Below are 350348 nucleotides of genomic sequence, written 5' to 3' on the forward strand. Positions count from 1 at the left end.
GCACCGACAACCAGACCCCCACCACGTTATCCACTGTTCGCTTTGGCGACGAAAACACCAACACCGCGCCCAGCAATGCCACTACAAAGCACGCAGACAGACCATACAAACGCGACTGTAGTACTAGAACAGAACCGTGGCGAACGTTCCGACCTGGCTGAAGCCCACCCGCTCGTACGTGGACCGGGCCCGGAGATTAAAACCGTTGACGTACAGGCTGGTCACCGGGGCCAGTGCCCGCGCCTTTTCCACCACGGCCGCCATGTAGCCGGCACTCAGACCCTGGCCGCGGTACTCAGGGTTCATCCACACACCCTGGATCTGGGTGACTTCGGCGGTGACGGCTCCGAGTTCCGCTTTGAAGACCACCTCGCCGGAGTCGTTGACGTGCGCCAACGAATGGCCCTGCCGGATGAGGCCCTCCACGCGGCGGCTGTAGAATTCCTTGCCGCCCAGGAACGGTGAGTAGCCCACCTCTTCCTCGAACATGGCCGCACAGGCCGGCAGGATACGCTCGAAGTCGGCCAGGCGCCCCAGCTCCAAATGGGAGTTGGGCGTGACTTCGGGAGGCCCGCAAATCGTCATCAGCGGCTGTTCATCCCGCACTTCGTGGGCTGCATGCCCCAGCGCAGCCAGCTCGGTGTGGAGGGCCAGGACCGCGTCGGCGGGGCCAAAGGCCGACGCGAAGCGGCGGCCCGACGCGCTGGCCGCTTCGGCCACCACCCCGGCGAACTCCGGGTCCAGCTCCACCGGGACAAGGTTGGCCCCGGCCCAGCACGCGCCCAGCAGGACGCCGTCGTCGAACACGCCGAACACTGTGGCGCCGCCGGTGGTCGGTGCCGCGGAACCGACCGCCTTCAGGTGGGCCAGCATAAACACGTTCGCTACGGGATCCTGCTCGGCAAGGCGCCGCAGGGCGGGGGTATCCGCACCGGAGAGGGAACGGACAACCAGCCCCTCCGGCGCGGCGCCCTCCTTATGAGACGCTAACCACGGGGCTACCCTTGACAGCATCTTCGCCATCGGCCTCCCCCATCTCCTCGGCTATGCGCATGGCTTCTTCGATCAGTGTCTCAACAATCTGGCTCTCAGGCACAGTCTTAATGACTTCGCCCTTCACAAAGATCTGTCCTTTGCCATTACCGGACGCCACGCCCAGGTCTGCTTCACGGGCTTCCCCGGGCCCGTTCACCACACAGCCCATCACGGCCACGCGCAGCGGAATCTCCATGCCCTCCAGGCCGGCGGTGACCTGCTCGGCCAGGGTGTAGACGTCCACCTGGGCGCGGCCGCAGGACGGGCAGGAGACAATCTCGAGCTTCCGCGGACGCAGGTTCAGGGACTGGAGGATCTGGTTGCCCACCTTGATCTCCTCCACCGGCGGGGCGGAGAGCGAAACCCGGATGGTGTCGCCGATGCCACGGGACAGCAGGGCACCGAAGGCGGTGGCGGATTTGATGGTGCCCTGGAAGGCCGGGCCGGCCTCCGTGACGCCCAGGTGCAGCGGCCAGTCGCCCTTCTCCGCGAGCATTTCGTACGCAGCAACCATCACCACGGGGTCGTTGTGCTTGACGGAGATCTTGAAGTCGTGGAAGCCGTGCTCTTCGAACAGCGACGCTTCCCAGACTGCCGACTCAACGAGCGCCTCGGGCGTAGCCTTGCCGTATTTCTTGAGGATGCCCGGCTCCAGCGAACCGGCGTTGATCCCGATGCGGATGGACGTGCCGTGGTCCTTGGCCGCGCGGGCGATTTCCTTGACCTGGTCATCGAATTTGCGGATGTTGCCCGGGTTCACGCGCACCGCCGCGCAGCCGGCCTCGATCGCGGCGAACACGTACTTGGGCTGGAAATGGATGTCCGCGATGACGGGGATCTGGGACTTGCGCGCAATGATGGGCAAGGCCTCCGCATCATCGGCCGACGGGCAGGCGACGCGCACAATGTCGCAGCCCGAGGCGGTGAGTTCCGCTATCTGCTGCAGCGTGGCGTTGATGTCGGTGGTGGGGGTGGTGGTCATGGACTGCACGCTGATGGGCGAGTCCGAGCCGACGCCGACCGAGCCCACTTTGATCTGGCGCGTCTTACGGCGGGGGGCGAGGACGGGCGGCGGTGCTGACGGCATTCCCAGGCTGACCGAGGTCACATGGACTCCTTGGGTAGGTGTTTCGGAAGGAAGAGTGGTCCGCGAATCAGGACGCGTGCTGGGCGAGGATGCCGATGACCGGCGTCCATTCGGTAGTGCGGATACCGGCGATGGTCCCGGCTTCGGCGAAAGGGTCCCGCTTCAGCAGGTCGTTGAGCCTGGTTTCGTCCTCGACCTTGAAGATCAGCAGGGCGCCCGCCCCGTCACCGTAGGGTCCGCTGGTCAGCAACTGGCCGTCGTCCGCCAGGCCTGCCAGCCAGGCGCGGTGCGCAGGACGGTGTTCATCACGGGCCGCGGTGGAATCGGCGGCGTACACATACTCAACGGCAAAAACAGTCATAAGGACAGCCTATCCCCCGCGGCGCACCGCCACCGATCCGGGCATTAGTTCAGGAAGTAGACCTTGACGATGGCCGCCGTGCCGGCTGCCCACAGCATGGAGGTGAGCGTTCCAATGATGAACCGTTCTGCGGCCACGGGTGTTTCCTTCAGCTCGGCAAACCTGCCCAGGCCTTTGATGGCCACGATGTAGGCGATGGCCACCGGCTGCCCTGTGAGGATGGCCACAGCAACGCCCAGGCGTTCCAGGACGCCGATGATCGCCCCGCCGCGCAGGATGCGCTGGCCGGAAGCGGGCCGGCCGGGGGTCACCTGCCCCGCGCCTTCGGGACGGGGAACGTCCGACGGCGGCCTGCCGCCAGCAGCTGTCAGCTCGCCGTCCACACTTTGCCCGCGTTCCTCCTGGCCCTGTACGGGGCCTGCTGAGGTCAGCGTTGGCGGGTCAGCCGGCAGCGGGGCGTCCACCGTGACGTCCGCCGACGGATCCTGGCCGGAAGCATCGTCGGCTGCCTGTTCCCTGCCGGCTGCGTCGGCCTTGTCATCGATGGTCCTGGCCAGCCGGAACACCAGCCAGGTCACCGGCCAGCCGACAAATCCGGCCACCACTAGTGCCACTGCGATCCAGAGTGCGTTCACCGTTCTCCTTTGGCGGGGCGGGAAACCAGTACGTGGTTGTGGGCGTATTTGAGGAGCATGGCTGCCGCCGGCCGCGCAGCCCATTCTTCCTGCCAGCCGGACCTGAGCAGGGCACGGCTCACGGATTGCTCGGAAATCCCCAGCTCCCGGGCCACCTGCTTCTGGCTGCCATGACGGATATCGCCGCCGCCGAGGGCCCGCAGCCGATCCACCACCCGCCACTGTGCCGGCGTTCGCTGCTGCACGACGCGTCCTATCAGGCGGAGCACCGCTTCGGCGTTTGCACTGCTCATAATTCCTTCCCCGGCATCGGCCGGGAGGGGCCGGCCACGTCCAATACTGCCGGGCACCACTGACAACGGGACCTGGGCCCCTGCGCCCTTGGCGTTGTCCACCGCGCGTCGGGCTGCGACAAAGGCGCTTCCGCTTCCCTCCCTCGGACTTGCCCCGGGAGCGAGCCGGACCTCGCCGATCCCGATTCCGACGTACCAGTGCCCGTCGCGGAGAGCATGGAGGGCGATGTCCACAACATCGGCAGCCGCTTCGACGACACCTTGGAGTTCGTCGCCCACCGACCTTTCAAACGGAACCGGCGTGAGGCTGCGCAGGGCGACGATCAGGTCAGGGACCCGGTCGACGTCCGTGCTGCTGCTGCGCTGGTCGATGGTCAGTACGTACATGCTTCAACCGTACGGAGGTGACGACAAATAATCAATCATCAATGGCTGATTATTAACTATCAGTCAGAATGAGCTGATATTTCCGAATCACCTCCGCCGTGACCAAGCGGCCGCAGGCGCGGGCAAACTCAACCGAAGAGATTGACCGGCTTCACAATGTCTGCGTAGATCAGCAGCACGCTCATGCCCATCAGCAGGGCGGCCACCACATACGTGACGGGGAGCAGCTTGGCGATGTCGAAAGCTCCCGGGTCCGGTTTGCCGAACAGTTTGGCCACCCGGCGGCGGGCCCCTTCATACAGCGCGCCCGCAACGTGGCCGCCGTCAAGCGGCAGCAGCGGGACCAGGTTGAAGACCGCGAGCGCGAAATTCAGACCGGCCAGCAGCCCTACCAGGGTGGCAATCCGGGACTGGAGGGGAACCTCTTCCATGGCTGCCACTTCACCGGCCACGCGGCCCACGCCCACAACGCTGATGGGACCGTTGGGATCGCGCGGTTCCTCACTGAAAGCGGCCTTGGCTACGCCCACCACCCGGGCGGGCAGGTTGAGGATAACCCCGGCAACCTGCCGGATGTTCTCCCCCGCCATGGGCAGGACGGACGACGCCGGCTGGGGAACCAACGCGGTTTGCGCACCGATGCCGAGGAAGCCGACGTCCTGGTACAGCAGCTTGCCGGCGTCGTCCTTGGCCTGCCGGCCGTCAACGCCGACGACGGGACGGGCGGACAGCACCGGGGTGACAGTGGTGGTGACCGGGGCGCCGTTGCGCTCCACGGTGATGCTGACTTGCCGGCCGGCGGATGCCCGGATCCATTCGGTCAGCTGGTCCCAGCTGGTGACCGCTTTCCCGTCGAAGGAGGTGACCACGTCATTGGGCAGGAGCCCGGCTGCGGCGGCGGGAGTCAGCTGGCAGTCCGCGGAATTGGGATCCACGGTCTGGCCGGCCGCAACCTGGCACTTGGACACATCAGAGATGGTGGTGGTAGCCGTGGCCATGCCGAAGCCCATGAGCAGCACCGCCGTCAGCACCACGCCGATCAGCAGGTTCATGGCCGGACCGCCGAGCATCACGATGATTTTTTTCCAGACGGGCAGGCGGTAAAACACGCGGTTCCCGTCCTCCGGGCCGACTTCTTCATGGGCCATGGAGCGGGCTTCGGTGGCGAGGGTCTGGAACATGCCGGTGCTGGAGGGCCGCACCGTCCCGTCCTCTTTGTTGGGCGGGTACATGCCGATCATGGAGACGTAGCCGCCCAGCGGGATGGCCTTGACCCCGTATTCGGTTTCGCCTTTCCGTTTGGACCACAGCGTGGGGCCGAAGCCGATCATGTATTTGGTGACGCGTACTTTGAACAGCTTGGCGGGCACCAGGTGCCCCACTTCGTGCAGCGCGATGGACACGGCAATGCCAATCGCCACAAAGACGACGCCGAGAATAAAGAGGAGGATGGGGCTCATGCGTGGATCTGCTGCTTCCTAGAGACTGCTTACTGCCAAACGTTCGTGGGCGCGTGTTCGTGCCCAGTTCTCAGCATCCAGCACTGAGTCAAGGGTCAGCTCCGAGGATCCTGGGTGTTCGCTGAGGACAGCGTCGATGGTGTCCACGATATCGGTGAAGCGGATCCGCCCGGCGTGAAAGGCCAGGACGGCTTCTTCGTTGGCCGCGTTGAAGACGGCCGGGTAGGTGCTCCCCTGTTTGGCTGCGTCCTTGGCCAGGTCCACAGCGGGAAAGGCGGCCGTGTCCAGGGGCTCAAAGGTCCAGCTGGTGGCCCGGGTCCAGTCACACGCGGCGGCCGCTTTCGCTACCCGGTCCGGCCAGCCGAGTCCCAGGGCGATGGGCAGGCGCATGTCCGGCGGTGAGGCCTGGGCGATGACGGACCCGTCAATGAACTGGACCATGGAGTGGACCACGGACTGCGGATGGACCACCACCTCGATCCGGTCCAGCGGCACGTCGAACAGCAGGTGGGCTTCAATGAGTTCCAGGCCCTTATTGACCAGGGTGGCCGAATTTGTGGTGACCATCAGGCCCATGTCCCAGGTGGGGTGGGCCAGCGCCTCCTGCGGGGTCACCTCATGCAGCTGCTCCCGTGTGCGTCCGCGGAACGGGCCGCCGGACGCCGTGAGGATGAGCTTCTCCACCTCGGCCGCTGTGCCCGAGCGCAGGCACTGGGCGATGGCTGAATGTTCGGAGTCCACCGGGACGATCTGGCCTTCGCGGGCCGCGGCCTTGACCAGTGCGCCGCCCACGATCAACGACTCCTTGTTGGCCAGCGCCAGCGTTGCACCGGATTTCAGCGCAGCGAGGGTGGGGGCGAGTCCGATGGAGCCGGTGATGCCGTTCAGCACCACGTCTGCCTCCACCGCCGCGATGCGCGCCGAGGCGTCCGGGCCTGCGATGATTTCGGGCCGGTAGTCCTGGCGGCCCGCCATGCGGGCAGCGGCCGTGATCAGGTCCTGCAGGTGCCGGGCGTCTCCGGAGGCGATGCCGACGGCGGCGGCCCCCGTGTGCACCGCCTGGCGGGCCAGGAGCTCCAGGTTCCCGCCGCCCGCGCTGAGCGCCACGACCTCGAAAAGGTGCGGGGCGCCGTCGACGACGTCAATCGCCTGGGTGCCGATGGAACCGGTGGATCCGAGGAGGACGATTCTGCGAGGCTGCATGGCTTAAGTATCCCGCACGCCCGGCCCCGTCCGGAGCTGCCGTCCGGATCTAGGAGCGGACGCGGGCCAGGCGTAACGTTGATCGCGTGGACTGGGTTTCCTGGTTCGATGCGCCGGACTATGAATTCGCTCGGCTGGTGCTGCAGCGGGGCATTGCAGCGCTGTATTTTGTGGCGTTCCTGTCCACCCTGAACCAGTTCCCGGCGCTGCTGGGCGAACACGGGCTGCTTCCGGTTCCGCGGTTCCTGGAAGGCTTCAGCCGGTTGCACCGGCCCACCCTCTTCCGCTGGCGCTACTCGGACCGGCTGCTGCGCTGGGTTTGCGCGGCAGGACTTGCCGTCTCGGCGCTGCTGGTGGCCGGTGTCCCCCAGCTGGGCCCGCCGTGGGTCCCGCTGATCGCGTTCCTGGCCCTGTGGCTGCTCTACATGTCGGTGGTCAACGTGGGCCAGACATTTTATGGATTCGGCTGGGAAATGCTGCTCCTGGAAGCCGGCTTCACGGTCGCGTTCCTTGGCTCGGACCAGACAGAGCCGCCCCGGACCATCCTGCTTCTGCTGGTGTGGCTGGTGTTCCGCCTGGAGTTCGGTGCCGGAATGATCAAGATCCGCGGCGGCCGGGAATGGCGCGACCTGACGGCGCTGTACTATCACCACGAGACCCAGCCGATGCCCGGTCCGCTGAGCCGGCAGGCGCACCTGCTGCCCAGGCCCTTCCATCGGTTGGAGGTGCTGGGGAACCACTTTGCACAACTGGTGGTGCCGTTTTTCCTCTTCGCCCCGCAGCCCCTGGCGTCCGCCGCCGCCGGCATCGTCATCTTTACGCAGCTGTGGCTGGTGGCCAGCGGCAATTTTGCGTGGCTTAACTGGATGGCCATTGTGCTGGCCTTCGCGGCCGTCAGCGATCCGGTGGCCCATGCCGTGCTCCCGTTCCTGCCGCTGGACTGGGACCGGGAGGCCGGATCGCGCGGAAATCCAACGTACTGGCTGGCGATGTGCCTGGCCGTGACGTTGCTGTTGGTGGTCCTCAGTTACTGGCCCCTGCGGAACCTGGTGTCCCAACGTCAGCTGATGAATGCCGCCTTCAACCGCTGGCAGCTGGTGAACACGTACGGTGCGTTCGGCACCGTGACGAAGCACCGCATCGAGATCGTGGTGGAAGGCACCCTGGATGCGGAGCCGGACGACACCGCGGACTGGCGCGAGTACGGGTTCAAAGGCAAGCCCGGCGACGTCCGCCGGCTCCCGCGGCAGTGGGCGCCGTATCACCTCCGCCTGGACTGGCTGATGTGGTTCCTGCCACTGCGCACCGTTCATGAAGAGTGGTTCTATGCCTTACTCGGCAAACTCCTCGAAGCGGACCGCCGCACCCTGCGGCTGCTTCGTGAGGACCCGTTCGACGGCGAACCGCCACGGTGGGTGCGCGTCAACAGTTACCTGTACCGCTTCGCAACCCGCGCCGAGTTCCGGGAGACCGGTGAACGCTGGGTGCGGACGCTGTTGTACGAGGCCATTCCACCGCTATCGCTGCGTGGTTCCCACGGGCGGCGGTGATCAGGGTGTGCGGGTGATCAGGGTACTGTGCCTAGACGTTCGCGCCGGCCCTGCGGAGCGTTGATTCGGCGTGTTTGAGGATGGGGCCGTCGATCATGCGGCCGTTGAACTGGAAGACCCCGGACCCTGCCGCGGCGGCGGCCCGGAGCAGTTCCCGGGCAGCCGCAACGTCCGCGTCATCGGGCGCGTAGGCGCCGCGGACCACGTTGGCCTGGGTGGGGTGGATGCAGGCCTTGGAGCTGAAACCTGAGGCCACGGCGTCGCTGGCCTCCGCTTTGAGTCCGTCAAGGTCGGGGATGTTGACGTAGACGGCGTCCACCGCTTCCTTTCCGAAAGCCCGGGCGGCGAGGAGGACGGCGGACCGGGCGTGCAGCGCCACGGCCCGGTAGGCGCCGTCGTCCTTTCTGCTCGACGTCCCGCCCAGGGATGCGAGGAGGTCCTCGGCACCCCACATCAGGGCCACGACGTTGGGGGCCGCCGCAATGGCGGGCGCGTTCAGGACTCCCGCGGCGGTCTCGCACAGGGCGATGACGTGGTAGTCCTGCAGGGCTTCCAGTTGCTCCGCGCTCTCGGTCTTGGCCAGCATGACCGTTCGGTACGGTGTGTGCGCCAGGAAGTGCAGGTCCTTGCCGAATTCCTCGGTCCCTGCGGGGTTGATTCGCACGATGGTCCGGCTCGGATCCAGTTCGGGTCCTTCGCCAACCGTACCGAGCTGGGCAAGGATGGCTCCGCGGGCACGCTGCTTGTCAGCGGGGGCCACGGCGTCTTCCAGGTCCAGGATGACGGCGTCCGCGCGACTGGCAGCCTTTTGGTACCGCTCCGGACGGTCGGCCGGGCAAAAGAGGAGGGCGGGTCCCATCACAAATGTCATAGGGATATTGTCCCCTTTTCGCCGCGGCTTGGCTCCGTGGTGGGGCTGCCGTGAGCGTCCTTGGTCCACATCAGGCAACTCCGGGTGGCCAGGGCCACCACGGTGCCTTCCTGGTTCCGGCCGGTGTGCTGCATGGTCACAATGCCCTGGCCGGGCCGTGAGTTCGAGAGCCGCTTCTCCGTAATGACGGTCTCGGTGTAGAGCGTGTCGCCGTGATACAGCGGATGCGGAAAGGACACGTCGGTCAGGCCCAGCTGGGCGATGATGGTGCCCTGGGTCAGCTGTGACACGGACTGCCCCACCACGGTGGAGAGCGTGAACATGGAATTGACCAGGCGCTGGCCAAAAGGCTGGGCTGCGCTCCAGGCCGCGTCCAGGTGCAGGGCCTGGGTGTTCATGGTGAGGGTGGTGAACAGGACATTGTCCGCCTCGGTCACGGTGCGTCCGGGCCGGTGCGCGTACACCACGTCCTGTTCGAGTTCGTCGAAGTACAGGCCCCGCTGTTCAATCACCCGGGGGTTTGTCATACGGTGAGCTCCTGGTCCTCTTCGAAGAGCTCGGCGCCCGTGGCCGCGGCAACCTCTTCCAGCGACACATTGGGCGCAAGTTCGCGCAGCACCAGCCGGGAGCGCTCGCCGTCGGTGACAACGTCGATCACGGCGAGGTCGGTGATGATCCGGTCCACGCAGGCTTTGCCGGTCAGCGGAAGGGTGCACTTTTCCACGATCTTGGGGCGGCCATTGCGGTCAACGTGCTCCATCATCACGATCACCTTCTTGGCGCCGAACACCAGGTCCATGGCCCCGCCCATGCCCTTGACCATCTTGCCCGGGATCATCCAGTTGGCCAGGTCCCCGTTCTGCGCGACCTCCATGGCGCCCAGCACGGCAACGTCCACGTGCCCGCCGCGGATCATGCCGAAGGACGCAGCGGAATCGAAGAAGGCCGCGCCCTTATTGACGGTGACCGTTTCCTTGCCGGCGTTGATCAGGTCCGGGTCCACGGCGTCCTCCGCCGGATACGGCCCGACGCCGAGGATCCCGTTCTCCGAGTGCAGCACCACTTCCACCCCGGCCGGGATGTAGTTGGGGATCAGCGTGGGCATGCCGATGCCCAGGTTGACGTACTGGCCGTTGCGGAGCTCCCGGGCAACCCTGGCGGCGAGCTCGTTGCGGGTCCATCCTTTGGTGTCCGGGCCAGTGCCGGCGGGCTGGCCGGCGGCGGCACGCCGGTATTCGGGGCGGACGGCTTCGGGGCGGGGAGGTGCTCCCTGCGGGCTGGTGGACTCCATGGCTATGCTCCTGCCTGTGATGTGTCTGTGGCCGGCTCAGTTCCTGATGCCGGCGCGGCCAGGGACACGGTCCGCTTTTCGATGCGTTTCTCCCCGTGCGGTGCGAACACCACCCGTTGGACAAAGATGCCAGGAACGTGGACGTGCTCCGGATCCAGCTCGCCCGGCTCCACCAGCTCCTCCACTTCGGCGATGGTGATCCGCCCCGCCATGGCGCACAGCGGGTTGAAGTTCATCGCGGTGGCGTGGAAAACCAGGTTTCCGTGCCGGTCGCCCTTCCATGCGTGCACCAGCCCGAAATCGGGTGTCAGCGACTCTTCCAGCACATAGTCAACCCCGTTGAAGGTGCGGACTTCTTTCGGGGCGGATGCAATCGCCACCCCGCCCTCGGCGTCGTACTTCTGTGGCAGCCCGCCCTCGGACACCTGGGTGCCCACGCCCGCCTTTGTATAGAAGGCCGGGATCCCGGCACCCCCGGCGCGGAGCTTCTCGGCCAGGGTGCCCTGCGGGGTCAGCACCACTTCCAACTCGCCGGAAAGGTACTGGCGGGCAAATTCCTTGTTTTCGCCGACATAGGAACTTACCGTCCGCCGGATCCGGCCGTCCCGCAGCAGGACTCCGAGCCCCCAATCGTCCACACCGCAGTTGTTGCTGACCGTTTCCAGGTCCTTGGTTCCGCTTTGGTGCAGGGCATCAATGAGGGCCACCGGGATCCCGCACAGGCCGAACCCTCCCACTGCAAGCGAGGCACCGTCCGGGATGTCGGCTACGGCTTCCGCAGCGCTGGCAACCACCTTGTTGATCATCGTTGGTCCTTTCAAGGGTCTGGACAGGCCCGGCCGGTGGTAGCGGTCCGGAGCCAGCTGGCTTGCTAGAGTCCGAGTTCGCGGGCTATCAGCATCAGCTGGACCTCCGTGGTGCCCTCCCCCACCTCCAGGATCTTGGAGTCGCGGTAGTGGCGCGCCACGGTGAATTCGTTGATGAAGCCATAGCCGCCGAACACCTGGGTGGCGTCCCGCGCGTTGTCCATGGCTGCCTCACCTGCGACCATCTTAGCGATGGCCGCCTGGGTCTTGAACGGCTTACCGGCGAGCATTCTGGCCGCGGCATCGTAGTACGCCAGGCGGGCAGTGTGGGCCCTGGCCTGCATGCGGGCAATCTTGAACGCGACGGCCTGGTGCTTGCCGATGTTTTGCCCGAACGCGCTGCGTTCCTTCGCGTATTTCACGGACAGGTCCACGCAGCCCTGCGCTGCCCCGGTGCCCAGCGCGGCGATGGCAATCCGGCCCTCGTCCAGGATGGAGAGGAAGTTGGCGTAGCCGCGGCCTTCCTCACCGAGCAGGTTCGCCTCCGGCACGCGGACATCCTTCAACGTCAGCGGATGGGTGTCGGAGGCGTTCCAGCCCACCTTGTTGTAGGCCTTTTCCGCCTTGAACCCCACCGTGTCGGTGGGCACCAGGATGGTGGAAATTTCCTTCTTGACGCTGCCGTCCGCCCGCTCTGTCCGGCCCGTAACGGCGGTGACGGTCACCAGGCGGGTGATGTCCGTGCCCGAGTTGGTGATGAACTCCTTGTTGCCGTTGATCACCCACTGCCCGCCTTCACGCCTGGCATGGGTCTTGGTGCCGCCGGCGTCCGAGCCGGCTTCGGGTTCCGTGAGGCCGAAACCGGCGAGCGCCTGGCCCGAGGCGAGCATCGGCAGCCACTGCTCTTTCTGGGCGTCGGTGCCGAAGCGGTAGACAGGCATGGCGCCCAGGGAGACGCCTGCTTCGAGGGTGATGGCCACGGACTGGTCCACCCGGCCCAACTGTTCGAGGGCCAGCGCGAGGGCGAAGTAGTCACCGCCCATGCCGCCGTGTTCCTCCGGGAACGGCAGCCCGAAGAGGCCCATCTCCGCCATCTGCTTCACGATTTCGTAGGGGAAGCTGTGTTCCTCGTCGTGTTTGGCGGACACGGGTGCCACCACGTTGTCCGCAAAGTCGCGGACGGTGTCGCTGAGGTCCTGGTATTCCTCACTAAGTTCAAAATCCGGCATGGCTAGGCTCCCTCGCCTGTGTTGTTTGGGTCATTGAGTGTGTTGGTCATGGGGTCCGCGGGTGGCTCAGAAGCCACGGCGTGGATGGTGGCCAGCACCTGGTCCGCCTTCACCAGGTCGCCGGCCTTGACGGTGGTGTGGACTGTGCCGGCCACCTCGGCCACCAGTTGGTGCTCCATCTTCATGGCCTCCACCGAGAGGAGCACTTGGCCGGCTTCGACCGCGTCGCCGTTGCCGACGGCGACGGAGACCACCGTGCCGGGCATCGGCGAACGGACCTCCGGATCAGCAGTTCCTTCCTTGCGGTCCAGGGCGGCGAGCACACGGGCAAGGCGTGTTTCCCTGGTCAGCACGTCCAGCCGGCAGGACCACCCGCCGTTGCCCACATACACGGTCTGCGGCATGCCGCGGGGCGGGTAGTCCTCCCACGAACTCCCCAGCGCGTAGCGGAGTTCGGCGCCGTCGATTTCCAGGTAGACGTTGTCGCTGGAGAGGCCGATCACCACGACCTTGTGGGCGGGACCGTCATCGACGCTGACAAGCGCGTGGCCCACCTCCAGGTCGCTCTGCCAGGTGATGGCCACGGCGGCAATCCCGCCGCCGGGAATGCCGAAGCCCATCCGCCAGGGCGCGGGCGAGCCAAGGCGCCACCCCAGGGTGGTGTCCCAGGGTGATCCCACGGTGGACGGGCCTTCAGCCAACACCCAGAACTGCACGGCTGCCGCAATGAGCTCGGCGTCTCCGATCCGACGGAAGGTAAAGTCCGGCATCCTGCGTTCGATCAGGCCCGTATCCAGCCGGCCCGCACGGACGTCGGCGTCACTGATCAGCAGGCGCAGGTACTCAACGTTGGTATCGATGCCCAGTACCGTGTAGCGCGAGAGGGCGGTGTCCAGCTTGTCCAGTGCCGCAGTCCGGTCCCGGCCCCAGGCAATCACTTTCGCGACCATGGGGTCGTAGTCGCTGGAAATGTCGAGCCCTTCACGGAGCGAGGAATCAATCCGGATGTCCGGGTCAGCAGACGCCGGGGCGAAGGAAACGGGACCGTCCACGGCAGTGAAGATGGTTCCCCGCTCGTCCAGCAGCACAACTTCGCCCGCCGACGGCATAAAGTTCCGTTCCGGGATTTCTGCGTAGACGCGGGCTTCAACGGCGTGCCCGTTAAGTTCGACGTCGGCCTGCCGGAGGGTGAGTTCCTCACCCGCGGCGATCCGCACCTGCCATTCCACGAGGTCAACGCCGGTGACCATTTCGGTGACCGGGTGTTCCACCTGCAGCCGGGTATTCATCTCCATGAAGAAGAACTCATCCGGGGCCTCGTCCGAGACCAGGAATTCCACGGTGCCTGCCCCGCTGTAGTGGACGCTGCGGGCCGCCTGGCAGGCCGCCTCGCCGATCCGCGCCCGGGTGGCACCGCCGTCGTTCAGCCCGTCCAGCAGCGGAGACGGGGCTTCCTCGATGACCTTCTGGTGCCGGCGCTGCAGGGAGCACTCGCGCTCGCCGAGGTGGATAACGTTGCCGTGGTTATCGGCGAGGACCTGGACCTCGATGTGCCGGGGCGTGGTCACCAGGCGTTCCAGGAACAGGGTGTCGTCGCCGAACGCGCTGGCGGCAACCCGGCGGGCCGTGGCCAGTGTGGACTCAAGCTCCTCGGGCCGCTGCACGATGTGCATGCCCTTCCCGCCGCCGCCGGCGGACGGTTTGATCAGCAACGGAAAGCCGACGGCGGGCGCGGCCGCGATGAGCCGGGCGTCCGTCATCCCGGGTTCGGCGATGCCCGGAACCACGGGCACGCCGTAGCCCGCCACGTGGTTCTTGGACCGGATCTTGTCTCCCATCACATTCAGGGATTCCACGTTGGGGCCGATGAACGTGATGCCGGCTTTTTCCAGGGCGCGGGCAAAGTCGACGTTCTCGCTCAGGAAGCCGTAGCCCGGATGAACGGCGTCTGCGCCGGTGTCGCGGCAGGCCTGGATGATCGCCTCAATCTTGAGATAACTCTCCGCGGCGGCGGCGGGTCCGATGCGCACGGCAAGGTCGGCCTCGCGCACGTGCCGGGCGCCGGCGTCGGCATCGCTGTAGACCGCCACGGAGCGGATGCCGAGGGCGCGCAGGGTGCGGATCACGCGGCAGGCGATCTCGCCGCGGTTGGCCACGAGGACCGTGCCGAAAAGCGGTTTCGGTGCCGGGGCGGGCTGCTGGGAAGTTGGCGAAGTGGTCATGGCTGTCACATCCGGAAGAGGCCGAAGGAGGTCTCCGGCAAGGGGGTGCGGGAGACGACGTCGAGCGCCAGTCCCAGGACGGTGCGGGTGTCCGCCGGGTCAATGATGCCGTCGTCCCAGAGGCGGGCAGTGGAGTAGTAGGGGCTGCCCTGGTCCTCGTACTGCTGCTTGATGGGGGCCTTGAACGCCTCTTCGTCTTCGGCCGGCCATTCCTCGCCGCGGGCTTCGTACTGGTCCCGTTTGACGGTGGCGAGCACGCTGGAGGCCTGGTTTCCGCCCATGACCGAGATCCGGGACGCGGGCCACATCCAGAGGAAACGCGGCGAGTAGGCGCGCCCGCACATGGAGTAGTTGCCCGCCCCGAAGGACCCGCCAATCACCACGGTCAGCTTGGGCACCCGCGCCGTGGCCACGGCGGTGACCATCTTGGCGCCGTTCTTGGCGATGCCGCCCTGCTCGGAGTCCTTGCCCACCATGAACCCGGAGATGTTCTGCAGGAAGATCAGGGGGATGCCGCGCTGGTCGCAGAGTTCGATGAAGTGCGCGCCCTTGAGCGAGGATTCACTGAACAGGACGCCGTTGTTGGCCACGATCCCCACGGGGTGTCCGTGGAGCCGGGCGAAGCCGGTGACCAGGGTGGTGCCGTACTCCTTCTTGAACTCGTGGAACCTGCTGCCGTCCACCAGCCGGGCAATGACCTCACGGACGTCATAGGGCGCGTTGACGTCCGTGGGCACCGCTCCATAGAGCTCGCCGGCGTCCGCAGCAGGCTCGACGACGGCTTCCACATCCCATGCCGGGGCTGCCGGTTTGGGGAGTGTGGCTACGATGTCGCGGATGATTTGCAGCGCGTGTTCGTCATTCTCCGCCAGGTGGTCCGTGACCCCGGAAATCCTCGAATGCACCTCGCCGCCGCCAAGCTCCTCGGCGGTCACGATCTCGCCGATCGCGGCCTTCACGAGCGGCGGGCCGCCCAGGAAAATCGTGCCTTGGTTCCGGACGATGACCGTCTCGTCGCTCATCGCCGGAACGTACGCGCCGCCGGCCGTGCAGGAGCCCATGACCGAGGCGATCTGGGGGATCTTCGCGGCGGACATCTTCGCCTGGTTATAGAAGATCCGGCCAAAATGCTCCCTGTCCGGAAACACTTCGTCCTGTTTGGGCAGGAAGGCTCCGCCGGAGTCCACCAGGTAGATGCACGGCAGCCGGTTTTCCAGCGCCACCTCCTGGGCACGCAGGTGCTTCTTGACCGTCATCGGATAGTAGGTGCCGCCTTTGACGGTGGCGTCGTTGGAGATGACCAGGACCTGCCGGCCGTGCACGAGTCCGATTCCGGTAATGACGCCCGCGCCGGGCGAGTCATCGTTGTACATCCCGTTGGCAGCGAGCGGCGCGATTTCGAGGAAGGGGCTGCCGTTGTCCAGCAGCCGGTCGATGCGTTCGCGGGGCAGGAGCTTTCCGCGGGCCACATGGCGTTCCCGGGATGCTGCGGGGCCGCCAAGGGCAACCTGGGCGAGCCTGGCCCGAAGTTCCCCGGCGAGGGCGACCTGGGCCGCCCGGTTGGCCGCAAACGCGTCACTTGCGGCGTCAAGCCGGCTGGCAAGGGTCTCCATTGACGCGGTCCGATCCTGTTCCATGAGAGCCGCTGCCTGAAGTCCCCTGCGGGCCAGCGAGCACCGACTCGGTTAGTATTGTGTAACTGAAATTTAGGTTAGTCTTTATTAACTGTGATGTCCAACACATGGATGCGCTGCTAAGATCTGCAGGTCCGAGGAGGAACCGTGACCATCAGCCGTCCTGCGCAGCCGGCCAAGCCAACGCCGCCGGGCGCGCCTCCTGCCGCTGACCGGCCGGAGGCAGCGGGTCCTGCTGCTGACGCAGCTACCGGGGCCCAGGCCGCTCCGGGAACCCAAGCAACTCCCGGGACCCAGACCGTTCCCGGAACCCAGCGAAGCCAGGCCAAGGAGATCCGACGCCAGGCCCTGCTGAACGCCGCCGCGTCACTCTTTGCCGTTGACGGCTACAACAAGGTGTCGCTTGAGGACCTCGGGGCCGCCGCAGGCGTCAGCGGGCCGGCCGTCTACCGCCATTTCCCTGGCAAGCAGGCGGTGCTGGCTGATCTGCTGCTGACCGTGAGCCGGGAACTCCTGGAAGGCGGCCGCCGTGTGACAGCCGAAACGGCTGATCCCTTCGAGGCTCTCCGCAAGCTGGTGAGGTTTCAGGTGGATTTTGCCCTGGGCAAGCCGGATGTCATCCGCGTCCAGGACAGGGACTTCAGCAATCTCACGCCTCAGCATCAGTCGGAGGTCAGGACGCTGCAGCGGAGCTACGTGGAAATCTGGGTGGAAGCCCTGTCCCGGCTGCATCCCGGCGTGGACGCTGCCGACCTGCGGATGCGGGCACACGCCACCTTCGGCCTGATCAACTCTACCCCGCACTCGGTACGCAACCACGGACGCAGGATCGCGCCCAGGACGGCCCGCCCCCTGCTGGAGAGCATGGCGCTGGCGGCGCTGACCGTGGACGTTCCTCCCGCTTCCTGACCGGCCGGGGGTTCCATCCGGCAACGCGGGGTCACTTCCTGCCCAATAACGTTGGGCCTTGGATTATCGAGCGGAAAGTGACCCCGCGTTGCTGTGGACCTGCTGCCTAGACCATCGTCAGCACCATGCCGGGGTCCGCGAGGATGGCGCCGACGTCGGCAAGGAACCGTGAGCCCTGCTCCCCGTCCACCAGGCGGTGATCAAAGGACAGGCTCAGGGTCATAACCTGGCGCAGGGCCACCTGGTCCTGGAACTCCCACGGCATCTTCCGTACTGCGCCCACGGCCAGGATGGCAGCCTCCCCCGGGTTCAGGATGGGGGTGCCTGCGTCGATCCCGAAGACCCCGATGTTGGTGATGGAGATGGTCCCGTCGGCCAGGTCGGCAGGTGATGTCTTGCCGGCCCGGGCTGATTCCGTCAGGTTCGTGAGCGCCCCGGAAAGGTCCAGGAGGGACATGGCGTCGGCGTCCTTGATGTTAGGAACGGTGAGCCCCCGGGGCGTCGCCGCGGCAATGCCAAGGTTGACGTAATTGAACTGGACAATCTCCTGGTTGGCCTCGTCCCACCGCGAGTTCAGCGACGGATTCCGCCGGAGCGCCACCAGCACCGCCTTGGCCACCAGGGTCAGCGGAGTCAGCTTGTGGTCGGCAAAGGCCCGGCTCGTTTTCAGCTTGGCCAGCAGGTCCATGGTGGGGGTGACGTCCACTGTCAGGAACTCCGTGGCGTGCGGTGCGGTGAACGCACTGGCAACCATCGCGGCTGCCGTGAACTTCCGGACCCCCTTGATGGGAGTGCGGACTTCCCGCCCGTCCTGCCCGGCGGCCCGGCCTGCCGGAACACGGGCGTCGGCGTCATCAACCGCAGACAGGTGACGCGCCGCCACCGGAATGTCGCCGCCGCCCACGAAATTGCGCACGTCCTCCCTGGTAATGAGCCCGCGGGCCCCGGTGCCGGGGATCGCCGTCAACTCGACGCCGAGGTCCTTGGCCAACTTCCGTACCGGCGGCGTGGACCGCGGCCGGTCGAACGGCTGCGTCCCGGCCTGCCCGGCCACCGGGGAGCCGGCAGCTTTGCTCAGGGCAGGCTCCCCCGCCGGTGCCGCAAAGGTGCGCTGCCGGCGGACCGGACGCCCTGGACTTTCGACGACGGCGCCGTACCCCACGAGGTTGGCCTGCCGTTTGGGGGCTTCCGCCTCAGGCGGGGAGGCCGCCGCAGGTGACCCGCCGGCGTCGTCCGGTACTTCAAAGGAGACGATCGGCTTCCCGACTTCCACCACCGTGCCCGGCTGCTCGTGGAGGGCGGTAACGACGCCGGCGAAGGGGGACGGTAACTCCACCACCGCCTTTGCCGTTTCAACCTCGGCAATCACCTGGTTCAGGCTGACGGTGTCCCCCACGCCCACCTTCCAGCTGACGATTTCGGATTCCGTCAGGCCTTCACCCAGGTCCGGGAGCCTGAATTCCTTGATCATGGTGGCGCTCATCCTTCCAGCCCGCTGAGCGAGTTGGGCCGGCCCAGTGCCCGGTCCACGCCGTCGAGGATCCGGTCCAGCCCGGGCAGGTGATGCATTTCCACCTTGGAGTACGGGTAGGGGACGTCGAACCCGGTGATGCGGACAGGTGCTGCTTCGAGATGGTAGAAGCAGCGTTCGGTGATGCTGGCGGCCACTTCCGCCCCGAGCCCCCCGGACTGGCCGGCCTCGTGGGTGATGACCAGCCGCCCTGTCTTCCGGACGGATTTTTCCACGGTGGCGTAATCCACCGGAGCCAGCGAGCGCAGGTCGATGACCTCGATGGAGATCCCCTCGTCGGCTGCCGCCGTGGCGGCGTCCCGGGCAGTCTTCACCAGGGGGCCGTAAGCCACCAGGGTGACGTCGGTGCCTTCGGTGAGGACGCTGGCCGTGTCCATGGGCAGCGCGTTTGGCAGGTGCAGGCCCTCGTCCACGTCGCCCTTGTCGTGATAGCGGCGTTTGGGTTCGAAGAACAGAACGGGATCATCACACCGGATGGCCTGCTGGATCATGGTGTAGGCGTCCTGCGGATTGGAGACGGCGACCACCCGCAGGCCGGAGGTGTGGGTGAAGTACGCCTCGGGCGACTCGGAGTGGTGTTCGGGCGAACCGATGCCGCCGCCGAAGGGGACGCGGATGGTGATGGGCATCTTCACCGTGCCCAGGGTGCGGTAGTGCATCTTGGCCACCTGGCTGACGATCTGGTCGAAGGCAGGATAGATGAAACCGTCGAACTGAATTTCCACCACCGGCCGGTAGCCCCGGTAGGCGAGACCGACCGCGGTTCCGACAATGGCGGATTCAGCCAGCGGCGTGTCCACCACGCGATGTTTGCCGAAGTCCTTCTGCAGCCCGTCGGTCACGCGGAAGACGCCGCCGAGGGTGCCGATATCCTCGCCCATGAGGATGACTTTGGGATCGTCTTCGAGTGATTTGCGCAGGCCGGAATTGATGGCACGGGCAAAGGTCATCTGGGTCATCAGCGTGCACCTTCCTGGGAAGCGGCTTCTGCGGGGTCACCGAAGGAAGCAAGATAGCGGGCGTAGTGGTCCTGCTGCCGGTCCAGCCATGAGTTGGGTGAGCTGTACACGTGCTTGAAGACGTCCAGGGGTTCCGGCTCGGGCATGCCGATGCAGCCTGCCCGGAGTTCGCGGGCCACCTGATCCGCTTTTTCCCTGATGTGCTGCTGGAACTGGTCCGTATACAGGCCCTTCCGGTCCAGGAGGGCTTTGACCCGCTCAATGGGGTCCTTCGCGGCCCAGTCCTCAAGTTCGTTGGCGTCACGGTAGCGGGTGGGATCATCAGCGGTGGTGTGCGGGCCCATCCGGTAGGTGACCGCCTCGATGAACGTGGGTCCTCCGCCATGCCGGGCCCGGTCCAACGCCACGCGCGTGGCGGCCATGACCGCCAGCACGTCGTTGCCGTCCACGCGAAGGTTGGGAATGCCGAATCCCGCGGCCCTGCCCGCGAGCTGCACGTGGGACTGCAGCCGCACGGGCTCCGAGATGGCCCAGTGGTTGTTGGAACAGAAGAAAACCACCGGCACCTGGAAGCTTGCCGCGAAGACCATGGCCTCGTTGACGTCACCTTCACTCGTGGCGCCGTCGCCGAAGTAGGTCACCGCCACCGAGTCGGCGCCGTCGTTCTGGATGCCCATGGCGTATCCGGTGGCATGCAGTGTCTGCGCGCCGATGATGATTTGGGGGGTGGCCATGTTGACCGTGTACGGGTCCCAGCCGCTGGAGGCGTTGCCGCGCCATACCCGCAGAATGTCCGTCGGCCCAACGCCGCGGCAGTAGGCCACGCCGTTTTCCCGATAGCTGGAGAAAATGAAATCGTCGCTGCGGAGCGCCCTGGCAGATCCTACCTGGGCAGCCTCCTGGCCCAGCAACGGCGGCCACAGGCCCAGCTCCCCCTGACGCTGGAGCGCCGTGGCTTCCACGTCGATCCGCCGGATAACCGTCAGGTCCTCAAACAGGGAACACAGCTGTTCATCCCCGATGTCTTTGACCCAGGGATCGAATTCCGGATGGCTGATCCGCTCCCCCTCCGGGGTGATCAGCTGGATCAGGTTCCTGCCTGATCCGTGATGGTCTTCCGTCCCGCCGGCGGCAACTCCCACCGTTGTCCCGCCCTGGCCCGTTTCGTCTGTAGACACGTTGGCACGCAACCTTCTCACGTCGTTTGACCGGAGCGTGGAGACTTGTGGTCCCGCCTGCTGCCGACCGCCCGGGCGCCGTTGCCCCGGATAATTGTGACCCTACTCACAATGTTCAATGGGTACAACTGCTGACGCTAATACTGAGCAGAATGCCCTGTTGGGGCCAGCTTCACCGTGCTAATGTTGCGCATTATGCACCCCTTGGATGGCACCGACACCCGGCTGCTCTCAGCCTTGGCCGGCGACCCGCGGCGCACGGTGGTGGCGCTGGCCCAGAAGCTGGGGCTCTCCCGGAACACCGTGCAGGCCCGCATGGCCCAATTGGAGAAAAAACACGCCTTCCTGTCCTTCGAGCGACGGATCAACCCGGTATCGCTGGGGTACCCGCTGATGGCCTTCATCTCGGTCCATGTCCAGCAGCAGAAGCTGGGTCAGTTGGCCCACGACCTGGCCGGCATCCCGGAGATACTCGAAGGGTATGGCCTGACCGGCTCCGCCGACCTCCTCCTACGGGTGGTTGCCCTGGACGCCGAAGACCTCTTCCGGATCAACGGGAAGATCCTGGCGTGCGACGGCGTGGACCGCACCGACACTGCCCTGGCCATGGGCGAACTCATTCCCTTCCGCATCCAGCCGCTGCTGGACCGGGGATCCGCGGACGGGCAGGACAGCCAGGCCCCGAAAACCTGATCCCGGTGGTGTCCCTGAAACGGTCGCCGACGCCCGCGCCGAGGGCAGGGCTATAGGCTGTTCCAAGGTAGATCCGTGGGTACCGCCCAGCGGCCCCAGCAAAAAGGCAGTGCCACCGCGTTGCCGGAAAGGCTCGATGTGAGCAACCCCCAGGAACCGCACCAGCCGCCGTCCTGGCCCCAACGTCCGCAGCAGCAACCACTGGCTGGTCAGGCCGCCTCTCCCGGTCAGGGCGAATCCCCTGTTCAGCCCGGCACCCCGGGACCATATCCGGCGCCGGGGCAGTACGTTGCGGCAGGGCAGCACGCCGCGGCAGGACAGCAAGGCACCCCCGGCCCGTACGGCTCACCGGGCCCGTACGGCACTCCCCCGCCACCGCCGGCCGACAGACCGTTCGGGCTGCCCGGTAAGCAGCCCCCTGCACGCGGCCGCCGCCGGCTCTGGACCATCCTGGGTGTGGTGGGCGGCGTCCTGCTGCTGGTCATTCTCGGTGTGGTGATCCTGGCCAACGTGGTGGCCGGCCCCACCAACCATGCCCGGAGCCTTGCGGACGACTTCACCAAACTGGTCATCGCCGGCGACACCTCCAAGGCCTATGACGAGTACCTGGATCCTGCGCTGCAGAAGCAGGTGACGAAGGAGGCGTTCATCGCCGGCATCAAAACTCTCGAAATGGACAACTCCTGCAAGCCCACCTACAACGAGGTGAAGGCCAGCACGGAGAACGGAACCAAGGCAGCTGATGTGGCGGGCCTGATTTCGTGCAACGACGGAAAGAACATCGACCTTGTCTACCGCTTCGAAGGTGCTGACGAACTCAAGATGATCAACATCAAGATCAAGCCCAAGGCGTAGGGCCCAAGGCATAGTAAAAGGCCCGCGGCCCCCGAAGGGGCTGCGGGCCTTTCCACAACGTACGACGGCGGCTTCCGGGCCGCCGTCGTTCGCTTGCCTGCTGTTAGTGGTCCACGGCTTTTTCCGCACCGACTCCGGTGAGGGACCGTACTTCCATTTCGGCCTGCTTGGCCGTGTCTTCGCGCTTCTTGTCCAGCACGGTGCCGAGCCAGCCGAGGAAGAACGCCAGCGGAATCGAGACAATGCCCGGGTTGCTGAGCGGGAAGATGGCGAAGTGGGCGTCCTTGATCATGGACGTCGCCGAGCCGGAGACAACGGGCGAGAAGATGATCAGGATGATGGCCGAGCCCAGGCCGCCGTACATGCTCCACACCGCACCCTGGGTGGTGAACCGCCGCCAGAACAGGGAGTAGACGATCGTGGGCAGGTTTGCCGAAGCCGCAACGGCGAACGCAAGAGCTACCAGGAAGGCCACATTCTGTCCGTTGGCGAGGATGCCGCCCAGGATGGCGAGGATGCCGATGACCACAACGGTGCGCCGCGCCACCTTCACTTCGGTGTCGGCGTCGGCCTTCCCCTTGGAGATGACGTTGGCGTAGATGTCGTGGGCGAAGGATGCGGCCGCCGTAATGGTCAGGCCGGCAACGACGGCGAGGATGGTCGCGAAGGCTACGGCCGAGATGAAGCCGAGCAGGAGCGGGCCGCCGAGGTGGAAGGCCAGCAGCGGCGCCGCGGAGTTGACCCCGCCCGGAGCGGACTTGATGGTGTCAGCACCCACGAGTGCCGCCGCACCGTAACCCAGGACCAGGGTGAACAGGTAGAACAGGCCGATCAGCCAGATGGACCAGACCACTGACTTGCGGGCTTCCTTGGCCGTGGGCACCGTGTAGAAGCGCATCAGGACGTGAGGCAGGGCCGCTGTGCCGAGGACCAGTGCAAGGCCCAGGGACATAAAGTCCAGCTTCGAGGTTTCGGTCTTGCCGTACTGCAGTCCCGGGTTCAGGACGGCCGGGTTGCCGGAGGTTTCAACCGCTGCGCCGAGGAGGTTTGAGAGGTTGAAGCCGTAAATGGCCAATACCCAGAACGTCATGACCGCGGCACCGGCGATAAGCAGGATGGCCTTGATGATCTGGACCCAGGTGGTGCCCTTCATGCCGCCGATCAGGACGTACGTGATCATGAGCGCACCGACCACGATGATGATCAGGGACTGGCCGCCCCAGTCACTGATGCCCAGCAGCAGCGCGATCAGGCTGCCGGCGCCGGCCATCTGGGCGAGCAGGTAGAAGAAGCAGACGGCCAGGGTGGAAATGGCGGCCGCGATGCGGACGGGCCGCTGCTTGAGCCGGAAGGAGAGGACATCGGCCATGGTGAATTTGCCGGTGTTGCGGAGCAGTTCGGCCACCAGCAGCAAGGCAACCAGCCACGCCACCAGGAAGCCGATGGAGTACATGAAGCCGTCGTAGCCGTTCACGGCGATGGCCCCGGTGATGCCCAGGAAGGAGGCTGCGGAAAGGTAGTCGCCGGCGATGGCGGTCCCGTTCTGGGAACCCGTGAAGGAGCGGCCGGCCGCGTAGTAGTCCGCGGCTGTTTTGTTGTTCCGGCTGGCCCGGAGCACGATCACCATGGTGACGGCCACGAAAAGGCCGAAGATGCCCATGTTGAGGAGCGTGGTTTCCTTGAGCTGAGCGACGTCAACTGAGGTGGCGATCCCGATCATTTGTTAACTCCAGTCACGCGGTTGCCGTCTTTATCAAATTCGTGGCCTTCGATTTCGTGGCGGATCTCCGCTGCAATGGGGTCAAGCTTCCGGTTGGAGTAGCTGACATACCAGCCGGTGATGGCGAACGTCGAGATGAACTGCAGGAGGCCCAGAATCAGGCCGATGTTGATATTTCCCCACACCTTGGTGGACATGAAACCGACTGCGTAGTCTGCCAACAGAACGTACGCGAAATACCACAGCAGGAAGACTACGGCCATGGGAAATACAAAGCTACGGTGACGTTTGCGCAGTTCCTGGAACCGCGCCGTCGACTGGACTTCTTCGAAGTCCACGGACGCCGCTGCGTCCGGAGTCCGGGCATCATTACCCATCATTCCTCCTCATTGAGAGTTTGACTGGTCCACCAGCCAGCCGGTCCTGCGTGCAGGGTGCCGCCAATGTGACTGCAATCACTGTGCCCGCGCCCAGGGCCCCATTCCATAAAGTTGCCCTGAACGGTCGCCCAACGGTCACGATGCTGCGCCTAACGGCAGCCGACGCTACGCTGGCAGCATGCCGGACTCCCCCCTCCTGACTGCCGCCGCGGTTGCGGTCATCGCCTTGGCAATCGCCGTCGTCGTTGGGGTGGGAATCAAACTTCTGCGCTCCTTCCGCGAACTGGGCACCGACGCCGAGCAGGCCACCTACAAAACCCTGCACGCGGCATCCCGGGCCGGGCAGCACCTGCGCACCGGGCTCAATCCGGCAGGGGCAGCCAAAGCGAGCAAGCAGTTACGCTCCCTGCTGGGCTGCGATGCGCTGGCCATCACGGACACAGCGGGCGTCCTGGCCTGGGACGGGGCGGCGGAGGAACTGAAACCGCTGCTGATGGGACTGGCCGCCGATGTCCTGACCGGTGGGCGCACCACCGTGCTGCAGGCACGGGAACTGGGTGCCGAGCCCGCGTCCGGAGCCCTGGCCGCCGTCATCGCACCGGTGCGCGCCGGCTCGCGGGTGGTGGGAGCGGTGGCGGCGTTTGCCCCGTCGGCAGGCGCCGGGCTGGTGCGTGCCACCAGCGAAGTGGCCGACTGGGTGGCTGTCCAGGTGGAACTCGCAGAACTGGATGCATCCCGGACCCTGCTGATGGAAGCCGAAGTCCGCGCCCTGCGGGCCCAGATCAGCCCGCATTTCATCTACAACTCCCTGAACGCCATCGCTTCCTTCATCAACACGGACCCGGAGCGGGCCCGGGAGCTGGTGGTGGAATTTGCGGACTTCACCAGGTACTCCTTCCGGCGGCACGGTGACTTCACCACCCTTGCCGAGGAACTGCGCTGCATTGACAGGTACCTGCTGCTGGAACGGGCCCGGTTCGGGGAGCGGGTGCAGGTCAGCCTGCGCATCGCACCCGAGGTGCTGGGCACAGTCATTCCGTTCCTCAGCCTGCAGCCCCTGGTGGAAAACGCTGTGCGGCACGGTCTTGAGGCCAAGGAAGGCGCCGGCCACATCAGCATTACCGCCAACGATTCGGGCGCCTTTGCGGAGGTGACCATTGAGGACGACGGCGTGGGGATGGATCCTGCCGAGCTCCAGTCCATGCTTGCCGGGCACCGGGACGGGGACCACGTGGGGTTGCGCAACGTGGACGCCCGGCTCCGCCAGGTCTACGGGGACCAGCACGGCCTGGTCATAGAGACCGCACCCGGCGAGGGGACCCTGATCACCCTGCGGGTACCAAAGTCCCAGCCGGGCCACGACGCCTGAATCCGGGTCCATGATTTTGGCGCCGTCCGGCGGCTAGTCTTGGTGCATGATTAATGTCCTCGTCGCCGACGACGAGCTACCCGCCGTGGAGGAACTGGCCTACTTGCTGGGCAGGGACGACCGCATCGGCACCATTCACCGCGCTTCCTCCGGTTCCGAGGCGCTCCGGGCCCTCACCAGCGAATCCGTCGACGCCGTGTTCCTGGACATCCACATGCCCGCAGTGTCCGGTCTCGATGTTGCCCGTGCCATCGCCCGCAGCGCCAGGAAGCCGGCCGTAGTGTTCGTCACCGCGGACGAAGACTGCGCTCTGGAAGCCTTCGAACTGGCCGCCGTGGACTATTTGCTCAAACCCATCCGGGCCGAGCGGCTGGCCCGCTCCGTGAGCAGGATCAGCGAACTGCTGCGTGAGGGCGGGGGCGCCGTGCCTGAAATGATCACGGTTGACCAGGGCGGCACCACCAGGATGATCCGGCGCGACGACGTCACTTACGTCCAGGCGCAGGGAGACTATGCCCGGCTGCACACCGCGGATGCGAGCTACCTGATCCGGGTGCCGCTGGCCGACCTGGAACAGCAATGGGCGGACGCCGGCTTCATCAGGACTCATCGGTCCTACCTGGTGGCCCTGAAGCACGTCTCGTCCATGAAGCTTGCGGCCGACAGGCCCAGCGTCTCCGTGGCAGGCGCCAGTCTGCCCATCAGCCGCCGCCACCTTCCCACGGTCCGGGAAAAGCTGGAAGCCACGCGAATCCGGCCGCAGGCATGACACGGGTCCGCGTTACCGCTCCGCGCGCGGTACCCCGCCCGGCCGGAGAAACACGGGAGGCGGCGGAGGAGTCCGAGGTGGGACAGGTCTTCGTCCGGTCCCTGATCCGTTCCCAGCTGCGCCTTGCCCTTGTGGTGGCCATCGGCTTCATGCTGATCCTGGGCGCCTTCCCCGTGTTGCTGGCAGCCGTGCCCGGCCTTGCCGATACCCGGCTGTGGGGGATCCCCTTCGAATGGCTGTTGCTGGGGGCCGGGATCTACCCGGTCATCGGACTCAGCGCCTGGCTCTTCATCCGCTCGGCTGCACGGAACGAGGCCAGGTACCGCGACCTGGCCGGGGACAAGTGATCTCCCGATGAATCCCGCAGTCGGCGTGGTGGCCCTTGTTGTGGTGTCCGTGGCCACCGCCGTGATCGGCTTTTACGGACTGCGGGTTTCCCGCACCACCGGCGATTTCTATGTGGCTTCCCGGACAGTCCGGCCGTGGTGGAATGCCTCGGCCATCGGGGGCGAGTACCTGTCAGCGGCCAGCTTTTTGGGAGTGGCAGGGCTGATCCTGCTCTCGGGAACAGACGCGCTGTGGTTCCCCGTGGGCTACACGGCCGGGTACCTGATGTTGCTGCTGTTTGTGGCGGCCCCGTTGCGCCGGTCCGGGGCCTACACCATTCCTGACTTCACGGAAGCCAGGCTGGATTCGCGTGCCGTGCGGCGGGTGACCAGTCTGGTGGTGGTTGTGGTGGGCTGGCTGTACATTGTGCCGCAGCTCCACGGCGCAGCCCTCACCATCCGGATCACCACCGGACTGCCACCCTGGGTGGGCTCAGTGGCTGTGGTCGTTGTGGTGTGCCTGACCGTGGTTGCAGGCGGCATGCGCTCAATCACCTTTGTCCAGGCGTTCCAGTACTGGCTGAAGCTCACCGCTCTGGCCGTTCCGGTTCTGTTCATCGTTTTCACGCTGGCCGGCGACGGCACCGCCGCGGTGGCACCCGCGGCCGTGAACCCCACCGGAATGGCTCCCGCCGGCGCCTACCAGAACGTCTCACTGCTGGTGGCCCTGCTGTTCGGGACCCTGGGACTCCCCCATGTCCTGGTGCGGTTCTATACAAATCCCGACGGCAGTTCGGCGCGGCGGACCACCCTGATCGTGCTTGGCCTGCTCTCGGTGTTCTACCTCTTCCCGACCGCCTACGGACTGGCGGGGAGGATGTTCGCGCCGGAGCTCGCCAGGTCGGGACGGGCCGACGCCGTGGTTCTGCTGCTGCCGGGACAGCTGATCGGCGGCACCGCCGGGGACCTGCTTTCGGCGTTGGTGGTTGCCGGGGCTTTTGCTGCTTTCCTTTCCACCACCTCGGGCCTGGTGGTTTCCCTGGCCGGGGTCATCAGCCAGGACGTACTCGGCGGCGGCGTCCGCGGTTTCCGGCTTGCGGCAGTCATTTCCGCCATCGTCCCGCTGGGCTTCGCCGTGACCACTGATTCCTTGGCCCTGGCCGGCAGCGTGGGCCTGGTGTTCGCCTTCACGGCATCCACTGTGTGCCCTGTGCTGCTTTTGGGCATCTGGTGGCGCGGGCTGACCGATACCGGCGCTATCGCCGGGATGGTGACGGGCGCCGTTCTTTGCGGCGGGGCGATGGTGTGCGGGGCCGTCCTGGGTGCGGGCACACCGTTCTGGCTGGCCCAGCCGGCGGCATGGACGGTACCGGCCGCCTTTGCGGTCATGGTGTTGGTCTCCCGCGGCACCAAAGACCGGATTCCCAAAACCATGACCCGGGTCATGACACGGCTGCACACGCCTGAACGGCCGCTGGCCACCGAACGCTGAGCCCCGCGCCAGCGGTGGCTCGGAAGAGGTTGGAAGCCAGGGGCCGGCCCAAGGAATCCTCGCGATGGCACTCGCGCATGCAGCCGCGAGGGTGGACAATGGCGGCATGTCCCCGCAGGACGGATTCAGCCCGGGCGACGGCGCCCCGGACAGCGTGCCACCTTCGGTCCGGGCGCAACTGCTCGCCACCGAACACTGGAGCCTGCTGGCATCCCGCAGCACGACGCAGGGCGAAGTCCTCACACGCATCAGCATGTTCCTGACCTTGACCTCCGCCAGTCTGGTGAGCCTCGCCCTGGTGGGTCAGGCCACCAGGTTCTCGGATATTTTCCTCCTGCTGGCCGGAGTGGTGCTGTTCACGGACTTGATGGTGGGCCTGCTCACCCAGGTCCGGGTGCTCAACGTCGCCGCCGAAGACATCATGTATGTGCTTGCCATGAACAGGCTCCGGGCGGCCTACGTCGAACTGGACCCCGGTATTGCGAAGTTCATCATGGCTTCTCCCCATGACGACCAGTCCGGCTCCGTGCAGACATACTATTTCCTGGGCCGGCGGAGTTCATGGAGCCACGTTGCAGGCAGCAGCATGGTCTTCATCCATACAGTGAACTCCGCGCTCATCGCCATACTGGCCGGGCTGCTGGCGTCCGTCCTCGGTGCCGGTACGGGCATGGCCGCCGCTGCGGCGGCTGCGGCCGGACTGGCCTTCCTGGCCGGGTCTTCGATCCACGGCTACAGGTCCTATGCCTCGTTCTGGCGTGACTACAGGCCTGTCTCGCCCACGCCGTCGGACCCGGCGACACCTAGCAACGCTCGCTAGGAGCCGCCGCGGCCTGGCTAGCGCATACCGCCAGCGGAGACGGCGCCCTGCGGCCTCGTTAGTCGATGGCTGCCATGAGTTCCACCACGCGGTCCAGGAACGCATCAACCTGGGTTTCCTCGTAGCCGTCCTGGCCCGCCGCGGGGCGGAAGACGGCCCGGCGGATACTGTCCACGCTGAGCGGCTGGTCCTCCTCGAGGTAGCCGATCAGGCTATGGCAGAGATTGTCTACGTCCGAGACGTTGTAGCTGCGGGCCTTTTTCCTGGTGGGGCGCCGGAAGCGTTCCCCGTCCGGCCGGTGCAGGCGTCCCCGGAGGACGCCGGACAGGTTTCCGATCTCACGGAGCCAGGCATCCTCGCCCCGGGCGGCAATGAGTTCGTCCCGTTCGCGGCGCGCGAAAGCATCTTCGAGGCGGTCCAAGGCAGCGTCCACAACCGTTGCGGAGTAGCCGCCCTTGACCGGGTCAAAGGAGACGCTGCGGACATCCGAGCTGCTGACAGTATGGCTGGCAGCCTTGGGTGTCTCAAGGGCCACCTTGGCACGCTGCAGGAACTGATCCACCTGCTTGGCGTTGTAACCAAACTCATTGCCCCGCACGCGCTCAAACGACGCGGGAATTTTCCGTTGAAAATCCAATGCCACTGTTGTTCCTTTGTTGCTTTTCAGCTGGGTCAGGTGGGCACCATTCTATGGTGCCGCGATGTCCGGCGAGGTCGGCGGGCGTAATCAGGTGGCCAGGGCTCAGACACCCGAGACCGTGGCGAAAAGGACGAATGCCACGGGCGAGGCAAAGACGATTGAGTCCAGCCGGTCCATGACGCCGCCGTGTCCGGGCAGGATGCTGCTCATGTCCTTAATGCCGAGTTCCCGCTTGACCATGGACTCGGCGAGGTCTCCCGCGGTGGAGGCGGCGACCAGGCTGACGGCCAGGATCACCCCCACCCACCAGGGCCGGTCGAGGATGAAGATACAGGCAAGAACTCCCACGAGCGTTGCCCCGGCGATGGAGCCCGCAAACCCTTCCCAGGATTTCTTGGGGCTGATTTTCGGCGCCATGGGGTGCTTGCCGAGGGAGGCGCCCACGAGGTAACCGAACGTGTCGTTGGAGACCACCAGCAGCAGCATGACCGCCACTTGCCACGCTCCAGGCGGAATGGTCCCGCCGGGCCAGAGTCCTACCGGGGCGGCGACACCGGCCGCGTGCAGCGGCAGCGACGCGAAGCCGATGAAGAACGGCACCCAGCCGAGTGTGAAAACTCCGGCAAAGATGCTGTTCGCCGATCCGGCCGGGCTTTCCACCGACCGCCACAGCAGCACGGCCACGCAGCTCAGAAGCATGGCGAAGAGCAGGCTTTCCAGGCCACCGAAGTAGGCCGCGAACGGCATCGCGATGGTGCCCACCATGACCGGGACAATCGGCATCCGGGTTCCGTTCGCCTCCAGGGCGCGGAAAATCTCCCAGACACCGAAGATGGCAAACCCCGTCGTGACGGCGACGAAACCGAGTGGAAGGAAGAGCAGCCCACCGAGCACACCGATCAGCATGGCCAGACCCACCACAATTGCCGCCGGAAGATTCCGGCCGGCCTTGGGCGTCGGGTTGGTCCGCGGCTGTTTCCCCTTCGTGCGCGCCCTTTGTGCGGGGGCTTGCTCTGCCTGGCTCATCAGACTTCGAGCAGCTCTGCTTCCTTGCGCTTGAGCAGCTCGTCGATGCCGTCAACGTGAGCCTTGGTCAGGGTATCAAGTTCCTTCTCGGCCCGGCTGCCTTCGTCTTCGCCCGCTTCGCCATCCTTGACCAGCTTGTCCAGCGTTTCCTTGGCCTTGCGGCGGATGTTGCGGATGGAGATCTTCGCGTCCTCGCCCTTGGTCTTGACGATCTTGACGTACTCCTTGCGGCGCTCCTGCGTCAGGTCAGGGATGGTGATCCTGATGACGTTGCCGTCGTTGGACGGATTCGCGCCCACCTCGGAGTCGCTCAGGGCGCGTTCGATATCCCGCAGGGCCGTCTTGTCGAACGGGGTGATGAGGATGGTGCGGGCGTCCGGGATGGCGAAGGACGCGAGCTGCTGCAGCGGCGTTGGCGAGCCGTAGTAGTCCACCAGTACCTTGTTGTAGAGGCCGGGATTCGCCCGCCCGGTGCGGATCGAGGCGAAGTCTTCCTTGGCTACCTCGACAGCCTTGTCCATCTTCTCTTCGGCTTCGAGCAAGGTTTCTTCGATCACGGTCTCTCCTCAGAAATCAGTGCAATACCCGTACCGGCTGCACAATCGTGGTTCAGTGTTCCTGGTTCCATCGCTGGCCATGCCAGCGGCGTGGAACGGTGCTGAAATCATCCTAGCCGTAGCTAGGGGGTCACCAGGGTTCCCAGCTTTTCCCCCCGGATGGCGCGGGTAACGTTCCCTTCGCCTTCCATCCCGAAGACCACCATGGACAGGTTGTTGTCCTTGCACATGGTCATCGCAGTCTGGTCCATCACGCGGATGTCCCGGCGCAGGGCGTCGTCGTAGCTCAGGGTGTCCAGACGCTCGGCCTCCGGATCCTTCTTCGGGTCGGCGGTGTAAACGGCGTCCACGCCGCTCTTGGCCATCAGCACAACATCGGCGTGAACTTCGAGGGCCCGCTGGGCAGCGACCGTATCGGTGGAGAAATAGGGCAGTCCGGCGCCGGCACCGAAGATGACTACGCGGCCCTTTTCCATGTGGCGGATGGCGCGGCGGGGAATGTATGCCTCGGCGACCTGGCCCATGGTGATGGCGCTCTGGACCCTGGTCTCCACGCCGGCCTGCTCCAGGAAGTCCTGGAGGGCCAGGCAGTTCATGACGGTGCCGAGCATGCCCATGTAGTCAGCACGCGAGCGGTCCATACCGCTTTGGGACAGTTCGGCTCCGCGGAAGAAGTTGCCGCCACCCACCACGATGGCAACTTCGACGTCGGGAACGGCTGCGGCGATCTGCTTGGCCACACCGCGGACTGTGTCGGGATCAACGCCCAGCTTTCCGCCGCCGAAGACCTCACCTGAGAGCTTCAGGAGGACGCGGCGCCGGTTCTTGTCCGGCTGGCTTGAAGTATTGACGGCTTCCATGGGTGCCTTCCCGTTGTTGACTCTGAAAAAGGTTATCGTGCCGGACGGCCAAAGGTCTCATCCGGCCGTGACCCGGTGCATGCAAAAGGGGCGGCCACCGAAGTGGCCGCCCCTTTTGCGGATTCGACTAGGAGCCGACGCGGAAGCGTGCGAAGGACGTGCCCTTGACACCGGCCTCTTCGAGGACCTGCGCCACAGACTTCTTGGCATCCTTGGCAAATGCCTGGTCAACCAGGACCTCGCCCTTGTAGAAGCCCGTCACGCGGCCTTCCACAATCTTGGTCATGGCTGCCTCGGGCTTGCCTTCAGCCTTGGCAGTCTCCTCGGCGATGCGACGCTCAGACTCAACCAGCTCAGCCGGAACGTCTTCGCGGGTCAGGTAGTTCGGGGACATTGCAGCGATGTGGACTGCAACGTCGTGCGCTGCGGTAGCGGCGGCTTCGCCTTCACCGTCAACAGCGAACAGGACACCGACCTGGGCCGGGAGGTCCTTGGAGGTCTTGTGCAGGTACGCGTCAACCGTGCCGCCCTCGATGCGGGAGATGCGGCGGACAACAACCTTTTCGCCCAGGATGGCGCCTTCTTCGACAACAACCTCGGAGAGCGGCTTGCCGTCAACTTCGGTGGCGAGGAGGGTGTCGAGATCGGCAGCGCCGGACTCCACAGCCACGGCCAGGACCTTGTCGGCCAGCTGGATGAACTTGTCAGCCTTGGCAACGAAGTCGGTCTCGCAGTTGACCTCGATCATGACGCCGACGCCGTTGCTGACCTTCGCGGCCACCAGGCCTTCAGCGGTGGAGCGGCCTTCGCGCTTCGTAGCGCCCTTGAGGCCCTTGATGCGGATGATTTCGATGGCCTTCTCGGCGTCACCGTTGGCTTCGTCGAGAGCCTTCTTGACATCCATCATGCCGGCGCCGGTGCGCTCGCGCAGTGCCTTGATATCAGCGGCAGTGTAGTTCGCCATGTGAACCCCTCTGTCTAGAAAATTTATGTGGTGTACGGACCGACAGGACAGCGGCTCACCGGGTGAGCCGCCATCCTGTCAGTGATCCGGAGCTGCGGACAGCGCCGGAGAATCCGGATTTACTTTGTTTTACTTGTCCGCGTCGGCGGCGGGCGTTTCCGCAGCAGCCGGAGCTTCCTCTGCAACCGGAGCAGCTTCCTCGGCAGCGGGAGCAGCGGGTGCTTCCTCTGCCGGAGCAGCAGCTGCGGGAGCTTCTTCGGTCTTGCTGCCTTCGAGGAGCTCGCGCTCCCACTCAGCCAGCGGCTCTTCCGGAGCTTCGGTGGTGCCGGTTGCACGCTGGTTGCGGGCGATGAGGCCCTCAGCAACGGCGTCCGCGACAACGCGGGTCAGCAGATTCACGGAGCGGATGGCGTCGTCGTTGCCCGGGATCGGGAAGTCGACTTCGTCAGGATCGCAGTTGGTGTCCAGGATGGCCACAACCGGGATGTTCAGCTTCTTGGCTTCGTCAACAGCCAGGTGTTCCTTCTTGGTGTCCACGATCCAGAGCACGGAGGGTGCCTTGGTCAGGTTGCGGATACCGCCGAGGTTGGTCTCCAGCTTGGTGAGTTCACGGCGAAGGAGCAGCAGTTCCTTCTTGGTGTACGCGGAACCGGCGACGTCGTCGAAGTCGATTTCTTCCAGTTCCTTCATGCGCTGGATGCGCTTGGAAACGGTCTGGAAGTTGGTCAGCATACCGCCGAGCCAGCGCTGGTTCACGTAGGGCTGGCCAACGCGGGTTGCCTGCTCAGCAATTGCTTCCTGGGCCTGCTTCTTGGTGCCGACGAAGAGTACGGTGCCGCCGTGTGCAACGGTGGCCTTGACGAACTCGTAGGCGCGGTCGATGTAGGACAGCGACTGCTGCAGGTCGATGATGTAGATGCCGTTGCGCTCCGTGAAGATGAATCGCTTCATCTTCGGGTTCCAACGGCGGGTCTGGTGTCCAAAGTGGACGCCGCTGTCAAGCAGCTGGCGCATAGTTACGACGGGCATGCCGACGCTCCTTCCGGCAGGTCATTCATGAGAGAACCTTTTCAGACTCTCTTACCCTGCCAATAGTTGACGGTTGATTAGCGTGACCCAAGGCGGGCCGTGCTCCTGGCATCCATTGCGACCCTCATCAGGACCGGGGTCCTGACCGCAAGGGGCACAATCCTCCACAGGAAAGCCGGGGCTTCAGGTGGAGGTCTGGATGCGCGTAGTCAGCTGCTGTTCCCCCGCATTCCTGAATGAGGCGTGCCGACGCATACACGTTGAGGGCACAGCAAACTGCTCCACCAAGTGTACTACAGGCGCCGATATACGCCGGACAGCATCGGCTCCGCGGGAGGGCGTTTTCCACATGGCAGCACGGGGCCCTCGCGGCGGCAGAATCCGTACGGAACGCTGGGCAGATGAAAGCAACGTTCCTCTTTGCTGCCGTCCTTCTGCTGCCGGCCGCCGTTCCCCAGGCACCGGCCCCGCGCCCGGACTGGGACTGGCCGCTCACGCCCAGGCCGGCCGTCGTCCGGGCCTTTGACCCGCCGGACAAACCGTGGCTGAGCGGGCATCGCGGCGTGGACCTGGAGGCAGCGGACGACGGCGGCCCGGTCGCGTCGCCGGCATCCGGCACTGTGAGCTTCGTGGGCGTCGTCGTCGACCGTCCCGTGATCACCATCGATCACGGTGGCGGCCTGCGCAGCAGCTTTGAGCCCGTTGACAGCGCGCTGGCCACCGGAGACGTCGTGACCAAGGGCCAGATCATCGGCACGGTGCAAGCAGGTCACTGCCCCGCTCGCGGCTGCGTCCATTGGGGAGTCAGGCGGGGAGATGACTACGTCAATCCACTGCAATTCGTTACGGACCTAAGGCCGTCCATCCTGCTGCCCCTCAGTCCCGGCGCAGGGTGATGGCCGCCTTACGTACAGCCAGGGATGGCCCGCATCCCGTTTTCCTGGATCGCGATAGCCCGGGTTTGATCAGCGCTGACACGTCAGACGATGGCTGAGATGCCGGTGATGGCCCGGCCTGTGACCAGGGTGTTGACCTCGTGCGTCCCCTCGTAGGAGTAGATGGCTTCCGCATCGGCGAAGATCTTGGCCATTTCGAAGTCCGTCACAATCCCGTTGCCGCCCAGAAGGCCGCGGCCGATCGCCACGCTTTCGCGCATCCGGGCCGTGGTGAACGCTTTGGCCAGCGCGGACTGCTCGTCCTTGGCCTGGCCGGCATCCTCCAGCTGGGAAAGCCTGACCATCATCCCCATCGAGCTGACGGCGTTGCCCAGCATCTGCACCAGCTGGCTCTGGACCAGCTGGAAGGATGCCAGCGGACGGCCAAACTGATGGCGTTCCACCGCGTAGCGCCGCGCCACATCGAAGGCGGCAAGCTGCTGGCCTACCGCCTGCCAGGCGACAGCCAGCCGGGTGACCTTGAGGACCTTGTTGGTGTCACGGAAGCTGTTGGCCCCGGCGAGCTTGAAGAAGTCCGGAACCACCACATTGTCCAGGGCAATGTCGGCGTTCTGGACGGTCCGGAGTGAGATCTTGTTTTCGATCTTTGTGGCGCTGTAGCCGGGAAGCGAGGTGTCCACCAGGAATCCCTTGACCTGGTTGTCTGCGATGTCCCGCGCGTAGATGACCACCCAGTCGGAGAAGGTCGCATTGCCGATCCACCGCTTGGCGCCGTTCAGGATCCACGTGTCCCCGTCGCGCTGTGCCGTGGTGCGCGTGCCGCCGGCCACGTCAGAACCACCAAGGGGTTCGGTGAGGCCGAAAGCGCCGATCTTCTTGAGCGAGTAGATGTCCGGCAACCAGGCATCCTGCTGTTCCTGCGAGGCCAATGCCTCGATTGAGCCGGTGAAGAGTCCGTCATGGACGCCCATGAAGGTGGCGATGGAGGCGTCGGCCCGGGTGGCCTCGGCGTGAACCAGGCCGGCGAACAGGTTCGAATACCCTTGCCGGCGCACCGGGCTCACCAGGTCGATTTCAGCCAGCTTCGGAATGAGGTCCATAGGGAATTCGCCGCGGTTCCAGCAGTCCACGGCAATTGGCCGGACTTCGCGGGTGAGAAAGCCGCGGATCTCTGCCAGCCGGTCCTGCTCCTTGCCCGTCAGCAGCTGTTCAAAGGCGAAGAAGTCGCCGTCAGCGTACGGCAGGTTGTTGATGTCAATGGATTTCGTGGACATGGTTTCCTCGCTGGGATCGGCGTTGGCAGGCGGGCTTCAAGGGAGGGATTCCCGAAGGGCGATAAGTTACTGGTGAGTAACTTACCGCATTGGCCGGGCCGTCTGCAACGGCTGCGACGGAAAGGCTGCGACGGAAAGGCTGCATCCGCCAGGGGAAGGACTCGTGACCGTCGCCGCCGCAGACCATCGGCCGGGTAAAGAACTTTGGGTAGGGTCGGAGTGCAAGGATGTTGAACTCTTTTGCCTGGGGGAATTGCCATGACTGATCCGCGCCGCGAAGCGATTCTCATCCGACGGCAGGATCAGTCCGGTTTTGACGACAAGACCCCGGACGTCATCGAGTACGCTCCGGAGGGAGACTTCACCTCCCTTACCTTCCGGGTCGCGGGCGGCAGGAAGAAGTACAGCTACTCGGCCCGCAAAGTCTTGATCCTCCGCAATCCACAGCAGGAACCGATTGGCGAAATGGACGGCGTCAGCGTCCGCGGCCGTTCCGTGCAGGGCGTTACAGAAGTGTGGCGCTTCCAGGGGTCCGGGCAGACGTGGTGGCGGGTTTTTTCGTCAGCGGACGGACGCGAGCGGTACCAGACATGCCGCCTGGACGAGATCAGCATTATGCGGGCCGCAGATCCCGACGCCGGCGCCCGGGACGTTCTCCACTACTGGCGGGACGTTGTGTCCCATCTTGGCCGGAACGATCCGTTGCGCCCGTTGTATCAGAACCTCGAGAGAATCCCCCACGGGAGCGTCCTGAGCCTGTATCTCAACGGGGAGAACCCGGCGCCCCCGGCCGGGGCGGACGAACTCATTCTTCCGTTCTCCTCCAACCTCAGTCAGCGCGAAGCCCTCAGGAAAGGCCTCTCCCACCGTATTTCTGTCATCGACGGGCCGCCGGGAACGGGGAAGACGCAAACAATCCTCAACCTGGTTGCCAACATCATCAGTTCGCCGGGACAGACTGTGGGCATTGTTTCTTTCAACAACGCTGCCGTGGAGAACGTCCGCGACAAGCTCGCCAATGAAGGATTCGGCCACGTTGTTGCGGATTTGCGGCGGAGCGACGTCCGACGCGGGTTCTTCGAAGGACAACACCCCGCAAACGTGAAGGCGCAGCGCCTGGCCGGAGGTTCCGTTACTCCGATGCCGGCAGCCGGCCGGATTTCAGACCTTGATGGCGAGGTTCAGCGCCTGCAGGCGTTGGCCGGGGAAGCGGCCTTGCTTCGGCAGGAACTGGATGCCTTCCGGCTGGAGCGGCGTCACTTCAGCCTCCACGTCGAGGGGCACCAGCTGCCCCGGCTCCCAGCCCTGAAGCTCCTTAGGTTGCCGGCAATCCGTATCCTCGAATTTCTCGCTGAGACGGCGGCCATTCCCGAGGAGGAAAGCCTCCTCAGCAGACTCTTCCGCCAGTTCAAAACCCGCTTCCGCTACGGATCAACGAGGGACCTGGATCCCCAGGACACCGATGTCGTCCTGCGGCTTCAGGCCGCCTACTACGACAACAAAATCGCGGAACTGGAACGAACGTTGGAGGCAGCGGAGGAACGGCTCGCGCAGGGCAACCAGTCCGGTCTCGAAGACGAACTGAAGCACGTGTCCCGGCAGGCGCTGGAGGCGAGCCTGCATCAGCGCTATGCCGGCGCCCGGCGGCAGGATTATTCGAACGACACCTATCTGCAGCATTTCACATCCTTCGCATACGACTACCCGGTGATTCTGAGTACGTGTCACTCTCTGCGGCGAAGCATCCCCAGCGGGTTCATGCTGGACTACCTGATCATCGATGAGGCTTCCCAGGTAGACCTGCTGGCTGCGGGCCTGGCCCTCTCCTGCGCACGGAACGTCATTATTGTGGGCGATCTGAGGCAGCTCCCGCACATCCCGGACAGGAGCGCGTCCGGGCACGCCCGGCCGGCACCGGCCCCTGGTTACGACTACGGGAAGCACAGCATCCTGTCCTCTGTCGTCGAACGCTTCGGCGGCGGACTCCCCCGCACCATGCTGCGGGAACACTACCGCTGCGATCCCGCCATCATCGACTTCTGCAACCGAAAGTTTTACGGCGGTCAGCTCGTCCCGTATACCGTCAGCGACCCCGGCAGCCGGGCGCTCGTCGTGGTAAGCACCGCCCGGGGAAACCATATGCGGCAGCACCCCGGGGGCCGCACCAACCAACGTGAAGCGGAGGTCATCGCCAGAGAAGTGCTGACGACGTTCTGCTCCGGCACTGAACCTGGAAACATTGGCGTGGTCACCCCGTACCGGCGGCAGGTCGATAAAGTCGCCGAAGCCCTTCAGAACACGATTGAGAGTGCCCTGCCCAACAGCAACACCATTGAGGCCGACACGGTCCACAAGTTCCAGGGCCGTGAAAAGGACATCATCATCATGAGCACAGTCCTGGACGAGACCAAAAGCGGCCGTTCCGGGATTGAGTTTGTGGATAACCCCCAACTGGTGAACGTGGCCGTCTCCCGCGCGGTAAAACGCTTCGTTTTGGTGACCAATCACCAGATGCTGCCGGCAAGCCGCCACCTCCGGGACCTCGTCCGGTTCATCCAGTACCAGGACCCGGGGAACGAGGTATTTGACAGCGCGGTCCTCTCCGTATTCGATCTCCTCTACAAGGACTATGCGGCGGCCCTCAGACCCCTGGCGGCCCGATTGCAGAACTCGTCAAGGTTCGCTTCCGAAAACATCGTGTGGACGCTGCTCCTCGAACTCCTGGCCGAGGAGGCCTACGAAGATTTTGCCGTTGCCCAGCAGGTTGTCCTGAGGAATCTGCTCCCGGACCTTTCCAGGCTCACATCCGGGCAGGTCTCCTATGTGAGGAACCGGGCCACTGTGGACTTCGTCGTTTACAACCGCATCACCAACATGCCTGTCCTTGCAGTGGAAGTTGACGGTTTTGCCTTCCACGAGGCTGATGCCCGGCAGACAGTCCGGGACGGCCTCAAGGACGCAATCTGCCGTGCACACGGCATTCCGCTCCTCCGGCTCCCGACGACCGGCAGCGGTGAGGAACAGCTGATCCGCCGGCGCCTCGCCACCGCGATTCTGGAGAAGGAATCGAGGTGACGACGATGCCCTCCGGGCTGCGTTCCCGCAGCCCGGAGGGCATCGTCGTCGGTAGGGCTACTCGGACTTGAACCGAGGACCTTAGGATTATGAGTCCCGCGCTCTAACCAGCTGAGCTATAGCCCCGTGGCCCTGCCTGTTGCGTGGTCCCGGGTAGGGACATTGCTTTCAGCAGGGCAAAAACACTCTAGCAAACCGGGGAGGCTTCCCCGGACCACGGCGGCCGCCCGGGTCGTGCCGGGTGCCGCCCTTCCGCTCCCGCGCCGTCAGACCACTTTGTCTTCGAAGCTGGCGCCGCGGTACAGGTCCTCAAAGGTTTGCAGGGTGCCCTCGAGGCTGTGCGGTTCCACCATCCGCCGGCTGGCCTGGCCCATGGCGGCGCGCTCCTCGGCAGGCAGCTCCAGGATACGGGTGATCTTCTTCGCCAGATCGTCACTGTCGTTGGGAGTGAACAGGTAACCGTTCTCGCCGTCGCGCACCAAATGTGGAAGTGCCATGGCATCCGCCAGCACTACGGGCGTAGAGGCGGACATGGCTTCAAGTGTCACCAGGGACTGCAGCTCGGCGGTACCCGGCATGCAGAAGAGGTCGGCCTTGATATACGTTTCGCGGAGTTCCTCGTCACTGGCCAGGCCGAGGAACCTGACCCGGTTCTCGAGGCCCAGCCGTTTGGCTTGCGCTTCGAGGGCCGGGCGGACTTCACCGCCGCCAACGATCTCCAGATGGACGTTAAGCTCCGGCGGAGTCTTGGACACGGCGTTGATCAGGACGTCAATGTGCTTCTCCTCCGCCAACCGGCCCACAAAGACCACTGTCGGGTTGGCATGCGGTTCGATGACCTCACCGCGATGCAGCTCATAGGCGGCGGAGTCAATGCCGTTGGACAGGGGCAACACCTTGCGGAGGAAGGCGTGCTGGTGCATGGCCTTGGCAGCCAGCGGTGTCGGCGTCGTGACGACGTCAGCCTGCCCCATGACCTTGCCCATGTCCTTCCAGGAGATCTTGCCGATGATGTCCTTGAGCCACTGCGGGAACGGCAGGAAAGGGTTCAGGTTCTCCGGCATGAAGTGGTTGGTGGCCACGATCCTGATGCCCCGCTTCACAGCTTCGTACAGGACGTGCTCGCCAATCATGTAGTGGCTCTGGATATGCACCACATCAGGGTTGATCCGGTCGAAGAGAAGGCTGATCTCCTTCTTGATCTCCCACGGAAGACAGATACGGAAGTACTCATGCGTGAAAACGCCGTGGGAGTGAAGCCGGTGCACAGTGGCCTCGGAACGGAACTCTGTGAAGCTCGGGCCATTATCGGCGCGGCAGGCAAGCACGTTGACGTTGTGGCCGCGGGCGGTCATGCCCTTCGCCAGGCGGTAGCTGAACTGGGCGGCCCCATTCACATGAGGCGGATACGTGTCCGCGGCTATCAGGATGGTCAGGGGACGCTGGTCTGCGGGCGTTGTCACGTGAGGAGCTCCTGAAGGTCACGGTGCGCAGCTGACGCTGAATGCACCGGGTGGCCGCCGGCGCCGGAGCGCGGGGCCGCTTTGAATCGGCGGGGTAGGAAACGGCAGGGTAGGAAACGGCAGGGTGGGAAACGGCTGGGTAGGAATCGGCGGGGTAAGAACGGGTGGGAAGAAGATCGGCGGATGGAAATGTCTGGCGTTGAAAATGGGCTCTGAGGGCATCCAGGCTAGTGGGACGCCCTGCCCGCCGCCTTCCGGGCATCCTTCCTGCGTTTGGTGACCTCGGGGTGGTGCCTGGAGAGGGCGATCACCCCCACGATAGCAAGCGAAGCTGCGGTAGCCATGGCAATCGCCATCACGGCGTGGACGTCAGGGCGCAATTCGCCGAGGATCACGATGCCGATAGCAATGCCCACCATGGGATCCACAACTGTCAGGCCGGCAATGACCAGATCCGGCGGGCCGCCCGAATATGCGCTTTGGACAAACCAGGAACCCAGGCCGCCCGCTGCGACAATGGCCACCACCGAGTACCACTGGACATTGAGCAGGAACAGTCCGTTCGGGTCCAGCAGATGTTTGCCGATGATACGTGTCAGGACAGCAACAAAGCCGAAAAGCACGCCGGCGCCGAGGATGTACACAAAGGCGCTCATCCGGTGCCGGAACATGGCTGCCAGGGTTCCGAACACGCCCACGGCCAAGGCGAGCAGCAGCACTATGGTCAGCTCGTCCTCCGGATTTACGTGGTGGTTCTCCTGCGTCACATTCACGGCCAGAAGGACAAACATCGCCGACCCGGTCACGCAGGCGGCAATGGACACCATGGTGGCCCGGTTAATGGTGATGTCCTGGTCCCGCGCATTCACCACGGTGGTGATGACCAGGGCGATGGCGCCGATGGGCTGCACCACCGTCAGCGGGGCCGACACCAGAGCCACTGCGTTCATTGCCATGCCGAGGCAGAGAAGGAGCAGCCCGAGTACCCACCGCGGATTACGCAGCAGGCGGAGGAAGCCGGTTGAACTCAGTGCCAGGCCTCCGGTATCGGCTTTCACCGCACTGCCCTGCTTCTGCGCCCCCAAGGCAAGGCAGAACGCCCCGAGCACCGCCAGCAGAACCGCCACCCACACCATCAGGCGCTACCGCCGTCGTGCTCTTCGCCCGGGTGATGCGACTGCATGCGGCCTTTGCGCAGAATGGCCCAGAAGTAGTTGTAGGCGGCAATCCAGTGCCCGGCCAGGCCGAGGCCCAGGACAATCCACGCTGCTACCAGCAGTGGGCCGCCGAATGGGGAATCCAGCCGCGACAGGACCAGCAGGGGTGTGCCGAGCAGCAGGAGCCCGGTGCGGACTTTGCCGATCCGGCTCACGGGCAGGTCCGGGTGGCCATGAAAAAAGAAGAGGGTCAGTGCCAGGAGCACGGCGTCGGGCACCAGGAGCGCAGCCAGGTAGAGCCAATGGACGACGCCGGCGATGACCAGGGTGATTGCCACCGCAATCAGGGCCAGCCGGTCAGCGAGGGGATCGATCACACGGCCCAATTTGGAGGCCTGGTCAAAACGGCGTGCGACGTAGCCGTCAATCCAGTCCGAACCAGCCATCACGGCCAGGACAACAACGGCGACGCCGTACTCCTGCTCCGCAAGGACCAGCCAGATGAAAAGCGGAACACCCATGAAGCGAAGCACCGTCAGGGCGTTGGGGACGGTGAAAACGCGGTCGTGGTCGACCTGGGGGCGGTCGGAACGCGCACCAGCGCCGATGAACCTCACTCCGCTCCCCTCCTTATAAAACAGCCTGAACGTGGAACCAAGGCACAGCGTGGATGTTGCAGGCCGTTACGGATTCCGGAGCAACCGGCGCAGCAGGACCACAAAAACGGTGGCTGAGGCCGCCAGCACCGCCAGTGGCGTCCACCGGACGTTCGCGCCTTCCGTGGACTCTGCCAGTGCTGAGAATTTTTGGCCGGCGGCGTTGGTGCCTTGTGCCAGCACGGCCTTGCCCTCGCCCAGTTTTGTTTTCGCGGTATCTACCAGGAAGTTCACCTGGGGTTTGACGTCCAGCTCGCTGTCGAGTTCGTCCCGGACCTCGGCGATGTGGCGCCGCCGCTGTTCCAGCCGGCGGTGAAGCTCCGGCTCGGAAGCGTGCGGGAACTCAACCTTCTGGGCTTCGGCCTTGGCTTCCTTCTCCGCCTTGGCTTTGGCAGCGGCCTCATCCTTGGCAGCCTTTGCGGCCTTGGCCTCGGGACTCGCCGGATCAAGCAGGGCAGCGTTGAAGTCCGAGCCTTCTTTGGCGATCCCCAGATCGTATTTGATTCCCCGGATGGTTTCCTCGGGCATCAGGGGCATGGCCTTCTTAAGTTTGCGCACGCCGATCAGTGCCCCGATGAGGGCGATGATCAGGAACAGCGCGCAGACCAGCAGGGCCGCGAGCCAGGCCGGCATGATGGTGGCAAGGCCCATGATGGCCGCCACGATGAGGCCCACCACCAGGAAGGCCACAAAAACGAGGGCGACGGCGAGGAATGCTGCCGCTACCCCTACCTGGATGCCCTTGCGTTTGAGTTCGACCTTGAGGAAGGCGATTTCGTCGTTGAGTTGGCGGGGCGCGAGGCGAAAAAGTAGTTTCAGCGTTTTGGGCAGCGCGGTGATGCGCAGTCCCTGGCTGGTGCGCCCGGTGTGTCGTCCGCTCATCGGTTCCCGCCTTACATGTTGGATGGTCGATTCGGCTTCCGTGTTCTGCGGGAGCGTGCACAGGCATGGTCCCGCCCCCAAAACTACCATTCAGCTTCCGGCCAGACTTCCCCCTCCGGCCTCACGGCGCGCCTGCCACACCCGGAACGGCGCGCCGGTCCCACGGTAAACAGGAACCCCGCACGCCTAGGATTGGTCTCCGTGACCACTCACCCCAATCCGGGCGACGCCCTGAGCCGCCGGCAGAGGCTGCTGTACATCCTGCTCCTCGGTGCCCTCACCGCCTTGGGACCGTTCACCATCGATCTGTACCTGCCGGCGTTCCCCGACCTTGAGGCCAGCCTTGGAGTCACCGAGGCGCAGGTCCAGCTGACCCTGGCAGGGACCACCATCGGCTTTGCCCTGGGCCAGCTCATCGTGGGACCTTTCAGCGATAAGTTCGGCAGGCGGCTGCCGCTGATCCTTGCCACGGCCCTTCACATTGCCTCCTCCATTGGGGCGGCAATGTCCACGGACATCGCCACCCTGGGGCTCTTCCGCGTGCTGATGGGGGTGGGTGCCGCCGGCGGTGGCGTCGTGGCGCTGGCCATGGTGCGGGACCTGTTCTCCGGCTACGCCATGGTGAAGATGTTCTCCCGCATGGCCCTGGTGAATGGACTGGCTCCGATCCTTGCTCCGGTCATCGGCTCCCAGCTCCTCCTAGTGATGCCCTGGCCCGGGATCTTTGTGTTCCTGGCCTGCTACGGGGCCCTGGTGATTGTGGCGTCCCTTGTGCTGGTCCGCGAAACGCTGCCGCCGGAGAAGCGGGGCCAGTCAGGCATGACCGCCCGGCAGCGCTACAAGTCCCTCTTCACGGACCGGATCTTCGTGGGGTTGCTGGTGGTGGGCGGGATGAACTTCGCCGGGCTCTTTACGTACCTGTCTGCCTCACCCTTCCTGTTCCAGGATATTTTTGGGTTTTCGCCGCAGCAGTACGGCCTGCTCTTCGGCATCAACTCCCTGGGCATCGTGGCCGGCGTCCAGATCAGTTCACGGCTCATCCGGCGCGTCCCGCCGCAATGGATCGTTGCCGGCTCCACAGCCTGGATGTTCCTCATGGCCTTGCTGATCGTGATTTTCGATCAGGCGGGCCTGGGACTGTGGGGCGTGCTTGTACCGCTCTGGTTCTACATCCTGGGCACCGGTTTCACCTTCCCCTGCGTGCAGGTCCTGGCCCTGGCCAGCCACGGCGCGCAGGCCGGGACGGCGGCTTCGCTTCTGGGCGCGGCCACTTTCATGACGGCGGGCCTGATCTCGCCGGTGGTGGGCTGGCTGGGCATCACCAGCGCCGCGCCCATGGGCGCCGTCCAGGCTGCATGCATCCTGGCGGCCATCGCCGGCCTCTGGCTGATCGTCAGGCCCCGGACCGTGCCGGCGATCCAGTGAACAGGGCGATCCAAGTGAAGCGGGCGATCCAAGCGAAACGGGCGATCCGGTGAAGCGGGGCGATCCGGTGAAGCGCAGACCGCACCGCAACCCCCGCGGCCTGTTCCTCGGGGCGGTACTGGGCGCCGTCGCCGGCTACTTCGTGGGGCGGGTCATGGGCAACGGTGCCATGGGCATCATCCTGGGGGCGCTGGCAGGCTCCGCGCTGCTGTACCGCGTCAACCCGGGCCCCTGGAACCGCCGCTGACAGCAGGAACCAGCCGCAACGGCGCCGGGGTCAGCACCTGCCGTGGCGCGCACTCCCGCGATAAAATAATTCCGTGCCCAGCTGGCAGTCCCCCTCGCCGCTCCCGGCCACATGGCAACGTTGCGACTCCGGCATCCTGCCACTGTGGTGGGACCGGCTGTGCGCCCAGACCGGCCAGCAGTCCGCAGCCCTCTATGCCGCTGGTCTTTTCACGGAAGACCGGCGCCGGCCCATCGCCCAATGGTTCAACCCCGCCTTCAGCGCAGCCCTCCTGGTGGCCCCGGAGACCTCCCCTGAATGGCCGGTGCAGCGCTTTGGCATCTTTTACGCGCCCCCGGGCACGGGCTTTGTCCGTGTCCACTCAGCGCCGCACGAATGGCACCCCCGCGAACCCCGCAAGTCACCCACCGAGCAGGAGGCCTTCCAGGCCGCGATTGCGGAAGCCGAACGCTTCCTGCAGGTGGAAATGGACTTCGTCTGAAAGCAGCAAATCCCCGTCCTCACGAGGAGAACGGGGATTTGCTGTGTGCTGGCTCCTCCTGCTGGACTTGAACCAGCAACCCTTCGATTAACAGTCGAATGCTCTGCCAATTGAGCTAAGGAGGAATGAAGCAGGTACGACCTTAGCAAAGGTTTCGCGCCAATGTGAAATCGGCTCCCGGACAGGACGGAATACCCTCCCCTGGTATAAAAAAATCCCCGTCCCGGAGATCCGGAACGGGGATTGTGCGCTCCTCCTGCTGGACTTGAACCAGCAACCCTTCGATTAACAGTCGAATGCTCTGCCAATTGAGCTAAGGAGGAATGAAGCGGGTATCAGCCTAGCAAACACCGCTGCTGGAAGCGAAATCGGGAACCGGACCGGCAGCAGCCGGGAACACAAGGGCCGGAGCTAAGCGTCCGAGCGCAAGGCGCGACGCTCCATTTCGAGCATCATCAACTCCCGGTTGAGCCGCTGGAACTCGTCCGGACTGGCCGCCGGGTCCAGCCGCTGCAGCTGGCCCATCTTGTCCGCCTTGACCCTGGTGATCTGCAGCTCGAACAACCGCGCCAGGATATCCCTGCAGTACTTCTGGACAGCTTCGGCGGTGCTGGCGGGCAGCGGCACCACGGCAAGTTCAGACACCAGCGGACGCAGCGGTTCGGGCACCTCGTGCATCACCTGCTCCACCCAGCGGAGCGGTTCGCCGATCAGTCCGGGGCCCGAGGCACGCATGGCATCGTGCACAGCCTGGAAGGCGGGCGTCACGAACCGCGCGGCCGAGAAACGCTCCCAGATGCCCCCGCCCAGCAGCGCCGGCTCCTGGAGTGCCACTTCCAGCGCCTGCCGCTCCATGGACGCCACCGGATCACGCGGATCGGGGCGGTGGAAGGAAGGGACAGCGCCCGACGCCGCCCCGGCAGCCACGCCGGGACCTCCCGGTTGGGTGCCGCGCGCCGCAGCGGAGGCTCCGGATGGTGCGCCCGGCGACGCAGCCGCGCCGCCTTCACGTTTCATGGCAACGGCGACGGCCCGGCTGACCTCTTCCACGGGCATCCCCAGCCAGCCTGCCAGTTGGCGGGCGTAACCGGGCCGGATGGCGGCATCACGGATCTGCCCCACCACCGGTGCAGCTTCGCGGAGCGCCGCCACGCGGCCCTCCACCGTGTCCAGGTTGTGGCGCTTCAGGGTGGCTTTGATGGCGAATTCAAAAAGTGGGCGCCGGCTGTTGATCAGGTCCCTGACAGCCTCATCGCCCTTGGTCTGGCGGAGATCACAGGGGTCGGCGCCGGTGGGGTCCACGGCCACATAGTTCTGCGCCACGAAGCGCTGATCCTCCTCGAAGGCGCGCAGCGCAGCCTTCTGCCCCGCGGCGTCCCCGTCGAAGGTGAAGATGACCTCGCCGCCGGTGCCGTCGTCGGACAGGAGGCGCCGGGCGATCTTGATGTGCTCGGTGCCGAATGCGGTTCCGCAGGTGGCCACCGCCGTCGGGATTCCTGCCAGGTGGCAGGCCATCACGTCCGTGTAGCCCTCCACCACCACCAGCTGCCGGTCCTTGGCGACGTGCTTCTTGGCAAGATCGATCCCGTAGAGGACCTGTGACTTCTTGTAAAGCGTGGTTTCGGGGGTGTTGAGGTACTTGGGCCCCTGGTCATCCTCGTAGAGTTTCCTGGCGCCGAAGCCGATGGTGTCCCCGGAGATGTCGCGGATGGGCCAGATCAGCCGGCCCCGGAAGCGATCGTAGATTCCGCGGTTGCCTTCGGAGAACATTCCCGTCAGTTTCAACTCAGCGTCCGTGAAGCCGCGCCCGCGCAGGTGCTTCAGCAGGGCATCCCAGCCCTGCGGTGCGTAGCCGACGCCGAACTGCTCCGAGGCCGCGCGGTCAAAACCGCGGCTATAGAGGAAATTCCGCCCCTCAGCGGCGCCCGGGGTCAGCAGCTGGGCGCGGAAGAACTCATCGGCGATTTTGTGGGCATCCAGGAGGCGCTGCCGCTTGCCCACCTCTTCGCGGCTCGGCCCGGTTCCGCCGTCCTCGTAGCGGAGCTCGTAACCGATACGGGATGCCAGCTTTTCCACGGCCTCGTGGAAGGACGTGTGGTCCTGTTTCTGGACGAAGGCGATGACATCGCCGTCTTCGCCGCAGCCGAAGCAGTGGTACCTGCCCACCTGCGGCCGGACCGTAAATGACGGCGAGCGCTCGTCGTGGAAAGGGCACAGGCCCTTGTAGGTTCCCAGCCCGGCACCCTTGAGCGTGACGTATCCGTCCACGACTTCCTTGATGTCCGTGCGCTGGCGTACTTCGTCAATATCTTCACGTTTGATCAGGCCAGCCACAGAGCCATCCTAGTCCCCGGACCAAATCGGGGACCATGGCGCGACTATCGGCGCCCGCGCTGCCGGGGTCCGGACGCACCCTCGCGCCCGGTGTCCTGCTGCAGGGTCAGGGCCAGGACGGGACAGAGGGCGACGGCGTCGCGCGCCGCCTCGAGGTCGGCGTCAGCCAGGGGAACGTCCGTGCGGTCCGGGCCCACCCTGCCGCGTGCCACGGGGTACCCCCAGTCGTCCCTGTCCAGCACGCCGGCGAGCAGTTCGGTGCAGAGCCCGCGCCCGTCGCATCTGGTCCAGTCAATGTGCAGGGAAGCGCTCATGCCGGCCTCCCGCCGGCGGCGAGGCAACGGCCGCCCAGGTGCGCCCGGACGTCCTCGTCAAAAACCTCCAGCGCGCTGGCCACAAGTCCCGCGGTGCCGTCCGGGTGCCGGCACGCGCCTCTGCCGGCAACCAGCTTGGCCAGCCGGTCCAGTTCGCCGGGAAGCCTGGGATTCCGCTCGCCGGCGGCGATCCGGTTCAGGACCGAGGCCATGGCCGGCAGCCCGAACATGCAGGGCCCGCACTGCCGGGCGGACTCACCGGCAAGGTAGGCGAGGATCCGAGCCGTCACCTGCACCCCGCAGGTGCCCAGGCCCAGGGCGTGGACCACCCCGGCGCCGGGCCTGACCGTCTGTCCTGCCGGGCCTCCGGGCGACAGCTGATAGGGGCCCGGCCTGATCCACCGGCCGTGGTACCCGCCCACCAGCACCGCGGACACGGACGCCGGTTCCATGCCCGCCGCGGCGAGGACATCGACGAGGCTGGCACCGCCCGGCACTTCCAGGACAACGTCCTGCACGGGGGGCGGACCGGACACTGACACGAGCCGGGTGCCCGGATCTGAGGAGGTGCCCGCCTCCCGGAACCACCGGGCGCCGTATCTGCCGATCAGGGCCACCTGCGCCAGGGTTTCAACATTGATGACCAGGGTGGGACGCCCGTTAAGCCCGGCCTCACTGAGCCGGCGCCGCTGGTCCACCGGCAACGCAGAGCCGGTGGCGATCCTGTTGACGACGGCGCTGGCCTCGCCGGCAATAAAGGTGGCCGGCGCTGCCACGGTCTCAATCCGGGCGGCACCCGGATGCTCCGCGATGGCGTGGCGCACGCCGGGGATGCTGCCGGCCGGCACGTAGAGGTACATCTGCGTGCCGCCCAGGGCCCGGGTCAGGGCAAGCAGGCCGTCAATCACCAAGTGGGGCGCGTAGGCGAGCAGCGTCCGGTCCTTGAAGCTGAGCGGTTCTCCCTCAGCGCCGTTGGCAATGACCACCGGCCGGGCAGGGAACAGTCCCTTCCTCCCGGACCGGGCTGCGGCCATGGCTTTCCGCCAGGTTTCGAAGGCGGCCCCGCCGCGGCCGGTGAGTTTCGAGGCCTCCAGCTCCTGCAGAAACCCCTCGGTATCAGCGCCGAAGTCCAGGGATCCGAACGTCTCCAGGTGCCGGTTCAGCGACGGGTCCGGGGCGGCGGCCAGGAGACGTGACAGCTGCACGGCTGCCGGCGGGACCGGCTGGGCCACAACGTCCGGGTGCGCGTTCACCGGAGGTTTCCTTCACGGGCCCTGGAGGTTTCAAGGAACGTTGCGGAAAGGCGCCACACCAGGGCTCCCCCGACGGCGAGTGCTGAGGCTGCCGCGATGAAGAAGAACCACGGGCTGCCCACATCGGTTCCGTTTCCGATGGCGTGGGCCAGCGCCACCGGCCAGACGCCGTAGCTCAGCCAATGGACCGCTTTGAAGGCGCGTTGACCAATCCGGCGGCGCAGCAGGGCGGTAACGATCACGGCGGCCGCCAGGTCCAGCGCCACCGTCCCGAGGCCCTGCCAGAACGGCCGGAACGAGCCCAGGAACGGAACCAGGACATCCACCGGGCGCAGCTTTGCATAGGAGTCCAGCAGCAGCGACCCGACGTGCAGTCCGAGGAACACCGCGGACAGCAGTGCGATGTTCCGGTGGAGCAGGCTGATGGAGAACCGCGGCATCACCAGCAGGGGCCGGCCTGACCGGTTGAGGATGCCCAGGAGGACGGACACGGTGAACAGGGCCAGCGCAATAAATCCGCTGGCACGGCCGAAGGCCCACATGGCTTCATCCACGGGACGCACCCGCCTCTACACTGACAGGCCCGGCCGGCCAGCCGCCGGTGATCAGGGTCCGTCCCTGCTGGTCCACGAAGCGGCCGGGAATGCCGGCAGATCTGAACCAGTCAAGGGCCGCCGTCCCGCGGACGATGGCTGCCGTGCTGTACGCGTTGGCCTTCAGGCAGGTGGGGGCCGCCACCGTGACTGAGCGCCACACGGGTTTGGCGGGAAGTCCGAAGCGGGGGTCAAGGATGTGATGAACGTCGGTTCCGGCGTGCTTCCAGCGTCTCTTCTGCGTGCTGGAGGTGGCGAGTGCGAACCCGGGTTCGAGGGCGATGTGTTCGGCCGGGTCCGTCGGCAGGTCCTGGACGAGGATCTGCCACGGCCCCGGGTGCCCAGCGTGTCCCCGATCTCCAGCGACGTGCGGACCGGGGCCGGCAGTCGCCAGGTCTCCGCCCAGGCTGACCAGGACCCCGCAGCCCAGGGCGGCGTGCACCTGTGCGGCGGCCAGGTCCGCCGCTGCGGCCTTGGCGGTGGCGCCGAGGTCCAGGCGCAGATCCGCCGGGACGCTCAGGATGCTGCCGTGCAGGCGGACGCGTGTCCAGCCGGGAACCCGCGGCAGGGCCGGGGGGCTTTCGGAGCTACGTTCCGGTGGCCTAGCAGCGGGAAGGGGGTTCCCGCTGGGCACGGGCACGCTCGCGATCCCCTGCCGGTACCCGAGGGCGTCCAGGTCGGCACCGAGGGTCGGGTCGACGTCGCCCGCTGTCAGGTGGGCTGCCGCGAGCGCCTGTTCCATCAGGTACCGGAACGTTGCGGTGATTTTCACGCCGCCGGCCGCATCGGGACCAAGCGTCATCAGCTCGGAATCACGTCGGAACCGGCTGCAGGCCTTGTCCACGTCCTCCACTACGGCACGGACAATGGCTTCCGCCTCCGCCAGCATGCCTTCGCCGGTTACGGTCAGCCAAGCATCCAGACCCCATACCGACCACCTGGACCGGGCCGTCACGTCAGGACCCGGACGATTGCCCGTGAGTGACACCGCCGTTGCCAGGTTGGACCGGGCTGGTTCCACTGAAACCCCGGGGGCGTCGGAGACTGTTGCTTTGGCTGCCGTCATCGTCCTGGCTGCCGGAGTAGCCGCCGGATGAGGAACGCGGGCCCGACGGGGAGGAGTTGCCCGGCGCGGTCGGAACCCCGGGCGTTGGGGCGGGGGCGGACCCGGACCTGGCCACGACTGACGGTGTGGAGGAATAAATGGCTGCTGCGGCGACACCGGCCGTTGCGAGACTGCCCACGGCCACGGCCGCGGTGATCCCGCCGGCCAGTCGCTTGCCCCTGTTACGGGTGCTCATGACTTTCTCCCGTCTCCTACAAACGGCTTAGTGAATCCGCCGTTGCTTCCATCCTCCTCGCGGTTCCTGTGTATTTGCTTAGGACTGGCTGTAGATCCTGCTTACCAGAGGGACGGCAGGCTTCCCACAAGGCGCTCGTACATGGCCAGCGCCGAACCGTCCGTGAGCGACGCCACCTGGTCAATGACAACCCTGAGACGGGCGGCGTCGTCCGCCGCGTCCCGCCAGTCGGCAGCGAACATCGGCTCCAGGTGGCGGTCCCCGGTGGAATTGAGGGCGGTCACCAGGGCGTGCAGGACTTCGCGCTGGCGTTCGTAGATGGGCTGGCGGTGTTCGGTGGTCATCACAAAGGTGGTGGCCAGCCCCTTCATCACCGCGATCTCCATCACGGTCTCGTCCGGGACCACCAGCTCGGCGTTGTACCGTGTGAGGTTTTCCGGGCCGTAGAGGGCGCGCGTGGTTTCCAGGGCGCGCTGGCAGAACCGGCCGATCAGCTGGCTGGTCATGTTCTTCAGGGCGGCCATGGATTTGCGGCTGCCGTCGGCTTCCCGGACCCACACGTCGGTGGCTTCGAGCCGGCCGAGGGCAGCGTCGATGGCGGCTGGATCGTTGTGCGGGAGGTACCACTGCCTGGCGTAGCCCACCACCCGGGCGCGGTGGTCCGGGTTGTCCATCCAGCGCAGCTGGAAGTGGCCGGCCACAATGGCGTCCTCAACGTCGTGCACCGAGTAGGAGATGTCGTCGGCCAGGTCCATGACCTGGGCTTCCAGGCAGGTCCGCCGTTCGGGGGCACCCTCGCGGATCCAGTTGAAGATAGGGAGGTCATCCTCGTATGCGCCGAACTTGCTGGTGCGCTGCCCGTGTATCACCGGGGCTTCAAGCGCCGACCAGGGGTATTTCGACGCCGCGTCCAGGCTGGCGCGCGTCAGGTTCAGTCCGGCGGGCCGCCCGTCCGTGGCCAGCACCTTGGGCTCGAGGCGTGTGAGCAGGCGCAGGGTCTGGGCGTTCCCTTCGAAACCGCCGATCGCGTGTGCCACCTCGTTGAGGGCTGACTCGCCATTGTGGCCGAACGGCGGATGCCCCAGGTCGTGGCTCAGGCAGGCCGTGTCCACCACGTCCGGATCGCAGCCCAGGGCGCGGCCGAGTTCGCGGCCCACCTGGGCCACTTCCAGGCTGTGGGTCAGGCGGGTGCGGACGAAGTCGTCGGTGTCGGGGGCCACCACCTGGGTTTTGGCGCCCAGTCTGCGGAGCGCCGAGGAGTGCAGCACGCGGGCACGGTCACGCTCAAAGTCGGACCGGTAGGTGCTTTTGGGTGGCTCCTCCACCCAGCGGGCGGAGTCCTGGGACTCATAGCCAGGCAGGACAGGTGCCGTGGTGCGGGTTTCAGCCACCGGAGACATCCAGCTCGGCGGCGGAAATGTCCTGGGACTGCGCGTCATTCAAGGCGCGGGATTCCAGCCAATCCTTGGGGAGCGCCGGCTTCTTGGGCGAGCCGGCCCGGCCGCGGGGGCCTTCGGCGTCCACGCCCGGGTACGGCGAATCCAGGTCCAGCTGATTAAGGGTCTCCCGGAGGACCTCCAGGCTGGTCACGAGCGCCAGCTTGGTGCGGAGTTCGCTGCCCACCACGTAGCCCTTGAAGTACCAGGCGATGTGCTTGCGGATTTCACGCAGCGCTTTGCCCTCATCGCCGAAGGTTTCCACCATCAGCTCGGCGTGCCGGTAAACGCTCTCGGCCACTTTGCGGAGGTCAGGCTTGTGGCGGACATCGCTGCCTTCGAAGGCGGCCATCAGGTCGCCGAACAGCCAGGGCCGTCCCTGGCAGCCGCGGCCCACCACCACACCGTCCACTCCGGTTTCCCGGACCATGCGGACCGCGTCCTCGGCGGACCAGATGTCACCGTTGCCCAGGACCGGAATATCGGGCAGGGCCTCGCGGAGCCGCGCGATTGCAGACCAGTCGGCCTGGCCGGAGTAGAACTGCGCAGCTGTCCTGCCGTGAAGTGCGACGGCGGCCACTCCGGCATCACGGGCAATCCGGCCCGCGTCGAGGTACGTCAGGTGGTCATCGTCGATGCCCTTGCGCATCTTGATGGTGAGCGGGATGCCGCCCTTGGCCGCCTCTTTGACCGCGGTCTGGACGATTGCGGTGAACAGATCGATCTTCCAGGGCAGCGCCGAACCGCCGCCGCGCCGGGTCACTTTGGGAACGGGGCAGCCGAAGTTCAGGTCGATGTGGTCGGCCCGGTCCTCGTCCACCAGCATCCGGACAGCGGCGCCCACCGTCACGGGGTCCACTCCGTAGAGCTGGACGGAGCGGACTTTTTCGTCATCGTCGTGCGAGATGATCCGCAGCGATTCGGGTGTGCGTTCCACGAGGGCGCGGGAGGTGACCATCTCCGCCACGTACAGGCCGCCGCCGTATTCACGGCACAGACGGCGGAAGGCGGAGTTGGTGATGCCCGCCATGGGAGCCAGGATCACGGGGGTGTCCACCGTGATGCTGCCCAGCTTCAGGGGCGGGAGTTCCAGCTTGGGGGCGGGAGGGGTTGCGGTAACAGTCACCTGTCCATTGTCGCAAAGGCGGGCAAATCGGCGGGAATCGGCCCGGGGCCGGCTCAGCCGCGGTCCCCGGGACCGCCCGGCGTACCGTTCCGGCCGCTCAACCGCGGTCCGCCCGGCGGCCCCGGCGGGTTTCCGGCACCGCGGCCGGGTCCGGATCTTCCCGCGTGCCCGCTTCCGCACCTTCCAGCGTTGCCCGCCGGGACCGGCGAGCCTCAGCTGCCGCTGCCAGCGCACCCGTATCTTCGACGTCGTCCGGGTTGATTTCCGGCGCCCGCCGTTCCAGCGTTTCGCCGGATCGGGCCGCAGCCTGGGCGACGGGCCGGATGCCCGTTGCCTTGACCACCAGCACCGCAATCAGGGTGGTCACCGGGATGGCGAGCACCAGCCCGATGGACCCGACGAGCGTGCGGATGACTTCCTCGGAAAGCTCCGCGCTGGTCAGCGTATCCCCCAGCGGCCGGTTGTAAAGCATCACAATGATGAGGATGGGAAGGGCTGCGCCGGCATAGGCGAACGCGATGGTGTACACCGTGGACGCGATATGATCGCGGCCGATCCGCATGGCCGAGGTGAACAGTTTCCGCGCGCCGGTGCCCGGCGCCAATTCATAGAGTTCCCAGACGGCGGACGATTGCGTGATGGTCACGTCATTCAAAACGCCCAGGCCCGAAATGATCAGTCCGCACAGGATCACACCGGAGATGGAGATATTGGCCGAGGTGTTGATCAGGGTAGTGGCATCGTGGCTGCCCACTCCGGCGAGGTTGGCGGCGTCGGTGGCCCAGGCAGCCAGCATCGCGGTGATGCCCAGCCCGAACATCGTGCCCAGCAGCGCGGTGGAGGTCCGGGCGGAGAAGCCGTGGGCAAAATAGAGGACTCCGATCATGATCACCGTGGACCCCACAAGGGCCAGCAGGATCGGGGATTTCCCCTCCACCAGGCCCGGCAGCATGAACCCTGCCAGGACAAAGTAGGCGCCCACCAGTCCCAGGAGTGCCCGCAGCCCGCGCCAGCGCGCCACAACGATCACCACCAGGGCGTAAAGGAGTGCCAATACCACGATGGGCAGTGTCCGGACGAAGTCGACAAAAATGTAGGCCGGAGAGCCCTGGGAGGCCGCGGCACCCTGGGCGTTGGATAGGTTCAGGTACCTGATCTGGTCCCCGGGCTTCACCCCGTGGGACTTTGCCACTTCCGGGTTGATCACCACCTTGACCGGGCTGCCGCCCTGGTCGGGCTGGGTGGACGCGAACATGCACTCGGAACCCTGCGGAGCGGGCTGGCCGGTGGTATCCGAAGCCGGGCCGGAGGCTGCGGAACCCTGCATGCAGCTCTCTTCCACCACACTTTGGATCTTGCCGGTATCGAAGGTCACTCCCGGTGCCGCAGAGTACGGGCTGGCGAGCGAGATGCCTTCCTTGGACCCTGACGGCCACAGCATGGCCATGCCCGCCAGGGTCAGTAACGTCAGTGGCACCAGGACCGCGGCCAGGATGCGGTTCGCCTTCCGGCGGGCAGCAATCGCATCTGCAGTTGGCTCCGAATGACCTGTTGAAGCGTGGGAGTGACCGGATCCCATCAGCAGCTAATCCTCATACCTTGAACTCTACGTCCGGCACCTTAAGGTTGATAATTGGCACAAAGCGGGAGGGATCAACGCATGACGGACCGCAGCATCAAAGGCAACGCAGGCCACCCGCCGGCGGCAACCCGGGGCGCGCAGCAGGCGTCCCTTACGGTGCTGGAAGCTGCCGGACCCACCAGGGGCGTGGCGTTGGTGCTCCACGGCGGCAAAGCACACAGCTTTGAGCCCGTGGAAGCGCGGCAGCTGAGCCCCCTGCGGATGCTGCCCTTTGCGAAGCACCTGCACCGTGCGGGAAAGAACCACGGGCTGGCTGTCTGGTCGCTGCGGAACAGCGTGCGGGGCTGGAACGGCCAGGCCATGTCGGCGCTTCACGATGCCCGCTGGGCCCTCCGGCTGATCAGCGAACGGCACCCCGGTGTTCCCGTGTACCTGGTGGGCCACTCGATGGGCGGCCTCACCGCCGTCTGCGCCGCTGATCACCCACAGGTCGAAGCCGTAGTGGCCTTGGCTCCGTGGCTCGGTCCGGAAACGCCCGCCGACCGGGTGGCCGGCCGCAAAGTCCTGATTGTCCACGGGACGGGAGACCGGATGACCAGCCCGGCGCAGTCCCTGAAATTTGCCCGCCGTGCCGGGGATAAAGCGGCTTCCATGCAGTACGTTTCGCTCAACGGCGCCGGCCACTTCATGATCCGGCGCGTCCGCCTGTGGCACACCCTGGCCACAGGATTTGTGATGAAGTCATTCGCCGAGCGCATCGGCTTCACCTATCCGGGGTCCGGTTCGCTGGACCGTATCCTGCCGGCCTCCGCCACCCAGGTCAGCCTGTGAGCCCTTTTCCCTGGCCGGACTTCGCCGCCTCGCTGCCCTGGACGGCGCTGGCGGTGGTTGCCGTGCTGGCAGTGACCTTCGCCATCGCGGTCCGGCAGCACAGGCACTCGGTGATGGACGTGGCATGGGGGCCCGGTTTTGTGGCCGTGGCGGTGGTCTCCTGGTTCCTGTCAGCCGGGCATGGTGACGATACCCGGCGTCTGCTGCTTGTGCTGCTGACGGCAGTGTGGGGGTTGCGGCTGGGAATCCATATCGGGTGGCGGGCCCGGGACGGGCATGAGGACCCCCGGTACCGGGAACTGCTGAAGACAGCGCCGGGGTCACGGAATGCCTACGCGCTGCGCCGGGTCTACCTGCCGCAGGGCATAGTGATGTTCTTTGTGTCCCTGACGCTCCAGGTGGGGATGTTTGCCACCGGCCCGCTCGGGTGGGTGGCGGTCCTTGGTGTCCTGCTGTGGCTCACGGGTTTCGCGTTTGAGGCCGTGGGAGACTGGCAGCTGGCCCGGTTCAAGAAGGATCCGGTACGGCGCGGAACCGTGCTCAACACCGGTTTGTGGCGCTACACCCGGCACCCGAACTACTTCGGCGACGCCGCCGTCTGGACGGGCCTTTTCCTCATCGCCGCAGATTCCTGGCCCGGCATCCTTACCATCCTGTCCCCCGCCCTGATGATCTGGACCCTCACGGCCAAGACCGGCAAGCCCCTCGCAGAAAAGGCCATGTCCTCCCGGCCCGGCTACCAGGAGTATGTGGAGACGACGTCCGGATTCCTGCCGTTGCCGCCCAGGCGGCGCAGGACCGGCGGTTCCTGAGCAGATCCCGCCCGCGGCCAGGCCCATAACTGAGTAGCGCCAAGTGTCGTTTTGACGGTTCAAAACGACACTTGGCGCTACTTACTTTCGGGGAACGCTTAGTCTGAGACGACCAGCGTGTCGGCACCGCGCTGGTGCGCTTTTCCGGTTTCCAGCAAGGGTTCGACGGCGGCGCGCAGCGCCGTCATCGAATCGTCCAGTTCCAGCATCACCGGGTGCTGATACGCGAGGAGCGCCAGGAGGTCGCGCACCGCGGCGGCCGCGTCGTCGGCGTCGAGCCGGGGGTCGTGGCCCACAAAAACGTCCGTCGGCTGGGTTTCCCCGGCCGGGGCGGCGGGGTCCTGGACCGGCTCGGCGTAGCTCACGGCGAAGGCGCGGATGCGGCCCTTTTTGCCGGGAACAACACCGGCGCCGAAAGCGGACTCCGGCTCCGCCCGCAGCACAATGGCACCGTGGGCGCCGGTGAGGTCGTCCAGGAAGAGCTTCTGCACCTGCCCCACCGACAGCGTGCCCGGCGAATCCCAGCCGTGGATGGAGGTGTAGTAGCGGCCCACCACGTCCGTGAGCTCCACCGAACCGGTGGCGAGGTCCATTACGACGTCGGAGCCGGCGTTTTCGTCGTTCGCCAGGCTTCCGCCGCCGTTCTTAGCCGGGAAGACCGGCAGCTTGAGCGCGCCGGGCTCCACCACCACCAGCCGTGAGCGCTGGATGGGCCTCAGCCCGAATTCCTCGGCGAATGCGGCCCCGGGGCTTCCGGGCTGTACCTTGCCGCGCAGCTTGAAGACGCTCGACGGCGCCTGCTCAACTTCCCGGCGCAGCATGGTCAGCAAGGTGGCACCGATGCCCGTGCGGCGGTGGTCCCGCGCCACTTCGATATAGGCCCACAGCCGTTCGGGGTGCAGGGATGCCTCGTAGACCACGCCTGCCCCCACGGGGATCCCGACGCCGTCGATAACGTCCTCAGCCACAATGCAGCGGCGCCACGGGGTACCGTCCGTCCCGGTGGAGGACACGGTGAGGGCGCCGCGGAACTGGCGCGCCTGTTCGGTCTCCGGCCCTCCCCAGATCTCCAGCAGCGCCAGGTCGTCGCCCTCGCGCCATTCCCGGTATTCGATCGCCATAATCAGGCCCCGATCAGGCGGGCGGCCAGGTAGCCTTCCACCTTGTCCAGGGACACGCGTTCCTGGCTCATGGTGTCCCGCTCACGGATGGTCACGGCCTGGTCCTCGAGGGTGTCGAAGTCCACAGTGATGCAGAACGGCGTGCCGATCTCGTCCTGGCGGCGGTAGCGGCGGCCGATCGCGCCGGCGTCGTCGAAGTCGATGTTCCAGTTCTTGCGCAGCTGCGCGCCCAGGTCCTTGGCCTTCGGGGACAGGTCTTCGTTGCGGCTCAGCGGCAGCACTGCGGCCTTGACCGGGGCGAGCCGCGGGTCAAGCTTCAGGACGGTGCGGACATCGACGCCGCCCTTGGCGTTGGGTGCCTCGTCTTCGGTGTAGGCGTCCACGAGGAAGGCCATGAAGGACCGGGTCAGGCCCGCGGCCGGCTCGATGACGTAAGGGGTGTAGCGCTCGTTGGTGGCCTGGTTGAAGTAGCTCAGGTCCTGGCCGGATGCCTTGGAGTGCGTGGAGAGGTCAAAGTCCGTCCGGTTGGCGATGCCTTCCAGCTCGCCCCACTCGGAGCCCTGGAACCCGAAGCGGTATTCGATGTCCGTGGTGCCCTTGGAGTAGTGGCTGAGCTTCTCCAGGGGGTGTTCGAAGAAGCGCAGGTTCTCCTCACGGATGCCCAGCCCGGTGTACCAGGACATGCGCTCCTTCATCCAGTACTGGTGCCACTCTTCGTCCGTGCCGGGCTCAACGAAGAATTCCATTTCCATCTGTTCGAACTCGCGGGTGCGGAAGATGAAGTTGCCCGGGGTGATCTCGTTCCGGAAGGACTTGCCGATCTGGCCGATGCCGAAAGGGGGCTTCTTCCGGGAGGTGGTGAGCACGTTGCTGAAGTTCACAAAAATGCCCTGCGCCGTTTCAGGACGCAGATAGTGCAGCCCCTCTTCGCTCGCCACGGGGCCGAGGTAGGTCTTCAGAAGGCCGGAGAATTCCTGCGGTTCCGTCCATTGGCCCCGGGTGCCGCAGTTGGCGCAGGCAATGTCCTTCAGGCCGTTCTCGGCAGGGCGGCCCTTCTTTTCCTCGTATTCTTCCTCGAGGTGGTCGGCGCGGTAGCGCTTGTGGCAGGAAAGGCACTCCACCAGCGGATCGGAGAAGACGTCCACGTGGCCGGATGCTTCCCAGACCTGGCGGGGCAGGATGACCGAGGAGTCCAGGCCCACCACGTCTTCGCGGCCGCGGACCATGGACTGCCACCACTGGCGCTTGATGTTTTCCTTCAGCTCGGCACCCAGGGGCCCGTAATCCCAGGCCGAACGCGAACCGCCGTAGATCTCACCGGCCTGGAACACGAAGCCCCTCCGTTTGGAGAGGGAAATGACCTGGTCGAGGACGGACTTTGGTGCCATGGTGGAACTCCAATTCTACAGGGCCGCTGGGTGCGGTCCGCGTTATCTGGCCCCGATGCACGGAAGTGCAAGTCCCGCGGGGTGCGGGCCGGGGCGGGCGAAGGAAGCGGGTGCTGGAAGCAAGGTGCAGAGGACTGCGTGTCCTAGCCTACCGGCCGCTGCGGCGCGGTGGCGCGGTGGCGCGTCAGCGGCGGAATGCACCGCGGGGCCAGGGCAGGGTGGCCACCAGGATTGCGGCCAGCGTCAGGATGGTCCCCAGGATGGTGGGCAGCGCCACCACGGAGCCCGGGGCGGGGACCACAACGTCAAGGATCAGCGAACCCACCAGCTGCCCCGCGATCATGCCCAGCCCGGTCACCAAAACGCCCAGCCCGCGGACCAGCACGGCAGCCAGCCCGATGAAGATACAGCCCATGGGCCCGCCAAGGTAGTACCACCACTCTCCGGGCAGCGGATTCCCGGCGCCCGCCACGGCGACTTTGATGCCCCACACAATCCAGAGGAGCAGGCCCCCGGCGATGAAGTTGACCAGGGTTGCCGCGATCGGCGTGCCGTAGTGCAGGGTTGCGGTCCCGTTCATGGCCTGCTGGAAACTCATCAGGAATCCCGCCGCCAGTGGCAGCATGAGCGGCAGCAGGAGCAGCCCGACGTCGGCGGCGTTGCCAAAGCGCGGGGACACGGCCCAGGCCACGGCAATGATGGTGAGCACACTTCCGATGATGCGCACGCCGGTGATGCCGCGCTTGCCGCCGGGGCCGATCCCGAGCCGGTCCACGAGCAGGCCGCTGAGGGTCTGTCCGGTGACGGTGGCCACGGTGAACAGGGCCACCCCGAGCAGGCCAACGGTTGTGGACTGGGCAAAGACGAAGAACGCGCCCACGCCGCCGGCGAGGACGTAGTACCGCGGAAAGCTGCGCTCCCTGAGGGCCGGGATAATCCGTGCCAGGCCGGCCCGGCCCCTGGGCAGCAGCAGCGCGATGATGGCGATCAGGATCAGGCCGGTGCTGAAGCTCACCACGGCCGCGGCGATGCCGTCACCCAAGCGGACGCCGAGGGCGCCGTTGATGCGGCCCTGGACGGGAATGGCCAGCCCGGCAGCGACTGCCAGGGGAAGGCCAACGAGCAGCGGCAGCCGTGGGGGGTGGGTCATTGAATTCACCTTACGTCAGGCATCATTGCTGTATGAGCAACCAGGACATCGAAGAGATCCCCATCCGTGACAGCATGATCCGGCTCGGCCAGCTCCTGAAGCTTGCCAGCCTGGTGGAAGACGGCGTGGAAGCGGCCGAGCTCATCAAAAGCGGACTTGTTAAGGTGAACGGCGAAATCGATGAACGCCGCGGCCGCCAACTGCACAACGGCGACACCGTCAACGTCAACGGCCGCACGGTCAGGATCGTCGCCCCGGAGGCCTGAAAAAGCTGTACCCCTACGGGGTGTTTACTTGTTCAGCACTTCGTGCGTCAGGAACTCGGAGACGTGGCCGATTTCCTGCTGGTTGATGCCGTGCCACATTCCCGTATACAGCACTTTGGTGAGCTTGACGTGGCCGCGGACCCAGCCCATGGTGTATTCGATCTTGTCCGGGGTGATCACCGGGTCCTGCTGGTCGCGGCCCCAGAACAGGGGGACGGTACCGTCAAGTTCGCTGTCCCTGAACGCAGGATCGCCGTCCGCATTGACCACAAACCCGGAAAGCCCGACGACGGCGGCGTAGTCCGCGGGCCGGTACCGGAGCAGCGTGGTGGCCATGGCCATTCCCATGGAGAAGCCGAGCAGCGTCACGGACGGGTGGTCGGCCTTGACGGAGTCGATCCAGTCCTGCACGTAGTCGGCGGCTTTCTTCACGGCGTCCAGGGAGTATTCGATGGTGTCCGTCAGCGGGAACCACATAAAACCGGGCCCGGTGGGCAGCGGCGCCCTGAGCGAGGCCACCACAAATTCCTCCGGCAGCATGTCCGCAAGGCTCAGGAGGTCCTGTTCGTTGGCGCCGTAGCCGTGAAGCAGGACCAGCAGCGGCCGTCCGGAGCGCTGGTCCTCGGGCCTGGACCATAGAACAACAGGGGCAGGAAATACTTGGGCGTCAGTCATGGTTTCCATTCTTACAGTTACCGAGGGGTAACTACCTACGGTGGCGTAGCTTGAGAACGAGAGGGCAGGATAGGACCGTGACTGAAGCAAGAGCCATGCAGAACCTTCCCCCGGCGACACAAACCCACCCCTGGACCCGCTACGTGGCGATGGGTGACTCCTTTACCGAAGGCATCGGCGATCCCGAGCCAACAAGTCCCGGCGGGTACCGCGGCTGGGCGGACCGGGTGGCCGAGGAACTGGGCCGTGGCCAGGACGACTTCGCCTACGCCAACCTCGCCGTCCGTGGCAGGCTCCTGCAGCAAATCGTGGACCAGCAGCTGGCCGCGTGCCTGGCGCTCAAGCCGGACCTGGTCACACTTTCCGCCGGCGGCAACGACCTCATCCGGCCCGGCGGGGACCCTGACGCCCTGGCCGAAAAGCTCGATTCCGTGGTCCAGATCCTCTCGATGGGCGGCGCGACGGTAGTGCTGTTCAACGGACCGGACACCGGGTCCTCGGTCCTCGGCCGGATCCGCAGCAAGGTGGCCATCTACAACGAGAACCTGAGGACCGTAGCCGCCCGTCATGATGCCGTCATCGCGGACATGTGGTCCCTGAAACAGCTCAACGACCCGCAAATGTGGGACGTGGACCGGCTGCACTTTTCGCCCCTGGGCCACCACACCATCGCCGCCATGGTGCTTGAGTCGCTTAATGTCAGCCACACCCTCGAACCGAGCATTCCGAAGCCGTTGCCGCCGCGGACCTGGCGCGAGGCCCGCAGCGGAGACCTCGTCTGGGCCCGCGAATACTTTGTCCCGTGGGTGGTCCGGCGGCTGCGTAACCGCTCCTCCGGGGATGGCATCACGGCAAAACGCCCGACGCCGGGACCCGTCTTCGGCCCGGGGGTTCCGCTGGGTTCCGGTGAAGGCCCGCTGGGCACCGCCACCGGGGCGCGCCGCTGAACCGGGGGCTTAAACTGGAGGGACACATATGAGAGGCGCTACCCCGTGAACAGCTTGTTTTTCTGGATCATCATCCTGTCGTTCGTGGTGCCGATGGCGATGCGGATGTACCGGAAGTCCGTCAACAAACGAAACCAAGGGCAGGGCTTCTCCGGCGGCTACCCGGGGCAATATCCGGGCCAGTTTCCCGGTCCGCAAAGCCGGGAGCCCCGCGACGGCTACACACAGCAGGACTACATGAGTGGCGGCTACCGCGAGATCATGAGTTCGCAGCCCCTCCCGCCCGGCGAGCCGCTGCCGCCGATGCAGCCGGTCCCGCCCGCCAACCAGCAGTTCCCGCCGTATGGTCAGCAGTTCCCGCCGTATGGTCAGCCACAGGATTATGGCCAGCCCCAGCAGTTCGGCCGGCCCCAGGATTATGGTCAGCCGCAGGACTATGGCCAGCCGCAGCAGTACGGAGAGGCACCGAAGGCGCCGGCTGCTCCGGCGACTCCCCCGCCGCCGTCGGCCCCGCAGGGTTACCGCGCGCGTAAGCTCGCGGAACTGGACCAGCAGTACAGTAACGGCGAGCTGGCCATGGAGGACTACATGAAGCGCCGCTCCGACATCATGAACGGCTAATCCTGAAGGCGCGGACCGCTTAGGTCCCGGCCAGACCAGGAACGTGGCTAGACCAGGAACGTGCTCCGCAGTTGGCTGCCGAGCTGGCCGATCTCGGTGAGGAAGCCGTCGTGGCCGATGGGGGCTTCGATGACGTGCACGGCAACGTCCCCGGGCAGCGCTGCCGCCAGCTGGTGGGACTGGGACGGGAAGTAGAGACGGTCGCTGTCCACGGCAGCCACAAAGAACCTGGCGGTCGCCCGGCCCAGGGCCTCGTCCAGGGAACCCCGCCCGCGGGTGACATCGTGGCTCATCAGGGCATCGGTGATCGCGATGTAACTGTTCGCATCGAACCTGCTCACCAGCTTCCGGCCCTGGTGGTCCAGGTAGCTTTCCACCTGGTAGCGGCCGCGCTCCCCCAGCGCCGCGGCCTTGAACGGTGATTCGGGGACCTGTGCTGAGCGTCCGAACCGGCCGTCAAATTCCGCTGCGGAACGGTACGTGATGTGCGCAATGCGCCTTGCCAGGGCGAGGCCGTCCTCAGGGAGCGGGCCGCCGTAATAGTCGCCGTCGTTGAAGTTGACGTCCTGGCGGATGGCGAGGGTTTGGGCCTGGGCGAAGGCGATCTGTTCGGCCGTGCTCGCGGCCCCCACCGAGATGACGGCGCAGCGCTGCACCCGCTCCGGAAAAGTGACCGCCCATTCCAGGGCGCGGGCCCCGCCCATGGAGCCGCCCAGCACCGCAAACCAGCTATGGATGCCCAGCTGATCGGCCAGCCGGGCCTCGGCGGCCGTGGAATCCCGCAGGGTCACCAGCGGAAACCGGGACCCCCAGGGTTTTCCGTCCGGAGCGGCGGACGACGGGCCGGTGGAGCCGTAGCACCCGCCCACCATGTTGATGGACACCACAAAGAACCGGTCCGTGTCCACCGGCGCGCCCGGTCCGGCCAGCTGCTCCCACCAGCCGGGCTCGTCACTGTCGCCGCGGGTCACGTGGGTGCTTCCGGTCAGGGCGTGCTCGATCAGGACCGCGTTGGAGCGGTCCGCGTTCAGCGTGCCCCACGTTTCATAGGCCAGGGTGACGTCCGGCAGGTAACCGCCGGCTTCGAGCTCCAGGCCACCGATGTTTGCATAGCGGACCACGCCGTTTCCGGGAGCGGCCGTTCGGGAGATGGTGATCGTCATGGAATGGACCTCTTCTACGCGCTTGCCCGCCGTCAATTGACCGGCTGGCCAGGTCTTCACCCGGGGCACCCCACCACGGAAGAGGGTTGCCGGCCAGCAAGCCGGGGCTGTCGCTGGCACTCATGACCTGGTTCGAGTGTACGAAACAGCCCCGGCTAAGGCTAAGCGTGTGACCGGTTATGACTTCACGGATTGACTCGCGCGCGGGTTACTGATGGCCGCCTGCCGCATCCGAAACGGGTCCGGCGGATTTGTCCGCCGCCTTGGCTGCCCGGAATCCGGCTTCGAGGTCGGCGATGATGTCATCGATGTGCTCGATGCCCACAGACAGACGGACCAGCCCCGGCGTGACACCGGCGATGGCCTGCTGCTCGGCCGAGAGCTGGCTGTGTGTGGTGGAAGCCGGATGGATCACCAGCGAGCGGACGTCTCCGATGTTCGCCACGTGGGAGTGGAGTTCCAGCGCATCCACGAAGCGTTTGCCTGCCTCAGCCCCGCCTGCCAGGTTGAACCCGACCACGGCGCCGGTGCCCTTGGGACCGTATTTGAGTCCCCGCTGGTACCAGGGGCTGGACGGGAGGCCCGCGTAAGCCACCGATTCGACGTCGTCCCGCGCCTCGAGCCAGCGGGCCACCTCCACGGCGTTCGCCACATGCCGTTCCACCCTCAGGCTCAGGGTTTCCAGCCCCTGCGCAATGAGGAAGGCGTTGAACGGGGACACCGCGGAGCCCAGGTCGCGAAGCAGCTGGACCCGGGCCTTCAGGATGTAGGACAGGTTGGCGCCGAGCGCTCCGTCCGCACCAAGATCGCGGGCGTAAACCAGACCGTTGTAGGTGGGATCCGGGGTGTTGAATCCGGGGAACCGCTCCGGGTCCTTGCCGAAGTCAAAATTGCCTGAGTCCACGATCACCCCGGCGATGGCGGAGCCGTGGCCGCCCAGGTACTTGGTGGCGGAGTGAACCACAATATCCGCGCCCCACTCCAGCGGGCGGATCAGGTATGGCGTGGAAAGGGTGTTGTCCACGATCAGCGGCACACCCGCCTCATGTGCAGCCTTCGAAACCCCTTCAAGGTCCAGGACGTCCTGGCGCGGGTTGGAGACCACCTCAGCGAAGAACAGCTTGGTGTTCGGCTGCACGGCATCGCGCCACTGCTCCAGGTTGTCCGGGTCCGCCACAAACGTGACGGAGATGCCGAACTTCTTCAGGGTGTGCGCCAGCAGGTTATAGGTGCCGCCGTAAAGGCTCGGGCTGGCCACCACGTGGTCCCCGGCTTCGGCGATGTTCAGGATGGCAAAGGTTTCCGCCGCCTGTCCGGAGCTCAGCAGCAGGGCCCCGAGCCCTCCTTCCAAGCTGGCGATCCGCTGCTCCACGGCGTCCTGCGTGGGGTTGCCGATGCGGGTGTAGATCGGTGCCAGTTCTGCCAGGGCGAACCGGTTGGCGGCGCTTTCCGCGCTGGGAAACACGAACGACGTCGTCTGGTAGATCGGCAGTGCGCGGGCGCCGGTGGCGCTGTCCGGCTCCTGTCCGGCGTGGATCTGGCGGGTTTCGAAAGACCATCCGTTCGACATTCGGGGCTCCTTTGACGAGGTGGGGCAGTGCTCGGTTGCGTTCAGCATAGGAAGGCTTCCCAGCCGATAACAGGATTATGACGAAGGTGGTCGGATGGCCCACTCTTCAGCGTTCCGTTGAGGTTTGTGCCGAACGAAAGAAACCTGGAAAACCCAGTAAGGCAACCCTTAGCTGAGAGGCTCATCACAAAGTGCCAAGATGATGGCATGCGCATGGATCACGTCTCTTACGCCTGTGAACAAGATGGCCTGGCTGCCACCACCGAACGTATTTCGTCTGCCCTCGGCGTTGAAGCCGTGAAGGGTGGAGTTCATCCCCGGTTCGGAACCCGGAACATGATCATTCCCCTCGCCGGACACAAATACCTGGAAGTGGTGGAGGTCCTGAACCACCCTGCTTCGGACAAGGCTCCCTTTGGGCAGGCCGTCCGCGCCAGGTCCGAAGCCGGCGGCGGTTGGATGGGCTGGTGCGTCGAAGTGGACGACCTCGCCCCCTTCGAACAGCGCCTGGGCCGCGCCGCGGTCAACGGAAACCGCAAGTTCCCCGACGGCCGCGAGCTGATCTGGAAGCAGATCGGCATCCTGGGCCTCATCGCGGACCCGCAGGTTCCCTACATGCTCAAATGGGAAGGCGACCCGGCCCTCCACCCGTCCAACGCCTACGAAAGCAACGTCAAGATGAGCTGCCTGACCATTGCAGGCTCGGCCGAACGTGTGACTGAATGGCTGGGGGAACCCGTTGAGAAGCCGCTGGAGGACGTGGCGGTGGAGTGGGTTGCTCCGAAGGGAACGCCCGGAATCCTGTCCGTAACCTTTGAAACCGCCAAAGGCGCAGTCACTATCTGATCATCTCCACCCGACCGGTTTCCGGTCACCCGGGCAGTGCCGCCCGGAACAAATCTTCGGCCGCCATCAGCGGGTGCCAATGTCGCCACCCGCCGATGGCGGCCGGATCACTTTCAGCCCAACCCCACGGCCCGGCCGAAGAGGCTGAAGCCCACGAAAGCGACGATGTCCAACAGTGCGTGTGCCACCACCAGCGGCATCACCCGTTTCGTCCTGGTGTAGAGCCAACCGAAGACCAACCCCATGACCAGATTGCCAAAGAACGGTCCGAAGCCCTGGTAGAGGTGGTAGCTGCCCCGCAGTGTGGCACTGGTCATGATCGCCAGCGGAACGCTCCAGCCGAACTTGCCGAAGCGGTCCAGGAGGTACCCCACCACAATGACCTCCTCCACCACCGCATGCCGGAGCGCGGAGAGTATCAGGACGGGGATGGTCCACCAGTGGGCATCAAGCGCGCTGGGGATGATGGCCGTGGTGATGCCCAATGCCCGTCCGGCGGCGTAAAGCCCCAGCGACGGTATGCCAATGAGCGCCGCCAGCCCCAGGCCCTGGAGCAGGTCACGTGCGGGCCGGGCAAAGTTGAACCCCAATTTTTGGAAGGCCGAGCTCCCCTGCGCGCCCGTCCCCGTCCCCGCGCCCGCGCGCACCTGCCGCTGATCGGTAAGGAAGTAGAGGACAAGCAGCACGGGCACCAGGGCGAAGATGATGTCCAGCAGCTGGTAGGTGAGGTCAAAGTATTCGCGGGAACTCCGCGACTGGTTCAGGGTGGAAGTCCCTTCCGCCAGCGGCGCCCGCGACATTTTGTCCAGCAGTTGCACCACTGAATAAACGGCTGACTGGCCCAGGGAAAGCCCCAGCACAATCCAGACTTCATACCGCAACCGGCGGCGGGAGGGAACCAACATGGTTCCATCTTGCCTGCCGTAACTGGTTCTTTGCTGATTCCTGACAACCCGGCTCGCCGGACGCGCCACGGTGCGAGAGCGTTCGTCAAAAACCCGCATTAAGTGAGAGAGCGTCCGGGGTGGGGACTTATGCTTGGGCCTTATGAGCGAGCCAGGGAAAATCATCATGATCCGGCACGGCCAGTCCGCGGCGAACGTGGATACCACCATTTACAACCGGATCCCGGACTACCGGATCCCGCTGACGCCCCTGGGCCTGGTCCAGGCCGCTGCGGCCGGTGAACGGATCCGCCGGGAACTGGATGGCCGGCAGGTCTGTGTCTACGTATCGCCCTATCTGCGGGCGTATCAGACCTTGGAGGCGCTGAACCTGGGCAACCTGACGGAGCGCGTGATCGAGGAGCCGAGACTGCGGGAACAGGACTGGGCCAATTTCCAGATCAGTGACGAGATTGAGGACCAGAAGGAACTGCGGAACGCCTACGGTCATTTCTTCTACCGCTTCCGCGAAGGTGAATCCGGCTCAGACGTCTACGACCGGATTTCATCCTTCATGGAGACCCTGCACCGGCACTGGTCCAAGCCCGACTATGCGCCGAATGCCCTGCTGGTGACCCATGGCCTGACCATGCGGTTGTTCTGCATGCGCTGGTTCCACTGGTCCGTGGAGTATTTCGAAAGCCTGAATAATCCCAACAACGCCGAGGTCCGGACTTTGGTGCGCACCGACCTTGGCAAGTATGAACTCGATTTCCCGTTCACCCAGTGGGTTGACCGCAGGGTGGACGAGACCGTCCTGGATGCGCCGACGGTGATGTACTAGCGTTGCCCGCCCGGGGCGACTATCACCTCGGTGCCTTTGGCTTCAAACGCCGCCTTATCCTCGGCGGAGATCCCCGCATCGGTGATCAACCGGCTGAACTCGTAACCGTCCATGGTGGCGAACGCCCGGACACCCACCTTGGAGGAGTCTGCCAGCACATAGGACACCCGGGCCCGGCTGGCGAGGAGTGCATTGACCGAGGCTTCGCCTTCGCCGGTGTTGGTTGGCCCCACCACGGGATCGATGCCGTTCACGCCAATGAAGGCAATGTCCAGGACCACCTTCTGCATGATGATGTCCGTATAGGGACCCACGAGCTCATACGACCGGGGGTTCAGGATGCCGCCGGTGACCATGACCTTGATGTTGGGACGGACCGCAAGCTGCGAGGCGATATTGATGGCGTTCGTGACCACCGTGAGCGTGGGCTGGTTGGCGGGAGCATTGAGGTCCTCGCGGGTTGCCAGGATCTGGGCCAGGGCGGTGCTGGTGGTGCCGCCGCAGAGCCCGATCACTGCGCCGGGCCAAATCAGGGCCGAGGCTGCCTGGGCGATCTGTTCCTTGGCCTCGGCATGATCGTCACGGTTGTAGCGCCCGGGCAGGTCATAGGCCAGTGCCCCGATGGTGGCTCCGCCCCTGGTCCGGGTCAGCAGCCGGCGGTTGGCCAGGCTGTCGAGGTCCCGCCGCGCCGTGGCCGGCGAGACGCCGAGCTGGGTGACGATTTCATCCACCTCCACCTGGCCGGTTTTTGCGAGGATGTCCAGGATGGCCGTCAAGCGGTCGGTGCGGGTCATGGGGCCTTTCAGCGTCAAACAATCACCCAAATGTGACGTTTGATGATCATATCAGAGAGGAACAATCACATAACGTCATTTCCGCCGGGCCTTTCACCCGGCCTTTGGGCGCCCGCGCGGGCCATCCGAACGTCGGGCTAGCGTGCCCGGACGCCGGCCCGCCACACGGCGTAGGTGAGCGGCATCCCCGGACGGTAGGCAAGATGCGTGGCGGACGGCGCGTTCAGCATATGCAGGTCCGCCCGATGCCCCACCGCGAGTGATCCCACCGCGCGTTCGCCGTCGGCGTCGTTCCCTGCCTCCCGGTGCAGCGCGAGAGCTCCACCGTAGGTAGCGGCGCGCACCGCCTCATGGACGCTGAGGCGCATCTGCAACACGGCAGTGGCCACACAGAACGCCATGGAACTCGTGTAGGAGGTACCGGGGTTGGCGTTCGAAGCCAGTGCCACCTGCACGCCGGCGTCCAGCAGCTCACGCCCGGGAGCCAGCGCCTGCCGGGTGGACAGGTCACACGCGGGCAGGCACGTGGCGACGGTCCCCCGCCGGCCTGAGCCGGTTTCCGGATCCCAGCCCGACCAGCTGTCCGCGAGCGCTGTAACGTCAGCGGGAGCCAGATAGTTCACATGGTCCACGCTCGCCGCCCCCAGCTCCGCTGCCAGCTGGACGCCCGGACCCACTCCCAGCTGGTTGCCGTGCACCCTGAGTCCGAGTCCGGCAGACCGGCAGGCCTCCAACACCCGGCGGGACTGTTCCGCGGTGAAGGCCCCCTCCTCGCAGAACACATCCGCCCAGCGGACGTAAGGACGGACGGCGTCCAGCATCGGCCCGCAGACCAGCTCGGTGTAAGCGTCGGCATCGGATCCGGCGGGGACCAGGTGCGCGCCGAGGAACGTCACCTCATCGGCCACGGTGGAGGCGATCCTCGCGCTGCGCGCCTCCTGCTCAACGTCCAGTCCGTAGCCGGTTTTGGTTTCCAGGTACGTGGTGCCCTGGGCGACGGCCTCCGCGACGCGGGCCAGCGCCAGCCTGGTGAGGTCGAAGTCAGTGGTCCGTCGCGTGGCCTCCACCGTCACCGCGATGCCACCCGCGGAATAGGATTCACCGGCCATCCGCGCTTCAAACTCCGCGGTCCGGTCCCCCGCGAAGACCAGGTGGGTGTGGGAATCCACCCAGCCCGGAAGGACGGCGCGGCCGCCCGCGTCCACGGAGTCGTCGGCCGCCGGCGCAGCAGCAGCCGCACCAAGCCAGGCGATCCGCTCCCCCTCGATCACCATCGCGGCGTTTTTCAGGACCTTGTGCTCCAGGTCCTGGGTCATCAGCTCGGCAATGTTGGTGATCAGGGTGCTCATGCAACCATTCTTCAGCGCCGGATGGACCAGCGCGTGGCGGCCAGCGCCTCCGCTGTCCGGGATTCCGGACCGGCTCCGGCACCCGACCCTGGTGCGGCGTCCGGCCCGGCGCCTTGCCCGGCCAGAATCTGGGCGGCCGCCAGTTCCGCCATTGCCGAGGACGTCTGGAAGCCGTACCCGCTCTGGCCCGCGAGCCAATAGAACCCGGGGGCCTCGGCGTCGAACCCTGCCACGGGAATGCCGTCCGCCGCCTCGGTCCGGAGCCCCGTCCACGCACTCCGCACGCCGCTGATCCCAAGCGTGGTCACCTGGTTGAGCTTCGCAACCAGCTGTTCCACATCACCCGGCCGCGGCTGTGCGTCCTCGGGGCCGCTGGGGACCGCTTCCGACGGCGAGATCAGCACGCCTTGACCCTCGCGCCGGAAGTAGAACGACTGATCCGCTGCCGCCACCATGGGGCTGTGCTCGGGAAGGGGGCGTTCGACGTCGACAATCGCCGCGGTGCGCCGGTACGGCTGCAGCCCCAGCTTCTCCACCCCGCTGATCACCGCGACCTCGTCAGCCCAGGCGCCGGCAGCGTTCACCATGACAGCAGCTTCGAAAGCTTCCTGACCGGCGCCGATTTGCCATCCCGAGCCCAGCCGCTGGGCGGAATGCACGCGGGCACCGGTCATTATGTGCGCCCCGGCTGCTTCGGCCCGCGCCCGGTGGTCTGCAAGCAGGGCAGGGGCATCGCAGCCGAACGATCCGGAGTCCAGGCCGGCAGCAGTGAAGGAATCCGGCACCAGGACGGGGCACAGCTCCATCGCCTCGGCGTGGGTGATGGGTTTCATCTGGCCGCTGCCCTCTGCCAGCACGGATTCCTCGGTGCCGATGAGCATAAAGCTGCGCGGCGACAGAACCGGACGGGGCAGTTCCGCGTCCCGGGCCGCCATCAGCTGGAGCGTCCGGCGGGTCAATTCCTGCACCACCGCGGGGCCGTAGCTGGGGATCAGCTGGCGGGCCGAACGGGAGGAGGTGTGGTACCCCAGCTCCTGTTCCGCTTCCACCAGGGCAACAGTGCATTTGCCGGCGAGGGCGGACACCAGGGAGAGACCGGCGATACCGCCGCCAACTATGAGGACATCGTAATGGGCTGACATGGCTCCATCTAACCATTACTGCTCCGTTAGCGGCAGGGACGGTTTATCCCACGACAGCCGCACGGCTGGCGACGAAGGCACCCACGCACGCTTCGACGTCGTCCGCTGAATGCGAAGCCGAGAGCTGGACGCGGATGCGGGCGGCACCACGGGGAACCACCGGGAAGCTGAACGCCGTAACGAAAACGCCGTGTTGGAGCATCTGGTCCGCCACCTTGGCTGCCATCACGGCATCGCCGAACATGACCGGGACAATGGCGTGTTCGCCGGCCAGGAGATCGAAGCCCTCTTCGGTCATCCGGCGCCGGAACAGGGCCGCATTCCCGAACAGCCGGGTCCGCAGTTCACCCGAGCTTTCCACCAGGTCCAGCGCTTTGATGGTGGCGGCAACGATGGCGGGGGCGAGCGAGTTGGAGAACAGGTACGGCCGGGCCTTCTGGCGCAGCATGGCCACCACTTCGCTTCGTCCGGACACGTAGCCGCCGGACGCGCCACCGAGCGCCTTGCCGAACGTTCCGGTGTAGATGTCCACCCGGTGCGACACGCCCGCGTGCTCCGGGGTTCCGGCGCCGGTGGCACCCATGAAACCGACGGCGTGGGAATCGTCCACCATCACCAGGGCGTCGTACTTGTCGGCGAGGTCGCAGATGGCTTCGAGGGGCGCGAGGTAGCCGTCCATGGAGAACACGCCGTCGGTGACGATGATCTTGCGGCGGGCGGGCGTCTCCTGCGTGGTGGCCTCAATGAGCCTGGCCTCGAGGTCCGCCATGTCCTGATTGGCGTAGCGGAACCGCTGGGCCTTGCAGAGCCGGATGCCGTCGATGATCGAGGCGTGGTTCAGGGCGTCGGAGATGACGGCGTCTTCCGGTCCGAAGAGGGATTCGAAGACGCCGCCGTTGGCATCAAAGCAGCTGGAGAACAGGATGGTGTCCTCGGTGCCCAGGAATGCGGAGACCCTGGCCTCCAGTTCCAGGTGCAGGTCCTGGGTGCCGCAGATGAAGCGCACGCTGGCCATGCCGAAGCCGCGGGTGTCCATGGCCTCCTTTGCCGCGGCAATGATGTCCGGGTGATCGGCCAGGCCCAGGTAGTTGTTGGCACAGAAGTTCAGGACGGCGGTGCCGGGCTGGCCAATCTGCCCGGCGGTCACGTGGCTGGACTGCGGAGAATTGATGCTGCGTTCGGTCTTGAAGAGCCCGGCGGTCCGGATCTCGTCCAGTTCGGCCTGGAGCTGGTCTTTGATGGCGGTGTACATGATGCTCCTTAGAGTTCTGTCCAGTCGAGGACAACTTTTCCGCCGACGCCGGCGCGGGCAATCTCAAAGCCTTTTTCCCAGTCACGGGCCGGAAGCCGGTCCGTGACGACTGCCGAGATGGCAGCGTGCAGAACCGGATTGGAGGACAGCATCGCGCTCATGGCGTACCAGGTCTCGTACATTTCCCGGCCATAGATGCCCTTGAGGGTCAGCATGTGCGTGACCACCTTGCCCCAGTCGATGGTGATGTCCTGGCTGGGCAGCCCCAGCATGGCAATACGGCCGCCGTGGTTCATGTTGTCGATCATCTCAGGCAGCGCCGTGGGGTGGCCGGACATTTCCATGCCGATGTCGAACCCTTCACGCATGCCCAGCTCACGCTGGGCGTCGCGCACGCGGGTGGTGGAGACGTCGATGGCGAGGTCCACGCCGAGCTGCCGGGCCAGGTCCAGCCGGGGCTGCGAGACGTCGGTGATGGCGATCTTGCGCGCTCCGGCGTGGCGGGCAACGGCGATGGCCATGAGCCCGATGGGGCCCGCCCCCGTGATGAGCACGTCTTCTCCCACCAACGGGAAGCTGAGGGCGGTGTGCACGGCGTTGCCGAACGGATCAAAGATCGCACCCAGTTCCGGGGTGACGGAGGGATCATGGTGGACCCAGACGTTGGTCTCGGGGATGACCACGTATTCGGCGAAGGCGCCGTCCCGCTGCACGCCCACGCTGACCGTGTGGATGCACATCTGCCGGCGGCCCGCCCGGCAGTTGCGGCAGATGCCGCACACCACATGGCCCTCGCCGGACACCCGGTCCCCCACCTTGACGTCCCGGACGTCCCCGCCCGTCTCCACCACTTCGCCGTAGAACTCGTGGCCGGCGATCAGCGGCGCGTTGATCATCCCCTGCGCCCAGGAATCCCAGGACTGGATGTGCAGGTCCGTGCCGCAGATGCCCGTGGTCATGACCCGGATCTTGACGTCATCGGGACCGGCCGCGGGCTCCGGGCGGTCGACCAGCTCGAACCCTGCGTGGGCGCCGGACTTGAAGAGGGCCTTCATGGGCTTCCTGACTGTTGGCGGGCGCCCCGCTTCTGCGCGGCGGAAATCCTCCCTTCATTAGAGCCACTCCAAAGCATTAGCACAAGCAGTATTTTCTCAATCGACGATGAAGGATTCACTAACGCTTAGACTGGCGGAATGGAAATACACCAGCTGGAGATCCTTCGTGAACTCGGCGCCCTGGGCAGCGTGAAGGCCGTGGCGGAAACCCTCATGGTGACACCTTCCGCCGTCTCCCAGCAGCTGTCCCTGCTCCAGCGTGGTGTGGAGGTGCCGCTGACGCGGAAAGAGGGCCGGAACCTGGTGCTCACCGAGGCCGGTCAGGTGCTCGCGGACGCGGGCGCCGCCGTCGTCAGCGCCATGGCTGATGCCCGCACCGCGATCGGCGCCTATCACGGCTCGCCGGTGGCGCCGGTGACACTCAGCGGCTTCCACAGCGCGGGCCAGGCCTTGTTTGCCCCGCTGGCGCGGCTGCTGGACGCCCCCGGCAAGCCCCTGGTCCAGCTTTCCGACGAGGACGTGGCGCAGCAGGACTTCCCCGGGCTGACCGCACGTTACGACCTGGTGCTGGCGCACCGGATGGACCACAGTCCGCGCTGGCCCCGGGAGCGGGTGGCCGTCATTCCGCTGGCGCACGAACCGCTGGATGTCGCCCTCCCGGCGGACCACCGCCTCGCCGGGCAGCAGACGGTCACAGCGGCCGACGTCGTGGGCGAACCATGGGTGACCAGCCACACTGGGTACTCCCCCGCGGATGTCCTGTCCGCCGTCGCGGCCGTCTCCAGCAGGGAACTGAACATCGTCCACCGGATCAACGACTACTCCACGGTGGCGGCGCTGGTGGCCGCGGGCGGCGTGGTGGGCCTGCTGCCGCGGCACACGGCCCGGCCGGTGCTCAATCCGGGTATTGTGCTGCGGCCGCTGGAGGGGATCAGCACGCGGCGGCGGATCGACATCCTGGCGCGGCCGGAGAACCTGAAGCGCCGGTCGGTGGTGATGGTGTGCGAGGCCCTGCAGGCGATCATGACCGGGCTGGTGGAGCAGGACTGACGGCGCGCGTTCCTGCCCCCCAACTAAGTAGCGCTATGTGTCGTTTTGAGGGCCCAAAACGACACATAGCGCTACCTACTTGGGGCGGGGATCAGCTTTTACTGGTGGTTGCTTTGCGGCCGTTGGCGTGGCCCTTGCCATGGCCTTTGCCCAAACCAAGCCCTTTGTCCGCACGGGCCGGCGCGCCCTTGACGATCCCCGCTGCCGTGGCCCGGTCCCCGTTCTTCACACCCGAGATCCGCACGGCGTCACCGGCGGCGATATCCGCGATGGTCCCGGCTGTGGGCTTGAGCTTTTTGCCGTCCGCGCCCTTGGACGGCGATCCGTCGGCGGCAGGCGCAGGGAACATGGTGATTTGTGTTTCTGCGTTGACCGCGTAGTTCTGAGTGAAACCGTCTTCGCTCTTGACCGTCACCGATGTGGAGCTGACGGAGTCCACGGTGCCCCGTTGGGTCAGCTGCGTTTCAAAGGTCCCGTCAGCTTTCTTCACCACGCTTTCGCCGTGCAGCTGCTGGGGGCGCTGGGACTTGTGGGCTTCACCGGGCTGTCCCGGTGCCGCTCCCGGCGCCGTTTCCGGTGCCTTTCCCGGTGCGGATCCGGAGGCCGACGGTGTCGGTGTTGGTGACGGGCTTGGCGGGTCACCGGCGGACCAGGCAATCGCCGTGCCCGCACCGGTCAACGCCAAAGCGACCATGCCGGCCAACATTGCCTTACGCAGCCGCATGGGCTCCCGGACTGACATGACGCACCTCCGCAGCACCGCAGGGCAGCGGCGCCCTGGGCCTTCAGTGTAAGACGGGCAGGCACCGCTGCGCACGAGTAGTGGGCAACCTCCGGGAAGTGAGTACTTAACGCCCAACTGGGTAGCGCTAAGTGCCGTTATGAGGGTTCAAAACGACACTTGGCGCTACCCAGTTGGGTTAATCGCGGGTGCTTAGCCCTCCACGCCCAGTTTTTCCAGGATCAGCTCCCGGACACGGGCGGCATCGGCCTGGCCGCGGGTGGCCTTCATGACGCCGCCGACGATCGCACCGATGGCCTGGAGCTTGCCGCCGCGGATCTTGTCCGCGACGTCCGGCTGCGCCGCCAGGGCGGCGTCGATGGCTTCCAGCAGGGGGCCGTCGTCGGAAACCACGGCCAGGCCGCGCTTTTCGACGATTTCCGCCGGGGTGCCTTCGCCGGCGAGGACGCCGTCCAGGACCTCGGTGGCCATCTTGTTGTTGATCTTGCCGTCTTCCACCAGCTTGTTCAGCTCCACGATGGTGGCCGGCTGGACACCCAGCTGGCCGGGATCGACGTCTGCGTTCTTGGCCCGGCCCACGATCTCGCCCATCCACCACTTGCGGGCAACAGTTGCCGAGGCACCTGCGGCAATGGTTTCCTCGATCTCGTCCATGACGCCGGCGTTGACAACGTCGCGGAATTCGAGGTCCGAGTAGCCCCAGTCAGCCTGCAGGCGCTTGCGGCGCGCGGCGGGCGGCTCGGGCAGGGTGGCCCGGAGTTCCTCCACCCACTCACGGGATGCGACGATCGGAACCAGGTCCGGCTCCGGGAAGTAGCGGTAGTCGTCAGCGTCGGACTTGGCCCGGCCCGACGTCGTCGTACGCGTGTCCTCATGCCAGTGGCGCGTCTCCTGGATGACCGGCTCGCCGGAGTCCAGGACGGCGGCGTGCCGCTGGATCTCGTAGCGGACGGCGTGTTCGACGGCGCGCAGCGAGTTGACGTTCTTCGTCTCGGAGCGGATGCCGAAGCGTTCGCGGCCGTGCGGGCGGAGCGAGACGTTGGCGTCGCAGCGCACGTTGCCGCGTTCCATCTTCGCGTCGGACACGCCAAGGTTCTTGACGATCTCGCGGACCGCGGCGACGTACGCCTTGGCCAGTTCCGGGGCCCGGCTGCCGGCGCCTTCGATCGGCTTGGTGACGATCTCCACCAGCGGCACACCCGAGCGGTTGTAGTCCACCAGCGAGAAGTCGGCACCCTGGATGCGGCCGGCCGAACCACCCATGTGCGTGAGCTTGCCGGCATCCTCTTCCATGTGGGCCCGCTCGATGTCCACGCGGAAGATGGTGCCGTCCGAAAGCTCAATGTCCAGGTAGCCGTCGTACGCGATGGGGTCTTCGTACTGGGACGTCTGGAAGTTTTTCGGGGTGTCCGGGTAGAAGTACTGCTTCCGGGCGAATGTGCAGGACTCGGCGATCTTGCAGTTGAGGGCAAGGCCGATCTTGATGGAGGACTCGATCGCGGTCTTGTTCACCACCGGCAGGACGCCGGGCATGCCCAGGTCCACCTCGTTGACGTTGGTGTTCGGCTCGTCGCCGAAGACGTTCGGAGCGGAGGAGAACATCTTGGTCTTGGTGTTCAGCTCCACGTGAACCTCAAACCCCAGCACGGGATCGTACTTCTCCATGGCCTCTTCGAAGCTCAGGGTTGCGTCAGTGCTCATTATTTTGCCTCCTGGGTTTCGATGGAAGGGGCCAGCTCGGGGGCCTGCGCCAGCAGCGGGCCGCCCCACTTCGCTTCCAGCAGCGATTCGAGCACGGCACCCACCCGGTAGAGGCGGGCGTCCTGGCGGGCCGGGGCCAGGAGCTGGATGCCGACGGGCAGTCCGTCCTCATCAGCCAGGCCGCCGGGCAGGGTCAGCCCCGGTACGCCGGCGAGGTTGGCGGGGATGGTGGCGACGTCGTTGAGGTACATCGCCAGCGGGTCGTTGAGCTTCTCGCCGAGCTTGAACGCCGTGGTGGGGGCGGTGGGCGAAATCAGGACATCGGCCTGGGCGAACGCGGCGTCAAAGTCCCGCTGCACCAGCGTGCGGACCTTCTGGGCCGAGCCGTAGTAGGCGTCGTAGTAGCCGGCGCTCAGGGCGTACGTGCCCAGGATGATGCGGCGCTTGACCTCGGCGCCGAAACCGGCGGCGCGGGTGGCTCCCATGACGCGTTCGATGGTCATGGGGCCGTCCTCGGGGAGGACGCGCAAGCCGTACCGGACGCCGTCAAACTTTGCCAGGTTGGAGGAAGCCTCCGACGGCATGATCAGGTAGTAGGCGCCCAGGGCGTACTGGAAGTTGGGGCAGGAGACCTCAACAATTTCCGCGCCGGCTTCCTTGAGCAGCTCCAGGGAATCGTTGAAGCGGTTCTCCACGCCGGCCTGGTAGCCCTCGCCGTGCAGTTCCTTGATGATGCCCACGCGCAGGCCCTCGACGTTGCCCGTGCGGGCGGCCGCCACCAGGTCGTCCAGGGGATCCGGCAGCGAGGTGGAATCGAACGGGTCGTGCCCGCCGATGACCTGGTGCAGGAGCGCCGAGTCCAGCACCGTGCGGGAGACCGGGCCGATCTGGTCCAGGGAGGAGGCCATGGCGATGGCACCGTAGCGGGAGACGCTGCCGTAGGTGGGCTTGACGCCCACGGTGCCCGTGACGGCACCGGGCTGGCGGATGGAACCGCCGGTGTCCGTGCCGAGCGCCAGCGGAGCTTCAAAAGCGGCGACGGCGGCAGCCGAACCGCCGCCTGAACCGCCCGGGATCCGGTCCAGGTCCCAGGGGTTGCGGGTGGGACCGAACGCGGAGTGCTCCGTGGAGGACCCCATGGCGAACTCGTCCAGGTTGGTCTTGCCAAGGATGGGCATCTTCGCGGCGCGGAGGCGCTTGACGACCGTGGCGTCGTAGGGGCTGTGCCAGCCCTCGAGGATCTTCGACCCGGCCGTGGTGGGCTGGCCGATGGTGACGATGAGGTCCTTGACCGCGATGGGCACACCGGCGAGTTCGTGCAGTTCCTCGGCCGCGGCACCGCCGGCGGCACGGATGGCGTCCACTTCGGCGGCGACGGCGAGTGCCTCTTCCGTGTTGACGTGCAGGAAGGCGTTCACGCCGCGTTCGCCGGCGTCGACCGCCGCGATCCGGTCCAGGAATGCCTGCGTGACCTCCACGGAGGTGACCTCGCCGGCGCGGAGCATTTCAGCCAGCCGGGCCGCGGAGAGGCGGATAAGTTCGTTGCTGTCAGTCATGCTTATGCCTCATCCAGGATTGCCGGGACCTTGAAACGGTTCTGATCGGAGTCCGGGGCTCCCGAGAGTGCCTGTTCGGCCGTGAGCGTGTGGCCCACGACGTCCTCGCGGAACACGTTGGTCAGCGGGATGGGGTGGGAGGTTGCCGGGACGTCGTCGCCGGCGGCTTCACTCACGGACTTCACTGAATCAACGATGACGGCGAGTTCGCCGGCCATCCTGTCCAGCTCTTCAGCACTCATCTCGATGTGAGCGAGTTGCGCGAGGTGCGCAACGTCGTCACGGTTGATCGCAGCCATGGATCTCCCCTGCAAGTTCGAATTGTTTTCCGATCCAGTCTAGTGGGGAAACGTCAGTGCCCGTCTGACGACCCCCAGCGGGCGTCAGACGGGCACCTCGGTGCCGTGGTCCCGGTCACGGGGACCGGCCACAGGCAGCATAAGACTAACCGATACCGATAGCCCCGGTCAGCATTGCGATTGCCAACATGACCAGGCAAACCACGGCGGCGCGCCAAAGCACCTTTTTGTGGTGGTCGCCCAGGTCAACTTTGGCAAGCGAGACCAGGAGCAGGATGGCCGGAACCAGCGGGCTCTGCATGTGGAACGGCTGCCCGGTGATGGAGGCGCGGGCCATCTCGGCGCCGCTGATGCCGTAGTGCGCAGCCGTCTCGCTGAGGACCGGAAGCACGCCGAAGTAGAACGCGTCATTGCTCATGAAGAACGTCATGGGGATGCTGAGGAGGCCGGTGATGACGGCCATGAGCGGGCCCATGCTGGACGGGATGATCTGCACCAGCCAGGCGGACATGGCTTCAACCATGCCCGTGCCCTTCAGGACGCCGGTCAGGACTGCGGCAGCCATGACCATGCTGACTACGGCAACGATGGAGGGAGCGTGCGCCACGACCTGTGCAGCCTGGTCCTTGACGTGCGGGAAGTTCACCAGCAAGGCGATGGCCGAGCCCACCATAAAGACGTAGGGCAGCGGGATGATGTTGGCCACGAGGACCACCATGACAGCCACCGTCAGGGCCAGGTTGAACCAGAACAGCTTGGGGCGAAGGGTGGTGCGGTTGGGGTCCAGGGCCGTGCCGGCCATGCCGGTGTCGCTGTCCGCCGTGAGTTCGGTGCGTTCCAGCAGGGCCACACCACCGGAGTGCGCTGCACCGCTGACGGCGGGGCCTCCCGTTGCGGGAACAGGCGCGGGACCGCGGCCGGAGCCACCGTTGCCGGAACCATTCCGGACGGAACCATTCCGGAAGCTGCCGCTGCCGCCTGCGGAGGTGCCGCCGTCGAACTCTTCAGCGGTAAAGGGTTCGGCCGAGGACGGCACTCCCCAGATTTCGGGCTGGGTGGCGCGGAGGCGGTTGCGTTCCTGCAGTCCAAGGACCCAGGCGAACACCAGGACCACGGCGAGGCCGGCGATGAGTGACGGGATCATGGGAACGAAGACGTCATTGACGTCGATCTTCAGGGCGCTGGCGGCGCGGGCGGTGGGGCCGCCCCACGGCACGATGTTCATGGTGCCGTTGGCCAGGCCGGCCACGACGGTGAGGACCACGGGGCTCATCTTCAGCCGGAGGTAGATCGGCAACATGGCGGCGGTGGTGAGGATGAACGTGGTGGACCCGTCGCCGTCCAGGGAGACTGCCGCGGCCAGCAATGCGGTGCCCAGGACGACCTTGGCGGGGTCGTTGCCAAGCTTGCGCAGGATGAAGCGGACCAGCGGGTCAAAGAGCCCCACGTCGATCATCAGGCCGAAGTAGATAATGGCGAACATCAGCAGGGCGGCAGTTGAGGTCATGGACTTCATCGAGTCCATGACCATGTCGCCAAGGCCGAGCCCGGCGCCTGCGAACAGGCCAAAAACGGTGGGGACGATGATGAGCGCCAGCACTGGCGTCAGCTTCTTCGTCATGATCAGCACCATGAATACCGCGATCATTGCGAATCCAAGTAATACCAGCACGGCCGGCTCCTTCATTGTGAACAGCGGCACAGCGGTGTGACGCGTGCTACAGACTGTAGGGTGGCGGCCGTCACGGCTGTGGCTTTGGCTCAATTGATTGGCATACTGCTTATTCCAAGCATTTTGCGCATTCTGCTCACGCACGAAAGGAGGACCATGCCGCGTCCCTGGCGCACGCCGCCGATCCGGTTTTCCACCCAGACGCTGTTCCTGCAGCTCGGCGTGGTCCTGCTGGTGGTACTCCTGAGCACGGCCGTCCACGCCTGGCTGACCTACGACAGGGTGGGTCGCGAAGCCGAAAACCAGGCCCTGACCCTGGCCCGGGCGGTGGCCGCCGACCCCTCCGTGCAGGCCAATGTGCTGGCCATCAGCGAGCGGGAGGGCACTCCCCCGCCGGCCGATCTCCGCGCCGGGCCTCTGATGGCTGCCGCCGAGGCGACGCGGATCCGGACCGGCGCGCTGTTTGTGGTCATCACTGACGAAACCGGCCTGCGCCTGGCCCATCCCGATCCGGCGCGGCTGGGTGAAAAGGTCAGCACGGACCCCACCGAGGCGCTGGGCGGCCAGGAAATCACCACCCGAAACACCGGTACCCTGGGCCCGTCGGCAGGTGCGAAGGTACCCGTCTATGCACCCGGCACCGGCACCGTGGTGGGCGAGGTCAGCGTGGGCTACTCCATGGAAACCGTCGGGCAGAGCCTGGAACGGGACATCGGACCTGTCGCCTTGACCGCTGCCGGCGCGCTTCTGGCGGGCGTGCTGGCCTCGTTCCTGCTGCGGCACCGGCTGCGGCGCCTCACCATGGGCCTGGAACCAGAGGAAATCAGCACCCTGGTCCACGACCAGGTGGCTGTCCTGCAGGGGGTGGACGACGGCGTCATCGGCGTGGCCGCCGACGGCAGGATCAGCGTCTTCAATGCAGCCGCACAGCGCCTCCTGGACCTGCCGGACCTGGCGGGGACTCCGTGGGCCGATGCACCCGTGCCGGCCCAGCTCAAAGCCCTGACCAGGGCAGACGCCGGCGAGGCCGAGGCCATCGAGCTCGTGGCCGGTGGACGTGTCCTGGTGGCGAGTGCCCGCAAGGCTCTGCACCGCAAGGAGGACCTGGGCTGGGTGGTGATGCTCCGGGACCGTACGGAACTGCAGCAGCTCACCCGCCAGCTCGACGCCGTGGGCACCATGTCCACGGCCCTGCGCGCCCAGCGCCACGAGTTCGCCAACCAGCTGCATACCATCGCCGGCCTGATGAGCATCGGGCAGCATCAGCAGGCCCGCGAGTACCTGGCCGGACTCGCCGCCACCGGGCCGTTGAAGTTCCCGGTGGACCAGGCCGAACTGCTCCAGGACCCCTACCTTCAGGCGTTTGTGGGGGCCAAGGGCGTGGAAGCGGACGAACGCGGGGTGACACTGCGGATCGGACCCGAAACCCTCGTCCGGGGTCAGGTCACGGAGCCGCAGGACGTGACCACCGTGCTGGGCAACCTGATCGACAACGCGGTTGAGGCCGCCGTCGCCGGTTCCGCCACTGACCGGTGGGTGGAGGTGGAGGTGCTGGACGAACCGCACGACGACGGCGGCACCCTCCTCATCGTTGTCGCCGACTCCGGCGACGGGCTAGCTTCCGGGACGGACGCCGAGATCGTGTTCACGGAGGGCTATACGACGGCGATGCAGACGATCCGGCCGGGCGGTGGGGGTTTGGACAAAGTTGGTCTGGACAAAGTTGGTCTGGACGGAGGCGGCCGCCGTGGTGGAGGTCAAGGCCTTGGCTTGGCCTTGGCGCGGAAGCTCGCCAGGCGCCGTGGCGGGGACATCCGAATCCTGGAAACCGGCATGCCGGGTGGCCCCGGAGCTGTGTTCATGGCCTCCCTGCCAGGCACAACCGCCGGAGCTAAACCGGACATCGCTGACAGACCAACTAACGGGGCCAATGACGGAACTCTTTCCGGGACTGCGGGCTCCGGGACTGCCGGTTCCGGGACTGCGGACCATATCTACGCTTCAGAAAAGGATGACCATGCCTGAGGATTTCAGGGTGCTGATCGTGGACGACGACTTCCACGTGGCCAAGCTCCACGCCGCCTACGTCGACTCTGTGGCGGGGTTTATGGCCCTGGCGCCGGTAGGAACTGCGTCGCTGGCGCTCCAGGCGATCCATAGCCTCCGGCCCGACCTGGTGCTGTTGGACGTCTACCTGCCGGACGCATCGGGCCTGGACCTGCTGCAGCAGCTGGATGTGGACACGATCATTCTCAGTGCCGCCTCGGACGCTGCATCAATTCGCCGGGCTTTTCGCCGCGGCGCCCTAGGGTACTTGCTGAAGCCCTTTACGTCCGAATCGCTCTCGCAGCAGCTGCGTTCCTACGCCCGGTACCGTCGACTGCTCGGAGCGCCCGGGTCTGTGGACCAGGGCGCTGTGGAGCGGGCCAAGAGGGCGCTGATTCCAGGCGACGTGACACCGTCTGCCAAGCCGCGGTCCGCCACCGAGGCGGCGGTCCTGGAATCTTTAGCTGCCGGGGAGCAGTACTCGGCGGCCGAGGTGGCCACTCGGGTTGGCGTCTCCCGGGCCACCGCCCAGCGATACCTGTCCTCGCTGGCAGACGACGGCGCCGTAGATATCCAGCTCCGCTACGGGACCACCGGCCGGCCCGAGCACCGTTACGGGCTGCCCGCGCAGTAGCCAGTCAGGGCAGGAGGGCAGCGGCCAGTTAGCTGGGCACCAACGTGTCATCCTGCCGACTCTCGCTGGCGTTAATGAGGTCCGCCAGCGGGGTGGTTCCCAATCGGGGTGTTCGGAGACACGCCTCAGCCTGCCAACGAGCCAAATCACGCGCAGGAATTAGCGCCGGAGCAGCCCGTCAACAGCGCGAAGGCTGTACTTCTATGTGGATAACCGCTTTACTCGGCGCTCTTCTGGGCGCCAAGTTCGATCTCGACCAGCATCTTCGGATCCAGGAACGGCAGGACATGCACCAGGGACAGGGTTGGGCGGATCCCGCCGAACACTTCGCCGTGGGCACGGCCGGCCTCTTCCCACTTGCTGATATCCGTCAGGTAGAGCTTGGACTGCACCACGTCATCGAAGCTGAAGCCCGCATCCTTCAGGACCGTGCCGAGCTTCTGGAGGATGAACCGGGTCTGGGTATAAAAGTCCTCGCCGACAACCCCGTCGTCACCGCTGGCAGCTGTGGCCGAGATGTAAAGGGTATTGTCCACCTGGACGGCCCGGGAGTAGCCGAGGGTCTGTTCCCAGACGGAGCCAGTGCCGAATGTTTTGCGCATGGTGGGCCTTTCGGTGCCGAAAAATGAGTCGGCACCACTGTAGGTCGGCTAAAGGTCGAGCCGATAAACCAGCAGCTTTATGTCGGTGCCCGGAATCAACCAGTCCCGCTCCGGCACCCGCCGGAAACCCGTCTTCCTGTACAGCCCGTGCGCGCTCTCCCACGTCCTGCCGGTGGTCAGGGCGACCCCGCTGATACCGTCCAGGCCTCGGGTGTGCTCCACGATGGCCTCCACCATCGCCTGCCCCGCACCGCTGCGCTGCACGGCAGGGTCCACCACGAGCATCCGGAACTCCAGCTCGTCCCCGAGTGCAATGTCGGCGTACGGTTCCCCGGCCAGCGCCAGTGTCACGGATCCCACTACCTGCCGGTCCCGCTCGGCCACCCAGATGGTGGCCTTCGCTGCCCTTGCTGCTACGTCCTGGATCTGCTGCATGTACGGGTGGTCCGCGTTATCGAAATGACCCGCTGCCAGGTACGAATCCACGGTTATCCGGGCGATGGCGGAAAAGTCTGCCTCAACGGCGGGACGAATGGTTATTTGCGAATGCACTTGACAATGTTAGTGCCGGTGAGGGGTCAGAGTGGAAACTTCCCGGCCAGCTCCAACGTTCCGGCGCAGGTCCAGGCCGCAAGCCTGTCCGCGTCGCTGGGCCCGCCGTCAAGCGGGCTGTCCAGGCGCGGACGCCGCACCCAGCAGCCGGCTTCCTCTGCGATCAGGGCCCCGGCTGAGTAGTCGTGTTCGTTCAGCCCGCGTTCTCCATAGGCGTCGTGGGTGCCGTCCGCCACGAGGCAAAGGTCCAGGGCCGCTGAACCCAGCCGCCTGACGTCCGCGAATCCCTCCATCAGCTCACCCAGCAGGGCGGCCTGTTCGGTGCGGACTGCCGGATCGTAGCTGAATCCGGTGGCCAGGATCTGGCCGGCCCGGCCGGCCACCGGCCCTTGGAGGGAAGTGACCCGGCCGCCCTCTTCCAGCCACGCGCCGTGGCCGCGGGCGGCATAGTAGATACGGCCAAGCGCCGGAGCGTTCACCACGCCGGCCAGCCATACGCCGTCGGAATCTGCGACTGCCACGGAAGTGGCGTAGTAGACGATGTTGCGGATGAAGTTAGTGGTGCCGTCCAGAGGGTCAATGGACCAGCGGTACCCGCTGGGCGCGGACGGCCGGGTGGTCCCGTGCTCCTCCCCCGTGACGATGTCCCGGGGCCGGGCAGCGGCGATCTCCTGCCGGACAGCATTTTCCGCGGCAACATCGAAAGCGGTGACCCAATCCCCGGCGTCCCCCTTATTGCTGACGTCCAGCGCCTCACCATTGCGCGTGGCGAGGACCTCGGCTCCGGCGGCGGCAGCCTTCCTGGCCACGGCCAGCAGTTCCAAGGCGAAGTCGGGGTGGTTCATTCTGTTGCCTCCAGGGATTCGGATGTGGCGTCGTCTGCCGTTGCGGTGTCAGCGGCGCTCTCAGGCGCGGCGGCTGGACCGTTCTCCAGAAGTTCCCGGAAACCGTCCTCATCCAACACGGGAATGCCGAGTTGCTCGGCCTTGTCCAGCTTGGTGCCGGCGTTCTCGCCCGCAACGACGTAGCTGGTGTTTTTAGAGACTGAGCCCGCTGCTTTGCCGCCGCGGGTGAGGATCGCTTCCTTCGCCTCGTCCCGGCTGAAGTCAGGCAGCGAGCCCGTGACGACAATGGTCAGCCCTTCAAGGGTCCGGGGTGTTGATTCGTCGCGTTCGTCCTCCATCCGGACGCCGGCCGCGGCCCAGCGGTCAAGGATCTCCAGGTGCCAGTCCTCGGCAAACCATTCCTTGAGCGCGGCAGCAATGGTGGGGCCCACACCGTCCACGTGGGCCAGGTCTTCCTCGGAGGCGTTGCGGATGGCATCCATGCTGCCAAAGGCGGTGGCCAGTGCACGCGAAGCCCGGGGCCCAACGTGGCGGATGGACAATGCCACCAGTACCCGCCACAACGGCTGGCTCTTGGCCTTTTCAAGCTCCTTGAAGAGCTTCTCCGTCGTGGCGGTGGGCTTCGACGGGGATTTCGCAGTGCCCTTACTGAAGAAGTACGGGACCAGTTCAAACTCGCCGGTAGGCACGCCCTTGGACCGTTTTTCCCGCCGGATCCGGACACCCGCGAGGTCCTCGGGCTTGAGGTCGAACAGGGCGGCCTCGGAAACGAGCGGCGGGATTTCCGGCTCGGCAGGCTGGGTGAGTGCGATGGCAGCTTCCCACCCGAGGGCCTCGATATCGAACCCGCCGCGGCCGGCCAGGTGGAAGACGCGTTCGCGGAGCTGGGCAGGGCAGGACCTGGCGTTGGGGCAGCGAATGTCCACGTCCCCCTCCTTGCCCGGGGCGAGGGGGGTTCCGCAGGACGGGCATTCGGTGGGCATCACGAAGTCACGGACCGGCGGGTCCTGCTGGTCGCGCAGGGCCAGCACGGGGCCAACGATCTCCGGGATAACGTCGCCGGCCTTGCGCAGCACCACAATGTCGCCGATTTTCACACCCTTGGCCTTGACCACGTCCTGGTTGTGCAGGGTGGCCATCCCCACCGTGGATCCCGCGACTTTGACGGGCTCCATCACGCCGTACGGTGTCACGCGCCCGGTGCGTCCCACGTTCACCGCGATGTCCAGCAGCTTGGTGTGGACTTCCTCCGGCGGGTACTTGTACGCAACGGCCCACCGCGGCACACGGGTGGTGTAGCCGAGGGCGCGCTGGGTGGCGAGGTCATCCACCTTGACCACAATGCCGTCGATTTCGTGCATCAGGCTGTGCCGTTTGTCGCCGTAGCGTTTGATGAACTCCAGCACTTCCTGCAGGCTGCCCAGAACCTCAAAGTACGGGCTGACGGGCAGGCCCCACTTCGCCAGCAGGGCGTAGGTCTCCGACTGGGTGGCGGTCTCCAGACCGTCGCGCGCCCCAAGTCCGTGGACAAACATCCGCAGCGGCCTTTTCGCTGTTTCCGCCGGGTCCTTCTGCCGGAGGGATCCGGCAGCGGCGTTCCGGGGGTTGGCCAGCGGGGCCTTACCCGCCTCAATCAGCGCCTCATTGAACTCTGCAAAGGCCTTGGACGGGATGAATACCTCGCCGCGCACTTCCATCTCGGGCGGGAAACCGGCACCGGTCAGTTCCTGCGGGATTTCCTTGATGGTCAGCACGTTGTGGGTGATGTCTTCCCCTGTGGTCCCGTCACCGCGGGTCGCGGCGCGGACGAGTTTGCCGTCGCGGTACAGCAGGTTCACGGCGAGGCCATCGATCTTGAGTTCCGTCAGCCAGGCAGGCCTGGCGGTGTCACCGAGTTTGACGATGCTGGCCTCGGCCTTGGTGATCCAGGCCTCCAGTTCCTCCAGGGAAAAGACATCTTCGAGGCTGTACATGCGTTGCAGGTGTTCGACGGCGGCGAACGCGGCGGAGACTTCGCCGCCCACTTCCTGCGTTGGGGAGTCATTGGCGACGAGTTCGGGATGCAGGGCCTCGATCTCCTCCAGCCGAAGGAACAGTGCGTCGAACTCGGCGTCCGAGACCAGGGGTTCGTCCTCCTGGTAATAGGCGAAGCGGTACTTCCTGACCAGGTCAACCAGCTTCTCGTACTCTTCGCGGACTGATCCGGAAGGGACGGCTTCCGGTTCGGTCGCATTCTCGTTGTTGGCGGCTGTAGCCTCTGCGGGGCCGGTTGCTGTGCTCACAGACCTATCTTGCCCTACAGCGCTGACACTTGCCTTGTGGCCGGACACGCGACGGGGCCCGGACGGTTCGTCCGGGCCCCGTGCAGGCAAAGCGGGTTTAGCGGGAAGCCTGATCCTGCTCATTGGCGTTCCTGGTGGCCTTCTGGCCGGCATCCTTGAGCGCCTGGATGACCTGGTTCAGCGCACTCGTGTGCGTCCCGGACCACTCGCCGCGGAAGTGGTCCGCGTCCGGGCCCTTCCACACGGTGCTGTCCAGCAGCCGGGTCAGGTTGCTCCGCTCCTGCTCGATCGTGGAAGCACCGGCCTGCAGCTTCGTGCCAAGAGTCCTGAGCTGCTCTACATCTGCGCCCCAAATAGCCATCAGTTTCTCCTCATAAAGTCATTGGATCCGATCCGGATCGGCATCCCCAGCGGCCCCCGGCTCATCCGGAAGATCCATTGCCCCCAACCTATCCCGGCCCCCAAACCCCGTCGATGGGCACCGCTGCCCATGCAGCCCTCACCACGGGAGTTCCTCCCGGGACAGCACACGAAGGCAAAGCGTCAGTGCGAGGAGAGCCGGTTCCGTCCCCACCAGGCGAACGCCAGCCCGGCGATTCCCACCAGCAGCACGCCCGCCATGATGGGCAGCAGCCCGGCGTTCCCGAACAGTCCGGGGCCATCATTCCGGGACACTGCGGCCGCCTGCGTAGGTTTGGCCGACTTGGTGACCGGTGTGTTCCAGTTGGATTCAACGGACGGACTTGCGGAAGTGGGGGAGGGTGGGATTGCGCTGATGGTGGCCTCCGGCGTCGGGGTTTCCTGCTCCGGAGAAGCCATGGGCTCCGGGGCGACCGGGGTAACCGGAGCGGGAGCGGGCGCAACCGGGACGGCGGGGACCGGCGGGGCCGGTGGAGGCGGCGGGATGGTGGGAGCGGGGGTGGGGGTGGGAGTTGCAGACGGAGGAACGGTGGGCTTCCCGGTGCCGGGAGAAGTTGGCTGGGGCTTCTGGTCGGCGGGAAGAAGCCCGCAGACCACCGCGCAGCCGGTGTCGCCGTTGTCGGCCTGAGCGGGGGCAGCCGCCGCCCAGCCGAGCGTAAGTACCAGCACCGCCATCACCGCGGCGACGCCGCGCGGCACGGAAGAACATCGGATCATGGTTACCTTTGCGGTTGGCGCGCGGCACCCCTCCGCGGCGAACTAGTGTTGCCGGTAGTCTTCTACACCGCACCGGGGCCCGCAAATCCAAGGATCGGTTGGCGTCCGGTGCGGGCCGAGCTCAGTCCCTGTTTTCCGGTGGCAGGGCGATCTGGAGTTTGCGTGCCTTGCCCCGCCCCACAATGTAACCGCGGCCGGGGATGAACTGCGGGCTCACCCGGCCCAGCGACGTGCTGAGCAGGCTGTCGCCTTCGATGTCACCGGGGTTCATCAGCAGCCCGCGCCGACCGGACTTGAACGGCTGCGCCAGGGACCAGGCGGAGGACCACGTTGACGTCTCGGATTCGCCGATGACCCACTGGTCGGCCTTGATGGACGCTGTCACGAGCTGTGAAACGCCCGATTCCGCCACCGTGTCCGTGAACTCGGTCAGACCCTCGATGAAGATGGCCACCTTGCCCGGGTTTCCACTGGCATGTTCCATCAGGTCTTCCACAATTTCGGACAGGTCATCAGCGCCCACCACGGAACGGTTCCACAGCGGCAGTGACGCCACGGCGGACCGGCGCGAGCCGATGTACACCAGTTCCGTATCGGGGTTGGACCGGCGCAGCGCATAAGCCAGGCTGACCAGGGCCACGGTGCGTCCTGAGCCCGGAGGTCCGGCCAGGAGCAGCGAACCCTTCGCCATGATTTCGGCGGGCTGCAGCGTTTCGTCGTCGACACCGATGACCGGGAGGTCCGGGCTGCCGGCGGGCAGGAGGTCCAGGTCCACCTGTTCGGGCAGCCGCTGGATCTTTGGTGCCTGGTCCAGTCCCTGGCGCAGCATTGCCTGGCTGAGCTTGTGGACTTCGCGTGCCTGGAGTGCCAGGTTGGAGTTCCCGCCGAGGACGGCCAGCTGCACCTCGAGGCCGCCCAGCAGCCCGCGGCCCGGCGGCGAGGAGGAACTGAGTACATCCCTGGGTACATCCATCGAAAGGTAGTCGTCTTCGGAGGACAGCCGGAGCACCAGGCGGCGCTGGATTGAGGCCAGCAGCGATGCGGGCACGGAGTTGGGCCGGTCAGCGGTAACAACAAGGTGGATTCCGAGGGGGCGGCCGTCGGTGGCCAGCTGGAGGAAAATGTCCCACAGCGCGGACAGTTTGCTGTACTCATAGGTCTCGCGGAACGCGGACATGCCGTCAACCAGGACGAAAATGCGCTTCTCGTCCGGGCGCTCCGCCAGTGTCCGGTATTCAACGATGGTGGACGCCCGGACATCGGCGTAGCGCGCGGACCGTTCGTCGGCGATGTCCCGGAGCAGCCGCAGCAGGCGGCCTACGCGCTCCACGTCGTCGCCGTCGAGGATTTCACCCACGTGCGGCAGTTCGTCGAGCATCTTCAGCCCGGAGGAGCCACAGTCAATCCCGTAAATGTGGACGGGACCGCCCCGGGGCGTGACGGCGGCGGCGATGGCGATCCCCCGCAAAGCCGCGGATTTGCCGGAGCCGCCCGTGCCGTAAATGGCCATGTTGCCGTCTTTGTCCGGTTCGTAAAACACCGTGGGCTGTTCCTGGCGGGCGGGATCGTCCGCCACACCCAGCAGCAGCCGCTCGTCGGTCCGCGGATTCGGCAGCTTGGAGAAGTCGTAGGTGGTGGCCAGCTCGTCCAGCCACGGCTTGCGCGGCGGCCGGATGGCCAGTGACTCGGCCGCGCGGACAATGTTGGCGGTCATCCTGGCGATGTCGTTGGGTCCGGCCGGAGCTTCCACCACGGGTTTCGCGGGAGCGGGTGCCTCCCAGGTGGGCCCGGACCCGAAGGCCATCTCCACGATGTCGATCTGGGGGCGCTGGGGTTTATCCGTGGTCCAGCCCCCGGCGTAGCCGGTCTGGAAGCCCTGGATGCGGCCGGGTCCGGTTTTGGCCGCACCGCGTCCCGGGATGGAGGGGTCGAAGTAGGCTGCTTCCGGCACGCCGAGGATGTCCGTGGCATCGTCTTCATCGGCCATGCGCAGGGCCACCCGGAGGTTGGTGTTGGCGCGCAGGCTTTCCTTGATGACCCCGGCAGGACGCTGCGTGGCCAGGATGAGGTGCAGGCCCAGGGACCGGCCGCGGGCGGCCACGTCCACCACGCCGTCAACGAATTCGGGCACTTCGGTGGCCAGCGCCGCGAACTCGTCAACGATGATGACCAGGTACGGCGGGGCATCGGGATCGGCTTCGCGCTGGAGGGCCAGGAGGTCCTTGGCTTTCTTCCGGTTCAGCAGGTGTTCCCGGTAGTGCAGCTCGGCCCGCAGCGAGGTCAGGGCGCGGCGGACCAGGTGCTGGGAGAGGTCGGTGACCAGGCCAACTGTGTGGGGCAGGTTCAGGCAGTCGGCGAACGCAGCCCCGCCCTTGTAGTCCACGAAGAGGAAGCTGACCCGGTCCGGGCTGTAGGCCGCTGCCATGCCCATGACCCAGGATTGCAGGAATTCGGACTTGCCGGCACCGGTGGTGCCTCCCACGAGGGCGTGCGGGCCCTCGTTCTTCAGGTCCAGGTACAGGGGTTCGATGCCCTTGGAACCCACCAGGGCGCGGAGGGTTCCGTTGTCCTTGCGGTTGGGCACGGCAGAGGCATGGACCGAGTTGTTTTCTTCCCAGCGCTCAGCCACGGCCTGCGGGTTGTCCAGGAAATCCTTGCCGATCAGGGTGGCATAGGACACCGCGCGCGGCAGGTCCGAGTCGTCCGTGACGGGTTTGCCGACGTCCACCACCGGCGCCAGCATCCGGGCGAGCTGGGCGGCAAGTTCGGCGTCGAGGCTTTCGCAGCTGACCGGATAGGTGTGCCGGCCCAGCCGGACCTGGCCGGTGGTGGTGCCGTTCCCGCCGTCGACCACCATGAAGTCGCGGCAGGCGGCCGGGAGCGCCTGGATGTCCGTGGCCACCCACATCACGTGGACGCCGGAGTCCGGCCCGCGTTCGGCGAGCCGGGTCAGCCTGCCGCGGTCCACCGGAGCGTCGTCCTCAACGATGACCAGGACCGCAGGAAGCACCGGCGCCGGGAGTTCGTGTTTGACCGGGTCAATCAGTCCCCTGGCGTCCGGAGCCGGGCGCTGGGCCAAGGCCTCCCGGGCATCGAGCAGGTCCTCCAGCCGGGCCAGCAGGGAGGACCCGCTGGCGGAACCGGCGGCCAGGTGGTCACCGGAGAGGGGGCTGTGGCCCGAGCCCACGTGCGGCAGCCACTGCAGCCAGTCCCAGCGCTGGCGTGACTGGGCGGAGGTGATGGCTGTAACCACGGCTTCAGCAGGTGAGTGCAGTCCGACGAACTGGAGGACCATGCCGCGGGCAACGTCGTCCACCAGGCCGCGTGCGCCGGCAATGCCGAAGGCCCCTGAGGTGCGGAGCTGGGAGACCACTGGAACGCCTTCGATGTCCCGGAACTGCTTGAGGCAGTCCTGGATCTCGCGCATGTATTCAGCTTCGGTGTCGTTGTTGTTGGGTTCCTCGAACATGATGCGCGACGGACTGGTGCCCAGCCCGAACCGCAGCCCCAGGAAGCCGAGGTGCTCCGGACGGTGGGTCCACAGCAGCGGGCCCAGTTTGTAGATGGCGTCCACGGTGTCGCTCACCGAGGGCGCTTCCTGCAGCCGGACTGCCCGTTCCACGTGCTGCAGCTCGGTGATGTCCTGCCGGAAGGCGGCCATGGACCCGCGGAACTGCTTGAGCTGCTCCTTCTGCTGGCGCCTGGACTGCATCTTGTGGTCCACGTAGTGGCCCACAATGAACAGCGGCATCATCATCATGAAGATCACCGAGAGCATGTTCCGGGTGACCGCAAACATCACGCCGCCCAGCAGGAGCGGCGCCATCAGCATGATGTACGGGAACGCCTGATGGTCCGGCCTTTTGGGCCCGGCCGGGGGCACGCGCTTGGGCGCGTCGAAGCGGGGAACAACCCGCGGCGAGCGGTTGAAATCGACAAGGGGCGACGTCGGCGCTGCCGCATGGTTATGTCCCAGCGGCACCACTGTCACGGTGGTCTCCCCCAGCGTGACAGTGTCCGAGGAATTAAGCGTTGCCCGGGTCACGGGGAGGCCGTCCATGAGCAGGCCGTTGGCGGAGTTGGTGTCCACGATTTCCACGCCCTCGCCCACGGTGATGCGGGCGTGTCGCTTGGAGGTCAGCGGGTCCGAAAGCCGGATGTCAACGTCCCGGTCCCGGCCGATGTAGCTGGTGCCGGAGGGCAGCGAAAACTCCTGCCCGACGTCGGGCCCTGAGAGGATCCGCAACGTTGCCGCAGCGGGCCCGCGATTGGCCCCGGGAGCGTTGAAGTTCTCGCTGACCTCAGCCAGCGAGATCACGGAGCCCGGCCGCAGCCCCGACTCGAGGAGGTTGTCGGTCCGGGTGAGGATGTTGCCCCGGATTCCGCCGCCCACAAAGGCCTCGTCGATGCGCAGGGAAAGGTTGTCCGGCGCCGGGGATCCTTTCCGCTCGGGGTCCGCCACCCAGAGTTGCGTGGCGATGTCCGCCACGGTGGCGAGTCCGTCCACCGTGACGGCCAGGTCCTTGGTTTCAGCCGGGTCCCGGCGGAGTGTCAGCCGGATCCTCATCCTTCGTCCACGCCTCTCATCTTTTCCAAAAGGTACAGATCCTCGACGGTCACCAGGTGGGTGGTGACGGCGTGTTCGACGAGCCGGGCACGCCGGTTGGTGGCCAGTTTCCCGCCGCCGCCGCGGAGGCCCGCAACGCCTACCCGGTCGAGCTTGTCGCAGACGTTGTCCAGTTTGCGGTTGAACCGGGTCAGCGCCCAGCCCAGGGTCCTGGCAGCCGCCGCCGACGACGGGATGGCGCTGAAACCTGTTCCTTCGCGCCGCAGCATGGGCTCGGCCAGCGCCACGATGAGGGCTTTCTGTGAGTCCGTGAAAACGACGGGGCCGATGGTGGTGTCGCCGTTGCTGTCGTCTTCCCGGGCCTGCTGTCGGAAGGCCGGCGTTTTCAGGTGCACCGCGAACTCGTAGGTGGTGGGGCCGGCCGTGAAAATGATGTTCGTGTGGCTGAAGACGAGCGGGATGCGGGCGCCCGGGGACAGCCACGCCTGCATGCCGCCGGAACCGTCCGCAACGGTGGCGGACAGCATCCGGCCCACGTTGCTGAGCCACCAGATGCCGTCGTAGCGGGCCACCTGCAGGAACTGGCGGTGCAGGTACGGGTTGTCGTCCACCTCAAGATCGCCCTCCCGGCCGATATTGAAGATTTCCTCATCGGACGGTTCGTACCATTCACCACAGAAATCTATTGCTAGATCCCCCATTTTCCGTGCCTCCTCGTTGGGCAAAACGCGTGCTGTTGGTCAGGTTCGCTGGCTATTTCGTGTAGCAGGTTCCTGAGGGTCCCTCCATGGGGGACGCGGTCCCGTCCGACCTGACAATCATGACGTCAATGCAGGTGATGTTGCGTCCCGGCGCCGGCTGGACCTCGGCGCGGGTGTCCTTCGCCACCTGATACGGCCCCGGTTCACGGGTCACGAAGTCCGTGAGGCGCCATTTGTAGGTGTCGCCGTCCTTCGGCTGCGGGTTCGTCCAGGTAAAGACAATCCTGCCGTTGGGGCCCATCACACCGTCGAGGCCGGTGACATCAGGGACCGTCCCGCTGTCCAGGGCATCCGCGGGCGGCTTGCTGATTTGGCCGGTTTCCGCCACTTTCGGTTCCGGTGCGGAGGATGCCAGAACTATGCCCACCACGATGGCCAGAATCAGGACCGTCCCGCCGGCGAACGCAAGCCACAGGTTCCGTTTGCCGTGGTCCGGGGCAAGCTCCTGGGCGGTTTGCGGTGCGGCCACAGGCCGGCTGATGGTGGCGTCGATTTCCGGTTCTGCGCGGGCTCCCCTGGTGCCCGCCGGCTGCCCCGTCTGCGGTGCCGTCTGCTGTGCCGTTTGCGGTGCTGTTTGCTGTGCCGTTTGCGCTGGGAGCAGCCCCGGCCGTTGGACCGTGGCGTCCGGCACTGAGCCGTAGTCGGCGGCCGGCGCGCTGCCGCGGAGCATCGTGGCGTGGGCCCACTCCCCTTCGGGAAAGCCCGACGGCGGGCAACCGGCCTCGGTCCCCTGGGGCCGGGTGCGTGCCGGGAAAGTCGGGGCGCTGCCGGTCCGCTCGGGATCGATGGCAGCAACGCTCCTCACCCGGGTCTCCTCGAAACTGTCGTCCGGGTGGCTGTCCTCAGCGGACTCTTCGAGCACTTCAAAGGGCGTGACCGAGAGGTTCAGTTCGGCCTGGATCCGTTGCAGTGCCAGGGCGAAGGCGTGGGCCGAGGAGTACCTGGAGGCGGCAGGTTTGGCCATGGCCGTGGCGAGCGCGCGTTCCAGCGATTCGGGCACGTCGGCCCGGCCCAGGCGGGGCAGCGGCGAGTTGGTGATGCGGGAGATCAGTTCACGTTGGGAGTTGTCGGTTCCGGGCATCACGAACGGCGACCTGCCGGCCAGCAGGGTGTACAGGGTGGCGCCCAACGCCCACACGTCCACCATCACGCCGTCGACGGGGCCGTCGGTGAACTGTTCAGGCGGCGACCACGGGATGGACATCCCGGCGTCGTCATCGGTGTCGCCACCCAGGGTGCCCGAGATGCCGAAGTCCGTCAGGGCCGGCCGGTTGTAATCGGTCACCAGGATGTTGGCGGGTTTGATGTCCCGGTGGGCGATGCCGGCGCGGTGGGCGGTCTCCACGGCGGAGGCCACCTGGATGCCGACGGCGAGCACCTCGTCAACGCTGAAGCGCTGGCGGCGGTAGCGGACATCCAGGCTGGGCCTGGAGCAGTACTCCATGGCCAGGTAGGAGTGCCCGGCCGCGGTCACCTCCGCCTCGTAAATCGTCACGATGTACGGGTGGGAGGAGAGCTGGGCCATCAGGTTGGCCTCCGACTCGAAGCGGCGCCGGGCACCCTCGGTCTTCAGGTCGGAGAGGAGAACCTTGACGGCCACCTTCCGCCGGGGGCGGTCCTGTTCATAGAGGTAGACGTCGGAGAACCCGCCGGAGCCGAGCAGGCTGATATACGTAAACCCAGGGATGTGGGGCGGCGGCGCAACGGGCCGTTTGGAACTCAAAGAATCTCCTCAAAACGCAATGAGATGTCGTCGCCCAGTTCCGCAATGTCGCCGTCGAGCAGGATGGCCATCTCGTTCTGGGCCAGGCGGCGCGGCTGTTGACCCTCGCGGACCAGGACCGTGCCGTTGGTGGCTTTCAGGTCGCACAGCATCACGTGCCAGCCCTCGAGCCGGACTTCAACGTGGGAACGCGAAATGTCGCCGGCGGGGCTGGCAACCTGGACGAGCCGGGGCATCACGCCGCCCTGCACGCGGGAAACGGACGGCTGCCGGCCGATCACCAGTGACTGGTCCAGGTCCACGAGTTCACCGGTGGACACGCGCATCCGTCCCAGCCGTGGCCGGGCAACCTGGATGGCGTCCGGCGGCAGCGGTGAACCGCACACGGCACACTGGGCGTGGGTGGGCGGGTTGGCATGGCCGCTGCCGCAGACCAGGGCCAGGACCAGGGGGCCTGCCCCCGGGACAGGTTCCTCCGGCGCAGCGGGTGCATTCGTGGCCGCCAGGTCGCTCTTCATGATGGTCTGGCCGTCATGGTCCCCGTCGAACCCGCCGGGATCCACGGCCGGGTCGGTGGCGGGAGCCGGTGCCGGCGCCGGGGCCGGGGCCGGGGTGAACGATGGCGGGGCCTGGGCGGCAGGCACGCTGCCCGCTCCGGTGCGCCACGGGACCGAATCAATGAGTCCGCCGCCGACGCCGGGGGCAGCGATCTCAGCCGGACGGGGTGCGGCGGGTACAGGGAGGTCCGGAATTTCCGGCCGGGCGCCAGGTTCAGGTGTTGTTGCCAGGGCCGGGCCGGCGTCGGGTTCCTCAGGCTCGTCGCGTACTGCGGCGTCCTCGATGCGGCGGATCACGGTCTTTTCCCACAGATGGTCGTACGTGCCGGTCAGGTCGTGGGCCGGCATCTGGTCGCCTGTGGCAGCAGGTTCGACGTCCGGTGAAGGTTCTGCCTGAGCCCCCTGCCCGGGCTCGGCTGCCTCCGCGGCGTCGTGGGAGTCGTCGTCCATGAGCCCCAGTACTGTCTCCGCCGAGACCTCCGGTGCAGCTGCGTCTGCGCCCTGCGCAATGTCGGGCTCCAGTGCTGCAATGGGCTGAAGCGCAGCGGCAGGCTCGTGTGCCATGGTTCCCTGCACCACGACGTCCTGCGCTTCGATGTCCTGCGCTTCAGCCGGGGCATCCGTCACTGCCACGGTCAGCGACTGCAGCAGGACCACGCCTTCAATGAGCGGCAGGTGTGGCCCGGGCCCATTGCCGCCGCCCACGGTCAGGCGGCACCACTCGGGCAGGTCGAAGCGCCGCTCGCTCCAGGTGGTGACATCCCGTCCATTCAGCTCCACAGGGCCGCCGGGCAGCTGCACCGTCAGGTCCAGGTCACCGCGGAGGAACACCCGCAGCGCGTCACGGAAATCCACGATGCCAAAGGACGGCATCCTGGCCAGGGAAACCCCGAAGCTGCTGGTGACCGCATGAAGGACTTCATGCACTTCCGGAGCCTCCCCCAGCAGGTCCCAGAGGGACTGGACGAGCGCCGGCGGGGTCTCCGGCCCCAGGAGGACAACGGTGCGCGAACGAAGGACGCCCAGCCAGGTGCCTGCTGTGTACTTGGCAGTGGCCATCCTAGAGCTCCCCGGTTCCGTCTTCGTCAGCAGCCCGGCCGGCGTCAACAATCCCTGCCCGCGGCAGCGTCACTTCCTCTTCCGCCGCAGCGGCGGGCCGCGGCGCAGTGGTGGCGATGCCGGCGTCGTTCATCACGTTCTTGGCGTCAACCACGATCACGGTGACGTTATCCCGGCCGCCATTGCGAAGCGCGGCCTGGATCAGGGCGTCCACGGCATCCTGGGGGTGGGCTACGGTGCTGAGGATCCGGAAGATGTGATCGTCCGTCAGCTCACCGGTGAGGCCGTCCGAGCAGATCAGGATCCGGTCGCCTTCTTCGACCGGCAGCAGCCAGTAGTCCGCTTCCGTCTCGTCGCCGGTCCCCAGGGCCCGGGTCACCACGTGGCGGCGGGGATGGACGGTGGCCTGCTCGGGTGTGATTTCACCGGCGTCCACAAGTTCCTGGACCTCGGAGTGGTCCACGCTGATCCGGTCGAAATTCCCTTGGCTCAGCCGGTACGTCCGGGAATCGCCGATGTTCAGGACCAGCCAGTACGGCATCCCCATCTGCTCCACCACAACGGCACCCGTCAGGGTGGTTCCCGCGCGGGCGCCGGTGGCTTCCCGGATGGAGTTGTCGGCCCGGATCAGGTACTGCTGGAGCACCGCGGCGGTGACGGTGCGCTCTCCGGTGGCCAGTTGCGGCATGGCCGCCAGCGCCCGGACGCACATGCCGCTGGCGATCTCCCCGGCTTCGTGTCCGCCCATGCCGTCCGCCACGGCAAAGACCGGGTCCGAGGCGATGAAGGAGTCTTCGTTGAGCTCCCGGCGCAGTCCGCGATCGGTGCCGTAGCCGTAGCTCAGGCTAAGCCCGGATCCTTTTTCTGCGTGGGGGGAAAAACTGGCGGGCTGAGGGTTCATGCCTGTCCTAGGTGGAAGGAGCGGTCACCAAAGTGGACAGTGGATCCCGGGCTGACGAATGCGGGCACGCCCGGCTGCAGGGGCGTGCGCCGGCCATCCGGAGTGGTGACCGCGCTGCCGTTGGTGGAGTTGCGGTCCGTCACCCAAATGCCCGCGCCGTCGGTGAGCAGGTGGAGGTGTGTTTTGGAAATCGAACGGCCGGGGTCGGTGACGGCCAGGAGCTGGGCCTGCTGCTCCCCGGCCTGGCCCACGGGGTTGCGCCCCACCAGGACGTTGCGGTCCAGCTGGAAGTCCCGGCCGTCGTCGAGCTTGATCCGCAGCACGGCGACCGGGACGGCCAAGGCGGCTCCTCCGCGCATCTGCGTGCGGTCCACGTCGTCGTCGGGATGGTCTGCGTCGGGACGCGCTGCGTCGGGGGCGGGAACCGGCGGGATAGGCGCCGTCGGCACCGGGGGGTGGAACGACGCTGCAGCAGCCGGCGGGGAGCACGACGGCGGCGCAGCGGGCGGGGAGAACGACGGCGGCGCATACGTCTGCGCCGCAGGCCGGGGCTGTGCCGGAGCTGGCTGTGCGGGGGCGGAGGGTGCAGCGTACTGTACGGCGGCAGCCGGCCGGGCCACCGGAGAGGCCACCGGCTGCACGGGCGGCAGGTCCAGGGGCGCGAAGCTGTAAGGGCCCTGCATTCCCCCCGACGTGATGGGGTTGCGGCCCGTCTTGACGTCGAAGACCAGGGTTTTGGCCGCTGCATCATGCCAGCCGCGGAGCCTGCCATTGGCGTCCCACGTGTTGGAAACCACCACCAGGGCAGCCCATGCCGCAGCAATCAGAACCAGCGGCCCCAGGATGAACAGCGCGGGGTCGAACCATTTGAAAATGACGATCAGCACGGCGGCGAGGAGCGTCAGGATGATCCCGCCGCCCGTCACCAGGCCGCGTAGGAAAACTGCGCCGGTGCCGGGGGCGTAGCCGTCCTGGTCGGCACTGCGGATACCCATGGCTTTGTTGCCGATGGTGGCTCCGGAGCGGGCCTCCATGCCCGCGAGGACCACCAGGTACACCACGGTCAGCCCCAGGCCAATGCTGCCGAACAGGACCAGTGAACTGGTGTCATAGATGATGAATCCGCCGCTTTGGGTCCGGGTGATGCCCGCGAAGCCGATGGCCAAAGTCACCACCAGGACTGCGACAGGTGCCAGCCAGTCCAGTACTGCGGCGCCAAGCCTTTTGCCGGCCGTGGCTGGAACCAGTTCAAGAGTGGCTGCCATTCCCGTTCCTCCCCCTGGAGCCGTTTGTACTACCGGGATAGTACCGGGAATCTGCGCTGCATGCGGGGCGGCGCTTTCCATCACGGCCCGCTGGGCAGGGTCCACGTTGCGTCCGCTGCGGGCCGACCTGTTGGGCAGCGGGGCACCGCAGGAGGTGCAGAACGTGGCACCGCCGCGGATCAGTTGCCGGCACCGCTGGCACCGCTCGGGCTCGGTTGTCATGAGTCAGTAGGGTTCTTCCTGCCAGGGTTCCGCAGAACGGCGGTCTCATCAGTCGGACGCGCCAATCGACCCAAGCCTAACCGCGCACTACGCAGCTTCAGGGCAGCGCGGCCGTCGGCCAGCAGGGACCGGGGCGAGAACCGGGCCCGCTGGCGGCGCCAGAAGCCGACGGTGCCGCTGATCTCCTTCAGGGACCCGTCCACGATGGCCCAATACTCCCGGACCTCTTCCTCGGTGGGCTGGCCGGCCCCGAAGATGGAGGCATCCGCCCGGTTCGCCAGCAGGGTGGTTGTCTGTCCGGAGGCGGGGAACGCCTCCGCCACCACCGCCGCGCTTTCGCGCCGGGTTGAACGGGCATCGATGCCGGCGCCCATGTCCGTAGCCAGGCTCAGGACCTCGTTCCAGCCCCCGCCGACCCGCTGCGCAGGGTGCCCCTCGGTGAAACGCGCCTTCCGGCGTCGTGATTTGAGGAACGCGATCAGCAGCAGCGGCAGCGCGAGGACAGCGAGCGGGATCAGCGCGATGCCCAGGGCACCCAGCAGGGCGCCCCAGAACAGCCACGGGTTGTTTTTCTTCTCGTCCGCGTCAAGCGCATCCGGCGAGGAGTCCGTGGGCAGGTCCACCGGCTCCTGCGGCGGGGGCGGCGGCTGCAGCACCTGCGGCTTCGGCTTGGACTTGTTTTCCGGGTCCGGCGGGATGGGGATGTTGTCCTTGGGCGGGGTGGGGTCGAAGCTGACCCAGCCCACGCGGTCGAAGGCAACTTCCACCCAGGCGTGCACGTCCTTGCCCGTGATTTTGACTTCACCGGCGCCGTTCTCGGGGCTGGTCGGCTCGGGGTAGAACCCCATGACCACGCGGGAGGGGATGCCCAGGTGCCGGAGCATCAGGGACATGGACACGGCGTACTGTTCGTCGTCGCCGAGCATCTGCTTGGCGGTCAGCAGGTTCCTGATGCGCGACGAACTGTGGCCGGAGACGCTCGGCAGCTGGCCCTCGGTGACCAGCCCGTTGCTGAACGCCCCGGTCTTCTGGAAGTGCGCTTCGATCTGCCGGACGCGGTCAATCGGGGTGGGGGCATCGGCGGAGAGGTCATTGGCCTGGGAGCCAACCACCGGCGGGACTTCGAGGGCATCCGGGAGGGTGACCTTCGCGAAGTCGTACTGCGTCAGCTGGCCGTGCTCGAGCTTCACGGGATCCGAAACCTGCACGCTGTAGGAATCCCCCTGGGAGAGGCCCTGGGTGGTGACGGCGGTGTCCGTGCCCGCGTTGAAGTACAGTCCGGAGGCAGCGGCTGACGCGCTCTGGTTGAAACTGAGGCCGGTGGTCTTCCGGCCGCCCGGGACAAAGTAGCCCTGGTAGCCCTCGATGGCGATGTCCATGGCGTAGTCGCGGGTGGGCACCACGCTGGACGTGTCCGCCAGGGTGTTGATGGACTTGGTGTCGCCGACCTTACTGAAGCTGCCGGAGCCGTTCGGGTCCATGGTGTAGTTGGTGCCGTTGAAGGCATCCAGGGCGCCCAGCCGGACCCTGCCGTCCTTGGGAAGCCCCTTGACTACAAAGAGTGTGTCATCCTTCCGGTCTTTGACGAAGGTCCGGAAACTTGCCAGCGGCGTGACGTAGTCCTTGGGATCGAACGGCGGAACCACAACGTTGCGCAGGACCTTGCGGTCGCTGCTACCGGTGACCAGTGGCGCCGCCACCGCCGTGATGGCCACGCTGGCTGCGATGACGGCGGCGGCAGTCCCGAGCCTGCGCAGCTTTGCCCGCTGAGCCGCGGCAGCGTCTGCCTGCGGGCTGTTCACTGAGACCTTCCGGGTATCACTGCGGCGCAGCGCGTCGCGGCGGAACGTGGCCCAGGCAATAGCGACGACGGTCAGTCCAATGCCGCGCTCAACTGTCAGGAAGGCGGCGTTGGTGCTGAAGGCAATGCCGGTCACAAAGAGCGCAAGCACCGGGAGCAACGGCCAGTACGGGCTTTTCAGGCGCCAGGTCAGCAGGCCGGCAACAAGCGCCGTGAGCAGCGAACTCAGGAACGGGACAATCAGTACCCCGCCGGCGGATCCCACCGGAACGCCCACCGTGAGCATGTCCTTCCAGGCGAACACCACACCCAGCAGCAGCGTACGCAGCGAGTCGAGGCTGGGAAGGAACCCCGCGATGGCGGCGTCCGGCACAGCGAGGACCGTCCCGAAAAGCAGGTAGGCGCCCAGCGCGAGGGCTGTGGTGATCAGCAGGCCCAGGCGAAGGTGCGCGTTGAGGGCTGCAATGCCCAGGCCCAGGACGATGCCGCCGAACCCGGAGATCAGGTAGTAGGGATCGCCGCCGAAGCTGAGGCTGAACCCCAGGACGCCGAGCCCGAGCAGCACGGCGAGGGCGCCGGCGTCGAGCATGAAGTGCCAGACGGGCTGGCCGTCGGCGAAGGCGGACTCATGCCGCCGCGGGGAGGTCCGGGGCCGGAGATCAGACGCGGTGCTCATGCGGCTGCCTTTCTGAGGACGATGGCGAGGTCGGCGAGGTCACCGAGCGTCAGCACCGTCAGGTCGGCAATGTTGGCGCGGCCCGGGGCTGCCCCGACCTGGAGGCGCACCGCCAGGCTCCGCACTCCCGGCGGCACGGACGCAGCCGCCGAGCGGAGCTGTGACGGTGTCACATTGCTGCCCACCACAAAAAACACCACCGAAGCGTTGGGTACCGTGTCGGCCAGCGTCCGGGCGAGGTCGACGGCGGTGCGGCGCATGGGTGCCCCGACGATCCGTGTCATGTCATCCAGCAGGTTCCGGCCAGTTTCGCAGCGAAGCGGGCCCTTCTGGGTCAGGACGTCAAGTTCGCGCTGCTCGCGGATGGCCTGCCGCCCGATTGATGCGGCCGCCGAGATGGCCATTTCGAATTCCTGCTCGGAGGCGTATTCGTCCGTGTTGATGGACAGCGAGATGGCCAGGTGGGCGCGCCGGGTTTCCTCGAACTGGCGCACCATGAGCTTGTTGGTCCGGGCGGTGGTCTTCCAGTGGATGTGCCGGCGGTCATCCCCCGGGACGTAGTCGCGCAGCGCGTGGAAGGACACATCGGCGCTGGACAGGTCAGTGGTGGGCATGCCTTCGAGGTCGCGGATGAAGCCGGCGGCGGAACCGGCCAGGGCCACGGTCCTGGGGTGGACGAAGAGGTCTTCCGGCTCGGTCCACATGACCTGGCGTCGGAGCAGGTGCAGCGGGTCTGCCCGGACGGACCGAACGGGTCCCACCACGATGACGGCGCGCCGGGCCGTGGGGATGGTGAACAGGTCCTCATGTACTTGCTGCGGTTTCATCCGGGGCAGGTGGAAGACGGCGGTGGCGTTGCCCACCGGCAGTTCCAGGGCGGCTGGCAGCAGCGGACGCGTGGACGTGTTGGAGACGGCGATGCTTCCCACCGCACTGTCCCCCACAGCCACCCGCGTGCGGGCCAGGTCCAGGATCACGCCGTACGAGGACCGGCCCAGGACGAATCCGATGGCGATGAGGAAGAGGACAAACGCCGCGATGGCAGCGGCCTTCGCTTCCTGCCACCCGAACGCCTGGCCAGCAGTCCACAGCAGGATGGCGCCGGCCAGCACGGACCAGCCCAGGACGCTGACCACAGAGAGCACAGGCCACGCGTAGCGCAGCCACAGGCCCCGGATCTTTTCCCATGCCGGAGCGAGGGCAAGGGCCGCGGTGCCGCTGGCCTCGGCCCAGACGGACGCCGGGTGCAGCCTGGTGGCTTTGCCGTTCCGGTGGAAGGGTTCCCGGAGGCGTTCAGCAAGCCGGATCAACGGAGTGCCGCTGGACATAGAGGTACCTTTGTTCGCGCTGGAGGATGGTCGTCAGGAGCTCCCGCGGGCGTCAGACGGTGGCGCGCTGCTGCGGCGCCGCGACGTCGGCCAGCACCCGGGCCAGGACAGCCTCCGCCGTAGCCCCGGCGAACTCCGCTTCCGGGTCCATCACGAAGCGGTGGGTCCAGACCACTGTTGCCAGGTCCTTGACGTCGTCCGGGAGGACAAAGTTGCGTCCCTGGCCCGCAGCCCAGACCTTGGCCGCCCGCACCATGGCGATGGCGCCGCGCACGGAGACCCCCAAGCGACTCTCGGGCGCGTTGCGGGTCTCCTCGCAGAGCCGGGAAATGTATTCCAGGACAGCCGTGTCCACGTGGACGGTGGCCGCGAGGTCAGCCATGTCGGCGACGGCCTGCGTGGTGATGACCGCGGTGATTTCCTTGGAACGGTCTTTGAGGTTGGAGCCGCCCAGCAGCCTGACCGTGGACGCGTGGTCCGGGTACCCGATGGACGTCTTCATCAGGAAGCGGTCCAGTTGGGCCTCCGGCAGGCGGTAGGTGCCGGCCTGCTCGATCGGGTTCTGCGTGGCCATCACCATAAACGGCCGGCCGGCCTCATAGGTTACGCCGTCCACGGTGACCCGGGATTCTTCCATGACTTCCAGCAGCGCCGACTGGGTCTTGGGCGAGGCACGGTTGATTTCATCGGCCAGGACGATGTTGTTGAAGATCGGGCCCTTGTGGAACTCAAACTTCTGCGTCTTCTGGTCGTAGATGGTCACACCGGTGACGTCCGAGGGCAGGAGGTCCGGGGTGAACTGGATGCGGTTGTTCGAGCCCTGCACGGTGGCGGCCATTGCCCTGGCCAGCATGGTCTTGCCTGTGCCGGGGGCATCCTCAAACAGGATGTGCCCCTCGGACAGCATGGCGGTGAACGTCAGCCGGATGACGTGTTCCTTGCCCAGCACCGCCTGCCCCACGTTGGCAACGAGCTTGTCAAAAGTGCCTGCAAACCATTCGGCCTGCTCGGTGGTCATGGTCATGAAAGGGGTTCCTTCTCTTGTGCTGCTGGAGTTGTGGCGGGCCAACCCTGGCGGGCCGTGACGGTCTCTTGCTTAGCGCTTCGGCATGCCGCTGGGCGGGTTGCCGGGGTGGTTGGTGGTATCGCTGCGGACATAGTTTCCTGACGCGGCACCACTGGTCAGGTGGTACCAGATGCCGGAGGGGTTTTCGTTTGTCTTGTACCAAACCACGTAGAAGTCCGAATTTGCCGGCTGGTTCGCGGGCATCCACTTGCCGCCGCCGACACAGGAGGACGGGTTGCCTTGCCGGAAGCTGTCGGTGCCGTAGCCCGGTTCGGTGCAGCTGCGTACCGGCGTGGCCGTGACGGACCACGACGTCGGGACCGGCGGTGGCGGTGCGGCACCGCTGCGCGAGGTGTCACTGCCGATCCGGCCGGGCTGGTTTGCGCTGACCGCGCGGACTTCCAGCTTGTGGGTCTCGCTGAAGCCGACGCTCTTCGAGAACGACCGCTGGTCCGTGTTGACCCAGCCGCCGCCGTCCAGGCTGTACTGGTAGCCGGTTACGGGACGTCCGTTACCGCTCGGCGCGTTCCAGCTCCAGGAAACAGTCTTGTCCCCGACCCCGCTGCTGTTGCTGCCGTTCACGGTGGGAGCGAACGCGAGTCCGTAGGGGTTGACGCTGTTTGACGGCGGGCTGGCGTCCCCGGCCGTTGTGCTGCGGGATGAAACGGCCCAGACCACAACGGCGGTATCGGTGCCGTTGGCTGCCGCTACCACTGCTCCCCCGGCCGTGATGTCGCCGCTGCCGCCACCCGACGTCAGCCGGTACTTGTACGTGATCTCGCTTGAAGTTGACCCGTTGCGCTGGGCATCGGTCAGCGGGGTGAACCGGACATCGATCTTTCCGCCGTCCGCGTTGGTGCCGACGAGGGTGGCCGACGGCGCTCCCACCATGGCGGGCTTCCCCACGGCACGCACGGCCGCTGATTGTGCGCTGGTCCCGGAGGTCCCCGCCTTGTTGGTGGCGGATACGGTGAAGGTGTAGCCCGACTCGGAGTTGTCCACCGTGACGTTCTGGGCGGTGCCGGCGACCTGTTGGGATGCGACTGCGGCCCCGCCCTTCAGGGTGGTCAGGGTGTAGGAGGACACAGCGTCACCGTTGTTGTTCGGAGCCGTCCAGGACACTTTCAGCTGGCTCTGGGTCCCAACCGACGGGGCCGCCGTCGCCGAGGGTGCAGCCGGAGTCGCCGGCACACCGGCGGGCACTTCGGCGGCGGAGTAGGCGCTCCACTCGGACGGTTCCTTGGCGTCATTCCGGGCCAGGACACGCACCTTGTAGGACACGCCGTTCTGGAGCCCCTTCCAGACGTAGCTGACAGCGGTGAGGTTCTGGATCTGGGCGTTCTGACCGGCAGGGGCAGGTGAGATTTCCAGATCGTAGGACTTGACCGGGGATCCCTTGCTGGCCGGAGCAACCCAGTTCACTGCGAGCTGCTTGTCGCCGAACGTGAGGGTTGGCGCGAGGGGCGTGTCCGGCTTGACGTCGGGCCGGACCTCCGCCGAGGCGGGCGACCGGTCGGACTCGCCGAACTCGTTGGTGGCCGTGACCTCGAAGGAGTACTTGGTGTTGTTGACCAGGCCGGTGAGCGTGCAGGTGTTCGCCGGGCAGTCCTGCCTGAAGCCGGCGCCGTAAACCGTGTATTTGGTGATCGGTGAGCCGCGGTCGGCCGGCGCGGACCAGTTCAGCAGGGCTGTCTGATCCCCCACGCTCTGGGCCTGCGGGGTGGTGGGGGCCAGCGGCTTGTCCTTGACGGTAAGCCGGATCCGGGCCGTGGCCTGACGGGACGCTTCCTGCGTCTTGTCGGCCACCGTGTAGGAGACCACCATGGACCCGCTGAATCCCGGCGCGGGCGTGACGGTGACGGCGTCGCCGGCTACCTCTACATTGCCGCTGCCGGTTTCGGCCGTAGCGGCAACGATCTTCAGCGCCTGTTCGGGGAAGGGGTTGGAGTCGTTGGCGAGGACCCTGACGGTCACCGGCTTGCCGGCTGCTGCATTCGGTTCGAGGTCGTCATTGGCTACCGGCTTCGGCCGGTTGGAAGCGATGACGGCCAGCTGGTAAGTAGCGGTCGCTTCCAGTCCCCGCGGATCGGTCGCCTTGACCTGCACGGCTCCCGCGGTGCCGGTGGCCGTGGATCCGTCCACGGAGGCCTTGAGGATCTTGCCGTCCATGCGCGCGTTGAAGCTGGCGGGGCTGGCGCCCACCAGTTCGTACTTCATGTTGTCCAGGTCGTTACGGTCCGGGTCCGAGGTCAGCCGGCTCAGGTCCAGGTCGGCAGACTCCCCCTTGGGAACCTCAATTGTGGCGCCCAGGAGTTCGGGCGGGTTGTTGCGGTTCGGGTCCGGCAACACCCTGGTGCGGATGCTCAGGGTGGACTTCAGGCCGGCCGGATCGTCAACGGCGGTGCCGTCGGTCACTTCGAAGCTCAGGGAGCCCGGGCCAACGTAGTCCGCGCCGGCGGTGTACTTCAGTGAGGTGCCGTCACCGGCCACGGGATTGCTGCCGTCCGAGCCGATGAGCTTGATGCGGTCCGTCTGGGTCAGGCGGGGCGACCGGCCTTCACGGACCTTCACCCACTCCTTCAGGTCAACGTTCACGGACTGGCCCGAGACCACCTCGATGACCTCGTCCTTGGCCAGGGTGGGGACCTGCTGCCCCAGTCCCGGCACCCAGATGATCGCGGTGGACTTCTGCCCGTCCACATCCTCAACGGTGTAGGGAATGAGCTGGGGAGCCTCAGTGAGCTCCACAATCATGGTGCCGTCGGCCCCGGGACGCGCGGTCCCGGCCTCGGTGCTGATCTTGAGGTTCTCGCCCACGCCGTCGGGGTCTTCATCATTTTTCAGGACGGGGACGTCAACGGCGGTCTTTCCCATGGCCTGGGCTGATGTCACCCGGTCGTCACGGGCAATGGGCGCCTTCAGGGGCACCTCGTTGTCCACCACCACGCGGATGGTGGCCTGGGCCTGGGCTCCCCTGTCATCGGCAATGGTGTAGCGGACGTTGACCGTGCCGGCGGCGCCGGGGGCCAGCAGGATGATGCGTCCGCTGGTCTTGCTGACGGTGGCCTGGAGGGCAGGGTCAGCCTCAATTCCGTCGGAGAGGATACGGATCAGGTCACCGTCGGGATCGGTGTCGTTGCCGGTGGCGTCGACGGCGATCTGGCGTCCGGGCCGGACCTTCACCTCATCATCCACCGGGGTGGGGTTCTGGTTTGTCTCGCCCCGCGGGGCGATGCCCACCGTCACGGTGCCGGTGTTGACGGCGCCCTGGCGGTCCACCACCTTGTAGCGGAACGTGTCCGTTCCGGCGCCGTCTCCGGCCGCGGTGAAGTCAATGAAGTTGCTCCCCACGGTGGCGGTTCCCATGGCGGGGGTGCTGTCGATGCCGGTCAGCTGGACGGAGTCGCCGTCGGGATCAATCCCGTCCAGCGGCACGGGGATCCGCACTGTCCCGGCCGCCACGACGCGGGCCGTGAGGTTCCGCGGCTGTGGCCGTGAGTTTTGGGCGCCTTCCAGCGGAAGGATGTGGATAGTGACGGCGGCGGCGCTCTTCTGCCCCTGCGGGTCCACGGCGTTGTAGATGGCACGGACCGTTTTGGGCTGGGGACCGGCGATTAAGCGGACAGTGTTTTCCGAGACGAAGCTCCTGCCGTCTGCTTCATCAACGGGCTGCGGCAGGACGGGGTCAACGGTCAGTTGCTGGCCCTGCGGGTGCGTGTCGTTGTCCAGGACCGGGATGGTGACGACGTCGTTGACGCGGACGTTCACTTCGTCCGGTTTCGGCTGGGGTGCTTCGACGACGGCGGGAGCCGGAACCGGGACCACCGAGACGCTGCCGGTGGCTGACTTGCGGCCGTTGGACATGGTGTATTCGAAGAGGAACGGATCCTTGGTGCCCAGGACGTCGGTGATGCGCAGGACGCTGTGGTCGATCACGCTGACCGAGGCGGTGCTGTTGTCCGGCAGTTTTACGGACTGCAGCACCAGGACCCCGCCCGACGGGTCCGAGTCGTTGGCCAGCGGGTCCAGCAGGACGCTGCCGCCGGTGGGCATGAGGGCCACATCATGCACGGCGACGGGATCGCCGGCGTCCTTGCCGGACTCGACGTCGACACGGATCAGCCCCTGGCTGCTCTGCGGACCGTTGCTGGCGATGTACGTCAGGTAGACCGGGCCGGGGGTGGTGCTGCGGAACGTGAAGGTGCCGCCGTCGGTGACGGGGCCCAGTTCGGCGGGACCGTTTGCTTCAACCTGCGCCAGGCGGAGGGCGCCGCCGTTGGGGTCGGCGTCGTTCTTCAGGGGCGCGATCACCAGGTCCTGGCCCACCACGGCCGTGACATGATCGGCGTTGACCACCGGCGCCAGCGCGCCGGGCGGCTGGACGTTCACCACCACCTTGCCGGTGACCGTGGCCCGGCCGTCCCAGATGGTGACTTCAACGTTTTTCTTGCCCGCTGTGGCGCCGGAGTCCTGGAACGTCAGCAAGCCGTCGCGGCGGACCTTCACCTGGTCCTTGTCGTTGTCAGCCTTGGCATCCATCAGGACGAGGTCGTCGCCGTCCGGGTCGATCCAGTCGGTGAGGATGTTCTGGCTGACTGATTTGCCCTGTTCCACGAGCATGGTGGTGGCGTCACCTCCGCGCTTGAACATGGGGGGTTTGTTGTCGGCGGGTCCCACGACATTGAGCGTGACCCGGCCGGCGGCGGAAAGCCCCCGGCCGTCGGACGCATTGTAGCTGAACGTTTCGGTGCCGGGCCGGGCGTCGGCGGGGACGGAGATCTGGAACGCGGTGCCGCCGTAGATGCTCTGCAGCGTCCCGGCCTTGGGTCCTGCCTCGCCGACGGCGGCGGTCAGGACGTCGCCGTCGGGGTCGGAGTCGTTGTCCAGGACGCTGAGGATGGTGGTCCGGCCCGGACGGACTCCGACGGCGTCGGGTTTGGTTTCCGGCGGCCGGTTCGGCTTGGTGCGGTCCGGCAGGATGTTGATGGTGTTGTTGTCCGCCGATTCCTGATCCTGGTCATCGGACTGGTTCTTGGGCGGCACAACGTCGTCCCAGTTGTTGACCAGCTGCATGTTCTGGTTCACGAGCCACACGTTCCCGGAGTTCACATCGTTCAGGACCACCAGGTCCCGGTTCACCCGGAAAACATACGACGGCGATGCACTCGCCTTCGGCACCGCCACCTTCTTGTCATCGGCATCATTGATGCAGTCACGCACATACTTGTTCGCCCCCGACCACGCCGCATGCACGCACCCGCCCAACTGCACGGGCGCGGCAGGTACGCCCTCGCCGTCGAACGTCACCGTCCTGGCGGTGGAACCGTCCAGCGGCTGCTTCAGCAGCGCTTTCCGCGTCGAGATCGCCACAAAGTCACCCGCCGGACCGCCCTGCTGCAGCTTCGCATCCCGCGCGTTATCCAGCTGGAGCCGCTTCCCGCCGGGCAGAAACAGGTTCCCCGCCGCAGCATCCAAGACCACCGGTTTATCCCCCACCACCGTGATCTGCAGATCACCCGCACCCTTAAGTTCACCCCAGGTGGTTGAATCCGAGGCCACGACTTCGCCGTTGGCGTCCACGGTGGTGACGGTGACCGCTCCGGATTTGGGATCCGCCGAGTACACCCGGTCATCGGCGCCGACCGCGGACACCAGGCCTTCGGAACCGACCATCACAGGTTCGGTCGCCTCCTGGTCGAAACCATTGACCGTGGAGGGTGAGAGGGCCCAAACCTTGCCGGCGGCTGGATCCGTCACGGCCATCACACGGGCACCAAAGCTGACGTCCGCGGAGCCCGGCAACTGCTTGTCCCCGCCCAGGCGCATGTTTGCCGGAGAAACCTGGTTCAGCGTGGAACCCGTCTCATCGTCAACAAAAACATCCCCCGCGCTCTGCAGGACGTCGAAGGTGGTACTGGCAGGGGTCACTGCACCATCAAGCACCCGCGACGGATAATTCAGCCGGCCGACAGCGTTCTTGGACTTGCTGACCACCCACACTCCGCCGTCGTTCAACTCCACCTCAGTGGTCTTGAACCCCGGATAGATGATCGCACCGGCAACCAGTACGGCACCGGCAGCAGCCAAGGCCGCCCCGGAGACCACCTTGTTGCGCCGCCCTTTGAGACCAAACTTCCCCAGCAGAGTTCTCACAGTTTTTCTATTCCCCTGAAATGTGTGGCGGCCCCCCGGCCGAACCGTCCAGAGAGCCCCTGCAGGGCCCGCCGTTCCCGCGTTAGCCTACCGAAGCAGGGCCGGGGGCCGCGATGGGTAGCGCTCCCCTGCGTTGTGGACGCGGGCGCCCACAAGGTCCGACTATAGCGTGATACGCCAACAACTGGATAAACCCGCAGGTCAGCGGCCGGGCAGCATTTTCCTAGTCGACGACCAGGCCTTTGCCTTCGCCCCGGGCCAGCAGCACGGGGTGGATTTCGCCGAAGCCCCGCACGTTTTCGGCCGGCTGCGGAACCAGGACAAAACGTTCATCATCTTCCAGCGCCGAAGCCGTCATGGAGTCGATCAGCACCGTCCCCGGGTCGGCAAGGGTGGTGAGCCGGGCAGCCAGGTTCACCGTGGGCCCGTAAATGTCGCCGAGCCGGGACAGGATCCGGCCCCAGACCATGGCCACCCTCGCCTCGGGAAGGATCTCGTCCTCGGTGAACGCGCGGGCCAGCGCCAGCGAGATTTCGGCCCCGGCAGCCGGCGTCTCCGCGATGTAAAGGACTTCGTCGCCGACGGTCTTGACCAGCCGGCCACCGCCGACCGAGATGATCTCCGCGCATTTGTTCTCGAAGCGCTGCACCAGGCGGGCCAGCGTCTTCTCGTTCATCCTGCGGGAAAGGCTGGTGTATGACACCAGGTCAGCGAAACCGACAGCGCGGGCCAGCGGCAGCGGCGCATCGTCTTCGTCACCCTCGCGGCCCTCTTCGCTCGCCTGCAGGCCTGCCTCCGCGCGCACAGCCAGCCGCTGGACGCCGGCATTGAGCTGCCGCCGCCACGAGTAGACCAGCATGTGCTCCAGCGCGTCGAGCAGCGACGGGAGCTCGTTGACCAGGCGTTTGCGGGCCACCGCATCCGTAACACCCTGCTCGTGGACCATGTCCTCCACCAGGGCCTCGATCTGCCACACCACCATCCGGTCAGTCATCTGGCCGATGGCACGGGTTACGGAAATCGCGGCCTCTTCGGTCAGGACCCCGGCACGGACCAGGTCAACCACCGTGGACAGCGCGGCCTGGTCCCGTTCGGTGAACGCGACGTCGTCGTCACCGAAGTTCGGGAAGCCAAGAGCACGCCAAAGCTTCCGCGCAGACAACAGCGACAACCCTGCCCCGGCAGCAACCTCACGGCGACGCAGCTTGCGTTCGCCGCCCAGCAGCGTGGCCTCGAGCGCTTTGGCGGCCAGCCGTTCAGCAGACAGGGTGCCTGTGGGCGGGTGGGCACTTTCGGCCGGGCGGGGTTCGGCCGGGCGGGCACTTTCGGGCGCGCGGGCCGGCAGGGCCTGCGGGTCCTGCTGGTCCTCATCGTTCATTGTGTCCACCTTCTCTCATCTCCCACGGCCATCTGTCGTCTGTCAATCCGTCGTCCGCATAGTCCGGCAATTCATCGGCCGCCGGATCCCTGCCTGCAGGCAACTCGGCGACGGCATCCAAAACGAAATCCCGGAACCGTGCCGCTTCAGGGACATCCTGGAGGGTCACCACGCTTTGGTACCCGGTTTCCAAGGATATATTCCCGGAATGCAATATGCGCTGCAGCACCGACTGGTGAACGGTCACGTTGCGGACGGAGCCGAGATTAACCTGCTCGTCGCGGCGCCGCATCATGCCGTAGCGGGCAACAATCCGCCGGCTGGTGAGCACGTACCTGGTTCCCTGCCAGCGAAGCAGCCGCGGCAGGCAATATGCCAACCATATCCATGCGGCGGCCAGGACGCATGCCAGCACGATCCACGGCGCCCAGTCCGCGGAAAAGGCCGGCATCAGCCGGGCGGCCTCACCCCGCAGGGTCCAGGCACTGGCGAAGGCAGCGGCTGCAGGCGCGGCAATGAAGGCTGCGGCCGGGCCGGCCAGCTTCCTCGGCTGAGGACGCGTGATGGTAATAACCTGCTCGCCCGGGACCAGGCCTTTACGCATAACCGCCTTCGGGGTCCTGACCGGGCGGGGTCCAGGGCCGCAGGTGGACCACGTCACCGGCAGTCACAACATGTTCACGTTTGTCCCGGTCCACCACAAGGAGGGAACCGTATTCATCCAGCCGGGTGGCGTGGCCGATGATCTCGTGGTCCCCAGGCAGTTGCGCGCGCACCTGCCTGCCCAGGGTGACCATCACGGATTCCACGCGTTTGTGGAGGGAGGGCCCGCCTGCCAGCCCGGCGGTGGGGTCGCCGTCGGCATTGCAAAAACTGCGGTACAGCCGGGCAAAGTTCGCCAGGTAGCTCTTGAGCAGCAGGGTCCGGTCGGTGGTGAGGGGCTGCTCGAGCGCCACGGAGGTGGCGGTGGGCACTGGCAGTTCCGCTTCGGTCAAGGTCACGTTGAGGCCGGTTCCCAGGACCACCGCCGGCACGGAACCGTCCCCCATGGGGCCCATTTGCGCCAGGATCCCGGCAACCTTGCGGCCGCGGACCAGGACATCATTGGGCCATTTGAGTTCAGCAGGGATACCGGCCGTCTCCAGCAGCGTCTCCCGCAGAGCCAGCGCCGCCAGCAGCGATAGCCAGGAATACGTATCGGTGGGCAGAGGCCTGCCCTCGGCATTCACGGGGCGCAGCACGATGGAAACGGACACCGAGCTCAAGGGTGGCGCTTCCCAGCTCCGGTCCAGCCTGCCCCTGGCTGCTGTCTGGTACTCGGCCGTCAGCACTGAGAAGTCGGGCCAATCTTTCGGTTCGACGCTCACTGCCCGCAGAAGGTCGGCGTTGGTGGACCCGGTGGAGTCCACCACCAGCAATTTCGCGATGCCGGTGGCGGCCAGGAAATCCGGGTCCGCCAGGGCCCCGCGGTTCAACGGACTTCCCGGGGTATGTGAGTCAGCCATGGTTGAATCCTATCGACTCACGCACCCGCGGCGGCTGTTCCGGCCGGACATGACCCCGGACATGACCCCGGGCAGGTGGCACCGGAACGCGGTCTTAGAGGAAGATGTCCGGTACGAGCTGTTCCTCTGCCGCTCCGAGGCTGTAGGGCCTGAAATCGGTGATCCCGGCGGCCGCGAGCACCTGCTCATCCGTGTAGAAGTTTCCGCTGGGGACGCCTGCCCCGGCGGGTGAAGGCCCGGCCAGGTTGCCGCCGGTCAGGATCGCGTGGGCGGCGTCAGCCATGATCTGGGGCCCGCGGGCAGCCTGGACCATCGCCTCGCCGCCGGGCATGTTCCGGATGGCTGCGGTGTCGATCAGCGTGCAGGGCCAGAGGGAGTTGACTGCGATCCCGTCCGCCTTGAGTTCCTCTGCGAGGCCCAGCGTGGTCAGGCTCATGCCGTATTTTGCCATCGTGTAGGCGAGGTGCCGGCCGGCCCACTTAGGGTCCAGGTTCAGCGGCGGGGAGAGGGTGAGAATGTGGGCGCGGTCTGATTTGCGCAGCGCCGGCAGCGCGAGCTTGGACAGCAGGAACGTCCCGCGGACGTTGATGTCCTGCATCAGGTCATAGCGCTTCATGTCCACGGTGTCCGTCGTGGACAGATCGATGGCGGAGGCGTTGTTCAGGACTACATCGATGCCGCCGAAACGTTCGACGGCGGCCGCTACGGCGCCTGCCACATCCTCGTCGCGGCGCACATCTCCCACCACGGCAAGCGCCTGGCCGCCGGCCGCCTCGATCTGTTCGGCAGCAGTGTGGACGGTGCCCGCCAGTGTGGCATGGGGCCGGCCCGTTTTGGCGAGCAGGACAATATTGGCGCCGTCCCGGGCCGCCCGGCTGGCGATGGCCAGGCCGATCCCGCGGCTGCCGCCGGACATCAGGATGGTGCGGCCCCGAAGGGAACCAGTGGCACGGTACGGCGAGGCGGAAGCGGACCTTGCGTCGTTGCTGGAAGTCATGGGCCTACTGTAGTCCACATATGTTACTGGTCAGTAACATGCGTCTTGGTGGGCGGATGTGCCACAAAATTGTAGGGTTTCTACAGCCGTCCCCCGCAAATGCGTCATTAGACTAGCCAGCAGGGTTCGTCCTTTGTGCGGAAGCTACTTAATCCCGTCATGCGACCTGCCCGCCAGCAGCGAGACGCAGCACCCATTTGTTACAGCACCAATCTGCTACAGAGCCGGAGACACTTGATGAGCCACGACCTGACCACGACAGCGGGAAAAATCGCCGACTTCCGCGACCGCCAGGCCCGTGCAGAGCAGCCGTCCGGCCCCGAAGCCATCGAAAAGCAGCATGCCCGCGGCAAGAACACTGCCCGCGAGCGCATCGACCTGCTCCTCGACGAAGGCTCCTTTGTGGAGCTGGACGCGCTGGCAGTCCACCGCTCCACGGCCTTCGGCATGGAAAAGAAGAAGCCGCTCGGCGACGGCCTGGTCTCGGGCTACGGCACCGTGGACGGGCGGCCGGTGGCCGTCTACAGCCAGGATTTTTCCGTCTACGGCGGATCCCTCAGCCAGGTCAACGGGGAAAAGATCGTCAAGGTCCAGGAGTTCGCACTGCGTAACGGCTGCCCCGTGGTGGGCATCCTGGACGGCGGCGGCGCCCGCATCCAGGAAGGCGTGGCGTCCCTCGCCATGTTCGCTGACATCTTCCGCAACAACGTTCACGCCTCCGGCGTAGTCCCCCAGATCTCCCTCATCATGGGACCCTCCGCCGGCGGTGCCGCTTATTCCCCCGCCCTCACCGACTACGTGGTCATGGTGGACAAGACCTCGCACATGTTCATCACCGGGCCGGACGTCATCAAGACCGTCACCGGCGAGGATGTGGACATGGAAACCCTCGGGGGCGCCCGCCAGCACAATGCCACCACCGGCACCTCCGCCTACCTTGCCTCCGACGAGGCCGACGCGATCGGGTTCGTCCGGGAACTGCTGGACTTCCTGCCCTCCAACAACCTTGCCGAGGCGCCGGTGCTGGAGCACCAGCAGGAGCTGGAGCTCGACGCCGAGGACCTCGCTCTGGACGCCCTCGTGCCGGATTCTGCGAACCAGCCCTACGACATGCGCACCGTCATCGAGCAGATCCTTGACGACGGGCATTTCCTGGAGATGCAGTCCCTGTATGCGCCCAACGTGATCATCGGCTACGGCCGGGTTGAAGGACACACGGTGGGGATCGTTGCCAACCAGCCGCTGCAGTTTGCCGGCACGCTGGATATTGCCGCCTCCGAGAAAGCTGCCCGCTTTGTCCGGAACTGCGACGCGTTCAACATTCCCATCATCACCCTGGTCGATGTTCCGGGCTTCCTGCCCGGCAAGGACCAGGAGTTCCAGGGCATCATCCGCCGCGGCGCCAAACTGCTGTACGCCTACGCCGAAGCCACCGTCCCCAAGCTGACCGTCATCACGCGCAAGGCCTACGGCGGAGCGTACATCGTGATGGGCTCCAAGAAGCTCGGCGCGGACCTCAACCTCGCCTGGCCCACCGCCCAGATTGGCGTGATGGGCGCCCAGGGCGCCGTGAACATCCTCTACCGCCGCGAACTGGCCGCGGTCGCGGAGAACGGCGGAGACGTGGAAGCACGCCGCGCCGAAGTGATCCGGCAGTACGAAGAAGAGCTGCTGAACCCGTATCAGGCGGCCGAGCTTGGCTACGTGGACGCAGTCATCGCCCCGTCCGAGACCAGGATCCACATCATCCGGGGCCTGCGCGCCCTCCGTGACAAGCGCGCCAGCCTGCCCGCCAAGAAGCACGGGAACATCCCGCTGTGACCCCCAACGTTGCCCCGGGCGAAATCCCGGCTGCCGAAATCTCCGCCGCCGAAAACCCCGCCGCCGAGACGGCCGCGCCGCTGTTCTCCGTGGTCAAGGGCCAGCCCTCAGCCGAGGAGCTCGCGGCGCTCACCGCCGTCGTGCTTTCGCTGGGCGTCACGGACGCACCGGAGGCCGGGAAGCCGACACTCCGGCACTGGGTGCGCCGGCAGCAGCTGCGACTCGCCCCCACCCCGGGTCCCGGCGCCTGGCGGCGGAGCCAGGGATAAGCTCGTGGGGTGACTACCGAAGCCCCGCCCGCTGTCCGGCCGCATTCCGCCATCGATGCTGTGGCGGACGCCTACACCGATGCGCTCATCCGGTTGAACCCGTCCTTTGCCACCGAACTCGGCCTGCCCGGACACGAGACCGAGTACCCGGACTTCTCCCCCGCCGGCATCGCCGCATTCGCGGCGGAGGCCCGGGACGCACTGGAAGCCCTTGACGGGTTGGTGCCGCAGGACGACGTGGACGCCATCACCCTGGACGCCATGCGTGAGCGGCTGGGGCTCCAGCTCGAAATCCACGGGACGGGCTGGGACGAGGCGAACCTGAACAACATCGCCTCGCCCGCGCAGGATATCCGGGCCATCTTTGACCTGATGCCCACCGACACGGACGCCCAGTGGGAGCATCTCGCCGGCCGCGCCCTGAACGTTCCGGCCGCCCTGGCCGGCTACATCGAATCCCTGCGCCACGCCAGGGACGCCGGGAAGGTGGCTGCAGCCCGCCAGGTGTCCAGCGTCATCGAACAGGCCACCAAACACGCCGCCGACGACGGCTTCTTCGCGAAGCTTGCCGCCGGGGCACGGACTGCCGGCGGTCCCCTCGACCCCTCCGTCCAGGAGAAGCTCGACGCCGGTGCTGCCGCGGCGCGCCGTGCCTACCGGCAACTCGCCGACTTCCTCGGGACCGAACTGCTGCCCGTGGCGCCGGCGAAGGATGCCGTGGGCCGGGAACGCTACGCACTGGCCTCGCGCTCCTTCCTCGGCGCCGCCGTCGACCTCGAAGAGACGTACGCGTGGGGAGTCCACGAACTGGACCGGCTGATCACCGAGCAGGAGAAGGTCGCGGCCATCATCAAGCCCGGCGCCGGCATCGACGAGGCGAAGGAGGCCCTCAACACCGACCCCGCACGTCAGCTCCGGGGAACCGACGCCCTCCAGGCGTGGATGCAGGAACTCTCCGACAAGGCCATTACCGACCTCGCCGGGGTGCACTTCGAGATCCCGGACGTTATGAAGAAGCTCGAGTGCCTGATTGCCCCCACGGACGAGGGCGGCATTTACTACACCGGCCCCTCCGAGGACTTCAGCCGGCCCGGCCGGATGTGGTGGTCCGTGCCGGCCGGCGAGGACACCTTCACCACCTGGGCAGAAACCACCACGGTGTTCCACGAGGGCGTCCCCGGCCATCACCTCCAGGTGGCCACTGCCACCTACCGGCGGGAGCTGCTCAACAAATGGCGCCGGAGTGTCTGCTGGACCTCCGGACACGGTGAAGGGTGGGCGCTCTACGCCGAAAAACTGATGCAGGAACTCGGCTACCTGTCCGATCCCGGCGACCACATGGGCATGCTGGACATGCAGCGGATGCGCGCGGCCCGTGTGGTGTTCGACATCGGCGTCCACCTGGAGCTCGAAGTCCCCGAACGGTGGGGCACCGGCACGTGGACCCCGGATAAGGGCTACGAATTCCTCACCCAAAACCTTGCCATCAGCGAAGGCCAGCTCAACTTCGAGTTCACCCGTTACCTCGGCTGGCCGGGCCAGGCCCCGTCCTACAAGGTGGGCCAGCGGCTCTGGGAACAGATCCGCGCCGATCTCGAGGCCCGGCCGGGCTTCGAGCTCAAGGCCTTCCACACCAAGGCACTGAATATCGGCTCGGTCGGTCTGGACACGCTGCGGCGGGCACTGCTTAAGTAGGTGCGCGCCCGACCGGGAGGGCCGACACCCTCCGCGCGCTGCTCGTTCCTCGCTTTGACGCGCGCTGCCGGGTGCCTCCCCTCCCTGTCCCGCGGGTGAGACTTGCCACAGCGCCGCCGGGAATAACTTCATAATTGCCTTGCACGACGCTAGATTGCACGGGTTTGAGAGCTCGAGCTGACATTCAGCGGCGTAACATTTCTCAACATCTGTTCGTCATGATAAGAACCCCGGCCTAGCGTGTTCTGGTGAGCACTCAAACCCGCACCCCCGAATCCGCAGGAAAGACCGGCTTCCAGCTGCCCAAGTGGGCCGGCTCGTTCGGTTTCCAGATCATCGCCGCCCTCATCGTGGGCCTGGGCCTCGGCCTGCTGGCCAAGTACACAGGCAGCACCAAGGAGGCCCCCAACGGCCTGGGCGGGACGCTGCAGACCATCGGCTCGAGCTACATCTCGCTGCTGCAGACCGCGGTGGTCCCGTTGATCTTCACTGCTGTGGTCAGTTCCATCTCCAACCTGCGCCAGGTTTCCAACGCCGCCAAGCTGGCCTGGCACACCCTGCTCTGGTTCGCCATCACATCGCTGATCGCCGTCCTGATCGGCATTGGCCTGGGCGTCCTCCTGCAGCCAGGGGCCAACACCGGCATCACCCAGGAAGCCAAGTACGCCGGCAAAACCGGTGACTGGTGGTCCTTCCTGATCGGCCTGTTCCCCAAGAACTTCATGGGCCTCGGCGCCAGCTCCACCGTGACCGAAAGCGCCAACGCCGCCACCACGGTCAGCACCGCCGTGAGCTTCAACGTGCTCCAGATCCTGGTGATCGCCATCGCCGTCGGCGTGGCCGCCCTCAAGGTGGGCAAGGCCGCCGAGCCGTTCCTGAACCTCAACGCGTCCGCGCTGGCCGTCATCCAGAAAGTCCTGTGGTGGATCATCCGGATCGCCCCCATCGGCACCGTGGGCCTGATCGGCAACGCGGTGGCAGTCTACGGCTGGGACACCATCGGCGCGCTCGGCAAGTTCACCTTCGCCATCTATGTGGGCCTGGCCCTGGTGATGTTCGTGGTGTACCCGGTCCTGGTCCGTACCCACGGGCTCTCCGTCAAGCAGTACTTCTCCGGTGTCTGGCCGGCAGTGCAGCTGGCCTTCGTCTCACGGTCCTCCATCGGCACCCTGCCGCTCACCCAGCGCGTCACCGAGCGCAACCTGGGCGTTCCGCGTGCGTATGCCGCCTTCGCCGTGCCCCTGGGCGCCACCACCAAGATGGATGGCTGCGCCGCGATCTACCCGGCCATCTCCGCCATCTTCGTGGCCCAGTTCTTCGGCATCCAGCTCGACTTCACCCAGTACCTGCTCATCGCCCTGGTTTCGGTCCTCGGTTCCGCAGCGACGGCCGGCACCACCGGCGCCGTGGTGATGCTCACCCTGACGCTCTCCACGCTGGGACTGCCGTTGGCCGGCGTCGGCCTGCTGCTGGCCGTGGATCCGATCCTGGACATGGGCCGCACTGCACTGAACGTGGCCGGCCAGGCGCTGGTCCCCGCCATCGTGTCAAAGCGCCAGGGCATCCTGGACGAGGCGCTCTACAACGCGCCACGCAACGGCAACCCGTTCGCTGACGACACCCCCTCCGACGCCGGCGCCTCCACCGCGGATCCTTCGGCCGCAACCCTGGCTGCTGACCGGTCCGACGCCGAGAGGCAACTGGCTGAGGCGAAGGCCTGACACCGGCCGGAGTCCGCCGCTAAGGGAAGTCCCCGGGAACTGCACAGTTCCCGGGGACTTCTTTCGTTGTTGTGTGCGGCTGCCTGCGCCGCAGGTTAGCGCCCGCCCCCTCCAATGACTCCGTTCTGCACTGCCTTGGTGACAGCGTCCGCCTCCGCCTGGGTGAGCTTGCCGTCCGTCACGGCCTTGTCCAGGCGGGTCTTCAGCTCCGCGGCATGTTCCGTTTGTTCAGCGGCGCGCAACTCCTCCAGCGCGGCCGTGACCTTCGCCTCGTCAATGCCCAGCGACGCTGCGAGCGACGTGGCAAGCTCGGCCTGCATCGCTGAGGGATCGGGCCGGGTTCCGTCAGCCGGCATACCCTTCTCCGTGCCGGCGGCGGGCTTGTTGGCGTCTCGGAATGCCTTCAGGGCATCCGTCAGCTTGGTCTGGTCCACCCCGAGCTTCGTGGCCAGTTCAGCGGCGTGGTCACCGCCCAGGCCAAAGCCGCCGTGACCGCCATGGCCACCCCGTCCACCTTGGCCGTCAGCCGGAGCCGTGCTGGTGCCGGCGTCCGCGGAAGTGCTGGAGCTGGGGGTAGGAGTGGGCGTGGTGGTTGCAGAGGCCATCCCGGCAACCCCGATTCCGGCTCCAAGAGCGAGGGCCGTGGCCGTCAGGCCCAGCGTGATTCTCCGAGTTCGTGCCATTTTGTTTCTCCTGCATCTGCCGTCCGCGGACGGCTGGGTTATGTTCTCCCTGGCGGGACCCTCCCAGTCTCCGGCCGCAAACTCTGGAGCAGCTGTTGGGAACCTTTCATCTTCCTGTGAATGAATTTGCGCGGCGTGCAAACTTGCACGTAGTGTAATTTTGTGACCGAAACCCTTTCCCGGCGCGAACTCAACAAGGCCGCCACCCGCCAGGCCATCACCGATGCTGCCTTGACGCTTTTGCGCCGGCACGGCCCGGGGAACTTCACCGTGGAGGATATTGCCGAGATGGCGGGCATCTCCCGGCGGACCTTCTTCAACTACTTCGGCGGCATTGAGGCGGCGCTGGCCTCGGTGACGCACGGCTTCCTGGACAGCGCCCTGCAGCAATTCCGGCAGCGCCCCGCCGATGAGCCCATCCTCGAATCAGCGCGCGCGGCCCTCATGCAGCTGGCGGACCCGATGACCGTGGCACCCCTGGCCGAGCTGTTCACCCTGACCCAGGAGAACGCGCTCCTTTCCCGCTCAGAACTTGAGGCCTGGGATCACTGCACCGAGCAGATCATCAGCGCGGCACGGGAACGCTTCGCGGCAACTCCCGGTGCCGCCGTCGATGAGCTCTACCTGCGCGCCCTGGCCGGTGCCGTTATCTCCTGCGGCAAGGCGGCCATGGACGTCTGGTTCTCCCAGCGCGGCGCGGACCTGTCGCCTGCTTCCCTTGCCGTCCTCCGCCAGCTGCTGATTGACGCGATGGGCCACCTGGGCTCCGGCTTCGGCAGTCCTGCCGCCTCCGCTCCAACTACACCTACCCTCCTCAAAGAACGGCTCTGACATGGCCCTGCTGCTTTATCGCCTCGGCAAGTTCTCCTACCGCCACCGCTGGCTGGTCATCTCACTGTGGCTCGCGGCGCTGGTGGCCGTGGGCGGCTCCGCTGCCGCCTTCCACGGCACACTCTCCAACAACTTCCAGATTCCGGGCACCGAGACCCAGCGCATCGCGGACAAGTTGAAGCAGGAACTCCCCGCTGCCTCGGGCGGCTCCGCGAGCATCGTCTTCGAAGCCCCTGCAGGCGGCTTCACGGACCAAAGCCGCACAGCAGTTACGGCTGCCCTCGCCAAACTCGGTGACCTCCCTGACGTCAAGGCCACCACGGACCCCTTCGCCACCCAGGCGCAGCTGGACCAGGCCGGGCAGGCCATCACCGATGGCGGGCAGCAACTTGCCACAGGCCAGGCGCAACTGGACGCCTCACGCGCCCAGCTCGACGCCGGCGCAGCGCAGCTGAGCGCTGCGGAGCAGCAGCTGAAGGCGGCCGGGGCTCCCGCCGCCCTGATCGAGGCACAGCTGGGACAGCAGAAAGCCGCGCTGGCGCAAGGCCAGGAACAGCTTGCCGCCGGCACCAAGGAACTCGACGCCGCCAAGGCGAAACTGGAACTCGGCAAGCGGCAGGCAGAGGCCTCACAGGGAATCCGCTTTGTCTCGGAGGACGGCCAGGCCGCAGTGGCCCAGGTCCAGTTCACCACCGCCATCAACGCCCTCACCCCCGCCGTCCGGCAGCAGGTGCAGGACATCGCACATGAAACGTCGGCCGCCGGCGTCACCGCCCTGGCCAGCAAGGAAATCACCGAGGACATTTCCGAGCTGTTCGGCACCGCGGAAATCATTGGCATCGGCGTCGCGGCCCTGGTGCTGATCCTGATGCTTGGCACCCTGATCGCCGCCGGACTTCCGCTGCTGATGGCCATCATCGGCGTCGCCGTCGGCGTGGGCATCACCTTCGCCCTCTCGGGAGCGTTCAGCATGAGCTCCATCTCGCCCATGCTGGCCCTCATGCTTGGCCTGGCCGTGGGCATCGACTACTCCCTCTTCATCGTCAACCGGCACCGGACCCAGCTGCTCACCGGCATGGATCCCGAAGAGTCGGTGGCCCGCGCCACCGGAACCTCCGGCAATGCCGTGCTGTTTGCCGGGCTGACCGTCATCATCGCCCTGGCCGCCCTGGTGGTACCGGGCCTGCCCTTCCTGAGCGTCATGGGCCTGGCGGCAGCCGGAACCGTGGCCGTGGCCGTCCTGGTGGCCCTCTCGCTCACCCCGGCCATGCTCTCCCTGATCGGGCGGCGCATCATTTCCCGGCGGGCATGGGCCAAAGCCGAAGCGCACAACGCCGAGGCAGGCCACGAGGCGGCCGACCAGGCCAAGGACGAGGCCAGGAGCAACCGCGGCTGGGGCGCCCTGGTCACCAGGCACCCCATCGTGGCGCTCGTCGCCGGCGTCCTCCTGCTGGGCACCCTGGCCCTGCCGGCCGCGCAGCTCCAGCTCGCCCTGCCCGACGGCGGCTCCGAACCGGTGGACTCCGAGGCCTACCAGGCCTACGACGTGACCGCCCGCAGCTTCGGCGAAGGCGTCACCGGCCCCATCGTGGTGGTCGGGGAATTCCCGGCCAACCTGGACGCCACCCAGGCCCAAAAGCTGCAGTACGACGTCGCCGACCGGATCCGCGGCGTGGACAATGTGGTGGCGGCCGTTCCGGTGGCGTTGAGCGAGGACCGCCGGACCGCCGTCTTCCAGGTCATCCCCCGGGAGGGTCCGGCCAAGGCCGGTACCGTGCAGGTGGTCAGTGAGCTCCGCGAACGCGGTGCACAGATCCAGGCCGAGACCGGAGTGGCCATCGGACTGACCGGCCAGACCGCCGGCAACATCGACGTCTCCACGAAACTCGGCGACGCCCTGCCGCCCTACCTGGCGATCGTCGTCGGACTTTCCCTGCTGCTGCTGCTCCTGGTGTTCCGCTCCATCGTGGTTCCCCTGCTGGCAACCGGCGGTTTCCTGCTCTCGCTCGCCGCCGCGTTCGGACTCGTGGTGGCCGTCTACCAGTGGGGCTGGCTGGGAACCGTGTTCGACGTCGCGAATCCCGGCGCCGTGCTGAGCTTCCTGCCGATCATCCTGATCGGTGTGCTGTTCGGCCTTGCCATGGACTACCAAGTGTTCATCGCCTCGGGCATGCGTGAGTCCTACATGCACGGCGCCCCGGCCGAAAAAGCGGTCCGGATCGGCTTCAGCCACGCCGGCGCCGTGGTGACGGCCGCCGCCATCATCATGGTCAGTGTGTTCGCCGGGTTCATCTTCAGCCACCTGACCATGGTCCGGCCCCTCGGCTTTGCCATGGCCTTCGGCGTGCTGCTTGACGCCTTTGTGGTCCGGATGACCATTGTGCCGGCCGTGATGTACCTGCTCGGCGAAAAGACCTGGTGGCTGCCCAAGTGGCTGGACCGGATCCTGCCGGACGTGGACGTGGAGGGCGCCCAGCTCGAACGCCGGGAAGCCGGGACGCAGCGGCTTGCGGAGCCGGTCCACTAGGCTGAATACGTGACCCGATTGATCCTGGCCTCCCAGTCCCCTGCCCGCACGAAACTCCTCGCCGACGCCGGGATTCAGCACTCTGTGCTGGTCTCGGACGTGGATGAGGACGCCGTCCAGGCCCGCTACGGCGTTACTGATCCGCACGATACCGCCCTGCTGCTTGCGCGGGCCAAGGCCGAGGCCGTGGCCGCGCTGCCGGAGGCGGAGGGCGCGCTGGTCATCGGCTGCGACTCGGTGTTCGAGTTCGACGGCGAGGCGCACGGCAAGCCGTACACCGCCGACGTCGCCCGTGCGCGGATGCTCCGGATGAGCGGGAACAGCGGGGTGCTGCACACCGGCCACTGGCTGGTGGACTGCCGCGGGGTTGCCGCCGGCAGCGGGGATGAAACGTCCGACGACGGCGGGGCGGCGCCGGGATCCGGCGCCACCCTCGGGGCGGTCACCTCCGCGGAGGTCCACTTCACGGACATGGAACCGGCGGAAATCGATGCCTACATCGCCACCGGTGAGCCGCTGCACTGCGCCGGTTCGTTCACCATTGACGGCTTCGGCGGGGCGTTTATCCGGAAGGTGGACGGGGACCCGCACACCGTCGTCGGACTTTCCATTTCGACGCTGCGGGCCTTGCTGGGTCAGGCACAGGTGCGCATCACCGATCTGTGGTCCGCGGAATAATTCGGCAAAATTCGGGGCGGCTTTGTAGGGACCCTACAAAGCCGCCCCCGTTTACGCGCGGAATCCGCAAGTAATATCGGCGGAACCCTCAAAATCGCGCTAGGCTCCCTGAAGGAAAGAAGGAGACGCCTTGTCAGCAATTTTGGAGCAGTCCGCAAGTCCCGTGCAGTCGAACCTCACCAAGGTGCTGATCGCCAACCGCGGCGAAATCGCAGTGCGGATCATCCGCGCGGCACGTGATGAAGGCATTGCCTCCGTGGCTGTCTACGCCGATCCGGACCGGGACGCCCTGCATGTCCGGCTCGCCGACGAGGCCTATTCCCTGGGCGGCACCACGGCTGCCGAGTCCTACCTGGTGATGGACAAAATCATCGACGTTGCCCGCCAGTCCGGCGCAGACGCCATCCACCCGGGCTACGGGTTCCTCGCCGAAAACGCGCAGTTCGCTGCCAAGGTCATCGAGGCCGGCATCACCTGGATCGGACCGGGCCCGGACGCCATCTCGGCCCTCGGAGACAAGGTCCAGGCCCGGCACATCGCCGAGAAGGTGGGCGCCCCCCAGGTTCCCGGCACCGCCGACCCTGTGCAGTCGGCCGAGGAAATCCTTGAGTTTGTGGACAAGTTCGGCCTGCCGGTGGCCATCAAGGCTGCCTTCGGCGGCGGCGGCCGCGGCATCAAAGTGGCCCGCACCCGCGAGGAAATCCCGGAACTGTTCGAGTCCGCGGTCCGCGAAGCCACCGCAGCCTTCGGCCGCGGCGAGTGCTTCATTGAGCGCTTCCTGGACGCGCCGCGCCACGTGGAAACCCAGTGCCTCGCCGACGCCCACGGCAACGTGGTGGTCATCTCCACCCGCGACTGCTCCCTGCAGCGCCGCAACCAGAAGCTCGTGGAAGAGGCTCCGGCCCCGTTCCTCACCGAGGAGCAGAACCGCCGGCTGTACGAATCATCCAAGGCCATTCTGAAGGAAGCCGGCTACCTCGGGGCAGGCACCTGCGAATTCCTGGTGGGCCAGGACGGCACCATCTCGTTCCTGGAGGTCAACACCCGCCTGCAGGTGGAGCACTGTGTCTCCGAAGAGGTCACCGGCATCGACCTGGTGCGCGAGCAGTTCCGCCTGGCCCGCGGGGAGGAACTGGGCTACGGAGACCCCGAAGTCCGCGGCCATTCCATCGAGTTCCGTATTACCGGCGAGGACCCGGGCCGGAACTTCATGCCCGCTCCGGGAACCATCACGGCCCTGAAGAACCCCACCGGCCCCGGCATCCGGATTGATTCCGGTGTGGAGCAGGGCGACATCATCAGCGGCAACTTCGACTCCATGCTCTCCAAGCTGATCGTCACCGGCGCCACCCGCGCCCAGGCTCTGCAGCGCTCACGCCGGGCCCTGGAGGAGATGGTGGTGGAAGGCATCCCCACCGTTATCCCCTTCGACCTGGCCGTGGTCACCAACCCGGACTTCGCTCCCGCCGAGGGCCCCTTCAAGATCCACACCCGCTGGATCGAAACCGAATTCGTCAATGATCTTCCCGCCTGGTCCCAGGACGGAACGCCAGCGCCCGAGGACGCCGGGGAACGCCAGCGTGTGGTGGTTGAGGTCGGCGGCAAGCGCCTCGAAGTGGTTCTGCCGGCCTCCCTCGGATCGCTCGGCACGGGCACCGTCGCGAAGGCCGGCAAGTCCAAGAAACGCCTCCGCTCAGGCGGGGCGGCAGCGGCAGCCACCGGCGATTCACTGACCTCCCCGATGCAGGGCACCATCGTCAAGGTGGCTGTGGCCAACGGCGACGTGGTGGTCGAAGGCGATCTGATTGTTGTGCTGGAAGCCATGAAGATGGAACAGCCCCTGACCGCACACCGTTCCGGGACCATCACGGGCCTGGGCGCCGCCGCCGGTGAAACGATCGCGGCGGGCGCCGTCATCGCCACCATCGAAGACTAGACGCGACCGAGGCACCCCATGCTTGCACCCAGTTTCGAAGAAGAAGTTGCCCGCTACCACCTCGCCGTTCCGGAGATCACCCGCGGCAACCCCGGGCCGGTCAAGGACCTGTATTCACGGCTCGACGACGTCACCCTGGCTAATCCTTTCGGCGGCATTGCCCGTGGCTGGGCGCAGGTCGAGGCACGCCTGGACCAGGCCTCCCGGCAGTTCCAGGACGGCGAGATGCTGGGCTTCGACACCATCACGTCCTACACCGCAAGGGACACCGCGTACCTGGTGGAGACCGAACACTTCCGGGCCCGCCTGGAGAGTGCCCCGCTCACCGAGGAGTTCGCGCTCCGGGTGACCAGTGTTTTCCGCCGCGAAGAAGGGTACTGGAAGCTGGTCCACCGGCACGCCGACCCGGCCGCACGCCCGCAGTCCCGGCGTTCCCTCGCCCAGCCCGCGGGTGAGCCCGCCGGCCACTGACAGCACCGTCCATCCCAACTGGGTAGCGCTAACTGTCGTTATGAGGGCCCAAAACGTCAGTTAGTGCTACTTACTTGGGGGTGGGGCGTGCTCTGGCGCTCAGCCGGGGGCCGCGGGCAGACTTAGCCTGTGAAGCCTTTCCTGCTCCTGGCCTCCCGGGCCGAAGATGCCGCCGCCGAGGACGAATACGCCGCATACCTGCGTTACGGCGGACTGGCGCCGGAACAGCTCCACCGCATCCGGCTTGAGGCCGGTCCCCTGCCGGAGCTGGACCTGGCAGCATACTCCGGCGTGATTGTGGGCGGCAGCCCGTTCACGTCCAGCGATCCGGCCCATCAGAAAAGCGCCACCCAGCATCGCGTGGAGCGGGAGCTGGCCGGACTGCTTGACCGGATCGTGGACCAGGACTTTCCGTTCCTCGGTGCGTGCTACGGGGTGGGGACGCTGGGAGCGCATCAGGGCGCGGTGATCGACAGGACGTTCGGCGAACCGCTGGGCGGCGTGGAGATCGAGCTGACGGACGCCGGCCTCGCGGATCCGGTGCTGCGCGGCATGCCGGCCAGGTTCACGGCCTTCACCGGCCACAAGGAGGCCTGCACCAGGCTCCCACCGCACGCGGTGCTGCTTGCGTCCTCCCAGGCCTGCCCGGTCCAGATGTTCCGGATCAAAGAGAATCTGTACGCCACCCAGTTCCATCCCGAACTGGACGTCCGGGGCCTGGTCACCCGGATCGACATCTACCGCCATGCGGGTTACTTTCCGCCGGAGTCCGCGGAGGACCTGATGGTGGCGGCCCAACACTTCACGGTGACCGAGCCCATGACCATCCTGAAGAACTTCGTCGCCCGCTACGCAAGCTGAGCCCGCCGGCGCGGGGTGGCGCCGCCGTCGTACGGTTCCCGCCCTGTTGGCCGCCCCGGGCACAGAAATGCCCGGCGCGCTTCCCGGAATGTCGGGGAGGCGCCGGGCAGTTCTGTCAGCAACCGGGCTGTGCGGAGCGGTCTCCGAAGCGTCAGGCCACGTTGTTCTCATAGTCGAGGTCGCGGGTTTCCTTGCTGACGAACAGCGCGAAGAGCGTCAGCACGGACATCACGGTGAGGTAGACGCCCACCAGCACGGGGCTGCCCTTGGCCAGTTCCCACAGCCAGACGGCGATGAACGGCGCCACGGCAGCACCAAGGATGCTTGAGACGTTATAGCTGATGGCCGAGCCCGTGTACCGCACGTTGGTGGGGAACAGTTCCGGCAGGATCGCCCCCATGGGCCCGAAGGTGAGGCCCATCAGGGAGAAGCCCAGGATCAGCAGGGCCATGGTGCCCACAAAGCCGCCGCTGAACAGCGGGACCCACAGCAGCCCGAAGACAAAGATGCCGGCAGTCACTGACAGCAGCATCTTGCGGCGGCCGTACTTTTCGGCGAGCGGCCCTGACACCAGGGTGAAGATGCCGAAGAACACGACGCCGGCAATCAGCATCCAGAGGAAGTCGTTGCGGGAGTAGCCGAGGCCGGGAACGAACGCGGCGGCTGCTGCCTCGGTCATCGGCTTGCCGGCCTTCTCGGCTGCGGCCTTGGCGGAATCCAGGGTGGCGGCGCGCGTGCCGTAGGTCAGGGTGAAGGTGGTCATCAGGTAGAAGAGCACGTAGGTGGCGAGCATGATGAAGGTGCCCAGGATCAGCGGACGCCAGCTGGTCTTGAAGACGCGGGCCAGGGGCAGCTTGGCCACCTCTTTGGATTCGAGCACCTTGGTGAAGGCCGGGGTCTCGATCAGTTTGAGGCGGACCCAGAGGCCGATGATGACCATCACGGCGCTGAGCAGGAACGGCACCCGCCAGCCCCAGTCCATGAAGGCCTGCGGAGACAGGGTGTAGCTGGCAACCAGGAAGATCACATTCGCAATGATGAAGCCGATGGGTGCACCCAGCTGCGGGAACGTGCCGTAAATGGCGCGCTTGTTGGCGGGTGCGTTCTCGGTGGCCAGCAGCGCAGCGCCGCTCCACTCGCCGCCGAGGGCGAGGCCCTGGAAGAACCGCATCACAACCAGGAGGGCCGGAGCCCAGAATTCCCAGCCGTCCACCTTGGCCGTGGGCAGGCAGCCGATCAGGAAGGTGGCGATGCCCATGGTCAGCAGCGAGGCCACCAGGGTGCCCTTGCGGCCGAACTTGTCACCGAAGTGGCCAAACACAATGGACCCCAGCGGACGGGCCACGAACGCCACACCGAATACCGCGAAGGAGCTCAGGAGCTGGGTGGTCTCGTTCTGGTTGGGGAAGAACAGTGCCGGGAACACCAGCACGGCGGCGGTGGCGTAGACGTAGAAGTCGTAGAACTCCACGGTGGTGCCGATCAGGCTGGCCACGATCACGCGCCCGCGCGAATTCACAGCCTTGGCCGAGCCTGGCTCCGCGGTGGTTGGGTTGGATGACATTTGAACACCTTCACAAAAAACGGCCTGACGTGGTGCGGCCAGGCCTGCAGTAGTTAGAGTTCAATATTAGTTCCCGCAGTCCATTGAATGGACAAGCATTCCAACATATGGACATGTGGGCTTCGTCTCACCTGCTGGTCCCCGTTCCCGCCTCACACCTCTTTGCGGAGGCGGATAGGCAAATGTCACAGCGCGTTAACACCGCACGACCGTCCGCGAAATGCGCCGTCCTTAGCGTGGAAGAACAACATTCCCCAAGGAGGCACGCCCGTGACTGCTGACCGCACCGCAGATATCCCCACTACCCGCACCGCAGCCGCCCCGGCTCTGGAATTCCTTCCCGGCCGCTGGATCGCCAACTGGGACGCAGAAAACAAAGAGCAGTGGGAGGCCACCGGACGCACCATTGCCCGGCGCAACCTGAACTGGTCCATCTTTGCCGAGTTCCTCGGTTTTGTGGTCTGGCAGCTCTGGTCCATCGTGGTGGTCCAACTTCCGGCAGCAGGCTTCACCTTCACCACGTCGGAAATCTTCTGGCTGATCTCGATGCCCAGCCTCGTCGGGGCCACGCTCCGGATCCCCTATACGTTTATGGTTCCCCGCTTCGGCGGACGCAACTGGACCATCGTGTCCGCCCTGCTGCTCCTGATCCCCGCCATCGGCCTGGGACTCTGCGTCGCCAACCCGGGGACCCCGTTCGGGGTGATGCTCCTGGTGGCTGCCCTGGCCGGTTTCGGCGGTGGAAACTTCGCCAGCTCCATGGCCAACATCACGTTCTTCTACCCGGCCCGTGAAAAGGGCTGGGCGCTGGGCCTGAACGCTGCCGGCGGCAACATGGGTGCCGCCGTCGCCCAGCTCGCCGTGCCCATCGTCATCACCCTGCTGGCCGCCGGGACGGTCAACCTGCCGCTGGCCGGCTGGATGTGGGTCCCGTTCATCCTCCTGGCCGCCTACGGCGCCTTCAAGTACATGAACAACCTCACCAGCGCCAAGGGTGACGTGGCCGGTTCGGTCGCCGCGCTGAAGGAACCGCACCTGTGGATCATGGCCCTGCTGTACATCGGCACCTTCGGTTCGTTCATCGGATTTGCCGGCGTCTTCCCGAAACTCATTAAGGACTACTTCCCGGCCTTCTCCTCCATCGGCGTCGGCACCGTGGCACTCTCCCTGGCCTTCCTCGGCCCGCTGGTCGGTTCCCTGGCCCGTCCCTACGGCGGCCGGATGGCTGACCGGATGGGCGGCGCCCGGATGACCGTGTCCGCGTTCGCTTCCATGGCCGTTATTACCCTGACCATGATCTGGACCCTGCCGCTGAAGAACTTCTGGCTCTTCCTGGTCCTGTTCCTGATGCTCTTCACCGCCAGCGGCTTCGGAAACGGCGCCACCTACCGCATGATCCCGGTCATCTTCGCCACCTCCAGCCGCGCCGCCCGGAACGGCGCCGACCCGGTGGCCACCCAGCGGCTCGCTTCGTCGGCCCTCGGGCTCATCTCGGCCATCGGCGCCTATGGCGGGTTCGTGATCCCGCAGGTGCTGAACGCCTCCAACACAGCCAGCGGCTTCTACACCCCGGCGTTCTACGGATTCGTCGGCGCCTACGTCCTGATGCTGGCTGTCTGCTGGTTCTGCTACATCCGCAACGCCAACCGAAATGCGATGGGACACGTCTAGCATGACCAACAGCGCCGACATGCACTGCCCTTACTGCGCCCTGCAGTGCGCCATGACGCTCACGTCACCCGTCAGCCCGGCCCCGGCTTCCGAGCCGGGACCGGGCGCGGCGCCCGTGGCCGTGCCCGTGCCCGTGGCTGTGGCCCTGCCCGTGCCCCTGCCCGCCGAGACTCCTGCGCCGGCCACCGCGGATGCCCCCCTGCTGGAGGTGGCCGGACGCGACTTCCCCACCAACCGCGGGGGCCTGTGCCGGAAGGGCTGGACCTCTGCCACGCTCCTGAACCACCCCGGACGCGTCACCGAACCGCTCCTCAAGGGCGCCGACGGCATCCACCGCCCCATCGGCTGGGACCAGGCCCTGGCACTGGTCACCACCGCGGTCAAGGACACCCAGGCACGCTACGGAAGGGACGCCGTCGGCGTTTTCGGCGGTGGCGGCCTCACCAACGAGAAGGCCTACATGCTGGGCAAGTTCGCCCGGCTGGCCCTTGGTACCTCGCGCATCGACTACAACGGCCGGTTCTGCATGTCCTCGGCAGCGGCGGCCGGTATGCGGGCATTCGGCGTTGACCGCGGACTGCCCTTCCCCCTCGCGGATCTGGACCACGCCAGCACCATCCTGATCCTGGGCTCCAACGTCGCCGAAACCATGCCGCCGTTTGTGCAGCACCTCCAGGGCGCCCGGAATGCCGGCGGGCTGATTGTGGTGGATCCCCGCCGGTCAGCCACGGCAAAGTTCACGGCCGACGGCGGCGGCCTGCACCTGCAGCCCCTGCCGGGCACCGATCTCACCCTCCTGCTGGGCTTAGCGCACGTGATCATCCACGAAAGCCTCGCCGACCAGGACTTCATCGCGGCACGCACCACCGGCTACGACGCCGTGGTCCGCAGCGTCAACGCCTTCTGGCCCGAGCGGGTCCAGTCCCTCACCGGCGTCCCGGCGGACCTCATCCGGGAAACTGCCCGCCGGCTCGCCGACGGCGCCCAAAAGGGCGGCAGCTACATCCTCACCGGCCGCGGCGTGGAACAGCATATTGACGGAACAGACACCGCTACCGCCGCCATCAACCTCAGCCTCCTCCTCGGCCTGCCCGGGTCGGCACGCAGCGGCTACGGGACCCTCACCGGGCAGGGCAACGGCCAGGGCGGCCGCGAACACGGCCAGAAGGCCGACCAGCTCCCCGGCTACCGCAAGATCACCGACCCCGCGGCGCGTGCGCACGTGGCCGGGGTGTGGGGCGTGCCCGAATCGCTGATTCCCGGCCCCGGCCTGCCCGCCGTCCAACTGCTGAAGTCGCTGGGACAGCCCGACGGCGTCCGCTGCCTTTTCGTGCATGCCTCCAACATCGCGGTGGCCTCCCCCGACGCGAACGCCGTCATCGCCGGGCTCCGGAGCCTGGACTTCCTGGTGGTGTGCGACTTCTTTAGGTCCGAGACCGCCGCCGAGGCGGACCTCATCCTGCCCGTGCTGCAGTGGGCCGAGGAAGAGGGCACGCTGACCAACCTCGAGGGACGGGTCCTGCGCCGCCGCCGGGCCATCCAGCCGCCGGCCGGGGCCCGCAGCGAGCTGTGGATCATGGCCCGGCTGGCCGAAGCCCTGGATGCCCCCTCCACCTACAGCGAGGACCCGGAAACGGTGTTCGAGGAGCTGCGGCTCGCCTCCGCCGGCGGCCTGGCGGATTACTCGGGCATCGACTACGCGATGCTGGACCGGGGTGAGGCCGCCTACTGGCCGTACTCGGCGGGCAGCACCGGCACCCCGCGGCTCTTCCTGGATGCCTTTGCGCACCCCGACGGGAAGGCGGTCATGACGCCGGTGACGCCGCGCCGACGTCGTGCGCCTGCCGGTACCCCCAGCCGGGACAGCACAGCCCCGGCAGCCACCACCCTGACCCTCATCACCGGCCGTCTCCTGGAGCACTACCAGTCCGGCGCCCAGACCCGGCGGGTGGCAGAACTCCTGGCCGCCCGGCCGGAAGCCGCAGTCCAGATCCACCCCGCCGCCGCAGCCGCCATGGGCATCACCGAGGGCGCCTTTGTTTCCGTGGCCAACGAGCGTGGCGAAGTGATCTGCCGGGCGGAACTCAGCACCGCCATCCGCCCGGAGACGGTGTTCCTGCCGTTCCACTTCCCGGAACTCGGCAGTGCCAACCGCCTGACCGAGGCGGCCACTGATCCCGTGTCGGGGATGCCGGAATTCAAGTTCAACAAAGTCTGGGTCCGGGCTGCGGCACCCAGCGACCTTCAGCAAAGCGAACTTGAGCGAAACGAACTTCGGCGAAGCGACCGTCAGCACAGCGTTCTTCAACCAGCGGAGGCCTCATGAGCGAGCAGATTGTCATTGTCGGTTTCGGCCCGGTGGCAGGCCGCCTGATCGACGAACTCCTGCCCGCGGTCCGGGATGGGCACGTGCGCCTGACTGTGGTGGGCGAGGAAGCGGAGGCTGCGTACAACCGTGTCCTCGTCGCTGACCTGGGCGTGGGGCGCACCACCGCGGATGCCCTGGCACTGTCCGATGCAGCCGCCCTGATTGCCGAGAGCGTGGACGTGCGCCTGGGCGTGCGGGTCCGCAGGGTGGACCGGGCACGCCAACAGGTGATCCTCACGGACGGCACCACCGCCCCCTACGAGCGCCTCGTCTTCGCCACAGGTTCCCGGCCCGTCATTCCGAACCTCACCGGCATCAACCCGGACCCCGCCTCCCCGGTCCTGCCGGCCGGGGTCACGGCGCTCCGGGACCTGCGCGATGCTTCGGTTTTGCGCGCAGCGGTCGACGGCGGCAAACGGGTGGTGGTGCTCGGCGGCGGCGTCCTGGGTCTTGAGACGGCCCTCGCCGCGGCGGAGGAGGGCGCCACCGTGACGGTGGTCCACAACGGCCCGCATCCGCTGGGCCGCAACATCGACCGCGGCGGGGGTGCGGTCCTCGCGGCCAGCCTGCGCCGGTGCGGCGTGCGGATGGCCGGCAACGCCCGCTCCACGGGCGTGGAGCACAACGCGCCCGACGGCGGGTTCTCGGCGCTGCTGCTTGAGGACGGTTCCGCGATCGACGGCGACCTCCTGGTCCTCTCATGCGGCGTCCGGCCGCGGACCGAGCTGGCCGAGGGCTGCGGCCTGTCCACCGGCACGGGAATCCTGGTGGACCACCGGCTCCGCGCGCACCACGAACCCCACATCTTCGCCATCGGCGACTGCGCCGAGGTGCGCTGCCCCGACCCCGCCTGCAGTGAGTGCCGCACAGCGACGGGCCCGTCCGGACTGGTGGGACCCGGCTGGCGGCAGGCCGACTGGCTGGCCGAATACCTGACCCTGCTGGCCACCGGCACGCAAGCCGACGCTGACGCACTGGTGGAACTGCCCCGGGAACAGGCCGGCGTGATTGTGCTGAAGGCCCGCGGCCTGACCATGGCCGTGGCCGGGGACAACGCGGCCGATCCGTGGGACGAGGACGCCCTGACCGCCGGCGCCGTCAACTGCCGCCCGCGCCTGCAGATCGCCCAGTGGGCAGACCCGGAGCACGGCCGCTACGTCAAGATGACCACGCGAGGCGGAGTACTCGAAGGCCTGGTGGCGGTGGGCATGCCGCGATCGGCCGCCGAACTGGTCAGCCTCTTCGAACGCGGGGCCGAGCTGCCGGCGGACAGGTCCCTGTTGCTGCGGCTGGACGGGCCGGAGCAGTTGGCTTCCGGACCTGCCGACCCCGCAGGGACGGTGTGCCGGTGCGCCGGGGTCAGCGGGACCAGGATCCAGGGCGCCGTGGAGGGCGGCTGCTCCACGGTGGCCGACGTAGCCAAGGCGACCCGCGCCGGCACCGGCTGCGGCGGTTGCCATGATGACATCAAGGGACTCATCGAACAACACTTCCAGGCAGCTCCCGCCTGAGGTGCGCTGAAGACGGGGAGGCCGGATATGTGCATACCCCAACGCGGACATGGGCGCGTAACAGGAATCGTGCGTGCTGCCGCCTGCCGGTAGCATCGCGGCCATGAATGCCGACGACGAAGACGACATCACCGAAGAACTGCTGGCCGACGCAGTCAAACTGACCGGGCTGAGCCTGGAACTGCTGGGCCTCGATCCCCACCCCGATGACATGACCCCGGAACAGCGGCTCCTGTTCGACCCGGAAGACCTGGCTGAAATGGCAGCTGTCCCGGCCGACGGTCGGCAAGAAGCTATGAGCCGGACCCGCCTCCTGGCCGGCCTCCTCTGGAACTCGTCGGGTATTCTCCTTGACCAACTATTTCGCGATCTCGAGGCGCTGGGCCGGCCGGATGCCGTCACTGCGTCCGGCATCGCCAAGTCCTACGTGCTGTCCTCGCTGCCGCCGCAGTTCGCGTCCAGTTACGACGCCGGGTTCACGCGGAAGTTCATTGTCGTCGCCGCCGACGTCGCTGTCTCCCTCGGCCGCGGGTGGACCTCCCCCGGCTGCATCGCGGCCGAACTGGCCGTCCGCTGCCTGCTCGACCAGGCGGAAATCACCGAAGACATTTACGAGCTGGACCTGCCGGAGGACTGGCGCGCCCAGGTTGAGGAGGTCCTGCTGGAGGACGCCGAATGCCACGCGCTGTACACCGAGCCGGACACAGGCGGCAGCCCGGAAGCCGACGCGGGCCTCGGCTTCGAGCAGTGGTTCACACCGTTTGCACCCGGAGACGTCGTCCCCGCCTTTGCGCGATCCTAAACCGCCCTATGACCGGTCCTCAGCGGACCCTTCAGGCAGTGCCGACAGGAAGTCCTCGGTGAAGCGTTTCACGCCGTCCCACTCCGTGTAGACGTAGTCGCGGGACGTATCCAGGTCCGTGGACCCCTTGTCCTTGGTGATCTTCTTCATGAGCTGGCGTTTGAGGAAGTTGTACTGCGTATAGAGCAGCGCGCCCGGAAAGATCCCGACGTGGGCGGGATGCCAGCCCGACTGCTCTTCGAATTCGGCCACGTAACCTTCTGCGCTGTGTTCGTCGCCGTGGGCGGCCAGGCTGACCGAGATCAGGGCTGAGGGCAGGCGTTCGAGATCGTCCCGGTTCCTGCGGGCAAAGTCGACCACGAAGCCCTCGTGCTTCCCCATGTGGACCGACGCCGCAACGATCACGGCGTCCTGCCCCGCCGGAATCCTGTCGCCGGAGTGTTTGAGGTCCACGGTTTCCGCTTCGTGCCCGTTTGCCCGGACGACATCGGCAACGTACTCCACAATGTGGGCGGTCTGTCCTTCAACGCTCCCGTAGGGGATATAGATCTTGGCCATGCTCCAGTGTGCGCGCGCGGTTCCGGGCGCAAGTAGGGCCGAACGTCCCCGGCCGGCACCTGCCCGGAGCTACATGTGGACGTGCAGCCGCCGCGCCGCTTCGGAGATGGAGCCGCTCAGTGACGGATAGACGGTGAAGGTGCTCGCGACATCGTCCACGTGCAGCTTGTGGGTCACGGCAAGGGCGATGGCGAAGATCAGCTCGGAGGCGTTCGGCCCCACCACCACGCCGCCGATGACGGTGCCTGATCCCTTGCGCGCAAAGATCTTGACGAAGCCGTCCTTGGCGTTACGCATCTTGGCGCGGGCGTTGCTCTTCAGCGACAGCTTGATGATGTCCGCCTGGTATTTGCCGGACTGGATGTCCGCCTCGGACACACCCACCGAGGCGATCTCGGGCGAGGTGAAGATGTTGGACGCCACCTGATGGAGCTTGAGCGGCATCACGGCGTCGCCCAGGAAGTGCGCAATCGCGATCCGTCCCTGCATCGCTGCCACCGATGCCAGGGCCAGCACGCCGGTGCAGTCTCCGGCGGCGTAAATGTTCGGCGCGGTGGTGCGGGAAACCCCGTCCACCTTGATGTGGCCGCTTTCGGTCAGGGCCACGCCGGCTTCTTCCAGGCCGATGCCCGCGGTATTGGGGATCGAACCGACGGCCACGAGACAGTGGCTGCCCGCCACCGTGGAGCCGTCACCCAGAGTGACCACCACGCCCTCCTCTGTCCGCTCCACGGTTTCGGCGCGGGAACGGGACAGCACGCGCACGCCGCGGCGCTCGAACACTTCCTCCAGCACCACGGCGGCGTCGGTGTCGGAGCCCGGCAGCACGCGATCACGGCTGGAAATCAGGGTCACCTTGGATCCGAGGCCGTTGTAGGCGGAGGCGAATTCGGCACCGGTCACGCCGGATCCCACCACAATCAGTTCCTCGGGAAGCTCATCGAGGTTGTAGATCTGCGCCCAGTTCAGGATGCGTTGGCCGTCGGGCCGGGCCGTGGGCAGCTCCCGGGGATGCGCGCCCACCGCGAGCAGGATGGTGTCCGCCTCCACGGTCCGGGTGCCGTCCGCCGTCAGGACTTCGATGGTGTGGCTGTCCAGGAGCTTGCCGGATCCGATCAGGATGCGGATGTTCTGGTGCTGTTCCAGCCCGCCGGTGATGTCACGGGACTGCTGCCGGGCCAGGCCCAGAAGACGGTCGTTGATGTGCTTGAGGTCAGCGCGCATAACGGGCACAAAGTCGCCGCCGTCGACGTCGAACTTGACTCCCAGCTCTCCCGCCTCGCCGACGCGGGTCATCAGATCCGCCGTCGCGATCAGCGTTTTGGAAGGGACGACGTCGGTGAGCACCGCCGAGCCGCCGAGCCCGGCACGTTCGATGATGGTGACCTGCGCCCCCAGGGAGGCTGCGACCATGGCGGCTTCGTATCCGCCGGGGCCACCTCCCAGGATTGCGATCCGGGGTGAGCTGAAATCAGGATGCGTAGTCACAATCAACCATTATCTCCCCAATCGCGCCGGGACATCAATTAAATGCCCGATTCATGGGACGCATCACCGCCCGGAGTGACGGTGTGCACAACGGGGGCGGCACGATAGTTTGTACCAGTGAGTAATACAGACTTCCTGAACATGGACCCCTTCGACGCCGCACGCGAGGCCGCTGAGTACATTGCCGAGAAGACCGGGGTGGCCAATCACGACGTCGCGCTGGTCCTCGGATCGGGCTGGGCCGAGGCTGCCGACCTGATCGGCGAGACCACCGCCACGCTGGGCGCGGACGCGGTCCCGGGCTTCCATGCCCCGGCCGTGGTGGGCCACGTGGGCACCATCCGCTCGGTGCTGACCAGGGAAGGCAAACGCGCGCTGGTCCTGGGCGCCCGGACGCATTACTACGAAGGCAAGGGCGTCCGTGCCGTGGTCCACGGCATCCGTGCGGCAGCCGCGGCGGGCTGCAAGACCCTGGTCCTCACCAACGGCTGCGGCGGCATCAACGAAAGCTGGACCCCTGGCACTCCGGTCCTCATCAAAGATCACATCAACCTCACCGGCACGTCCCCGCTTGAGGGCGCAACCTTCGTTGACCTGACAGACCTTTACAGCTCCCGCATCCGGGACCTCGCCCGCGAAGTGGACTCATCACTGGATGAAGGCGTCTACGTCCAGTTCTCCGGGCCGCACTACGAAACCCCGGCCGAAGTGCAGTACGCCAAGCGGATCGGAGGGGACCTGGTGGGTATGTCCACCGCGCTGGAGGCCATCGCGGGCCGGCATGCGGGCATGGAAGTGTTCGGCATCTCCCTGGTGACCAACCTCGCTGCCGGCATCAACCCCATGCCGCTGAGCCACCAGGAAGTGCTCGAGTCGGGCCAGGAAGCCGGGCCGCGCATCTCCAAGCTGCTGGCCGGGATCATCGCAAAACTCTAGGACAACGCGGGGTCACTTATCGCTCAATCCTGGCCCTTTTTCGGGCATTATGTGACCCCGCGTTGGTTTGCTGGTCCGGTTTCCGCCGTCACCGGCGAGTGTCCGGGACCGTTCCGCGGGCAATGACGATAGCGTGGACCCATGACGTCCACCGATGCCGCCTCCTTGTTCAGCCAAGCCCGGGAATGGGCGGCCCAAGATCCGGATCCCGCCACTGCTGCCGCGCTCACAGAGCTGCTGCAGCTCGCGGAGGACGGTTCTCCCGCCGCCAACCAGGAACTCGCCGACAGCTTCAGCGGCACCCTGCAGTTCGGCACCGCCGGCCTCCGCGCCGCCCTCGGACCCGGGCCCAACCGGATGAACCGCGTGGTGGTGCGCCGTGCCGCCGCCGGCCTCGCGGCCTTCCTGACCGGCGCCGTCGGTGAGGCGGCGCCCGGAACCCGGCCCCGCGCCGTCGTCGGCTATGACGCCCGCCATAACTCGGACATCTTCGCCGAGGAAACGGCAGCCATTTTCACAGCCGCCGGGATTGAGGCCTTCCTGCTGCCGGCCGCACTGCCCACTCCCCTGCTCGCGTTCGCCGTCCGCGCCCTCGATTGCGACGGCGGCGTCATGGTCACCGCCAGCCACAACCCCCCGCAGGACAACGGCTACAAGGTGTACCTGGGGCGGCACGCCGTGGAGGAGAGCGGGCGCGGGGCACAGATCGTGGCGCCTTACGACGCCAGAATCGCCTCGCGGATTGCGTCGGTAGGAACGCTGGAAACCATCGCCCTCGCCGCGGACGGCTGGACGGTGCTGGACCCATCCCTGGCCGCCGACTATGAAAACGCGGTGGCGGCACTCGCCGATCCTGCCCGTTTCCCGTCGCGCGAGCTGCGCATTGTCCTGACCCCCATGCACGGCGTGGGCGGCGAAACAGCCGTGGCAGTACTGAAGGAGGCCGGCTTCGCGGACGTGACCCTGGTGGCTGAACAGGCCGCACCGGATCCGGATTTCCCCACCGTGAGCTTTCCCAACCCTGAGGAGCCCGGCGCCCTCGACCTGGCACTCGAGACCGCCGCGCGCCTGGACGCCGACCTTGTAATCGCCAACGATCCGGACGCCGACCGGGCCGCCGTGGCCGCGGTGGACCCGGACACCGGCACCTGGCGCATGCTGCGCGGGGATGAGGTGGGGGCGTTGCTGGGGGCCCACATCGTGGCGCGCCTGGCCGAGGGTGAGGACGAAACGCCCGACGGCGGCGACAGAGCGGGTGCCCGTGCCGGCGTGTTCGCCAATTCCATTGTGTCCTCGCGGCTGCTCTCCCGCATCGCCGCGGCGGCCGGCTACGCGCATGAGGAAACACTGACAGGCTTCAAGTGGATTTCCCGGGTACCCGGGCTCCTGTACGGCTACGAGGAAGCCTTGGGCTACTGCGTGGCACCTGACCTGGTCCGGGACAAGGACGGCATCTCGGCCGCGGTGCTCATCGCCGAGATGGCCGCCGCCGCCAAAGCTGCCGGCAAGACCATCTTCGACACCCTGGACGAGCTCTACCTGCAGCATGGGCTGCACGCCAGCGATCAGCTGAGTATCCGGGTGGCGGACCTTGGGCTGCTGGATGCCATGATGAACCGCCTGCGCGTCAGCCCGCCCGAGTCGTTCGGATCATCCGCCGTGGAGGCGTTTGCGGACCTGGCCGAAGGCAGTGAACACCTGCCGCCCACGGACGGCCTGCTGTACCTGACCCGTGACCAGACCCGGGTGATCATCCGGCCCAGCGGCACCGAACCCAAGCTCAAGTGCTACCTGGAAGTCCTCCGCCCGGTGGAGTCGGCAGCCGAGCTTCCGGAGGCCCGGCAGGCCGCCCGGCTCACCCTGGATGCGGTGGTCTGCGACGTCCGCGAGGCCCTCGGGCTTTAGCGGGCCGGCCTAGGCTTCGACCTCGACGAACCCGTCGGCAATGCGGGTCCGGAACGTTTCCAGGCGCACCGCCGCAGTACCAAAGCATTCGCCGGTTTCAAGGTCGTAAACCTCCTTGTGCAGCGGCGACGCGATGGTCGGCCTGGTGCCGCGGGATCCCAGGATGCCGCGGGCCATCACGTGGGCACCGGTGGCCGGGTCCTGGTGTGCCACCGCAAAAACCTCGCTGGGGCCGGTCCTGAAGAGAGCCACCTGGCGGCCGGCGATGAGTGCCGCCTCGCCCCAGGCAGGCTCAAGCTCCGCCACGGCGCAAACCCGGTGCCAGCCGGCAGCGATCTCAGTGGTGTCGGCGAGTGCGCCTAATTCCAGTGTTGCCGTCATAACCGGTCCAACTCCCCGTGCTCGTCTGTCGTGTTCCCGGGCCACTTTTGTGAGCCCGTCATGACCTTCGTGGCCGTACTAACAACGGCCGTCCAAACAATGTAGGCACCGGGTGTTTCAGCGGCGTGCAGTGAATGTGTCCGGGGAGTAAAAGAGAACTCACCCGGCCGGAAATGCGTTCGTGATGCAGAAGTTAAGCCTACGAAACAATCGGGAAACTGAAGCGAAACTGCGTCTCCGTAGTCTGAACGGACACCTCGTCAGAGAAGGTCGCAGAACACCGTCTGCGGCCCATGCGAAAGGCCCACAGTGACCGAACAGACTTCAAGCACAGAGAACCAGCGCCGCATCGTCGTCGCCGGTGGCGGCCCCGCGGCCCACCGCTTCGCCGATGCCATGCATTCCCGTGGCCTCGAAGGCTGGCACGTCACGGTCCTCACCGAGGAAGCCCACCTGCCGTACGACCGGGTGGCCCTCTCCAAGGCCCTCACGGACACCGGTGTGGACCTGACACTCGGATCGGCTTCCATGTGGGACCACGATTCCTTGGACCTGAAGACCGGCGAGCGCGTCGTGAAAATCAATCCCGACACCCGGACCGTGGAGACCGCGGCCGGCACCACCGTCGGGTACGACCACCTGGTGGTCGCCACCGGATCGAGTGCCGCCCGCCTGCCCATCCCCGGGGCCGAGCACGTGCACGTCTACAGGACGCTCGAAGACGTCTGGTCCATCAGCAAGGCCATTGGTGAGCTCACGGACAAGCTGGGCCGCAAGATCACGGCCGTGACCATCGGCGGCGGGCTGCTCGGGCTCGAGTCGGCGGCAGGCACCGAGCAGCTCGGCGCCACCCCGGTGGTCATCAACGGCGCGCCGTGGCTGATGAACACGCAGTTGGATGAAGGCGCCGGCCAGGCACTGGGCCGCCTCATCGAGGCCAAGGGCTTTACGGTCCACGGCGGCGTGTTCCCCTCCGAGGTCCTTGCCGATGACGACGGCCAGGTCACCGGCGTCCTCATGGCCGATGGCCGCATCATCGACGCCGACATGGTCATCGTCGCCATCGGTGTCCGGCCCCGCGACGAACTCTTCCGCGCAGCCGAGGGCGAGGAACAGCTGTTCAGCCTGGGCCCGCGCGGCGGCGTGGTCATCAACGACTACTGCGCCACCGAGGTGGAGGGCATCTGGGCCATCGGTGAAGTAGCCAACTTCGAAGGCATGTGCCTGGGCCTGGTGGCACCCGCGAACACCATGGCGGAGATCGTTGCCGACCGCCTCCACGGCGGCGAAGCCACCTTCCCGGGCTTCGACACCGCCACCAAGCTCAAACTCTCCGGTGTGGACGTGGCCAGCTTCGGCGACGCGTTCGCCCGCACCGAGCACTCACTCGAAATCGTTTACGCCGACCCCGCCCGCGGGGTCTACCAGAAGATCGTCACCACCGATGATGCCAAGACCCTCCTGGGTGGCATCTTCGTGGGCGACGCCACTCCCTACACGAGCCTGCGCCCGCTCCTGGGCCGCGAACTGAGCGCCGAGCCCGGCGCCTACCTGACGGCTGCCAGCGGTGGCGACGCCCCCGAAACGGAACTCCCGGACGATGCCATTCTCTGCTCCTGCAATAACGTCTCCGCCGGGACCATCCGCGATACCGTCAACGGCTGCGGCGCCTGCGACGGCAACGCACCAGTGCGGGAACTCAGTGAGCTCAAGGGCTGCACCCGCGCCGGGACGAGCTGCGGTTCCTGCGTCCCGATGCTCAAGAAACTGCTGGAAACCGAGCTGACCAAGTCCGGCGTCGAGGTCTCCAAGGCCCTCTGCGAACACATCGAACTCTCCCGCCAGGAGCTCTTCGACGCCATCCGCATCCTGGAGCTGACCTCCTTCGAGGAGATCATGGCGAAGTACGGCACCGGCGCGGGCTGCGATATCTGCAAGCCCACCATCGCCAACATCCTGGCCAGCCAGAACAGCGCCTACGTCCTGGACGCCGGCCGCGGCACCCTGCAGGACACCAACGACCGCGCCCTCGCCAACATGCAGAAGGACGGCACCTACTCGGTGGTCCCCCGCATCGCCGGCGGCGAGATCACCCCGAAGAAGCTCGGCGTCATCGCCGCCGTCGCCGAAAAGTACAACCTGTACACCAAGATCACCGGCGGCCAGCGGATCGACATGTTCGGCGCCCGGCTGGAGGAACTCCCGGAAATCTGGAAGGAACTGGTGGACGCCGGCTTCGAATCCGGCCAGGCCTACGGCAAGAGCCTGCGCACGGTGAAGTCCTGTGTGGGTTCCACGTGGTGCCGCTTCGGCGTCCAGGATTCGGTGGCCATGGCCATCCGGCTCGAACTGCGCTACCGCGGCCTCCGCAGCCCGCACAAACTCAAGATGGGCGTCTCCGGCTGCGCCCGTGAATGCGCCGAAGCCCGCGGCAAGGACGTCGGCGTCATCGCCACCGCCGACGGCTGGAACCTGTACGTCGGCGGCAACGGGGGCGCCACCCCGGCCCACGCCCAGCTGCTGGCCAAGGACCTCGACGACGAAACCCTGATCAAATACATCGACCGCTACTTCATGTACTACATCCGGACCGCCGACCGCCTGCAGCGCACTGCACGCTGGCAGGAAGAGCTCGACGGCGGCATCAGGCACGTCGAGGACGTGGTGGTCAAGGACACCCTGGGCATCGCCGAAGAACTCGAAGCCGCCATGGCCAGGCACGTTGACACCTACGTGGACGAATGGGCGGACACCCTCAAGGACCCCGAGCGCCTGCGCCGGTTCCGGTCCTTCGTCAACGCACCGGACCAGAAGGACGACTCCATCACGTTTGTTTCCGACGAACGCGGCCAGTTCCGCCCCGCCACGCCGGACGAGAAGGCGGCAGCCGTCCCGCAGCCCGTCCTCATCGGCGCTTCCATCCCCGTCCGCGCACGCGACGAGAACGAGGTATAGCCATGCAGCTCAGTATTGATCTGACCGGCAGGGACGTCCTGGTCACCGGCTCCGACCACGCCGCACGCCAGGCGGTGCGCCGCTACGAAGCCGCGGGCGCCGTCGTCTACCGCCTCAGCACCCCGCAGGGTGCCGAGCATGACGGCCCGCTCCCCGATCGGCCCTTTCTGGTGGCAGCGGTCGACGACGGCCAGCCGGGCTGGGAGTCCATGCTGGGCAGGTGCCGCGCAGCCGGCATCCCGCTGGCGGCCGAGCCTGCCGCCGGTCCCGTTGGACACGTCACCCTGGTGGGCGGCGGCCCCGGCACCACCGAGCTGCTGACCGTCGCCGCCGTCAACGCCCTCCGCGACGCCGACGTGGTGTTCTACGACCGGCTGGCCCCCTGCCAGGACCTGCCGGTCCTGACCTCGGCCGAGCTGGTGGATGTGGGCAAAAAGCCCGGCCACCACAAGGTCGGCCAGGCGGACATCGAAAAGCTGATGGTCGCCTCCGCACTGGACGGCAACAACGTGGTCCGGCTGAAAGGCGGGGATCCCTACGTCTTCGGCCGCGGCGGCGAGGAAGTGGCTGCCTGCGTGGCGGCCGGCGTGCCGGTCCGCGTCATCTCGGGCGTCACCAGCGCGATCTCCGTCCCGGCAGCGGCCGGCATCCCTGTCACGCACCGCGAGGTCAGCCACATGTTCACCGTGGTCTCCGGGCACGCCCCGCTGACCGACAAGGAACACCTACACCTGGCAGGACTGGGCGGCACCATCGTGGTCCTGATGGGCATCGGCACGCTGCACCAGCTCGCAGCCGGGCTGCGCAAGGCCGGCATGCGCCCAGACATGCCCATGGCCGTCGTCGAACGCGGCTACCGTCCCGGCCAGCGCACCACCATAGCCGACCTGGGCACCATCACCTCCGCCGCCGCCGGGTGCAGCAATCCCGCCGTGCTGGTCATCGGTGAGGTGGTCCGCGTGGCCGAAGCAAACCGCGGGCACGCCGAGGCCGCCGCAGACCTGGACAGGCTGGCGGCCTCGCTGCTGGGTTCGTGAAAGGATTGATCCCCATGAACGCACTGGCACCGGCAGAAGCTCCGCAGGCCGACGAAGCACCCGACGCCGCGGGCTCCCCGCTGGAAGGCTTCCGCATCGGGGTGACCTCGCACCGCCGCTCCCGGGACCTCATCGAGGCCCTGGAACGCCGCGGCGCTGAAGTTTTGCACGCCCCCGCACTGAAGATCGCGCCCGTGCAGGAGGACATGCGGCTGATCGAGGACACCAGGACCGTCATCACGGCCGGGCCGGACATCTGCATTGCCACCACGGCCTACGGCATGCGCCGCTGGTGCGAGGCGGCTGATTCCTTCGGTATCGGCGAGGAACTGCTGGAGACCCTCGGCGCCTGCCGGATGTTCGTCCGGGGCCCCAAGGCCCGGGGTGCCGTCCGCGCGGCCGGACTTGCCGACGTCGGGATCAGCAGCGACGAAACCACCGCAACACTGGTGGACATGCTGCTGGCCGAAGGTGTCCGGGGCAAAACCGTCGCGGTGCAGCTGCACGGCTACACGGATGTCCGGCAGCTGGAACGCCTGCGCATGTCCGGTGCCACCGTGCTGACTGTCACCCCGTACCGCTGGGTGAAGCCCGACGGCGAAGACCGGCTTCCGCGCCTCATCGAGGCGGCGTGCAGCGGGAACCTGGATGTGCTCACCTTCACGAGCGCGCCCGCGGTGGACGCCATGTGGAGCACGGCGCACGAAATGGGCGTGTACAAAGAGCTGATCCACAGCCTCAAGACCAACGTCACCACCGCCGTGGTCGGCCCCGTGACGGCGCAGCCGCTGCTGGACGCCGGCGTCACCCCGCTGATTCCCGAACGGTTCCGGATGGGTGCCCTGATCCGGCTGGTCTGCGAGCACCTCGCCCTGAACCACGTCCGCCGGCTGGACACAGCGTCCGGCAACATCGAATTGCGCGGCCGGAGCCTTCGGGTGGACGGGCAGCCTGTGGAGCTGGCCCCGGCGCCACTGCTGCTGCTGCGTGCCCTGCTGGGCGCCGGCGGGGCGGTGTTGTCCCGGGAAGCGCTCTCGGACCTGCTCGAACTGCGGGGCTCCGTCCATGCCCTGGACATGACCGTCAGCCGGCTCCGCTCCTCCTTACCGGACGGCAGGCTGGTGGAGACGGTGGTCAAACGGGGGTACCGGATCCGGGTGTGACCCACGGCATTACTGGCGGGTAAACATTGGCGAACGCACCCGCGTCAACCTGCAATGACAGGGAAACACGCCGGAAAAACGGGCCGCCTAGGCTGGCAGCATCATGAACTTCCGGCCGTTCAGCGGCCGCCAGCGAAAGGGCCAGCACATGTCCGCTCCGGCACCCTCCACCTCAACCTCCGCCGCCACCCGCATTGTCATCGCAGGTGCGGGGCCAGCGGCCCAGGCGCTCGTCACCCGGCTGGACCGGGCCCGTTTTGCCGGCACCGTCACCATCCTCAGCAACCGTGACGACGTCTCCCCGGAACTCCTGGAACTGGCGGCCCTCCCCCAGGTCTCGCTCCGGTGCGGGCAGCCGGCCAGCTTTATCGAGCCGCAGACCCGGACCGTGACCACGGCAGACGGCATGGAATTTGGCTACGACCAGCTGGTGATCGCCACCGGTTCAGCACCGGAACAGGCTCCCGTGGCGGGTGCGGACCACTGCCTGAGCTACTCCACCATTGATGACGCCGCCCGCATTGGGTCAGCCGTCAGGGACCTGAGCACTGAACTGGGCAGGCGTCCGCTGGGAATCCTGGTGGGCACCGGCGCAGCGGCCGGGCAGGCCGAAGCGGTGCTCCGTTCCCGCGGCGTCCGTCCCGTCCGGACCACCATGCGGCCCGCCGCGGTGACACCCCGGACGGCCGGCACGGAACTCCGGTCCGCGGGAATCGTCTTTCCGGACGGCAGCACCATGAACGGCGACATCGTGGTCCTGGCGGAGGAACGGGTTTCACGCGATGGACTCGCTGCCAGTGCCGGGCTCCGGACGGCCCCCGGCGGCGGGATTGCCATCAGCCAGGATTTCCGCACCTCGGTGCCCGGGATCTGGGCCATCGGCGACGCCGCAACGTTCGACGGCGTCAGGCTGGGGCTGCTGGTTGCCGCGGCTTCCGCGGCCGGCGCCTGCGCCGCCCAGCTGATGTCAGCGTCCTCGCCCGGGGCAGTCCTGCAGGCCGCGGCCTGACCCCTCCCGTTGCGGTTGCCGGTTAGCTTCCGGCAGCTTCGGCGTGTGGCAAGATGGTTCCCAAAAGAGCCCTGCACTCCCTGGCTCCGACCGGCCCACAAGGCCATGAGGAAAGGACCATCATGAGCAACGATGCCATTTATGCTGACCAGCGCGGAACGGGCACGGACTCAACGCCGGGCAACATCGCCTCCTTCATTGACCACACCCTGCTCAAGCCGGAGGCCAGCGAGGCTGACATCCTCAAGGTTTGCGCCGAGGCAGCCGAATACCGTTTCAAGTCGGTGTGCGTGAATCCGCTGTGGGTCAAAACGGTCAAAACTGCTCTGCGCGGTTGCGGCGTGCTGACCTGCTCGGTGGTCGGATTTCCGCTGGGTGCCACGCCCACGGATGTGAAGACCTTCGAAGCCCGCGGTGCCGTGCTGGACGGCGCCGACGAAATCGACATGGTCATTAACATCGCTGCTGCGCGGGCCGGGGACAAGGGCGCGCTGGTGGACGATATCTCCGCCGTCGCCGAAGCCGTCCACGCCAGCGGCGCCATCCTGAAGGTCATTATCGAGACGGTGTTCCTCTCCGATGACCAGAAGGTCCTCGCCTGCCAGGCGGCCGTGGAGGCCGGGGCGGACTTCGTCAAGACTTCCACAGGTTTCAACGGCGGCGGCGCTACCGCTGAGGACATCGCCCTGATGCGCCGCACTGTCGGCCCTGAGCTGGGCGTCAAGGCCTCCGGCGGGGTGCGGTCCCTTGCTGATGCTCAGGCTATGATTGCTGCAGGCGCAACACGTATAGGTGCCAGCTCCGGCATTGCAATCGTCAAGGGTGAACAGGGTTCAGCCGGCTACTGACACTGCAGGAGCCGCCACAGATTTGAGCCCCGCGGGGCCGAGGAGGAACGAATGTCCAGCAAGACCACAGCGAACAGCACCACCAAGGTGCAGACCCCGGAAAACGAGAACAACCTGGTCACGAGCATCGGCCTGTTCGTCGTGATGATCGCCCTGTTCCTCGGCGCCGTCTACTCGCTGTCCTTCCTCACGCTGGACAACCCGTGGCCGATGGCCGTCTGCCTGGGCCTGTTCTTCCTCGCGTACTGGATCCCGCAGACCATCACCGGCCGCTCCGATTCGGCCGGCGGGAAGTAACACAACCCGCTGTACCTGCCGTAAAGCAAAAGGCTGTGGCCCCGGATCAATCCGGGGCCACAGCCATTTAAGCTCCCGGTCAGCCGGCACCCAGCAGGCGGCTGACCGTGGTCTTACCCAGCACCATGGCCGCCGGAAAATGCGCTTTGGCCGAAGCCCAGGCGGCAACGCACATTCCCACCATCGCGTAAGCACTCACCGGGATCAGCACCAGCCACTCCCGCCGTGAGCCGGCGCGGCCCAGCAACGGCAGCGAAAACGCCCCGTTGGCTTTCCAGACGTCGTTGAGCATGGGGAGTTTGCGCAGGAACCGGGGCGGTTTGATGACGATGGGCCAGAGCAGCGGCACGCCCCCGGTGGTGATCATGTCCCCCACAATATGGACCACAACACCGGTCAGCATGGACACCGGCAGCCACGTCCACTGGTGCGGGGCGAACCAGGTCACCAGCCCGGCCATGGTCAGGGCGAAGATCCAGTTGCTGATGAACCCCGATTTGGGGAACAGCTTCAGCGCCTTCGCCGCGATGTTGATCATAAACATGCACAGCAGGCCGGCGCCGACGGACAGTAGTCCCCAGCCGGTCTGCACCTGGATCTGCCCTGCCATCATGGCCAGGACCACAAAGAAGGCCGCGCCGAGGATGGAGTGGGTGCCTTGCCGGTGGCCGCCGCTGGCGTTCTCAATTCCCCGGGCAATGACGTTGGACAGCGGCGGCAGCGAGTTGGCCACGGTGCTGTGGCGGTGGTCCCAGTCGCACACCAGGGCCGTGCCTGCCGTGGCCATCCCGCCGATCAGGATGCCCGTGGCGTCCAGCGGATACCAGCCCAGCGTGTAGGGCCCCGTCGAGGCAATGGCTACCCACGCCGCGGCTCCCGACGCGGCGTGATGTCCTCCCATCAACGCCTTAACTCCTGGTCTGTTCGAGGGAAGCAGGCGCGTCCGAGAAGATGTTCCTGATGACGCCGTTGGCCCAGTCCAGGATTTCGGCGTCCTGCAGGTCCCGGCCGCCCACCCGGGCGGTCTTGGGCTTGGGAATCAGCACCGCATCCAGGGCCGGCTTGGACTGGGACCCCGGATACATGCGCGTGAGCCGCATCAGCTTTGACTCCGGCAGCTGGGCGGGTGAGAACTTGATGAAGTTTCCCTGCAGTGCGACGTCGGACAGGCCGGCTTCGCGGGCACCCACCCGGAAGCGGGCCACGGCGATGAGGTTCTGCACCGGCAGCGGCGGCTCCCCGTACCGGTCCACCAGCTCGGCCAGGACTTCCTCGATGGCCTCGGTGGTCAGCGCCGACGCCAGCTTGCGGTAGGCCTCCAGGCGCAGCCGCTCCCCCGGCACGTAATCGTGCGGCAGGTGGGCGTTCACCGGCAGCTCGATCTTCATTTCGGCGGCCTTTTCCTCGGCGTCGCCGCGGTAGTCCGCCACGGCCTCGCCCACCAGGCGGATGTACAGGTCAAAGCCGACACCCTGGATGTGGCCGGACTGCTCGCCGCCGAGCAGGTTTCCTGCACCGCGGATCTCGAGGTCCTTCATGGCCAGCTGCATGCCGGCACCGAGCTCGTTGTGGGTAGCCACGGCCTTGAGCCGTTCCAGTGCCACTTCGCCCAGCGGCTTCTCGGACGGGTAGAGGAAGTAGGCGTAGGCACGCTCGCGGCCGCGCCCCACCCGGCCGCGGAGCTGGTGCAGCTGGGAGAGCCCGTATTTGTCCGCGCCGTCCACGATCAGGGTGTTGGCGTTGGAGATGTCCAGGCCGGTTTCGATGATGGTGGTGCACACCAGCACGTCAAAGCGCTTCTCCCAGAAGTCCACAATGATCTGCTCCAGCCGGCTCTCGGACATCTGCCCGTGCGCCACCTCCACGCGAGCCTCCGGAACCAGTTCACGGACCTTCGCCGCGGTCCGCTCAATGGTGGAGACGCGGTTGTGCACCAGGAACACCTGGCCTTCGCGCATCAGCTCACGCCGGATGGCTGCGGAGGTCTGCTTGTCCGTGTACGGGCCCACGTAGGTGAGCACGGGGTGGCGTTCCTCCGGCGGCGTGGCCAGGGTGGAGGTTTCGCGGATGCCGGTGAGCGACATCTCCAGGGTGCGCGGAATCGGGGTGGCACTCATGGCCAGGACGTCCACGTTGGTGCGCATCTTCTTCAGCGCCTCCTTGTGCTCCACACCGAAGCGCTGCTCCTCATCCACGATCACCAGGCCAAGGTCCTTGAACGCGAAGTCCTTGGACAGCAGCCGGTGCGTGCCGATGACCACGTCAACTGAGCCGCTCTTGACACCCTCCACGGTTTCCTTGGATTCCTTGGCGTTCTGGAAGCGGGAGAGGGCCTTGACCCGCAGCGGGAACCCGGAGAAACGTTCCGTGAAGGTCTCGTAGTGCTGCTGGGCGAGCAGGGTGGTGGGCACCAGGACCGCCACCTGCTTGCCGTCCTGGACGGCTTTGAAAGCTGCGCGGACGGCGATCTCGGTCTTGCCGTAGCCCACGTCGCCGGACACCAGCCGGTCCATGGGGATCTCGCGTTCCATGTCCGCCTTGACCTCGTTGATGGTGGTCAGCTGGTCCGGCGTTTCCACGTACGGGAAGGCTTCCTCCAGTTCGCGCTGCCAAGGGGTGTCCGGCGCGAAGGCGTGGCCGCGGGAGGCCATCCGCGCGGAGTAGAGCCGGATGAGCTCGCCGGCGATCTCCTTGACGGCCTTGCGGGCCTTGGACTTGGTGCTGGCCCAGTCCGAGCCGCCCATCTTGCTCAAGGCGGGGGTGTCCCCGCCGACGTAGCGGGTGACCTGGTCCAGCTGATCGGTGGGAACAAAAAGCCGGTCTCCCGGGGCACCTCGCTTGGACGGCGCGTATTCCAGGACCAGGTACTCGCGGACGCCGTCTCCCCCGCCTGCCACCTTGCGCTGGATCAGCTCAATAAAACGCCCGATGCCGTGCTGCTCGTGGACCACGGAGTCCCCCGACACCAGCTGGAGCGGGTCCACGGCGTTCCGACGTTTGGAGGGCATGCGCCGCATGTCCTTCGTAGACCCCGCCGAGGTCCGGCCCAGCAGGTCCGCCTCGGTCAGCAGCCCCAGCTTGAGGCTGTCCAGGACAAAACCGCGTCCGACGGCGGCCGTGGTCACCTCGATGATGCCCGCTTGGGGTTCGTGGTCCAGTGCGTCCACGCGGGCGCACGGGATATCGGCGTCGTGGAACAGTTCCGCGAGCCGCTGCGCGGGACCGGGCCCCTCCGTGGCCACCACAATCCGCCACTGGTCGCGGATGTGCGAGCCGATGAATTCCATCATTTCGGCGACGTCGCCCTGGTAGCCGCGCGGTTCACGGGCATGCAGGTTCAGAACGTCGATTTCCGGCAGCAGCTCCTCATCGGTTGCCAAGGACGTGATGGACCACCAGGACACCTCGTGGTCCAGGGCGAAACCGCGGGTTTCGGCCAATGAGCGGAAGCTGGCGGAGTGCAGGGCTTCAGAGGCCTGCGAGCTGAGGTCCAGCGGAGCCGTGCCGCCGTCCGACGCAGTGGACCACGCCGCCTCCAGGAACTCCTCGTTGGTGGCAGCAAGGTCATGGGCGCGTGTGCGGACCTTTTCCGGTTCGATGACCACCGAGATGGAGCCGGCAGGCAGCTGCTCCACAAAGGGAACCATGGCGTCAACCAGCACCGGCGCCAGGGACTCCATGCCTTCCACGGCGATTCCGCCCGCGATTTTCTCCAGCATGTCGCCGGCGGCCGGAAGCTGGGTCTTCAGGGTCGCCGCCCGTGACATCACCGACGGCGTGATCAGGATTTCGCGGCACGGTGGAGCGTGCAGTTCGGTGGGGTGATGGATGCCGGGGGCGGAGAGCGAGCGCTGGTCGGCCACCGCGAACCAGCGCATCTGGTCCACCTCGTCGCCGAAGAATTCCACCCGGATGGGGTGGTCCTCGGTGGGCGGAAAGACGTCGATGATGCCGCCGCGGACGGCAAACTCACCGCGGTGGGTGACCATGTCCACACGGGCGTAGGCGGCATCGGCCAGCCGGCGCACCACGTCCGTGAAGGGGATGTCCTGGCCCACCTTCAGCGTGACCGGAACGAGTTCCCCCAACCCGGCCACAATGGGCTGCACCACTGCGCGGACGGGAGCCACCACCACCCGGAGCGCGCCCGCCGTCGAACTTTCCGGGTGCGCCAGCCGGCGCAGGACGGACAGGCGCCGCCCCACCGTGTCCGAGCGGGGCGAGAGCCGTTCGTGCGGCAGGGTTTCCCAGCTGGGGAACTCGGCCACGGAATCGGCAGGGAGGTAGGCCCGGAGGGCAGCCGTCAGGTCTTCGGCTTCACGCCCGGTGGCGGTGACGGCGAGGACCACCGCGGGGATCCCGCCGTCGGGCGTTCCCTCAACGGCGTCGGCACGTGCGGCGGCCAGGCCGTCCGCCATTTCCGCGAGCAGCGCGGCGCGGAGTCCCGCCGGTGCGCTGATCTGGTAATCCTGACCACGGACGTCAAACCCGCGCTGCGCCTCGGCCTTCACACGGGAGAAAGTACGGTCTTCGGCCAGGGCGCTGCGCAGTCCGGTAAGCGACGGGGTGGACGTGGCAGTACCAGTGCGGGAAGCGCTCAGGGTCATGACGGAAACTCCTGTGGTGTTTGAGGCCTGTGGTGTCCCTGTGGGGTTTCAGGGCGGCGCAGGCAACACGAAAAGCCGGGATTCGCTGCGAATACCGGGTCATCCCAGCCTACCGCGCCGCGGGCCGGACTAAGCTTTCAGGACCGTGGCCGTCCGGAAGCCAGGCCGCTCCGAATGGCATAGTGACAGCGCCCCGCATCGGGGGTGACTGGAAGGAGTCAGCATGACCGGCACAACCCCAGCATCACCGCGCACCGTCCTGGTCACGGGCGCCACCGGCTACATCGGGGGCCGGCTCGTTCCGCGCCTGCTGGAGGCCGGGCACACCGTGAAGGTCCTGGTCCGGACGCCGGCCAAGATCGCGGGCGTGCCCTGGCTGGAGGATGTGGAGGTGGTCCAGAGCAGCCTGGACGACGCCGGGGCCCTCCGCGACGCGCTCGCCGGCGTCGACGTGCTGTATTACCTGGTCCACTCGATGGCTGCCGGGTCGGGTTTCGAGGCGAAGGAAAAGGCGATGGCCGGGACCGCCGCGAAGGCCGCCGCGGACGCGGGCGTGGCCAGGATCGTCTACCTCGGCGGCCTGCACCCCGCCGGCGTGGAACTGTCCACGCACATGCGGTCCCGCGAGGCGGTGGGCAAGGTGTTCCTGGACAGCCCGGTGGACGCCGTGGTCTTCCAGGCCGGTGTGGTGATCGGGTCCGGGTCCGCATCCTTTGAGATGATCCGGCACCTCTCCGAAACCCTCCCGCTGATGCCGGCGCCGAGTTGGGTGCGCAACAGGATCGAGGCGATCGCTGTCCGGGACGTGCTGTACTACCTGGTTGCCGCCGCCTCCCTGACCGGCCACATCAACCGCACGTTTGACATCGGCTGCCGCCAGGTCCTGACCTATGCGGGCATGATGAAGGAATACGCGGCCGAAGCCGGGCTGCCGTACCGCGTGGTCCTGGCACTGCCGGTCCCCGCGCCCAAACTGGCAGGGCTGTGGGTAGCCCTCACCACACCCATCCCGCTGTCCATGTCGCTGCCCCTGGTCCAGTCCCTGCAGCACGACGCCGTGGCCCGCGAGCACGACATCGACTCCGTCATTCCCGTGCCTGAGGGCGGGCTGACTCCGTACCGGCGTGCGGTTGCCCTGGCGCTGGGCAAGGAGCGCGACGGCCAGGTGGAGACCACCTGGGCCAGCGCCGGCGTGGATGCCGATCCCCTGCCCAGCGATCCCGAATGGGCCGGCCACAGGGTCTTCGTGGATGAGCGAACGTTCCACGGCGACGTTGACCCGGCCCACGTGTGGACGGTCATCGAGGGAATCGGCGGCCGGAACGGCTGGTATTCCCTGCCGTTGGCGTGGCAGGTCCGCGGCTGGCTGGATAAGCTCACCGGCGGCGCCGGGCTCCTGCGGGGGCCGCCGTCACCCCGGCAACCTGGCGCCCGGCGAGGTGGTGGACTGGTGGCGGGTGGAACGCATCGACCGCGGGAAACTGCTGCGGCTTCGGGCCGAGATGCGCGCGCCGGGCCGCGCCTGGCTCGAGTTGTCCGTAGAGCCCGACGGCGGCGGGAGCCGTTACCGGCAACGCGCCATTTTCTTTCCCAAGGGTCTGAGCGGCAGGCTTTACTGGCTGGCCGTCCTGCCCTTCCACAGCCTGATTTTCCCGGCGATGGCCCGGAACATTACCACTGCGGCACAAAAGATCGCCGGCGCCGAGCGGGCGGAGGCCGGTTCCAAGAACACGCCGTCCTCCCCGTAGGATGTGGGGAGCAAAAAGCGTAACGAACCCGTATCACTGGAGGATCCATGGCACTGAGTGCAACCACCACCCTTCCGCATGCCGTTGGCAGCGTAGCTGCTGTTTTTGCCAACGAGGATTTCCAGCGGGACACCAGCGAATTTGTCGGCGGCACGCTGGAGTCCTTCGCCGTGGACGGCGACGTTGCCGGCGCGTTCAGCACCACGTCCGTCCGGACACTGCCCACCACCCGGCTGCCGGAGATCGCCCGCAAGTTCGTTGGCGAAAAGCTCACCGTCACCCAGGTGGAGAACTGGGAAGCGCCTGCCGCTGACGGCTCCCGGCAGAGCAACATCACCCTGAAAATTGCCGGCGCTCCCCTCGACGTGACCGCGGTCCAAAAGCTCGTTGCCGAGGGCGGCAGCACCCGTGTTGAGCTCGAAGGCAACGTCACCTCCTCCGTCCCGTTCCTGGGCAGCAAGATCGCCCAGGCAGCCGAGCCGATGGTGGCCAAGGCTTTGAACATCCAGTCGCAGCGGGCCCAGGCCTGGCTCGAAAGCCACTGACTCCATGCAGCTTCCCTTGTTCGCCGGATTACTGCTGATCATCGCGGGCGTCTGGTCGCTGGTGGTCTGGCCGCAGTTCCTGCGCCGGGTCATGAAGGATCCGCGGGCACGCGACGCCAACGGCTCAGCAACGAAGTTCCTCACCGTCCACGTGGTGCTCGTCAGCATCTCCATGGTGCTCGGAGCCGCCACCGCCGTGATCGGCGGTATGGGCCTGCTGGGCTAAAGCGGACAAAACGAACGACGCCGGGCGGTTACCTTTTTCGGAATGGTAACCGCCCGCCGTCGTACTTCAACAAACAACGGTTTAGGCCGCCTGGTTGAGCGCGTCTTCGGCCGCAACCCACGAAATCATGGCGCACTTGACGCGCGCGGCGTACCGGGCCACACCTTCGAACGCGGCCGCGTCACCGAGGATCTCCGGGTCCGCGTGGACTTTCCCGCGGGAGCGCAGGACTTCGCGGAAATTGCCGATGATCGCGTGGAGCTCATCCACGGTCAGCCCCTCACCCAGTTCGCTGAGGACGGACGCTGACGCCATGGAAATGGAACACCCGGCGCCGTCCCAGGAAATCTGCGCCACCTTGCCGTCTTCCACCGCGACGCGCAGCGTGACTTCGTCGCCACAGACGGGGTTCAGCTGGTGGGACTGTCCGGTGCTGGCGCCCTGGGGCGCCTCCACGCCGGCCAGGCCGCTGCCGTGGCGGACCTTCGAGTGGTCAAGGATGATCTGCTGGTACAGCTGGTCAAGGCTCATATTTGGTATACCTTCGGTGGCCGCGTCAGACGCGGAAGTAGGAGCGGACGCCGGCCACTGCCTCAAGGAAGGCGTCGACGTCATCGGTGGTGTTGTACAGGTAGGCACTGGCCCGGGTGGTGGCCGTCAGGCCCAGGCGGCGGTGCAGCGGCTGCGCGCAATGATGCCCCACCCGCACGGCGATCCCCCTCGAATCAAGGAACTGCCCGACGTCGTGCGCGTGCACCCCTTCGACGTCGAAAGCGGCCAGGCCGATCCGTTCCTCCCCGGCGGCGGGCCCGAGGACGCGGATTCCGGGGATACCTTCCAGGCCGGCCACCATCCTCTGGCCGAGCTCCGCCTCCCAGCGGTGCACGCGGGCCAACCCTGTTTCCGTGAGGTAGCTGGCGGCAGCGGCCAAGGCCACGGCCTGGGAGATGCGCTGGGTACCGGCTTCGAAGCGTTGCGGCGCGGGCAGGTACTCGGCGCGTTCCATGGTCACCGTGGTGATCATGGACCCGCCGGTGAGGAACGGCGGCAGCACGTCCAGAAGGTCCTGCTTGCCGTACAGCACCCCGATCCCGGTGGGCGCGAGCATCTTGTGGCCGGAGAAAACGGCGAAGTCGACGTCGAGGTCGTTGACGTTCAACGGCAGGTGCGGCGCGGACTGGCAGGCGTCCAGCACCACCAGCGCTCCCGCCGCCCGGCCAAGGGCCACAAGCTCGCTGACGGGGTTGATGGTTCCCAGGACGTTGGACGCATGGGTGAAGGCGAGGACTTTGGTTTTGCTGCCCAGGATCTCCGCCGCAACGTCCAGGCGAAGGGCGCCGGCATCATCGATGGGGATGTAACGCAAGGTGGCGCCGGTTCGGAAAGCGAGTTCCTGCCAAGGGATCAGGTTGGCATGGTGCTCCATTTCGGTGACCACGATCTGGTCCCCCGGGCCGGGAGCAAGTTCCTTGAGCCGGGCGTCGCCGCGGCCCTGGGCAGACCACAGGGCAGCGTTTGAGAGCGAATAGCTGAGCAGGTTCAGACCCTCGGTGGCGTTGGATGTCCACACTGTTTCCGCGTAGTCCGCCCCGATGAAATCGGCGAGGGTCTGGCGGGCATCTTCGAAGACTTCGGTGGCCTCCACCGCCAGGTGGTGCGCGCCGCGATGCACGGCCGCGTTGCGCTGTTCGTAGAACTCCTGCTCGGCCTCGATGACGCTCACGGGATTCTGCGAGGTGGCCCCGGAATCCAGATACACGAGGGGCTGGCCGTTGACCAGCTGGTCAAGCACCGGGAAGTCATTCCTGATTCTGAGTACCTCGGCGTTGTCCATGGCCGGAACGGCATGTTCCAGCGTGGCCGGCGTGGTTACGAATGCCAAAGCGAACTCCTTGAGATGCCAATGGATTGACATTCAATTGTCCCACAACACCACCGTGGCGACCGCCCGGGGGGACGGCCGCCACACTGGCTCCGGGCTTCAGCCCGCGGATAGGAGGGCCGGCGACGGCTGGGGGGAGAGCCTCGGTCTCAGAAGACTCTGACGTCGCCGGCCCAGTCTCGGTCCGGCCCGGAGGCCGGAAAGTGTTGATGGAGAGAGGACCTGGTAAGTCTGGTGGGAGTAGGAGGGCTTTCGCCGCTCCTTGCTCCCGACACAAGTTAATCGCACGGGGACCCCCGCGGCACGAGTAGGAAGTACTCTACTTCGACGGTGCGGCTACCGGCTCAGGCTCCGCTGATACGCGTATTCCGCAGGCCCGTCCACTCGCTACCAGAGGCCAAGAGCGCTCTAGTGGGCCAGGGCCGTGGACAGTTCGTCGCGGCTCCGCACGCCGAGCTTCACGTACGTGCGGTACAGATGACCCTCCACGGTCCGCACGGAGACCATGAGCCGCTGGGCTATTTCGCGGTCCGTGAGCCCTTGGACGGCGAGCTCCACGATGTCCTGTTCGCGGCGGGTGAGGCGCACCGTGGGAGCCGCAGCGATGAACTGGCCCTCCCGGAACCGCTCGCCCAGTTCGTGATCGCACTTCTCCCGCAGGGCCACGGCCTGGCGGGACCGCCGGCGTTCACCGGCTGCTTCGAACACCGAACTTGCCCGCGCGTACGCTTCCCTTGCCACATTGACGAAGCCCTCGTTTTCCAACCGGGCCGCCATCTCCATCAGGGCATCGGCGTCAGCAGACTCCCAGTGCTGAGCCAGCGAGAGGAACGCCGCGGCCCAACGGCCCTGGACGCTGCCTGCCAGGTTGTGGACCAGGGGAATCACCGAATGATCCCCCAGGTCCCAGCACAGGCCCAGCAGTTCCAGCAGCGTGCCGCTGCGGGCTGACACGACCGGTGTGGTGGCGAGGGTGTGGAGGGACGCCAGGCCCTTCCCGTCCCGGGTGATGTACTCGGAACCCGCGGCGGCGTAGGCCGTGGCGAGCAGATCCTGGCTGGCCGAACCCTGCGGCGAATCCTTGTAATCCAGCTCGAGCCTGCTGGACTGGGCAGCGTCACCGAGCCTCGCTGCCACATAGAATGCCAGCGCGGCTCCAAACCGGAACTCCTGCGCGGGATCGTTCAGCCGCAGCGTCTCCACCGCAGGCAACAGCGTCTGGTAAGCCCGTTCGATCCGGCCCTGCCGCAGCAATGAGTAGCCGCGCAGCACCTGGATGCTGCCCGCGAAAGCTGCTGCGTCCCGAGGCTGGCGCGCGGCGTAGTCCACCAGTTCCCGTTCTGCCGATTCCCAGTCCCCCACGGCCAGGTAGGCGGCGGCCAGGCGGCCCAGGACGAACTCGTTGAAGAAGAAAACTCCGCTGTCCAGCGAGGAAAGTCCAGACGCCGCCATGAGTCCTGCATCCAGGCCCTGGACCGCGCGTCCGGCTGCTGCCAGGGTCTGGGCCAGCAGGGCAGCACCCACGGTGAGGAGAGCGGGATCGGTGCCGCTTCCAGGGTTACGGCTTCGAAGATCCTGGACCTCATGCTCCAAAGCCGCGTAGTTCCCCGCTTCGCCGAATTCCAGCATGCGCAGCAGCTGCTCCCGCCAGTCCGTTGCTGAGTCGGTGCCGGTTTCGGCGGGGCTGGTGCGGAGCAATTCGCGGGAGTCGGCAGCGAAAGCTGCCAGCGGTGTTCCCATGGCCCGATGAGCAAGCGTCCTCAGCATCAGGGCGGGGGCGGCCCCGGGGCCGTCTCCGAGCTGCAGCCAGCAGCCGTCCAGGAGTTTGGCCGCGCCGGCGTAGTCCCCCTCGTTGAACAAAGCCCTCGCTTGAACCGCGTGGGCCGCCGGGACAAGTGCGGGGTCCGTAATCTTGGCCGCCATGGCCCTGACGCTTCGGTTCCTAAAATGGGCCAGCGCGGTCCCTGCGGCTTCAAGTAGTTCCGGCTCCCCTGTTTTCACGCCGCATTCCAGGGCCCACTCCACAGCCCTCAGCCGGCCCTCTGACCCGGCCGGGGATGTGGCCAGGTGCTCGCGTACCCTTTCGAGAAGCTGCAGGCTTCGCGACACGGAAATGGTGAGCCGGAGGGCGTCGCCGAACATGGCGTTCCAGATGCGAAGGTCAGCCGGGGTGCCATGACTCTCCACCACCATCTGTTGGTCCAGCAGCGAGCGCACCACTTCGGCGCCGCAGATGTCTTCAATAACCTTGCGGCTCACTGGCCCTGCCAGTGCAATAAGTTTCAGGGCTTCCTGTTCGGCGGCGGTGCGCCGCAGCATGTCCTTCACCACGACGTTCGTCAGCCGCGGCCCGTCGGGCGGCAACGGGTCCAGGAGCATCCAGATCCCGTTCCGTTTGGCGAGCTGGCCCCCTTCCGCGGCGTCATGGAGCAGCGCATCGAGGATCCGCGGGTTTCCACCGGAGGCACTCCAGATGGTGTCAACAGTTCCGGCAGGAACGGTGCCGTCCAGGGCGTGGGCGAGAACCTCTTCGATCTGTTCCCGGTTCAGCGGACGAAGGTCAACACGATCGGCAAGGCCGTCATACCAAAGCTGCGCCAGGGGCTGGGGCAGGCCGGGCCGCGGCCTGCCTGCCGCCACCACGCTGGCCCACCCGGCTGAAATCATGTCGGCCACGATGCCGGCAGTGGCGTCGTCCAGGTGGTGGGCATCATCCATCACCAGCAGCAGCGGCGCATCCCTGCCCGCTTTGAGCCTTTCGAAATAGCTCCAGACGGACCTCAGCACCGCCACCGGCGACACCGAATCCTCGGCGGTCAGCTCCGCGGTGTACGGGGCAAGGATCCCAAAGGGAACGCGTGAGAGCGAGGAACTTCCATGGATCTGAACAACGATCATGTCAGCGGCCAGCCGCTCGGTGATGGCTTCTGCCAGCGCGGTCTTCCCGATTCCCGGGCCCGCCATCAGGAACACGGCCTGGCTGGTTCGGGTCCGGATGGTATTGCAGATGCGATCCAGCGGCTGCCGCCGCCCCGTGAGCAGGCGGCCCGGTTTCGGTGGGTGGCCGTTAGACGAGTCCAGTCAGATCACCCCTGGATGTAACTCCCAGCTTGGTGAAGACCTGGTATAAATGGCCTTCCACGGTACGGACCGAGACGCCCATGTCCAGTGCAATATCGCGGTTGGAGGCGCCCCTGCCGGCGAGGCGCGCAATCTGCCGCTCCCTGCTGGTCAGGAGCGGGCTGCCGCTGCTGGGCACGATAGGCAGGCTGGCCACAGTGGAAGCCAGGATGTCCAGCCGTGCCTGGGCAGTCCTTGCTGCGGCCGGGTCGCCGGCCTGGCGGGCGTAGTCAACAGCCAACGCCATGCAGCGAGCCTCAACAGCATCCAGCTCCAGGGTTGCGGCGAGCTCGCCGCCGGCCAGCAGGGTCTTGGCGTCATGGGTCCGGGTGCCCACGGCAATCAAACGCGAGATCTCCGCCAGAGGACCCTGGCGGTGGCCGGCCACCTCTTCGAGCAGGCGGAAGTCGGCCTCCGTGCCTTGCACTGTGGCGCCCAGCAGGCCGATCCCGGCAAGCGTGTACCTCCCGGCCGCGATGTCGCGCCGGGCAGTCTCCTTCAGCCGGTTGACGGCCTCGGTGTCGTTCAGCCACCGTCCGGCCATGTCGGCACAGAAGTCGGTGATGCTCCGGGTAACGTGATCGGCGACTCCGCCGCTTCGCTGGAGCTTGTCCAGGTATTTCCGGGCCTGACCGGCATTGCCCAACTGCGCATAAGCAAAAGCAACGGCTGCGTATGCTTCCCGGCGGATGCCCTGGGCCGGCCGAAGCTCAAGTTGAGCCACCGCCGACAACAGCGAATCCAACGCAACGGCGCCCCGTCCGGCAAAGACGTAGGCGAGTCCGACAGCCAGCTCAGTGGCGGCGCTTCGGTACGGAAGCTGGTGGATCTCCCGGGCGGCGGGATTGAGGAGGTCAATGCAGCGGTGCCACTGGCCGGCCGTCAGCAGGACGGAATAGGCCCTTTCGGTGAAAGTCTCGCGGAGGCCGACGATGTGGCCGGCATCGGATATCTGGCCACCCAGCTGCCTCATGAGACTCAGGGCATCCATTTCCCGCCCGGTCATGGCGAGGGCAGTCATCAGGATCATGGCCGAGTTCATCCGGAACCACAGATCGGGGTTCAACCCGGCGTCAGCAGCAGCCTCCAGGCCGGGGATGGCTGCTGCGTAGTCTCCCACGAACGCCTGGTACTCGAACTCGCTGAGGCTGATCCGGTTCGTTGCGGCCGCAACGGGATCAGGCCATGCCTTCGCCCCAGGCTCAGCCTCCAGCCGCTCCCGCGCCGTCTTCAGGAGCGCCGGCACCCTGTCCGCATGGTCGGGCAGCCAGACCATGACCCGCGCTTTTGCTGCGATGACTTCGGCGTATTCCTGTGCGCCCAGGCTGTCCAGCTGAGGCTGTGAGATGTCGTCCAGGGCGCCCATCGCCTGGACGGGAAGATCCAGGAGCAGGTAGGCGGCAGCCTTCTGCCGTTGGGCGGCCACCCATTGGGGATCGTTGCGCCTGAGCGTCTCGGCATATTTCAGGGCGAAGTGCGGGTCAAAAAGCTGAACTGCCGCTTTGGCGGCGGCCAGCGCCATGGTGGGGCTGAGCTCGGCCTCACACTCGTTTGTCCATGCCGCAAACGCCATCAGCTCTTCCACGGTCATGCCGGCGGGATCGGGTTCCTGTCCGTCCAGGAGGAGATTCCGCAGTTCCCGGCGCCGGGTGATGCTGAGCCACGAGCGCACAACGTCGCCCAGGTACATTTCCCGCAACGAAACCCAGCGGCTCTCCGACGCGTCGATCTCAAGCAGCCCGGCGTCCTCCATGTCAGCGACGATGCCGGCACCGTACACCGCAGTGAGCCGCGAGAGCTCCACCCGCCGGGCGCAGGCCAGCATTTCGATGACCTCCCGCTCCTGGGGAGACTGCCGGGACCAGCGCGACCGGACAATGTCCTCAAGGCTCGCCGCGCCGTCGAGCACCACTTTGTCCCGCAAGGTCCATACCGAGTCTGAGAGCACCAGGTTTCCGGACTGCTGCTGCTCGGCCACCAGTGCCTTGAGCAGCAATGGATTCCCTCCCACCATGGTGTGGAAGGTGCTGACCAGGGAGGCGGATACCCGGCTGCCGAGCAAGGACAGCAGCACCTGGCGGGTCTGCAGCTCATTGAGGTTGTCCAGCCTGACCTCAGTCAGCCGGCGGTCCGTGAGGAGCCAATGGAAATCCGCCGGAAGATCACTGATTCCGGGCGCGACGGCGACAATGCGCGCGGTTCCGGTGAGGAGGATGTTCAGCAGGACGCCGGCACTCATGTCATCGATGGTGCCTGCAGTATCCAGGGTGATCACGCATTGGCGGCCGGCGGCGTCACTGCGGATCAGGGACGTTATGCCGCGCAGAATGGCCGTGGGCGAACCCATGTATGCCTGCGGAAGACGCGCGAGCAGGAAGGCCAGGCACCCGTACGGAGTATCCCCCGTGGCGGTCCCGCAACGGAGCTGCAGGGACCAGACATCGGGGCCAAGCTCGGAAACGGCCGTCCTCGCCAAGGATGATTTACCCACGCCGCGACCGCCGGTGATGACCACCCCGAGGGAGCCGGCGCTGGTCAGCGCCGTGCGAACGGCTTCAAGATTTGCGCTTCGTGCCGGCGCAGACCATCGCTGCGCCTCTGACATGCCGACGTTTTCCGTCCGCACATCAGGGTCATTGAGCTGTGACCCACGTTCCCAGCTGAGTGGCTCGATTGACATGAACTTATCCCCTACGTCCAATAAGCGGGAACAAGCCCCATCGCCCCCCGCTTGTTAAGCAGACTACCCCCAGGCAAGGAAGGCTGAACAGTGATTCGGGGTTTTTCGTCCGATTACTACACGTCGGTCTTTGCGGGGTGGAACTTCTGCTGCGCCGCGGTCAGCCCTTCCCTGATCAGCATCTCCACCGCATCCGCAGCTTCATCCAGCAGAAACGGCAGGTCCTTACGCTCGGCGCTGCCAAAGTCACGGAGCACATAGTCGGCGGTATCCATGCGGCCCGGCGGGCGGCCCACCCCCACCCTGACCCTCAGGTAGTCCTTGGTGCCGAGTGCTTTGGAGATATCCCTGAGTCCGTTGTGGCCGCCCTCGCCGCCGCCGCACTTGAGCCTGACGGTCTTGAACGGGATATCAATCTCATCGTGCACCGCCACCACCCGGTCCGGTCCAATGTCATAAAAATTCGACAGGGCGGCCACGGGGCCGCCGGAGACGTTCATGTAGCTCATTGGCTTGGCGAGCACCACTCGCGGTCCCCCAATCCCCAGCCGCCCTTCGAGGACCTGGGCCCGGGCTTTATGGGTTTTGAAGTTTCCGCCGAGCCGGCCGGCGAGTTCGTCAAGAACCATCTGGCCAACGTTGTGCCTGTTGCCTTTGTATTCGGCTCCGGGGTTTCCGAGGCCGACAATCAGCCAGGTGTCAGTCATTGTTCCATCCTAAAGTGGTCCGGACACGGCTGTGGCCGGACCCCGACGGGGCCCGGCCACGGCTGCAAACTGAGCGGGTGTTACTCGGCAGCGGCTTCAGAGGAAGCCTGGGCCTCTTCGTCGGAGACCTCGGTGGCCTCGGAGATGTTGATGACCAGGGCGTCGGCGTCTGCCAGCAGCACGGAACCCTTCGGCAGGACCAGGTCGGACGCGAGAATGTGCTGACCGGCGGTGCGGCCTTCGATGTCTACCTCGATGCCGGTGGGCAGGTGGGTTGCCTCGGCCTCGAGGGAGATGACGGTCAGTTCCTGGTTGAAGACGTTGCCCGGGGCCAGTTCGCCAACAACGTGGACCGGGATGTCCACGGTGACCTTCTCGCCCTTGCGAACGGTCAGCAGGTCGATGTGCTCGATGATCTGCTTGATGGGGTCGCGCTGGACGTCCTTGACCAGGGCCAGGTGATCTTCGCCGTTGACGTCCAGGGACAGCAGGGCGTTGGCCGTGCGGACTGCCAGGGTGGTGGCCTTGGCAGGCAGCGTGATGTGGATCGGCTCGGCGCCGTGGCCGTAGATGACGGCGGGGATCAGGTTGGCCATGCGGGCGCGGCGGGCATAGCCCTTGCCGAATTCGGTGCGTACTTCTGCTGCGAGCTTCTGCTCAGACATGGGTGTCTCCTCTGGAAATCTACGTGGTGTTCAGCAAGGGCGGAGGTCTGTTGCGACCTTCAACGCCGGGCGGCCAGGTGTGGCGCCCTTCCAGAAGGGAGATTCAGACCCAGTCGATAACGGAGACTGTTCTCCCTCGCCAAGGTATCGTCAAAAAGCTTACCAGCGCCGGGCCCTAATACTGAAAACGGGACCGGCGCCGGACGGAAGTCCTGCTTAAGCGTTGCCGTCGAACAGGCTGGTGACCGAACCGTCGTCGAACACTTCATGGATGGCGCGGGCGATCAGGGGCGCGATGGACAGCACCGTCAACTGCGGGAAGCGCTGGTGCGAGGAAATCGGCAGGGTGTTGGTGACCACCACTTCACGGGCACCGGATTCGGCGAGCCGCTGGGCGGCGGGGTCGGAGAACACTGCGTGCGTCGCGGCGATGATGACGTCCTTGGCACCGGCATTCATGAGCACCTGGACCGCTCCGGAGATGGTGCCGCCGGTGTCGATCATGTCATCGATCAACACGCAGGTCCGGCCCTTGACCTGGCCCACGACCGTTTTGGATACGGCCTGGTTGGGCACGGTGAGGTCGCGGCTCTTGTGCACAAACGCCAGCGGGGCCCCGCCCAGGCGCTCTGCCCACTGCTCGGCGACGCGGACGCGGCCGGTGTCCGGGGAAACAACCGTGATATTGTCGGCGCCCACCTTGGTCCGGATGTAGTCCGCCAGCAGGGGGATGGCCATGAGGTGGTCCACGGGGCCGTCGAAGAAGCCCTGGATCTGTGAGGTGTGCAGGTCAACGCTCATGATGCGGTCAGCGCCGGCGGTCTTGTACAGGTCCGCAACCAGCCGGGCGGAGATGGGTTCGCGGCCGCGGCCCTTCTTGTCCTGGCGCGCGTACGGGTAGAACGGCGATACCACCGTGATCCGCTTGGCGGAGGCACGCTTCAGCGAATCAATCATGATCAGCTGTTCCATCAGGTGGTTGTTCAGTGGCGCCGGGTGGGCCTGGATGACGAACGCGTCGGTGCCGCGGACACTTTCGCCGGCGCGGACATAGATTTCCCCGTTGGCGAAGTCGTAGGCGTCAATGGGCAGCAGCTCAGTCCCCAACTCCTTCGCGATTTCCCGCGCCAGTTCCGGGTGCGCCCGCCCGGCGGCAAGCACCAGCTTCTTCTCGCCGTGTGCGGTAATTTCGCTCATGATTTACTTGCCCTCTTCTGTGGATGCTGGGGTATGTGAGGAGTCTGACGCAGCCTGGGCGAGCTCTGCCGAGCGCGAGCCGGGGCGGTGGGCAACAACCCAGCCTTCGGCGTTGCGCTGGGCGGCAACGGACAGGACGAGCGCGCCGGCCGGGACGTCCTTGCGGATCACCGCTCCGGCGCCGCTGTAGGCACCGTCCCCCACGGTGACCGGTGCAACGAACACCGTGTTGGAACCTGTACGGACGCCCGAGCCGATCACCGTGCGGTGCTTCTTCTCGCCGTCGTAATTGGCGGTGATGTTGCCGCAGCCGATGTTGGTGTCCTCGCCGATCTCGGCGTCGCCGGCGTAACCGAGGTGGGACAGCTTGGATCCCCGCCCGATGGTGACGTTCTTGGTTTCGTAGAAGGCACCGATCTTGCCCTTCTCACCCAGGACCGTGCCGGGGCGAAGGTACGTGAAGGGGCCGACGGCGGCGCGCGGGCCGATCACGGCGCCGGAACCATGGGTGCGGACCACCGTGGCGCCCTCGCCGACCTGGACGTCGGTCAGGGTGGTGTCGGGGCCAACGACGGCGTCCCTAGCCACGCTGGTGGCGCCGTGCAGTTGCGTGTTGGGGAGGATGCGGACGTCCTCGTCCAGGACCACCCCGGAATCGATCCAGGTGGTGGCGGGGTCAACAACGGTCACTCCCGCGCGCATCCAGGCTTCGACCGTCCGGCGGTTCAATTCAGCGCCAAGGGCGGCGAGCTGTACCCGGTCATTGGCGCCTTCCACCTGCCACCGGTCTTCGGTGACGACGGCGGCCACCCGGCCGCCTGCCTGCCGTGCGAGGCCCAGGACGTCGGTGAGGTACTTCTCGCCCTGGGAGTTGTCCGTGGTGACGTGCACCAGCGCGTCGCGGAGGACCGCGGCGTCGAAGGCGTAGATTCCGGAATTGACCTCACGGATCAGGCGTTCTGCTTCGGTGGCGTCCTTGTGCTCGCGGATGCCGGTGACCGAGCCGTCATCGCCGCGGAGGATCCGGCCGTAGCCCGTGGCGTCATCGAGCAGGGCGGTGAGCACCGTAACGGCGTTGCCCTCACGTTCGTGGGTGGCCACCAGGTCGGCCAGCAGGCCACCGGTCAGGAGGGGAACATCACCGTAAGTAACAACCACGGTGCCTTCGAGCTTCTCCCGGGCGTCCAGGGCCTCCAGTGCGGCCTCGACGGCGCGGCCGGTACCGGGCACGTCATCCTGGTCCACGATCAGCGCTTCAGGGTCCAACTCGTTCAGGTGGCCGGCAACCAGGTCGCGCTCGTGGCGGACCACCAGGGCCAACCGGCCGGGGTTGATGCTGCGGGCTGCGAGGAGCGCGTGGCCCACCATGGAGCGGCCGCCGATCTCATGCAAAATCTTGGGGGTACGGGATTTCATCCGGGTACCGGCGCCTGCTGCCAGAACGATGACGGCGGCTGGGCCGGTATTCTCGGGGATCACGTACGGGCTCTCCTTGCTTGGTTGCGCGTGGCGCTGGGTGCGGTGCCTGGCCGGCCACAAGCCTGGCGGGGCACCGAGTTCATACTACTGGACGGCTTTCCGCACAGCAGTTCCGCCCATAGGATTCGAACCTATACTCCACGGCTCCAAAGGCCGGGGTGCTGCCATTACACCAGGGCGGACCGTGCCAGAGGCGCAAGGCCAAGGCACAAGTAGTTATTTTGCCATGGGTTCAGGGCAGCCCGCGACACGGGCACCCACCGGTGCACCCCCAGGGGCGCTCCCGGAGACCCTCGCAGCCGTTTCAACCGCGCCGGCCGGCGGCCCTAAGGCATGATGGAAATGTGAGTAACAACCCACCCCGGGCACGGATGACCGGCGTACAGAGGCGCAGCCAACTGATCGACATCGGCCGCGGCCTCTTCGCCGCCCGAGGACTCGACGGCACCACCATCGAGGAAATCGCGGCCTGCGCCGGGGTTTCCAAACCGGTGATCTACGAGCACTTCGGCTCCAAGGAAGGCCTTTACACCCAGGTGGTGGACTTCGAATTCCGGATCCTGCTGGACGTCATCACGGCAGCCCTGACGGAGGAAGCGAAGCCCCGCATTCTCGTCGAACGCGCGGCACTCGCCCTGCTCACCTACATCGAAGACCACACCGAAGGGTTCCGGATCCTGATGCGGGATGCTCCCCCGTCCCAGCCCGAAGGCGCCTTCTCCACCCTGCTCTCGCACATCACAGCCCGGGTTGAACACATCTTGTCTGACGAATTTGACCGCCGTGGCCTGAGCGCGGCCGACGGTGCCATGTACGCCCAGATGCTCGTGGGCATGGTGGCCATGACAGGCCAGTGGTGGCAGGACAGCCGCCAGCCCGACAAGCAGACCGTAGCCGCCCACCTGGTGAACCTCGCCTGGAACGGCCTGACCGGCCTCAAAAAGGACCCCGAGCTAATGTCCGACGGTTGATCTTGTTCACGCGGTTTTGGTCGCCCTCTCAAGCTCCCCGGTCACCTTCGCGGCGCGGTGGCCCGTGGACGTCGTCCGTTGTCACCTTCGCGGCGCAGGTCCAGTTGATGTTCTCCGCACCCCAATCACTGAGGCTCACAGCGCACCTTTCGCCGCGAAATGCAATTCTCAAACACGCGCGTTGGGGCGCCCGTCACGAGTACCCCTGCCGAACGTTCCGCGCGGGTACTGTTCCATGACTGGCGGTGAGGTTTGTTGTCGGGAGGTGATCCTTCGGGAAGGTGAGTTCCATTCGCCGGAGGCGGGCCTTCGGAAAGGAGCGCATCGCGGCACATCGGAGTGTGGAGGTCGCCCCGCGACCGGAGCGCTCCCTATGTGCTGTGTCTAAGCGACGCCGAAGGGCCGCCTGCGGCACCCAACCCACACGAACGCGGGAGGACCGGCACCCAAACAGCACCGGCCACCCAACGGACAGCTATTCGCCGAGTACTTCCAGGGCCTCGAGCCATTCGAGTTCGAGGCCTTCTCGTTCGCCGGCGAGGTCCTTGAGCTTCTTGTTCTGCTCGGCAAGGGCGTCGAAGTCGGAGTCGGCCGTGCTCTTGACCATCTGGTCGTGGATCTTCTTTTCGGCCTGCTCCAGCTTGCCCATTTGGCGTTCGATGCGGTTCTTGGCCTTGCGGGCGTCCCGTTTGGCTGCCTCGGAAGCGCCGCTTGCCGCAGGTGCGGAACTGCCGCTGGCGCCGGTCACGGGGTTGCCGCCGCCGGTGATGGTGGACCCGGCGAGGGCTGATTCGCGGAGTTCCAGGTACTGGTCCACGCCGCGGGGCAGGGCACGGATCTTGCCGTCGCCCAGCAGCGCCATCTGGTGGTCCGTGACCCGCTCCAGCAGGTAACGGTCGTGGCTGACCACCACAAGGGTGCCGGGCCAGCCGTCCAGGACATCCTCGACGGCGGCGAGGGTGTCCGTGTCGAGGTCGTTGGTGGGCTCATCGAGCATCAGCACGTTGGGTTCACCCACGAGCAGGCGGAGCAGCTGGAGGCGCCGCCGCTCACCGCCGGAGAGGTCCTTGACCGGGGTCCACTGCTTCTCGTTCGTGAAGCCGAGCTGCTCCACGAGCTGGCCGGCAGTGAACTCCTTGCCTCCCACGTTGAAGGAGCGCTTCTCGCGCTCGATGACCTCGATGACGCGGAGGTCCGAGACGTCGTCGAGCTCTTTGACTTCCTGCGTGAGCACGGCGGTGACCACGGTCTTGCCACGCTTGACCTTGCCGGTGGTCGGCTGGATTTCACCGTTCAGGAGCTTCAGCAGTGTGGTCTTGCCGGCGCCGTTGACGCCCACCAGGCCCAGCCGCTCCCCCGGGGCAAGGCGGAGGGTGATGTTGTCGAAAAGTTTCTGGCCGGCGTCGCCGCCGAGGAAGTCCAGGGACACGTTCTCGAGGTCCAGGACGTCCTTGCCGAGCCGGGCCGTGGCCATCTTGCTCAGCGCCGTCGAGTCGCGGGGCTCCGGGACGTCGGCAATCAGGGCGTTGGCGGCTTCGATGCGGAACTTGGGCTTGGCCGTGCGGGCCGGGGCTCCGCGGCGCAGCCAGGCGAGTTCCTTCTTCACCAGCTGCTGGCGCTTGCCTTCGGTGACCGACGCTGCCCGGTCGCGCTCAGCGCGGGCCAGGACGTACGCCGCGTAGCCGCCGTCGAACGGATCCATGATGCCGTCGTGGATTTCCCACGTCTTGGTGCAGACTTCATCGAGGAACCAGCGGTCGTGGGTGACCACCAGGAAGGCGCCCTGGTTGGGGCGCCAGCGGGTCTTCAAGTGCCTGGACAGCCACGCGACGCCTTCGACGTCGAGGTGGTTGGTGGGCTCATCGAGCATGATCACGTCATGGTCCTCGATGAGGAGCTTGGCCAGGGCCACACGCCGTTTCTGTCCGCCGGAGAGGGCATGGACGTTGGCGTGCCAGTCGACGTCGGACACCAGGCCGCCCATGACCTCGCGGATCTGCGGGTTGCGGGCCCACTCATAGTCGGCCTGGTCCCCCACGATCGCGGCGCCGACGGTGAGGTCGCCGTCGAGCACGTCGCTCTGGTCCAGGTAACCGATGTTGACTTCGCTGCGCTTGGTGACCCTGCCGGAATCCGGGGTGGACCGCATGGCAAGCAGGCGCATGAGGGTCGATTTGCCGTCACCGTTCCGGCCCACCATCCCAATCCGGTCACCCTCCTCCAGGCCAAGGGTGATGCCGTCCAGGACGGTGCGCGTTGCGTACGAAACTGTGAGGTTCTCGCCGCCAAGAAGGTGTGCCAAAGGGGACTGCTTTCTGCTGCTGGGTAAAGTATCGGGCGCTTAAAGGAGCGTATCGGAGATGATGCGGGCGCCGTGAACGGGCCCGTGCACGGGAAACGCCGTGAGGCCGTAATGCCGCAGGTCCTCGGCCAGGCTGTCTGCTGCGGCCGGACTGCGGGTCAGGAGCGCCACGGTGGGACCGGAACCGGAGACAAGCCCCGCGAGGGCGCCGAGGGCTTCACCCCGTCCCAGGGTATGGCGGAGCTTGGGGGCAAGTTCAATGGAGGCACGCTGGAGGTCGTTGACCAGGACCTTGCTGAGGGCCACCGCATCGCCTCCGCGGAGCGCCTGCAGGATCCGCGGATCCACCGCCGTCGGCTCGGCTGCTTCGTGGCCTTCAGCATCACGGAGCCGGTCCAGGGTGCGGAACACTTCGGGGGTGGCCAGGCCGTAGTCGGCTGCCACCAGCACCCAGTCAGTTTGTGCCTTCACCAGCGCCGGTGAGAGTTCGTCACCCAGGCCGAGCCCGACGGCGGTGCCTCCGAGGAGCGAAAACGGGACGTCGGCGCCCAGGTCTGCCGCGATGTGCGCCAGTTCGTCCCTGGACAGGCCGCTGTTCCACAGGGCATCACAGGCCAGCAGGGTGGCGGCGGCGTCGGCCGAGCCGCCGCCCATGCCGCCGGCCACCGGGACCCGCTTGGTGATCTCCAGGTGGACGCCCGTGGCGTGCTCCGATACATCGGCCATCATGGCGGCGGCCCTGTAGGCCAGGTTGTTTTCGTCCAGCGGGATGTCCACCCCGTCCAGGTCCAGGGTGCTTTCCGGGCTGATGCTGACCGTGATCCCGGGCGTCTGGGTACTGGTGGCGGCAACTTCCTCATAGAGGGACACCGCGAGGTAGACGCTGGCCACTGAGTGGTATCCATCGGGCCGCAGGGGTCCCACGTCCAGGGAGACGTTGACCTTTCCGGGCGCCTTCACCCGGACCGTCCGCGCGGGGAACCGTCCGGCCAGGGCATTCATGCTGTCGCCTCCCGGGCTTCGGCAATCCGTGCGAACGCGTGGATGTCGATGACTTCGCCCCGCGCTGTGGGGTCCACGCCTGCGGACACCAGGCAGCGCTCGGCTTCCGCAGCGCCGCCGGCCCAGCCTGCCAGGGCCGCCCGGAGCGTTTTGCGGCGCTGGGCAAAGGCGGCATCGATCACGGCGAACACCTGCTGCCGGGTGGCCGTTGTGACGGGCGGTTCCCGGCGGGTGAAGGCTACGAGGCCGGAGTGGATCTTGGGCGCCGGCCAAAAGACGTTCATGCCGATCACTCCGGCCTTGCGCATGCTGCTGTACCAGGCGGCCTTGACGGACGGCACGCCGTAGGTCTTGGACCCGGGCCCGGCGGCCAGCCTGTCCGCCACTTCGTCCTGGACCATCACCAGTCCGTGCTGCAGGCTCGGGAAGTGCTGAAGCAGGTGCAGGACCACGGGCACGGCCACGTTGTACGGAAGGTTCGCTACGAGGGCGGTGGGCTCGACGGGCAGGGCGGTGACCTTCATCGCGTCGGCCTGGACAAGGTGGAAGGAGTCGGCGGCCCCGGGCCGCCAGGCGCGCACGGTTTCGGGGAGCTTCGCGGCGAGGACCGGATCAATTTCGACGGCGACTACCGCTTTCGCCGCGTCCAGCAGGCCGAGCGTCAGCGAACCGAGGCCGGGGCCGACTTCCAGGACCGTCTCATCCGCCCCGATGTTGGCCACCGAGACAATGCGGCGGATGGTGTTGCCGTCAATGACGAAGTTCTGGCCGAGTGTCTTGGTGGGCCGGATGCCAATTTCCTCTGCCAGTCGGCGGATGTCGGAAGCGCCGAAGAGGGGTGCGGGCGCGGCGGCAGTCGGTTCAGTCACGTAGGTATCCTATCCCGCCGGCCCTTCCCCGCTGCCCGCTTTGTCGTGATTCCGCAGCATCCCGGGCTCACGCCTGCCCGGGTTAACGGCAGTGGCCGGCCCCGGGAAATTCCCGGAGCCGGCCACTGATGCCCTTGTAGTACAGGCCCGTGCACCTGGCGGCTGTGGTCAGCTGCCGCCGGCACAGGGCTTGGCGGGGCGTCTAGCTTGAAGCGGCCCAGCCACAGCCCCACGGCTGCAGGCCGCGCTGCGCGTAAACCTTGTTGGCGATGTCGATCTGCTGTGCCTTGGTGGCCAGGCTGGCGTTGGGGGCGTAAGCCCCGCCACCCGCGCCGATCCACGTTTGGATGTTGAACTGCAGGCCGCCGTAGTAGCCGTTGCCCGAGTTAATGGACCAGTTACCGGTGGATTCGCACTGCGCGATCTTGTCCCACATGGCCTCGTTCATCATGGCCGGGGCTGCAGCACCGGTATTGGTGCCCGCGGCAGGTGCAGCCGGGGCCGGCTTCGGCTTGGTGCCCACGGCGACCTGCTCCGTCACAGGCTGGACCGAGACGGCTTCGGAGACCAGCGTCCGGGAAGCTTCACGGCCGTCCACCAGGACCAGTTTGAAGGTCCTGTCGACCTTTCCGGGCACGCCGGCCTGAGTGACCTTTTTCTCGCCCTTGAACAACTCAGGGCTGTCGCTGCTCAGGCTGTCGAAGGCCACTTCTTCAGAGGTGGCGGCAGTCTGGCTGGTATCCACGCGGGAGACCTTCACAACCATGTTGTTCACAACGTGCGCGTTGCCGGGCTGGGACGTCCGGTCGTCGACGCCGAGGGTGATGCCTGCGTCTTCGAGCACCTGGGCGACGGTTCCCGCCGTCGTGGTGGCCGTGGCGACCTTGCCGTCGGCAACAACGCTGACGTTCTTCGGCGTCGAAATTGAAACGAAGGAACCCGCAACCGCAAGCTGGGCATCCTTCGGGGCGGAAACCGAGGAGGCGTTTGCCACGCCGAGCTCGGTGACCAAGCCGGCCACGTCCGGCGCCGTGGTGCTGACGGTCTTCTCCGCACCATCCAGGCTGACCTTCACGGCCTTGGCCATGTTGACGTTGATGACCGTGCCGTTCTCCACTTTGACGTCCGCCGAGGGCGAGACGCGGTCGGACGGCTTCAATTCCACGTTTGCGCTTCTCACTACCTGGCCAACCGTGCCGCCGAAGGACTGGACCGAAGTCACTTTTCCGTCGACATTGAGGGTAACGGTTTTGTTATTTCCGACGAAGGCCACGAGGCCTGCCACCAGCGCGCAGAGCACCACAAGTTGGGTGCCGATTTTGATGAAACTGAACTTGCCGTCCGTTGTGAAGAGCTTGACCACGATTGCCCATAACTTTTGATCCGTCCGGGCACGGGGAAAAACGCAGTGAAATAGCCGGCGCAGGCCCCAAGGGACAGCTCCGGGCATCGATGCGCCGCCACACTTTTCTCTGAGGACAGGCAGCATCGGTGGCTTGCCTGGTCTTCTGCGAGTGAAGTGAAATTATCCGTAGGCCTTCCCCGACCCCGGCTAATAATTTTCCACTGTAACCGTAGCGTTATAAAGCGACCAAGAAATTAGCATACTTAGTATGCTCGACAGACGCCGTGGAAGGGAGCCCGTCAGGCCCAGGAACCGTACGCGCGCACGGTATTTTGGGCGATCGTCCCGCAGAGCCCGGCGAGGTCCGTTCCTGTCAAGTCGGCCATGGCCCGGACGGTGTAGGGCACCATGTAACTGGCGTTCGGACGGCCCCGGTGCGGGTGCGGGGTGAGGAACGGAGCGTCGGTTTCCACCAGGACCAGGTCCGGTTCCGCCACGGCGAGCGCGGCCCGAAGGTTGGCGGCGTTCTTGAACGTCAGTGTTCCCGCGAAGGACATGTACCAGCCCGCCTCATTGCAGATCCTGGCAAGCTCCTCATCGCCGGAGAAGCAGTGGAACACCACCCGCTCGGGGGCCCCCTCCTCCCGAAGCACCTGGACAACGTCGTGATGAGCGTCCCGGTCATGGATCTGCAGGGTCAGGTTCAGCCGCTTGGCAATGTCGATGTGCCGGCGGAACGAATAGCGCTGATGGGCCAGGCCCTCCCCCTCCGTGCGGAAGAAATCAAGGCCGGTCTCTCCAATGGCCCGGATCCGGGGGTGCGCCGCCAACCGTTCAATCTCCGCCAGCGCTTCCTCCAGCTCACCGCGCCCGGCATAGTCGGGGGCATCGTTGGGGTGGAGGGCCACCGCCCCCAGCAACCGGCTGTCCGAGTCAACGGCCTGGACGGTGAACCTGGATGATTCAAGGTCCGTGCCCACTTGGATGGCACCCTGCACCCCCACGGCCGCGGCCGCGTCCAAGGCCGCGGCAATGGCCACCGGGCTCGCGCCGTCGGGAAAACCGAAGTGTGTGTGGTTGTCCATCACCGGGACCGGGAGAGGTTCCGGTGCCGGCGGATAGTCCGGGCGTTTCTGCTGGGCGGAACCGGCCGGTGTGTCGGCCGCGGCGGCGCGGTAGGCGGCGGGAATCAGCGGATTGCACATCCTTCAACCCTAGCGCCGGAGGATACCCCCGGAATTCAAGGAACTCTCTGTCTGCCCCGGCAGTTGTCTTAGTAGTCTGGTAGGAAACAGATGCGAACGCCCACCGCCGGGCGCAGGCAGGCCGGCTGTCCCGTCCCAGGTGATCCCCGGGCTGAAAGGTTGCAGATGGACCCCCACCGCCGCACCGCCGTCAACGAGGCAGCCCCTCCCGGCAGGAACTTTTCCCCGGTCCCGGGGCAGGTGGAGCACCTCAACGGCCATCGCACCGCCGCCATGGATGCCGCGGAATTCCACGCCGCCAGCCGCCGTATCCTTGACTCGATCAACACCGTGATCGACGGGAAATCCGATGCCGCCAGGCTGGCCCTGACGGTGCTGCTTGCCCAGGGCCATCTCCTGCTGGAAGATGTGCCGGGCGTGGGCAAGACGTTGCTGGCCAAGAGCCTGGCCCGGACCATCGATTGCACGGTGAGCCGGATCCAGTTCACTCCCGACCTCCTGCCCTCGGACGTCACGGGGGTGTCCATCTACAACCAGTCAACGCGCCAGTTCGAGTTCCGGCCCGGGGCCGTCTTCGCCAACATCGTCATCGGCGATGAGATCAACCGGGCCTCCGCAAAAACCCAGTCTGCGCTGCTGGAGTGCATGGAAGAGCACCAGGTCACGGTGGACGGAGACTCGTACAGGCTCGACGAACCGTTCATGGTGGTGGCCACGCAGAACCCCATTGAAATGGAAGGGACCTATCCCCTCCCGGAGGCCCAACGGGACCGCTTCATGGCCCGGATCTCCATGGGCTACCCGGACAAGGATTCGGAAATCGAAATGCTGGAAACCCACCAGGCGAGCTCGCCGCTGGCGAAGTTGTCCGCGGTGGTGACCGCAGCGGATGTGGCGGCCATGATCGCCACCGTCCAGCAGGTCTATGTGTCCCAGGCGGTGAAGGAATACACCGTCTCCGTCGGCAGGGCCACGCGTGAGAGTCCCCTGCTCCGGCTGGGGGCGAGCCCGCGGTCCATGCTCCAGCTGCTCCGGGCCGCCAAAGCCACGGCGGCGCTGGACGGCCGTGACTTTGTGCTGCCCGACGACGTCGTGGGTATTGCGGAGTCGGTCCTGGCCCACCGCATCATCCTTGACCGCAAAGCCGCCGGGGCCGGTGAGACGCCGAACAGCGTTATCCGCGGCATCCTGTCCCGGCTGCCGGTCAGCCAGGATCCGGTGACCACTCCGGCCCGGTCCTCGGCCGCGCCGGCAGGATTGCGGCGGAACCACTAGGCGGGATATCCCATGGCGCTGCTCGATCGGTTTCCGCGGCATCTCTTCACCCATCGGGGGTGGGGGCTCCTTGCTGCGGGCGCCATCTCCCTGGCTGCAGCGCAGATCATGGGACGCCGGGACCTGCTGAGCCTGAGCGTGCTGCTGATCGTCCTGCCGCTCGTTGCCCTGGCGGGGATCAGGCTCGTGAAACCGCGTTTCCAGGTGTACCGGGAATTCCATCCCTCCCCGGTGGAGACCTCCGCGGCCACCACCGTCCGGCTCGCCGTGGCCCGGAGCGGCTCGGGCGGCGGGCGGGCCGTCATGGAGGAGAAGCTGCCCCCGCAGTTCGGCGAGTCCCCCGCCTTCCGCTTTCCGGCCCGGTCCGCCACCGGCGGGACAAGCAGGTACGAATACCACCTGCACTCCACACAACGCGGGCAATACCTGATCGGCCCCGTTACTGCCGAGTTCACCGACCCGTTCGGGCTCTCCCTGCACCGGCAGGCCATCGACGACGGCGACATCCTGACCGTCACGCCCGCCGCCGTCGAACTCCCCGTCACCGGGCTCGCGGGGGCCCGCGGCAACGACGGCATCACCGCCACCCGGACCCGCGCCAACCCCAGCGACGACGATGTCATGACGCGGGAATACCGCCCGGGTGATCCCATGCGGCGCGTCCACTGGGCCGCCACCGCCCGCCACGGCGAACTCATGGTGCGGCAGGAGGAATCTGTCACGACGCCGGAAGCCACCATCATCCTGGATCAACGGTTTGGGGCCTTCTCCGGCGGAGCCGCGTCCGGATTCGGGGGAACGGCTCCCCGGGACAGCCATGAGATGGCCAGCAGCGGCACGTTCGAATGGGCCGTGGTGGCGGCCATGTCCGTCTGTGCGCACCTGGCCGAGCGAAACTACGCCCTCCGAATGCTGGATCCCCGGGGCGAGCCGGCGTTCCTCCGCTCGCCGTCCGCACCGGAGCCCGATTCAGAGGAGTATTCGGGGACGTCCGGGCTTCAGGCCATCGCCGAAAGCCTTGCCGCCATCCGGATTTCCGGCCCGCACCACGCCGGGTGGGAACTGCATACCGGCGGGGAGAAGCACGGTCCGAAGGTCCACGGCGGCCACGACCCGGACGTCTTCGGCGACCAGCTGATGGACAAACTATCGGCGCACCGGATGCGCGGGCCCATCATCGCCGTACTCGGCAGAACCTCACCCGAGGAGGCGAGGGCACTGGCGCAGGGGGCAGGCTACGGAGCAAACGCCTTCGCCATCATCGTGACCGACCGGCCCGAAGATTCCGAGGACGCCCTGGAAACGCTGCGCCGGGGCGGCTGGCGGGCTGTTGCGGTGCCTGCGACGGCGGCCGTCCCCGTGGCCTGGAGCAGCTTTGACCAGGACGGCGCGGCGCCCGCCACGGCAGCGGCCGACGTCCGCCGCGGAGCGGGGGTGGGGCGGTGACGCTGGCACCTGAACGCGAATCCTCCCGGGAGCCGCGGGCTGCTGCCGGCCGCGGGCGCACCGCGCCGGACAGCCACGGGCAGCGACCTATACGGGTCCGGGTCGGTGCGTACCCGTGGGCCATGGCCGGAGCGGTCGCCCTGTCCGTTGCCGGGGCAGCTTTGTCCCTCAACGGTGTCCTGCGCGGGTGGGCCTGGTACCTGCCTGTCCTGACGACGGTGGCGGTGGTTTGCCTGACCCTCGCCGTGCTTCGCGCCCTGCGCGCCCAGCCGCTCCTGGTGGCGGTGGGCGGCTTTGCATCCCTGATTGCCGTCCTCACTCTGACTTTCTTCCGCAGCACGGGCCTGGCGGGCTTCATCCCCTCCGGGGCGACCCTGACAGAACTGGGCAGGTTCATCCGCCGCGCCAGCGAGACGGTCCTCGCCGAGAGTGCGCCGGTGGCCCCGAACGCCGGGATCGTCATGGTCACGTGCGCCGTCCTGGGCTTGGCGGTCATCCTCATTGATGCGTTGGCGGTCCCCCTCGGCATGCCGGCCACCACCGGCCTGGGCCTGCTCGCCATCATGGTGGTTCCTGCCCTGGTGAAGCCGCAGAGCGTGGGGTTGTGGGGTTTCGGCGCCGCGGCCGTCGGCTACTTGCTGATCCTGGGGTGCAGCCAATGGTTTGGCCCCGATTCACGCATCCCGACCGACAGCGGAAGGGCACCCGGGCATCTGCGGCGGGCCGTCCTGACAGGCACCGTAGCCCTGGTGGCCGCGCTCGCGGTTCCGCTGGCGATTCCGGGCTTCGATCAGGGGACCTTCCCGCAAGGCTCCCGGCTTAACCCGTGGGGCGCCGGCACGGGCCTGAACCCCATGATCACCCTGGGCAACAGTCTGCGGACCCCGGCCGGCACGGGCCGGATCACCTATGCCACGAGCGCCTCCGGGCCGGTGTACCTCCGGTCAGTCACGGTGGACAATTTCGACGGCGAAACCTGGGGACCGGACGACCGGGACGCAGAGCGGCGTCCCCTCTCCGGCCTGATCCAGACCGGCTACGACGTCACCGCGCCGCAGCAGCGGCAGGTCACCGTCGTGGAGACGGGCACGTTTACCAGCCCCTACCTGCCGTTGCCGTATGCGCCGCAATCAGTCCGCGGCCTCAACGGGTCCTGGACCTGGGATCCTGCCACGCTGACCGTGAAAGGGCTCAACACCAACACCCGGGCCCAGCAATATATTGTGGCGTCCTCCGCACCCGTACTTACGGCTGACATGCTCCGGCAGTCATCCCGGGAAGTGCGCGGCATCCCGGCGGAATTCACCAGGATTCCTGACGGCGTGCCGGACATTGTCCGCCGGACAGCCGATGCGGTGACGGGTTCCACCGACAACGAGTACGCCAAGGCGATGGCCATCCAGAACTACCTGCGCTCGGGAGAGTTCACGTATTCCCTGCAGTCCCCGGTCCAAGGCGGTTACGACGGTAACGGGTTGTCGGTGCTGGCCGATTTCCTCACCCAAAAAAGCGGCTACTGCATCCATTTTGCCTCCGCCATGGCCGTGATGGCCCGGCTGGAAGGCATTCCCAGCCGTATCGCCGTCGGCTACGCACCGGGGCGGGCTACTGGAGCCAGCGTCTCTGTCGCCGGGCAGGGGGCCCTCCCGGAATTCGAAGTGGACGCCCGCGACGCCCATGCGTGGCCGGAACTCTACTTCCAAGGATTGGGCTGGGTGCCCTTCGAGCCCACCCCATCACGCGGAGTGGTGCCTGCGTATGCCACTGAGCCGGTCAGCCCCGCGTCGCCCGACCTCATTGAAAACAACAACGACCTGCTCGCAAACGCGACAGTTCCGGCACCGACGCCCAGCGTTGCGCCGGCGCCTGCTCCGGATGCCAACGCCGGCAGCCTCGAACACTGGCTCCTGCCGTGGCTGCCGGGCGTGGCGGGCGTGCTGGGGCTGCTCCTGGTCCTGGCATCGCCCCGGCTGGTTCGTATGGGGATCCGCTCCCGGCGTATCCAGCGGCCGGGCCCGGACACGGGGGATGCGATTCCGCTGGCATGGGCTGAACTCCGCGATCTCGGCACCGACTACGGCCTGCCGCCGCAGGCGAGCGAAACGGCCCGGGCCTATTCCGCGCGCCTGCGCCGTTCCGCGCTGCTTGGGGAACCCGGTGGGATGGAGGACCAGGCTCACCAAGCCGTGCTGACGCTGACCGCAGACTTTGAACGCCGCAACTACGGCCGCCCGGGCAACCCCGCCGTCGCTGCAGGGGAAGCCGCTGCAGAGAAAGTCGCTGCAGGGAAACCGGAGCGGATTGCACCCCGGATTTCGGCCGTGGAGCAGTCGCTGCGGGAGAACGCCCCGCTCGGCAGGCGCTTGCGGGCCACCTGGCTCCCGGCATCGGTCCTGGGGAGTTGGGCCCGGCTCCTGGCCACTCCGTTCCGGGGGATCAGGACACCGGCACGCCGGGCGGTCACGCACGCCGCCCGCTTCCGGTCCAGGGCGCGCACCGGCTTGTTCCGTCCCCGCCGCGGCCAGTGACCTCAGCCGGCGTAAGGGTCGGCGATCCCGATGTACTGGGTGTAGAGGTATTCCTCGATGCCTTCCAGGCCACCTTCGCGTCCCAGCCCGGACTGCTTGACGCCGCCGAACGGTGCTGCCGCGTTGGAGATGACTCCGGCGTTGAGGCCAAGCATGCCGGTTTCCAGGCGTTCGCCCATCCGGATACCGCGGTTCAGATCCTTTGTGAAGACGTAGGCCACGAGTCCGTATTCGGTGTTGTTGGCGAGCCGGACGGCCTCTTCTTCCGTGCTGAAGGTGGTGATGGGTGCGACGGGCCCAAAAATCTCCTCGGACAGGATCCGGGTGCCTTCGGCGACGCCGGTCAGGATGGTGGGCTGATAGAAGTAGCCCGGACCCTCTGCTGCGGCACCGCCGATGACGGCCTTGGCTCCGGCCGCCAGGGCGTCGGTGACGAGTTCATGGACCTTGTCCCGGCTCTTGGCATCAATCAGCGGACCCACCTTGGATTCGGGCTCGGTGCCGCGGGCGGTGGTCATGTCACGCATTTTTTCGGCGAACTTCCCGGCGAATTCATCCGCCACCGATTCGTGCACGATGAACCGGTTAGCCGCGGTGCAGGCCTCACCCATGTTGCGCAGCTTGGCCGCCATGGCCCCGGTAACGGCGGCATCCAGGTCGGCGTCCTCGAACACCACAAACGGGGCGTTCCCGCCCAGCTCCATGGACGTCCGCAGCACGGTTTCCGAGGCGTCCGCCAGAAGGCTGCGTCCCACCTCGGTGGATCCGGTGAACGAGAGTTTGCGCAGCCGCTGGTCCTTGATCAGCGGGCCGGTGGTGGCACCGGCAGCGGATGTCGGGATGACGTTCAGGACGCCGGCAGGGAGGCCGGCTTCCATCATGACGGCAGCGAACAGCTGGGATGTCAGCGGCGTCAGTTTGGCGGACTTCAGCACCATGGTGCAGCCGGCGGCCACAGCGGGGGCGATCTTGCGGGTGGCCATCGCCAGCGGGAAGTTCCAGGGGGTGATCAGCAGGCAGGGTCCCACCGGCTTCTTGGTCACCAGGAGCCGGGACTTCCCGTCCGGCGAGACCGAGTAGCGGCCGAATGCGCGTACCGCTTCCTCGGAGAACCAGCGCAGGAACTCCGACCCGTAGGTCACTTCACCCCGGGCCTCAGCCAGCGGCTTGCCCATCTCCAAGGTCATCAGCAGCGCGAAATCCTCGGCCCGCTCCGTTACCAGTTCAAACGCCCGGCGCAGTATTTCGCCGCGTTCGCGGGCCGGCACCTTCGCCCAGGACTCCTGGGCGGCCGCGGCGGCGTCCAAAGCCGCCATGCCGTCCTCGGGGCCGGCGTCGGCGATGCTCACCAGCACTTTCCCGGTGGCCGGATCTTCGACGTCGAACGTCTTTCCCGAAGCAGCCGGACGCCACTCACCGTTGATGAGCAGGCCGGTAGGAACGGAAGCCAGCAGCCCGCTCTCGCGGTCGGCAGTAATTGCAGTCTGGGCAGTGACGGTCACGGTGACTCCCTCGTCGGTAAGAATGGCTGCCGCGCGGGTCCGTGGGCGGCCCCCCTCGCGGCTAATTCCCTTTCACAGTACTGCTGCCCCGGACGGAGGGTCTACGCCTGAATGCACCACCTGCGGGGCCTTGGGGTGTGCACCTGCACAACGTCATCCCCAGGCATGTGTCGCCCCCGGGGATGTGTCGCCCCGGGGATGTTCGGTGTCTCGCGGGCCGCCCCTGCCCGTCCTGGCCTGGAAACAGCCGTCCCTGTCCGGGGGCACTCACTTCCGCGTCTCGGCTAGCGCGCCGCCAGCACGGCAGAGTACAGCTCGCGCTTACTGACGCGCACGTCCTCAGCAACGGCAGCCACTGCTTCCTTGAGCCTGATGCCCTGGGCCATCAACGCGTTGACGGCTGCTACGTGATCCTCCGGTGTGCCGGGCGCCTGCTCGGGTGCGCCGCCCAGCACCACCGCGATCTCGCCCCGGACCTCATTGCTCTCCGCCCAGAGCAGCAGGTCCCCCACGGTGCCGCGGATGACTTCTTCGTAGGTCTTGGTCAGTTCGCGGCAGACGGCGATCCGCCGCTCCGATCCGAAGCGTTCCCGGAGCGCCCTGAGCATCGGCTCCAGCCGGTGCGGTGCCTCGAAGAAAACCATGGTGCGGCGCTCCGCGGCCAAATCGGCAAGCCGAGACGCGCGCTCCCCCGCCTTCCTGGGCAGGAAGCCCTCGAAGCAGAAACGATCCGTGGGAAGGCCGGACAGCGCCAGGGCCGTCAGGACCGCAGAAGGCCCCGGGACGGCAGTCACAGTCAGGCCGGCAGCCACGGCCCCTTCCACCAGGCGGAAACCGGGATCGGACACGGACGGCATTCCAGCGTCCGTCACCATGACCAGGGTTTTGCCGGCGCGCACCTGCTCCAGCAGTTCAGCTGTTTTAGTGGCCTCGTTGTGCTCGTGGTAGCTGATCACCCGGCCGGTAACGTTAACGCCAAGGCTCTGGACCAGGCGGTGCAGCCGCCTGGTGTCCTCGGCCGCCACGATGTCCGCCGTGCCCAGCAGGTCGATCAGGCGGGCGGAGGCGTCGCCGGTATTACCGATCGGGGTGGCCGCCAGGATGATCCGTCCCGGCCCCGCAGCCGGCGAGGTCCGGGAAACATTCGAATCCTCAGGGTTCGAATCTTCAGGGTTCGAATCGGCAGGGCTGGAATCGGCGAAGGTACTGGGGTTAGGGTCCACCCCATCAGCCTACTGCTGGCCGGGGAAGCAGGCGGCAAAAGGTAGCATGGGGCTCGTGACCCAGACCTCGATGCGGCCTGCCGAGGCCGGAGACACCGCTCCCCCTGCCGGCCGCCCGTGGATCGCCCGTCCAGCAGAGGCATTTTCCGCCGCAGCCCTCCGCGGCCGCCTCATCGGCAGCATCCGGAGCTGGCGTGATTACCCGCCCTCGCTGCGCCTGTGGTTCTGGCTGGTTCCCGCCCTGACCACCGTGGTGGGCGGGATCCTCCGGTTTGTGCGTCTGGACAACCCCCACAGCCTGGTCTTCGACGAAACGTATTACGTCAAGGACGCCTACTCCTACCTCGTCAGCGGATATGAACGGACGTGGCCGGACAAAGCCAACGATTCCTTTAACGCCGGTAACCCGGACATTCTGCTGAACAGTCCGGAATACGTGGTCCATCCCCCCGTGGGCAAATGGATGATCGCCGCGGGTATGTGGCTCTTCGGCCCGGACAATCCGTTTGGCTGGCGGTTCAGCGCCGCACTGACGGGTACCCTGTCCGTCCTCCTCCTGACGCTCATTGCGCTGAAACTGTTCCGTTCCCTGCCACTGGCCGCGGCGGCGGGTCTCCTGCTCGCCGTCGACGGTCACCACCTGGTCATGTCCCGGACCTCGCTGCTGGACATCTTCCTGATGTTCTGGGTCCTTGCCGCCTTCGGCGCCCTGCTGCTGGACCGCGACGACGGGCGGCGGCGCCTCGCTGACCGGCTGGCACGGCTGGCAGCGGGTTCGACGACGGGCCGCCCGTCGGGTGCCCAACTGCTGGCGGGGCCGTGGCCGGGGATCCGCTGGTGGCGTGTCACCGCCGGCGTCTGCATGGGCCTCGCCGTTGGTACCAAATGGTCCGGCCTGTTTTTTCTGGCCGGGTTCGGCCTCCTCACCGTCCTTTGGGATCTGAATGCACGCCGTGTGGCAGGCATCCGTGGCTGGATCACCGGCGGAATCATCAAGGACGGGCTGCCGGCCTTCGCGAGCATGGTGCCGGTGGCCGCCCTCGTGTACACGGCAACATGGACCGGCTGGTTCCGTTCCCAGGATGCCTACTTCCGTCACTGGGCCGAGGCCAATCCCTCCCCGATGTGGGGCTGGGTGCCCGACTCACTCCGCTCGCTGGCGCACTACCACCTGGAGGCCTACAAGTTCCATCAGGGGCTGGGCTCCGAGCATCCCTACGAGGCCAGCGCCTGGAGCTGGCTGGTGATGGGCCGGCCCACCTCGTTTTACTACCAGCAGTCGGGACCCGAAGCGCTGGATTGCCATGCGGCCCGCTGCGCATCAGCCATCCTCTCCGTCGGAAACCCCCTGATCTGGTGGAGTGCCGCCATCTCCCTGGTGGTCCTGCTCTTTTGGTGGGCCGGCCGCCGGGACTGGCGTGCAGGGGCTGTCCTTGCCGGCGTCGGGGCGGGGTATCTGCCGTGGTTCCTGTATCCGGAACGCACCATGTTCTTCTTCTACGCCGTCTCGTTTGAGCCGTTCCTGATCCTGTCCTTGGTCTATTGCCTGGGCCTGGTTCTGGGCCGGGAGGGCGACCCGTTGTGGCGTCGGCGCTCCGGCCTGTACCTGCTGGCCCTCTTCGTTGCCGCTGCGGTGCTGTTGTCCGCCTTTTTCTACCCCTTGTGGACTGCCGAGACCATCTCCTATGAGGAATGGCGGTACAGAATGTGGATGCCATCGTGGATCTAAGGCAGGATGGCATCAGACCCTCGAATGAGCCGCGCGCCGCGGAACGGCTGCGGAACGGAGACGCCCCCGTGCGAGAAGCAAGCACAGAACTCCTGGTGGAGCTGGACCCGGACAGCAATGTCACTGACCTTTTGCTCCGGCAGGAAGCTGCCAACGCGGCCCACCCGCTGTACGCCCGGAAAGGCCCCAACGGCTGGACGGATGTGTCCGCGCACAAGTTCCTGCAGGACGTCCGTGCCCTGGCGAAGGGCCTTATTGCCGGCGGCCTGGAGCCGGGCGAGACCGTGGTGGTGATGTCCGCAACACGCTACGAGTGGACGATGGTGGACTTCGCCATCTGGTTCGCCGGGGGCGTGACCGTGCCGGTTTATGAGACCTCCTCCCCCGGACAGGTGGAGTGGATTTTGCACGACGCCGGTGCCCGCCACGTATTCGCCGAAGACCGCGACAAGGTGGCACTGATCGCCGGTGTGCTGGAAACGTCCGCACTCCTGCGGGACCGGCTGGTCAGCGTAGTCAGGATGGATTTCGACGGCGAAGCGCCGGACCTCGCCAGCCTCTCGGCCGCCGGGACGGGGGTTACAGACGCCGAACTGGAGCGTCACCGCACCGCCGCCGGGCTGGCCGACGTCGCATCCCTGGTCTATACGTCCGGCACCACCGGGCGCCCCAAAGGCTGCGAAATCACCCACGGCAACTTCGCGCTGGTGGCCGTGAACGTGGTTGCATTCCTGCCCGAAATCCTCAAACAGCCCCATGCGCGGACCCTGATGTTCCTGCCTTTGGCCCATGTGCTGGCCCGTGCCGTCCAGGTGGCCTGCCTCCATGCAGGTGCCACCCTGGGCCACGTTAATAGTGCTGCAGCGTTGCTTGAGGACCTGGGGACATTCAAACCCACATTCCTGCTGGCCGTGCCGCGGATTTTCGAAAAGGTGCGGGCGGGTGCCACGCACAAGGCTGCCATGGCCGGCAGGTCGCGGATCTTCCGGGCGGCCTCGGCAACCGCCATCCGTTATTCCCTCGAGGAGGACCGTGCCGCCCGCGGGGAAGGCACCGGACCGGGCTTGGCGTTACGCACGCAGCATGCCCTCTTTGACCGGCTCGTGTATGCACGGCTCCGCCGCATGTTCGGCGGCCGCCTGGGTCACATGGTGTCCGGTGCCAGCGCCTTGGCCCCCGACGACGCGCATTTCTTCCGCGGTGCCGGGATCCCCGTCCTGGAGGGTTACGGGCTGACCGAAACCACGGCTCCCTGCACCGCCAACACCGTCACCCGCACCCGGGTGGGCAGTGTGGGCATCCCCCTGCCGGGAACAACCATCCGTGTCGCCGAGGACGGCGAAGTGCTGGTCAAAGGGATCGGTGTCTTCAAGGGGTACCACGCCAACGAAGCGGCCAACGCGGAGGCCTTCGTGGGCGGATTCTTCCGCACCGGGGACCTGGGGGAACTCGACCCCGAAGGGTTCCTGACCATTACCGGCCGCAAGAAAGACCTGTTGGTCACCGCCGGCGGCAAGAACGTGGCGCCCGGACCGCTTGAAGAGAAGATCCGCACGCACCAGCTGGTTGACCACGCAGTGGTGGTCGGCGACGGGAAACCTTACGTAGCCGCGCTGGTCAGCCTGGACCCCGCCGGCCTGGACAACTGGTGCCAGGAGAACAAGGTCAGCCCGTTGACTCTGGCTGATGCGGCCCGGGATCCCCGCATCCGGAGCGCAATACAGACGGCCGTGGACCACGCCAACACCCTGGTTTCGAAGGCCGAAGCGGTCCGCAGCTTCACCATCCTGGCGGCCACCCTTACGGAGGAATCCGGCCACCTGACGCCTTCGCTCAAACTGAAAAGAGCCGCCGTCGTCCGTGATTTTGAAGCCGAGATTGCCGGGCTTTACCGCAGCTAGGCCGCAACCTCAACGGATTCCACGTCATCTTTCAGCAGTCCGCGGCGCCGGCGCGTAGGCCAGGTGAGGATCAGGGTCACCACGGAGACCAGGAAGACCAGCCCGGCAATGACGATGCCCGCATCGATCCAGAACTGCCCCGGGAACAGCCGGATCAGGGTGTCCTCCAGAGCGAACGTCCAGGAACCGCTGGCGAAGAAGATCCGGTGGAACTCCGTGAAGAACTGTTGCCAGCTCAGCACCGCCAGTGCCCCGAGGCCCAGGATGATCGCCAGCGACACGATGGAGCCTGCGAAGAGCCCCCGCCGGACTCCCCCGGGGCTTCGGCGGCGCAGGTACGCGATAGCCACGATGCTGAGTGCAATGAGGAGCGCACCTGCGCCGAAGGCCGAGAGGATGACCGTCTTGACGTCCGCCATGTGGCTGACCTCGCCATCCTTGAACAGGCTGGCCCCACTCCGGTTCACCAGGTCCCCGAGGTATCGGGGACCTGCCCAGTTGCTGAGATAGTCAACCGCGTAGGAGCCGTAGGTCATCCTGTCATCGGTGCTGAAACCGTACCCGTCTCCGGGGAATCCGGGCCGGTTGTATTCGATCCAGAGGAACAGGGGGCTGGTCACGGCCCGGACGGCGAGCACCAGCAGGATCACGGGGTAGAACAGTGCCAGCAGGACCTGCCAGATGCGCGGCGCCACGGGTTTGGCGTTGGCTGCGCTTTCCCGTTCCGCGTTGCGGCGCTCAACTTCCTCCTCGGGAGGGCGGACCTGCAGGGCCGAGGTGGGCAGGGGTTCACTGTAAGGGCCGGACTGGTGGCGTGCGGCGCCCGTGAGCGGGGTTTGCTTGCCTTCGTCCGCCGAAGCCCCTGCGGCGGAAGACCCGCCGGCGGATGACCCTGGAGTGGATGACCCTGGGGTGGATGACCCGACGCTGGCTGGTTCGACCGTTGCCGGCTTGGCGCTGGCCGGATTTGCGTCAGCAGTTTCATCGGCTGCAGGTGCAGCGTCCGCGGATGTGGCGCGGGCGCGCGCAGCGTCGTCAGGCACAGCCGCGGCCTCCGCCGCTTTGCGGTCCGCCCGGCTTTCAGGCTGCCCCGTCATCCAGGCGAACGCGGGCTCGTCGGAGTCCGAAGAAGTATCAAGTTGCGGATCCGGCTGCGGCTCCGTGCGCTTGGCAGGGGTCGGCGAGTTGTCGTTCACAGCAGCGTCACTTCCGTTGGGGTCCGTGCTGCCTGGCTCTGGTCCGGGCAGCGCAGTGTGTCTGGTCTCGAGCCTACCGGCCTAGTTGTCATACTCGGCCCAAGGGATGTTCCAGTCCCCATAGCCGTCGTCCAGGGCGGCGTAATCGCCTTCAGTATTAATGATCTGCACAACGTCGCCCGTGGTCATGTTGTCAAAGACCCAGGCGGCGCCGTCGGGAGCAAACCCGATGCAGCCGTGGGAAACGTTGGTGTTGCCGATATAGGGGTAAGCGGACTCGAGTGCCTGGTGAATGTAGGCCCCGCTGAGCGTCAGCCGAATGGAGTATTCGACATCCACTTCCCCGTAGTACGCCGGGTCCCCGGGTTTGAGGCCAATGCTGGCAGCGCGGAAGTGGTCGTAGCGGTTCTTCTCCATCAGCACCGCGTAGCCGCGGGCGGACGGGAAGCGCTTGTCCCCCATGCTGACCGGGAGCGTCTTGATTACCTGGTCGTTGACGCTGAGGGTGAAGGTGTGCGCGGTGGCGTCGGCAATCGCAACTTTCTTGTCACCGATCCGGATGTTGGCCTTCTTGTTGAAGTTCGCGATCTGGCCTTTGCCAAGATCAACTCCGAAGAGCTGCATGTCCATGGTGACCGTGGAGTTGGCGGCCCAGAAACCTTCGGGGCGGTAACGGACCATGGTGTCGCTGAACCAGTGGAAGGCCCCAACCTGGCCCGCGCTGGAGGTGATCTTGATGGCCTTCTCCACGGCAGCCCGGTTGACCACCGGCTCGCTGAAGACGACCTGGAGGGGCTGGCCCACACCCACCTTCATGCCGTCGAGGGGGTAGATCGCCGCGTCGGCTTCGTGGGTGCTGGACACCGTATTGAATGCCTGCGTGGCCGTGCTTTCGCGGCCGGCCCCGTCGGTCACCACATACGTGTAGCTGTACTCAGTGTTGAATTTCAGCGGTGCCGTGGCCGACCAGCTGCTGCCGTCCGCTGCAAAGGTGCCAGGAATTGATTCCCCTGCCGTGCTGGTAAGCGTGACGCTCTCGATCCTGCCGTTGCCCACCTTCACAGATGCCGGTGTGGCCGGGTTGACCTGTTTGGCGGCGGCGGCAGGGATGATGTCCACCTTGACCGGCGGCACCACCGGTGACGCCAGGCCCGGCGCGGAACGGACAGCGGAGGCCGCCTCCGACTCGAGGGCACCGCGGGCGAGGCCCGGGGCAACGGCCGCGAAGACACCGCCCGTAGCAGCCAGTCCGCAGACGGCTGCCACAACAAGAATCTTTTTGGCCGTCGACATCCGGCGTGGCTTTGCTTCTGGCTCCATAGTCCGATCTTAATGGTTGAAGGTAACAACCCCGGGCGCCGTCCGCGCCCGGGGAGTCACACCTCAGTAACGATAGTGCTCCGGCTTGTACGGGCCGGCGACATCCAGGTCCAGGTATTCGGCCTGTTCCTTGGACAGTTCAGTGAGCTCGACGTCCAGGGCGTCCAGGTGCAGGCGGGCAACCTTTTCGTCAAGGATCTTGGGCAGCACATAGACCTGGTTTTCGTACTCCCGCTCGCCCTCAGCCTGGTCCCGCTTCGTCCAAAGCTCGATCTGGGCAATCGTCTGGTTGGCGAAGGAGTTGCTCATCACAAAGGACGGGTGGCCGGTCGCGTTGCCGAGGTTCAGCAGGCGTCCCTCGGAAAGGACGATGATGGAGCGGCTGTCCTTGCCAGTGGCGGGATCGGCGTCGAACACCCACTCGTGAACCTGGGGTTTGATCTCCACTTTCCGGACGCCCGGGATCCGGGCCAGTCCGGCCATGTCGATCTCGTTGTCGAAGTGGCCGATGTTGCCCACAATGGCTTTGTCGCGCATGCCGGCCATGTGTTCCGCGAGGATGACATCCTTGTTGCCGGTGGTGGTGATGAAGATGTGGCCTTCGCTCAGGACGGACTCCAGCTTGGCCACCTGGTAGCCGTCCATGGCTGCCTGCAGGGCACAAATGGGATCAATTTCGGTGACGATCACGCGTGAGCCCTGGCCGCGGAATGCTTCCGCCGCACCCTTGCCCACGTCACCGTAACCGCAGACGACGGCGACCTTGCCGCCCATCAGGACGTCCGTGGCCCGGTTGATGCCGTCCGGCAGGGAGTGCCGGATGCCGTACTTGTTGTCGAACTTGCTCTTGGTCACCGAGTCGTTGACGTTGATGGCGGGGAACAGCAGCTTGCCCTGCTCAGCCAGCTGGTAGAGGCGGTGCACGCCGGTGGTGGTTTCTTCGGTGACGCCGCGCAGGCGGGAGCCGATCCTGGTCCAGCGCTGGTTGTCCTCCTGAAGCGAGGCGCGGAGCACATCGAGGAAGATCCGGCCTTCTTCGGATTCATCTTCGGCAGCCTCCGGCACGGCGCCGGAAGCTTCGAATTCGACACCCTTGTGAACCAGCATGGTGGCGTCGCCGCCGTCGTCCAGGATCATGTTGGGACCAAGCTCCGGGTCTGCGTCCGCGCCGGGCCACGTGAGGATCTGCTGCGCCGTCCACCAGTACTCTTCGAGCGTTTCGCCCTTCCAGGCGAACACCGGAACGCCCTGCGGGTCCTCGGTGGTGCCGGTGCCCACCACCACGGCGGCGGCAGCCTCATCCTGCGTGGAGAAGATGTTGCAGGAGGCCCAGCGAACCTCGGCACCGAGGGCGGTGAGCGTTTCGATCAGGACGGCGGTCTGCACTGTCATGTGGAGGGAGCCGGCAATCCGTGCGCCCTTCAGCGGCTGGCTGGGGCCGAACTCCTTGCGAAGGGACATCAGCCCCGGCATCTCGTGCTCGGCCAGCCGGATCTGGTGGCGTCCCGCTTCGGCCAGCGAAATGTCGGCGACCTTGTAGTCAATTGTCATGGTGTTCCTTTGCTCTGTCCGATGGCGGCGACGGCGTTAAAGCGTCTGCATGCAGGTCGATGTGGGAGTGAAAGTCAGGACGCAGCGGAGTCGTGCTGGTCGGAGCCGGCCGCGGTGGCAGCCAGCAGCAGTTCCGGCGGCAGCAGGAGCGGTATGCCGTCCTGGATCGGGTAGCGGAGCTTCACGCCCGACTCTCCCGCCGCCGTCGATACAAGCTCTTCGCCGTCCTGGACCAGCGACGAGCCGGTCACGGGACAGCGCAGGACGGACAACAGTTCAGGACTGATCTTTGCCATGGTTGGATGCTCCCGAAAGGGCGCGCGTCCGCGCGCCGGTGGCTGACTGATTAGCAGGTTCAAGCCTACCGCCACTCCAGCATCGGACAGGTGCAGGTCCGGTGGATTCGTGATCCGGCACGATGTCCGGGGCAGTGGAGAATCAGGACGGTTCGCGCAGGATGCGGAGGTGGCCCCGGCGTGTGCCTTCGGCACCGGCCGGCGCTTCCAGCGCCGAGTGTGCAGCACGCTGGGCCGGCGTTGTCTGCGGCTTGGGCGGCAGGGCTGCCGCTTCCCGGACTGCGTTGGCCAGGGCAAGGAGGTCGTCCGGGCCGGGCTGCTGGGGAGTGGTGGGCATCGCCAGCCGAAGCACCTCCCAGCCGCGGGGAACTGTCAGTGACCCGGCATGCTGCTCGCACAAATCGTAACAATGCGGCTCGGCGTAGGTGGCAAGGGGACCCAGGACTGCGGTGGAGTCCGCGTAGACGTACGTCAAAGTCGCCACCGCTGACTGACGGCAGGCCGATCGTGAACATTGACGGATAGCTCCCACGACATCACAGACTACTCTGCCTGACGTTCGTTTCCCGGTATTTGCCGCACCAACCGCCGTGCCCCGGGCCTGCCGGCGGTGAGTCTCGCGTAAAACTGCGGCCGGGTTTACAGTCAATGTATGCAGTCATCGAACCATGATTCAGCTTTTTCGGTCCGTTTGGCTGACCCGGACGCCTCCGGTACAGAAACGGGACCAAGCTCAACGGGCCGGAGTTTTGCGATGCGCCGCCGGAACCGCCACGGCCGCGGCCTGCGGGGGGAACTCGTCCTGCCCACTCATCCCGGATACCGGACGCGTTCTGACCGTTTTGATGACTTGGTCCTGGACTCCGCTCAGCGGCTCCACGACATCTGGGGAAAGACGCTGGACGGCGTTCGATTTGCCGTGGACGAGATCCCGCCGGACCTGGAGCAGCTGGTGGCCCAGGCTGCGCCTCCGCCGATGGGTGCCTACACGCCGGCAACGGACGGGGAAGGCCCGGTGATCACCTTGTACCGCCGGGTGGTGGAACAGGGTTGTGGCAGCCTGGATGAACTCCAGGACCTGGTGCACGACGTTGTGGTGGAGCACACGGCAGAGATGCTCGGAGTGGCCCCGGAGACGCTGGATCCGGTCTACCGCCGCAGGTACTGACCGCCCGCCTGGCTTTCGTTGTCGAGGTAAGTAGCCGAGGTTTAGTAGCCGAGGGAGACCGCGACCTTTTCCTGCCCCGACGCGGCAGGCATCAGGGCCAGCGTGGAAATGTCCTCCCGGCCGTCCTGCTGCAGCAGCAGGGCCCCGTAGGCGGCGTCGCCCGACGCTGAGACCACGTAGGCCACCACGGCCGACTCCTCCACTTTCTCGGGAAGCTTGATGGAGGTGGTGGTTCCGCCGGCGACGTCCGCAGTGGCTGCCGGGCGGATCCTGCCGTCGGCTGTCACGGCTGCGTAGGAAATGGTGGCCCTGTTCTCCAGCACGCCGAAGACGAGGCTGCGGTCACCGCCCTGGGGCACCGGAACAACGTGCTGGCTGCCGAGCCTGACGCCCGAGGCCGCCCACGCCACATCGGAGGCCTTGGTGCCGTTGACGCCGCGCGTTACACGCGCCGAAGCCACGAATGAGACGTCCGAGCTGGTGGACACCGTGTAGCGGCCGGCCGGGACGCCTGCCAAGGAAATCTCGGTGGCGGAGCCTGCCTTCGCCGTGACCACGCCGCCGCCGGGGAGGGCCTTCTGACCATCGCGGCCGAAGAGCTTGACCTCCACCACGGCGTCGGAAGGGCCGGGCACGGTGATGTTCAGAGCGGGGCCCGCGTCGCCGAAGCCCGACTTCCCCGTCATCGCTGAAATGCCGCCGGCGTCCTGGATGTCCAGGCCGGTCATGACCTGCCGGGCAGCCGGCGCGGCCCCCGGCGTGATGAAGTCCAGGCCGCCCGGCGTCAGTCCCCTCAGGACGCTCTGTTGAATGACCGCAGCGACGGGACCGCCGGCGCTCCGGACATGGACGCTCAGTTGCCGCTCACCGGGAGCCAGGCCGGCGAGGACGAAGGAACGGGTGGTTCCCGGGGCGACGAGGAGCCCCCTGCTGCCGGGCGCCTGGATCTGGCCCTTGCTCCCAAACAGCTCAAGGCTCACGGTAGCGGGAGTGCTCGAGGCGTTGCTGAGGACCAGGACGGATGTGCGCCCCACAGTGGTGCTGGCGCCGGCGAGCCAAAGATCGTTGGCCGGCGGTGTGCAGTTGGCTGCCGCGGTCCCTTGCAGGTCGCCGTCCGTTGCCGAGTACTTCAGCGCACCGGCCGCTGACGGTTTCTGGCCGGCCATCGCGTCCGCCCCCAGCACGGTGGCACCGCTGACCCGGTGACTGTTGAGCACCCCGGCCTTCAGGTCCTGCGGACCGGACTGAGCCGGCTGGGTGCCGCCTTTGGCGATCTCGACGGCGGGAGTCCCGTTAAGAGTGGAGAGCAGGCTGGCGGGAAGGACACCACCGGGGGCGCTCAGCACCGCGCCGGTGACGACAGTCTCCGCCGTGGCGGACTCAGGGCTGAATTGGGGGTCAGTGCCGGCTTCGGTGCCTTCGAGCAGGCGTGCCGGTCCGGGACAGACGCCGATGCTCGCACCGGCGGGAACGGAGGCCTGCACGGCCGGGATGGGACGGCTGCCTGCGGGCTGGGGGGCGAAGGATGCCGCAGCAACGATTCCGCCCGCCGCGGCAACGATCGCCAACGCCGAGACAAGGCCGGTGAGCATGTCCTTGGTCGGTTTCCTCCGGGGAGCAGGCTTGGCTGGGCCAGTGGCGCCGGCATCCGCCGGCGGTACGGCCGGAGGTGCGCCTGCCGGTGCGCCCGGCGTCCCGTCCTGCTCCTCGACGCTGCCCGGAGCAGGCTTGGGGGCCGCCGGGGCGGGAGTTGGAGCGGTGTTATGCATTTTGGTGTTCCTTACGCAAAGAGCCCTCGTCCCGTGACAGCCCGGTGTTGGGCCGCCGTGCCGGCATCGGCAGGGCGAGCATCACAGTGAGCCCGAACACCGTGACCTGCATGATGCCTGACCACAGGGCCCACGGGGCGTCATAGCGGATGGTCAACTGACCGGCTGAAGCCGGCAACGTGAAGGCCTGGGCCGAGCCGGAGGTGGTGGACGTCAGTTTCTGCCCGTCGAACCAGGCGCTCCATCCGGGATCCGCCCGTTCAGCAAGAGTTACGAGCCGGCCTTCCGGGCCCGCCGGGACGGGGCTGTCGACGTCGTCGTTTTTGGAAGGCACCAGGGTCACCGTGGCTCCGGCAGGGTCCACAATCCGAACGCGGTGGGCGACGTCCGCTGGCTGCAGGGCAGGCTGGTTGAGCGGGGTGATCCGCCAGAGCCAGCCCACATCCGTCTGCCCCACGGCAACCAGGCCAGGCACGGCGTCCATCCTGCTCGCGGTTAACTGGGCTGCTGTGTCCGCGGAGCGCAGCACCACAAACCCGGCACCCAGGCGCTCCAACTCCGGCCGGGGATCCACACCCTGCCCGGCCACCAGTGTGGCCACAACGCTGCGCAGCGAGCCTGTGACGTCGTCGTCTTCCCGGATTGTCTCCTGGCCCGGGGCACCCATGATGTTGCGGGCTGCCGCAATGGCGGAAAGGCTGTCCAGGGTGGTTCCCGCACCGCGCATCAGGGCCGCGTCAAACGTCCCGTTCTCGTGGGTGCTGATGAGCAGGGTGCGGGACTGCTCCGGCCCGGTGCCGCGGTCAATCGCCGTGGCGGGAAGGGTCCGGGCGCTGGCCGCCTCAACGAGCCGGGGCGTGCCCAGCCCGGCGTCCGCCGGACCGTCGGAGGCCTGCGCCGGGGCGGCGGGCCGAAGGACGTTCTGGGCAGACCATACGGCCATGCCTGCCAACGGACCGGCCAGGAGCAGCACCATGGCGACGGCGGTGGCAGCACGAAGTGCCACGCTGCGGCTGGCGTTCCGCGAGGCCGAGCGGTGTGCCGCGTCCAAGAGGCGCTCCGCGCCGATGAGCGCCGCTGCCAGGAGTGCGAAACCGGCGGCGGAAACAGCCGGGCCGGTGAACGGGGTAACCAGGCTATCGGCGCTGGCGGCCGTGGCGACATGGCTGGCAAGCCAGCCGCCCACCAGGATGATCAGTGCCGCGGCCCAGAGGGCGCGGGCGGTCCGGCTCCGTTTGCCAGGGAGAAAAAGTGCAGCCACTCCCAGCAGCAGGACCGGGACGGCCACAAGCAGTGCCAGGAGAATCGCCCAGGGGACGGCTCCGCCGCTGAACCAGGGAAGGCCGGACAGGCCGCCATCCGGAGCGAACAGCAGCGGCTGGCCCAGCACCTGCTGCCACAGCGGGGCCGCGTCAAATCCGAGCGGCACACCAGGATCAGCCAGGAGCGCACGCGGCCTGTCGATGACGGAGAGCCCGAACGGAACAAACAGTGCGGCGCTGGGCAGCAGCGCCCACCACACGGTGCGCCCACGCCTGCCCAGTATCAGCCCGCACAGCACAATCAGCACCGCAGCAGGGACCAGGAGCACGGGTGCGCAGGCCGCCACCACGGCCAGGGCCAGGCCGGCGGCTGCCGCGGCAGTCCAGGACGGCAGGCCGTTGATCCCGGGCCGTGCAGGCGGCTTTTCGGGGAACCGGAGCTCCCCCGGTGACGGCAGGGCGAACCTCCCATGGCCCACGGCGCTACCTGTGGCGCGCAGCAGTGCCAACACCAGCAACGGGATCATGATGTGCGCGATCAGCGCCCCCGCCCGGCCTTGGTTGAGGGCCACCTGGAGGGCTGGTGCGGCAGCCCAGAAGAGCGCCGCAATGAAGCGGAAGCGTCGGCGGACGGTTACCCCGCCAGCGGCAAACCACGCCGTTAAACCGGATAGCGGGGCAGCGAGCTGAAGCAGCCAGGCCATCGCCGCGTTGGCATCTCCGCCACCGAGAACGCCGAGGATCCACAGCACGTAGTCGAAGGGGTCACCCTTGCCGGGAAGGCCTGCCCCCAGGCTGATCCACCAACTTGAGGCGTGATGCCAGATTTCGCCCAGGGAAGCCGAGACCGGAATCAGTCCGCCCCCGGAAACGGCTTCGGCCCGGAACAGGCCGCTGAGAGCTGTGAGCGAAGCGGCCGACGCAATGATGATGGCAGCGAGAGCGCCGGTGCCCACCCAGCCGCGCTCGGTGGTGGTCAGCGCCGCGAAGTCGTCGGAGGAGTCGCCCGTCGGTTGGTCCGCCAGCGGATCCTGGACCAGGCCGTCGGCGGTGGACTTGTCCGCGCCCAGCGCTTCGATGAGCGAGCGGCGGTGGTTCCACACTTCACGGCGGGGGGTCTGCAGTTTCTTGATGACAGACCGCCGGATCCGGCGTGTGCTGGCTGCCGTGCGGCGCGATTTGGCCAGCGCGGCAGGCCTGGCCAGGGCCGCGAACGTGGCTACGAGTTGAGAGAAGCCATGTCCCGGGTCCTTAACGGCGACGCTGAGCACGAGTTTAAAGAGGCTGCCGAGCAGCGCGCCCACGGCGTGGACAGGAACCTTCCACAGGGGCGCGTGCTTCAGCCGGAGGTGTACCTGTGCTTTGCGGGCTGCCGAGGGGTTTCCCTGCCCGTGCGGCCGATGGGCAACATGGAACATCCGCGCCGTAGGCACCACCACCACTCGATGCCCGGCGAGACGGTTGCGCCAGCAGAAGTCCACGTCATCGCCGGTGCCTGGCAGGGCGGGATCGAAGCCCGACAGGTGTTCCCAGATGTCACGCCGCACCAGCATGCCGGCTGAGTTGACAGCAAAGGTGTCCGAACGGCCGTTGTACTGGCCCTGATCAAGTTCATCGGCGTCGATGAGGGTAAGGCGCTCAGCCCACCTGCTGGTGGACAGTCCGACGTCGATCAGGCGGCGTTCGCTGTGCCAGTCCAGTTGCTTGCACCCGGCCACCGTGACAGAGGGTGCGCGCTCCACGGCACCCAGCAGCTCCGCCAACGCCTCCGGCGCCGGAGCTGCATCATCATGGAGCAGCCAAATCCACTCTCTGGCGGCCCGGTCCGGCTCACCTCCCCAGGGCGAGCGCGCGCTGAGGCCGGCGCGCACAGCGCCGCCCATCCCGCTCCTGCCGTGGGGAACACCAATGACGTTCTCTGGTCCCAGAGCCCGTTCGAGGAGGGCAGCAGAGTCATCGCGCGAGCCGGTATCCACTCCGATGACGGAATCCGCTGGCCGGGTCTGGTCCGCGAGGGCGGCCAGGGTTCTGGGGAGATAGGCACTGCCGTTGTGGGAAACCACAACGGCAGTGACGTGTACTTCCTGAAGAATTAGCTTGCTCGCTTCCTTAGCCGCCGGCGTTCACGCTCGGAAAGGCCGCCCCAAATGCCGAACCGTTCGTCATTCGCCAGCGCGTATTCGAGGCACTGTGAACGCACATTGCATGCGCCGCACACTTTCTTGGCGTCGCGTGTGGATCCACCCTTTTCCGGAAAGAACGCTTCCGGGTCAGTCTGGGCACACAGGGCATCAGTCTGCCAGCCAAGTTCACCTTCGTCGTCAAAGTCCTGCTGGAACGGCAGTCCGATCCATACCGGCTGGGTCGCTTCCGGGCCGGGAGTGCGCAGTTCCATGGGCGGGTCAAGGTCATCCTCGTCATGTCCGCCGTCAAGGAGCGCTTCGTGGGCCGCCAGGAAGGCCGTGGCCTGGTCCTGGAGGGAATCCTTTGTGGTGCGGTTGTAGCGGTCCGCAGCGTCAGGATCGGCGGGATCCACATACCAGTCGCTGGGTACTCCCCTTGCGCGGTATTTCGCCGTAGCCTGGCCGGCGACGGCATCTTCATGGATACGCTCTGCTTGCCCCACGGCGACCCTCCTGAAAGTTTGCTGCCACTGCATGGTTCCCGTTGACACTCGGTTGAGAGCGGGTATTTATGCAGTCGCTTTCGATATCTAATTACACGTGTGTAACTAGCGGAGAGTCAAGCCGTCGCCGGATAATAATCACCTTTTCCGGCGAAACGCCGTCACGCCACGCCCGGATAATTTTCACCACGCTCGGCGCGGCGGACGGCGCAGGCCCCGGAACGACGACCGCGGGACCGGATTCCCATGAATACCGGCCGAATGTACAGGCGCGAAGCCAATAAGACAAATAGGCGGACGAATTAACTGTGACTAACATCACAGGGCTTTTCGCCTGGTCAAAGCCCCGGCTCGGCGGCCCCGGGCGTTTTCCCCGGGCCGGGCGTGGCCCCCGGCACGCGTGGCAAGATGGTGCCATGAGTATCCCGGCGATCGAACTGATGACCAGCCTGCGTTCCGGCCACTCCACCTCTCCCCGGCTCACCTGGTACGGACCGGACTCCGAACGGGTGGAACTTTCAGGCCGGGTTCTGGACAACTGGGTCGCCAAAACCGGCAACCTGCTGCAGGACGAACTGGACGCCGAACCGGAAATGCGGTTGCGCCTTGACTTACCGGTCCATTGGAAATCAATGATTTGGGCCCTCGCCGCCTGGCAGCTCGGCATGGAGACAGTCCTTGACGGGGGCGAGGCCGATTTGCTCGTTACGGACAACCCCGGAACCGGGGCAGGAACGTACGACGCCGTCATTGCCGTCGCGCTGCCCGCGCTGGCGATGCGGTGGCCGGGAGAACTTCCTGCCGGAGTCATCGACTACGCGGCGGAAGTGCGTTCACACGGTGACATTTTTATGGCCCACTCAGATCCGTCCGGGTCCGGCTTCGCTGTCACCGACCGACGGGGAACGCGTCACCGCCACGCCGACCTGATCACAGGTTTCTCGGCACCGCACGATGAGGGCGTGAGGCTCCTGGTGACGGCAGGCGATGGTTTGGAAGCGGCATTGGCGAACTGCCTGGGCGCCTGGCACGGCGGGGGTTCAGTGGTACTGGCCCACCCCGAGGTGCAGCTAACGGACCAGCTCCTGGCAGCGGAACGCATTCAGGGGACGTAAGCATTCAGGGAACATAAGGGATGCCCGTCCCGCCAGCTCAGGGAACTCCACGGGAGCCGCGGCCGGCGAAGGACGCGGCCTCAGCGGTCAGGACTGCCTGGTACTTCCCGATGCATCCTGATCAGGAACTTCTGAGCCGCGTGCGCCTGCGGGACCTCCCGGGATGCTTGCCGCCGCGGCCTTGTCCTGGGGATGCCCCTCGATGATCTCGTGGTCGTGCGAGAACTCCGGCTCCTGGTCCAGTTCCTGGTTGAAGACAAGGAACCGGTAGGCAAAGAAGCGGACCACGGTGGCCACCAGGATGCCCACAACTCCGGCGGCGAACAGCATGTTCTTATCGGTCACGTTAAACGAATACTTGGCCAGGGCCGTGAATCCCGTGGAGATGCCGATCCCGATGCCGTTGATGAGGATGAACATCAGGAATTCGCGGAGCACATTGGCCTGCCGCCGGTGCCGGAATGTCCACAGCCGGTTGGCGACCCAGGAGAAGATTGTGGCGATGCTGGCGCCGACGAAGCGGGCCTTTGCTTCGCTGTCCGTCATGGGGCCGTGCATCAGGTAGTACGTCAGGCCGTTGTCAATGACGAACGCCACACCGCCAACTGCTCCGAACTTGGCCACCTCGCGCCAAAACAGCGAGGCTAGTCCCCGGATACGATCTGCGAGTGAGTTAATCATGACCCTCCATGGCCGTCCGTTCTGTGGGCCACACGGCCAGAAGATTATTTTAGCCCCCAATTCTGGGAACCAATTTGCCAGCCGTGTTGTGCTGCGGCCGAATTATGGGGTTTGCGGGCCTCGTGGCGCCCCAAAGCCGGGATCCGGCGACCTTTTCTGTAGGCTGGCATATGTGACTTTTCCAGTAATCGGCGTGGTTGGCGGCGGCCAGCTTGCGCGCATGATGGCCCCAGCCGCCACCGCCCTTGGTTTCGAACTTCGTGTGCTTGCCGAAGCTGAGGACGTTTCAGCCGTCTCAGCCGTCTCGACGTCGCCGGTGGGTGACTACAAAGATCTCCAGACTCTGCTCGACTTCGCGGACGGGCTGGATGTCATGACGTTCGATCACGAACACGTGCCCAACGATCACCTTCGCGAGCTCCTGGCCGCCGGCGTCAACGTCCAGCCCGGTCCCGATGCCCTGGTGAACGCGCAGGACAAACTGGTCATGCGCGCGGCCATTGACAGGCTGGGCCTCCCCAATCCGGCGTGGGCCGAGGTCGCCGACGTCGCCGCCCTGGTGGAATTCGGTAACAACATCGGCTGGCCCGTTGTCCTCAAGATGCCGCGCGGAGGGTACGACGGCAAGGGCGTGCAGATCGTCGGCTCTCCCGAAGAGGCTGACGGGACCGCTCCGTGGTTCGAAGCCATGAGTCCGCTGCTCGCCGAAGCGAAGGTTGAATTCAGCCGCGAATTGTCCGCCCTGGTGGCGCGGACCCCCGGCGGCGAAGCGAGGGCCTGGCCCGTGGTGCACACCATCCAGGTGGACGGTGTCTGCGACGAGGTCATTGCCCCCGCCCTAGGCATCCCCCTGGAGGTTGCGGCAGCGGCCGAAGACGCGGCGCTGCGCATCGCCAACGAACTCGGCGTCACCGGCGTGATGGCCGCCGAACTCTTTGAAACTCCCGGGACCGGAACCGGTTTCCTCATCAACGAACTCGCCATGCGGCCGCACAACACGGGTCACTGGACACAGGACGGCTCGGTCACCAGCCAGTTTGAACAGCATTTGCGGGCAGTCCTGGACCTTCCGCTGGGTGCTACCGACGTCCTGGGCCCGGTGGTGGTGATGAAGAATTTCCTCGGCGGCGACAACCAGGACCTCTTCTCGGCGTACCCGGCTGCCCTCGCCAGCGAACCGGCAGCCAAGGTCCACTGTTACGGCAAGTCGGTGCGGCCGGGACGCAAGATCGGCCACGTCAACCTTGTCGGCGACTCCACCGACGACGTGGACTCAGTGCGTCGGCGCGCCACCCGGGTGGCTTCCATCATCCGGGACGGCCGGATTCCGGCCGACGATCCAGCACGCATTTCCGAGGAGAACGCATGAGCATCGAAACCACCGCCGGCGGCGGGACTGCCGAAACCGGCACTGGACCCATCGTGGGACTCGTCATGGGGTCGGATTCGGACTGGCCGGTGATGGAGGCCGCGGCTGATGCTCTGGCTGAATTCGGCATACCTTTTGAAGCCGACGTGGTGTCCGCTCACCGGATGCCCACGGAAATGATCAAGTACGGGCAGAGCGCCCATGAGCGCGGCCTGCGCGTGATCATTGCCGGTGCCGGCGGGGCGGCCCACCTGCCCGGCATGCTCGCCAGCGTGACTCCCCTGCCCGTTATTGGCGTTCCCGTCCCGTTGAAGACCCTTGACGGCATGGATTCCCTCCTGTCCATCGTGCAGATGCCCGCCGGCGTCCCGGTCGCCACCGTGTCCATAGCGGGCGCCCGCAACGCCGGCTTGCTCGCCGTCCGCATCCTCGCCTCGGGCACGGACGCAATGGCAGCGTCGCTTCGTGCAGACCTTGTTGACTTCGCCCAGGAGCTCAACAATGCGGCCGCCCGTAAGGGAGCCAGCCTCCGGCAGAAGGTCAGCGAGGTCTTCGCTGACGGCAATGGCGTCCTCCGGGGCAGCCGCTAGGCCGGGAACATGTCCAGAAGCGAACTGCAGCACCCCGCCCCCGGCCCGGTCATGACCGACCCCGTACGGTTTCCGTCCGGCGCCTCGTCCCCGGTCCGGACCAAACGGGCCTTTGTCCTGCTGCTGATGACCCTTCTGGTGCCCGGAAGCGCCCAGATTGTGGCCGGTGACCGTAAACTGGGCCGAACCGCGCTGCGGGTGACCCTGGCCGTCTGGGTGGTCCTGGTGGCAGCAGTGCTGCTGTTGGTCCTCAACCGCACCCTCCTGATAAACGTCATCACCAACCCCTTCGCTTCGCTGGTGATCATCGTGGTCCTCGCGGCGCTCGCCCTCGGGTGGGCGTTCCTCTTTCTCAATACCCTGCGGCTGATCAGGCCGGTCCTCCTGGCACCGGGGGCGCGGCCCGCCGTCGTGATTTCCCTTGTTATCGCCTTGGTCCTGAGCAGCGGCACGTTGGGTTATGCCGCCTACCTGCTCAACGTCGGGCGCAACGCCATCGGCAATATCTTCTCCACCGGCCCTGCGATCGATCCCGTGGACGGCCGCTACAACTTCCTGATGATGGGCGGGGACGCCGGTGATGACCGCACCGGACGGCGCCCGGACAGTCTCTCGGTCCTCAGCGTCGACGCCAAGTCCGGCCAGACTGCCATCATCTCCGTGCCCCGCAACCTCCAGAACGCCCAGTTCAGCGAGGGCTCCCCGATGCGCAAGATCTACCCGGACGGGTACAACTGCGGTGACGAATGCCTGATCAACGCCATCAACACCGAAGTGACCAACGAACACGCAGACCTCTACCCCGGCATGGCCGATCCCGGTGCGCAGGCCACGCTCGAGGCCGTCTCGGGGACGCTCGGCATCAAAGTCCAGGCCTATGTCCTGGTGGACATGGCCGGCTTCGCCAAACTCATCGACGCCATGGGCGGCATCAAGATCAAAGCCGGCGGCTGGGTGCCGATGAGCGGCTATTTCGACGAGGTGACGCGGACGCACGGCATGCCGCTGGGTTGGATTCCCGCCGGTGAACAGACCCTCGATGGCGAGCATGCGCTGTGGTACGGACGGTCCCGCGAATACGTCGACGACTACTCCCGGATCCAGCGCCAGCAATGTGTCCAACAGGCCATGCTGAAGCAGTTGGACCCCGCCACCCTGCTGTCCAAATTCGAGGACATCGCCAGTGCCGGCACCAAGGTGGTGGAGTCCAACATTTCCTCGTCGCAGCTGGGCAGTTTTGTGGATCTGGCCATGAAGGCTAAGGGGCAGCAGGTCAAACGGCTCACCATCGGGCCGCCCGACTTTGACGCATCCTTCTCCACCGTGCCCGACTTCGACGTCATCCACACCAAGGTGGACCAGCTCCTCGCATCGGCCTCGGGACCGCAGGCTGATGCACCCACCGACGGAATGGTGGAGGCAGCCGCTGCGGGCGGACACCTGCAGGCAGCGGCACCCTTGAGGCCGGTTGCCGGACTTCCAGCGGACCTGCCTGCGCAGCAGACCCCGCCGCCGTCGGACTTCACCCCGGTGACCACAACGCCCGACGGCGAACCGATCACCGCCGAGCTGCTGAACCAGCTCAAGCGCCAGGGCAACGAAGAGGCCATCCGCGAGCTTGTGGCCACTAACGGGCAGTGCGCGCCGCTGTAGGAGCGCTGCCTCCCGCACCTCACACAGACATCACTGAAGAGCTGAATACTAAGGAATGGACCGGCTGTGTACGAACTTGAAAACGCCCTCCGCGACTATGCCTGGGGATCCAGGACGGCCATCGCGGAGCTTTTGGGGCGTCCGGCGTCCGGCGGTCCGGAAGCGGAACTGTGGATCGGCGCGCATCCGGGGGCCCCTTCAATGGCCCGCCGCGCTGACGGCTCCGAAACACCCCTGGATGCGTTGATCGCCTCCGATCCCGAGCACTTCCTCGGCAGCGAGTCGGTGGCGGAGTTCGGGCCGCGGCTACCGTTTCTGACAAAGATCCTGGCGGCCAACGAGCCTTTGTCACTTCAGGTTCACCCCAGCCTCGAGCAGGCCAGGGCCGGTTTTGCCCGGGAAGATGCTGAGGGCATCGCCCCTGACGCGGCCCACCGGAATTACCGGGATGACAACCACAAGCCGGAAATGATCTTCGCGCTGACTCCCTTTGAATCACTCTGCGGATTCCGGGCTCCTGCCGCCACCCGGAAGATCCTGGCCCATATCGAAGCCTGTTTCGACCTGGTCGCATCCAAGGTGCCGCCCCTGCTGACCGAGCTGATGAACGACCTTGATTCAGCCGACGAACGCGTGGGCCTGAGGAGCGCGCTGGAACGGCTGATCAACGGCGGCGAAGAGGTTGCCGGGGCTACGGCCACTGTGGCTGCTGCCCTGAGCTCGGGCGCTTCGCTGGCACCGTACGAAACGGAGCTGTCCACGGTGGTGAGCCTGCACGCGCAGTACCCGGGTGATCCCGGCGTCCTGATCTCGCTGCTGCTCAACCGCATTTCGCTGGCACCCGGCGAGGCTGTATACCTGCCCGAGGGCAAAATCCACGCCTATCTGTCCGGCTTGGGTGTGGAAGTCATGGCCTCCTCCGATAACGTCCTCCGGGGCGGGCTGACACCCAAATTCGTCGACGTGCCCGAACTCCTGCGCACCGTCGACTTCACTTCCGTGGAAGTTCCGAGGCTGCATCCGGAAATTTCCGGTTTGGGCCAGGAACTGTACCGGCCGCCGTTCCGGGAGTTCCAGCTTCAGAGGATTGAACTGGCCCCGGGCGCAGCGCCGGTTCCGCTCGCACAGTCAGGCGCCGTGGTCATCATTGTGGTGGAAGGTGTTGTGTACCTGGACTCCCCCAAGGGCGACCTGCAGCTGGCCCGCGGCGGCAGTGCATTCCTGGCCGCCTCTGAGGCCCCCGTGAATGTCCACGCCGTGGCCGCTGCGGCGGAGAAGGCCGTCGCGTTTGCCGTCACCACCGGCGCTCCTGGCGCCGGTTCCTAACGCCAGCTCCTAACGCCGGGTAACTTTTGCCAGGGCCTGACGGGCGGCCGGCAACGCCTGGCGCGCAGCGGGGAGGGCCCTGCGTGCGGCGGGCACGGCGTTCTGCAGGCCGCGGCGGGCTGCCGGCAGGGCCTTGCGTGCCGCCTGCAGCCCCTTGCGGGCGGCAGGCATGGCCTTGGCGTACACGGGGTAAAGCGGTGACAGCGGGCGCTCCCACGTCCCCATCAGCATGTTCTCGTGCTTGGCGAACTGCTTCTTGAAGTCGGAGATTCCATCGTTGAGGAGGCCGTTGAAGTCGTAGCGCCCGCAGCCGTCCGCGCGCATGGCCTGCAGGGCGGCCCACTTGACGCCGTAGTTCACGCGCTGCTTCTGGCCATCGGCCGAGACGCCCCCGTAGAGCTCAAATGCTGTCGCGCCGCTGCGGGACAGCCAGACGAAGGCCAGCAGCCGGCCGCCGTCGAACGCCCCGATGATGGGTGAGCCCTCGCCGAGGTTGGTGAAGATGTCCCGGTAGTACTGGTCCTCGTGGATTCCGAAGCCGGCACGGGCGGCGGTTTCATGATAAATGCCCAGGACCTGCTCGAGCTCCGCGGCGCTCTGCACCTTCCGGAATTCCACCTCGCTGCGCATCGCCTTGCGGATGTTGGCGCGGGTGGACTTGGACATGTCAGCCATCAGCTCATCATCTGTCTTGGCCAGATCAAGGATGAGGGTGCGCGGGATCAGCACGGTGTTGGCGGATGGCTTGAAGCCGGCGGCAGCAACTGCGCCTTCGTAGGGGGACTCGGCGTCCCAGTCCGGCTCGATGCTCAGCGCGACGCCCCGGTGGCGTGAGGAAGCATAGGAGGCGAGCTGTTCCAGGACGGCCGTAGCGTTTTCGGCGGTGCACATTGGCCCGCGCGGTACGTAGACCAGGGCCCGGAACGGCACGGGCAGCCTGCGGATCAGCAACTGGGCGCAACCAAGAACGTTTTCACCGTCAGCCACCAGGACGCGGTCCACGGACCAGCCGTGCATGGCCTTGGTCTCACCCCAGCCCCACAGTTGCTGCGGATGCCCTTGGAGCCGGTCAACATGTCCGTCCCAGACGGCGCGGTCAGTACAGGGCACAACGGCAAGACTCATGAATTCAACCCTATACCAAGGCCCCGTACCGGCCCTTCACGGCCGTGCCGGGCCGGGAAGCCGGGCCGGGAAGCCGGGCCGGGAGGCCGGGCCAGGAACCGAGACGCCATGCAGAAGAGCGCCCCACCGCAGATGCGGTGGGGCGCTCCTTTAACTGCGCCGCGCCTAGTTCTTGCGGGCGTAGCCTTCCCACTTGCTGGCCTGGTGCTCACCCTCAACGAAGCGGATGGTGCCGGACTTGGAACGCATCACGATGGACTGGGTCAGGACCTTGTCCTTGGAGTAGCGGACACCCTTGAGGAGATCGCCGTCGGTGATGCCGGTGGCCGCAAAGTAGCAGTTGTCGCTCGACACGAGGTCGTTGGTGGACAGAACGCGGTCCAGGTCGTGGCCGGCGTCGAGGGCCTTCTGCTTTTCGTCATCGCTGGTGGGCCACAGCCGGCCCTGGATGACGCCGCCGAGGGACTTGATGGCGCAGGCCGCAACGATGCCTTCCGGGGTGCCGCCGATGCCCATGAGGGCGTCAACGCCGGTCCCGGAACGGGCTGCGGCGATGGCGCCGGCGACATCGCCGTCCATGATGAACTTGGTGCGCGCACCGGCTTCGCGGATCTCCTCCACCAGGGGGCGGTGACGGTCGCGGTCCAGGATCATCACGTTGAGCTGGTTAACTTTCACGCCCTTGGCCTTGGCGATGAGGTGCAGGTTCTGCTTCACCGGCAGACGCAGGTCAACCATGTCGGCAGCCTCGGGGCCCGTTACGAGCTTCTCCATGTAGAACACGGCTGAGGGGTCGAACATGGAACCGCGTTCGGCCACCGCGAGGACGGCAAGGGCATTGTTGATGCCCAGGGCCGTGAGCCGGGTGCCGTCGATCGGGTCAACTGCAACATCGCACTCGGGGCCGGTGCCGTCGCCAACGCGTTCGCCGTTGAACAGCATGGGGGCTTCGTCTTTTTCCCCTTCGCCGATGACCACAACGCCGTTGAAGTGGACTGTCTGCAGGAAAGAGCGCATGGCGTCCACTGCGGCACCGTCGGCCTTGTTCTTGTCGCCGAAGCCCACCCAGTGGCCGCCGGCGATGGCTGCGGCTTCGGTGACGCGGACAAGCTCGAGTGCAAGGTTGCGGTCCGGCTCGTCAATGCCGACGGCGAGCGACGGGGAAAGTGTGGAGTACTTCTGGGTCATGGACGCTGGTGACACGTGAACCTCTTCTTCGAGTGGCGATCATTGGACCCGCTCAGCCGGATTCAGCCGACGCGGTGATTCCTCTGCTACTGATCATAGTCGCGGCGCCACCTCAGGGTGGTGGCATGACGCCGGGACGCAACATGGCCCTCAGGGCGGACGGGGGCCCGACTGTGAGTTGAGCCGTTGCATGGGCGACTATAGAGGGGTGAGTGAAATGCAGGAAAAGACCAGCCCCGGGACAGATCCCGCAGAGCCCGGACGCGCCGCAGGGGGCACCCCGCCGGCCGACCAGCCTGTGGTGAAGCCCGTCATCCCGGCCGCGGCCGCCAAGCGGGCCAACGCGTCCGTGATCGGCATGATCGTTGCCCTGGTGGTCAGCATCGGCGCCTTCCTGCCCGTGATCCTGATGAATCCACTTCCCAAAACGGACGGATTCCGGCCGGACATCAACGTCAGCGCGGTATCCCGGAACGCTGCGGATGTGGCGGGATTCACACCGGCGGCGCCGGATACCGGGGGCGGGTTCCGGCCGAATTATGCACGCTGGGAATCGGGAAGCGGCAGCGGCGTTCCCACCTGGGAGGTGGGCTACATTACGCCGAAGGAAGCTTTCATAGGCCTGGTCCAGACCCGTCAGTCGAACCCCACCTGGCTGCTGCAGCAGACCAAAAGCGCCCCGGTTACCGGCACCCGCGACGCCGGCGGCCACTCCTGGGAACTCCGGGATGCGGGAAAAGGCGAGAAGAGCATGATCCTGGAGTACCGCGGAACTACCGTTATCCTCACCGGGACGGCGCAACTGGACGAGTTCACCGTCCTGGCGGCCGCCGTCGTGAAGTCCATGGACAGCAATCCCGGCGCAACAGTTTCACCGTCGGCCAGCCCCGCGCCGTAAAGTAGCACGGTGACTACATACCTGACTCCCGCCCTCGCCTGGCGCCGGCTGCGCGAAGGCAACGAACGTTTTGTCAACGGTGAATCCTCGCATCCCAACCAGGATGCATCGCGCCGGTCCTCGCTGGTGGAGAACCAGCATCCGTTTGCCGTGATCTTCGGCTGCTCCGATTCGCGCCTTGCGGCGGAAATTATTTTCGATCTGGGCCTCGGTGACGCCTTCGTGGTGCGAACGGCGGGACAGGTGATTGACGACGCCGTCCTGGGATCCTTGGAGTACAGCATCAGCGTGTTGGGGGTTCCCCTGATCGTGGTGCTCGGGCACGACAGCTGCGGTGCGGTCAGCGCCACCAAGGACGCCGTGGAGACAGGCCAGATGCCCACCGGGTTCATCCGCGACTTGGTGGAGCGGATCACTCCCTCGGTACTGACGTCCCTGCGGAACGACCAGCACGCCATCAACGAGATGGTGGTGGAGCATACGAAGCAGACCTCACAGCGGCTCGTGGACAGTTCCCGTGTGATCTCCGACGCAGTGGACAAAGGGCAGGCCGCCGTCATCGGCTTGAAGTACAGCCTCGCGGAAGGCCGTGCGAAGTTGGTTTCGGGCATCGGCGAGCTTTAGGCCACGCCCCTGGCGAGTGGCCGTAGCATGCAGTTCACGGTTTTAGCCCGGGGCGCACCTCGTCCTAAGCTAGCCCCATGACTTCCACTGAAGAATTCCGCATTGAACACGACACGATGGGCGAAGTCCGCGTCCCCGTGAACGCCCTGTACCGTGCACAGACGCAGCGTGCAGTTGAGAACTTCCCCATCTCAGGCAAGACCTTGGAGCGCGCCCACATCGAGGCGCTCGCCCGGGTCAAGAAGGCGGCCGCGCAGGCCAACGCCGAACTTGGGGTGCTCGACGGCGAGCTGGCCAAGGCGATTGCCGAAGCCGCCGATGAGGTAGCAGCGGGCAAGTACGACGGCGACTTCCCGATTGACGTTTTCCAGACCGGCTCCGGCACGTCCTCGAACATGAACACCAACGAGGTCATCGCCGAACTCGCCACACGCGCCCTGAAGGCTGCCGGCAGCGACAAGGTTGTTCACCCGAACGATCACGTCAACGCCTCGCAGTCCTCCAACGACGTTTTCCCCACGTCCGTCCACGTTGCCGCCACTTCGGCCCTGATCAATGACCTCATCCCGGCCCTCGGCTACCTGGCAGAGTCGCTGGAGCGCAAGGCCGTTGAGTTCAAGGACGTCGTCAAGTCCGGCCGTACCCACCTGATGGACGCCACCCCGGTGACCCTCGGCCAGGAATTCGGCGGCTACGCAGCCCAGGTCCGCTACGGCATCGAGCGCATCAACGCCTCACTCCCCCGCGTCGCCGAAGTTCCGCTCGGCGGCACGGCCGTGGGCACCGGCATCAACACCCCCGCAGGCTTCCCGGAACGCGTGATCGAACTCCTCGCCACCGATACCGGCCTGCCGCTGACCGAAGCCCGCGACCACTTTGAAGCACAGGCCAACCGTGACGGCCTCATCGAAGCCTCCAGCCAGCTGCGCAACATCGCGATCTCCTTCATGAAGATCAACAATGACCTGCGCTGGATGGGATCAGGCCCCAACACCGGCCTCGGCGAAATCGCCATCCCGGACCTGCAGCCGGGGTCCTCGATCATGCCGGGCAAGGTCAACCCCGTGATCTGCGAGGCGTCCATCATGGTCTGCGCGCAGGTCATCGGCAACGACACCGCCATCGCCTGGTCCGGCACCAACGGTGCCTTCGAACTGAACGTGGGCATCCCGGTAATGGCCGCCAACCTGCTCGAGTCCGTCCGCCTGCTCGCGAACACGAGCCGCGTGATGGCCGACAAGATGATCGATGGCATCACCGCCAACGTGGAGCGGGCCCGCTTCCTGGCCGAGGCCTCACCGTCCATCGTTACGCCGCTGAACAAGCACATCGGCTACGAAAACGCCGCCAAGATTGCCAAGAAGGCAGTGGCGGAAGGCCTCACCATCCGCGAGACCGTTGTAGCCATGGGCTTCCTGGAGCGCGGAGAACTGACCGAAGAGCAGCTGGATACCGCCCTGGACGTTATGTCCATGACGCGCCCGCCGCACAAGGCATAGGTTCGCACCGCTTTTCCCCGCCAGCGGAGTCCCGATTTCGGGCGACGGCGGCCGTTCACCTTCCCAGGGAAGGTGGGCGGCCGCCGGTGGTTAAGGCCGCAACCCGCGCGACCACCACCGCCGCCACCCGGTCCCTTGCCGCATAGCGCGGCCTGAACGGCTACACGGTGGAGGCGGCGCGGCCTGAACGGCTGCACGGTGGAGGAGGTCTGCGAATGGCAGGGTGGTACCCGGTCAAGGATCAGCGACAGGCAGGGTGCCTTCACTGCGGTGCTGAACGTCTCCGCCCGATTCTGCTGCCCAGTCTGCCCAGTCCGGCCAGTCCGCCAAGTTTGCCCAATCCGGCCAGTCTGCCCAATCCGGCCAGGTGGGTGGTTCCCAGTCGGGGTGTTCGCTTTGGTAGCGCCTGCCGGAGGGTGAGATCCAACCGGGTGCTTCGTCCTTCGTTGCCCCGGTAGGTGTCCAGCCGGTGGTGTGGCGGAGCCTGTGGTGTCGGTGGCAGGGCTGGCCGAGATTTGAGATCCCCGTGGACCCCCCTTCGGCCCAGGCCAGGACGTGGTCCGCTTCGTTGTCCAGGGACTGGTTGTGACAGCCGGGAAACGGGCACTTGCCGTCCCGCAGGCGCAGCCACTGGCGTTGGGCTTTGGTAACCCGGTAGCTGGTCCGCCCGATCTCCAACGGGGCCCCGTCCCGGGGGTCGATGAGGACGCGGTGGAAGGACTCGGCGCCGTCGGCAATCAGTTTCCGTGCCATGGAGGGCGGGATCGGACCGTACCCGTCCAGCATCGCCGACTCCTCGGTGGCACCCAGTAAAGCCATGACCGGGACCGTGATCAGCACGTGCGCCCGCGGTGAGGGCACCCCGCTGGGATTCTCAGCGTCGCCAAGCAGCCAGGTGGCGACCGTGTCGGCGCGTAGCTGGGTCAGTGTGCGGGGCTCGTCGGGGTCCTGCATGGCCCGGGCCGCCCTCGTGCTCTGCTCCCAGATCCCCGACGCCGTGGCGGCCGGCAAATAGGCCGAGAGCCAGGCCATGCCGTCCCGGTCCGGGCGGTATTCCAGGCGCCGGTCCGCGACGGAGCGGGTGTGGCGTTTTTCGATGCTGTCCGGGTGGTGGCGTTCCCGCCAGATCCGGGCCTTGTGCCGGAAGCGGGAGGGGACGAGTTCCCCGGCAGGGCCACGGGCCGGGTTGGGTGCTTCAGGGTCCAGGAAGTGCGCTTCCAGAGCCTGCGCAGCGGAGGGGTCCAAGTTGGTGGTCTCGTCCACCATGACCCGGGCGTGCTGCCACGAAATTTCACCGGCCTGCAGGGTGGAGAGGGTCAACGGTAAGTCTGTGGTCAGGGCGTGGGACTCAGTCAGCAGGGTGGAGGCGGTCCGTTCGCCGACCGTCAGGGCGCACGCGAGCTCCGCGACCAACGCCATTTCCTGCGCGGTGGCTTCCTGCGGCGACCGGGCCGGTGGCTCCAATGCCATGGAGACTTCGACTAATTCCGCGACGATCTGCACCTTTTCCGCCGCGGTCCGGGCTTCGAGCCGTGCAATCCCGGCCAACCGTTCCAGGCAAAGATTCTTCCGCCGGCGCAAAGGATCTGACCGGAAAAGTACCTCGTTGGGGATCCCGTCACCGCCAACCGCACCTTGACCGGGACGGGCTGTAGCGGGCACGGCGGAGGCCGGCAACTGCAGGCCTCAGGCAGGCAGCAGCATGGCCGCGGCCGCCCCGGCGAGCATGAACGGACCGAAGGGAATGGCGGACTTCAGCGTGCCGCGCCGCGCGGCAAGCAGGGCAATGGACCAGAGTCCACCCAGCAGGAAGGCGGCAAAGGTGCCGGCGAAGACGTGGCCCCAGCCGAGGTACCCCAGATACATTCCCAGCACCCCGGCCAGTTTGACGTCGCCAAAGCCCATGCCGGGCGGGTAGACAAGCCGGAGGACAAAGTAGAACAGCCAGAGAACCGCTCCCCCGGCCAGGATTCGAAGGGCAGGTACACCCAAAAGTTCGGCGCCGCCGTCGGGCGCCCCTGGCACACCGCCGGAACCGGCAACACCGTGCACGATGGCCGCGGCAAGGAGCAGGACTCCCGCCACGCCGTAGGAAGGGAACACAATCCGGTTCGGCAACAGATGGTGCCGTACATCGATAACCGTCAGCCGGGCGGCCATTACCAGAAAGTAGGCACAGGCAGCCAGCACCAGCCAGAACGCCAGCGGGGTGGCCTCCCAAAGTCCATCGAGTCGTCGGATCACTCCTCGGATGCTACTGGATCCGGACGGGACCGCGCAGGCCCGCGCGTAAACTGTGGATATGTCGACCTGGGACACAAGGCGCCGGCCGGACCCGGAAAGCAGTGGCACGGCCGGAGACCTGACTGCGATGTTCCGGAATCTGTGCCGTTCTTCCCCGTGGAAATGGCAATCCCTGCGTTTTGAATATTGGGATGAGCCCTTCGCCGAGGCCCCGGATCCGGCGGCCCCGCTGGTCCGTGCCTGGCTGCGCCGGCCGGGAGCGCTCCGGCTGGAAACCCCTGACGGTCTTGTCCTCCACAGCACGACCGGGATCAATGATTCCAGGGACGGGCTGTACATCAGTTCCACCCGGAAGTCCTGGCTGTTGCCGCCGCACCTCGTGGCGCCGGTCTACGACGACGGCGGTCTGGTCAGGCGCCGGCCGGAGGCCGCGTACGGCGAACCGGGCTTCGGCAATGGCCGCTTCTCGGCCGCCCTGGATCCGGTGGAGCTGGCCGGCAAGGCGCCGGCTCCGCTGGAGTTCCCGGGAGCAAACCCGGTGGAGGTGCAGGGCGTTCGCCGGGTGGAGCATCACGGGCGGCCTGTACTGGAGGCCGAAGTCTCGCCCACTGCCTCTTACCGCGCTTCGGACCCGGGCGCCCCGCTCTGCCTGCCCGGCAGCAACCGGGTGCGCATCGATCTTGAGACCGGTGTCTGCGTCGCCAGCCAGTCCTTGGCGGAAGGCTCCACGGATCATGGCCACTGGATCCGGATCCTCGGAGTTGACGAGTACATGCTCGATGACCTCTTCCTGGCCGAATCCATGAACCTCACGGACGTCCGCCGCCACATCAGCTGGGACATCGGGGCCTGAGCGGAACGGTTGACAAGCCGCAGGGTCCGGAGTCGGTTAGGCTTCCCTGATGACCGCGCTGACCGCCATCTGGCCCCTTTTTGGCCTCACCCTGACCACGCCGCGGCTGGTACTCCGTCCCATCACCGATGACGACATTCCCGCGGCCGTCGCAGCGGCCGCCAGCGGCATCCACGATCCAGGCCGGAACCCGTTCAGCAACCCCTGGACGGAACTGCCGGCGGACGCACTGGGCCCCAACATGGCCCAGTGGTACTGGCGCTGCCGCGGACAGGCCACCCCCAAAGACTGGACCCTGCTCCTGGGCATCTGGCACGAGGGGCAGTTTGTCGGCTGCCAGGACATCGGGGCCAAGGACTTCGCCACGCTGAGGACAGTCAGCACCGGCTCGTGGCTCAAACAGTCCGTCCACGGCCGCGGACTGGGCACGGAGATGCGCGCCGCCGTCGTCCTCTGGGCTTTCAACTGGCTGGGCGCCGAAGTTGCCGAGTCGGAAGCTGCCGCCTGGAACTCCTCCTCTTTGGGGGTGTCCCGCGCGCTCGGCTACGAACTCAACGGCACCGCCCGCATGTCCTGGGGCGGCAAAGCCGTGGACGTCCAGAAAGTCCGCGTCACCCCGGCGACATTCAAGCGCCCCGACTGGACTCTCCAGGTCGAAGGCCACGAGGCCGCGGCCAAGTTCCTGCACATCAGCTAGGGCCGGGGCTTGGCGCCGGGTGCGCCTTCCGGCAGCGTGCGTCAAAGGCCAGGAACGAGCCAGCACGCAGCGGAAGGGGCACCCGCGCGGACCCTAAATCTCAGCCCCTTCGAGCAGTTCCGTCACCAGCGCTGCGATGGGCGACCGTTCGGAGCGCGTCAGGGTGATGTGGCCGAACAGCGGGTGTCCTTTCAGAATCTCGACGACGGCGGCGATGCCGTCGTGCCGGCCGACGCGCAGGTTGTCGCGCTGGGCGACGTCGTGGGTGAGGACGATCTTCGAGTTCTGGCCGATGCGGCTCATCACGGTGAGGAGGACGTTCTTCTCCAGTGACTGTGCCTCGTCCACAATGACGAACGCGTCGTGCAGGGAGCGGCCGCGGATGTGGGTCAGCGGCATGACTTCGAGCATGCCGCGGTCCATGACTTCTTCCACGACCTCCTGGCTGACCAGTGCGCCGAGGGTGTCAAACACGGCCTGCGCCCAGGGGTTCATTTTCTCCGACTCGGAGCCGGGCAGGTAACCGAGTTCCTGGCCGCCCACCGCGTAGAGGGGGCGGAAGACGATCACCTTGCGGTGCTCGCGGCGTTCCAGGACCGCTTCAAGGCCTGCGCAGAGGGCCAGCGCGGACTTGCCGGTGCCCGCCCGTCCGCCGATCGAGACGATGCCGACGGCGGGGTCCATCAGCAGGTCGATGGCCAGCCGCTGCTCCGCCGAGCGTCCGTGCAGCCCGAACACGTCACGGTCACCCTTGACCAGCCGGACCTGCTTATCGGCGCCCACCCGGCCGAGGGCCGAACCCCGGTTGGAGAGCAGCACCAGGCCGGTGTTGACCGGCATTTCCGCTGCCGCGGGGATGAAGACCGGCTCGTGGCCGTACAGGGTGTTGACTTCATCTTCGCTGGCTTCCACCTCGGCAATGCCCGTCCAGCCGGAGTCCTGCACCAGTTCGTTGCGGTATTCGTCGGCTGTGAGCCCCATGGCGGAGGCTTTGACCCGCATGGGCAGGTCTTTGGACACCACCGTGACGTTCCGGCCTTCGTTGGCCAGGTTTTTGGCTACGGCCAGGATGCGGCTGTCATTGTCGCCGCTGCGGAATCCGAGGGGAAGCACGTCAGCGGAGATGTGGTTCAGTTCCACCATCAGAGTGCCGCCGCTGTCCCCGATGGGGATGGGGTGACTGAGGCCGCCGTGCTTCACCCGGAGGTCATCGAGCAGCCGGAGGGCCTTGCGGGCAAAGTAGCCCAGCTCGGGATCGTGCCGTTTCCCCTCAAGTTCGCTGATCACAACAATGGGGACGATGACCTCGTGCTCCGCAAAGCGCAGCAGGGCGCGCGGGTCGGAGAGCAGGACGGAGGTGTCAATGACAAAGCTGCTGATGGTGGCTTCCCTTCCGGAGACGGCAAAACCGGCCGCAGCTTCAGTGGCTGCACCGGTTTTTGAGGTAGCTCGCGTGGCGCGAGAGGTAGCTTTCTGTCCCTCGGAAACAACCTCGGGCAGTAGTTCAGAAGTAGCCACATCGACTCCAGCCCCGGGCACATGCCCGGAATTGTTATTGGTGAGGCGGTTCGGCCTGAAGGCCGGACGCGGCCTCCCATACAACCGGTGCGAAAATCCGCTCCATGTACTGGCCTCCCCGAACAGCCGGCGGTTTTGCCTGCTGATGGTTACAACGTAAATCCACCGCCAGTAATTTCCGAAATCCTCGGTCGGCGATTCCTGTTACCGGATTGTGAACACCGCGTGAACGGGTGCGACGGCGGGCTTCCCGTCAGGGTACCGGCGGGCGGGCAGGCGCGTCTCAGGTGCCGAAGCGCCGCTGCCGTCCGGCATAGTCGCGCAGTGCCCGCAGGAAATCGACTTTCCGGAACGCCGGCCACAAGGCCTCGCAGAAGTAGAACTCGCTATAGGCGCTTTGCCACATGAGGAAACCGGAGAGCCGCTGCTCTCCGGAGGTCCTGATGACCAGATCGGGATCGGGCTGGCCGCGGGTGTACAGGAAGCGCGAAATGTCGTCCACGGTGAGGCTGTCCGCGAGCGCGGAGATGTCGGACCCCTTGGCGACGGCGTCGTGCAGCAGTTCCCGGACGGCGTCCACGATCTCGCGGCGGCCCCCATAGCCCACGGCAACGTTGACGTGGATCTTTTCCTGCACCGGCGTCCGGGCCGTCAGCTTGTTGAGCCGTTCGGCGAGGTAGTCGGGAAGCAGTTCGGGGGCTCCCATGGCGTTCACCGAAATGTTGGCATCCTCGTCGAGCCGGTCCAGGGTGTTGGCGATGATCCCCATCAGGAGGTCCAGCTCCTCGCTGGAGCGGCTCATGTTGTCCGTGGAAAGCATGTACAGCGTGACCACTTTGACGCCGAGCTCCTGGCACCAGCCGAGGAATTCGTGAATTTTGTCGGCCCCGGCCTGGTGGCCCTGGCTGGTGGGCGCGTTGAACTGTTTGGCCCAGCGGCGGTTGCCGTCCACCATCACGCCGATGTGCTTGGGGATGCGGCCGCCGGTCAGCTCCCGGAGCAGCCGTCTCTCGTAGAAGCCGTAAAGGAACCCGCCCAATTCCACGAGGAGACTCACCTGACTTCCGCTATTGTTCGACGGCATTGCACATCCTAGGCTACCGCCCGCGGGCGGGCCGTACGCGCCGTCGCGGGGGCGTCCCGGGCCTCGCACCCTATTACCGGTGAGTAACTTATGGCGCCGGAGGATATTCTGGAGGCATGAACAGCCAGACTCCCGACGCGGGACGCGCACCCGGAACGGACGGCCACAGCCCGGTGGATGACGCCGCGGTGCGGCTGGCCGAACTCCTGATGATCAAGCCCAAGTGGCGCGGATGGATCCATACCGTCGCTGCGCCGCTGGCGCTGGTCGCGGGGATCATCCTGGTGGTGGTGGCCCCCACGACGGACCGCAAGATCACCTCGGCCATCTACGCCGCCACGGGCGTCCTGCTTTTTGGCGTCAGCGCCGTCTATCACCGCGGAAACTGGTCTCCCCGCGTCAAAATGGTCCTCAAACGGCTGGACCACACCAACATCATGCTGGTCATCGCAGGCAGCTACACGCCGCTTGCCTGGTCCTTGCTCGAGCAGCCCAAAGCCGTCCTGTTGCTCTGGGTCATCTGGTCCGGCGCGATCCTCGGAGTCCTCTTCCGTCTCCTGTGGACGGACGCGCCGCGCTGGCTGTACGTTCCCATCTACATCGCGCTCGGTTGCGGGTCACTGTTCTATCTGCCGGAGTTCTTCTCCGCCAGCGTCCCTGCCGCCGTCCTGATCTGTGTGGGCGGTGTCCTGTACATCACCGGCGCGGTGTTCTATGCACTCAAGAAGCCCAACTTCAGCTACCGGCATTTCGGCTTCCACGAACTCTTTCACGCGCTGACTGTCTTTGCCTTCGGCGCCCATTTCGCGGCCATCCTGATCGCCGTCCTCAGCTGACCGGGCCTGCGCCCGTCATCAGTTCGAGTCGCGCCCGCAGGTCCCCGGGCGTTGCCACGGGGCGTTCACACACCATGTTCCGGCACAGGTACGCCAACGGGGATCCGTCCGGGCCGGCCGGCCTGCCCGCCAGCAGCGGTACTGCAACCGTCGCATCCGGGATGGGCTCCACTCCGGAAGGAGCGCCCGACGGCGGGACTTCCGCGCCGCCGTCGTCCTCCACTGCGATCACCAGGCCGGGGCTGGCTGACCTGAGCAGCTCCAGGTGGAGTTCGGTGCGCCGGGGACCGGGCGGCCCCACAACGGCGGCTTCCACCGGCCCGGCGAGGGCTGCCTGGGCGGTCGCCAGGAGCCAGCCGGCCACCCGCGGCGCACGGGCCGCCAGTGGCGGGACGAGCGCCAGGACCTGCGAGGCCAGGGCCCGGTGCTCCGCGGATCCGGAAAGCGCTGCATAAGTGAGAAGGACGCCCGCGAACGCCGCGGCGCCACTGGGCGTGGCATTATCGAACGGATCCAGGCCTGCCTGGCCGCCCTGCGCCGCCCGGACCTGGCCGTCTCCCCCGGCCGTGTCCACCAGGCGCCCGTCAACCACGAAGCGGCTGCCGGCCGCGTGCACCAGCCGCTCGGCAAACTGGTACCAGCGTGTCCGGCCCGTGGCGGCGTAGAGGGCAAACATCCCCTCGGCGCAAAAGGCGTAGTCTTCCAGCAACCCGCCGATGCCACGGGCCGTTCCGGCGTGCGAGACCCGGATCAGTGCGCGGTCAGCTGCCTGCCAGTGGACGCGTTCGAGGTAGGCGGCGATGGATTCGGCCGCTGCCACAAACTCCTTGCGGCCCAGCACCGCCCCGGCTTCCGCGAGCGCGGCGACGGCGAGCCCGTTCCAGCCGGCCACCACCTTGTCATCCCGCGCCGGCTGGGGCCGCTGGTTCCTGGCCGTCAGCAGGGCCGGACGGACCCGGGTCCACAGCTCCGCCTCGGCACCCTCCAGGCGCCGTGCGGGGTGCAATGGTGAGCCGTACCCGGAGACGGTGCCCACCGGCCCGACGTTCATAAGTCGGCCTGCGGCCGCGCCGTCCTCCTCGCCCAGGACCTCTTGCAGGCCTTCAACGGTCCACAGGTAGGCGGCCCCTTCATGATGTTCGCCATCCACCAGGGAGTCGGCGTCCAGGGATGAGGCCAGCGCAAAGCCGGCGCCGCCTGTGTCCCCGACCGTGCCGAGGCCCAGCGAGTCCAGCAGCCACTGCGCGGTGCGGACGGCCACGTCCGCGGCTTCCTCCGCCGGGAACACCTCGTTGCCGCCCAGGCGCACCCAGTGGACATAGTCACGGAGCAGCTGGGCGTTGTCGTACAGCATCTTTTCGAAGTGCGGGACGGACCAGTCGCGGGTCACCGAGTACCGGGCAAAGCCGCCCTCCAGCTGGTCAAACAGCGCCGAGCGGGCCATGACCGCCAGCGTCCGGCCCGCCATGTCCCGCGCCGCATCCGCGGTGTCCGAGGGCACCGCGGCGTGCCTGATCAGGAATTCCAGTACCGCCGACGGCGGGAATTTCGGGGCGGCGCCGAAACCGCCGTCGGTCATGTCCTCAGACCGGGCCAGCGCCGCCACGGCGGCGGGAAGGAGATCCGGGTCAAGCAGGGGCGGCGGACCGGACACCGTCACGGCGGCTGAGAGTTGCGCGTCGCCCAGGCTTTGGGCCAGGGACGCTGCGTTCCGTTCCACCGCATCACGCCGCTCCCGCCATGCTTCCTGGACCGCTTCGAGCACCTGCCGGAAGGAGGGCCGTCCGGGCATCGGGCGGGGCGGGAAATAGGTGCCGGCGTGGAAGGCAAGTCCTTCGGGCGTGAGGAAGACGGACATCGGCCAGCCGCCCTCCCCGCTGATGGCCTGCGTGGCGGCCATGTACACCGCGTCCACATCGGGCCGTTCTTCCCGGTCCACCTTCACGGGAACGAAGTGCGCGTTCAGGTAGTCTGCGGTTTCCTGGTCCTCAAACGACTCATGGGCCATGACGTGGCACCAGTGGCCGGCTGCGTAACCGATCGAGAGGAACACCGGCACGTCCCGTGCAGCGGCGGCGGCGAACGCAGCCTGCCCGTACGGCTGCCAGTGCACCGGGTTGCCCGCGTGCTGGCGCAGATACGCCGACGGTTCGGCGGCCAGGGTGTTGGAGCCGCCCGGAACTCCCGGCGGAACGGCTTGATCGGGTTGGCTCGTCACTTGGTACATGTCCCTTCATCCTGCGGCATTCAGGTGACGGGAGGACTCGATGAGCCCACCACGACCTCTGCCGTCCGGGGCGGCACTCCTGCGCCAGGAACCGTGCCCCTCACCACAGTCTACGAAAGTACCGTGGTTCAGTTGATGGCGGATTGGGCTATGGCTGCGGGGGCAGCAGGCGGGCTTCAGGGCCGGGTACTTTCATGGGCCCGGTACTTTCATGGGCCGGGTACTTTCACGGGCCGGGTACTTTCACGGGCAGGGGCCGCAGGCTTCTCACTGCCCCGCAGTATGCGGCGCGCCAGTGTCAGGCTTTCTCCGAGGGTGACCGTCGGGAGGTAGGCGCGCGTGACGGCGTTGGCGATGGTGGGGAGGGCGGCGGCGTCGGGGTAAAGCATGTACAGCGGCACGTACCGGGGCTGGAATTTGGCTTTGAAGGCCAGCAGCGACCTGAAGCCGTAGATCGGTTCCAGGGTCGCACCCAACCAGTTGAGCAACCGTTCCAGGCCTCCTGCCCCGGGCGGCGCGGCGGTGGTTGGGCGGGGGTCGTCGGCGCTGGCCCAGGCCAGCGGCGCCCCCGAAAGGCTGATGTACTCATAGCCTTCCTTCTTGAGGCTGAGCACGGCGGAAGCGATGAGAAATTCGGTGGCGGGGCGGAAGCCGTTGCTGCGGCGGCGCATGAAGTCCAGGGTCCAGCCAATGATGTTTCCGTTCCGGTAGACCGGCAGCCAGGAGGCGAGTGCGTGAACAAGATGATGATCGTCGACGGCGATCAGGCACCGGACCTCGGGGTCTTTGAGTTCGTCGAGGCTTCCCAGGGTAAAGCCCATTTCCGGTATTTTTTTGTCCGCGACCCATTCCTCGGAAATCTCCTGGATTTGCGCCTGGATGGTCAGCGGAGCGGTGCTGTAGGTTATCCATTCCGCCCGGACGCCCGCTTTAGCCGCGTTGTTCATCGCGGTACGGATGTCCTGGAATTTTTTTCCTTGGAAGGACACCGAATCCAGGGGAAGAACGGTCTCCTGGGCCACCTGCACCGCGTCCCATCCGAGCGAAGCCGCATGATCCCGCATGGTCCTGTCCACGGAGTAGAAGCACGGAGTCCATCCTTGCTCACGGCATAGCCTGGCAAAATCGGCGAGCGCCTTTCCGTTGCCGGTTTCCGGCCCGACCGGCCCACCGAGTGTCAGCGCGACTCCTGAGATGACCCGGTAGGCAATGAAAGTCTCGCTGGTGGTGGAGAACCAATAAGTGTTGCCGGCCCACATCGTCATCCACGATAAGGACCCTCCCCCGTGTTTGGTGAGGATGGCACGGGCACGGTCTGCGCCCCGGTTCCGGACCGGATCCGGACGCAGGAAGGATTTAACCATCAGCACACCGGTGATGGCCCAGAAGATGACCCCGACGCCCTCATACAGCAGGACCGCGGCCGGGCTCTGGGGAAGGAATGCCGGGGCCACGCCCACGATGTAGGCCAGGGGAAGAAACCTGTCCGGAACGTTGGCAAGCAGCTCAGCCGGATCTGGAACCGGGGAGAAATCCTGGGCCAGGGCAAGCCCTGCGCCGACGTACACGCTGCCCAGGACAGCTGCCGTGCCAGCAAGGCGAATGCCGAGGCGGCGATAGGTGCCTGGCGGGGCGGCGACGGGGAAAAGCTTTCGGGTCATGAGCAACAGGACGGTCAAAACCAGGGGCAGCAGAAGGGGCAACAGCGCAGTGATCGGGTGCAGAGATGCGCTTCTTCCCACGGCGGCACCGATCCCGCCGGCGGCGCGGGTGTCCGGCGTCGAATGCTGAAGGATTCCGGTGATGGTGATGACCGCCAGGACGGACAGACTGAGCTGAATCAGCACCGACGCGGCCCAGGCGAACCGCCGTCCGCGCCTCAGGCCATCCGCGAGCAACAGCAGCAGAAATGAGGGAAGGATCGCCATGAAGATGCCGCCGGCGCCGGCGCGCTGTTGAAGCCGGGCTGAAGCACATGCCTTGCCCTGACCCGGGTCGCTGCACAGGATCTGAAGCGAATCGGGATCCACCGGCTGGATGTTGGTGAAGAGGAACCGCAGGACGGACAAAGGACCGGCCGCGTGCGGAACCAAACCGGCCACCACGGGCCCCACCGCCGAGACCGCCACGAGAAGCCCTATCAGGACCCGGCCTTCGTGCCGGGAACTGACCGGGCGCGCGAGATGGGTCCGCCGCCGGACCATAAGCGGTCCCAGAACTGCTCCCGCACAGGCCGCAGCGAGCCGCACCAGATCGGCGAATCCTCCGCTGTAGAGGGCCAGCAGCAACAGTAGGGCGAAGACCACCACGCGAATCCGCCGCCGCCAAAGAGTGGGCATCGCCGTCGTTGCGGCGATGCCGATTCCGGCAATGAATGCACTGGGACCGATAAAATGGTGGCCGCTCATTTCCCGCGCCCAGCTCCCCATCACAGCCCGGACAACGGTCACAAAACCAACGGCCGCGGCAATACCCAGGACCTGAAATAACAAGGCGGACGCAGCAAATCGGAGGCTTCCCATCCGCCGCTCCAAGGGGATACCGACCCCGAGCACCAAAATGGTTGCCACAACGTAGCCCGCCAGGTTCCTTTCCCAGAACGCTGACGTGAGCAGAGTCCACCAGTGCGGCGCGATTGAATGCGCGGTGGCAGCCACCTGCGAACGGAGCGCACGGGCCGGTCCGGAAAAGAGGCTGAAAGACAGTGCACCGGCCGCCCAGAAGACGGCGACGAAACCCAACGTAACCGGGGCCGTGCGTATGAGGCCATGGAAGTGCCGGAGCGCCGGGCGGCGGGTCGCGGCCGTGCGCCACAATGTCTGCACGTGCGGCGCTCCTTTCATGGACCCCCGACTGGCTGCCCGGCCAGGACCACGGTCCGGACCGGACGTCGTGCTATGCGCGCATCACGGCTTCCTCATCCACCGGACGCGGGCGTCCACGGACTCAAAAAACGTCACGGATATTCCTTTTAAGGCGCGTTTGGCTCTGGCGGGGCTGGGAGATGGCCTGTGCACGGAAGGGCTCCCGCCTCGCCGGTACCCCCTAGTGAACGACCAGGCGACCCCTTATCGCACGAGTAGGCGATACTCGTTCCTTGCGGAACCAATACCTGCCGCCCTCAACCGGAGACTGGTGCGGGCCGTGGGCGGGCGTTCCCGGGGGTCTACGCGGTTTGCGGCCGGGAGCGGAGGGCTGGTCAGTTCGGCCGGGCCTATTCCGGTGTGTCGGAACGATCCTCGGCGGGTTGGCGGCGGTGATCCACAGGCTGCCGGACCTCACCCGCTTCAAGGTCCGCCGCCTCAATGTCTGCCGCCTCGGCTGCTGCCTGGCGCTCTTCTTCCACCTGGCCCCGGTACCGGACCCGGCGGATGCGCCGCACCATGTCCACAATCAGCAAGGCGGTGGCAAGGACAAAAAAGGCCGTCATGATGAAGCCCAACAGCCCCGGAGTGACCTGGTCCTCGGAAATGCCTTCCCGCAGACTTGGCGTGGGCATGGGCGTGGGTGTGGTGGCCAGAGCCAGGAGCAAGTAATGCACGGTTTAACCTTCTATGGAAACTGGTGGCAGCCGGCGGCGGTTTCCGCACCCGGGCCCGCCGGACCCGGGAACATCCCACTGCTCTTCTACACGGCATAGAATAATCTGCCGCATCTATCTTAGCCCGGCGAACAGATCCTTTTCCGGGAAGGTGGCCGGAACCTTGGTTTCGATTAGCGAGTAGTCTTCCCACGGCCACACCCGGCGTTGCATGTCAGCCGACACGGCAAAGAAGAACCCCAGCGGATCCACCTGGGTACGGTGGGCCCGCAGCGCGTCGTCGCGCGCCTCAAAGTAGTCGCCGCAATCAATCTGGGTAGTGGTGGGGTGGCCGCCCGGCGGCGGGGTATGACCCTCGGCGTCGGCTTCGAGCCACGCGGCCAGGCGCTCCGCGTACGGGGACTGCAGCCCGGCTTCCTCGAGGGCAAAGTGCAAGGCACGGAACCGTGCCGGGTTGAAGGCGCGGTCGTAGTAGAGCTTGCTGGGCTGCCAGGCCGGGCCCGTCCCCGGGTACCGGTCGGGGTCACCGGCAGCGGCGAAGGCCTCCACGGCCACGCGGTGGGCCATGATGTGGTCCGGGTGCGGGTATCCCCCGTTTTCGTCATAGCTGACCATGACATGCGGCTTGAAGTCCCGGACCAGCCGCACCAGGGGCGCCGCGGCGCGCGGCAGCGGCTGCAACGCGAACGAGCCGGGCGGCAAGGGCGGCAACGGGTCGCCCTCGGGCAGCCCCGAATCCATGAACCCCAGCCAGCGCTGCTTGATGCCCAGGATCTTGGCGGCCTGATTCATCTCCAGCCGCCGGGCACCCGCCATGTCCCGTTTTGGATGGGGGTCCCCCTCCACCGCAGGGTTCTGGATATCTCCGCGGGAGCCATCCGTACAGGTGGCCACCATAACGTCCACACCGGCAGCAGCGTACATGGCCATGGTGGCGGCACCCTTGCTGGACTCGTCATCCGGGTGCGCATGAACGGCGAGCAGACGGAGCGGAGCCGGGCTGTGAGTGGACGCTGTCATCGAAGGACGGCTCCTTATTCTTCTGGTGCTGGCATTTCGGCCACTTGGCTTGACGGGCTGCGGAACATGTGACGGCTGATACTGGAAGGCGGGCACTGAAACACCCTCAACCCACGCACGGACCGGCTGCATGATCCCGCGGGGACGGGCACGGTCCGGATCCGAACTAAACTGGACTGGTGACGTCCCAGGATCAGCCCGCCGTGTCCCCGCCTGCAGACACTAGCCTAGTCAATCGTTATGGCGGTCAAAAGCGGCCCCTTTCCCGCAAGGCCAAACGCGGCATCGCAGTGGCCCTCCTGGCTGCCGGCGTCGGTTTTATGGCCTGGGTCTCCACCTCCTCTGCTTCGGGGGTGACGTTCAAGGACATTGGCTTCAGTACGCCCGACGCCACCCAGGCTGAGGTTGATTTCCAGGTCACCAGGGAACCCGGCACGGCCGTCAAGTGCGCAGTGAAGGCCCTGGATTCCAAGTTCGCCGTGGTGGGCTGGAAAGTGGTGGACATCCCGCCGGGGCAAGCGGACAAAACGGCTGACGGCGGCCGGACAGTGGCGCAGCGGGTGGCGGTTCGGACCGAGTCAGCGTCCGTCTCCGGGGTGGTGGATAACTGCTGGATTCCGGGTGACGGAAAGTAGCATCATGTGATCTGCGCCGCATCCCCGTTGGGATATCTCCACAGTATTGACTACAATGGAGCAACACCCTTTACCCCGCTGAGCTGGTTACTGCGTTCCACAAGTGGCCACCGTGGCGGGGTCTTTTGCATGTTCGACCATTAGGAGAAGTCCGTGTCTACCACCAACAGCGCGCCTGCAGCCTGGCTCACCCAGGAAGCTTTTGACCGCCTGAAGGCAGAGCTGGACCACCTTTCCGGCGCAGGCCGTGCGGAGATTGTCCAGAAGATCGAGTCTGCCCGCCAGGAGGGCGACCTCAAGGAAAACGGCGGCTACCACGCGGCCAAGGAGGAACAGGGAAAGATTGAAGCCCGGATCCGCCAGCTGACGGTGCTTCTGCGCGATGCCCACGTGGGGGAAGCCCCGGCCGATGACGGCATCGTTGAGCCCGGCATGCTGGTAGTTGCGAAGATCGCCGGGGATGAAGAGACGTTCCTGCTGGGATCCCGTGAAATCGCCGGCGACTCTGACCTGGATGTATTCAGCGAGAAGTCGCCCCTTGGTGCCGCAATCGTCGGTCACAAAGAGGGCGAGACCCTCAGCTACACCGCTCCGAACGGCAAGGACATTTCGGTGGAGATCATCTCCGCCAAGCCGTACAAAGGCTGATTTCCACCCGCTTCAGCCTCAAACGCAGCTCAGCTTCAACGCCGGTCCCCGTCAGGGGGCCGGCGTTTTGGTTTCCCTGGGCCGCAGCAGAAGGGCAGCAGCCACCCCGCCCACCGCCCCGCCGAGGTGAGCCTGCCAGGAGACGAAGCCGCCCATGACTGGCAGGACGCCCAGCAGGATGCCGCCGTAGACCATAAACAGAACCACGGCGAGCAGGATTTGGCGCCAGCTGCCGTTGAAGAAACCACGGACCAGGAGGAAGGCGAACAGCCCGAACACCAGGCCTGAGGCTCCCACGGTGATGCCGCCGTCGCCAATCATCCAGACCGTCAGGCCGGAACCCAGCCAGCTGAATGCCAACGCAGTCAGGAACACCCGCAGCCCCGAGAGGAAGACCAGGAAGCCGAAAATGACCAGCGGAAGGGCGTTGGAGAGGAGATGGTTCATGTTGGCGTGCAGGAGCGGGAAAGTGAAGATATCCAGGAGCCCGTCAAGTGACCTGGGCCGCAGGCCAAAGGTCCTGTTCAGGGCGTGGAGGGTCAGCATATTGACCACTTCGATGACAAAGAGCAGGAACACAAAGCCGCCGGAGACCAGCAGCCCGCCCTTGGCGCGCGAAGCGGTGGTCTGCCTGCTCCTCGGTCGCCCGTCCCCCATCGCATCCAGCATGGCCGCTCCTAATGCACCACAATCGGCTGAAAGCCCTCGGCGCGGAGGGCGCCCAGGACCTGTTCACAATGTTCGTGGCCCTTGGTCTCGAGGTTAACGGTGATGGAGACGTCGCCCATGCTGATTGAGCCGCCCACCCGGGTGTGGTCCAGCCCGGTGACGTTGGCATCGTTTTCGGCAATGATTCGGGCGATCGTCGCCAGCGAGCCCGGCCGGTCATCGAGCATCATCCTCACGGTCATGTACCGGCCGGCGGCGGACAGGCCGCGCTGGATGACCTTGAGCATCAGCATCGGGTCGATATTGCCGCCGGACAGGATCACCGCCGTGGTGCCGGGGTTTTCGATCTTTCCGTCCATCAGCGCGGCCACCCCGACAGCCCCCGCGGGTTCCACCACCAGCTTTGCCCGTTCCAGCAGGAAGATCAGGGCACGCGCCAGCGAATCCTCACTCACGGTAACCACGTCATCCACCAGTTCGCGGATGATGCTGAACGGCAGCTGGCCGGGGCGGCCCACGGCGATGCCGTCAGCCATGGTGGAGACTTTCTTCAGCGGAACCAGCGCGTCAGCGGCCAGGGACGGCGGATAGGCCGCGGCGTTTTCAGCCTGCACGCCAATGATGCGGATCTCACGGCCCAGTTCGCGGGCTCTTTCCTTGACGGCCACGGCCACGCCGGCGAGCAGCCCGCCGCCGCCGACGCCCATCAGGATGGTGTCCACGTTGGGGATTTGTTCCAGGATTTCCAGCCCAACAGTGCCCTGGCCGGACACCACATCAACGTTGTCGAAGGGGTGCACAAAGACCATGCCGGATTCGTCCGCATAGCGCTGCGCCTCGGCAAGGGCCTCGTCCACGTTGTGCCCGTGGAGTACCACCTCGGCGCCGTGGCTGCGGGTGGCGGCCAGCTTGGGCAGCGCCACGCCCAGGGGCATGTAGATGCGGGCCTTGATGCCGAGTGCTTTGGCCGCCACAGCCACGCCCTGGGCGTGGTTACCAGCCGATGCGGCCACAACGCCGCGCTTTTTCTCCTCAGCGGACAGCTTTGCCATCCGCACGTAGGCGCCGCGGACCTTGAAGGAACCGGCCCGCTGCAGGTTTTCACATTTGAAAAAGACCTCGCCGCCCACCATGCTCCCGAGGGCCCGTGATGATTCCACCGGTGTCCGCGTAATAATCCCGTCGAGCAGCTTCTGCGCCTCAAGGACATCGTCCAGCGTGACGGGAAGGGTATCGAGGGTGTTCACGGACTGTTCTCCTTGGGTGGGTTCGGCTCCGGCGGCCGGCAGGCTGGTCAGGCCTTGCCCTCCGGATTGGATGCGTCTGTGCTGGCTGCGGCCTCCTCGCCACGGAAGGACCGGACGTCCGGCGGCCGGACTTCCCTGATGGTGTCATCAGTGTCCGGGCCAAGCGTCACTGGCCCTTCGGGGGTTACCAGCACTTGTTCATGTTCCCACGTTCTGGCAGCGATGTATCGAATTGCGGTGTTTGCTACGGCAAGAATAGGCACTGAGAACAGCGCCCCGGGGATGCCTGCCAGGTAAGATCCGGCCGCCACACTGAGGATGACCGCCACCGGATGCAGGGATACAGCCTTGCCCATGACCAAGGGTTGCAGGATGTGGCTCTCCAGCTGCTGGACCAGGAGCACGATGGCCAGCATGATCAGGGCGTTGACCGGGCCGTTGGCCACGAGCGCCAGCAGGACGGCGATGGCGCCGGTAACGAGTGCGCCGACCACCGGGATGAACGAACCAATGAACACGAGTACGCTCAGCGGCAGGGCCAGCGGAACCCCGATAATGGCGGCTCCCACGCCGATCCCCACCGCGTCCACGAAGGCGACAAACATCTGGATCCGCGCATAGCTGACCATGGAGGCCCAGCCTTTGCGTCCTGCGCCGAACGCGGCGGCGCGGGCCTTCTTCGGCAGCAGCCGCACAATGAAGGCCCAGATCCGGTCGCCCTCCAGCAGGAAGAATATGAGGATGAAAAGGGCCAGCACCAGGCCTGCGGCGAAGTGCCCGGCCGTGCTGCCGAAGGACAGCGCTCCGCTGAGGATGCTGCTGCTGTTGTTTTGCAGGGCAGAGGTGGCTTCCTTAAGGTACTGGTCGATCTGGTCCGCCGTGAGGTGAAGCGGTCCGTCGGCGAGCCAGTCCTGGATCTGTTGCACGCCTGCCAGGGCCTGGGACCACAGTTCGTCGAAGCCCGAAATCAATTGACGTCCAACGAGGGCAAGCGCACCCACGATCAGGCCTAGGAAGCCGAGCACGGTGATGGCCACGGCGGCACCGTTCGGCAGCCGTTTGCTGCGCAACCAGCGCACCACGGGGCTCAGCAGCCCGGCAAGGAGCGCTGCCACCATGACCGGAATGATCAGGAAGCTGATCCGGCTGAGCAGCCAGATCAGGGCGCCGCCCACCACCAGGATGAGCCCGACGCGCCAGGCCCACGAGGCCGCGATGCGGACCCCGTAGGGAATGTCCTGCTCGAGCTCCCGGTCCGCCCGGATGCGCGGCGGCATTGAAGTGGATGGGGTGGCGTCCTCAGCTGGCGTCATAACCTAATACTTCCTCAGCTCCGGCCCTTATGCGAAACGACTACCCGGCACCGTCCAACACGGCATCGATCCCCCAGGTCATGGTGAAGGACCCGTCCGCCGGCAGCCACCGCAGTCCGTCGCCGGAGTTGAAGGCGTTGGCGGGACCGGTCATGGGTTCGATGGCGACGGCCTTGGACCGCCCCGGCAGTTCGGTTGTCACAAAAACGTGCACGTAGCCGCACGCTTCGTCCTGCCACAGCGACACACTGCGCCCGTCGGCGGCCGAGAGCGTGTGGCGCGCCGCACCGCCGTCGAACGTCAGGTCAGTCAGTGCCACATCAATGTCAAGGTCCCCGACCCGCTGGCCCGCGCGGAAGTCGCTGTCCCCGCTGACCGGCTCCGAGCTGCGCGGAATCAGCCGCGCATCCGCCACCAGGCGGCTTTCCGCAGCGACAGTCAGGACCAGGTTCTCCACGTCCGCGTCACCCAGCCGCAGGTACGGGTGCGCCCCCAGCACGAACGGCGCGGGGACGGCGGAGTCGTTGATCAGGGTCTGCCTGACTTCCAGGCCCAGATCCTCCGTCAGCAGGTACTGCACGCGGTGCCGGACCAGGAAGGGATAACCGTGCTGGGGGAACACCGTCGCCTCCAGGGTCACCGAATACTGCGACTCATCAACGAGGTTGTAGGCGGAGTTGCGGAGCAGCCCGTGGCTGGCGTTGTTCCGCGAAACCTCGGTGATGTCGAGCTGCTGCTTCTTGCCGTTGAGGTACCAGATCCCGTCCTCTACCCTGTTTGCCCAGGGGGCCAGAGTGATTCCGGCGGCTCCGGGAGAAATTTCGGCATCCCCATACGTCTCCGTGAGTTGCACACCGCCGCGGCTGTACAGCCGGAGCCCGGCCGCCAGTTCGGTGACCACCGCAAGGGCATCAGCCCTGCGGATCTCATACTGACGGCCCGTGGCATATTTATGGGGCCCGGAGGCAACGCTGGCGTCCGGGGCTGTACTGGAGGTCATGAGCACCACCGTACAGGGGCTCTCACGGCTGCTGCCACGGCGAAACACCCCACGCCCTGCAAGGGTTCGCCCGAACCCTCACGGCCGGGTACCAAAAACGACAGGGCTCCCGCACGTGCGCGCGGCACTGTGCGGGAGCCCTCCCGTAGTGGTGGGTTCTGACGACGGCGGTATCCCGCCCGGGTGCTAGTCGTCGCCCCGCAGAATGGCCAGGAGGCGGATGATTTCCACGTACAGCCACACCAGGGTGACAGTCAGACCGAACGCCGCGGTCCAGGAGAACCGCTGCGGGGCGCCGTTCCTGACGCCGGCCTCAATGCTGGTGAAGTCCATGACCAGGGAGAACGCCGCCAGGCCGATGGCGAGGACGCCGATGGCCACGCCGATGACGCCGCTGCGGAGACCGAACGGTTCGGTGGTCAGACCGGTCAGCATCATGACGAGGTTGACCACAGAGAAGAGCGCGTAACCCACCATGGCGATCATAAAGAAGCGCATGGCCTTGGGTGTCGCGCGGACCTTCCCGCTCTTGAACAGGACCAGGGTCACGGCAAACACGGACAGCGTGCCAATGACGGCCTGCAGGCCCACGCCCGGGTACATCGTGTCCAGCACGCGGGTTAGACCGCCGAGGAACAGGCCTTCCAGCCCGGCGTAGGCGAGGATCAGGGCCGGTGAGGGCTGCTTCTTGAAGGTGTTCACCATCGCCAGAACGAAACCGCCCAGCGCACCGACAATCATCAGCATGCTGGCAAGCCCCATGCTGACGAACATGGTGACGGCGGCCCCCACCAGAAGGACACCGAGGCAGGCGGCAGTCTTGACGATGACGTCGTCGAACGTCATCCGGCCGGTGTCGGCCGGACCCGCAGCGGGCTGGTTGTACATCTGCTGCAGTTGTTCGGTGGTCATGCCCTGCTGGGCGTAACCGGCCTGGCCATCCATGACCTGGCCGGGAGCACGGCCGAAGGCCTGCTGTCCATAGGGCTGCTGACCGTACTGGCCCTGCCCGTAAGGCGCCTGCGGGACACGCGGTGCCTGCGTTGCTCCACGGAAGTTCTTTCCGTTGAAGATCGGGTTTCCGCCAAGTGCCATTGCTGGTGTCCTCCAAGTAAGGGGTTGATTCTGAACCTTTAAGGTTCACGTTACCAATTACCACGCACCCGGGCAGCGATAAGTTCCCTCTTCAGATGGCTCGAGACCCAACCGTGATCCGGCCGGCCCGCTTTCAGCCCACGCCCAGGTACGCCTCCTTGATGGCCGGATTCGCCAGCAGCTCCTTCCCGGTGCCGCTGTGGGTGATCTCGCCCGTCTCCAGGACGAAGGCGCGGTGGGCGCCGGCCAGTGCCTGGTTGGCGTTCTGTTCGACCATCAGAACCGTGGTCCCCTGGTTGTTGATCTCCTTGATGATCTTGAAAATCTGGCGGATGAACTGCGGTGCCAGTCCCATGGAGGGCTCGTCAAGGAGAAGCAGTTTGGGATCGGACATCAGGGCCCGGCCGATCGCCAGCATCTGCTGCTCGCCGCCGGACATGGTGCCGCCGTACTGTTTGATCCGTTCCTTCAGGCGGGGAAAGAGGTCAAACACCCGCTCCAGATCCTGCGGCACGCCGCTTCTGTCCTTCCTGCCGAAGGTTCCCATGTCCAAATTTTCCATAACCGTCATTCCGGGGAAGATCCCGCGACCCTCCGGGGCCTGGGAAATACCGCGGACCACCCGGATATGCGCCTTCATCCTGGTGATGTCCTCCCCGGCAAAGGTGATCTTGCCGGCCGAGGGGTTAAGGATTCCGGAGATGGTTTTCATTGTGGTTGTCTTACCGGCCCCGTTGGCGCCGATCAGGGAAACCACTTCCCCCTCGTTGACCGTGAAGGACATGTCCCGGATGGCGCGGATGCGCCCGTAGTGGACAGAAATCCCTTCAACTTCAAGCAACGTCATCTTCGGGCTCCCCCAGGTAGGCCGCAACAACCCGCGGATCTTCACGAATGGCCCGTGGCAGGCCGTCGGCAATCTTCTTGCCGAATTCCAGGACAACAATCCGGTCCGTTACACCCATGACCAGCTTCATATCGTGCTCAATGAGCAGCACCGTGTAGCCCTCGTCGCGGATGGTCCGGATCAGGGCCATCAACTCTTCCTTTTCCGCCGGGTTGAAGCCTGCGGCCGGCTCGTCCAGGCACAGGACCTTTGGATCCGTGGCCAGCGCCCGGGCGATCTCCAGGCGGCGCTGATACCCGTAGGGAAGGTGGCGGGACAGAAAGTGCGCGTGGTCGGCAATCCCCACAAAATCGAGCAGGGCCATGCCGCGTTCGATCGCCGATTTTTCCTCCCTGATGTGGGTGGGCAACCTCAGCAGCGCACCGCCGACGCTGGTGCGGTGGCGGGCGTCCAGGCCGACCACGACGTTTTCCAGGGCTGTCATCTCGCCGAAGAGGCGGATGTTCTGGAACGTGCGTGAAAGCCCCAGCCTGGTGATCTTGTGCTGCTTCAGCCCGTTGATGACCTGGCCTTCGAGGACCACCTGTCCGCTGGTGGGCTTGTACACCCCGGTCATGGCGTTGAAGCAGGTGGTCTTACCGGCTCCGTTGGGCCCGATCAGCCCAAGGATCTCTCCCCGCTTGATGTCGAAGCTGATGTTGTCCAGCGCCACCAGCCCGCCGAACTTGATGGTGAGGTTTTTCACCTCCACGATGTTCTCGCCCACTTTGGCGGTGATCTCCCGGTCCGGCGCCACCATTTCGGCAAGCTCCACCTCAACCCCCGCATCGGCCAGTGCTGCCACATCAGGTCCGGGCTGTACCCCCGCTTCCGTTGCCGCCGCATGCTTCGCTCCGCCCGTGGCGTTCTGCTCGCTCATGCCTGTGCTCCTTTCTCACTGGCCGGTCCGGGCCGTGCACCGGCCCCGGGTGGCGCGGCGGGCGATGACGGGCCGGCACCTTCCTTGCTGGCTATCTTGTTGTAGGCCGTCCGCCCATAGGCGAGCAGCCGCTGCCGGGCGGGCAGCAGGCCCTGGGATCGGAAGATCATAATGAGGACCAGGGCGATGCCGAAAATGAGGTACTTGTATTCCGCGATCGCGGTAAAGCGCAACGGAATGTAGCTCACCAGGGCGCCGCCGAGAATAGCTCCGACCTTGTTGCCTGCCCCGCCGAGGACCACCGCGGCAAGGAACAGGATGGAGGTGGTGACGTCGAATTTCTGGTTGTTCACGAACCCCACCTGGCCCGCAAACAGGGCCCCGGAGAGTCCGCCGATGGCCGCCCCGATGGCGAACGCCCACACCTTGTATTTGAACGTGGGCACGCCCATGATTTCTGCTGCGTCCTCATCCTCCCGGATGGCAATCCAGGCGCGGCCCACGCGGCTGCGCTCAAGGTTGCCCACCAGCAGCGTGATGATGATGATGATGGTCAGTGTCAGCCAGTACCAAGGCACGCCGTTGGAGTTGGAAAAGATGGGGGTGCCGTCAGCCTCGGTGCCAGGAGGATGGCCCACATTCTGAAACCCCACCTGGCCCTTCATGGCCGGAATGAGCGTGGCAAGGATGCGGACAATCTCGCCGAACCCCAGGGTGACGATCGCCAGGTAGTCGCCGCGTAGCCGGAGGGTGGGAACGCCCAGGACCACGCCAAAGAACATGGTCACGGCCATGGCAACCGGGATGGTCCACAGGTACGGGATGTGCAGGAACGGCGAGTCCGGGCTGGTCAGCATGGCTGCGCAGTAGGATCCAACGGCGAAGAAGGCCACATACCCAAGGTCCAGCAGGCCGGCGTAGCCCACCACCACGTTCAGTCCGACGGCGATGAGCGCGAACCGTGCCATGTCGAAGCAGGCCAGGGCGAAGTTGTTGCCCGGCTCTGTGGTGATGATGGGCGGGTTGATGAGCGGCAGCAGGTAGGCCAGGACCACGACCACAATAAGGAACGCCCACTGCTGTTGGCGGGACAGGGCATTCCACCGCTCGCCCCAGGATCCGAAAATCCCGCGGCGGCCGCGCTTTTCCGGCGTGACGCTGCTTCCGGGTCCGATGGTTTCGGCCTCGCGTTCCGCCGCGGCCTGGGCCGATGCTGCCTCCGGAAGCGGGGTGGGTCCGTCTATCATGCTCATGCTTTGCTCCTTCCCAGGGCAGTGCCGAGAATTCCCTGCGGTCGCAGCAGGAGGACCAGGACCAGGACCACGAAGGCCACCACGTCGGTCCATTGCGAATTTCCGAGCAGGATCTGGCCATAGTTGCCGATGAGGCCCAGGAGCAGACCGCCCAGGAGCGCACCCCGGACATTGCCGATGCCGCCCAGGACAGCGGCTGCGAACGCCTTGATGCCCAGAACGAAGCCGCCGCTGTACTGCACCCCGGAGGGGATTTTCATAACGTAGAACAGTGCTGCGGCTCCGGCAAGCAGGCCACCGATCACAAAGGTGGTGATGATGATGCGTTCTTTATTGACGCCCATGAGCGTCGCGGTGTCAGGGTCCTGGGCTACGGCACGGATGCCGCGGCCGGTCCGCGATTTCCGGATAAAGCGCTCGGTTGCCACCATCATGATCACGGCGGCGATGATGATGACCAGCTGCTGGGAATCCACGATGGTTCCGAAGACATCGAAGATGGGGGTGGGCCGGAACATGGTCAGTGCCAGCTCCGGGCTGGGACCGCGCCACAGGTAGATCAGGTACTGGATGGTGAACGATGCTCCGATGGCGGTAATCAGGAAGACGAGGCGCGGGGCATTTCGCTTCCGGAGCGGCTTGTAGGCCACGCGCTCAAGGACGAAAGCCGTCAGGGCGGACGCAACCATGGCCACCACCAGGGCAAGGATGAGGTTCAGGATGATGGCCCAGATGTCCAGCCGCGGGACCGACGGGCCGAAGCCCAAGCCGCTGAGGGTGAAGAAGACTGCGTAGCAGCCCACGATGAATACTTCCGAGTGCGCAAAGTTGATGAGATTCAGGACGCCGTAGACCAACGTGTAGCCCAACGCCACGAGTGCGTATATCGCACCGAACGTCAGGCCGTCAAACGTTGCGCTCCAGAAATTCTCCATGAGGGACGGGACGTCGAAAGAGATCCAGTCGTTTTCCAGCGGCAGGTGGACGAGGAGTGGGAGCATCAGGACTTCCTGTCAGGCGTTAGGTCAGGAAAAGGCTGTGGGGCCGGCTAATGCTGGCCCCACAGCCGGTTTACTCTAAGGCGGCGACTACTCGCCGATTGGTCCAATCGGAACGATCTTGCCGTTCTCGACCTTGTAGCCGTACACAGTCGGTGCCTGGAGCTCGCCCTTGGCGTCCCACTTGTAGTGCTTGCTCAGGCCGTCCTTGTCATAGGTCTTGACCCAGGACAGAAGGTCGGCCCGGGACTGCTTACCGGCGTCGATACCCGACAGGAGCACCGTAGCCGCGTCGTAGCCTTCGATGGAATAGGTTCCCGGCTCGGCGCCCTTCGAGACTTCCTTGTAGGCAGAGGCGAAATCGGGAATCAGTTCGCCAGGGATGCACGGGCAGGTGAAGTACGCGTTGTTGGAAGCGTCACCGGCCTGCTTGATGAACTGATCATCCTTCACACCATCAGGTGCCACGAAGGTGCCGGTGAACCCCTTGCCCGAGAGCTGCTGGTCGAACGGTGCGCCCTCAGCGTAGTAGCCGGAGTAGAACACAGCATCGGCCTTGGCATTCATGATCTTGGAGATCACTGCCGAGAAGTCCTTCTGGCCGGTGGTGACCTTCTCGGTCCCGACCAGTGCACTGCCGAGCCCGGCGGAGGTTGACGTGCCAAGTCCGATGCCGTAATCGGAGTCGTCCTGAACGAGGTAAACCTTCTTGGCGCCCAGCTTGCCGGTCAGGAACTTGGCGGCAGCCGGGCCCTGAACGGCGTCGTTACCCAGGCCGCGGAAGAACGTGGTCCAGCCGTTCTCAGTAAGGCCGGGGTTGGTTGCGGACGGGGTGATGTGCACCAGGCCCTTCTGCTCGAAAATGTTGCCGGTCGCCTTGGACTCCCCCGAGAACGGGAGACCGATGACGCCCACAATCTCGGGTTCACTGACCAGCTGGGTGACAGGGCCGGTGGCCTTGTTGGGGTCACCTTCCGTGTCGAACTTCTTGAACTGGACCTGGCAGCCGGGGTTTGCGGCATTGTGCTGGTTGATGGCCAGCTGGATGCCGTTGAAGATGTTCACACCGAGCTGGGCATTCGCTCCGGTCTGTGCGCCTGCGTACGCCAACGTCGTTGTTGCGGCACAGGTCGCTTTGCCGTCGCCCTTCGGCAGGACAGCACCGGAAGGCACATCCACCTTGGAAATTGCCGGAATGTTCACCTTGCCGGAGGCTCCGGAGGTTTCGCTGGGGGCGGGGCCGGCCTGATTGGCACAACCCGAGAGGGCCAGGGTGAGGGTGGCTGCCGCCGCCCACGCCGTGATGACTTTCTTTCGGTACATTTATTTACCTTCCGAGCCGGATTATCTCGACTGCTGCGGATGACCGAGGCAGCTTACGCGTACTTCCGAAATTGTTTCCTGAGACTACTCCCAAAAGTGTGTCGTGAAACACATTGCCGGGAGGGTGTGGCGAAAACTGGATGCGAACGTGGATCAGGGGCTCCTGATTTAGCTTCAAAATAATGCAAATATGCCGCGGATATAAGTGACTGAGGTCACATCCTTATAACAGTAGTTGCATATGCGAAATCAAGCCGTCAGCAGGAGGCGTGAGGGTAGCCGGCCGGTCCGGCCTCTGGAGGCGCCGGTGGAGGCAGGCAGGCGCGCAGGAGGGTGCCTTAAAAGAGAGTGTGTACCCCAGGTGGGACTCGAACCCACAACACGCGGATTTTAAGTCCGCTGCCTCTGCCAATTGGGCTACTGGGGCGCCCGGTCAATGGTATCCCGTGATCAGCCTGCCAGTGGTGCGGCATACCGGAAAGTGCCATGGACTCCGCCGGGCCAAAGTGCCAGCGGCAGCAGTTGGAACTTCTCGCCCCAGGACTCATCCGGCGGCAGGACGCCGAAGGAGGCTGCCGGGACGAACCCGAACCGGGCGTAGTACTCGGGGCTGCCCAGCAGCGCAATGCCGCCCTCCCCGGCTGCGTTGGCCCGGGCGATCGTGTCCTTCATCAGTGCGGTGCCGATGCCGTGCCGCTGGAGTCGGGGCGTGACGCCAATGGGTCCGAGCCCCAGCAGTCCGTAGTCACCCGCCCAACCGCGGGTGCTGATGACGTGGCCCACCACTTCACCCGCCAGCTCCGCCACCACACTGAATTCAGGCAGGTACTCGGCGCAGTCGAAGAGCCGGCGCAGCATGTCAACTTCAAGCGGTTCGCCCTCCACCGCCAGGCCGGTGACCGGCGAGACGGCGAATGCTTCGGCCGTCAGCGCGAGGATCCTGTCCCTGTCCGCGGGCGTCCCGTTCCGAAGGACCAGCTCCGGCTTCGGCTGGTTCAGGCTGGCAGCTGACAATTCATGGAGGACTTCGAGGGCGCGCGGCGCGTCCGCTACCGGCACCAGCAGGTGGTCGTGGCGGAGCCCCGCCAGCACGTTGCAGCTGATCCTGGCATCCGTCAGCGCCTTTCCGACGGCCGCCGTCAGCCCAATAGCGTCCAGTTCAGAGTGCACCTGCAGGGTGATCCAGGCACCCACGAAGTCGTAGGGAAGACCCAAACCATCCGCGGCCTCGCGCGGCAGGACCACCGTGAGGCCCTCGGCTTCCCGCACCGCTGCCTGGATTTCAGGATCCAGCGGCCTGCCGTGCCGCCACGGGACGCAGACATATTCGCCGTCCCGGAGCACGGGGTGCAGCGTTGCGAGCAGGGCCTGGAGGTTGGTTTCGCCAGTCATCCTGACAGTCTAAAAGGAAGGGCGCCGAAGGCAGACTTGCCGGGACACGCAAAACGGCGGCCGTCCCCCGGAAGGGGCGGCCGCCGTCGGGCGTTATCTCGGTGCAGCAGGAGGCTGCGGTACCGAAGACGCTACTTGGCGTCTGCGGTGACTGACTGCTTGGGATCCACGCTGGTGGCGGCGGCGGAACCGGGCTTTGCCGCGCCGGCTGAGGCCTCAGGGGCAGCCGGCGCAGCCACGGGGGCTGCGGCAGGCTTGGGCGCCGGCGTGGCGGCCGCCACGAACGCTCCGCGCGGGTTGTCCAGGTCGATCAGCTGCGTGGTATCGCGGCCCATGAAGAATGCCAGGATCCAGCCCATGATCACGCGGACCTTGCGCTCCACGGTGGGCATGGCCATGCCGTGGTAGCCGCGGTGTGCCAGCCACGCCAGCGGGCCCTTGAGCCCGATGCGGCCGATGAGGTTGATGTTGGCGACACCCTTCCACTCACCGAATCCGGCCACGGCGCCAAGGTTCTTGTGCTTGTAGTCCTTCAGCGGCTTGTCCCAGCGGGAAGCCCACAGGTTCTTGGCGAGGCGCTTGGCCTGGCGAAGTGCGTGCTGGGCGTTGGGGACGCAGGTGCCATCCGGCAGGCCGCTGCCCGAGAGGTCCGGCACGGCGGCGATGTCGCCGGCAGCCCAGGCGTTCTCAACGATGCCTTCGTCGCCGGAGATACGCAGGTCCGGGAGGACGCGGACGCGGCCGCGGGGCTCCAGCGGGAAGTCGGAGGAACGGATCATCGGGTTGGCCTGCACGCCGGCAGTCCAGACGAGCGTGTCGGCTTCAAATTCCTGGGCGAGGGTCTTGTCCGGGAGGTTGATGAGCTTCAGGGCGCCTTCGGCGCTGTCCAGCGAAGTGTTCAGCAGGACCTCGATGCCGCGGCTGCGAAGGTGCTCCACTACCCATTCGGCCTGGGGTGCGGTGACCTCGGGCATGATGCGGCCCATGGCTTCAACCAGGACGAAGCGGACTTCCTCCTGCTTGATGCGTGGGTTGTTCCGCACAGCGGCGCGCGCCAGGTCTTCCATTTCGGTGATGCACTCGATACCGGCGAAGCCGCCACCGACCACAACGAAGGTCAGGGCCTTGGCGCGGGCGGCAGGGTCCGTGATGGTGGAGGCGGCTTCGATCCGCTCCAGCACCTTGTTGCGCAGGGCCACAGCCTCTTCGATGGTCTTCAGGCCGATGCCCTTGTCCGCGAGGCCCTTGATGGGGAACGTGCGGGTGATAGCGCCTGCGGAGACCACGATGTCAAAGTACGGGACTTCAATGTGGGGTCCGCCGTCCGCAGGTGCCACGACGGCGGTGCGGTTGGCGTGGTCGATGGAGGTGACGCTGCCCTGGATGAGTTCAGTCTGTTTCAGGTGCTGACGGTGGGACACCACGGCGTGGCGGGCCTCGATGTTGCCGCCGGCAACTTCGGGCAGGAAGGGCTGGTAAGTCATGTAGGGCAGTGGATCCACGAGGGTGACGATGCCACCGGCATTCGCGATCTTCTTCTGCAGTTTGAGTGCTACGTACAGGCCGACGTACCCGCCGCCGACGACGAGTACCCTGGGACGGTCCTGGAGCTCTGGGGTGGTTGCCATTTCTCAAGGATACAGTAGTTTGTGAAAATCTTCACTAACTGTGTTGGCCCTGGGAATCCGCGGTATCGAGGGCTCCGGTGTCCGGATCGTCCCGGGCCAGGCGCGGGTCCTTGGCGGCCCGGCGCAACTGGAACGCGGCCACGGCGATGATCACCACAAACAGCAACGCTGAACCGATGACCACCGCGGCGCTGATGGCGCTGTCCCGCTGCGAGGGAGGCACCACGGCGGGCACCGTGGGGTCGGGCAGGGTGGGAACGGCGCTGGCAACGTCGGCGCTGGGAAGCGGGGCCGGCGTGGCCAGGTTCCCGCGGCGGTGCACCCGGATCCAGTCAGCAATGGAGCCCAGCGGGTTGACCGCCGTTTCCGGTACCGAATCCTTCAGCGCTCCCTCGGCGTTCAGCACGCCATAGCCGTACAGCGGGTCCTTCCCGGCGGGGCCGGCGTCCCTGGCGGTGCTCACAATCCGGTTGATGACCTGCTTCGCGCTCATGGCCGGCCACTTGGACCTGACCAGGGCTGCCACCCCGGCCACGATCGGAGCAGCGCCCGAGGTGCCGGCCCACTCGGCATAGCCGCCGCCGGGCAGACCGCCCTGGAGGTTCTCTGCCGGGGCGGCCACGCCGATACTGATCCCTTGCGAGGACGAGTCGACGCTCGCCACGCCCTTGCGGTCCAGGCCGGCGACGGTCAGGACGCCGGGAATGGTGGCAGGGGCGCCCACCTGGAGGTTGCCGCCCACCCGGTTTCCGGCAGCGGCAACGATCACCACGTCTTTCTGTTCGGCGTACAGGAAAGCAGCGTCCCAGCTCTGGGGCCACTGCGGAGTCGTGCTGCCCAGGGAGATGTTGATGACCCCGGCACCGTTATCCACGGCCCAGCGGACGGCCTCGGGAATCTGGTCCTGGTCGCTCTTGCCCGCGGGGTTTGCAGATCCCAGCCAGGTGGAGACTGACAGGATCTCCGCCTCCGGCGCCACGCCCACAATGCCGTCCGGACCGACAGCTGACGGGCTGGTGGCCGGTGACGGGGTGGCGCCGGGTGTGGGTGTGGGCGTGAGGGTCTGGTGGCCGCGGCCGGCCAGCATAGTGGCTACCAGCGTGCCGTGTTCGGGCTTGACACCGAGGGTCTTCTGCCCGTTGGCGGTGCCTGCCCCGGAGGCGTCATACCCGCCGGTGACTGCCCCTTTCAGGTCCGGGTGGCCCGCGTCCACGCCGCTGTCGATCACGGCGACTTTGACGCCGGCGCCCTTGGAGACGTCCCAGGCCTTGGTGATCCCGGATTCGTCCAGCCAGTACTGTTTGTCGCGCACGTCGTCCGCCTGGGCGGCGGGCGCCAGCACCAGGCCTGAGGCCAGGCTGACGCCTGCGAGGGTTATCGCCAGGAGCGAGGAGGCGGTCCGGCGGAACCGGGCTGTTGCTCTGGTCATCTGGATTCCCCTGCTTGGTGCGCGGCTGCCCGGTGTCAGTTAAGGCTCAGGGCAATTCCATCAAGAATATCGTGTTCGCTGGCCGTGGCTGTGCCGATCCGGCCGGCGCTGAGGTCGTGCAGACGCTCAAGGATCCGCCGCCACACCAGCCCGCCGGCGCCCATGACATCCACCCGGCCGGGGTGCATGTAAGGCAGCTCCGCGCGGGCGGCCCGGGTCATCGCCAGGAGATCGGCGGAGGCCTCGGTGATAGTGCTGAGTGGCAGTTCGGCTCCGTGGATGGCGGCCGGCGAATATTCCGGCAGCCGCAGGGCGTGCGCGGTGATGGTGGTGATGGACCCGGCAACGCCGACGACGGCGGTGGCGCGTTCCAGCGGAACGTCCTGGCCTGCGCGGGTTATCGCGGCGTCCACGTCTGCTACTGCGGCGGCGATCTGTTCCGCCGTGGGCGGATCGTCGCGAAGGTGCCGTTCCGTCAGGCGGACGCAGCCGATGTCCACGGATTTGGCGGCCGTGACACCGGATGCGGTGCCAAGGACGAATTCGGTGCTGCCGCCGCCGAGGTCAACCACCAGGACCTGGTCGCCGTCGTGAATGGGCAGGACGCTGCTGGCCCCGGCGAAGGAGAGGGCAGCCTCTTCCTCTCCCGAGATGACCTCAGGCTCGACTCCGAGCAGGGTCCGGACTCCGTCCACAAAAACGTGGCGGTTGCGCGCGTCCCGGCTCGCGGACGTGGCAACAAACCGCACTGCCGTGGCGCCGTGTTGACGGATCAGCCGGGCGTAGTCGGCGGTGGCTGCAAAAGTGCGTTCGAGGGCATCCGGGGCAAGCTCGCCGGTGGCATCCACGCCCTGGCCGAGGCGGACCACACGCATTTCCCGGACCACGTCCGTGAGCCTGGGGGCACCGTTACTGCGGTCCACATCCGCGATCAGCAGGCGGATGGAGTTGGTTCCGCAGTCGATGGCGGCGACGCGGGTCACTGGCTGGTTTCCGGGCTGCGTGAGGTTTTCCGGACCGGGGCCGGCCGGCCCACGATGTCCGGCAGGCCCTGGGGTCCGTGGCGGCTCAGGTCCCGGGACGGGGCTTCCCCGGCTGTATCCCAGGCGCCGTCGCAGTAGCATCGGTCCGCGGTCCACCACTCGCTGATGCCCGCGATCGCCTCATCACCCAGGGGGTTCACGCCCGGCCCGGCGGCCAGGGAATGACCCACCAGCACGTGCAGGCATTTCACGCGGGTGGGCATGCCGCCGGCGGAGATGCCGTCGATCTCCGGCACGGCACCGATGCCCGCCCGCTCGCCGATCCCGGCTCGGGCCGCAAGGTAGTCCTCGTGGGCGGCACGGTAGGCGGCTGCCAGGGGCTCGTCCGAGGTGAGCCGCTCATTCATCTCGTTCATCAGGCCGGCGGCTTCGAGCCGGGAGACTGCCGAGGTGATGACCGGGTGCGTCAGGTAGAAAGTGGTGGGGAACGGCGTGCCGTTGCCCAGGCGCGGCGCCGTTGCGGCCACCAGGGGGTTGCCGCAAACGCAGCGGGCCGGGATTTCCACGACGTCGCGCACCGGCCGTCCCAGTTGCCTGCTGAGTACTTCAAGATCGTGTGCTGATGGCTGGCGGGATTTCTCCGGCTCAGTTGCCGTGTGTGCTTCCACTGGCGCGGCCATCCTTCCTCTGGTGGTTCAGTCTGTGGCCGCGCGCCTGACGGACTCCCACAGGGAATCCACCCAGGGCAGATCGGCGGGGTCTTGCGCTGCTGCGGCGTTCTGGCTACTGCTTGATCCTGCCGGCAAATCACTGCCGAAGACCCAGTAACCGGTTTCGCCCGGCATAACCATGTTAATGCGGTCGCGGGCCTGCTGTTTCACATAGTTGGGATCCTGCCACCGCGAGATCTGCTGGCGCAGCCTGTCCCCCTCGGCCTGGCGGGCGGCGATGTCATCGCTCAGGGCGGTCAGTTCGGCACGTTTGTCGAAAAAGATCTTGACCGTGGGCGCAAGCATGATGGTGATCGCGATCATCACCACGGCCAGTGCCAGCATGCGCCCGGAAAAGGCTTTGGCGGGGACGGGCTGGGTTTCCTCCGCCTCCTCGCCCTTCGGCGTTCCGCCCGGGCCGGACCCGCTGCTCCCCCGCACTTTTGTGCCCGGGCGGCCTTTTGCAGAAGTTCCCTTGGGAGAGGTGCCCTTCGACGAGGTGCCCTTCGACGGGGTGCCCTTTGACGGGGCGCCCGTGGCAGGAGTGCCCTTCGTGGCGCCCGGGGCTCTGGAAGAGGCTCCTGGATGGGCAGCGGCACCCGCCGGCCGGCCGGCCGTGCCAGCGGCGGCGCCGCCCTTCGTCCCGCCAAATTGGGCGCGGATCACGTCAGCGGTGTCCGCGGCGGCTTCCTGGGGACGATCCGCTGTGCCGCGCTGTGGGGAAGCTGCTTTGGGAACTTTGGGACGGCGGGTAGCCATGACACTCCTGAAACGTGCGGCCTGCCTCAAAACAAAACCGGTGGCTATGGTCTTTCAACCATAGCCACCGGTCAGAGATTTACGCGGCTACTAGCCCTTGAAACGCGGGAACGCGCTGCGGCCGGCGTAACGTGCGGCGTCGTCGAGTTCTTCTTCGATGCGCAGCAGCTGGTTGTACTTGGCAACGCGCTCGGAGCGGGCCGGGGCACCGGTCTTGATCTGTCCCGCGTTGGTGGCAACGGAGATGTCAGCAATGGTGGTGTCCTCGGTCTCGCCGGAGCGGTGTGAGGTGATGGTGGTGTAACCGGCGCGCTGGGCCAGGGAAACGGCGTCCAGGGTCTCGGTCAGTGAACCGATCTGGTTGACCTTCACCAGCAGCGAGTTGGCCGTCCTGGTGTCGATGCCGCGCTGCAGGATGGCAGGGTTGGTGACGAAGAGGTCATCACCGACGAGCTGGACCTTGTCGCCGATGCTGTCGGTGAGGGTCTTCCAGCCGTCCCAGTCGTTTTCGTCCAGCGGGTCCTCAATCGACACCAGCGGGTAGTCGGCAACGAGCTCGGCGTAGTAAGCGCTCATCTCGGTGGCGGAGAGTGCCTTGCCCTCGAACTGGTAGGCGCCGTCCTTGAAGAACTCGGAGGAGGCGACATCCAAGGCCAGCGCGATGTCCTTGCCCGGGGTGTAGCCGGCGTTCTTGATGGCTTCCTGGATCAGGTCCAGCGCGGCGCGGTTGGAGGGGAGGTTCGGCGCGAAGCCGCCCTCGTCGCCCAGGCCGGTGGAGAGGCCCTTGGCCTGCAGCACGGACTTGAGGTTGTGGTAGACCTCAACGCCCCAGCGAAGGCCCTCGGAGAAGGTCTCCGCGCCAATGGGGACGATCATGAATTCCTGGATGTCGACGTCGGAATCCGCGTGTGAGCCACCGTTGAGGATGTTCATCAGCGGGACGGGGAGGACGTGCGCGTTGGGGCCGCCGAGGTACTTGTAGAGCGGCAGGTCCGCGGAGGCGGCGGCGGCGTTGGCCACGGCCAGGGACACGCCCAGGATGGCGTTCGCGCCGAGCTTGCTCTTGTTGGGGGTGCCGTCCAGGTCCAGCATGGCCTGGTCGATGCTGCGCTGGTCCGTGGCGTCGAAGCCGATCAGGGCGGGAGCGATCTGGTCGATGACGGCGTCAACGGCCTTCTGGACGCCCTTGCCGAGGTAACGTCCCTTGTCGCCGTCACGAAGCTCAACGGCTTCGTGTTCGCCGGTGGAGGCTCCGGAGGGAACTGCTGCACGGCCGATCTGGCCGTCGGAGAGCAGGACTTCAACTTCTACGGTCGGGTTGCCTCGGGAATCGAGGATCTCGCGGGCGTGGATGGCATCGATAAGCGCCATGGATTTGCTCCTTGGGGGCGATTTTTGGTGGGTCTAACAGCTGAAAATTGGCGGAATCACTGGGACGTCGTCGTCAGGGACTAGCGTAGTCGAGAGTGGCGGACGTTACGGAACGCCATCCGTCACCCGGACGTCATGATGGCGGGCCGAACCGCCGGCGGATTGCGCCGCGCAGGGCCCGCTCCGCGTCGAATCCCCGGGCATGCGCGGAGCCGACGACGGCCAGCAGCAGCTCCCCCAGCTCGGCTTCGGAGGTGACGTCCGGGGTTTCGGCCAGCTCACCCGCCGGAACAGGTGATCCTGCGCGGCCTGCCCGGTCGATGAACTTCTGCGCCTTGGCCAGTGCGGGCAGGGCGTCGGGGATCCCTTCGTGGGGGCCACGGCCTTCCGGCCGCTCCGAACTCTTGACTGCGTCCCATTTCCGGACGATCTCATCAACCGTGGCGGGGAAACTGTCCTGCAGGGTGCCGTCGGCCCGGAAGACGTGCGGGTTGCGCCGGACCATCTTGGCAGTGAGTCCGCGCGCGACGTCGTCGAACGTAAAAGAGCCGCGCTCCTCGGCGAGCCGGGCGTGCAGCACCACCTGCAGCAGCACGTCCCCCAGCTCCCCGCGGAGCTCGGCGTCATCGGCGCCGGTTTCAATGGTCTCGGCAACTTCGAAGGCTTCCTCCAGGAGATACTCCACCAAGGAGGCATGCGTCAGGGCTGCCATCCACGGGCAGTGCTCCCGCAGTTCGGCTATCACCCTGACCAGGCGTTCGACGGGAAGCTGGTCAGCCAAGGTTGGCGTAGGTGTCGTTGATGTACTCCACCAGCGCTTCCTTCTCCTCCAGCGGCAGGAATGATGCCTCCGCGGCGTTCAGGGTCAGCTCCAGCAGGTCATCGAGGTCGTAGTCGAAAGTCTCAACAAGGAGCTCGAACTCGTCGGTCAGCGTGACACCGCTCATCAGCCGGTTGTCGGTGTTGATGGTGACGTTGAAGCCCAGCTGGTAGAGCATGTCCAGCGGATGGCTCTCGATGCCCTCACCGAAACCGGCGATCGCACCGGTCTGGAGGTTCGAGGAAGGGCAGATCTCCAGGGCGATCCCGCGGTCCCGGATCCAGCTGGAGAGGTCGCCCAGGGTGACCAGGCCAATGCTGTCCTCCCCGCCGTCGGCCTCGGCGTCGTCTTCGTCGTCAAACTCCACCATGATGTCCTCAGCGATGCGGACGCCATGGCCCAGGCGCAGGGCCCGGCCGTCCACCAGGGCGGACTGGATGCTTTCGAGTCCGGCGGCTTCGCCGGCGTGCACGGTAGCGGGGAAGTTGTTCTGGGCCAGGTAGGTGAACGCCTCCTTGAACCGGGACGGCAGGAAGCCGTCCTCGGCACCGGCGATGTCAAAGCCCACGGCGCCCTTGTTGCGGTGGCGCACGGCCAGTTCGGCGATTTCCTGCCCGCGGTCGGCATGGCGCATGGCGGTGATGAGCTGGCCCACCTGGATTTCGCGGCCGGTTTCCGCCACGGCGTCCACGCCGGCTTCGAGGCCTTCCTGCACTGCTTCGACGGCCTCGTCAAGGGAGAGGCCCTGCTGGAGGTGCTGCTCCGGTGCCCAGCGCACTTCGCCGTACACCACGCCGTCGTCCGCGAGGTCCTCCACGAATTCCTTGGCCACCCGGAACAGGCCTTCCTTGGTCTGCATCACGGCGACCGTGTGGTCGAAGGTCTCCAGGTACCGGACCAGCGAGCCGGAGTCGGCTGATTCACGGAACCATTGGCCCAGGGCCACAGGATCGGTGGACGGGAGCGTGTGGCCGACAGCCTGCGCCAGTTCGATGATGGTGGCAGGGCGGAGACCACCGTCCAGGTGGTCGTGAAGGGAAACCTTCGGCAGGCTCTTCAGGTCGAAATCGATGGCAGGGGCAGCGTCAACAATGGGCTCAGTCACCTTCCAACCTTAGGGTCGGCAGGCAGCTTATGCCAGCCGCTACTTTCCGTGCTCGGCCTCGGCCGATGCGGGGGCCAGCAGCGGGGCAGCTCCGGTGTGCGGGGGCAGGGTCCCGTCCGGGCCGCCGTCGAGCCATTCGTCCACGGTTTTAGCATCCTTGCTGGCCAGGTGGTTATGCCACCACCGCAGCAGGTGGTCGATGAGGACGCCCAGCACGATCGCGAACACCACGGCGATGCCGGCGCTGAGCAGCGGGTTGTGGTGGAGCCAGGGGAAGGAACTGGCCAGCAGGCCGATGCCGATGGAATAACCCACCCAGGTGAGGCAGGCAAAAGCATCCAGCAGGAAGAAGCGGCGGTGCCCGAATCCTGTGCTGCCGGCAACGTAGTTCACTGCCACGCGGCCCCACGGGATGTAGCGGGCGGTGAAAATCAGGACGGCGCCGCGTTTGTCGAGTTCATAGCGGGCCCAGCCGAACGCTTTCTGGATTTTGGGCCGGCGCATCCACTTCCAGCGTTCGAGGCCGATCCTCCGGCCGAGCATAAAGGCCATATTGTCGCCGGCCATGGCGCCAACCAGCGCGGTAGCACCCAAAATCCACATGTTGGGTTCGCCGCTGTGCCTGGAAAACGCTGCAAGCGCCACGATCAGGGTCTCGCTGGGGACCACCATGGCGAAGCCGTCGACAAAGAAAAACACGAGCAGGACGGGGTAGATCCACCACTGGCCCGCCGCATGGAGCACGGCTTCATTTATAAACTCCACGCGGGTGTTGCTCCTAGACGAAAAAATGCTGCAGCTGGACGTGAGATATATCGCTCTTTAGTGTCCCATGGCCGGGATGCCCTCCGCTACGCCCGCACCCGGTCATTCCTGCACGTCGGGGTCCTTCAGGCGCTCCACCACCGGAACCTTGCCGCGGATGCGGTTGATGACCAGGTCCACAACTATTCCCAGGCCCACGGCGCACACAATGGCGATGACCGCGCCGAGGAAATGGTTGCTCTCGAACCACTGGCCAAAGAACAGGCCGATCCCTACCGAGTAGGACGCCCAGAGGGTTGCCGAAAGGACAGTCAGGCCGACGAACCGGAGATGCGGGTAGTGCGTCACGCCGGCGGTCAGATTCACCGCCACCCGGCCGATCGGGATAAACCGCGCCACAAGGACCAGAGATGCCGGCCGTTTCCTGAGCTCCGTACCGGCCCACCGGAACGCGCTTTGCATCCGGGGCCCTCGCTGCCACCTCCACCGGGCTGTGCCCGCCCGCCGTCCGATGAGGTAGGCGATGTTGTCGCCCGCGAAGGCGCCCAGGGCCGCCATGGCCATCAGCAGCCACGGGTTGGGAACGTCGGCGGTGGCTGCCACGGCAGCGAGGCCCACCACCACCGATTCGCTGGGGATCGGCGGGAAGAAGCCGTCAATGAGGCAGCATGCCAAAACGAGGAGCAGCACCCAGGGCTGCCCGGCGGCAGCGAGGATAAAGTCATTGATGGCCTGCATTTTCTCTATGCTATTCGGTCGATGATCAGCCGTTGTGCCGGGCGGGACCCTTCAGGGGCGATGGTGACCGCATGTTCAAGGGATTCCTTGGCGCGCGCAAACTTTTCCGGAGTATCGGTGAGCAACGTCAGGAGCGGTTCACCGGCCCGGACCTGCGCGCCGGGCTTCGCGTGCATGCGGATCCCGGCCCCTGCCTGTACCGCGTCCTCCTTACGGGCGCGGCCTGCGCCGAGGCGCCACGCGGCCACGCCGACGGCGAGGGCATCGAGTTCCACAAGGACTCCGTCGGCCGGCGCATAGATGACCTCGGATTCCCTGGCTACCGGCAGCTTGGCCCTCGGGTCACCTCCCTGCGCCTCAATCATCCTGTTCCAGACGTCCATGGCCCGGCCGTCCTTCAAGGCGGCGCGGGGATCGGCATCGCGGACGCCGGCGCATGCCAGCATTTCCTCGGCCAGCCGGACCGTCAGCTCCACCACGTCCTCCGGGCCGCCGCCGGCCAGGACTTCCACGGATTCCTCGACCTCGATCGCGTTGCCGGCCGTCAGCCCGAGCGGCGTGCTCATGTTGGTCAGCAGCGCCACGGTGTTGACGCCCGCGTCCTTACCCAGCGCCACCATGGTTTCCGCCAGCTCCCGCGCCCGTGCCTCGTCCTTCATGAAGGCCCCGCTGCCCACTTTGACGTCGAGGACCAGTGAGCCCGTCCCCTCGGCGATCTTTTTGCTCATGATCGAGGAGGCAATCAGCGGGATGGCTTCCACCGTGCCCGTGACATCGCGCAGGGCATAGAGCTTTTTATCTGCCGGCGCCAGTCCGGCTCCCGCCGCGCAGATCACGGCGCCCACGTCCTGCAGCTGAGCCATCATTTCGTCGTTGCTCAGCTCGGCGCGCCAGCCCGGAATTGATTCCAGCTTGTCCAGGGTGCCGCCGGTGTGGCCGAGTCCGCGGCCGGACAGTTGCGGGACGGCTACGCCGAACACGGCGACCAGCGGGGCCAGCGGGAGGGTGATCTTGTCCCCGACTCCCCCGGTGGAATGCTTGTCGCTGGTAACCTTCGTGCCGCCGTCGGGCCGCCGGAGGCCGCTGAAGTCCATCCGCTCCCCGGAGGCGATCATGGCGGCAGTCCAGCGGGAAATCTCTGCGCGGTCCATGCCGTTGAGCAGGATGGCCATGTTCAGCGCGGCCATCTGCTCCTCCGCAATGGCTCCGCGGGTATAGGCATCGATGGTCCAGTCGATCTGCTCCGGGCTGAGGACCCCGCGGTCCCGCTTGGTACGGATAATGTCGACGGCGTCGAACGCTTCAGTTACCTGTGTCACCGGAGTCCTCCAGATGTTGGGGACCAAATGCGTCGGGCAGCACCTGGTCCATCGTCTTGATGCCTTGGGTGGTCATGAGTTCCATGGCCGGAGCCCGGAACTCGTAAAGCAGCTGCCGGCAGCGGCCGCACGGCATCAGCACGTTGCCGGCGGCGTCCACGCAGTAGAAGGCGCGCAGCTGGCCGCCGCCGGTCATCTGCAGGTTTCCCACCAGGACGCATTCCGCGCAAAGCGTCAGCCCGTAGCTGGCGTTCTCCACGTTGCAGCCGCTGATCAGCCTTCCGTCGGCGGTGAGGGCGGCTGCCCCGACCGGATATTTCGAATAGGGGGCATAAGCGTTCTCCATGGCCCGCGTTGCCTCTGCCCTGAGCAAATCCCAGTCGATGATGCCGGCTTCCATCGCCGTCATCCCTTGACGTAGGGGATGCCGCTGGCCGCCGGCGGCCGTGACCGGCCAACGAGCCCGGCAACGGCGAGCACGGTGACCAGGTACGGCAGCATGGCCATGAACTGGCTGGGCACCGGGGTTCCGATGATGGTCACGATGCTCTGCAGGTTGTCCGCGAAACCGAACAGCAGGGCGGCGAAGAACGCACCGATGGGGTTCCACCGGCCAAAGATCAGGGCGGCCAGGGCGATGAAGCCTCGGCCGCCGGAGATCTCTTTGGTGAAGCTGTCGATCGCCACGAGGGTGAAGAAGGACCCGCCGATGCCCGCGATGGCACCTCCCAGGGTCACGTTCCAGAAGCGCGTGGCGTTGACCTTGATGCCCATGGTGTCCGCGGCCTGGGGATGTTCCCCGACGGCGCGGACGCGCAGGCCCCACTTGGTCTTGAACAGCCCCACCCAGACCACGATGACGGCGACGTACATGAGGTACCCCACCACGGACTGCTTGAACAGGATGGGGCCGAGGATGGGAATGCTGGAGAGGACCGGGATCTCGACAATGTCCAGGCCGGGCGGGGAGTTGAACCTGGCTTTGTTCTCCTGCATAACGGTGCTGAACAGGAAGCCGGTCACGCCCGAAACCAGGACGTTGAGCACCACACCCACAATGATCTGGTTGACCAGGTACTTGATGCTGAATACTGCCAGCACCATGGATACTGCCGCGCCGGCGACGGCGGCCGCCAGCAGGCCCACGAACGGGTTTTGGGTAACGCTGGCCACGATGGCCGCCGTGAACGCACCGCCGAGGAGCTGACCCTCGATGGCGATGTTAACCACGCCCACGCGCTCACACAGCACGCCGGACAGTGAGCCGAAAACGAGCGGAACGGCCAGCGTCACCGAACCGGCGATGAGCCCGGCCAGCGAGATGCTGGGGGTTCGTGCTCCGCCCACAACCCAGATCAGGAAGGCGGCCACAAACAGCACGGTGAAGGTGATGGTGAGCCAGGCCGGGGTTGGCCGGTTCCTGGTTTTGAGGTAGATGGCATACGCCGCCAGCCCCAGCATCAGGACTGAGAGCACGATGCCGCCCGCCATGGCAGGGATTTCGAGGGCTGGTAGCTGGAAGAAATCGCTGCCGGTGGATATGCCGAACTTGGCCGTCTGCCCAGAACCCATCAGCCCGAAGAATATGAAGGCCACCAGGGCCAGTCCGGAGAGCACCACAGGGGTCTTCCAGATCACCGGTTTCCCGGACGTTTCCGGTGCCTCGCCTGCGCGGGGCGCTGTGCCGGGGGTTCCCTTTCCCGGCAGGGGCGATGTTGCTGTTGCGCTCATGCTGCGCCTCCGGTGGTTGCTGCCTGCTGGGATTTGCCGGCCTTGACCGGCTTCTTGCGGCGGGGGTTGAGCCCGAAGATGGCCCGCACCAGGGGCGGGGCCGCAATGAAGAGGACAATCAGCGACTGAACCACCAGGACAATGTCGATGGGGGTTCCCGTCTGGATCTGCATCTGCACGGCGCCGGCGCGGAAGGCGCCGAACAGCAGGCCGGCGGCGAAGGTACCCCACGGCGTCGAACGTCCCAGCAGTGCCACCGTAATGGCGTCGAAGCCATACGTCGCCGCGACCCCGTCGGTCAGGACCTTTTCCGTGCCGGCCACCTGGGCGACGCCGGACATGCCGGCCAGGGCGCCGGCGATGGCCATCACCAGGATGGTGGAGCGGGAGACGTTGATCCCGGCGGTCAGGGCGGCCTTGGGGTTGGCCCCCACGGCCCGGAATTCAAAGCCGACCGTGGAGCGGTTCAGGAGCCACCACACCAGGACGGTGGCCGCGATGGCCAGCAGAAAGCCCAGGTGCAGGCGGTACTGCGAGCCAAAGATCTGCGGGTAGACGGCAGTGGGGTCCAGGATGGGCGAGATGGGGTTGGACTCCCCCGGGCGCTGGAACGCCGGAGTGTTCAGCAGGTATCGCAGGAAGTACAGGGCGATGTAGTTGAACATGATGGTCAGGATGACTTCGTGGGCCCCTGTCCGGGCCTTGAGCAGGCCCACCAGCCCGCCCCAGAGCGCGCCGCCCACAATGCCTGCCACCAGGACCAGCAGGAGGTGCAGGCCCAGGGGAAGGTGCAGGGCAAAACCGACCCAGGCGGCGAGGATGCCGGCCATGATGATCTGGCCCTGGGCACCAATGTTGAACAGGCCTGCCCGGAACGCCAGGGCAACGCCCAGGCCCGCGGTGATGAGCGGCGTGGCGATGGTGAGGGTTTCCATCAGCGGCGCGAACTGCACGGCCAGGCCCGAACCCCTGGGGTTGAAGACCGAGCCCTGGAACAGCGCGATATAGGACCGGGTGGCGGCGTTCCAGACGGCAGCGAGGAAGTCGGTGGGGCGGGCGAACAGGTATCCCGAGGTGGTGGCCACCCGCTCGTCCGTGGCGGCAATCAGCAGGCCGCCCAGGATGAGCGCCAGCAACACCGCAAGGACCGAGACCACACCGCTGCCGGTGAAAATCTTTCGGAGCACGGTGTCCGGGGCGCCGGGCAGTTTTCCGCTTTGGGCGGTGGCAGGCACTGCCGAGGGGCTGATGGCGCCGCCGGCAGTATCCACGGCCACGACGGCGGCAGTTTCTTCGGCCGCCGCGCTTTTTTCGTGGGTCCTGGGGTGCTGGTCGACGTGTCTGGGGGTGTCCTCGTCAGGCACGGTGGCCTCCTTCGGGGCTGGAGGTTGCGCGGCCTTCGGCGGCTGCGGCGTCTGTGTGGGCAGGCTGGGCGGGGTGCGCGGTGTCAACACCGTGACCGGTGGCGGCTGCGTCCTCCTGCGGGATGCCGGCCATCATCAGCCCCAGGACGTCGCGGCCGGTTCCGGCGGGGACGATGCCCACGAGCTTTCCCTTGTAGATCACGGCGATGCGGTCGGCGAGTTCCATGACCTCATCGAGTTCGGTGGAAATGATCATCACCGGCGTGCCCTGATCGCGTTCGGCAACAATCCGCTTGTGCAGGAACTCGATGGAGCCGACGTCCACACCGCGGGTAGGTTGCGAGGCGATGAAGAGGCGCAGCGGCCGGGACAGTTCCCGTGCCATGACCACCTTCTGCTGGTTGCCGCCGGACAGGGTGCCGGCCGCCAGCAGACCTGAGGGAGTCCGGACATCGAACTCGTCGATCCGGGATTTTGCGTTTTCGAGGACCTTCGCCGGGCTCATGCTGATGCCCTTGGCAAACGGCGGCTGATCGTAACGGTCAAGCACCAGGTTCTCGGCGATGGAGAACGTGCCGATCAGGCCGTCAACGGACCGGTCCTCGGGTACGAAGCCGACGCCGGCGTTGAGGACGTCCTTCACGCTGCGGCCAACCAGCTCCACGTTGTCCAGGAGGATGGAGCCGTGCACCCGGTCCTGCAGTCCGAGGATGGCCTCGGTAAGTTCCGTCTGGCCGTTGCCCTGGACTCCCGCGATGGCCAGGATCTCCCCGCGGGCAATGTCGAAGCTGATGCCGTCCACCGTGTGCTGCCCGTTCGGAGCGATGACGGTGAGGTCCTTGACCTTGAAAGTCTTTTCCAGGGGCTTGGCCGGGGCCTTGTCGAGTGTCAGGTTGACCGCGCGGCCCACCATCATCGAGGCCAGGGCCGTCGTGGAATCGCCGGGATTGGCTGTGCCCACCACTTTGCCGCGCCGGATCACGGTAATGGTGTCCGAGACCGCCTTCACTTCCCGCAGCTTGTGCGAGATGAACACGATGGAGGTGCCGTGGGACTTGAGCTGGCGCATGATGTCCAGCAGTTCGTCGGTTTCCTGGGGTGTCAGCACGGCGGTGGGTTCATCCAGGATCAGCACTTTCGCGTCCCGAACCAGCGCCTTGATGATCTCCACGCGCTGTTGGACTCCCACCGGGAGGTCCTCCACAAGCGCGTCCGGGTCCACGTCGAAGCCGTAGCGGTCCGAGATTTCCTGGATTTTGCGGCGGGTGTCGTCCAGGTTGAGGAAGCCGCCTGCTTTGGTGCTTTCGGCGCCCAGGGCCACATTCTCCGCAACGGTGAACACGGGCACCAGCATGAAGTGCTGGTGCACCATGCCGATCCCGGCGGCCATGGCGTCGCCGGGGCCGCGGAAGGAAACGGGTTTGTCATCAACGAGGATCTCGCCCTCGGTGGGCTCGTAGAGCCCGTACAGCACATTCATCAGGGTGGATTTGCCGGCCCCGTTCTCGCCCAGCAGACAATGGATCTGACCGGGTTCAACCACCACATCGATGTGATCGTTGGCGAGCAGGGAGCCGAATCGTTTGGTGATCCCTCTGAGTTCAAGTTTCAAAACTCTGACCAATCTCGAAGCGTCCGTAACCGTACCGGACGGGATTTGGGACTGCAGCACCAGCCTAGTGCCTGCAGTCCCGGGTGGGCTGTTGCGCGCGGGGAGGCTTCCAACGAAAAGCGCCACCGCCCGGCCAGTCGATGACCATCCGGGAGGTGGCGCTTAGCGAGGGAGGTTATACCTTCGGGCTCGCCGCAGACTCGACCTTCAGCTTGCCGGCCACGATGTCCTTCTTGATCTGGTCCAGTTCGGACTTCAGATCGGCCGGCACCTGTGAATCAAAGCTGTGGAACGGAGCCAGCTGGACGCCGTCGTTAGCCAGCGTGCCAACGTACGGCGTGTTGCTGAACTTGCCGTCCTTGTCTTCCTTCACCACGGTCTCCACTGCCTCGCCCATTTGCTTCATGACCGAGGACAGCATGATGTCCTTGTAGTCCGGAGCCGTGAGGAAGCCGTCGGAGTCGACCCAGATGAGCTTGACGTCCTTGCCGGCGGCCTTGGCCTCGTTCAGTGCCGCGCCTGCACCCTTGCCCACCGGGCCGGCCACGGGCATCACGATGTCCGCGCCCTGGTCCAGGAAGTTCTGGGTGAGCTGCTTGCCGACGTCCTGCTTTTCGAAGTCGCCCGTAAAGCTGCCGTCCTGTGCCGCCTTGTCCCAGCCCAGGACCTTGACGTTCTTGCCCTTTTTCTCGTTGTAGTACTTCACGCCGTCCGCGTAGCCGTCCATGAAGATGGTGACGGTCGGGATCTTGATGCCGCCGAAGGTGGCCACGGTTCCGGTCTTGGTGGAACCGGCGGCCAGGTAGCCGGCCATGAACGCGGCCTGGGCCGTGTCATAGATGATCGGCTTGACGTTGCTGATCGGATCAGCGTAGCCAAAGTCGATGATCGCGAAGTGGCTCTTGGGGTTGGCGGTGGCCTGGGCCTTGGTGGCGTCACCGAGGAGGAAGCCCACCGTGATGGTGAGGTTGCAGCCCGCGGTGACCATTGCGCGCAGGTTGGGCTCGAAGTCGTTGTTCGTCTTCGATTCCACCTGGTTGACCTTGATGCCCAGGTCCTTCTCGGTCTTCTTCAGCCCCTCGTAGGAGGACTGGTTGAAGGACTGGTCATCGAATCCGCCGGAGTCGGAGACGATGCAGCCGGTGTAATCAGCTGCCGCGTTTGACGCGGTGCTTCCGCTCTCAGGTGCGGCGCCACAGCCGGTCAGCAGGAGTGCCGCGGCACCCACTGAGGCCACGCCGGCCGTCGAGCCGCGCTTGAACTTGGTGCGCAGTGTGTTCTTCAAATTTCCTCCAGGAGAGAGTGGCGCTACGACTCGAATTCAATGAGTGTCCGTTTCTACACTGAAATTCTGTTGTCACTGATGGCTTCGCAGCACTGCGCCGAGGCGCACTGATACAAGCAACAGTAGTGGCCTGAAGCACACCGGCTACCACATCCCGCGCGGATCCCGAAGATCGTTGAGAATTTGTTACCAACGGGTAGAACACACCGCGCCACTACTCAGAGGCGGACCAGCATCTTGCCCGTGTTGGCGCCCTCCAGCAGATCCATGAAGGCTTGCGGCGCGTTCTCCAGCCCGTCCACCACGGTCTCGTCGTACCGGACGGTGCCGTCCGCAAGCCAGGCCGCCATCTTCTCGAAGAACTCCGCGCGGTGCTGGCGCTGCCCGCCCACCAGGAAGCCGCGAAGAGTGAGCTGCTTGCCGATGGCGAGCGCAAGGTTCCGGGGAGCCGGTGTGGCGTCGGTTGAGTTGTACTGAGCGATGGCCCCGCACATGGCTACGCGTCCGCCCACATTGAGTTCCGCCAGGGCTGCTTCGAGGTGGTCACCGCCGACGTTGTCGAAGTACACGTCGATCCCCTTGCCGCCGGTAGCTGCCTTGAGCTGGTCACGGACAGGCGCGTCCCGGTAGTTAAAGGCGGCGTCGAACCCCAGCTCGAGGAGCCGCGCCACTTTTTCGGGCGTTCCGGCGCTTCCGATAACGCGCGAGGCGCCCATGGCCTTCGCGATCTGGCCCACCAGGGAACCCACGGCCCCGGCGGCGCCTGACACGAAAACAGCATCGCCGGGTTTGAATTCAGCAACCTTGAGCAGGCCGGCATACGCGGTCAGGCCGGTCATGCCCAACGCGCCAAGAAAGGCCGACGCCGGAGCCAGGTCCGTGCGGGCAACCGACGTTGCGTCGGTGTCCAGGACAGCGTATTCGCGCCAGCCCAGCTGGTGCACCACTACGTCCCCGACCTTCCGTGCCTCGGAGCCGGACGCGATCACCTCGCCGACCGCGCCGCCGTCGAGCGCTGCATCCAGAGCGAACGGCGCCGAGTACGATTTCACATCATTCATGCGGCCGCGCATGTAGGGGTCCACGGAGATAAAGAGGTTGCGGACCAGGATCTGGCCGTCCCGGAGTTCGGGCAGCGGCGACTCGGCGAGCCGGAAGTTCTCCGGAACCGGGCGCCCGACCGGACGCGATGCGAGCCGGATTTCGCGGGTGGACGTGGGAAGGGATGTAGCAGCGCTCATGCGGCGAACTCCAGGATTTTGATGTCTACGGTCATGTTGCCGCGAGTGGCGTTGGAGTAAGGGCAGATCTGGTGCGCCTTGGCCACCAGGGCCTCGGCGGTGGCCAGGTCCAGGGCGGGAACGGCGATTTCCAGCTCCGCCGCGAGGCCGTACCCCGCGCCGCCGTCCAATGCGCCAAAGTGGATCTTGGCCGCCACGGCCGAGTCCGTCAGGTCTGCGCCCTCCTTGCGGCCCACCAGGCGGAGCGCGGAGTGGAAGCAGGCGGCGTAGCCGGCTGCGAAGAGCTGCTCCGGGTTGGTGCCCTGGCCGTTGCCGCCCAGCTCCACCGGGCTGGCCAGGCTGACATCCAGCTTCCCGTCATTGGTGCGTGCGTTGCCGTCACGGCCTTCGCCGGAAGCCAGGGCCTCGGCAGTGTAAAGGGTTTTCATGTGGTCCGTCCTGTTGGTTGTGGATAACGGAAAATCTTGGGGGGTCAGTGGATGGTGCGCTCAGCGGGAGCTGTGCAGGGCGTCCGTGAGCCGTTCGAGGGTGCTCCGCAGCTGCTCCAGCTCCACCGCCGACAGCCCGGCGGCCTCGGCGAGCCGCTGGGGAATCGCGTTGGCTTTGCCGCTCAAGGCCCGGCCGGCCGGCGTCAGGTGGACCTCAACGCGGCGCTCATCCTCCGCGGACCGGCGCCGCTCCACCAGCTCCATCGCCTCGAGGCGTTTGAGCAGGGGGGACAGCGTGCCGGAGTCCAGGCCGAGGTCCACGCCAAGCTCTTTGACGCCCTTCGGTTCCGCCTCCCACAGCACCAGCATGACCAGATATTGCGGATAGGTCAGGCCGAGGTCTTCCAGCAGCGGCCGGTAGACGGCGGTGGCAGCGCGGGAGGCGGAGTAGAGGGCGAAGCAGACCTGATGGTCGAGGCGGGGGGCATCATTCACAACCACAACGATAGGGCACAATTCAATTGTGCACAACCTACCTGTGTTCCTTTGTTCCGTTTAAATGCCGAACGGACATCTGCTGCGCCCTGTATGGGTGCGGCAGGTGTCCGTCCGGAGCGGATTGTGGGGTGTATCAGAGGTCGCGGATGGTCCGGAGTGCCGCGGCCGTGAGGACCTGGACGCCGAGGCCCAGGGCCCGTTCATCCACGATGTAGTCCCCCCGGTGCAGGTCGTATTCCTCGCCGCCGGGAGTCTTGGTGCCGAGACGCACCATGGCGCCGGGAAGTTCGGCGAGGAACCAGGCGAAGTCCTCGCCGCCCATGGACTGCGGCGTCAGTGTCACGGCGCTTTCACCGAGTTCGGCGCGGGCGGCCGCCTCAATCAGGGCTGTTTCATGCTCGGAGTTGACCACAGGCGGCACTCCCCTGGTGTGTTCCAGGTGCACGTCCACACCGTAGGGCGCGGCCACCTGCTGCACCACTTCGTCCAGGAGCTCACCGGCGTCGTGCCAGGCGTCACGGTCGAGGCAGCGCATGGTGCCGGCCATGTAACCCGTGCCGGGAATGGCGTTGGGTGCGGATCCGGCGCTGATCTGGCCCCACACCACGGACACCCCGCTGCGGACATCCACCCGGCGGGACAGCACGGCCGGAACGTTGACGGCGATCTGGGCGAGGGCGAACACCAGGTCCTCGGTGAGGTGCGGCCGCGATGTGTGGCCGCCGCGGCCGCTCAGTTCGATCTTGATGGTGTCTGAGGCGGACGTAATGGCGCCAATGCGCGTACCGATGCGTCCGACGTCGATCCTTGGGTCGCAGTGCAGCGCGAAAATGCGCGGCACACCGTCCAGAACGCCCTGCTCGATGCAGGAGAGCGCGCCGCCGGGCATGGTCTCTTCAGCCGGCTGGAAGATCACGCGGACCGTGCCGCCCAGCGGCGATTCCAGGTGCATGCTCTGTAGAACCAGGGCGACGCCGAGCATGGTTGCGGTGTGGACGTCGTGACCACAGGCATGCGTGACGCCGTGGTTCCTCGAGGCAAAGGGCAGGCCGGTTTCCTCGATGATCGGCAGGGCGTCAATATCGCCGCGGAGGGCGGTGGCAATCGGCCCCTCGCCGATGTCCACGGTGAGGCCGGTGCCCTCCAGCCGCCGCGGCGTAAGGCCGGCCGCTTCGAGGCGCTCAGCCAGTTTGTCCGTGGTGCGGAATTCCTTGAAGGAGAGCTCCGGGTGCGCGTGGAGGTCCCTGCGGAAATCGATCAGTTCCGGCAGGAGCGGCTCCAGCCACGGCCGCACTAATGTGGTGGGCTCGGCTTCAGTAGTGTAATTACGCACCCATTTACTCTAGCGAGCGTCCGGGGAATAGCGTCATCAGGGTTGCAGAGTTACAGAACGTCGGTATCGCCGCTTGCCTTGAGCGCGTCAACGGCTCCCTTGACCCGCTGGGCGTGTTCCTTGGTGGTCACCAAAAGGGCATCGCCAGTGTCCACGATGACCACGTCTTTGATGCCGATCAGGGCGATCACCCGCTTCGTGTCGGAAACCACCACGCCGCTGGCGTTCTCCGTAAAGACGCGGGCGCCCTCACCGATGACCGTGACGTCGTCCACTTCGCGCGCGCTGTTGAGCCTGCCCACCGAAGCAAAATCCCCGACGTCGTCCCAGCCGAAAGTGCCCGGCACCACGGCGACGTCGCCGGCGGCCGCAGCCGGTTCAGCCACGGCGTAGTCGATGGCAATCTTGGGCAGGGTAGGCCAGACGCGGGCGGTCACGGCGTCACGGTCCGGAGTGTCCCAGGCCTGGGCAATCTCCAGCAAACCCTTGAACAGCTCGGGCTGGTTGGCCTCAAGGTGCTTGAGCATCAACGCCACCGGCGCCACGAACATGCCGGCGTTCCAGACGTACTCGCCGCTGTCCACGTACTGCTGGGCAACGTCCTCGTCCGGCTTCTCCACGAACTCCACCACGGCCTGCGCGCTGGGTGCACCTTCGATGTGGAGCTCCTGCCCCGCACGGATGTAGCCAAAGCCGGTGGACGGGTGCGTGGGTTTAATGCCGATGGTCACGATCTTGCCGGCAGCCGCCGTATAAATAGCCTCGCGCACCGCCGCCTGGAAGAGGTTGTCCGGGCTGATCACCTGATCCGCGGCGAACGAACCCATGATGGTATCCGGATCGCGTTCGTGCAGGATGGCGGCGGCCAGCCCGATCGCGGCGCCGGAATCCTTGGGCTCGCTCTCAAGCACCAGGTCGGCGTCCTGCACCTCAGGCAGCTGGCGGCACACGGCGGCCCGGTGCGCGGTGCCGGTGACCACCAGGACCCGCCGGCCCGCGAGGGGCTCCAGCCGGTCATACGTGGCACGCAGCAACGTGCTGCCCGAACCGGTGAGATCGTGAAGGAACTTGGGAGCTGCTGCACGTGACAGGGGCCAGAGGCGGGTCCCCACTCCGCCTGCCGGAATCACCGCGATAAAACGGTCAAGGGGTGATGCCGGGCTTGTCACTTGGTCTGTACTCATCAACGCCTACTTTAGCCGACCGGCCTCCCGGTCCCCGCTGTGGCGGCGCCAGCGGAGGTTCTTCGGCCCCCGAAGTGTGGGCTTCGTCTCAATTAAAACCAAAACACCGGCATTGCGGGGTCACCAAGTGGTTCCTAAATTGAATAAGCTGTTAGCGAAGCCTACATTTAGGCTCTGAGCTACGAGTGCTCTCGCAGCAGGCGTTCCCCCCGCGTGGATCTCATGCCAGCGCCGCTGTGTTGCAGGGAGGTTTATCAGTGCCGACGAAACCAGCTGGCACCTTGTACCGCGGCCGTGAAGGCCAGTGGTCCTGGGTAGGACACCGCATTACCGGTGTAGTGATTTTTTTCTTCTTGTTGGTCCATGTGCTGGACACCTCATTGGTGCGTGTGTCCCCCGAGGCTTACACCGCAGTCATCGGTGCATACAAGAACCCCCTCATGGCCCTGGGTGAAACGGGCCTGGTTGCCGCCATCGTTTTCCACGCCTTCAACGGCCTGCGTATCATCGCCGTGGACTTCTGGAAGAAGGGCGCAAAGTACCAGCGCCAGATGCTGTGGACCGTCCTGGCCCTGTGGGTAGTTGTGATGGTCGGCTTCTCCATCCGCCACCTTTCCCTCGCTCTTGGAGGTCATTAAGCCATGACTGCAACTATCGACAGCCCCCGCAGCGGGAAGATCTCACCGCGGTACCGCCGCAGCGGCGGATCCAAGGGCAACTTCGAAATGCTGGCGTGGCTGTTCATGCGCCTCTCCGGCGTTGTCCTGGTGGTGCTGATCTTCGGCCACCTCTTCGTGAACCTCCTGGTAGGCGAAGGCATCCACGCCATCGACTTCGGTTTCGTCGCCGGCAAGTGGGCTGACCCGTTCTGGCAGATCTGGGACCTCGCCATGCTGTGGCTGGCCATGCTGCACGGCACCAACGGCGTCCGCACCATCATCAACGATTACGCCGAGAAAGACTCCACCCGTCTCTGGCTCAAGATCGTCCTGTACGCGGCCACTGCTGTGATCATCGTCCTGGGTACCCTGGTGATCTTCACGTTCAACCCGTGCCCCGTAGTTAACGGTGTCCCGCTGCCCGGCGGCTTCTGCCCCGCCTAGCCACATCCTGGCCGTCGCCCCACGGGCCACGGCCTGCGTTTTGCGGCGCAGGTAACGCCTGCCCGTTGTTTTATTGCGAATTTTGAGAGAAAGAGCGCCAAAGTATGCAGGTCCATAAGTACGACGTCGTCATCGTCGGTGCCGGTGGCGCTGGCATGCGCGCCGCGATCGAATCCGGTCAGCGCGCGCGCACAGCAGTACTGACCAAGCTCTACCCCACCCGCTCGCACACCGGTGCGGCGCAGGGCGGCATGTGCGCGGCCCTTGCCAACGTCGAGGAAGACAACTGGGAATGGCACACCTTCGACACCGTCAAGGGCGGCGACTACCTGGTTGACCAGGACGCCGCGGAGGTGATGGCAAAGGAAGCCATCGACGCCGTGCTGGACCTTGAGAAGATGGGCCTGCCGTTCAACCGCACGCCTGAGGGCCGGATCGACCAGCGCCGCTTCGGCGGCCACACCCGCGATCACGGCAAGGCACCGGTCCGCCGCGCCTGCTACGCCGCAGACCGCACCGGCCACATGATCCTGCAGACGCTGTACCAAAACTGCGTCAAGCACAATGTGGAGTTCTACAACGAGTACTACGTCCTGGACCTGCTGACGGTCGAGGAAGACGCCGTCCGCGAGGACGGCACACCGTACAAGCAGAAGCGCGTGGCCGGGGTTGTGTCCTACGACCTCGCCTCCGGTGAGCTGCACGTCTTCCAGGCCAAGTCCGTGGTGTTCGCCTCCGGCGGCGCGGGCAAGGTCTTCAAGACCACCTCCAACGCCCACACCCTCACCGGTGACGGCATGGGAATCGCCTTCCGCCGCGGCATCCCGCTGGAAGACATGGAGTTCTTCCAGTTCCACCCGACAGGCCTTGCCGGCCTCGGCATCCTGCTCTCCGAAGCAGCCCGCGGTGAGGGCGCCATCCTGCGTAACTCCGAGGGTGAGCGCTTCATGGAGCGCTATGCACCCACCATCAAGGACCTCGCACCGCGTGACATCGTGGCCCGCTCCATGGCCAATGAAGTCCGCGAAGGCCGCGGCTGCGGCCCGAACAAGGACTACGTCCTCCTGGACCTGACCCACCTGGAGCCGGCGCACATCGACGCCAAGCTCCCGGACATCACCGAGTTTGCCCGCACCTACCTTGGTGTGGAGCCCTACACGGAACCGGTTCCCGTGTTCCCCACGGCGCACTACGCCATGGGCGGCATCCCCACCAACATCAGCGCCGAGGTCCTGCAGGACAACGACACCGTGATCCCGGGCCTGTACGCCGCCGGTGAAGTGGCATGCGTGTCCGTCCACGGCTCCAACCGCCTGGGCACCAACTCACTGCTTGACATCAACGTGTTCGGCAAGCGCGCCGGCATTGCAGCGGCCGAGTACTCCAAGACCGCCGACTTCGTGGAACTCCCCGAAGACCCGGAGGCCTACACCATCGATCTGCTGAACATTGCCCGCAACGGCACCGGTGACGAAAAGGTGGCCCTGATCCGTAAGGACCTGCAGGACACCATGGACGCCAACATGCAGGTGTTCCGCACTGCAGACACGCTGAACCAGGTTCTGCGGGACATCGAGTCCTTCGAAGCCCGCTACAAGAACATCAGCGTCCAGGACAAGGGCAAGCGCTTCAACCTGGACCTGCTCGAAGCTGTCGAGCTGGGCTTCCTGCTGGAGCTGGCCAAGGTCATGACGGTTGCGGCCCTGCACCGTGAGGAATCCCGCGGCGGACACTTCCGCGAGGACTTCCCGGAACGTGACGACGAAAAATTCATGAAGCACTCCATGGCGTACAAGGATGACCACGCACCGGCGGATGGTTCCGCCGAGTCAATCGCGGGCATCCGACTTGCCACCAAACCGGTGGTCTTTACGCGCTACGAGCCGATGGTGAGGAAGTACTAAGATGACCGCTGAACTCGCTGAGCCAGCCTCAAAGATCGAACTGCCCGCCGGCGTCGGCGGGGGCGGGGACATCCCTTCCTTCGACGTCACGCTGCGTGTGCGCCGCTACAACCCCGAGGTGTCCGAGGACGCCACGTGGGATGACTTCAAGGTGACCATGTACGGCACCGACCGCGTGCTGGATGCCCTGCACAAGGTCAAGTGGGAAATCGACGGCAGCGTCTCGTTCCGCCGTTCCTGCGCCCACGGTGTCTGCGGTTCCGATGCCATGCGCATCAACGGCCGCAACCGCCTGGCCTGCAAGACCCTCCTGAAGGACCTGGATACGTCCAAGCCCATCACGGTCGAGCCCATCAAGGGCCTGCCGGTGGAGAAGGACCTGATTGTGGACATGGAGCCGTTCTTCCAGTCGTTCCGCGAAGTCATGCCCTTCCTGATCAACAAGGGCCACGAGCCCACCAAGGAACGCCTGCAGTCCGCCGAGGACCGCGAGCGTTTCGACGACACCACCAAGTGCATCCTGTGCGCTGCGTGCACCTCGTCCTGCCCCGTGTTCTGGACCGATGGCCAGTACTTCGGGCCGGCCGCGATCGTCAACGCACACCGCTTCATCTTCGATTCCCGTGATGACGCTGGTGACATGCGCCTGGAGATCCTGAACGACAAGGAAGGTGTGTGGCGCTGCCGCACCACCTTCAACTGCACCGAAGCATGCCCCCGCGGCATCCAGGTGACCCAGGCCATTGCCGAGGTCAAGCAGGCAATCCTCTCGCGCAAGGTCTAATTTTCAGTTTTGCATACGACGGCGTCTCCCACCTTTGTGGTGATAGGCGCCGTCGTGGTTTAACTCCTGACAGCACCCACGAAAGCAGCACACGATGTCCCGCTCTGAAAAAGTCAGCTTCGAAGGAACCACCGGCGAGCTCCTCTCCGGCATCATTGACCTTCCGGAGGGGCCGGTTCGCGGCTGGGGCCTGTTCTCCCACGGCTTCACCCTGGGCAAGGACAGCCCGTCCGCGTCCAGGATGTGCAAGGCCTTGGCCGACAGCGGGATCGGCATGCTGCGCTTCGACAATCTGGGGCTGGGCGAGTCCGCCGGCCACTGGTCCGAGGGCTCCTTCAGCCACAAGGTGGCGGACACGGTGAGGGCTGCGGAGTTCATGCGCGCGCAGGGCAAGCAAATTTCGCTGCTGGTGGGCCACTCCTTTGGCGGTGCAGCCGTACTGTCCGCGGCCAGGCAGATTCCCGAGCTCGACGCCGTCGCAACCGTAGGTGCCCCGTTCTCCCCCAAGCATGTGGCGCACGTGTTCGACGCCGCCCTGGACAGGATCCTCAGCGAGGGCAGCGCCGAAGTGGATCTGGGCGGGAAACGCGTGGAGATCCGGAAGCATTTTGTGGAGGACCTGGAGAACGCGGACCTTACGGACTGCATCCGGCAACTGCACAAGCCCCTGATGGTGCTGCACTCCCCCACGGACAACACGGTGGGCATCGAAAACGCCAGCACCATCTTCCAAACCGCCCGCCACCCGCGGAACTTCATCTCACTCGAAGGCAGCGACCACCTGCTGACCGGCAAGGGTCAGGCAGCCCGTGCCGCCCGGATCATTTCTGCCTGGGCCGACCAATACCTGGACGCCGGGCACTAGCGGCGGGACCGCCGTCGCGCTCCACGGGCGTCTTGCCGGGCTGGATGTGGCGGGAGCCCCAGAGCCCCTTCTCGTGACCGGCAGGCGCGCTCGTGAGGTCCGCTTCGCGGACAACTGACCAGGCGGCCGACACCAGGTAGACCTGGCTGACCAGGTTGAACCAGATCAGCAGGCCGATGATGATGGCGAACGGTGCCAGGATGGGGTTCCGGCCGGCACCGGCGAGCAGTTCAGTGCTGAAGACCTGCAGAATGGTGGTGCCCACCGCGGCCAGGATGGTCCCTTCCAGCAGCGCACGCCGGGAGAGCTTCAGCCCGCCCGCCAGGCGGAACATCACGACGGCGGTCACCCAGCTGAGCACCAGCGGCACACCGATCTTGATCAGCGTGGTCAGCGGACCGGCGATAACGGGGTCCAGGTGGAGGAAGTCGCTGACCCATCCGGCGGCGGTGCCGAACACCAGCGACGCGCCCGCGCTGATGACCAGGGCCACGCCCAGCAGCAGCAGGGTGCCCGCGTCCCGCAGCTTCATCAGGATGATGTTGAGTTTCAGTGGCGGCAGCTGCACCACGCCGCGCAGGCCGTCACGCAGCCCGGCGATCCATCCCAGGGATGTGATCACGGTGACCACCGCTGCGATCACGGCGGTCCAGCCCAGGCCGGTCGGGTTCAGCAGGTCCTTGGGATCCACCAGGCCTGCGCCGCCATTGAGTTTCAGCAGGCCGGGCGCACTTTGGGCCACGCTGCTGATGATGTTGTCCAGCAGTGCAGGCTGGCCCTGCAGCACCAGGCCGGCAATGGAGAATCCCGTCGCCAGCAGGCCCGTGATGGAGAAGAACATGTTGAAGCCGATGCCGGCACTCATGAGCGGGCCGTGCTGGAGGTTGTAGTGCTGCCATGCACGCATCGGCCGGAAGGCGTTAAGCCGGGCGAGCAGCCACTGGACCAGCGCCATGAGGCTGGCCAGCGGGCCGCCGTCGGATCTTCTGGCCTTGCCCCACTCCATCCTTTTTTGGATGACGGCCAGCTTCAGGCGCGCCTGCTCAGTGGGAAGCGGTGGCTCCGTTTGCGTCGGCGTCTTTCGTGGTGCCGCCGCCCCCGCCGTCGTCGTCAGTTTCGGTCCCAAAGTCCAACTCTTCCCGTAGCTGCCAGATGCCGTCAGCATCATGCTCGTAGAGTCCCATGCTAACCACAGGGAAGGTGGCCCTGTAGCTTTCGAGCACCGTTTCGGCCTGATCGAGGCTCTCCGGGGCAACATCGTGGGCGATGGTGACATGGGGATGGTACGAAAACGGCAGGTCCCGTTGGAGCGGGCCGGTCTGAAGTTTCTCGTGCAGCTCCACGCAGGCGTCGAAGCCCTCTTCCACGTTGATGTAAACCACCGGGGAAACCGGCCGGAAAGTCCCCGTACCGGAAATGGTCACCATAAACGGGGCCTGGTTGCGGGCCACCTCATGGACGTGGGCGCGGGTGGCTTCCCAGTCGTCGGTGGGGGTGGTGGTGACCAGCGTGATGTGGGCGGGGACCACCCCGGCCATCGGATCACCGAACGAAGCCCGCCACCGCTGAAGTTCCGCCGCGATGGCAGGCGGGAACCCCAGAATGACGCCGACGCTCACTCCTTCGCTGACAGTCCTCGCGGCCGGCATTGCTCTAGCGGACTCCGGCCAGGCGCAGTGAGGGCAGGAAACCCATCCGCTCATAGACCTGGCTGAGCGTCACCGAAGCGATCTCGCGGGCACGCTCCGCGCCCTGGGCAAGCAGCCTGTCCAGCTCGGCCGGATCCGCCATCAGCTCGTTGGTGCGGTTTCGCAGCGGCGTGATGAAGTCCACCATGACTTCGGCGAGATCCACCTTCAGGTGGCCATACATTTTGCCTTGGTACTCGGCCTCGAGCTCCGGCACCGGTTTGCCGGTCAGGGAGGAATAGATGGTCAGCAGGTTGGAGATGCCCGGCTTTTCTTCGAGGTCGAACCGGATCTCCGTGCCGGTATCCGTCACCGCCGACTTGATGCGCTTGGCGGCCACCTTGGGGTCTTCCAGGAGCTGGATGGAGCCGTTGGGTGACTCCCCCGTTTTCGACATCTTGGCGGTGGGGTTCTGCAGGTCGTAGATCTTCGCGCTTTCCTTGAGGATGGTGGCCTCGGGCACGGTGAAGGTCTCGCCGAAGCGTGTGTTGAACCGCTGGGCCAGGTTCCGGGTCAGCTCCAGGTGCTGGCGCTGGTCCTCACCAACCGGCACCAGGTCGGTCTGGTACAGCAGGATGTCCGCGGCCATCAGGGTGGGGTAGGCGAAGAGCCCCAGGGTGGCGGCGTCGGCGCCGGCCTTCTGTGTTTTGTCCTTGAACTGGGTCATGCGGGAGGCTTCGCCGAAGCCGGTGATGCAGTTCAGCGCCCACGCCAGCTGCGCGTGCTCGGGGACGTGTGACTGGACGAAGAAGATGCTCTTGTCCGGATCAATGCCGGCCGCGATGTACTGGGCCGCCACCACGCGGGTGCGGTTGCTGAGTTCGGCCGGGTCGAAGTCCACGGTGATGGCGTGCAGATCGGGGATGAAGAACACGGCGTCGTAGGCGGACTGCATGTCCACCCAGTTGCGGACGGCACCGATGTAGTTGCCCAGGTGCAGGGAGTCGGCTGTGGGCTTGGCGCCGGAAAGAATCCGTTTGCGGCCCTGTGAAGGTGAGCTGGTCATTCGTTGGAACCTTAAGATTTAGAGCCGGTAGTCCACTACCAGCGGGGCATGGTCAGAGAAGCGGGTGTCCCACGAGGGCGCCCGGTCCACAACTGCGGAGACGGCGGCCGCTGCGAGGTCCGGTGTGGCCAGGTGGTAGTCGATGCGCCAACCGGTGTCGTTATCGAACGCCTGGCCACGTTGTGACCACCAGGTGTACGGGCCGTCCACATCTCCTGCCAGGCCGCGATGAACATCCCTCCAACCGATGTCCTCGCCGAAGAAGCGGTCAAAGTAGGCGCGTTCCTCGGGCAGGAAGCCGGCTTTCCTGACGTTACCCTTCCAGTTCCGGATGTCCCGTTCGGTGTGGCCAACGTTGAGGTCGCCCACGACGAGTGCGTGATCACTGTGCTTGGTGAGCTCCGGCAGGCGGGTGCTCATGACGTCCAGGAAGCGGTACTTGTCCACCTGCTTGGGAGTTCCGGCCTCGCCGGAGTGCACGTAGGCGCTGGCGACCGTCAGCTGAACAGGGTTTCCGGCGGCATCGTTCACGCGGAAATCAGCCTCCACCCAGCGGCCGGCGGTGGCGAAGTAGTCATCCCCGATGCCGTTGCGGGTGTACAGGGGTTCTTCGCGCGACGCAATGGCGACGCCGGCACGGCCTTTGGCTTCCGCTTCGGCATGGAGGATATGCCAGCCGTCGCCCAGCAACTGGCGGACGGTCGCGTCGGGTGCCCGGACCTCCTGGAGGCAGAGGATATCCACTTCGCGGGGCTCCAGCCAGGCCGCCATGCCGTTCTTGAAGGCAGCCCGGAGGCCGTTGACGTTGACTGATGCGATGCGAAGGTGATCCTTCTTCAATGCCGAACTCACCCGCACCACTCTAGTCGATGATGGTTCCGCTGACCGGGTCCCCGGTGCTGCCGGCGGAGCGGATCATGTCCCGGGCGTTCGTTGCGGTGATCTCGATGGTCTCCAGTGCCCGGCGAATGGTGTCCTGGTCCGCGCCGTCACCTTTGGCCCGTTCCTGCTCCACCACCCGGATCTGCACCTGCACAATCTTGAAGGAGTGGTCCAGTTTGAGGTCCCGGACCTCGTCTCCCTCGGTCCGCTCGGCCACCACCCGGGTGCCGCCATGGTCAGCAGAGGCCGACGACGGCGCGCGGCCGGCGGCGCTGTTGAACGCATTCTGGGCTTCCGTCAGTTTGGCACCCGCCTTTTTGGCGGCCTTCTGGATGCTGAAGACCACGAACGACGCCAGCGCGAGCCAGAAGCCGGCGATGACCGCGACAACCCAGCCCACGACGTCGTTCTGGTTCGCGGCGAAGATGACCGCGACCAGGAAGGCGATGATAAAGACCATCATCCCGGGCCCGCTGATCCGAAGCATGGAGAAGCCGCCCTTGGACCGGCCGGACGGGGACTGTGGGTTACCCAGAGATCGCATGGGTCCATTGTCTCAAACGCCGCGGCGCCCTTTTACCCCTTCCACCCCCGGCGAACACTCCCCCAAGTAAGTAGCAGCAAGTGTCGTTTTGGACGGTCAAAACGACACTTAGTGCTACCCAGTTGGGCCGGGGTTACCTCAGGAACAGCTTCCGCAGCCGCACCGTGGTGAGCAGCATGCCCAGAGCCGTCATCAGCACGTAGTAGCCAATATGGACGGCGGTGGCGGGCGTGAAGACGCCCACGCTGATCTGGCGCAGCAGCTCCACACCATGCCAGAGCGGCATGGCCTGGATGAGCCATTGGATGTACTGCGGGTAGACGCTGAGCGGATAGAACGTGGCACTGAACAGAAACATGGGCAGCATGATGAAGTTGATCCAGTCCATCTGCTGGAAGGTCTTCAGGAAGCTGGTGATCCCCATTCCGAGGCTGGCAAATCCGAAAGCGATGAGCACCGACGCCGGGATCATCAGGATGGCCCAGGGTGTGGTGATCAACCCCATCACGCCCATCACCGCCGTGAACCCCGCCGCATAGAGCAGGCCACGCAACAGCGCCAGGAAAATCTCGCCGAGGGCCACGTCCAGCGGCCCCAGGGAGGTGTACAGCATGCCCTGGTACAGCTTGGCGAAGTTCATTTTGAAGAACACGTTCCAGGTGGAGTCATACACCGCGCCGTTCATGGCCGAGACGGCCAGCAGTGCCGGGGCGATGTAGGCGGCGTAGCTGATGGGCGCTCCGTCGGGCCCCTGCACCGGCCCCACGATGGCGCCAAGGCCCACGCCCATGGAGATCAGGAACAGCACCGGCTCAAAGAAGCCGGAAAGCATCACCAGCCAGTTGCTGCTTTTTGTGGCCATCAGCCCCCGCGAGATCACGGCTTTGGCGTTGCGGGAATACAGCGGACCGAACGTCCTGTTGCGCGCGAGCTCCGTGACGCTGTGGCGCGGGCCCGTGACGCTGCTGCCGGGGACTGTGCTCATTGCCCCAGCCTCCGGATGAACTGGCGCTTCGTCAGGACCCATCCGAGCACCGCCAGCGCAGCCAGCACCGTGATGTGCACCGCCGTGAGAACCGGCGGCTCGCGGTAGCCGTAGCTGAAGACGCGGCCCAGCTGTGTTCCGTGCCAGATCGGCGAGATCCAGCCGATCCAGCGGACGGCCAGGGGCAGCGTGTCCAGCGGGAAGAACGTTCCGGAGAAAAGGAAGAGCGGCATCACAATGAAGCGCATCACCAGCGCGAACTGGCCCTTGTCTTCCTTTATGGACGCGGCATAGGCCATCAGCGGCAGGCCAAACGAGAGCCCAGCGAGGGTGGCCACCACAATCCCGGCCCAACCCCAGCCGGACGGGGACGCCCCGAACAATCCCACAACCGCAAAGTAGATTGCCGACTGCACCAGCAGGCGCACCGTCACGGCCATGATCTGCCCGGCGGCAATCTGCTGCGGCGCGAGCGGGGAAGCGTGCGGCCCGTAGTAGATCCGGCGCCACTTGAATCCGTCCATCACGGGGAATGTGAACTCGTTGGCGGCGGTCATCACCGCGGCCGAAACGAGCAGCGCCGGAGCAATGAAGGCCAGATAGCTGACGCCCCCGAAGGATCCCGCGGCCCCGGCGTCCACCAGGGTGGCCAGCCCCACCCCCATCGCAAACAGGTACGCCACCGGCTGCCCCACGCTGTACATCAGGATGGACCAGCCGTAGCCCTTCATCACGCGGAGCACCTGCTCGGCGTAGTAGAACGCACCCCAGCGCCGCGCCCTCGCCGCGGAGACGGCCGGCGGGTGGGCGCGGGCCTGATCAGTCAACGAGGCTCCGGCCCGTCAGGCGCAGGAACACGTCCTCCAAGGACGACCGGCGGACCAGCGAGGTCAACGGCCGGAGGCCACGGGAAGAGACCTGCTCAAGGGCCGCCTCGCCGTCGTGCGTGTACATCAGCACCCGGTCCGGAAGCACTTCGAGGCGTTCGCCAATCCCCTGGAGCTCGCCGGCGATGGTGACGTTGCGTTCGGACCCGAAGCGCAGTTCCAGCACTTCCCTGGTGGAGTGCTCGCGGATCAGCTGCGCGGGTGATCCCTCGGCCATGATGCGGCCCTTGTCCACCACAATCAGCCTGTCGCACAGCTGTTCGGCCTCGTCCATGTAATGCGTGGTGAGGATCAGGGTGACGCCCTGTTCCTTGAGCCGGAAGAGCCGGTCCCACAGGGTGTGCCGGGCCTGCGGATCCAGACCCGTGGTGGGCTCGTCCAGCAGCAGGATCTGCGGTTCGTTGATGAGCGAACGGGCGATGGTCAGCCGCCGTTTCATGCCGCCGGACAGCGCATCCACCTTGGACTTGGCCTTGTCCGTGAGCTGGGCGAATTCGAGCAGTTCGTCAGCCTTCGGCTTCAGGTAGCTCATGGGCAGGCCGAAATAGCGGCCGTAGACCAGGAGATTGTCCCGGACCCTGAGTTCCTCGTCCAGGTTGTCCTGCTGCGGAACCACGCCAAGGTGCGCGCGGACCTCGGGCCCGTGGCTGTCCGGGTCCAGGCCCATGATGCTGAGTTTTCCGGACGTCCGCTGCGTGACCGCGCCGATCATCTTCATCGTGGTGGACTTGCCCGCCCCGTTCGGGCCGAGCAGGCCGAAGGACTCCCCTGCCGGCACGCTGAAGGAGATACCGTCGACGGCGGCAACCTCACCGTAGGTCTTGCGCAGGTCCTCGGCGGTGATGACCGTCTCCTGCCGGGCGGGAAGGCCACCGGGCGGGGTGGAGGACATGATGGCTTTGTTGTGCACCCTCCGCAGACTAATGGAGGCCCCCCGAATGGGAAAGGGGCCTTGCACCTGGCTTTTGTTGGGTTGAGGTGGAACGGCCGACGGCGGCCCGCACCTTGCGCGAAAAAGGTGCGGCCCGCCGTCGGGCGCGATGTTTCTTGTGAGCTACGCGGTTGCCGAACCGCTTTCCTGTGCCACCTGGCGTTCCGCGGCTTCGACCACATTGGTCATAAGCAGCGCAACGGTCATGGGGCCCACGCCGCCGGGGTTCGGCGAAATCCAGCCGGCCACTTCGGCAGCGGCGGGATCGATGTCGCCGTGGACCTTGCTCTTGCCCGTCTCGGGGTCGGTTTCACGGGTGACACCAACGTCGAGCAGCGCAGCACCGGGCTTGACGTCCGCGGCCTTGACGATGTGCTTGACCCCAGCGGCACCCACAATGACGTCGGCCTGCCGCAGCAGCTCGGAGAGGTTCTCCGTGCCCGTGTGCGTCAGCGTGACGGTGGCGTTCACGGACCGGCGCGTGAGCAGCAGGCCGATGGTACGGCCCACCGTGACACCGCGCCCCACCACAACGACGTGCTTGCCCGCGAGGCTGTAGCCGTTCCGCTCCAGGAGCTCGATGACCCCGCGGGGGGTGCACGGCAGCGGCGAGGTGATCTCGCCGCTGACGTTGAGCACCAGCCGGCCTAGGTTGGTCGGGTGCAGCCCGTCCGCGTCCTTGGCAGGGTCAATCCGCTCCAGGATGGCATCCGTATCCAAATGCTTGGGCAGCGGCAACTGCACGATGTACCCGTGGCAGGCCGGGTCCGCATTGAGTTCGTCAATGAGGGCCTCAACCTGTTCCTGGGTGGAATCCGCCGGCAGCTCGCGCTGGATCGAATTCATGCCGATCGCCGCTGACTGTTTGTGTTTCATCGACACGTAGAGCTGCGAGGCCGGGTCCGCCCCCACAAGAACGGTGGCAATGCCGGGGACGACGCCTTTGGCCTTCAGGGCCGCAACACGTTCAACGAGCTCAGACTTGATGGCGGCGGCGGCGGCCTTGCCGTCAAGAACCTTGGCAGTTTGGGTCTTAGTCATGGATCACCACTGCTCGTGCTGCGGGTACAGCGGGAAGTCGGCGGCGAGCTTGTCGACGCGGGACTGCAGGGCCTCGACGTCGGTGGCCGAGCCGGCTTTCAGCGCGGTGGCGATGATCTCGGCGACCTCGGTGAACTCCCGGGCCCCGAAACCGCGGGTGGCCAGGGCGGGGGTACCGATGCGAAGGCCGGAGGTGACCATCGGCGGACGCGGGTCGAACGGAACGGCGTTGCGGTTCACCGTGATGCCCACAGAGTGCAGGAGGTCTTCTGCCTGCTGGCCGTCCAGCTGCGAGTTGCGCAGGTCCACCAGGACCAGGTGGACGTCGGTTCCGCCGGTGAGGACAGAGACGCCGGCCTCGGCGACATCAGCCTGGTTGAGGCGGTCCGCGATGATCCTGGCGCCTTCGAGCACACGCTCCTGGCGTTCCTTGAACTCCTCGGTGCCTGCGATCTTGAAGGCCACGGCTTTAGCGGCGATGACGTGCATCAGCGGGCCGCCCTGCTGGCCGGGGAAGACGTTGGAGTTGATCTTCTTGGCCCACTCCTGCTTCGCCAGGATCACACCGGAGCGCGGCCCGGCCAGGGTCTTATGAACCGTGGAGGTGACGACGTCGGAGTACGGCACCGGGCTCGGGTGCAGGCCGGCGGCTACCAGGCCGGCGAAGTGCGCCATGTCGGTCCAGAGCAGCGCGCCCACCTCATCGGCGATGGAGCGGAAGGCTTCGAAGTCGAGGTGGCGCGGGTACGCGGACCAGCCGGCGATGATGACCTGCGGCTTCTCGGCGATGGCCTGTTCGCGCAACTTGTCCATGTCCACGCGGAAGGTGTCTTCCTCCACCTGGTAGGCAGCCACGTTGTACAGCTTGCCGGAGAAGTTCAGCTTCATGCCGTGGGTCAGGTGGCCGCCGTGTGCCAGGGACAGTCCCAGGATCTTGTCACCCGGGGTGATCATGGCGGACAGTGCCGCCGCGTTCGCCTGCGCACCGGAGTGCGGCTGGACGTTGGCGTACTCGGCGCCGAAGAGGGCCTTGACGCGGTCGATGGCCAACTGCTCGGCGATGTCCACATATTCGCAGCCACCGTAGTAGCGGCGGCCGGGGTAACCCTCGGCGTACTTGTTCGTAAGGACCGAGCCCTGGGCTTCCATCACGGCGCGCGGGGCGAAGTTCTCGGAAGCAATCATTTCCAGGGTGCCGCGCTGGCGGCCAAGTTCCTGTGCAAGGACTGCAGCGATTTCGGGGTCGAGCTCGGCCAGCGGCTGGTTGCTGACTTCTGCTGTGGTGGTGGCGGTAGTAGTCACGAAAAACTCCTGGCTAGGGATACGGGCACTGCTAAGGTCAGGCTACCGGCTGGCGTTCGGCACCGCCCCTACATGACAGGGGGTGAACGCGCGCAGGACGAAACTGGTCCCCTCAGGTTCCAGCTCTTTCCGGCAAGACATGACCCTCGGCCCAGGCGTACGATCCGTGGTCTTCGTGATTGCCGCTCCCTGGTGGTTAAGCCACCCAACGCCAGTTGCGACCAGCCCAGACTACCAAAAACGGCCGGGCCCCGCGGGTAGGCTAAATATCGTGACTGATGAGCAGCTGACCAAAGCGTACGTGCTAACACTGTCCTGCCCGGACCGCCCGGGAATCGTCCATGCGGTGGCGGGCGCCCTGCTGGTGGCCGGCTGTAATATTTTGGACTCGCAGCAGTACGGCAGCCCCGCCACGGGCAACTTCTTTATGCGCGTGGAAGCCACGACGACGGCCTCCCGCGCCGAGCTTCACGCCGCCCTTGAGCCGGTGGCGGACGCGTTCGGGATGCAGTGGGGCCTCAACGCTGTGGGGCGGAAGGTGCGGACCCTGCTGATGGCCAGCACGTCCGCGCACTGCCTCAACGACATCCTCTTCCAGCAGCGCTCCGGCACCCTGCCCATCGATATCCCGGCCATCGTCTCGAACCACCGGGACCTCGCCGGCCTTGCCGAGTTCTACGGCATCCCCTTCCACTACATTCCGGTCACGCCGGACACCAAAGTGGAGGCCGAGGCCAAGCTGCGAGCCCTCATGGCCGAACACGACATCGAACTCACCGTGCTGGCCCGCTACATGCAGATCATTTCCGATGAGCTCTGCGCGGAACTGACCGGCAAGGCCATCAATATCCACCACTCATTCCTCCCCTCCTTCAAGGGCGCCAAGCCCTACCACCAGGCCCACGCCCGCGGGGTGAAACTGATCGGCGCCACCGCACATTACGTCACGGCCGCCCTGGATGAAGGCCCCATCATTGAGCAGGAAGTCATCCGGGTGGACCACGCCCGGACCCCGGAACAGTTTGTGCAGATGGGCCGTGCCGTTGAGGGCAGGACCCTGACCCAGGCGCTCCAATGGCACGCCGAGCACCGGGTGCTGCTGGACGGCAACCGGACCGTGGTCTTCAACTAGCCCGTTTCCCTACCCCTTCCCCCTCCCGTTTCCCTCCCCGCTTCCCCTCCTCCCCCTGTAAGTAGCAGCAAGTGTCGTTTTGACGGCTCAAAACGACATGTACTGCTACTTAGTTGGGGCCGGGGGCGGATGTCCTAGGCTTGGCGGTATGGCTCCTCTTCACACTTTCGCCGGCCATGCTCCGGCCGTCCACGAAACAGCGTTCATCGCCCCCACCGCGTCCGTCATCGGCAACGCCTCCCTGGCCCGGGATTCCAGCGCCTTCTACGGCGTATCCCTGCGCGCGGACACCGCCGCCATCATGGTGGGCCCCGGAAGCAACCTTCAGGACAACGTGGTGCTGCACGCGGATCCCGGCTTCCCCTGCACCGTCGGCGCCGGGGTCAGCGTGGGTCACGCCGCCGTCGTTCATGGTTGCACCGTGGAGGACGACTGCCTGATCGGGATGGGCGCGACCGTCCTCAATGGTGCAGTGATCGGCGCCGGCTCGCTGGTGGCGGCCGGTGCAGTGGTCCTGGAGGGGACGGTTGTACCGCCGCGATCGCTGGTGGCAGGCGTACCCGCCAAGGTCCGGCGGGAACTTACCGACGAAGAGTTTGAGGGCGTAAAACAGAACGCCGCCCGCTATGTGGAACTCGCCCGCCTTCACCGCGACCTCCACGGATAACTTCTTCCCCCACACGATTCTTGGCCGAACCGCGTGCCGGGCCACTCAGTTGCGTTAACTTCTTGACTACAACTGCCAACGTAAGGCAATCTACTTTTTATGTCCGCTACAGCGCGCCCAACGAAGAGCAGGGCGAAAAATCCAGGGTCCCAGTCCGCCCTGAGGCAACTGAACCAGCAGCGGATCATTGAGACCCTGATGAGCGGCCCGTCCACCCAGGCCGAGCTTGCACGGCAGACCGGGCTGTCCACCGCCACAGTCTCCAACATCGTCAAAATCATGCAGGACGCGGGCCTGGCGTCCACCGAACCGATCACCAGTTCCGGCCGCCGGGCGCTGAATGTCCGGCTCAACAGCAACGGCGCGGTAGCCGTCGGCATCGACTTCGGCAGGCGCCATCTGCGCGTGGTCCTGGCTTCCCTGAGCTACCACGTGATCGCGGAGGAATCCGTCCTGCTCCCGCTGGGCCACCAGTCAGAGGAGGGCATCGACGCGGCGGTGCTGCTGCTGGACAAGCTCCTGCTGGAAAGCGGTGTGGACCGCGCCGCACTGGTGGGTGCCGGCGTCGGAATCCCGGGGCCGATCGACCGCCGTACCGGCACTGTGGCGCAGGGTGCCATCCTTCCGGAATGGGTGGGCATCAACATCCTGCAGCACTTGGAAGAAACCCTCAAAATGCCCGTCTTTGTTGACAACGACGCCAATCTCGGCGCGTGGTCAGAGGTCACCTGGGGGCCCCATACCGGGGTCAGCAACCTGATGTTCCTTAAGATCGGATCGGGTATTGGCGCCGGCCTGATCCTTAACGGAGCGCCCTACTACGGCACGGTCGGCATCACCGGCGAAATCGGCCACGCCACCATCCACGAGCAGGGCCTGGTGTGCCGTTGCGGCAACCGTGGCTGCCTGGAGACCATCGCCTCCACCACCACCATGATCGAGCTGCTCAGCCGCGGCGAGGACCCCCCGGCCAGCCCGGCGGACATCGTCCGGAAGGCCCTGGCCCGCGATCCCGCCACACTGCGCGTGGTGGACGACGCAGGCCAGGCCGTGGGGCGCGCCCTGGGCAACGTAGCCAACCTGATCAATCCCGAAGTGATTGTGGTGGGCGGCCCCCTGGCAGGCCTGGGCGACCTGCTGCTTGACCCCATCCGGCGGGGCCTCATCCGGCACGCCGTCCCGGTTGTGGGCGAAACCACAACCCTGACAATGTCATCGCTGGGTGACCGCGCAGAGGCCCTGGGCGCGGCCGCTCTGGTGTTCCAGCACGCTGGGATCCGCAGCACGTAGACCAACTTGTTATGCGCCAATTGCGTTCAAGACTTGACGACAACCGGTGTGATCCAGTTTACTTTTTCATCAGACGACCCCCGCGCTTTGCGAGGGCGGACGAAGAAGTCACGTATTGGAGGCGTAAGGGCACATGACGTCCCAACCCACGCACACTGACCCCGTAATTCTGGAGATGCGCTCCATCACCAAGGAATTTCCCGGCGTCAAAGCACTGTCCGAAGTAAGCCTCCGGGTCAAGGCAGGCGAAATCCACGCGATCTGCGGCGAAAACGGCGCCGGCAAGTCCACGCTGATGAAGGTCCTGTCCGGTGTCTACCCGTACGGAAGCTACGACGGCGACATTGTTTACCAGAACGAAGTCCAGCAGTTCCGGGACATCCGGGCCAGCGAGCACGCCGGCATCGTGATCATCCACCAGGAACTGGCCCTCATCCCCGAACTGTCCATCATGGAGAACATCTTCCTGGGGAATGAGCCCACCAAGCGCGGTGTCATCGACTGGGCCGAAGCCCGGCGGCGGTCCCTCGACCTGCTGGCGCGCGTGGGCCTCCGAGACGACCCGGACACGCCTATCAAGGAGATCGGCGTCGGCAAGCAGCAGTTGGTGGAGATCGCCAAGGCCCTGAACAAGTCAGTGAAAATCCTCATCCTGGACGAACCCACCGCGGCGCTGAACGAATCGGACTCCCAGCACCTGCTTGACCTGATGCTGGGTCTCAAGGGCCGGGGCATTACTTCAATCATCATTTCCCACAAGCTCAACGAGATCGAGCAGATCGCCGATTCCATCACCATCATCCGGGACGGCAAATCGATCGAAACCCTTGATGTTAAGGCCGACGGCGTGGACGAGGACCGCATCATCAAGGGCATGGTGGGGCGCGCGCTTGAATCCCGCTTCCCGGACCACACACCGAAAATCGGCGAAGTGTTGTTCGAGGTCAAGAACTGGAACGTGGCACATCCGCAGATCCAGGACCGCATGGTCTGCAAGAACTCGAACTTCTTTGTGCGCCGCGGTGAGATCGTCGGATTTGCAGGGCTCATGGGTGCCGGGCGCACCGAACTGGCCCGGTCCATCTTCGGCCGGTCCTACGGCCACTTCGTCTCCGGACAGATCTACATGCACGGCAAGGAAGTAACCCTCAAGAGCGTTCACCAGGCGATCCAGGCCGGCCTTGGCTACGTCACCGAAGACCGGAAGTCCCTCGGCCTGAACCTGCTTGATGACATCAAGACAACCACGGTGTCAGCCAACCTGGAGAAGATCAGCAAACGCAGCGTGGTGGACACGAACAAGGAGTTTGCGGTTGCCGAGGAATACCGGAAGTCCCTCCGGACGAAGGCCCCTTCGGTGCAGGAGGGGGTGGCCAAGCTGTCCGGCGGAAACCAGCAGAAGGTAGTCCTGGCCAAGTGGATGTTCACTGACCCGGAACTGCTGATCCTGGATGAACCCACCCGCGGGATCGACGTCGGAGCCAAGTACGAGATCTACGGCATCATCCAGCAACTGGCCAACCAGGGGAAAGGCGTCATTGTGATTTCCTCCGAACTGCCTGAACTGCTGGGACTCTCGGACCGCATTTACACCATCTTCGAGGGCGCCATCACGGGCGTACTCGACAAGGCGGAAGCGAGCCAGGAAAGCCTGATGAAGCTCATGACCTCCGCCCGAAAGGCCGCCTAATCCTCTGGATCCTTCCAGAACCTTCCAGATACAAGGACCGAAAACAATGAACGCGCTCAAGAAACTCTTCGGTGGCGACACCCGCCAGTTCGGGATGATCTTTGCCCTCGTGGCTCTGATAGTTCTCTTCCAGTGGCTCACAGGCGGCATCACCCTCACACCGGGCAACGTCATCAACCTCTTCAACGGAAACTCCTACATCCTTATCCTGGCCATCGGCATGGTGCTGGTCATCATCGCCGGGCACATTGACCTGTCGGTCGGCTCGGTGGCTGCCTTCGTGGGCATGGTGGTGGCCATCTGCATGAGGGACTGGCACCTTCCCTGGTTTGTCGCGATCCTGCTGGGCCTGGGCCTCGGCGCCCTGATCGGTGCGTGGCAAGGCATGTGGACGGCGTATGTGGGCATACCAGCGTTCATTGTGACCCTGGCCGGCATGCTGATCTTCCGCGGTGCACAGCAGTTCGTGGGCCAGTCCAACTCGATTCCCGTCCCCAGGGAGTTCCAGTACATCGGCGCGGGCTACCTCCCTGAAGTGGGGCCGGACACCGGCTTCAACAACCTCACCGTCCTTCTGGGGCTTGCAGGCGTCGCATTCGTGATCTTCGGCGAAGTCCGACGGCGGCGCAACGCCAAGGCGCTCGGCGCAGAGGTTTCGGAGACCTGGGTGAGCGTCCTTCGGCTCGTCCTGATCTGTGGAGCCATCCTCTATGCAACGTACCTCTTCGCCACGGGCCGTCCCGGCACATCGTTCCCGATTCCGGGGCTCATCCTCGCCGTTATGGTTTTGGTCTACGGCTTCATCTCCTCCAAGACCGTGGTTGGCCGGCACGTCTACGCCGTCGGCGGCAACCGCCACGCTGCGGAACTCTCCGGTGTGAAGTCCAAGAAGATCAACTTCCTGGTCATGATGAACATGTCCATCATCGCCGGTTTGGCGGGCATGATCTTCGTGGCCCGCTCCACTTCTGCCGGCCCTTCGGACGGCACCGGCTGGGAACTTGACGCCATCGCCGCCGTCTTCATTGGCGGCGCGGCAGTCACCGGCGGCGTGGGTACCGTCATCGGATCCATCGTCGGAGGCTTGGTCATGGCCGTCCTGAACAACGGCCTGCAGCTGCTCAGCGTGGGCGCGGACTGGCAGTCCATGATCAAGGGTCTGGTGCTGTTGGTGGCTGTGGCCGTCGACGTCTACAACAAGTCCCAAGGCCGGGCATCGATTATCGGGTTGATGATGAAGAACTTCAGCCGACCGTCCAACGGCACAGGCACACCGCTGCAGCCGGACGAAGTCACCTCCACCAGAGAAACCATTTCCAAGGAAGCCTGAGCAGTTCAGCTTCCCGCCCCCAACACCCCAAAAGAAAGTGGACACAGAAATGCGAATGTTTGGCAAAGCAGGAAAGGCAGCAACGATAGCTGCGATCGCAGCACTGGCGCTGACAGGCTGCGGACGTTCCGAACCAAGCACCTCAGGCGGCGGCGCCAGCGGGGGAACCGGCGGGTTCCCCCAGGACTCCGCGATCGGCGTCGCACTTCCCAAGAAGACCAGCGAGAACTGGGTATTGGCGGAAAAGCTGTTCAATGACGGGCTTAGCAGTGCCGGTTTCAAGCCCACGGTGCAGTTCGCCAACAATGGTGTGGCCGAACAGCAGAACCAGATCAGCGCCATGATCTCCAAGGGCGCAAAGGTCATCATTGTGGGTGCCCTTGACGGCTCCCAGCTGGGAACGCAGCTCCAGCAGGCAAAGGATGCAGGCGCCACCATCATCGCCTACGACCGCCTCCTGCTGAACACCGAAAACGTGGACTACTACGTGGCTTACGACAACTTCAAAGTCGGCGTGCTGCAGGGCCAAGCCCTGCTGGACGGTATGAAGGCGAAGAAGCCGGCCGGCCCTTACAACATCGAACTTCTGGCCGGGTCGCCGGATGACGCCAACGCGAAGGTCTTCTTTGACGGCGCCATGTCGGTCCTCAAGCCGAAGATCGACGACGGAACGCTGAAGGTCCTCTCGGGCCAGACGACATTCGAGAAAGCTGTCACGCAGGACTGGAAGGCCGAGAACGCCCAGCGGCGGATGGATACCCTGTTGACCGGTTCATACGGGACGGCCTCGCTGGACGGTGTCCTCTCACCGAACGACACCCTTGCCCGGGCGGTCATCACGTCCGTCAAGGCGGCTGGCAAGCCGATTCCGGTCGTCACCGGACAGGACTCCGAAGTTGAGTCCGTGAAGTCGATCATGGCCGGCGAGCAGTACTCCACCATCAACAAGGACACCCGCAAGCTCGTTGAGCATGCGATTGTTATGGTCAAGGATCTCCAGGCCGGCAAGAAGCCGGAGGTCAACGACGACAAGTCCTACAACAACGGCACGAAGGTTGTCCCGGCGTTCCTGCTTCCGCCGGTCATCGTGACCAAGGAGAACGTGAAGACGGCCTACACGGACGACCCGGTACTCGGCCCGATCACCAAGTAACCAAGAAGTAACTGCATAACCGGGCCCCGGCCCGCCGGCAACGGCGGGCCGGGGCCTTTTGCCGCCCCCGCCAAACCCTCCCTCACCTAATGCGGGTTTCCAGCAAACCCTCTCTCACCTAATGCGGGTTTCCAGCAAACGCTCCCTCACCTGCCGATTCACGGCCCACGCATTCACAGCCCGCGCATAGGTATGCCACCGCAGGGGCACAGCAGCGCTGAGCACTGTGGAGGCAGGGGCCCGCACCAGGCGGCCCATGTCCCGAGGAGTACAGTGAGCGTCCTTGCCCGGAGTGTTGGCAACGCCTTCAGAAACAAAGTCCGAACAGCTGCCGTCGTGGCGGTCCTTGCCGTCGCCATCGGACTTGCCCTGGCCATGCTGGTGGCCAACCAGGCTGTCGGCGCAAAAGTCCAGGAGCTCAATGCCTCCGTGGGTACCGTACTGACCGTCAACCCGGCCGGCGGCCAGGGCTTCGACGGCGGCGGCGAGCCGCTGACAGCCGAACAGGCCGGAACCGCAGCCGCCGTCCCCAACGTCAGCTCCGTCGTCGGGACCAGTTCCCTCCGGCTCCGCAACGCTACCGAAGCGGCAGCACAGTCCACCGCAGGAACCCAGGCCGGCGGCCCCCAGGGCGCACCGGGCGGCGGCCAGAGCCAGAACCAGGGCACCGCCACAGTTACCACCAGCCTCACCGCCGCGATCGACGCCGGCACCCTGGGCGGCCGCAACCAGGCCGCCAACGGCACCACAGGGACCTCCGGCACCGCCACGGCGCAGCCGGCCCGCTCACTGCCCATCACCGCAACGGGCATCGGCGCCGAGGTGGACAGCACAGGCAAGGCACTGGGCATCACCCAGGGCAACGGCCTGGGAGACTACACCGCCGAATCAACCAACGCGCTCCTGGGCACCACCCTGGCGGAAAAGAACGGCCTGGGCGTGGGCTCCACCTTCAGCATCAATGACAGGACCTTCACAGTGGCCGGCCTGTTCGATTCCGGCACCACCTTCGGCAACAACGCCCTCTACGTGACCCTTCCCACGGCGCAGGGCCTCGCTGAACTTCCCGGCGAGCTCTCCTCCATGATCGTCACCGTCAACAGCATGGAAAACGTCGATTCCGCCAAGACCGCCCTCCAGGCCGCCCTCGGCACCGACAAGGCTGACGTCACCCAGGGCCAGCGCAACCTCGAAACGGCGGTCAGCTCCCTGGACAGCGTCAAGAACATCTCCCTCATCGCGTTCCTCGCAGCCCTGGGCACGGCGGGCCTGATCATCCTCCTGATCATGGTCATGCTGGTCCGCGAGCGCCGCCGCGAGATTGGCGTGCTCAAGGCGATCGGCGCGCCCAACCGCACCATCGGACTCCAGTTCGTCCTGGAGGCGCTGGTAGTGGTGGCGATGGGCAGCGTGGTGGGCGCCGCCGTCGCCTCCTTCGCCAGCGGCGGCATCGCGTCCGCGCTGATCAGTTCCAGTTCAACAACGACGACGGCGGCCTCCACCGGGCGCGGCGTCGGCGGCGGGGCGGCCGGGTTCCCCGGCGGCGGCTCCGGCATGCCGGGCCAGGGCGGCCCGTTCGGCGGCGCCTCGCAGCTGCTGACCTCGGTCACCGCGAGCGCCTCCCCCGGCGTGATCGCCGCCGGCATCGCGGCAGTGTTCGGCGTGGCCATCATCGGCGCCCTGATCCCTGCCCTGCTCACAGCCCGCATCCGTCCCATCGAAGTCCTGCGAGGAGAATAACCATGATTGAAGTCAAGAACCTGGTCCGCACTTTCAACTCCGGCGACCGCACCATCAAACCGGTCAACGATGTCAGTTTTGTCCTGGAGCAGGGCACCCTGGCATCCATCGTGGGCAAGAGCGGCAGCGGCAAGAGCACCCTGTTGTCCCTCCTCGGTGCGCTGGACAAACCCACCAGTGGAGACGTCGTCGTGAACGGCGTCAGCCTGGCCGCCATGCCGGACAGCAAGCTGACCGAGTACCGGCGCCGGGACATCGGTTTTGTGTTCCAGCAGTTCAACCTCATCCCGAACCTCTCCGCGGTGGACAACGTGATGCTCCCCATGGAGTTCGCCGGCGTCCGGAAGACCCAGCGCCGGCAGCGGGCACAGGACCTGCTGGAGCAGGTCCAGCTGGACCCCGAAAAGCAGGTCCGGCGCATCAACCGGCTTTCCGGCGGCGAGCAGCAAAGGGTGGCCATTGCCCGCGCGCTGGCCAACGAACCCAAGCTGATCCTCGCGGACGAGCCCACCGGCAACCTTGACGAACAGACCGGCGACCACATCATCGAGCTCCTGAGCGCACTCAGCCGTGACCACAACACCACCATCCTGGTGGTCACGCACGACAGGGCGCTGGCGAATAAGACCGACCGCCGCTTCCGGCTCCAGCAGGGCAGGCTGACCGAAGAACCGGTCCGGGCCATGGTCTGACGCCCCGGCAGTCCGGGGTGAGAGGATGGGCACCATGAGCGCGCTAATTGCCACGCCGTGGTTGTCCAGCCAGCCCGACCAGGACCCGCGTTCCGCTACCGGAAGGCCGTTGCGCTGGGGTGTCATTGCCACCGGCGGGATTGCCCGTTCCGTGTCGCGGGACCTGGCGCTGCTGGCGGATGCGGAGTTATACGCCGTCAGCTCCCGCGGCCGGGACACAGCGGAGAGCTTCGCCACCGCCTATGATTTCGCCCGCAGCTACTGGGACGACGACGGCGTCCCCGGCTACCAGCATCTGCTCGCCGACGACGCGGTGGACGTTGTCTATGTCGCCACGCCGCACGCGCAGCACCATCAGATTGTGCTGGCGGCGCTCAATGCCGGCAAGCACGTCCTGTGCGAAAAGGCCTTCACCATCAACGCGCGTGAGGCCAGCGAGCTGGTGGCCGTGGCCCGCGAACGGAAGCTCTTCCTGATGGAGGCCATCTGGAGCCGGTTCCTGCCGGGGATGCAACGGGCCTTCGAGATCGCGGCGTCGGGAGAGCTGGGGGACGTGCACTGGGTGACTGCCGATCTGGGCTTTCCGGCCCCGTACTCTCCGACCTCCAGGCTGTGGGCCAGGGAGGCCGGCGGCGGTGCGCTCCTGGACATTTCCGTCTACCCGCTGCTGTGGGCCCTGGGAACCTTGGGGTTCCCCCAGACAGTCAGTGCCGCGGGTTCCATTAACGACGACGGCGTGGACTCCCAGAACGCTCTGACGCTTGGCTACAACCACGGCGCCCAGGCCCAGCTGACGTCCTCGCTGCTGGCATTCGGCCCCCGGACGGCCACCGTGGCGGGAAGCCTGGGCTACCTGCAGAGCGCGGGTTCCATCAACAACCCGAGGGAACTGGTAATCAGTGTGGGCCTTGGCGAGCTGCGCACCGAGCCGTTCGACGTCGTCGGCCTCGGCTACACCTACGAGCTCCGCGAGGTGACGCGCTGCATCCAGCAGGGTGTACCCGAAAGCCCGGTGATGCCGCTGGAGGATTCCATCAAAACCATGCGACTCTTCGACGGCGTCCGCGGGCAGCTGGGGGTCGGCTACCCGAACGACGTCCACTAAGGGCGGCGCCCTGCACGGAGCGCGCAAAACCACAGTAGCCTTAGTTTCCCCGTTCACCGGTATAATTTGACGTACAACAGTGCCGCAGTGCACACCGGGAGGAACGGGTCATGGGGGCGGAATCGCCTAGCTCCATCAAGGATGAAGTGGTTGGCGGACGCTACCGTTTGGGTGACGTGATCGGCCGCGGCGGCATGTCCACCGTTTACTGTGCCCATGACGAAAACCTTGGCCGGGACGTGGCCTTGAAGCTTTTCGCACCGCAGGCCCCGGATGCCGACGAACTGAAACGCCAGGAAGCGGAGATCCAGCTGCTGGCAACCCTCAACCACCCCAGCCTGGTGACGTTGTTCGACGCCGGGATTGACACCCGCATCCCCGGTGAACCCCGGCCGTTCCTGACCATGGAACTGGTCGAAGGCCAGGACCTTCGCAGCCGCATCAGGCACAGCCCCGTCCCCTTGGACGAACTGGCTGTGATCGGGGCGGGCATTGCCGACGCCCTGGCGTACGTTCACGGTCTGGGTGTCATCCACCGGGACATCAAGCCCGGCAACATCCTCCTGGTGCAGATCCGCCCGGGCGAGCCCCTGCGTCCCAAGCTGACGGACTTCGGCATAGCCAGGATCGTTGACGCGACACGGCTCACTGCCACGGGAACCATGGTGGGGACTGCCGCGTACCTCAGCCCGGAGCAGGCTTTGGGCTCGCCGCTGTCTCCTGCCACGGACATCTACCCCTTCGGGCTTGTCCTGTTGGAGTGCATCAAGCAAACGATTGAGTATCCGGGTAACGCGGTCGAGTCGGCCGTGGCACGCCTGCACCGCTCGCCTGAGATCCCGGACGATGTCCCCTCCGAGTGGGCCGACCTGATCCGCTCCATGACGGCCATCGAGCCGTTGGAACGTCCGGCGGCGGCCGACGTCGAAACGGTGCTCCGGCAAGCACTGGTCTCGCCGGCATCCACCCCGGGTGAACTCGCGCCGGAAACCACCCGGGTGCTCCCGGCCATGCCTTTCAGGCCCCCCTCCATCGCGATCACCGCCGAAACTGAGCTGCCCCCTGCCCCGCGGCGATCCAGGCGTTTCTGGCTTTACATCATTCTGGGCCTCCTCGCCGTGGTGGCTGCCGCAACGGCCCTGACCGTCAGCCTCGCTGCACAGCAAACGCCCGACGTCGTCCCCTACCCCACGGTCACCGGCAGCCTGGGTGACCACCTCCAGGAACTCCAGAAAAGCGTGGAACCATGACGTCAGGGCAGAACGGCCGCCGGGGCCGCTGCGCTTTGCGCTGCCTGTCAGCAGCTGCGGCCGCCCTTCTGTTTGCCGGATCCCTGGCCGCCTGCGGTCCGGCGGACTCGGGCTTGAAGCAGGACACTGCGGCGAAACTCCAGCAACGCGTCCTGAGCGTCAGCCAGGCCGCCGCGGGTAATGACCCAACGGGTGCGCTCAACGAGTTGACGGCGCTCGAGGCAGACCTGGCGGCGGCTACCGACAACGGGACCGTATCGGATGCCCGCCGGCGCTCGATCACAACTGCGGTTGCGGCCGTCCGGGCAGACCTCAATGACGTCCTCGCGGCGGCAGCGGCAGCCGCGAAGACCGCCGAGGACGCCGCCGCAGCCCAGCGGCAGGCTGAAGCGGATGCCACCGCGGCTGCCGCCGCTGCCGCTGCTGCCGAGGCCAACAATGCGGCTCCCGCACCGGTTGCACCCGCCCCCGCCCCGGCACAGAACAACGGCAAAGCCGGCAAGGGAAAAGGCAAGGACGGCTGACGGCCACCAACGGCTGGGCTGCCCGTTACTGAGTTTGCACGCCCGCAACGGAAGCGGCGTCCCGGTTTCCCGGGGCACCGCTTCTGACTGTCCGCTAAACGGAGGCAGGTCCTTCTTGGTTAGCCGGAAAGCTTAGTTGGCCGGAAAGCGTTCCCACACACGGTGGTTCGCCAGCAGTTCCGCGATTTGCGGAACCAGCTCACCTGCCGTGCCCGCCGCGACAACACCGGCAGTGTCCTGAGGGATGCCGGCCGTTTCAAGCGTCGCAGAGTGTTCCCCCCACGCCCCCAGCGCCTTGGCATGCCGGAACGCTTCGGAAAGCAGCAGCACAACCCGCGGATCCAGTGAAGCGCCGGGTTCGCCGGCCTTGGCGTCACGGCCGGCTGTGGCATCCGAAGCCCGCATTGCTCCGCCGGCAACTATGACTGCATCGAATTCGGTGGAGCGCGCGGTGAGGTAGGTCCGTTGGACGGGGACGCCGCCGTCGCCCTCTTCACCCAGGGTTCCGCCGGCCGGTGCGATGACCAGCGGCACGATGCCCAAAGCGTCCAGTGCCTTGCGTGCTGCGTTGACCTCCTCAAGGTCGCTGTCCTGATCCGCCATGATCCCTACTACGCGGCCGGCCACCGGCCAGGTCTTGCCCAGCTGCGACAGGGCGGGGCTGGGTTCGGCGTCGGCAACGTCCTCGGTGGCGGCCGGCGCGGGCATGCCCAGGCCCTTCGCCACGGCCGCGCACAGGTCCGTGTCCACATTGGCCAGGGCAAGCAACTGCCGCTCCCGGATTGCCTTCTCGTAGCACTTGCCCAGTTCGAAGGTGTAGGCCTGGATCACGTGATCCTGCTCCACGGGGGTGAGGCTGCGGAAGAACAGCCGGGCCTGGCTGTAATGATCGCTGAAGGATGCCGGGTTCTTCCGCTCCTTGATGGACGCGGCAAGCTCTTCCGGCACGTCAATGAAGGCGCTCATGTCCTGGCCGGCGAGGAACGGGCAGCCGCCGTCCAGCGAATTGGGGTGGTACGGTGCCGCCCCGCCGTGCACCGCCTGCTGGTGCATGCCGTCGCGGAGCATGTCATTCACCGGTGCCTGCGGACGGTTGATCGGGATCTGGCCGAAGTTTGGACCGCCAAGCCGGGAGATCTGGGTGTCAAGGTAGGAAAACAGCCTGACCTGCAGCAGCGGGTCGTTGGTAACGTCGATGCCAGGCACCAAATGTCCTGGATGGAAGGCCACCTGCTCGGTCTCCGCGAAATAGTTGGTGGGGTTGGCGTTGAGCGTCATGATGCCGATGGGCTGGACCGGGGCCAACTCCTCGGGAACGAACTTGGTGGGGTCCAGCAGGTCGATGCCCTCGAACATCTGGTCCTCGGTATCCGGGAAGGTCTGCACCCCCAGTTCCCATTCCGGGAAAGCGCCGGCTTCGATGGCGTCGGCCAGGTCCCGGCGATGGAAGTCCGGGTCCATCCCGTTGATGATCTGGGCTTCTTCCCAGACCAGCGAGTGGACGCCCTGCTTGGGCTTCCAGTGGAACTTCACCAGCGTGGTCTTTCCCTCGGCGTTCACGAAGCGGAAAGTGTGGACGCCGAAACCTTCCATGGTCCGCAAGGACCGCGGGATCCCCCGGTCGGACATGTTCCACATGGTGTGGGCCTGCGCCTCAGTGTGCAGGGAAACAAAATCCCAAAAGGTGTCATGGGCGCTCTGGGCCTGCGGAATCTCCCGGTCCGGGTGGGGCTTTCCGGCGTGGATAAGGTCCGGAAACTTGATGCCGTCCTGAATGAAGAAGACCGGGATGTTGTTGCCCACGAGGTCGTAGGTGCCTTCATCCGTGTAGAACTTGGTGGAAAATCCCCGCGTGTCACGGACGGCGTCCGCAGACCCGCGCGAGCCCAGGACCGTGGAAAAGCGTACGAAGACCGGCGTTTCCACATCCTTGGCCAGGAAGCCGGCGCGGCTGATCCTGGCGGCGGTGCCGTAGGACCTGAACACTCCATGCGCGCCCGCGCCACGGGCGTGCACCACACGCTCCGGAATGCGTTCGTGGTCGAAATGCGTGATCTTTTCCCGGAGGTGGTGGTCCTGCAGCAGGACAGGTCCGCGCGGGCCGGCTTTCAGGGAATGGTCCGTGTCGCCGAGCCTGAGCCCCTGCGCTGTGGTGAGGTACTGCCCCGACTGGGCACGCGCGGTCAGAGGCGCCCCGGTCGGCGTCCCCGTTGGTGAGACTGCTTCCGGGCCCTGCTGGTCCGGCTTGGGCGGCAGGGGCTCACGCGGAGTGGTGGGCTCGTCGAGGGCCGCGGGTTCACTGGCAGGAACACCGGGAATCTGGATGTTGCTTTCTTCAGGCACGGATTTTTCTCCTCTGGGGTGGGCAACCTCAGCAGTCATCGGCAATCCGCCGAGATACTAAGCGTACTTAGTACCCTAGGGAAAGATGCCTCCTGCCACAACCCGGGTTCCGGTATTCGGGCCGGGAATGCTCCGATGTGGCCGCCAAGAAACCCGGCACGGCGGAACGCCTCACCCACCGATTCCGAAGAAAAAAGGCGGTGCCCCGGTTTCCCGGGGCACCGCCTTTTACTGTTCTTCAGGCTCAGAGAACCTTAGCTCAGCGTGGCAATGACCTTGTTCAGCGTTGCGGAGGGCCGCATGACAGCGGAGGTCTTGGCGTCGTCCGGACGGTAGTAGCCGCCGATGTCCACCGGTGAGCCCTGCACCGCGGCGAGTTCGCCAACGATGGTTTCCTCGTTGGACGTCAGTTCGCCGGCAACAGCGGAGAATGAGGCTGCGAGCTCGGCGTCCTCGGTCTGCTTGGCCAGTTCCTCGGCCCAGTACCGTGCCAGGTAGTAGTGGCTGCCGCGGTTGTCCAGCTCGCCCGCGCGGCGGCTCGGGGACTTGTTTTCCAGCAGGAAGGTCCCCGTTGCCTTGTCCAGGGTGTCGGCCAGCACCTGCGCACGGGCGTTGTTGGTGGTGGTGGCCAGGTGCTCGAAGCTCACGGCCAGGGCCAGGAACTCGCCCAGGCTGTCCCAGCGAAGGTGGTTTTCCTTGAGCAGCTGCTGGACGTGCTTCGGGGCTGACCCGCCTGCACCGGTCTCGAAGAGTCCGCCGCCGTTCATCAGCGGAACCACGGAGAGCATCTTGGCGCTGGTTCCGAGTTCCAGGATCGGGAACAGGTCCGTGAGGTAGTCCCTGAGCACGTTTCCGGAGACGGAGATGGTGTCCTCGCCCTTGCGGATGCGCTCCAGGGTGAAGGCGGTTGCCTTCTCCGGGGACATGATCTCGATCTGCAGGCCCGTGGTGTCGTGGTCCTTGAGGTACTCGTTAACCTTGGCGATCAGGTTGCGGTCGTGGGCGCGGCTTTCATCCAGCCAGAAGACGGCGGGCATCTTGGAGGCGCGGGCGCGGGTGACGGCCAGCTTGACCCAGTCGCGGATGGGGGCGTCCTTGGTCTGGCAGGCACGCCAGATGTCACCGGGGGCCACGTCGTGTTCGATCAGCACGTTGCCGGCGCCGTCAACGATCTGCACCTTGCCGGCTTCCTGGATTTCGAACGTCTTGTCGTGGCTGCCGTATTCCTCGGCCGCCTGCGCCATCAGGCCCACGTTCGGGACGGTGCCCATGGTGGTCGGATCGAAGGCCCCGTGGGCGCGGCAGTCATCAAGGACTACCTGGTAGACGCCTGCGTATGAGCTGTCCGGCAGGACGGCCAGGGTGTCGGCTTCCTTGCCGTCCGGGCCCCACATGTGGCCGGAGGAGCGGATCATGGCCGGCATGGAGGCATCCACAATGATGTCCGAGGGAACGTTCAGGCTGGTGATGCCCTTGTCCGAGTCCACCATCGCCAGGGCCGGACCGTCGTCGAGGCCCTTCTTGATGAGTGCCTGGACTCCGGCGCGAACGTCCTCCGGCAGGTCCTCAAGGCTGCTCAGAATGGCGGCCAGGCCGTTGTTGGGGCTGATGCCGGCGGCGGCCAGCTGCTTGCCGTAGGTCTCGAAGAGCTCGGAGAAGTAGGCCTTCACCACGTGACCGAAGATGATGGGGTCCGACACCTTCATCATGGTGGCCTTCAGGTGCGCGGAGAAAAGGACACCTTCCTCCTTGGCGCGGGCAACCTGGGCTTTGAGGAACTCATCCAGGGCTGCGGCGCGCATCACGGTGCCGTCGATGACTTCGCCGGCCAGAACCGGGAAGGCCTTCTTCAGGACCTTGACGGAGCCGTCTTCGCGCACCAGCTGGATGGCGATGGTGCCGTCGGCGTCGATGACCACGGACTTCTCGTTGGAGCGGAAATCGTCCTTGGCCATGGTGGCCACGTTGGTTTTGGAGTCCGCCGACCAGGCACCCATGGAGTGCGGGTTCTGGCGGGCGTAGTTCTTCACCGACAGCGGCGCCCGGCGGTCCGAGTTGCCTTCACGCAGGACGGGGTTCACGGCGGAGCCCTTGATCTTGTCGTAGCGGGACCGGACGGCCGTCTCTTCATCGGAGGCGGGGTTGTCCGGGTAGTCCGGCAGGTTGTAGCCCTGGCTCTGGAGCTCGGCGATAGCGGCCTTCAGCTGCGGGATGGATGCGCTGATGTTCGGGAGCTTGATGATGTTGGCTTCCGGCGTCTTCGCCAGTTCACCGAGTTCAGCAAGGGCGTCACCGGTCTGCTGCTCCGGGGTGAGGTAGTCACCGAACACGGAGATGATGCGGCCTGCGAGCGAAATGTCACGGGTCTCCACCTCCACACCTGCAGTCGAAGCAAATGCCTCGATGATCGGCAAGAACGAATACGTAGCCAGCATCGGCGCTTCGTCGGTGTGGGTATAGATAATCTTGGACATGCGCGGGCGTCTCCCTAGAGGTCGGCTGTGGAAATTTGGTCTATTTCACCACGCCTAACTTACCCGAGGTCACGGCTTTGAGCCCTACCCGGGACGGCCGGGAGGCCCCGTATTACCGCCGGTTTGGGGGCAGTGCGCGGCGCACGACGGCGGGCGGCACCCCGCCGGGGAGAGTCGCCGTCGTGATTTGCCACCGGTAAGGCCCGCCGGCGGGCGGGGCAACTGTCGGCGCCGCTTGTGGGGAAGATCACGCGGGCAGGGCTGCACGTACTTGGGGCCGCGGATCGCCTTGGCGAGTTCCGGAAAGCGATCACGATTTGGGCCCCGACTTCGTTCAGAGTCCGCTGCCCGGACCGGAGAAGTCATTGATATGAGAAAAGTACCCCCTGGCCTCATCTTTTTCCAGACTGACGCGGCACCGGGGACGGTTTTACTATTTACAAAAGTCGTGTTGCATCGGTAGGTTCTACTGGTCATGGGCGGGCTCAGTGAGACCGCTCTCTCACCGTTCAGACAGGACAATCATGACGCGAACCAGGTCCTTGGCGGCCAGCCTCCTCAGCCTCACCGCAGCTGCCATGCTGGCGCTGGCGGGGGCCGGAACCGCGAACGCCGTTCCGGCTGCGTCAGGCGATAAGACAGCCCCCGTGGTGGCCAGCGCCAAGGTGGACAGCACCGGCGCCGCGGAATACTGGACTGCGGACCGCATGCGCGCCGCGATTCCCGGCGATGCCCTGGCCGGCGCTGCCCCCGGCCGCGTGGCCACCTCCCCGGACACGGTTGCCAAGGGCAAGAACACCAAGGTCAAGCCCAGCACCGCAGGCAAAACCAACAGCAGCAGCCCCAAGTTCGCCCGCGAGGCGGCAACGGTGGACAACATCGGCAAGGTTTTCTTCACCATGGGCGGGGCCAACTATGTGTGCTCCGGTAATGCCGTCACGTCCGCGAACGGAAGCACCGTGGCGACGGCCGGCCACTGCGTCAATAGCGGTCCGGGCGCCTTCGCCAAAAACTTCATCTTTGTTCCGGCCTATGAGAATGGTGCGGCGCCCTACGGACGGTGGACGGCCAAGAGCCTGCACACCACCCCCCAATGGCAGCAGAAGGGGGATATCGCCTTTGACACCGGCTTCGCGGTCATGAACCCCAATGCGGACGGCGAGAGTCTCACCGACGTTGTGGGAGGGTCCGGCGTTGAGTTCAATTCCGATCGCGGCGTGCAGTACACCTCCTATGGCTACCCCGCCTCCGCGCCCTACAACGGCGAAACGCTCTGGAGCTGCAAGGGCAAGGCAACGGATGACACCACGCATCCTGAATTCAACACCCAGGGAATCCCGTGCACCATGACCGGCGGCTCCTCCGGCGGCCCCTGGTTCCTCGCCAGCGGCCTGCAGAACTCCATCAACAGCTACGGCTATAACAGCGCCAATGTGATGTACGGCCCGTACTGGGGCCAAGTCATTGAGGATACGTACACCCTTGCCCAGGCAGCCTAAAAAGTCGCAGGACCCGGCCCCGGACCGACCGGGCGGACGGCCGACAGACGGTTCCGTCAGCCATAGTGAATCGGACCAGACGCCCGAAGAAATCCTCGCGTACTGGACCCCGGAAAGGATGGCGGCGGCAAAGCCCCGGGAGCTTCGCCTCCCGGACCCTGCCCCGGGGGCGCCGGACGACGACGCGGACCCGGACGCGAATCATTCTTGAATTCCAGTTCCAACGCCCGACGGCGCCTCTCCCCTCATCGGGGACAGGCGCCGTCGGGCGTTCTACTTCAGTGCATTCTTCGAGTGGGGATCAGTGGAAGAAGTGGCGGGCACCCGTGAAGTACATGGTGATGCCGGCGGCGTTGGCCGCGGCGATGACTTCCTCATCCCGGACGGACCCGCCCGGCTGAACCACGGCGCGGACGCCGGCGTCGATCAGGATCTGCAGGCCGTCGGCGAACGGGAAGAACGCGTCCGAGGCGGCAACGGCGCCGCGGGCACGCTCCGGTGCGTTGGCAGCGCTGGTGTTGGAGGCACCGCCGGCACCTTCGACGTCGGACTCCACCGTGACACCGAGCGAGTTGGCCCGCTCCACGGCGAGGCGGCAGGAGTCCAGCCGGTTGACCTGGCCCATGCCGATGCCGACGGCTGCGCCGTTGTCCGCAAGCAGGATGGCGTTGGACTTGGCTGCGCGGCAGGCGGTCCAGGCGAAGGCCAGGTCCGCGAGCGTCTTCTCGTCCGCGGCTGCACCGGCGGCGAGGGTCCAGTTGGCGGGGTTGTCGCCGTCGGCGTCCACCTTGTCAGTAGCCTGGACCAGCATGCCGCCGGAGACCTGGCGGAATTCCGTGGGGTAGCGGCCGTAGCCCTCGGGGAGGGCCAGCAGGCGGATGTTCTTCTTCTTGGCGAGGATTTCGACCGCTTCGGGTTCGAAGGCCGGGGCGATGACCACTTCGGTGAAGATGCCGGCCACCGTGCGGGCCATGCCGGCCGTCACGGTGCTGTTGGCGGCGATGACGCCGCCAAACGCGGAGACCGGATCGCAGGCGTGGGCCTTGGCATGTGCGTCGGCGATCGGATCTTCAGCATCGGCCGACCCAACGGCCACACCGCAGGGGTTGGCGTGCTTGATGATGGCGACGGCGGGCTCGGTGAAGTCGAACGCGGCGCGCAGGGCGGCGTCGGCGTCGACGAAGTTGTTGTAGCTCATGGCCTTGCCGTGCAGCTGGTCAGCCTGGGCGATGCCGGCCGGAGCAGCCTTATCGACGTACAGCGCGGCCTGCTGGTGGGGGTTTTCGCCGTAGCGCAGGACCTCGGAGCGTTCCAGGGACAGCCCGGCATAGGCGGGCCAGTCGATGATGCCGTCGCCGTCCTCATCCTTGAACTGGCTGGCCGTCCAGGTGGCCACCGCGTTGTCGTACGCGGCGGTGTGGGCAAACGCTTTCGCGGCCAGCCGGCGTCGGGTCTTCAGGTCAAAGCCGCCTTCAGCCGCGGCGGTGACCACCTGGCCGTAGAAGCCGGGGTCAACCACAATGGCGACGGCGGCGTGGTTCTTCGCAGCCGAACGCACCATGGCGGGACCGCCGATATCGATCTGCTCCACCACGTCATCCTGGGCGGCGCCGGACTTGACCGTCTCCACGAAGGGGTAGAGGTTCACCACGACGAGGTCGAAGGTCTCGATCTCCATCTTGGTCAGCGTGTCCATGTGCGCCGGGACGCGGCGGTCGGCCAGGATGCCGCCGTGGACCCGGGGGTGCAGTGTCTTGACGCGGCCGTCCAGCATTTCCGGGGAGCCGGTGACTTCCTCGACTTCCTGGACCGGGATGCCGGCCGCGGCGATCTTCTTGGCCGTTGAACCGGTGGACACAATCTTCACGCCCGCTGCGTGCAGTCCTTTGGCGAGCTCCTCCAGACCGGTCTTGTCGTAGACCGAGATCAGGGCCCGGCGGATGGGAACCCGGTCGATGGATACACGTTCAGGCTGCGTGAAGCTCACAAAAGTCTCCGTCTTATGTCGCGGACCAGTGCCGCGGGTGGGCCGCGGGTGGTGGGGGTAGGGCCAGTTTATCGTGTTGTCCTTGCCTCCGTTCTGCGGCGGCCGGCGCGCGGCCCCGGACTGCACCCCGGACGCGCGAAGCGACGCCACGCAGATCCCGACTTCGCGTGCCTCTAAGATTTAGGCAGGAGGCTGCGATGAATATTTACACCACTGTGCCCAGCGGCGAACAGGTGGTCCAGGAACTGCCGTGGCGGTGGAAGGTCCAGGGCCGGATCTTCGTGATCGGCGGCCTCGGATTCATGTTCGACGCCTGGGACGTGACGCTGAACGGCATCCTCATCCCGCTGCTCTCCACCCACTGGGCACTCGCGGCCGGTGAAGTGGCCTGGGTGGGCACAGCCAACCTGATCGGCATGGCCCTGGGCGCCTTCGTGTGGGGAACCATTGCGGACACCATCGGGCGGAAGAAGGCGTTCACGGCAACGCTGTTGATCTTCTCGCTGTTCACCGTGCTCGGCGCGTTCTCCCCGGACTTCATCTGGTTCTGCGTGTTCCGCTTTATGGCCGGCTTCGGCCTGGGCGGCTGCATTCCCGTGGACTATGCGCTGGTGGGTGAGTTCACGCCCCGGAAGCAGCGCGGCAAGGTCCTCACCGCGATGGACGGCTGGTGGCCGGTGGGCGCGGCCCTGGCGGGCTTTGTATCCGCCGCAATGGTGGGCATCTTCGGGGACTGGCGGCTGACCATGCTGGTGATGGTGCTGCCGGCGCTGCTGGTGTTCTGGATCCGGCGCAGCGTCCCGGAGTCTCCGCTGTTCCTGATCCGCAAAGGCCGCCGGGAGGAAGCCGCCCGAGTCATTGATGACCTCGTGGCAGCCACCGGCGCCGAACCCCGGGCCTACAGCCTGCCGGATGCGCAGGACGTTCCGCGGCTGTCCGCCGGCAGCGCCTGGCATCAGCTGCGCCTGGTCTGGCAGTTCAACTGGAAGATCACCACCACCGCGTGGGCCCTGTTTTTCAGCATCCTGCTGGTCTATTACCTGTCCCTGACGTGGATGCCCCGGATCCTGATCGGTGCCGGTTTCGCGGAGTACAAGGCCTTCGTGACCACGGCCTCCATGTCGGCCGTGGGCCTGCTGGGCGTGGTGGTCGCTGCCCTGCTGGTGGAGCGCGTGGGCCGCAAGTGGATTCTGGCCATCACGGGCCCGCTCTCGGCGCTGACCCTGGTGATCGTGGCGTTTGTGGTGGACATCCCGTCGGCGGCGATCTTCTGGCTGCTCGTGTTCGGCTTCATCGTCCAGGTGGCCATCCCGGTGCTCTACGCCTATGTGTCCGAGCTGTACCCCACGGAGCTGCGCGGCACGGGGTTTGGCTGGGCCTCGACGTTCTCCCGGCTGGGTGCCGGCCTTGGGCCACTCATTTTCGCCAACTACTTCTGGCCCGAGTTCGGCCTGGCCACCTCCTTCGCCCTGGCCGGCGGGCTTGTCCTGGTTGCCGTGCTGTGGATGGCGTTCTTCTCCCCGGAAACCAAGCTGCGCCGCCTCGACTAGGCCCCTCTTACCCAACTAGGTAGCGCCAACTGTCGTTATGGACGCTCAAAACGGCAGATAGCGCTACCTACTTGGGCGACCAGCCTCGGGTCATAAGCGCCGAACGGACTTTGGCGACGGCGGCCCGCGCGTCGTTCTGCATGTGGCGTTTGGAGATTCTGACCGGCAGCCAGCCCGCCCTTGCGAAATCCTCCTCGCGGGCGATGTCCCTGACGATCTGGGCCACCTCAGAGTGTCCATCGCCTTCGTATTCCACTGCCACTTTGTGGTCCCGATAGGCGAGATCAGGCTGACGTACGACGCCGGCTCCCAGGTCCGCGCGCATGTTCAGTTTCGGTTCCGGCAATCCCGCGTACTCCAGTGCCAGCCGCAGCCTCGTTTCCGGGGCGGAATCAGCCCCGACTCTGGCCTGTTCGAGGGCAAGGCGGGCCTTTTGAATCCCAGGGGTCCCCTTGTGCCGGTCGAGCATATCCTCAAGGTCTTCCTTGGTCGCGAAGGGTTCAGCCCTCCCTTCGAAGTCCGGCCGAGGAATCCTCAACAGGTGATCCGCTACGACAGTTATCTCATCAATGCTCATTTTCCGGGCGCAGTCCAGCCACGTTCGGGCGCGCGAGGTGACCAGCAGGCCGTTGAAATTAACGATTTCGTCGTCGAAGAACTGGCCCCGGTGACCCTTCACTCCCGGACGGCGCATGATGGCCACCGAATCGGGCCGGGAGATATGAATCAGCTGCTCATCGCTTCCCGGGAGGAAGCCCGGGAACTCCCACAACAGGAACGCCGACGCATGGGAAGCCGCGGCTGACTCCGTAACCAGGGTGTAGGGGCGAATGCTGCGGTCAAGAGGGCAGTCCTCCACCTCCGGCACCCGGACGCCGCGGCTGGGGCGCCCCAAGCCCTGGTGACGCAACCTACGTTGGGTGATCCCGGCGTCGGCCGCTTCTTTCAGTGTGAACGGAAGGGAGGACAACGGCTGGGGCAGTTCGCTGGGGACCTTCATCTGCCCATGGTGGCAGGCCCGCGAGAAGGCCGCTGAAGTTATCCACAGGCTCCCCTCCGTCAACCCAAGTAGGTAGCGCTATCTGTCGTTTAGACCCCTCAAAATGACAGATAGCGCTACCTACTTGGGAGGGGTTAGGCGGCGAGGGCTGCCAGGGTGGACACCAGGAGGCGGCGCTCCACCACCTTGATCCGCTCGTGCAGGGTGTCCTCGGTGTCCCCCGGCTCAATGGCGACGGCTTCCTGGGCGATGATGGGGCCCGTATCCACGCCGGCGTCGGCCCAGTGCACCGTGCAGCCGGTCACCTTCACGCCGTAGGCCATGGCGTCGCGGACGCCGTGGGCACCGGGGAACGCCGGCAGCAGCGCGGGGTGGGTATTGAGGTACTTGCCGTCAAAGGCATCGATGAAGTCGGCGCTGACAATCCGCATGAAGCCGGAGGAGACCACCACATCCGGGGCGTAGGAAGCCACCTTCGCCGTCAGGGCGGCATCCCATTCGTCGCGGGTTGGGAACGAATTGAAGTTGACCACAAAGGTTTCCAGCCCGGCCTCGGACGAACGCTCCACCCCGTAGGTCCCCTCACGGTCGGCACCCACCGCCGCGATTTCCACGTCCAGCTCCCCTGACTTCACGGCGTCAATGACGGCCTGGAGGTTGGAGCCGGTACCGGAAACGAGGACTACGATGCGCATGGGTCTAGCTTATGGGCAGGCTCGCGTAGGCTGGAAACCATGACTACTCCCCCGGAACCAGCTGGCCAGCAGCGGACTAAACCGCAGCTCAGCGAGGCCGCGAAGACCTCGCTCAGCAAGACCCGCAACCTGTTCCGGATCTTCATTCTCACCGTGCTCGGCGCCTTTTTCGTCTACCAGCTGGACGTCAGCTACCTCTGGCTCACCGGCATCCTGACGGCGGCCAGCTTTGTCCTGGGCATCATGCTGCTGGTCCGGTCGGCAAAGCTGAAGGAGTCCCGGCTGGTCCTGTTCGGCACCATCGCGGGCCTGGTGGTTTCGCTCATCATGCTGCTGGTCATCCTGGCCTCAGCAGTGTTCTTCAGCCAGGTCCGGGAGTTCCAGGCCTGCCAGCGGGAAGCCCTGACGGACCAGGCAATGTCCAATTGCCGTGTCCAGCTGGAGCAGTCACTGCCCGGCCTCCGCTAGCGGTACCAGCCCACCTACCGGTACCAGCCCACCGCCCGGTCGTAACGGCATTCAAGCGCTCCGGTGCCGGGTTCGAGGCCTCCCCCGGTAGGGAAGTAGATGGCACCGAAGTCCGCGCCCTCAGCCTCGATCCGCCCTTTCGCCCAGATCCGGGCCTGCTCGAGGTCCTTTTGAGGGATGGATTCCCGAGTGCTGCGATCCCCGCTGAGGTGGATGTCCAACTGGTACTCCCCTGCGTGGGACGTTCCGGCGTGGCTTTCGGGGTCGCCTTCATCGCGCCTGCTGATCAGGACCTCCGCGGATGCGTGCAGAATGGCTGGCGTGCTCACGGGGGTGCCCTGCTGCTGTTGTTCGATCCGCAGGCCCGAGGCCACGCTCTGGACGGTGTCGTCATCGGTGACCGTGTAGGCGGATCCGCCGAGGTCAGCCTCTGAACCCCCGATGCTGGCTAGGTGCTGCCCGAACTGCTCGGAGCTGGACTGGTTCGAACCGGATGTGGTGGAGTTCATGCACCCTCCCTGAGGGTATTCGCGGCAGGTGCCGACCCCAGCAACACTAGCCCCAAACCACCCGGCCAAACCGGATGGTGCCGGAATGATTTGTGCCGCAGAAGCGAACGGCAAGGGTGACACCGGACCGGCCGTCCGCGGGCTACACGCGCCAGCTAAAGCTAGGAGACCAGCTCCGCGTCCGCGTCGACCTGTTGCTGGCGTTCCAGCCATGGACCGGCCGCGTAACCGATGACGACGCCGATCCCCACTTCAGCGGCCAGCCAGAGTCCCAGCCACCAGGGGTCGGGACCGATGTCGGTGAGGCGTCCCAGCCCCGCGGAGCCGCCGGCCAGCCAGGCCAGTGCGGCCGCCAGCAGTCCTGCAACGGCGCCGATCAGGACGCCGAGGGCCAAGGTGGAGGCAGTGGCAGTGAACCAGCGGGCGTGCACTTTGATGGACAGCCATTCATCAAAGTGGTTTTCGCCTTCACGGAGGAACCACCAGCCGGCCAGGACCCCGGCCAGCACCGGGACCACCAGGGCCACAAAGCCGTAGTCCAGCGGCCCGGACGGGATCGCGGCGAAGACCGGGATGGCGGGCAGGGGCCCGGTGGCGGTGCCCAGCGGCCCCACCTGCGAGCCGACGCCCATGGCGAAACCGGAGCCGCTGATCCAGGCCAGGGCAAAGACCGCGAGGTTGGGCAGGTAGCCGAGTTGCGCAATGGTGAGCGCCGCACCCCCTACCGCGCCGGCGTCGAGCCCTTCATAAACGGTCAGCACCAGGTTCCAATGGATGACGAGGTCAACAGCCAGGAGCACGCACGCGAGCGTCAGCGCGGACACCAGCGCCAGGAAGCCGGCTTTGGCGGCTGACCCGAGGTAGGACCCGGCCCAGCGCGAATGCTGGCTGGTGCGGGAGATCCAGTCCACGGCATCGACGCCGATCAGCCGGCTCCACGACCCGGCTTCGCGGCGCGCTCCGATGACCATGCCCAGGGCGAACGGGATCAGCGGGATCAGCATGGCGTGCCAGATGTTGATGACGACGTCCGGCGTGCGGCACACAAAGCCGGTAGCCGCGCCGAAGGCCGAGTAGACCAGCCAGGAGCCAAGCAACGCCTGCCACAGCTGGTCCGTGTACGAGGCGCGGGCCAGCCGCCGCCCGGCCCGCCAGGCGAGCAGGAAGGGGATGAGGGTGAGCCCGAGCGGAATGAGGGTGAGCAGGCCCGAGTTTGCGCTGCGCGCCGCGCCGGTTCCGACGTCGGCCAGTTCCAGCGGAACGCCGTGGATCAGCAGCCACGCCTGGCCGGCAAGCCGGGCCAACGCGTCGAACGCGGTGTTCTGAAAACCTCCGGTCGCCCAGACGGCAACGATGGGCACCAGGACCAGGAGCGCCGAGATGATGGCCGCCTGCGCCGTTTCGAGGGCGCCCTGCAGCCATAAGGGCATGGGAAGGCCACGGTCTCCGGTCTGATCAGCGCGCAGTTTCATCGTTTCCCATGGTGTCACGGCCGGACCCGCCAGCCGGTCTGCGACAGGCGCCGCAGCCGCATCGGAGCCGATTTCGGCGCTTTTTCCACAGCTCCGCCGTAAAATTGGATTGTCCGCAATCAGTGGTTGGAGGCAGAAAATGACTACCGCATCCCCACATGCCCACGGTGTACATTTCGGACGCGCAGACGTCCAGAATGCGGGCATGGGTGTAGGTATTCTCATGTTGGCAGTGGGTATCCTGGGCTTTGTCCCCGGCGTCACCACCCGGTACAGCGAATTGATGTTCCTTGGGCCTGATTCCCATGCCATGTTCCTTGGTGTGTTTCAGGTGTCCATGTTGCTGAACGTTGTGCAGATGGCCATCGGCGCAACGGGCTGGGCGATGTCCCGGACCGAACACGGCGCACGCAATTTCCTGATGGGCGCAGGTGCGCTGTACATCATCCTCAGCATTTTTGGACTCAGTGTCGGTGTAGGGTCGGCGGCCAATTTCCTGTCGCTGAACATGACGGACAACTGGACCCACCTGGTGCTGGGCGTAGCGATGATCGTTTGCGGCTGGCTGCTGACCCGCACCAGGGCCGGGGACAGGGCGTAGCCCGGAAAGACAAGCCGGGACATGGGAGCCGCGCATGAGGAATGATCCGTAAATTCTGAATATTCGTCCTACTCGCCGGTGCAGTTGGCGCGGTCCCGCGAACAGCTGCACCGGCTTCCTTATGCCACGGTCCGCGCCGGAGCCGCCATCGCCGCGGAGGGGGCCTGCGTGCCGGACCGGGAAATCCTCGATGCAAGAATGAGGCATGAGCGCCATCATCCTCGGCTGGGACCCTGCAAGCTGGGACCGCTGGAACTATGCGGCCGCCGTTGACCGGGTGGCCGCCTCCGGGTTGCACGTCGAGCCGTGGCAGGCGGGCCAGGAGATCCCTGCGGGTACTGACGTCTGGCTGGTCCTGCAGGGAACTCACGGTCCCGGCCTGCTGGGTCACGGCGTGGTGGCGGGCACAGGCGCCGGGCAGCCGCTCGTGGCGTTCGACGCGCTCCTGCCCCTCGGGGACCACGTTCCCGCTGACGTTCTTACTGGCGCGTTGCCGGGCGCCCCGTGGCAGCGCCTCGGTGAGAACGCCGGCGGCGCAAGCGTGGAGCTTGGCCCGGGTGAGGAGCTCCATCTCCGGGACCTGTGGGCCCGCGTCGGACCGGGCCAGGGACCGGACCCCACCCTGCCGGCACCCGGCACCTACCCGGGGAACGCCGTGGTCCACGTCCCGGCAAACCGGTACGAACGCGACCCCGAGGCGCGGCGGGCCTGCATCGCCCAGCGCGGGACCAGTTGCGCGGCCTGCGGGTTCTCCTTCGAAGTGGCGTACGGGGAGATCGGCGCAGACTTCATCGACGTCCACCATACGGTGCCGGACTCGCAGCTTGGCAGCACCTACCAGCTGGACCCGCTCACGGATCTGGTCCCGCTGTGCGCCAACTGCCATGCGATGGCCCACCGCGGGGTGAACGCTGCGAGGACCGAGGTGGAACTCCGCCAGGCCATCGCCAACGCCGGATACCTCCGCGGCGAAACGGCGTCACCGGAAGAACTCGAAGCACAGCGCATAGCCCGGGAAATTCTCGGCCCGGGCTAAGCGGCATATTGCAGGAGGGGGTCCGGGAGCCCCAAAGCAGCTCACGGCGTCGTCCGATGGTGCTTAGGCGCGGGCTGCTTACCGGCGCGGGTCCTCGGTGCCGCCAGCTCCGGCGCGGTACTTCCGCAGCCTGCCGCGGGCCTCTCCGGTGTCCGTCCGTGCCTCGGAATAGGTCCGGACACCCTTCTCGTAGTGCGTGTACAGGCGGGCTTCCTCCGCGGGGTCGAGGCGTCCGTCCGTGTCCCCCCGCGGAGCGTCCTTGACCTGGTCCCTGGTGTAGGGCACCACAAGGTCGGCGCCGTCGATTCTGGCCCCTTCCACCGGGACAAAGGACTGCGAGGTGCCGAAGAGTCCGGTCTTGACTGTCACCCAGGTGGGCTCACCCGTGTCGTCATCGGAGTAGAGCTGGCCGATCCCGCCGATCTTGCCGCCGTCGGACCCCGCAACGTTGCCGCCCTTGCTGAGCAGCCCTTCAATGTCTTCCCTCGTAAGCATGACGTCTCCTTTGAGGTTCAGGTACAGCTGCGCTTCTACCGTAAGCAGGCCGATTACCTAAACGGAAGCGCTGATGCATTTCCCCGAATCGTTCCTCGCCGTGTTCACCCAACCTTTCCCTCGGCTCAACCAGCGTGACCCCGCCGCGTCAGGCGGCGGGCGCACCGTGGAGGGGTGAGGATCGCAATTGTTGCCGAATCATTCCTGCCATTGATGAACGGGGTGACCCACTCCATCCTGCGGGTGCTTGAGCATCTGGAGGGTCAGGGTCACGACGTCCTGGTCATCGCCCCCTCCACCCATCCGGTCGCCGACGCCCTGGCCGAGTATGTAGGCCCGGCCGAGGTGGTTCACGGCGCGAAGGTGCTCCGGGTTCCCGCGGTTCCGCTGGCGGGCTATACGAACGTCAGAGTGGCGATGGGCGGTGTGTACCGGGTCAAGCGAATCCTTGCCGACTACGCACCGGACCTGGTCCACCTTGCCTCGCCGTTCATCCTCGGCTGGCGGGCAGTGCAGGCGGCGCATCAGTTGCGGATCCCCACCGTCGCCATCTACCAGACCGAGGTGCCCAGCTATGCGGCCCGGTATGGCGTGCCGTTCCTGGAGAACTGGGCGTGGAACCGGGTGGAGAACATCCACCTGCTGGCCACCCGGACCCTGGTGCCGTCCACGTTCGCGCTGAATCAGTTGCGCGGCCGTGGGATCCCGCGGGTGGGCATGTGGCGGCGCGGCGTGGATACCGCGCGGTTTTCGCCGGAAAAGCGCGACGCCGGGTGGCGGGCAGCCGTGGCGCCCGGCGGTGAGCGGATCATCGGCTACGTCGGCCGGCTGGCCATCGAAAAGCAGGTGGAGGACCTCGCGGCACTCGCCGAAATCCCGAACTCCAGACTGGTGATCGTGGGTGACGGTCCGCAGCGGGCCGCCCTGCAGGAAGCACTGCCGGGCGCCCATTTCACCGGGTTCCTCGGCGGCGAGGAGCTCGCGAGGGCCGTCGCCTCGTTCGATCTCTTTGTCCATCCCGGCGAGTTTGAGACGTTCTGCCAGACCATCCAGGAGGCCATGGCCTCGGGCGTTCCCGTGGTGGCCACCGGCCGCGGCGGGCCCCTGGACCTGGTGGAAAACTCCCGCACCGGCTGGCTGTACCAGCCCGGGGACCTGGCCGGTTTCCGGGCCCGCGTGCTGGACCTCATGGGCGACGACGCCAAGCGCCGCGCCTTCGCCGCGGCGGCGCACGCCTCGGTCCAGGACCGGACGTGGCCGGCGCTGTGCGCCCGGCTTGAGGAGCAGTACCACGAAGCTATCGCGAGCCATCCGGTCATCCGGTCGGCCGAGTCCAAACGAGGAGTGTCCCTGTGAAAATATCCGTGATCGGCTGCGGCTACCTCGGCGCCGTGCACGCCGCCACGCTCGCCTCCATGGGCCACACGGTGGTGGGCATTGATGTGGACGCCGCCAAGGTGAACCAGCTGGGCCGTGGCGTGGCGCCCTTCTTCGAACCCGGTCTGGACGAGCTGCTCCGCGACGGAACGGCCACCGGGCGGCTGACGTTCTCCACGGACTTCGGCGCCGCGGCCGGCGCCCAGGTGCACTTCCTGTGCGTCGGGACGCCGCAGTCCAAAACGTCCGACGGCGCCGACCTCACCTTTCTGGTGGCCGCCACCGAGGCGCTGCTCCCGCACCTGGCGGGGGGCGCCGTCGTCGTCGGTAAATCAACGGTGCCCGTGGGCACCGTGGACATGCTCAGTGACGTCCTGGCCGGGCGGCCGGACGTGCAGCTGGGTTGGAACCCGGAGTTCCTGCGCCAGGGCACCGCGGTGAAGGACACGCTGGTGCCGGACCGGCTGGTGTACGGCGTGTCGGGCGGCAAGGCGGCGGCCTTCAACCCCGGGACCGGTGCGCCGCGCGGGGTGACAGCTGCCTTGGACGCCGTCTACGAGCCCCTGCTGAATGCCGGTATTCCCCGCCTGGTGTGCAACTTCGCCACGGCCGAGCTGATCAAGTCGGCAGCCAACGCCTATCTGGCCACGAAGGTCAGCTTCATCAACGCCATCGCCGAACTGTGCGACGCGTCCGGGGCGGATGTGGCCGAACTCAGCGAGGCCATGGGCATGGACCCCCGGATCGGCAGCCGCTACCTGCATGCGGGGCTGGGCTTCGGCGGCGGGTGCCTGCCCAAGGACATCCGCAGCCTCAGCAGCCAGGCCGCCGCCCTGGGGGTGGCCCCGGTCAACGACTGGATGGGTGTGGTGGACGCGATCAACGTCCGCCAGCGGACCCGGACCGTGGACCTCGCAGCCGGCCTGTGCGGCGGGGAGCTTTCGGGGCGCGCCGTCACCATCCTCGGCGCCGCCTTCAAACCGGAAACAGACGACATCCGTGACTCCCCCGCGTTGGATGTCGCCACCCGGCTGGCAGCTGCCGGAGCGCATGTGACCGTGACGGATCCGAAGGCCGTGAACAACGCATGGCTGCGCTATCCGCAGCTGCGGTTTGAATCCTCCACTGCCCGGGCGTTGGAGGGTGCCGAACTGGTGCTGCTGCTGACCGAGTGGGATGAGTACCGCCGTCTGTCCCCCGCTCTTGCAGGCGGACTCGTCCGACGCCGGGTGGTCCTGGACGGGCGGAACGTCCTGGATGCTGCGGCCTGGCGGGCCGAGGGGTGGATGGTCCGCGGGCTGGGCACCAACTCCGGCGAGGCCGTCCAGACGGCCGAGGACGGCCTCGCCGGGATGCGCCAATCGTAGCGCTGTCCGGGCCGCCGCCGGCCGGTACGGCGAAGATTCGCGGGCCGGAGCTTCCCCCGGCCCGCAAAAGTCACGCATTTTTGTCACGGGACTCCCACGCGCACTTTATGATGTGCGTGGGGGTGGTTGCGCATAGGGGGAACCAGGCGGCAGAACAAGGTTTTGGCGGAACGGACGTTTGGCGTGCTCCTGGACGCCAGCCCGGACGCCCTTCTGGCACTGGATCCGGACGGCATCATCCGGATCGCGAACACCGCGTCCAGCAGGCTGTTCGGGTACCCGCGCGAAAAGCTGCTCGGCAGCGACCACTCGCTGCTGCTGTGCGAACCGTTCCGGACGGCGGCCCGCCAACTGCGCGAAGACCTGCGGGCAGCTCCCAGCCAACCGACGCCGCCGCGTGAGGTGCGCATGCTGCACCGTGACGGCACGGACCTGGCCGCCGAAATGGCAGGCTCACTGCTGGACGACGGCGGCCGGCAACTGCTGCTGCTTTCTTTCCGCAGCACCTCACACCGGAAGGGCGCCGATGCCGAGTTGCGGGAAGCAATGTCCCTGTTGACGGCGACGCTGGAATCCACGGCTGACGGGATCCTCGTGATCAGTGCCGAGGGCAGGATTGCCGGGCTCAATGAGCAGTTCCTGAAGATGTGGGCCATACCGCAGGAATATGTCGAGGCCGATTCTGACCAGGCGGCCATGCAAGTGATCCTGTCCCAAGTCAAGGATCCGGAGGACTTCGTAGCCCGGGTGTCCGAACTGACGCAGGATCCCACGGCCGAAAGCCACGACGTGGTGGACTTCCTGGACGGCCGGACCTTTGAACGGTATTCGCGCCCGCAGCGGGTGGGCAGCAAAGTTGTGGGCCGGGTCTGGAGCTTCCGGGATGTCACCCCGCGCCGGCAGGCCCAGGAGCTGGCCCAAAGAGCCCAGGAACAGGCGCAGCAGGCCCTCCAGGATCTCGCCTCCCAGGCGGAGCAGTTGAGGGCCATGGCCTTCACCGACCCGCTGACCGGACTGGCGAACCAGGCGGTCTTCAACAATGAACTGCTCGCCGCCCTGAAGGAGCCGCGGCTCAAGTCCGTGGATGTCTTCCTGATTGACCTTGACGACTTCAAGGAGGTCAACGACATTCTTGGCCACCACGCCGGGGACGTCATGCTGGTGGAGGTCGCCCGGAGGCTTCGAGGCTGCGTGCCCACCGCGGATGTGGTGGCCAGGCTGGGCGGCGACGAGTTTGTGGTCCTCCTGACGGCCTGCCCCAATGCGGAGGCTATTGCCGAATGCATTGTCCGCTGCCTGCACGTGCCCTTCACCATCGAGGGCACCGTGCTGCGTCCCAGCTTGAGCCTGGGACTCGCTTCGATAGGCAGGGCCGCCCTGGGCGCTTCGGAACTCCTGCGCGAGGCCGATATTGCCATGTACGCGGCCAAGGCAGCGGGCAAGAACCGCTTCCTGCGGTTCCATCCGGACATGATGACCGCCCTGGTCAGGCGGACTGACCTTGAGGCCGGCCTCCAGGTCTCCGTAGCCCGCAGTGAAATCTCCGTGGAGTTCCAGCCCATCGTGTCGCCGCGTATGGGCCAGGTGGTGACGTTCGAAGCGCTGGCACGTTGGGATCGCGGGGATCAGCGCGTCCCGCCCGGACTCTTCATTCCCCTTGCCGAACGCAGCGGGCTCATCAACGAAATCGGCGCCGAAGTGATGGGGCAAAGCCTGAAACACCTGGCGACGTGGCTTGGCGCGGACCTGTCACGGTCGTTGTCCATAAATGTTTCCGGAGTCCAGCTCCAGGAACCTGACTTTGCGGAACAGGTGCTGCAGCTCGCGGAGAAATACGGTGTGGGACCCTACCAGCTGGTCCTTGAGGTCACCGAAAGTGTGTTCTTCGACGCCGACTGCAACGTCATCAAGCAGCTCAGCCAGCTCCGGGCCGCCGGAGCCCGCGTGGCGTTGGACGATTTCGGCACGGGCTATTCCTCGTTGGGACGGCTGCAGGAGCTCCCGGTGGACATCCTCAAAATCGACCGGACCTTTGTCTCCATGGTGCACACCGGCAATGAGCGCCTGCCCATTCTCAGCTCCATGATCAACATGGCCCACAGCCTGGGTCTCACCGTAACGGCCGAAGGCATCGAAACCGAGGAGCAGGCGAACTACCTCATTGCCCTCGAATGTGATTCGCTGCAGGGCTACCTGTTCTCCCACCCGGAACCCGCCGGCCGGTTCGAACAGGCCCTGAAGACTTCAGGCCAGGCCCTGGACGCCTTGTCGAGCCGTGCAGGGCTTCCCTAGGCAGCTTTTTTGCGCTGCTTTGGCTGGGTCCGCTGCTTGGCAGGCTGGTGCGGTGCCGGTCGCTGCTGAGCCTGTCGCTGCTGAGCCTGCTGGGGGGCTTCGGGAGTGGCTTGGGCGGGAGCCTCGGCGGGTGCATGCTGGGGTGCTTCCGCCGGCCGGGGCGCCTCAGCGGCGGGATGCTCGTCCTCTGCCGTGGCGTACCCGGCCATTTCGGACTCAGCCGAGTCGTACTCCGCCATCTCGAACTCAGCCTCGTACTCCGCCGAGTCGTACTGCGCGTACTGGCGGTTGCGGCGCCAGCGGCGGATCAGGTTGGCGGCGGCGATGATGCCTGCCAAGGGGGTGAGCACTGCGGCAGCGTAGACAAACAGCATCCAGGTCAGGGTGGCCATGGGCGGCTGGTTGTTGTGCAGGAGGGAGAGGCCGCCGAACATGGCGATGGTCCAAAACAGCACTACGGCGGTCAGCACAGCCGCCGCCGGGAAATACTGGTTGCTCACGATTTTTTTCAGGGTTTCCACGCACTTCCTCCTGCCTGGCCGGGGCGCAGCGCAAGGCCGCATAGAGACAAGTATGAGCCTGCCGGGCCGTGGATTCGTGCAACACGCAGGCGGTGGTGATGAACATAACGTGGGTGGCTGACCGTTGACGCTCTTCCCCATCGGCGGACTGAAGAATACCGTGGACGTTGTCCGGCGCCCCGCCGGCCCGCACTGCCCCGAAAACCCTGGAGGTCCCATGCGCAAGGTCACGTCCGGTCTGTTCCACTCCGTTGACGGTGTGGTGTCAGAACCGAATCTTTGGCAGTTCAACAGCTTCGATGAAGATCTTGGCCAAGGCCTCACCGGTGTGATGGAACGCGTGGATACCGTCCTGCTGGGACGGGTGAATTACCAGGAGTGGGCAGGCTATTGGCCCACGGCAGCGGCGGACCAGGGTTTCGCCGACTTTATTAATGGCGTGCAGAAGTTCGTCGCCTCCCGGACGCTCACCGAGCCCCTCGAATGGCAGAATTCCCGCCTGATCCAAGGACCGCTCGAGGACTTCGTAGCTGACCTCAAACAGGGCGACGGCGGCGAGATCGCCGTTATGGGCAGCATCTCCCTGGTACGCCAGCTGCTGTTCGCCGGGCTTCTGGATGAGCTGACCCTGATGACCCACCCGGTGGTGGCTGGAAGCGGCCGGCACCTGTTTGAAGCCGGCGACCCCACCACCCGGCTCAGGCTGACCGACCAGTACCGCACGTCCAAGGGCAAAGTCGTCAGCACCTACAGCCTGCTCGGCGAGTAACGTCAGCCGCCGGTTCCGGCGTCGAGGGTGCCAGGCCTCGGTGGTGCCCGGCCCGCGCATCCGCCCCGGCCCAACTAGGTAGCAGTAAGTGTCGTTTTGAGGGGTCAAAACGACACTTAGTGCTACTTACTTGGGTTGGACCAGCGCCTCGCTGGCCTCCCACAAACCCTGCGCAAGCTCGGCGTCGTAGGCCTGGGCGTTGGCTTTGGCGAGGGCTCGCTTGTAGTAGTAGGCGCCGGAGACCCAGTCGGTACCGGGGGTGCCGTTGATCAGCCAGAGAAGGGTGTCAGCGCCTTGCTCCGGGGTGAGCATAAAGCGGTTCAGGAGCGTCTTGTAGGCGTGCCGCATGGGGCTGGTGGAGTCCGCCGCGAAGTTGGTGCGGACCACGCCCGGGTGGAACGCCGCCGTCGTAATTCCCTGCTCACCGAAGCGCCGGTGCAGCTCGGACGTGAAGAGGATGTTGGCGAGTTTCGCTGTGCCGTAGGCACGGTTGGTGGAGTAGCTGTGCTCGGCGTTGAGGTCGAAGAGGTCGATTTTGCCGAAGTTGTTGGCACCGCTGGAGGTGTTGATGACCTTGGCGCGGCTGGCAGTCAGGACGTCCATGAGCTCGGTGGTGAGCAGGAACGGCGCCAAATGGTTGATCTGGAAGGTGGATTCGTTCCCGTCCACCGTGAGCTGGTGTTTACCCCTGATGCCGCCGGCGTTATTGGCCAGGACATCGATCCGTTCGTAGCCGTCCCGCAGCTGCGCCGCGAGCTCGCGGACCTGCGCCAGTTCGGCGAAATCGGTCACGAAGTAGTCCGTGTTGAGCTCCTTGGCGAGTGCGCGCGTCTTCTCAGCGGAACGCCCGACGACGACCACCCGGTCCCCTGCCGCGGCCAGAGTCCGTGCGGCTGCCGCGCCGATGCCGTCGCTGGCGCCGGTGATCACAATGGTGCGAGGAGTCAAGGGGTGTCCTTTGGTTCGGGGTGCGGCGCCTGGGTGGAACACGCTGCCTCTGGCACAACGACGGCGGGGCGGCCGGTGTTCCCCTTGCCCTGTACCCGCTGTCCCCGCGGGCATATCCTGCACTCAGATCCTCGAAAAGATTCCGCGACCGAAAGAGGACATCCATGGAAATGCCCAAGGCAACTGACGAGGACAAGGAGCGGTTCCGGTCCATCGTGCCGCAGCACCCGGATGTCGCCATCAAGCCGATGTTCGGCAACCTCGGCGCCTTCGTCAACGGCAACATGTTCGCCGGGCTGTTCGGCCCCACCATCGGCGTCAAGCTGGCCGAGGCAGACCGGCAGGAGCTTGAGGGCACCGAGCGGACCGTGCCGTTCGGCCCGCCGGAGCGTCCCATGGGCGGCTACACCGGGCTGCCGGACGTGTGGAACGCGGAAGGCGACGGCGACGACGCCCGGGCACGGGCCTGGGCGGAGAAGGCGTACGCCCATGTCTCGGCGCTCCCGCCCAAAACACCGAAGGCGCCCAAGGCGCCCAAGGCCCCCAAGGCCGCGGCGTCCGGAACCGCGGCATCCAGGGCCGGCAGGAGGTAGCCATGTCCGCCCAGCCAGGCACAGCCCGCAACGTGGACACCCTCGTGATCGGCGCCGGCCAGGCCGGCCTCGCCCTGAGTTACTGGCTGACGCACCACGGCGTGGAGCATGTGCTCCTGGAGCGGCGCGGCACGCTGGGCGGGGCGTGGCTGGACCGGTGGGATTCCTTTTACCTGAACACGCCCAACTTCGGGCTCAGCCTTCCCGGCATGCCCTATGAGGGGCAGGACCCGGACGGTTTCCTCCCCCGGGACGCCGCCGTCGAATTCTTCCGCAAGTACGGGGCACGGATTGCCGCGCCCGTCCGTCTGGAAACCGCGGTCACCCGGGTCGCCCGGGACGGGACGGGCTTCACCGTGGCAACTGACCAGGGCGAGTGGTCCGCCCGGAACGTGGTGCTGGCGAACGGCGCCTTCCAGAGGCCCCGGATCCCGGCAGCTGCCCGGGAGATCCCGCAGCAGGTCCTTCAATTGCACAGCCACGACTACCGCAATCCGCAGCAGCTTCCCGGCGGCGCCGTCCTGGTGGTGGGAACGGGGCAGTCGGGCGGGCAGATCACCGAGGACCTGATGGGCGCCGGCCGCGAGGTGCACTTGTCCGTTTCGATGTGCCCGGAAGCGCCACGGCGGTACCGCGGCCAGGACGTGTTTCATTGGATCCTGGAAGTCAGCCTGCACGGCCCGGAATACGGCATCAACGGGCTCATGGTGGACCACCTCCCGTCGCCTGCCGCGCGCTTCGCCTGCAACCCCCTGCTCTCGGGAAACGACGGCGGGCACAGCATTCACCTGAGGGAACTCGGGCGCCGGGGCATGCAGCTGCACGGGCATTTGGAAACGGCCGACGGCGACGGCGGCCTCCGCTTCACCGATGACCTCCCCGAACGCCTGGCGATGGTGGAAGCCGGGTTCGGGCAGCGGCTCAAGGTACTGGCAGATGCCTACATTGCCGCCGCCGGCATCAACGCGCCTGAGCCTGAGGCCCCGCCGCCGGATGGGTGGCTCCCGGCGGCTTCAGGCTCCCGCCTCGATCTGGCCGACGCGGACATCACCTCAATCATCTGGGCCACGGGTTACCGGCTGGATAACAGCATCCTGGACATGCCGGTGCTGGATGAGTGGGACTACCCGCGCCACACCCGCGGCGTCACCGAGGTCCCCGGGCTGTACGCCGTGGGGCTGCCCTGGCTGACCCGGCATGCTTCGGCCACCCTGCCCGGGGTGGGCCCGGACGCCGAGTTCATTGCAGAACATATTGCCGGCGGCCGGGCGGCGGGCTGAGGTCCGGCCCCTATCCCGCTATCCCGCTATCCGGCTATCCGGCTATCCCGGCGAGGAGGAAGATGACTGCCGCGATGGCGAAGCCCATGACGCCGATAAGGGTCTCCATGACCGTCCAGGTCCTCAGCGTGGTCTTGACGTCCATCCCGAAGAAGCGGCCCACCAGCCAGAAGCCCGAGTCGTTGACGTGGGATACCACAACGGAACCGGCGGCCACAGCGATGACCATGGCGGCGACCTGCATGCCCGTAAGCCCGGCCGCGGCCACAGCCGGGGCAATGAGCCCTGCGGTAGTCGTCAGCGCCACCGTGGCGGAACCCTGGGCAATGCGCAGGATGGCGGAGATCAGGAAGCCGGCCAGGATCAGCGGGATGCCCACGTTGCCCAGGACGCCCGCAAGCGCCGCGCCGATGCCGGAGGCACGGAGCACGCCGCCGAACATGCCGCCGGCACCGGTGATCAGGATGACGGAGCAGACCGGGCCCAGCGAGGATTCGAGCAGCTTCTCGATGGCACCCGCGTCCTTGCCGCGGCGGGCGCCGAGCACGAACACAGCCACCAGTACGGCGATCAGCAGGGCTACCGGAGTTTCGCCGATGGTGCGCAGGACCTGGAACCACTGCTCGTTCTTGACCTCATCTGACAGTACGCCGGAGGAGGCCAGGGTGTTCAGGCCGGTGTTGATGAAAATGAGGACGAGCGGGAGGAGCAGCAGCCCGATGATGGTGCGGAAACGGGGCGGGTGGGACTCGGCCTCGGCGCTGGCGTGGCCGAGGATTTCCGGCACGGGCAGGACCAGCTTCTTGCCGGTCCACAGGCCAAACAGGTAAGCGGTGACATACCAGGTGGGGATGGCGGTGAGCAGGCCGGCAATCAGGACCAGCCCGATGTTGGCGTCAAAGAATGCCGCAGCGGAGACGGGGCCCGGGTGCGGCGGCAGGAAGATGTGCATGACGGAGAACGCGCCGGCCGCCGGCAGGCCGTAGCGGAGGACACCCCCGCCCAGGCGGTGGGCCACGGCGAAGACGACGGGCAGCATGACCACCAGGCCGGCGTCGAAGAAGATGGGGAAGCCGAAGATCAGGGAGGCCAGGCCGAGGGCAAACGGGGCCCGCTTCTCGCCAAAGACGCCGATCAGGTAATCGGCCAGCACCTTGGCGCCGCCGCTGGTTTCAACAATGCGGCCGAGCATGGCACCGAGGCCCACCAGGAGCGCCACCGTGCCCAGGGTGGTCCCGAAGCCGTCGATCAGCACAGGCACCACCTTGTTCGCGGGGATGCCGGTGGCGAACGCCGTCGCAAGGCTGATCACGATCAGGGCCACGAGTGCGTGCATTCGCAGCTTGATAATCAGGACCAGCAGCACAGCGATCGCTGCCGCGGCGATGAGCAGCAGGGGGCCTGCGCCCAGCGTTTGGGTCCATCCTTGGATGACCATGGTTCTCCTTTGAAGCGGAACTTACGGGTGGATAAATCGGGGCGGCTCAGCGAGCCGGGGCTCGGCGAGCCGGGGCTCGGCGAGCCGGGGCTCAGCGAGCCGGGGCTCAGCGAGCCGGGGCTCAGGAAGAGCTGGTGGCAGCGTTAGCGGGAACGCCGAGGGCCGCGATGACTGCGGCGACGATCTCCTGCGGCGGCAGGGCAATGTCCAAGCGGAGGCTGCCGGCAGCCAACTCGCCGGTGGTGAGGGGTTCCAGGGTGGCCAGCTGGCTGGGCAGCAGGGTGGGTGGCATGAAGTGGCCCTCACGCCCCTGCATGCGCTGGCTGATCAGCTCGGCTCCGCCGTCGAGATGGATGAAGAGCACGCGGCCGTCAGCGCCGGAGAGGAGTTCCCGGTAGGTCTGCTTGAGCGCGGAGCAGGTGAGCACGGTGCTGGTGCCGGCCGCGGCCTGCGTAGTCATCCAGTCCTGAATTTCCTGCAGCCAGGGCCAGCGGTCCCCGTCCTCCAGGGGGATGCCCTGGGTCATCTTGCTGATGTTGGACCGGGGGTGGAATTCGTCGGCCTCGGCACAGGCCCAGCCAAGCTGCCGGGAGAGGGCCGCGGCGATGGTGGACTTGCCGGAACCGGCAACGCCCATGACCACCAGATGCGTGGCTTGATACTGCATGTTCAACCTCCGAAGAAGACGCCTTTGGCTTGGGAAGAAAGCTCGTTTGTACAGGCACACCGAAGTGCGCCGGGAAATAAGGTATCACCATTTGAACCCATAGATAATATCTTTGAGTGTCACAAGTCATACCTTTAGCTTCACGTTAGGTATCCTGTGAGAGCGCTCCGGCGCAGGAGAGGCAGGAACAATGTCGACGGCGACAGGACAGGGCGCGGATACCGCGGACGGCGGCGGGTCCTCCCCCGCCATGCATGAGCGGGTGCTGGAAGCGGTAGGCATTGCCATCGCGTCCGCAAGCCTTCCGCCCGGAAGCAGGCTCACCCTTGAGGGCCTCCAGCAGCAGTACGGGATTTCCCGGACCGTCGCGCGGGACACCATGAAGGTCCTAGAATCCATGAACCTCGTCTATTCCCGACGGCGGGTGGGCATCGTGGTGCAGGAACGCGCGCTCTGGAACGTCTATGACCCCAAGCTCGTGCGCTGGCGGCTCGCCTCGGACCGGCGGGAGATCCAGTACACCAGCCTGACGGAGCTGCGCATCGCCGTCGAACCCATTGCCGCAGCGGGCGCCGCCCGGCGGGCGAGCGCCGCCGAACGGGCAAAGCTGGTTGCCCTGGGCGCCGAGCTGAGGCGGCTGGGCGAGGCCGGCGACCTTAAGGCGTTCCTGGCCGTGGACATCGCATTCCACAGCCTGCTGCTCCACAGCTGCGGCAACGAAATGTTCGCTGCACTGGATGGGATGGTGGCCGAGGTGCTGACCAGCCGAACGCAGCAGGGGCTGATGCCGTTCAAGCCACGGACCGAAGCCCTGCAGGCCCACGAGGATGTCGCTGCCGCGGTGGCCCGCGGGGATGCGGTGATGGCGGAGACGGCCGTCCATCACATACTCAATGAGGTCCGGAACGCAATGGGCCTGACCTAGCCGCCCCCGGGGCGAAGACTGCCTGAAACTCTTCCCGCACCCCTATTTCCTGAGTAGCCTGCAGATAGGGGCTTGTGCAAGGGGCCCGTTATTGCCAAGCAGACGTATCTGTGAGGTGGAAGATGGCCATCACCGGGGATTCACGTATAGGGACAGCCGCCCCTGAGCTGGTACCGCGGCGCAAAGGCAGCATTGTGGTCAAGTGGATCACCACCACCGACCATAAAACGATCGGGTACATGTACCTGATCACGTCATTTATATTCTTCTGCCTGGCCGGTGTCATGGCGCTGCTGATCCGTGCTGAGCTCTTCCAGCCGGGCATGCAGATCCTGCAGACCAAAGAACAGTACAACCAGTTGTTCACCATGCACGGGATCGCGATGCTGCTGATGTTCGCGACCCCTTTGTTTGCGGGATTCGCGAACTTCGTCATGCCGCTCCAGATCGGGGCCCCGGACGTCGCGTTCCCGCGTTTGAATGCGCTGGCATTCTGGTTCTTCCTTTTCGGCTCCACCATTGCCATGTCGGGCTTCATCACGCCCCAGGGAGCGGCGTCGTTCGGCTGGTTTGCTTATGCCCCGCTGAACAACACCACCTTCAGCCCGGGCGTGGGTGGCGACCTGTGGATCTTCGGCCTGATTCTGTCCGGCTTCGGCACCATCCTCGGCGCCGTCAACTTCATCACCACCATCATCTGCATGCGTGCGCCCGGCATGACCATGTGGCGGATGCCGATCTTCAGCTGGAACACGCTCATCACCTCCATCCTGGTGATCATGGCCTTCCCGCCGCTGGCTGCGGCGCTGTTTGCCGTGGGAGCTGACCGACGGTTCGGGGCCCACATCTACGACCCCGAAAACGGCGGCCCCATTCTGTACCAGCATCTGTTCTGGTTCTTCGGCCATCCGGAGGTCTACATCATTGCGCTGCCGTTCTTCGGCATCGTTTCGGAGATCTTCCCGGTGTTCAGCCGGAAGCCGATCTTCGGTTACAAGGGCCTGGTGTACGCCACGATCTCGATTGCTGCCCTGTCCATGACGGTATGGGCGCACCACATGTACGTCACCGGTTCAGTGCTGCTGCCGTTCTTCGCGTTCATGACCATGCTGATCGCGGTGCCCACCGGAGTGAAGTTCTTCAACTGGATCGGCACCATGTGGCGGGGGTCGCTGACGTTTGAAACCCCGATGCTGTGGAGCATCGGCTTCCTCATTACGTTCCTCTTCGGCGGTCTGACCGGCATCATCCTGGCCTCACCGCCGCTGGACTTCCACGTCTCGGATACGTATTTTGTGGTGGCCCACTTCCACTACGTGGTGTTCGGCACCGTGGTCTTCGCGATGTTCGCGGGGTTCTACTTCTGGTGGCCCAAGTTCTCGGGCAGGATGCTCAATGAACGCTTGGGCAAGATCCACTTCTGGATGCTGTTCCTGGGCTTCCACGGGACGTTCCTCATCCAGCACTGGCTCGGCGTGATGGGCATGCCCCGCCGGTACGCCGACTACCTGGTGGAGGACAACTTCACCTGGATGAACCAGTTCTCCACCATTTCCTCGATGCTTCTGGGCGCTTCGCTGATTCCGTTCTTCTGGAACGTCTACATCACGGCCCGCAGGGCAGAGAAGGTGGAAGTGGATGACCCGTGGGGCTTCGGGGCTTCGCTGGAGTGGGCCACCTCGTGCCCGCCGCCGCGCCACAACTTCACGTCCCTGCCGCGGATCCGGTCCGAGCGGCCGGCGCTTGACCTGCACCACCCGGAACTCCGCGTCCGCGAGCACGAAACCACGCATGGCCCCGCAGCCGCCGCCCTGGGCGCTGCCGACATCGGCGAGAGGGATGTCAGGAACCCGGACCCGGGCCAGTGACCAAAAGCGACAGGTGACCACGGCAGGACCTTGGACGTCACGCCGCAAGGGGTTAACAAAAAGCAGGACCGGTTCAAATTGAACCGGTCCTGCTTCGAAATATGAAACCCTAAGGCCCCAGAATCTCTAAGGAATTAGAGGGACTGGATGTTTACGGCCTGGGGACCCTTGGGGCCCTGCTCGGTTTCGAAGGAAACCTTCTGGTTCTCTTCGAGTGAGCGGAAGCCGGAGGAAGCGATCGCAGAGTAGTGTGCGAAAACGTCCTGTGAGGAGTCATCGGGGGAAATGAAGCCGAAGCCCTTTTCAGCGTTAAACCATTTGACGGTACCAGTAGCCATTATTTTTGTCCTTCGTGAAGGTGGAGGAAAAGTCCCGACTTTCGGGTCCTCCGGTGTGGGGTGTTCAAAACCGCTACTTCAGAAGAACGCGGACTTTCGACCGCGCGTACTGCCTGAACTACCAACTGCATAAACACAACAACAGGATTAACCATACAGGAGATTTCCGCCGTTATTTACCAACAGCAACGAACCGTGCCCCGGGGCCTGCGGATTCCGGCCTCAGCGTCCCCGCTCCGGGGCCGCTGCCAGCACAACCACCCTGACTGGTGCCAGCCCTAAACTGGGGGCATGACCACGGCTCGCCCCGTCCCGGATTCGCTCCGCTCCCGCCTTGCAGAGTCGGTGCAGACTCTCACCCCGGGGTATTTTGCCCTCCCCATGGCCGCCGGGATCATCTCAGTGGGGCTTGAACTTGAGGGCTTCCACGCGTTTTCCGCGGCACTCCTGGTGATCTGCGCGGCCTCCTACGCGGTGATCCTCATCCTGAGCCTCGCCCGGCTGGCCAGGTTCCGCCCCGACATGCGCCGGGACTTCATGGACCCGGCCCGGGCGTTCGGCTTCTTCACCTTCATCGCCGGCACCAATGTGCTGGGCGTGCGGCTGGGCATGGCGGGGTGGCCGGGCACGACGGCGACACTCCTCGCTGTGGCGGTGCTCGCCTGGGTGGTGCTCGGCTATGTGGTGCCATGGACCGCCGTGCTGGGCCGGGACGAGCGGCCGGTGGTCAAGGACGCCAACGGCACCTGGTTCATCTGGTGCGTGGCGAGCCAGTCCGTGTCCGTGGCGGCCGCATCCATTGAACCCGTTGCAGGGCCGGACTGGCGCGCCGCCCTGGCCCTCGTGGCGGTGGTGGCCTGGTCCGTGGGGCTCATCCTGTACGCCGCCGTGGGGATCTTCGTCTCGCTGCGGCTCATGACCTACCCCATCCGGCCCGAGGACCTCAGGCCGCAGTACTTCGTGGCCATGGGCGCCATGGCCATCAGCGTCCTGGCCGGCGCACGGATCGTCGAGATGGCCGGCGCGCCGATGGTGGACGCGACGCGGGGCCTGGTGGCCGGATCCTCCGTGGTGTTCTGGTCCTTCGCCTCGTGGCTCTTCCCGGTGCTGCTCGCGGCCGGGTGGTGGCGGCACGTGATCCACCGCGTGCCGCTGTCCTACGAGCCCGGCCTCTGGAGCGTCATCTTCCCGCTGGGCATGTACGCCGTGGCCGGCATCTACCTGGGCCGCGCATCGGATCTGCCCATCGTCGCCGCGATCGGGCAGGCCGAGCTGTGGTTGGCCGTGGCCGCGTTCCTGGCAACCTTTGCCGGGATGCTCTGGCATCTGTGGATCACCCTGGCCCGCCCGACGCCGCGCTGAGAGCTCTACTTCGGGTCGCGACTTCCGGGTCCCTACTCCTGGCCTGACCCGTCCAGGGCCGGAGAGTAGGCGGTAAAGCCGGGCCGCAGCCGCACAGACTCTGCGCCGATCATGGCGATGTCCTCCCACAGCACCAGGAACGAACCGCGGTGCCGCCAGCGCAGCATGCGGGGCAGCGGCCACGGCCGGCTGAGCCCGGTCCGCTCGTAGCCCAGGAACGAGGCGGCGCTGTGCGGGCTGACCACCAGTCCCAGCAGGCGCGCCTCGGCCAGCAGCTGCCGCGGGGTCCCGTCCACCACAAACCGGGCGTCGGCCACGCGCCCCAGGCGCGTGCCGCCGTCGTCGTAGACGTTCACGCCCAGCAGGTCACCGAGGATCATGGCGCCCTCCCGGAATGCGCCCGATGACCTTGTCCCGGATCCAGCGTTCCACCCAGCCGGCGTCCAGGTTCTCGCCGCTGATGCCCAGGCTGATGACAACGCCGACGTCGGCCACGTCCTTCCAGGGGATCCGGATCAGCCGTGCCGACGGCGGCCTGCCGCCGAAGATGCGGGTGCCCAGCACCGGACCGGTAAGCAGGGCCGTGAGCACCGGCGCCGGGGTGCCGGGCTCCAGCTCCGTGTCCAAAGCAGGCCCGCTGAGCTCGAGGTCGTCCACGGTGGTGACCGGGACGCCGTCGTGATCCAACACCTGCCGGTCCATCAAATGGAGCTGCGCGTCCAGGGTGCGGCCCGCCACGGGGGGAACCGGTGCCAGCGGACGGTCAGTTTTCATGCTCCCGCTCCTGTCACGATCATCAGCGGGATGGCGGCCACGGAAGCCACCAGGATGATGAGCAGGTAGATCATGGCCAGCACGTTCACGGGCCGGCCGTTGACGTGTTCGCCCATGTACTGCGGATCGTTGGCCACGATCAGGATGGGCAGATAGGTCAGGGGCAGGGCGATGGCGGAGAACACCACGGAGTATTCAGTGACCAGGACGGGGTCCGCGCCGGTTGCCAGCACCCCGATGCCCACCAGCAGACAGATGATCATGGCCAGGTGGAAGCGGGCGGCCTGGGCCGGGCGGCGGAATTTGCCCCAGGACCAGCCGAAGAACTGTGCCAGGGTGTAGCCGCTGGAGAGGGTGGTCTCCAGGGCCGCGCCGAACGTCGCCGCCACCATTCCCACGAGCACGAATGCCAGGCCCACCTTTCCGGCCCCCTCAGCCACCGGGAGAACCACCTGGGACAGGGAGGTCACCGCGATGCCCGCCGGGAGAAGAACCACCGCGGACACCGCGGCGATGGACACGGACAGCAGGCCGCCCAGCGGAAAGCCCACCAGGACGTTGATCCTGGACTGGCCGAGGTCCTTGACCGTCCACCCTTCCTCCACAGCGCCGGAGGAGAAGAAGAACACCTCGTACGGGGTCATGGCGGCGCCGAACAGGGCAATGGCGTAGTACCAGTAGGTGGGCGCGGTTTCCTGGGCCGGGACCGCGGGCGCCAGGACCTGGTTGGCGAGGGAACCCCAGTCCGGCTTGAGCAGGAACAGCGCCACGGCGAACGTAACGAGGGTCAGCCCCAGCAGGCCGGTGACGTTTTCCATGACGGAGAATTTCACCCGCCAGATCACCAGCCACACGGCGAACGCCGCCACCGGAATCCACAGCAGGTAGTACACGCTGCTGGCCAGCTGGAGGGCCAGCGCCACGCCGCCGATCTCAGCGGTCACGGTCATCAGGTTGATCAGGAAGGAGGCGGCCAGGTTGGCCAGCCCCGCCCGCGCTCCCAGCCGTTCCCGGATCACCTCGAACGTGGCCCGGCCGGACGCCGCCGCCACCCGCCCGGACATGTTGGCGAACAGGCAGATCCCCACCACGCCGACTCCCACCACCCACACCAGCGACAGGCCAAAACGGGAACCGACGACCGCGTTGGTCACCAGATCGCCGATGTCCACAAACCCGCCGATGGCGGTCAGGACGCCGAGTGCGACGCCGAGGAGGCGCTTCACTTCCCGCCCTCCTTTGCGCTCAGTTGGGCGAGCCGGTCCGCCGCGGCAGCAAGTTCCCGGCTGCCGTCCGCGATGGCGGGGGTGCCGTCGCTGCTGGCCACCGCATTCCGGGCGGTCGACAGGGCGGCCGCGCAGCCGTCCAGGACCTCAAGCGCTGCGGCGACGGTGTCACGGTCCTGCCCCGTGCCGGGGGCAAGCTTGGCCACGGTGTCCCGGCTGGTCTGGAGTTCCTTCAGGGCGTCGTCCAGCGCAGTGGAGCTGGCGGCCCGGGTGAGCCTGCCGTCTGAGATCTGCTGGAGGACCAGGCGCGACGTGGCGATGGCGGAGGAGCTGTTTTGCACGGCGGTGCTGACGGATTCGTTGACGCCGCTGCCGCCGCTGCTGCCGCCGCTGCACCCGGTGAGGACGGTGAGCACGGCGGAGACCAGGAAGGCGAGCGCTGCGAGGCGGGCGGTGACTGGGCACTTCAGCATCTTTGCCTCCAGCCTCCGGGCAGCCCCGGGTCCGACCGAATAACGCTCTGCACGCAGCCCCAGCTAGTTGCCTAAGGCTAGGTATAGCACTTTCCGGGGCCGCCGGAACCGGAAAGTGCTCAGCTTTTCAGGACCTCCTGCAATCCGGTGACGGGGATGTCCGGGAACTCGGCGCGGGAGGGCGCCCACTGAAAGGCTGCGCCGCCGGATTCCTCCCAGATCCCGGCCTTGGCGATCCGGGCAAGGAACGGGGAGAACGGCCTCGCCGCAACGGACAGGACCCGCTCGGCGGCCGCGGGGATCCGCTGGACCGAACCGTGGCCTGACCGGGCCAGCACGGCCTCGGCCACCTCGTTGGCCGTGGCTGTGGCCGATCCCCATTCGATGACACGGTTCCGCAGTGCAGGGTCGGAAACCGCACGGACCACCAGCGCGGCGGCGTCCTTGACGGAGGTGTAGGTGACGGGGGCGCGCCCGGACCCGAACACCATGACTTTGTCCTTGGACTCGAGCGGGGCGGTCATGTTCGCGAGCCGCTGCTCCAGGAGGGCACCCGCCCGGATGACGGTCCAGGCCATGCCGGATGCCCGGAGCGCATCCTCGGCCGCGGCCTTGCAGCGCAGGAACTCGATGGGCCCGTTGCCAGCGGCGCCGTGCATGGACATCATCACCAGGTGTTCCACGCCGGCGGCGGCAGCCGCGTGCACCAGCCGGATGGCGCCGTCACGGTCAACGGTGCGCGGGTCGGAGTCCTTGATGCCGAACCCCGAGGCCGCGAACACGGCCGCCGTGCACCCGGCCACGGCTTTCCGGCAGTCCTCCTCGGAGGCGAGGTCGCCGCGCAGGAGCTCGACGCCGTCGGCCGCGGTCGCGGGGAAGGGCTGGGACTTGCCGCGTGCCATGATCCGGACCTGGTGGCCGGCTTCCACCAGTAGGGGAACCAGGGCTCGGCCGAGCCGGCCTGTCCCGCCGACAACCAGGATCATGGCCGTTCACCGCCTGTCCCGCGGACGGCCATGCTGACTGCGGCGTTCACGTCCCCGGACTCCTGCTCGACCGGTTCAAGGTAAAAGTGTGCGCCGGCGATCTTGTCGCCGCGGACGGTGAGGATGGAGATGCCGGCGGACCTGCTCACCGTTCCGTCGGGGCGGGTGCCCCGGTTGCTCCATTCCATCCAGACCTTGCCGCCCGGGCCGGTCGCGGCGTCATGCACGGTGAGGCTCAGGTCCGGCAGGCCGGCGAAAAGTGCGGTCCAATTCTTCCGCACCTGGGCTGAACCCCTAAAGCTTCGGGCGGGGTGGGCCGGGGTGACGTTCTCATAGTCCTCGGCGAACTCCGACACCATCGCGTCGAGGTCGTGGCGGTTTGCGGCGGCCACCATGCGCCGCACCGGGCCTTCGGGAAGACGCTCCATACCTGATGCGTCCATGATCTGCTCCTTCGTTGTCCGTCGCGGGAGGCGGAGAGGCTGGTACGCTGAATTTGATACAGTCAGCTGTAATCAACTGATACAGGGAGTCTATTCCTCGTGGAAGCACCGGTCAACGCATCGAACCGTGAGGCTTCCCGCCCGCGCGCCTACGATGCCAGGCGCCGCCAGGAGGCCGCCGAAGAGTCCCGGATGCTGGTGCTGGCGCAGGCGCGCGACCTGTTTCTGACGCGCGGGTACGGCCGGACCACCATCGCTGCGATCGCCGGGGCGTCAAGTGTTTCCAAGGAGTCCGTCTACAAAAGCTTCGGCGGGAAGCCGGGACTGGTGCGGGCCATCTACGAGCAGAGCCTGCTTGGAGCCGGCGGCGCCCCGGCCGAAGAACGTTCGGACCGTGCCCAGGCCACCGTCACTGATCCGCGTGAACTCATGGAGCAGTTTGGCCGGTTCATCTCCGAGGTCAGCCCCCTCGGCTCCCCCGTCTACCTGCTCATCAGAGATGCCGCCGCGAGCGGGGATCCGGACATGGCCGCGCTCCTGAACGACGTTGACGCCGCGCGGTACCGGCGGATGCTGCACAACGCGCGGCAGGTGCTCGCCCGGGGCTTCCTGCGGCCTGACCTGACCGCAGAGGAGGTGGCCGACGTGATGTTCACCAGCACCTCGGCCGAACTCTACGAAGTCCTTGTCCTCAAACGGGGCTGGAGCGCCGAACGCTATGGGCAGTTCATGGCCAGAACGCTCGCCGCCAACCTGCTGCCCGAGCCGCCGGCCTGAGCACGTACCCCGAAATACGTCCTCCCCAAAGCGCTCCGCCAGGCGTAGCATCCTGCCATGGGACCACTACGGGCCATCCTTCTTCCCGGGAGCGTGCTCCCCGCCGACCTCGCCTACGGCGCGCTGATCCAGGCCTTGGGGCCGGACGTGCAGGCCGTCGCCAAGGACCTGGAGCTGTATGCCGGCGACACTCCCCCGCCGGACTGGAGCCTGGACACCGAGGTTGAGGGCGTCCTGCGCGAGGCCGACGCCCGGGGATGGGACACGTTCCATCTGGCGGGCTATTCAGGGGGCGGTGCGGCGGCGTTGGCGTTCACCGCCAAATACCCGGGCAGGCTGCGGAGCCTGGCGCTGCTGGAACCGGCCTGGGCCGGGAACTGGGACTGGAGCCCTGCCTACGCGGAGATCTGGAAGCAGTACCAGCAGCTGGAGACCCTCCCGCAGGAGCAGTTCATGGCCGCTTTTATGCGGCTGGGGGTGAAGCCCGACGTCGTCCTCCCGCCGCCGCCGGATCCCCCGTCGCCGTGGATGGCCAAGCGGCCGGCGGGCATCAGGGCGTTCCTGCGGACCTTCAAGACCTACGATCTGGACCGGGCCAGCCTGGCCGCCTTCCGCCAGCCCGTGTTTTTTGCCCTCGGCGGGCTGAGCAATCCTGACGACTACGGCGATACTGCCAGCCGGCTCTCCAGGGTGTTCTTCCCCGACTTCCACCTGGAGGTGTTCCCCCACCGGCACCACTTCGACCCGCCGCACCGGGTGGAACCCGAGCGTGTGGCCGAGCTGCTCAAGCGGCACTGGGAGCAGGCGGAAGCGGCCCTCTAGAAGCAACGCGGGGTCAGATTACGCCCGAAAATCGGAAGTTATTGGGCGGTATCTGACCCCGCGTTGCACGGGCGGAAGCGAACCTCAAGCCCGCGCGCTGCGCCCGGCGAGCAGCCGCCGGTGCCGCGGCGCGGCCACCGGCACGGGGGCGCTGAAGCGGAAGGCCCGGCGGGCGATGTGGTGGTTTTCGGGCCGGCGGCGGACCAGGATGGGGCCGGCGGGCACCTGCTGGGCGTCCCGGGCGAAGAACCAGGCCTTCGCACCCTCCACCAGGACCAGGTACACCACGATCATCCCCAGCAGCGCCAGGAAGAACGGGACCGGCAGCGGGTCGAAGCCCAGGACCCCGGCCAGGGGCGAGAGCGGCAGGTAGATTCCCACGGCCACCACACCCAGCGAGGCGGCAAGCAAACCGACGGACGGCCGGCTGCGCAGGAACGGCACCCGCCGGGTCCGGATGGCGAAGATGATCAAGGTCTGGGTGGCGATGGATTCGATGAACCAGCCGGCCCTGAACTCCCCCGGCACGGCGTTGAAGGCAAACAGCATCAGGGCGAACGTGGCGAAGTCGAACAGCGAGCTGATGGGCCCGAACAGGAACATGAACCGACGGATGAACGCGATGTTCCAGTGCGAGGGCGCCCGGAGCTGCTCGTTGTCCACGCGGTCGCCCGGGATGGCGAGCTGGCCGGAGTCATAGAGCAGGTTGTTCAGCAGGATCTGGCCCGGCAGCATGGGCAGGAAGCTGAGCACCACGGAGGCCGTGGCGGCGCTGAACATGTTGCCGAAGTTGCTGGAGGTACCCATCAGGACGTACTTGATGGTGTTCGCGAAGATCCGGCGGCCCTCCCGCACGCCTTCGGCGAGGACGCCCAGGTCCTTGTCCAAAAGAACGACGTCGGCAGCGTCCTTCGCGACGTCGGTGGCACTGTCCACGGAAATCCCGATGTCCGCCTTGTGCAGCGCCAGGGCGTCGTTCACGCCGTCGCCCATGAACCCCACGGCGCCGCCGCTTTGCCGCAGCAGGGTGATGATGCGCGCCTTCTGTTCGGGCGAGACCCGGGCGAAGATGGTGGCGGTGCGGGCCGCGTCGGTGAGTTCGGCGTCGGACATTGCCTCCACGTCAGCACCGGTCAGCGTCCCGCCGGAGATCACCCCGACCTCCGCGCAGACCCGTTCGGCCACCTTGGCGTTATCCCCGGTGGCAATTTTGACGGTGATTCCCAGGGCTTCCAGCTCGTCCAGGGAGGCCATGGCGTTGGCTTTGGGCCGGTCCAGGAAGATCAGGAACCCGGCCAGGGTGAGGCCGCGCTCGTCGGCCGCGGTCAGCGCCCTGAGCCCCGCCGCGGCGCGGGTGGCCACGGCCACCACCCGGGAGCCGGCGTCGAACTGTTCATCGAGCATGGCCTGCACGGCAGGCGGAGTGGGCCCGCACAAGGCCAGGACGTCTTCGGGCGCACCTTTGGTGACCAGCTGCGCGGGTCCCCCGGCTTCCCGGACCAGCACGGTGGTGCGGCGGCGCTGGTGGTCGAAGTCGATCAGGTCCAGCCGCTCGAACCGGGCCGGGTCAAAGTCGGCGGCGCCGGGGCTTTCCCACAGGGCCGCGTCCAGCGGGTTCTGCCCGGCGGAGGAGAGCTTGGCTTCGGTGTAATCCGCCTCGGTGGCCAGCAGCCCCAGGGTGAGCAGGCCGCCGTCGGACGTTTCCGGGGTGACCGGAAGGGCCCCGGTGAAGCTGATCCGCCCCTCGGTCAGGGTGCCGGTCTTGTCCGTGACCAGAATGTCCATGTCCCCGAGGTCCTCGATGCAGACGAGCCGTTTGACCAGCACCTTCCGCTTGGCCAGCTGGCTGGTGCCGGTGGCCAGGGACGTGCTGACGACGGCGGGGAGCAGCTGCGGGGTGATGCCCACGGCGATCGCGAGGGAGAACAGCAGGGATTCCAGGAGCGGCCGCTGGAGCAGCAGGTTGGCGAGGAAGATCAGCGAGGTGAGCACCACCGCAACCTGCAGCAGCAGGAAACTGAACCGCTTGAGCCCGAGCTGGAATTCGGTCTGCGGCTGCCGTTCGCCCAGGCCCAGGGCGATCCGGCCAAACTCGGCGCGGCCGCCGGTGGCCACCACCACGCCCGTGCAGCCGCCGGACTGGATCACGGTGCCCATGAACACGCAGGAGGAGAGGTCCGCCAGGGCGGACCCGGACCGGACCGGCGCGGGGTCCTTCGCCGCGGGCAGCGACTCCCCGGTGAGGATGCTTTCGTCGCAGAGGAGGTTCTTGGTGCTCAGGAGCCGGAGGTCCGCAGGGATGATGGCACCCAGGGAGAGATGGACGACGTCGCCGGGCACCAGGGCGGTGACGTCCACTTCCCGGGTGGTTCCGGCAGTTCCGCCGGCGGGTCCGCGGCGGAGCACCACGGCGCGGTGGGTGACGCGGGAGTGCAGCGCCTCGGAGGCCCGCTCGGCGCGGAACTCGTTGGTGAAGCCCAGGCCCACGCTCACCAGCAGGATCACGCCGATGACGATCGAGTTGGTGGCGTCACCCAGGAACAGGGACAACCCGGCGGTGATCAGCAGGAGAATCAGGATGGGGCTGGCGAACTGCCGGCCCAGGACAGCCCAGCCGTTGGCACGGTGGGTGCGGACGGCGTTGGGGCCGAGGGCCGCGAGGCGGGCGGCGGCCTCCTCGTCGGACAGGCCCTCGGGGCCTGAGCCCAGGCGTTCGAGCAACTCCGTGGCGGACAGCGACGCGGCGTCGGTGATGGGCAGCTGGAGCGAGGTCCGCTCCTGGACGTTCAGCTCTGGCATGCGGATCCGTTCGGACACGTCAATCTTCGAAAGAGTGGGGCTACGGCTAAGAGTACGACGGGAAGCTGACAATGTCGGCTGCGGGTCCGTCACATCCAGGAGTTGGAGGTCCACCGCCCGGCCGCGGACGTCAGGTCCTGGGGCTGAACCCGGGAATATGGTGGAGCACCACCAACATGAGCCAGGTGGCGAGGATGAACGGCCACGTATAGACAGGCAGCGCGGTCAGGCCCATCACCCAGGCCAGGACCGACGAAACAACAACACCCACCACGGCAGCAACCCAGGGCTGCCAGGTGCCCCGCAGAAAGACCGCAGCCAGGGCAATGGCCGTCAGGACCCCGGAATAGCCCAACAGCCCGTGCGCCAGGGACTGGACATCCGAGCCGGTGGCAAGATCCATGCCCGCCTCCAGGCCGCTGCCCAGCAGTGCAGCCGCGCCCACCTTCCAATGGGCGATAAAAAGCCCCACCAGGATCACGGCGCCGGCCAGGGCGGAGTCCACCAGCACGACTTCTGAAATGTTGCTCAGGATCGCCTGGCCCATGTTGGCCAGGACGTTCTCCGGGACCTCGCCCAGATCGGTGCGCGGCCCGTGCAAGGGGGCATGGACGGCAAAGAGCACCCCGGCGACGATGCAGAACGGCGCGGTGGTCACGGGCAGCGCGTACCGGCGGACGGACGGGTGGTAGAACAGCCAGGCGACGGCAACGGTGACCGGCCCGCAGGCGAGGCCGCCCAGGACGGCGAACGCGGCCGCCGGCCAGGTGAAAGCCAGCGCTGAGAACTGCGCTGCGCCCACCAGGGCCCCGCAATAGCCGTGCAGGCCGTTGCCCAGTTCGCCGAGCCGGCGCCGGCACAGGACACCGCTGAGGGTTGAAAAGAGCAGCCCCAGCACCGCCAGCGCAGCCATCCGCCAGTTCGCGATGGCGAACCCGGCCAGTACCGCCAGGCCCGTCCACACGTTCGCCTGGAAGTAGATCTGGCTCAGGCCGCGGGTGGTGGCGGCAATCCAGCTGAGGCTGGCGACGGATTCCCGGGGCAGATAGACGGAAGTCATCGGGCGTGCCGCCGCCCCCGAAGGACGGCAACCAGCCACACGGCGGCGAACGTGCAAACGAGCGCGAGTCCGCCCTCCCCCAGGTCGATTCCCGCCAGCCAGGCAACGACCGGCTGGTCCAGCCCTGCGGCGTTGACCAGCCCGCCGAGCGTGATGACGGCGATGAACAGGGCGGACAGGGCGGACAGGCCGGTGATGACAGCGTTGAACCCGAGCCGGCGCTGCGGGTTTTCGATGGCGGATTTGTAAAGCCGCATCATGGCGATCCCGTTGATGGAGTCACAGAGGGTCATGGCGGCGGCGAAGGCCAGCGGAATGGCCATCAGGGCAAACGGTGAGACTCCGGCCAGCGTGGCAGAGGTGGTCATGACCAGCAGGCCGATGGTGGTGGCGGTATCGAAGCCTAAACCGAAGAGGAAGCCGATGACGTAGATGTTCCGCGGACGTTCCACCCTGGCCAGGGGCTTGGCCAAAAGCCGGGCCATGAACCCTTTGGCCTCCAGGTCCCCGCTGTGGACCGTCCCTCCCCTGGCCGCCTTCCGGTATACCTGGGCGGCTTTGAGGAAAGCGGAGCCGTTGAAAAGGCCCATGACCAGCAGGAACGTCCCGGAGACCGCGCTTCCGATCAGCCCGAGCACCAGGTTGCCGGCGCTTCCCGCCTCCATCAGCTGCCCCACCAGGGCGACGCCGGACAGCACCAGCAGCCCGGCCAGCATCACCACAGAGCTGTGGCCTAGGCTGAAGGCAAATCCCACGCTGACCGGGTCCTTGTGCTGCGCCACGAACCTGCGGGTGGAGTTGTCTATGGCTGAGATGTGGTCCCAGTCGTAGCTGTGTTTCACCCCCGCGAGGTAGGCGGTGAAGACCAGCCCCAGCGCGAGGGGCCGGGCTGTTGCGGTACCGATCGCCAGCAGCGCCGCGGCGGTGCAGTGGAGCAGGACGACGGCGGCAGCCACCACGAGCATGCGGGTCCTGGCCGGCAGTTGCTCGCGCTGCCGGTACAGGACGGCCACATCACTCAAGGTGGTCATCAGTATTTCCTGAGGTCCATTGGTGCCCGCCCGTACCAGCGTTCGCGCAGCAAGCCGGTGCAGGCCCGGAGGAGCCGGTTGAGTTCCCCTGTGCTGTTGGACAGGGAACGCAGGACGAGCGCCGCAGTGCCCGCCTGCCGGGCGGTCAGCGACACGCCGGTGTGAGCGTCGTGTCCGGCGGCCAGCGCATGGAGGTCGTCGGCGAGCGCCTGGTCCACCCGCGGGTCCACCGCGATCAGGGAGCCCAGGTGGCTGAACCCTTCCATGAAGCCCATCCCGGTGACATCCGCGAGCGGGGGCCGGATGAGCAGGTTGTCCAGCGCGAGCAGCTGCGTGCCGTGGGTGCCGGCCACATGGATTTCGTTCCGGAGCCGCAGTTCCTCGTACTTGAACGAGGACCCGTCAGGTGACCAGCCGGGAGTCACCACCTCGGCCATGATCAGGCTCGACGTCGGGCAGACGGTCACGTGGGTACGTTGCCGGTAGCTGGCCTCCCGGTAGGCGATCAGCTGGTCCGGGGCCAGCTCCAGCTGCGCATTGTCGCCGAGCCGCAAGGTCATCCGCTGCTCGGCAAAAGACCCGGGCGTCCGGTAAACCTTCGTCGCGGACTGTGTGGTCAAAAGCAAAGAAGCCCCCGCCTCCACCTCAACGTCAATAACGAAGAGATCAGCCCCAAGATACGCCCCGCCAGGGTTCACCATGACATAGCAAACCTGCCCGGACTCATCCAGATAGTGCGGCCGCAAAATCCGCAAGGCACCCTGATGGTACTGGCGGGCCGCAACTGAACGTCCGCCGCGATCGGCGACCACCAGCTCCAGCACGCCCATCGGGGGCCGACCGGCGGACGCGGGTGGAAGGGGCCGCGGCGTGGTGGGCACCGCGAAGCGGGCACGGCCCCTTCCACCCGCGGGCGCAGGCCCCGGTGAGATAACCGGATTAGGCGAGTGGGCCGCCGTCGTGCTCACTTGGCCAGGTCGAGCATCAGGACGTCGCGCCGGATCCACTGAATCACGGCGTCGAGCCCTTCGTCGGTTTTGAGGTTGGTGAAGCAGAAGGGTTTGTCGCCGCGGAATTCTTTCGAGTCCCGTTCCATGACGGACAGGTCGGCGCCGACGTGCGGGGCGAGGTCGGTTTTGTTGATGATGAAGAGGTCGGACTTGATCATGCCCTGGCCGGCCTTGCGCGGGATCTTTTCGCCCTGGGCCACGTCGATGATGTAGATGGAAAAGTCAACCAGTTCGGGGCTGAAGGTGGCGGAGAGGTTGTCGCCGCCGGATTCGACGAAGATGACCTGCAGGTCGGGGTGGCGGGCCTTGAGTTCCTTGATGGCCGCGGTGTTCATGGAGGTGTCTTCCCGGATGGCGGTGTGCGGGCAGCCGCCGGTTTCGACGCCGATGATCCGGTCCTCCGGAAGGATTCCGTTGGCCGCCAGGATCTTGGCGTCCTCGATGGTGTAGATGTCGTTGGTGATGGCGGCCATGGAGATCTCGCCGCTCATGTGGCGGGTCAGCCGTTCCACCAGCTGGGTTTTGCCGGCCCCCACCGGGCCGCCGATGCCGATAATGATGGGTTCAGTCATGGTGTCCTCCTGTTAGCTCATGAACATGCGCGCACGTTGCCGCTCATGCCGCATCTGCGAAATTTCCAGTCCGGGGGTCATGGCCCCGAAGTCGTCCGGCGTCAGGTGCCCGATCCGCTCAACTGCGGCAGCGACGTCGTCGGCCGCTCTCCCCAGCAGCCGCTGCCCGGCGTTCTGGCCGAGCGGAATGGCCCGCACCGCGTTCTGCGTCAGCGACGTGACCGCGGCGAAAAGGTACGCGGCGAGCGCCTCCGCCAGCGGCACACCCAGGGAACGGGCGACGACGGCGAACGCCAGCGGCTGGTGGCCTGCGGCGCGGCCGGTGCTCACCAGGCCGGTGTACTCCGCCAGCCCGGGCGACGGAAAGACCTGGCCGCCGATCTCCAGCAGCCGGCCGCCCATGGTGATGCTGGCCTCACGCACCTGCCGGGGCAGGAGCTGTGCCGTGAGCACGGGATCCAGTTCCGCCACGGGTGTTCCGTCGTAGAGGAGGCGGATGGCCATCCCGTCCGAGTAGGTCAGCTGCTGCCCCACAAAGGCGGAGAGCCAGCGCCCGAACGAATCGGCGTCGTGGATCAGCCCGCGCTCGATGTACCCCTCGAACCCGAGCGAGTGCGCGAACGCCCCGGTGGGAAGTGCGGAGTCCGTCAGCTGCTGGAGCCCGAGCTGGTAGCTAGTGCGAGTGTTCGGCATGGCGGAAAGGAACAGGCATGACCCGTTCCTGCCGGTTGTAGGGAACCCCGACGTGCTTGAGGTAGTCCTCCACGGTGTGGTCGTAGGCGCAGACCATGACCTCGGCCCCGTACTCCGAGGACGAGTCGAAGAACTGGGCCTGCAGGTGCCGGTTGCCCAGCGAGTGCGCCACTACCCCCATTTCGTGGATGGACCGCGGCGCGATGACCAGGACATCGGTGGGCAGGACGGAGACCACGATCATGTTGGTGTCCGCCACGTGCAGGATGTCGCCGTCGCGCAGGTCCGCAGACCCTGCGGGCAGGCGGATGCCGAGCTCCTTGCCGTGGTCGGTGGTGACGCGCTGGATCCGTTTGACCAGCTCGGCGCTGGGCAGGACCACCTTCTCCCGGTGCAGGCCCGCGTACTCCCCCGCGTCCGGCGGCAGATCGTGCAGGTTGCCCAGGACTTTTTCGATAATCACAAAGCCGCTCCTAGAAGAGGAAGTAGCGCTGGGCCATGGGCAGTTCGTCGGACGGCTCGCAGGTGACATCCTCGCCGTCCACCGTCACCTTGTATGTCTCCGGGTCCACCTCGATGTCCGGCGTGGCGTTGTTGTGCTTCAGGTCCGCCTTGGTCAGGGTGCGGATGCCGGAAACCGGGCGGATGACCCGCTCCAGTCCGAGCTCTTCCGGCACGCCGGCCTCGATCGCCGCCTTGGACAGGAACGTGATGGAGGACTTTTGCAGGGCCTTGCCCAGGGTGGCGTACATGGGCCGCATGGTGCGGGGCTGCGGGGTGGGGATGGAGCCGTTGGAATCGCCCATCAGCGCGTAGGCGATCTGGCCGCCCTTGAGGACCACTTCGGGCTTGACGCCGAAGAACGCCGGATCCCAAAGCACCAGGTCCGCGAACTTGCCCACTTCGATCGAGCCAATGGCGTCCGCCATGCCCTGCGCGATGGCCGGGTTGATGGTGTACTTCGCGATGTAGCGCTTGAGCCGGAAGTTGTCGCTCTCGGCCCCGGCACCGTTCCCGGCACCGTGCTCGCCGGCTGCGCTTTCCCCCCGCGGGTCCTTCAAAACGCCGCGCTGCCGCTTCATCTTGTCCGCCACCTGCCAGGTGCGGGTCACCACTTCGCCCACACGGCCCATGGCCTGCGAGTCGGAGGAGGTGATCGCGAAAATGCCCAGGTCCTGCAGGACGTCCTCGGCGGCGATGGTCTCGGCGCGGATGCGGGAATCGGCGAACGCCACGTCCTCGGGGATGGCCGGGCTGAGGTGGTGGCACACCATCAGCATGTCCAGGTGCTCTTCGATGGTGTTCCGCGTGTAGGGCAGGGTGGGGTTGGTGGACGCGGGCAGGACGTTGGGCAGGCCGGCGATCTTGATGATGTCCGGCGCGTGGCCGCCGCCGGCGCCTTCGGTGTGGAATGTGTGGATGACGCGGCCATCGATGGCCCGGATGGTGTCCTCCACGAAGCCGCACTCGTTCAGGGTGTCGGTGTGGATGGCCACCTGGACGTCGTACTCGTCGGCGACCTTCAGCGACGTGTCGATCGAGGACGTGGTGGCGCCCCAGTCCTCGTGGACTTTGAGCCCGATGGCCCCGGCCCGGATCTGCTCGGCCAAAGGCTCGACGGCGGACGCGTGGCCCTTGCCGAAGAGGCCCACGTTGATGGGAAGCCCCTCGATGGCCTGCAGCATGCGCTGGATGTGCCATTTGCCCGGGGTGATGGTGGTGGCTTTGGTGCCGTCGGCCGGGCCGGTGCCGCCGCCCACCATGGTGGTGATACCGCTGCACAGTGCGGTGGGGACCTGGTCCGGGGAGATGAAGTGGATGTGGGTGTCGATGCCGCCGGCGGTGAGGATCTTCCGCTCCCCGGCGATGATCTCGGTGCTGGCCCCGATCACGATGTCCACGCCGTCGGTGATCTGGGGGTTGCCGGCCTTGCCGATTTTGACGATATGGCCGTCTTTGAGGGCGACGTCCGCCTTGTAGATGCCCGTGTAGTCCAGGATGATCGCGTTGGTGATGACGGTGTCCGGGACCTCTTCGTCCCGGGTGACCTGGCCGTTCTGGCCCATGCCGTCACGGATCACCTTGCCGCCGCCGAACACCACTTCCTCGCCGTAGACGGTGAGGTCCTTCTCGATCTCTAGGAACAGTTCAGTGTCAGCCAGCCGGATGGCATCTCCCGTGGTGGGGCCGTACAGGTCCGCGTACTGCTTGCGGGGAATTTCAAGGCTCATTTGCGGGCTCCTTGGTTCTGGGAGAGGGGGCCGTTGACGGCGTTGCTGAGCCCGTAGACCTCGCGGTTGCCTGCCAGTTCAATCAGCCGGACCGGCCTGCTGTCGCCGGGCTCGAACCGGGCGGCGGTGCCTGCCGGGATGTCCAGCCGGCGGCCGTAGGCGGCCGCGCGGTCAAAGTCCAGGGCGGCGTTGGCTTCGGCGAAGTGGTAATGCGAACCGACCTGGATGGGCCGGTCTCCGGTGTTGGTGACATGGACGTCAATGGCGTCCCGTCCCGCGTTGAGCGTCACCGGTTCGGAATTGAGGACGTATTCTCCGGGGATCATGGACGGGCTCCTATCGGATGGGATCGTGAACGGTGACGAGCTTGGTGCCGTCCGGGAAGGTCGCTTCGATCTGGACATCGTGGATCATCTCGGGCACCCCTTCCATGACGTCGTCGCGGGTGAGCAGCGTGGTGCCGTAGCTCATCAGGTCCGCCACGGTCCGGCCGTCGCGGGCCCCTTCGATCAGTTCGTAACTGATCAGGGCAACAGCCTCGGGGAAGTTCAGCTTCAAGCCCCGGAACTGCCGGCGACGGGCCAGATCGGCGGCAACAACGATCATGAGTTTTTCCTGCTCACGAGGCAAAAGATGCATTGCTTCTCCTTCACGAAAAGGTCAGGGCCGCGGAAAACCGGACGTCAGATCCTCCGTGCTTGGAACAGCCGGGGACGAGCGGAGCAGCCTTTACGGTTATATGCCTCAAAGCCGGGCGCAGGCAATGATCGTGGTGGTGTGTTTGGATCCTCCGTGAAACCTGATGGCCAGCTGTGAAGAGCTTGAATGCCGCTTGGCAGGGGTCTCACGAGGGGTCTCACGGGGGTGCACCGGGAGCGGCCGGTCACTTTTCCCGTCAGCCCATGGGGGGATTCAGGCCGTACCGGGCGATGATGCCCGGCAGCCATGGCGCCTCGCCAAACTGGAGACCGTATTCAGCGGCGAGTTTGCCGATGGCTTCAGGGTCCGGTGGACCGCCGGATTCAAGCTGATCGGCCAGCCCCCAGAAGAAATGCTCGAACCCCGCAGGACTGATCACTTCGATCATCCGCGCGGGAACTTTGCCGGCGTTCCACATGGTGTGCAGCTCGCCGCGTGGCTTGGTGATGTAGCCGCCGGCGCCCAGGACCGCCTCCCGCTCACCGGAGCGGAACCCGATTTCGCCTTCGAGGACGATCGAGTACTCATCCTCGCGCGTGTGCTTATGCGGTGGAACGAGGGCCCCTACCGGGAAGGGATGCTCCACGATGGAGATCTGTTCGTTGGTATGTTCGCCGAACAGTTTGAAGACAACCCCGATTGTTCCAAGGCTGCCGTGGCGTCCTTTTCCTGGCTGCACGACAGTGAGCCGTGGAGCCTCTTCAGCGCTCATGACATCCCACCTTTTCTTATTCGATATACACTTGTGTACATCGAATTATCCAGCCGCGACAGGACGGGTGTCAACAGTTTGAGTGAACAGGGCCGTTCAACCAAAGCCCGCCGGTACCAGATGAATAAGCGTGCCGAGCAGGTGGAAACCACGCGCCAGCGGATCGTGGACGCAGCGGTGGCACTGCACGGGTCAGTCGGCCCCGCCAAGACCACCATTGCGGGCGTGGCCGAGCAGGCGGGGGTGACGCGCCTGACGGTCTACCGGCATTTTGCGGACGACGCAGCGCTGTTTTCCGCCTGCTCCTCGCACTGGCTCTCCCAGCAGCAGCTGCCGGATCCCGCCGCCTGGTCCGAGCTCACGGACCCGCTCACGCGCCTGCACGCCGGCCTGGCCGACCTTTACCGGTTTTATCGCGACGGCGAGCCGATGCTCAGGCGCATCTATGGCGATTGGGCCGCCCTTCCGGAAGGCCACCGCTCAGACCTCGCCCAGCGCAACAACTTCTTCCGCGACCGGCTTCTGGAGCCGTTTCCGGAACCGGACAGCGGCCGGTTACGCGCCGTCGTCGCGCATTCCGTTTCTTTCTGGACGTGGCGGTCTCTCTGCCACGACAACGGACTTTCCAATGACGACGCCGTCCAGGCCATGACGGGGCTGGCAGCAATGACGGCAGGCCTGCAGCAGCCCTGCTGAAGGTGCCATGCGCTACTTGAGGCTGAGGACCTCGTCGATGGGGCGGCCGTTGACGAACACCCGGGCGCTGGTGGCGGCGGACGCGGCCATGGCGGTGTACTCCAGCTGGGCCTTCGCGCGCGGGATGTCGCACTCGCCCCCCAGCATGAACTGCCCGGAAAGGTAGATGGTGATGGTGCTGCCGTCCAGTTCGCCGCCGAGGTAGGTCAGGCTCGACTGGTACAGCACGTTCACCAGCCCGGACATGCCGACGTCGCGGTTCTTGTTCGCGAGCAGGGCGCCAATACTGGGGCCCACCTCGTCCCGGAAGCGGACCGGGGCGGTGGTGGTGGCCACCAGGCTGTCGCCGCAGCCGATCTTCGGCCCCGAGGCGCCGTTGTCACCGACGGCGACGTAGTAGACCGTCAGCGGGGCCACCTGCTCCGGGAACCCCGTGAAGGTGGGCTCCGGAGCGGGTTGCGGGCTCTCTGAAGGGCCGGCGGGCGGGCCTGCGGGGGCGGACGACGGCGGTGCGGTGGCCGTGGGGGAAACGGTCGCCGGGGCGCTGGTCGCCGCCGTCGGGCCCGCCGTGGTGCCCGGCGCCGCGGACGGGGTTGCCGACGCAGCGGGGGCCGGGGAGCTGCTGGTGGGTGCCGGGGCCGGCGGACCGAAGCAGCCCGCGAGCGCAAACAGCGCGCCAACCGCCAAAACGCTGAGTGCGGACAGCCTGGGCCTGGTCATGATGCCCCCTTGGACGCGGGCCCGGTTCGGTGGACCCTGCTTTCAAGTTACGCCGCAGGGGGCCTCCCAAACAGGGACTTAAGTCCGGCCGCCGGAGCCGGGGCGGGGCTTGTCCGGCATGGCCTGGCTCAGGAGGCTGGTGAGGCCCGGGCTGACGTGCTGGCCCGTATCGCCATGGCGGTGGGCCAGCCGCCACTCCCCGTTTTCCCGGCGGTAGATGTGGGTGACCCGGACCAGTTCCTCTTCCAGCGGGCCGCCATCCACGGAGACGGCCGATCTTTCGTAGCCCACCGTGTACGCGAGGTCACCGCTGACATCGGCGGCCACCAGTTCGTAGACCACGGGCGTTCCGTCAGCAAACCGGGCGGACACCCAGCGGAACGTAGCACTGACGTCCACCCAGCCGCTCTTCCCGGGCGCGACAGCCGGGAAAAGTGTGGTGGGACCGTCCTCGGACAACAGCCCGATCAGCGGGCCGGGATCGCCGCGATGGATGGCGCTCGCGGCAAGTTCATGCCGTGCCACAAGGCTGGAGATGGTGCTTTCCTTGTCTGCCATGACCGCCTCCGGGGTCCGCTGGATCGCCTGATTCAGTCACCGTAGGATCAGCCGAACCAGGGGTCAAGGCCGGCCGCGGACTGTCCGCCGGCGGCCGGCTGTGGCCGCCGCGGAACGCTCACCGGCCCAAAATGAACCTGCCGCAATGGAGGGCCGGGAGGCTAAAATGGAGCATGTTGGTCTTCCCAGCCATCGGGCTCCTGCTTTGGGTTGCGTTCCTCTTTGTTGTGATGGTGCTGGCCGGCGTTGTCTGGGCCGCATCCAGGCTGGCGCTCGCTCTGGCCAGCTTCCTCCAGCGCCCCGTTCAGGGGCCAGTCGCCGCCGGCCTGCGGACCCCGCCGCAGGTCCCGCACCCTCTCCCCCGCCACCATCTCCCCCGCCAAGGTCCGCCACCGGCCCTGTTGCCCAACCGGGACCGGACTCCGCCGCCGGTCCACACCACGTCCCAGGCCCGGGCGCAGGCGGATATCTGGCCCAAGTGGACCCCGGCTCATCGGCGCTATGTAGACGAAGAGTTAGCGCTCTGGCAGGAGCAGTTCGACGCACTGAGCTCCCGTAGGTAGGGCCGCCGGTCCGCTCGTCACCACCCACGGCGGTGCTCACCGCGCGGTGGCCGGTGGGGCGGCATGACAGTAGCCGCCCCCTGGTGCAGCGGAGCGGCTACTGCTGGCAGTTCGGGTCACACTGCGCCGGGTGACGCCGACGGGAACCGCATGTTCAGCGCTTCGCGTAGTCGGCGAATCCCTGCCAGTCGATGACCACACAGGGCTCGTCTCCCACCACCCAGGCGTCATGCCCGGGTGCCATGATGCCGAAGTCGCCGGCGCTGTATTCCATCTCCTCGCCGTCGTCCATGACCACTTTCATCCGGCCCGAAACGAAGTACCCCATGTGGGATGCCTGGCAGCTCTCTGTTTTGGCGATCGGCTTGACGTGTTCGGACCAGCGCCAGCCGGGCAGGAACGTGGCGCGCCCAACGGCGCCCTTGTCGACGTTGACGAGTTGAAGCTGGCCGGTGTCACCTTCGAAGGGTCGGGTCTCCTCGGGCGAGTCCAGGCTCATGCGAACTAGATTTGGCATTTCATCTCCTATGGACGGTGATGCTCTTGAGCTGATTGGACGCCGGCGGGGCCTCGATGCCCACGGCGGGGAAGGAGATGAAACCCCGCCAGTGAGGCAATTCTCCGCCTGCGCCCGGACCCCCGCAAGAACTTTCTGGAACGGCCGCTGCAGTCGCGCAAGGCCCGGTCAGCAGCGAGCCGCCGAGCTTTTCTGCGGGACGGTCACGTGTTGAGGCTGTTGGCGGTCACTTCGAATTCCTCTACCGAGACGATGTGCGTCTTGTCCGCCTCGCTGGTCTCCTCGCGGATCCTGGTGGCGTCCTGCCGGGTGGCAACCATCGATTCCTCGGTGTCCCACAGCGTGATGGAGAGTGCTTTGTCGGATTCCTTGCTGTTCAGGTAGTAGATTCCCTTGCACCCCGGAAGCTGGAGCACCCTGGTGATGATTTCCTCCGTCGGTGCGTTCCTGAGCGTGTTGGGGCTGGTCTGGTACGTGCTGATTCTGGCGAACATCGAACTTTTCTCCGTTCTGGCTGGATGTATATCGGGTCACACTATTTATGGCTGGGCAACCTCGTCGACGGGACGGTTGAAAACCGGCGTGCCTACGGATGCACCAGCACCTTCACCGCGGTGTCCTTGTGGTTGATCAGGGTGTCGAAGCCCTGCTCCACCAGGTCATCCAGCGCGATCCTGCCGGTGATGAACGGCTTCAGGTCCACCTTGCCTTCCTGCACCATCTTGATCACGGCCGGGTGGTCGCGGACGTAGGCGATGGTGCCGCGGAGATCGATCTCCTTCAGCACCAGCTTCTGCATGTCCACGGTGGCCGGAGCACCCCAGATGGACACGTTGACCACCACGGCACCTGGCCGGACGGCGTCGAGCATGGTGTCCAGCACGGCGTTCACGCCGGCGCACTCAAACGCGACGTCGGCACCGGTTCCGCCGGTGAGCTCGCGTACCCGCGCGGGGACGTCCTCCTGGCTGGGATCCAGGACGTGGTCTGCCACCCCGCTGGAGACAGCCTTCTCTTTGCGAGCCGCGGTGAGCTCGCTGATGATGGTGGTCACGCCCATGCCCTTCAGGACCGCGGCAGTGAGCAGCCCGATGGGCCCGGACCCGCCCACCAGAGCGACATCGCCGGCCTTCGCGCCGCTGCGGGCCACCGCGTGGTGCGCCACGGACAGCGGTTCAATCAGGGCCGCCTCGTCCAGCGGAATGCCCCCGATCGGGTGCACCCACCGCTTGTCCACCACGATCTTTTCGCTCAGGCCGCCACCGCCGCCGGAAAGCCCGATGAAGCCCATCTGCCGGCAGAGATGGTAGCTGCCCGCCTGGCACATGTCGCAGTCGCCGTCCACGAAATAGGGTTCGACGACGACGTTGTCGCCCACCGCGAGCCCCTCCACCCCGTCGCCGACCTCGGTGACAGTCCCGGAGAACTCGTGCCCCAGGGTCACCGGTGACTCCTCGCCGGAGAGGGGGTGCGGATGCCCCGGCGCCGGGCAGAAGATGGGTCCTTCCAGGTACTCGTGCAGGTCAGTTCCGCAGATACCGCACCACGCGACGTCGATCTTCACTGCCCCTGCCCGGAGTTCCGGTTCCGGAATGTCCTCGATGCGGATGTCCTTGCGGGCATGGAAACGTGCTGCCTTCATGATGAGCCTTTCGGTGGAATGGATATTCCTGCCCGCGCCCGGGTCCTCAGGGGCGGCCCGGCCACGTCCGAACATCCTTGCACCAGGGCGGGAGGTCCGGTAGGGACCTTCGGCTGTGGCCGGGGAGAGCAGCCGGCCTCTTGGGGACCCCGAAACAAACCCCTGTGCCTGGTGTGCGCCGTGTAACTTGGTCATTACCTTCCCCGGCCTGAGGACGCCCATGAATAACGCCCCCACCACGCGCTCGTACAGCCTGCAGCGCGAATGGTCCCGGGCGTTCACGTACATGCTGGTGGCCTTGCTGATCGGCGCCGTGGTCACCATCGCCGGTGTCCGGCTGGTGGTCAACGAGATGAAGGGCGCCGCCGGGAGCCTGAAGGCCGAGTACGGCAGCGTCAACGAGCTGACCGCCGCCCTGGACGTTCACGAGCAACTGGGACACCGGCTGATCGAGGCAAAGCCCGTGGATGGAACCGCATTCGCCGGCGCACAGGAAGACGTGGAGGAGCTCTTCAAAGCAGCAGCCGCCGCCGGCGCCGGGAACATAAGCCGGACCGCCGCGCTGGAGCAGGCACACCGGGACTGGCAGGCAAGCCTCGAGCAAAGCGGTCTCCGGGGCGCGCAGGCACCGGGGCTGACGGGAAACCGCGTGGCCGATGCGACCGCCCTGATGGAAGCGAGTACGAACGTGCGCCGGCAGCTGGCCGCCATCCAGGCGTCGTCGGTGGACGGACTGGACCGGGGGCTGGTGGACACGAGCTTCTTCGAGGACCTGCTGTTCGTGGCCAGGTGGGTGCTCCTGTTGGTGGCGGTGGGCGGCACACTCTACCTCCGCCGTCGGATGGTCAAGGACCTCATCCGTCCGCTCAACAGCCTGCACCGCGGGGTCCGGAACCTGGAGGCGGGAGACTACAGCCACCGCCTGTCCGTGGCCCGCCGGGACGAGCTCGGCGAAGTGGCGGTGGCGTTCAACGGGATGGCCGCCGCGCTCCAGGACAGCCACGAAATACTGACCTACCGTGCCACGCACGATGACCTCACCGGGCTCGCCAACCGGGCGGCCCTCACCGAGCGGCTGGCGGCGTCATTCAGCCAGGACAAGCAGGCCCGGACGCGGAATGAGGGCCTGCTTTTCATCGACATCGATGACTTCAAAGACGTCAACGATTCGCTGGGCCACGAGGGCGGCGATGCGCTGCTGGTCCAGCTGGCCGAGCGGATCCGTTCCAGCGTCCGCAGCGGGGACCTGGTGGCCCGGCTGGGAGGTGACGAGTTCGCCGTCGTCGTGATGGATAACGACGACGGCACTCCCACAACGGGGCCCGTCGCCGAACGCATCTACGAGGCACTGAGCGAGCCGTTTGTGATCGGCGGCCGGCCGCTGCGCGTCTCGCTGAGCATCGGTGCCGCACAGCGGACACCGGAGACCGCGGACGTCAGGGAACTGCTGCGGCAGGCGGATTCGGCGATGTACCGCGCGAAGCATGGCGGCAAGGCCAGGTACGAGGCCTTCGATACCCTGGGCGGGTAAGCCGGCCGGGGCCCGGTGTCCGGTTCTTTCACCCTGCGGGCACACGCCACTTCTACGGAACGCCGGCTGCCCGTTCCGCCTCAGCCAGGGTCTGCGAAAACCTGTCCACAGCCAGCCTGTAAGCGGCCCCATTGCCTATGGCCCTCTCGTAATCGGCATTGTGCATGGCCCGGATCATGGCCGCGGTGGCCGGCAAGGAGACATCGGACATGGCGGGGTAATCGAACTGCAACTGCGGGTCCACCTCATAGGTGAGCCACCGCCGCTTCAGCAGATCGTGGCGGTCGGCGGTCCGCCCGTATTCGTGGACATCGGCGAGGGACAAGTGCGCCAACATCCCGGCGTCCGTGCCTGCGGCCCGGGACACTGCCCGGGCTCCCTCAGACTGCCGGCCAAGGGCCTCTTCGGTCCCCAACTCCAAGGGGGTGACGCCCTTCTGGATGAACTGGACGTTGTACTGGTAAGCCCGGATCTCCTCCGGCGTCATGTAGTCCAGTTCGCCGGGACTTTTCCGGGCCACCGGCCTGAAGCCGTAGCGGCTCGCCACGCTGCTGCGAGGGACCGGGAAGAGGTACTTGCCGCCGAAATAGCCGATGGCGATGGCAATCCAGAACGTCCAGGTTGGAAAGTCCAGCCATGACGCCACAACAGCTGCACCCACGGTGCAGGCGGCATGGCCACGCGAAAAGAGCACCTTTGTCTTGCCGAGCCGGTACACACGGCGGGGACGGTCCAGCTGCTTCTCGTGGAATGCCTTGAGCGGTGCAGTCCATTCACCGGCGTTGCTCACCAGTCACTCTCCTCTGTCATGGTGACGGCGACATTACCGTCGGGCGCTGACATCGGTCGCGTGCTGCTCGGCCTGGCCGCGGGCAAACCCGGACACCGGTGTAGGACTTGACCGGTACGGCCCCCCTCGCCAAAGATACCCTTTCGGCCTGTGGAGGCGCATCGACAGCTCTTGTCACGCAGTTAACCAGCCATTCATATCCTCCTCAGAACCTGTCCAACCGGTGTCCGTACCGTCGAACCCATGGATAACATTTCACGCAGGTCCCTGCTCACCGCCGGCCTCGGGGCCGGTCTCGTCGCCGCCTGGCCGGGTGCCGCCGTCGCGGTTTCAACCGCGGACGACGCCGGTCTCCGCACCGATCCGTTCATGCTCGGCATCGCCTCGGGCGAGCCGTGGCCGGACGGCTTCGTCATCTGGACGCGCCTCGCACTGAACCCTGTGGCCGGGGACGGCCTGGGCGGCATGCCCGCACGCAACGTCGCCGTCGCCTGGGAAGTGGCTGAAGACGCAAGCATGCGCACGGTAGTAGCCCGCGGCGTCGAGCAGGCCCGGATCGAAACCGCGCACTCGGTGCACGTGGAGCTGACGGGACTCCGCCCGGGCCGCGAGTACTTCTACCGGTTCCGCACCGGCAAGCACGTCAGCCCGGTGGGCCGCACCCTCACCAGCCCGGCGCTGCACGAGACGCCGGCCGCGCTGGCCATGGCCTTCGCCAGCTGCGCGCAGTACGAGCACGGCTACTTCACTGCCTATTCGCGGCTGGCGCAGGACCACCCGGACCTGGTGCTGCACCTGGGCGACTACCTGTACGAGTACAAAAAGGACAGCTACGTGATCGGCGGCGGGAACCCGCGGGACCACGAAGGCCCGGAGACCGTCAGCCTCGCGGGCTACCGGCAGCGGCACGCGCAGTACAAGGCCGACGCCGATCTGCAGGCCGCGCACGCCGTCGCACCGTGGCTGGTGGTGTGGGACGACCACGAAGTGGACAACAACTGGGCGGACGAGGTCCCGGAAAACGCGGACGCCGGGCAGCTGAACGACACCACCGAACACTTCCGGCAGCGCCGCGCCGCCGCGTTCCAGGCGTACTACGAGAACATGCCCCTGCGCGCGTCATCGGTCCCGGCGGGTGCCGACATGAAGATTTACCGGACTTTGCAGTGGGGCCAGCTGGCCAACTTCCACATGATGGACACCCGGCAGTACCGCGACGACCAGCTCGCGGGTGACGGCTGGAAGAAGAACGTGGCCGGGCGTCTGGCCGAGGACCGCACCATCACCGGCGCCGAGCAGGAAAAGTGGCTGCTGGACGGCTTCAGGAACTCCACCCAGCGGTGGGACATCCTGGGCCAGCAGGTCTTCTTCACCGAGCGCGACCGGAACGCCGCACCGGAGATCGACGACGTCTCCATGGACGGCTGGGACGGTTACGCCGCCTCGCGCCGCCGCATCACCCAGGGCTGGGTGGACGCGAAGGTGCGCAACGCCGTCGTCCTCACCGGCGATGTGCACCGCAACTGGGCCAACGACGTCAAGGTGGACTACAAGGACCCGGCCTCCCCTGTGGTGGGTTCCGAGCTGGTCTGCACCTCCATCACCTCCACCGGCAACGGGTCAGGTTCAACCACCGACCCCGTCATGGCCTGGAACCCGCACCTGAAGTTCTACAACGACAACCGCGGGTACGTGAACACGCGCATCACCAGGGACGCGATGACCGCGGACTTCCGGACCCTGGACTACGTCACGACGCCGGGCGCTCCCGTTTCGACAAAGGCCTCGTTTGAGATCCGGGACGGGGCGCCGGGGCTGGTGGCCAAGTAAAACCTGCCGACGCTCCCTGCGTTGCGTCTGTCGAAGTCCGTTTCGACAGACGCCGAAACCCCCGGCCGAGTTTGCTCGGCCGGGGGTTTCGCTGCGTGCAGCCAAGGTGAGCGAGGGTTCCCTGAAAACCCGCATTAAGTGAGAGAGCGTCCTCTGAAAACCCATGCAGGTAGTCATTATCGACAGAAACAAGGTCGAACTCTTGACTTATGGACATCATGTGGCGTTCCATAGAAGAAATCAGCAATGATGTGGGTCACAGAGGTAATAGATCGACATCACACCTGAGCCAATCCCGAAACCCCTAGGAGTGCGGATGCACCGCTTCGCCGTCGACCCGGGTTCGACTGACATCAGCCCCGTGTCTTTCCACCCTGTTCTCTGGATCTGCGCCGCCGCCGTGTTCGCGGTCATCGTGCTCCAGTCCGTGATTTACCTGCGGGCCATCCGCAAGGCCGCCGGCTCGGTCAACCTGACGGACGAGCAGGTCATCGGCTCGGTCCGCCGCGGCGGCATCGCCGCGATCGGCCCCTCGCTCGCCGTCGCCCTCGTGGCCGTCTCGCTCCTGCCGCTCTTCAGCACCCCGGCCGTCCTGACCCGGATCGGCCTGGTGGGCTCCGCGGCGTTCGACGTCGCCGCGGCCGGCTTGGCGGCCCAGTCCCAGGGCGCCCAGCTCGGCGGCCCCACCTACACACAGAAGGTCTTCGCCATCGGCTTCGCGGCCATGACCCTCGGCGGCCTGGTGTGGATGCTCACCGCGCTCATCCTCACCCCCATCCTGGCCAAGGGCGACAAGACGCTGCGCAAGGTCAACCCCGCCGTCATGACCGTGGTCCCCACGGCAGCGATCCTCGCCGCGTTCTTCACCCTCGCGTTCGCCGAGACCACCAAGTCCGGCGTCCATATCCTCACGCTGCTCGTCTCGGCGGTGGTCATGGGCCTGTGCATCGCCGCCGCGAAATTCTTCGACAAGCCCTGGCTGCGCGAGTGGGGCCTGGGCATCGCCATCTTCGTGGCCCTCGCCGCCGCCTTCATCGTCACCGCCAAGTAGCCCAGGAGAACCTCATGTCCTCTAAGACCGCATCCCTCGACGGGCTCGCCCAGTTCGAGCGCACCACCTCCATCTGGGGCCCCATCACCCTGGGGCTCGGCTTCCTCGTCTCCCTCGCCGCCGCGCTCTTCGCCGCGTTCGGCACCGGCCTCGGCATCACCGGCCAGGAGGTGTGGACCGCGTTCGGCATCGTCTTCGCAACGTTCGGCATCATCGCCGTCGTGGAGCCGATCTCCTACTACCCCATCCTCGGCCGCTCCGCCATGTACCAGGCGTTCATGATCGGCAACATCGCCAACAAGCTGCTCCCGTCCGCAATCATCGCCCAGACCGACCTCGGCGAGAAGCCGGGCACGCGCCGGGCCGAGCTCATCGCCGGCGCCGCGATCATCGGCGCGGCAGCCGTCCACATCCTCTCGCTCATCGTCTTCGTGGGCTTCCTCGGCACCTGGCTCCTGGGTGTCCTGCCGCCAGGGCTCATCGCCGTGGCCCGCCTCTACATCCTCGCCGCGGTCTTCGGCGCCGTGACGGTCCAGGCCGTGGTGGCCATGAAGAACCCCCGGACCACCATCATCGCCGCCGTGGTCTCGGCCATCGTGGTCTTCGGCGTGATCCGGATCGCCCCGGCGCTGACCAACTATGCAACCGCGGTTTCCGTGGTCGCCGTGATCCTCGTGGCCTGGTTCGCACGGAACCGCAGCGTGGAGCCCGCATCATCCGAGGCGCCGTCCTCCATCGGACACTAAGCCCGCAGGCAGAACCGCAGCCCGCAGAGCAGCACCGAACCTGACTGACCCGAAAGGCCACCATGACTGACACCGCCACCACCACCACCCTTGCCAAGGGCATTGAGGTCCCCGCGGGCTTCGTCGCCGAGCACGTCGCTATGTACAAGGAGTACCACCGGGCACCCGAGCTGTCCTCGGAGGAACACCGGACCGCTGAGGCGATCGAGGCCCGGCTGACCGAGCTGGGAGTTGAGCATTTCCGCTCCGGCGGGACCGGCGTCGTCGGCCTCCTGACCAACGGCGAGGGGCCCGTGGTCGGCTTCCGCGCGGACACGGACGGCCTGCCCATCGAGGAGGCCACCGGCCTGGACTACGCGAGTACCGCCACGGGCACCCTGCCCGACGGCAAGGAAGCGCCCGCCATGCACGGCTGCGGGCATGACACCCACATCACCGCAGCCCTCGCGGCCGCCGCGTACCTCACCGCCAACCGCGAGAAGTGGCACGGCACCGTGGTGTTCCTCTTCCAGCCCGGCGAGGAGACCGCGTGGGGTGCCAAGGCAATGGTCGACGACGGCCTCTGGGACCGCGCGCCGCGCCCCGAGGTGGTCCTCGCCCAGCATGTGATGCCCGTGGAGGCGGGAAAGTTCTGGCTGCGTGCCGGGAACATGGCCAGCCTCGCCGATTCGTGGCGGATCACCGTCCGCGGCCGCCAGGCCCACGGGTCCCAGCCGGAGAAGTCCCTCGACCCGATCGTCGCCGCGGCCTCGATGGTCCTGCGCCTGCAGACCATCGTCTCCCGCGAGCTCGCCCCCATCACGCCGGCCGTCGTGACCGTGGGGACGTTCCACGCTGGCCTGAAGGAAAACATCATCCCGGAGACCGCCGAATTCTCCGTCAATGTGCGCACCCCCGACGAGGACGTCCGTGCCCACGTACTGGGCTCCATCCGCCGCATTGTCGCCGCCGAGGCCGCCGCCTCCGGCATTGGTGAGCCGGCGATCGTGGAGATCAACCGTTTCCCGCGCCTCTTCAACGACGCCGAGCACACCGCGCGGGCCGCGGCGGCGCTGACGGCCGGGTTCGGGCCGGACGCCGTGGTCGAGTCGCCGCTGGGCATGGGCTCGGAGGACGCCGGCTGGCTGGGCGACGCGATCGGCGTTCCCGTCGTGTTCTGGGCCTTCGGCGCGTTCCCGGCCGCGGCGTTCGCGGACGGCCAGGCCCCGGCCGGCAACCACTCCCCCCAGTTCGCGCCCAACGCCGAGCTCGCCGTGGTCAACGGCACCGGAGCGGCGCTGGCGGTGCTGCTGGAGTACCTGGGCAACTAGCCAAGCGCACGACGGCGGGTTCCCACCCGCCGTCGTGCGTTCGCCTTTAAACGGTGCCTGCCAGGAGCGATGGCCCGGGCATGGAAGGATGAAGCGCATGCTCGATGACCTCGACCGCCAGATTGTGGCAGCCCTTGTACGCAACGGCCGCGCGCCCTGGCGGCTGATTGCGGAGGTGCTTGGGCAGCAGGAGCGCACGGTGGCGCGCCGGGGCAACCGGCTCCTCGCATCCGGGGCGGTGCGCGTGCAGTCTTTCCCGAGTCCTGCCGCGCTGGCGCCCGTGGACCTTTACATGCTCCGCGTGACCGCCGCGCCGTGCGCAATCACGACGGCGGGGACCTGGCTCGCCGGGCGGCCCGAGACGCACTGGATCAGCGCGCTGTCCGGGTCGAGCGAGTGCATCGTGGAGCTTTTCCTCGAACGGGACGCCGTGGGCGCATTCCTGTACGGCGAGCTGGCCGCGCTCGAGGGCGTGCGGGACCTCTCGCTTGAGCCGATCTTCGAGTACTACCGCACCGTTTCGGGCTGGCGTCCGGACGTCCTGACCCTGGAGCAGTACGAGGCGCTGAGCCCCTCCGAACACCCGCAGTTCGCCGCGCAGTATATGGAGCTCGGGATGCAGCCCCTGGATGAGCCGAACCGCGCCCTCGCCGAGCTCCTGCGTGCCAACGGCCGGATCACCATCGAGGAGCTGGCCGCCGGGCTGGGGGTGTCCAAGGCCACCGCGAGCCGGCGGCTGGAGACGCTCATTGCCGACGGTGCCGTGTACGTGCGGGCGGTCCTGGACCCGGCGTCGATCGGATATCCGGTGGAGGGCCTCCTGACCGTCCGCGCCGAAGCCTCCGCGCTGGACGCCGCCGGACGGTACATTGCGGACCTGCCGGCGACGCGCTGGGCCGCCAACGTTTCGGGCCGCATCCTCGTCCAGACCGCCACCCGGAGCCTTGCGGAGCTGCACGCGGTGATGCAGGGAATCGCTGCGCATCCCGGCGTGACCGGTGTGGACCTCTCGCTGTTCACCGGGATCTTCAAGCGCAGCACGGTTGCCTACCTGAACGGGAAGCTGCCGCAGGTTGGAGTCGCGGCCGGGGCCGGGGCCGGGGCCGGGAAATAGGGTGCTTGCGCCCGGGGGTTCCCGGCCCTTGGAGGGTGTGGCCTTCGGAACTAGATGTCGCTCCGGGGCCGCTTCACCACACGGCGCGGCTCGCCGCTGCGCAGGTGGCCGCCCAGGAAGCCGCTGACCAGCAGCAGCAGGGCTCCGGCCCGTGCCAGGCCGACCCCCAGCTCGTGGCGGCCGCTTTCACGGGCCGCCCAGGAGGCAGCGTAGACAAGAACGGCCGCGCCATTGGCGGCGGCGTGGACAAGGCCGACGCGCTTGGTGCCCTGGTCCTTCATGCTCCACTGGGCCCAGCCGGCGACGGCAGTGGGAACTGCTGTGATGACGCCCGCAGCCACCAGCCGCTTTGCCGCGAGCCGCGAGCTGTCGTCGTTGTAGAAATCGAGGAATATGGCCGACCACCAGGTGCCAAAGGGTGCATCGGTCAGGATGCTGTGCACAGGGGTGCCGGTGGCGTCGCCCCGGAAGAAGCTACGCATTCCGGGCCGTGCTGTCAGGCGTCCCGCAACAGGCTCGATTGTTTTGACGAGGCCGCCCAGGGGCAGCTCTTCGATCCGGCCAAGGAGCCGGGCGTAACGTCCGCCGCTGCCGGCGTTGGCAGCTACGGACAGGCCGGACGGATTCGGGAGCTTCTCCGTCGTAAAAGCATCAGGTTCGTTGGATGAGGCGTGCATGCAGCCCAAAATACTCCCGGCACCCGGCAATTGCACCGCCTAATTTCTTTGGAAATCCGCAGGCGCCGGTGCACCCCGGCCGTCGGCCGGAAGGAATGCCTAGCGGCCCGAATCCTCGTTGTGTTTCGCCGGCCGGTACCCTGCGAGTTCCGCGCGGACGTCGCCCTCTTCGTGCTCGTGACCGCTCTTCTTGCCGAAGGGAAGCACTTTGAGCAGCGGGACCACGATGGCCATGACTGCGAGGCCCCAGATGATGCCCAGGACCGCGGAGCACAAGGTGTTCACGAGCCAGCCCAGGAAGCTGCCGGCCACCGGGACCGCGGCGGCCGGTGCCTCGAGGACATGGACCAGGTCGTAGGGTGCGTGCCAGCCGAGGTCGTACGCCCCCTGCAGCATGATGTGGCCGCCCACCCAGAGCATGGCGACCGTCCCGATCAGGGTGATGGCGGTCAGCACGGCGGGCATCCCCTTGACCAGGAGCTCGCCGAACCGCTGCGTACGCGCGGAATCCTTGGTGGTCAGGTGCAGGCCGACGTCGTCCATCTTGACGATGAGCGCGACGGCGCCATACACGAGCACGGTGATTGCCACAGCCACGATGACCAGGATGAACGCCCGGACCCAGATGGACTCGGTGGCCACCTCGTTCATGGAGATGACCATGATCTCGCAGGACAGGATGAAGTCGGTGGTGATGGCGCCCTTGACCACCTTGGCTTCGGCGTCCGGGCCCCGCTGGACCGCGGGCGCCTTTTCGTCCGAATGGTCTCCCCGGAGTTTGTGCCAGACCTTCTCCGCGCCCTCGTAGCAAAGGTAGGTGCCGCCGGCCATGAGGATGAACGGGATGGCCCACGGGAGGAAGGCGCTGACCAGCAGCAGCGCCGGCAGGATGAACAACAGCTTGTTCCGGAGCGAGCCCCAGAAGATCCGTTTGATCATCGGCAGTTCCCGGGACGGGTCCGCGCCTGACACGTACTGCGGGGTGACGGCGGCGTCGTCGATCACCACGCCGGCGGCCTTGGCCCCGGCCTTCGCGGCTCCGGCGGCGACGTCGTCCACCGAGGCGGCCGCGATCCGGGCCAGGGCTGCGATGTCGTCCAGCAGTGCGACCAGACCGCCGCTCACTGGTCGATCCCGCGCTGGTTAAGGATGGGCTGCTGGGCATGGAGGCCTCGGTGGAGGCGCGTGATCGGCATGCTCAGATTATACGGTGGGCCCCAAGCAGCGGTGGGCCCCGATGAACGGTGGGGCCACAGCCGTCAGGTGAGAGAGCGTCCGGGAAAAACGCGCATTAACTGAGAGAGCGTCCGGGAAAAACCCCTCTGCGTCAGGCTGGTTGTGAGTCAGTCAGTGATTGAAGAGGAATGGGAGCAGCTATGACTGTTGGCCCGCGAGGTATTAGCCGCGATGAGATTCGGGAGTTGGTGCATCAGTATTACGTGCAG

General features: G+C 66.3%; 305 protein-coding genes, 5 tRNA genes, 1 pseudogene and 2 riboswitches. Of the genes and pseudogenes, 110 read left to right on the forward strand and 201 right to left on the reverse strand.

The genetic code is table 11. The features are described from left to right. Positions 1-123: 123 nt before the first annotated feature. The 7 genes from PY310_RS02090 to dxr form a co-directional block, all read right to left on the reverse strand. Positions 124-1014 carry a GNAT family N-acetyltransferase gene (locus tag PY310_RS02090; RefSeq protein ID WP_275212805.1) on the reverse strand — a complete coding sequence of 297 codons (891 nt, stop codon included), beginning with the start codon at positions 1012-1014 and terminating at the stop codon, positions 124-126. After that, on the reverse strand, positions 977-2143 hold the full coding sequence (ispG, locus tag PY310_RS02095) for a flavodoxin-dependent (E)-4-hydroxy-3-methylbut-2-enyl-diphosphate synthase (RefSeq protein WP_255769607.1): 1167 nt from the start codon (positions 2141-2143) through the stop codon (positions 977-979). The genes PY310_RS02090 and ispG overlap by 38 nt, the downstream gene beginning before the upstream one ends. A gap of 46 nt (positions 2144-2189) precedes the next feature. Continuing rightward, positions 2190-2483 (reverse strand): YciI family protein, encoded by a 294-nt coding sequence (locus PY310_RS02100; protein ID WP_275212493.1) that lies wholly within the window; start codon positions 2481-2483, stop codon positions 2190-2192. 44 nt (positions 2484-2527) lie between these two features. Next, positions 2528-3118, reverse strand: a complete 591-nt coding sequence (locus PY310_RS02105; RefSeq protein ID WP_275212494.1) for a hypothetical protein — start codon at positions 3116-3118, stop codon at positions 2528-2530. Continuing rightward, a complete protein-coding gene (locus tag PY310_RS02110) occupies positions 3115-3798 on the reverse strand; it encodes a molecular chaperone TorD family protein (RefSeq protein ID WP_275212495.1) in 684 nt (227 codons plus the stop codon). The genes PY310_RS02105 and PY310_RS02110 overlap by 4 nt, the downstream gene beginning before the upstream one ends. 128 nt (positions 3799-3926) lie before the next feature. Continuing rightward, a complete protein-coding gene (locus tag PY310_RS02115) occupies positions 3927-5258 on the reverse strand; it encodes a M50 family metallopeptidase (RefSeq protein ID WP_275212496.1) in 1332 nt (443 codons plus the stop codon). A gap of 18 nt (positions 5259-5276) precedes the next feature. Further along, positions 5277-6461: a 1-deoxy-D-xylulose-5-phosphate reductoisomerase gene (dxr, locus tag PY310_RS02120; protein WP_275212497.1), complete on the reverse strand. Its 1185-nt coding sequence runs from the start codon at positions 6459-6461 to the stop codon at positions 5277-5279. 86 nt (positions 6462-6547) lie between these two features. Between dxr and PY310_RS02125 the strand changes: the two genes are divergently transcribed. Further along, positions 6548-8011, forward strand: coding sequence for a lipase maturation factor family protein (locus PY310_RS02125; protein ID WP_275212498.1), 1464 nt, complete (start codon positions 6548-6550; stop codon positions 8009-8011). Between the two features lie 31 nt (positions 8012-8042). Here the strand turns inward: PY310_RS02125 and PY310_RS02130 are convergent, their stop codons facing one another. The 7 genes from PY310_RS02130 to PY310_RS02160 form a co-directional block, all read right to left on the reverse strand. Further along, positions 8043-8882, reverse strand: a complete 840-nt coding sequence (locus PY310_RS02130; RefSeq protein WP_275212499.1) for an HpcH/HpaI aldolase/citrate lyase family protein — start codon at positions 8880-8882, stop codon at positions 8043-8045. Next, the gene (locus tag PY310_RS02135; RefSeq protein ID WP_275212500.1) at positions 8879-9409 is read right to left on the reverse strand and encodes a MaoC family dehydratase; all 531 of its coding nucleotides are present in this window, start codon (positions 9407-9409) and stop codon (positions 8879-8881) included. The genes PY310_RS02130 and PY310_RS02135 overlap by 4 nt, the downstream gene beginning before the upstream one ends. Then, complete coding sequence (locus tag PY310_RS02140) at positions 9406-10173, reverse strand: CoA transferase subunit B (RefSeq protein WP_275212501.1); 768 nt, start codon at positions 10171-10173, stop codon at positions 9406-9408. Before PY310_RS02140 ends, PY310_RS02135 begins: the two co-directional genes overlap by 4 nt. 2 nt (positions 10174-10175) lie before the next feature. Beyond that, on the reverse strand, positions 10176-10979 hold the full coding sequence (locus PY310_RS02145) for a CoA transferase subunit A (RefSeq protein WP_275212502.1): 804 nt from the start codon (positions 10977-10979) through the stop codon (positions 10176-10178). A 65-nt stretch (positions 10980-11044) separates the two neighbouring features. Beyond that, the gene (locus tag PY310_RS02150; protein ID WP_275212503.1) at positions 11045-12208 is read right to left on the reverse strand and encodes an acyl-CoA dehydrogenase family protein; all 1164 of its coding nucleotides are present in this window, start codon (positions 12206-12208) and stop codon (positions 11045-11047) included. Positions 12209-12210: 2 nt separating this feature from the next. Next, positions 12211-14430: an acetyl/propionyl/methylcrotonyl-CoA carboxylase subunit alpha gene (locus PY310_RS02155; protein WP_275212504.1), complete on the reverse strand. Its 2220-nt coding sequence runs from the start codon at positions 14428-14430 to the stop codon at positions 12211-12213. Positions 14431-14435: 5 nt separating this feature from the next. Then, on the reverse strand, positions 14436-16043 hold the full coding sequence (locus PY310_RS02160; protein ID WP_275212505.1) for a carboxyl transferase domain-containing protein: 1608 nt from the start codon (positions 16041-16043) through the stop codon (positions 14436-14438). Between the two features lie 168 nt (positions 16044-16211). On the opposite strand from PY310_RS02160, the gene PY310_RS02165 reads away from it, so the two are divergent. Beyond that, positions 16212-16973 carry an SACE_7040 family transcriptional regulator gene (locus tag PY310_RS02165; protein ID WP_275212506.1) on the forward strand — a complete coding sequence of 254 codons (762 nt, stop codon included), beginning with the start codon at positions 16212-16214 and terminating at the stop codon, positions 16971-16973. Between the two features lie 106 nt (positions 16974-17079). Here the strand turns inward: PY310_RS02165 and PY310_RS02170 are convergent, their stop codons facing one another. The 3 genes from PY310_RS02170 to pdhA are packed head-to-tail and all read right to left on the reverse strand — an operon-like array spanning position 17080 to position 20641. Next, positions 17080-18456 (reverse strand): dihydrolipoamide acetyltransferase family protein, encoded by a 1377-nt coding sequence (locus PY310_RS02170; RefSeq protein ID WP_275212507.1) that lies wholly within the window; start codon positions 18454-18456, stop codon positions 17080-17082. Beyond that, positions 18453-19463 carry an alpha-ketoacid dehydrogenase subunit beta gene (locus PY310_RS02175; RefSeq protein WP_275212508.1) on the reverse strand — a complete coding sequence of 337 codons (1011 nt, stop codon included), beginning with the start codon at positions 19461-19463 and terminating at the stop codon, positions 18453-18455. Before PY310_RS02175 ends, PY310_RS02170 begins: the two co-directional genes overlap by 4 nt. Beyond that, positions 19463-20641: a pyruvate dehydrogenase (acetyl-transferring) E1 component subunit alpha gene (gene pdhA / locus PY310_RS02180; RefSeq protein ID WP_419095440.1), complete on the reverse strand. Its 1179-nt coding sequence runs from the start codon at positions 20639-20641 to the stop codon at positions 19463-19465. The genes PY310_RS02175 and pdhA overlap by 1 nt, the downstream gene beginning before the upstream one ends. A 195-nt stretch (positions 20642-20836) precedes the next feature. On the opposite strand from pdhA, the gene PY310_RS02185 reads away from it, so the two are divergent. Both PY310_RS02185 and PY310_RS02190 read left to right on the forward strand, forming a co-directional pair. Continuing rightward, positions 20837-21334: an Lrp/AsnC family transcriptional regulator gene (locus tag PY310_RS02185; protein ID WP_275212509.1), complete on the forward strand. Its 498-nt coding sequence runs from the start codon at positions 20837-20839 to the stop codon at positions 21332-21334. Between the two features lie 75 nt (positions 21335-21409). Further along, positions 21410-22189 (forward strand): hypothetical protein, encoded by a 780-nt coding sequence (locus tag PY310_RS02190; protein WP_275212510.1) that lies wholly within the window; start codon positions 21410-21412, stop codon positions 22187-22189. 103 nt (positions 22190-22292) lie between these two features. On the opposite strand, the gene PY310_RS02195 is transcribed toward PY310_RS02190, so the two are convergent. Then, a complete protein-coding gene (locus tag PY310_RS02195; RefSeq protein ID WP_275212511.1) occupies positions 22293-23909 on the reverse strand; it encodes a solute symporter family protein in 1617 nt (538 codons plus the stop codon). Next, positions 23906-24286, reverse strand: coding sequence for a DUF485 domain-containing protein (locus PY310_RS02200; protein ID WP_275212807.1), 381 nt, complete (start codon positions 24284-24286; stop codon positions 23906-23908). The genes PY310_RS02195 and PY310_RS02200 overlap by 4 nt, the downstream gene beginning before the upstream one ends. A 181-nt stretch (positions 24287-24467) precedes the next feature. Between PY310_RS02200 and PY310_RS02205 the strand changes: the two genes are divergently transcribed. The 5 genes from PY310_RS02205 (at position 24468) to PY310_RS02225 (ending at position 29065) form a co-directional block, all read left to right on the forward strand. Then, positions 24468-25658: a sensor histidine kinase gene (locus PY310_RS02205; RefSeq protein WP_275212512.1), complete on the forward strand. Its 1191-nt coding sequence runs from the start codon at positions 24468-24470 to the stop codon at positions 25656-25658. 46 nt (positions 25659-25704) lie between these two features. After that, positions 25705-26427: a LytR/AlgR family response regulator transcription factor gene (locus tag PY310_RS02210; protein ID WP_275212513.1), complete on the forward strand. Its 723-nt coding sequence runs from the start codon at positions 25705-25707 to the stop codon at positions 26425-26427. Next, entirely contained in the window at positions 26424-26774 is a 351-nt protein-coding gene (locus PY310_RS02215) for a DUF485 domain-containing protein (RefSeq protein ID WP_275212514.1), read from the forward strand. Before PY310_RS02210 ends, PY310_RS02215 begins: the two co-directional genes overlap by 4 nt. A 7-nt stretch (positions 26775-26781) precedes the next feature. Continuing rightward, on the forward strand, positions 26782-28245 hold the full coding sequence (locus tag PY310_RS02220; RefSeq protein ID WP_275212515.1) for a sodium/solute symporter: 1464 nt from the start codon (positions 26782-26784) through the stop codon (positions 28243-28245). A 106-nt stretch (positions 28246-28351) separates the two neighbouring features. Continuing rightward, on the forward strand, positions 28352-29065 hold the full coding sequence (locus PY310_RS02225; RefSeq protein WP_275212808.1) for a hypothetical protein: 714 nt from the start codon (positions 28352-28354) through the stop codon (positions 29063-29065). 58 nt (positions 29066-29123) lie between these two features. Here the strand turns inward: PY310_RS02225 and PY310_RS02230 are convergent, their stop codons facing one another. From PY310_RS02230 to rpsB, 6 genes are all read right to left on the reverse strand, one after another. Further along, positions 29124-29708 carry a DivIVA domain-containing protein gene (locus PY310_RS02230; RefSeq protein ID WP_275212516.1) on the reverse strand — a complete coding sequence of 195 codons (585 nt, stop codon included), beginning with the start codon at positions 29706-29708 and terminating at the stop codon, positions 29124-29126. Positions 29709-29807: 99 nt separating this feature from the next. Then, positions 29808-30731, reverse strand: coding sequence for a phosphatidate cytidylyltransferase (locus PY310_RS02235; RefSeq protein WP_275212517.1), 924 nt, complete (start codon positions 30729-30731; stop codon positions 29808-29810). After that, entirely contained in the window at positions 30731-31288 is a 558-nt protein-coding gene (gene frr, locus PY310_RS02240) for a ribosome recycling factor (RefSeq protein WP_275212518.1), read from the reverse strand. Before frr ends, PY310_RS02235 begins: the two co-directional genes overlap by 1 nt. Positions 31289-31410: 122 nt before the next feature. Continuing rightward, entirely contained in the window at positions 31411-32148 is a 738-nt protein-coding gene (gene pyrH / locus PY310_RS02245; protein ID WP_275212519.1) for a UMP kinase, read from the reverse strand. A 127-nt stretch (positions 32149-32275) separates the two neighbouring features. After that, positions 32276-33112 carry a translation elongation factor Ts gene (tsf, locus tag PY310_RS02250; protein ID WP_275212520.1) on the reverse strand — a complete coding sequence of 279 codons (837 nt, stop codon included), beginning with the start codon at positions 33110-33112 and terminating at the stop codon, positions 32276-32278. A gap of 129 nt (positions 33113-33241) precedes the next feature. Next, positions 33242-34141, reverse strand: coding sequence for a 30S ribosomal protein S2 (rpsB, locus tag PY310_RS02255; RefSeq protein WP_275212521.1), 900 nt, complete (start codon positions 34139-34141; stop codon positions 33242-33244). 401 nt (positions 34142-34542) lie between these two features. Between rpsB and PY310_RS02260 the strand changes: the two genes are divergently transcribed. After that, complete coding sequence (locus tag PY310_RS02260) at positions 34543-35037, forward strand: M23 family metallopeptidase (RefSeq protein ID WP_275212522.1); 495 nt, start codon at positions 34543-34545, stop codon at positions 35035-35037. A gap of 83 nt (positions 35038-35120) precedes the next feature. On the opposite strand, the gene PY310_RS02265 is transcribed toward PY310_RS02260, so the two are convergent. Next, on the reverse strand, positions 35121-36311 hold the full coding sequence (locus PY310_RS02265; protein ID WP_275212523.1) for an acyl-CoA dehydrogenase family protein: 1191 nt from the start codon (positions 36309-36311) through the stop codon (positions 35121-35123). A gap of 258 nt (positions 36312-36569) precedes the next feature. Here PY310_RS02265 and PY310_RS02270 point away from each other — a divergent pair, with 258 nt between their 5' ends. After that, on the forward strand, positions 36570-39386 hold the full coding sequence (locus PY310_RS02270; RefSeq protein WP_275212524.1) for an AAA domain-containing protein: 2817 nt from the start codon (positions 36570-36572) through the stop codon (positions 39384-39386). A 52-nt stretch (positions 39387-39438) separates the two neighbouring features. Here the strand turns inward: PY310_RS02270 and PY310_RS02275 are convergent. From PY310_RS02275 to PY310_RS02295, 5 genes are all read right to left on the reverse strand, one after another. Then, positions 39439-39512 (reverse strand) — tRNA-Ile (locus PY310_RS02275). 140 nt (positions 39513-39652) lie between these two features. Then, positions 39653-40849, reverse strand: a complete 1197-nt coding sequence (locus tag PY310_RS02280) for a glycosyltransferase (RefSeq protein ID WP_275212525.1) — start codon at positions 40847-40849, stop codon at positions 39653-39655. 227 nt (positions 40850-41076) lie between these two features. Next, positions 41077-41985, reverse strand: a complete 909-nt coding sequence (locus tag PY310_RS02285) for a DMT family transporter (protein ID WP_275212526.1) — start codon at positions 41983-41985, stop codon at positions 41077-41079. After that, the gene (locus PY310_RS02290) at positions 41985-42623 is read right to left on the reverse strand and encodes a CDP-alcohol phosphatidyltransferase family protein (RefSeq protein WP_275212527.1); all 639 of its coding nucleotides are present in this window, start codon (positions 42621-42623) and stop codon (positions 41985-41987) included. The genes PY310_RS02285 and PY310_RS02290 overlap by 1 nt, the downstream gene beginning before the upstream one ends. 66 nt (positions 42624-42689) lie before the next feature. Further along, entirely contained in the window at positions 42690-43544 is an 855-nt protein-coding gene (locus PY310_RS02295; protein WP_275212528.1) for a phage holin family protein, read from the reverse strand. 201 nt (positions 43545-43745) lie between these two features. Between PY310_RS02295 and PY310_RS02300 the strand changes: the two genes are divergently transcribed. The 3 genes from PY310_RS02300 to PY310_RS02310 all read left to right on the forward strand — a co-directional run bounded on the left by PY310_RS02300 (position 43746) and on the right by PY310_RS02310 (position 45697). After that, a complete protein-coding gene (locus PY310_RS02300) occupies positions 43746-44969 on the forward strand; it encodes a multidrug effflux MFS transporter (protein ID WP_275212529.1) in 1224 nt (407 codons plus the stop codon). A gap of 67 nt (positions 44970-45036) precedes the next feature. Next, a complete protein-coding gene (locus PY310_RS02305) occupies positions 45037-45216 on the forward strand; it encodes a hypothetical protein (protein WP_275212530.1) in 180 nt (59 codons plus the stop codon). A 73-nt stretch (positions 45217-45289) separates the two neighbouring features. Beyond that, entirely contained in the window at positions 45290-45697 is a 408-nt protein-coding gene (locus tag PY310_RS02310) for a hypothetical protein (RefSeq protein ID WP_275212531.1), read from the forward strand. 49 nt (positions 45698-45746) lie between these two features. Here the strand turns inward: PY310_RS02310 and PY310_RS02315 are convergent. From PY310_RS02315 to PY310_RS02360, 10 genes are all read right to left on the reverse strand, one after another. Further along, a tRNA-Asn gene (locus PY310_RS02315) sits at positions 45747-45822 on the reverse strand. 125 nt (positions 45823-45947) lie between these two features. Continuing rightward, a tRNA-Asn gene (locus PY310_RS02320) sits at positions 45948-46020 on the reverse strand. 88 nt (positions 46021-46108) lie between these two features. Next, positions 46109-48031, reverse strand: a complete 1923-nt coding sequence (dnaG, locus tag PY310_RS02325) for a DNA primase (protein ID WP_275212532.1) — start codon at positions 48029-48031, stop codon at positions 46109-46111. A gap of 44 nt (positions 48032-48075) precedes the next feature. Then, a complete protein-coding gene (locus tag PY310_RS02330; RefSeq protein ID WP_275212533.1) occupies positions 48076-48345 on the reverse strand; it encodes a ferredoxin in 270 nt (89 codons plus the stop codon). After that, positions 48342-49598 carry an NADH-ubiquinone oxidoreductase-F iron-sulfur binding region domain-containing protein gene (locus PY310_RS02335; RefSeq protein WP_275212534.1) on the reverse strand — a complete coding sequence of 419 codons (1257 nt, stop codon included), beginning with the start codon at positions 49596-49598 and terminating at the stop codon, positions 48342-48344. Before PY310_RS02335 ends, PY310_RS02330 begins: the two co-directional genes overlap by 4 nt. Next, complete coding sequence (locus PY310_RS02340; RefSeq protein WP_275212535.1) at positions 49595-50152, reverse strand: ferric reductase-like transmembrane domain-containing protein; 558 nt, start codon at positions 50150-50152, stop codon at positions 49595-49597. The genes PY310_RS02335 and PY310_RS02340 overlap by 4 nt, the downstream gene beginning before the upstream one ends. Further along, positions 50145-51257 (reverse strand): FAD:protein FMN transferase, encoded by a 1113-nt coding sequence (locus PY310_RS02345; RefSeq protein WP_275212536.1) that lies wholly within the window; start codon positions 51255-51257, stop codon positions 50145-50147. The genes PY310_RS02340 and PY310_RS02345 overlap by 8 nt, the downstream gene beginning before the upstream one ends. Before the next feature lie 336 nt (positions 51258-51593). Beyond that, positions 51594-52892, reverse strand: coding sequence for a deoxyguanosinetriphosphate triphosphohydrolase (locus tag PY310_RS02350; protein WP_275212537.1), 1299 nt, complete (start codon positions 52890-52892; stop codon positions 51594-51596). After that, entirely contained in the window at positions 52876-54054 is a 1179-nt protein-coding gene (gene dusB / locus PY310_RS02355; RefSeq protein ID WP_275212538.1) for a tRNA dihydrouridine synthase DusB, read from the reverse strand. Before dusB ends, PY310_RS02350 begins: the two co-directional genes overlap by 17 nt. 97 nt (positions 54055-54151) lie before the next feature. Beyond that, the gene (locus PY310_RS02360) at positions 54152-55633 is read right to left on the reverse strand and encodes a YibE/F family protein (RefSeq protein WP_275212539.1); all 1482 of its coding nucleotides are present in this window, start codon (positions 55631-55633) and stop codon (positions 54152-54154) included. A gap of 81 nt (positions 55634-55714) precedes the next feature. On the opposite strand from PY310_RS02360, the gene PY310_RS02365 reads away from it, so the two are divergent. Together PY310_RS02365 and PY310_RS02370 are read left to right on the forward strand one after the other, a co-directional pair. Continuing rightward, positions 55715-56467: an alpha/beta hydrolase gene (locus PY310_RS02365; protein ID WP_275212540.1), complete on the forward strand. Its 753-nt coding sequence runs from the start codon at positions 55715-55717 to the stop codon at positions 56465-56467. Continuing rightward, positions 56464-57279, forward strand: a complete 816-nt coding sequence (locus PY310_RS02370) for a DUF1295 domain-containing protein (RefSeq protein ID WP_275212541.1) — start codon at positions 56464-56466, stop codon at positions 57277-57279. The genes PY310_RS02365 and PY310_RS02370 overlap by 4 nt, the downstream gene beginning before the upstream one ends. Before the next feature lie 98 nt (positions 57280-57377). Here the strand turns inward: PY310_RS02370 and PY310_RS02375 are convergent, their stop codons facing one another. The 3 genes from PY310_RS02375 to PY310_RS02385 all read right to left on the reverse strand — a co-directional run bounded on the left by PY310_RS02375 (position 57378) and on the right by PY310_RS02385 (position 60938). Then, positions 57378-58400 carry a GNAT family N-acetyltransferase gene (locus tag PY310_RS02375; protein WP_275212542.1) on the reverse strand — a complete coding sequence of 341 codons (1023 nt, stop codon included), beginning with the start codon at positions 58398-58400 and terminating at the stop codon, positions 57378-57380. Positions 58401-58402: 2 nt separating this feature from the next. Continuing rightward, entirely contained in the window at positions 58403-59788 is a 1386-nt protein-coding gene (locus PY310_RS02380) for a glycine--tRNA ligase (RefSeq protein WP_275212543.1), read from the reverse strand. Positions 59789-59972: 184 nt separating this feature from the next. Then, positions 59973-60938, reverse strand: coding sequence for a DMT family transporter (locus tag PY310_RS02385; protein WP_275212544.1), 966 nt, complete (start codon positions 60936-60938; stop codon positions 59973-59975). A gap of 32 nt (positions 60939-60970) precedes the next feature. Here PY310_RS02385 and PY310_RS02390 point away from each other — a divergent pair, with 32 nt between their 5' ends. Continuing rightward, positions 60971-61204 (forward strand): RNA-binding S4 domain-containing protein, encoded by a 234-nt coding sequence (locus tag PY310_RS02390; RefSeq protein WP_275212545.1) that lies wholly within the window; start codon positions 60971-60973, stop codon positions 61202-61204. Between the two features lie 24 nt (positions 61205-61228). Here PY310_RS02390 and PY310_RS02395 read toward each other — a convergent pair whose 3' ends face one another. Further along, the gene (locus PY310_RS02395; protein WP_275212546.1) at positions 61229-61879 is read right to left on the reverse strand and encodes an alpha/beta hydrolase; all 651 of its coding nucleotides are present in this window, start codon (positions 61877-61879) and stop codon (positions 61229-61231) included. A gap of 95 nt (positions 61880-61974) precedes the next feature. Here PY310_RS02395 and PY310_RS02400 point away from each other — a divergent pair, with 95 nt between their 5' ends. Both PY310_RS02400 and PY310_RS02405 read left to right on the forward strand, forming a co-directional pair. Continuing rightward, on the forward strand, positions 61975-62826 hold the full coding sequence (locus PY310_RS02400) for an SGNH/GDSL hydrolase family protein (protein ID WP_275212809.1): 852 nt from the start codon (positions 61975-61977) through the stop codon (positions 62824-62826). A gap of 45 nt (positions 62827-62871) precedes the next feature. After that, complete coding sequence (locus tag PY310_RS02405) at positions 62872-63447, forward strand: hypothetical protein (RefSeq protein WP_275212547.1); 576 nt, start codon at positions 62872-62874, stop codon at positions 63445-63447. A 47-nt stretch (positions 63448-63494) separates the two neighbouring features. On the opposite strand, the gene metX is transcribed toward PY310_RS02405, so the two are convergent. Next, positions 63495-64610, reverse strand: coding sequence for a homoserine O-acetyltransferase MetX (gene metX, locus PY310_RS02410; RefSeq protein ID WP_275212549.1), 1116 nt, complete (start codon positions 64608-64610; stop codon positions 63495-63497). Positions 64611-64623: 13 nt separating this feature from the next. Beyond that, a riboswitch (SAM riboswitch) is annotated at positions 64624-64738 on the reverse strand. Positions 64739-64818: 80 nt separating this feature from the next. Continuing rightward, entirely contained in the window at positions 64819-66228 is a 1410-nt protein-coding gene (locus PY310_RS02415) for a bifunctional o-acetylhomoserine/o-acetylserine sulfhydrylase (RefSeq protein WP_275212550.1), read from the reverse strand. A gap of 159 nt (positions 66229-66387) precedes the next feature. On the opposite strand from PY310_RS02415, the gene PY310_RS02420 reads away from it, so the two are divergent. After that, positions 66388-67026 carry a VOC family protein gene (locus PY310_RS02420; RefSeq protein WP_275212551.1) on the forward strand — a complete coding sequence of 213 codons (639 nt, stop codon included), beginning with the start codon at positions 66388-66390 and terminating at the stop codon, positions 67024-67026. Between the two features lie 113 nt (positions 67027-67139). Here the strand turns inward: PY310_RS02420 and PY310_RS02425 are convergent, their stop codons facing one another. After that, positions 67140-67931, reverse strand: coding sequence for a CPBP family intramembrane glutamic endopeptidase (locus tag PY310_RS02425; RefSeq protein WP_275212552.1), 792 nt, complete (start codon positions 67929-67931; stop codon positions 67140-67142). Positions 67932-68073: 142 nt separating this feature from the next. Between PY310_RS02425 and PY310_RS02430 the strand changes: the two genes are divergently transcribed. Continuing rightward, on the forward strand, positions 68074-68754 hold the full coding sequence (locus PY310_RS02430; RefSeq protein ID WP_275212553.1) for a histidine phosphatase family protein: 681 nt from the start codon (positions 68074-68076) through the stop codon (positions 68752-68754). On the opposite strand, the gene PY310_RS02435 is transcribed toward PY310_RS02430, so the two are convergent. The 5 genes from PY310_RS02435 to tdh form a co-directional block, all read right to left on the reverse strand. After that, a complete protein-coding gene (locus PY310_RS02435; protein WP_275212554.1) occupies positions 68751-69548 on the reverse strand; it encodes a DeoR/GlpR family DNA-binding transcription regulator in 798 nt (265 codons plus the stop codon). The genes PY310_RS02430 and PY310_RS02435 overlap by 4 nt on opposite strands. Positions 69549-69685: 137 nt before the next feature. Further along, positions 69686-70897, reverse strand: a complete 1212-nt coding sequence (hutI, locus tag PY310_RS02440; RefSeq protein WP_275212555.1) for an imidazolonepropionase — start codon at positions 70895-70897, stop codon at positions 69686-69688. 11 nt (positions 70898-70908) lie between these two features. After that, positions 70909-72039, reverse strand: coding sequence for an NAD(P)/FAD-dependent oxidoreductase (locus PY310_RS02445; RefSeq protein ID WP_275212556.1), 1131 nt, complete (start codon positions 72037-72039; stop codon positions 70909-70911). Between the two features lie 43 nt (positions 72040-72082). Continuing rightward, positions 72083-73291, reverse strand: coding sequence for a glycine C-acetyltransferase (locus PY310_RS02450; RefSeq protein WP_275212557.1), 1209 nt, complete (start codon positions 73289-73291; stop codon positions 72083-72085). Positions 73292-73299: 8 nt separating this feature from the next. Continuing rightward, positions 73300-74346, reverse strand: a complete 1047-nt coding sequence (gene tdh / locus PY310_RS02455; protein WP_275212558.1) for an L-threonine 3-dehydrogenase — start codon at positions 74344-74346, stop codon at positions 73300-73302. A 138-nt stretch (positions 74347-74484) separates the two neighbouring features. Between tdh and PY310_RS02460 the strand changes: the two genes are divergently transcribed. Next, the gene (locus PY310_RS02460; protein ID WP_275212559.1) at positions 74485-75396 is read left to right on the forward strand and encodes a LysR family transcriptional regulator; all 912 of its coding nucleotides are present in this window, start codon (positions 74485-74487) and stop codon (positions 75394-75396) included. Positions 75397-75487: 91 nt separating this feature from the next. Here PY310_RS02460 and PY310_RS02465 read toward each other — a convergent pair whose 3' ends face one another. From PY310_RS02465 to PY310_RS02485, 5 genes are all read right to left on the reverse strand, one after another. Then, positions 75488-76138, reverse strand: coding sequence for a hypothetical protein (locus tag PY310_RS02465; protein ID WP_275212560.1), 651 nt, complete (start codon positions 76136-76138; stop codon positions 75488-75490). Positions 76139-76330: 192 nt separating this feature from the next. After that, positions 76331-77839, reverse strand: coding sequence for an Asp-tRNA(Asn)/Glu-tRNA(Gln) amidotransferase subunit GatB (gatB, locus tag PY310_RS02470; protein WP_275212561.1), 1509 nt, complete (start codon positions 77837-77839; stop codon positions 76331-76333). Next, on the reverse strand, positions 77839-79395 hold the full coding sequence (gene gatA, locus PY310_RS02475; RefSeq protein ID WP_275212562.1) for an Asp-tRNA(Asn)/Glu-tRNA(Gln) amidotransferase subunit GatA: 1557 nt from the start codon (positions 79393-79395) through the stop codon (positions 77839-77841). Before gatA ends, gatB begins: the two co-directional genes overlap by 1 nt. A gap of 2 nt (positions 79396-79397) precedes the next feature. Beyond that, the gene (gene gatC / locus PY310_RS02480) at positions 79398-79694 is read right to left on the reverse strand and encodes an Asp-tRNA(Asn)/Glu-tRNA(Gln) amidotransferase subunit GatC (RefSeq protein ID WP_275212563.1); all 297 of its coding nucleotides are present in this window, start codon (positions 79692-79694) and stop codon (positions 79398-79400) included. A 145-nt stretch (positions 79695-79839) separates the two neighbouring features. Then, positions 79840-81366: a CitMHS family transporter gene (locus tag PY310_RS02485; RefSeq protein ID WP_275212564.1), complete on the reverse strand. Its 1527-nt coding sequence runs from the start codon at positions 81364-81366 to the stop codon at positions 79840-79842. Between the two features lie 156 nt (positions 81367-81522). Between PY310_RS02485 and PY310_RS02490 the strand changes: the two genes are divergently transcribed. Together PY310_RS02490 and PY310_RS02495 are read left to right on the forward strand one after the other, a co-directional pair. Further along, complete coding sequence (locus PY310_RS02490; protein WP_275212565.1) at positions 81523-83391, forward strand: sensor histidine kinase; 1869 nt, start codon at positions 81523-81525, stop codon at positions 83389-83391. Then, the gene (locus PY310_RS02495; protein WP_275212566.1) at positions 83384-84046 is read left to right on the forward strand and encodes a response regulator; all 663 of its coding nucleotides are present in this window, start codon (positions 83384-83386) and stop codon (positions 84044-84046) included. The genes PY310_RS02490 and PY310_RS02495 overlap by 8 nt, the downstream gene beginning before the upstream one ends. 218 nt (positions 84047-84264) lie before the next feature. Here PY310_RS02495 and PY310_RS02500 read toward each other — a convergent pair whose 3' ends face one another. The 18 genes from PY310_RS02500 to PY310_RS21540 all read right to left on the reverse strand — a co-directional run bounded on the left by PY310_RS02500 (position 84265) and on the right by PY310_RS21540 (position 113252). Further along, positions 84265-84648 carry a RidA family protein gene (locus tag PY310_RS02500; RefSeq protein ID WP_275212567.1) on the reverse strand — a complete coding sequence of 128 codons (384 nt, stop codon included), beginning with the start codon at positions 84646-84648 and terminating at the stop codon, positions 84265-84267. A 48-nt stretch (positions 84649-84696) separates the two neighbouring features. After that, positions 84697-85200 (reverse strand): GNAT family N-acetyltransferase, encoded by a 504-nt coding sequence (locus tag PY310_RS02505; protein WP_275212568.1) that lies wholly within the window; start codon positions 85198-85200, stop codon positions 84697-84699. Between the two features lie 26 nt (positions 85201-85226). Further along, positions 85227-86045, reverse strand: a complete 819-nt coding sequence (locus tag PY310_RS02510; protein ID WP_275212569.1) for an inositol monophosphatase family protein — start codon at positions 86043-86045, stop codon at positions 85227-85229. Then, a complete protein-coding gene (gene ligA, locus PY310_RS02515) occupies positions 86042-88327 on the reverse strand; it encodes an NAD-dependent DNA ligase LigA (RefSeq protein WP_275212570.1) in 2286 nt (761 codons plus the stop codon). The genes PY310_RS02510 and ligA overlap by 4 nt, the downstream gene beginning before the upstream one ends. Before the next feature lie 97 nt (positions 88328-88424). Next, entirely contained in the window at positions 88425-88688 is a 264-nt protein-coding gene (locus PY310_RS02520; protein ID WP_275212571.1) for a WXG100 family type VII secretion target, read from the reverse strand. Between the two features lie 182 nt (positions 88689-88870). Next, positions 88871-89464: a hypothetical protein gene (locus PY310_RS02525; protein ID WP_275212572.1), complete on the reverse strand. Its 594-nt coding sequence runs from the start codon at positions 89462-89464 to the stop codon at positions 88871-88873. 121 nt (positions 89465-89585) lie between these two features. Then, positions 89586-94031 carry an FtsK/SpoIIIE domain-containing protein gene (locus tag PY310_RS02530; RefSeq protein ID WP_275212573.1) on the reverse strand — a complete coding sequence of 1482 codons (4446 nt, stop codon included), beginning with the start codon at positions 94029-94031 and terminating at the stop codon, positions 89586-89588. Further along, positions 94028-94732, reverse strand: a complete 705-nt coding sequence (locus tag PY310_RS02535) for a hypothetical protein (protein WP_275212575.1) — start codon at positions 94730-94732, stop codon at positions 94028-94030. The genes PY310_RS02530 and PY310_RS02535 overlap by 4 nt, the downstream gene beginning before the upstream one ends. Positions 94733-94784: 52 nt before the next feature. After that, positions 94785-96515 carry a serine/threonine-protein kinase gene (locus PY310_RS02540; protein ID WP_275212577.1) on the reverse strand — a complete coding sequence of 577 codons (1731 nt, stop codon included), beginning with the start codon at positions 96513-96515 and terminating at the stop codon, positions 94785-94787. Continuing rightward, positions 96512-98131, reverse strand: a complete 1620-nt coding sequence (locus PY310_RS02545; protein ID WP_275212578.1) for an FHA domain-containing protein — start codon at positions 98129-98131, stop codon at positions 96512-96514. Before PY310_RS02545 ends, PY310_RS02540 begins: the two co-directional genes overlap by 4 nt. Before the next feature lies 1 nt (position 98132). Continuing rightward, positions 98133-99032 (reverse strand): PP2C family protein-serine/threonine phosphatase, encoded by a 900-nt coding sequence (locus PY310_RS02550; protein ID WP_275212579.1) that lies wholly within the window; start codon positions 99030-99032, stop codon positions 98133-98135. Then, positions 99029-100519: an RDD family protein gene (locus PY310_RS02555; RefSeq protein ID WP_275212580.1), complete on the reverse strand. Its 1491-nt coding sequence runs from the start codon at positions 100517-100519 to the stop codon at positions 99029-99031. Before PY310_RS02555 ends, PY310_RS02550 begins: the two co-directional genes overlap by 4 nt. Beyond that, positions 100516-102996 (reverse strand): transglutaminase TgpA family protein, encoded by a 2481-nt coding sequence (locus PY310_RS02560; protein WP_275212581.1) that lies wholly within the window; start codon positions 102994-102996, stop codon positions 100516-100518. The genes PY310_RS02555 and PY310_RS02560 overlap by 4 nt, the downstream gene beginning before the upstream one ends. Next, complete coding sequence (locus tag PY310_RS02565; protein ID WP_275212582.1) at positions 102993-104324, reverse strand: DUF58 domain-containing protein; 1332 nt, start codon at positions 104322-104324, stop codon at positions 102993-102995. The genes PY310_RS02560 and PY310_RS02565 overlap by 4 nt, the downstream gene beginning before the upstream one ends. A gap of 52 nt (positions 104325-104376) precedes the next feature. After that, a complete protein-coding gene (locus tag PY310_RS02570; RefSeq protein ID WP_275212583.1) occupies positions 104377-105348 on the reverse strand; it encodes an AAA family ATPase in 972 nt (323 codons plus the stop codon). A gap of 72 nt (positions 105349-105420) precedes the next feature. Continuing rightward, a complete protein-coding gene (locus tag PY310_RS02575; RefSeq protein ID WP_275212584.1) occupies positions 105421-111543 on the reverse strand; it encodes an Ig-like domain-containing protein in 6123 nt (2040 codons plus the stop codon). 223 nt (positions 111544-111766) lie between these two features. Then, entirely contained in the window at positions 111767-112921 is a 1155-nt protein-coding gene (locus tag PY310_RS02580; RefSeq protein ID WP_275212585.1) for an adenylate/guanylate cyclase domain-containing protein, read from the reverse strand. Then, complete coding sequence (locus PY310_RS21540) at positions 112911-113252, reverse strand: PH domain-containing protein (protein ID WP_320537869.1); 342 nt, start codon at positions 113250-113252, stop codon at positions 112911-112913. Before PY310_RS21540 ends, PY310_RS02580 begins: the two co-directional genes overlap by 11 nt. Between PY310_RS21540 and PY310_RS21545 the strand changes: the two genes are divergently transcribed. Then, complete coding sequence (locus PY310_RS21545; protein WP_320537868.1) at positions 113245-113475, forward strand: hypothetical protein; 231 nt, start codon at positions 113245-113247, stop codon at positions 113473-113475. The genes PY310_RS21540 and PY310_RS21545 overlap by 8 nt on opposite strands. A gap of 42 nt (positions 113476-113517) precedes the next feature. Here the strand turns inward: PY310_RS21545 and PY310_RS02590 are convergent, their stop codons facing one another. Further along, on the reverse strand, positions 113518-114426 hold the full coding sequence (locus tag PY310_RS02590; RefSeq protein WP_275212587.1) for a biotin--[acetyl-CoA-carboxylase] ligase: 909 nt from the start codon (positions 114424-114426) through the stop codon (positions 113518-113520). Positions 114427-114520: 94 nt separating this feature from the next. Next, positions 114521-115423, reverse strand: a complete 903-nt coding sequence (locus tag PY310_RS02595; protein ID WP_275212588.1) for an SDR family oxidoreductase — start codon at positions 115421-115423, stop codon at positions 114521-114523. A 237-nt stretch (positions 115424-115660) separates the two neighbouring features. On the opposite strand from PY310_RS02595, the gene PY310_RS02600 reads away from it, so the two are divergent. The 4 genes from PY310_RS02600 (at position 115661) to PY310_RS02615 (ending at position 120929) form a co-directional block, all read left to right on the forward strand. Next, positions 115661-117244: an acyl-CoA carboxylase subunit beta gene (locus PY310_RS02600; RefSeq protein ID WP_275212589.1), complete on the forward strand. Its 1584-nt coding sequence runs from the start codon at positions 115661-115663 to the stop codon at positions 117242-117244. A 38-nt stretch (positions 117245-117282) separates the two neighbouring features. After that, positions 117283-117513, forward strand: coding sequence for an acyl-CoA carboxylase subunit epsilon (locus tag PY310_RS02605; protein WP_275212810.1), 231 nt, complete (start codon positions 117283-117285; stop codon positions 117511-117513). Between the two features lie 9 nt (positions 117514-117522). Next, positions 117523-119208 carry a DUF885 domain-containing protein gene (locus PY310_RS02610; RefSeq protein WP_275212590.1) on the forward strand — a complete coding sequence of 562 codons (1686 nt, stop codon included), beginning with the start codon at positions 117523-117525 and terminating at the stop codon, positions 119206-119208. Positions 119209-119456: 248 nt separating this feature from the next. Continuing rightward, positions 119457-120929 (forward strand): dicarboxylate/amino acid:cation symporter, encoded by a 1473-nt coding sequence (locus tag PY310_RS02615; protein WP_275212591.1) that lies wholly within the window; start codon positions 119457-119459, stop codon positions 120927-120929. A 95-nt stretch (positions 120930-121024) separates the two neighbouring features. Here PY310_RS02615 and PY310_RS02620 read toward each other — a convergent pair whose 3' ends face one another. After that, complete coding sequence (locus PY310_RS02620) at positions 121025-121612, reverse strand: hypothetical protein (protein WP_275212592.1); 588 nt, start codon at positions 121610-121612, stop codon at positions 121025-121027. Positions 121613-121774: 162 nt separating this feature from the next. Between PY310_RS02620 and PY310_RS02625 the strand changes: the two genes are divergently transcribed. The 6 genes from PY310_RS02625 (at position 121775) to PY310_RS02650 (ending at position 128916) form a co-directional block, all read left to right on the forward strand. Further along, a complete protein-coding gene (locus tag PY310_RS02625; protein ID WP_275212593.1) occupies positions 121775-122443 on the forward strand; it encodes a TetR/AcrR family transcriptional regulator in 669 nt (222 codons plus the stop codon). Between the two features lies 1 nt (position 122444). Beyond that, positions 122445-124970: an MMPL family transporter gene (locus PY310_RS02630; RefSeq protein WP_275212594.1), complete on the forward strand. Its 2526-nt coding sequence runs from the start codon at positions 122445-122447 to the stop codon at positions 124968-124970. Positions 124971-124979: 9 nt separating this feature from the next. Further along, complete coding sequence (locus PY310_RS02635; protein ID WP_275212595.1) at positions 124980-125648, forward strand: Maf family protein; 669 nt, start codon at positions 124980-124982, stop codon at positions 125646-125648. A gap of 130 nt (positions 125649-125778) precedes the next feature. Then, positions 125779-127584, forward strand: coding sequence for an acetyl/propionyl/methylcrotonyl-CoA carboxylase subunit alpha (locus tag PY310_RS02640; protein WP_275212596.1), 1806 nt, complete (start codon positions 125779-125781; stop codon positions 127582-127584). A gap of 18 nt (positions 127585-127602) precedes the next feature. Then, positions 127603-128055, forward strand: coding sequence for a YybH family protein (locus PY310_RS02645; protein WP_275212598.1), 453 nt, complete (start codon positions 127603-127605; stop codon positions 128053-128055). A 129-nt stretch (positions 128056-128184) separates the two neighbouring features. After that, a complete protein-coding gene (locus tag PY310_RS02650; RefSeq protein ID WP_275212599.1) occupies positions 128185-128916 on the forward strand; it encodes a glutamine amidotransferase in 732 nt (243 codons plus the stop codon). Between the two features lie 151 nt (positions 128917-129067). On the opposite strand, the gene PY310_RS02655 is transcribed toward PY310_RS02650, so the two are convergent. Further along, on the reverse strand, positions 129068-130480 hold the full coding sequence (locus tag PY310_RS02655; protein ID WP_275212601.1) for an MFS transporter: 1413 nt from the start codon (positions 130478-130480) through the stop codon (positions 129068-129070). A 270-nt stretch (positions 130481-130750) separates the two neighbouring features. Between PY310_RS02655 and PY310_RS02660 the strand changes: the two genes are divergently transcribed. From PY310_RS02660 to PY310_RS02675, 4 genes are all read left to right on the forward strand, one after another. Then, positions 130751-132151, forward strand: coding sequence for an MFS transporter (locus PY310_RS02660; protein ID WP_275212602.1), 1401 nt, complete (start codon positions 130751-130753; stop codon positions 132149-132151). A gap of 1 nt (position 132152) precedes the next feature. Then, positions 132153-134477 (forward strand): molybdopterin oxidoreductase family protein, encoded by a 2325-nt coding sequence (locus tag PY310_RS02665; protein WP_275212603.1) that lies wholly within the window; start codon positions 132153-132155, stop codon positions 134475-134477. Continuing rightward, the gene (locus PY310_RS02670; protein ID WP_275212604.1) at positions 134474-136030 is read left to right on the forward strand and encodes an FAD-dependent oxidoreductase; all 1557 of its coding nucleotides are present in this window, start codon (positions 134474-134476) and stop codon (positions 136028-136030) included. Before PY310_RS02665 ends, PY310_RS02670 begins: the two co-directional genes overlap by 4 nt. Positions 136031-136133: 103 nt before the next feature. Beyond that, the gene (locus PY310_RS02675) at positions 136134-136832 is read left to right on the forward strand and encodes a hypothetical protein (RefSeq protein ID WP_275212605.1); all 699 of its coding nucleotides are present in this window, start codon (positions 136134-136136) and stop codon (positions 136830-136832) included. Between the two features lie 6 nt (positions 136833-136838). On the opposite strand, the gene PY310_RS02680 is transcribed toward PY310_RS02675, so the two are convergent. Both PY310_RS02680 and PY310_RS02685 read right to left on the reverse strand, forming a co-directional pair. Then, positions 136839-137390: a flavodoxin domain-containing protein gene (locus PY310_RS02680; protein ID WP_275212606.1), complete on the reverse strand. Its 552-nt coding sequence runs from the start codon at positions 137388-137390 to the stop codon at positions 136839-136841. A 69-nt stretch (positions 137391-137459) separates the two neighbouring features. Next, entirely contained in the window at positions 137460-138878 is a 1419-nt protein-coding gene (locus tag PY310_RS02685) for an NAD(P)H-quinone dehydrogenase (RefSeq protein ID WP_275212607.1), read from the reverse strand. Between the two features lie 117 nt (positions 138879-138995). Here PY310_RS02685 and PY310_RS02690 point away from each other — a divergent pair, with 117 nt between their 5' ends. Together PY310_RS02690 and PY310_RS02695 are read left to right on the forward strand one after the other, a co-directional pair. Continuing rightward, positions 138996-139814 carry a purine-nucleoside phosphorylase gene (locus tag PY310_RS02690; protein ID WP_275212608.1) on the forward strand — a complete coding sequence of 273 codons (819 nt, stop codon included), beginning with the start codon at positions 138996-138998 and terminating at the stop codon, positions 139812-139814. A 141-nt stretch (positions 139815-139955) separates the two neighbouring features. Then, positions 139956-141719, forward strand: a complete 1764-nt coding sequence (locus tag PY310_RS02695) for a phospho-sugar mutase (protein ID WP_275212610.1) — start codon at positions 139956-139958, stop codon at positions 141717-141719. A gap of 9 nt (positions 141720-141728) precedes the next feature. Here PY310_RS02695 and nirD read toward each other — a convergent pair whose 3' ends face one another. Then, entirely contained in the window at positions 141729-142100 is a 372-nt protein-coding gene (gene nirD, locus PY310_RS02700; RefSeq protein WP_275212611.1) for a nitrite reductase small subunit NirD, read from the reverse strand. 309 nt (positions 142101-142409) lie between these two features. On the opposite strand from nirD, the gene nirB reads away from it, so the two are divergent. From nirB to PY310_RS02730, 6 genes are all read left to right on the forward strand, one after another. Further along, positions 142410-145055: a nitrite reductase large subunit NirB gene (nirB, locus tag PY310_RS02705; protein ID WP_275212612.1), complete on the forward strand. Its 2646-nt coding sequence runs from the start codon at positions 142410-142412 to the stop codon at positions 145053-145055. A gap of 2 nt (positions 145056-145057) precedes the next feature. Next, complete coding sequence (gene cobA / locus PY310_RS02710; RefSeq protein WP_275212613.1) at positions 145058-146092, forward strand: uroporphyrinogen-III C-methyltransferase; 1035 nt, start codon at positions 145058-145060, stop codon at positions 146090-146092. A gap of 14 nt (positions 146093-146106) precedes the next feature. Continuing rightward, entirely contained in the window at positions 146107-147255 is a 1149-nt protein-coding gene (locus PY310_RS02715; protein ID WP_275212615.1) for a uroporphyrinogen-III synthase, read from the forward strand. 103 nt (positions 147256-147358) lie between these two features. Beyond that, positions 147359-148264 carry an FAD-dependent oxidoreductase gene (locus PY310_RS02720; protein WP_419095441.1) on the forward strand — a complete coding sequence of 302 codons (906 nt, stop codon included), beginning with the start codon at positions 147359-147361 and terminating at the stop codon, positions 148262-148264. 122 nt (positions 148265-148386) lie between these two features. Further along, on the forward strand, positions 148387-149112 hold the full coding sequence (gene deoC / locus PY310_RS02725; protein ID WP_275212616.1) for a deoxyribose-phosphate aldolase: 726 nt from the start codon (positions 148387-148389) through the stop codon (positions 149110-149112). 51 nt (positions 149113-149163) lie between these two features. Next, positions 149164-149409 carry a hypothetical protein gene (locus PY310_RS02730; protein WP_275212617.1) on the forward strand — a complete coding sequence of 82 codons (246 nt, stop codon included), beginning with the start codon at positions 149164-149166 and terminating at the stop codon, positions 149407-149409. Between the two features lie 79 nt (positions 149410-149488). Here the strand turns inward: PY310_RS02730 and PY310_RS02735 are convergent, their stop codons facing one another. Then, positions 149489-150310, reverse strand: coding sequence for a metal-dependent hydrolase (locus PY310_RS02735; protein WP_275212618.1), 822 nt, complete (start codon positions 150308-150310; stop codon positions 149489-149491). 7 nt (positions 150311-150317) lie between these two features. Then, complete coding sequence (gene mfd, locus PY310_RS02740) at positions 150318-154016, reverse strand: transcription-repair coupling factor (RefSeq protein WP_275212619.1); 3699 nt, start codon at positions 154014-154016, stop codon at positions 150318-150320. Positions 154017-154326: 310 nt separating this feature from the next. Here mfd and PY310_RS02745 point away from each other — a divergent pair. The 3 genes and pseudogenes from PY310_RS02745 (at position 154327) to PY310_RS02755 (ending at position 156535) form a co-directional block, all read left to right on the forward strand. Next, positions 154327-155764, forward strand: a pseudogene (locus tag PY310_RS02745) (SDR family oxidoreductase). A gap of 47 nt (positions 155765-155811) precedes the next feature. Beyond that, on the forward strand, positions 155812-156309 hold the full coding sequence (locus tag PY310_RS02750; protein WP_275212620.1) for a DUF2505 domain-containing protein: 498 nt from the start codon (positions 155812-155814) through the stop codon (positions 156307-156309). Positions 156310-156313: 4 nt separating this feature from the next. Further along, positions 156314-156535, forward strand: coding sequence for an SCO4848 family membrane protein (locus tag PY310_RS02755; protein WP_275212621.1), 222 nt, complete (start codon positions 156314-156316; stop codon positions 156533-156535). 81 nt (positions 156536-156616) lie between these two features. On the opposite strand, the gene sufU is transcribed toward PY310_RS02755, so the two are convergent. The 9 genes from sufU to PY310_RS02800 all read right to left on the reverse strand — a co-directional run bounded on the left by sufU (position 156617) and on the right by PY310_RS02800 (position 168447). Continuing rightward, positions 156617-157066: a Fe-S cluster assembly sulfur transfer protein SufU gene (sufU, locus tag PY310_RS02760; RefSeq protein WP_275212623.1), complete on the reverse strand. Its 450-nt coding sequence runs from the start codon at positions 157064-157066 to the stop codon at positions 156617-156619. 25 nt (positions 157067-157091) lie between these two features. Continuing rightward, on the reverse strand, positions 157092-158417 hold the full coding sequence (locus PY310_RS02765; RefSeq protein ID WP_275212624.1) for a SufS family cysteine desulfurase: 1326 nt from the start codon (positions 158415-158417) through the stop codon (positions 157092-157094). Positions 158418-158825: 408 nt separating this feature from the next. Next, entirely contained in the window at positions 158826-161498 is a 2673-nt protein-coding gene (locus PY310_RS02770; RefSeq protein ID WP_342755730.1) for a helix-turn-helix transcriptional regulator, read from the reverse strand. Then, entirely contained in the window at positions 161485-164217 is a 2733-nt protein-coding gene (locus PY310_RS02775) for a LuxR C-terminal-related transcriptional regulator (RefSeq protein WP_275212626.1), read from the reverse strand. Before PY310_RS02775 ends, PY310_RS02770 begins: the two co-directional genes overlap by 14 nt. Positions 164218-164333: 116 nt before the next feature. Continuing rightward, a complete protein-coding gene (gene pth / locus PY310_RS02780) occupies positions 164334-164924 on the reverse strand; it encodes an aminoacyl-tRNA hydrolase (RefSeq protein WP_275212627.1) in 591 nt (196 codons plus the stop codon). An 80-nt stretch (positions 164925-165004) separates the two neighbouring features. Continuing rightward, a complete protein-coding gene (locus PY310_RS02785; protein ID WP_275212628.1) occupies positions 165005-165589 on the reverse strand; it encodes a 50S ribosomal protein L25/general stress protein Ctc in 585 nt (194 codons plus the stop codon). Between the two features lie 216 nt (positions 165590-165805). Beyond that, a complete protein-coding gene (locus tag PY310_RS02790) occupies positions 165806-166786 on the reverse strand; it encodes a ribose-phosphate diphosphokinase (RefSeq protein ID WP_275212629.1) in 981 nt (326 codons plus the stop codon). 3 nt (positions 166787-166789) lie between these two features. Further along, positions 166790-168265, reverse strand: a complete 1476-nt coding sequence (glmU, locus tag PY310_RS02795; protein ID WP_275212630.1) for a bifunctional UDP-N-acetylglucosamine diphosphorylase/glucosamine-1-phosphate N-acetyltransferase GlmU — start codon at positions 168263-168265, stop codon at positions 166790-166792. A 110-nt stretch (positions 168266-168375) separates the two neighbouring features. Next, a tRNA-Gln gene (locus PY310_RS02800) sits at positions 168376-168447 on the reverse strand. 162 nt (positions 168448-168609) lie between these two features. Here PY310_RS02800 and PY310_RS02805 point away from each other — a divergent pair. Then, positions 168610-169236 carry a TetR/AcrR family transcriptional regulator gene (locus PY310_RS02805; protein WP_275212631.1) on the forward strand — a complete coding sequence of 209 codons (627 nt, stop codon included), beginning with the start codon at positions 168610-168612 and terminating at the stop codon, positions 169234-169236. 475 nt (positions 169237-169711) lie between these two features. On the opposite strand, the gene PY310_RS02810 is transcribed toward PY310_RS02805, so the two are convergent. The 5 genes from PY310_RS02810 to PY310_RS02830 form a co-directional block, all read right to left on the reverse strand. Then, a complete protein-coding gene (locus PY310_RS02810; RefSeq protein ID WP_275212634.1) occupies positions 169712-171538 on the reverse strand; it encodes an ABC-F family ATP-binding cassette domain-containing protein in 1827 nt (608 codons plus the stop codon). Between the two features lie 39 nt (positions 171539-171577). Continuing rightward, the gene (locus PY310_RS02815) at positions 171578-172540 is read right to left on the reverse strand and encodes a 4-(cytidine 5'-diphospho)-2-C-methyl-D-erythritol kinase (RefSeq protein WP_275212635.1); all 963 of its coding nucleotides are present in this window, start codon (positions 172538-172540) and stop codon (positions 171578-171580) included. Beyond that, positions 172537-173409, reverse strand: a complete 873-nt coding sequence (gene rsmA, locus PY310_RS02820) for a 16S rRNA (adenine(1518)-N(6)/adenine(1519)-N(6))-dimethyltransferase RsmA (protein WP_275212636.1) — start codon at positions 173407-173409, stop codon at positions 172537-172539. Before rsmA ends, PY310_RS02815 begins: the two co-directional genes overlap by 4 nt. A gap of 202 nt (positions 173410-173611) precedes the next feature. After that, positions 173612-174772 (reverse strand): resuscitation-promoting factor, encoded by a 1161-nt coding sequence (locus PY310_RS02825; RefSeq protein ID WP_275212637.1) that lies wholly within the window; start codon positions 174770-174772, stop codon positions 173612-173614. 281 nt (positions 174773-175053) lie between these two features. Continuing rightward, positions 175054-175959 (reverse strand): TatD family hydrolase, encoded by a 906-nt coding sequence (locus PY310_RS02830; RefSeq protein ID WP_275212638.1) that lies wholly within the window; start codon positions 175957-175959, stop codon positions 175054-175056. A 165-nt stretch (positions 175960-176124) separates the two neighbouring features. Between PY310_RS02830 and PY310_RS02835 the strand changes: the two genes are divergently transcribed. From PY310_RS02835 to PY310_RS02845, 3 genes are read left to right on the forward strand one after another with little or no spacing between them, the layout of a single operon-like run. Then, positions 176125-177234 (forward strand): AAA family ATPase, encoded by a 1110-nt coding sequence (locus PY310_RS02835; RefSeq protein ID WP_275212639.1) that lies wholly within the window; start codon positions 176125-176127, stop codon positions 177232-177234. 12 nt (positions 177235-177246) lie between these two features. Continuing rightward, positions 177247-178680, forward strand: a complete 1434-nt coding sequence (locus tag PY310_RS02840) for a DUF58 domain-containing protein (RefSeq protein WP_275212640.1) — start codon at positions 177247-177249, stop codon at positions 178678-178680. Further along, complete coding sequence (locus tag PY310_RS02845) at positions 178677-181208, forward strand: transglutaminase TgpA family protein (RefSeq protein WP_275212642.1); 2532 nt, start codon at positions 178677-178679, stop codon at positions 181206-181208. Before PY310_RS02840 ends, PY310_RS02845 begins: the two co-directional genes overlap by 4 nt. A 2-nt stretch (positions 181209-181210) precedes the next feature. Here the strand turns inward: PY310_RS02845 and PY310_RS02850 are convergent, their stop codons facing one another. Beyond that, the gene (locus PY310_RS02850) at positions 181211-182710 is read right to left on the reverse strand and encodes an NAD-dependent succinate-semialdehyde dehydrogenase (RefSeq protein WP_275212643.1); all 1500 of its coding nucleotides are present in this window, start codon (positions 182708-182710) and stop codon (positions 181211-181213) included. A 284-nt stretch (positions 182711-182994) separates the two neighbouring features. Beyond that, positions 182995-183816 (reverse strand): 16S rRNA (cytidine(1402)-2'-O)-methyltransferase, encoded by an 822-nt coding sequence (rsmI, locus tag PY310_RS02855; RefSeq protein ID WP_275212812.1) that lies wholly within the window; start codon positions 183814-183816, stop codon positions 182995-182997. Between the two features lie 163 nt (positions 183817-183979). Here rsmI and PY310_RS02860 point away from each other — a divergent pair, with 163 nt between their 5' ends. Together PY310_RS02860 and PY310_RS02865 are read left to right on the forward strand one after the other, a co-directional pair. Further along, the gene (locus tag PY310_RS02860) at positions 183980-185662 is read left to right on the forward strand and encodes a dolichyl-phosphate-mannose--protein mannosyltransferase (protein WP_275212644.1); all 1683 of its coding nucleotides are present in this window, start codon (positions 183980-183982) and stop codon (positions 185660-185662) included. 68 nt (positions 185663-185730) lie between these two features. Continuing rightward, complete coding sequence (locus PY310_RS02865) at positions 185731-187563, forward strand: AMP-dependent synthetase/ligase (protein ID WP_275212645.1); 1833 nt, start codon at positions 185731-185733, stop codon at positions 187561-187563. On the opposite strand, the gene PY310_RS02870 is transcribed toward PY310_RS02865, so the two are convergent. From PY310_RS02870 to PY310_RS02890, 5 genes are all read right to left on the reverse strand, one after another. Beyond that, the gene (locus PY310_RS02870) at positions 187560-188759 is read right to left on the reverse strand and encodes a TIGR01906 family membrane protein (protein WP_275212646.1); all 1200 of its coding nucleotides are present in this window, start codon (positions 188757-188759) and stop codon (positions 187560-187562) included. The two genes, PY310_RS02865 and PY310_RS02870, sit on opposite strands and share 4 nt — an antisense overlap. A gap of 81 nt (positions 188760-188840) precedes the next feature. Continuing rightward, positions 188841-190079, reverse strand: coding sequence for a L,D-transpeptidase (locus PY310_RS02875; RefSeq protein WP_275212647.1), 1239 nt, complete (start codon positions 190077-190079; stop codon positions 188841-188843). A 63-nt stretch (positions 190080-190142) separates the two neighbouring features. Next, the gene (gene ahcY, locus PY310_RS02880; protein WP_275212648.1) at positions 190143-191630 is read right to left on the reverse strand and encodes an adenosylhomocysteinase; all 1488 of its coding nucleotides are present in this window, start codon (positions 191628-191630) and stop codon (positions 190143-190145) included. A gap of 74 nt (positions 191631-191704) precedes the next feature. After that, positions 191705-191926, reverse strand: a complete 222-nt coding sequence (locus PY310_RS02885) for a Trm112 family protein (protein ID WP_275212649.1) — start codon at positions 191924-191926, stop codon at positions 191705-191707. 142 nt (positions 191927-192068) lie between these two features. Beyond that, positions 192069-192458: a DUF3499 domain-containing protein gene (locus tag PY310_RS02890; protein ID WP_275212650.1), complete on the reverse strand. Its 390-nt coding sequence runs from the start codon at positions 192456-192458 to the stop codon at positions 192069-192071. A 120-nt stretch (positions 192459-192578) separates the two neighbouring features. Between PY310_RS02890 and PY310_RS02895 the strand changes: the two genes are divergently transcribed. Further along, positions 192579-193094: a metallopeptidase family protein gene (locus PY310_RS02895; protein WP_275212651.1), complete on the forward strand. Its 516-nt coding sequence runs from the start codon at positions 192579-192581 to the stop codon at positions 193092-193094. A gap of 41 nt (positions 193095-193135) precedes the next feature. On the opposite strand, the gene PY310_RS02900 is transcribed toward PY310_RS02895, so the two are convergent. Genes PY310_RS02900 through PY310_RS02910 form a run of 3 tightly spaced genes read right to left on the reverse strand, consistent with a single transcriptional unit; the run spans position 193136 to position 198751 of the window. After that, positions 193136-194863 carry a DUF5719 family protein gene (locus PY310_RS02900; protein WP_275212652.1) on the reverse strand — a complete coding sequence of 576 codons (1728 nt, stop codon included), beginning with the start codon at positions 194861-194863 and terminating at the stop codon, positions 193136-193138. After that, positions 194856-198188, reverse strand: coding sequence for a glycosyltransferase (locus PY310_RS02905; protein ID WP_419095442.1), 3333 nt, complete (start codon positions 198186-198188; stop codon positions 194856-194858). Before PY310_RS02905 ends, PY310_RS02900 begins: the two co-directional genes overlap by 8 nt. 29 nt (positions 198189-198217) lie before the next feature. Further along, positions 198218-198751, reverse strand: coding sequence for a WhiB family transcriptional regulator (locus PY310_RS02910; protein ID WP_275212653.1), 534 nt, complete (start codon positions 198749-198751; stop codon positions 198218-198220). Positions 198752-199167: 416 nt separating this feature from the next. Here PY310_RS02910 and PY310_RS02915 point away from each other — a divergent pair, with 416 nt between their 5' ends. Further along, positions 199168-199866, forward strand: coding sequence for a TIGR03089 family protein (locus PY310_RS02915; RefSeq protein ID WP_275212655.1), 699 nt, complete (start codon positions 199168-199170; stop codon positions 199864-199866). An 87-nt stretch (positions 199867-199953) separates the two neighbouring features. Here the strand turns inward: PY310_RS02915 and PY310_RS02920 are convergent, their stop codons facing one another. Then, complete coding sequence (locus tag PY310_RS02920) at positions 199954-200547, reverse strand: GtrA family protein (protein WP_275212657.1); 594 nt, start codon at positions 200545-200547, stop codon at positions 199954-199956. A gap of 172 nt (positions 200548-200719) precedes the next feature. On the opposite strand from PY310_RS02920, the gene PY310_RS02925 reads away from it, so the two are divergent. The 4 genes from PY310_RS02925 to manA all read left to right on the forward strand — a co-directional run bounded on the left by PY310_RS02925 (position 200720) and on the right by manA (position 205485). Further along, positions 200720-201916, forward strand: coding sequence for a 5-(carboxyamino)imidazole ribonucleotide synthase (locus tag PY310_RS02925; RefSeq protein ID WP_275212658.1), 1197 nt, complete (start codon positions 200720-200722; stop codon positions 201914-201916). Beyond that, a complete protein-coding gene (gene purE, locus PY310_RS02930) occupies positions 201913-202506 on the forward strand; it encodes a 5-(carboxyamino)imidazole ribonucleotide mutase (protein WP_275212659.1) in 594 nt (197 codons plus the stop codon). The genes PY310_RS02925 and purE overlap by 4 nt, the downstream gene beginning before the upstream one ends. Before the next feature lie 9 nt (positions 202507-202515). Then, a complete protein-coding gene (locus PY310_RS02935; RefSeq protein WP_275212660.1) occupies positions 202516-204159 on the forward strand; it encodes an LCP family protein in 1644 nt (547 codons plus the stop codon). A 66-nt stretch (positions 204160-204225) separates the two neighbouring features. Beyond that, positions 204226-205485 (forward strand): mannose-6-phosphate isomerase, class I, encoded by a 1260-nt coding sequence (gene manA, locus PY310_RS02940; protein WP_275212661.1) that lies wholly within the window; start codon positions 204226-204228, stop codon positions 205483-205485. A gap of 9 nt (positions 205486-205494) precedes the next feature. On the opposite strand, the gene PY310_RS02945 is transcribed toward manA, so the two are convergent. Together PY310_RS02945 and glpX are read right to left on the reverse strand one after the other, a co-directional pair. Then, complete coding sequence (locus PY310_RS02945) at positions 205495-206610, reverse strand: lipid II:glycine glycyltransferase FemX (RefSeq protein WP_275212662.1); 1116 nt, start codon at positions 206608-206610, stop codon at positions 205495-205497. Between the two features lie 165 nt (positions 206611-206775). Further along, complete coding sequence (gene glpX / locus PY310_RS02950; protein ID WP_275212814.1) at positions 206776-207798, reverse strand: class II fructose-bisphosphatase; 1023 nt, start codon at positions 207796-207798, stop codon at positions 206776-206778. A gap of 217 nt (positions 207799-208015) precedes the next feature. On the opposite strand from glpX, the gene PY310_RS02955 reads away from it, so the two are divergent. The 3 genes from PY310_RS02955 (at position 208016) to PY310_RS02965 (ending at position 210819) form a co-directional block, all read left to right on the forward strand. Beyond that, the gene (locus PY310_RS02955; RefSeq protein WP_275212815.1) at positions 208016-208696 is read left to right on the forward strand and encodes a DUF4245 domain-containing protein; all 681 of its coding nucleotides are present in this window, start codon (positions 208016-208018) and stop codon (positions 208694-208696) included. A 9-nt stretch (positions 208697-208705) separates the two neighbouring features. Then, on the forward strand, positions 208706-209320 hold the full coding sequence (locus PY310_RS02960; RefSeq protein ID WP_275212663.1) for a carbonic anhydrase: 615 nt from the start codon (positions 208706-208708) through the stop codon (positions 209318-209320). A 77-nt stretch (positions 209321-209397) separates the two neighbouring features. Then, the gene (locus PY310_RS02965) at positions 209398-210819 is read left to right on the forward strand and encodes a class II fumarate hydratase (RefSeq protein WP_164201475.1); all 1422 of its coding nucleotides are present in this window, start codon (positions 209398-209400) and stop codon (positions 210817-210819) included. Between the two features lie 234 nt (positions 210820-211053). Here the strand turns inward: PY310_RS02965 and PY310_RS02970 are convergent, their stop codons facing one another. Both PY310_RS02970 and PY310_RS02975 read right to left on the reverse strand, forming a co-directional pair. Beyond that, positions 211054-212502: an HNH endonuclease signature motif containing protein gene (locus PY310_RS02970; RefSeq protein ID WP_419095445.1), complete on the reverse strand. Its 1449-nt coding sequence runs from the start codon at positions 212500-212502 to the stop codon at positions 211054-211056. Positions 212503-212505: 3 nt separating this feature from the next. Next, positions 212506-213063 carry a prepilin peptidase gene (locus PY310_RS02975; RefSeq protein WP_275212664.1) on the reverse strand — a complete coding sequence of 186 codons (558 nt, stop codon included), beginning with the start codon at positions 213061-213063 and terminating at the stop codon, positions 212506-212508. Positions 213064-213121: 58 nt separating this feature from the next. Between PY310_RS02975 and PY310_RS02980 the strand changes: the two genes are divergently transcribed. Both PY310_RS02980 and PY310_RS02985 read left to right on the forward strand, forming a co-directional pair. After that, complete coding sequence (locus PY310_RS02980; RefSeq protein ID WP_275212665.1) at positions 213122-213916, forward strand: hypothetical protein; 795 nt, start codon at positions 213122-213124, stop codon at positions 213914-213916. Positions 213917-213965: 49 nt separating this feature from the next. Further along, a complete protein-coding gene (locus PY310_RS02985) occupies positions 213966-214613 on the forward strand; it encodes a GNAT family N-acetyltransferase (RefSeq protein WP_275212666.1) in 648 nt (215 codons plus the stop codon). A 93-nt stretch (positions 214614-214706) separates the two neighbouring features. Here PY310_RS02985 and PY310_RS02990 read toward each other — a convergent pair whose 3' ends face one another. Further along, positions 214707-216131 (reverse strand): PhoH family protein, encoded by a 1425-nt coding sequence (locus tag PY310_RS02990; RefSeq protein ID WP_275212667.1) that lies wholly within the window; start codon positions 216129-216131, stop codon positions 214707-214709. A gap of 283 nt (positions 216132-216414) precedes the next feature. Further along, the gene (locus tag PY310_RS02995) at positions 216415-217176 is read right to left on the reverse strand and encodes an isoprenyl transferase (RefSeq protein WP_275212816.1); all 762 of its coding nucleotides are present in this window, start codon (positions 217174-217176) and stop codon (positions 216415-216417) included. A 155-nt stretch (positions 217177-217331) separates the two neighbouring features. On the opposite strand from PY310_RS02995, the gene trhA reads away from it, so the two are divergent. After that, positions 217332-218051, forward strand: a complete 720-nt coding sequence (gene trhA / locus PY310_RS03000) for a PAQR family membrane homeostasis protein TrhA (RefSeq protein ID WP_275212668.1) — start codon at positions 217332-217334, stop codon at positions 218049-218051. Here the strand turns inward: trhA and PY310_RS03005 are convergent. The 4 genes from PY310_RS03005 to mca form a co-directional block, all read right to left on the reverse strand. Next, positions 218044-220278, reverse strand: a complete 2235-nt coding sequence (locus PY310_RS03005) for a thioredoxin domain-containing protein (protein ID WP_275212669.1) — start codon at positions 220276-220278, stop codon at positions 218044-218046. The genes trhA and PY310_RS03005 overlap by 8 nt on opposite strands. Before the next feature lie 209 nt (positions 220279-220487). Next, on the reverse strand, positions 220488-223103 hold the full coding sequence (locus tag PY310_RS03010) for a rhomboid family intramembrane serine protease (RefSeq protein WP_275212670.1): 2616 nt from the start codon (positions 223101-223103) through the stop codon (positions 220488-220490). A 389-nt stretch (positions 223104-223492) separates the two neighbouring features. After that, a complete protein-coding gene (locus PY310_RS03015) occupies positions 223493-223819 on the reverse strand; it encodes a hypothetical protein (RefSeq protein ID WP_275212671.1) in 327 nt (108 codons plus the stop codon). Positions 223820-223933: 114 nt separating this feature from the next. After that, complete coding sequence (gene mca, locus PY310_RS03020; RefSeq protein WP_275212672.1) at positions 223934-224839, reverse strand: mycothiol conjugate amidase Mca; 906 nt, start codon at positions 224837-224839, stop codon at positions 223934-223936. 179 nt (positions 224840-225018) lie between these two features. On the opposite strand from mca, the gene PY310_RS03025 reads away from it, so the two are divergent. Then, positions 225019-225474 (forward strand): DUF4307 domain-containing protein, encoded by a 456-nt coding sequence (locus PY310_RS03025; protein ID WP_275212673.1) that lies wholly within the window; start codon positions 225019-225021, stop codon positions 225472-225474. A 153-nt stretch (positions 225475-225627) separates the two neighbouring features. After that, positions 225628-226122, forward strand: a complete 495-nt coding sequence (gene greA, locus PY310_RS03030) for a transcription elongation factor GreA (RefSeq protein ID WP_275212674.1) — start codon at positions 225628-225630, stop codon at positions 226120-226122. A gap of 51 nt (positions 226123-226173) precedes the next feature. On the opposite strand, the gene PY310_RS03035 is transcribed toward greA, so the two are convergent. The 33 genes from PY310_RS03035 to PY310_RS03195 form a co-directional block, all read right to left on the reverse strand. Beyond that, the gene (locus PY310_RS03035) at positions 226174-226791 is read right to left on the reverse strand and encodes a rhomboid family intramembrane serine protease (RefSeq protein ID WP_275212676.1); all 618 of its coding nucleotides are present in this window, start codon (positions 226789-226791) and stop codon (positions 226174-226176) included. An 8-nt stretch (positions 226792-226799) separates the two neighbouring features. Beyond that, complete coding sequence (ilvA, locus tag PY310_RS03040; protein ID WP_275212677.1) at positions 226800-228038, reverse strand: threonine ammonia-lyase; 1239 nt, start codon at positions 228036-228038, stop codon at positions 226800-226802. Positions 228039-228085: 47 nt separating this feature from the next. Continuing rightward, a complete protein-coding gene (locus tag PY310_RS03045; protein WP_275212678.1) occupies positions 228086-229351 on the reverse strand; it encodes an AI-2E family transporter in 1266 nt (421 codons plus the stop codon). A gap of 40 nt (positions 229352-229391) precedes the next feature. Then, positions 229392-230351, reverse strand: coding sequence for an aldose 1-epimerase family protein (locus tag PY310_RS03050; RefSeq protein WP_275212679.1), 960 nt, complete (start codon positions 230349-230351; stop codon positions 229392-229394). A 186-nt stretch (positions 230352-230537) separates the two neighbouring features. Then, positions 230538-231446: a Bax inhibitor-1/YccA family protein gene (locus PY310_RS03055; RefSeq protein WP_275212680.1), complete on the reverse strand. Its 909-nt coding sequence runs from the start codon at positions 231444-231446 to the stop codon at positions 230538-230540. Between the two features lie 133 nt (positions 231447-231579). Further along, a complete protein-coding gene (locus PY310_RS03060) occupies positions 231580-232293 on the reverse strand; it encodes an ABC transporter ATP-binding protein (protein ID WP_275212681.1) in 714 nt (237 codons plus the stop codon). Beyond that, positions 232280-233212: an ABC transporter ATP-binding protein gene (locus PY310_RS03065; protein WP_419095443.1), complete on the reverse strand. Its 933-nt coding sequence runs from the start codon at positions 233210-233212 to the stop codon at positions 232280-232282. Before PY310_RS03065 ends, PY310_RS03060 begins: the two co-directional genes overlap by 14 nt. Next, a complete protein-coding gene (locus tag PY310_RS03070) occupies positions 233209-234465 on the reverse strand; it encodes a branched-chain amino acid ABC transporter permease (protein WP_275212683.1) in 1257 nt (418 codons plus the stop codon). The genes PY310_RS03065 and PY310_RS03070 overlap by 4 nt, the downstream gene beginning before the upstream one ends. Next, complete coding sequence (locus PY310_RS03075; RefSeq protein WP_275212684.1) at positions 234462-235466, reverse strand: branched-chain amino acid ABC transporter permease; 1005 nt, start codon at positions 235464-235466, stop codon at positions 234462-234464. The genes PY310_RS03070 and PY310_RS03075 overlap by 4 nt, the downstream gene beginning before the upstream one ends. 87 nt (positions 235467-235553) lie before the next feature. Beyond that, a complete protein-coding gene (locus tag PY310_RS03080) occupies positions 235554-236786 on the reverse strand; it encodes a branched-chain amino acid ABC transporter substrate-binding protein (protein WP_275212686.1) in 1233 nt (410 codons plus the stop codon). A gap of 353 nt (positions 236787-237139) precedes the next feature. Then, a tRNA-Leu gene (locus PY310_RS03085) sits at positions 237140-237213 on the reverse strand. 23 nt (positions 237214-237236) lie between these two features. Next, complete coding sequence (locus tag PY310_RS03090) at positions 237237-238178, reverse strand: N-acetyltransferase (protein WP_275212687.1); 942 nt, start codon at positions 238176-238178, stop codon at positions 237237-237239. Positions 238179-238309: 131 nt separating this feature from the next. After that, on the reverse strand, positions 238310-239806 hold the full coding sequence (locus PY310_RS03095; RefSeq protein ID WP_275212688.1) for an NAD(P)/FAD-dependent oxidoreductase: 1497 nt from the start codon (positions 239804-239806) through the stop codon (positions 238310-238312). 34 nt (positions 239807-239840) lie between these two features. After that, positions 239841-241235, reverse strand: coding sequence for a S8 family serine peptidase (locus PY310_RS03100; protein ID WP_275212689.1), 1395 nt, complete (start codon positions 241233-241235; stop codon positions 239841-239843). 35 nt (positions 241236-241270) lie between these two features. Continuing rightward, positions 241271-242218 (reverse strand): Ppx/GppA phosphatase family protein, encoded by a 948-nt coding sequence (locus PY310_RS03105; protein WP_275212690.1) that lies wholly within the window; start codon positions 242216-242218, stop codon positions 241271-241273. Then, positions 242215-242898: a DUF501 domain-containing protein gene (locus PY310_RS03110; RefSeq protein WP_414004267.1), complete on the reverse strand. Its 684-nt coding sequence runs from the start codon at positions 242896-242898 to the stop codon at positions 242215-242217. The genes PY310_RS03105 and PY310_RS03110 overlap by 4 nt, the downstream gene beginning before the upstream one ends. Before the next feature lie 15 nt (positions 242899-242913). Further along, positions 242914-243687, reverse strand: a complete 774-nt coding sequence (locus PY310_RS03115) for an FtsB family cell division protein (protein WP_275212692.1) — start codon at positions 243685-243687, stop codon at positions 242914-242916. Positions 243688-243777: 90 nt separating this feature from the next. After that, on the reverse strand, positions 243778-245058 hold the full coding sequence (gene eno / locus PY310_RS03120; RefSeq protein WP_275212694.1) for a phosphopyruvate hydratase: 1281 nt from the start codon (positions 245056-245058) through the stop codon (positions 243778-243780). A gap of 133 nt (positions 245059-245191) precedes the next feature. Next, complete coding sequence (locus tag PY310_RS03125) at positions 245192-245770, reverse strand: MazG nucleotide pyrophosphohydrolase domain-containing protein (protein WP_275212818.1); 579 nt, start codon at positions 245768-245770, stop codon at positions 245192-245194. A gap of 61 nt (positions 245771-245831) precedes the next feature. Next, positions 245832-246983 carry an adenosine deaminase gene (locus tag PY310_RS03130; protein ID WP_275212695.1) on the reverse strand — a complete coding sequence of 384 codons (1152 nt, stop codon included), beginning with the start codon at positions 246981-246983 and terminating at the stop codon, positions 245832-245834. A 39-nt stretch (positions 246984-247022) separates the two neighbouring features. Continuing rightward, positions 247023-247748 carry a DedA family protein gene (locus PY310_RS03135; protein WP_275212696.1) on the reverse strand — a complete coding sequence of 242 codons (726 nt, stop codon included), beginning with the start codon at positions 247746-247748 and terminating at the stop codon, positions 247023-247025. Positions 247749-247850: 102 nt separating this feature from the next. Continuing rightward, the gene (locus PY310_RS03140) at positions 247851-248486 is read right to left on the reverse strand and encodes a DedA family protein (protein WP_275212697.1); all 636 of its coding nucleotides are present in this window, start codon (positions 248484-248486) and stop codon (positions 247851-247853) included. A 5-nt stretch (positions 248487-248491) separates the two neighbouring features. Continuing rightward, a complete protein-coding gene (locus PY310_RS03145) occupies positions 248492-249805 on the reverse strand; it encodes a thymidine phosphorylase (RefSeq protein WP_275212699.1) in 1314 nt (437 codons plus the stop codon). Further along, a complete protein-coding gene (locus PY310_RS03150; RefSeq protein WP_275212700.1) occupies positions 249789-250205 on the reverse strand; it encodes a cytidine deaminase in 417 nt (138 codons plus the stop codon). Before PY310_RS03150 ends, PY310_RS03145 begins: the two co-directional genes overlap by 17 nt. 5 nt (positions 250206-250210) lie before the next feature. Next, positions 250211-251536 carry an ABC transporter permease gene (locus PY310_RS03155; protein WP_275212701.1) on the reverse strand — a complete coding sequence of 442 codons (1326 nt, stop codon included), beginning with the start codon at positions 251534-251536 and terminating at the stop codon, positions 250211-250213. Then, on the reverse strand, positions 251533-252900 hold the full coding sequence (locus PY310_RS03160; RefSeq protein ID WP_414004266.1) for an ABC transporter permease: 1368 nt from the start codon (positions 252898-252900) through the stop codon (positions 251533-251535). The genes PY310_RS03155 and PY310_RS03160 overlap by 4 nt, the downstream gene beginning before the upstream one ends. After that, positions 252893-254512: an ABC transporter ATP-binding protein gene (locus PY310_RS03165; protein ID WP_275212702.1), complete on the reverse strand. Its 1620-nt coding sequence runs from the start codon at positions 254510-254512 to the stop codon at positions 252893-252895. Before PY310_RS03165 ends, PY310_RS03160 begins: the two co-directional genes overlap by 8 nt. 175 nt (positions 254513-254687) lie before the next feature. Further along, the gene (locus PY310_RS03170; RefSeq protein ID WP_275212703.1) at positions 254688-255797 is read right to left on the reverse strand and encodes a BMP family lipoprotein; all 1110 of its coding nucleotides are present in this window, start codon (positions 255795-255797) and stop codon (positions 254688-254690) included. A 218-nt stretch (positions 255798-256015) separates the two neighbouring features. Beyond that, a complete protein-coding gene (locus tag PY310_RS03175) occupies positions 256016-257038 on the reverse strand; it encodes an NADP-dependent oxidoreductase (RefSeq protein WP_275212704.1) in 1023 nt (340 codons plus the stop codon). Further along, positions 257035-257466 carry an organic hydroperoxide resistance protein gene (locus PY310_RS03180; RefSeq protein ID WP_275212705.1) on the reverse strand — a complete coding sequence of 144 codons (432 nt, stop codon included), beginning with the start codon at positions 257464-257466 and terminating at the stop codon, positions 257035-257037. Before PY310_RS03180 ends, PY310_RS03175 begins: the two co-directional genes overlap by 4 nt. Before the next feature lie 60 nt (positions 257467-257526). Further along, complete coding sequence (locus PY310_RS03185; protein ID WP_275212706.1) at positions 257527-257961, reverse strand: MarR family winged helix-turn-helix transcriptional regulator; 435 nt, start codon at positions 257959-257961, stop codon at positions 257527-257529. 136 nt (positions 257962-258097) lie between these two features. Further along, positions 258098-259297 (reverse strand): amidohydrolase, encoded by a 1200-nt coding sequence (locus PY310_RS03190; RefSeq protein ID WP_275212708.1) that lies wholly within the window; start codon positions 259295-259297, stop codon positions 258098-258100. 50 nt (positions 259298-259347) lie between these two features. After that, positions 259348-260481, reverse strand: a complete 1134-nt coding sequence (locus PY310_RS03195) for a mannose-1-phosphate guanylyltransferase (protein WP_275212710.1) — start codon at positions 260479-260481, stop codon at positions 259348-259350. Between the two features lie 257 nt (positions 260482-260738). On the opposite strand from PY310_RS03195, the gene sdhC reads away from it, so the two are divergent. The 5 genes from sdhC to PY310_RS03220 all read left to right on the forward strand — a co-directional run bounded on the left by sdhC (position 260739) and on the right by PY310_RS03220 (position 265137). Further along, entirely contained in the window at positions 260739-261119 is a 381-nt protein-coding gene (sdhC, locus tag PY310_RS03200) for a succinate dehydrogenase, cytochrome b556 subunit (RefSeq protein ID WP_275212712.1), read from the forward strand. 3 nt (positions 261120-261122) lie between these two features. Then, positions 261123-261584: a succinate dehydrogenase hydrophobic membrane anchor subunit gene (locus PY310_RS03205; protein WP_275212713.1), complete on the forward strand. Its 462-nt coding sequence runs from the start codon at positions 261123-261125 to the stop codon at positions 261582-261584. Positions 261585-261688: 104 nt separating this feature from the next. Continuing rightward, positions 261689-263488 carry a succinate dehydrogenase flavoprotein subunit gene (gene sdhA / locus PY310_RS03210; protein WP_275212714.1) on the forward strand — a complete coding sequence of 600 codons (1800 nt, stop codon included), beginning with the start codon at positions 261689-261691 and terminating at the stop codon, positions 263486-263488. 1 nt (position 263489) lies between these two features. Continuing rightward, positions 263490-264272 (forward strand): succinate dehydrogenase iron-sulfur subunit, encoded by a 783-nt coding sequence (locus PY310_RS03215; protein ID WP_275212715.1) that lies wholly within the window; start codon positions 263490-263492, stop codon positions 264270-264272. Positions 264273-264366: 94 nt separating this feature from the next. Continuing rightward, complete coding sequence (locus PY310_RS03220) at positions 264367-265137, forward strand: alpha/beta hydrolase family protein (protein WP_275212716.1); 771 nt, start codon at positions 264367-264369, stop codon at positions 265135-265137. Here the strand turns inward: PY310_RS03220 and PY310_RS03225 are convergent. The 10 genes from PY310_RS03225 to glyA form a co-directional block, all read right to left on the reverse strand. Further along, on the reverse strand, positions 265094-266143 hold the full coding sequence (locus PY310_RS03225) for a YihY/virulence factor BrkB family protein (protein ID WP_275212821.1): 1050 nt from the start codon (positions 266141-266143) through the stop codon (positions 265094-265096). The two genes, PY310_RS03220 and PY310_RS03225, sit on opposite strands and share 44 nt — an antisense overlap. A 37-nt stretch (positions 266144-266180) precedes the next feature. After that, positions 266181-266786, reverse strand: a complete 606-nt coding sequence (locus PY310_RS03230) for a 2'-5' RNA ligase family protein (RefSeq protein ID WP_275212717.1) — start codon at positions 266784-266786, stop codon at positions 266181-266183. Between the two features lie 4 nt (positions 266787-266790). Then, entirely contained in the window at positions 266791-267831 is a 1041-nt protein-coding gene (gene trpS, locus PY310_RS03235; protein WP_275212718.1) for a tryptophan--tRNA ligase, read from the reverse strand. A gap of 18 nt (positions 267832-267849) precedes the next feature. Further along, complete coding sequence (locus PY310_RS03240; protein ID WP_275212720.1) at positions 267850-268683, reverse strand: exodeoxyribonuclease III; 834 nt, start codon at positions 268681-268683, stop codon at positions 267850-267852. A 10-nt stretch (positions 268684-268693) separates the two neighbouring features. Further along, the gene (locus PY310_RS03245) at positions 268694-269257 is read right to left on the reverse strand and encodes a hypothetical protein (RefSeq protein ID WP_275212721.1); all 564 of its coding nucleotides are present in this window, start codon (positions 269255-269257) and stop codon (positions 268694-268696) included. Between the two features lie 133 nt (positions 269258-269390). Further along, entirely contained in the window at positions 269391-270242 is an 852-nt protein-coding gene (locus PY310_RS03250; RefSeq protein ID WP_275212722.1) for an ABC transporter permease, read from the reverse strand. Next, positions 270239-271069 carry an ABC transporter permease gene (locus PY310_RS03255; protein ID WP_275212723.1) on the reverse strand — a complete coding sequence of 277 codons (831 nt, stop codon included), beginning with the start codon at positions 271067-271069 and terminating at the stop codon, positions 270239-270241. The genes PY310_RS03250 and PY310_RS03255 overlap by 4 nt, the downstream gene beginning before the upstream one ends. After that, a complete protein-coding gene (locus PY310_RS03260; RefSeq protein WP_275212822.1) occupies positions 271062-272021 on the reverse strand; it encodes an ABC transporter ATP-binding protein in 960 nt (319 codons plus the stop codon). Before PY310_RS03260 ends, PY310_RS03255 begins: the two co-directional genes overlap by 8 nt. 162 nt (positions 272022-272183) lie before the next feature. After that, complete coding sequence (locus PY310_RS03265) at positions 272184-273101, reverse strand: bifunctional methylenetetrahydrofolate dehydrogenase/methenyltetrahydrofolate cyclohydrolase (RefSeq protein ID WP_275212724.1); 918 nt, start codon at positions 273099-273101, stop codon at positions 272184-272186. Between the two features lie 3 nt (positions 273102-273104). After that, positions 273105-274403, reverse strand: a complete 1299-nt coding sequence (gene glyA / locus PY310_RS03270) for a serine hydroxymethyltransferase (protein ID WP_275212726.1) — start codon at positions 274401-274403, stop codon at positions 273105-273107. A gap of 142 nt (positions 274404-274545) precedes the next feature. Further along, a riboswitch (ZMP/ZTP riboswitch) is annotated at positions 274546-274632 on the reverse strand. Between the two features lie 42 nt (positions 274633-274674). Between glyA and purU the strand changes: the two genes are divergently transcribed. From purU to PY310_RS03325, 11 genes are all read left to right on the forward strand, one after another. Then, positions 274675-275535 carry a formyltetrahydrofolate deformylase gene (gene purU / locus PY310_RS03275; RefSeq protein ID WP_275212727.1) on the forward strand — a complete coding sequence of 287 codons (861 nt, stop codon included), beginning with the start codon at positions 274675-274677 and terminating at the stop codon, positions 275533-275535. Between the two features lie 148 nt (positions 275536-275683). Continuing rightward, the gene (locus tag PY310_RS03280; RefSeq protein ID WP_275212728.1) at positions 275684-276202 is read left to right on the forward strand and encodes a gamma carbonic anhydrase family protein; all 519 of its coding nucleotides are present in this window, start codon (positions 275684-275686) and stop codon (positions 276200-276202) included. 99 nt (positions 276203-276301) lie between these two features. Further along, positions 276302-277492, forward strand: coding sequence for an ROK family transcriptional regulator (locus tag PY310_RS03285; protein ID WP_275212729.1), 1191 nt, complete (start codon positions 276302-276304; stop codon positions 277490-277492). 133 nt (positions 277493-277625) lie between these two features. Then, positions 277626-279182, forward strand: coding sequence for a multiple monosaccharide ABC transporter ATP-binding protein (mmsA, locus tag PY310_RS03290; RefSeq protein WP_275212730.1), 1557 nt, complete (start codon positions 277626-277628; stop codon positions 279180-279182). A 46-nt stretch (positions 279183-279228) separates the two neighbouring features. Then, positions 279229-280512: a multiple monosaccharide ABC transporter permease gene (gene mmsB, locus PY310_RS03295; RefSeq protein ID WP_275212731.1), complete on the forward strand. Its 1284-nt coding sequence runs from the start codon at positions 279229-279231 to the stop codon at positions 280510-280512. 49 nt (positions 280513-280561) lie between these two features. After that, positions 280562-281665 (forward strand): substrate-binding domain-containing protein, encoded by a 1104-nt coding sequence (locus tag PY310_RS03300; RefSeq protein ID WP_275212732.1) that lies wholly within the window; start codon positions 280562-280564, stop codon positions 281663-281665. A gap of 273 nt (positions 281666-281938) precedes the next feature. Next, a complete protein-coding gene (locus PY310_RS03305) occupies positions 281939-283405 on the forward strand; it encodes an ABC transporter permease (RefSeq protein WP_275212733.1) in 1467 nt (488 codons plus the stop codon). Between the two features lie 2 nt (positions 283406-283407). Then, positions 283408-284097: an ABC transporter ATP-binding protein gene (locus PY310_RS03310; RefSeq protein ID WP_275212734.1), complete on the forward strand. Its 690-nt coding sequence runs from the start codon at positions 283408-283410 to the stop codon at positions 284095-284097. A gap of 34 nt (positions 284098-284131) precedes the next feature. After that, positions 284132-285202: a Gfo/Idh/MocA family protein gene (locus tag PY310_RS03315; RefSeq protein ID WP_275212735.1), complete on the forward strand. Its 1071-nt coding sequence runs from the start codon at positions 284132-284134 to the stop codon at positions 285200-285202. A gap of 110 nt (positions 285203-285312) precedes the next feature. Then, entirely contained in the window at positions 285313-286452 is a 1140-nt protein-coding gene (locus PY310_RS03320) for a serine/threonine-protein kinase (RefSeq protein WP_275212736.1), read from the forward strand. Then, positions 286449-286976 carry a hypothetical protein gene (locus PY310_RS03325; protein WP_275212737.1) on the forward strand — a complete coding sequence of 176 codons (528 nt, stop codon included), beginning with the start codon at positions 286449-286451 and terminating at the stop codon, positions 286974-286976. The genes PY310_RS03320 and PY310_RS03325 overlap by 4 nt, the downstream gene beginning before the upstream one ends. A gap of 132 nt (positions 286977-287108) precedes the next feature. Here PY310_RS03325 and PY310_RS03330 read toward each other — a convergent pair whose 3' ends face one another. Both PY310_RS03330 and PY310_RS03335 read right to left on the reverse strand, forming a co-directional pair. Then, entirely contained in the window at positions 287109-289319 is a 2211-nt protein-coding gene (locus PY310_RS03330) for a catalase (RefSeq protein WP_275212738.1), read from the reverse strand. A gap of 254 nt (positions 289320-289573) precedes the next feature. Further along, positions 289574-291793 carry an NADP-dependent isocitrate dehydrogenase gene (locus PY310_RS03335; protein ID WP_275212739.1) on the reverse strand — a complete coding sequence of 740 codons (2220 nt, stop codon included), beginning with the start codon at positions 291791-291793 and terminating at the stop codon, positions 289574-289576. 524 nt (positions 291794-292317) lie between these two features. Here PY310_RS03335 and PY310_RS03340 point away from each other — a divergent pair. Next, positions 292318-293292 carry a trypsin-like serine peptidase gene (locus tag PY310_RS03340; RefSeq protein ID WP_275212740.1) on the forward strand — a complete coding sequence of 325 codons (975 nt, stop codon included), beginning with the start codon at positions 292318-292320 and terminating at the stop codon, positions 293290-293292. Positions 293293-293593: 301 nt separating this feature from the next. Here the strand turns inward: PY310_RS03340 and purH are convergent, their stop codons facing one another. Then, complete coding sequence (gene purH, locus PY310_RS03345; protein ID WP_275212742.1) at positions 293594-295279, reverse strand: bifunctional phosphoribosylaminoimidazolecarboxamide formyltransferase/IMP cyclohydrolase; 1686 nt, start codon at positions 295277-295279, stop codon at positions 293594-293596. Positions 295280-295476: 197 nt separating this feature from the next. Here purH and PY310_RS03350 point away from each other — a divergent pair, with 197 nt between their 5' ends. Next, the gene (locus PY310_RS03350; protein ID WP_275212743.1) at positions 295477-296829 is read left to right on the forward strand and encodes an MFS transporter; all 1353 of its coding nucleotides are present in this window, start codon (positions 295477-295479) and stop codon (positions 296827-296829) included. A 67-nt stretch (positions 296830-296896) separates the two neighbouring features. On the opposite strand, the gene PY310_RS03355 is transcribed toward PY310_RS03350, so the two are convergent. Together PY310_RS03355 and purN are read right to left on the reverse strand one after the other, a co-directional pair. Next, positions 296897-297829: a hypothetical protein gene (locus PY310_RS03355; RefSeq protein WP_275212745.1), complete on the reverse strand. Its 933-nt coding sequence runs from the start codon at positions 297827-297829 to the stop codon at positions 296897-296899. Positions 297830-297963: 134 nt separating this feature from the next. Further along, a complete protein-coding gene (purN, locus tag PY310_RS03360) occupies positions 297964-298524 on the reverse strand; it encodes a phosphoribosylglycinamide formyltransferase (RefSeq protein WP_275212746.1) in 561 nt (186 codons plus the stop codon). Positions 298525-298563: 39 nt separating this feature from the next. Here purN and PY310_RS03365 point away from each other — a divergent pair, with 39 nt between their 5' ends. After that, positions 298564-298992 carry a hypothetical protein gene (locus PY310_RS03365; RefSeq protein ID WP_275212747.1) on the forward strand — a complete coding sequence of 143 codons (429 nt, stop codon included), beginning with the start codon at positions 298564-298566 and terminating at the stop codon, positions 298990-298992. 14 nt (positions 298993-299006) lie between these two features. Here the strand turns inward: PY310_RS03365 and PY310_RS03370 are convergent, their stop codons facing one another. Both PY310_RS03370 and PY310_RS03375 read right to left on the reverse strand, forming a co-directional pair. Next, the gene (locus tag PY310_RS03370; RefSeq protein ID WP_275212748.1) at positions 299007-299501 is read right to left on the reverse strand and encodes a hypothetical protein; all 495 of its coding nucleotides are present in this window, start codon (positions 299499-299501) and stop codon (positions 299007-299009) included. A 161-nt stretch (positions 299502-299662) separates the two neighbouring features. Continuing rightward, a complete protein-coding gene (locus PY310_RS03375; protein ID WP_275212749.1) occupies positions 299663-300973 on the reverse strand; it encodes a cell division protein PerM in 1311 nt (436 codons plus the stop codon). Between the two features lie 205 nt (positions 300974-301178). Here PY310_RS03375 and PY310_RS03380 point away from each other — a divergent pair, with 205 nt between their 5' ends. Both PY310_RS03380 and PY310_RS03385 read left to right on the forward strand, forming a co-directional pair. After that, a complete protein-coding gene (locus PY310_RS03380; RefSeq protein ID WP_275212750.1) occupies positions 301179-301574 on the forward strand; it encodes a DUF4383 domain-containing protein in 396 nt (131 codons plus the stop codon). Positions 301575-301779: 205 nt separating this feature from the next. Next, positions 301780-302610: an HNH endonuclease gene (locus tag PY310_RS03385; protein ID WP_275212752.1), complete on the forward strand. Its 831-nt coding sequence runs from the start codon at positions 301780-301782 to the stop codon at positions 302608-302610. A gap of 78 nt (positions 302611-302688) precedes the next feature. Here the strand turns inward: PY310_RS03385 and PY310_RS03390 are convergent, their stop codons facing one another. Continuing rightward, a complete protein-coding gene (locus PY310_RS03390; protein WP_275212753.1) occupies positions 302689-303105 on the reverse strand; it encodes a PRC-barrel domain-containing protein in 417 nt (138 codons plus the stop codon). A 174-nt stretch (positions 303106-303279) separates the two neighbouring features. Here PY310_RS03390 and PY310_RS03395 point away from each other — a divergent pair, with 174 nt between their 5' ends. The 3 genes from PY310_RS03395 (at position 303280) to PY310_RS03405 (ending at position 308141) form a co-directional block, all read left to right on the forward strand. Then, positions 303280-304461 carry a glycosyltransferase family 4 protein gene (locus tag PY310_RS03395; RefSeq protein ID WP_275212754.1) on the forward strand — a complete coding sequence of 394 codons (1182 nt, stop codon included), beginning with the start codon at positions 303280-303282 and terminating at the stop codon, positions 304459-304461. Further along, the gene (locus tag PY310_RS03400; protein WP_275212755.1) at positions 304458-305849 is read left to right on the forward strand and encodes a UDP-glucose dehydrogenase family protein; all 1392 of its coding nucleotides are present in this window, start codon (positions 304458-304460) and stop codon (positions 305847-305849) included. Before PY310_RS03395 ends, PY310_RS03400 begins: the two co-directional genes overlap by 4 nt. A 162-nt stretch (positions 305850-306011) precedes the next feature. After that, positions 306012-308141, forward strand: a complete 2130-nt coding sequence (locus PY310_RS03405) for a sensor domain-containing protein (RefSeq protein ID WP_275212756.1) — start codon at positions 306012-306014, stop codon at positions 308139-308141. Here the strand turns inward: PY310_RS03405 and PY310_RS03410 are convergent. Beyond that, a complete protein-coding gene (locus PY310_RS03410; protein WP_275212758.1) occupies positions 308138-308662 on the reverse strand; it encodes a hypothetical protein in 525 nt (174 codons plus the stop codon). The genes PY310_RS03405 and PY310_RS03410 overlap by 4 nt on opposite strands. Before the next feature lie 217 nt (positions 308663-308879). On the opposite strand from PY310_RS03410, the gene PY310_RS03415 reads away from it, so the two are divergent. Continuing rightward, positions 308880-309431: a dihydrofolate reductase family protein gene (locus tag PY310_RS03415; RefSeq protein WP_275212823.1), complete on the forward strand. Its 552-nt coding sequence runs from the start codon at positions 308880-308882 to the stop codon at positions 309429-309431. Positions 309432-309557: 126 nt separating this feature from the next. On the opposite strand, the gene PY310_RS03420 is transcribed toward PY310_RS03415, so the two are convergent. Then, positions 309558-310379, reverse strand: coding sequence for an SDR family NAD(P)-dependent oxidoreductase (locus PY310_RS03420; protein ID WP_275212759.1), 822 nt, complete (start codon positions 310377-310379; stop codon positions 309558-309560). A gap of 164 nt (positions 310380-310543) precedes the next feature. On the opposite strand from PY310_RS03420, the gene PY310_RS03425 reads away from it, so the two are divergent. After that, a complete protein-coding gene (locus tag PY310_RS03425) occupies positions 310544-310972 on the forward strand; it encodes a TfoX/Sxy family protein (RefSeq protein WP_275212760.1) in 429 nt (142 codons plus the stop codon). 2 nt (positions 310973-310974) lie between these two features. Next, positions 310975-312252, forward strand: a complete 1278-nt coding sequence (locus PY310_RS03430) for a flavin-containing monooxygenase (RefSeq protein ID WP_275212762.1) — start codon at positions 310975-310977, stop codon at positions 312250-312252. Positions 312253-312286: 34 nt separating this feature from the next. Here PY310_RS03430 and PY310_RS03435 read toward each other — a convergent pair whose 3' ends face one another. Then, complete coding sequence (locus tag PY310_RS03435; protein WP_275212763.1) at positions 312287-313690, reverse strand: GntP family permease; 1404 nt, start codon at positions 313688-313690, stop codon at positions 312287-312289. Positions 313691-313811: 121 nt separating this feature from the next. Further along, positions 313812-314357, reverse strand: coding sequence for a gluconokinase (locus PY310_RS03440; protein WP_275212764.1), 546 nt, complete (start codon positions 314355-314357; stop codon positions 313812-313814). Positions 314358-314547: 190 nt separating this feature from the next. On the opposite strand from PY310_RS03440, the gene PY310_RS03445 reads away from it, so the two are divergent. Together PY310_RS03445 and ctaD are read left to right on the forward strand one after the other, a co-directional pair. Further along, positions 314548-315282: a FadR/GntR family transcriptional regulator gene (locus PY310_RS03445; RefSeq protein WP_275212765.1), complete on the forward strand. Its 735-nt coding sequence runs from the start codon at positions 314548-314550 to the stop codon at positions 315280-315282. Positions 315283-315404: 122 nt separating this feature from the next. Beyond that, positions 315405-317150 (forward strand): aa3-type cytochrome oxidase subunit I, encoded by a 1746-nt coding sequence (ctaD, locus tag PY310_RS03450; RefSeq protein ID WP_275212824.1) that lies wholly within the window; start codon positions 315405-315407, stop codon positions 317148-317150. Between the two features lie 134 nt (positions 317151-317284). On the opposite strand, the gene PY310_RS03455 is transcribed toward ctaD, so the two are convergent. Next, a complete protein-coding gene (locus PY310_RS03455) occupies positions 317285-317488 on the reverse strand; it encodes a cold-shock protein (protein WP_066274236.1) in 204 nt (67 codons plus the stop codon). 291 nt (positions 317489-317779) lie between these two features. Between PY310_RS03455 and PY310_RS03460 the strand changes: the two genes are divergently transcribed. After that, positions 317780-318850 (forward strand): tellurite resistance/C4-dicarboxylate transporter family protein, encoded by a 1071-nt coding sequence (locus PY310_RS03460; RefSeq protein ID WP_275212766.1) that lies wholly within the window; start codon positions 317780-317782, stop codon positions 318848-318850. A 32-nt stretch (positions 318851-318882) separates the two neighbouring features. On the opposite strand, the gene PY310_RS03465 is transcribed toward PY310_RS03460, so the two are convergent. The 6 genes from PY310_RS03465 to PY310_RS03490 all read right to left on the reverse strand — a co-directional run bounded on the left by PY310_RS03465 (position 318883) and on the right by PY310_RS03490 (position 322752). Next, a complete protein-coding gene (locus PY310_RS03465) occupies positions 318883-319230 on the reverse strand; it encodes a PRC-barrel domain-containing protein (protein ID WP_275212767.1) in 348 nt (115 codons plus the stop codon). Then, on the reverse strand, positions 319217-319624 hold the full coding sequence (locus tag PY310_RS03470) for a hypothetical protein (RefSeq protein ID WP_275212768.1): 408 nt from the start codon (positions 319622-319624) through the stop codon (positions 319217-319219). The genes PY310_RS03465 and PY310_RS03470 overlap by 14 nt, the downstream gene beginning before the upstream one ends. Beyond that, complete coding sequence (locus PY310_RS03475; protein ID WP_275212769.1) at positions 319621-320850, reverse strand: Nramp family divalent metal transporter; 1230 nt, start codon at positions 320848-320850, stop codon at positions 319621-319623. Before PY310_RS03475 ends, PY310_RS03470 begins: the two co-directional genes overlap by 4 nt. Then, a complete protein-coding gene (locus tag PY310_RS03480) occupies positions 320847-321323 on the reverse strand; it encodes a hypothetical protein (protein WP_275212771.1) in 477 nt (158 codons plus the stop codon). Before PY310_RS03480 ends, PY310_RS03475 begins: the two co-directional genes overlap by 4 nt. Positions 321324-321442: 119 nt before the next feature. Next, on the reverse strand, positions 321443-322309 hold the full coding sequence (locus PY310_RS03485; protein WP_275212772.1) for an SDR family oxidoreductase: 867 nt from the start codon (positions 322307-322309) through the stop codon (positions 321443-321445). Then, a complete protein-coding gene (locus tag PY310_RS03490; RefSeq protein WP_275212774.1) occupies positions 322306-322752 on the reverse strand; it encodes a nuclear transport factor 2 family protein in 447 nt (148 codons plus the stop codon). The genes PY310_RS03485 and PY310_RS03490 overlap by 4 nt, the downstream gene beginning before the upstream one ends. Before the next feature lie 99 nt (positions 322753-322851). Between PY310_RS03490 and PY310_RS03495 the strand changes: the two genes are divergently transcribed. Next, positions 322852-323529 carry a TetR/AcrR family transcriptional regulator gene (locus tag PY310_RS03495; RefSeq protein WP_275212775.1) on the forward strand — a complete coding sequence of 226 codons (678 nt, stop codon included), beginning with the start codon at positions 322852-322854 and terminating at the stop codon, positions 323527-323529. A gap of 57 nt (positions 323530-323586) precedes the next feature. Next, positions 323587-324351 carry an alpha/beta fold hydrolase gene (locus PY310_RS03500; protein WP_275212776.1) on the forward strand — a complete coding sequence of 255 codons (765 nt, stop codon included), beginning with the start codon at positions 323587-323589 and terminating at the stop codon, positions 324349-324351. A gap of 84 nt (positions 324352-324435) precedes the next feature. Here PY310_RS03500 and mgtA read toward each other — a convergent pair whose 3' ends face one another. The 11 genes from mgtA to PY310_RS03555 form a co-directional block, all read right to left on the reverse strand. Then, positions 324436-327150, reverse strand: coding sequence for a magnesium-translocating P-type ATPase (gene mgtA / locus PY310_RS03505; RefSeq protein WP_275212777.1), 2715 nt, complete (start codon positions 327148-327150; stop codon positions 324436-324438). A 130-nt stretch (positions 327151-327280) separates the two neighbouring features. Then, on the reverse strand, positions 327281-328210 hold the full coding sequence (locus PY310_RS03510; RefSeq protein ID WP_275212778.1) for an urea transporter: 930 nt from the start codon (positions 328208-328210) through the stop codon (positions 327281-327283). After that, positions 328207-329241, reverse strand: coding sequence for a HoxN/HupN/NixA family nickel/cobalt transporter (locus PY310_RS03515; RefSeq protein ID WP_275212779.1), 1035 nt, complete (start codon positions 329239-329241; stop codon positions 328207-328209). Before PY310_RS03515 ends, PY310_RS03510 begins: the two co-directional genes overlap by 4 nt. Continuing rightward, positions 329241-330071, reverse strand: a complete 831-nt coding sequence (locus PY310_RS03520; protein ID WP_275212781.1) for an urease accessory protein UreD — start codon at positions 330069-330071, stop codon at positions 329241-329243. Before PY310_RS03520 ends, PY310_RS03515 begins: the two co-directional genes overlap by 1 nt. A gap of 134 nt (positions 330072-330205) precedes the next feature. Then, complete coding sequence (ureG, locus tag PY310_RS03525) at positions 330206-330823, reverse strand: urease accessory protein UreG (protein WP_275212782.1); 618 nt, start codon at positions 330821-330823, stop codon at positions 330206-330208. Positions 330824-330835: 12 nt separating this feature from the next. Beyond that, entirely contained in the window at positions 330836-331516 is a 681-nt protein-coding gene (locus PY310_RS03530) for an urease accessory protein UreF (protein WP_275212783.1), read from the reverse strand. Further along, positions 331497-331979, reverse strand: a complete 483-nt coding sequence (gene ureE, locus PY310_RS03535; RefSeq protein WP_275212784.1) for an urease accessory protein UreE — start codon at positions 331977-331979, stop codon at positions 331497-331499. Before ureE ends, PY310_RS03530 begins: the two co-directional genes overlap by 20 nt. 10 nt (positions 331980-331989) lie before the next feature. Continuing rightward, a complete protein-coding gene (gene ureC, locus PY310_RS03540; protein ID WP_275212785.1) occupies positions 331990-333747 on the reverse strand; it encodes an urease subunit alpha in 1758 nt (585 codons plus the stop codon). Beyond that, the gene (locus PY310_RS03545) at positions 333744-334073 is read right to left on the reverse strand and encodes an urease subunit beta (RefSeq protein WP_275212786.1); all 330 of its coding nucleotides are present in this window, start codon (positions 334071-334073) and stop codon (positions 333744-333746) included. Before PY310_RS03545 ends, ureC begins: the two co-directional genes overlap by 4 nt. 10 nt (positions 334074-334083) lie before the next feature. Then, entirely contained in the window at positions 334084-334386 is a 303-nt protein-coding gene (locus PY310_RS03550) for an urease subunit gamma (protein ID WP_275212788.1), read from the reverse strand. Positions 334387-334642: 256 nt separating this feature from the next. Further along, positions 334643-335158, reverse strand: coding sequence for a cupin domain-containing protein (locus PY310_RS03555; protein WP_275212789.1), 516 nt, complete (start codon positions 335156-335158; stop codon positions 334643-334645). 120 nt (positions 335159-335278) lie between these two features. Between PY310_RS03555 and PY310_RS03560 the strand changes: the two genes are divergently transcribed. After that, complete coding sequence (locus tag PY310_RS03560; RefSeq protein ID WP_275212790.1) at positions 335279-335854, forward strand: TetR/AcrR family transcriptional regulator; 576 nt, start codon at positions 335279-335281, stop codon at positions 335852-335854. Positions 335855-335866: 12 nt separating this feature from the next. Here PY310_RS03560 and PY310_RS03565 read toward each other — a convergent pair whose 3' ends face one another. Both PY310_RS03565 and PY310_RS03570 read right to left on the reverse strand, forming a co-directional pair. Next, on the reverse strand, positions 335867-336574 hold the full coding sequence (locus PY310_RS03565) for a hypothetical protein (RefSeq protein ID WP_275212791.1): 708 nt from the start codon (positions 336572-336574) through the stop codon (positions 335867-335869). A 78-nt stretch (positions 336575-336652) separates the two neighbouring features. Further along, positions 336653-337132: a YybH family protein gene (locus PY310_RS03570; RefSeq protein WP_275212792.1), complete on the reverse strand. Its 480-nt coding sequence runs from the start codon at positions 337130-337132 to the stop codon at positions 336653-336655. Between the two features lie 173 nt (positions 337133-337305). Between PY310_RS03570 and PY310_RS03575 the strand changes: the two genes are divergently transcribed. Beyond that, positions 337306-337695, forward strand: a complete 390-nt coding sequence (locus PY310_RS03575; protein ID WP_275212793.1) for a hypothetical protein — start codon at positions 337306-337308, stop codon at positions 337693-337695. Between the two features lie 154 nt (positions 337696-337849). Here the strand turns inward: PY310_RS03575 and PY310_RS03580 are convergent, their stop codons facing one another. The 3 genes from PY310_RS03580 to PY310_RS03590 all read right to left on the reverse strand — a co-directional run bounded on the left by PY310_RS03580 (position 337850) and on the right by PY310_RS03590 (position 339854). Further along, the gene (locus PY310_RS03580) at positions 337850-338212 is read right to left on the reverse strand and encodes a cupin domain-containing protein (protein WP_275212794.1); all 363 of its coding nucleotides are present in this window, start codon (positions 338210-338212) and stop codon (positions 337850-337852) included. 203 nt (positions 338213-338415) lie between these two features. After that, positions 338416-338706: a hypothetical protein gene (locus PY310_RS03585; protein WP_275212795.1), complete on the reverse strand. Its 291-nt coding sequence runs from the start codon at positions 338704-338706 to the stop codon at positions 338416-338418. Between the two features lie 92 nt (positions 338707-338798). Further along, entirely contained in the window at positions 338799-339854 is a 1056-nt protein-coding gene (locus PY310_RS03590; RefSeq protein ID WP_275212796.1) for a 2,3-butanediol dehydrogenase, read from the reverse strand. Between the two features lie 220 nt (positions 339855-340074). Between PY310_RS03590 and PY310_RS03595 the strand changes: the two genes are divergently transcribed. Continuing rightward, entirely contained in the window at positions 340075-341385 is a 1311-nt protein-coding gene (locus PY310_RS03595; protein ID WP_275212797.1) for a diguanylate cyclase domain-containing protein, read from the forward strand. A 52-nt stretch (positions 341386-341437) separates the two neighbouring features. Here the strand turns inward: PY310_RS03595 and PY310_RS03600 are convergent, their stop codons facing one another. Then, positions 341438-342175, reverse strand: a complete 738-nt coding sequence (locus tag PY310_RS03600; protein WP_275212798.1) for a hypothetical protein — start codon at positions 342173-342175, stop codon at positions 341438-341440. Positions 342176-342418: 243 nt separating this feature from the next. Between PY310_RS03600 and PY310_RS03605 the strand changes: the two genes are divergently transcribed. From PY310_RS03605 to PY310_RS03625, 5 genes are all read left to right on the forward strand, one after another. Further along, the gene (locus tag PY310_RS03605; RefSeq protein ID WP_275212799.1) at positions 342419-344005 is read left to right on the forward strand and encodes an alkaline phosphatase D family protein; all 1587 of its coding nucleotides are present in this window, start codon (positions 342419-342421) and stop codon (positions 344003-344005) included. A gap of 316 nt (positions 344006-344321) precedes the next feature. Further along, positions 344322-345056, forward strand: coding sequence for a DUF5058 family protein (locus PY310_RS03610; RefSeq protein WP_275212800.1), 735 nt, complete (start codon positions 344322-344324; stop codon positions 345054-345056). A 14-nt stretch (positions 345057-345070) separates the two neighbouring features. Then, entirely contained in the window at positions 345071-345802 is a 732-nt protein-coding gene (locus PY310_RS03615) for a hypothetical protein (protein ID WP_275212801.1), read from the forward strand. A 62-nt stretch (positions 345803-345864) separates the two neighbouring features. After that, a complete protein-coding gene (locus PY310_RS03620; protein ID WP_419095444.1) occupies positions 345865-347112 on the forward strand; it encodes an amidohydrolase in 1248 nt (415 codons plus the stop codon). Between the two features lie 97 nt (positions 347113-347209). After that, the gene (locus tag PY310_RS03625) at positions 347210-348226 is read left to right on the forward strand and encodes an Lrp/AsnC family transcriptional regulator (RefSeq protein ID WP_275212802.1); all 1017 of its coding nucleotides are present in this window, start codon (positions 347210-347212) and stop codon (positions 348224-348226) included. A 50-nt stretch (positions 348227-348276) separates the two neighbouring features. On the opposite strand, the gene PY310_RS03630 is transcribed toward PY310_RS03625, so the two are convergent. Continuing rightward, on the reverse strand, positions 348277-348903 hold the full coding sequence (locus PY310_RS03630) for a DUF2231 domain-containing protein (RefSeq protein WP_275212803.1): 627 nt from the start codon (positions 348901-348903) through the stop codon (positions 348277-348279). Between the two features lie 99 nt (positions 348904-349002). After that, on the reverse strand, positions 349003-350028 hold the full coding sequence (locus PY310_RS03635; RefSeq protein ID WP_275212804.1) for a DUF808 domain-containing protein: 1026 nt from the start codon (positions 350026-350028) through the stop codon (positions 349003-349005). Positions 350029-350348: the final 320 nt, after the last annotated feature.

It is taken from the genome of Pseudarthrobacter naphthalenicus (assembly GCF_029076445.1).
In the GTDB taxonomy this organism is placed as follows: domain Bacteria; phylum Actinomycetota; class Actinomycetes; order Actinomycetales; family Micrococcaceae; genus Arthrobacter; species Arthrobacter naphthalenicus.

What these genes read in the sequence shown, in the direction of transcription:
- PY310_RS02525 (WP_275212572.1), bottom strand. Translation starts at nt 89,464, where the DNA reads ATGATCCGATGTTCTTCCGTGCCGCGCGGCGTCGCCGCGGTGATGGCG.
- PY310_RS03565 (WP_275212791.1), bottom strand. Translation starts at nt 336,574, where the DNA reads ATGACCAGGCCCAGGCTGTCCGCACTCAGCGTTTTGGCGGTTGGCGCG.
- PY310_RS02815 (WP_275212635.1), bottom strand. Translation starts at nt 172,540, where the DNA reads ATGAATGCCCTGGCCGGACGGTTCCCCGCGCGGACGGTCCGGGTGAAG.
- PY310_RS02295 (WP_275212528.1), bottom strand. Translation starts at nt 43,544, where the DNA reads ATGAGCGGACGACACACCGGGCGCACCAGCCAGGGACTGCGCATCACC.
- gatC (WP_275212563.1), bottom strand. Translation starts at nt 79,694, where the DNA reads ATGGCTGCGATCAACCGTGACGACGTTGCGCACCTCGCGCAACTCGCT.
- PY310_RS02665 (WP_275212603.1), top strand. Translation starts at nt 132,153, where the DNA reads ATGACCAACAGCGCCGACATGCACTGCCCTTACTGCGCCCTGCAGTGC.
- PY310_RS02920 (WP_275212657.1), bottom strand. Translation starts at nt 200,547, where the DNA reads ATGATTAACTCACTCGCAGATCGTATCCGGGGACTAGCCTCGCTGTTT.
- PY310_RS02160 (WP_275212505.1), bottom strand. Translation starts at nt 16,043, where the DNA reads ATGGAGACCCTTGCCAGCCGGCTTGACGCCGCAAGTGACGCGTTTGCG.
- PY310_RS03335 (WP_275212739.1), bottom strand. Translation starts at nt 291,793, where the DNA reads ATGTCCAAGATTATCTATACCCACACCGACGAAGCGCCGATGCTGGCT.
- PY310_RS02565 (WP_275212582.1), bottom strand. Translation starts at nt 104,324, where the DNA reads ATGTCCAGCGGCACTCCGTTGATCCGGCTTGCTGAACGCCTCCGGGAA.
- PY310_RS03250 (WP_275212722.1), bottom strand. Translation starts at nt 270,242, where the DNA reads ATGAGCACAGTCCCCGGCAGCAGCGTCACGGGCCCGCGCCACAGCGTC.
- PY310_RS02680 (WP_275212606.1), bottom strand. Translation starts at nt 137,390, where the DNA reads ATGGCCAAGATCTATATCCCCTACGGGAGCGTTGAAGGACAGACCGCC.
- PY310_RS03225 (WP_275212821.1), bottom strand. Translation starts at nt 266,143, where the DNA reads ATGGAGTGGGGCAAGGCCAGAAGATCCGACGGCGGCCCGCTGGCCAGC.
- PY310_RS02535 (WP_275212575.1), bottom strand. Translation starts at nt 94,732, where the DNA reads ATGGGGGATCTAGCAATAGATTTCTGTGGTGAATGGTACGAACCGTCC.
- PY310_RS03375 (WP_275212749.1), bottom strand. Translation starts at nt 300,973, where the DNA reads ATGAAACTGCGCGCTGATCAGACCGGAGACCGTGGCCTTCCCATGCCC.
- PY310_RS02545 (WP_275212578.1), bottom strand. Translation starts at nt 98,131, where the DNA reads ATGGCCACTGCCAAGTACACAGCAGGCACCTGGCTGGGCGTCCTTCGT.
- PY310_RS02420 (WP_275212551.1), top strand. Translation starts at nt 66,388, where the DNA reads ATGCGCATGGATCACGTCTCTTACGCCTGTGAACAAGATGGCCTGGCT.
- trpS (WP_275212718.1), bottom strand. Translation starts at nt 267,831, where the DNA reads ATGACCAGCTCACCTTCACAGGGCCGCAAACGGATTCTTTCCGGCGCC.
- PY310_RS02560 (WP_275212581.1), bottom strand. Translation starts at nt 102,996, where the DNA reads ATGAGCACCGCGTCTGATCTCCGGCCCCGGACCTCCCCGCGGCGGCAT.
- PY310_RS02915 (WP_275212655.1), top strand. Translation starts at nt 199,168, where the DNA reads ATGAGTATCCCGGCGATCGAACTGATGACCAGCCTGCGTTCCGGCCAC.
- PY310_RS03245 (WP_275212721.1), bottom strand. Translation starts at nt 269,257, where the DNA reads ATGCGATCTCTGGGTAACCCACAGTCCCCGTCCGGCCGGTCCAAGGGC.
- PY310_RS02375 (WP_275212542.1), bottom strand. Translation starts at nt 58,400, where the DNA reads ATGGCGATCGAATACCGGGAATGGCGCGAGGGCGACGACCTGGCGCTG.
- PY310_RS02510 (WP_275212569.1), bottom strand. Translation starts at nt 86,045, where the DNA reads ATGAACCACCCCGACTTCGCCTTGGAACTGCTGGCCGTGGCCAGGAAG.
- PY310_RS02100 (WP_275212493.1), bottom strand. Translation starts at nt 2,483, where the DNA reads ATGACTGTTTTTGCCGTTGAGTATGTGTACGCCGCCGATTCCACCGCG.
- PY310_RS02150 (WP_275212503.1), bottom strand. Translation starts at nt 12,208, where the DNA reads ATGCCGGATTTTGAACTTAGTGAGGAATACCAGGACCTCAGCGACACC.
- PY310_RS02730 (WP_275212617.1), top strand. Translation starts at nt 149,164, where the DNA reads ATGTCCAGCAAGACCACAGCGAACAGCACCACCAAGGTGCAGACCCCG.
- PY310_RS03445 (WP_275212765.1), top strand. Translation starts at nt 314,548, where the DNA reads ATGTCGACGGCGACAGGACAGGGCGCGGATACCGCGGACGGCGGCGGG.
- tdh (WP_275212558.1), bottom strand. Translation starts at nt 74,346, where the DNA reads ATGAAGGCCCTCTTCAAGTCCGGCGCCCACGCAGGGTTCGAGCTGGTC.
- PY310_RS02285 (WP_275212526.1), bottom strand. Translation starts at nt 41,985, where the DNA reads ATGGTGTGGGTGGCGGTTCTGCTGGCGGTGCTCGGGGCGTTCTGCCTT.
- PY310_RS03300 (WP_275212732.1), top strand. Translation starts at nt 280,562, where the DNA reads ATGCGAATGTTTGGCAAAGCAGGAAAGGCAGCAACGATAGCTGCGATC.
- purE (WP_275212659.1), top strand. Translation starts at nt 201,913, where the DNA reads ATGAGCATCGAAACCACCGCCGGCGGCGGGACTGCCGAAACCGGCACT.
- PY310_RS03140 (WP_275212697.1), bottom strand. Translation starts at nt 248,486, where the DNA reads ATGCAGGCCATCAATGACTTTATCCTCGCTGCCGCCGGGCAGCCCTGG.
- PY310_RS03265 (WP_275212724.1), bottom strand. Translation starts at nt 273,101, where the DNA reads ATGACTAAGACCCAAACTGCCAAGGTTCTTGACGGCAAGGCCGCCGCC.
- PY310_RS02365 (WP_275212540.1), top strand. Translation starts at nt 55,715, where the DNA reads ATGACGGACCGCAGCATCAAAGGCAACGCAGGCCACCCGCCGGCGGCA.
- PY310_RS03070 (WP_275212683.1), bottom strand. Translation starts at nt 234,465, where the DNA reads ATGAGCATGATAGACGGACCCACCCCGCTTCCGGAGGCAGCATCGGCC.
- PY310_RS02460 (WP_275212559.1), top strand. Translation starts at nt 74,485, where the DNA reads ATGGAAATACACCAGCTGGAGATCCTTCGTGAACTCGGCGCCCTGGGC.
- PY310_RS02495 (WP_275212566.1), top strand. Translation starts at nt 83,384, where the DNA reads ATGCCTGAGGATTTCAGGGTGCTGATCGTGGACGACGACTTCCACGTG.
- PY310_RS03365 (WP_275212747.1), top strand. Translation starts at nt 298,564, where the DNA reads ATGACTACTCCCCCGGAACCAGCTGGCCAGCAGCGGACTAAACCGCAG.
- eno (WP_275212694.1), bottom strand. Translation starts at nt 245,058, where the DNA reads ATGGCGCTTATCGATGCCATCCACGCCCGCGAGATCCTCGATTCCCGA.
- rpsB (WP_275212521.1), bottom strand. Translation starts at nt 34,141, where the DNA reads ATGCCCGTCGTAACTATGCGCCAGCTGCTTGACAGCGGCGTCCACTTT.
- PY310_RS02260 (WP_275212522.1), top strand. Translation starts at nt 34,543, where the DNA reads ATGAAAGCAACGTTCCTCTTTGCTGCCGTCCTTCTGCTGCCGGCCGCC.
- PY310_RS02580 (WP_275212585.1), bottom strand. Translation starts at nt 112,921, where the DNA reads ATGAACGATGAGGACCAGCAGGACCCGCAGGCCCTGCCGGCCCGCGCG.
- hutI (WP_275212555.1), bottom strand. Translation starts at nt 70,897, where the DNA reads ATGAGCACCCTGATCACCAACATTGCCGAGCTGATGACCCAGGACCTG.
- PY310_RS02400 (WP_275212809.1), top strand. Translation starts at nt 61,975, where the DNA reads ATGCAGAACCTTCCCCCGGCGACACAAACCCACCCCTGGACCCGCTAC.
- PY310_RS03260 (WP_275212822.1), bottom strand. Translation starts at nt 272,021, where the DNA reads ATGTCCTCCACCCCGCCCGGTGGCCTTCCCGCCCGGCAGGAGACGGTC.
- PY310_RS03545 (WP_275212786.1), bottom strand. Translation starts at nt 334,073, where the DNA reads ATGATCCCCGGAGAATACGTCCTCAATTCCGAACCGGTGACGCTCAAC.
- PY310_RS02185 (WP_275212509.1), top strand. Translation starts at nt 20,837, where the DNA reads ATGCACCCCTTGGATGGCACCGACACCCGGCTGCTCTCAGCCTTGGCC.
- PY310_RS02430 (WP_275212553.1), top strand. Translation starts at nt 68,074, where the DNA reads ATGAGCGAGCCAGGGAAAATCATCATGATCCGGCACGGCCAGTCCGCG.
- sufU (WP_275212623.1), bottom strand. Translation starts at nt 157,066, where the DNA reads ATGAGCCTTGACCAGCTGTACCAGCAGATCATCCTTGACCACTCGAAG.
- PY310_RS03065 (WP_419095443.1), bottom strand. Translation starts at nt 233,212, where the DNA reads ATGAGCGAGCAGAACGCCACGGGCGGAGCGAAGCATGCGGCGGCAACG.
- PY310_RS02380 (WP_275212543.1), bottom strand. Translation starts at nt 59,788, where the DNA reads ATGGCACCAAAGTCCGTCCTCGACCAGGTCATTTCCCTCTCCAAACGG.
- gatB (WP_275212561.1), bottom strand. Translation starts at nt 77,839, where the DNA reads ATGAGCACTGACGCAACCCTGAGCTTCGAAGAGGCCATGGAGAAGTAC.
- PY310_RS02550 (WP_275212579.1), bottom strand. Translation starts at nt 99,032, where the DNA reads ATGAACCCTCAGCCCGCCAGTTTTTCCCCCCACGCAGAAAAAGGATCC.
- PY310_RS03590 (WP_275212796.1), bottom strand. Translation starts at nt 339,854, where the DNA reads ATGAAGGCAGCACGTTTCCATGCCCGCAAGGACATCCGCATCGAGGAC.
- PY310_RS03060 (WP_275212681.1), bottom strand. Translation starts at nt 232,293, where the DNA reads ATGACGTTGCTTGAAGTTGAAGGGATTTCTGTCCACTACGGGCGCATC.
- PY310_RS03180 (WP_275212705.1), bottom strand. Translation starts at nt 257,466, where the DNA reads ATGAAAACCCTTTACACTGCCGAGGCCCTGGCTTCCGGCGAAGGCCGT.
- PY310_RS03045 (WP_275212678.1), bottom strand. Translation starts at nt 229,351, where the DNA reads ATGACGCCAGCTGAGGACGCCACCCCATCCACTTCAATGCCGCCGCGC.
- PY310_RS02885 (WP_275212649.1), bottom strand. Translation starts at nt 191,926, where the DNA reads ATGGCAAAGATCAGTCCTGAACTGTTGTCCGTCCTGCGCTGTCCCGTG.
- metX (WP_275212549.1), bottom strand. Translation starts at nt 64,610, where the DNA reads ATGACGATCACCATCTCCCGAACGGCCGCTCCCGGAAACGGCGTGGTC.
- PY310_RS03095 (WP_275212688.1), bottom strand. Translation starts at nt 239,806, where the DNA reads ATGGCAACCACCCCAGAGCTCCAGGACCGTCCCAGGGTACTCGTCGTC.
- PY310_RS02220 (WP_275212515.1), top strand. Translation starts at nt 26,782, where the DNA reads ATGAATCCCGCAGTCGGCGTGGTGGCCCTTGTTGTGGTGTCCGTGGCC.
- PY310_RS03570 (WP_275212792.1), bottom strand. Translation starts at nt 337,132, where the DNA reads ATGGCAGACAAGGAAAGCACCATCTCCAGCCTTGTGGCACGGCATGAA.
- PY310_RS02215 (WP_275212514.1), top strand. Translation starts at nt 26,424, where the DNA reads ATGACACGGGTCCGCGTTACCGCTCCGCGCGCGGTACCCCGCCCGGCC.
- PY310_RS03560 (WP_275212790.1), top strand. Translation starts at nt 335,279, where the DNA reads ATGAATAAGCGTGCCGAGCAGGTGGAAACCACGCGCCAGCGGATCGTG.
- PY310_RS03595 (WP_275212797.1), top strand. Translation starts at nt 340,075, where the DNA reads ATGAATAACGCCCCCACCACGCGCTCGTACAGCCTGCAGCGCGAATGG.
- PY310_RS02110 (WP_275212495.1), bottom strand. Translation starts at nt 3,798, where the DNA reads ATGTACGTACTGACCATCGACCAGCGCAGCAGCAGCACGGACGTCGAC.
- PY310_RS03625 (WP_275212802.1), top strand. Translation starts at nt 347,210, where the DNA reads ATGCTCGATGACCTCGACCGCCAGATTGTGGCAGCCCTTGTACGCAAC.
- PY310_RS03090 (WP_275212687.1), bottom strand. Translation starts at nt 238,178, where the DNA reads ATGACTGGCGAAACCAACCTCCAGGCCCTGCTCGCAACGCTGCACCCC.
- PY310_RS02090 (WP_275212805.1), bottom strand. Translation starts at nt 1,014, where the DNA reads ATGCTGTCAAGGGTAGCCCCGTGGTTAGCGTCTCATAAGGAGGGCGCC.
- gatA (WP_275212562.1), bottom strand. Translation starts at nt 79,395, where the DNA reads ATGACTGACAGCAACGAACTTATCCGCCTCTCCGCGGCCCGGCTGGCT.
- PY310_RS02415 (WP_275212550.1), bottom strand. Translation starts at nt 66,228, where the DNA reads ATGCTGAACGCAACCGAGCACTGCCCCACCTCGTCAAAGGAGCCCCGA.
- PY310_RS03455 (WP_066274236.1), bottom strand. Translation starts at nt 317,488, where the DNA reads ATGGCTACTGGTACCGTCAAATGGTTTAACGCTGAAAAGGGCTTCGGC.
- PY310_RS03325 (WP_275212737.1), top strand. Translation starts at nt 286,449, where the DNA reads ATGACGTCAGGGCAGAACGGCCGCCGGGGCCGCTGCGCTTTGCGCTGC.
- PY310_RS02135 (WP_275212500.1), bottom strand. Translation starts at nt 9,409, where the DNA reads ATGACAAACCCCCGGGTGATTGAACAGCGGGGCCTGTACTTCGACGAA.
- PY310_RS02985 (WP_275212666.1), top strand. Translation starts at nt 213,966, where the DNA reads ATGACCGCGCTGACCGCCATCTGGCCCCTTTTTGGCCTCACCCTGACC.
- PY310_RS02425 (WP_275212552.1), bottom strand. Translation starts at nt 67,931, where the DNA reads ATGTTGGTTCCCTCCCGCCGCCGGTTGCGGTATGAAGTCTGGATTGTG.
- PY310_RS03530 (WP_275212783.1), bottom strand. Translation starts at nt 331,516, where the DNA reads ATGCCGAACACTCGCACTAGCTACCAGCTCGGGCTCCAGCAGCTGACG.
- PY310_RS03080 (WP_275212686.1), bottom strand. Translation starts at nt 236,786, where the DNA reads ATGTACCGAAAGAAAGTCATCACGGCGTGGGCGGCGGCAGCCACCCTC.
- nirD (WP_275212611.1), bottom strand. Translation starts at nt 142,100, where the DNA reads ATGACGGCAACACTGGAATTAGGCGCACTCGCCGACACCACTGAGATC.
- PY310_RS02695 (WP_275212610.1), top strand. Translation starts at nt 139,956, where the DNA reads ATGACGTCCACCGATGCCGCCTCCTTGTTCAGCCAAGCCCGGGAATGG.
- PY310_RS02600 (WP_275212589.1), top strand. Translation starts at nt 115,661, where the DNA reads ATGAGCCACGACCTGACCACGACAGCGGGAAAAATCGCCGACTTCCGC.
- mca (WP_275212672.1), bottom strand. Translation starts at nt 224,839, where the DNA reads ATGACAGCGTCCACTCACAGCCCGGCTCCGCTCCGTCTGCTCGCCGTT.
- PY310_RS02520 (WP_275212571.1), bottom strand. Translation starts at nt 88,688, where the DNA reads ATGGCTATTTGGGGCGCAGATGTAGAGCAGCTCAGGACTCTTGGCACG.
- PY310_RS03055 (WP_275212680.1), bottom strand. Translation starts at nt 231,446, where the DNA reads ATGGCACTTGGCGGAAACCCGATCTTCAACGGAAAGAACTTCCGTGGA.
- PY310_RS02620 (WP_275212592.1), bottom strand. Translation starts at nt 121,612, where the DNA reads ATGGCACGAACTCGGAGAATCACGCTGGGCCTGACGGCCACGGCCCTC.
- PY310_RS03615 (WP_275212801.1), top strand. Translation starts at nt 345,071, where the DNA reads ATGTCCTCTAAGACCGCATCCCTCGACGGGCTCGCCCAGTTCGAGCGC.
- PY310_RS02345 (WP_275212536.1), bottom strand. Translation starts at nt 51,257, where the DNA reads ATGACGGCAGCCAAAGCAACAGTCTCCGACGCCCCCGGGGTTTCAGTG.
- pyrH (WP_275212519.1), bottom strand. Translation starts at nt 32,148, where the DNA reads ATGGAAGCCGTCAATACTTCAAGCCAGCCGGACAAGAACCGGCGCCGC.
- PY310_RS02445 (WP_275212556.1), bottom strand. Translation starts at nt 72,039, where the DNA reads ATGTCAGCCCATTACGATGTCCTCATAGTTGGCGGCGGTATCGCCGGT.
- PY310_RS03285 (WP_275212729.1), top strand. Translation starts at nt 276,302, where the DNA reads ATGTCCGCTACAGCGCGCCCAACGAAGAGCAGGGCGAAAAATCCAGGG.
- PY310_RS02490 (WP_275212565.1), top strand. Translation starts at nt 81,523, where the DNA reads ATGCCGCGTCCCTGGCGCACGCCGCCGATCCGGTTTTCCACCCAGACG.
- PY310_RS02175 (WP_275212508.1), bottom strand. Translation starts at nt 19,463, where the DNA reads ATGACCCAGATGACCTTTGCCCGTGCCATCAATTCCGGCCTGCGCAAA.
- PY310_RS02140 (WP_275212501.1), bottom strand. Translation starts at nt 10,173, where the DNA reads ATGGAGTCCACCAGCCCGCAGGGAGCACCTCCCCGCCCCGAAGCCGTC.
- PY310_RS02465 (WP_275212560.1), bottom strand. Translation starts at nt 76,138, where the DNA reads ATGTCAGTCCGGGAGCCCATGCGGCTGCGTAAGGCAATGTTGGCCGGC.
- PY310_RS02720 (WP_419095441.1), top strand. Translation starts at nt 147,359, where the DNA reads ATGAACTTCCGGCCGTTCAGCGGCCGCCAGCGAAAGGGCCAGCACATG.
- PY310_RS02935 (WP_275212660.1), top strand. Translation starts at nt 202,516, where the DNA reads ATGTCCAGAAGCGAACTGCAGCACCCCGCCCCCGGCCCGGTCATGACC.
- PY310_RS03320 (WP_275212736.1), top strand. Translation starts at nt 285,313, where the DNA reads ATGGGGGCGGAATCGCCTAGCTCCATCAAGGATGAAGTGGTTGGCGGA.
- PY310_RS03620 (WP_419095444.1), top strand. Translation starts at nt 345,865, where the DNA reads ATGACTGACACCGCCACCACCACCACCCTTGCCAAGGGCATTGAGGTC.
- PY310_RS03425 (WP_275212760.1), top strand. Translation starts at nt 310,544, where the DNA reads ATGGAAATGCCCAAGGCAACTGACGAGGACAAGGAGCGGTTCCGGTCC.
- PY310_RS02270 (WP_275212524.1), top strand. Translation starts at nt 36,570, where the DNA reads ATGACTGATCCGCGCCGCGAAGCGATTCTCATCCGACGGCAGGATCAG.
- mfd (WP_275212619.1), bottom strand. Translation starts at nt 154,016, where the DNA reads ATGACCCTGAGCGCTTCCCGCACTGGTACTGCCACGTCCACCCCGTCG.
- PY310_RS02360 (WP_275212539.1), bottom strand. Translation starts at nt 55,633, where the DNA reads ATGGGATCCGGTCACTCCCACGCTTCAACAGGTCATTCGGAGCCAACT.
- PY310_RS03050 (WP_275212679.1), bottom strand. Translation starts at nt 230,351, where the DNA reads ATGACCTCCAGTACAGCCCCGGACGCCAGCGTTGCCTCCGGGCCCCAT.
- PY310_RS03415 (WP_275212823.1), top strand. Translation starts at nt 308,880, where the DNA reads ATGCGCAAGGTCACGTCCGGTCTGTTCCACTCCGTTGACGGTGTGGTG.
- PY310_RS02435 (WP_275212554.1), bottom strand. Translation starts at nt 69,548, where the DNA reads ATGACCCGCACCGACCGCTTGACGGCCATCCTGGACATCCTCGCAAAA.
- PY310_RS02130 (WP_275212499.1), bottom strand. Translation starts at nt 8,882, where the DNA reads ATGACATTTGTGATGGGACCCGCCCTCCTCTTTTGCCCGGCCGACCGT.
- PY310_RS02265 (WP_275212523.1), bottom strand. Translation starts at nt 36,311, where the DNA reads ATGTCCACGAAATCCATTGACATCAACAACCTGCCGTACGCTGACGGC.
- mmsB (WP_275212731.1), top strand. Translation starts at nt 279,229, where the DNA reads ATGAACGCGCTCAAGAAACTCTTCGGTGGCGACACCCGCCAGTTCGGG.
- PY310_RS03580 (WP_275212794.1), bottom strand. Translation starts at nt 338,212, where the DNA reads ATGCCAAATCTAGTTCGCATGAGCCTGGACTCGCCCGAGGAGACCCGA.
- PY310_RS03150 (WP_275212700.1), bottom strand. Translation starts at nt 250,205, where the DNA reads ATGGAAGCCGGCATCATCGACTGGGATTTGCTCAGGGCAGAGGCAACG.
- PY310_RS02115 (WP_275212496.1), bottom strand. Translation starts at nt 5,258, where the DNA reads ATGAGCCCCATCCTCCTCTTTATTCTCGGCGTCGTCTTTGTGGCGATT.
- PY310_RS02835 (WP_275212639.1), top strand. Translation starts at nt 176,125, where the DNA reads ATGGACCCCCACCGCCGCACCGCCGTCAACGAGGCAGCCCCTCCCGGC.
- PY310_RS03205 (WP_275212713.1), top strand. Translation starts at nt 261,123, where the DNA reads ATGACTGCAACTATCGACAGCCCCCGCAGCGGGAAGATCTCACCGCGG.
- PY310_RS03390 (WP_275212753.1), bottom strand. Translation starts at nt 303,105, where the DNA reads ATGCTTACGAGGGAAGACATTGAAGGGCTGCTCAGCAAGGGCGGCAAC.
- PY310_RS03380 (WP_275212750.1), top strand. Translation starts at nt 301,179, where the DNA reads ATGGGTGTAGGTATTCTCATGTTGGCAGTGGGTATCCTGGGCTTTGTC.
- PY310_RS03195 (WP_275212710.1), bottom strand. Translation starts at nt 260,481, where the DNA reads ATGAGTACAGACCAAGTGACAAGCCCGGCATCACCCCTTGACCGTTTT.
- trhA (WP_275212668.1), top strand. Translation starts at nt 217,332, where the DNA reads ATGAACAGCCAGACTCCCGACGCGGGACGCGCACCCGGAACGGACGGC.
- PY310_RS03115 (WP_275212692.1), bottom strand. Translation starts at nt 243,687, where the DNA reads ATGGCTACCCGCCGTCCCAAAGTTCCCAAAGCAGCTTCCCCACAGCGC.
- PY310_RS03355 (WP_275212745.1), bottom strand. Translation starts at nt 297,829, where the DNA reads ATGAAGGTCCCCAGCGAACTGCCCCAGCCGTTGTCCTCCCTTCCGTTC.
- PY310_RS03485 (WP_275212772.1), bottom strand. Translation starts at nt 322,309, where the DNA reads ATGATCCTGGTTGTCGGCGGGACAGGCCGGCTCGGCCGAGCCCTGGTT.
- PY310_RS03310 (WP_275212734.1), top strand. Translation starts at nt 283,408, where the DNA reads ATGATTGAAGTCAAGAACCTGGTCCGCACTTTCAACTCCGGCGACCGC.
- PY310_RS02900 (WP_275212652.1), bottom strand. Translation starts at nt 194,863, where the DNA reads ATGCATAACACCGCTCCAACTCCCGCCCCGGCGGCCCCCAAGCCTGCT.
- PY310_RS02670 (WP_275212604.1), top strand. Translation starts at nt 134,474, where the DNA reads ATGAGCGAGCAGATTGTCATTGTCGGTTTCGGCCCGGTGGCAGGCCGC.
- PY310_RS02350 (WP_275212537.1), bottom strand. Translation starts at nt 52,892, where the DNA reads ATGTCTCCGGTGGCTGAAACCCGCACCACGGCACCTGTCCTGCCTGGC.
- PY310_RS03555 (WP_275212789.1), bottom strand. Translation starts at nt 335,158, where the DNA reads ATGAGCGCTGAAGAGGCTCCACGGCTCACTGTCGTGCAGCCAGGAAAA.
- PY310_RS02860 (WP_275212644.1), top strand. Translation starts at nt 183,980, where the DNA reads ATGGGGCTCGTGACCCAGACCTCGATGCGGCCTGCCGAGGCCGGAGAC.
- cobA (WP_275212613.1), top strand. Translation starts at nt 145,058, where the DNA reads ATGCAGCTCAGTATTGATCTGACCGGCAGGGACGTCCTGGTCACCGGC.
- PY310_RS03520 (WP_275212781.1), bottom strand. Translation starts at nt 330,071, where the DNA reads ATGGGCGTGCTGGAGCTGGTGGTCGCCGATCGCGGCGGACGTTCAGTT.
- PY310_RS02390 (WP_275212545.1), top strand. Translation starts at nt 60,971, where the DNA reads ATGAGCAACCAGGACATCGAAGAGATCCCCATCCGTGACAGCATGATC.
- PY310_RS03465 (WP_275212767.1), bottom strand. Translation starts at nt 319,230, where the DNA reads ATGATCCTCGGTGACCTGCTGGGCGTGAACGTCTACGACGACGGCGGC.
- PY310_RS03490 (WP_275212774.1), bottom strand. Translation starts at nt 322,752, where the DNA reads ATGGACGCATCAGGTATGGAGCGTCTTCCCGAAGGCCCGGTGCGGCGC.
- PY310_RS03075 (WP_275212684.1), bottom strand. Translation starts at nt 235,466, where the DNA reads ATGCTCCCACTCCTCGTCCACCTGCCGCTGGAAAACGACTGGATCTCT.
- PY310_RS02785 (WP_275212628.1), bottom strand. Translation starts at nt 165,589, where the DNA reads ATGTCTGAGCAGAAGCTCGCAGCAGAAGTACGCACCGAATTCGGCAAG.
- PY310_RS03430 (WP_275212762.1), top strand. Translation starts at nt 310,975, where the DNA reads ATGTCCGCCCAGCCAGGCACAGCCCGCAACGTGGACACCCTCGTGATC.
- PY310_RS03630 (WP_275212803.1), bottom strand. Translation starts at nt 348,903, where the DNA reads ATGCACGCCTCATCCAACGAACCTGATGCTTTTACGACGGAGAAGCTC.
- PY310_RS02830 (WP_275212638.1), bottom strand. Translation starts at nt 175,959, where the DNA reads ATGTGCAATCCGCTGATTCCCGCCGCCTACCGCGCCGCCGCGGCCGAC.
- PY310_RS02755 (WP_275212621.1), top strand. Translation starts at nt 156,314, where the DNA reads ATGCAGCTTCCCTTGTTCGCCGGATTACTGCTGATCATCGCGGGCGTC.
- PY310_RS02945 (WP_275212662.1), bottom strand. Translation starts at nt 206,610, where the DNA reads ATGAGTCTTGCCGTTGTGCCCTGTACTGACCGCGCCGTCTGGGACGGA.
- PY310_RS03100 (WP_275212689.1), bottom strand. Translation starts at nt 241,235, where the DNA reads ATGACCAGAGCAACAGCCCGGTTCCGCCGGACCGCCTCCTCGCTCCTG.
- PY310_RS03175 (WP_275212704.1), bottom strand. Translation starts at nt 257,038, where the DNA reads ATGAGCGCTGCTACATCCCTTCCCACGTCCACCCGCGAAATCCGGCTC.
- PY310_RS03125 (WP_275212818.1), bottom strand. Translation starts at nt 245,770, where the DNA reads ATGGCAGCCCTGACGCATGCCTCCTTGGTGGAGTATCTCCTGGAGGAA.
- ureG (WP_275212782.1), bottom strand. Translation starts at nt 330,823, where the DNA reads ATGACTGAACCCATCATTATCGGCATCGGCGGCCCGGTGGGGGCCGGC.
- PY310_RS02205 (WP_275212512.1), top strand. Translation starts at nt 24,468, where the DNA reads ATGCCGGACTCCCCCCTCCTGACTGCCGCCGCGGTTGCGGTCATCGCC.
- PY310_RS03470 (WP_275212768.1), bottom strand. Translation starts at nt 319,624, where the DNA reads ATGAAAACTGACCGTCCGCTGGCACCGGTTCCCCCCGTGGCGGGCCGC.
- PY310_RS02155 (WP_275212504.1), bottom strand. Translation starts at nt 14,430, where the DNA reads ATGACCACTTCGCCAACTTCCCAGCAGCCCGCCCCGGCACCGAAACCG.
- PY310_RS03155 (WP_275212701.1), bottom strand. Translation starts at nt 251,536, where the DNA reads ATGAGCGCAACAGCAACATCGCCCCTGCCGGGAAAGGGAACCCCCGGC.
- ureC (WP_275212785.1), bottom strand. Translation starts at nt 333,747, where the DNA reads ATGAGCCTTGAAATTCCCCGCAAGCAGTACGCGGACCTGTACGGCCCC.
- tsf (WP_275212520.1), bottom strand. Translation starts at nt 33,112, where the DNA reads ATGGCGAACTACACTGCCGCTGATATCAAGGCACTGCGCGAGCGCACC.
- PY310_RS02750 (WP_275212620.1), top strand. Translation starts at nt 155,812, where the DNA reads ATGGCACTGAGTGCAACCACCACCCTTCCGCATGCCGTTGGCAGCGTA.
- dxr (WP_275212497.1), bottom strand. Translation starts at nt 6,461, where the DNA reads ATGCAGCCTCGCAGAATCGTCCTCCTCGGATCCACCGGTTCCATCGGC.
- PY310_RS03315 (WP_275212735.1), top strand. Translation starts at nt 284,132, where the DNA reads ATGAGCGCGCTAATTGCCACGCCGTGGTTGTCCAGCCAGCCCGACCAG.
- ahcY (WP_275212648.1), bottom strand. Translation starts at nt 191,630, where the DNA reads ATGACAATTGACTACAAGGTCGCCGACATTTCGCTGGCCGAAGCGGGA.
- PY310_RS03370 (WP_275212748.1), bottom strand. Translation starts at nt 299,501, where the DNA reads ATGAACTCCACCACATCCGGTTCGAACCAGTCCAGCTCCGAGCAGTTC.
- PY310_RS02775 (WP_275212626.1), bottom strand. Translation starts at nt 164,217, where the DNA reads ATGTCAATCGAGCCACTCAGCTGGGAACGTGGGTCACAGCTCAATGAC.
- PY310_RS02840 (WP_275212640.1), top strand. Translation starts at nt 177,247, where the DNA reads ATGGCGCTGCTCGATCGGTTTCCGCGGCATCTCTTCACCCATCGGGGG.
- PY310_RS03230 (WP_275212717.1), bottom strand. Translation starts at nt 266,786, where the DNA reads ATGCCGGCCGCGAGGACTGTCAGCGAAGGAGTGAGCGTCGGCGTCATT.
- sdhA (WP_275212714.1), top strand. Translation starts at nt 261,689, where the DNA reads ATGCAGGTCCATAAGTACGACGTCGTCATCGTCGGTGCCGGTGGCGCT.
- PY310_RS02210 (WP_275212513.1), top strand. Translation starts at nt 25,705, where the DNA reads ATGATTAATGTCCTCGTCGCCGACGACGAGCTACCCGCCGTGGAGGAA.
- PY310_RS02395 (WP_275212546.1), bottom strand. Translation starts at nt 61,879, where the DNA reads ATGACTGACGCCCAAGTATTTCCTGCCCCTGTTGTTCTATGGTCCAGG.
- deoC (WP_275212616.1), top strand. Translation starts at nt 148,387, where the DNA reads ATGAGCAACGATGCCATTTATGCTGACCAGCGCGGAACGGGCACGGAC.
- PY310_RS02655 (WP_275212601.1), bottom strand. Translation starts at nt 130,480, where the DNA reads ATGTCATCCAACCCAACCACCGCGGAGCCAGGCTCGGCCAAGGCTGTG.
- pth (WP_275212627.1), bottom strand. Translation starts at nt 164,924, where the DNA reads ATGACTGACACCTGGCTGATTGTCGGCCTCGGAAACCCCGGAGCCGAA.
- PY310_RS02875 (WP_275212647.1), bottom strand. Translation starts at nt 190,079, where the DNA reads ATGGAGCCAGAAGCAAAGCCACGCCGGATGTCGACGGCCAAAAAGATT.
- PY310_RS03340 (WP_275212740.1), top strand. Translation starts at nt 292,318, where the DNA reads ATGACGCGAACCAGGTCCTTGGCGGCCAGCCTCCTCAGCCTCACCGCA.
- glpX (WP_275212814.1), bottom strand. Translation starts at nt 207,798, where the DNA reads ATGACCCAGAAGTACTCCACACTTTCCCCGTCGCTCGCCGTCGGCATT.
- PY310_RS02980 (WP_275212665.1), top strand. Translation starts at nt 213,122, where the DNA reads ATGTCGACCTGGGACACAAGGCGCCGGCCGGACCCGGAAAGCAGTGGC.
- PY310_RS02675 (WP_275212605.1), top strand. Translation starts at nt 136,134, where the DNA reads ATGAATGCCGACGACGAAGACGACATCACCGAAGAACTGCTGGCCGAC.
- PY310_RS02715 (WP_275212615.1), top strand. Translation starts at nt 146,107, where the DNA reads ATGAACGCACTGGCACCGGCAGAAGCTCCGCAGGCCGACGAAGCACCC.
- PY310_RS03605 (WP_275212799.1), top strand. Translation starts at nt 342,419, where the DNA reads ATGGATAACATTTCACGCAGGTCCCTGCTCACCGCCGGCCTCGGGGCC.
- PY310_RS03005 (WP_275212669.1), bottom strand. Translation starts at nt 220,278, where the DNA reads ATGTACCAAGTGACGAGCCAACCCGATCAAGCCGTTCCGCCGGGAGTT.
- PY310_RS03440 (WP_275212764.1), bottom strand. Translation starts at nt 314,357, where the DNA reads ATGCAGTATCAAGCCACGCATCTGGTGGTCATGGGCGTTGCCGGTTCC.
- PY310_RS03110 (WP_414004267.1), bottom strand. Translation starts at nt 242,898, where the DNA reads ATGGCCGCGCCAGTGGAAGCACACACGGCAACTGAGCCGGAGAAATCC.
- PY310_RS03220 (WP_275212716.1), top strand. Translation starts at nt 264,367, where the DNA reads ATGTCCCGCTCTGAAAAAGTCAGCTTCGAAGGAACCACCGGCGAGCTC.
- PY310_RS03585 (WP_275212795.1), bottom strand. Translation starts at nt 338,706, where the DNA reads ATGTTCGCCAGAATCAGCACGTACCAGACCAGCCCCAACACGCTCAGG.
- PY310_RS02235 (WP_275212517.1), bottom strand. Translation starts at nt 30,731, where the DNA reads ATGAGCCAGGCAGAGCAAGCCCCCGCACAAAGGGCGCGCACGAAGGGG.
- PY310_RS03515 (WP_275212779.1), bottom strand. Translation starts at nt 329,241, where the DNA reads ATGACCACCTTGAGTGATGTGGCCGTCCTGTACCGGCAGCGCGAGCAA.
- PY310_RS03385 (WP_275212752.1), top strand. Translation starts at nt 301,780, where the DNA reads ATGAGCGCCATCATCCTCGGCTGGGACCCTGCAAGCTGGGACCGCTGG.
- PY310_RS03280 (WP_275212728.1), top strand. Translation starts at nt 275,684, where the DNA reads ATGGCTCCTCTTCACACTTTCGCCGGCCATGCTCCGGCCGTCCACGAA.
- ctaD (WP_275212824.1), top strand. Translation starts at nt 315,405, where the DNA reads ATGGCCATCACCGGGGATTCACGTATAGGGACAGCCGCCCCTGAGCTG.
- PY310_RS02385 (WP_275212544.1), bottom strand. Translation starts at nt 60,938, where the DNA reads ATGACCCACCCCCCACGGCTGCCGCTGCTCGTTGGCCTTCCCCTGGCA.
- PY310_RS03510 (WP_275212778.1), bottom strand. Translation starts at nt 328,210, where the DNA reads ATGACTTCCGTCTATCTGCCCCGGGAATCCGTCGCCAGCCTCAGCTGG.
- PY310_RS03435 (WP_275212763.1), bottom strand. Translation starts at nt 313,690, where the DNA reads ATGGTCATCCAAGGATGGACCCAAACGCTGGGCGCAGGCCCCCTGCTG.
- PY310_RS03215 (WP_275212715.1), top strand. Translation starts at nt 263,490, where the DNA reads ATGACCGCTGAACTCGCTGAGCCAGCCTCAAAGATCGAACTGCCCGCC.
- PY310_RS02200 (WP_275212807.1), bottom strand. Translation starts at nt 24,286, where the DNA reads ATGGGTAATGATGCCCGGACTCCGGACGCAGCGGCGTCCGTGGACTTC.
- PY310_RS03575 (WP_275212793.1), top strand. Translation starts at nt 337,306, where the DNA reads ATGTTGGTCTTCCCAGCCATCGGGCTCCTGCTTTGGGTTGCGTTCCTC.
- PY310_RS02790 (WP_275212629.1), bottom strand. Translation starts at nt 166,786, where the DNA reads ATGAGCGAAATTACCGCACACGGCGAGAAGAAGCTGGTGCTTGCCGCC.
- PY310_RS03350 (WP_275212743.1), top strand. Translation starts at nt 295,477, where the DNA reads ATGAATATTTACACCACTGTGCCCAGCGGCGAACAGGTGGTCCAGGAA.
- PY310_RS02965 (WP_164201475.1), top strand. Translation starts at nt 209,398, where the DNA reads ATGACTTCCACTGAAGAATTCCGCATTGAACACGACACGATGGGCGAA.
- PY310_RS02955 (WP_275212815.1), top strand. Translation starts at nt 208,016, where the DNA reads ATGCAGGAAAAGACCAGCCCCGGGACAGATCCCGCAGAGCCCGGACGC.
- mmsA (WP_275212730.1), top strand. Translation starts at nt 277,626, where the DNA reads ATGACGTCCCAACCCACGCACACTGACCCCGTAATTCTGGAGATGCGC.
- PY310_RS02630 (WP_275212594.1), top strand. Translation starts at nt 122,445, where the DNA reads ATGGCCCTGCTGCTTTATCGCCTCGGCAAGTTCTCCTACCGCCACCGC.
- PY310_RS02645 (WP_275212598.1), top strand. Translation starts at nt 127,603, where the DNA reads ATGCTTGCACCCAGTTTCGAAGAAGAAGTTGCCCGCTACCACCTCGCC.
- PY310_RS02500 (WP_275212567.1), bottom strand. Translation starts at nt 84,648, where the DNA reads ATGCGCAAAACATTCGGCACTGGCTCCGTCTGGGAACAGACCCTCGGC.
- PY310_RS02450 (WP_275212557.1), bottom strand. Translation starts at nt 73,291, where the DNA reads ATGTACACCGCCATCAAAGACCAGCTCCAGGCCGAACTGGACGAGATC.
- PY310_RS03550 (WP_275212788.1), bottom strand. Translation starts at nt 334,386, where the DNA reads ATGCATCTTTTGCCTCGTGAGCAGGAAAAACTCATGATCGTTGTTGCC.
- PY310_RS03500 (WP_275212776.1), top strand. Translation starts at nt 323,587, where the DNA reads ATGGGACCACTACGGGCCATCCTTCTTCCCGGGAGCGTGCTCCCCGCC.
- PY310_RS02145 (WP_275212502.1), bottom strand. Translation starts at nt 10,979, where the DNA reads ATGATCAACAAGGTGGTTGCCAGCGCTGCGGAAGCCGTAGCCGACATC.
- PY310_RS02735 (WP_275212618.1), bottom strand. Translation starts at nt 150,310, where the DNA reads ATGGGAGGACATCACGCCGCGTCGGGAGCCGCGGCGTGGGTAGCCATT.
- PY310_RS02595 (WP_275212588.1), bottom strand. Translation starts at nt 115,423, where the DNA reads ATGACTTCCAGCAACGACGCAAGGTCCGCTTCCGCCTCGCCGTACCGT.
- PY310_RS02195 (WP_275212511.1), bottom strand. Translation starts at nt 23,909, where the DNA reads ATGATCGGGATCGCCACCTCAGTTGACGTCGCTCAGCTCAAGGAAACC.
- PY310_RS02330 (WP_275212533.1), bottom strand. Translation starts at nt 48,345, where the DNA reads ATGAGCGCTTCCCTGCACATTGACTGGACCAGATGCGACGGGCGCGGG.
- PY310_RS02225 (WP_275212808.1), top strand. Translation starts at nt 28,352, where the DNA reads ATGTCCCCGCAGGACGGATTCAGCCCGGGCGACGGCGCCCCGGACAGC.
- PY310_RS03460 (WP_275212766.1), top strand. Translation starts at nt 317,780, where the DNA reads ATGACCACGGCTCGCCCCGTCCCGGATTCGCTCCGCTCCCGCCTTGCA.
- PY310_RS03480 (WP_275212771.1), bottom strand. Translation starts at nt 321,323, where the DNA reads ATGCTGAAGTGCCCAGTCACCGCCCGCCTCGCAGCGCTCGCCTTCCTG.
- PY310_RS02555 (WP_275212580.1), bottom strand. Translation starts at nt 100,519, where the DNA reads ATGACAACCGAGCCCGAGCGGTGCCAGCGGTGCCGGCAACTGATCCGC.
- PY310_RS02530 (WP_275212573.1), bottom strand. Translation starts at nt 94,031, where the DNA reads ATGAGGATCCGGCTGACACTCCGCCGGGACCCGGCTGAAACCAAGGAC.
- mgtA (WP_275212777.1), bottom strand. Translation starts at nt 327,150, where the DNA reads ATGCCAGAGCTGAACGTCCAGGAGCGGACCTCGCTCCAGCTGCCCATC.
- PY310_RS02570 (WP_275212583.1), bottom strand. Translation starts at nt 105,348, where the DNA reads ATGACCATGACCACCGAGCAGGCCGAATGGTTTGCAGGCACTTTTGAC.
- purN (WP_275212746.1), bottom strand. Translation starts at nt 298,524, where the DNA reads ATGCGCATCGTAGTCCTCGTTTCCGGTACCGGCTCCAACCTCCAGGCC.
- PY310_RS03610 (WP_275212800.1), top strand. Translation starts at nt 344,322, where the DNA reads ATGCACCGCTTCGCCGTCGACCCGGGTTCGACTGACATCAGCCCCGTG.
- PY310_RS02590 (WP_275212587.1), bottom strand. Translation starts at nt 114,426, where the DNA reads ATGGCTGACTCACATACCCCGGGAAGTCCGTTGAACCGCGGGGCCCTG.
- PY310_RS02170 (WP_275212507.1), bottom strand. Translation starts at nt 18,456, where the DNA reads ATGAGCGCCACCATGATCAAGGAATTCAGGCTCCCGGACCTGGGTGAA.
- PY310_RS03035 (WP_275212676.1), bottom strand. Translation starts at nt 226,791, where the DNA reads ATGCTGGATGCGATGGGGGACGGGCGACCGAGGAGCAGGCAGACCACC.
- PY310_RS02895 (WP_275212651.1), top strand. Translation starts at nt 192,579, where the DNA reads ATGCAGTCATCGAACCATGATTCAGCTTTTTCGGTCCGTTTGGCTGAC.